Source organism: Mycobacterium shimoidei, from assembly GCF_900417275.1.
In the GTDB taxonomy this organism is placed as follows: Bacteria; Actinomycetota; Actinomycetes; order Mycobacteriales; family Mycobacteriaceae; genus Mycobacterium; species Mycobacterium shimoidei.
The window spans coordinates 1-455,248 of record NZ_UEGW01000001.1 but is presented as its reverse complement, the minus strand read 5'-3'; the positions used below and the strand labels follow the sequence as shown (position 1 = coordinate 455,248).

Here is a 455,248-nt window from a genome sequence, read left to right as displayed (position 1 = left end):
ACCGGCGGCCGTCACGCGCAGGCCTGGGCCCGGCGTCACCGGCTGCTGCGGGCGGCGCTGACCCCGTTGGTCGAGGAACGCGTCGAGACTGTCCCCGAACCGGAAGTCGACGACGATGACGACGCCGGGTCGCGCTGGTGAGGCCGGGTCGTCGGGCGATCATCGAACTCCTATCGGCCTGCGCGGCCGCCGCGGCCGGTGTGCTGGCCGCCGCACAGGTACGGTCCGTTGAATTCATCGAGCCGGTGCTCGACGGCCAGCCTGTCACCACGTCCGTGGCGTACGACCCGCCGATGCTGCTGCTGACCCTGCTGTTGGCGGCGGCTACCGGCGTGCTGGTGGTGGTCGGGCTGGCCGATCTGCGGCGGAGCCGATACAGCCGGTAACCCGGTCAGGACGTCATCCAGGCCAGCTCGGCCGGCAGCTGCGCACGCCAAAACGCCACGTCGTGTTCGCCGGGCGGGAAGCCCCCCGCCGGCGGTGTCTGCAGCTGGGCGACGAATTGGCGGGTGGCCGGGTAGAAACGGTCACCGGTGCCGCAGTCCACTCGCAGCGGAATCGACGACAGCGCCGACAGGCCGAACACGGAGTTCTGCACCCAGTCGTCGAAGCTGTCGAAGGCGCCGGCCGCACTGCCCGCGTACGACGTATACAGGGCCGGGCTCACCGCGCAGATCCCGGCGGTGCGTTGCGGGCCCAGCCGGGCGCCCAGCAACATCGCCCCGTACCCGCCCATCGACCAGCCCATGAAACCCACCCGCGAGGTGTCCAGCCCCATGGTGGACAGCAGCGGCAGCAGCTCGTCCAGCACCATCGCGCCGGAGTCCTCGCCGTTGGCCCGCCGATGCCAGTAGCTGTTCCCGCCGTCGACGCTGACCACGGCGAACGGCGCCCGGCCGGCCCTGACCACCTCGGCGAGGCCCTCCTCGACGCCGAGGCCCATCACACCGGCCGCGTCGCTGTCCTTGCCGTGCAGCGCGATCACCGGCCGCAGCATCCCGGTCTGGCCGGGTGGCCGGGCGATGATCCAGTTCGTCTCGATGCCGCCGCGGGCCGCCGAGATGAACGAGCCGGACACCCGGGTCGGAAACGCGCTGCCGCCGGCCACCGGCTCGATTGGTGTTGGGGTTGCCGGGCTTTCGGACGGATCCAGCAAGCCGCTCAGCGCCCACACACCCGTCGCGCCAAGCGTCGCACCGGCACCCAGACGCAGCAGGGCACGACGAGACAGCTCAAGCATGAGCGACATCATGCCGCGTGGACCGGCGCTCCCCGGCGACGCAATCGAATCGATGACAAGTTGAGACCAACCGGCCCGGGGGAGCCGGGCCAGCTAGCCGCCGATGCCGTGAGCCTCCAGAAAGTCGTCCGGAATCGATGCGGTCAACCGGCCGACGAACGCGTAATAGAACAGCTGCGTACCCTCCATCGACAGCCGGTGGCGATACAACTCGAGGTGGTAGATATCGAGATACTTCGAAAAGATGAGGGCGCGTATCAGCCGGGAGAATCCGGTCTGCTCATCCGGGTTCAAAAATGAATGCTTGATATTGAACGCCAACCAGCCATGAGTCTTGATGAGCTTCATCGCGTTGAAAAACGCCCGCGGTGGAATATCGCCGAATCCCAGCGCCGCGACGCAGGTCAGGCAGTCGAAACTCCACTCGGCGAGTTCATCGTGCAGTTGCGGGTCCGGATCCGCCAGGTCCGCGATGTAGTAGGCGTCGTAGACGGTGGGCCGGTCCCGGTAGGCGGCATCGCGCGCCTCCGGCACGATATCCACACCGACCAATCGGGCTATTCCCTCACGCTTTAACTCATCACCCATCATCCCGTTGCCGGCGCCCAGATCGAGCACCCGCAACTCTGTCAGCGGCTCGCGCTCGGTGCGCAACGCGCGTTGCAGGAGTTCCATGACCTTGCCTGGTGAATTGCAGCGCAGCCGTCCGTAGAAAAGCTCCTCGTACAGGCCCGGGCGCTTGTAGATCTCCGCGTAATCGTGAAACCGCAGCTCGCGTGACTCGCCATTCTCGATCAGCTTGAATAAGACCTCGTCTTGGGCAAGTCGTTCTGAATTGGCGGGTGGAAATTGAATTCGGTATATCTGCGAAGTCACTAAGCAACTTTAACACTCGCCGTAACCGTTTCGTTATCGGGGGTCTGCGTGATATCGCCGCCGTGGGGCGCGGGCGCCCCTGACCGAGGGCTTGGTACAAAGGCCAGAATATGTAACACTGTTCCGCATGACGGAGCTCGCTCGGCAGCCCGAGACCGCCCCCGAGACCGCCGAGGCCCTGCCGCTGGGTCCGCGATCGCTGGTGTGGCGCTACTTCGGCGACAACCGCATGTTCTTGGTCGGCCCACGGCCCGCGGTGCTGCAGAACATGCTCGCCGAGCTCGGGCAGGGCGTCTTGGATCACTCGGTGTTCTTTTCCGACACCGCCGCGCGGGTCAAGCGTTCGCTGCCGCCCATCTTCATGACTGTCTACGGTTCTGACGACGACAATCCGGGCCAACAGGTGCGCGACTTCCACCACGAGATCAAGGGCACGATGCCCACCGGCGAGCGCTACCACGCGCTGGATCCGCAGACCTATTACTGGGCACACGCCACCTTCGTCGACCAGGTGCTCTACTTCGCCGACACCTTCGTCAAGCGACTCACCGACGAGGAGAAGCGGCAGATTTACCTCGAGTCGAAGACCTGGTATCGCCGCTACGGAGTCAGTGATCGCTTCATGCCGGCCGATTACGCCGAGTTCCAACGCTATTGGTCCGAGATGCTCGACAACGTGGTGGTGGCGCACAAGACCGCCAAATACGGCGTCGGATATGTCACCAAGGGCTTTCCATGCCCCAAGGGCGTGCCGCCGCTGGTATGGCGGATGATTTCGCCGCTGTTCAACCCGGTGGCGGCGTTTTTGACCACCGGCGGGCTGCCGCCACAGGCCCGCAGCCTGCTCAACCTGCCGTGGAGTGCGCGCCAGGAGCGCCGTTATCAGCGCTTCGCCGCCATCTGCCGTTCGGCGCCGGTCAACTGGCTGTGGGATCATCTACCGATACGGTTGCGCTACAACAGGTTTGCTCGTGCCGGCTTCGCCCGCTGAGGGCTCCGTCGATCCGGCCACGCGCGCCATCCTCGACGCCGCGGTCGTCGAGTTCGAGCAGCACGGCTTTCGCCGGGTCGCGCTCGACGACGTTGCCCGACGCGCCCGGGTCAGCCGCACCACCATCTACCGACGGTTCGCCGGGCGCGACGAGCTGGTGGCCGCCGTCATCGACCGGGAGAACGCGGCGCTGTTCGCCGACATCGCCGACGAACTGAAAAGCCGCCGGCCGCAGTCGAATTACTATGTCGAGGCGTTTGTGTTGTCGATCATGCGGTTTCGCCGGCATCGCGTGCTTACCCGGATGATCGCCGAAGAGCCCGGCTTGACGCTCGAGTTGGCGAACGAGCATTGGGGTGCCGCGGTCGAGCGGACGGCGGCCGCGCTGCGGGTGATCTTCCCCGATGGGTTCGCCGAGCGCATCGGGTCAGCCGCCGTCGACGAGCTGGCCGAGACCATCTTGCGTTACGCGGCAATGGTATTGCTGCTGCCGAGCCGCCGCCCGCTGCGCACCGCCGACGACCTGCGAGCGTTCGCCACCGAACACTTTTTGCCCAGTCTTCCCGCCGCGCTGCGCACTGTGCCGGTCTGAGAGCCCTAACGCGCCGCGCCGCGCCAGCGCAAAGCTTCCAACGCCACGGCAACATGTACGCTACTCTCCTTGAGCGGCTTCGGCAGCAGCTCGTCAGCGCGGGCAAGCCTGCGCAACAACGTATTCCGATGTGTGAACAGGCTCGCAGCCGCCCGCGAGGCGTTGCACTGCTCGTGGATAAAGGTGAGAACCGTTCGCTGCAGTTCGGCGTCCGCCGACTCGAACTCACCGAGGGTGTGTTTGATGAAGCGGTCCGCCCGTTCGGGATCGGCGGTGACCAGCGCGATCAGCTCAACATCGGTGAAGCCGACAACTCGCTGGGTCGAGCCGAGCCGCACCACCGTGCGTTGAGTGGTGATCGCGTCGAAATGGCTGCGCCGGAAGCCATCGATTCCCGCCGCCGTGGGGCCGACGGCGATTCGCACGCCGGGCAGTTGACTGATCGCTGCGGCAACACCGGTCAGATCCGGGCCGTCGGCGCCGGGCACCCACACCCATCGGGTGGCGGCACCCGCCAGCACCGAAAGCGATCGGCGCCCATCGGCGTTGTGCGCCAACGCATCCGCGGCACGGTCTAAGTCGGACGAAGTCGTGGTCGATTCGTCCCCCCAGATCACCGCCGCGGTGTGGCTCTGGCCAAGGCGATAACCGAGGCGGTTCTCGGCGTGCTGCGGTGTGATGGGTGCACCGTCGAGGATGAGCGCGACAGTTTCCCGTTGTTCAGCGTGCGTTCCGCGGGTGAGCTCATCGCGTTCGAGCCGCATCTGGTGGTAGATGCCGGCGATCGTGGCGTCGATGAACGACCCGATCGAGGCCGCCGAGACATCAAGCAGCTCACGCAATTCGTCGGGATCAGAAGTCAGCGCGAACGCAATCTGCATCCAGGCCCGCCACGCCACGTTTTGCCCGACCCGGTATGCGTCCACCGCCGTCGACTCGTCCAGGCCGCGCCGAACCAGGTGCCGCGCGATGGTGAGCGACTCCGGCCCGAGATTGGGCGGTACGGGCTCACCGGGGTGGCTGATGTTGGCGGCCGCCCAGTGCAGCCGATTCGATCGATTGCTGCGCCGGACCGCCTCGGCGAGCACCGGATCGCTGGCAATGGCGCGCATGTACTCCGGCGTCAGGGTCGCCTTGTTTATCCGATCGAGTCGGTCCTCGGGGCTGTCGATGATCATCCTGGCGCCCAGTTGCATCAGCTCGCACACCCGCTTCGACGGCTGATCCCAGTCCATCCGCGGAGCGTAACCGGCACAGGTGCACCATGCACCACTATTGATTGCTGTCGGTGCGTAATGCCCCTGTTCTACGGCCCCGTCAACCGGGACCATTAAGCGTGGTGTAACAAATCTCTCAGGTTTTTGTCAGGTCGGGAGGCGCAGCATGCGGCTTGGGTTTGGCCCGTACGTCACTGCCGGCATCGCGGTCATCGGCGCCGGAGTCATCGCCGTCACCCCGATAGCAGCGCCGGGCCCTGATCGCCATGTGGCCGACATTGCGCTCACTGCTGGCGACGAGCCAGATGTCGTCATCGACGTCGTGCGGCACGCGGAGATGATCTCGCCGTTCGAGAACCTGCTCACTCCGTCTCCGGCGTTTCCAGGGGCTCCGCTCAGCGAGCACGGCTTGCAGCAGGCGCAGGACGTCGGGAATCAACTGTTCGACGAACTCGGCCCGGTTGCCGGCATCTTCGAAGGGCAGGGCCTGCGGGAGATGGGAACCGCCGCGCCGTTCGCGGAGCTCGAGCACATGACCTCGCAGATACTGCCCGGGCTGAATGAAATCGACGCCGGTATCTACGCGCTGGATCCGATCGAAAGCCTCGGCGGGCGAATCGCTTTCCTGACCGCGGGCGCGTGGTCGCTGGGAGCGCCATTCGGCCTGGCGTTGCTGCCCGCCCCGGGCTCGTCCGACGTCAACGGAGTGGTGTTCAACGACAGGTTCACCGACGCCATCGACACGATGTACAACGCCGCCATTGCCAACCCGGTCGTCAGCGACAACGGCCAGATCACCGATGTGGCGTTCAACAGCGAAGCGTCGATCTTTGTCTGGGCGCTGATGAACGTCAAAAACCCCGATATTCCGTTCTTTTTAGAGCGCATCGCCGAATCCCACACCGTCCCGAACGGGCTTTCCACAATCTTGTTGCCCAACACCGGCATCGTCGAAATTCAGGGCAACCCCACCGACGGCTGGACGCTGGTCAGCTGGGACGGCGAAGCCATCCCGGAAAATCCTGATCTGCTCTCGGCCCTGTTCGTCGACCTGCGTGATGTGGCGCTGCCGGTGCAGGTAGCGGAATGGAACATCTTCGAGGCAATCCTCAACGGCGATCCGACGCTGATCCAGGACACGCTTGCCGAAGGCATCCAAAACGTCGGCACCGCAATGGCCCAATTCCCCGAAGCGGTGTTCACCGACATCGTCGACGCGCTGACGAACCTCGGCGCTTAAAGCTGATCCAGAAAGGCAGCAGGATGCAGGTCAGGTATCGCCCGTACGTCGTCGCCGCCGTGGCCCTGATCGGCGCCGGCGTCATCGCCATTACCCCGATGGCGACACCCGGCCCCGACGTGCACCCGATCGACATCCAACTCACCAGCGACGAAGCGCAAGATGCGCAAGATGCGCAAGATATCGTCATCGACTTCGTGCGGCACGGACAACGGATGCCGCCGGCCAACGAAGTCGTCACCCCCTCGCCGGATCACCCCGGGCCTCCGCTCAGTGAGCTCGGTGAACAACAGGCGCAGGATGTCGCGAACCAACTTCACGACGAGCTCGGCGACCATGTCGCCGGGATCTTCTCCGGGGAGGCGATCAGGGACATCAATACCGCCGCGCCGTTCGCCGATCTGGAAAATCATGATATCCAGATCCTGTCCGGCCTCAACGAGATTGACAGCGGCATCTATGCCGGCGCGCCACTGTCAAGCCTGTACGGCTACCTCTACGAACTGACCCCGATGTTGTGGACCCTGTTCGGACTTGTGGGAGTGCCCATACCCGGCTCGGTGGAGGACCCCAACGGCGTGGTGCTCAACGAGAAATTCACCGACGCTGTCGAGACGATGTACAACGCCGCCATGGCCAATCCGGTCGTCAGCGACAACGGTGAGATCACCGCGGTGGCGTTCAACAACGAAGCGGACCTTGCTGCCTGGGTCACGCTCAACGTCAACAATCCCGACATCTCGTTCTTCTTGCCGCTGACCATTGAAACCATCCTGGCCGACAACGACGGATATCCGCTGCTGCCCAACGGCGGCGTCGTCGAAATCAAGGGCAATCCCACCGACGGCTGGACGCTGGTCAGCTGGAACGGCCAGATGATCCCGCAGGATCCGGGATTGTTGACCGAGCTGCTCGTGGACCTCCGCCACGTGATCATCGTGCAGCAAACCGAGACCTGGAACATCTGGCAGGCATTGATGGGCGGGGATCTGACGACCATCGAAGATGCGATTCAAGTTGGCACGCAAAACCTCAACACCGCGGTCGCCCAGTTGCCCGAAGCGATGTTCAACGACATCGTCGACGCCATTCAGAACATCGGTAACGACACCGGCGGACAAGCGGCAGGGGATACGGCGATGATGTTCAGCGACATCTTCGCGGCATTGTTCTAAGCTGCACGGAGAACGATGGCAACCGGATCGCAGCGAGTTGTTCGGCTGGCCGGGACGGCGGCCAGCATGGCGACCGGCGCGCTGGCGTTGTTCACGCTGTCTCCGCACGCGGTCGCCGAGCCGAACCCGCTGCAACCGGTGATCGATCAACTCATTCAGGCCCAACAGCAAGTCGAGGCCGATACCAGTGGCTTTCCGTTTGTCCGGCCGACCGACGTGGGTCCCATGCTGCACGAGTATTCGCAGAATCTCGCTTCCACTCTGCTTGCTTCGCAGCTGCCCCCGCTGACCTTCTCGCAGTTCGACTCTCTGGGCATTCCATGGGCGCCGTACCCATGGAATGCCCCAGCCACCAACATGCAGCAATTCTTGACGCTCGCCAATCCCGACGCCCAATACGGCGTGTTGCCCGTCGACCCGGACCACACCTACACGATCACCGTCTACCCAGGCCCCGGCACCCAAGACCTGACCTTCGCCGTCAATGCGGGTGACGGCGTGACGGTCGATTACACGCCGTTGCGGGGCTTCAATTTGGCGAACGCCACGCCCAATCCCGACGGGAGTTACAGCATCGTCCTGAGTGCCACTGTCCAGCAAGGCAATTGGGTTGATATCGGCGGTGGCGACAGGGTGATCATTCGTGACACCGTCGGTGACTGGGGCCAGATACACGACAGCCTCACCATCCAGGAAGAGGGTGTCACCCAGTCGAACATGCTGCCGCTGCTATCGGAGAACCAGATCTCGTCGCTGTTGGCTACCGTCGCCGGCAACGAAGTCAGAGAGAATCTGTCCCCGACCTACTTCGGCCAGATGGATGTCCCGCAGTCGCTCCCGGACAACACATTCAGCCCCATCCAGCCGACTGTCCCGTTCATGCCCGGGCCGTTGCTGCCGGGCAACAATCAGATCAGCAGCCTGGGCAATTTCTCGCTCGAACCCGGTCAGGCGCTGATTCTCAAGGTGCCCGACGTCGACGCTGCGTATTCAAGCGCGATGCTTGCCAACACTTTTGGGCAGACCGCCGCACCGGTGACCGCGACCGGAAACCTCAATGACACCCAGGTGTTCCACGCTGCCGACGGCTTCACCTACTACGTCATCAGCAGTCAAGACCCCGGTGTCGCGAACTGGCTCGACACCGGTGGTGTCGACCACGGAGAGGTCTGGCTGCGGTGGCAAGGTCTGTCCGGTGAGATTGCGACCACGCCGGTACAAGCCGAGGTGGTCGACATCGCCGACGTCCGCGAGGAACTTCCGGCCGACACTCCGCTGATCACTCCTGCCGAACGTGCCGCCGACCTCCAAGAGCGCTTGTTTGAATGGGACTACGCGCACCATCAGAACAACGGCCTGGCCTGGCTGGCCGGCAACCTCGAGTACAACCAGATCAAAGCGGCGATGGGCGCCGAGCAGTTCAACGAGATATTCGGCGGTCAGACAACGGTATTCGGCGTTCCCCAGGACGTGCCATCGGTAGTGGATCGGCTGACGTCACCGGAGTTGATTCCGAACATCGTGACCATCGTCAACGCGATGCTGGCCGATCCGGAGAACACCCTGACGGCCATCATCAATAATGTGCCGCTGGCGATCAAAGACATCGAGTTGCCGGTGATCTTCTCGGTGCTGAGTCTGCAGGAAGCCGTCCAGGGTGGCCTGGGCGCGCCGTCGTTTGCGACCGTTTTCGAAAATATGCTGACCGACCCGGTCACCAGTATCACCGCCGGCATCCTCAATGCACGCGACGATCTGGCCGTCGCGGTGATGAATGCAAGCGACTCGACATCGTTCGATGACGCTGTGCCGCTGTGGGCTTCGCTGGAACAGATCAATCAAGGGATATTGCAGACCCTTACCAGTGCGCTGGATCTGCTGCCCTGACAGTCTTCAGCCGGCGCGGGTGAGCAGCAGCGTCGATTCGACCCCGGTCGACCCCAGCAGCTGGCGCCAGGGTGACTTCAGCAAGCCGAGCGCTTCCCGCGTCGGCACCACGCGAGGATCGGTGACGTCAAATGTCTTGCCGTACAGTTTGACCCGGCCACCGCCGGCCGCGTGCAGGTTCTTCACCCAATCCCGGTCCGGCCGATACGGCAGCAAGATCGCAACACCGCCATCCTGGGTGCGAAACGCTGACACCGGCGTGCGGTAGATCTTGCCGGAGCGCCGTCCCACATGCTCGACCACCGACCACATGGGCAGCCAGCCCGAAAGTGGCAACACAATGCGATTGGTAACCCGGCGGTTGAACCGGGCATGCTCGCGAGAGAACAGCACGCTAATCGGTTTTGGTCAACAGCACCGCTTGCTCGAACGGCAACCGGGCGAAGATCGGCCGCCACGCACCCGTGACATGCTCGGCCGCCTCGGCCTTGGTGACCATCCGCGGCTGCGCAACGCCGAACGTTTTGCCGTGACGGCGCAGCCGTGCGCTGCCGGCCGCGGTGAGGTTCTTCAGCCAGTCGCGGTCCGGGCCGTAGGTCAGCATGATCGCCACGCCGGGCTTGCCGTCGACGTCGGCGGGGAAAACGCTCAGTGGGGTGCGGTACAGCTTGCCGGAACGCCGCCCGACGTGCTCGAGGATGCCGAACGAGGGGGCCCAACCCGCCCACATCCGCTGGATGGGGTTGGTGACGTGCCGGTTGAAACGCGCGAGTCGCTGCGGTAGTTGCATGGGGTCCATCCAACTGTCGTCGGCTGTCCAACTCAACCCGCAATCGCACCGGAAGGCCCCTTGACGCGGCCATCGTCCGCCGGGCAATATTCATCGCACGATGACTTCATCGAATGATGAATTTTCGAGCGATAGGACCACCATGACCGGATACTTGGCCGCCCTGACGCTGGTCGTTCTGCTCGGGTCCGTGGTGACCCGGGTCATCCAGTTGAGGCGTGAAGGCACCCAAGCCATGCATTTCGCCAGCATGGATAAGAAGGACTTCTTGATTCCGCCGTTTGCGTTGTTCTACTTCTATACGGTCTTCGCGGCCGCATTCGATTGGCCTCTCTTAAGCCGGCACAAGCTGTTTGAATCCGAGCTCGTCGGGTGGATCGGCGTCGGACTCTGCGCCGGCGGCCTGCTCATGTTGATACTCAGCCTGGTGTCGTTCGGCAGGAGTTTTCGCGTGGGAATCGATGCCGACAATCCCGATCAGCTTGTTACGGCGGGCGTGTTTGCGTTCAGCCGCAACCCGATCTATGTCGGGTTTGCTTTGGTTTTGATAGGCGAATTTCTGGTCTTTCCCAATTGGATTCCGTTGGCCTACCTTGTCGTTGGCTGTTGGCTGGTTCACCGGCAAGTGTTGCGCGAGGAGGAATTTATGCGCCAACACTACGGGCAGCAGTATGCCGAGTATTGCCGACGGGTCCGAAGGTATCTGTGATGAGGTAACGACTACACCCTGTAGTCGATGCGTTTACCGCGGCTGGGACACTGGTGGGCATGGTTACCGACGCTTCGGCGAAGCTGTTCGACGACGCCTGCGCGGTCATCCCCGGCGGGGTGAACTCCCCGGTTCGGGCGTTCCAGGCGGTCGGCGGCACCCCGCGCTTCATCACCGAGGCCAGCGGCTATTGGCTCACCGACGCCGACGGCAACCGCTATGTCGACCTGGTCTGTTCGTGGGGGCCGATGATCCTCGGCCACGCGCATCCCGCGGTGGTCGACGCGGTGGCCAGGGCCGCCGCCACCGGCCTGTCGTTCGGTGCGCCCACGCCCGCCGAGACCGAGCTGGGCGCCGAGATCATCGCTCGAATGGCGCCCGTGGAGCGCATCCGGTTGGTGAACTCCGGCACCGAGGCGACCATGAGCGCGGTGCGACTGGCCCGCGGTTTCACCGGTCGCGCCAAGATCGTCAAGTTCTCCGGTTGCTACCACGGCCACGTCGACGCCTTGCTGGCCGACGCCGGGTCCGGCGTCGCGACCCTGGGGCTACCGTCCTCGCCGGGTGTCACCGGTGCCACCGCGGCCGACACGATTGTGTTGCCCTACAACGATATCGACGCGCTGCAGCAGACTTTCGGCCGGTTCGGCGACCAGATCGCCGCAGTGATCACCGAAGCGAGTCCCGGCAACATGGGCGTCGTCCCGCCGGTACCGGGCTACAACGCCGCGCTGCGGGAAATCTCCGCCGAGCACGGTGCGCTGCTGATCGTCGACGAGGTGATGACCGGGTTCCGGGTCAGCCGAAGCGGTTGGTATGGAATCGATCCGGTGGATGCCGACCTGTTCACATTCGGCAAGGTGATGAGTGGCGGGTTGCCGGCCGCGGCGTTCGGCGGGCGTGCCGACGTGATGGAACGGCTGGCGCCGCTGGGACCGGTGTATCAGGCCGGGACGCTGTCCGGTAACCCGGTGGCGGTGGCCGCCGGGTTGGCGACGCTGCGCGCCGCTGACGACGCGGTCTATGCGGCGCTGGACGCCAACGCCGACCGGCTCGCCGGTCTGCTTTCTGAAGCCCTGACCAAAGCTGGTGTGCCGCATCAGATTCCGCGGGCAGGCAATATGCTGTCGGTGTTCTTCGCCGAGGAGTCGGTGACTGACTTCGCTACCGCCCGCGCCAGTCAGACGTGGCGCTACCCGCCGTTCTTCCACGCCCTGCTCGACGCCGGCGTCTACCCGCCGCCCAGCGCCTTCGAGGCGTGGTTCGTCTCGGCGGCCCTCGACGACGACGCCTTCGACCGGATCGCCGACGCACTACCGGCGGCCGCCGCGGCCGCTGCCCGGGAGTCGACACCCTGATGGCCGAACAGACCCGCATTCACCTGGTGCGCCACGGCGAGGTGTACAACCCGGACGGCGTGCTGTACGGCCGACTGCCCGGATTCAGCTTGTCGGACAAGGGAAGACGGCAGGCGCAGGCGGTGGCCGACGCGCTGGCCGACCGTGACGTCGTCGCGGTGATCGCCTCCCCGCTGCAGCGGGCCCAACAGACCGCCGAGCCGATCGCGGCGGCCCATGACCTGCCGGTGGACACCGATCCCGACCTCATCGAATCGACCAACGTCTTCGAAGGCCACCGGCTCGGGCCCGGCGACGGCGCCTGGCGCGACCCGCGCTTCTGGTGGCACCTGCGCAATCCGATCACCCCATCCTGGGGCGAGCCCTACAAGCAGATCGCGGCGCGGATGACGACCGCGGTCGACAAGGCGCGCGCTCGCGCCGCGGGCCACGAGGCGGTGTGCGTCAGCCACCAGTTGCCGGTGTGGACGCTGCGGCTGGCGCTGACCGGCAGGCGGCTCTGGCACGACCCGCGTCGTCGGCAGTGCGCGGTGGCGTCGGTGACCTCATTGGTCTACGACGGCGACCGCCTGGTCGACGTCGAGTACACCGAACCGGGTGGCTGTTGACGATGGCTCGCCGTAGAATCCTCGCCGGGGCGCTGGCTGCGCTGCTGGCCGGGCTGTCGGCCGGCTGCTCGACCGGCGACGACGCCGTCGTGCAGGGCGGCACCTTCGAGTTTGTCGCGCCGGGCGGCAAAACCGACATCTTCTACGACCCACCGGAGCGCCGCGGCCGGCCCGGCCCAGTGAGCGGACCGGATCTGATGAACCCAGCAGGAACGTTGTCGCTCAACGACTTTCCCGGCAAAGCCGTCGTCATCAATGTCTGGGGGCAGTGGTGCGGGCCGTGCCGGGCCGAGGTCGCCCAGCTGCAGCAGGTTTACGACGCCACCCGCGCCGACGGCGTGGCGTTTCTGGGCATCGACGTGCGGGACAACAACCGCCAGGCCGCCCAGGACTTCGTCACCGACCGGCACGTGACTTATCCGTCGATCTACGACCCCGCGATGCGCACCATGATCGCGTTCGGCGGCAGATACCCCACCACGGTCATCCCGTCCACCCTGGTGCTCGATCGCCAACACCGGGTTGCCGCGGTCTTCCTGCGTGAACTGCTCGCCGAGGATCTACAGCCGGTCGTGCGGCGCATCGCGGCAGAAGATCAAGCTGCGCCGGGACCACAATGAACGGCCTGACAGGGTTTTCGGCGATCGCCGCGTCCGGACCGCTGCTGGTGGCGCTGGCGGTGTGCGTGCTTGCCGGGCTGGTGTCGTTCGCATCGCCGTGCGTGGTGCCGCTGGTGCCCGGCTACCTGTCGTATCTGGCCGCGGTCGTCGGCGTCGACGAGGCGCCCGGTGCCGTCAAGGCCCCGCCGGCTGCGCGCTGGCGGGTCGCCGGCTCGGCGGCGTTGTTCGTGGCCGGGTTCACCGCGGTGTTCGTCCTCGGCACGGTCGCGGTGCTCGGCATGACCACCACGCTGATCACCAATCAGCTTGTGCTGCAACGGGTCGGCGGTGCGCTGACCATCCTGATGGGCCTGGTCTTCGTCGGCTTCGTCCCGGCCCTGCAACGTCAGGCCCGGTTCACCCCGCGGCAGTTGTCCACGGTGGCCGGGGCGCCGCTGTTGGGTGCGGTGTTCGCGCTGGGGTGGACGCCGTGTCTGGGGCCCACACTGACCGGAGTGATCACCGTCGCCTCGGCCACCGACGGCGCCAGCGTCGCCCGCGGTATCGCGCTGGTGATCGCCTACTGCCTGGGCTTGGGTGTTCCGTTCGTGGCGTTGGCATTCGGGTCGGCGGCCGCGGTGGCCGGCCTGGGCTGGCTGCGCCGACACACCCGCGCGCTGCAGATCTTCGGCGGCGTGCTGCTCATCGCGGTCGGCGTGGCACTGGTCACCGGTGTGTGGAACGAGTTCATCTCCTGGCTGCGCGACGCGTTCGTCTCCGACGTGAGGTTGCCGATTTGAGACGGCTGGCGGCCTGGACCCGCAACACCTGGCGCACCCTGACCTCGATGGGCACCGCGCTGGTGCTGCTGTTCCTGCTGGCGTTGGGCGCGATCCCCGGCGCATTGCTGCCGCAGCGCAGCCTCAACGCGGGCAAGGTCGACGAGTACCTGGCTGCCCATCCGGTGATCGGGCCGTGGCTGGATCGCGTGCAGGCGTTCAACGTGTTCGGCAGCTTCTGGTTCACCGCGATCTACGTGCTGCTGTTCATTTCACTGGTCGGCTGCCTCACCCCGCGGATGATCGAGCACGCGAAAAGCCTGCGCGCCACACTGGTGCCCGCTCCGCGTAACCTGGCCCGCCTGCCCAAACACCACGCCGCGCGGATTGTCGCCGGACCCGGGCAGCTCAACGCGCTGGCCAACACGATGGCCGGGCGGCTGCGCGGCTGGCGCACCGTCATCCGCCATCACGACGACGACCAGACCGTCGAACTCTCCGCCGAGAAGGGCTATCTGCGCGAATTCGGCAACCTGGCATTCCATTTCGCGCTGCTGGGGCTGCTGGTGGCGATCGCCGTCGGCAAGATGTTCGGTTACGAGGGCAACGTGATCGTCATCGCCGACGGCGGCCCCGGCTTCTGCTCGGCGTCACCGGCGGCGTTTGACTCGTTCCGTGCCGGCAACGTCGTCGACGGCACCTCGCTGCATCCAATCTGCATCCGCGTCAACGACTTTCAGGCGCAGTATCTGCCATCAGGGCAGGCCACGTCGTTCGCCGCCGACATCGACTACCAAGCCGGCCGGGATCTGAACACCGGTAACTGGCGGCCCTACCGGCTGGCGGTCAACCATCCGCTGCGGGTGCAGGGCGACCGGGTGTACCTGCAGGGCCACGGCTACGCACCGACGTTCACCGTGACCTTCCCGGACGGGCAGACCCGCAGCGCCACCGTGCAATGGCGACCCGACAACCCGCAGACGCTGCTGTCGTCGGGCGTGGTGCGCATCGACCCGCCGGCCGGAAGCTACCCCGACCCCGATCAGCGTCGCCGGCACCAGATCGCCATCGAGGGTCTGCTCGCACCGACCGAGCAGCTGGACGGGACGCTGCTGTCGTCGAGCTTTCCGGCGCTGAACGCTCCGGCGGTGGCCGTGGACATCTACTCCGGCGACACCGGGCTGGACAGCGGTCGGCCGCAGTCGCTGTACAGCCTCGATCACCGGCTCATCGAGCAGCACCGGCTGGTCAAGGCCACGCGGGTGAACCTGCGCGCCGGCGAGCAGGTCCGGCTCGAGCAGGACGGCATTATCGTGCGGTTCGACGGCGCCGTGCCGTTCATCAACCTGCAGGTGTCCCACGATCCCGGCCAGACCTGGGTGCTGGTGTTCGCGGCGATGATGATGGCCGGGCTGCTGGTGTCCCTGCTGGTGCGCCGCCGGCGAGTGTGGGTACGCATCACCCCGACCGGGGCAACCGATACGGTCAACGTCGAGCTGGGCGGCCTGGCCCGCACCGACAACTCCGGCTGGGGTGACGAATTCGAACGGCTGACGGACCGGCTGCTGGCCGGGTCCGAAGCGCCTGACCGAAGGGAGTTGAGCCTGCGATGAACACCGCGCACATCCACGTCGGGCTGGCGCACGCCTCGGACTGGGCGTTCACCTCGGCGCTGGTGATCCTGGTGGTGGCGTTGCTGCTGCTGGCCGTCGAGCTTGCCTACGCCCGTAGCCGCCGCGCCATCGACCGTGAGCTGGTCAGCGCTGGCGTCGCCGCCGACAGCACCACCCCCGGTGTCGTGCTGGACGCCCCGAGGCGGCCGTTGGACGAACGTGTGGGCCGGGCCGGTCTCGTGCTGGTCTACGCGGGGATCGGGCTGTTGCTGGCCTGCATCGTGCTGCGCGGCCTGGCCACCGTGCGGGTGCCCTGGGGCAACATGTACGAGTTCATCAACCTGACCTGCTTTTGCGGCTTGGTCGCCGGCGCGATTGTGTTGCGCCGGCCGCAATACCGCCCGCTGTGGGTGTTCCTGCTGTTGCCGGTGCTGATCTTGCTGACGGTGTCGGGGCACTGGCTCTACACCAACGCGGCGCCGGTGATGCCGGCCCTGCAGTCCTACTGGCTACCGATCCACGTGTCGGTGGTCAGCCTGGGCTCCGGGGTGTTCCTGGTCGCGGGCGTGGCCAGCATGTTGTTTCTGCTGCGGATGTCGAAGCTGGGCGACCCGGACACCCCGGGCGTGCTGGCGCGGATGGTGCAGCGGTTGCCCGACGCGCAGACCCTGGACCGCATCGCCTACCGGACCACGATCTTCGGTTTCCCCGTCTTCGGCTTCGGGGTGATCTTCGGCGCGATCTGGGCCGAGCAGGCCTGGGGCCGGTACTGGGGCTGGGACCCCAAAGAGACTGTGGCGTTCATCGCCTGGATGATCTATGCCGCCTATCTGCATGCCAGGTCGACAGCCGGGTGGCGGGACAGGAAAGCGGCCTGGGTCAACGTGGTCGGCTTCGCGGCCATGGTCTTCAACTTGTTCTTCGTTAACCTGGTGACTGTGGGCCTGCACTCGTATGCCGGTGTGGGCTGATTAACCCGAGTACCGCAACGAGGGGAAAGTACAGGTGTCTGAGCATCCGGCCCAGGGCGCTGGGGCGTCTCGGAGGCGTGAGGATCATCCAACGACAGAACTGCCGCCGCAGCCGCCGCGCCCCGGTGAACCGGACCCCAGCACCCGCAACGCCGAGACCAAAGCCTTCGCCGGTTTCCGAACCGAGCGCCGCTTCGTCGACAACGAGACCGTAGGCGGCCTGGCGCCGCCGACCCGCGCCGAACCGCGCGCCTGGGCGGCCACCCCGCCCACGGGACTGTCCCAGCTCGAGACGCCGCCGTACAGCGGGGGTACCGGCTACTACACGGGACAGGCGCCAACCCCGGCGACGGGCACGGGGTATCGCCCCGCGCCCACCCACCATCCGCCGTCGCCGTATCCGGAGCTGTCCACGAGCACCCTGCTGCGCCAGGTCAAACCCGCGCCCTCGGAGGGCTGGCGCAAATGGCTGTACATCCTTTCCGGCCAGCTGATCAACGTCGGGGAAAGCCCGCGGGTCATCCGCTACAACGACCTGACCGTCCAGGTCAACCGGCCGTTGCGGGGTTGCTATCGCATCGCGATGCTGTCGCTGAAGGGCGGGGTCGGCAAAACCACGATCACCGCCACGCTGGGCGCCACCTTCGCGTCCGTCCGCGGCGACCGGGTGATCGCCGTCGACGCCAACCCGGACCGCGGCACGCTGAGCCAGAAGGTGCCGATGGAGACGGCGGCCACCGTGCGGCATCTGCTGCGCGACGCCGACGGCATCCAGCGTTACAGCGATGTGCGCAGCTACACCTCGCAAGGGCCCAGCAGGCTGGAGGTGCTGGCTTCCGAGAGCGATCCGGCGATGTCGGAGGCGTTCAGCGCCGAGGACTACTCCCGCACGCTGGACATTTTGGAGCGCTTCTACGGCTTGGTGCTCACCGATTGCGGCACCGGGCTGCTGCACTCGGCGATGTCGGCGGTGCTGTCCAAGGCCGATCTGCTGATCGTGGTCAGTTCGGGTTCGATCGACGGGGCGCGTAGCGCTTCGGCGACGCTGGACTGGCTGGACGCCCACGGCCACGAGGATCTGGTGCGCCAGTCGATCGCGGTCATCAACGCGGTGCGGCCCCGCTCGGGCAAGGTCGACATGCAGAAGGTGGTCGATCACTTCTCGCGGCGTTGCCGCGCGGTGCGGTTGATGCCGTTCGACCCGCACCTGGAGGAGGGCGCCGAAATCAACCTGGACCGGTTGAAGCGAGAGACGCGGGAAGCGTTGATCGAGCTGGCAGCTGTTGTCGCCGACGGCTTTCCGAGCGACGTAGCGCGCAACCCCGGCTTTATCTAGCGCGGGTTGTTATCGCCGTGGCTTAGCCGCCAGAGAAACTCCGGATCGTCATCGGGCCCGATGACGCGCGTCTTCGGGCGGTTCACCTGCGAACGCGCGGCCCGCCAGCCGACGTAGACCAACGTTCCCAGGACCAGGATGAGGAGCAGGTAGAGCATCAACACCTCCTTGGTCCGAATATACCCGCGCCGTACCCTCGAACCGTGCCAGCTGCTCAAAGCTCTACCGGCCGCGCGATCGTCGACATCCTGCTCTACGTCGCGGCGCGGCTGCTACTGGTGGCCGCGTTGGCTGCCGCCATCTACGGGGTGGCGCTGCTGCTCGGCGTGCACGAATTCCCGGTCGCCATTGCGGTGCTATTCGCGCTGATCATTGCCATGCCGCTGGGCATGTGGGTATTCAGCCCACTGCGCCGCCGCGCCACCGCCGGCCTCGAGGCGGCCACCGAGCGCCGCCGCCGCGACCGTGAGCAGCTGCGTGCCCGACTGCGCGGCGAGGCGCCGTCCGACGACAACTGAACCCACCGCGGGCTGTCAACGTTTCTTGACGCCCTGCGACTGTCAAGCTATCTTGACAATCATGAGCGACGGATCCGATCTCTCGGAAGCGGCCGCCAGCGCGGACCCTGCTGTGGGGTTGCGTGCGGTGCGGGCACTGCAGCGGATGCAGGAGCGGTTGGAGGCGATCCACGTCGCCAATGCCCGTGAACAGGGCTGGAGTTGGCAGGCCATCGCCGACGCGCTCGGGGTCAGCCGGCAGGCCGTGCACCAGAAGTACAACCGGAGGCGATAGCGCATGGTTTTCGAACGGTTCACGCGCAGCGCACGCGCAGCGGTGACGCTTGCCCAAGAAGAGGCCAAGAAACTAGGAGACGACGAAATCGGTTCGCAGCATGTGCTTCTCGGGCTGATGCGGGCTGCCGACGACGACCTGGTGGCGGTTTTGCGCGGTTACGGATTGACCGCCGACGTGGTGCGGGCCCGGCTAGGCGCTACCACCGCCGGCGATTCCTTCGACGAGGACGCCGAGGCCCTGCGCGTCATCGGTATCGACCTCAACGCGGTCCGCGACAGTGTGGCGCGCACCTTCGGCCCCGACGCCTACGATCAGGCGTTGCGCAAATCCGGTCGACGCCGGCGACGGCGCGGACATACTCCGTTCACTCATGCGACAAAGAAAGCGCTGGAGTTGTCGCTGCGAGAAGCCTTGGCCCACAAGGACAAGCAGATCCGGTGCGAGCATGTGTTGCTTGGCATCCTGCGCGGCGGCGACAACGCCGCCGCCGGTCTTATCACCGAACACGTCTCCATTGCACAGTTGCGCGCCGCGGTGAACGCGTTGCTGGACAAGGCCGCATAGTTATCGGTAGCCGGCCACTGCTAGCGCCGCCGCAACTGCGATCGACCACACCAGCATCGCCAGCCCGGTGTCGCGCAGCACCGGGATCAGCTGCGGCCCGGTGTCATCGCGGCGCACTGGTCCGGCGGCCCGCAGCGCCAGCGGCGTAGCGACGAATCCTGCTGCGCACCACGGTGTCGCGACCATCAGCGCCAGGGTCAACAGTGCGGCGATCGCCAGCAGTGCCTGATACAGCGTCCGTGTCCTGCCGTCGCCCAGCCGCACCGCCAGCGTGACCTTGCCGGACTGCGCGTCGGTCGGGATGTCGCGCAAATTGTTGGCCACCAGAACCGCCGAGGACATCGCACCCGTCGCGGCTGCCAGCGTCAGCCCCACCCAGTCCACCCGCAAGGCCTGGGTGTACTGGGTGCCCAGCACCGCGGTCAACCCAAAGAACACGAACACCGACAGCTCGCCGAATCCCGCGTAGCCGTAGGGTTTTGAGCCACCGGTATACCACCATGCCGCCGCGATGCAGGCGGCGCCGACCGCGATCAGCCACGGCGCGGTGGTCATGGCCAACGCCAGCCCCGCCGCGGCGCCAACGCTCAGGCTCAGCATGGCCACGGCCAGCACCGATCGTGGCGTGGCCAACCTCGAGCCCACAAGCCGCACCGGGCCGGCCCGGTCGTCGTCGGTGCCGCGGATGCCATCGGAGTAGTCGTTGGCAAAGTTGACCCCGATGATGAAGGCGCAGGAAACGAATAACGCCAGCAGCGCCTTCCACCACACCGCCGCGTGCAGCCAGGCCGCGGCGCCGGTGCCGGCGATCACCGGGGCGACGGCGTTGGGCAACGTCCGCGGTCGCGCACCGGCGATCCACTCCGAGACGCTGGCCATGGTGCGATCCTGCCATGACGGACAATGGGCGGAGCGATGAAGAGGAGCGGCGTACATGCTTGGAGTGATCGGCGGCAGCGGCTTCTACACGTTCTTCGGCGACAACGCGCGCAGCGTCAAGCTCGACACCCCATTCGGTGAGCCCAGCGCGCCCGTCACCGTCGGCACCGTCGGCGAGCATGAGGTCGCGTTTTTACCGCGGCACGGCGCGTCGCACCAATATTCCGCGCACACCGTTCCGTACCGGGCCAATATGTGGGCGCTGCGGGCGTTGGGGGTGCGGCGGGTTTTCGCGCCCTGCGCGGTCGGCAGCCTGACTCCCGAGCACGGGCCGGGCGCGATCGTGGTGCCTGACCAGTTGGTGGACCGCACCCACGGCCGCGCCGACACCTACTTCGACTCGGGCGGGGCGCACGTCGCCTTCGCCGACCCATACTGCGCCACACTGCGGGCCGCGGTGACCGGGCTGCCCGGGGTGGTCGACGGCGGAACCATGGTGGTGGTCCAAGGCCCACGGTTTTCCACTCGCGCGGAAAGCCGATGGTTCGCCGCCGCCGGATTCACCCTGATCAACATGACCGGCTATCCGGAGGCCGTCCTCGCCCGTGAGCTTGACATGTGTTATGCCGCAATCGGGTTGGTGACCGACCTGGACGCGGGGATCGAGTCGGGCGACGGCGTGCGGGCCGTCGACGTGTTCAGCGAATTCGAGAAGAACATCGAGCCGTTCAAGAAGCTGGTGCACGAGGCCATCGGTCAGGTCGCCGCCGAGCGGAACTGCACCGACTGCCAGCCGCACGCCGGTGTCGCGCTGCCGTTCGACTTGCCATGAGGGTGCTGCTCACCGGCGCGGCCGGCTTCATCGGGTCACGAGTCCACGCCGCGCTGAACAGCGCCGGGCACGACGTGATCGCCATCGACGCGATGCTGCCCGCCGCGCACGGCGACGACGCGGCGTTGCCCCCGGGCTGCCGGCAAGTCGATATTCGCGACGCCGACGCACTGCGCCCGCTGCTGGCCGGGGTGGACCTGGTGTGTCATCAGGCGGCGGTGGTGGGCGCCGGAGTGAACGCCGCCGACGCGCCCGCCTACGGCAGTCACAACGACTTTGGGACGACGGTGCTGCTGGCTCAGATGTTCGAGGCGAGGATACGACGTCTGGTGCTGGCATCGTCGATGGTGGTCTACGGGCAGGGCCGTTACCGATGCGCTGATCATGGGCAGGTCGACCCACTGCCCCGGCGCCGAGCCGACCTGGATGCCGGTGTGTTCGAGCATCGCTGCCCGGTCTGCGGGCTGGACGTGGCCTGGCAGCTGGTCGACGAGGACGCGGCGTTACGACCGCGCAGTCTGTATGCGGCCAGCAAGGCCGCGCAAGAGCATTACGCACTGGCCTGGGCGGAGTCGACCGGCGGTTCGGTGGTGGCGCTGCGCTACCACAACGTCTACGGACCGGGGATGCCGCGCGACACCCCGTATTCCGGGGTGGCCGCGATTTTCCGTTCGGCACTCGAAAAAGGCGATGCTCCAGCGGTTTTCGAAGACGGCGGTCAGATGCGCGATTTCGTGCACGTTGACGACGTGGCCGCCGCCAACCTGGCGGCAATCGACGCGGACCGTGGCGGCTTTACTGCCGCGAATGTCTGCTCCGGACAACCTATTTCGATCATGGAAGTGGCGACGGTGCTTTGCGCGGCTCGTGGCGACGGCGTGTCACCCGTCGTCACCGGCCAGTACCGCAGCGGCGACGTGCGGCACATCGTCGCCGATCCGGCCCGGGCCGCTGAGGAATTGGGTTTCCGCGCCGCCGTTGACCCGCAACAGGGTTTGCGCGAATTCGCCACCGCGCCGCTTCGCGGCTAGCTCAGTCTCGGTGGCGTGCGCCGCCGGTGGGCTCGTGGGGTCCCCGATAAATCCTTGGCGCAGCAGGCGGGGTCGGGGGCCTTTCCGCGGGCCGAAAAATGCGGGGTGCGGGAGCGCCTCCGGTCGTCAGCCGCGTCGTCTCAGGCTCCGGCGGCGCCGGTGGCCGTGATGGTTGGGCGCCAACCTGGGGCTGACGCTGCTGGATTTTGCCGGTGATGATGGTGACGACGAGTATGCACAGCGTCAGTGCGCTCAGCGCGACGTCGAAGGTGCTGGTGATCTGTTGCGCAAGGTCATTGCCGTAGACCGGATTGTTCAACCCGGCGGGTGAGCCCGCGACGCGGGGCGCCAAGGCAACCCCGATCACGATGCGAGAAACACTGAAGACGAACAGAACACCGCACAGCGACGAGATCACCGGCACTGGCAGGGACCGGTTGGTGAGGTTGACGTGCAGCCAGGCGGCAAGCACTGCGGTGACGAGGTCGAAGGCTGCCATGGCCGCGTTGTCGTAGGGCGGGTTGGGCAGGTTCAAGAGCACCGTGACGGCCAGGTCGGTGATGCGCATCAGCACCGATGCGGCACTCCAGAGTGCGATGAGCAGCAGGCCTTTTCGCGCGGCCTGCCGCCACATGTTGTCGCTGACGTGGTCGCTCGTCGCGGTTCGCAGCAACGTGAGTGGTGCGACGATCGCGGCGGCCGCCGCCCAGGCCAGGAAACCCTCGAACCCCACCGCCGCCGTGGAGGTGTTCTGCGCGATGCCGTGGAACGCGTCGATTACGCGGCCGATCGGCAGCAGCCACACAATCAGCCCAGCGAGCAGCGTGGACACTCCGAGCGCGACTAAGGCGAGCCGAGATGCTCTGCTGCGCTGAAGGATCCACCAGGATGCGACGACGACAGCGGCCAATGCCACCGACCCGTACACAATTGCCGTCATGATGATCGCAAAAGTTTGTTTTCCGAAACCCGTCGAATCGGCGGGCAGGGCGGCCTTGATCCGCCAGAACAAGTTGAAGACGAAAGCGAGTGCGGCCAGGGCGATCGCCGTAAAGGCGATTATGCGGGCGGTCAGCAGCCAGCCACGGAACCGGTCTTTGTCGACGCGGGTGTTCGTGATCGGCGGCTGAGCACTCAGCAGTGCGCCGGCGGCTCCGACCCAGGCGCCCGGCCCGACGCCCCCGGGCACGTTCCCGGTGCCGCCGTAGCGGACGGTTTGAATCATGTCGAACAGCACGAACCCCATTACCAGCAGGAAGTAGGGGACGTTCAGGGTGGCACGCAGCCGGCCCGGCTGCACGTGCTTGAAGCGCCAGGAGCTGGCGATCGAAGCCAGCGAAAACAGTGTCACCACGAGCAATGCCACAAACAGTTCGAGCCGGCTGTCGGGTATCCCGACGCCGAAGTACAGGTTCCACGGAAGGACCAAAGCGATCAGCAGCAGGACAGCGGCGGCCACATCACGGGCGAGGTTCCATCGTTTGAGCGTTTCCTCGGTGATGTGGCTGCGGCGCGGACCGCTGCGAAGGTGGGTGGTGGGCGCGTCATCGCGGCTGTCGCTCAACGAACTCCCCTTGTGGTAGACGGTGACTTCGGCAGTCGTTGGTTGTGTAGTTAACACCTCGCTCGAGAGCTACGCTGGCAAACTCGGCTTGAGTCACCTCGTACGCTGGCATCTAGTTAATAGGGTTAAGACCGAGCCTGTGTCGGGCGGATACCTGATACTGCAGCCTCGGAGAGGAGTGCGGCGGTGGAACTGACTTTGGGGGTCGCGGTGAGCGGCCCGGTAGCCCGCCTGGCGCTAGTCGGCTCCGGACCCGGCAGTGACACGGTGATCGACGAGTCGGTGGTGGACGTGGGGGCAGACCCCGTCGGCAAGCTCACCGAGACGGTGGTCGGGACGCATCGGCAGCTGACGACCGAAGACCACCGGCTGGTCGCCACTCGGCTGTGCTGGTCCGATCAGGATCAAGCCGAAGAGCTGAGGCGGGCGCTGGAGGACTCGGGTGTCCAGAATGTGGCGGTGATGCCGGAGTCCGAGGCGCTCACCACCATGCTCGGGGCTGCCGACGCCACCGTCGTCGGTAAGCAGCCGGAAGCCACTTCGGCCATGCCGTCAGCGGAACCGGCAGATCCGGACTTCACGATCGCGCGCGGCGCCGCGCTGGCGGCCGGCTCGGCGACGATGACCCAGGCGGCCGTCCCCGCCCAAGACGCGACGATGGCAGCGCCTTCGGCGACGACGGGCACGGCGATGACCGAGGCGGTCACGCCGGGCGAGGCTCCCACGGTGAACGAGGCGGCGGCTGGCATGTCGGACTCGGGCCGCCAGCTGGCCTACTCAATGGCCGAGGACGACTCGGAATTGCTTCCGGTCGAATACGACGAGTACGACGAGGCTTACGACGAGGATTACGACGAAACCGAAGCCGCTCCGCCGGTCGGCCGGGCGTTGCTGATCGGGAGCTCGGTCGGCGGCATCGTCGTCGCCGGATGTGCGGCGCTGGCCGTCGCTATCACGATCGGTGTTCGTCCCACGGCTGCCAGTCAACCGCAGCCGCCCGAACAACAGCCGCAGCCCAAGCCGGTGCCAGGAAACTTCATGCCCGTGCTGCCGGCCCCCACCCCGCCGAGCCCGCCGGTGCAAGCGCCCGTCGGCAACCATGACGCTGGGTACCAGCAGGGTGTTTCGGGTCCCGCGCCGCGACCGGCGCCTGCGCCGCAGGCACCTCCGGCTGCTCCTCCACCCGTCAACCCCGCCCCGCCGCCGGCGGCTCCGCCACCGGCGCCGGGACTGAATCCGGTGCCCATCCCGATCCCGATCCCACTGCCGATCAACGTGCCCGGGGTCGGGCCGGGGACGGGTCCTGGGGCTGGAACTGGGCCGGGGACTGGGACCGGGCCGGGGACTGGAACCGGGCCGGGAACTGGAACTGGGCCGGGAACTGGAACCGGGCCGGGAACTGGAACTGGAACTGAGCCGGGAACTGGAACCGGGCCGGGAACTGGAACTGGAACTGAGCCGGGAACTGGAACTGGGCCGGGAACCGGGACCGGGCCGGGAACTGGAACTGGAACTGAGCCGGGGACGGGCTCTGGGACGAACCCGGGCACCAACCCCGGGGGTGAGACGGGCGGCACCGGCACCGGTGGCGGCACCGGGAGCACGGGAGGCACCGACACCGGCGGCACCGGCACCGGTGGCGGCACCGGGAGCACGGGAGGCACCGACACCGGCGGCACCGGCACCGGTGGCGGCACCGGCACCGGTGGCGGCACCGGGACCACCGGAGGTACCGGAACCGGGAGCACCGGAGGAGAAAGCGGCTCAGGTGGCAGCGGTTCGAACGCCACCGGCGGAGGTGGCTTCGGCTCGGGCGGCGGCACCGGTGGCTTCGGTTCGGGTGGTAGCAGCGGTGGCTTCGGCTCGGACAGCGGCTCGAGCGGCGGCGGCTTCGGCTCGGGCGGCGGCACCGGTGGCTTCGGCTCGGGGGGGAGCAGCGGGGGCTTCGGGTCGGGGGGCTTCGGCTCGGGGGGGAGCAGCGGTGGCTTCGGCTCGGGCGGTGGTTCGAGCAGCTCGAGTGGCGGAGGCCTTGCGCCCTAGGCACTCGACCACGCTTGCCCATCGCACCCAAAAGCTCTGGTTAAAGTCGGACGATGCCCGACGTCACCGTAGTGCTGCCCTGCCTGAATGAGGCGGAGTCGCTACCCGGCGTACTGGCCGCCATTCCGGCCGAATACCAGGCACTGGTCGTCGACAACAACAGCACCGATGACACCGCCGAGGTGGCTCGCCGGCACGGCGCCCGCGTGGTCACCGAGCCGCGGCCCGGGTACGGCTCTGCGGTGCATGCCGGGGTGGTCGCCGCGACGACGCCGATCGTGGCGGTCATCGACGCCGACGGCTCACTGGACCCCGCTGAGTTGCCGCGGCTGGTCCGCGAACTCGACAACGGCGCCGACCTGGCGATCGGGCGCCGACGACCGGTGCCGGGACTGCGCTGGCCCTGGGTCGCGCGTCTGGGCACGGTGGTGATGAGCTGGCGGCTGCGCACCCGGCACAACCTGCCGGTGCACGACATCGCCCCGATGCGGGTTTTCCGCCGCGACGCCCTGCTCGACCTGGGCATCAAAGACCGCCGGTCGGGTTATCCGCTTGAGCTGTTGGTCCGCGCGGCAGCCGCCGGCTGGCGGGTGGTCGAACACGACGTCGCATACGGGCCGCGCACCGGCGGCAAATCCAAGGTCAGCGGTTCACTGCGAGGCAGCGTCATCGCCATCCTGGATTTCTGGAAGGTCATCTCGTGACCCTCGTGCCGGTGACGCTGCTGGTGGTGGCCAAAGCTCCGATACCCGGGCACGCCAAGACCCGGCTGGCTGCCAAGCTCGGCGACGACGTCGCCGCCCAGATCGCCGCGGCCGCACTGCTGGACACCCTCGACGCGGTCGCGGCTGCCCCGGTGTCCGCGCGGGTGGTGGCCTTCCGCGGTGACCTGGCCGCCGCGATCGACGGCGCGGAGATCCAACGACAGCTCGCGTCGTTCACCGTGATAGCCCAGCGCGGCAACAGCTTTGCGGATCGGCTGGCCAACGCGCACACCGACGCGGCCGTCGCCGGGTATCCGGTGTTACAGATCGGCATGGACACCCCGCAAGTGACCGCCGAGCTGCTCGGCGACTGCGGGCGGCAGCTGACCGATGTGCCGGCCGTGCTGGGCTTCGCCCGGGACGGCGGATGGTGGGCGCTCGGCGTGCAGGAGCCCGAGAGCGCCCAGTGTCTGCGGACCGTGCCGATGTCTCAGCCCGACACCGGCGTGCTCACCCGAAAGGCCCTGCAACGTAACGGTGTCGACGTTAAGCCTCTTCCGGAACTGGCCGATTTCGACGTCGTCGACGACGTGGCCGCAGTACGCGAACGCTGTCACCCGACAAGCCGGTTCGCTCGAGCCACACACGGGGCCGGACTTTGAGCTACCAATTGGTGTAGATCAAGCTGTTGACCAACAGCGCGCCGATCACGTTGAGCGCCAGCCAGAATCGATGTGATCGCGGCGCCAACAGCGTCGGGGCGGCGGTCAGCCATACCGTGAACGGCAGCCAGATCCGTTCGGTCTCGGCCTTGCTGAGCATGCTCAGATCTGCGCAGACGATCGCCACCAGGAACGCCAGCATCAGCAGATGAACCCCGGACCGACGACGGATCGCCTCGACGTCGAACACCTTGCCCAGCCCCGCGACGCTGCCCAGACCGGTTGCGCAGGCCGCCGCCGCGAGATTGGCCCAACTCCAGTATTGAAACGGACGGTCGCTGGCTAGTCCCTGCCAATAGCGTTGCTGAACAAGGGTATAACCATCGAACCACCAGAAGCCGGCAGCGGCGAACACCAAGACCACCGCCACCGCCACGAGCACGGCCGGTCGCAGTGCGCGTAGCGCGGGCCGCCAGTCCGTCGCAGAGACCGACACCGCCAGCGCCGGCAGCGCCATCAACGTCAGTCCGTAGTTGAGAAACAGTGACCAGCCGAACAGCAAGCCCGATCCGGCAGCGACCAGCGCGGGGCGTCGCACATTGCCGTGCACCGCCACCGCCAGCAGCGCCAGGGCCCATGCGGCCACCCCGGCGAAATAGCCGTCGGCCGACACCGCAATCCAAATCGCCGTCGGGGCCACCGCCACGAACGGCGCGGCCCCCCGCGCCGTGCCTTCGTCGGCAATCGCCCGCAACGCAATCATCATCGCCACGGCCGCGCTGGAACCGACCACAAGGCACAGCAGCCCGGCCCACGCGCCGCCGCTCAACCCGATGCGGTCCAGCCACACGAACGTCAGCAGTGCGCCCGGCGGATGACCCGACACGTGGGTGGTCCACGAGTGCGGCTGAAAATCCAGGATGCGGTCGGCGAAGGTGCGCACCGCGTGCGGAATGTCCGTGATGCCCGGAACCTCGTGCAGATACTCGTGTCTGGTGGTCAGCCTGCCCGCGAAACCGCGCTGCCAGCCGTCGATCATCGCCAGCGAGAACGCCCACGCGCAGGCGGTGGCCCAGGCGATCCCGAGCAGCACCCGCCAGCGCAGCCGCTGCGCCAATGTGGGGCCCCAGATCACCGCGGCCAGCCCGATAGCGATCGCCGGAACGGTGCCCCAGCCGAAATGGGTTTCGAACCAGCCGAACAACGGCGCGGCGCCGGCATGCGCACCGAACCGATCCGGGGCCGCGTGATGGCGCGATTTGATGCCCACGTGCAGTCGCGGCAACACGAATGCGGCCGCAACCAGCACGAGTCCGATTGCAGCCGCGATTGCTTCTCGACGACCGATCTTCATCACGGGCAAGCCTATGGGTTAGTTCAGGCGCGCAGGTACGTGTCGACGACCTTGCGGGCGTCCGCTTTCGTCAGGCGCATCCCCGATCCCCTTAACCGAACCGCCGTATCAGGGCCTGCCGGTCCACCTTGCCGATGCCGCGCATCGGCAGCGCGTCGACCATGTGGAGCTCGCGCGGTGCGGCGGTCGAGTCCAAACTACCGGCGACGTGTGCCCGTAGCGCATCCAATGACGGTGCGGCGCACCCTTCGGCGACCACTACGGCGGCAACGACGCGCTGTCCCAGCCGCTCATCGGCGACCCCGAACACCGCGCAGGCCGCCACCGCCGGATGGGTGCTCAATGCCGCCTCCACCAGTTGCGGCAACACCGTCAGCCCGCCGGTGCTGATCGCCTCGTCAGCACGGCCAAGCACGGTCAACACACCCGAATCATCCAGTGTCCCGACATCATCGGTGCGAAACCAGCCAGGCTCGGCGAATGGGTCGGGTGTTGGGGGGTTGCGATATCCCTTGGCCAGCGTCGCACCGCCGATCACGATGCGGCCGTCGGCATCCACCCGCAGTCGTACCCCGTCGAGTGGGATGCCGTCGTAAACACAGCCTCCGGCCGTTTCGCTCATGCCATACGTGCGGATCACGGTGACGCCCGCGGCTGCAGCGGCTTTCAGTACAGGTTGGGGCGCCGGACCGCCGCCTATCAACACAGCGTCCAGCTCCGCCAGCGCGGCGCTGGCGGACCGATCGGTCAGCGCTTTGGCCAGCTGGGCTGCCACCAGTGACGTGTAGCGTCGGCCGGGCCCGAGTTTGCCTACCGCAGCAGGTAATTGGGTTATGTCAAACCCGGCGGAGACGTCGACTTCGACGGGGGTGGTACCGGCCAGCAGGCTGCGCACCAACACCTGCACACCGGCGATGTGGTACGGCGGCAACGCCAACAGCCACCGGCCGGGACCGCCCAGCCGGTCATGGGTGGCCGAGGCGCTGGCGGTCAGCGCGTCGGCGGTCAGCAGTGCACCCTTGGGTGTCCCGGTAGTGCCCGACGTCGTCACCACCAGCGCGACGTCGTCGTCAATCTCCGCACCAATCCGCAACGCAGACAGCGCTGAATGCCCGTCTGGTGGTATTGGTACCAGTGCGGAGTCATGTTTGAACAGAACACTTTCCAGCGCCGGAAGCAGCGTTTGCACTGCCGATCCCGGTGCGACAGCGAGCGCGCGCAGGGTACTTATTCGCGCTCCTCGCCCTCGCGGACATCGTCGAGCGGCCAGCCTTTTGCGGCCAAGCGTTGCCGCACCCGCTCAATGTCCTCCGGGGTGGGTAGCTCATCGGTGAATTGGGTGATCACCACACCGATGTCGATATGGTCAAAGTCCCCGCGTTGCATCAGTTCCCGCGCAACCTCTTTGACCTCGTCATTGGTCAACCGGCGCGACAGCAGAGCAAGCAGCGGAATGTAGTCGGTTTCCGGCACGCCGTCGGGATATCCGGCGCGCAGCCAGGCGACTATCGAACTCAGGAACTTGTTCACGCTGCCTCGACTTCCCTGAGGATTCGCTAGATCACCTGCGCAAATCCTACTTCGGTTTGGCGCCGAGGATGTACCAGCCGGTGTGGAATCCGATGAAGTCGCGGGCGATGAAGAGTACTCCCACCACGACCGCCGCCAGCACGCACGCGTACAGCAACCAGCTCACCGCGATCAATGCCGGACGTCTGCTTGTTACCGCGTCGCCTTCGATGCCGGCGCCCGCGGTGCCCACCCGTACTCCGAGGGCAAACAGCGCCGGCAATGCTGCACCGATCAATAGACCAAAGACCAGGATCTTCAGTGTCGCAGCGTAATTGAACCAGGTCGTCACGATAGGTGTGCATTCTGTGGTGGTGCGACCCTTGCACGGAGGCTGACCGGTGGGGTGACGGCGACGGCAGGGACATGTCCGTTGGTCTGCGGTGCTTCCGCGGTGACTTTGGCTGCCGGCTTGCTGCTGGATTCCAACCCCGCAGTGAGATTGCCCTCCCACTCGTGGTTGACGTTGGTGTGGTCGACGCGCACTTTGCGGGATTGCAGCCAGATCGCGAAGGAGGTTCCCGCCAGCAGGGCGAAGCCGACGATCGCGCCGAGGTAGCCGCCGATCCCATGCACCAGCCAGTAGGTGAGCGCCCCCACGGACCCGGCCGACGGCAGCGTGATCAGCCACGCGGTCGCCATCCGGCCGGCGACTCCCCAGCGCACTTCCGCTCCGGGCTTGCCCACTCCGCTGCCCAGCACCGATCCGGTCACCACCTGCGTGGTGGAAAGCGCATAACCAAAGTGGGCGGACAGCAGGATGATTGCGGCCGACGATGATTCGGCGGCCATGCCTTGCGGTGGCTTGATCTCGACGATTCCCTTGCCCATCGTGCGGATGATCCGCCAGCCGCCGAAGTAGGTACCTGCGGCCATCGCCACCGCACAACTCACGATGACCCACAGCGGCGGCATCGTGGCGGTGTGGCTGACCGCGCCGTAGGACATCAGCGCCAGGAAAATCACGCCCATCGTCTTTTGCGCGTCGTTGGTGCCGTGTGCCAATGACACCAGCGATGCGGAGAAAATCTGGCCGCGCCGGAAAGCTTGATCGGTGCGTTTCTGCGGGACGCCGCGGGTCACCCGGTAGACCTGCCAGGTGCCGACCGCGCCCACCAAGGTGGCCAGTACCGCCGCCACTACGGCGGGCACCGCCACGCGCGACACCACGCCGCTCCAGATCACCCCATGTCCGCCGACCGCGGCGATCATCGCGCCCACGATGCCGCCGATCAGCGCGTGCGAGGAACTGGACGGGATACCGAGCAGCCAGGTCAGCAGGTTCCAGACGATGCCGCCCACCAGGCCGGCGAAGACGAGGTCCAGGGTCACCAGATGGCCGTCCACCAGATCCTTGGCGATCGTCGCGGCGACGGCGGTGGACAGAAATGCTCCGAACAGGTTGAGCACCGCGGAGAGGCTAACCGCGACCTTGGGCTTGAGGGCGCCGCTGGCGATCGAGGTGGCCATCGCATTGCCCGTGTCGTGGAACCCGTTGGTGAAATCGAACGCGAGCGCTGTGATCACCACGATGATCAGCAGGAGCAGCTCGAGGTTCACGGCGCCAATTCTGAAGTAGGAGTATCCCGTTGTCTAACGAATCTACCTGCGAACCGCCAGCTCATCTGGAACCGTCGCCCGATGTCACCTTCTGCTCAACCGTCGTTCCCTTTACGTTCACCTCTGGTGTCGCGGCGCAGCGGATGTTCGGGGGGTATCTGGACGAAGATCAGCGTGATGCCGTCGGGATCGGTGACGTGCATCTCATGCAATCCCCAGGGTTCGCGACGGGCCTCGCGGGTGATCGGCACGCCTCTGTTTTCCAGCTCGGCCTGGGTGGCCCGCACGTCGCGCACCTGCAGCCACAGCGCTCCGGGAAACGGGCCGGCCGGGTGCTCCGGCGCGCCGTGCCCGGCCAGCTCGATCAGCGATTGACCTGCATAAAAGACTGTGCCGGCACCGTATTCGCGGGCGATGGCCAGCCCGATCTGGTCCCGGTAAAAGCTCACTGACCGTTGATAGTCTGCCGGCCGAAACAGCATTCGGCTGGCCAGGATCTCCATGTGGTCGTGTCTATCACGAGCCGGGCTGAACACGCTGTCGCTTCATTAGCGCCGTCGCCCATCCGGGGCCCACGGTGTCCAGCGCCTGCGCCGCCACCGCCATCCGCGGTGCGATCCGGACCGGCCGGGTGCGAGCGGCGGTGATCATCCAATCGGCGGCCTCGGCGGGCGTCAGCGCAGGCAGCCCCTGGTATTCCTTCGTCGGGGCGATCATTGGGGTGGCCACCAGTGGGTAGTACAGCGTGGTCGAATGCACACCCTTTGCGCCCCATTCGGTTTCGATGACCCGGCTGACCGCGGACAGGGCCGCCTTCGACGCGTTGTACACCGAGAACAGCGGTGAGGCTTCGCTGAATACACCCCAAGTGGCCACGTTGATGATGTGGCCTTCGCCACGCTCGAGCATTCCGGGGGCGATGCCACGGATCAGCCGCAGCGGCGAATAGTAGTTGAGCACCATGGTCCGCTCGACGTCATGCCAGCGTTCCAGCGACTCGGCCAGCGGCCGGCGGATGGAGCGGCCGGCGTTGTTGATCAGGATGTCGACCGCGCCGAGACGCTGGTCAACCTCGCTGACCAGGGCGTCGACGGCGTCCATGTCGGACAGGTCGCAGGGAAAAGCCAACGCGCTGCCTCCCGCCTTGGTGATCCGGTCGACCACGGCCTCGAGCAGGTCTTTGCGGCGGGCGACGACAGCGACAGTGGCACCTCTACGGGCGAACTTTTCCGCTGCGCTTTCACCAATACCCGACGACGCGCCGGTCAAGAGGATGCGTTTGCCGTCCAGCTCGACGGGGTTGGCTGCCGGCCGGTAAAGCCGCAGCTGCGGGGCAATCGGCGGCCGCATCCCGGCTAATGCGACGGCTTCGGTAAGACGGCGTAGCGGGCTTTTGCTCACGCCCGGAGTCTAGGGGGCGCCCTCTAGCTCGCCGAGATCGACGTGAGCGCGGGCTCCTCTCGACCTTTTCCACGCTTGCGTCGATCTCGGCGCACCGCCGGGCCCACCGGAGGCCACTAGAAGTACCGGGGGAAGCGGCTCCAGTCGGGGGGTCGCTTCTCCAGAAACGCGTCGCGGCCTTCGATGGCCTCATCGGTCATGTAGGCCAGCCGGGTGGCTTCGCCGGCGAACAGCTGCTGGCCCACCAGACCGTCGTCGAGCAGATTGAAGGCGTACTTCAACATCCGTTGCGCCTGAGGCGATTTCGCATTGATCTCGGCTGCCCACTGCACACCCGTCGACTCCAGCTCGGCGTGGTCGACGACGGCGTTGACCGCGCCCATCGCGTGCATCTGCTCGGCGGTGTACTCGCGGCCAAGGAAGAAGATCTCGCGCGCGAACTTCTGACCCACCTGGCGTGCGAGATAGGCACTGCCGTAGCCGCCGTCGAAGCTGCCGACGTCGGCGTCGGTCTGCTTGAAGCGGGCGTGCTGGCGGCTGGCCAGGGTGAGGTCGCACACCACGTGCAGGCTGTGCCCGCCGCCGGCCGCCCACCCGGACACCAGGCAGATGACCACCTTGGGCATGAACCGGATCAGCCGCTGCACCTCCAGAATGTGCAGCCGCCCCGCACGGGCCGCGTCGACGGTGTCGGCGGTCTCGCCCGACGCGTATTGGTAGCCGCTGCGCCCGCGGATGCGCTGATCACCGCCGGAGCAAAACGCCCAGCCGCCGTCTTTGGGCGACGGTCCGTTGCCGGTCAACAGCACCGCGCCGACGTCGGGGGACATTCGGGCATGATCCAGCGCGCGGTAAAGCTCGTCGACGGTGTGCGGCCGGAAGGCGTTACGCACCTCAGGCCGGTTGAACGCCACCCGCACCGTGGCGTCGGTGACATGGCGGTGGTAGGTGATGTCGGTCAGATCGGCGAACCCGTCGACCGGCTGCCAAATGTCGGCATCAAAAGGGTTGTCGCTCAACGCTCTTTGACTCCATCCTGGTCGATGGTGAGGTTCCCGCAGGTGATGGTATGCGCTGAGGTGACCACCGGGTCCTGCGCGGAGCTTGCAGTCACGGTGTCTGACGGCCCGATGCTGGCCCGAGTGTCGCTGAGTTCGATGGCCGTGCGGCGCACCGTCCACTGGTTATCCTCCTGCAGCGCTTGCAGTTCCACCAGGCGTCGGCCCTCGCCGAGATCGCTGCAGCCGATACCGGTGCCGCGGTCTCGGAGGTTCTGCAGGTCGAACACAAATCGTGCACCGCGGTCATCGACGACGGTTCGAATCTGGCAGCCGGCGAACATGTACAGGTAGGCACCACGCCCGTCGCTGACGATGATCTGATGTTGGCCGTTGTTCTCCGCATCGATTGCCAAGGCGGTCAACGGTATCGGGCTGGCGGATTCCACCTGCAGGTCGGTGTAGGCGCCACTGGCGGTGCTGACGCCGACAAAACGCTTAGTTGCGCCGTCCGCGCCGCGAACGGCGGCAATCCACAACGCATCCGGCAAGCCGTCGCCGTCGAGGTCGTCGACTTGGCGTTGCACGGTGCCCGGTGGGGGAGGCGTTCCGCCGGGCGCGCAGCCGTCGTCGGCACGCGCCGGTGCCGCGGTCAACACGCCGGCGATCAGGGCCGCAGCAAGCAGGACGCGCAACACGCTTCTGCGCATGCCTGCAACAGTAGTGCGCGAGTGTGCGGCCAGGTTCACGTTGGGCCGCGAGCGTGCGGCCAGCCGCACGCTCGGCGAGGAGGCGAGCCGCTAGCCCACGGCGCGGCCCGCGCCCTCCCAGAACTGGGCGCGCACTGTCTTCTTGTCCGGCTTGCCCAGCCCGGTCAGCGGCAGCGAGTCGGTGACCACCACCCGCTTGGGCGATTGCACCGAGCCCTTGCGATCCTTGACCGCGGCCTGTATTTCGGCGGTCATCTTCTCGATCGCCGCCTCGTCGCGCGGTGCGTCGGGACGCAGCACTACTACCGCGGTGACGGCCTCACCCCACTTCTCGTCCGGCGCGCCCACCACGCACACCTGCGCGACGGCCGGATGCTCGGCGACGACGTCTTCCACCTCGCGGGGGAACACGTTGAACCCACCGGTGACGATCATGTCCTTGACCCGGTCGACGATGTGGTAGTAGCCGTCTTCGTCCTCGCGGGCCATGTCGCCGGTGTGCAGCCAGCCGTCCTTGAACGTCTCGGCGGTGGCGTCGGGAAGATTCCAATAGCCGCCGGCCAAAAGTGGCCCGCCGACACAGATTTCGCCTACTTCGCCCTGCGGAACCGGCTTCCCGTCGAGGTCTAAAAGCGCGACCCGCGCAAACAGCGTCGGGCGCCCACACGAGGTCAGCCGCTTTTCGTCGTGATCCTTTTTCCCCAGGTAGGTGATGGCCATCGGCGCCTCGGACTGGCCGTAGTTCTGCGCGAAGATCTGGCCGAACCGGCGGATCGCCTCGGCCAGCCGCACCGGGTTGATCGCCGAGGCCCCGTAGTACACCGTTTCCAGCGAGGACAGGTCACGGGTGTGCGAATCCGGGTGATCCATCAACGCATACAGCATCGACGGCACTACAAACGTGGCCGTAATGCGTTTTTCCTCAATGGTTTTCAGAACCTCGGCGGGGTCGAACCTTGGCAGCACGTACATCTGGCCGCCCTTGACCAGGGTGGGGAGGAAATATGCCGCCCCGGCATGCGACAGCGGAGTGATCATCAAAAACCGCGGCTCGTCCGGCCACTCCCATTCCGCCAGCTGGATGGTCGTCATGGTCGAAATCGACTGGGCCGTACCGATGACGCCCTTCGGCTTGCCGGTCGTGCCGCCGGTGTAGGTCAACCCGATGATGTGATCGGGCGGCAGGTCGGCGGCCACCAGCGGCTGCGGCTCGTACTTGGCCGCCTCGGCGGACAAATCGACGCCCACATGCTTCAAGGCATCGGGCACCGGGCCGATGGTCAGGATCTGTTTGAGCGAGTCCACCCGCTCGAGCAGTCCGAGCGCGCGCTCGACGAACATCGGGTTGGGGTCGATGATCAGCGAGCTGATCCCGGCGTCGGACAGCACGTAGGCGTGATCGTCGAGCGAACCCAGCGGATGCAGCGCGGTGCGCCGATAACCGCGGATCTGCCCGGCGCCGATGATGATCAGCACCTCGGGCCGGTTGAGCGAGAGCAGCCCGACGGCGGCGCCGGTGCCGGCCCCCAGCGCCTCGAACGCCTGGATGTACTGGCTGATCCGATCGGCCATCTGCCCGCCGGTCAGCGTGGTGTCACCGAGGAACAGCACCGGCTTGTCACGGTGTCGCTTGAGCGCGCCGACCAGCAGGTGGCCGTTGTGGGTCGGGTTGCGCAGCAGCGAGTCACTCATGACCCTAAGACTAGAACGTGTTACAAAATGAGCCGAGCCCGTCCCGCAATCCGGCTATTTGGCCAGCTCGGCCCGCCACTGGATTTCCTTCTGCACGTACTCGTGATCCTGCGGGAAGTCCTCGATCTCGTGCACCCCGCGCACCTCGAGCGTCGTCCCCGGCCCCAGCGGGCAACGGCGTGCCCACTGTTCCGCTTCTTCCCGAGACGACACCCCGAGGATCCAGAACCCGTTGAAATGCTCTCCGGGATACGGCTCGTCGGAAACTGTCGGCGGATCGGTGCTGAAGTCGACGACAAAGCCCTCCTCGGGCCCGGCCAGCCCTTCGCCGGCCAGCAGCACACCCGCTTCCATCAGCGACTCGTTGTAGCGGCCCATCGCGGTCAGGACCTCGTCGAACGGGACGTCGTTGGCGGCTTCCAGCGCTTCGGGCGTCGACCGCATGATCATCATGTAGCGCATCGCTAGCTCCTCTCGTAGGCAACCCTCACCACAACTGACTCGCCGCAGCCCGATTTCTCATCGCAGGGCACGATGAGACCCATGCGGGCCTCCCAGGACGACGTCCTTGAGCGGCTGCACGTCGTCGCGCTGCCGATGCGGGTGCGCTTCCGCGGCATCACCACCCGCGAGCTGGCGCTGGTCGACGGCCCGGCCGGGTGGGGTGAGTTCGGCGCCTTCCTCGAATACGAGCCGCCCGAGGCCGCACACTGGCTGGCGTCGGCGCTGGAAGCCGCCTACACCGGGCCGCCGATGCCGCAACGAGACCGCATCCCGATCAACGCCACCGTTCCGGCCGTGCCCGCCGCGCAGGTGCCCGACGTCCTGGCGCGCTTCCCCGGCGCGCGCACCGCCAAGGTCAAGGTCGCCGAACCCGGACAAAGCCTCGACGACGACGTCGCCCGCGTCGAAGCCGTGCGCGCGCTGACGCCCACCGTTCGGGTGGACGCCAACGGCGCCTGGACCGTCGCGCAGGCCGTCGAGGCCATCGAAGCACTGGCCCCGCTGGAGTACGTCGAACAGCCCTGCGCAACGCTCGACGAGCTCGCTGAGCTCAAGCGGCGAGTCGACGTGCCGATCGCCGCCGACGAAAGCATCCGCAAGGCCAGCGACCCGCTGAGGGTGGTCCGCGCGAAAGCCGCCGATGTCGCGGTGCTCAAAGTTGCTCCGCTTGGCGGTGTTTCGGCCTTGCTGAGGATCGCCGCCCAGATCGATATCCCGGTCGTGGTTTCCAGTGCGCTTGATTCGGCGGTCGGGATCGCCGTGGGGCTGCGCGCCGCCGCCGCGCTGCCGCAGCTGCGGCATGCCTGCGGGCTGGGCACCGGCGGGCTGTTCGTCGAAGACGTCGCCGAGCCGATGACACCGCAGGACGGCTACCTCCCGGTTGGACCCATTGCCCCCGACCCGGCGCGGCTGCAGGCGCTGGCCGCCTCGCCGCAGCGGCGGCAATGGTGGATCGACCGGATCAAGGCCTGCTACCAGCATTTGGAGTAGCCGACTACGCTACGGCGCCGCCGGCCGCGGCCCCACGCTGAACGCCATGACCGGAATGCGCGTGGGCATCATGGACGGGATCATTGCGGCACGGCCGTCGGTAGACAGCCTGACCCGGGCGAACTACCTGGGCGCGGTTGCCAGTCGCGTGGATTCGTTCTGGGTGCCCGACCACCTCAATTCGTTGTTTCCGCGATCGCTGTTCCAGCCGAAGTATTGCGGCGGGACCAAAATCATCCCCGCCCTGGATGCCTACCTCGAGCCGTGGACCATGCTCGGCCATATCGCCGCTCGCAACCGCATCGGGCGCATGCGCCTCGGTGTGGGCGTGACCGACGCCGGACGGCGTAATCCGGCGGTCACTGCTCAAGCCGCCGCGACGCTGCATTTGCTCACTCGCGGCCGGGCCATCCTGGGCATCGGTACCGGCGAGCGCGAGGGCAACGAGCCTTACGGCGTGGATTGGTCCAAGCCGGTCGCCCGCTTCGAAGAGGCGATGGCGACGATTCGGGCGTTGTGGGACTCCAATGGTGAACTGGTCAACCGGGATTCGCCGTATTTTCCGCTGCGCAACGCCCTTTTCGATCTGCCGCCGTATCGAGGAACATGGCCGCAGATCTGGATCGCGGCACACGGGCCCCGCATGTTGCGGGCCGTCGGCCGCTTCGGCGACGGCTATTTCCCGGCTTCGCTGCAAACTCCCAAGGAGTACGCGGGCCGCTTGGAGGCCGTTCGGACTGCTGCGTCCGACGCCGGGCGCGACCCGATGTCGGTCGTTCCAGCAATTTGGCTGCCGGTCATCACCGGCCGAAGCGCCGCCGAGGTGCACGAGGCCCTCGAATCCGAAATAGTCAAGGCGTGGGCCTTGAACGCGCCCGACGAGTTCTTCGCCCAATACGGCGCGCAGCACCCGCTGGGTGTCGGCTTCGCCGGCGGGCAAGACATCCTGCCGCACGACTGGGATGAACAGACAGCGCTGTCCTACATCAAGGGCATCCCACCCGCGCTGCTGCGCGCCACGCTCCTCGTGGGCACCGCCGACGAAATCCTCGACAAGGCGGCGGAGTGGCGGGACTGCGGAGTCCGCTACATGGTGTTGGCGCACGTGAGCTTCATGCAACGCAGCCTGCGCGCCGGCCTGGCCTCGGTTGCGCCGTTCTTCAAGGTCGTGCGGGGGATCAAGAAGCTGTAGATCGTGTCCTAATGTGTGGGATACCTGACCTAGACGCCATGCGGTCTGGTGTTCGACACTGACAGCCATGACCCGCACAGTGCTGTTCTTGAGCTTTCCCTGGATGCAGTCGCTGGACCTGACCGGCCCGCTGGAGGTCTTCTCGACGGCGTCCTTGCTGCTGGCCGCGAAAGGGCGAGAGGGCTATCAGACCGTCGTCGTCTCGGTTGACGGCCAGCCGGTGACGACGAGTTCCGGGTTGCCCTTGGCGACCACCGAACTGCCCGATCCGCGCGAGCCGGTCGACACCGTGGTGCTGCCCGGTGGCGCCGGCGTGCACGAGGCCCGGGCCAACCTCGAGATCGTCGACTGGATCAAAGCCGTCGCCACCCGCAGCCGGCGGGTGGCCAGTGTGTGCACCGGTGCTTTCCTTGCCGCGCAAGCCGGACTTCTGGACGGCTGCGTCGCCACCACCCACTGGGCATCGGCCGAGCAGTTGGCGGACGAATTCCCTTCGATCGTTGTCGATCCCGACCCGATTTTCGTGCGCAGCTCGGCGAAGGTGTGGACCGCGGCGGGTGTCACCGCGGGCATCGACCTGGCCCTGGCGCTGGTGGAAGACGACCACGGCACCGAGGTTGCGCAGGCGGTGGCCCGTTGGCTGGTGCTCTACCTGCGTCGGCCCGGGGGACAGACGCAGTTCGCGGCTCCGGTGTGGATGCCGCGCGCCAAGCGTCAGCCCATTCGTGAGCTTCAGGAGGCCATCGAAGCCGACCCGGGCGGCCAGTACAGCATCCCGGAACTGGCGCGCCGAATCGACATGAGCCCAAGGCATTTTACTCGAGTGTTCACGATGGAGGTCGGTGAGTCACCGGGCGCCTATCTCGAACGCGTCCGCACCGAGGCCGCGCGTCGGCAACTCGAAGAAACCGACGACACCGTGGCCACCATCGCGGCGCGCTGCGGCTTCGGGTCCGCGGAAAGCATGCGCCGCAACTTCGTTCGACGAATCGGTATCTCACCCGATCACTACCGCAAGACGTTCGCCTGACGCAGAGGAGCAACCGTGACGACGACGCATGACAAACCTGTGCCTTCCACCGAGGAAACCACCGAGGAATTCATTGGCCGGATCGCTGGCGTGATCGACGGCGCCTGTCTGTCGATGCTGCTGAGCATCGGCCACCAAACCAACTTGTTCGATGTGATGGCAGACCTTCAGCCGGCCACCAGCGCTCAGATCGCCGATGCCGCCGGGCTCAACGAGCGCTATGTGCGGGAATGGCTGGGCGGGGCTGCGGCCGGCGGAATCATCGACTACCAAGCCACTGACAAGACGTACTTCTTGCCGCGCCATCGGGCCGCCGTGCTGACCAAGGCCGCCGGCCCACACAACCTGGCCCGGATGGCCCAACTGATTCCGATGCTGGGCGAGGTCGAACAGAAGATCGTCGGCTGTTTCCGCGACGGCGGCGGGCTGCCCTACGACGAGTACCCCAGGTTTCACGCGCTGATGGCCGAGGAGAGTGGGGCCAGGTTCGACGCGGCGTTGGTCGACGTGATCGTGCCGCTGGTCGACGGCCTGCCGGATCGGTTGCGGCAAGGTGCCGATGTGGCCGACTTCGCCTGCGGCAGCGGCCATGCCATCAACGTGCTGGCGCGAGCGTTTCCACACAGCCGCTTTACCGGCGTGGACTTCTCGCAGGAAGGTGTCGACGCGGCCACCGAGGAGGCGACACGGCTGGGCCTGCCGAACGCCACATTCGAGCGGCGTGACCTGGCCCAGCTCGACATCGTCGATGCCTACGACGTGATCACGGTGTTCGACGCGATCCACGACCAGGCCCAACCGGAACGGGTACTGGCCAACATTTTTCGCGCGTTGCGGCCCGGGGGAGTGTTCCTGATGGCCGACATCAACGCGTCGAGCCAACTGGAAGACAACATCAGCGTCCCGTTGGCGCCGTTCGTCTACACCATCTCGACGATGCACTGCATGAGCGTATCGTTGGCGTACGACGGGGCAGGGCTTGGCACGGCGTGGGGACAACAGCTGGCAACCGCGATGCTCACCGACGCCGGATTTGACGACGTGCGGACGGCGGAGATCGAGGACGATCCGCTCAACATCTACTACATCGCCCGCAAGGCCCCGGCCTGAACGGCCTGAGCGACAGGAGCAATCATGCAAATCGCTATCGTGCTGTACCCCGGCTTCACCGCGCTGGACTTCATCGGGCCCTACGAGGTGTTGCGCTGGCTGCCCAAAGCCGAGGTGCGCTTTGTCTGGCGCGAGCCGGGACCGATCACCGCCGACTCAGGTGTGCTGGTCGTCGGCTCCACGCATTCATTCGACGAAACACCTTCTCCCGACATCATTTTGGCCCCCGGCGGCATGACGACCATCGAGCACGCCCGCGACGAGAAGCTACTGGACTGGGTGCGCCAGGCGCATCAGAGCGCGACCTGGACGGCGTCGGTGTGCTCCGGGTCGATCATCCTGGCGGCCGCCGGCCTGTTGAAGGGCAAACGTGCCACGTCGCACTGGATGGCGCTGAGCGCGCTGAAAGCCCTGGGCGCCATCCCCATTGACGACGAACGCATCGTCAACGAAGGCGACATCGTGACCTGCGCGGGGGTGTCGGCGGGTATCGACCTGGGCTTGTGGCTGGCCGGTCAGATCGGCGGAGAAAGCCGCGCGAAGGTCATCCAGCTGTCCATGGAGTACGACCCGCAGCCGCCCTTCGACTCCGGTCACATGTCCAAGGCGTCGGCGACGACGAAGGCCGCCGCCACCGCGCTGATGGCGAAAGACCTGGTGCAACCGAGTCAGCTCAAAGCGGCGACGCTGCTGCTGTGGGATCGCGCACTTGATGCCGCCCGTTCGCGGCGTAAGCGGGGGCTTGTACCGTCCCTTAGGTGATCGATCTGGCATACGAGGACAGCGGGACCGGCGAGGCGGTCGTTTTCATCGCCGGACGCGGCGGCGCCGGACGCGGCTGGCATTTGCACCAGGTGCCGGCGTTCCTTGCCGCCGGCTACCGCGTCATCACCTTCGACAACCGGGGGATCGGCGCGACCGAACATGCCGACGGCTTCAACACGCAAACCATGGTCGCCGACACCGCAGCGTTGATCGAAGAGCTGGACGCGGCTCCGGCGCGGATCGTCGCGACGTCGATGGGTGCCTACATTGCCCAGGAACTCATGCTGGCCAGGCCGGAACTGGTGAGCAACGCGGTGCTGATGGCCACCCGGGGCCGTCTGGACCGCACCCGCTCGTTCTTCTACACCGCCGAGAGCGCGCTGGCCGCGTCGGGCGTGCAGCTGCCAGCCGAGTACGACGCAAAAGTCCGCATGCTGGAGAGCTTCTCGCCCAAGACCCTCAACGACGACGCCGCCGTCGCCGACTGGATCGGGATGTTCACCATGTGGCCGATCAAGCTGACCCCCGGGCTGCGTTGCCAGCTTGACGTCGGACCGGGCACCAACCGGCTGCCCGCCTACCGGAACATCCAGCAGCCGGCGCTGGTGATCGGCTTCGCCGACGACGTGGTCACCCCGCCGCATCTGGGCCGCGAGGTCGCCGAAGCCCTACCCTGCGGGCGCTACCTGGAAATCGCCGACGCCGGCCACCTGGGATTCCTCGAGCGACCGCAGGCCGTCAACGCCGCGGCGCTGGACTTCTTCGCCGAGACCTGGGTGTAGCTAGCCTGTAGTGGTGAATCCCTCGACGACTCAGGCCTGTGTCGTCGTCGACGAGCTCATCCGCGGCGGGGTCCGCGATGTCGTGCTGTGCCCGGGTTCACGCAACGCGCCGCTGGCCTTCGCGCTGCAGGACGCCGACCGGGCCGGCCGGCTGCGGCTGCATGTGCGCATCGACGAGCGCACCGCCGGCTACCTGGCTATCGGGCTGGCCATCGCCGCCGGCGCCCCGGTGTGCGTCGCGATGACGTCGGGCACCGCGGTGGCCAACCTCGGCCCCGCCGTGGTGGAGGCCAACTACGCCCGGGTGCCGCTGATCGTGTTGTCGGCCAACCGGCCCTACGAGTTGCTCGGCACCGGCGCCAACCAGACCATGGAGCAATTTGGTTACTTCGGCACCCAGGTCCGCGCCACCATCAGCCTCGGCCTGGCCGAAGACGCCCCTGAGCGGATGGACGTCTTCAACGCGATGTGGAGATCGGCCACCTGCCGGGTGCTGGCGGCCGCCACCGGGGCTCGCACCGCCAACGCCGGGCCGGTGCACTTCGACATCCCGCTGCGTGAGCCGCTGGTGCCCGACCCCGAACCCGATCCCACCCCGCCCGGCCGTCCCGGCGGCAAGCCGTGGACCTACACGCCGGCGGTCAGCTTCGACCAGCCCCTTGACATCGACCTGAGCCGCGACACCGTCGTCGTCGCGGGCCACGGCGCCGGCGAGCACCCCAACCTGGCCGCGTTGCCCACCGTCGCCGAGCCCACCGCGCCGCCGGCGGCCAACCCGCTGCACCCGCTGGCGCTGCGGCTGCTGCGCCCGCAGCAGGTGATCATGCTGGGCCGGCCCACCTTGCACCGCCCGGTGTCGGCGCTGCTGGCCGACCCGTCGGTGCCGGTGTACGCGCTGACCACCGGGCCGCGCTGGCCGGACGTGTCGGGCAATTCGCAGGCCACCGGCACCCGCGCGGTCACCACCGGCGAGCCCAACCCGGCCTGGCTGCACCGCTGCGCCCAGGTGAACCGCCAGGCGATCGACGCGGTGCGCGGACAGCTCAAGGCGCACCCGCTGACCACCGGCCTGCACGTGGCCGCCGCCGTCGCCGACGCGCTGCGGCCCGGCGATCAGCTCGTGTTGGGCGCCTCCAACCCGGTGCGCGACGCGGCGCTGGTCGGTCTCGCTTCCGCGAGGCATCGCGGAGAGATCACAGTGCGCTCCAACCGCGGCGTGTCCGGCATCGACGGCACGGTGTCCACCGCGATCGGTGCGGCGCTGGCCCATGACGGGCGCACCATCGCGCTGATCGGCGATCTGACTTTCGTGCACGACAGCTCCGGGTTGCTGATCGGGCCCACCGAGCCGATCCCGCAGCAGTTGACGATCGTGGTGTCCAACGACAACGGCGGCGGCATCTTCGAACTGCTCGAGCAGGGCGACCCGCGGTTCTCCGACGTATCGTCCCGCGTCTTCGGTACCCCGCACGACGTCGACGTTGGGGCGCTGTGCCGGGCGTATCACGTGGATTCGCAGCAGATCGAGGTCGACCAGCTCGGTGCGGCGTTGGGCGAACCCGCCGCGGGCATGCGGGTGCTGGAGGTCAAGGCCGACCGATCCTCGCTGCGGCAACTGCACGCCGCCATCAAGGCCGCTTTATGAGGAAGCGATTGAAAGCCTTGTGGCGCCTTCTGATTCACGGCTGGGACGGCGCCCCAGACACTCTGGCGCGGCGCATAGTGCGCTGGGCACGCATCGGCATCATGATCGTCGCCTGCCTGGTCACGCTGCAGTCGGTATTGCTGGTGGCCGGGGCGTGGCGCAATGACCTGTCGATCGAAAACAACATGGGGGTGGCGCAGGCCGAGGTGCTCAGCGCGGGGCCGCGGCGCTCCACGATCGAGTTCGTCACGCCCGACCGGGTCACCTACCGTCCAGAACTCGGTGTGCTCTACCCGTCCGAATTGGCAACGGGGATGCGGATTTACGTCGAATACGACAAGAAGAACCCCAACCTGGTGCGGGTGCAGCACCGCAGCGCCAAGCTGGCGATCATCCCGGCGGGATCTATCGCGGTGGTCGGATGGCTGGTTGCAGCGGGCGCGCTCGTCGGCCTGGTGCTGGTGGAAAAGCGGCTGGTGCGTCAGCCCAAAAGCTTGTCGAGCCAGTCCGAATCCTGAAGATCGACAACACTTTCAGTATTCATATCGTAAACCGTTGGTGTGCCTGGCTTCTCCGGGTTCTCGGCGTTGAGGCGAGCTCTGTTGGCGTCGTTGACCACGTTGGTGTCGACGGCGTTGTCGCTGGCGGTGATCCTGCCGGCCACCCACTCCGGAACGCCGCTTTCGCGGGCCATCGCTGCGATGTCGTCATCGGTCGGGCCGTCGGGACTGCGGTGGCGGTAAAGGTCTTGCACGAACGCCTGATACGCCGCCGGCGAGGTCATGGGGTCGGCGGCCAAGAACAGCGCATTGGTCATCCGGGCGGACGCGTCATTGTTGTGTTTGGCGTCAAGAAAGGTCAGCCAGCGATACGTGACCGCCAACCGGCCGTCGTCCAGCGCGCCGGCAATCCGGTCGCCATCCTTCGCCTCAAGCTCGGCGCAGTGCGGGCATTGCGGCTCGCAGAAGATCTCCAACTGCACGGGGGCGTCGGGTCTCCCGACCAGTACGCCATTGCCGTCGCCGGTGCGCGCGACCTCCGCGTGCGCCGTGCCGGCACGGAACGCGAGCGCAGATAGCGTCGCCAGCAAAACACCCAGCCAGAACCGCATCGTCACCGTTCGCACGTCGCCACCGTACCGGTGTGCGCGTCGGCGCTATCCCTGGGCCAGCACTGCGACCGGCTGCCATTCCTCCCAGGTGCGTAACCGGTTCTCGTAGTCGGTGCGCGCGATCTGCAGCGGCGCCGCACCGAAAAACACCCGCAGCGGCGGCTGCTCGGCGTCGACCACCTTCATCAGCGCGACCGCCGAGGCCTTCGGATCGCCCGGCGCCGACCATCGCCGGCTGCGTTCCGCGTCCACCGCAGCGTGGACGTCGGCGTACGCGGGAAGCCGCTCGGCGCTGCGCGACGACGACCCGGGCCAGTCGGTGTCGTAGCTGGCCGGCTCGATCAGGGTGACGTGGATCCCAAACGGCGCAACCTCGAAAGCCAGCGACTGCGAGAAGCCCTCCAGCGCCCACTTCGAGGCGTGGTAGATCCCGACGTCGGCGAACGCCGTGATCCCCCCGATCGACGAGACCTGAATGATGTGGCCGCTGCGTTGCTCGCGTAGATAGGGCAGCGCGGCCTGGGTGATCCACAGCGCGCCGAACACATTGGTCTCGAACTGGTCGCGCGCATCCTGTTCGGACAGTTCCTCGATGAAACCGAATTGGCCGTAGCCGGCATTGTTGACAACGACGTCGAGCCGGCCGAAGTGATCGTGCGCCCGCTGAACCGCCGCGAAATCCGCGTCTCGGTCGGTGACGTCCAACTGGATCGGCAACAGCGCATCGCCGTATTGCTCGGCCAGGTCGGCCAGGGTGTCAAGATTGCGCGCGGTGGCGGCCACCTTGTCGCCGCGCTGCAATGCGGCAATCGTCCATTCCCGTCCGAAGCCGCGCGAGGTACCGGTGATAAACCAAACTTTGTCACTCACGCAGCCATCCAACGCCGACGGCGACACCGCATTCCCGCAATGGGCGACTTCACAGGTAGCGTCGGCGTCGTGAGCCGCGCGAGCCTGGACAAGGATCCCCGCGAAGTCGCGTCGATGTTCGACGGCGTCGCGCGCCGCTACGACTTGACCAACACCGTGCTGTCGCTGGGTCAGGACCGCTACTGGCGACGCGCCACCCGCTCGGCGCTGCAGCTCAACGCCGGCGAGAAGGTGCTGGACCTGGCCGCCGGCACCGCGGTGTCCACGGTGGAGCTGGCCAAGTCCGGGGCGCGGTGCGTGGCGGCGGACTTCTCGGTGGGCATGCTCGCCGCGGGCCGGGGGAGGCATGTTCCTAAGGTCGCCGCGGACGCTACCCGATTGCCCTTCGGCAACAACATCTTTGACGCCGTGACAATCAGCTTCGGGCTGCGCAATATCGCCGCCCGTGACACGGCGCTACGCGAGATGGCCCGGGTCACCCGCCCCGGCGGCCGACTGGTGGTGTGCGAATTCTCCACTCCCACAAACGGTGTGTTCGCCACCGTGTACAAGGAATACCTGATGCGGGCGCTGCCTCGGGTAGCCCGTGCGGTGTCGAGCAATCCTGAGGCGTATGTCTATCTGGCCGAGTCGATCCGGGCCTGGCCCGACCAGGCCACCCTGGCGCATCAGATATCGGCGGCCGGTTGGTCAGCGGTGCGCTGGCGCAACCTGACCGGCGGGATCGTCGCCCTGCACGCCGCCTACAAGCGCTAGCCCCGGTCGACGACCACTGCATCCCGCGCCATCCCGCGCCGTCCCCGCGCCGTCCCCGCGCCGTCCCCGCGCCGAGTGTGGGGGTTATGGCGAATATTTCGCGACTTTTCGACCAAAGGCCCCACGCTCGGCGCTACGTCAGCTGGCCACCGGGTCGAGTCGGAATACCGCAATCCGGCCGGCCAGCGCCTCGACTTCGTCGGGTGTGCCCTGCTGAACCAGGCCGGCGCGTTTCAGGAAGCTGACGCCGACCGGCACCTCGACCGGAAACGCTCGCAGCACCGGCCGGGCGTCTTCGGGAGTTAACTCGACGATGTTGACCCACCGCGACTTTCGGCCCTTGGACAACGTTCCCGACCCGGCGGCGCGGGCGTTGAGCACCCAGTCGGCGCCCGGGTAGCCGGCGACGGTGTAGAGGCGGCCGTTCAGCGTGAACGGTGTCATCGGTGTGCTGCGCGGCTTCCCGGTCTTGCGGCCCGGGACCGTCAACACCTGCGGTGGACCCGTAGGGATGCCGAGCCGTTGCATCGTGATCATGGCCTTGTTGGTCAGCTTGAGCCAGCGCGGAGGCTTCGGGTTCGACGTCGAAGTCATGCACTACGAATATCAAGGCCCCTGATATATGTCAACCCTCCTGATAAGCCCCGCCCGACCACCGCGAGCGGGCGCAGTTGTACGCCAGCTGCGGCGTGTCGGCGTACGAACACGCCCGCTCGCGCCTAAAAGAGGGGGCCCCTCCCTCAGCTGAAGGGTTTTCGGCGATCCACGAGACGTGAGAGCCGCCCGCCGCGGCGCCATACCCGCGCCACCCAGTCGGCGTCGTCGTCGGTCACCAGGTTTCCCATCACCCGCACGGCAATACTCATCAGTTTGGTCGAACGCATCGCGACAGGCCCAATGGCGGGCAAAAACGGTGGGAACGTCAGCAAGGCCAGCCGCCGCGCCACCGAGAACGCACGCCCGTAATGGGATTGCAGCACCCACGGCCACACCCGCGACAGGTCACCCTGGCCCAACAGCTCGACGGCCAGCCGCCCGCTCTCCAGCCCGTAGTCGATGCCCTCGCCGTTCAACGGGTTGACGCAGGCTGCGGCGTCGCCGATCAGCATCCAGTTCGGCCCGGCCACCCCCGACACCGCGCCGCCCATCGGCAGCAGCGCCGAGGTCACCGCGCGGGGCTCCCCGGTGAACCCCCACTCGTCGCGGCGCAGGTCGGCGTAATAGGACATCAGCGGCCGCAAAGCCAGCTCGGCGGGTCGCTTCGAGGTCGACAGCGCACCCACGCCGATGTTCACCTCGCCGTTGCCCAGCGGGAAGATCCAGCCATAGCCTGGCAGCACCGCGCCGTCGGGGGAGCGCAGTTCCAGATGCGACGTCAGCCACGGTTCCTCGCTGCGCGGGGTGGCCAGATATCCGCGAGCGGCGATCCCATACACCGTCTCCCGATGCCAGCGCCGTCCCAACACCCGTCCCAACGGTGAGCGCGCGCCGTCGGCCACCACCAGCCAGCGGCAACCCACCTCAACGCCGTCGGCCAGCACTACCGAACCTACCCGGCCAGCCGAATCATGATGGACACCAACAACTTTTACGCCGAGGCGCATGCGTGCACCGGCATCCTCGGCGACTTTACGGATCCGGTCATCCAATTCCACCCGCGCCACAGCGCTGCCGGTCGACGGGAACGACGGTCCCGGCCAGTCGACCTCCACCGAGCCGCCGAACCCGCTCATCCGCAGGCCTTTATGCCGGATCCGGGCATCCAGCCACTCGCCCAGCCCCAGCCGCTCCAGTTCGGCGACCGCGCGCGGGGTCAACCCGTCGCCGCAGGACTTGTCGCGGGGGAAGTTCGCGGAGTCGATGACGAGCACGTCGTGGCCGGCCCGGGCGGCCCAGGCCGCCGCCGCTGATCCGGCCGGTCCGGCGCCCACGACCACCAGGTCGGCGTTGCTGCGCATGCTCACCAGTATGTTGGTCGCGTGAGGACTCCGGCGACTGTGGTGGCGGGCGTCGACCTCGGCGACGCTGGATTTGCGGCCGCGGTGCGCGACGGCGTCGACCGGATCGAGCGGCTGATGGAGACCGAGCTGCGCGGCGCCGACGACCTGATGACCGAGGCCGTGCTGCACCTGTTCGAGGCCGGCGGCAAACGCTTCCGCCCGCTGTTCACCGTGCTGTCCGCGCAATTGGGGCCCAATCCGGACTCCGATGAGGTGACGATCGCCGGCGCGGTCATCGAGCTGGTGCACCTGGCGACGCTGTATCACGACGACGTGATGGACGAGGCCGAGGTTCGCCGCGGCGCGCAAAGCGCCAACGCGCGGTGGAGCAACAACATCGCGATCCTGGCCGGCGACTACCTCTTTGCGACGGCCTCGCGGCTGGTGTCACAGCTCGGGCCCGAGGCGGTACGGGTGATCGCCGAGACGTTCGCTCAACTGGTGACCGGGCAAATGCGCGAAACACGCGGCGCCGCAGGCGATGTGGATCCCATCGAGCATTACCTGAAGGTGGTGCACGAGAAGACGGCTTGCCTGATCGGCGCGGCGGGGCGGTTCGGCGCGATGTTCTCCGGCGCCGCCGACGATCAGGTCGAGCGGCTGGCCCGACTCGGCAACATCGTCGGCACCGCGTTCCAGATCTCCGACGACATCATCGACATCGACAGCGACCCCGATGAGTCCGGCAAACTGCCCGGCACCGACCTGCGAGAAGGGGTGCATACCCTGCCGGTGCTCTATGCGCTGCGGGAAACCGGGCCCGAGGCCGATCGACTGCGCGAGTTGCTGGTCGGGCCGGTCGTCGACGACGCGGTGCTGGCCGAGGCGTTGCAGCTGCTGCGGGGATCGACGGGCATCGCCAAGGCGAAAGAGACCGTGGCGCGGTATGCGGCGCAGGCCCGCGACGAGCTGGCTGCCCTGCCTGACCTGTCTGGTCGCGGCGCACTGGCTTCCCTGGTCGACTACACCATCACCCGACACGGCTGAGCGCGCGGAACCTGGCGGCTCATCTTAAGCGTTTAATAAAAGAGTCCCAGGTGTTCGTAGGAGGGAAGCTGTGACCTGGCATCCGCATCGCAACACGTTCAAGACGTTTGCGCTGTTGTTCGGCATGTCGCTGCTGATCGTGCTGGTCGGCAGGCTGTTCGGCCCCACTTGGATGTGGATGGCGGTGCTGTTCGCCGTCGGCATGAACGTCTACACCTACTTCAACAGCGACAAACTGGCGCTGCGCGCAATGCACGCCCAGCCGGTCTCCGAGGTGCAAGCGCCCGCGATGTACCGGATCGTGCGCGAGTTGGCCACTGCCGCGCATCAGCCGATGCCGCGGCTCTACATCAGCGACACGGCCGCGCCCAACGCGTTTGCCACCGGTCGCAATCCGCGCAACGCCGCGGTGTGCTGTACCACCGGGATTCTGCGCATTCTCGACGAGCGTGAGCTGCGCGCAGTGCTGGGCCATGAACTGTCTCACGTGTACAACCGTGACATCTTGATCTCGTGTGTGGCCGGCGCGCTGGCGTCGGTGATCACCGGGTTGGCCAACATGGCTCTGTGGGCCGGCATGCTCGGCGGCGGCAACCGCGACGGCGGCAATCCCTTTGCGCTGCTGCTGGTTTCGTTGCTGGGCCCGGTTGCTGCGACGGTCATCAGGCTGGCGGTGTCTCGTTCCCGCGAATACCAGGCCGACCAGTCCGGCGCGGTGCTGACCGGTGACCCGTTGGCGTTGGCGTCGGCGTTGCGCAAGATTTCCGGCGGTGTGCAGATGGCGCCGCTTCCGCCTGAGCCGCAGTTGGCCAGCCAGGCCCACCTGATGATCGCCAACCCGTTCCGCGCGGGTGAGCGGCTCGGGTCGCTGTTTTCGACGCACCCGCCGATCGAAGACCGGATCCGCCGGCTTGAGCGCATGGCCCGCGGCTAAACCCGGCTGGGTCGCGGTTCTGGTCCTCGGCGTCAGATACGTCCATACTGGGTATCTGGCTGACGCCGATGGGAGCCGTGATGTCAATGGATATTCACGAGGCAGGGCTCGCGCTGAGTCTCACCGATTTGATATTCGAGACGCGCGCGGGCGCTGACATGAGTCAAGGCGACCTGGCCGACGCACTCGGCATGGACAAGGAAACGATCGCCGCGTGGGAACGCGGCGACGTGGTGCCGCGCGTCGACGAACTCAACCGGGTGGCTCAGGTGTGCGGCAAGCGCCTGCACATCAGCATCGACGCGGACTGATCCACCGCCGGACGGGCTAGCGCGCCGGAGCCAGCCGCCCGGTGATGTACACCGTCCCGCCGGTCGCGTGATGCTGCCGTTGCCAATCCTCGATCGCCTGATGCGCGGCGTGGTCGAGGTAGCTGGTCGACACCTGGACGGTGACCACGGTGCCTGCCGGAATCGAGGCCAGCACGCCGTGCAGCCGAGGTAGGGACAGGAAGGTGCACGCGCCTTCCACCACCACGCGCCAGCCGTCGCCGTCCTGCTCGGTCGCGATCTTGGCCCGGATCACCCGCCACCCGGTCAGGGCGATGGCCAGCAGCAGCCCAACCAGGACTCCGTGGAGCAGGTTGAAGAACACGACACCAAGCGCGGTCACCACGTAAACGGCGATATCCCCACTGCGGCGGGCATTTTCGATGTGCGCCGGCTTGAGCAGAGTGACCCCGACAACGATCAGCAGGCCGGCCAGCGCGGCGGTGGGGATCTGTTGGACCAACGCCGCGAACGGCAGCGTGAAGACCAGGATCCAGAACCCGTGCAGTATCGCCGAAGCGCGGGACTTGGCGCCCGCGTGGACGTTGGCGGAGCTGCGGACGATCACCCCGGTGATCGGCAGCCCGCCAATCGCTCCCGATGCGATGTTGGCGGTGCCCTGTCCGATCAACTCGCGGTTGAAGTCGGTGCGCGGCCCGGTGTGCATGCGGTCGACCGTTACCGCTGAAAGCAGGCTCTCGACGCTGGCGATCAAAGCGACCGTGATCACCCCGATTGCCACGGCACCCCAGTTGCCCTCGGGGATCCCCGGAAGCTGTAGCGCATCCAGCACCGACCCGTCGAGCGTGATGCGTGCCACGTGGAACGGGAAGACCACCGAGAGGACGGTCGCGGCGACGATCGCGACCAGCGGACCGGGAACATAGGCGATGCGTTCAGGAACCCAGCGCCAAGCCACCATGATGGCGATCACAAGAACGCCCAGGATGAGACCACCGCCATGGGCGCCGACGAGTTGCTCGGGCAAGCCGATCACGTTGTGCCAGGCCGAGCTCTTGGATGCCCCGCCCAACAGCACGTGTGCTTGTTGCAGCGCGATTGTGATCCCGATGCCGGCCAGCATCGCGTGCACGACGACGGGTGAGATCGCCAGTGCGGCACGCGCGACCCGGCTCAGCCCGAGAAGCACCTGCAGCACACCCGCGGCCACCGTGATCAGGCACGTTACCGACCAGCCGAACTGATCAATCAGATCGGCGACGACCACCGTCAACCCGGCCGCCGGGCCGCTGACCTGCAGCGGTGACCCGCCGATGATCCCGACGATGATGCCACCGACTATCGCGGCGATCAGACCGGAGAGCACCGGCGCGTTGGAGGCGATTGCGATGCCCAGTGACAGCGGTAACGCGACGAGAAACACCACGATCGAGGCCGGCAGATCGTAGCGCAGGATCGATCGCAATCGGTCAGTGCGCACCGGCGCTTGTTCAATGTTCTGGCTGGCCAGCGCTTGGGTCGGCTGAATTGGTCGCTCCCTTGTTGGATCGCGGTCAGTCATTTGAGGTGGAGGGTATCGATCACGCGTTAACACCCCTGTATCGCAGGTTGCAGCGACGTAAACTCTTCGCCGACAAACCTTTACGAGCACCCCGCCACGTGATCAACGCTCAATTACTATGTGCGAGAATACTTATCGATCACAGTGCACGGCAACCGGAGCCAGTTGATACATAGAAAACGCAAATTTTGCGGTAATTCGAGCCTTCAGAAGCCCGCGCCGTGAACCTCGTGTCCTGGCACCTCGGCCGTCAGCCCGCGGTAAGCCTGCTCCACCGTCGAACCGTGGTTGATCACGGCGTCGACCTCGCGGGCTATCGGCATGTTCAACCCATACTTGTCGGCGAACTCCATGATCACGCTCGCGGCCTTGACGCCCTCGGCAACCTGATTCATCGACGAGATGATCTCGTCGATCGGTTTGCCCGCGCCCAACTGCTCGCCGACGTGCCGGTTGCGGCTGCGCTGGCTGGTGCAAGTGACAATCAGATCGCCCATTCCGGCGAGGCCGGCGAAGGTGTCACGTTGCCCGCCCATGGCCTCACCCAGCTTGGACATCTCGCGGACCGAGCGGGCCATCACCATCGCGCGGGTGTTCTCACCGATGCCCAGCGAGTAGCCCATCCCGACCGCGATCGCAAACACGTTCTTCAACGCGCCGGCCATCTCGACGCCGATCACATCGTCGGTGGTGTACACGCGAAAACGCCTGGTGCGGAACAACTGTGCGAGCCGCGCTGCGAGGTTGTGGTCAGGCATCGCCAGCACCGCAGCGGCGGCGTAACCCTCGGCGACCTCGCGGGCGATGTTGGGGCCGGCCAGGATGCCCGCCGGGTGCCCGGGCAGCACTTCCTCGATGATCTGCGACATCCGCATATTGGTGCCCTGCTCGAGGCCCTTGACCAGTGAGACCACCGGCACCCAGGGTCGCAGTTCCGCCGCGAGCTCGGTCAGCACACTCCGGAATCCGTGCGACGGCACACCCATCACGACGACGTCAGCGCAGTTGGCCGCCTCGGAGAAGTCGGTGGTGGCACGCAGCGTTTCGGTGAGGACGACTTCATCGCCCAAATACTTGGTGTTGCGATGGTTTTCGTTGATGTCCTTGGCGGTTTCCTCGGAGCGCACCCACTGCAGCGTCGGACCGCGGCGCGCGCAAATGGATGCGACGGTGGTTCCCCAGGAACCGCCACCCAAGACGACAACATTCGGTTCGCGCATAGCAGCCATAGCGATCAGCGTATTGCCGCGCCGACGGGTTTGGGGCTGGTTATGGCAGCAATTTGGTGTGCGGGAGGGGGTCGCTGCGCCCTTACGATGCTGATTATGACGTCAACCACCATTCCTGGAGTCGAGGCGTCCGATCCCGAGAGCCTGACCCTGGCCGGCAGCCGGGTCGGCGCATCGGCGACAGCGGTGCGACGGCAGCACAGCGCCGGGCGAAAGGCCGTCGCCGCCCTGCGGGACGGATGGGCCGGAGCGGCGTCCGACGCGGCAGCGAACAGCGCCCAACGCACGCTGGCGCAGCAGCGACAACTAGGCGACGCGCTGCAGCGGCTGCAGGCGGTCTTGCAAGACGGCGGTGCACAGCTGGGCACTACTCGTGCCGGCCTCCTGCATAACGTCAAGCAGCTTCGGCAGCAGGGGTGGCAGCTGGGACCCGACGGGACTGTGACCGTGATGCCGGGCAGCCGGCTGGATCGGTTGGCACGGCTCAGTCCCGTCACCGATGTGCAGCTGCAGCAACTGGCGGCCAGAAATGCGACTGTTCTGAAGACACTGCTAGCTCAATTCGACAGCCAGGACCGCCAACTCGCCCGCGACCTTCGCAACGCGATCAGGGGCGTGAACGCGTCTAGCGCCGACTAAAAGTGGCCCCAGCCCCGCTGGCCGTCCCAGCCTCCGCAAATGCCGTTGCTGCAGGCGTTGACGATCGCGCCCTGCACCGGATTCCAGCCACCGCAGCCGCTCCAGCCGGGGCCGCTGCCACAGCCTCCGCCGCCGCCTTGTCCGTCGGGGCCGCCGCTGCCTTCGGTGCCGCCGGGCTCGGCGAGCACAACCTGATTTGCTGGAGCTGATGGGGCCGTCGTGATCAGCACGGCCATCGGCCCGGCGGCGATAGCCGTTGCGGCACTTGCGGCTACGACCAACGATCTGACGAGATTCCGTGTGAAGTGCATTGATTTATGATGCGCGGTAATCGTGCTCGTGCCAACCCACCTGTGACTAGTGTCGCCGATATTTTGGTGCGTTGGTGCCGCTTGAGGGGTGGTTATGCTGTGGCCTGGGCAAACCGTAGGGAGGTAGGCGATGCCCGAGCCGTTGAAAGTTGACCCGATAGATCTGCACATGTCGGCAGACCACATGGGAGTGCATCATGCGGATCTGCGCGCAGCCCATACCGGTGCCGACAGCAACATCGAAGCCGCGCAGGCTGGCTGGGTGGGGACTTCAGCGGCGGCCTTGAAAGCAAAGCTCGCCGAATGGCAAGCCACCACCGAGGAGCTGTGCGGCAGCATTGCGGACCACGAGCGAGCTTTTCGTACGGCGGGCAATCAGTACCAAGCTGTCGATGGTCGAAGCGCGGAAAACATTGAAGACGTTTTCTGATGGTTCTCACTCTCGCTGATATCGACCAATGGCAGCCCAGCGCGATCCGCGAGGTTTCTGTCGCGTTAGCCAAACGTGGCGCCAGCGCCGATGAGGTTAAAGCCGGTCTGAGCAAGTTGCCCTTGATCGCAAGCTGGCAGGGAACCGCCGGGGATGCCGCGCGAGCATCACTGGACAAGCTGAGCAGCCACCTGGTCGCCCATGCCGATGAAATGCAGGCGGTTGCCGCGGCGACCAACAAGGCGGCCGACGAAATTGAAGCTGTCAAGGATGCCCTTAGCGCGATTGACCGTGACGCTAAAGCGTGGGGGTTCAACATCAACTCCGCCACGGGAGAAGTCACGCCCGCAGACAACAGCAAAATCGGGCAATCGGCTTATCAGCAACAACAAGACGAATTGCAAGCGCGGATTACCAAGCTGCTCGCCGAAGCCAACCAGGCCGACGCGGATCTCGCTCGCGCGATCACCTTGGGCAGCAAGGATGCGACCGGTCCAGCTGAGCACCGACCGGATGTGCGTGCAGCTCTGTCTGGACCGCTTCCTGACGACCCCAAGCAATTCCACGACCTGTGGGACAAACTCAGCCCAGAAGAAAAGGAGTGGCTTTACCAGCAAGATCACAACATCGGCAACCGTCCGGGGATGCCGTGTGATCCGCCGGACCATTTGGGCTACGACCACTACAACAAGCTCAACCTGAAAGATCAACTCACGCAGACTCAGGCGTTCGCTGCGCAAGCCGATGCGCTCCGCGCGCAGCACCCGGACTGGGCGCAGGGCAAGAACATTCCGCACCCCAACGAACCGGGCGCGATCTTCGACGATCGCCTGGCCTACGAGGCTTGGCAACGCCAGTACGACGCCGCCCTAAACGGGTCTAAGTATCTCCCCGACCTGCTGGCCGTCGACAAAGCCCTCCAGGCGAGCCCCGACCGCAAATTGATGCTGCTCGACACGCAAAGCGGTAAGCAAGTGCGCGCCGCCATTGCGGTTGGTAACCCTGACACCGCCACCCACGTGTCGGTTACGACTCCTGGCCTCAACACGACCGTGCATGGCGCCATCGAAAACATGGCATCGGAGGCAACCAACGTTAGGACCGAAGCCCTGCGACAGTTAAGTGTCACCCCTGGCCACGCGCATGACAGCGTGTCGGCGATCGCTTGGATTGGGTATGACCCGCCGCAGATACCCGGCCTTGACGATCTTGGGAAGTCGCTCGCCGGTGGTTGGGGAGTCAGCCACGACGACATCGCCAAAGCCGGGGCCCACGACCTGGCTCGTTTTTATGACGGGATACAAGCCGCACACCAGGGTGGCCCTGCCGATCTGACGGCGATCGGACACTCCTATGGCTCGCTGACCACAGGGCTGGCCTTGCAGGAACCCGGCGACCACGGGGTGTCACGGGCATTGTTCTACGGATCCCCTGGTATCGAAGCCAGCACACCTCAGCAGCTACATCTGCAGCCCGGCCAAGTGTTCACGATGGAAACCCCCGACGATCCGATCCAATGGACTTTCGACGGTCCACCCATCGCTCGCGCTACCGCGCCGCTCTTGCCCTCCCCCTTCAACATCATCGCCGAAAGCCTTTTGGGCGGTGCCGACGCATCCGGCGCAGGACACTTCGGACCCAACCCGGCCACCAACCCCAACTTCACCCACCTGGCCACCGGCCCCGCGACGGTGCCTGATGGCCATGGAGGCACAATCAATCTCGAGGGCGCACATGGACATAGCGATTACCCCCGTTTCCCCGACAATGGGGGCATCAGGACGACCAACTACAACATCGCCGCCGTCCTCGCAGGATTAGGCGATCAGGCGGTTCCACAAAAGTGAATAACGACCGAAGGACACGCCCCCCAAGCGGACGCCATCACGGAATTTTCTTCACCGCCATCGTCGCCATCGCGCTCACCGCAACAGGATGCCACGTGAACCAGCCGTACGAACCCACCCCGCCGAATGACGCCGCCAAGGCCCTTGAAGTGCTCAAATCCTTGCCATCATTTGAGGACACCAAGGCCCAAGTGGTCACTGCGATGAACGAAATCACCTCCGCTGCCAGCAAACTCATCCCTACGATCACGTGGGAAACCCCCCATGAGGGTTCAGGCGATAACTGCCAGCGGCCCTACGAACAGACCGACGGAAGACGTTATTTTCTCCCCGACCAAGTTGCCGAGAATGTGCAGGTCTCCGAGGATCAGTGGGCGAAAATCCAAGAGGCTGCGAAAGATTCGGCTGCCAAACTCGAGGCCACCGAGATCCAGGTGATGAAAAACCAGCCTGGAAACCATGACGTGGGTTTCTATGGGCCCACTGGAATATTCATCAAAGTCGCATACCGAGGCAACCTCGTCGTCTCGGGCTACACCGGCTGCCGCTTACCTCGCGACAAGAAGTAAAGGCGGCGGCTGCCAAGCACCTACCCGGCCAGGGCGGCGTTTTCCTCGGCCCGGCCGAACACCATCGCTTCTTCGATGCGGTCGAATCGATAGTCGAGGGCGTCGACGAAGTAGTTCTGTCGCACATTCCACGGCCGCTTGGTGCCCGACTTCGGCAGTGCATGCAATGACCGCAGCACGTAGCCGGCCCGAATGTCCCAGGAAGGCTTCTCAGGCATTGGTTCACCATCCCGGTGCGGATAGGCGTGCGTATAGCCGTGAGAACGCATGTGGGCCATCAGCTTTGCCGTGGCACGGGCGGTCATGTCGGCGCGCAACGTCCACGATGCGTTGGTGTAGCCCACGCACCAGAACAGGTTGGGCACATCCTCGAGCATGTGGGCTTTGTAGACGAAGCGGTCCTGCGGTTTGATCTCGGTGCCGTCCAGGGAGATGGTGGCTCCGCCGAGCGCCTGCAGTTGTAGACCCGTGGCGGTGACGATTATGTCGGCGTCCAGGTGCGCCCCGGATTTCAGCACGATGCCGGTCTCGTCGAAGTGGTCGATGTGATCGGTGACGACGTCCGCGCGGCCTTCGCTGATCGCGACGTACAGGTCGGCGTCGGGAATCAAGCACAGCCGCTGGTCCCATGGGTTGTAGCGCGGTTTGAAATGGATGTCGACGTCGTAGCCCTCGGGCAGGTTACTGATCGCGATCCGACGGATCAACCACTTCATGAAATTCGGGAACTTGCGCGACAGGAACCAGACCACCCCTTCGAGCAGCGCATTGCGCATCCGGATGATTTGATGTGAAACCTTGCCCGGCAGCACTTTCCGCAGCACATCGGCAAACCAGCTGTACCTCGACGCGGAGAACATGTACGTCGGTGAACGCTGCAGCATGGTCACTTTCGAGGCCTTTTCGGCCAGCGACGGGATCAACGAGACCGCGGTTGCGCCGCTGCCGATCACCACGATCTTCTTGTCGGCGTAGTCGAGGTCCTCCGGCCAGTGCTGCGGGTGCACGACGGTGCCGGCGAACTCCTCGATGCCGGGGAATTCCGGCGTGTAGCCCTCGTCGTAGTTGTAGTAACCGGAGCCGAAGAACACGAATCGGCTGCGGTAGGTCTTGGTTTCGCCGTTTTGCTCGGCGGTGACGGTCCAGGTGTCGGTCGACGAATCCCAATCCGCCGAGCGGACATAGCTGTTGAACCGGATGTGCTTGTCGATGCCGTACTTGTGCGCGGTGTTGACCAGGTATTCGCGGATGTGCACACCGTCGGCCACGCCCTCTCTGCGGGTCCACGGCTCGTACGGGAAGCTCAGCGTGAAAATGCTGCTGTCCGAGCGGACGCCGGGGTAGCGGAACAGGTCCCAGGTGCCGCCGATTTGCTCGCGTCGTTCCAGGATGACGTAGTTGACCCCTGGGTTGGTCTCGGTAATGCGGTACGCCGCGCCGATTCCAGAGATACCGGCGCCGACGATGACGACATCGAAATCCATGCCACCAGATTAGGCACCGACCGGTTGATTGGGCCAGACCGTCAGGACGGCTGTAGCAGCACGTCGATGTGCAGCGGCGCGCACAGGTCGACCAGCCACATCTGGTCTGCGGGGCTGGCGAAGATGCGCGCATGGGAGTGGTCCTGGGCGAACGCGTCCGCGCACTTGTCGCCGAAGAACACGTAGGCCTTGGCGTCGTTGCACAGCCGCGACATCCACACCATGCCGTCCACACCGATCGCGTGGGCGGCCTCGGCCCAGCGCACCGTGTCCGGGTATGTGGAGGCGGGGCTCGACGTCACCTCATCGGCGGTCACCTTCAGGCGTCGCAATCCCATGCCGTGCAGGGCGGCCAGACGCAGCTCGCGGGTCACTTTGAGCAGGGCAAGCGCTTTGGGGGAGTACTTGTCATAGGGCAGCACCCCGCCCTCGGGCGGGATGTCATGCAGCAGCGTCTCGGCGATCGCCGCCTCTTCGGTGTCGGCCGTGTACATGATGGGCACCACGGGTTTGCCGAAGAAACCAAACCGGGTGGGCGCGCCGACGCCGGGGTTGAACTCGGCGGGCGTGCGGGCCGCAGTGAAGACGCGGTACAGCAGGTGACCTGCGGGCAGCTTCTCGATGGCCGGCTTGAACGGAGTGGGCGGCGCCTTTACCACTCGACCGCCAGGGCGTCCGCTGCCACGGCGGCCACGCGGTCCGGATCGTCGATGAGATGGTCGACGGGCCGGTCCCCGTCGAAGTAGGTCGTCGGTGAGCACAGCCACTGCACCAGGCCCGCCTCCGACCAGCCGTTGGCTTCCGCGATCTCGCGCAACCGAGCGATCACGGCCAGCGGCTGCCCGTCCGATCCGAACTGGAATCCCGGGTAAGCGAGGTAGTTGCCCTGTCGGATGGCGACCAGCTGTTTGTTGCGATGGGCGCTGGCGGCCAGGTTACGCGGGGCGCGCGACCGCGAGCCCATCTTCTTGCCGGCCTCGGTGCTGGTCAGCAAGCCGAACTCGGCTTCGATGCGCGCGTAGAGGTTCTGCTCGGCTTGCACGGCCCGCGCGATCGCGGGCTCGGTGTACACCGCCACCGAGGACAGGGCTGCGCCCACGGCCTGCGCGCTCTCCCGAACGCGCTGGGTGGCGACGGTCAGCTCCTCGACGGTGGTCATAGCTGCCATTGTACATGCGATTCGTGCAGCTGTATCGGCTGCACGCACCGCACGATACTAACGGTAGTTGACGAACTGCAGCGCGACGTCGAGGTCGGCGTTCTTCAACATCGCGATGACGGCCTGCAAGTCGTCGCGCTTTTTGCCGGAGACGCGGATTTCGTCGCCCTGGATCTGGGTCTTGACGTTCTTGGGACCCTCGTCGCGGATGAGCTTGGTGATCTTCTTGGCGTTCTCGCTGGAGATGCCCTGCTTGAGGGTGCCGGTCACCTTGTAGGTCTTGCCCGACGCCTGCGGTTCGCCGGCGTCGAAGGCCTTCAACGAGATGTCGCGACGGATCAGCTTCTCCTTGAAGACGTCGACGGCGGCCTTGACCCGCTCCTCGGTCGAGCTGGTCAGTTCGATGGTCGCCTCACCCTTCCACGCGATCTTGGTGTCGGTGCCGCGGAAGTCGAACCGGGTGGCCAGCTCTTTGGCAGCCTGGTTGAGCGCGTTGTCGACTTCCTGGCGGTCAACCTTGCTCACGACGTCGAACGATGAATCCGCCATTGGATCCCCTCTCGATGGTTCTAGGTCGTTTGTATCCTGAATACATCCTCGTTGTAGTCTGCAAGACGCGACACGGCAGGTTGCCCGAGCGGCCAATGGGAGCGGACTGTAAATCCGTCGGCGTATGCCTACCCAGGTTCGAATCCTGGACCTGCCACCAAGACCAACTTCGGCGAAACTCTGCGCCAGGTCGGCCGAAGCGCCCCCTTTTGGGCTCATAGGTCTGAAGAGTGAACGCTCTGCCCGGCGTGGGGGGCGGGAAGCCCGCCATCGAGGCCTAGGCGCGTCCCCTCCACGGCCAGCTGGGACGGCTCGAACGAGTGGTGCTAGGTCCAGCCGCGCGCGTCGAATCCGTTGAAGGTGGTGTCTTGGGGACCGGTGAAGTCCGCCGCGTAGTGGCGGTGCACGCCAAAAGGCGGCCATTTAGACCTGCTCGCGATGTGTCGGAATGCGCGGTGCCACAACCAACCTCTCTCACCTATTAGGTGAGAGAGGGGCGCGGTCCTAGCGTGCGAACTTGCGCTTTATGCCGGCCGCATACCGGGTTACAACAAGCAACGGTGGAATCGCACCGGTACGGCGCGGAATCGGAGGGGTTTGCACCGGTGGCGGACTCGGCTGCAGCAGCGGCCTGGACCTCCGTCCCCTCAGCTTCAGGTGCTGCCACCGCGCGACATAGCGACGGTACTCGACCGAGTCCTCGTCATACACGGCAATTCACCTCCATCTGCTGACAGACTGCCTCCAGCCGAACAGCCAGGTCGGTGCAATTCCGGGCGAAGTTACGCGGTCAACCAGGTCTGGTGTTTGCATCTCGCCCTTACCGATCTCGAAGGCGGCTATTTGATCACCCGTCAAGCTGCTTCGGCTGCATCTCGTGGCTCATCGTAGTGCCGGAGAGTGCAAGGTGCGAATTAGAACGACGCGAAGATGGCTTTGATCCAGGACACCGTGGGAGCTTTGCCGTATAAGCTGCTCGACTTCGATCAGCATTCTTATGGAGGACTAGCCGGACGCTTTGGTGGCTAGATCACATCGCTTCGGCCATGGCGATGTGGCCGTCCGCCTCAAGCGATCTCGCCATGGCGTGATAGCGATCAGCGAAGTCGCGATAGCGTGCCTCGTCGCCGTGCGCCCGTGCCAGCAGCGCCCGTAGCCGCAATGCGGGTAGCTCAACGACCAGCGATCCAGGATTAGTTGGCGCGGTCAAGGCGTCAAGCGTTTCCTCGGCTTCGCGAAGGTCCGTTGCGGTAGCGCGGGTCAACAGCAATTCGACGAAAACCGTAGTGACGGCGCCGCGACTGAACATTTCCCCTGTCTGCGACAGGTGCTGGACGATTGACCGCGCCAGCTCGATCCCGCCGTCGAGGTCACCGTTGCGGGCCTTCTCCCTGGCGATTTGGCTGTCGATGAAGGACAGGGTGGTCATGCTGAACCGTTCGCGCATCGCCGCGTCGCGGGTCTTCATCAACAAGTCGAACCCATCGCTGCGCTCGGGGCCATCACGGTAGTAAAGCGCGATGCCCCGAATGAACCACGCCGCGGCGAGCGCGAAATCGTCGCCGGATCGTTCGGCGATCGGCAGCACTTCGGCGGTATCGCGGAGCGCTTGATCGTCGGGTAGCAGACCGCCGGCGGTGATGGACATGTACTTGTACATGATCACGAAAACCAGTGATACCGGGTCATTCTCACGCGCCATCACCACTGCGCGATCCGCATCCTCTCTGGCACCCTCCTGGCCGAGGCTCCCCCGCAAGATGCTGCGGATGGCCGTCAGGATCGCCAGCGGTGAACCGAAGATGAGATTCCCCGCGGTGGGGTCGCCGTCGGCCAGGTCAATGGCGCGGTCTGCCATCTGAAGCGCCTGGGCCACCTCGCCGGCTTCGTACTTGGCTAGTACCAATGGAAAAGCCAGTCCGATGATCAGCGCGGGGTCACCGATCGACTCGAACAGCTCCATGCATTCGGTGGCCATCCGGGAAGACTCGCGGTGGTATGAGTGAATCGTCAGGGCCATCACGTAGCCGACCATGCCCATGGCCAGCGAACGCTTGTCCCCGCACGCGGTTGTCAGCTCACGTAGCTCGTCAAATCCGGTGTCTGCGACACTGCCTCCCACTCGCCATGCCGTGGCGCAGAGCAGGGTCCGCGGCGCTATCCGCATCGCGAGCTTTGCGGGATTGTCTTCGGGAAGCTGATCAGCGACCTGTCGGGCTCGCCGCCAACTCGTCCGTGCCGCAACGACATCGCGGTTGGCCGACCAGCCTCCGGCGCGCATGTGCCAGGTGAACGCGGCGGGCAAGTCGCCGGCGGCTTCCAGGTGCTCACCGATCAGCGCAGCATTTTCGTCCACCGACGCGTCGCGTTGCTCAATCGCGGTGGCCAGGCGCCGATGCAGTTGGGCACGATCAGCTTTGAGCTGAGCTTCGTACGCCACCGCGCGCACCAGCGGATGATGAAAGACGTACTCGGGTTCTCGGGTGTCCTTCACCCGCTCGATCAGCTCCGCCGCGATCAGCTCATCAACGAACGGTTCGATGCCCAGCTCTGCCAGCAGGTGGGCAGCGAACCGCGAGCCGATAACCGCAGCTGCGCTCAGGGTCCGCTTCGCTTTCGGGTCGAGCCGGTCGATGCGTGCAGCGATGGTTGTCTGCAACGTGGCGGGCACTGTGACATCCGCGGCGTCCGTCGTTGTCTGGAATGCCCCTGGGCGCCCGGTTAGGACGCCGCGTTCGGTGAGGTCGTGCACGATCTCCTCGGCGAAAAACGGGTTTCCTCCGGCGCGATCGACGATCGAGTGGCTCAGGCCGCCAACCGAGGGATCCGAGCCAAGCAACTGCCCGACGAGCGCGGCGGTTTCCGATTCATCAAGCGGCGCAAGCGAAATAGTGTGCGCGCCGGGGACCCGATACAGCACCCCCTGATATTCCGGCCGGTAAGTGATCAGCACCAGTGAGGGCGTCTGGGGGATCACCTCGAGGAAATCGGCCAACAGCGACTCGCTGACCTCGTCGACCCAATGGGCATCCTCGACGACGTACACCGCCGGTGTTTGTCGGGTCAGGGAAGCGGCGTTCAGCAGCGCGGTCAACCGTCGGCGGCGCGCATCCGGATCAATGGCCGGCAACGGAACACCCGGGTCGGCGATGCCCAGAAGGTCATGCAGCAGCAACAGGTCCTCGGCGTCGGCGTCGGGAACTTGCGCGCGCACTCGCTCGCGAGCGGTCTGCACGTCGACACCCTCGATGCCGGTGGCCGCCCTCAGCAGCCGCGCAACGGCGTAGAAGGGCACCTGAGTGGTGTGCGACTCGCAAAACGTGGTGAAAACCTCCACGCCGCGGCGATTCGCCATCGACCCGAGCTCGTGAACCAGACGGCTCTTCCCGATGCCCGCGGATCCCGCCACGGCGACCACCGCGCCGCGGCCGTGTATTGCGCGCTGCAACAGTTCGTCGATTACGGCCATCTCCCCGCGCCGGCCGACGAGTGTCGATCTGTCGCGCCCGACCGCCGAGCGTCTTTCCGTCATGCCCAGCAGCCGGCGGGCGGGCACCGGCTCGACGGCGCCCTTGATCCGAACCAGTTGAACTTCGCCAAGCCGTGCAGCGTCATTGACGAGCCGCGCCGTCGACGCGCTGAGCATCACCCCGCCGGGCGGCGCCGCCGACTCCATCCGTTGGGCCATGCCAACCTGCTCACCGACGGTGGTGTACCCGAACGGCCCGGGACCGATGTCACCGGCAACCACTTGACCGGAATTAAGTCCGACACGCAACTGCAGGTCAATCCCGTCGCGCTCGGCGATGTCGACGGCAAGTCGCTTCGCCTCGTCCTGCACACCCAAGGCAGCCCGACAGGCACGAATAGCATGGTCCTCCAACGCCACCGGTGCACCGAAGACGGCCATCACGCCGTCGCCGGTGAACTTGTCCACCGTGCCCCCGTAGCGCTGCACCACTGCCGCACATCGGTTAGCCAGCTCGGTCATGATCTCCCGCAGTCGCTCCGCCCCGACTGCCGCGGCAATGTCCATCGAGTGCACCACGTCGGCGAACAGCACCGTCACTTGTTTGTACTCAGCGCGGGTACCGCCGTCATCGACCGGGGAACCACAGCCGTGACAAAACCGCGCGTTCTCGAGAAGCTCAGTGCCACATGACCGGCACGCTGCCGGGACGGCGGACATGCGCACAGAATCTCACAAAAAGCGCACGTCGGGGCCGGGCTGACCGTCTATTTGAAGAGGGGCTTGCCCTCGTTCGCCGCCGCGCGCTGCCGCTCAGCGGCGCGCAGGATCGCATTGGCGGTCAGGAATGCGGGCTTGTCGCGGTCGGCGGGCTTAATGGGCAGGTTGGCGGCGCAGCGCAGCACCATCAGCGCGAGGCCGCTGTAGGTGGCGTACGGGATGATCAGCAGGTTGGCGCACGCCATTGGGCCGTTCAACGTGATCACGTGCTGGCGTTTGTGTTCCCATCCCGGCCAGTTGAAGTCGGGGGGCCGCTCCAGCGACGGCCAATTGACGTTGATGGAAGTGATTTCACCGAGCACCGGGCTCAACGCGGTCACCAGCCCCGGTAACTCGTTGGTCAGGCGATCTACCCGTGGCCACCACGCGCCGTCGATGTCGCGACCGAGTTCTCGGGCCACCGAGAGCCGTAGCGGATTGGCTCGGCGCCGGGTGGCGACCAGTGTGCTCATCGGATTCCTTCGATCGGCATCGATCTAGAAATGCTCACGCTACGCCACCAGCGAATTCCGGTCACCGCCGGTTGGCGCCAACCGGCCGTGACGTGGTTTCATGTCACCGGTTGGGGGAGTTACAGGTGGGATATGAGATGAATCGTCGCGACATGCTGCTGATGACGGGGTTCGGCATGCTGACAGCCGCGATCCCCTTGCCGAAGGCCAGCGCCGCGCCCACGGCTCAAAAGAACTACATCTTTCACGACGAGTTCGACGGCCCGGCCGGGTCGGCCCCCGATCGGTCGAAGTGGTCGGTGGCCAAAGCCCGCGAGACCATGAAGGACCCGACGTATTGGGAGCGGCCGGAGAACGTCGGCCAGTACCGCGACGACCGCAAGAACGTCTTCCTCGACGGCAACTCCAACCTCGTCCTGCGCGCCGCCAAAGACGGCAACACCTACTACAGCGGCAAAGTACAAAGCTTGTGGCGCGGCGGCATCGGCCACACCTGGGAAGCCCGGATCAAATTCAACTGCCTGACCGCCGGCTGCTGGCCGGCCTTCTGGCTCGGCAACGACAACAACGGCGAAGTCGACATCGTGGAGTGGTACGGCAACGGCAGCTGGCCGTCGGCCACCACCGTGCACACCAAAGCCAACGGCGCCGAATGGGCCACGCAGAACATCTCGGTGGACAGCGGCTGGCACACCTGGCGCTGCCAATGGGATGACGCCGGGATGCGGTTCTGGAAGGACTACGCCGACGGCGCCGCGCCCTACTTCACCGTTCCGGCCAATTCCATCGCCGACTGGCCGTTCAACGACCCTGGTTATCAGGTATTTCCGGTACTCAACCTGGCGGTCGCCGGGTCCGGCGGCGGCGACCCCGGCCCGGGAAGCTATCCGGCCGAGATGCTCGTCGACTGGATCCGCGTCTGGTAAGCCTTACTGTTGTGACGATTGCAGCTGAGCCGCTCATTGTCGACGGGGTCGGCGGGACACGGATCGTGGCCGACCGGCTGGGTGATCCGGACCGGCCGGCCGTGGTGTTCCTGCATGGCGGCGGGCAGACCCGCCGCAGCTGGGGCAAGGCGGCCGCGGCGGTGGCCGACCGAGGCTGGCAAGCAGTCACCGTCGATTTGCGCGGCCACGGCGAGTCGGATTGGTCCAAAGACGGCGACTATCGGCTGAGCAGCTTCGCCGGCGACGTCCAAGAAGTGCTGCGTCATCTGCCGCCGCGCCCGGTCGTGGTGGGCGCATCGCTGGGTGGTTTCACGACAATGCTTCTGGTGGGCGAGATTTCACCCGGCATCGCCAGCGCGGTCGTTCTGGTCGACATTGTGCCCAACATGGATCCGTCTGGGGCGTCGCGGGTTCACAACTTCATGGCCGACCGCATGCAATCGGGATTCGAGTCACTCGACGAGGTCGCCGACGCGATCGCCGAGTACAACCCGCATCGGCCCCGGCCCACCGATCTGGACGGGCTGCGCACCAACCTGCGTCGCCGCGGCGATCGCTGGTACTGGCACTGGGATCCGAAGTTCATCAGCAACACCGCCGCAAATCCGCCCGGCGAGGTGGCCGACGTCGACCGCATGAACGCCGCCGTCGAGACGATCCTCGCCGCCGACATCCCCATGCTGTTGGTGCGCGGCCAGATGAGCGACCTGGTCAGCCAGGAACGCGCCGACGAGTTCCTGGCCCGGTTCCCGGCGGTGGAGTTCGTCGACGTGCACGGCGCGGGACACATGGTCGCCGGCGACCGCAACGACATCTTCGCCGACGCCGTGTTGGATTTCCTTGCCCGGCACGGACAATCAACGTGAGTCGGCGCCGAGGTCGACCGCCGCGTTGATCACCGCACGGTCGATCTGGCGCAGCGAATGCAGCGCGCCCAGCAGTGGTCGGCTCCCGTTCTGCCGGGCGATGCTGTCCGCCGCATCGAGGTAGTCGGCGGCAGGCAACACCGTCGCCGCATGGTCGTTGTCTAACGCGGTGATCAGCACGTCGGTGTTGTTGCGAATCCGCTCGGCGGCCGATCTGAGCGCCTCCGCCAATTCCGGTGTGACCTCGGGGCGTTGAGCGCTGCTGCGGGCCAGCACCCGCGCGTAGCGGTCGCACGCGGTGAGCATCCGCAGGCCGTGCCGCATGCTGCGCCGGCCCGCGAGGCCACCGAGCCCGGCGGTCAAAGGCTTTGCGGTGGTGGCGAACTGCTGCAGGTCCTTGTCGAGTTGGCGCGCTGTCTCGGTGGGATTCGCGGTCGCGGCGTCGCCCAACAGCGTCGCAACCGACGCGTCGATCACCGCCGACAGCGTGCTGAAAAACGCGCGGGCGTCGTTGCGGATGATGGTTCGGGTGTGGACCGGCAACACCAGCATCGCGGTGGCCACGCCGACGGCCGCACCGATCGCGGTTTCCTCAATGCGCAACAGCAGCACGTCGAAAGTGAACTGGCCGAGCAGACCGTAGAGCAACGCCAGCATGGTGGTGATCCAGAAGGTCATCAAACCGTAGGTGACCTTCATGAAGTAGAAGGCGCAGAACAAGCACACGAAGATCGTCACGAGCGACGCGGTTTTGTCCCCGGAGATCAGCGTGGCGATCAGCACGCCGGCCGGCACACCCAGCACGGTGCCCACCAGCCGCTGCCAGCCCTTGTTGAGGCTGTCGCCCCACGAGTTGGTGCCGGCGAAGACCACGAACGCCGCGATCACCGCCCAATACCAGCGGTCCGGCGATACCGCCTCGCCGATCAGAATGGCCAATGACGCGGCGACAGTGACCTGGATGGCCTGCCGGGTGGTGGTCCGCAACGCGGGCCGCTCCTGCGGTTCGGGCGAGTCGCTTTCCGCGGCGATCTCCGTGACGACGCGCGCCATGCGCGCGCGCACGTCGGCGGCGGCTCGCGCGGTGTCGCTGATCGCCAGCGCCAGCCGGCGCACCGCGGGGTCAGACGCCTCATCGAGCAGTCGCTGAGCCATGTCCTCGGCGCGGCAAAGGCCGTCGGGAAGCGGTGTACGGACGGCCGCCGCGAGCTGAGCCAGCGCCGCTGCGAGCTCCGCGCGGGTGGCTGCGGGAATGTCGGCTTCCGCGGCCCGCGCACCGGCGGTGGCCACCCGCTCCACGGTCAGTTCGGCGTCGAACAGCCACTGGGCCAGGTCCTCGCCGCTGACCCCGGGCCACAGCGCGCCGGGATTGACTTTGGCTTCGATCTGGCTCTGCACCATCAGCGCGGTCTGGTTGAGCCGGCCCATCCGGATCCGCAGCCGGCGGCGGCGCCGTTCGTCGAGCTGGCCGGCCCGCACGGCCTCGGCGGTGGTCTCGACGACGATGACCATCCGCGCCCGCAAAGCCCGAATGGTGCGTCGCAGCACACTTTCCGGGCGATCGGGCATCAGATAGACGCTCCACAGGAAGCTGCACAAGGTGCCCACCAGCACAGCCCCGATCAGCCACGGCAGCTCATGCGGGTGAGCGTGCAGATACAGCGTGAAGAAGTACGACATGAACGAGACCATCCCCAGCGCCACGCCACGCGGGCCGAAGCGGCGGAGATACACCGCAATGAACACCACCACCACGAACACCGCGTCGACGACCACGCGGTACGGCGCCAGCAGGGTGGCGAGGGTGATGGACAGCGCGGCCGGCAGCGGCAGCAGCGCCATGGTGATCTTTTGCCGTCGCGGATCGGGCTCGTTGACCGATCGCGCCGAAATCATGGTGATCAGGACGCCCAGCAGGGCGACGGTCAGCGGCTGGCCGGTGGCCTTGGTCAGCAGGAACAGGATTGCGAGCGCCGACGCCAGCGCGGCCGTGGTCCGGGTGGCCATGCGCAGCCGCAGCAACCCGGGGTCCGAGCCGATGAACCAGGTCAGTGCTCGCGCGTAGAGCCCGGCTATCGACGTGTCTGCCACGTCACCAAGCTAGTGTTCGACATCGTGACGGCGCCGACCCGGGCAAAACTGGCCGACGGCCGCGAGCTGCTGTTCTTCGCGCTGCCCGGACACCAGCCCGCCCCGGTTCCCGATCGACGCCCACTGCCGCAGTTCGACCCGCATCAGTCGGAGTTGCGGTTCGACCGCACCACCGGGCAATGGGTGATCGTCGCCGCCCGGCGGCAGGACCGCACCTACAAGCCGCCGCCCGATCAGTGCCCGTTGTGTCCGGGACCGACGGGCCTGACCAGTGAGATACCCGCGCGCGACTACGACGTCGTCGTGTTCGAGAACCGGTTCCCCAGCCTGTCGGGCACTTCGGCGGTGGGGGAGGTGCCCGACGGGTTTGTTCCGGTACCGGCCGCCGGGCGCTGCGAAGTGATCTGCTTTTCCAGCAACCACGACAGTTCGTTCGCCGACTTGGATCCCGCGCAAGCACGGCTGGTGATCGAGGCGTGGCGGCATCGCACGAGTTTCCTGATGGCGGCGCCCGGCGTGGAGCAGGTGTTCTGCTTCGAGAACCGCGGCGAGGAGATCGGGGTGACGCTGACCCATCCGCACGGGCAGATCTACGGTTATCCGTTTTTGACTCCGCGCACGGCGGTGATGCTTGGTCAAGCTCGCGAGCATCGAAACCGCTGTGGCAGCAACCTATTCGAGGACCTGCTGGCCCGTGAGGTCGCTGACGGCAGTCGCATTGTCGCCCGCAGCGAGCTGTTCACGGCGTTCGTGCCGTTCGCGGCCCGCTGGCCGGTGGAGGTGCACATCTACCCGAATCGGTTCGTGCACAACCTTCTTGAGTTGGACGAGGCCGAACTGGACGACTTCGGACGGATGTACCGCGACGTGTTGGGCCGCTTCGACCGGATGTATGACGCTCCGCTGCCCTACATGTCGGCGCTGCACCAGTACGCCGACACCGACACTCAGCGCGAGGGCTACTTTCACGTCGAGCTGATGTCGATTCGGCGCAGCGCGGTCGCATTGAAGTACCTGGCGGCCTCCGAGTCGGCGATGGACGCCTTCATCAGCGACGTGATGCCGGAGAGTGTGGCTGCGCGGCTGCGAGAGCTGGCATGACTGTGCGGTACGCCGCGCCGGGGCGGATCAACCTGATCGGCGAGCACACCGACTACAACCTAGGCTGGGCGCTGCCGATCACGTTGCCGCAACGCACCGTGGTGACGTTCACGCCCTCGGATGCTTCGGCGATCACGGTGAGCAGCGACCGCATGGACGGCTCGGTGCTGGTGCCGCTCGACACGGCGCCGGGCGGGGTGCACGGGNGACGCCATGCGCAACCGGATCAAACGACACCGGCGTCACACTGAGCTCGCGAAAGTCGATCAGCAGCGCCGTCGACGGCGCTGCTGATCGACTTTCGCGAGCTCAGTGTGACGCCGGTGTCGTTTGATCCGGTTGCGCATGGCGTCGCGCTGCTGTTGATCGACTCCCGGGCCCGGCACACCCACGCCGGAGGCGAGTACGCGGCGCGGCGCGCGTCGTGCGAACGCGCAGCGGCCGCGCTGGGCGCCGCGTCGCTGCGTGAGGTGCGCGACGTGTCGGCGTTGGCCCGGCTCACCAACCCGGTCGATGCCCGTCGCGCCCGGCACGTGCTGACCGAGAACCAACGGGTGCTCGATTTCGTTGCCGCGTTGGGTGATTCGGACTATCCCGAAGCGGGCCGGATCTTCGCCGCGTCACACGCATCGATGCGCGACGACTTCGAAATCACCACGCCGCACATCGATTTGATCGTCGACGCCGCCGTCGGCGCCGGCGCGTTCGGCGCGCGGATGACCGGCGGCGGGTTCGGTGGATGTGTGATCGCGCTGGTGCGCGCCGATCAGGTCGAGGGGGTCAGCGAGGCGGTGCGACGGGCGTTGCGCGACGCGGGGTATGAGGAGCCGGTGATCAGTTGTACCCATGCTGCGGCGGGCGCGGGTCCGGTGCGGTAGCTCCCGCATGAGAAAATAGGGAATGGTCGGCTATGTCGACGTGCGAGCGTATGCCGAGCTCAACGACTTTCTGGAGCCCGAATCGCGCGGGGTGACCGCGCGGCGCCCGTTCCGGTCCCATCAGACCGTCAAGGATGTGCTGGAGGCCATGGGCATCCCGCATACCGAGGTCGATCTCATCCTGGTCAACGGCGAACCCGTCGACTTCGCCCACCGCCCCGCGCTGGGCGACCGCATCGCCGCCTACCCGATGTTCGAAGCGCTCGACATCGCCGCGACGGGCCGGCTACGGCCGACCCCGCTGCGTGACCCGCGCTTCGTCGTCGACGTGAACCTCGGTCGGCTGGCGCGGCTGCTGCGCGTGCTCGGCTTCGACGTGTGGTGGTCAAACGACGCCGACGACCAAACGCTGACCGATATCAGCCTGGACCAGCAGCGGATCCTGCTGACCCGGGATCGCGGCCTGTTGAAGCGCCGCGCGATCACCCACGGTCTGTTCGTGCACTCTCAGCACGCCCAGGAGCAGGCCCTCGAGGTGATCCGCCGCCTGGACTTGGCGCAGCGAGTCGCGCCGTTGACCCGATGCCTGCGGTGCAACGGCACGCTCGCCGTCGTCACCAAGGACGAGGTGATCGAGCAGCTGGAACCGCTGACCCGCCGCTACTACGACGACTTTCGTCGCTGCACGGAATGTGCGCGGATTTACTGGGCGGGCTCACATCACGCGGGTCTGGTCGGTCTGGTGCAACGGCTCCGTGACCAGATCTAGGCGGTGAACCGGATGGCGACCAGGTTCAGCCGATTAACCGCCTCGGCGAAATCGTCGAGTGACGGCACCTGATTGTCACGAAATTTCATTCCCAACGCGCGCTGTGCTTGCTTGGCGCTGTACGACTGCGCGCAGCGATGGTAAAGATCCGCAACCACTCCGGGCTCCTCGATGAGCTCGCCGCGCATGGTCGTGGTCTTGCCGTCGTGCAGAACCTGCGCGGTGGTGCCGCCGCGGAAGTTCCGTTTCCACGGTGCGTCGGTGAGGGCAAAGAGGGTGTCGTCAATAAGGTGGGCGCTCAAGGGAATTGAGTACTGACGTCCGGTCTTTCGTCCGGTGAAGGTCACCACCATCAGCTGCTTGCGGGCTCCGCCCATGAGCGGAGTACGCAGAAGTGCACGCATGATCGGGTTCATCACCCGAAGGACCGCAGCGGGTGGATGCGATTGGGTGATCGCGGGTGAGTTCTCGGTCATGTCCCCACAGTAGAACGTCGCGCCGGCAACGGTTCGATAAATGCGGGGCAATAGCACTTGTGTAAAATTAATATCTCGGTATCTTCTGTATCGGGGCTGGGAGAGTCGCGCCCGGATCTCGTCCCGCCGGCGGCCGCCCGGCGCCACCTCCTCCGGTGTCCGCGGATTCCGTCCCGCCGGCGGGACCTTCCCGCTTCTACGAGAATGCTTGTGGCATAACGACAAACGGGAGTCCAGCCTGTTCACAGGAACGGCGCGTAGGTTCGGGATATGGCACGCAGCGACGACGACACTTGGGGGATCACCGAGAGCGTGGGAGCGACGGCGCTGGGTGTGGCGGCGGCCCGGGCGGCCGAAACCGAGCGTGAGGAGCCGCTGATTCGCGACCCGTTCGCGAGAGTGTTCCTCGACGCCGCGGGGGAGGGCATCTGGAACTGGTTCGCGGCCCCCGAACTGCCCGAGGAGATCGCGGAGGCCGAGCCGGATCTGCCGGTGCGGATGCAGTCGATGCTCAATTACATGGCCTCGCGGACGGCCTTTTTCGACCGGGTTTTCATCGACGCGGCCAACGCCGGGGTGCGCCAGGCGGTGATTCTGGCGGCGGGTCTGGATTCGCGGGCCTGGCGGCTGCCCTGGCCGGACGGCATGACGGTGTACGAACTCGATCAGCCCAAGGTGTTGAAGTTCAAGTCGTCGACGCTCAAAGAACACGGTGACGAGCCCGCGGCCGAGCTGGTCAACGTCGCGGTCGATCTGCGCCAGGATTGGCCGAAGACGTTGCAGGAGGCCGGATTTGACTCGTCGACGCCGAGCGTCTGGTCGGCGGAGGGGTTGATTCCGTTTCTGCCGGCGGCCGCGCAGGATCTGTTGTTCGAGCGGGTGCATGCACTCAGCGCTGCGGGCAGCCGGATCGCGGTGGAGGCCCCGGGCCCCGGGTTCGGCGATAGGGAGACGTATGCCCGCCAGCGTGAACAGATGCAGCGGGTGCGTGAACTCGCCGCCGCGATGGGCCAGCAACGCGACATCCCGGACGTGCAAGACCTGTGGTACTTCGAGGAACGCACCGACGTCGGCGAGTGGCTGCGCGACCATGGCTGGGAGGTGTGGGTGGTGGCAGCCGACAAACTGATGACCGCCTACGGTCGTCCGCCCGCCGAGGTCGAGGACTCGGCGCCGCCAAGCTTGTTCGTGTTCGCGCAGCGGTGACTAGATCAGCTCGTTCTTGGTGAGCCAGCGCATCACCGGCCAGCCGACGAACACCGGCAGCCAGCAGGTCAGCACCCGATAGAGCAGCACCGACGGCACCCCGATGGCGGTGGGTACGCCGAACGCGGCCAGTCCACCGATCAGCGCGGCTTCGACGGCGCCAACGCCGCCGGGGGTGGGTGCGGCCGAAGCGAGGGTGCCGCCGACCATGGTCACCACGGTGACGGTGATGAAGTTGGTGCCGCCGCCGAAGGCTTCGACGCTGGCCCACAGCGCCAGTGCCGCGCCGAGAGTCGTTCCGGCAGAACCCAACAGGATCAACCCCAGACGCCGGGGTTCGCGGGCCACTTCGACGAGGTCGGTGGTGAGCTCCTTGAGTTTGGGCCGCACCTCTGTGGCCAACCAGCGCCGCAGCTTGGGCACGAACAAAAAAGCGCCGAGGATGCCCAATGCCACCCCGCCGATCAGATACAGCACGGTGGCGCCGGGAACGAGGTGGGACAGGTCGGTGCTGACGCCGGCGGCGGTGCTGAAGATGATCAGCAATACGACGTGGACGATCACCTGCACCGATTGCTGCAGTGCGACCGCGGTGGTGGCGCGCAGCGTGCTTAGGCCGCCCTTTTGCAGAAACCTGGTGCTCAGGGCCAGACCGCCGACCCCGGCCGGGGTGGTGGTGGCGGCAAAGGTGTTGGCCACCTGCATGATTGACAACTTGCCGAAGCTGACGGCGCCGTCGGCGCAGGCCCACAACGCGGCCGCGGCGCCGACGTAGGTCAGCGCGGACACGGCCAGCCCCAGCAGCGCCCACCACCAGGTTGCTTTGCCCAGCGCGGCGAAGAACGTCGGCACAGTGCTGATGAACGGGGAGGCGACGTAGACCAGCGCGACGAGCAGCACCAGTTGGATGAGTTGGCCGCGGGTGAACCGGGTGATGGTCGCGGCCTGGATCTGGTCGGCGCCGGTTTGGCGCATCACTTCTGCGCGGGCCGCGGCGATGACGGCACGCGGATCGGGCACCGAGTCGCGGATGCGTTTGGGGACAGCGGTTTTGGTGAGGCGCCGGGACGCGGTCAACACGGCGTCCTTGCCGAACGTGTCGATCGCCGCGGCCACGGCCGACTGTGGGTCGTACAAAGCGGAGGTGGTGACTAGCAGTTGGGCGATGTCGGATTGCAGCTGGGCGTCGGTGGCGCCGTATTCGGCGGTGGTGAATCCGCCGAACAGCACGGTGCCATGATCGACCGTAATGACCTTGCTGCGCAGGTCGCCGTGCGCGATCTGCTCGTCGTGCAGGCGGCGCAGCGATTCCCACACTCGGGTGACCGGTGTGGTTTCGGGGTCGAGGGGGGCGCCGCGAACGGGCTTGTGCGCGTAGAGCGTCCAGCCCCGGTCGAGGGAGGCGACGGCGATGGTCTCGGTGTTGGAGACCCCCGCGGAACCAAATGCAATGCCCATCAGCGCGCGGTGTTCGACCGCGCGGCGCAGCGACGTCTGCAGGGGTGCGGTTTCGGTGTCGCGCAGCCGCAGCTTGCGCCACAGCTGGCGCAACGCGCCACCGCTGCGTTGATGCGGGCCGTAGAGCTCGATGATCGGCGTGCCGTCGTCGGCCGAGAGGACCAACGGCCCACGACCGGCGGGCCGGATCACCGTCAACGCCGACACGAGAAATCCGCGTTTGGCCAAGGCGCGCACCGCCCCGTCGAGCGGTACCTCCAATGCGGGAGTGCCGCTGAACAGCACGACCGCCGCGCCGACCAGCCAGCCCACCGCCAGGCCGAGTAAGGAACGGGCCGGCACGATCGCACTGACCACGAGGTGAATCGGGACGAAGGCCAACAGCAGCGTCCACCAGGAGCGTCGCCACCGCGCGGGCAGCCACGGTCCGGACACGGTGAGCACCGCGGCGAGCATCGCGATCCAGCGCGGGTCGTCGAGGAACTGCGAGAGCGTGGTGGCCAGCCGATCGGACAGATCGAAGTGCCAGCGCGGTGCCGCGATGCCCTTGCCGCTGATCGACAGCACCAGGATGGCGATGACCCCGGCGGCCGCGTAGGCGCCGAGCAGTTTCCACTGCCGGGTCACGATCAGCCCGATCAGGATCAAGAACGGCAACGCCAGGATCGCGATGCCGTAGGCCAGGTACACCAGATCGGATTGGGTGGGGGTGAGCACCCCGACGATCTGCGAAATCGATCGTTCCAGCGAGACCCACTGGCGGCGGGTGATCAGCGAACCGCTGATCACGGCCGCCAAAAACAGCGCGGCCAGCACCAGCCGCAGGATGTCGTTAGTGCGCCGGGTCAGGGGCTGCAGCAGGTTGCCGGAAACGCTGACGTCGCGCCCGTCAACTTGCACGCGGACAACTTAACCGGATGCCGGCGTCCGGGCGCTGCTTCCGGGCATGCTCACGCGCAAAACCTAGCGATGTCCCGCTCGACGGCCCCGGTTATACCCGCTCACGACTCACTGTCGCGGAAGGTGTCGGGAGACAAACCTCCCGGCAGGTAGGGCCCCACACTCAGCGAGGGACACGATCCGGAGAACGCCGTCACGTACCCGCCCGTGTCGGGGCAGTAGATGACCTGACCTGGGTCCGCGCACATCTGCGGGTTGAAGCAGTCGGACGGGTCTGCCGCGGCCGGCGCCGCGGTGAGCACCGTCAGCGGTAGCAGCAGCGCGGACAGGGCTATCGATATACGTGTCATCTGGTTTCCTATCAGGTCAGCTTCCAGCGCCGGGGCACAACTCGATCGGGCCGCCGTAGAACGCGCTCGCGGGGATACTCGGCGTTGTACGCCACTGCTTCGGCCACAACCGATGGTTCGGCCGATGTCTCCTCGGTCATGTCGCGAAGCTACTGGACGAGTACGACATTTAGCGTTGGTGACCGAGGCGGCTACTGCCGGTGTGGCCGCTCGCTGCTCCCGGCTGATACGAGTCGATGTCGGTGCCGCGGGTTGCATAGCGGCTTACCTGAAAGGCCGTCGCCGAAATCCGACCTTGGCGGCGGGGGTAAACAGTTAAGCCGAGGAGTTCACCGCGGCCAGCGCCGCGTCGTAGTTGGGCTCTTGAGCGATCTCGGGCACCAGTTCGGTGTAGGCGACCTTGCCGTCGGTGCCGATCACCACGACGGCGCGGGCGAGTAGACCGGCCATCGGGCCGTCGGCCAGGGTGACGCCGAAGTCCTCGCCGAAGCTGTCGCGGAACGCCGATCCGGTTTTGACGTTCTCGATGCCCTCGGCGCCGCAGAACCGCGCCTGCGCAAAGGGGAGGTCTTTGGACACGCACAGCACCGAGGCGCCGCTGCTGGCGGCGCGCTCGTTGAAGGTGCGCACGCTGGTCGCGCAGACCGGGGTGTCGATGGAGGGAAAGATGTTGAGCAGCAGGGGCTTGTCGCGGAACTGGTCGCTTTTGACCGGGCTCAGGTCGGCACCGGTCAGGGTGAAGTCGGGGGCTTGAGAGCCGACGGCCGGGAGCTCGCCGACTGTATTGATCGGATTTCCGCGGAAAGTTATCTGTGCCATGGGCCCTAGTCTGCCAAGCCGTGTATGCGGGTCTTAACGTGGGTCGATGCGCTGGATCGTCGACGGCATGAATGTCATAGGGAGCCGTCCCGACGGCTGGTGGCAGGACCGGAGCGCCGCGATGGCGGCGCTGGTCGACAGCCTGGACCGGTGGGCGTCGGCTCATGGCGAGCAGGTGACCGTGGTGTTCGAACGGCCATCGGCAATCTCGTCGTCGACCATTAAGGTGGCGTTCGCGCCGGCGGCGGGCGCGAACTCGGCGGACGACGAGATCGTGCGGATGGTGGAGGGCGATCCCCGGCCGGAGGAGATTTGTGTGGTCACGTCGGACAAAGTGTTGACCGAGCGGGTGCGGGGCTTGGGTGCGTCGGTGCATCCGGGGAATAGCTTTCGGGATCTCGTCGACCCGCTGCGTTAGGTATCGAGTCGCCGGCCAACAGGCCTGATCTTGATTGGTGTTTTTGAGAGGCGCTACCTGCGACTATTTGCCTGGTTGTAGGTGGCACTATTCGGCGGACCTGAAAACACCTGCGCGGCTGAGCCTCCCGTCTGGGTTTGGCGGGGATGCTGTTTTGCGAGCGAGCCGTAGCTGTACCTATGTACCGGAATCCATCACAAAATAGAGGCGGTCGTGTTTACATAACGCCGACCGGCTTGTCGGTGCCGAAATCTATGCTGCGGAAGCGCTCGGCACACCGCCGGCGATTGCGGAACATTACGAGCAGGAGAGCGGCGATGGACGGCGTTGACTATCACTCTGCGATAGGCGATGCACTTAGAATTTTCCATGGCTTGGCATCGTTCGTTGAGCAATTCTTTGCGGACGCCTTTCCGCCGAGCACGAGTTGGGCCGGTTTTCGTGGCCACAAGGACTTGGCCTTGGCTGGATGCTTGGTGGACAAGTCCCAAAGCGGAGACCTGTTAGTAATGCCTGGCGGGATGGTTGAAAATTCCCGGCTCGACTGCGTGTTCGGCCAACCTCAGTCGCAATCGTTGCGCGACCGTATCGGTGAACTACGCGACCGTGGCGGTAGCGCTGCGTGGGATCAGCGCGCTCAGCCAGCTATGGGCCCAGGTCACAAGGTTCGTGCAGCATGACAGCCAGTGGATGGGAAGAGTACCTGAGGTGGAACCAGGGCATAGCGGAGGTCGTCTACCCGGAGGGTTCGGAGGCCGTTCCCACATATATGGACTTGGAGGCCCCAGAGCTTAGACGGATCGCCGAGTTAGCAGACCACGTTGGCAGTGACCCGCGGAAGGCTCTGTCCGGCGCAGTCCGTCGTATCACGGTGGATGGAGCTGGCCACTTTCGGCTCTCGCCAGTGGTTGATTCCACGAAACTCTGGATGCGAGAGGAGCACAAGCAGCCGCCGCCCTGTCTGGCTTTTCTCGCGGTCACAGTGCTGGCAGCCGAGGATATGGGCAATTCCCGAGAGGATTTAGCGCCCCACGCCTACTACGCTCGGCTCGCCCGATTGCTCGGCCTCCGGGATGACGATGCCATCCTGCGCCAGCAGTATACGAAGCATGCTGAGTACCTCTGGCGATCGTTGAACACATGGCTTGAGGACCTTAACGGCGAGCGTGGATTGCCCACGGCCTATGCGCTGACGCATCGATACGTGGGTTTGCCGATGTCGCAGGCTCTCGTTCGCGAGGGTGACCGCCGAAAATTCCCCCTGATGTTCGCCCAATTTGGGCTGAGCCCCGGCATGCAACTCGCGCCGGAAGACCTCATCCGTTATCTCGATCACTGGCTGACCACCGAGGGTTCCCCCGCAACCTCTAATCTTCGTCGACTATGGACGCGTACCGCTAGCCACGAACGCATTGCTGCCGTCGCCGCAGTGGAGCTTGCCAACTGGGACGGTGTTATCCAAGGCGCTGCGCCGGTTACCGCTACCACTCTTTGGTCGAGAGCCCTCGTCGTTGCGAACCTCCGCACGGGGTTCACGAATTCATCCTTGGACATTTCTCTGGGGCTGCGCCCGATTACGTCCGACATGGACGGGCAGATGGAGGTCCTGTCTACCCAGGGATCTTGGTTACCCATCACATTTTCGCCAGGAACCGCGGGCCTGTGGCGGACAGCATACAGCGAGACCATCGACTTTCACTCGATGCTCGAGGGCATGGTTCGCATTCGCCATGCCGGCGACGAGGATGGAACGGAGTATAAGCACTTTCCGCGGACCGTCATCCCGTTGGTCTACGACGAGTTGCAGTCTGCATTCGTCGAGTCGGAGAGACTGCAAATTGGTGTCGATTCGCTGTTATTAGTCCGAGGTGTAGCTCAAACAAAAGTGAAGACCGCCGTTGTGGAGACGGTTCAACAGATCCTCAATGAAGCGGCGCGACCTGGCTTCCAACAAGTAGAGCAACTTCCCGGTGTGCCGGAAGGGTGGGTTCTCTTCAAAGATGTACAGCTTTTCGCGGCACCGACCAACACGAGCCTCAATGAGCTTTTGCCCTTAGCTAGGAATCAGCTGACCATCGCCGGCGGTTTGCGGATTCCGTCGCGAATCCGGAAGTGGTCGACGCTGGACCCCCCCGAAGTAAGAGCTACGGCTCAAAGCGAATCACACCTGCGCGTAGTTCTCACGGAGGCATCATCGGATCAGGTTATCTGGGAATGGACGTCTCACAGCGGTGTTCTGGTCGGGCGCCTACGCGATATCGAGCTCACAGACGGCGACTATCAGGTGGCACTGTTCATCGGTTCCCGGAACAACCCCGTGCAGCAGGCGTCGATAAGGCTCCGCTCGAGTGACAACGTAGACGTCTTGTGGTCGGACACTCCACGGTTGACATACGGCTTGAGGAATCCTCTTGGATCGATTTCAGCTTCATCGAACGATGATGACATTCGTGTTGACGGCATGGTGGTGACGGGTGAGGCAGAGGTGGTCCCTACCATCAGGGCGTCTAGCGAGGTCACTTGGACTGCGGACCAACCGGCATCAACCCGGAGCACCATCCAAATTGGGACGCCAGATCCCAAGTCATGCATCGTCACCGGAGCGCACCACATCCAACTCCCACCCTACCTAGGAGGCCACCAACCGAGATTCATCGAGGGCGTGTGCAAATACTGCGGCCTTGTTAAACGGTATCCGGGTTGGATGCGCCGCAATCGGTGGCAGGGAAAGAATAGGTCTGCCGCAACCAGCGCGGTTGAAGTTAGCCACTTAACAGCTGTAGCAGAGCAAAGCGGCCCGAACTGGGATGCTGCACTTGACGCGCTTATGCATTTGGGTGGCGGATCCATAAGCACGCTGGAATCGATTGCGCTCCAGTTAGAAGGCTCGTCGCTGTTCGTTGATAACTTTGTGCGGCGCCTGGAGGCCCTCGGACACATCGCGGTCGAGCGTAACCCCGATGACGGCTGGCGACCGATGCGCTGGAATATCTCGCCCTCTTGCTTAGCGCAGAGTTCAGACGACGCCTACAGATTGGTGGGGTTTTGGCCACCGAAGCTCCGGAATCAATTTTTGAAGAGGGTTTCTGAGTCCGACGGTCAGCTGATGACCGCGCCTCCGGTGGGGTGCCCGACGCAGATCTCAATTGCGGGTGTCGCTCTGGAAGATGTTGAGCTGCTGAGCGCCGACGACGCGGAGGTGTCAATAATCGATGCCGCGGGATCGCGAATCTTGCACGCTCTCCCGAGGTTATCGGCCGTGGCGCAAGGCTTGCCCCGCATACCGATGCCAGGCTTTCAATCGGCAGAGCGATTCGATCTCGGCACGGCTGCTTGGTGTCCAACTGGAGACCCTTTTACACCAGGAGCTTATCGGCTACGCCGCGGATTCGAAACCAAATATATCTGCAGATCCGAAGCCGACGTTGAGGCTGACGTGGCTGCTCTCGCCCCGGTGTACCTCTGCAAGCATCTGGCTGCCAACATGCAAGGCAAGACTTTGGCTAGCTACAACGCCCAAAGGCGCAGTGTGATTCTCCCGCAAGGATGTAACCTTCCCATCCTCTATGGTCGCGCGCTCGTCGCTATTTCAGGCAGTCTTCCAGTGCCTACAAAGCTAGAGGTGAAGAGCCGCAAACGCGTGTGCATCGCGTACCACAATGTCGATGGGGACGCTGCCGACTTGCTGTTTACTCTCCTCACTACTTAGGAAAGCCGTGGAACACCTCACCCCCATTACACTGGCGAACGGCCTACGAGACGCGTACCTCAGGTATTTCGACACCGCGTTCTGGCTCGACGACGAGTCGGTGATGCGCGAGAGACGCGCGTTGCTGGAACGCCCCGGTGCGCTCGTTGGGCAGGTCATGATTGAGCCGGTTATCCCTTACGCCAATACCGAGCGTCTGCTTGATGTCGCTCGAAGTTCAGGGATCTCCGAAAGCGTCGCGAGACAAGTTGGTAGCGCCCTCTTTCCGGGGATAGCCCCTGTAGACATTGCTCTCAGAGAGCATCAGGCGAAATCGATTGCCCACCACTTTCAAGATGAATCGCCCAAACGAAATGTGGTGGTGACGTCAGGGACGGGGTCTGGTAAGACGGAAGCTTTCCTATTGCCGTTGCTGCTTCGCCTCGCCAGCGAAGCCGAGACGTGGTCTGCCCAACATGAAGCCCACTGGTGGTGGGATTCGCCGGATCCTCATTGGCAGCCGATGCGCCACCCCGAGACGCGTCCGGCCGCCATTCGCGGCCTTATTCTCTACCCGACCAACGCCCTAGTTGAAGATCAAATGACTCGCCTGCGACGGGCTGTTCGCCGTATGCGGGAGGCTTGCCCGAACAAGCCGATCTGGTTTGGGCGCTATACCAGTAGCAGCCCGGGATCGGGCGCGACCCCGAAATCTGCAACGGCGGTCCGGGAGATTGCCGCTGAGCTGTGTCAATACGAAAGGGAGTATTCGGATCTCGAAAAATCCTGTGCCGCAAGGTATTCAACGATCGATCTGAGCCAGTTTACGGATCCCCGATCCGGTGAGATGGTCACCCGGTGGGACATGATCGCCCACGCGCCGGACTTGCTGGTCACCAACTATTCAATGCTGAACACGATGATGATGCGGCATTTCGAAGATTCTATGTTTGCGCAGACAGCGTCCTGGTTGAGCAACAGCCCGGATCACGTCTTCACGCTGGTCGTAGACGAACTCCACATCTATCGCGGTACCCAGGGCAGTGAAGTTGCCATGATCGTCCGTGCACTATTGCGCCGCTTAGGCTTATCCCCGAATAGCCCGCAACTTCGAGTGATCTCTACATCTGCGTCACTCACCGATACAGCGAGCGGTCTGGATTACCTCGAACAGTTTTTCGGACTCGATCGCGAAACTTTCACTATCCAGCCAGGTCGGCAACTCGCCGTCGAGTCGCCAAAGACGATCAGCCCCGAACAGGTTAACGAGGGCGCTTTCGATGAAGCGACGGTTTCCCACATCATAGCTGGGGCTTGCGCTGATCCAGATGAACAACGGATACGTGCCAAGTCAGTCGACGCAATCGCCGAACGCATATTTCCCAACGCGGACAATGCCGTGGAACTGGTCGAAAAGCTACTTCGGCAGCTCGCCGACTCAGACCCCAGCCCTTCGTCGATACCCCTCCGTGGTCACGTCTTCGTGCGTAATCCGCGAGGTATCTGGGCTTGCAGCAATGCCGAATGTCCCGGAATTATTGGTGACACCACAGACCGCCAGGTCGGACGCTTGTATAACACTCCGCTGACTGCGTGCGCGTCCTGCGGTTCTAGGGTGCTCGAGCTTCTTTATTGCTATGAATGTGGAGACGTCAGCCTGGGGGGATTCGTCGTAGACCGGAGTGGCAACGAGGTATTGCTGGCACCCGGACCCGTCACCGAAGACCAAGGTGGCAAGCTTGTATTTCTCCGCCCTGCAAGAGAATTCTTTTGGTATCGGCCGGGTGTACAACTCGCGAGCACCCGCGAGTGGAGCAAGGATGGTGTGCGGCTGGCATTCGCGCCCACGGCCTGGAACCCGGCGCTCGGCGTCGCCGAGATTAACGGTCCAAATGCCACTGGCATAAGTCTAGCGATCGCTGGTGCTGCGCCGGAAGATCGAATTCCAGCACTTCCCGACCGTTGCCCGGCTTGTGGCTTCATCTCTCGCGTACCGTCAAAATACCGCTCCGGAGAGCTATTTTCGCCCATCAGGGGGCACTCGGGTGGTCCGACAGCCGCAATCCAACTTTATCTTTCGCAACTCATTCGCTGCCTTGCTTCGGGATCTTCGGACCGCGAAGCGATCATGGATGCCAAGACGATCGTATTCACCGATAGCCGGGACGATGCTGCTCGCACCGCCGCAGGCGTAGCGAGGAACCATTACCGCGATCTAATACGACTGGTGCTCAGACGAGAGATCAACACGAAGCCAGATCCGGTCGCGACTTTGGACACGATGATTGCGACGTCCATGGCGACCTTGCAAGAGCGTGGGTTCGCAATCGCTGCAATCGCGAGGATAAAGCAGCAAAATGGTCTACAGCTAGACGAATCAGACGAGCGCGCACTCGCGCAAGCTATCACCGAGCTCGCCAAATCGCGAAGCACACCATTTAACGACTTGTGTCAGCGCGTGGCCGATGTACTCGTCTCCTTGGGCGCCAACCCCGGCGGCCCAAACCCCTATAACCAGACGTTGGAAGATCGAGTCGACGGCACCACACCGTGGTATCGCGCTTTCAATCCCCCCAAGCCGGGTTTGTGGACCGGGCCACCGCTGCCCCAGGGTCAGGCTAAGCTGAAAGCCGCACTGCGCACATCCGTCATCGAGGCCACGTTCGATCGGGCTCGACGAGATCTTGAATCGGTTGGTATCGCTTTCATTTCGGTTGATGGGCGTAAGCCAGTCGCTGGACCGCTTGACGATGATCAACAGTTTGAGTTGCTCGCGAGTGTCTTACGGATCCTAGGACTGCTCGGCCGGACGGAAAACAGCGAGCGAGGCGGGATCCGCCCGGAGGCGTTGATGCCGTCACCGATCAAGAGGTTTCTCGAATCCGTTGCAGTCAAATTGGGACATGACGCGGCTGCCCTGGAGCTTCAATTGGAGGGAATGGCGTCCGATCCGGCAGTGGGTCGAGCGATTGCTGGATGGCTGCTTAAGACCGGGTCCGCTGATTCGAGCCTGGTTTTCGAGCCGGCAACGGGGCAGATGTGGCGCTGCAAGCGCTGCAACTTTAATCATCTTCATCCAAGCCTTGGCGTCTGTGCGAACAGGCAATGCTTCGGCCGAGAGCTCGTGCTGGTTGATGCAACTCAAACCGAAGTACAGGACTATTACGCGTGGCTTGCGCATCAGGAGCCACGGCGCCTTGCGATTGCGGAACTTACAGGTCAGACAAAGCCTCTTTCGGCTCAGCGTGATCGCCAACGACGGTTCAAGGGTGCGTTCACCTTGACAGAGAATGAGCTCACAGACGAGCTGGATGTCTTGTCTGTCACCACGACGATGGAGGTCGGCGTCGACATCGGCACACTGCGGTCGACGATGATGGCCAACATGCCGCCGCAGCGGTTCAACTATCAGCAACGCGTGGGTCGAGCAGGTCGGTCGGGACAAGCACTGAGTTTCGCGGTGACGGTGTGTCGCGACCGCACCCATGACGAGTACTACTTCAATAGAACGGATCGCATCACTGGAGACAACCCGCCGCAGCCGTTTCTCGACCTAGGTAGAAAGCAGATCGTACAGCGTGTAGCGGCCAGTGAATGCCTATTCGAAGCCTTCTCGTCGTTGCAACATGGCCCCGAGTGGACGCCACAGAGCAATCACGGGTGTTTTGGTCAAATGCAAGAGTGGTCCAGGTTCCGACCAGACGTGGCTCAATGGTTAGCGTCGGCGACCTGCGTCGACGACATCGTTGACCGCTTGGCCGCGCACACACCACTAGATCTGACGTCGGTCTCCGAGATCAAGCAATGGTTAAAGTCTTCACTTGTGAGTGAGATCGATGCTGTAGTTGCTCTCGAAAGCGGTTCAGCTGAAACTGAACTCAGCGCAGCACTGGCGAGGAATGGCATACTGCCCATGTTCGGGTTCCCCACCCGCGTACGAAGTCTATGGAGTGCACCAATCAGGAACCGTACCGCTATGCGGGACAACGTCATCAGCGACCGAGCGCTCGACATGGCAATCAGCTCGTTTGCGCCGGGCGCGCAGGTAGTAAAGGACGGGTTGGTCCACAAAGTTGCCGGCTTTGCTGCCTATATACCCAAGGGAAAACTCGTGCAATCGGTCGATCCGTTGGGCACGCCGCACCCCCTCGGTCGCTGTCCGAGATGTGGACGAACCGAGTTCGGTGTCGAAACAATCTGTGGTGCCTGCCACGAGACACTCCAACGGGTGGTGCTGTATGAGCCTCGAGGCTTCCGAACCGACTATCGGCCTCGGCCGTTTGATGATGATCTCGACGTCTTGCGCGGAGCGGGTAGTCCCACGTTGACTCCAAACGTGCTCCCGACGGACCGCGCCGAAGTGTGTCGGGTGGATCTCGACCTCTACTCGCAGAGCAGGCTTGTGTCGATCAACGATAACCTTGGCCGCGGCTATGTGTTGACTCACGAACCTGACGGGACCGTGCTTGCGGAGCCCGGAGCAGCGGGAAGCCCGGCCCTCAATGTAATTGGTGAAATTCGAGTCACAGACGCGTTGCTAGTGACCCCAAAGCGGCTCGACGTGAAGACTGGTGCAGTGGCGCTGTATGACCAGCCATCCGGCCGGGCGGCGTACACGTCTTTGGCTGAGGCACTTCGCCGTGGCGCCGAGGTGCTCCTCGACCTTGACCCGAGCGAATTGACTACCGGCCTTACACCCTTGAGGCTGCCGCTTTTCGGTGCCGAAGAGTCAGACGTCAAAGCCCAAGTCGCCGCGGCGATATTCCTAGCGGATACCGCTGCGAATGGCGCTGGCTACGCTGTCGAGCTAGGACAGCCTGACCACTTCGAGACGCTGCTAAAAAGCACATTGGACGACCTGCGCGCCATGTGGGATGGTGCCGACCACGAGGAGCGTTGTGACACGTCCTGCCCAGACTGCCTGCGCTCATACGATAATTCGCGAAAGCATGCACTCCTCGACTGGCGCCTCGCGCTCGATATGCTCGAGCTTTGCACCGGCGCAAATCTAACGGTGCGCCGTTCGCTTCCCCCGATGACCAAATGGATTGAGACAGCTGCTTACGCGCTAATGGGGTCGAAAGTTGAGCACATAGGTGATATTCCACTGATCACTCGTGACGGGAAGTGCGTGATGCTCTGCCACCCGCTATGGCGATTGGACCCTGCGTTATTCACTGATGCGCAGGCGGCGGCATTTGATGAAGCTGAAAAGAAGTTCGAAAATGTGGCGGTTGAGGACATTCGCACCTTCCGACGAAACCCCCTCGCGATCTGGCTACACCTTCGGTGAACGAGGGCAAGGTAGCAATCGGGAGAATCCGAGAAGACGGTTTTGGATGTCGACGACTTTCTGGGCGACGGCCTCGTCGATTTCGGTGACTCGGCTGGGCATCGGTCTAAGTTGTGTTGACCGGAGCTCAGTGTTGCGAACCGGGATTGTGAGATGCCGCTGGGCACTGACGTTGATGCGGACGCAGAATCGTTGCACCTACGCCCGTTGATATCCGCAGCGTGATGATCAAGTTTGCGAATCGGCACCCGACAAATGGTCTAGTTGTGGGCCCAGTATCGAGCGATCAACGGCATCCGCGTGGCGCGCGCGGCAGTGGCGTCGCGCACCTGCGTTTTGAAGGTGGCAAGGAAACATCGACTGAGCGGAGCCCCACACCGGTGTGCCTGTGATTGAGTTCCGTATGTCATAGGATCGCGTGCGTGGAGCAGACCCGAAAGCGAACGAGGCTCAAACCGGACGATCCTCGCCACGGCACAATAAATGGGTACGGCAATCATTATTGTCGCTGCGACAAATGTAAAGAAGCCAATCGCCTGATCCACGCCGAGTACATGAAGCGCCTACGCGCAGAGGGGCGAATCGTTGGGAAGCACGGCACTGACTCTGCCTACGACTCCGGCTGCCGGTGCGACCTATGCCGCAAGGCGCATAACAAGAAATCTCGCGAGTACAAGCGCGCCCGACGACGTAGAGACATCTGAAGGGCAAGTATCACCGGGCTGGGTTCGCCGACCGAGAAGATCCTCGACGAAGGCCGCTGCGATCATGACTTTGCCCCCGGCCACCGAAAACGGTCGAGCGCCTGGTGTTCGAATGTGAACCGGCGCAACTGATCGAGTAGCTTACCGGTTTGGCTGAAGCGTTTGTCGTCGCTGGCAAAGGTCAGATCGGCGATGGCTTCTGGATCGTCGAGCAACTCGGCCGGATCGGCTTCCAGTTCAACCTCTTCGGCAGCAAAGTAGTAGGGGAACCGGCGCGGAGATTTGCGTAACGGTTCACAGTGCCATGCCGTGGATTATCCGGCGCAGGCTCCAACATGCTGGGTGGCTCGGACGTGAAAAGTGATCCTATGGCATTCTCTCAGCCGTTGGTGTCGTCTTCCTCGTCAACGCTGTCTTCGCCGTACGGATCGGTGAACTCGTAGAGCACTGAACCGACCAGGCGCTCAATGGCAATAGCAGTCGGGTCCGGCGGCGGGCGGCCTTCTGCGTAAGCTAAACGCTCGGCAGCGATGAAGGCTAGGCGTACGGCCTGAATGACAAGCACTCGCCGTAGGCCCTCCGACACTTCACCGCGCTCACGAGCGACCGCCGCCAACCGCGAGATTGTTTCCGCCCGCCGGGCGATGCGGATGTCGGGATGCTTTCGCTCCTCGCACACCTCCTCGTCAATCAACGACCACCGAAGTGACGGCGGCATTTCGACCGTCTCCGACACAGGCGGGATCTTCTCGTTCAGGATCGCCTTAAACCGTGACTCTTCAATCGCGTTGAGATAGGCGGTGTACTCGTATGCATCGAGCGCGCGTTTGGCTTCCTTGTTCTTCGCGCTAACGCCCTCCATGTCCCACAGCGGCCACATCTCGGCCTCAGCCACCTCGAACACGTCGAGGATGCGCATCGCGACCGCATCGCTACGCTGGTTGGTCAGATGCCGACGGATGCGGGTGCGCAGCTTCTCGTTGGTCTGGCCGACATAGATTGGCTCGCCATCGTAATCGTAGAAAGCGTAGACGCCCCACTTGGCGTTCGACCACTTTCGTCCCTGGTCGTCCTGCTGCTCGAGGAATGCCCTCAGCCGCTGGCGGAAGCTCCGCACGTCGGGCGCAGGCAGCGACGACTTCGCGGGCCGCTTCGGCTTCGGACTGGGTGACGCCGTACTCTTACTGGACACTCGCCGACAGCTCCAGGTCCGTCAGCGGCGCTGCCAGCTCGCCGCGCAGCAGCGGCATCAGGTAGTTGACGCCGAGCCAACGCACGACCGGCACCGCTACCGCGTCGCCGAACCCGAACAAAGCTTGGTTAGTCCGAGCGCCATCGAGGTTGTACGTGCCCGCGCCCATCAGCCTCGCGTACTCCAACGGCGTCATCCACCGCACCTCGAGACGCTTGTTGCCTAGCCGGGCCACGGCTTGCTTCGATGAGCCGCCGCGCGCTGTGCGAAGACAGCCGGAAATGTCATCGGGCCGGACCTCCCAGACGGCCACGCCGGCGCGGGTGCGCCGATAGGCCGTGCGGTACGTGACGCCTTTGGCCCGCTTGAGTTCGGCCACCCGCTGGCGCTGCATAGGCGACAGCGACGCCACGAATGCCGCCGTTCGCTCGGCGTCCCACCACCGCTCATCGCCGATGGGTATGTCCTCGATGAGCGCGGACAGACCCTTGATGCGGGGCGCGGGCGGAGACGGCAAATGTGCCCGATGAGTGCGCAGACTCGGGTCGCCGAACACCCACTGGAGGTAATCGGGGCGGAGCTCCGAGTGCGGCTCGGTAGTGTCGGGCGGCGGATTCTGCGCGCCGATGACGAACATGCGTGGGCGCGACTGCGGAAGGAAACGGCGTGCGTCCAGCGTCAGCACGTCAACGGAGTAGCCGAGGTCGTTGAACCCTCGGATCGCGGCGGCGAGGTCGTCACCGCCGTGGGACGTGGCTAGCCCGGTTACGTTCTCCAGCACCACGACCTTCGGACGGCTGGCCTCTAAGAGCCGCAGCAGTTCGACGAAGTGCCAGAAGACGCCAGACTCAGCACCTGCCAGACCGGCCCGCCACCCTGCGAGAGACAAGTCAGTGCAGGGAGAGGATGCCCATGCCAGCACGGCGTCGGTCGGCAGATCGGAGGCTTTGATGTCAGCGATGTCGCCTAGCGCGAAAGTGTGGCCGTCGGACTCGCCGAAGTGCGCGACGTACATGTCCCGTTTGTCAGGCTGGTAGTCGTTGGACCAGACCACCTCGAAACCGGCCTTCTCTAGGCCCATGCGCGCGAGGCCGATCCCTGCGAAAAACTCGATGGCCTTCGGCTTGGAGCGGGTGTTGCGAAGCTGAGTCACGTTCCCCACGCGCAGCACATTATCGCCGAGCACCCACAAATCCTGCGCGGCGCTCCGATAGCGTTGCTATCGTGGCCGAATCGTGGGCATCAAGCGACCACGCGCGGCGGTCGATGCAGGGCAACCGGAGCCGCGACACCGCCCCCGAGCTAGCCGTGCGGAGGCTGGTTCACGGAATGGGTCTGCGCTACCGCGTCAACACCCGACCGCTGCCGACGCTCCGCCGAACCGCTGATTTGGTGTTCACGCGGCGGCGCGTGGCTGTGTTCGTCGACGGCTGTTTCTGGCATGGGTGTCCTGACCACCACCGCCAGCCCAGCGCCAACGCCGGCTACTGGACCGCCAAGGTAGCGCGAAACCGGGCGCGCGACATCGCGACCGACGAAACGCTGGCGGCAGCGGGCTGGACAGTGCTGCGGTTCTGGGCGCACCAATCACCCGCCGACGTGGCTGAGGCCATCCGGAAAGCCGTGACAGGCGCGGCGGCGCGGCCCTAACTTCGGTCTATCCAGAGCACACAGCTGGCGACTTTCCTGCTCAACAATCAATAGGCTGCACGCTATGGCACGTGGCAGAGCTGATATCGCAAACACCGCACTGAGGATTTTCCTTCAAGAAATGGGTGCCGAGTACGACAAGGAACGGGGTTTGATCCCATATCGGGGTGGCAAGGACTTCGCCACCATTAAGGAGTTCTTTGACGGAAAGTGCTGCTATTGCAACGCGGCACCCGCCACCGCACAGGACCACCTTATTCCCATGAACAAGTCCAGCCTGGGTCTACACGCCTGGGGCAACATCGTTCCAGCGTGCAGCGCATGCAACGCCGCGAAGCAGGGCCGTGACTGGAAAGATTTCATGATTCAGCAGGCAGGTGCGCAGGCAAGTGACCGGTACACGCGAATGCAGGCGTTCCTCGGCAAATACGGTTACCAGCCAAAAGGCGATTTACGAGAAGTCGCTGAAGCCCTCTACGACGACGTCGGTGCCGTTGCCATGGCACTCATTGCCTCAAAGATCAAAAGATTGTCGAACACGCTGTAATTCGCCCGCACATACCGGCGTGCGGTTCGGGCAGCTGTTCCAGCCCATGCCCCAGGGCTCTTGTCCGAGCTCGTTGCGGTGGAACGGGTCGGTAAGGTCCGGCAAATGACCAAACTCCGAATGCTCAGCTCGGTGCTGGTCTTGATCGCGGCGTTGTCGACCGGATGCGCACACCAGCGGCCAGGCGATAGCCAGCCCAGCACGTCGACCAACACCGGAGCGCCGACCACAACAGCACCCAACGCACCGACCCCGGCATCTGAGCCGCCCGGCGGTTACGTCGACGTCGTCAAGGAGGTCACCCCGAGCATCGTGACCATCGAGGCAAAGCCGCGGATGGGCAGCGGGGTGGTGCTGCGTTCTGACGTCGTGGTGACCAACGCGCACGTGGTGGGAGACGCCCGCGAGGTGACCATCGTCTTCGCCGACGGTCAGGATTCATCGGGCAAGGTGCTGGCCACCGACCGGATCACCGACCTGGCAGTGGTGCGCAGCCAACGCACCGGCCTTCCGGTGCCGAAGTTTCGCACCGACCTGCCCCAGCCCGGCGAGCGGGCGCTGGCCATCGGCAGCCCGCTGGGATTTCAGCACTCGGTGACCGCCGGCATCATCTCCGGGTTGCACCGCAACATCCCCGGATCGGCGGCCGAAAACCCGTCGCTGGTCGATTTGATCCAAACCGACGCGTCGATCTCTCCGGGCAACTCCGGCGGCGCCCTGCTCGATGCCACCGGCCGGGTGGTGGGCATCAACGAGGCCTACATACCGCCCAGCGCCGGAGCGGTGTCGCTGGGGTTTGCCATCCCCTCGGCGACGGTGCTCGATATCGCCGATCAACTGCTGGCCCACGGCAAGGCGCTGCACCCCTACCTGGGGGTGTCGCTGGGGCCGTTGACGCCGGCGATCCGCCGCCTCTCCGGTCTCGACGTGGACCAGGGTGCGCTGGTGCTCGGCATGGACCCCGACGCGCCGGCGGCCAAGGCAGGGGTACGTCCCGGCGACGTCATCGTGGAGCTGGCCGGCCAGCCGGTGCGCACCATCGAGGACGTGCTGACCGCGCTGCGCCAAACTCAGCCCGGGGAAACACAACCACTGGTGTTCATCCGCCGCGGCGAGCGTCATGAGGTGAAGGTGACCATCGGCGCCACACCCGGCTAAAGAACCGGGGACCCGGGGCGGCTTCTGCTGACAACTTTGCATGAACCTGGGCCGTCGCACGGGCTAGAGCGCTGCAAGGATGTGCATGGTGATCCTGGCCGTCGACCTCGGCAAGACATCCTGCAGGGCCGCCGCTGGCGGCCGGCGGGCCGAGGGAGCGGGCGCGCCGGGGCTCACCGCGCCTGGTGGCGTACGAGCCGCGGAGGCGGCGATCCTGGCCGTCGCACGCGAGCTCGGCCCGGTCGACGAGGTGATCGTGGGGGCTGCCGGGGCGCTGGCCGCGCCCGACGCGGCGCGAGCGCTGGGCAACGCGCTGCTGACTTTGCTGCCTGCCCAACGGATTACGGTGACCAGCGACGCCGTCATCGCCCACGCCGGCGCGCTGAACGGGCAGCCGGGCGTCGTGCTGATCGTGGGCACCGGCGTGGTCGCACTCGCGATCGACGCGGGTGGCACCCTGCGGACCGCTGACGGCTGGGGTCCATGGCTGGGCGACGAGGGCGGCGGTGCGTGGATCGGCGCCGCCGGCCTGCGCGCGGCGCTGCGAGCCTACGACGGCCGCGGGCCGTCCACCATGCTGCTCGACGCCGCGCACACGCGCTTCGGCGCACCGCAGACCTGGCCTGCGCAGCTCAACGACGCCGCCGCGCTCGCATCCTTCGCGCCCGACGTCCTCGCACTGGAGGGCGACGCCACGGCGCGGGCGATCGTCCACACCGCCGCTGAGCTGCTCGCCGCGACCGCCCGCGCCGCCGGCGATGGTCCGGTGGCGATGGTCGGCGGGTTGGCGGGGTTCGAGGCGCTGCGCGCGCAGCTCGACGACCTTATCCCGGCCGCCGGCGACGCGCTCGACGGCGCGCTGCAACTCGGGGCGATTCACGAGCCGCACGTGATCCGCGTGCAGGCGGACCCCAAAACCCTTGCGCCACAGGGGCTTGACGCACTGACCACCGAAGCGGTGCGCCCAGACCTGGACGACCTCGATGCGCGGCCGATCGGCGAGATCGTGGCGCTGCTCGTCGCGGCCGAGGGCCAGGCACACGGCGCGGTGACGGCGGCGATCCCGCGCCTCGCGGCAGCGGCCGAAGCGATTGCCGCGCGGCTCGATCGGGGCGGGCACCTGATCTACGCCGGAGCTGGAACGCCCGGGCGACTCGGCGTGCTCGACGCGGCCGAGTGCAGGCCAACGTTCGGCACCGACCTCGTGCGCGGTGTGATCGCCGGCGGGCCGGCAGCGCTCACCAAGGCGATCGAGGGCGCCGAAGACGCATTCGATCCCGCCGATCTCGCTGACCTGACCGCTGCCGACGCACTCGTCGGGATCACGGCGTCGGGCCGCACGCCGTACGTGCTGGGCGCGCTCGAGCATGCACGCGCGGTGGGCGCGCTGACCGTCGCGATCGTCAACAACCCGGGCAGCGAGGCGTCTGCTGATGTCGTGATCGAATTACTCACCGGCCCTGAGGTTCTCGCCGGATCCACCCGGTTGACCGCGGGCACCGCCCAGAAGGTGGTGCTCAACGCGCTCTCGACGAGCGTGATGATTGCGCTCGGCAAGGTCTACGGACCGAGGATGGTCGACGTCCGCCCGACCAGCGCGAAGCTGCGCCGCCGTGCGGTGCGCATCGTCCGAGATGCCGCCGGTGTCGACGAGGAGGCCGCGACTGCCGCGCTCGCTGCCACGGGCGGTCACGCCAAGACCGCGATCGTCGCACTGCTCGCAGGTGTCGACGCGGCCGAGGCCGCGGCTCGACTCGACCGGGCGCGCGGACGCGTGCGCAACGCGCTCAAGAATCGATAACCGTCCCAGCGATCTCCAGCGCGAACTCGCGCACCGAATACGTGGTACGTGGGGCTCAATCGGATAGGGATGGGCACCTGTATCGGTCACTGAATCTCGACCGCGATCTGCTGGATCGGATTTGGGTCGCGTCTAAACCCGAAAACAATCGGCACCGTCGGTAGACGACCTGACAAATTTTGCCGCACTGGGTGATGTTGAGGGAGCGGTAAACTCTTGCCAAATCGGACCGGTGGCGGATGCGAGACCAGGGTATTTCGTTATGGACGAAGATTTGCGGGTTGACCCGGTAGGTGTACGGGCGGCCGGTAAGCAAGTTGATGAGCAGGCTGAATCGTTCTTAGCGGGGCATGTGGCTGCCAATGAGCGGATCGCCGCTGCCCAAAACGGATTTATCGGGGAGAGTGCGGCGGCGTTAGCCGGGTTGGCGGCGCATTGGAAGGAAGAGAGCGCCAGCCATCACCGTGAACTTCGCCAGCACGGCGAGGACTTGCTGGCGGCTGCGGCTAAATATGAGACCGCCGACACTGACGCGGCCACAACTCTTGATGCCGCGGCGTCAGATGTGGCTGAGCGGATGGGCATCTGAGGGTGGGCTTGTGCCTCGCCGATCTGCAGGAGTGGGATCCCGAACAGATCAATGAGCTCGGCGAGGCTGCCGCGTCGCGGGCACGGCACAGCCGGGAAGCCGCGCGAAACATCGCCAACCTGCCGGTGTTCGCCACCTGGCGCGGCGAGGCCGCGCAAGCCGCCAAAGACGCTGGCACCGAGAAGAGCACCCGGATGGAGCTGTCGGCGCAGAACGCGTTTCGGGTGTGGGCTGGCGCGGGGCACGCCTATGAGGAAGCCGCGGCGGTCAAAAAGGAACTCAATGACATCTTCGCCGAGGCGAACGCTGCGCCGGCGGTGCACATCGACACCGCAACTAATGTGGTCATGCCGCCGGACACGAGCGGGTGGACTGACGAGGACGTAGCGAGGGTCACGGCCAAAGTCGAAGCGCTGCAACAAAAAATAGCGTCGTTACTTCTTACTGCGGAGAAAGCCGACGCCGATTTGGCGGCTGTGCTCAGAGCGGCCACCGCTGCTGAATCACCGGTTACCGAGCAATCCGGCGACCGGCCCTCGGATCCGAACGCCCCGACTGCTGCCTCCACATTGGCTGACCTTGGGCGCGCGAACGACCAAGCTGTTGTCGACGCCATGGCCAAGGTCAAGGCCGCTCAAAAAGCCCTCGATGAGGCGTCGAAAGACGCCTACACGCACGGGGCCGGCAGCCCGGAAGCCCAAACCGCACTGGCGAAACTGCCTGAGCTGAAGAAGAATCTGGCCACTGCACTCGATGAGTTGGGCAAGGTTCCTGACTATTCGGGCATCGACCCCAAATCGATGAGCATCGGCCCGGATGGCAAGCTGCTGTTCAGCTACAGCCTTAACGGCCAGACGATGCAGGTAACCGGTTCGTTGAAGAACGGCACCGGCGAAATCTTCGATCAGGGCAGCCACGCCTACTACACCTATAAGGACGGCCAACTGGTGGGCACCCGCATCTTGGATGAGGGCCGCGCCATTCCTAACGACGAGTTGCTTCAGAACGCGGTCTTCACCGCCGTGGGCGCCGGCCCCACCGCCATGGCCGGCAAAGCTGGCGCCGAAGTCGCCTGGCAGGGCATGCGAGCACTGTTCACCCGCGAAGCCGTCGAAACCGGAGCGGGCGCCGCGGCCGGTGTCACCGCTGACAACGTCCTACCCCGCGCCGTCGTCCAAGCCGAACACCGCGCCGAACTGGCCGCCCAGAACCTTGCTGACCATGCCCCCGTGTCCCATATACCCGCTGGCGCTGTCGCTGAGCACCCGACGCCGTTGCCGGCGAGTGAGCATCCGGCGCCGGTGCACGACCATCCGCTGCCCAGCGGCGAACCGCACGGTTCCCCGGTACCGACCGGCGATGTCGCGCACGCGCAGCTGACTGATTCTGTCGCACCTGCGCCTGCATTCACCTTGGACAACCCGTTGGATCATATGAGTCCACAGCTACAGGCGTTGTCGGAGCAGCATCTCACCGGCAGCGGCGAAACTGTCCTCGGGCCATTTAACCCTGCCGACGGCGGCCAATCGTATATCCAAGTTGCACAGGAGCGCGGAGCCAGCTATTTCGACATCGGGGAAGCGTGGAATGCGGCTACCCCCACCGAACGACTTGCGGCAAATCAGCATGTGCTCGACATGGCAATCGCTAACCGTGACACCATCACATTGTCAGTGCCGTTTAGTGAGGTCCGTACTGGAACATTTACTGCAGCGGGAAGTCGATTACTTGGAAGCGCATGGATATCAATTTGTCGATAGTCGTACACTAGTTCCCCCTACGAGTGGAGGTCGTTCGTGAAGACGCTACTTGAGTTTATACTTAACAATGTTGAATTCTTGTATCTTAATCCCGCTTATCGTTTTACTGATTCAAAAAATAGAGGTCTATCAGAGATTGATGCATCGATCTCTTTGACAAGTGATGTACTGAGATGGAATATCATCAACGATCGCGGCCAAATCTACTTCACTGTTGTGCCATTAAGCAGTGCCAAGAATTCGTTTTGGCTTTCACTCGTCCGGCAGTATCTGGAAGGCGGCAATGAGATTCAGGTTGTCGCACCCGTTGATGAGGCCAATTGGCTGTCAAGCAATCTGCCACGCGTCGAACGATTGTTTTCAGACGAGTCACAGATCGCTCGCATATGCGACGAGCTCGTTGCTTTGCGCGAGGCGAATGCGCGCAAACGTTCGGCGTCGTACCGACGTCTGACAACAGAATCTTGATACTGGGAGCCCTCGTACACCATCGCGCTGACAAGCAATGCAGAATTTCGTCCAAGCCGAACACCGGGCCCAACTGGCCGTCCGGTGCTGACTTATACAGGCAGGGCTACGCTTCTGGGATTGCGGTTTCGCAAGCAGATGATGCACATATCAAAGTATGCCTGAACAACGACTGCGCCATTTTGGTTATAGGTACTGCTGAAATTTTTAGTCACATTATGTTGAAGTCGGTCGATGACATTGAGCAGATCGGTAAAAGCGCGTTACCTGGTGATTGACCGGTGAAAAGCAACCGTTAATCAGTGCGTGCGCGCCATATGCGTCGAGAACCGCAACACCATGACCATGTTGATGTCGTATCAAAGACTGAGTCGAGCGTCTGCTCACCGAGTGGCAGATCGAGCTCGTGCCCTTTCGATGCGGAGCAAGCCGACGTCGTGAGCCGGGCCTACCGCGATTTCGGCAGGGCAGTGGACATCCCGCGACGCTCAACCTCGGCGACTGCTACTCCTATGCGCTGGCCCAGTGGCGGGTGAACCGTTATCCGAGCTGAACTGGGATCCCCGGGCTGATTGCTGTGATACAGGTCTGGGCCGAAGCTCACTCGACGAACACCGCCATCGACGCGGTAAACGTGTGCAGCGCATTGCGCCCGGCGATCGGGCCGATCTCCCCGCCGGCGAAAAACCCGGCCAGCGGTATCCCGCCGAGCAAGTCTGCGATGGTCGACGCGTCGTGATCGGCGACCCCGAACATGCGTCTTCCGCGCCCGGTGCAGGTGAACAACAGCGCCCCCACAGGACGACCGGACGACTCCGCCAGAGCACGCTCCACGCTGAGGTGCAGATCCTTATCGGCCCCTGCGGCGTCGCGCACCTGGAACTGCACGGTGGAGCCGACCTCGACCACGTCGCCGATCTCGATGGCGCCGGAAGCCGCGTCGGCGCCGAGCACCGCGCGGATCAAAAAGTCGCCCTGCTGAGGAGCCGCGAGGTGCTCATCGCCGACGATCCCGATGTGCAGGCCGGTGCTGACCAGTTCCTGCTCGTCGCGCGGCAGCCCCTCGATGATCTCGCGCAGCCGCACCATCGGCGGCATGCCGCCCAGCTCGGTGATCACGTCGTCTTGCGCGCCGGTGACGATGTAGGGCCGCCCGATCGGCCGGCAGCCCTGCGACACCACCGGGACCGCGTGTACCCCGGGCAGCCGCACCCCCACCAGCCCGGAGGTCAGCACCTCGCGGTCGCGGAAGAGCCGGCTCTGGCCGGGGCCCCGCCCACCACTGACCACGCCGCCCACCACGGAGGTCCCCGGCAGGTCCGCGTTGAGGTGATCGAGGAGCAGCTGCGCGGGAAACGTGTACGGGTCCGGCAGCAGCAGATGCAAATCCTTTGCAGCAGAATCGAATTGGTAGCCGGCGATCAGGGCACCCGAGCCGGCGCGCACGAAGTCCAGCTGGAACGTCTCGGCGGCCAGACCGGACGCCAGCCACACCGCCACCGCGGGCTCGTCCTCCAATTCGCGGCGGCCAGCCACCACCGTCTGCGCGACGCACCCGATCAGCGCGGGCGGCGCAAGCGTCTCCTGCACCGCGCCCAGCACGTCGCCGGCCGTGTCGGTGTGCGCGCGCGAGGCGAGCAGCACGGCCAGCGACGGCGCCGCGCCCGCGAGCTCGTCGCGGGCCTGCGCGGCAGCCTGCACCGCAGCCCGTCGCGCGTCGGGCACGGTGGAAACCCCGACTCCAATCCGCACCCTCCCATGATGCGCCGCCCGGGCGCTAGCTGGGCTGGAGCTCCTTGTGGAGTTCGCGGCCAAGCAGCTCCATTTTCATTGGCATCGGTGGCATCAGAAGCCGGCTTTAGATTGGTCTTCCCCCAACGGCTCAAAGTCCGCGGCAAACGGCTCTTCAGCTCCCTGACGGATCGTATGACCCGCGTGCTTGTGACATTCCGGTGCAGCCTAGTGGAACCGGGCGTCGAGTCTTGGTTTTCGAGACCGACATTCGAGCACGATGGCCTACGAACCGCGACAATCGAGCAATAAGTGCTGGCCACCTAACCATCACGGCGATCGTGGCGCCCCGGATCCGTCGTGCGCCGCTCCGCTCCAGAGCGTCAGCCGGCCATGATGTTATGACTCGCGTCCGCCGCCGTCGTCAGGTCGCCGCTCGCCTACTGTCGTCTCGAATGAAACGTCGTTAGGAACGAGACGACTGGGCATTCGATTACCACTTCGCTTGTGATCGGCGAGACGAATGCCTATCTGCGACGGTATCTGATCGTAGACAATGCTGAATGATGTGGTTCCCGTTCCGAGGAGCCTCCCAAGCTTTAGTTTCAGAACTCCTACGTTGGAGGGAGGAGGGGTTATCAATGGTTTGCGTTGGCAGCGGCGTGCTCGATGACCGGTAAAGCACGGGTGCACCAACTCGCAAAAGAGTTAGGTGTGACGAGCAAGGAAATCTTGGCACGGCTCTCCGAGGAAGGCGAGCCCGTTAAGTCCGCTTCCTCAATCGTGAAAGCCCCAGTCGCGCGCCGACTGCGTGCCGTTTACGCGAACAAACGGCCCCGCCATAGGCAGCGCCACGTCGACCAAAATCGCCGAGCATTAGGTACTGGCCACCCTCGGCGAAAAGACGTTGCCGACAAAGAGCACCTCACTGGTTCGCAGGTCGTCAGAATCCTCAAAGACTACCGTGAGGCTTACGCCTCCGAGAACCACAGCGATGCAATCAACGAGGTATATCTGAAATATGAGAATTTATATGGGGTTTCGCGGACCACCTTGCGCAAAGTGATAGGTGTTGATCGGCGACGCCACGCTGCAGACTACGCAGCGTTACGAAAATTGCACCGCAAAGAGCAGCAGGCGAAGCGACAGAGGCCCCAGAAGCAGCACGGGGCGCTAAAGCCGCCCGACGCCAGAGCGCGGAAGTTCGCGGCAAAGCCCCCGGACATCAGTATGGGTGCGTCTACTCGCCCACGTAATCGGCGGACCGGGCTTCCGGCGGGTGTGGCAGTTACAGACCTGGAGGCTGTCGCTGACATAATCAGGAGCAAGGATCCGAGTCAGAGCGATAAGGAAGCAATTACCGCCTGTCTGCAGACTTTTAACCCGACTCGAATCGCTGGCTACGGATATCTCGCATGGCGATATGCGGCGACTCGCCGCGGCCTAAACTCGCAGTTGCCGTCTGGAACGGATAATGACGATCTAGCGATTATGGCTCAAGTCGTTGACGTCGAGAGGCAACTTCTCGACCGGCTTGTTTCCGACGTTGGCGCATTTCTCGAACATCCGAATCTGGCGAAGCGCGCCATAGAGAGTGAGTTCCGCGACCTGATCGATCCCGACGACATCGGGCGCTCAGCGGCTGACGAACTGCGCCGCGTTAGGGCCAAGGATCGCTTCCTCCGGCGCGCTGTCGTCCTGATGATCGCAAGCCCGGATTATGACGAACGCTTGTGGACAATGCTTGGCCGGATACGGCCGCCGACACCAGGTCAGCTTGTAGAAATCACCCCACCGCTGATGGCGGCAATAGACAGACTCAACCAACAAATCTCAGCTGTTGAAGCGCTCTTGTCCTCAGATGACGAATCTCTAAGGAATTTCTTTCACCAGTCGCATTCGGAACTGATCGCCCTTCAGGCTGGACGGTTTGACTTCTTGCGGAACTTCCAGGACGTTGACTCCCCTTCGCCAAATGTCTCGCGTCAAGTAATTCATGGTCTTCCCTTCGCGATCCTGCCTCGGGGCGAGCAGCTCCGCAGGTTTCTCGACGGTCTGCGCTCATCGCGGCAGTACCTCGGCTACCGAGTCGATGTAAATCGCCTTACCGTCTTGGAAGATCTCGAGAATTATTTCGGCGCTTACATGTGCGATTGGTATGAAGGCTCCGAGTCGTCCAAAGGTGTGAACAATCGGTACTTGGTCTTGGCTATTAGATCTGCCAACGGATCCGTCGAAAACGCGGTCGCGATCAGTCCGCTGGCAGGACAGCATGCAACATACGTTGTCCGCGGCGAATGCGCAGAAGCGCATTGGGCCAACATCTTCAGCAATCCGAAGCTTGAGGCACGCCTTCGTGGCGCGCGGCGGCTACTATTTACCACCCCTGCTCGCCGTACCGACCAATACACAGCGATGCGGGACAAGATCATCACCCTCCTGGAATGCCACCGCGATGATTTTCACAAACGACTTGTCTTCGACGAAAACTCATACCGTTACCGTATGGTGTGAAACGTGCCGGATCCGTCACTACTACGTAACGACGTCGAGAACTCGTCTTTGGACGACGACCACGTGGAACGGTGGATCGGTTGCGCCCCCATAATAGGTTTCTAACACGGCTGTCGGGCGCGCAGCTGCGCGTCTGTGCACCATGCCTATTCTTACCGCCGCCGCTGTGCCGAATGGTCGACAGGAACCGGCCGGATGTCGCCGTGAGCTGCACCGAACTAGGTTGGTCCTCATGCAGATCCCGTTCGCCGACGCGCTGCTCAGCCGGCTGGGCCGCCGTGAGGCCGGGCTCGAGCTTCTCGAGGAGATCGAGGACGAGGCGAGCGAGACCCCCGACGCCGCCGATCTGCTGTCGGCCGAGCCGGCGCTGCTGCTGCAGCGGATGGAAAACCGGCTCATCCGCCACCACCTCGCGCACCCGGACGTGCTGCGCGCCGAGGAACTGCGCCGGCTGCGCTACATCCTCAACTTCGCCCGGCTCGCCGACTTCGAACCCGGCGCCGCGGGCCCGCGCGGAAGCCGCGGGCGCGGCGACGTCTCGGTCGGCGCCGAAATCGCGCCGTGGCTTTCCCGGGTCGCCGACGCGCTGTACGGGCCGCTGCGCGAGGAGCCCGATCCGATCACGGCGCTGAAGACCGCACGCGAGGCACTGGAGACTCTGGCCGCCGACCAAGACGATCAGCGGTGCGTGCTGATCGAGCGGCACGGCAATGACTTCTCGGCCGCCGAACTGGACGCCGAGGTCGGCTACAAGAAGCTCGTCACGGTGCTCGGCGGTGGCGGGGGAGCGGGGTTCGTCTACGTCGGCGGCATGCAGCGGCTGTTGGAGGCCGGGCATGTGCCCGACTACATGATCGGCTCGTCGATCGGGTCGATCCTGGGCAGCCTCGCCAGCCGCGAATTGCCGATACCGATCGAGGACTACCTCGCGTGGGCCAAGTCGGTGTCCTACCGCGCCATCCTCGGACCCGAGCGGCTGCGCCGTCGCCACGGTCTGGCCGGCGTGTTCGCGCTGCGCTTCGACCAGTTCGCTCACGCCATGCTCAGCCGCGAGGACGGCGAACGATTACGCATGTCGGACTTGGCGATTCCGTTCGACATCGTCATCGCCGGTGTGCGCAACCAGCCGTATTCGGCGCTGCCGTCGCGGTTCCGCCGTCCCGAGTTGGCGGCGTTGCGGCTGCAGTCGCTACCGTTCCGCCCGATCGGTATCGGCCCGGTGGTCGGCGCGCGGATGTGGCAGGTGGCCGCCTTCATCGACTTGCGGGTGGTCAAGCCGATCATCATCGGCGGCGACGACCCGGACCGCGACTTGGACGTCGTCGACGCGGCGTCGTTCTCCGCCGCGATTCCCGGTGTGCTGCACCATGAAACAAGCAACCCGCGGATGATCCCGCTGCTGGACGAGCTCTGCGAAGAAAAGGACGTCTCGGCTCTCGTCGACGGCGGGGCGGCCAGCAACGTGCCGATCGAAATCGCGTGGAAGCGCATTCGCGACGGGCGGCTGGGCACCCGCAATGCGTGTTATCTGGCCTTCGATTGCTTTCACCCGCAATGGGATCCGAAGCACCTGTGGCTGGTGCCGATCACCCAGGCGATCCGGTTGCAGATGGTGCGCAACCTGCCCTATGTCGATTATCTGGTCCGATTCGCGCCGACACTGTCGCCGGCCAACCTGGCCCCCTCGGCCGCGGCCATCGACCGCGCGAGCCGGTGGGGGCACAGAAGCGCCGACGTGGCAATACCGCTGATTTCGGCGCTGTTGGAGCCGGTGTGGTGGGAAGGTGAGCGCCCGCCGGTGCCGGACAAGCCCGTGACGCTCGCCAAATCGGTGGCCTCACCGATGAGCGCGGTCATGGCGGCGCTTGAGGTTCCCGCCAATCGGTTCGCGCGGTGGCGGAACCGGCTGACGTAGGGATGCCGCGCAAACGCTAGAGCAGTTCTGTTCCGAAGCACGCAATCGGAGGTAGTCGTAGTTCGGGGTCACGTGTGAGAACTGGCACAGCGCAACGAGCGTCGTTGGATCCGGTCAATCCAATCTAGGACCCCACCTAGTCGGCCTCCAATGTTCAATACCTCTGAATGTTCATTCAAACTGAACTTCCGAATCTACTGAACGCTATTCGCCCAAGACCTGATCGAACAGCGCATTGACGATTGGACGCCGGTCCCGTTCGGTGTTAGGCCAGTTTGGGGCTGCGACCCGGAAATGTTGCGCAAGCAGGTCTCGGTCTGCACTGGCGATTCGGGCTTTCAGTACTGCAAGCTCCTCTGAACTCAATCCGTTTCGCATGTCTTGTCCCAACAATGCGCCAGCGGCCAGTCGGAGATCGAAGTTATGGACGTCGAGGGCCCAGGTGTTTTCTTTGTCGTAAATGCGATCCAGATCCTCGACATACCAAAAGATTGCGAGCGCAAGGTCGGGCCCATCTCTGTACTCATGCCATGCAGAGCGATCTAACCACGCATGGGTCTTGAGTATTGCGTACCCTTCCGGGCGCGGGATTCGGATATGAACACCTCCCGAAATGGGAAGGTGGTCTGCCCGCTGGTAAGCGTCGGTGAAGCCGTGCACGTTCAGTGTTTCTGTGCCTGGCGGATGGCTTATTGTCCCTGGCAACTTCTCAACATCGCCGAAAGGAATGACATCCGTCGGGATGCCGCCGACGAGAAACCGATGTCCCGTATGTCCGACTGGGGGAAATTCTGCGCGGATTTTAGTGAACTGAGCCCAGTCTTCAAGTGCCACCGCAACGTCCGTGTCATTGGTACTACGTCGTGGAGCGCCACATTCAAAACGCCAGTTCAGCAGGTCTCGGCACTGCGCTCCGACGAGCATTACCTTTTCTGGAGGGACAACGGCGGACAGAGCGTTGATGACCGGCTCCACCTCGGCGAGAAGGGCTCGATCACAATTTGACCAATCGTTCATCGCTTCTTCTTATCTCTCGCGCTATTTCGATCTGCCGGGGTTCGTTGGATGCAAGTAAGTCGGCGTAAACCAAGATAAGCGGCGCCGTATCAATGTCGTTGGAGGGACGGAGGTTGCGCCAGAACATCTCGCGAACGGTGATGCTGCCGTCTGGGTCGCTGTGCCACCGATTAATCAGCATCAGCTCTCTTAGCGGTCCTCGCTCTCCGCGGCTATCGAGATACAAAACCAGGGTTTCTGGATTCCTGATAAGACCCAAGCGGGACAAAGCTTGTTCCCCGCTTATCGCGACGTCGACTCCCCCTGGCGCAACCCAGTGCTGGATATCACCGTGGGCAACAACAAGAACGTTGGTTCTACCAAGGCCGGATGGATAAGCAGACGCCCACAGGTCAAGCAGTTCGCCTCTCCGGATGAGACGGCGGTGCCTGCCCAGTTTCTCCACAAAACCAACCGTCTCCAAAGTATCTATCGTTTCCTTTGCCATACCGAGGGACACTCCTGATCGTTCTGCGATCTCTCGGAACGGAGCATCGGTGAGCGCGGGCTCACACAACAGCACGAACACAACCCGAGCCCGCTTCGGGGTAAATAAATTCGTAGGGCCCGATTTGTGAGGTTGACTCAGGGAGGTCGATGCTGAGCCTCGCCGACCACGGACATCGATAAGTAGCGCGTGGTCGCGCAGGTAGGCATTCCCTGCCTCGTCGACGTACCAGATGCCTCGGGTTCGCATGATGTCCGCGCTCGACCCATGAACTCGAGGGCCGACGACCAGCAGAGGAACGTCGGTAGGGACCTCATAAGCCGCTCGTAACGCGGCCGTCGCGGACATCTCTGGTAGGTACAGAGCGGCAACGTTGACGTAACGGTCGTCGAGCCGGAGTTCCATCGGTTGTGGCTCTGACCAGGTCAATTGTGATAGATCACCTCGCAATCGGATTCCGTAGCTGTCGAGATGATGCTGCACCGCTTCGGCAATCCAAGCAGGTATGACGTCCATACGTTCATTCTATATGAACGTTCAATATAATTGAACACACGACTACACTGAACAAATCCCCCAACCTGCAGTTAGAGATCAATAAATCAGAACGGGATGTCAGGTACTTAACAGGGAAGCCACGCCACCAGCGCCACGGGGTCCGGCTCGCCAGCGAGCAACTCGATCAGCGCGCCTCGCTCATGCGACGCAACGCGTTCCACCCCGCCGAAGAACTGCATCGCGTCCCCGACAGGGAGTACCCGCGCGCAGATCAGCTGCCCGGCCTTGAGTGGGCTGCCGACCGTGCGCTCCAAGACGTCATGCGTGTCGCCGGTGCGAAGGTCGCGGACGGTTACACCCTTGCCGGGTTGGACGTGCTCGATCTCGAACACCGACCGCTGCACCGTCAGCCACTTCTCGGCCAGCTGCCGTTCGTCGTCGGGTAGCAGCGACCCGCGTACCTCGAGGAACTCCGCAAACGCACCGCCCTCGAACAAAACCGCGTCCAGCACCAGCGGGTCAAGATCATCGTCGTCATCGTCGTCGCGGTGGCGTTCGTAGCTTACCTCGGCCAGCAGGTCGCCCCAGTCGGCTTGCAGCGCGTGCTGAATCGCCTTGGCATACAACCAATCCGCCCGCTCGGCCAACGGCAGCCGCTCACTGCCGAGATGGCACTTCTTGTACTTGCGGCCAGATCCACACCAGCACAGCTCATTTCGGCCGACATCGCTGCGCGGGGCGGCGCGGTGCCGCTCCAGCAGCTCCACCAGCGGATGATCCGGATCGGCGCCGGCGCGGTGCAGCAACGCCAACCCGCGCTCGGCATCGCCGCGATCAGAGGCGATGCGGGCCAGGCCGAGCAAGGGCAGCGGGTAGTCCGGATCCATTTCTTCGGCCGCCAGCAGCTCGCGTTCGGCCGCGTCGATTTCACCGATCCGCTCCAACGCCACCGCACGTAGCCAGCGGCACGCCACCTTCGCCGAGGGCGGCACCTTCGGCTCCAGCACCTCGGCGAACAAGCACAGCGCGGCAGCCCCCTTGTCGTCTTTGTCGATCGTCTCGCCAACCAGCAGCTCGGCCAGCAACGGGTCGGCGAGAGCCGCGCCGAACTCGGCGAATAGATCGGGGGCACCGTCCGGTTTCGGCGTGTCCTCGTCGGCGAGCGCATCCTCCGTTAGCTCGGCCGCGTCGGCGACGTCGAGCAGCAGTGAAATCTGCTCGTAGAGTTTGATCAGCGTGTACAGCGCGGCCGCATCGTCGGCGTCAAGGTCATGAAGCTCGGCCAGTATCGCGGAGCCTTGCTCGAAATGCCAACCGCTGAAATCGAATCCGCCAGGTGCAAGCCAGTCGCCGTGGTGCGCCAGGCCTTCGTCGGCGACAAGCTCGCACAGCGGCGGCAGCGGCTCGCTGAACGCGCTCGGGTCCTCGACGCACGCCGTCCACACCGCCGCGTCGATGAGCACCGGCTCGTCGGTGACCGTCGCGGCCAGCCTGGCGCCCACGGAGGCCTGCGGGCGCGCGGCGGCCCGCTCGACCACCAGCCCCTGGTCGGTCTGCCGCACCCCGATCAGGTCGCCCTCGGCCACGCCCAGCGCCCTAAGCGTGCCCGGCGCCAACAGCAGCGCACCCGACGGTGCGATCACCTCGGCCGGGATGCCCCGCTGCTCGAGGCGTTCGTCGTCGTAGCCGGGCAGCACCACCTCGGCTTCCGATCCGTCGGCGAACCGCCCGTATTGTTCGCACTCGCACAGCGCAGTGATGGGGTCAAGGTCCGGGGTGACGGCGAGGATGTCGTGGGCCAGCTCGGTGGCATCGAGGCGATGGGTGAAGACCTTTCCGGTTAGCAGCGTCGGCAGCCATACCCACCGGTCATCGACCAACAACCCTGCCGGACAATCGATTTCGCCGAGGAGATCCTCGACTGCGGCGTCCGGGTCGGCCACGCCGGCATCGCGCAGCTGCCGTCGAAGGTCGTCCTCGCTTAATGGGCCATGCTCAGCCAGAATTTGGGCAAGAGGCTCCACGGCGACCACCCTATGCCTCGGTCAGCCGTATGCGAAGTGTTCCGCCCGGCGCGTTGGTCAGGCCGCCGAACCGCTAGGCGAATTGCCCGCCTCCGAGCGACTTTTCAGCGGCTAGTCCCGGCTAACCCCAGTAACTGAAGTTGCACGTGGGCCGCGGTTCGCTCTTGAAGGACGCGAGCTTGCCGTCCATGATGATCGTGCAGGTGAGCGTGGCGTCACCACCGTCGGCGATGACCTCGGACTCCACTTCGTTGTACACGGGGTACTGCTTTTCCCACGGCAGCGTCACGTTTGTCTCGGTCTGCTCGGGGCCTCCGTTGATCCGGTAACGGATCGTCACCGGGTCGCTGCCGCCGTCGACTTTCATCACCGCCGTACCGACGGGCTCGCCGGTGGGGGCCGCTGACGTCGGGGAGGCCGACTCCGACGTCGTGATTTGCGAGGTCGAGGTCGCCGAACTGCTCGTGGTAGCGGCCGAACCTTCGGTGCTTTTGGCGCATCCGGTGGCCGCAACGCCGAGCGTTACAACGCCGACAGTGACCCCGATGGCATAACGATACGAATGCATGCCGAAAGCCTACGATGGTCTGCAACCGCTTCCATGCAAAATTTTTTGAGTCCAAACAAGCGGGTGCTGGGTGTTGATCTCGCAGTATGTCGGTTGGTCGGGGGCCGCATGCATGACCTGCGAAAATCTGCACTGCTGATTCTGAACGCGATGCTGAAAAGTGCCTCGTAGGCGAGCATTTCGCATAGTGCTTCCGTTGTGTGACTGGTGAGATGAAAGTGGCTAAGGTAAATTGCCGTGATTTTCGCCTTCCCGCTTGGTGCATTCGTTCTCGATGGCGCGAACCTGGCGCGAGTTCACATGTTGCATTTGAGGTTTCATCGTGAAGCCCTCCTCTAACGCGCTGGCGAGATTGACCCGGATCAGCTCTATCCGCCGAGACCAACTATGGGGTGACAAAGATGTGAAGACCTTCTTTGAGCCAAGCGACGTAGCTTCAGCCAGGTGAAGAAAATTGGTGCATTGGGGATGGTTCATATGCCGGTATATTTCCGATTTGCCAGAGGCCGAATGACGATTTGGGGGCTGATGACGCCACGTGACTTGCGGGTCAACCCGGCGGTCGTCACAACCGAGGGTCAGGAGTTGGCAACGGAGGCTTGCGAGATCCCGCCGATTCCGGAGGCAGATACCGCCGTTGGTGCAGACCCGCTTTCGACGGCATTTGCCGCGCACATGGCTACGACGATTGACCCGCTGGTGATGTCACGCCCGAAAACCCAGCAGCGGGCGATCAGTTACGCGCAGGCGTTACTGGCCGCGGCTCAGATGTATAACGCCGCCGATGAGCGGATCGGCAACAACCTGCGTGAGCAGATGGCGAGCCTCCCCAATGCAGGCAGGACGGCGCGCGCCAGCGCAGGGCTGCCCGGCAGAGACGACGGCGGTACCGGATGAGCGCGATCATGGCAGATGGCCCGGCGATGCTCTGTGGGGATTGAGCGGCCCGGCGGCCCATTCGGGGAGGAGATGACCGCCCCGCCAGCATGGCCTGGGCTTGACGAGAGCGCCCTATCGGACAAGGCGGATGCGTGGGAGACCGACCGCAAGACCGTCGAAGCGATCCTGTCGGCGTTCCAGGGCTCGCGGGTGCGGCTATTCGAGGGGGCAGCTGCGGCCTGGTCTGGTGATGCTGCGGAGGCGGCCCACGCTAAACACCAAACCATCACTGCCGACCTACAGGCGGAGGAACGCGGAGCCGGCGTCGCGGCGAAGCTGCATCGCGATGCCGCAAGCATCGTTCAAAGCACGAAGCAGCAGATCATCGACAACGTGGAAAAGGCACAGCGGCTGATCGAAAAGGTCAACAGCGACCCGCAAGCCACCGGCGTGCAGAAGCGCTACTTCATCCAGAATCTGGTCAAGGCAACGCATGCGGAAAATGTGCAATTGGTCGAAGCCGGCGCCACCAAGCTAGGTAGGCCGCCAGCCACCCCGCTCAATGTGCGGCCAGCCGATTTTACTGGCGGTGGCGTCCCGCAGGCGCCGCGGAAGTCACCACCGAAACTGCCCAACGATCCCAAGCAGTTTGACGACGCGTGGGAAAAGCTCAGCCAGGAAGAAAAAGACCTGGCATATCAGCATGACCACTCAATCGGCAACCGCGCCGGGATGCCATTCGTTGACCGCGATCACTACAACCGGATACACCTCGACGAGCTGCAAAAAGCCAACCAGGCGGAGCTTGACCGCCTGCGTGCCGAACATCCGGATTGGGCTGATGGCAAGAGGCCCGGCCTGGCGTCCAATGAGTACTGGGGCTGGAAGAAGCATTGGGACGCCGCCAATCACACGCACGATGGTTATGTGCAGATTCAAAATTCACTCAAGTCGCCCGATGGTCTCCCGCGATTCCTCGGCATCATCGACGAGAATGGCCATGCGGCGATCTCCATCAACAACCCCGATACCGCTAAACGCAACGCCACCTTCGTCCCGGGCACCGGCCAAGACCTCACGCGGTTCGATGNGTCCAATGAGTACTGGGGCTGGAAGAAGCATTGGGACGCCGCCAATCACACGCACGATGGTTATGTGCAGATTCAAAATTCACTCAAGTCGCCCGATGGTCTCCCGCGATTCCTCGGCATCATCGACGAGAATGGCCATGCGGCGATCTCCATCAACAACCCCGATACCGCTAAACGCAACGCCACCTTCGTCCCGGGCACCGGCCAAGACCTCACGCGGTTCGATGCCAGCGCTGCGAAATCCGAGCAGATGTATTGGGCCACGCGCAATGCTGATCGCACACTTCTGGCCGGTGACGTTTCGATTATCACGTGGATGGGCTATGACCGGCCGATGAATCTCTTTGAGGCCGCGCATACTAATTATGCGCACAACGGAGCGGCCGCTCTGGACGATTTCCAAGCAGGCTTGCGAGCTTCGCACAACGATGCTCTTGCCGGCGGCCAGTCGCTCAACACCGTCATTGGACACAGCTACGGCTCCACCGAAGTTGGAGCCGCAGCGATTGACGGCCACCACCTCGACGCGAACAACGTGGTAGCTGTGGGTAGCCCCGGACTGCTCGCCCCACATGCCAGCGACCTCAACCTCGATCCGGGAGCCCATGTGTTTGCAGCCCGAGCACAAAACGACATCATCGGCGCGGTCACCGGTATGACCCTTGGCCCCGATCCTATGAGCGCTGGTTTCGGAGGCATACCGTTCGAGGCAGCTCCCGGCCCGGGCTGGCCATTGGGCCTGCCATCGGTAGCTGCCCATAGCAGTTACTGGACCGATGACAACCCTGCACTTATGAACATGGGTCGCATCATCGCAGGTAGAGTCGATGTAACTCCTCCTTCATTCACGCCCTGAACACCATGACGAAAATTGGATTTCAACCAGCGATAGCGATCGTCGTCGCGCTATGTGTGGCGTGTTCACCGAACAAGCCAACCGGGCCACTCGGGCCGACGTCTCCGTCTGGCGCCACACCAATCCCAGGAGGACCTATGGAACCCACTCCAGCCGCACCGTCACCAAAAATTCCTAGCAGCCAGCAAGAAGCGCAGGACACGGTGCTCCACTACTTGCAGAAAACGGTTGATGGGTTGCCACCCGGCACTGTTCTCGACAGCACCGACTTCCGCGGTGGTGGCAATGTTCCATGCGACGACGATTACATGGGACCGGGTAAACCACCTAGCGAGTATGAATACTGGACACATGTTAACGGCCCACCGGGCACCGCCCCAGATGAGCTGATCGTCCGTGCTGGAGATCTGTGGCGGAGTTGGGGATTCAACGTAATCGAGCGGAGTGGGTTTGAGAAGCCGAATCGCTTCGGTTATGCCCCCGACGGATACAAATTGCACATCGACGCGGCGTACCCGCCTGGTTATCCGCCCACGCTTATCGTTTCGTCACCATGCTTCTCCGGCGATCTAGTACGCGAGGACATACCTGCGCCAAAGGTGATTAAGCAGAAGTCGCCGGGTGCCTGAGGCGGTTCGGGCAATGGATTAGTCTGTTGTCATCGCAATCGCTTAGTTGACCTTCACCGCGTCTCGACAGCCGAATCAGGGTTGGCCTGATCCCGATTGGTTGAACCATGGCTTGTGAGAGTTTTGCGGTCCACGTCGTGGGCGGGAAGGCTCAGCAAGGACGTGATGACGAGGAAGAGGCACAGTTCTGAGCAGATTGTGTGCAAGCTCTGGTGGCGGCTGATCGGCTGTTGGTCGAGGGCAAGGACACCGCGGCGGTGTGCTGCGAGCTGGGAGTGTCCGAAGCAACCTATCACCGGTGGCGTAACCAGTTGGGCGGCTTGAAGGCCGGGGATGTTAAGCGGCTCAAGACCTTGAGCGTGAAAACGCCACGTTGAAGCGGTTGTTGGCAGATGCGGAGTAGAGAAAGTCGCGCTCACGGAGATCGCGAAGGGAAACTTCTAGGCCCGCAACGCCGGCGGGCAGCCGTTCGTCACCTTCAGCGCGTGCTGGGGGTCAGCGAACGGTTCGCTTGCCGCGTGACCGGGCAACACCACGCCACCCAACACCGCGAGCCTGTGGCGGCCATGTCGGACGATCCTGATGCGGCGTTGCGGGCCTGGCTTCGCCAGTACGCCAGTGATCATCCGCGGCGGGGGTTTCGACCCGCGTATCACGACGCCCGCGCGGAAGGCTGGGCAGTCAACCACAAGAAGGTGCAACGGCTTTGGCGTGAGGAAGGCCTTCGAGTGCCGCAGCGCCGACGGCGCAAACGCCACGGCAGCTCCACCGCACCATTGACCGTAATCGCCGATGCGCCCACCCGGGTATGGGCGGTGCACTTTCAGTTCGACGTCGCCACCGATGGCCGACCGACCATATCGTCTCCATCGTCGACGAACACACCCGCAAATGCCTCCGCGGAATGGTCGAGCGCAGCATCACCAGCGAGCACCTGATCACCGAGCTCGACCGCCCAGCGGCCGAACGAGGCTGCTACCCGACGGTGCTGCGGTGTAACAACGGCCCCGAATCGGCCTGCAGCGCAATAGCTGACTAGGCCGCCGGACAGGTCGGCCTGCACTTCAACCCGCCCGGCGAGCCGTGGCGCAATGGCTACACCGAATCGTTCAACTCCTGCATCCGCGACGAATGCCTAAACATCAACAGCTTCTGGTCACCGGCCAAGGCGCCAGTGGTCATTAACGACTGAAAACACGACTACAACCACCACGCCGGCACTCGGCCCTGGGCTACCAGCCCCCAGCCCACTACCCCGCCACCTATACCCACCAATGAACGACCCTCATTCGCCGTAGACCAGTCCACGGAATCCGGTCAGCCCGGCCTGGTGTCCAATGAGTACTGGGGCTGGAAGAAGCATTGGGACGCCGCCAATCACACGCACGATGGTTATGTGCAGATTGAAAATTCACTCAAGTCGCCCGATGGTCTCCCGCGATTCCTCGGCATCATCGACGAGAATGGCCATGCGGCGATCTCCATCAACAACCCCGATACCGCTAAACGCAACGCCACCTTCGTCCCGGGCACCGGCCTAGACCTCACGCGGTTCGATGCCAGCGCTCTGAAGTCGGAAAGGATGCTGCAAGCTACCTTCAGTGCAGATAAAAGCTTAGGACCGAACGATGTTTCCGTTACGACGTGGATGGGCTATGACCGGCCAATGAATGTGTTTGACGCCGCGCATCCCAGTTACGCGCGCAACGGGGCGGCCGCGCTGGAGGATTTCCAAGCAGGGCTGCGAGCCTCTCACGACGACGCGCTTGCCGGCGGCCAGTCGCTCAACACGGTCATCGGGCACAGCTACGGCTCCACTGAAGTCGGGGCAGCGGCGCTCGACGGCCACCACCTGGATGCCAACAATGTCGTCGCCGTAGGCAGTCCCGGGGTTCTGGCCGGTCACGCCAGTGATCTCAGCCTCGAAGCCGGCGCCCACGTATTTGCGAGCCGGGCAGAAAACGACATCATCGGGCGGTTGCGGGAGTTCTGGGTCCCGATCCAATGAGCTCGCGTTTCGGAGGCATACCTTTTGAGGCTGCGCCCGGACCCACCTGGCCTTTCGGACTACATCGCTGGCAGCTCATAGCAGTTACTGGGATCCCCTTAACCCAGCACTGGGCAATATGGGCAAGATCATCGCCGGACGTACCGATGTGACACCGCCGGCATTCACCCCCTGATCAAAATGAAGAGGTCAGCTATTCGTAATGGTCGCGTTCTGTTCGTTGTGGTCCTTGCCGCGGGATTGCTCGCCGCATGCACGTCTGAGTCATCACCTACGCCGAGTGAACGGCTTGGGCCTCCGATCCCATCCGGTGCAACAATGATCCCAGGAGGTCCGATGGAAGCGACGCCATCTGTTCCCTCGCCGAAAGTTCCTGCAAGTCAGCAGGAAGCCGAGAGCACGGTGCTTCGCTACCTGCAGCAAACAATTGATTTGCTGCCGGCCGGCACCAGCGTGGATGGAAGTCGGTACAGCGTCGGTACCGGGATTTCGTATTGCGAAGATGAGCCGAAAGATCAGAACTCGCCGATCAGATTCGCGTATTGGGGAGACTTGAATCTACCGCCAGGTGTCGACGCTCATGCGATCATCGATCAGATTGGTGACATGTGGAAAGGCTGGGGTTGGCAGGTACTAGAACGAGAAGGGTTCGAGAAGCCCAACAGGTTCGGATATGCGCCAGATGGGTACGTTTTGCAAGTGAAGGCCGCTTATCCGCCCACATACCCGCCAACAATTATTGGGTCATCACCGTGCTTCCCGGGCAAGCTGCGGCAAGATAATACAACGCTTCCTAAGGAAATTCGCCAAACCTCGCACGCGAGATGACGCAGATCCTTCCAAGTTGCACCGACTTCCGCGGTGGTGGCAATGTTCCATGCGACGACGACCACATGGGACCGGGTAAACCACCTAGCGAGTATGAGTACTGGACGCCCACGCTTATCGTTTCGTCACCATGCTTCTCCGGCGATCTAGTACGCGAGGACATACCTGCGCCGAAGGTGATGCCGAAGGTGATTAAGCAGAAGTCGCCGGGTGCCTGAGGCGGTCCGGGCAATGGATTAGTCTGATCTGATCGCAATCGCTTAGTTGGCCTTCAACGCGTCTCGACGGCCGAATCGGGCCCGGAATGCGCACGCCACTTCCGAAATCCGCGGCGCGCGGCGAACGCACCGACGATCGCGGTCACGCACCACACCACGATCGCCGCGGACGCCAACAACGGCGATCTATTCCCGATCGATGCCCCCAGCGCGGTGTAGACAAACGCTCGCGGCACCGAACCGATGAACGCCCCAACAGCCATCTGCCACAACGGAACTCCGAACGCCCCGAACGCATATGACGCCAGCGCATCGGAGATCCCGGGAACGAAACGCTGACCGACCACCGCCCACAACCCACCGCGGTCGATCAGCCCGTCGAGGCGCTCGGCCCGTTCGGCTCCGATCAGTGCACGCGCGCTGTCCCGACCGGCCCGGCGGCCGAGCAGGCTCGCCACGACCGCGGTGCCCACCGTCGCACCCAGCGTCACGAACACGCCCAGCACCGGGCCGAACAGCAGCCCGCTGGTGGCGGCCAGGATCGGGCCCGGCACAAAGATCGCACCCAGCACGGTGGACACCACGACGTACATCAGCGGCGCCGCAGGCCCCGCCGCCGTGACCACCCGCCGCACCTCGTCGACGTGGACAACCTGGCGGACGGCTACCAGATAGAACAGCGCGGCCAAGAAGGCGACGAACACGGCCAGCCGCACGACGTGGCGTCGTCGAGAAGGTGCGGAAACGTCGTCAACCATCCTGACCACCATTGTCCGGACCGCTACCCTGACACAAGTAATCAACGGCCACCGCTCTCATCCATCCCGACCCGGTCTGCGGGGGACGACGCCAGTGCGAAAAGCCATTGCGGTCATCGCGGTCGGAGCCGCCTTGCTTGCACTGTTTGGCTGCGCCACGCAGCCACCGCCAAGTCGCAGCCCGAGGACCAAGACAACGCCGGCTCCCACCCCCGCCTTCGCGACGGTGTCCAGGCTGGTCGACGACGCGATTGCCGCGCAGCTGCTGCCCGGCGCGGTGGTGATCATCGGGCACGACGGCAAGGTCGCCTTCCATCAGGCGTACGGCACACGAACACTTGACGGCGAACCGGGGCTCGACGGCAAACCCGCACCCGCGGAGCCGATGACCGAGGACACGATCTTCGACATGGCGTCGCTGACCAAGCCCTTCGCGACCGCGACTGCGATCATGCAGCTCTACGAACAGGGCAAGGTTGAGTTCGACGACCCCATACAGAAGTATCTGCCCGACTTCAACACGTCCAACGATCCGCAGCGTGCACAGGTGACGGTTCGCATGCTGCTGACCAACACCTCAGGCGAAGGAATAGACGTAAACCTCGGCGATCCATGGGGATTGAGCACGGCCGACAAAGCCGAAGGCATTCATCGTGCGCTCACCATGCCGCTTCAGTCTTCTCCCGGTGAGGTCTTTCGCTACTCCGACATCAACTACATTCTGCTGGGCGCGCTGCTGGAGAAGCTCACCGGTATGCCGGAAGACGTGTACGTCGAGCGCAATGTCTTTGCACCGCTTGGCATGACAGAGACCCGCTATCTCCCACCGGACAAGGCATGTGGCCCGCACACGATGAGAGGGGCCGCGATCGCATGGGCACCCGGGACGAAACCGTTCTGCCCCCCGGGTACCTGGAGCACGAGTCTTTTGTCGCGCATCGCACCGACGGCATTGGACGAGGAGAACCGAGCCGATCCGGCCAACAATCCCGATTACGGCTACCTGCTTCGGGGCAGTGTGCACGACCCGACGGCACGGCGCATGGGTGGCGTGGCCGGGCACGCCGGACTGTTCTCGACGGCCCGCGATACCAGCATCTACGCGCAGGCCCTGCTGGATCGGCTTGCCGGGCGCCCGAGCAAGTTCCCACTCAAGCAAGCGACCCTGGAACTGATGACGACACCCCAGCAGCCAGGACATACGCCCCACCAAGTCGACGCCGCCAACGATGCCGCACGGAAAGCCAGAACCCCGGACTATCCGGCGATCGCGGGCCAAAACCTGTTCGGGTTCGGCTGGGACATCGACACGGCGTACTCCAAGCCGCGCGGTGTCGTGTTTCCGATCGGTAGCTTCGGCGCCACGGGGTTTACCGGAACCTCGCTGTGGATGGACCCGGGCTCAGATACCTACGTGATTCTGCTCGCGAACTCGATCCTCATCAGAGGCAGTCCACCGATCACGAATCTGCGCGGCGACGTGGCCACCGCGGCCGCGCACGCCTTGCGCCTATACGGCCGCTGAATACCCAAGCTATTCCGGCTGATTGAGCTCGATCAAGTTGCCGAACGGGTCATGCAGCATCGCCTGGTGCCCCGCGCCCGGGATCAACGGAACCCGGTGCACCTCGACGCCGCGCTCCTGCAGGTCGGCGACGGCCGCATCGATGTCGTCGACCCGGATCGCGAAGTGGTTCGCGCCGGGCGGCGGGCTGTCGGACTGCATCAGGTGCACCTGCTGACCGCCGGCGTCGAGCCAGAACCCCGGACCGAGATCGGGACGCGGCAGCGGCGTCATCCCCAGCACATCGCGATAAAAGGCCAGACCTTTCTGCGCATCGGTGACGCAGATGGCCACATGGTGTACACCGGCTGGTTTCATCACCTAATTGTGCACGTAGTGTCGTGAGCGTGGCGAGATCCGACAACGACACCTGGGAGATCACTGAAAGTGTGGGCGCGACGGCGCTGGGCGTGGCGGCGGCGCGGGCGGTGGAAACCGAAAGCGACGACCCGCTGATCCGCGATCCGTTCGCGCGGCTGTTCCTCGACGTAGCCGGCGAGGGCGTGTGGAGCTGGTACGACCATCCTGACCTGCCCGCCGAGGTGCTCGAAGCCGAGCCCGAACTACCGGCGCGCATGCAGGGGATGGTCAGCTATATGGCTTCGCGCACCGCGTTTTTCGACACGTTCTTCCTCGACGCCACCAACAGCGGTATTCGGCAGGCGGTGATATTGGCGGCGGGCCTGGACGCGCGGGCGTGGCGGTTGCCCTGGCCCGACGGCACCACGGTCTACGAGCTCGACCAGCCCAAGGTATTGGAGTTCAAGTCGTCGACGTTGCGCGAACACGAGCCCACATGCAACCGGATCGCCGTCGGCGTGGACCTGCGCCATGACTGGCCGACCGCGTTGCAGCAGGCCGGTTTTGACGCGTCGGCACCCAGCGCCTGGTCGGCCGAGGGGCTGCTGCCGTATCTGCCGGCCGCGGCGCAGGACTTGCTGTTCGACCGTGTTCATGCACTCGCCGCCGCCGGCAGCCGGATCGCCGTCGAGGCGCTCGGGCCCCGCTTCCTCGACCCCGAGTTCCACGCCCGGCGGCGGGAGCGGATGGATCGCATCCAGGCGTTGATGGCCAAGGCGGATCCCACGCGCCAGATCCCGCGAACCGACGAGCTGTGGTACTTCGAGGAACGCGAAGACGTCGCGGATTGGCTGCGCCGTCACGGCTGGGACGTGAGCGTGACACCGGCGGCAGAGCTGATGGCCGGCTACGGCCGCAGGCCCCCGGCCGAGGTCGAAGACGGTGTCCCGCAGAACCTCTTCGTCGCCGGGCAAAAGGCCTAACGCAGCCGCACCATCCGCGTCGTCGAACTCTCGTCGAGCTCCACGAGATCTGAACGCGATCGCAGAAAGTCGCTGAAAGACTTGAATCCCAGCGACTTTTCGCTGAACGACGGGTCCATCCGCTTCATCTGCGCCTTGACCGCGGAGTTGTGCAGCCACTCGACGTCTTCTTTTTCCGTGCCGATGCGCAGTGCGCGGATCAGCAGGTTGGTGGCCGCGGCCTGCGGATCGGGCGGCGGCGGCGCCTTCTTGGTGCGGCGTTTCGGTGCCTCGGGTTGTTCGGGCTGGGGAACCGGGACCCCGGGCAGCGCGTCGTAGGTGACGAACTCATCGCAGGCGGCGGCCAGCGCGCTGCTGGACGCACCGGCCACCCCGACGCCCACCACGTAGCGGCCGAGCCGCTTGCAGCGCTGCGCCAACGGGATGTAGTCGGAGTCGCCGGCCACGATGACCACGTGGGTGAGGTCGGGCAGGCGGAACATGTCCTCGACCGCGTCGACGGCCAGCCGGATGTCGGCGGCGTTCTTGCCGTAGGCCGCGGCCGGGAACAGCTGCACCAGATCGACCGCGCGGGCCACCAGCTGCTCGCGGTAGCCCTTGTTGACCTCGGCCGACCAGTCCGCGTACGCGCGGGTGAGCACCAGGGTGCCGAACGACGACGCGAAGTCGATGATGGCGCCGACGTCGACGGTGGCCCGCGCCAGCCGGTCCTTGTCCAGGCCCTTGGCTCTGTCCTTCTGGAACGAATTGCGGCCATGCACCTGGTCGTAGCGGGAGATCACGATGTTGTCGAAGTCGAGGTAGACCGCGACACGACCGGCGCCAGGATCTGTCATAGGCCCAGTGTTGACTATTTTCCGCGACCGGGAGCGGCCGTTGGCCGTGCCGGTTACGGCTATAGCATCTTGTGCAAGGCCACAGGAGGTAAGGATGAGTGATCACGAAGTCAAGATGATCGTCTTGTCGACCGACGACCTGGACGAGTCGATCAAGTTCTACACCGAGACTCTGGGGATGTCGCTGAAGTTCCGCGACGGCGCCCACTTCGCCGCACTCGACGGCGGGCCGGTCACGCTCGCCTTGGCGACCTCCGTCGACCATCCGATGCCCGGGCAGGTCGTCGTCGGGATCAAGACCGCTGACGTCGACGGCGCGGCCAAGGCCATCGAGGCCAGCGGCGGCGGGATCGTCAAAGGCCCGTACGACGACGCACACGAACGCCGCGCGGTGGTCTACGACAACAAGGGCAACGGCCTGGTGTTTTATAAGCCGCTGGGGCGGTGACCGAGGTCGGCCTGCGGGCCACCGAGGCGCTGGATCTGGTCATCGAGGCGGTGCAGCAGATCCCTTTGGAGAGTTGGGATTTGCCGTCGAATCTCGAGGGCTGGAGTATTCGCGATCTGGTCGGTCACGTCACCGGCAGCGCGACCAAGGTGGTGACGCTGGTCGAGGGCGGGGAGATTTCGCAGCAGCCGTCAAAGCCGGATGACTGGAAATGCGAGGACCCCGCTGCGCGGCTTCGTGAGCTGGCGGGTCGGCTGCGGGACGTCCTGCCCGGCGCGGATCTGGACGCGATGCGGCCCTCGCCGCAGGGTGAGACCCCGTTGCACCGGGTGCTGAGCTACCCCGTTGCCGATCTGGCCCTGCACAGCTGGGACATCTACCACTCGCAGGGCCGGCCGCTCGAATTGCCCGACGCCCTGCTGACGTTCTGCCGTGGACTGGTGGAGTCGGTGCCCGACGACATGCTGCGCCGGCCGGGCGGGTTCGGGCCGGCCCAGCCGGCGCCCGACGATGCGACGCCGACCACCCGGCTGATGGCCTTCCTCGGGCGCTCGGTCTAAGCGACTACCGCTTCAGCACGCGCTTGAGAACCGGTAGGACCAGCGGAGTCGGCATGAAACGAGTGGATCCCAGCGTCGCTCGCACCTGCGGTCCGCCCGGGACCACCGTCGCGCGACCGCGGTCGGCGGCCTTCAAGGCGTCCTCCACCACGCGCTCGGCGGAAACCTGGGTGAAGCTCGGCAGCTTGCTGACCAGAAGTTCGGCGTCGTTGGTCGCCTGAAATTCCGTCGGCACCGGGCCGGGACAGACCGCGGTGACCGTCACGCCGGAGTCGGCGACCTCGGCGTGCACCGCCTCGGACAACCACAGCACATACGCTTTGGCGGCCGCATAGTTGGCGTTGTACGGCGCGGGCTGAAATCCGGACACCGACGACACGTTGATGATGGCGCCTTGGCCGCGCTCGACCATGCCGGGCAGGTAGCGCAACATCAGGTCGGCCACCGCCTCGACGTCGACGCGCAGCATCTGAAGTTCCTTCTCGCGGCCCAAGGCGCCGAATTTGTCGTAGATGCCCAGACCCGCGTTGTTCACCAGGATGTCGACCTGGGCACCCAGCTCGTCGATGCGGGCGGCCAACCGGTCCCGGTCTTCGGGGACCGCGAGGTCGGTACCGACCGCGACGGCATGGTCGGCGCCGCCCAATACCGTGCACAACTGTCGCAGCCGGTCTTCCCGGCGGGCAGTGACGACGACGCGATAGCCGCGCGCCACGAGTTGGCGCGCGAATTGTTCGCCGATGCCCGAGGACGCGCCGGTGACCAGGGCGATCGATCCGGCCGATGGCGGTGGGAGTGTCATGAACGGAGCCTAGGTACGCCAAGGGCCTGCCGCAATGGGCAGCCGCGCCGTAGAGTGCCGTCACGATGACCGAACACCCTGAGCCACGGCGCGGCAAGCGCATTGTCATCTGCTTCGACGGCACCGCCAACCAGATCGGCGCCGGGAATCTGACCAACGTCGCCAAGCTGTTCGACATGCTCGAGAAGAACGACCCGACCAGTCAGCTGACCTACTACGACCCTGGTGTGGGCACATTGTCTGCGGCGGGTACGGTGTCGCTGCTGTTCCAGCAGGCGTTCGGTGTGGGCCTGAAAGACAATGTCGCAGAGGCGTATCGGTATCTGATGCAACGTTGGCGCCCCGGCGACGCGGTTTACATTTTTGGTTTCAGCCGCGGCGCGTACACCGCCCGCGCGTTGGCCGGGATGTTGCTTCGGCCGGGTTTGATGCGGCCCGGTTCGGAGAACCTGCTGCCGTATGCAGTCGAAAAGTACGCCATCAACCGGGATTTCACTCGCGACGAGTACGACAAGTGGAGCGAGTTCGCCCACGCGTTCTGCTGGCGCACCGACAACGAGCCGCTGTTTGAGACCGTGCACGAGAACAACCCGCAACAGGTGTGGCACTACGCGGTGCCGGTGAGCTACCTCGGGCTGTGGGACACCGTGAAGGCTGCCGGTTTCCTGCGCTTTGGTACCTTGCGCTGGCCCTACACGCGTTCGGTGCCCAACGTGGCGCGTATCCGCCACGCCGTGTCGATCGATGAACGCCGCCGCCCCTACCGCGAATACCTCGTCGAACGGCATCCGAAGGGGCTCGAGGAGCGCTGGTTCGCCGGCGTGCACGCCGACGTCGGCGGCACCTTCCCCGATCACCGGCTCGCCACGATCGCGTTGAAGTGGATTGTCGACGGAATAGTCGGCGAGTTGGACATCGACGCGGCGGCTTACCGGGAACAGTGCACAGTCACTGAGGATTTCGCGACCGCACCGATTCACGACAACGGCAAGCTGTGGTATCTGCTGGGGTGCCGGCGCCGGCCGATGCCGGCCGATGCGCTGGTGCATCCGAGCGTGCTGGTGCGCCGCCGCAGCGACCCGCGCTATCTTCCTGACTTGAGCGCCGAGCAGCAACGGCGCAGCGCCGAGCCTGCGGATTGGACCACTCCAGCGTTGTAGAGGAGCGATTTGGCATGGCACTTGATTCGTTGTCACTCCTGGACGAGTACAAAGCGGCGCCGTTTCCGCCCGGCTATCCCGACCACACCCGCACGTTCTACAGCCCGGTCGACCGGGTGCACGACGCGCTCAAGGCGCTGCTGACCTCGGCCACCAAGAGCCTGATCGTCTCGATGTACGGCTACGACGACCCCGAGCTGAATTCGGTCCTGCAGTCCAAGCTGAAGAGCGAAAAGGTTTATGTGCAAATGAGTCTCGACTCCGCACAGGTCGGCGGAGCCAGCGAGGAATCTTTATTGGCGCCGTGGCTGCACGACCAGACCGGCAATAGCATCGCGATCGGACACAGTGAGAATTCGGCGCTCATGCACCCGAGGATGGTGCTCGTCGACGGCCTCGACGTCGTCACCGGCACGGTCAGTTGGTCCACCGACGGAGAATCTGGCCAGGACAACCAGCTCACTGTGATTCGCGACCCGCTCGTGTGCGCGGAAGCTCGTTCACGCATCGACATCATTCACGACAACATGCTCAAGCAGATGGCGGCCAAAGCGGCCCTCTAACCTCCGCGACTGTGCGGCCAGCCGCACGTTCGGCGTCGAGTGTGCGGCTGGCCGCACGCTCGACGCATAGGGGGAGGGGGCAGCCCTGCGACTCACTCGCGCAGGCGCTGCGCCAGTCCGCTGGCCCGCAGCGCCCGCCGCTCGATGGCAGTGCGCACCGACGCCTCCGACCCGACCACGCGCACCTTGCGCTTGGCGCGCGTCACCGCCGTGTAGAACAGTTCCCGCGTCAACAGCCGCGAATCCTCCGACGGCAGCAGCACGGTGACTTCCTCGGCTTGGCTGCCCTGGGATTTGTGGATCGTCATCGCGTGCATGGTTTCGACGTCGGAGAGCCGGCTCGGTGAAAAGTCCAGCGGCCCAGTGGAACCGGCGATGACAGCGCGTAGACCGTCGGGGCCGTCGACCACCACGCCGGTGTCACCGTTGTACACCTTGAGCCCGTAGTTGTTGGCCGTCACCAGCAGCGGGCGCCCGGCATACCACTCCGACCACGGCGGCACACCGCTTTCCTCGGCAAGCCACCGTTGTACCTGCTGGTTCCAATAGTGCACACCGACGGGTCCTCGGCGGTGCGCGCACAGCAGCCGGTGCGCGTCCAGCGCGGCGAGCGCTTTGTCGACGCTACCCAACGACGCTTCACGCCGCAGTTGACGCGCATGAGGCGTGAGGATCGACCGCAACCGCTCGGTCGGGTCGTCGTCTTCGATGAATTCGATGTGCTCGTCGCCGGAGCGCAGCACGCTCAACGCCTCTTGCGCGGCGCCTCGCCGGATCGCGTCGGCAAGCTCACCGATCGATTTCCCGAACCGGTGCGACGTGCGCAACGCCGCCACCCGTACGTCGTGGCGCGCGGAGAGCCCGTCCACCAAGTCGGCGAGCACGGCGCCGGCTTCCACCGACGCCAACTGGTCGGCGTCACCGACCAGGATCAGCCGGGTGTCGGGCCGCACCGCCTCCAACAACCGGGCCATCATGGTCAGCGACACCATTGACGTCTCGTCGACCACGATCACGTCGTGCGGCAACCGATTTCCGCGATCGTGCCTGAACCTCGACGACGTGTCGGGGCGGCTGCCCAGCAGCCGGTGCAGCGTCATCGCCCGCAGCTCACCCAGCCGCGTTCGATCGGCCGCACCCAACCGGGCCACCTCGTGCGCCACCGCCTCCTGCAGCCGCGCCGCCGCCTTGCCGGTGGGCGCCGCCAGCGCGATGCGCGGCCGTCCTGTTCCGGCCAGCTCGGCCTGCTCGGCCACCAACGCGAGCAACCGCGCGACCGTCGTCGTCTTGCCGGTGCCCGGACCGCCGGTGAGCACCGTGACCGCCTGCGACAGCGCGATTTCGGCTGCCTCGCGCTGTTTCTCGAATCCGGCCGGGAAAAGCCGCTCCAAGGGCGGCACCTTGACGGCCGACTTGGACCCGAGCAAGGCAATCAGGTCGTCGCGCACCTGTTTTTCCTCGAGCCAGTATCGGTCGAGGTAAAGCAGCCGATCGTCGTACAGGCGCAGCACCGGCGGATTCTGCAGCAGCTTGCTGGCCCGCACCGCCGCCCGCAGGTCGGCGTCGGTGATCGCCGAAGTATCGGAGAGGTCCACGCACACCGATCCGGCGCGCAGTGCACGCACCGCCAGCGCCAACGCCAGGGCCACCCGCTCGTCGGGCTCGTTACCTAGTGCGCAAATCCGCTGCGCCACATGTACGTCTGCGAACTCCAGAACGCCCGCCTCGTTGAAAGAATGAAGCAAACCGGAGGCGTGGATGGCGACCGTCATGCTGCCTGCCGGCCCTCGTCGAGCAGATCCGACAACGCCACCACCAGATCGGCCGGCGGTTGCCAACTGAACACCCCGCCCGCGGGTGTGTCGGCACCGCACATGCCGCGCAGGAACAGATACAGCACGCCACCGAGATGCACACTGGGGTCGTAGCCGGGTTGGCGCCACCGCAGAAAACGATGCAGCACAACCACATACAGCAGCGCCTGCAGTGGGTAGTCCGAGTGCAGCATGGCCTCGGTCAACCGTGGCTCGGTGTAGTCGGCCGCAAACTCGCCCAGATAGTTGGTCTTGTAATCCACCACGAGGTAGCGCTGGTCCGGTAGGCGCAGCACCGCGTCGATGGACCCCGACAGGTATCCGCGCAGCGACTGGCCGCCCAACCCCGACGACGTCAGCCGCTCGGCGTAGGGGGCCACCGGATCGTCGGCGGGCAGGTGCGCCCGGAGCAACTCACCCACGTCGCGCAGCGAGGCGTCCGGCACAGCGTCACGCAGATCACCGCCCGCCAGTGGGATCTCGAAGTCCAACTCTCGCAGCCGATCCCGCATGCCGATCTGTCGCAACGTCAACCCCCCGGCCAGCGGCCCCAACGACGTGTCGTGCATCGGCACCAGCGCCGCGGCCAGCTCTTCGGCCGGCATGTCCACCGGCCACCACACCTGGTGGCGCCGTATCTGCTGCTCGAGCTCGGCGGCCAGGTCGGTCGCCGAGGGATCAGCCGTCTCCAACACCGCGTGCACCAGCGAGCCGAACGTCGCACCCGACGGCAAGTCCGCCATCGGCGATCGGATGTCCGGTTCCGAAGCACCTTCGGTCACCGGGATATCGCCGGACTCGTCGTCGAGCTCGGTGACCTCCGGCTCGCTGCTCACGCCGGTGGTTTCGGTGCTCGCAATCAGACCGGAGTAGGACGTGCGGCGCCACGCGGTGTCGATGGAGCGGTGAAAGTGCCGGCTCGCCAAGTTGGTCGGCGCCGGGCCGGGCGGCACCGTCGGCGCGGTGGCCACCACCGAGTTCTCGATGACCGGCCCGCCGGCCGCCTCCCACTCCCGCAGCCGGGCCATGGCGTCGTCGTCGGTGATCTTCGCGGGCTCGCAGCGGTCGGGCACGACCGGCTCGCCGGGTCGGCGGCCGCGCAACAGTCGCGACAGGCCCCCGTTGGGCTCGTCGTAGGCCGGCGACCACCACGCCACCACCTGCGACTGCGCCCGCGTCATGGCGACGTAGGTCAGCCGGCTGTCGTCGCTGGCGTCCTCCCGGCGGCCCAACCGCTCGACTTCCGGGAAGTCTGGGCTGTCCTTGCCGCCGATGTGCAGGCAGCGCACCCCGTCGTCGTGGAACAACACGATGTCGCGGTTTTGGGCGTTCCGGTTGAACGCGAACGGCAGATACACGATCGGAAACTGCAGTCCCTTGGCCACATACACCGTCATCACCTGCACCGCGGCCGCGTCGCTGTCGAGTCGCCGGTTGCGCTCGGGTGCGCCGTTGCGTTCTTCGCGCTGGGTGCGCAGCCAGTCGCGCAGCCCTGGCAAGCCCAGCCGGTCGCGGTGGGCGACGTCTTGCAGTAACTGCGCCACGTGCGCCAGGTCGGTCATGTGGCGCTCGCCGTCTTGCCAGGACAGCACCCGATTACCCATGCCCGCCAGCAGCGCGGCCTGATAGACGGCGGCGACGCCGCGGTCCCGGGCATGTCCGGCCCACTCCCGCAGCGTTTCTGCGATGCGATCGGTCAGCGCATCGCCGCCGGCGGCCAGTGATTCCGCGGTTTCGCCGAAGAACATCGTCGCCGCGGCGGCGCGGACCATCCCGGGACGGTGTGGTTGGTCGAAAGCCTCCAACAGACAGAGCCAATCCTGCGCGGCTTCGGAGTTGAACACATCGGAGTTACCGGTGTAGACCGCCGGAATGCCGGCGTCGCACAGCGCTTTGAAGCACACGCTGGCGTCCTTGTGCGTTTCCACGATCACCGCGATGTGGCGGGCCTGCACGGGTTCACCGTCGAAGGTCGCCCCGCTGGCCAGCAGCGCGCGGATGTCGGCGGCGAGGTCGGCGCTGATGTGTTCGCGCAGCTCGGCGATGGGCAGGTTCGCTAAACCGCTGCGGCCCAACGTCGCTCGCTGCACCACCCGCAACCGAAACGGGTCGTTGTGCGGCGCGCCCGAAAGACGGTGACCCTGGTGGTGGGCCTGCACGTCGTCGACCACGATCGACGGGTCGCCGAGCTGGGCGCCGCGCAGCACCACCTGCAGCCGCTCGACGAGCGCGGAGTCGCTGCGCCAGTTGGTGGCCAGCGTCTTCTGCTCACCCGCCGTCTTGGCCGCCTCCAGGTACGTCACGATGTCGCCGCCGCGGAACGCATAGATGGCCTGCTTGGGATCGCCGATGAGCACCACCGTGGAGCGTCCGCTGAACGCCCGGTCGATCACCTGCCACTGCACTCGGTCGGTGTCCTGGAACTCGTCGACCATGACGATCGGCCAGCGTTGATGCATCCGCACCCGCGCGGGGGAGTCGTCGGTTGCCAGCGCGGCGGCCAGGCGGATCAGCAGATCGTCGTAGCCGAGGACACGCCGTCGCCGTTTACGAATCTCCAGCTCGGTCAAGACGTCTCGCGCGAAACCCACACAGACAGCGGCCCGCGAACCCGGTTCCGGGTCCCGGGGGCGCAACTCGGTCGACGGGTTCTTGGCCACCTCGCGCGCCAACCGCAACGCGTCGGCGTAGGCCAGCACCGGGTCGTCGCGCTGCTGCCCGAAGTGAGCCAGGTAAAGATCGTCAACGATCTCGGCCACCAGGTCGTCCAGACTTTCGAGCAGGGTGACGCTGGCCGCGGTGTCGCCGGCCACCCCGAGCGAGCGCAACACCAGCTGGCAGAACTGGTGGGTGGTGGCGATCGTCGCAGCATCGAAGCCGGCCAGCGCATCGCGAAGATTCTGCTCACGCTGGGTGCGTTGCTGGTCGGTGCCGTCGAGCAGATACGCCAAGAGATCGTTGTCAGCGATGCCGTTCTCGAAAGCGGTTACCGCGTCGACCATTTGGCAACGCACCCGCTCCCGCAGCTCCTGGCTGGCAGCCCGGCCGAACGTGATGAGCAACATCTGGTCCAGCGTCGCGGCGCCCTCGGCGACATAACGGGTCACCAGCCCGGCCAGCGCGAATGTCTTGCCCGTTCCCGCGCTGGCTTGCAAAACCGTGGTGGTGCCTTCGGCCGGCAGCGGGCCGAGCAGGTCGAAACGCTCCATCACTCCGGATCCCTCTCGGCGCGCAGCAACGGCAGCCACAGCCGGGCGGCGTAGGCGCCGAGGCGATTGTCTTCGCCGTGGTACTCCTCGCCGGGCCGCAGCGGTTGCATCAAGTCGGACAGCCGCGCGTCTTTGCCCCACGCCCGAACGTGCGCGGGCTCCTCAGCCTCATATTTCCACCGGAACTGCGCCTCGCGTTCTGGGTCATCACCGCAGTGGCGGGCCGCGGCCCAAGCGTAGGAGGTCTTGATGGGCAACGGAATAGGCTCGCGGCGTCCGGCGTCGTAGATTGCCACCAGCTCACGCAGCAGCTCGACCGCGTCGTCGTGCGGCGGCCCCAGCCCCTCCACCCGGGGCCGGGTGCCCTTCTTGCGACGACCGATGCACACCGCCGACCAGTCACGGCCCGGTTGGTGAGCGCTCAATGCCAGCAACGGAATCCACGACTCGAGTAGGTGTCTGCCGTCGAGTTTGGAGTACGTCACCGACACCAGGCGCTCGCCGTAGACCGGGGACACCGTGCCGGTGAGCCGCCGCCCGCAACCGAGATCGACGTCGACGTCGTATGCCCGCGGGTCGCCCTGACGGTAGTGCTGCGCCGCGCTCGCCAACAGGTCGGCCTGATCGCGAATCTCCTTGGCTTTGCGCCACCCCAGCTGACCGGGCGCCAGCGTGCCGCGCCGCCACTCCGCCTGCCGGGCAGCCTCGGGACTCATCCCGCGCAAGATGTCGCCGAGCATCCGGTCGCCGACCGTCCACTCCTCGAGGCTGTCGATATCGACGGGCATGGCGTCCTGCACACCGTCGACGTCGCGCGGCAACGTGAATTCCAGCGCCCGGAAAAAGCCCTTCACCGGGTCTTTGAAGAAGCCGACCAGATCGGCGAGGATGACGTCGTCGGCGGGCGGCGGCGGCAACGGTGCGGAGATCAACCGGGGCCGTTCACGGCGTTCGCCGCTGCTGACCTTCGCGGCCTGCAACACGGTCTGATCGAAGCTGAACGGAACGTTCGGAACCAGCCTTCCGGGCTCGACATTGCTGACGTCGAACGGCTGCAACGGATGCGTGACGACGATGTGCTCACGGATCTTCTCTGGTGTGGTCCGGTCGAGCACGTCCAGCAGTTCCGCCAGCGGCACTGCCGGGCGCGGCTGCCCCGAGTACTCGTTGGCCCCGGTGTAGGTGATCACAAGTTTTTCGGTGGCCGCGCCGATGGCATCGAGCAGCAATTGCCGATCCTCCGAACGGATGTCGCGCTCACCGGTCATCGGGTCGCGGGCCAGCGCGTCGTCGCCGTCGACCACCCCGATGCGGGGAAACACCCCGTCGTCGATGCCGACCAGGCAGACCACCCGGTGCGGCACCGAACGCATCGGCACCATGGTGCACACGGTCAGCGTTCCGGTGCGGAAGTTGGCCCGGGTGGGACGCCCGGCGAGGTGCTGGCCGAGCAGCGCGGTGATGTCGGGCAGTCGCAAGACGGTGTCAGCGCGAGAACCCGCCTGCCGCAACACTTCAGCGAACTCGCGCTGCATCTGGCTGGTTTGCCAGGTATCCGAATCGTCGATGCGCGTCAATAGCCCGATGCCGTCGGTCAGTGCGGCCAGCCACTGCGCCAACGGCCTTGCACCACTGAGTGATTCGACCACATGCTCCAGCCGTGCGACGAACTCGGCGAGCTGGCCTGCCAATTCGACGCGGTTGCTGCTGACGTCGTCGAGGGGCAGGGTGTTTTCAATCCAGGCACGCGAGTCGTCGGACATCGCGACACCGGCCAATATCCGGTCGATACCGAAACGCCAAGTGTTGTGGACGAAGTCGACATGGTAGGGCCGGCGATGCTCTTGGTCGAATCCCCACCGAATGTTCGCCTGCCGCACCCAGCGGGTGATGGCCTCCAGGTCGTCATCGGTGAAGCCGAACCGGGCCCGCACCGGCGCGGCCTGGGCGATGTTGAGCACCTCGCTGGCGGTGACCCGGCTGCCTGCCAACGCCAGTAACTGCGCGGCCACCCCGAGCAGTGGATTGGTCTGGATCAGCGAGCGGTCGGCGAGTCGCACGCGCAGCCGGTGTGCGGGATGCGCACCGTGGATGACGTCACCGAGGCCGAAGTCGGCGACGATCAACGGCGCATAGGTCTCGATGTCGGGGCACATCACCAGGATGTCGCGCGGCTCCAGGGTGGGATCGTCCTCCAGCAGGCCGAGCAGCACCTCGCGCAGCACGTCGACCTGACGGGCCGGGCCGTGGCAGGCGTGTACCTGCACCGACCGGTCGTTCTTGGTGAACTTGCGGCCTTGTGGCCGAACGGCATTGGCGGCGATGTCGGATTGCAGCCAGCCGAGCAGGGTGTCCGGGCGGTCGTCGCAGGGAAGGTATTCGTCGGTCTGCAGATCCGCCGGCAGGCTGCGTTGCAGCTCGCGCAGGTCTCGCCCGAGTGTGGCCAGCAGCGGATGGTGTACATCGCGGTGGCTGGTGTCCTCGCGGCGGGGGATCGCGCCGTGGGCGCCTTTGAGCGTCTGCCACAGACGATCGCTGGGATGCGGCAGCCAGAGATGCAGATCGTGGTGGGTGGCCAACGCCTCCAGCAGTTCGATGTCGGTGCAGGCCAGCCGGGTGTGCCCGAACAGCGACAGCCTTTCCGGCAGCTCCGTCGGGCCTTCGTGCAGCCGGGCCAGGGTCTTCTGGTGTCGGATGTGTGGGGGATCGGCGTCGATGCGCTCGACCAGCGCTCGCCACAGTTCGGGCTGCCAGGCCAGGTCGGCGTCGATGCCCGATCTGTTGCCGTCCAGCCAGTCGACGAGCAGGTGCGGACGCTGCCGGGCGTAGGAGGCGAACAACCCGGCCAGCCGGCGGGCCACCGAGTAGCGGCGGCCGCGGCGCAGATCGGCTTCCTCACCGGTGTGGAAGTGGCCCAAATGGGTTGCCAGCGTGCGACACCACGGCTCGTCCAGTGAGCAGTCGATGACCTCCAACAGCGGCCACGTCATGGCCTCCGGCGACCATGGGTCGTCGTCGACCGTGCCGGTGATCTCGGCGATCAATGAGCCCGGGCTGCGAAACGACACCCCGGCACACACCCCGTCGCCGCCGCGGGCCGCGCCGAGGATGTGCGAGAGCCGCTGACTGAGCCAGCGCTCGACCCCGCGGGCCGGGACCAGCACGAGTTCTTCGGCGAACGGGTCGGACAGCGGGTTGGCCAGGAGTGCGCCCAGCCCGTCGGCCAGTAGGTCGGTACGTTCGGCACGGTGGAGATGAAGCGCCATTGCGCTGCCACCATAGACGGCCCCACCGACAGTGGTGGCCGCTTTGGTGTCTGGACGCGTGACGGTGCTATGCAAAGCTGGATGAGTGCCTCACGTGTCCGCGGCAACCTCCCGAGCAACGGTCGTGTGGAACATCGTCGGCTACGTGCTCTACGTGGTTTTGCTGGTGGTCGGCTCCATTGAGGCGATGTTCGCCGGTTTCTTCGGCATGGCCACCGACGCCTGTTATGACGCCGCGTGCGACGCCAGCTATCACGTTTGGCCGGCCATGCTCACGATGTGGATCGGTGTGGGCGTGGTCCTACTGCTGACATCTGTCGCCATGCTCGTCTGGACGGTTCGCGGCAAGATCGTGATCGGCTGGCCATTCGTCGGCGCGCTGGGCCTCGCGGCGGTGTACGTCATCGCGCTGAAAGTCTTGCACTAGGCCCGCTGCCGGAGAGGAGATCGAATGGAAGCTTGGGATGCGATCCGTGCCCGGCGCAACGTGCGCCAGTACACACCGGAGCCGGTGTCCGACGACGATCTGAACCGCATCGCCGAGGCCGGCTGGCGGGCGCCGTCGGCGAAAAACCGCCAGCCGTGGGACTTCGTTGTCGTCACCGACCGCGAGCAACTACAGGAACTGTCCACGGTGTGGCAGGGCGCCGGTCATATCGCCTCGGCCGCGGCTGCCATCGCGCTGGTGATACCGGTCCCGCCGAACGAGCGCCGCAAGGTCACCGACCAGTACGACGTCGGGCAGGCGACGATGGCGATGATGATCGCGGCGACTGACCTGGGGCTCGGCACGGGTCACTCGTCGGTGGGTGACCAGGACAAGGCGCGCGCCATCCTGGGCGTCCCGGACGGCTATCTGGTGGCTTACCTGCTGGGGATCGGCCATCCCGCCGACCGCCCGCTCAAGCCGATCCGCAAACCGAACCGGCGGCCGTTCGACGAGGTCGTCCATCACGGACGCTGGTGAATTCCCCGCGAGAAGAGGAGATGTGATCATGGCCCACGCGGCGGTCCCGGTGCACAAACCCAAGGGCGATTACGGGATCGACGGGTCGTTCAAGACCGTGTCGGCGCGGGGGCAGGCGGTGGGCCTGGGCGTGCTGGCGAGCGCGCTGCTGGCATGGTCGGGGATCAGCTGGCGCCGAGGTCGACGCCGCACGGCGGCACTGGCCGGCGCAGGCGGCCTCGGAATCATCGCCAGCGCAGGGGTTTACATCTACGCGACGAAAGCTGGCAAGTTCGTCGTATGGAGCCGCATCCTCGACGAGCTGCGGCTGCGGGGCGACGAAACGGTGCTCGACATGGGCTGTGGCCGCGGCGCGGTGCTGCTGGCCGTGGCCAAGCGACTGCCCCATGGGCGCGCGATCGGTATCGACTTGTGGCGCCCCGACCAGACCGACAACTCGCCGTCGGCCACGCTGAAAAACGCCGACCTGGAAAACGTGACCGACCGCATCGAAGTGCGCACCGCCGACATGACTGCGCTCCCGTTCGACGACAACAGCTTCGATGTGGTCGTGAGTAACCTTGCCATTCACAACATTCCGACTCACGCCGGGCGCCGGCAGGCGCTGCTGGAGGCGGTCCGGGTGTTGCGTCCCGGTGGTCGTTTGGCTATCGCGGATTTGTGGGAGACCCGCCAACACGCCGATCACTTGCGCGAGTTGGGCTGGCGTGATGTGCGGTGCCGCAACCTCGGTTGGCGCATGTGGTTCGGCGGCCCGTGGGTTTCCACCCGATTGGTGACCGCAACGAAGCCGGAGTGAAAATGACCAGAAACGAGATCACCGAACAGATCATCGCCGCACGACTGGCCAAGGGCCTGAGCTGGCAGCAGCTGGCCGACGCCATCGACCGGCCGGTGGTGTGGACCACCTCGGCGCTGCTGGGCCAACAGCCGATTCCCGCCGATTTGGGAAAGGTGCTCGTTGAGATGCTGGGCCTCGACGAGTCGATCGTTCCGGTGCTGGCCGCCCCGCCGATGCGCGGCGGGTTACCGACCGCGGTGCCCACCGATCCGACCATTTACCGCTTCTACGAAGCCCTGCAGGTCTACGGGCCGGCGCTCAAAGAGCTCATTCACGAGCAGTTCGGCGACGGCATCATGAGCGCCATCAACTTCAGCGTCGACCTGCAAAAGAAGTCGCATCCGTCCGGAGACCGCGTTGTGGTGACGTTCGACGGGAAATTCCTTCCCTACGAATGGGTTTCGGGCGAGGGCTGACGCCATGACTAAAGCAAGCGACCCGCTGAAGGCCGATCTTGTCCTGTCCGGCGGCGGCGTGAAGGGCATCGGACTGGTCGGCGCGATCGTCGCGCTGATGGAAGCCGGGTATTCGATTCAGCGGGTATCCGGCACGTCGGCCGGATCGGTCGTCGGGGCGATCCTGGCGGCCGGCACGCGCGGCGACTATCAGCTCACCCCCGAGCAGGTCAAGGACATGGCGATGACGGTGCCCTACCGCAAGTTCCTCGACCGGACCATTCCCATCCCGTTTCTCGGGTCGGCGTGGAGTCTGCTCAGCGAAGAAGGCATTTACAAAGGGGATTTCGCGCACGACTGGATCCGCAGCCAGCTGAAAAACCTTGGTGTCAGCACGTTCGGCGACCTTGCCGTCGACGACGACACCCTGCTGCCCGAGCGGCGCTACAAGCTGGTGGTCACGGTGGCCGACGTGACCACCGGACAGATGGTGCGCCTGCCGTGGGACTACCGCAGGCTTTATGGCCTCGACCCCGACGAGCAGCCGGTCGCCGATGCGGTGCGGGCCTCGATGTCGATTCCGTTCTTCTTCCGGGTCGCCAAGTTGAAAAGCGCCAGCGGCACCACCTCCACGCTCGTCGACGGCGGACTGCTATCGAACTTCCCGGTCGACTCATTCGCCCGCCCCGATGGCAAACCGCCACGCTGGCCGACGTTCGGCATCACCGTGCTGCCGAATCTGCCGGCGGGCAACGACAAAATCATTCCGGGGCTGGCGCCACTGCATTGGATCGGCGGTACCACCCTGCTCGAAGATCTGATCACCACGATGATCGTCGGCCATGACCAGGCCTACCTGAACCAACCCTGGGTCAGTGCGCGGGCGATCCGCGTCGACTCGACCGACGTCGGCTTTCTCGACTTCAAGATCTCCCGGCGGCAAATGGACGCGCTCTACGACCGCGGCCACGAAGCGGCGGTGACGTTCCTGTCCTATTGGGACTGGGAGGATTATTTCGAGCACTACTGGCGGCCGAGAAGCTAGTTGGCCAGCACCTGCGGCGAAAGTTCCTTGAGCATCGCGTTGGCCCAACGCATTTGGCGTAGCGTTTCCGGGTGACACCGCGACGTCAGTTCGAGCAACTCGGTGTCTTTGGCGGCCTGCGCGGCCTGTCCGAGCAGCTCCCAATCGACCGACGCGCCGGCGGCCATCCGGTGGATGCGTCGCAGGTCAGCCAGCAGCAGTAGCCCCGGCTCGGGACGCCGTCGCAGCAGGCCGCTCACCCATGACTGCAGGAATCCGGTCAACGCGCCGGTTCGCGGTCGCGCCGATAGCCGCAGACCGTAGTGGCGGCCGTGCTTGGCCAGCTCGGTCAGATGACCCCGCGACCAGCCGGCCAAGTCGTGGGCGATGTGGTAGATGTCCTGGTCGCTGCGATGGCGTGCCGCGATCACGTTGAGTTCATGGGCCAGGTGGCGTTCGGCGCGGTGCAACTCGCGAATGGCCAACTTGAGTTTCATGACTGACCCGCCATCACTTCGGTCGCGGTGGCATCCGCACCGCCGACGGTGGCCGGCACCTGACCGTTCACCGGCGCCGACGCCGTGGTGGTCGGCGCCGCGGCAGGTCCGTTGGTGGTGGCGCCCCGGCGCCGCAGCTGTGCCGCGGCCGTCTTGAAGATCGGCTGTTTGGACACCGGATCCCAGTCGGTGAGCGTCAGCTCGTTGCCGGCCCGGTGATGGTCGTGCCCGTCGGTGTCCCAATACCCGTAGTGGAACGGCACGAACAAGACCCCGTCGCGAATGCCGCTGACCCGCGCGGCGCAGATGATGCAACCCCGGGGGGTGCTCACCTCGACCAGATCGCCCTCCCGGATGCCGAGACGGCGGGCATCGCCCTCGGACACCTCCACCCACACCTGGGGTGCGGCACGCTGAAGTTGCGGCGCGCGAGCGGTTTTCGTACGGGTGTGGAAGTGATACAGGGTGCGGCCGGTGATCAAGGCGAACGGATATCCCGACGACGGGCGCTCGTGCGGCGGAAGGTATTGCGCGGCTTTGATGATCGCCTTACCGGACGGATTCATCGCCCGGTATTCGGTTGGCTCGAGTGGCGCGCCGGTGATCAGATCCTTGCCGTAGGCCTCGCAGTAATCCGGATCGGCCCAGAACTTCCCGCCGGCGTACAACCGTTCGGTGCCGTCGGGACGATCGGCATTGCAGGGCCACTGAATGCCGCTGCCGCCGCGCAGCTTGTCGTAACTCAGCCCGGTGTAATCACACGGCCGCCCGGCGCTGCACTTCTTCCACGCCTCGAACGCCGACTCGGCATCCGTCCACGGCGGGAACGGCTGGCCGTCCTTGTCGCGGAAGTCCATCCGTCGCGCGTAGTCTAAGAAGATCTCCAAATCCGAGCGCGCCGATCCCGGTGGCTCGACGGCCTTCTCGGACAGATGCACGGTGCGGTCGGCGTTGGTGAAGGCGCCGGTCTTCTCACCCCACGCCGCGGCCGGCAACACCACGTCGGCCAGCTTCGCGGTCTCCGTCATGAAGATGTCTTCCACCACCACGAAGAGCCGCTTCTGCGCCAAGATGTCGCGGATGCGTGACAGCTCCGGCAACGACACCGCGGGGTTGGTCGCGGTGATCCACAACATCTGCACCGTGCCCTCTTCGGCATAGCGGAAGATCTGCATCGCGTGGGTGGGCGGCGCGTAGTGCGGAATCTGTTGCGGCTCAAGGTTCCACAACTTCGCGAGCTGTTCTATGTGGGCGTCGTTGGCCCAGTTGCGGAATCCGGCCAAGTCCCCGTCGGCTCCGCATTCGCGGGTGTTCTCCGCGGTGGGCTGCCCGTTCATCTGCAGCACCCCGCAGCCCGGCTTGCCGAGCATGCCGCGAATCAGGTGAATGTTGTTGACCTGCACCGCCGCCGCAGTGGCCTGGTGCGATTGGTAGAAGCCCTGCAATACGGTCGACAGCAGGCGCTTTGCCGTGCCGATAATCCTTGCTGCCGCACGGATGTCGTCGACGTTGACATCGCAGATCTGGGCCGCGCGCTCCGGCGGGTAGTCGGCAACCTGCTTCTCCAACTCTTGGAACCCGACGGTGTGCGCCTCGACATACTCATGGTCGACCCAGTCGTTGGCGATGATCTCGTGCAGCAGAGCGTTCATCATCGCCACGTTGGTGCCCGGCAGCGGTGCCAGATGCACGGTGGCGTGCAGGGCCACCGGGGTCAGCCGCGGGTCGACGCACACGATGGCCGGCGGGTTGTCGCCGGCCAGCCGGTCCAGCATCCGCGCCCACAACACCGTCTGGGTCTCGGCGACGTTGTGGCCGAACAGCGCGATCACGTCGGAGTGGTCGACGTCGGTGTACGAGCCGGGCTGCCCGTCGCACCCGAACGATTCCTTCAGCGCCTCAGCGGCAGTCGCGGTGCACAGCCGGGTGTTGCCGTCGACGTGGTTGGTGCCGATCGCTCCGTGCGCAATGGCGCCTTGGCTGTAGTACTCCTCGAGGAACAGCTGCCCGGAGGTGTAGAAGCCGATCGAGCTGGGGCCGCGGGTGTCGAGCAGCTCGCGGCTGCGCTCGACGATCCGGTTCATCGCGGTGTCCCAGTCGCAGGGGCGCAGCCGACCCGCTTCGCGCACATACGGAGTGGTCAGCCGATCCGGGGATGCGTTGGCCTGCCAGCCGAACAAATCCTTGGGGTCGAGTCGACCGTGGTTGACCCGGTCGACTGCGCGGCCGCGCACCCCGACGATGCGTCCGTCCTTGACGGCGATGTCCAACCCGTCGCCGTTGGAGTGCAGCACCGCCGCCGACTGCACCCACCGGTCCACCGATTCGGGCGTGATGCCTTCGGCCAGAAAATGATCGACGCGCTCCGGCCACGGCTGTCCGGGTTCGTACGGCGTTCGCATGCCCCAGGGTTGGGCGATTGGGTCGACGGCCACCATGCCCCGGGCGTACCCGGGTCGGGGTATTCCAAACTCGGGGCGATTGCCGCCGTACTAGACCCCGAATTCCGCCGCCAGACCGTCGATTCCTGCGCGGATGCGGCTTAACGCCGCCTCACGCGTCCGCAGCTTCGTAGCTGCGTGCGCCTTTTGGTTCAGATTTGCGAATTCGTGGGCGGCTTCCAGAGCGCGGTCGATCACCATCTCGGGCAGCACGATTTCGTCGATAAAGCCTGCGGCGACGGCGGTTTCGCCGAAGAACATCTTCGCCAGCCCGGCCGCCTGCTGATACGCCGACGGGGTCAAGCGCAGCTCCATGATCGCCAGCGCCGCATAGGGAATCGTCATCCCGATGGCGACCTCGTTGGCCTGGATGTTGTAGGCCGGGGCGGCCACCCGATGGTCTCCGCTGGACAACAGGAACGCGCCCATCGCGATCGCGTGCCCGGTGCACGCCATCACCACCGGCTTGGGGTAGGACAGCAGCCGATGGCTGAGCTCGAAGCCGCCCTTGAGCATGTCGAGCGCCGGCTGCGCCTCACCGGAGGTCAGGATCTTCAGGTCGAATCCGCCGCTGAACACCCGGTCGTTGCCGGTGATCACCACGGCACTGACATCGTCGCGGTCGGCGTTGTCGAGCGCCTCGTGCAGCGCCTGCTGCATCGACGGGCCCAGCGCGTTGACCTTGCCGTCGTCCATCGTGATGACGGCGATGGGTTCCTCGTGGCGATAGCTGACCGGCCCGCTCATGGGGTCGATTGAATCACGACAGGTGGTCAGACCCGATGCTTGCCGGCCGCGGCCTTGGGTTCGGCCAGCCGTCGATGGACATCGGTCGGGTCGTCCAGCTGATGACGGGCGCGCCACCGTTCCCGCGTTTCGTCGGCCGCGCGATTGATGCGTTCGATCTCGTCGCGAAAGACATCGATGCGGGGTTCGGTGCTGGCGTAGTGAAAGTAGCTCAGCACGCCGCGCAGCAGTTCCAGCTTCAGCTTTTCCCGGTTGGCGAGGTCGTGCATCGACATCAGCTCGACCCGCTGGACCGGCGGCAGCGCATCCCAGTCCAGCACCACCTTGGTCTCGAACGAGCGTCGCCGGGGCTGCCAGAACTTCCAGCGGGGCGGCTCGTCGGGCCGGTCGTAGTAGGTGACGGTGCCGCTGAACCGGGACTCGATGGCATCGCCGAGCTCGCTGCGCTCGAACGCCGAATCCCACACCGTGCGCCATTCCTGATTAGGCGCCAGAGTCGGCAACTCCTCGGGTAGCTGCAGCTCGACGACGTCCGCGTAGCCGTTGGAGGAATTCTCGTAGGCGGCGACGGTCGGCCGCTCCACAAACGAGAAGCGGATGTTGTAGGCGGCGGTCTTGCCGAAATTGCGGGCCACGAATTCGATGACGTGCCAGTCGGCGGCGTGCGGTTCCATCAACACGCCGACGTGCGGACGGATCTGGTCGATTGTCAGCCGGCGGTGGCGCCGGACCTGCCGATTTGCCCAGATCAGCGCGAGGACTCCGACCGCGAGCACCGCCCACAAGCCGACCGCCAACCAGGTGGTCGAGCTTGCCCCGGTCACCTCGTGCCAGCGGTCTTGGACCCAGTTCACCTGGTGGATCTTAGAGGTCCGGCTAGCCGCCCATCAGCATTCGCCACTGTTCGAGGTTGGCCGGCCGATAGACATAGTTGGATCGCTTGACCTCGGACAGCGAAGCGCTGGGTTCGGCCGAATACCAGTGCCCGGGAAACACCGTGGGGTCACCGGGGAGCTGGGCCAGCTGCTGCAGGCTGCGGTACATCGCGTCGGAGTCGCCGCCGGGGAAGTCGGTGCGCCCGCAGCCTTCCAAAAACAGCGTGTCGCCGGCGACCAGGCGCCCGTCGAGCAAAAAGCACTGGCTGCCCGGCGTGTGACCGGGGGTGTGCAACAGTTCGATCGCGATATCGCCGACGTCGACCTTGTCGCCGTGCTCGTGCGCGGTGAGGTCGTTCATGCTGATCCCAGTTACTCGCGAAACCCATTGCGCCTCATGGGTATTGACGTGCACAGGCACGCTGGCGCGCTCCAGCAGTTCGGCCAGCCCTTTGAGTTCGAAGCCCATCATCGAGCCGCCGACGTGATCGGGGTGGTGGTGGGTGACCAGCACTCCGGACAGGTGCATGCCGTCGGCTTCGAGCGCGTCGAGCAGATCGCCGGCGGCATAGGCGGGGTCGACCACGACGGCGTCGCCGGTCTGGCGATCACCGATCAAATAGGCGAAGTTGCGCATCTGCATCGCGAACATGTCGCCGGCGGCGAAATCGCGGCCGGAGAGCAGCTGGCGAAAGTACAACCGATCCGTGTCAGGCACCCACCCAGATTACGGCGGGCGCGATGAGCGGGCGGGTTTGGTGGGCCTGCGGGCCAGGCTGTACCCTCTTTTAGGCCCGCGGCATGACCGACTGGGTCGCTTCGGGTGAGCGCCCCCTTAGCTCAGTCGGCAGAGCGTTTCCATGGTAAGGAAAAGGTCAACGGTTCGATTCCGTTAGGGGGCTCGGTGGACGCCGAGCAGGCTGGCGGCTAAGAAAAGGCAATGTGGCCCGAGGCGATGTAGCTCAGTCGGTTAGAGCGAACGACTCATAATCGTTAGGTCGCCGGTTCGAGTCCGGCCATCGCTACAACAACAACAAAGACGGGTGAAAGAGAACTGACGTGGCCTCCAGTACCGACATACGGCCGAAGATCACTTTGGCGTGTGAGGTGTGCAAGCACCGCAACTACATCACCAAGAAGAATCGGCGCAACGACCCGGATCGGTTGGAGCTGAAGAAGTTCTGCCCCAACTGCGGCAAGCATCAGGCGCACCGCGAAACCCGGTAGGTGCCAGAGCAGTGTCCCTAGCCGATCAGATCGTCGGGATGCGCTACCGCTATCCCGATTGCTACGTGGTCGAGCGCGAAAAGATCCGCGAGTACGCGACTGCGGTCAAAAACGACGACCCCGCGTTTTTCGAGGAGAAGGCCGCCGCCGAGCTGGGCTATGACGCGTTGGTGGCGCCGCTGACGTTCATTTCGGTGTTCGGCTACAAGGCTGTGTCGGCGTTCTTTGCAGCTGCGGGTGTCGAGGTTAACGACGCCCAGATCGTTCAGGTGGATCAAAGGCTGGAATTTCTGCGGCCGATCAAGGTCGGCGACCGCTTGTACTGCGATATTTCCGTCGAGTCGGTTCGGCGCGCCCACGGCACCGACATCATCATGACCAGGCAGACAGCCACCAATGAAGCGGGCGAGGTGGTGCAGGAGACCTACACGACCCTGGCAGGTCGTGCGGGTGAAGGAGATGAGGGTTTTAGCGATGCCACTGCGTGAGTTCAATTCGGTGAAGGTGGGTGACCAGCTGCCCGAGAAGGTGTATTCGTTGACCCGGCAGGATCTGGTGAACTATGCCGGCGTGTCGGGTGACCTGAATCCCATTCACTGGGACGACGAGATCGCCAAGATGGTGGGCTTGGACACCGTGATCGCGCACGGCATGCTGACGATGGGTCTCGGCGGTGGCTTCGTGACGTCGTGGGTCGGCGACCCGGGAGCGGTGACCGAGTACAACGTGCGCTTCACCGCGGTGGTGCCGGTTCCCAACGACGGCAAGGGCGCCGAGGTCGTCTTCGGTGGCAAGGTCAAGTCGGTCGATCCCGAGAGCAAGACCGTGACCATTGCGATCACCGCCACTGCCGGCGGAAAGAAGATCTTCGGTCGGGCGGTCGCTTCGGCGAAGTTAGCGTAAACATGGCCATCAAGACAGATATCCGTGGGATGATCTGGCGCTACCCGGACACCTACGAAGTGAGCAGAGAAAAGATCCGGGAATTCGCCAGGGCGATCAAGGCTGACCATCCGGCCTATTTCGACGAGAAGGCGGCCGCCGAACTCGGGTATCCCGCGCTCGTCGCGCCGCTGACCTTCCCGACGATCTTCGCCAAGCTGGTCCAGAGCGATTTCATGCGCAACGTCGATACCGGCTACGAGACGATGAACATCGTCCAGGTCGACCAGAAGTTCATCTACCACAAGCCGATCATCGCGGGCGACGTGCTGCACGCCGAGATGGAGGTCCAGTCCGTCCACGAAAGGTTCGGCGCCGACATCGTCGTCACCCGGAACATCTGCACCAACGACGCCGGGGAGGTCGTGCTGGAGGCCTACACCACGATGATGGGTAACGAGGGCACCGACTCGGTTGCGCTCAAGTGGGACATGGAGTCAGGACAGGTCGTCCGAACCGCCTGATTAGTACCTGAGACTGCGCCGATGTAAACTCGGACCTCGGGGTTTTCCCATAATCAGCGCTTTCCGGTAGTTGAATACGGGTGCGCGCGTCGTGTGAGGCCCCGTGCGGGTTGGCCTACCAACCTGCGAAGGGGCGTAGCTCAAATGGCAGAGCAGCGGTCTCCAAAACCGCAGGTTGCAGGTTCAAGTCCTGTCGCCCCTGCTGCGTCGGGTGACGATGCGGGCGGTAATGGCCCGAGCAGGAACCGGACATAGTGGGATGGTGGACACTGGATGGTGACCCCCGTGGATCGAGTGAACTTAAGGAGCATGTGGTGAGCGACGAGCGCGACGGTGCCGACGCAGGCCTCGGCTCACTCGGCAACGAAACCGAGGAACCCGGTGGACGCCACGCTCGGACGGCCGTGGCGACCCGACCGCAACGCCCCACCGGCAAGCGGTCCCGGCAGCGGGTAGCCGCCGCGGACGACGGTGAGACGACGTCGGAGGCAGTCGAGGTCGCCGAGGACGAGGAGGGCGCCAAGCCCAAGAAGGCGAAGACCAAGAAGGCGGGCAAGGACGGAAAGCCCAAAGGCCCCAACCCGATCATCTTTGTCTACAACTACCTGAAACAGGTGGTCGGCGAGCTGCGCAAGGTGATCTGGCCGAACCGCAAACAGCAGGTCACCTACACCTCGGTGGTGCTGGCGTTCCTGGTGTTCATGGTGGCGCTGGTCGCTGCGGCCGATTTCGGCCTGGCCAAGCTAGTGATGCTCGTGTTCGGTAATGGCTGACGAGCTGAAGTTATAGAGAGGACTTATCCCGTGACTACCTTCGAGGGCGACAAGCCCGCGGGTGAAACGGTCGACCTGGCGGAAGCCGTAGAAGACGTACAAGAGTCGAGCCCGGATGCGGTGGCTTCCGAAGAGTCGGCCCCTGAAGACGGCACCGAAGAGGGCACTGAAAAGGCCACTGAAGAGGCCGCTGAAGCGCAGCAAGAGTCGCAAGAGCCTGAAGAGGTCGACCCGGCCGCCGCGTTGAAGGCGGAGCTGCGCACCAAACCCGGCAAGTGGTATGTCATCCACTCCTACGCCGGATACGAGAACAAGGTCAAAGCCAACCTCGAGACCCGTGTGCAGAACCTCGATGTCGGCGACTACATCTTCCAGGTGGAGGTGCCCACCGAAGAGGTCACCGAGATCAAAAACGGCCAGCGCAAGCAGGTCAATCGCAAGGTGCTGCCGGGTTACATCCTGGTGCGCATGGATCTGACCGACGACTCGTGGTCGGCGGTGCGCAACACCCCGGGCGTCACCGGGTTCGTCGGCGCGACGTCACGCCCGTCGCCGCTGTCGCTGGACGACGTGGTGAAGTTCCTGCTGCCGCAGAAGACGGCGAAGAAGCCCGTCAAGGGCGCGGCCAGCACCGCGGCGGCCGCCACCGAGAGCGGGCTGGAGCGGGCTCCGATCGAGGTCGACTACGAGGTCGGCGAATCGGTCACCGTGATGGACGGGCCGTTCGCCACGCTTCCTGCCTCGATCAGCGAGGTCAACGCCGAACAACAGAAACTCAAGGTGCTGGTGTCCATCTTTGGCCGCGAAACACCTGTGGAGCTGACCTTTAACCAGGTCTCCAAGATCTAAGCGCCGAAACCGCTGGAAGGGAATTAGGGAAGAACATCATGGCCCCGAAGAAAAAGGTCGTTGGGCTGATCAAGCTGCAGATCGAAGCCGGGCAGGCCAACCCTGCCCCGCCGGTCGGTCCCGCGCTCGGCCAGCACGGCGTGAACATCATGGAGTTCTGCAAGGCGTACAACGCTGCCACGGAAAGCCAGCGCGGCAACGTCGTCCCCGTGGAGATCACCGTCTACGAGGACCGCAGCTTCACCTTCACGCTCAAGACGCCGCCTGCCGCCAAGCTGCTGCTCAAGGCCGCCGGCGTGAGCAAGGGCTCGTCCGAGCCGCACAAGACCAAGGTCGCCAAGGTGACTTGGGATCAGCTTCGCGAGATCGCCGAGACCAAGAAGGCCGACCTGAACGCCAACGACGTCGAGGCCGGTGCGAAAATCATCGCCGGCACCGCCCGATCGATGGGCATCACGGTCGAGTAGCTCTCGACCGGTGGGAGGGCCAGCTTCGGCCCGCTTGTCAACCACAACCAGAGAATGGATAACCAATGAGCAAGAAGAGCAAGGCATATCGCGCCGCCGCCGAGAAGGTGGATCGCACCAATCTCTACACCCCCCTAGAAGCCGCCAAACTGGCTAAAGAAACGTCGTCGAAAAAGCAGGACGCGACCGTCGAGGTAGCGATCCGGCTCGGCGTCGATCCGCGCAAGGCCGACCAGATGGTTCGCGGCACGGTCAACCTGCCGCATGGCACTGGCAAGACCGCGCGGGTGGCGGTCTTCGCGGTCGGGGAGAAGGCCGCCGAAGCCGAGGCGGCCGGCGCCGACGTGGTCGGCAGCGACGACCTGATCGAAAAGATCCAGGGCGGGTTCTTGGACTTCGACGCGGCGATCGCCACCCCGGACCAGATGGCCAAGGTCGGCCGGATCGCGCGGATCCTCGGGCCGCGTGGCCTGATGCCCAACCCCAAGACCGGGACCGTGACCCCGGACGTCGCCAAGGCGGTGGCCGACATCAAGGGCGGCAAGATCAACTTCCGGATCGACAAGCAGGCGAACCTGCACTTCGTCATCGGCAAGGCGTCGTTCGACGAGAAGCAGCTGGCGGAGAACTACGGCGCCGCGCTCGACGAGGTGTTGCGGCTCAAGCCGGCGGCGTCGAAGGGCCGTTACCTGAAGAAGATCACCATGTCGACGACCACCGGTCCGGGCATCCCGGTCGACCCGTCGATCACCCGCAACTTCGCCGCCTAGTAACGCATCGGGCTAGCCGCCGCGTTCGGTGATACGCCGGCGCAAAAACGCCTGCGCCGGCTCGGAGCCGGTGACAGCCAGCGCTTGTCGGTAGCAGGCAAGCGCTTCGGCGCGCTGACCATCGCGGCGAAGCAGATCGGCGCGGATAGCGGGCACCAGTTGGGAGCGGGCCAACCGCGGGTCGTCGGCTACGGCGTCCCACGCGGCGAGCCCGGCGCTCCAACCATCCCGAAAGCCAACGGCCAGAGCACGATTCGCTCGTACTACCGGTGAATTCGTGATCGACACCAAGGTGTCGTAGGCCGTGCAGATGGCGTGCCAGTCTGTTCGCTCCCAGCTGGGCGCGGTGGCGTGCAGAGCCGCGATCGTCGCCTGCGGCAGATACGGTCCGGTCGAACCCGCCGCCAGGCGAAGCTGATGCAAACCCCGGGTGATGCGGGCGTGGTCCCATTGGCTACGGTCCTGCTCGTCGAGCGGCACCAGCGCCCCGCTGTCGTCCACCCGAGTTGCCCGCCGCGAATCATGCAGCAGCACAAGGGCGGCCAGTGCGTGGGTTTCCAACTCGCCGGGCATCAGCTTGCACAACTCGCCCGCCAGCCGCACTCCCTCGTCGCACAGCTCGTCGCGGATGGCCGACGGGCCGGCGGTGGACCAGTATCCCTCGGTGAACACCGAGTAGATGCAGCCAAGCACATGCGGGGCCCGCTCGGGCAACAACTCGGCCGGCGGCACCCGCAGCGGGATGTTGGCGTGCCGAATTTTGTTCTTGGCGCGGGTGATTCGCTGGCCGACGGCCGCCTCGGTCTGCAGCAACGCTCGGGCGATCTCGGCGACGGTGAGTCCGGACACCAGCCGCAGCGTCAGTGCCAGCTGCGAAGTCCGGTCGAGTGCCGGATGCGCGCACGTGAACATCATTCGCAGCTCGTCGTCGCGGACCGGATGGACATCCACCTGGTCGGTTCGCGCTCTGATCTGGTCAACCACTGCGGCCAATTCCTTTCCAGGGCGCACCGATTCGCGGCGCAGCCGGTCGCGGGCTCGATTGCGCGCCACCGTGAGGACCCATCCGCCCGGGTTGTCGGGTAGCCCGTCGCGCGGCCAAGCCCGCAACGCCTCGGCGAAGGCTTCCTGGACGGCGTCTTCGGCGACGGTGAGATCACCCGACCAACGGGCCAGTGCGGCCACGGCCGGGCCCCACTCGCGCCGAAAGATGCCGTCCAGGTCAACCATGTGCTACAGGCCGGAGACTCCCGCCAGCTGGCGCAGCTCCACCGTGCTGGCGGGGATCATCGAAGCCAGTTTGACCGCCTCGTCGCGATCGCTCGCCGACAGCACGTAGAACCCGGTAGCTATCTCGGCGCTCTCCGGGTATGGCCCGTCGGTCAACAACACCTGGTTGTCGCGGACGCGCACGGTGGTCGCCGTCGCCGGCTCATGCAACGCCGCGCCGCCGGTGATGTGATCGCCTGTGGCAGTGGCGAATTCACCGTGTCGTGCCGCCTCGGTCTGCCACTCCGGCGTGCCGGGAGTGTGGACGTTGGGTGGCGGCTCCTGCAGCAGAGCCAGCCACTGGCCGCCGGTGTGTGACCAATCGGGGTCGAACGCGTGGTAGAGCGGCCGAACTTCGATCGCGCCGTGCTTGGCGGCGGGAATGTCGCGAGCGAAAGCCAGTGCGTCGTCGAGGTTCTCGGCTTCGAATACGTAGTATCCGCAGGCGATCTCGGCTGCCTCGGCGAAGGGGCCGTCGGTGACCACCGGTGCGTCGGGACCGCCACTGATGTGCACATTGGGTGTCGGTCGCAGCGCGTCACCGCTGCGGATGGCCTCGTGGACTTTGGCGTGGAAGTTTTCGTAGGCCGTCATTTCGGCGGCGCCTTCGTCGGGCGTGAGGTCCCGCTCTCGGCTGAACAGCAGGGCAAGGTACTGCATGGTCGTCACCTCCGGTAGTGAGCAGAACCCGTTGTTCCACTCTCTACCTGTCCGACGAACGAGGCCAGCCGAATCCGACAGGCCCGTGCAACTAATTCAGGCAGCTGCGGGCTTGAGGTAGGTGACCAGACTGCAGTCGAGCGCCTCGTCGGCGAAGTAGCGCTCGCAGCCGCGCAGGTATTTCATGTAGCGCTGGTATACCTCTTCGGAGGTGATCTCGACGGCCTTGTCGTGGTTGGCTTCCAGCGCGTCACCCCAGATACGCAACGTCTTGACGTAGTGCGGCTGCAGCGAAAGTGGTTCGGGGACAATGAAGCCGGCCTCCTGGCCACGCTCCACCATCATCGCGGTGGACGGCAGCCGGCCGCCGGGGAAGATCTCGGTGACGATGAACTTGATGAACCGCGCGGTTTCGAAGGTCAGCTTTTTGCCGCGGGCAGCCAGGTCGTACGGGTGAAAGCTCACGCTGCTCTGCACGGTCATCCGCCCGTCGTCGGGCATGATGGCAAAACAGTTCTTGAAGAACGCCGGGTAGTTCTCGTGGCCGAAGTGCTCGAATGCCTCGATCGACACGATCCGGTCGACCGGGTCGCTGAAGTCTTCCCAGCCGCGCAGCAGCACCTGATGTGACCGGTTGGTGTCGACCTCGTCCAGCAGTCGTTGGGCGCGGGCCTGCTGGTTCTTCGACAGGGTCAGGCCAATGACATTGACGTCGTACTTCTCGATGGCCCGTTTCATCGTGGTGCCCCACCCGCACCCGATGTCCAGCAATGTCATCCCCGGTTTGAGGTCGAGCTTGTCCAGGTTCAGGTCGATCTTGGCGATCTGCGCCTCTTCCAGGGTCATGTCGTCGCGCTCGAAGTAGGCGCAGCTGTAGGTCCGCGTCGGGTCCTGAAACAGGCCGAAGAAGTCGTCGGACAGGTCATAGTGCGCCTGGATGTCTTCGGAGCGCGTCTTGGTAGGAGTGCTCGGCTTGTCAGGCATCTGCGTCTACTCACCCTTCCTGATCATGTGGTGCAGCTCGCGGGTGGCGCGCGCACCGATGTCCGTACAAGTCATCCACCGGCGGTAGAACCATACCCGTTTCACATCACCGTCTGACGGAAGATGGCTACTTTGCCAGGGTGAACTGGTTGACGTCGATGTAGCCCACCCGGAATCCCTTGGCGCAGCCGGTGAGGTAATGCATGTAGCGGTCATACATCTCGGTCGATTGCATCTTGATGGCTTTGTCTTTGTTTGCCTCCAGCGCCGCCGCCCAGTGATCGAGGGTTTTGACGTAGTGCGGCTGCAGTGACTGTCGGCGGGTCAGCGTGAAACCGGCGTTCGACGAGCGGTCCTCCACCATCTCGATGGACGGCAGCCGGCCGCCGGGAAAGATCTCGGTCATCATGAATTTCAGGAAGCGGGCCAGCTCGAACGTCAACGGCATGCCGCGCTCAACCATTTGTTGCCCCGTCAGGCCGGTGATGGTGTGCAGCAACATGACCCCGTCGTCGGGAAGGGCGTCGTAGGCCATCGCGAAGAAGTCGTCGTAGCGGTCATGGCCGAAGTGCTCGAACGCGCCGATCGACACGATCCGGTCGACGGGATCGTCGAAGCTCTCCCAACCTTCCAGCAGGATCCGGCGGCTGCGGTCGGTGTCCAGGTCGTCGAACAGCTTGCGCACATGCTCAGCCTGGTTCTTCGACAGCGTCAGGCCCACGACGTTGACGTCGTAGGTTTCGATCGCGCGGCGCATGGTGGCGCCCCACCCGCAGCCGACGTCGAGCAGCGTCATCCCGGGTTGCAGATCCAGCTTGCCCAGCGCCAGGTCGATCTTGGCGATCTGCGCCTGTTCCAGCGTCATCTCGTCGCGCTCAAAATAGGCGCAACTGTAGGTCTGCGTTGGGTCGAGGAATAGCCGGAAAAAGTCGTCAGACAGGTCGTAATGAGCCTGAACGTCGGCGAAATGCGGCGTCAGTTTGTGCGCCATAGCTGCGCCTTCCCGATTTCGATGATGTCGGCGCTGCGGCGAGCCGTCTTTTTACCCCCAACCCCCGAGCCATGCTACGGGAATGCCGCTCGGCCAACGAGTCGACAGATCAGCCAGCCGCGAAGATGGCCGTCAGCTCACCGATGATCCGGTCCCACAGCTGCTCAGGCAGGTCGTGGCCCATGCCGTCGAAGGTCACCAGCCGCGCGCCACGGATGGACTGGGCCACCGCGCGCCCCCCGGCGGGCCGCACCAGCTTGTCGGCCAGACCATGCAGGACGACGGTCGGCGCGCTGATCATCCGGTTGTAGTGTTTCAGGCTGCCGCTGCCCAGGATCGCGTTGAAATGCCGGGCGATGCCCCAGGGGTAGTAGCTGCGCTCGTAGGCCTCGATCGCGTCGTTGCGGACCCGGTGCTCGGGCGCCGGGTAGGCGGGGCTGCCGATGATCCGGGAGACGCGTACCGCGTTGTCCACGACGACCTCTCGGGGTGAGCTCGGCGGCGGTCCCTTGAGCAGCGCCATCAGGGCGCGCGGCGCCGGCGGAGGTAAGAGCCGCTGGTTGTTGCTGGAGAAGATCACCCCCAGCGAACGCGTCCGCTCGGCGAAGCGCGCCGCGAAAATCTGGGCGATCATCCCGCCCATCGAAGCCCCGACGATGTGGGCGCGCTCGATGCCCAGGTGGTCGAGTACCGCGGCGGCGTCGTCGGCCATGTCCTCCAGCGTGTAGGGCGCTCGGCTCGGCAGCCCCAGCCAGAACCGCAGCATCCGGGGGATCTGCGCGCCGGGGGAATGGGTGCGCTCGGTCTTGCTGGACAGCCCGACATCGCGGTTGTCGTAGCGGATGACGCGCAGACCCTCGGCGATGAGCTTCTCGCAGAACTCGGTTCGCCACATCAGCAGCTGGGTGCCCAGCCCCATGATCAGCAGCACCGGCGGGTCGTCCGGGTTGCCCATGTCCTCGTAGTAGATCTCCAGATCGCCCGAGCGGGCGGTACCGCGCCGAAGTTCCATTCGGCTAGACCTCGACATCGCTTTGGTGCTCGCGGCTGACCTCGACCATGAAGTTGGCGAAATATCCGGTCAGCTGCGGGTCGGACATCATCTGCCAGCGCGGCGCCAGCAGTTTCATGTACCGCTCGACGTAGAGGAACTGCTTGCCGATCAGCACCAGCTCACGGGGCAGCTTGACGTCGTAGGCGTCGGCCAGCGCGGAGAGCTGCCGACCGATATCGGCATACGACATCTCGCCGAGCGTCTGCATGGTGAGTGGTGTGGAGAACTTCTCCAAGTCCTTGGCGGCCTGGGCCTCGGGCTTGACGGTGCCGACGGCGCCCATCAGCACGACGATCTTGCCGGCGGCGGCGTGGTCCTTTTTCACCAGCAGCGCGTAGACCAGCTCGCGCAGCAGCCAGCGGGTGCGCGGGTCGATGCGGCCCATGATCCCGAAGTCGAAGAACACGATGCGCCCCTGCTCGTCGACGTAGAGGTTGCCGGCGTGCAGGTCGCCGTGGAACAGCCCGTGCCGCAGCCCGCCCTCGAACAGGCTGAAAATGAGCGCCTTGACCAGCTCGGTGCCGTCGAACCCGGCCTTGCGAATCTCGGCGACGTTGTCGATGCGGATGCCGCGCACCCGCTCCATCGTCAGCACCCGTTCGGTGGTGTAGTTCCAGTACACGGTGGGCACCCGGATGTTTTTGCCCAGCGGAGAGGCATGAAGGTGGGCCACCCAGGCCTCCATCGACTGGGCCTCCAGGCGGAAGTCCAGCTCCTCGGCCAGGTTGCCGGAGAAGTCGGCGACGACGTCCTGGGCGGACAGCCGGCGACCCAGCTTGGCCAGTTCGACGGCCTGCGCGAAGCGCTTGAGGATCTGCAAGTCGGCGGCGACCCGGCGGCGGATTCCCGGCCGCTGGATCTTGACGACGACCTCTTCGCCGCTGTGCAGGGTGGCGTAATGCACCTGCGCGATGGAGGCCGACGCGAACGGCTCCTCTTCGAAGCTGGCGAACAAGTCCTTGGGGTCGGCACCTAGCTCTTCGACGAAGAGCTTGTGCACCTCGCGCGGGTCCGCCGGCGGCACCCGGTCGAGCAGTCCGCGGAATTCCCGGGACAGCGATTCGCCGAACGCGCCCGGGCTGGATGCGATGATCTGGCCGAATTTCACATAGGTGGGGCCCAGGTCAACGAAGGTCTGCGGGAGTTGCTTGATCGCCTTCTCCTGCCAGCGACCGCGGCTGGGCAGCTGGGCGATGATGCGGGCCGCAGTACGGGTGAGCTGCCAACCCGTCACGCCGATGCGGGCCGCTTCGACCGGCAACGGCACCCGGTCCAGCTTCGCGAGCTCGCGATGATTGTTGGAACTCATCCTCGCAGTGTCTCAAATTGCGCAGGTCGTTACCGAATCACACAGCTCACGGGGGCCCTACCTTCACCGCGAGCGGGCGCAGTTGTACGCGATCTGCGGCGTGTCGGCGTACAACCACGCCCGCTCGCGGCGAAAAAAGGGGGGCAAAAAGGGGGCTAGCGGGTGAAGTTCTCGGTGAGTGCCTCGACGATCGGGCGCCACACCGGCTCGGGCAGGTCATGGCCCATGCCGTCGACCACGACGAACCGTGCCCCGGGGATGGCCGCGGCCACCGCTTTGCCGTTGCGCGGCCGCAGCATGGGATCGGCCGAGCCGTGCAGCACCACGGTGGGCACGGTGATCGCCTTGGTGTATTCCAGCAGGCTGCCGGTGCCCAGCACCGCGTCGAACTGGCGCAGCATGCCCTGCGGATAATTGCCGCGCTGGGCGAGCTGCTCCACGCGTCGACGAAGTTCGCCTTCGGGCGGCAGGAAGTTGGGACCGTTGAACACCGCGACGTTGCGCACCTCGTAGGCCAGCTTCTCCTCATCGGACGCGTCCCGGCCGGGCGAGTCGAACGCCAGCCTGATCACCCGCCAGGCCGGCGGCGCGGAGAACCGCTTGCCGGTGGTCGACATGAGGATGCCCAGCGAGGCCACCCGCTCGGGTTGGGTGGCGGCCAGGATCTGCGCGATCATGCCGCCCATCGAGGCGCCGACGACATGCGCCCGGTCGACCGCGAGGTGGTCGAGCAGCCCGACGACGTCGCGGGTCATATCCAGCAGGGTGTAGGGCACCGGGCTGGGCTTGCCGAACAGGTAGCGCCAGATTCGCCGATAGACCGTGCCGTCGGCGCGCAGCCCGTGCATCTTGGCCGACAGGCCGGTGTCGCGGTGGTCGAACCGGATGACCCGATAGCCGGCGTCGACCAGCTGCTCGCAAAACCCGTCCGGCCACATCGGCAGCTGCGCGCCCAGCCCCATGATCACCAGTACCGGCGGGTCGCTCGGGTCGCCGAGGTCCTCGTAATAGATCTCGACGTCGCCGGCGACGCCGCTACGCGTCAGCATGCTTTCTCCAGGGCGTGACCCAGGGTTGTGGCTCCCAGTTCTCCAGGCCGGCGATCAACTCGTACATGGTGGCGCCGTCGATGCTTTCCCGGATGATGTCGGCGTGGCCGGCGTGGCGGGCCAGCTCGTTGATCACATGCAGGATCACCCATCGCACCGACCAGGCCTTGGTGTTCGTGGGGAACCACGGAATATCTTCTGGCACCGGCACTTCCGCATCCAGGTCGGCAGTTTCGACCAGGCGGAGCGATTCGGCGTTCTGCGTCTGGAACGCGTGCAGCAAGCTGGCCAACGTCTCCTCGGGCCGCATCACGTGCTGCTCGGCGAACTCCTTGGTGATCACCTCGAACGGCCGGGTGTCCTTGGGCGGCGCACCCGGGGCGGCGGCGACTCGCGCCATCCAGGTGCGCTGCAGACCGGTGGCGTGCTTGACCAGCCCGCCCACCGACAGCGCGCTGACCGAGGGCGTGGAGCGGGCCTGTTCGTCGGTCAGGCCGTAGCACACCGCGAAGTATGCGCTTTGGTGATAGGCGAGGTATTCGCGCAACGCGCTTCGTTCGTCGGCGACGGGCGGGGCCAGAGCGGGCATGGGTAGTCCTTATCACGACGTGATACCGAGCCGGTCGCTCAGCACCAAAAACGCCACCGCGAAGTCGTTGCCGGCGGTCTCGGCGCGCACCCGGTCCCAGTCGATCCGCTCGCGCACGGCGCGCACCGACGGCAGCAGCGCGGCGAAGTCGCAGTGGTGTTCGGTCATCGCGCACAGCTTCTGGATCACCACCACCGTCGGCTCCAGCACCGGCAGGCGGATCGCCAACACGTCACGTTCTTCGGCCGAGCTGATCAGTTCCGGGGTGACCGCCACGCCGTTGATCCGGTGCAGCACATCAACGACGGCGCCGCCCAGGCAGGCCTTGAACAGCCAGTCTTCGGGTGTGCGGTCGATGCTGAACCCGGCCTTGCCCAGCGTGTTCGCGGCGGCTTCGACGTCGGGCTCGGCGACGACGAAGTCCACGTCGTGCACCGGTTCCGGTCCGCCGTACACCCACAGCGCGTAGCTGCCGGCCAGCGCGAACTCCGGCCCATGCGCCTTGAGCGCCGAGGCCGCGCATCGCAGCGCCTCACGGAGCGCCTCATTGCTTGGGAACACCGCCAACTCTTTTCAACTGGGTATGTAGTTACCCATGCGGATGGCCACCTTCAACATCCTGCACGGCCGCAGCCTGCGTGACGGCGACGTCGACGTACACAGACTCGCCGATTGTGTGCGCCAGCTGGACGCCGACGTGCTGGCCCTGCAAGAGGTGGACTACGACCAGCCGCGCTCGGCGAGGGCCGACCTGACCGCCGTGGCGGCCGAGGCGATGGGCGCGGTCAGTCACCGGTTCGTCGCGGCGATCGCCGGTACGCCCGGCAGGACGTGGACGGCCGCCACCGGCGACGCGCAGCCGGGCACCGCCGCCTACGGCATCGCGCTGCTGTCCCGGTATCCAGCGACCAACTGGCAGGTGCTGCGGCTGCCGCGGGTCGGCATGAAGTTCCCGATGTATCCGCCCGGACCCCGCCAACTGCAGATCGTCAACGAGGAGCCGCGGGCGGCGGTGCTGGCGCGACTCGACACCGATCTTGGCCAGCTCACGGTGGCCAACACCCACCTGTCGTTCGTTCCCGGGTGGAATCGGGTGCAGCTGCGTAGGCTGATCCGCGCTCTGCGTGGGCTGCCCGGGCCGCACGTGCTGATGGGGGATCTCAATATGAGCCCGCCGACGCCGCAGCGCTGGACCGGGCTGCGCTCGCTGGCCACCGCGCGGACCTTTCCGGTCGACACTCCCGACCGTCAGCTCGACTACATCCTCACCGACGACGCCGGCTTGGCTGCCGAAGCGCACTCGGCGCCGCCGCTGTCGATTTCGGATCACCGGCCATTGATCGTCGACGTTTCCCGGCGGTGACCCCCGCAATCGCACGACCGGTCGTAAGGTGCGGGCATGCGGGTGATCGCTGCGGAGTCGACGGAGCTTTTCGTCGGACCGCCCGATGCGCCGCTGCAGCTGGCCCGTGTCACCGTCAGCGGATGCACCGATCCGACCGTGCTGCGCGTCGACGGTGAGGGTCTCGCCGGCGAAGCGACCGCGCAGGTCGGCCAGGAGGCCGTCGAGGTCCCGATCGCCGTAGACCACCCGGTGGTGGGCGAACGCCGGATCGGCCGGGTTCATGCCGAAGACGAGTCGTTGAGCTTCTCGTTCACCGTCGCCGAACCGGGCTGGACGATGTTCATGATCAGCCACTTCCACTACGACCCGGTGTGGTGGAACACCCAGGGCGCCTACACCAGCGTGTGGCGGCAGGACCCGCCGGACAAATGCCGGAACGGGTTTGAGCTCGTGCACGCCCATCTGGAGATGGCCCGCCGCGAACCGGAATACAAATTCGTGCTGGCCGAGGTCGACTACCTCAAGCCGTACTGGGACACCCACCCCGAGGACCGCGCCGACCTGCGGCGGTTCATCAGAGAGGGCCGCGTCGAGATCATGGGCGGCACCTACAACGAGCCCAACACCAACCTCACCAGCCCCGAGACAACGATTCGAAACCTGGTGCATGGCAGCGGTTTTCAGCGTCACGTGCTCGGCGCCGACCCGGCAACTGCCTGGCAGCTCGACGTGTTCGGCCACGATCCGCAGTTCCCCGGCATGGCCGCCGACGCCGGCCTGACCTCGAGCTCGTGGGCCCGCGGGCCGCACCACCAGTGGGGTCCGATGCACAGCCAGGCCGGGCTTGGCGGCATGCAGTTCTGCAGCGAGTTCGAGTGGATCGCGCCGTCGGGTCGTGGACTGCTGACCCACTACATGCCCGCGCATTACGGGGCCGGCTGGGGCATGGACGACGCCGCGTCGCTGGCCGAGGCCGAAAGGGAGACCTACCGGCTTTTCGAGCAACTGCGCAAAGTCGCGCTCACCCGCAATGTGTTGCTGCCGGTCGGCACCGACTACACGCCGCCGAACAAGTGGGTCACCGCGATTCACCGGGACTGGGGCGCTCGCTACACCTGGCCGCGATTCGTGTGCGCGCTGCCCCGGGAATTCTTCGCCGCGGTCCGCGCCGAGCTGGACGCGCACGGGTCGGTGCTGTCGCCGCAGACCCGGGACATGAACCCGATCTACACCGGCAAGGACGTGTCGTTCATCGACACCAAACAGGCGAACCGTGCCGCCGAGAACGCGGTCCTGGATGCGGAGAAGTTCGCCGTGTTCGCCGGGGCATTGGGCGGCGCCGATTATCCGCAGGCGGCGCTGGCCAAGGCGTGGGTGCAGCTGGCCTACGGCGCGCACCACGACGCGATCACCGGCTCCGAATCCGACCAGGTGTACCTGGATCTGCTGACCGGCTGGCGGGACGCGTGGGAACTCGGCCGCCAGGCCCGGGATAACTCGCTGGCGGTGCTGTCGAGCGCGGTCGACGGCGATGTCGTGGTATGGAACTCGTTGGGGCACAGCCGAACCGACGTCGTCACGGTCGGGCTCGACGACGGGATGCGGATCCTGGATGTCGATGGCACCGAGGTGCCGGGTGTCTGGCACGACGGCGGGTTGTTCAGCTTCGTGGCCCACGAGGTGCCGTCGTTGGGCTGGCGAGCGTATCGAGTAGCGCCCGGTACGGTTTCGCGCTGGAAACCGATGTCCGGCAACGTGATTGCCAACGATTATTACCGGCTGGTTGTCGACCCGGAGCGCGGCGGCGGGGTGGCGTCGCTGGTCTCATCGGGCCGCCGGGAGCTGATCGCGGACGGGCGGCTGGGCAACGAGCTGGCGGTCTACGACGAGTACCCGGCCCACCCGACCGGCGGTGAGGGCCCGTGGCATCTGCTGCCCAACGGGCCGGTCGTCGGTTCCTCGGAAGCCGCGGCGACGGTGCAGGCCTACCGCAGCGCACTGGGCCAGCGGGTGGTCATCCGCGGCCGGATCGGCACGGTGCTGCGCTACACGCAGATTCTCACGCTGTGGCAAGGGATCTCGCGGGTCGACTGCCGCACCACAGTGGACGAGTTCACCGGCTCCGACCGCCTGCTGCGGCTTCGCTGGCCGTGCCCGGTGCCGGGCGCCATGCCGGTCAGCGAGGTAGGAGACGCCGTCGTCGGGCGCGGGTTCGCGCTGCTGCACAATCCCGGCACCGAACAGTCGGTGGACACCGCGCAGCACCCGTGGACGCTGGACAACCCCGCCTACGGCTGGTTCGGGTTGTCCTCGGCAGCGCGGGTCCGCGTCGGCGACGCGGTGCGTGCGGTGTCGGTGGCCGAGGTGGTTTCACCGGCCGAGCCGGAATCCGGCCCGTTGGCCCGCGAGTTGATGGTCGCCCTGGTTCGCGCCGGCGTCACCGCGACGTGCAGCAGCGCCGACAAGCCGCGGTACGGACATTTGAGCGTCGACTCCAACCTGCCGGACACCCGCATCGCGCTCGGCGGACCGGGCCAGAACGCGTTCACCAAAGCCGTGTTGGCAGCTGCCGATCCCGCCTACACCATCGAGCTGGACCGCCAGCTGGCCGACCAGGGCTGCGCTCGGGTGTGGGTGCCGGCCGCGGCGCCACTGGCACAGACCTGGCTGCCCGGCGCGGACCTGCGCGACCCGCGGGCCCTGCCGGTACTGGTGATCGCCGGCCGAGACGACGCCGATCTCGCGCCGGCGATCGCGTCGCTGGTGGGCGACCTCGCCGACGCCGAGATCGTCGTCACCCAGCAAACCTCGTCGGGAATGCAGAGTTTCGAGCCCTACACCGTCGCCCTGCTGAACCGCGGAGTGCCGAGCTTCGCCGTCGACACCGACGGCACGCTGCACACCGCGCTGATGCGGTCCTGCACCGGCTGGCCGTCCGGTGTGTGGATCGACGAGCCGCGGCGCACCGCACCCGACGGCTCCAACTTCCAGCTGCAGCACTGGACCCACACGTTCGACTATGCGCTGGTGTCCGGCGGCGGGGATTGGCGCCAGGCCGGAACCTGTTCGCGCAGCGCGGAATTCGGTAACCCGTTGCACGCGGTGGTGTGTTCCCGGCGATCGGGCAGGCTGCCGGCCACCGGCTCGCTGCTCGAGGTTGAGCCGGCCGGCACGGTGCAGCTCGGCGCGTTGAAGGCGGCGGGCAACCCGCTGGCACGGGGCAGCGCCGCGCCCGTCGACCCGCGCGATATCGCCATCCGGCTGGTGGAAATGCACGGCGCCACAACCGACGTCGCGGTGCGGTCATCGCTTGGCGCAGTGTCGAAACTTCGCCCGGCCGACCTGCTGGAGGCGCCGTCGGGGCACCGCAAGTTCACTGCGTTGCACGGCTATCAGATCGCAACCGCGCTGGCCCGCCTCGACATGCCCGCGCTGATCGACGCCGCAGATACCGCGCTGGGACCGCAGACCGAAAACGCCCAGCCGTTGTATGCCCGCTACTGGCTGCACAACCGCGGCCCGGCCCCGCTGGGCGGGCTGCCAGCCGTCGCGCACCTGCATCCACAACGAATCACCGTGTTCGGCAACAAGATCACGCTGCGCTTGACCGCGGCCAGCGACTGCACCGACTCCGCGTTGGTTGGCACGGTGGACGTGGTATGTCCGCCCGGCTGGACGGCCAAGCCCGGGCGGCTGCCATTCACCCTCGAACCCGGCGCCTGCCTGGAGGCCGACGTGGTGATCACCACGCCGAAGCGCGCCGGCCCGGGGATCTATCCGGTGCGGGCCCAGTTGCGCATCACCGGCGACGACGTGCCGCCGTCGTGGCGGCAGGTGGTCGAAGATGTCTGTCTGGTGAATGTGGGCTCGACCGACGACAGCCGGCTGGTGTACTTCGCCGCCGAGCCGGTCGACGTCGAGGTGCGCGCCGGCGAGTCGACGCGGCTGACCGCTGCGGTGGGTACCGAGGCGTGCGCGGACCTGGCGCTGGAGGCGCACCTGATCAGCCCGTGGGGCACATGGGAGTGGATGGGCCCCGCCTCGCTGGGCGCAACGTTATCTGCCGGCGGCACAACCGAATTGAGTTTCGACGTGGCCCCGCCGGCCTGGGTCGAGCCAGGGGAGTGGTGGGCGCTGGTGCGGGTCGGGTGTGCGGGCCGGCTGTTGTACTCGCCGGCAGTCAAGGTGACGGTCCGATGACTCCGGTGGCAGCCACCGTGGGCGGCCAGGCGGTCCCCGTCGCCGAAGTCGACGCCCGCGAAACCCGGCTGCGGGCGGGCCCGCTGGCGGCCACGCTGCCGGCGCCCGGCACCAGTGAGGGCCGCCAGCTGCGGCGCTGGCTGACCCAGCTGATCGTGACCGAACGGGTGATCGCCGCCGAGGCCGCAGCGCTCGGCGTCACCGGGGCAGACGCGCCGGCCGAGAGCGAGGTGCTGCCCGATGCGACGGCCCGGCTCGAGATCGGAAGCATCGCCGCCGCCGCACTGGCCGACCCGAGCGCCCGTGCGGTATTCGCCTGCGTCACAGCCGGGCTCGACGTCAGCGACGACGAGATCGCCGACTATCACGCCCGCAACCCGATGCGCTTCGCGTGCCCGGCCAGCACCGGCGACGGGTGGCGCGCCCCGCCCACCGCCCCGCCGCTGCAGCAGGTTCGCCCGCTGATCGCCGAGCATCTGCGAGGTGCTCTGCGGCGCCGGGCCTTCCGGGCCTGGCTTGACGCGCGGCGGGCGGCGCTAGTGCGGTTGGCCCCCGGCTACGAGCATCCCGGCGACCCGCGCCAACCCGACAACACGCACCGGCACTGACCGCGCATGCTCACGCTGACTCTCGACATCGGTGGCACCAAGATCGCGGCCGGCCTGGTCGACGACACCGGCTCGCTCATGCATGCCTCGCAGATCCCCACCCCAAGCCAGCAGGTGTGGACCGCGGTTCACACCCTGATCACCGAGACGCTGCGGCTCGCCGGAGGCTCCGTCGACGCCGTCGGAATGGCGTCGGCCGGGCCCATCGACCTCGCCGCCGGCACCGTCAGCCCGATCAACATCGCCACCTGGCGCCGATTTCCGTTGCGGGACAAGGTCGCTGCCGTCGTCCCGGGCGTGCCGGTGCGGCTCGGAGGCGACGGGGTGTGCATGGCTCTCGGCGAGCACTGGCGCGGTGCCGGGCAGGGCGCCCGCTTCATGCTCGGCATGGTGGTGTCGACCGGGGTGGGCGGTGGGCTGGTGCTCGACGGCGTCCCCTATCACGGTCGCACCGGCAACGCCGGGCACGTCGGCCATGTCGTGGTCGACCCGGGCGGCGAGCCGTGCCGGTGCGGTGGACGCGGCTGCGTCGAAACCATCGCGTCCGGCCCGTCGCTGGTGCGGTGGGCGCAGGCCAACGGATGGACCGGGCCGGCCGACGCCGCCGCGCTGGCCGGCGCGGCCGCGGCCGGTGATGGAGTGGCGGTGCGCGCGTTCGAGCGTGGCGCCACCGCGTTGGCCGCGACGATCGCTTCGGTGGCCGCCGTGTGCGATCTGGACCTCGCCGTCATCGGCGGCGGAGTCGCCAAATCCGGTGCGACGCTGTTCACTCCGCTACGCGCGGCCGTGGAGCGTTACGCGGGTTTGGACTTCATCGGCGGCCTGCGTGTCGTCCCGGCGGCGCTCGGCGGCGACGCAGGCCTGATCGGCGCGGCCCGGCTTGTCCCGTCCGCGCGGTGACGTCGACGTTGCATGTGGATGCGCCCCCAGTCGCACAAGCTCGCCAGCACCGGGGCAAGCGTCAGCCCGTATTCGGAGATCGAGTAGTGCACACACGGCGGCACCGTGCGGGCGTCGTGACGCTCGATGATCCCGTCGTCGACAAGCTCGTGCAGATGCCGGATCAGCATCCGCTCGGTGATGCCGGGGATGCTGCGCCGCAACTCGGCCGTCCGCATCGGCCCGTCGCACAGCCGCCACAGGATCGTGCCCTTCCAACGGCCGTCGATCACCGACAACGCGGCGTCAATCGGGCAGTCGCTCTCAACTTTTTTCGACACCGCCATCGCAGCTCCCGGGGCCGACACTTTACTGACTAATTTGTCAGTACCTTGATTTTTGTCAGCATAGCGTCCAGAGTCGCCGCCATGAAAGAACTCATCGAAATACTTGCCGTTTTGGTCACCGGATCCTTGGTCGGCGTCGAGTTCGGCGTCGCCGCGTTCAGCCACCCGCTGCTCGCCCGGCTGCCCGACGACGCCTTTCGTGCCGCCCGCAGTGAGAGCAGCCGGGTGCTGGGCAAGGCCATGCCGTTCTGGTACATCGCCTCGCTCGCGCTGCTGGTCGCGGCGGCGGTGATCGCGCGCAGCCCCCTCGTCGGGGCGGCCGTGGTCGTGATGGCCGCGGCCATACTGCTGACCGTGACGGTGCTGGTTCCGATCAACAACCGGGTGGCGGCGTGGTCGGCCGGCGGTGAGGTCTCCTACGAGCTGGCGGGCCGCTGGGACCAGCTGCACTGGCTGCGGGTGGCGTCGCTCGCGGCGCTGTTCGTCCTGCTGACGGTCGGCTGTTTTGGCTGATAGCCCCCGGCCACGCTATGGTGATTGCCGATCCACCGAAGACCGTCGGTCACCGAGCAATCGGTCGAAGGTCCGGGAATTCCCGGCGGCCCACGCAGGAGGACGAGGCAACGCTGATACTGCACGCCCCGACCGCTTCCTGCGTCGGGGCGTTCGTCATTTCCGGGCTTGTGTAATACGTCAAGGAGGAATGCATGGCCCGGGCTGACAAGGCCGCTGCCGTTGCAGACATCGCAGAACAGTTCAAGGCGTCCAACGCGACCTTGATCACCGAATACCGCGGTCTGACGGTAGCCAACCTTGCCGAGCTGCGCCGGTCACTGGCCGGGTCGGCCACCTACACCGTCGCCAAGAACACACTGATCAAGCGCGCTGCCAGCGAGGCGGGCCTCGAAGGACTCGACGAGCTGTTCGTCGGGCCGACCGCGATCGCGTTCGTCAGCGGCGAGGCCGTCGACGCCGCCAAGGCCATCAAGACCTTCGCCAAGGAGCACAAGGCGCTGGTCATCAAGGGCGGCTACATGGACGGTCACCCGCTGACCGTCGCTGAGGTCGAGCGCATCGCCGATCTCGAATCCCGCGAGGTGCTCCTGGCCAAACTGGCCGGCGCCATGAAGGCCAACCTCGCCAAGGCTGCCGGCCTGTTCAACGCGCCGGCCTCGCAGGTGGCTCGCCTCGCAGCCGCTCTGCAAGAGAAGAAAGCCGCCGAAGCGCCGGCCGAAGCCGCCGAAGCCGCTGAAGCCGCCGAAGCGCCGGCCGAAGCCGCCGAAGCCGCTGAAGCCGCCGAAGCGCCGGCCGAAGCCGCCGAAGCCGCTGAAGCGCCGGCCGAAACCGCCGAAGCCGCCGAATAACTCACGGACCCACCCATCGCAAAAGATTAGGAAGGACACACCATGGCCAAGCTGTCTACTGACGAGCTGCTCGACGCATTCAAGGAGCTGACCCTGCTGGAGCTCTCGGACTTCGTGAAGAAGTTCGAGGAGACGTTCGAGGTCACCGCCGCCGCCCCGGTCGCGGTCGCGGCCGCTGCCCCCGGCGGCGCCGCTCCCGCTGCTGCCGCTGAGGCAGCCGAGGAGCAGTCCGAATTCGACGTCATCCTCGAGGCCGCCGGCGACAAGAAGATCGGCGTCATCAAGGTCGTGCGCGAGATCGTGTCCGGCCTGGGCCTCAAGGAGGCCAAGGACCTGGTCGACGGCGCGCCCAAGCCGCTGCTGGAGAAGGTCACCAAGGAAGCTGCCGACGAGGCCAAGACCAAGCTCGAGGCCGCCGGCGCCACCGTCACCGTCAAGTAGTCCGACTCGGCGAACCCCCCGGAGCGCTACGCCCCGGGGGTTTCGCCTAACGCCAGCCGCTGCGACTGCTGCACTCGCTCGCGTGAATCTCCCAGCGCGACAAGCAGATTCGTCGTCATCGCGGCGAGCACCGGGCGGACCGCGGCACTGTTGTCGCCGTAGTAGCCGGCCAGCTCCAGCATTACGAAGCCGTGAATCGCCGCCCAGAACTGCGCGGCCGTCGCCACCACGGCGCTGTCATCGGAAGCTGACCCCACGGTGATCCGGCCCGCCAGCATCGACCGGTGCACCGGCTGCACCACCCGCGCGAAGCTCGGATAGTGCTCGTTGATCTCGGCCACCGGCAGGCTGACCACGTTGTGTGCGGGCGCGTTGATGCCGTGTGCGCTGGTGCTGCCGAACATCAACCGGTACATGTGCGGACGCTCGATCGCGTAGCGCCGGTACGCGATGCCGGTCGCGATCAGGTCGGCAACCGGGTCATCGGTTTGCGGCAACGTGAGCGCGTCGGCGAACTGCCGCAGGCCCTCCTCGGCGACCGCGGCGATCAGCGCCTGCATCCCACCGAAATGGGTGTACACCGCCATCGTCGAAGTCCCGGCCGCGCGGGAGATCTTGCGGGTTTGCAACGCATCGGGTCCGTCGCCGTCGAGCAGTTTCACCGCCGCGTGCACCAGCTCGTCACGCACGTTGCGTGGGGTTTCAGAAGTCTCTGATGTCCCTGAAGTCCCTGAAGCTGAAGTCATCGTTGCCATCTTTTCATGACCGGCGTAAGGTGTCCATAACATCGAAATATCAATGTTATAGGAGTTCAGATGACTTCACCTGCCGCCACCGAAACCCGCAACCCCTACCTGGAAGGCTTCTTGGCGCCGGTGTCCACCGAGGTCACTGCCACCGACCTGCCGGTGACCGGCCGCATTCCCGAACACCTCGACGGGCGCTATCTGCGCAACGGGCCCAACCCGGTCGCCGAAGTCGACCCGGCCAGCTACCACTGGTTCACCGGCGACGCCATGGTGCACGGGGTTGCGCTGCGCGATGGTCAGGCCTGCTGGTACCGCAACCGCTGGGTCCGCACCGCGGCGGTGGCTGCGGCCCTCGGCGAGCCGGTGCGGGCCGAGCTCAACCCGGGTGCCGGCATGCTGTCGGTCGGTCCCAACACCAACGTGTTGAGCCATGCCGGTCAAACGCTGGCGCTGGTCGAGGGCGGCGGCGCCAACTACCGGCTGACCGACGACCTCGAGACCATCGGAACCTGCGACTTCGACGGGACCCTTTCCGGTGGCTACACCGCCCATCCGCACCGCGATCCGGCAACCGGGGAATTGCACGCTGTTTCCTACTCCTTCGCGCGCGGACACCGCGTGCAGTACTCGGTGATCGACACCGCCGGACGGGCCCGGCGAACCGTCGACATCGCGGTGACCGGGGCGCCGATGATGCACGACTTCTCGCTGACCGAAAAGTACGTCGTGATCTATGACCTACCGGTGACGTTCGACCCGGTCCAGGTGTTGCCGACGAACGTGCCGCGCTGGCTGAGCCTGCCTGTCCGGCTGGTGCTCCAGTCGCTGCTGGGACGGGTGAAGATGCCGAGCCCGATGTCGCTGATGATCAACCGCAACACCACACCGGGCGACCGGATGCCCTACAAGTGGAATCCGCACTACCCGGCGCGCATCGGTGTGTTGCCCCGTGAGGGCACAAGCACCGACGTGAGGTGGTTCGACATCGAACCCTGCTACGTCTACCACCCGCTCAACGCCTACTCCGAAGATCGGGATGGCACCGAGGTCTTGGTGCTCGACGTGGTGCGCTACTCGCGAATGTTCGACCGCGACCTGCGTGGGCCCGGCGACAGCAGGCCCGCCCTGGACCGCTGGACCATCAACCTGGACACCGGGTCGGTGAGCACCGAACGCCGTGACGATCGGCCGCAGGAGTTTCCGCGAATCAACGAGGAGCTGCTGGGGGCTCGGCACGGGTTCGGCTATGCGGTCGGCACTGATGGCGGCTACCTGTCCGGCGGCGCAACCGAGTTCTCCACCGCGCTGTACAAGCACGACTACGCGACCGGATCCAGCACTACCGCCGCGCTCGATCCGGCCCTTTTGCTCGGCGAGATGTCGTTTATTCCCAATCCGGGTGCCCGCGCCGAGGACGACGGCATCCTGATCGGCTACGGGTATCACCGGGGTCGCGGCGAAGGCCAGTTGGTGCTGCTCGACGCCGAAACTCTGGAGTCGGTGGCCACCGTTCACCTGCCGCAACGGGTGCCGATGGGTTTCCACGGCAACTGGTCGCCCCGAACCTAGCAGCTGACCAAGCACTAGCCCGCTGCGACAACTCGCCGTCGGCCACCCATAGCCGTGTTGCGGATCGCCAGCGTAGGCTAAAGTGACTGAAACCACAGGCCAAGCCAGCAACTCCGCGGGAGGATTTCGCATGGGTACCGGTATTCAGGTTGAGGGGCTCACCAAGTCCTTCGGTTCTCAGCGAATCTGGGAAGACGTCACGATGGACATTCCCCCCGGTGAGGTCAGCGTGTTGTTGGGCCCGTCGGGTACCGGCAAATCGGTGTTCTTGAAGTCGTTGATCGGTCTGCTGCGCCCGGAGCGCGGTTCGATCATTGTCGAGGGCACCGACATCACCGAGTGCTCGGCCAAGGAGCTCTACGAGATCCGCACCCTGTTCGGGGTGATGTTCCAGGACGGGGCGCTGTTCGGGTCGATGAACCTCTATGACAACACCGCGTTCCCGCTGCGCGAGCACACCAAGAAAAAGGAAAGCGAAATCCGTGACATCGTCATGGAGAAGCTGGAGATGGTCGGCCTGGGTGGGGATGAGAAGAAGTTCCCCGGTGAGATCTCCGGCGGTATGAAGAAGCGTGCCGGGCTGGCCCGCTCACTGGTGCTGGATCCGCAGATCATCTTGTGTGACGAGCCGGACTCGGGTCTTGACCCGGTGCGCACCGCGTATCTGAGCCAGCTGCTGATCGACATCAACGCTCAGATCGACGCCACGATCCTGATCGTCACGCACAACATCAACATCGCCCGCACGGTGCCGGACAACATGGGCATGCTGTTCCGCCGCAAGCTGGTGATGTTCGGCCCGCGTGAGGTGCTGCTGACTTCCGACGAGCCCGTCGTACGGCAATTCCTCAACGGGCGGCGTATCGGCCCGATCGGGATGAGCGAGGAAAAAGACGAGGCCACCATGGCCGAGGAGCAGGCCCACCTGGACGCCGGCCACCACGACGGTGGTGTCGATGAGATCGAGGGGGTCCCGCCGCAGATCACCGCCACCCCGGGTATGCCCGAGCGCAAGGCGGTCGCCCGCCGCCAGGCGCGGGTCCGCGAGAACCTGCACTTGCTGCCCAAGAACGCCCAGCAAGCGATCTTGGAATCGATGCAACAACAGGGCTACACCCCAGACGGTGGCCGCGGTGACAGCGGTCGCCACCGCGACTACGACGCACCCACCGAGACCATCCGCACTCAGTAGGCACGGGCCAGCGGTAACGGAAGGAGTTTGGCTGACAAGTTGGCGCGTCAACCCTTGACGGACGAGCCGGAAGGGGCCAGTCTGTTGGGCAGCGTGCGTGCATGGGATCAGCGACAAGGCGGCCAGCGCCCGGATCGTTGAGATTCCCGAGCACGGCAGTTGAGGAATGCGCAGTCCTGCGCTATTGTTGGACGTTGCGCTGGCTGCCTCCTGCCCATCTCACCCGCCACTTGACACCGTGGTCCTAGCCTGAGCCCGTTTCCGGCTCAGCGATCTAGTTGCGTGCGTGAGTCTGGACAGTTCGTCCGCCAGCCGAACCGACACAGTTATCGCGGCGAATAGGTCCGGTGGTGACCGGCTCCCCGCTAGCCGCACGAGGTGCTGGAAGGATGCGTCTTGGCAGTCTCCCGCCAGAGCAAAGCAAAGAGTAGTCCGCACAATCTTCAAGGTTCAATTCATTCCAACGGCTCCGTCCCGGGAGCGCCCAACCGAGTTTCTTTCGCCAAGCTGCGTGAACCGCTCGAGGTTCCGGGCCTGCTTGATGTGCAGACCGACTCGTTCGAGTGGCTGATCGGCTCACCGAAGTGGAAGGAAGCCGCCCGAGCCCGCGGTCTGACCGATCCGATCGGCGGCCTCGAGGAGGTACTCGAGGAGCTGTCCCCGATCGAGGACTTCTCCGGGTCGATGTCGCTGTCCTTCTCCGACCCGCGCTTCGACGAGGTCAAGGCCCCCGTCGACGAGTGCAAAGACAAGGACATGACCTACGCGGCGCCGTTGTTCGTCACCGCGGAGTTCATCAACAACAACACCGGCGAGATCAAGAGCCAGACGGTGTTCATGGGCGACTTCCCGATGATGACCGAGAAGGGCACGTTCATCATCAACGGGACCGAGCGTGTCGTGGTCAGCCAGCTGGTCCGCTCGCCGGGGGTGTACTTCGACGAGACCATCGACAAGTCGACCGACAAGACGCTGCACAGCGTCAAGGTGATCCCGAGCCGTGGTGCGTGGCTGGAGTTCGACGTCGACAAGCGTGACACCGTCGGCGTGCGCATTGACCGCAAGCGCCGCCAGCCGGTCACCGTCCTGCTCAAGGCGCTGGGCTGGACCAACGAGCGGATCACCGAGCGGTTCGGCTTCTCCGAGATCATGATGTCGACGCTGGAGAAGGACAACACCGCCGGCAGTGACGAGGCGCTGCTCGACATCTACCGCAAGCTGCGTCCGGGCGAGCCGCCGACCAAGGAGTCCGCGCAGACGCTGCTGGAGAACCTGTTCTTCAAGGAGAAGCGCTACGACCTGGCCCGGGTGGGCCGCTACAAGGTCAACAAGAAGCTGGGCCTGAACCCCAACCCGACGGCCGACACCAGCAAGACGACGCTGACCGAAGAGGACGTCGTCGCCACCATCGAATACCTGGTGCGTCTGCACGAGGGCCACACCACGATGACCGTCCCGGGCGGCGTCGAGGTGCCGGTGGAGACCGACGACATCGACCACTTCGGTAATCGCCGGCTGCGCACGGTCGGTGAGCTGATCCAGAACCAGATCCGGGTCGGCATGTCGCGGATGGAGCGGGTGGTGCGCGAGCGGATGACCACCCAGGACGTCGAGGCGATCACACCGCAGACGTTGATCAACATCCGCCCGGTGGTCGCCGCGATCAAGGAGTTCTTCGGCACCAGCCAGTTGTCGCAGTTCATGGACCAGAACAACCCGTTGTCGGGTCTGACCCATAAGCGGCGGCTGTCGGCGCTGGGCCCCGGTGGTCTGTCCCGTGAGCGGGCCGGACTGGAGGTGCGCGACGTGCACTCCAGCCACTACGGCCGGATGTGCCCGATCGAGACCCCGGAGGGCCCGAACATCGGCCTGATCGGTTCGCTCGCGGTGTACGCGCGGGTGAATCCGTTCGGCTTCATCGAGACGCCGTACCGCAAGGTGCGCGACGGGGTGGTGACCGACGACATCGAGTACCTGACCGCCGACGAGGAAGACCGCCACGTCGTCGCGCAGGCCAACTCGCCGATCGACGAGAAAGGCCGGTTCACCGAGGACCGGGTGCTGGTGCGCCGCAAGGGCGGCGAGGTCGAGTACGTCTCGTCGTCCGAGGTCGACTACATGGACGTCGCACCGCGCCAGATGGTGTCGGTGGCCACCGCGATGATCCCGTTCCTGGAGCACGACGACGCCAACCGTGCCCTGATGGGCGCCAACATGCAGCGCCAGGCGGTTCCGCTGGTGCGCAGCGAGCGTCCGCTGGTGGGTACCGGCATGGAGCTGCGCGCCGCGATCGACGCCGGGGACGTCGTCGTCGCCGAGAAGTCCGGCGTCATCGAGGAGGTGTCGGCCGACTACATCACCGTGATGGCCGACGACGGCACGCGGCACACCTACCGGATGCGCAAGTTCGCCCGGTCCAACCACGGCACCTGCGCCAACCAGCGCCCGATCGTGGACGCCGGGGACCGGGTCGAGGCCGGCCAGGTCATTGCCGACGGCCCGTGCACCGACCAGGGCGAGATGGCGTTGGGCAAGAACCTGCTGGTGGCGATCATGCCGTGGGAAGGCCACAACTACGAGGACGCGATCATCCTGTCCAACCGCCTCGTCGAGGAGGACATCCTCACCTCGATCCACATCGAGGAGCACGAGATCGACGCCCGCGACACCAAGCTGGGCGCCGAGGAGATCACCCGGGACATCCCGAACGTCTCCGACGAGGTGCTGGCCGACCTCGACGAGCGCGGCATCGTCCGCATCGGTGCCGAGGTCCGCGACGGCGACATCCTGGTCGGCAAGGTCACCCCGAAGGGCGAGACCGAGCTGACCCCTGAGGAGCGGCTGCTGCGCGCGATCTTCGGCGAGAAGGCCCGTGAGGTCCGCGACACCTCGCTGAAGGTGCCGCACGGCGAGTCCGGCAAGGTGATCGGCATCCGGGTGTTCTCCCGCGAGGACGACGACGAGCTGCCCGCCGGCGTCAACGAGCTGGTCCGGGTCTACGTCGCGCAGAAGCGCAAGATCTCCGATGGTGACAAGCTGGCCGGCCGGCACGGCAACAAGGGCGTCATCGGCAAGATCCTGCCGGTCGAGGACATGCCGTTCCTGCCGGACGGCACGCCGGTCGACATCATCCTGAACACCCACGGGGTGCCGCGACGGATGAACATCGGACAGATCCTGGAGACTCACCTGGGCTGGTGCGCGCACAGCGGCTGGAAGGTCGACACGTCCAAGGGCGTGCCGGACTGGGCCGCCCAGCTGCCCGAAGAGCTACTGGAGGCCGAGCCCAACAAGATCGTTTCGACCCCGGTGTTCGACGGCGCCCGCGAAGAGGAGCTGCAGGGCCTGCTGTCCTCGACGCTGCCCAACCGCGACGGCGACACCCTGGTCGACGGCGACGGCAAGGCGATCCTGTACGACGGGCGCAGCGGTGAGCCGTTCCCGTACCCGGTGACCACCGGCTACATGTACATCATGAAGCTGCACCACCTGGTGGACGACAAGATCCACGCCCGCTCCACTGGGCCGTACTCGATGATCACCCAGCAGCCGCTGGGCGGTAAGGCGCAGTTCGGTGGCCAGCGGTTCGGCGAGATGGAGTGCTGGGCCATGCAGGCCTACGGCGCCGCCTACACGCTGCAGGAGCTGTTGACCATCAAGTCCGACGACACCGTCGGCCGGGTCAAGGTGTACGAGGCGATCGTCAAGGGCGAGAACATTCCCGAGCCGGGCATCCCCGAGTCGTTCAAGGTGCTGCTCAAGGAGCTGCAGTCGCTGTGCCTCAACGTCGAGGTGCTCTCCAGCGACGGCGCGGCCATCGAAATGCGCGACGGCGACGACGAGGACTTGGAGCGCGCGGCCGCCAACCTGGGAATCAACTTGTCCCGCAACGAATCCGCGTCTGTTGAGGACTTGGCTTAATTGTTTTCTAGTCCCGAAAGGGGAAAGGGAGTTACGTGCTAGACGTCAACTTCTTCGATGAACTCCGCATCGGCCTGGCCACCGCTGACGACATCCGGCAGTGGTCTTACGGCGAGGTCAAGAAGCCGGAGACCATCAACTACCGCACATTGAAGCCGGAGAAGGACGGCCTGTTCTGCGAGAAGATCTTCGGACCGACTCGCGACTGGGAGTGCTACTGCGGCAAGTACAAGCGAGTGCGCTTCAAGGGCATCATCTGTGAGCGCTGCGGCGTCGAGGTGACCCGTGCCAAGGTGCGCCGCGAGCGGATGGGCCACATCGAGCTGGCCGCGCCGGTCACGCACATCTGGTACTTCAAGGGCGTGCCGAGCCGGTTGGGCTACCTGCTCGATCTGGCCCCCAAGGACCTCGAGAAGATCATCTACTTCGCGGCCTACGTCATCACCAGCGTCGACGAGGAGCTGCGGCACAACGAGCTGTCCACGCTCGAGGCCGAGATGGCCGTGGAGCGCAAGGCGGTCGAGGACCAGCGCGACGCGGACCTGGAGGCGCGCGCCCAGAAGCTGGAGGCCGACCTGGCCGAGCTCGAGGCCGAGGGTGCCAAAGCCGATGCGCGGCGCAAGGTTCGCGACGGCGGCGAGCGGGAGATGCGTCAGATCCGCGACCGGGCTCAGCGCGAGCTGGACCGGTTGGAGGACATCTGGAACACCTTCACCAAGCTGGCTCCCAAGCAGCTGATCGTCGACGAGAACCTCTACCGCGAACTGGTCGACCGCTACGGTGAGTACTTCACCGGCGCCATGGGCGCCGAGGCGATCCAGAAGCTCATCGAGAACTTCGACATCGACGCCGAGGCTGACGCGCTGCGCGAGGTCATCCGAAGCGGCAAGGGGCAGAAGAAGCTTCGTGCCCTGAAGCGGCTCAAGGTGGTGGCCGCGTTCCAGCAGTCCGGGAACTCACCGATGGGCATGGTGCTCGACGCGGTGCCGGTGATCCCGCCGGAGCTGCGCCCGATGGTGCAGCTCGACGGTGGCCGGTTCGCCACGTCCGACCTCAACGACCTGTACCGCCGGGTGATCAACCGCAACAACCGACTCAAGAGGCTGATCGACCTCGGCGCGCCCGAGATCATCGTCAACAACGAGAAGCGGATGCTGCAGGAGTCGGTGGACGCGCTGTTCGACAACGGCCGCCGCGGCCGTCCGGTCACCGGGCCGGGCAACCGTCCGCTGAAGTCGCTCTCCGATCTGCTCAAGGGTAAGCAGGGCCGGTTCCGCCAGAACCTGCTCGGTAAGCGCGTCGACTACTCGGGCCGTTCGGTCATCGTCGTCGGTCCGCAGCTCAAGCTGCACCAGTGCGGTCTGCCCAAGCTGATGGCGCTGGAGTTGTTCAAGCCGTTCGTGATGAAGCGACTGGTCGACCTCAACCACGCGCAGAACATCAAGAGCGCCAAGCGGATGGTGGAGCGTCAGCGTCCGCAGGTGTGGGACGTGCTCGAAGAGGTCATCGCCGAGCACCCGGTGCTGTTGAACCGCGCACCGACCCTGCACCGGCTTGGTATCCAGGCCTTTGAGCCAATGCTGATCGAAGGCAAGGCGATTCAGCTGCACCCGTTGGTGTGTGAGGCGTTCAACGCCGACTTCGACGGCGACCAGATGGCCGTGCACCTGCCGCTGAGCGCGGAGGCGCAGGCTGAGGCCCGCATCCTGATGCTGTCCTCGAACAACATCCTGTCACCGGCGTCGGGCCGGCCGTTGGCCATGCCGCGGCTGGACATGGTGACCGGGTTGTACTACCTGACCACCGAAGTGCCCGGCGACACCGGCGAATACCAGCCGGCCACCAAGGACTCGCCCGACCGCGGCGTGTACAGCTCGCCGGCCGAGGCGATCATGGCGATGGACCGCGGCGCGCTTTCGGTGCGCGCCAAGATCAAGGTGCGGCTCTCGCAGCTGCGTCCGCCCGCCGAGATCGAAGCCGAGCTGTTCGGCCAAAACGGTTGGCAGCCAGGGGATTCCTGGATGGCCGAGACCACGCTGGGCCGGGTGATGTTCAACGAACTGCTGCCGGTGGGCTACCCGTTCGTGAACAAGCAGATGCACAAGAAGGTGCAGGCCTCGATCATCAACGACCTGGCCGAGCGCTACCCGATGATCGTCGTCGCGCAAACCGTCGACAAGCTCAAGGATGCCGGCTTCTACTGGGCCACCCGCTCCGGTGTCACGGTGTCGATGGCCGACGTGTTGGTGCCGCCGCGTAAGCAGGAGATCCTCGACTCGTACGAGGAGCGGGCCGACAAGGTCGAAAAGCAGTTCCAGCGTGGTGCTTTGAACCACGACGAGCGCAACGAGGCGTTGGTGGAGATCTGGAAGGAAGCCACCGACGAGGTGGGGCAGGCGCTTCGCGAGCACTACCCCGACGACAACCCGATCATCACGATCGTCGACTCGGGCGCTACGGGTAACTTCACCCAGACGCGGACGCTGGCCGGCATGAAGGGGCTGGTGACCAACCCCAAGGGTGAGTTCATCCCGCGGCCGATCAAGTCCTCGTTCCGTGAGGGCCTGACGGTGTTGGAGTACTTCATCAACACGCACGGCGCACGAAAGGGGTTGGCGGACACCGCGTTGCGTACCGCTGACTCGGGTTATCTGACCCGTCGTCTGGTGGACGTCTCGCAGGACGTCATCGTCCGCGAGGCGGACTGCGGCACCGAGCGCGGCATCACCGTCGAGTTGGCCGAGCGTCAGCCCGACGGCACGCTGATCCGCGACCCGTTCATCGAAACCTCCGCGTACGCCCGCACGTTGGGCGCCGACGCGGTCGACGAGAAGGGCAACGTCATCGTCGCCCGCGGTCACGACTTGGGTGACCCGGAGATCGAGGCGCTGCTGGCGGCGGGCATCACGTCTGTGAAGGTGCGCTCGGTGTTGACCTGCGCGACCGGCACCGGCGTGTGCGCCACCTGCTACGGCCGCTCGATGGCCACCGGCAAGCTGGTCGACATCGGTGAGGCGGTCGGCATCGTGGCCGCCCAGTCCATCGGTGAGCCCGGCACCCAGTTGACCATGCGCACCTTCCACCAGGGTGGTGTCGGTGAGGACATCACCGGTGGTCTGCCGCGGGTGCAGGAGCTGTTCGAGGCTCGGGTGCCGCGTGGTAAGGCGCCGATCGCCGACGTCACCGGCCGGGTGCGGTTGGAGGAAGGCGACCGCTTCTACAAGATCACCATCATCCCCGACGACGGTGGCGAGGAAGTGGTCTACGACAAGCTCTCCAAGCGCCAGCGGTTGCGGGTGTTCAAGCACGAGGACGGCACCGAGCGACTGCTCGCCGACGGCGACCACGTCGAAGTCGGTCAGCAGCTGATGGAAGGCTCCGCCGACCCGCACGAGGTGCTGCGTGTGCAGGGTCCGCGCGAGGTGCAGATCCACCTGACCAAGGAGGTCCAGGAGGTCTACCGGGCGCAGGGCGTGTCGATCCACGACAAGCACATCGAGGTGATCGTCCGGCAGATGCTGCGCCGGGTGACGATCATCGACTCGGGCTCGACGGAGTTCTTGCCCGGCTCGCTGATCGACCGCGCGGAGTTCGAGGCCGAGAACCGTCGGGTGGTGGCCGAAGGCGGCGAGCCCGCCGCCGGCCGTCCGGTGCTGATGGGGATCACCAAGGCGTCGCTGGCCACCGACTCGTGGCTGAGCGCGGCGTCGTTCCAGGAGACCACGCGAGTGCTGACCGATGCGGCGATCAACTGCCGCAGCGACAAGCTCAACGGTCTGAAGGAGAACGTGATCATCGGCAAGCTGATCCCGGCCGGTACCGGGATCAGCCGTTACCGCAACATCCAGGTGCAGCCGACCGAAGAGGCGCGGGCCGCCGCGTACACGATCCCGTCCTACGAGGATCAGTACTACAGCCCCGACTTCGGCCAGGCCACCGGTGCCGCGGTCCCGCTGGACGACTACGGGTACAGCGACTACCGGTAATCCCTGCCGAGTGTGCGGCCAGCCGCACGTTCGGAGTCGAGTGAGCGGCCAGCCGCACATTGGCGCGGCGGGCCGCGCACTAGACTGGCGCCGTGCTCATTGGTTCGCACGTACACCCGCAGGATCCGCTCGGCGCCGCCGAGGCCGAGGGCGCCGACCTGGTGCAGATCTTCCTCGGGAACCCGCAGAGCTGGAAAAAACCCAAACCGCGGGATGACGCGGCAACCCTGCGGGCGTCGTCGCTGCCGCTCTACGTCCACGCGCCGTACCTGATCAACGTCGCGTCGGCGAACAACCGGGTGCGGATCCCGTCGCGCAAGATCTTGCAGGACACCTGCGACGCGGCCGCCGAGATCGGCGCCGCCGCGGTGATCGTGCACGGCGGACATGTCGACGACGCCGACATCGAGGCCGGTTGTGAGCGCTGGCGCAAGGCAATGGAACGGCTTCAGACCGACGTGCCGGTGTACTTGGAGAACACCGCCGGCGGCGACCACGCGATGGCCCGGCACTTCGACACCATCGCCCGGCTCTGGGACGAAATCGGCGATACCGGTATCGGTTTCTGCCTGGACACCTGCCACGCGTGGGCGGCGGGCGAGGCGCTCGTTGACGCTGTCGATCGCATCAAGGCGATCACCGGCCGCATCGATCTGGTGCACTGCAACGACTCCCGGGATGCCGCCGGCTCGGGCGCCGACCGCCACGCCAACATCGGCGCCGGCAAGATCGATCCCGAGCTGTTGGTGGCGGTGGTGAAAGCGGCCAACGCGCCCGTCGTCTGCGAGACGGCCGACGAGGGCCGCAAAGACGACATCGCTTTTCTGCGCGATCGCACCGCGGATTGAGACATGGCCGCCCGGCTCGCGGTGATCGCGGCAGTCTTGTGCTGCATCGCCGGGTGTGCGCCATCGCATCAGGCGCGCGCGTCGGGCTTCGATGAAGGCACCAGCGTCCACACCCTGAGCGTCGGCGGAGTTGACCGCACCTATCTCCTGCACAAGCCGGCTGGGCTCTCGGCGTCCGCTCCACTTGTCGTCATGTTGCACGGCGGCTTCGGCAACGCCGAGCAAGCCGAAAGGACCTACGGCTGGGACCAATTGGCCGACTCCGCCCGGTTCGTGGTGGCCTATCCGGACGGCCTCAACCGGGCCTGGAACGTCGACGGCGGCGGCTGCTGTGGTCGGTCGGCCCGGGAAGGAGTCGACGACGTCGCTTTCATCACCGCCGCGGTCGGCGACATCAGCGACCACGTCGGCATCGATCCGGCACGCGTGTACGCCACCGGTATCAGCAACGGCGGCATCATGTCCTACACGCTGGCCTGCGCCACGAACCTGTTCGCCGCGATCGGCCCGGATTCGGCTATGCAGCTGACGGATTGCCAATCCCCGCATCCGGTATCGGTGATGCACATCCACGGCACGGCCGACCGTTTGGTTCGGTACGACGGCGGACCCGGCGCCGGCTTCGCTCACATCGACGGCCTCCCGGTGGAGGAGGTAAATGCGTTCTGGCGCAACGTCAATCACTGCGCGACACCGACGAGCAGTACGGTGGGCCGAATTACCGAGTCGACCGCGGCATGCCCCGAGGGCCGCAGCGTTGTGTTGATCACCGTCGAGGGCGGCGGGCACGAGTGGCCGCCATTCGCCACGCAGCGGCTGTGGGAGTTCTTCGCCGCCCACCCGCGCTGATCGTTACATCTCTTGTGCAGTTGTCGAGAAAATGTAACACTGGACTGATGTCAGACACGCATGTCGTCACGAACCAGGTTCCGCCCCTGGAAGAGCACAATCCCGCCAGCTCGCCGGTCCTCATCGAAGCGCTGATCCGCGAAGGCGGCGAGTGGGGCCTCGACGAGGTCACCGAGGTCGGCGCGATCTCCGGCTCGAAGCAGGCCCAACGCTGGGGTGAGCTGGCCAACCGCAACCGGCCGGTTCTGCACACCCATGACCGTCACGGCCACCGCATCGACGAGGTGGAATACGACCCCGCTTACCACGAGCTGATGCGCACCGCGATCGGCCACGGTCTGCACGCCGCACCCTGGGCGGATCCGCGCCCGGGCGCGCACGTCGTCCGCGCGGCCAAGACCTGCGTCTGGACCGCCGAACCCGGGCATATGTGCCCGATCTCGATGACCTACGCCGTCGTCCCGGCGTTGCGGTACAACCCCGAGCTCGCCGACGTCTACGAGCCGCTGTTGACCAGCCGCGAGTACGACCCCGAACTCAAGGTGCCGACAACGAAAGTCGGAATCACCGCCGGGATGTCGATGACCGAAAAGCAGGGCGGCTCCGATGTTCGGGCCAACACCACCCAGGCCACCCGCAACGCCGACGGCAGCTACAGCCTGACCGGCCACAAATGGTTCACCTCGGCGCCGATGTGTGACATCTTCCTGGTGCTCGCGCAGGCGCCCGACGGGTTGTCGTGCTTCCTGCTGCCTCGGGTGCTGCCCGACGGCACGCGCAACCGGATGTTCTTGCAGCGGCTCAAGGACAAACTCGGCAACCACGCCAACGCCTCCAGCGAGGTCGAGTACGACGGGGCCACCGCCTGGCTGGTCGGCGAGGAGGGCCGGGGTGTTCCGACCATCATCGAGATGGTCAACCTGACTCGCCTGGACTGTGCGCTGGGCAGCGCCACCAGCATGCGTACCGGTCTGACCCGCGCGGTGTATCACGCGCAGCACCGCAAAGCCTTCGGCGCCTATCTCATCGACCAGCCGCTGATGCGAAATGTGCTGGCAGATTTGGCTGTTGAAGCCGAGGCCGCCACCATGGTCGCCATGCGGATGGCCGGCGCCACCGACAACGCCGTGCGCGGCGACGAGACGGAGACCCTGCTGCGCCGCATCGGCCTGGCGGCCACCAAGTACTGGGTGTGCAAGCGGGCCACGCCGCACGCCGCCGAGGCGATGGAATGCCTGGGCGGCAACGGCTACGTCGAGGACTTCGGAATGGCGCGGCTGTATCGGGAGGCCCCGCTGATGGGCATCTGGGAGGGCTCCGGCAACGTCAGCGCGCTGGATACGCTGCGCGCCATGGGCACTCGCTCCGAATGCGTCGACGTTTTGTTCGCCGAGCTGGCCAACACGCACGGCCACGATCCGCGCCTGGACGCCCATGTCGAGCGTCTCAAGTCGCAGCTGGGTGATCTCGAAACGATCCAATACCGGGCCCGCAAGGTCGCCGAGGACATCTGCCTGGCGCTGCAGGGGTCGCTGCTGGTCCGGCACGGGCATCCCGCTGTCGCCGAGGCGTTTTTGGCGACTCGCCTGGGCGGTCAATGGGGCGGCGCGTACGGCACCATGCCCTCCGGGCTGGATCTGGCGCCGATTCTCGAGCGTGCGATGGTCAAGGGATCGTGACTCGCGCCGGCGACGATGCAGAACGAAGTGATGAGGAGGAGCGGCGCCGTTGACTCACGCGATCAGACCGGTCGACTTTGACAACTTGAAGACGATGACCTACGAGGTCACCGGTCGGGTTGCGCGCATCACCTTCAACCGCCCGGAAAAGGGCAACGCGATCGTCGCCGACACTCCGCTGGAGTTGTCCGCGTTGGTGGAGCGCGCCGACCTGGACCCGAACGTGCACGTGATCCTGGTGTCGGGGCGCGGTGAAGGGTTTTGCGCCGGTTTCGATCTCAGCGCGTATGCGGAGGGGTCGTCGTCGGCGGGTGGCGGCAGCGCCTACAAGGGCACCGTGCTGGACGGCAAGACCCAGGCGATCAACCATCAGCCCAACCAGCCGTGGGACCCGATGATCGACTACCAGATGATGAGCCGCTTCGTGCGCGGGTTCTCCAGCCTGATGCACGCCGACAAGCCCACGGTGGTCAAGATCCACGGCTACTGCGTCGCGGGCGGGACCGATATCGCGCTGCACGCCGACCAGGTGATCGCCGCCGCGGACGCCAAGATCGGCTACCCGCCGACCCGGGTCTGGGGCGTGCCCGCCGCGGGTCTGTGGGCCCATCGTCTCGGTGACCAGCGCGCCAAACGCCTTCTGCTGACCGGGGATTGCATCACCGGCGCCCAGGCCGCCGAGTGGGGCCTGGCGGTGGAGGCGCCGGCCCCGGAGGACCTCGACGAGCGCACCGAGCGCCTGGTGGAGCGCATCGCGGCCGTCCCGGTCAATCAGCTGATCATGGTCAAGCTCGCGTTGAATTCGGCGCTGCTGCAACAGGGTGTGGCGACCAGCAGAATGGTCAGTACCGTGTTCGACGGTATCGCACGCCACACGCCGGAAGGCCACGCTTTCGTCGCCGACGCGGTCGAACACGGCTTCCGCGAGGCGGTGCGCCACCGCGACGAGCCGTTCGGCGACTACGGCCGTCGAGCATCGCAGGTCTGACTCATGTCGAAGACGCTGGCGCGCATGACAGCCCGGTCGGTGGTGCTGTCGGTGCTGCTCGGCGCACATCCGGCATGGGCCACTGCCGCCGAATTGGTCAGGCTCACCAGCGATTTCGGTATCAAGGAATCCACCTTGCGTGTCGCATTGACGCGCATGGTCAGTGCCGGTGATCTGATCCGGTCTGCCGACGGCTACCGGCTCTCCGATCGGCTCCTGGCCCGGCAGCGTCGTCAGGACGAGGCGATAAGCCTGCGCACCCGACCGTGGCGCGGCAGCTGGATCATGCTGATCGTCACCAGCGTCGGGTCCGACGCGCGAACCCGCGCTGCATTACGAACCACCTTGTACAACAAGCGGTTCGGTGAACTGCGCGAAGGTGTCTGGATGCGTCCGGACAACCTGGATCTCGAGCTGAGCACCGATGTCCGCGCGTTGGTGCGCGTCATCACGGCCCACGACGACGCACCCGCCGAGCTGGCCGGCCAACTCTGGGACCTGCCCGGTTGGGCCGAGACCGGCTACCGCCTGCTCGACGAAATGACCACCGCCTCGGGGATTCCGGAAAGGTTCATGGTGGCCGCCGCAATGGTGCGCCACCTGCTCAGTGACCCGATGCTGCCGGCAGAACTGCTGCCCGACGACTGGCCGGGTGCGCAGGTGCGCGCGGCCTATCACGACTTCGCCGCCGAACTGACGAAGCGGCGCAACGGTGTTCAACTAGTGGAGGCGACATGAGCGACCCTGTGCGAGTAGAGCGCAATGGCCCGGTCACGACGGTGATTTTGAACCGGCCAGAAGCCCGGAATGCTGTCAACGGCCCGACGGCCACGGCGCTGTACGAAGCGTTCCAAGAGTTCGACCACGACGACTCGGCGTCGGTGGCGGTGCTATGGGGCGATCACGGAACATTCTGCGCCGGCGCGGATTTGAAGGCGATCGGGACACCCGAAGCCAACGCGGTACACCGGACGGGACCAGGCCCGATGGGTCCGACCCGCATGGTGCTGTCGAAACCGGTGATCGCCGCGGTGAGTGGATACGCGGTGGCCGGCGGGCTGGAATTGGCGCTGTGGTGCGATCTGCGGGTCGCCGAGGAAGACGCCGTGTTCGGGGTGTTCTGTCGGCGCTGGGGTGTGCCGCTGATCGACGGCGGTACCATCCGGCTACCGCGACTTATCGGGCAGAGCCGGGCGATGGACATGATTCTGACCGGTCGCGGCGTCGACGCCGCCGAAGCGTTGGCGATCGGGTTGGCCAATCGCGTTGTGCCCCAGGGGCAAGCCCGCGCGGCAGCCGAGGAGCTGGCCGCCCAGCTTGCTGCCCTGCCGCAACAGTGCATGCGGTCGGATCGGCTGTCGGCGCTGAACCAATGGGGCATGGCCGAATCCGAGGCGATGGATTACGAATTCGCGAGCATCTCGCGCGTTTCGGCCGAAGCGATGGCAGGCGCCAGCCGCTTTGCCGCCGGCGCCGGGCGCCACGGAGCCAGCGCTTAGCCCGGTCGCCGACTAGCCCTTGTTGACGGTGTTGTTGTTCCCCAGATTCTCGACTTGGGGGTCGCCGTCTTTGTAGGTGATCGTGTTGTTCAGGCCGACGATGTTGAGCCGCTTGTCGATCTTGTCGAAGGTGATTTTGTTGTCGGCGCCGCCGATGCTCACCGTCGAGCAGGTGCCGGTGACGGTCAGCGTGTTGTTGGAGCCGCCAACATTCAGCGACTTTCCGTCGCCGCAGTCGAGCTCGGTGGTGGTGCCGAAAGAGCCGTAGTTGATGGTGTTTCCGACCTCCAACTGTGCACCGGAGGTTCCGGTGGTGCTGCTGGTCGACGGGCTGGCCTGCTTGTCGTTCGAACCGCAGCCGGCGAGCGCGATGACCGCGAGGGCGGCCAGGGCGAAGAATCTGTGCGCGCGCATTGTTCCTCGATTCGATGGTTGCCGCTGTCACGCGCTGTCACGCCGCGCGGTTGATCCGGTTGGTCATGCCCAGTTCCCGGCCGCGGTCCCAGACGACCGGGTCGCCGTTGCGATACAGCACCGTTTCGTCGGAGCCGTAGACGATGATGTCGTTGATGACGGTGTCGGCGACCACGGTGTTACCGGAACCCATGACCGTCACCGCCCAGCAGGTTCCCAGCGCGTTGACGGTATTGCGTGTGCCGTTGACGTAGAGCGTGGCGTTGTTGCAGTCGATCGTCTGCTCGACACCTTCGCCGGTGACGTGGGTATCGCCGTTTTTGGCGAGCCCAGCCGGCGCGCCACCGGCAACCAGCAACGGGATTGCCACCGCGCCGGCAGCCAACAGGCGGCGGGGGGTCGTCCAGTTCACCGCGGGCTCCTCTCGCCGTAGCGGGTGCTCTGCTAGAGCAGAGCCTACGTGCGTTGGCCAGGCACGGAAGCCGTCTTCGGTGCTTTTGCAGACGGCGCCGATAGTCGGCTCGATGTCGGGCCGCCTCCCGCGGCCAGCGTCGTCGGCAGACTAGAGTTTTTGCTGAACGACGATCCGTCGCGCACGCGCGTCTACGCACTTCGAAGGGCGATTGCCATGCCAGCTGACCCCGACCCTCTGGCCGGTCGGTCACGTGCCGGGGGCAAGTCCGTCGCGCGCCCGACGAGGCTTAGCCGCGAGATCATCATCAACGCCGCGCTGACTTTCCTGGACCGGGAAGGCTGGGACGCACTGACCATCAACGCGTTGGCGACCCAGCTGGGAACCAAGGGGCCGTCGCTGTACAACCACGTGCACAGCCTGGACGACCTGCGCCGCACGGTGCGCATGCGGGTGATCGACGACATCATCACGATGCTCAACCGGGTCGCCGAGGGCCGCGTCGGCGACGATGCGGTGCTGGTCATGGCCGGTGCGTACCGCAGCTACGCCCACCACCACCCGGGCCGATACTCGGCGTTCACCCGGATGCCACTGAGCGGGGATGACCCCGAATTCGCCGCCGCGACCCGGGCGGCGGCCGCACCGGTAATGGCGGTGTTGTCCTCCTACGGTCTGAACGCCGAACAAGCCTTCTACGCGGCGCTGGAGTTCTGGTCGGCAATGCACGGGTTTGTGCTGCTGGAAATGACCGGTGCCATGGCCGACATCATCGACACCGACACCTTGTTCTCCGACATGGTGTTGCGTCTGGCGGCGGGCATCGAGCGCCGCAGCGCAGCCACCGGCGGCTAACCTGATCGCGGCCGTGCCGACGGGACGCCGTCGCTTTTGACCAGCGCGACCAGCGGCAGGTATTGTGGAGGATCGTGCCTGGCCCCGTACGGCGCCTTGGGTGAGCCAAGGTGCGCAGGCCGGGCCCATTCGCATGTCCATGACGCCACGGATGAATTCGGGGCCGACGCGTGCGACACACCCGGCCGCGGGGTAGCGGGTCCGACTCGGGGCGGGGATAACTGCAGTACAGGGACTTACAACAGAAAGCTGGTAGATGCCAACCATTCAGCAGCTGGTGCGCAAGGGACGCCGCGACAAGATCGGCAAGGTCAAGACCGCGGCGCTCAAGGGCAGCCCTCAGCGTCGTGGCGTGTGCACTCGCGTGTACACCACCACCCCGAAGAAGCCGAACTCGGCCCTTCGGAAGGTGGCGCGCGTCAAGCTGACCAGCCAGGTTGAGGTCACGGCTTACATCCCGGGCGAGGGGCACAACCTGCAGGAGCACTCGATGGTGCTGGTGCGCGGCGGCCGAGTGAAGGACCTGCCGGGCGTCCGCTACAAGATCATCCGCGGCTCGCTGGACACCCAGGGCGTCAAGAACCGCAAGCAGGCCCGCAGCCGCTACGGCGCCAAGAAGGAGAAGAGCTGATGCCGCGCAAGGGGCCCGCGCCAAAGCGTCCGCTGGTCAACGACCCGGTCTACGGGTCGCAACTGGTGACCCAGCTGGTCAACAAAGTTCTCCTGAAAGGGAAGAAATCGCTCGCCGAACGCATTGTTTATGGTGCGCTCGAACACGCTCGCGAGAAGACCGGCACCGATCCGGTGATCACGCTCAAGCGAGCCCTCGACAACGTAAAGCCGGCATTGGAGGTGCGCAGCCGCCGCGTCGGTGGTGCCACCTATCAGGTGCCCGTCGAGGTGCGGCCGGACCGGTCCACCACGCTGGCGTTGCGGTGGCTGGTCACCTTCTCCCGGCAACGGCGAGAAAAGACCATGATCGAGCGCCTGGCAAACGAGATCCTGGATGCCAGCAACGGCCTCGGGGCCTCCGTGAAGCGGCGTGAGGACACCCACAAGATGGCCGAGGCGAACCGGGCCTTCGCGCACTATCGCTGGTAGGAGCTGCTGAGGCGATTCCGTCGGCAGGGTGGCCGACGGCGACAAGACATTAACCAAGACATCAACTGAGTAACCGAAAGAGTGGGAAGACTTCTGTGGCACAGAAGGACGTGCTGACTGACCTGAGCAAGGTACGCAACTTCGGCATCATGGCGCACATCGATGCCGGCAAGACGACGACGACCGAGCGCATCCTCTACTACACCGGCATCAACTACAAGATCGGTGAGGTGCACGACGGCGCCGCCACCATGGACTGGATGGAGCAGGAGCAAGAGCGGGGGATCACCATCACCTCCGCCGCCACCACCACGTTCTGGAAAGACCACCAGCTCAACATCATTGACACCCCGGGCCACGTCGACTTCACCGTCGAGGTGGAGCGCAACCTGCGGGTACTCGACGGTGCCGTCGCGGTGTTCGACGGCAAGGAGGGTGTTGAGCCGCAGTCCGAGCAGGTGTGGCGACAGGCCGACAAGTACAACGTGCCGCGGATCTGTTTCGTCAACAAGATGGACAAGATCGGCGCGGACTTCTACTTCTCGGTCAAGACGATGGAGGAGCGGCTCGGCGCCAACGCCGTGCCGATCCAGTTGCCGATCGGTTCCGAGAGTGAATTCGAGGGTGTCGTCGACCTGGTCGAGATGAACGCCAAGGTCTGGCGCGGCGAAACCAAACTCGGCGAGACCTACGACACCATCGACATCCCGGCCGAATTGGCCGAGACCGCCGAGGAATACCGCACCAAGCTGCTTGAGGTCGTCGCCGAAACCGACGAGGAGCTGCTGGAGAAGTACGTCGGCGGCGAGGAAATCAGTGTCGACGAGATCAAAGCCGCGATCCGCAAGCTCACCATCGCCAGCGAGATCTACCCGGTGCTGTGCGGCAGCGCGTTCAAGAACAAGGGCGTGCAGCCGATGCTCGACGCGGTGGTCGACTATCTGCCGTCGCCACTGGATCTGCCGCCCGCCACCGGGCACGCGCCCGGTAATGAGGACGAGGAGATCGTGCGGCGCGCCAGCACCGACGAGCCGTTCTCGGCGCTGGCGTTCAAGATCGCCACGCACCCGTTCTTCGGGAAGCTGACCTACATCCGGGTCTACTCGGGCACCGTCGAGTCGGGCAGCCAGGTGATCAACGCCACCAAGGGCAAGAAGGAGCGGCTGGGCAAGCTGTTCCAGATGCACTCGAACAAGGAGAACCCTGTCGAGCGTGCATCGGCCGGACACATCTACGCGGTCATCGGCCTGAAGGACACCACCACCGGGGACACGCTGTGCGATCCGAACGACCAGGTCGTGCTGGAGTCGATGACGTTCCCCGACCCGGTGATCGAGGTGGCCATCGAGCCCAAGACCAAGAGCGACCAGGAGAAGCTGAGCCTGTCGATCCAGAAGCTCGCCGAGGAGGACCCGACCTTCAAGGTGCACCTGGATCAGGAGACCGGCCAGACCGTCATCGGCGGGATGGGTGAGCTGCACCTGGACATCCTGGTTGACCGCATGCGCCGCGAATTCAAGGTCGAGGCCAACGTCGGCAAGCCGCAGGTGGCGTACAAAGAGACGATTCGCCGCAAGGTCGAGCACGTCGAGTACACCCACAAGAAGCAGACCGGCGGCTCGGGCCAGTTCGCGAAGGTCATCATCACCGTCGAGCCGTTCACCGGCGAAGACGGCGCCACCTACGAGTTCGAGAACAAGGTCACCGGCGGACGGGTGCCCCGCGAGTACATCCCGTCGGTGGACGCCGGAGCCCAGGACGCCATGCAATACGGTGTGCTGGCCGGCTATCCGCTGGTGAATCTCAAGGTCACGCTGGAAGACGGCGCGTTCCACGAGGTGGACTCGTCGGAAATGGCGTTCAAGATCGCCGGTTCGCAGGCGCTGAAGAAAGCGGCTGCACAGGCTCAGCCGGTGATCCTGGAACCGATCATGGCTGTCGAGGTCACCACGCCCGAGGATTACATGGGCGACGTGATCGGCGACCTGAACTCCCGCCGTGGCCAAATCCAGGCCATGGAGGAGCGGGCAGGTGCACGTGTGGTCAAAGCGCATGTGCCGCTGTCGGAGATGTTCGGCTACGTCGGCGATCTGCGGTCGAAGACCCAGGGCCGGGCGAACTACTCCATGGTGTTCGACTCGTACGCTGAAGTGCCGGCGAACGTGTCGAAGGAGATCATCGCTAAGGCGACGGGCGAGTAGCCAGACCCTTACGAGTAAGCTTGCCCGGTCAGTACCGCGGCACAACTGAAGAAATCCACACTGCTTTAACGAGCACCAACCAGTCCAGGAGGACACAGAAGTGGCGAAGGCGAAGTTCGAGCGGACGAAGCCGCACGTCAACATCGGGACCATCGGTCACGTTGACCACGGCAAGACCACGCTGACCGCGGCTATCACCAAGGTTTTGCACGACAAGTACCCGGACTTGAACGAGTCGAAGGCATTCGACCAGATCGACAACGCGCCCGAGGAACGTCAGCGCGGCATCACGATCAACATCGCGCACGTGGAGTACCAGACCGAGAAACGGCACTACGCCCACGTCGACGCGCCGGGCCACGCCGACTACATCAAGAACATGATCACCGGGGCCGCCCAGATGGACGGCGCGATCCTGGTTGTCGCCGCCACGGACGGGCCGATGCCGCAGACCCGCGAGCACGTGCTGCTTGCCCGCCAGGTCGGGGTGCCCTACATCCTGGTGGCGCTGAACAAGGCCGACATGGTCGACGACGAGGAGCTGCTCGAGCTCGTCGAGATGGAGGTCCGCGAGCTGCTGGCCGCCCAGGAGTTCGACGAGGATGCTCCCGTCATCCGGGTATCGGCGCTCAAGGCGCTCGAGGGCGACCCGAAGTGGGTCGGCAGCATCGAGGAGCTGATGACCGCCGTCGACGAGTCGATTCCGGACCCGGTCCGCGAGACCGACAAGCCGTTCCTGATGCCCGTCGAGGACGTGTTCACCATCACCGGCCGTGGCACGGTCGTCACCGGCCGTGTCGAGCGCGGTGTGATCAACGTCAACGAGGAAGTCGAGATCGTCGGCATCCGGCCGGAAACCACCAAGACCACCGTCACCGGTGTGGAGATGTTCCGCAAGCTGCTCGACCAGGGGCAGGCCGGCGACAACGTCGGTCTGTTGTTGCGCGGTGTGAAGCGTGAGGACGTCGAGCGCGGCCAGGTGGTGACCAAGCCGGGCACCACCACCCCGCACACCGAGTTCGAGGGCCAGGTGTACGTGCTGTCCAAGGACGAGGGTGGGCGGCACACGCCGTTCTTCAACAACTACCGTCCGCAGTTCTACTTCCGCACCACCGACGTGACCGGTGTGGTGACGCTGCCGGAGGGCACCGAGATGGTGATGCCCGGTGACAACACCAACATCCAGGTGAAGCTGATCCAGCCTGTCGCCATGGACGAGGGTCTGCGCTTCGCGATCCGTGAGGGTGGGCGCACCGTGGGCGCCGGCCGGGTCACGAAGATCATCAAGTAGCCCCGCGCTACGCAAACCGCAATGCGGCGCTCATCCGAAAGGGTGAGCGCCGCATTGCGTTGCGCGCTAGTCTCATTCAATCTCCGGCAAACCGCCCGAGGAGAGAGGACGGCGGATCATGCTGTGGCGTTACGTCAAAACCCAACTGTTCGTGCTGCTGTGCGGCGGCCTGGTCGGGCCGATATTTCTGGCGGTCTACTTCGCACTCGGACAACTCACCGAGCTGAAGTGGATGTTCTACGTCGGTCTGCTGCTCACCGCAGCAGACGTACTGATCGCGCTGGGGCTGACCAGCTTCAGCGCCAAATCCGCCGCGAAGGTACAACAGCTCGAGCAGAGCGGAGTGCTGGCGCTGGCACAGATCATGGCGATCAAAGAGACCGGCACACGCATCAACGAGCAACCGCTGGTCAAACTGCAGTTGCGCATCGCCGGATCCGGATTCACCGCTTTTGACACCGAAGATCGGGTGATCGCGAGCGTCAGCCGACTCGGCAACATCACCGCGCGCAAGCTGGTGGTGCTCGTCGATCCCAACACCCAGGAGTACCGAATCGACTGGGAGCGAAGCGCTTTGGTCAATGGTTTGGTGCCTGCACAGTTCACCTTGGCCGAGGACAACAAGACTTACGACCTGAGCGGACAAGCGGGGCCGCTCATGGAGATCCTGCAGATCCTCAAGGCCAACAACATCGCGCTGAACCAGATGGTCGACGTGCGCTCGAATCCGATGGTCCGCCAGCAGATTCAGGCGGTGGTGCGTCGGGCTGTCGAGCAGCAGGCCCAACCCGCGCCGGCGTCCGTCGGCCAACCGGCGGTGACGTCGGCAGCTGTGGGCGCATCACCGGAAATATCGATCGGCGAACGGCTACAGGAGCTGGAGAGACTGCGTCAGTCGGGTGCGCTGACCGACGAGGAGTACGCCAACAAGCGGGCACAGATCATCGCTGAGATCTGACTAGAACCGGAGTCCGCCCGCCGACTAGAACACGTTTCAGTTTAGCTGCTAGCCTGAGCGTGAGTCGGCGAAAGGGGCTGCAGTGTCCGCACCATTGCAAGGGCGGGTGGCATTTGTCACCGGTGCTGCTCGCGGTCAGGGACGCTCGCACGCCGTCCGGCTGGCGCGGGAGGGCGCCGACATCATGGCGCTGGACATCTGTGCGCCGGTGTCGGACTGCCTCACCTACAAGCCGGCCACCCCGGAGGATCTCGCCGAGACCGTCCGCGCGGTGGAGGCCGAAGGACGCAAGATCCTGGCCCACGAAGTCGATATCCGCGACGACGCGGCGCTGCGTCAGCTGGTTGCCGACGGCGTCGAGCAATTCGGCCGGCTCGACATCCTGGTCGCCAACGCCGGAGTACTCAACTGGGGGCGCATCTGGGAGCTCACCGACGAGCAGTGGAACACCGTCATCGACGTCAACCTGACCGGCACTTGGCGCACGCTGCGCGCCGCAGTGCCCGCGATGATCGAGGCCGGCAACGGCGGCTCGATCGTGGTGGTCAGCTCCTCGGCCGGCCTCAAGGCCACGCCGGGAAACGGCCACTACTCGGCGACCAAACACGGACTCGTCGCGCTGACCAATACGCTGGCAATCGAGCTCAGCGAGTTCGGCATCCGGGTCAACTCCATTCACCCGTATTCGGTCGACACACCGATGATCGAGCCCGACCTGATGATGCAAGTGTTCGCCGAGCACCCGCATTACATACACAGCTTCGGGCCGATGCTGTTGCAGCCCAAGGGGTTCATGAGCGCCGACGAAGTCGCCGACGTCGTCGCCTGGCTCGCGGGCCCCGGCTCGGGCACGTTGACGGGGGCGCAGATCCCGGTCGACAAGGGCGTCTTGAAGTACTAGGCCCCTGGGGTACCGCCCCCATCGGCGGGCGGGATCGTGTATGAACTCCACGTGACCAGTAGCGCAGGCAACGGGATCGTGATCGTCGGCGGGGGGCTCGCGGCGGCACGGACCGCCGAACAACTCCGCAAATCCGAGTACACCGGTCCGGTGACCATCGTCAGCAACGAAGCGCGTCTCCCGTACGACCGGCCGCCGCTGTCCAAAGAGGTGCTGCGCAGCGAGGTCGACGACGTGACCCTCAAGCCGCGGGAGTTCTACGACGAACACGACATCACGTTGCGCCTCGAATCGGCAGCCACCAGCGTGGACACCGTCGCGCAGACGGTGACTGTGAGCGACGGGACGGTGCTGGGCTACGACAAGCTCGTCATCGCGACCGGCCTGGTGCCGCGGCGCATTCCGGCGTTTCCCGACCTCGACGGCATCCGGGTGTTGCGGTCGTACGACGAAAGCCTCGCGCTGCGCAAGCACGCGGCGAGCGCACATCGAGCCGTCGTGGTCGGGGCCGGCTTCATCGGTTGCGAGGTCGCGGCCAGCCTGCGCGGTATGGGGGTCGAGGTGGTGCTCGTCGAACCGCAGCCCGCCCCGCTGGCGCTGGTCCTCGGTGAGCAGATCGGTGAGCTGGTAGCGCGGCTGCACCGCGCCGAGGGTGTCGACGTGCGCACCGGCGTCGGTGTCGCCGAGGTTCGTGGTCAAGACGACGTCGACACCGTGGTGCTGACCGATGGCACCGAGGTGACTGCCGACCTGGTGGTGGTCGGGATCGGGTCGCGCCCGGCCACCGAGTGGCTCGAGGGCAGTGGCATCGAGGTGGACAACGGGGTGGTCTGCGATGCCGCCGGCCGTACCAGCGCTCCCAATGTGTGGGCGCTCGGCGACGTCGCGTCCTGGCGCGACCCGACGGGGCACCAAGTGCGGGTGGAGCATTGGAGCAACGTGGCCGAACAGGCGCGCGTCGTGGTGCCCGATCTGCTGGGCCAAGACGTGCCGACGAAGCCCGTCGTGCCGTACTTCTGGAGCGACCAGTACGACGTCAAGATCCAATGTCTGGGCGAGCCGCAGGCCACCGACATCGTGCATCTGGTCGAAGACGACGGCCGCCGGTTCCTGGCGTACTACGAACGAGACGGCGTGGTGGCCGGTGTCGTGGGCGCCGGCATGCCCGGCAAAGTGATGAAGACACGCGCCAAAATCGCTGCAGCCGCGCCGATTTCGGACGTGCTCGGCTAGCCGCCTAGAAGCTACGCCCAGGTCACCGGCGGGCCGTGCGGCGAACACTCTGCGAGCAATTCATCGTCGCCGTCGGGCCAGCTGCGGGCCTGCACGACAAACGCGATCGCAGAACCGGGTGAGCGTCGCTGCGGCTCCAGCCGCAGATGCACGAACGGTGAGCGGGACCCGGCTTGTGCTGCCACGGCTTCGATCCCGGCTGCGACGGCTGCCTGCTCCTCGCGGGACAGATACTGCCAGGTGATCGAATGCCACAGCACGGTCAACGTATCCGGCGCAACAGCGAGATCGGCGACGGCGTCGGTGGCACTGCGGCGCTGCAGCCGCACCGGAACCTCCCGGGCAACGCGGATCGCACCGCGTAACCGGCTCAGCCGCACCGTCATATCGGGCCAGACAAAGCTCAGCAGTGTGAGCTCACCGTCGCGGCTGGTGGCATCGATCGGCGCGATGTCATAGCCCCGGCGCGCGACGATCCGTAGGGAGGTGTCCGGCGGCAATGTCCCGCGCCACGCGTCATCGATCCTCACCGGCGAATCGAGGCGACCCCACCGACCGCCGCGATAGCGATAGCAGTAGTGGTCCGCGCGCAGGTTCAGCCCGGCACTGCACCCGATCTCGAAAAGCCTTATCGGCAAATCGAATCGGCGACTCAACATCAGAAGTGCACCGATCAGCGCGGCCGCTCGGCCCACCTCGTTGGTTTGCGGCGGGACAGCGAGCGCGGCGCGCAGCTCTTCGGTCCGCTCTAGCACGGTTTGCGCGATGGCCGGCCAGGCCGCCTGTGCGTCCCACTGGCCGCCGGTGCTCGGATACCAGCGACGCAATGCCGGGGCACGCCCGTCGAGCACCACCCGGTGCAGCCCGCCCAGCAGTCGCAATGGCACCGCCTGCCGCAAAGAAACGTCTTCGTGCCCGGCCAAAACGTCGGCGAAGACACCGCCGGCGTCGACGTCGTCGGCCATTCGATCGAGCAGGTCACCGTACATCGGGGAACCCAGTTCGGCGCAGGCACGGCCTTGCACCCGCAGCGAGCGCACCAGATGGCCGGTCACGTGGGCCGTTCCAGCCGATCCAGCCCGGCGCCGACGACGTCGAAAGCGTTCCCGAGGGCTTGCTGCAAGGAGACGGAGTCGTCGTCGAGCCAGTGCTCATAAGCACTCAGCGCCACCCCGAGCATCATCCACGCAACTGTCTGTGGCAGTAGGTCTTCGAGCTTGGTGGAGGTTCGGCGCGCCACGAACGCCGCGATGACCTCACGCCAACCGGCGTACATGGTCATCGAATACGCTTGCAGCTCAGCAGTTTGCAGGATCACGCGCATGCGCTGGCGGTGCCGCAACGTTTCCGATTCGTCGAAGGTGTTGAACGCCAACAATGCCGCCCGCAGCGCCTTCCCCAACGGCATGTTTGGATCCAGCTGATCGAGCAGCTCGCGCAGGTGCTGCAGGTGAGCGTCGAAATCACCCCATGGGATCGCGTTTTTGGAGGCGTAATAGCGGAACACGGTTCGGCGGGCGATGCCGGCGGCCTGCGCGACGTCGTCCACGCTGACCTCGGCGAAACCGCGGGACGCGAACAGGTCCAAAGCCACGTCGGTGATGTGCTGCGGTGTCGTCGAGCGACGCCGACCCACCCGCGCACCAGGCAGCATGCCCCGCCCTTTCGTTCTGGCACTCGATGCCATATTCTGGCTAGATTGTGACCGGGCCGACACCCCCTTGTCGAGCCCCCGAGGAGGAAAGGCAGCTCATGGAGCCGACCCAGAACAACGACGCCGACACCGAGCTCGTCACCGAGACCCTGGTGGAAGAGGTGTCCATCGACGGCATGTGCGGGGTCTACTGACCGTGCCACGCCCCGGTGAGGGGTTTGATTGCCCGGCTTCTCCTCGGGCCGTTGCACGGCCCGCATCGTCGCCGGGTTTCGATCCCGACGTCGCCTGGCGGCTGCACCCGCAAGTCGCCGTGCGCCCCGAGCCATTCGGCGCGTTGCTGTATCACTTCGGCACGCGCAGGCTTTCGTTCTTGAAGAACCGCACGATCCTGAGCGTGGTGCAGTCGCTGGCCGATCACTCTGACGCGCGTGCCGCGTGCCGCGCCGCCGGAGTCGAGGACGCCCAACAGCGGCCGTACCTGCACGCGCTCGGGGTGCTGGCCGACTCCAACATGCTGGTGCCCGGGGAGTGTCAGTGACATCAGCGACATCGGCTGTCCCGAGCCTCGTCGAGCAGTTCGAACACGGGCTGGATGCCCCGATCTGCTTGACCTGGGAGCTGACCTACGCGTGCAACCTGTCGTGCGTGCACTGCCTGTCGTCGTCGGGCAAACGTGACCCGCGCGAGCTTTCCACTGGGCAGTGCAAGGACATCATCGACGAGCTGGAACGCATGCAGGTGTTCTACGTCAACATCGGTGGTGGCGAACCGACTGTGCGGCCGGACTTTTGGGAGCTCGTCGACTACGCCACCGCGCACCATGTGGGCGTCAAGTTCTCCACCAACGGTGTGCGGATCACCCCGGAGGTCGCCGCGCGGCTGGCGGCCAGCGACTACGTCGACGTGCAGATCTCCCTGGACGGCGCGACCGCGGACGTCAACGATGCGGTGCGCGGCCCGGGGTCCTACGCCATGGCCATCCGGGCGCTGGAGAACCTGGCCGCCGCAGGGTTCTCCGACGCCAAGATCTCGGTGGTGGTTACCCGCCACAACGTAGGCCAGCTCGACGAATTCGCCTCACTGGCAAGCCGTTACGGAGCCACGCTGCGAATCACCCGGTTGCGGCCCTCCGGTCGGGGCGCCGACGTCTGGGACGACTTGCACCCGACCGCCGATCAGCAGGTGCAGCTCTACGACTGGCTGGTCGCCAAGGGCGAGCGGGTGCTGACCGGTGACTCGTTCTTCCATCTGTCGGGGCTCGGCGATCCCGGTGCGCTGGCCGGGCTGAACATGTGCGGGGCCGGCCGGGTGGTCTGTTTGATCGACCCGGTCGGTGACGTGTATGCCTGCCCATTCGCCATCCATGACCGCTTTCTGGCAGGAAACGTGTTGTCCGACGGCGGTTTTGACAACGTCTGGAAGAACGCGCCGCTGTTCCGGGAGTTGCGCGAGCCGCAATCGGCCGGCGCGTGCAACAGCTGCAGCCATTACGACAGCTGCCGCGGCGGCTGCATGGCGGCCAAGTTCTTCACCGGTCTGCCACTGGACGGCCCGGATCCCGAATGCGTGCAAGGCCACGGTGCGCCCGCGCTGGCCCGCGAACGCGACAAACCGCGCCCGGCCGGCGACCACTCCCACGGCCGGCGCGCCGGCGGACCCGTGCCGCTGACCCTGACCCGGCGCCCGCCGCGCCGCCGGTGCGACGAAAGCCCGGTATAGCGGTGGCACGGGACACCTGGTTCGAGACGGTCGCGATCGCGCAGCGGCGCGCCCAGCGGCGCCTGCCCAAGTCGGTTTATGCCGCCTTGATCGCCGCCAGCGAAAGGGGCGTCACCGCCGCCGACAACGTGGAAGCGTTCAGCGAGCTGGGCTTCGCGCCTCATGTGGTCGGCGCCGTCGAGAAGCGTGATCTCTCGACGACCGTAATGGGGCAAGACATTTCGATTCCGGTGATCATCTCGCCGACTGGTGTGCAGGCGGTCGACCCGGACGGCGAGGTGGCCGTTGCCCGAGCCGCCGCCGCACGCGGCACCGCCATGGGGCTGTCCTCGTTCGCCAGCAAGCCGATCGAAGAGGTCATCGCCGCCAACCCCAAACTGTTCTTCCAGGTGTACTGGCTGGGTGGGCGCGACGCGATCGCCGAGCGCGTCGAGCGGGCCCGCGCCGCCGGCGCCGTCGGCCTGATCGTGACGACGGACTGGACGTTCTCGCACGGGCGAGACTGGGGAAGCCCGAAGATCCCCGAGCAGATGAACCTCGGCACGATTCTGCGGCTCTCGCCGCAGGCGATCACCCGGCCGGGCTGGCTGTGGAAGTACGCCAAGACGCTGCGGCCGCCGAACCTGCGGGTGCCCAACCAAGCCCGCAAGGGGGAGCCCGGTCCGCCGTTCTTCAGCGCCTACGGGGAATGGATGACGACGCCGCCGCCGACGTGGGAAGACATCGCGTGGCTGCGCGAGCTGTGGGGCGGCCCGTTCATGCTCAAGGGCGTGATGCGGGTCGACGACGCCAAAAGAGCCGTCGACGTGGGTGTTTCGGCGATCTCGGTGTCTAATCACGGTGGCAACAACCTCGACGGAACTCCGGCGACAATCCGGGCTTTGCCGGCCGTGGCGGATGCGGTCGGCGACCAGGTCGAGGTGTTGCTCGACGGTGGGATCCGCCGCGGCAGCGACGTCGTCAAGGCAATGGCGCTGGGCGCGCGAGCGGTCATGATCGGCCGGGCCTACCTGTGGGGTCTGGCCGCCGCCGGACAAGCGGGCGTGGAAAACGTGCTCGACATCATGCGCAGCGGAATCGACAGCGCGCTGATGGGCCTCGGCTACGCCGCCGTCCGCGACCTCGGCCGCGACGACCTCGTGGTGCCCCCGGAGTTTGTCCGTGCGCTGGGGGTGCCCGCCGCGGACCACCGGTGACGGAGTCGACCGGGATCGTGATACTCGCGGGGCAGGCGTGGCTGTGGTGACCGATCATGAGCAGACCAGTGGCAGCCGATAAAAAATTTATCCGTCAGGAATCAACAACCGCTGCACGCCAGGTGAATTCGTCCTACCATCGGCAAGTGGCCGTCCTCGGCGAACTCGGCAGCTCGACATCGAGCCAGCTCCGAGGCACGCCGCAGGCCCTGATCATCCCGGTCGGATCCACCGAACAGCACGGTCCGCACCTGCCGCTGGACACCGACACCCGGATTGCGACCGCCGTCGCCGGCGCGGCTGTCACCCGTCTTGGCGAGCTCTCGACGGGTCTGCATTGGTCGAGCGCCCCGGCCATCGGCTACGGCGACAGCGGCGAGCATCAGAGCTTCCCCGGCACAATCTCGATCGGCACCGAGGCGCTGGCCACCATGCTGATCGAGTTCGGCCGGTCGGCCAGCTGCTGGGCGCGGCGGTTGCTCTTTGTCAACGGCCACGGCGGCAACGCTGCGGCACTGAACCGCGCGGTGCGGCTGCTGCGGTCCGAAGGACGTGACGCGGCCTGGTGTGCCTGCACGGTGAGCGGGGCCGATGCGCACGCCGGTCACACCGAAACGTCAGTGTTGCTGTATATTTCGCCGACCGATGTGCAGACCGGACAGTGGTGCGCGGGCAACAGCGCCCCGTTAGCCGAACTGCTGCCGTCGATGCGGCGTGGCGGAGTCGCGGCAGTCAGCGAGGTGGGCGTGTTGGGCGATCCGACGACGGCGACCGCGGACGAGGGGAAGCGGATCTTCACTGAAATGGTCGACGGCTGTGTGCGCCGGGTCGCACGCTGGGTACCCGGCCCGGACGGAATGTTGACATGACCCAGGCACGGTTGCCGGACGGATTCGCTGTCCAGGTCGACCGCCGTGTGCGGGTGCTCGGCCACGGGTCCACCCTGCTGGGCGGCTCGCCTACCCGGCTGCTGCGCCTGGCGCCGGCCGCGCAGAACATGCTGACCGACGGCCGGCTCAAAGTGCAGGATGCGGTCAGCGCGGAGCTGGCGCGCACCTTGCTCGATGCGACGGTGGCGCATCCGCGACCCGCGGGCGGGCCGTCGCACCGTGACGTGACCGTAGTAATTCCGGTGCGCAACAACACTTCTGGAGTACGACGGCTGGTGGCGTCGCTGCGCGGCCTGCGTGTCGTCGTCGTCGACGACGGTTCGTCGTCACCCATCGTGGAGGAAGACTTCGCCGACGCACACTGTGACGTTCAGGTGCTGCGACACCCGGTGAGCCGCGGTCCTGCGGCGGCACGCAACACCGGGCTGGCCAGGTGCACGACCGACTTCGTCGCGTTTCTGGACTCCGACGTGGTTCCGCGCCGCGGCTGGCTGGAAGCACTGCTCGGTCATTTCTGCGACCCCACCGTCGCGTTGGTCGCCCCGCGCATCGTCGGGCTGGCGCAAAGCGATCACTTGGTGGCCCGGTACGAGGCGGTGCGCTCGTCGCTGGATCTCGGCCAGCACGAGGCGCCCGTCATCCCCTACACGCACGTGGCCTACGTTCCGAGCGCGGCGATTATCTGTCGTCGGTCGACGCTGATCGACGTCGGTGGCTTCGATGAGAATCTGCGCTCCGGCGAAGACGTCGATCTTTGCTGGCGGCTGGTGGAAGCCGGTGCGCGGTTGCGTTACGAGCCGATCGCATTGGTGGGTCACGATCACCGCACCGATTTGCGCGATTGGCTGGCCCGCAAAGCGTTCTACGGCGGTTCGGCAGCGCCGTTGTCGGACCGTCATCCGGATAAGACCGCGCCACTGGTGATTTCCGGTTGGGCGCTGGCCGCCTGGATCCTGATGGCGATCGGTTCGGGGTTGGGTTATTTCACCTCGCTGATTGTCGCCGCGGTAACAGGACGGCGAATCGCCAAAACGATGGAAGGCCCTGACACCCAGGTATGGGATGTCCTGACGGTTGCTACCCGCGGACTCTCGTCGGCGGCGCTGCAGCTGGCGTCGGCAATCTGCCGGCACTACTGGCCGGTGGCACTGCTTGCCGCGGTCGTGTCGCGGCACTGTCGACGCACGGTGCTGATCGCCGCTGTCGTCGACGGAGTGGTCGATTGGTATCGTCGCCGAGGCGCCACCGACGACGAGGAGAGACCGATCGGGCTGCTGAGCTATCTGCTGCTCAAACGTGTCGACGACCTAGCCTACGGAATCGGGTTGTGGTACGGAGTGGTGCGGCAACGCAACATCAAGCCGCTCAAGCCGCAGATCCGGGTCTAACTGCCCGTTGACCGCCGCCGCCTTCCACAGCGATGTCCTGATCATCGGTGCGGGTAGCGCGGGCTGCGTTGTGGCCGAACGGCTTTCCGCGGATCCCAGCTGTGCGGTGGTGGTCTTGGAAGCCGGCCCGGGACTCGCCGACCCCGGATTGTTGGCACAGACCGCCAACGGTCGGCAGCTGCCCATCGGCGAGGCCAGCCCGCTGGTGCTGCGCTACCGGACAGAGCTCACCGAGCAGCCGGTGCGTGAGATGCCGATCATGCGCGGTGCCACCGTCGGCGGTTCCGGTGCGGTCAACGGCGGCTACTTCTGCCGCGCCCTGGCCCGCGACTTCGACGGATACGGTCTGCCCGGGTGGACATGGTCTGACGTCGCCGACCATTTCCGCGCGATCGAAACCGATCTGGATTTCACCGGGCCGGCCCACGGTGACAGTGGTCCGATACCGGTTCAGCGCACCAGCGAAATCGTCGGCAGTACAGCTGCTTTCGTGTCCGCTGCGCAGGCAACCGGCTTTGCGTGGATCGATGACCTCAACGATGTCGAGGCCCTGCCGCCGGTGGGCGTGGGCGCGGTGCCGCTCAACATCGTCGACGGGGTGCGCACCGGCCCGGGCGCCGCGTTCCTGATGCCGGCGCTGACGCGACCCAACCTGACCCTGCTGACACGGACGCGGGTGGTGCGGCTGCGGTTCTCGGGCAACCGCGCCGTCGGGGTCGACGCGATCGGCCCGGGCGGTTTGACGACCGTGACGGCCGATCGAATCGTACTGTGCGCCGGTGCAATCGAATCAGCACATCTGCTGATGCTGTCGGGTGTCGGCAACGAGGCCATGTTGCGCGCGGTCGGGCTGGACGTGGTGAGCCCGTTGCCGGTTGGTGAGGCGTGCAGCGACCACCCCGAATGGGTGGTGCCGACGAACTGGGCGGTTGCCCCCGGCCGGCCCGTCCTGGAGGTCGTGCTCGCCGCGCCTGAGGACATCGAGATACGGCCCTACACCGGGGGTTTCGTGGCGATGGTCGGGGACGGCAGCCCCGGACATCCGGACTGGCCGCACATCGGTGTGGCGCTCATGCGGCCACGAGCACGAGGGCGCATCACGCTGGTGTCCGCCGACCCGCTGGTACAGCCGCGGATCGAGCACCACTACGACAGCGAACCGGCGGACATCGCCGCCCTGCAGCGAGGTAGCGACCTTGCTCGCCAATTAGCCAGCACTGCAACGGAAGTCGGTGAGCCCGCATGGTCGACATCGCAGCACCTGTGCGGCAGCGCGCCGATGGGCGCCGAAGACGATCCGCACGCCGTGGTCGATCACCGCTGCCGGGTCCTCGGTATCGACGGACTGTGGGTGATCGACGGCTCAATACTCCCGGTGATCACCAGCCGCGGACCGCACGCCACGATCGTCATGCTCGGCCACCGTGCGGCAGAGTTCGTCGACTGAGTTACGCCGCCGAGACCTGAACTGGCGCACCCAGCGCAATTGCCGGCCGTCCGGCCCCGGGGCCCAGGCGCCGATAAGCGCGGCCGCGACGGCGATGATGATCGCCAGGACCAAGACCGAGGATTCCATGGCCTGCAGGAACGCGGCCCGGCTGATGTCGGCGAGCTGAGTGCCCTGCGGCCCAAGGTGTTTGGCAATGTTGAGGGCCTGGGCCAGTGAGTTCGACGCCGGTCCACGTATCGGCTCGGGGAAATCGGCCAACTGCCCTCCGAGCACCTGGCCGTACCGGGCAGCCAGTATCGATCCGGCCAGCGCGATGCCCAGAGCGGCGCCCACTTCGCGGGTAGTGTCGTTGACCGCTGAGGCAACACCCTGTTTTTCGTCGGGTACCGCGGCCATGATCGCCGAAGTGCTCGGAGCGGTGCAGAATCCGATTCCGGTACTCACCACCAGCAACGGCCACATCATGTCCCAGTACGGCGAATCGACTTCGAGCACACGTAGCCACACAAAGCCGGCCGATATGAGCAGCAGACCGGTGAACGTCACCAGCCGCAAACCCAATCGCGGCAAATACCACTGGGACAACAGCGAAAGCGTCAGCATCGGCACCATCAACGGACTGAAGGCCAAGGCGGTCTGCATCGGGCTGTAGCCCATCACCAGCTGCATGAACTGCATCATGACGAAGAAGAACCCGAACATCGCAATAAAAAACGTCGTAATCGTCGCCGCGCCGGTCGCGAAGTCCGGTCTGCCGAACAACCGAACGTCGAGCAGGGGATACCGCCTTTTCACCTCGACAACTCCGAAGCCCACCGCCAGCAGCGTCCCGGCCCCCAGCGTCGTGTAGACGAGGGGATCGGTCCATCCGCGCTCCGGTGCCTCGACGACACCGAAGACGAAAACCGCCACAGCGCCCCCGATCAGCACGGCACCCGGCCAATCAAGTGGAATGGCCCGTTCGTCGCGTGAGGACGACACCGTGCACGCCAGCACGAAGATCAGTGTTGCGCCGCCGGCGAACGCCCAGAAAATGGATTGCCAGGGCCAGAAGTGCAGCAGCGTGCCGGATCCGAGCATTCCGATGACCCCGCCACATCCCGCGACGCCCGCCCAAATGCCCACCGCCTTCATGCGTTCGTCGTTGCGGTAAGCGGCGGTCAGCAGCGACAGGGTGGCGGGCATGATGAAGGCCGCGCCGGCGCCGGCGACGCCCCGGGTGACGATGATCTGCCAGGGACCGCTGACGACTGCACCCACTGCTGAGGCGATCGCGAACGTTGCCAGCCCGAAGAGCAACGCGCCGCGCCGACCGTAACGATCACCGATAGCCCCGGCCGGCAACAGCAGGCACGCCAAAACAACGGTGTAACCATCCACCACCCACGTCAGTTGCGACTGCGTCGCCGAGGTCGCGATCGCGATATCGCCCAGCGCGGTGTTGAACGCGACCATCGACGAGATCACCAGCGACACGCCCATGCAGGCCACGACCACTGTCCAGATTCGCGCGCGCTGAGAGCCGAGCGCCGGCGCCGCATCGCTACGCTCGTTGGATTGCGTGCCAATATCGACCACGGCGGTGGTGTCCTTTCGCGGCGGAGGAGATTTTTGAGACTAACAGTCTCGTACATAGACGGATAGTCTTGTTCTTAAACAGGAGGTGGTACAGATCACGGGCGGCAGCACCGATCCCCGGCCCGCGCGGTCGCGGGCCCGCCTGCTCGAGGCTGCCACCGCGCTGCTGCGTTCCGGGGGTCCGAGCGCAGTGACGGTCGATGCCGTCACGCGTGCTGCCAACGTAGCGAGGGCTACCCTGTATCGTCACTTCCCAAGCGGAAACGATTTGCTGGCAGCGGCTTTCAACAGCCTCATACCGCCGGCGCCGATGCCCTCGCAAGAGGGGTCCCTGCGGGATCGACTCATCGCGGTGGTGGAGGACCAAGGGCGATCGATTGCCGAGGGCGCCGGGATGCTCAGCGCGATGTCATGGCTTGCGCTGGGGCGCGACCTGGAGCAGTTGCCAGACGCGCGCCGTCCCACGGCCGACAGCCCGGCGATCAGCACCCTGCGCGAGCGCATCGCCCAGCAGTACGCTGCACCGTTCGACGCCATCTTCGACAGCCCGGAGGCAGCCGAGCTGGGCGAGATCGACCGCTCACTGGCCATCGCCTTGCTGATCGGCCCGATGGTCGTGGGCCGACTGAGCACGTTGCCCGATTTCGACTACCGGGAATGCGCCCGCGCCGCGGTGGACGGCTTCCTGTATGTGCAGCGCACGCAGAACGCGGCGCTCAGCGAAGCCGATAGCGAATCGGCAGGTGTTTGAGTCCGCCGACGAACACGGTCGAGATGAGCTCTGGCTCGGCGTTGAGCTCAATGGATTCCAGCCGCGGCAGTAGTTCGGTGAAGAAGCTGTTCACCTCCATGCGCGCCAGCGCGGCGCCCAGACAGAAATGCACGCCGTAGCTAAACGACAAGTGCTTGTTGGGATCTCTGCCGACGTCGAAGCGGAAGGGGTCATCGAACACCTCCTCGTCGCGGTTCGCCGACACATAGGACAAATACACCGACTCACCTTTGGCGATCGGAACCCCGCGCACGCTGGTGTCTGCGGTGGCGGTGCGCATGAACTCTTTGACCGGGGTGACCCACCGGATCATCTCCTCGGTGGCCAACGGCATCAGATCCAGGTTGTCGCGCAACCGTTCTCGCTGATCGGGGTTTTCGATCAGCGCCTGCAACCCCCCGGCGATCGTGGCGCTGGTGGTGTCGTGCCCGGCGGTGGCGATGATGACGTAGTAAGACGCGGTGTCGATGTCCGACAGCGGCTCGCCGTCCACGCGGGCGTTGGCGATCGCCGATGCCAAATCTTCGGTCGGGTGCTCGCGCCGTGACGCGGTGAGCGCGTTGAAGTAGTCGAAGAAGTCAAGCAGGATCTGCAGTTGCTCTTCGGGAGTATTGCCGCGCCTGAATTCCTCGTCGTCGCCGCCGAACAGCTCCTGGGTGAGCCGAAGCATCCGCGGAAAGTCGGATTCCGGCAGGCCCAGCAGCGACATGATCACGTACAGCGGGTAGTTGACCGCGACCTCTTGCACGAAGTCGCATTCGGGGCCGGCCTCCATCATCTTGTCGACGTGGATCTTCGCCAGTTCGTCGACGCGGCGCTTGAGTGCGCGCATGGCTTTGGGGCGAAACCAGTCCGCTCCGATCGCGCGCACCACCCGATGTTGCGGGTCGTCCATGTGGATCAAGGTGCGCAGGCCCATCCCGGCTTTCAGTTGCTCTTGGGCGAAATCGTCTTGCTCCGCGGTTGCCAGCAGTGGACGGGGCTCGTTGATCCACAGAGTGTTGTCGCGCTCGATATCCATGATGTCGGCGTGCTTGGTGATCGCCCAGAACGGTCGGTACGGCGGGCAGTCCACCAGCGACACCGGCGCGTGAGCGCGTAAGTGGGTGAGCGCCTCCTGCAGCCGCGGCTCGTCAGCGTAGGCGGTGGGGTCGGCGAATACCTTCGCGGCCTCGTCGATGATCGGTGTGCTCATCACCCTCCTCAACTTGACACCTGTCAACTTTTTTTCAGTCTGGCACGGCCGTGGATATCCGCGAAGCGCTTTCGATGGATCCGTACTCTGAATTGATGCTGATCCGAGCGTCCCGTCGCCGACGGGCATGGGTCGCCGTCTTGGTGGCGGCGATGCTGGCTGCCGGCTGCGGACTCGGCGGCAGCGCGGGACCACACAAGCGTCAGTCGCCCTATGCCGGCCCGCTGGACGCTGCTGTGGTGCATGCGCCGGCGGGCGCGATGCGAGGCTTGGTCGCCGCGGATTACCGGCTTTTCCAAGGCATTCCGTATGCAGCGCCGCCGGTGGGAGCGTTGCGTTGGCAGCCGCCGCAGCCGGCGGCACGGTGGTCGGGAATGCTGGACGCCACCAAGCCCGGCCCGCAATGCGTCCAAGAAGCGCGCCCCGGGAAGACCAGCGAGAACTGCCTCACCCTCAACGTGTGGGCCCCGATGTCGGGACCCTCCGGCAAGCGGCCGGTGATGGTGTGGATTCACGGCGGCGGCTTCATCAACGGCGCCAGTGACATCTATAACGCGCGCTGGTTAGCGGCCAAGGGGCACATCGTCGTCGTCACCATCAACTACCGGTTGGGCGCACTGGGATTTTTGGCTCACCCCGCCCTGGACCAGTCCGACGCGCTCGGCAACTACGGGCTGGCCGATCAGCAGGCCGCGCTGCGCTGGGTGCGCGACAACATCGGCGCCTTCGGTGGTGATCCGGCCAAGGTGACCATTGCCGGTGAATCCGCGGGCGGCATGGCGGTGTGCGACCACCTGGTGGCGCCGGGGTCGGCCGGGCTGTTTCGCGCGGCGATCATCCAGAGCGCGCCGTGTCAGGCACAGGCCGATTTGGCGGCCGCGCAGCGCGCCAGCGTGAAATACGCGGCGTCCATGGGCTGCTCGGATCCGGCGACAGCACGGCAATGCCTGCTCGACTTGGCGCCCACCGACCTGGCGCGACCGCCCTGGTACTCCCATATTGGCGATTCCGACGCGCTGACCAGCCCGGTCACCGGGACACCGACGCTGCCGATGAGTCCCGTCGCCGCCTTCGCGGCCGGCAAAGCTGCCAAGGTTCCGGTCCTGATCGGCGTCAATCACGACGAATTCACCATGTTCGCGGCGCTGCGCTATCTGAAGCGAAACCACGGGGTGACCGCCGCCGAGTATGCCGGGGTGCTGACCGACATCTTCGGCGCCGACGGCCGCGCCGTAATGGCGCGCTATCCGCCCGACCGTTACGGCGGCGACGTGTCGCTCGCCTACGCCGCGGCGGTCACCGACGGTGTCTTCGCCTGCGTGGCCGACCGTATGGCGGTGGCGCTGAGCCGGAACGCGCCGGTGTATGCCTACGAATTCGACGATCCGAACGCTCCGGCGCCGGACAACTTGCGACGCGCGCCGTTTCCCGTGGGTGCCAGCCACTCGCTGGAGTTGCGCTACTTGTTCAAGGTCGGGGGCGCGCCGCCGCTGGACCTGGCTCAGCGTGCGCTGTCGGACCAGATGATCGCCTATTGGAGCCAGTTCGTGACCAGCGGTGAGCCGAAGGTTGCCAAGGCGCCCGACTGGCCGGCGCTGCGGGGCGACCACGCGCCGTGGATGTCGTTACGACCCGACGGCAGCCGGGTCATGACCACCTTCGAGGAGTCGCACCAGTGTCCGTTCTGGGCGACGCTGAAGGGCAGGTCGTGAGCCTCGCCCGCGCCGAGATGTGGAGGGTCAGCGACTGAGCCTCAGCCGCCACCGGGCGCGTCGCCGGGGGGATCGGATGGGTGTCCCGGGGCGGGCGCATGCGGAGCGGGCGCGGCCGGCGCGAAGGGCGGCGGCAGCGGCTGCGGGTTATCGCAATCCATGCCCCTTGGGGTGTTCGGCGGACAAGGAAAGCGGGTAGGAGGCCCCGCGTGGGCGTTTACCCCGGCAAGGGCGATGCCGACGGTCACGGCGGTCGCTACCGCGCAGCGAGCGAAATTGCGCATACTCCTTTCGTACCCTCTGGGAGGGTGCACGCGGTATTTGTGCTGGCTGAGCCGTACATCCCGGCATAGGTGACGCTGCGGCAAGGACCTGATGGCGGGGCCTGCGCCTCCGATGCCGAAGAATTTGGCCGACGCCGCGATCTGGGGCATACTGTTCGGGTTGCCTTGCGCCGGGTTCGCGCCTGGCCGGGCATACGACCGGCGCCCAAACGGGCGCGTCCGGTCCCATCCTCGGAACGCGACGAATTTGGCCGCGAACCAGGCTGCGTGTGGGCGACACGCCCGACCGCGGGGGCCGGTGGACCACGACAGGTAAACAGCGGCGCAACATTCGGCGCGACGCCACCAACGGCGCGCCGTGGACCTAGGTCCGAACAGTGGAGAGTGAGGTAGGAGAAGCGTGGCGGGACAGAAGATCCGCATCAGGCTCAAGGCCTACGACCACGAGGCCATTGACGCCTCGGCGCGCAAGATCGTCGAGACCGTCGTTCGGACCGGCGCCAGCGTGGTTGGTCCGGTGCCGCTGCCGACCGAGAAGAACGTGTACTGCGTGATCCGCTCTCCGCACAAATACAAGGACTCGCGGGAGCACTTCGAAATGCGCACCCACAAGCGGCTGATCGACATCCTCGATCCGACACCGAAGACCGTTGACGCGCTGATGCGCATCGATCTGCCCGCCAGCGTCGACGTCAACATCCAGTAGGAGATCTGCGAGCAATGGCGAGAAAGGGCATTCTGGGCACCAAGCTTGGCATGACGCAGGTGTTCGACGAGAACAACCGGGTGGTCCCGGTGACGGTGGTCAAGGCCGGGCCGAACGTGGTGACCCGCATCCGGACACCGGAGCGGGACGGCTACAGCGCGGTGCAGCTGGCGTACGGCGAGATCAACCCGCGCAAGGTGAACAAGCCGCTGAAGGGTCAATACGCGGCCGCGGGTGTCAACCCGCGTCGGCACCTGGCCGAGCTGCGTCTGGACAGCGCCGAGGCGGCCGCCGAGTATGAGGTCGGCCAGGAGCTGACCGCTGAGATCTTCACCCCCGGAAGCTATGTGGACGTCACCGGCACCTCGAAAGGTAAGGGCTTCGCCGGCACCATGAAGCGCCATGGCTTCCGCGGGCAAGGTGCCAGCCACGGTACGCAGGCCGTGCACCGCCGCCCGGGTTCCATCGGTGGTTGCGCCACGCCGGCGCGGGTGTTCAAGGGCACTCGGATGGCCGGTCGGATGGGTAACGACCGGGTCACCATGCAGAACCTGTTGGTGCACAAGGTCGACGCTGACAACGGTGTGCTGCTGATCAAGGGCGCTGTCCCCGGCCGCAAGGGTGGGCTCGTCATGGTGCGCAGCGCGGTAAAACGAGGTGAGAAGTAATGGCCGGCATCAAGATTGACGTCAAGGCCCCGGACGGTAAGAAGAGCGGCACAGTCGAGCTTCCGGCCGAGCTGTTCGACGCGCCCGCCAACATCGCCCTGATGCACCAAGTGGTCACCGCTCAGCGGGCCGCCGCGCGACAGGGCACCCACTCGACCAAAACCCGCGGCGAGGTTCGCGGTGGCGGCCGTAAGCCGTACCGGCAGAAGGGCACCGGCCGCGCGCGGCAGGGCTCGGTGCGTGCCCCGCAGTTCACCGGTGGTGGCGTCGTGCACGGTCCCAAGCCGCGCGACTACAGCCAGCGCACCCCGAAGAAGATGATCGCGGCCGCCCTGCGCGGGGCGCTGTCGGACCGGGCACGCAACGGACGCATCCACGCCGTCACCGAGCTGGTGTCGGGCCAGAAGCCGTCGACCAAGAGCGCCAAGGCTTTCCTGGCCACGCTGACCGACCGCAAGCAGGTTCTGGTGGTGACCGGTCGCAGCGACGAGACGGGCATCAAGAGCGTGCGCAACCTGCCGGGCGTGCATGTCTTGCCCCCCGACCAGCTCAACACGTACGACGTGCTGCGTGCCGACGATGTGGTGTTCTCCGTCGAAGCGCTGAACGCCTACATCGCTGCCAACAGCAAGACCGCCGAGGAGGTTTCGGCCTGATGGCGACCGTCACTGACCCCCGCGACATCATCTTGGCGCCGGTCATCTCGGAGAAGTCCTACGGGCTGATCGACGACAACGTGTACACGTTCCTGGTGCACCCCGACTCGAACAAGACACAGATAAAGATCGCGATCGAAAAGATCTTTTCGGTCAAGGTGGCGGCGGTGAACACCGCCAATCGGCGCGGCAAGCGCAAGCGCACCCGCACCGGCTACGGCAAACGCAAGGACACCAAGCGGGCCATTGTGACGTTGGCGCCCGGCAGCAAGCCGATCGACCTGTTCGGGACACCGGCGTAGCGAGAGAGAAAGACCTAACTGACATGGCAATTCGCAAGTACAAGCCGACGACTCCGGGTCGTCGCGGCGCCAGTGTCTCCGACTTCGCCGAGATCACTCGCTCCCACCCGGAGAAGTCTTTGGTGCGCCCTTTGCACGGCCGCGGTGGCCGCAACGCGCACGGCCGAATCACCACCCGGCACCGCGGTGGTGGGCACAAACGTGCGTACCGGGTGATCGACTTCCGCCGTAACGACAAGGACGGCGTCAACGCCAAGGTCGCGCACATCGAGTACGACCCGAACCGCACCGCCCGGATCGCGTTGCTGCATTACCTCGATGGCGAGAAGCGCTACATCATTGCGCCCCAAGGGCTGTCGCAGGGTGACGTTGTTGAGTCAGGCCCGAATGCCGACATCAAACCGGGCAACAACCTTCCGCTGCGCAACATCCCGGCCGGTACCTTGATCCACGCCGTGGAGTTGCGGCCCGGCGGCGGCGCCAAGCTGGCGCGTTCGGCCGGCTCGAGTATTCAGTTGCTCGGTAAAGAAGGCAGCTACGCGTCGTTGCGTATGCCCAGTGGCGAGATCCGCCGGGTCGACGTGCGCTGTCGCGCGACCGTCGGCGAGGTTGGCAACGCCGAGCAGTCCAACATCAACTGGGGTAAGGCCGGTCGGATGCGCTGGAAGGGCAAGCGTCCGTCCGTCCGCGGTGTGGTGATGAACCCGGTCGATCACCCACACGGTGGTGGTGAAGGCAAAACGTCCGGTGGACGCCACCCGGTCAGCCCGTGGGGTAAGCCCGAGGGCCGCACCCGCCGACCGAACAAGCCCAGCAACAAGCTCATCGTCCGCCGCCGGCGCACCGGCAAGAAGCACGGGCGCTAGGGAGTTCAGGAGTAGCCGATGCCACGCAGCCTCAAGAAGGGTCCGTTCGTCGACGACCATCTGCTCAAGAAGGTCGATGCGCAGAACGAGAAGAACACCAAGCAGGTCATCAAGACCTGGTCGCGGCGATCGACCATCATTCCGGACTTCATTGGTCACACGTTCGCCGTCCATGACGGGCGCAAGCATGTGCCGGTGTTCATCACCGAGGCGATGGTGGGCCACAAGCTGGGTGAGTTTGCGCCGACGCGCACCTTCAAGGGACATATCAAGGACGACCGGAAAGCCAAGCGGCGATGACAAGGGCTAGCGAAGCCACTGCGGCTACTGAATTTCCTTCTGCGACAGCCAAAGCGCGGTTCGTGCGGGTATCGCCGACCAAGGCGCGCCGGGTGATCAACCTGGTGCGCGGCAAGCCGGTGTCCGAGGCGCTCGACATCCTGCGCTGGGCCCCGCAGGCGGCCAGCGTGCCCGTGGCCAAGGTCATCGCCAGCGCAGCCGCCAACGCGCAGAACAACGACGGTCTGGACCCGGCAACGCTGGTGGTGGCCAGCGTCTGCGCCGACGACGGCCCGACGGCCAAGCGGATTCGCCCGCGCGCCCAGGGCCGGGCGTTCCGGATCCGCCGGCGCACCAGTCACATCACGGTGGTGGTGGAAAGCCGGCCGATGAAGGACGAGCGCGGCTCTCGTTCCGCGAGCACCGCCCGCGCCCGTCGCGCCCAAGCCAGCAAGGCCGCCGCCAAGAAGGCGCCGGCCAAGGAGACCCCGGCGAAGAAGGCGACCGCCGAGAAGGCCGCCGAAAAGGCCCCCGCCAAGAAGGCCCCGGCGAAGAAGGCAGCCGCCGAGAAGGCACCGGCCAAGAAAGCCGCGGAAAAGGCGCCCGCCAAGAAGGCCGGCGAAAAGGCAACGGCGAAGAAAGCCGCCGAAAAGGCCCCCGCCAAGAAGGCCGCAGAAACCTCCAAGAAGACTTCCGAGACTTCTGAAGCGAAGGGAGGCTCGCAGTAGTGGGCCAAAAGATCAATCCGCACGGATTCCGGCTCGGTATCACCACCGACTGGAAGTCTCGCTGGTACGCAGACAAGCAGTACGCCGAGTACGTCAAGGAAGATGTCGCGATTCGCCGGCTGCTGTCCAGCGGCTTGGAGCGCGCCGGGATCGCCGACGTGGAGATCGAGCGCACCCGCGACCGGGTCCGGGTAGACATTCACACCGCCCGGCCGGGCATCGTGATCGGCCGCCGCGGCACCGAAGCCGACCGCATCCGTGCCGATCTGGAAAAACTGACCGGCAAGCAGGTTCAGCTCAACATCCTCGAGGTGAAAAACCCTGAGTCGCAAGCCCAGCTGGTGGCGCAGGGCGTCGCCGAGCAGTTGAGCAACCGCGTCGCGTTTCGCCGGGCGATGCGCAAGGCCATCCAATCAGCCATGCGCCAACCCAACGTCAAGGGCATCCGGGTGCAGTGCTCGGGCCGCCTCGGCGGCGCGGAAATGAGCCGCTCGGAGTTCTATCGCGAAGGCCGCGTCCCGCTGCACACGTTGCGTGCCGACATCGACTACGGCCTGTACGAGGCCAAGACCACCTTCGGCCGCATCGGCGTCAAGGTGTGGATCTACAAGGGCGACATTGTCGGCGGCAAGCGCGAACTCGTCGCTCCCACGGCGGCCGGCGCCGAGCGTCCGCGCCGCGAGCGTCCGTCGGGCACCCGTCCGCGCCGCAGCGGCGCCGCCGGCACCACCGCGACGGGTACCGAGGCAGGTCGGGCCGCCTCGGGTGCCGAAGAGACTGCCGCCGCGCCGCCGGCCGATGAGCCGGCTCCTGAGACGCAGAGCACGGAGAGCTGAATCATGCTTATTCCCCGCAAAGTCAAGCACCGCAAACAGCACCATCCACGTCAGCGCGGCATCGCCAGCGGCGGCACCACCGTCAGCTTCGGTGATTACGGCATCCAGGCGTTGGAGCATGCTTACGTCACCAACCGGCAGATCGAATCCGCCCGTATCGCCATCAACCGGCACATCAAGCGTGGCGGCAAGGTGTGGATCAACATCTTCCCGGACCGTCCGCTGACCAAGAAGCCGGCGGAAACCCGGATGGGTTCGGGTAAGGGTTCGCCGGAGTGGTGGGTGGCCAACGTCAAGCCCGGACGGGTGCTGTTCGAGCTCAGCTATCCGAATGAGTCGATCGCCCGGGCCGCGCTCACCCGGGCAATCCACAAGTTGCCGATCAAGGCACGCATCATCACCCGAGAGGAGCAGTTCTGATGGCAGTGGGTGTTTCCGCTGGCGAACTGCGCGAGCTCACCGACGACGAGCTGGTCGACCGGCTCCGCGAATCCAAGGAAGAGCTGTTCAATCTGCGTTTCCAGATGGCGACCGGCCAGCTCAACAACAACCGTCGACTTCGCACGGTGCGCCGGGAAATCGCACGTATCTACACGGTGTTGCGCGAACGCGAACTCGGCCTGGCATCGGGCCCCGATGGTGCTGAAAATGAGGAATCGTAATGGCAGAGGCGAAAACCGGTACCAAGACCGCAGCGAAAAAGGCTGCCGCTAAGAAGACCACGCCGAATAAATCCGCAGAAACCACTCCGAGGGAAAAAGGCCCCAAGCACACTCCGCGCAAAGCCAAGCCGCGGGGTCGCCGCAAGACTGCGATCGGCTACGTGGTGAGCGACAAGATGCAGAAGACGATCGTGGTCGAGCTGGAGGACCGGGTGAAGCACCCGCTCTACGGCAAGATCATTCGCAGCACCAAGAAGGTGAAGGCGCACGACGAGAACAGCGTTGCCGGCATCGGCGATCGGGTATCGCTGATGGAGACCCGTCCGCTGTCGGCGACCAAGCGCTGGCGGCTGGTGGAGATCTTGGAGAAGGCCAAGTAGGTTAGCGCGAGCAGACACGCAAAAGCCCCCAATTCCGCTGCGGAATGGGGGCTTTTGGGTCTGCTCGCCGGGGTATAGTCGCGACGGTGGCGACCGAATTCACCGGCAAAATCGAGCTCGACATACGGGACTCCGAGCCCGACTGGGGGCCTTTCGCGGCGCCGACCGCGCCGGAGAATGCACCCAACGTCCTCTACCTAGTCTGGGACGACGTCGGGATCGCGACGTGGGATTGCTTCGGTGGTCTGGTCGAAATGCCGAATATGACACGCATCGCCGACCGCGGCGTCCGGCTGTCCCAATTCCACACCACCGCGCTGTGTTCCCCCACTCGGGCGTCCTTGCTGACCGGTCGCAACGCCACCACGGTGGGGATGGCCACCATCGAGGAATTCACCGACGGATTCCCCAACTGCAACGGCCGTATCCCAGCCGACACCGCCCTGCTCTCCGAAGTGCTTGCCGAACAGGGCTACAACACCTACTGCACCGGTAAATGGCACCTGACTCCGCTCGAGGAGTCCAGCCTGGCGTCGACCAAGCGTCACTGGCCGCTGTCTCGCGGATTCGAACGGTTCTACGGATTCATGGGCGGCGAGACCGACCAGTGGTATCCCGATCTGATCTACGACAACCACCCGGTCCCACCGCCCGGCACACCCGAGGACGGCTACCACCTATCGAAGGACATCGCCGACAAGACAATCGAATTCATCCGCGACGCCAAGGTGATCGCGCCGAACAAACCGTGGTTCAGCTACGTGTGCCCCGGTGCCGGTCACGCCCCGCACCATGTGTTCAAAGAATGGGCCGACAAATACGCCGGCCGCTTCGACATGGGCTACGAGCGTTACCGCGAGATCGTCCTGGAACGACAGAAGGCGATGGGCATCGTTCCACCTGACACCGAGCTGTCACCGATGAACCCGTACCTCGATGTGACGGGCCCCAATGGTGAGCCGTGGCCGGTTCAGGACACGGTGCGGCCCTGGGATTCACTAACCGCCGACGAGAAGAAATTGTTCAGCAGGATGGCCGAAGTATTCGCCGGCTTCCTGAGCTACACCGATGCGCAGATCGGCCGAATCCTGGACTATCTTGCAGAATCCGGTCAACTCGACAACACCATCATCGTGGTGATCTCCGATAACGGCGCCAGCGGGGAGGGCGGGCCGAACGGGTCGGTCAACGAGTCGAAGTTCTTCAACGGCTACATCGACACCGTCGAAGAAAGCCTGAAGTTCCTCGATCGCCTCGGTGGGCCAGAGACCTACAACCATTACCCGATCGGCTGGGCGATGGCGTTCAACACCCCCTACAAGCTGTTCAAGCGCTACGCCTCGCACGAGGGAGGTATCGCTGATACCGCAATCATCTCCTGGCCCAACGGGATTGCTGCGCACGGCGAGGTCCGCGACAATTACATCAGCGTTTGCGATATCACCCCCACCGTCTACGACCTGCTGGGCATCACGCCACCGGAGGTCGTCAAGGGGATTCCCCAGCGTCCGCTGGACGGAGTGAGTTTCAAAGCGGCGCTGGCAGATCCGGCAGCAGATACCGGTAAACACACCCAGTTCTACACCATGCTGGGCACTCGGGGGATCTGGCACGACGGCTGGTTCGCCAATACGGTGCACGCTGCCACGCCTTCGGGCTGGTCACATTTCGACTCCGATCGCTGGGAGCTGTTCAACATCGCGGCCGACCGCAGTCAGTGCCACGACCTGGCCGCAGAGCGGCCGGACAAGCTCGAGGAACTCAAGGCGTTGTGGTTCTCGGAGGCGGCCAAGTACAACGGGCTGCCGCTGGCGGATTTCAACATCTTGGAAACGATGACGCGGTGGCGGCCTTACCTGGTCGGGGAGAGGTCGACCTTCGTCTACTACCCCGACGCCGCCGATGTGCACATGGGCGCCGGCGTCGAGATACGCGGCCAATCATTCTCCGTGGTCGCCGACGCGACGGTCGACACTACCGGTGCCGAAGGAGTGTTGTTCAAACAGGGCGGCGCCCACGGCGGGCACGTTCTGTTCATCCAGGACGGGCGGCTGCATTACGTCTACAACTTCCTCGGGGAGCGGGAACAGACGCTGTCGTCGGCGGGCGCGGTGCCGTTGGGTCGCCACCTTTTCGGCGTCCACTACACGCGCTCAGGGACGGTCCCGAACAGCCACACACCGCTCGGTGATGCCGTGCTGTACATCGACGGCCAGGCCGTCGCAACCCTGCCGGACATGACGACACAGCCGGGAACCTTCGGGTTGGCCGGCGCCACGATCAGCGTCGGGCGCAACAGCGGTTCAGCGGTGTCGCGCCGATACAAGGCGCCGTTCAGATTCACCGGCGGCACCATCACGCAGGTCACCGTCGACATCTCCGGCACTGCATACGAGGATCTGGAAAAGAAGCTGGCGCTGGCGTTTTCGCGTGACTGAAGTAGAGCTGACCGAGCTGGTCGAGCTGCCCGGCGGATCGTTCCGGATGGGCTCGACGAGCTTTTACCCCGAAGAGGCGCCGATACACACCGCCGTCGTCGATGCGTTCGCGATGGAACGCCATCCGGTGACCAACGCCCAATTCGCCGAATTCGTCGCTGCCACAGGCTATGTGACCGTCGCAGAACAACCCATCGACCCCGCGCTGTACCCCGGAGCCGACCCAAACGATCTGCAGCCGGGGGCGCTGGTGTTTCGACCGACGGCGGGACCCGTGGATCTGCGGGACTGGCGGCAATGGTGGCAGTGGGTTCCCGGCGCGAATTGGCGACACCCATTCGGCCCGGACAGTGACATCGCCGACAAGGCTGATCATCCCGTCGTGCAGGTCGCCTATCCCGACGCCGCGGCCTATGCGCGGTGGGCCGGGCGGCGTCTGCCCACCGAGGCCGAGTGGGAGTACGCCGCGCGCGGCGGGACCACGACGACCTACCCCTGGGGCGACGAGGAAAAGCCGGGCGGGCAGTTGATGGCCAACACCTGGCAGGGCCGATTCCCATACCGCAACGACGGCGCCCTGGGCTGGATGGGGACCTCGCCGGTGGGGGCATTCCCGCCCAACCCGGTGGGTCTGCTCGACATGATCGGCAACGTCTGGGAGTGGACGACCACCGAATTCTCGCCCCATCACCGGCTCAAGGAGCCGCCGAAAGCCTGCTGCACGCCGACCGGGCCCCCCGATCCGGGGGTCAACCAGACCCTGAAGGGCGGCTCGCATCTGTGCGCGCCCGAGTACTGCCACCGCTACCGGCCGGCGGCGCGCTCGCCGCAGTCGCAGGACAGCGCCACCACTCATATCGGGTTTCGCTGCGTGGTCGACAGGTAGATGGTCCGGCGTACCTTGCCGATGGTCCTCAAGCTGGCTAAAGCACAGCCCGAATTAGTGTGCTGTGGTTGCCGTGACGATGGCTTGGGATTGTGAGACTGAATTCGCCCACGCTTCCACCTCAGGGAAGTGCAGTGGGCACAGATCTCTGACCGCTATCCCCATGAATTCACCCACCTGATATGGGTTTAGGTTGGTCATTGTCAGAAGTTCTCCCTCCACCAAGGTTGCGGGGTCTTGGCCTTGGTCAAGCTGAGCGCAGATGTACGTTCCTGCCTCCTCGAGGCCGGTAGCGCCGGAGGCGGTATCGGTGAACCCCGCCGCCTCCACGTCCTGCAGGAACTCGGTGGTGTCGGCGTGCGCCGCCGGTGCTGCCAACACTGCCGTGATTGCTGCTGCTGTCATGAACCGAATTTTCATTTCTCCGCCCCTAAATCGATGGTTTTACAGGTATTAGGGGTTTCGCCAGCTGGCCACTGAGCACCGAAATCGACGAATCAATTCTCGGATGGTAGGAGACTACCTCGCTAAAATCCTTGTGGGGCGGAAATAACTGAAACCGACGAGAGGCCTACATCGGAGGAATTGCCCACCCGCAGCTTCAAACAAAGACCTCGATCCGAACAATTGTTCGGCCAGACCTCGTATTCTCGGGTCGGTGCACAATATTCCCATGTTCCGTGGGCAGCTACCGCCGCTGGCTGCCGAAGACCACACCTGCGATGTGTGCGCGCTGACCTATCCAGAGATCAGCATCGGCCAGGCCGTTCGTGCCATCGAGAAACTACCGGCCGCGGTGGGTGCAGCCGTCGCCGACATCCCACCTGAGACGCAGCGGCGGCGCCCCGGCCCGCGGGTGTGGTCGGTCGCTGAGTATGTCTGCCACCTGCGCGACGTCTACATGACCTTCACCATCCGGCTGCACCGGACCCGCGATGAGGTCCGGCCGGCGCTGGAACCGATGTTCAACGACCTAAGGGCGCAAAGGTTCCGTTACAACGAATGCGATCTGACCGCCATGCTGGACGAACTGGGTGCGGCCGCGTCCGGCTTCTGCGAGGAAGTCGCGCGTACCGGAGAACACGACTGGGACCGCGTCGCGACGCGATTGCCAGGGGAGCAGCGGACGGCGCGTTGGCTCGTCCGCCAGGCGATGCACGAAGGTGTTCACCACCTCGGCGATATCCGCAGGATCGGCAGCATAAGCGGCTAGCCCTCAAATTTGGCTCTGAGCAGGTGATCCCCTAGACTCTAGGGGTTGCCGTGGGCAGACCTCGGCCGGCGCGTGCACGATACTTTGCCGGCCCCGCGTGCCGTTCGGCGATGAAGACCACGCACGTCAGACAGCGATAGCACCCGTCTGTCGTGCACACGCGAACCAGGTCAGGAGATCTAGGTGATTCAGCAGGAATCGCGGCTGAAGGTCGCCGACAACACCGGCGCCAAGGAGATCTTGTGCATCCGGGTGCTCGGCGGCTCGTCGCGACGCTACGCCGGTATCGGCGACGTGATCGTGGCGACGGTCAAAGACGCCATCCCCGGCGGCAACATCAGGCGCGGCGAAATCGTCAAGGCTGTCGTGGTGCGCACCGTCAAGGAGCGCCGCCGCCCCGACGGCAGCTACATCAAGTTCGACGAGAACGCGGCCGTCATCATCAAGCCTGACAACGACCCGCGCGGCACCCGCATCTTCGGGCCGGTCGGCCGGGAACTGCGGGAAAAGCGCTTCATGAAGATCATCTCGCTGGCCCCGGAGGTGCTGTAGATGAAGGTCCACAAGGGCGACACCGTGCTGGTCATCTCCGGCAAGGACAAGGGCGCCAAGGGTAAGGTCCTACAGGCCTACCCGGCCCGCAACAAGGTGCTCGTCGAGGGCGTCAACCGGATCAAAAAACACACCCCGATCTCGACCAATCAGCGCGGCGCCCGCTCGGGCGGCATCGTCACCCAGGAAGCCCCGATTCACGTCTCCAACGTGATGGTGGTCGACTCCGACGGCAAACCCACCCGGATCGGGTACCGGTTCGACGAGGAAACCGGCAAGAAGGTCCGCATCTCCAAGCGCAACGGCAAGGACATCTGATGACGACGGCAGAAAAAGTTCAGCCCCGGCTGAAGATGCGCTACCGCGACGAGATCCGCGATGCGCTCAACAAAGAGTTCGGCTACCGCAACGTCATGCAGATCCCGACCGTGGTCAAGGTTGTGGTCAACATGGGTGTGGGCGACGCCGCCCGCGACGCCAAGCTGATCAACGGCGCGGTCAACGACCTGGCGATGATCACCGGGCAGCGGCCGGAGATCCGGCGGGCCCGCAAATCGATCGCGCAATTCAAGCTGCGCGAGGGCATGCCGATCGGGGCGCGGGTGACACTGCGCGGCGATCGGATGTGGGAATTCCTCGACCGGCTCACCTCGATCGCGCTGCCGCGTATCCGCGACTTCCGCGGCCTGTCGCCCAAGCAGTTCGACGGCGCCGGCAACTACACGTTCGGGCTGGCCGAGCAGTCGGTGTTCCACGAGATCGACGTGGACTCCATCGACCGGACCCGTGGCATGGACATCACCGTCGTCACCTCGGCGACGAACGACGACGAAGGACGAGCGCTGTTGCGGGCCCTCGGCTTTCCGTTCAAGGAGAACTGAGCATATGGCGAAGAAGGCACTGGTCAACAAGGCTCAGCGCAAGCCGAAGTTCAAGGTGCGCACCTACACCCGCTGCAGCAAATGCGGCCGCCCGCGTGCCGTTTACCGCAAGTTCGGGCTGTGTCGCGTCTGTCTTCGTGAGATGGCGCACGCCGGTGAACTGCCCGGTGTGCAGAAGAGCAGTTGGTGACGGGACATAGGACGCAACTATGACCGCGTTGTCGACGATACAGAGCGCAGCGATGAAGAGGAGCAGCGCTAAATGACTATGACGGACCCGATCGCAGACTTCTTGACACGTCTGCGCAACGCCAATTCGGCGTACCACGAAGAGGTGACCCTCCCGCACTCGAAGATCAAGGCCAACATCGCCGAGATCCTCAAGCGTGAGGGGTACATCAGCGACTACCGCGTCGAAGACGCGCGGGTCGGCAAGGAGCTGGTCGTGCAGCTCAAGTACGGGCCCAGCCGGGAGCGCAGCATCGCCGGCCTGCGCCGGGTGTCCAAGCCGGGTCTGCGGGTCTACGCGAAGTCGACCAATCTGCCGCGTGTGCTCGGCGGGCTTGGCGTGGCGATCATTTCGACCTCCTCGGGCCTGCTCACCGACCGTCAGGCAGCCAGACAGGGCGTGGGCGGCGAAGTCCTCGCGTACGTGTGGTAGAGGGAGCATCGATGTCGCGCATTGGTAAGCAGCCGATCCCGGTTCCGGACGGAGTCGACGTGACCATCGAGGGCCAGAACGTTTCGGTCAAGGGCCCCAAGGGCAGCCTGGAGCTGTCGGTCGCCGAGCCGATCAGGGTGTCGCGCAACGACGATGGCGCCATTGTGGTGACGCGGCCCAACGACGAGCGGCGTAGTCGTTCGTTGCACGGGCTGTCACGCACCCTGGTGGCCAACCTGGTAACCGGTGTGACGCAGGGCTACACCACCAAGATGGAAATCTTCGGCGTCGGTTACCGCGTGCAACTGAAGGGAAACGCGCTGGAATTCGCGCTTGGATATAGCCATCCCGTGGTGGTCGAGGCGCCGGAAGGCATCACGTTCGCGGTGGAGACGCCGACCAAGTTCTCGGTGTCCGGGATCGACAAACAGAAGGTCGGCCAGATCTCGGCGAATATCCGCCGGTTACGTCGTCCCGACCCGTACAAGGGCAAGGGCGTACGTTACGAGGGCGAGCAGGTCCGCCGCAAGGTCGGAAAGACAGGTAAGTAGTCATGGCTGGAACACAAGCACAGGCGCGCAAACCCGTGGGGCAGAGCGTATCCGCCGCACGCCGCGCCGCGCGGCTGCGCAGGCACGCACGGCTGCGCAAGAAGATCTCCGGTACGCCGGAGCGTCCGCGGCTCGTGGTGCACCGATCTGCGCGGCACATCCACGTGCAACTGGTCAACGACCTCAACGGCACCACACTGGCGGCCGCGTCCTCGATCGAGGCCGATGTGCGTGCGGTGCAGGGAGACAAGAAGGCCCATAGCGTGCGAGTCGGCCAGTTGATCGCCGAGCGCGCCAAGGCCGCCGGTATCGAGACGGTGGTGTTCGACCGGGGCGGCTACAACTACGGCGGAAGGATCGCAGCGCTGGCCGATGCGGCGCGCGAGAGCGGATTGAAATTCTGATGACGAGCTTTGACGAGGGAAGGACTGCGCGATGACGGAGCAGCCGACGTCGGGGGCGGCAGCTCCGGACAGCACAAGCGTGCCTCGCAGCGAAGGACGCAGCGAAGGACGCGGCGAGGGGCGTGAGGGTCGCAGTCGACGTGACGATCGCGGCGGCCGCGGTCGTGACCGCGACGGCAGCAATTACCTGGAGCGGGTGGTCAACATCAACCGCGTCTCCAAGGTGGTCAAGGGTGGCCGGCGATTCAGCTTCACCGCATTGGTCATCGTCGGCGACGGCAACGGCATGGTCGGTGTGGGTTACGGCAAGGCCAAAGAGGTCCCGGCCGCGATCGCCAAGGGTGTCGAGGAGGCCCGTAAGAGCTTCTTCCGGGTGCCGTTGATCGGTGGCACCATCACCCATCCGGTGCAGGGCGAGGCAGCCGCCGGCGTGGTGCTGCTGCGCCCCGCCAGCCCCGGTACCGGCGTGATTGCCGGCGGCGCTGCCCGTGCGGTGCTGGAATGCGCCGGGGTGCATGACATTTTGGCCAAGTCGCTGGGCAGCGACAACGCCATCAACGTGGTGCACGCCACCGTGGCCGCGCTCAAGCTGCTGCAGCGTCCCGAGGAGGTGGCCGCGCGTCGCGGGCTGCCCATCGAGGATGTCGCTCCGGCCGGCATGTTGAAGGCGCGGCGGGAAAGCGAAGCGCTGGCCGCCACTGCTGCACGTCGTGAGCGGGAGGGTACGGCATAGGCCATGGCAGAGCTGAAGATCACCCAGGTGCGCAGCACCATCGGCGCCCGCTGGAAGCAGCGGGAAAGCCTGCGCACCTTGGGGTTGCGCAAGATCCGCCAGTCGGTGGTCCGTGAGGACAACCCGCAGACCCGCGGCTTGATCGCGGTCGTGCAGCACCTCGTCGAGGTCGAACCCGTCAAGACGACCCGCGAAGGGAAGAAGCAATGACGATCAAACTTCACGACCTGCGCCCTGCGCCCGGGTCGAAAACCAAACGCACCCGGGTCGGTCGCGGTGATGGTTCCAAGGGCAAGACCGCCGGGCGCGGCACGAAAGGCACCAAGGCCCGAAAGAGAGTGCCGGTCACCTTCGAGGGTGGCCAGATGCCGATCCACATGCGCCTGCCCAAGCTGAAGGGCTTCCGCAACCGGTTCCGCACCGAATACGAGATCGTCAATGTCGGCGATATCAATCGGTCGTTCCCGCAAGGCGGTTCGATCGGTGTCGACGAGCTGGTGGCCAAGGGATTGGTGCGCAAGAACTCACTGGTCAAGGTTCTCGGCGACGGGAAGCTGACCGTCAAGGCCGACGTCACCGCACACAAGTTCAGCGGCAGCGCGCGGGAGAAGATCACCGCTGCGGGCGGCTCGGTCACCGAGCTCTAGCCCAGCCGGCGGCGGCTAGGTTTGCGGTCGCACGCCCAACACGTCGCGGAACACGGCTTGCCGCACGGCCAGTTCGCGGGGGTCGCTGCACAGGTGGAAACCCAGCCGGTTCATGACATAAGCGAATCCGATTCCGGTGTCGGGGTCGGCGAACCCGAACGAACCGCCGAAACCCGCTGTGCCGAACGCCTTGTCGGATGAGCCGAAGATGAACATCGGCACCGGCTTGGAGAGTCCGAGCGAGAAGGTGGAGTCGACCTTCAGAACCCGGTCACGCCGTCCGCGACTAGGCGAAGCGGGCGGCGCCGCGAGCTCGCTTAGCACGGGTCGGGTCAGGCCCAGCGCAGAATCCCCGGTTGCAGCGGCGCCGTAGAGCTGGGCAACCGCAGCGGCTGTTCCTATTCCATTGGCCGACGGGATCTCGAGGGCGCGCACGTCGTCGCGATTGTAGTCGCCGTCCCAGGGTACGACGCCTCGCGGAAGGGAGCCCGCTCGCGCGAGCAGTCCCATCGGATTCAGCGACGCGGCGAAGAGGGCGGGTGGCATCACATTGAGGTGCAGTAGGGATTCCGCGCGCTTCCAGTGGTGCAGATAGGCGACCCGGTCGCGGGGAACCGAGTCCGGAAGCCCGATATGCAAATCCAGCCCCAGCGGCCTCGCGATTTCGTCGGCGAGGAATCGGCCCAGCGTGCGCCCGGCAGGATCGGTGCGGCGGATGAGTTCGGATTTGTACCAGCCCAGCGTGATCGCATGGTAGCCATGCCGCGTGCCCGGCGGCCAGGCGGGCTTTTGGGCCGCGAGGATCGGGGAGAGTTTCGCCGGGTCAGCGACCTCTTGCGTGGTCGGCGCCGGTGACAACACGCACAGGCCCGCCTGATGGCCCAGCAGCTGGCGCACCGTCACATCAGCCTTACCGGCTTGAGCGAATTCGGGCCAGTGGTCGGCCACCTTGTCGTCGAGCCGAACAGCCCCCGTGACACGGCCCGTGCAACTGTGAGGGCAGCAACACCTTTCGTCGTCGAGAACATGTTGACCATGGTGTCGTGCTGCCAAGGGTCCTTGGTGATGCCGTTGCGATAGCCGCCCCACAGGTCGACGACCTTGACGCCGTCGCGATAGACGGCCACCGCGGCGCCAACTTCGTGGCCGGCCGCGAAGTTAGCGCGAAACGCGTCGGCGACTTTGCCATAACCCTCGTCGACGCTTCCGCCGATCAGGTCCGGCGACACCCTCACTTTGAGAACCATCGGGTTTTTATATCGCGACTTTTCGGCACGGATCGGGGAATCGCAGATTCTCGGCCGCGCGGACGACGCTCGCGGGATCAGGTGAGTTGCGGAAGCACTTCGGCAGCAAGGCGTTCCATCTGCTCGCGGTCCGCAGCGACGTCGTCGCCGAGCGGGTTGAGCAGGATCATCTGCGCACCGGCAGCGACGACGTCGCGCAAGCCGCGCGCAACGTCGTCGGGTGTGCCGTACACGGGCACCTCGTCGATGCCGCGCATGCGACCGTAGATGCGGCGCAACCCGGCGAGCACGCGCTCACGTGCCCGCTCGGCATCGTCGTCCACCATCAGGTAGACCCGTTTGCCGATGGTGAACCGCTCGGCGTCTTTGCCCTGGTCGGCCAGCTCGCGGCGGACGATGCGCACGGCCTCGCCGAACTTCGCGGTGGTCGACGAACCCGCGCCCAGGAAGGCGTCGCCGTGGCGCACGGCCCGCGCCAGCGCCGTGGGCGCCTGCCCGCCGAACCAGATCGGCGGATGAGGCCGCTGCACCGGTTTGGGCTGAATTGGCAGGTCGTCGACCTGCCGGAACCGTCCGTGGAAGGTCACTCGGGGTTCGTCCGACCATGCCGCCTTCATCAGCCGCAGGCCCTCGGTGAAATTGGCGACGAATGTCGCCTTGTCCACTCCGAAGGCGGAGAACTGGCGAGACCCGCCGCCGGGCGCAACGCCCACGTCCAGCCGGCCGTGGCTGATCCGGTCAACGGTGGTCACCGCGGACGCCAGCTGCAGCGGCTCATGCAGTGAGGAGACCAGAACCGCGACGCCGAGCCGCAGCCGCTCGGTGCAGGCGGCGGCAAACGCCAGTAACTCCAGCGGCGCCAGCAGCGGGGCCGGGCCGATGACCTGTTCGAGCGTCCAACCACCCTCGAATCCGAGTTCTTCGGCACGGGCCAGATAGGAACGCACGCCCGCGGCATCGAAGCCGCTCGAGTCGAGCTGGGGAATGGAGATCGAGAAGCGCATCTCATCACCGTAGGCACACCGTCGGTACGCTCGACGGCATGCTCGACTTCTTGCCCACCCCGCCCGGCGCCGACGATGTGCGCGCACTGATACGCCGGGTCGACACCGCCCGCCACCACGGCATCCCGAAGGACTGTGTGCTCGAACTCGACCTGCACGCCGCGCCACCGGAGACCAGCGGCTTCGACCCGCTCGCCATCGTCACCGGCGGTGGCCGGCCGCCGGTGCTGCGCGAAGCCGTCGCCGCGGTTCACCGGGCGGCCGAGGACCCGCGAGTGGCAGGGTTGATCGCCCAGGTGCAGATGCCGGCCGCGCCGGCCGGCCCGGTTCAGGAGTTGCGTGAAGCCATCGCCGCGTTCACCGCGGTCAAACCGTCGTTGGCGTGGGCCGAAACGTATCCCGGGACCCTGTCGTACTACCTGGCATCGGCGTTCGGCGAAGTGTGGATGCAGCCGTCGGGCACCGTCGGGCTGATCGGTTTCGCCACCAATGCGCTGTTCTTGCGAGACGCGCTGGAAAAGGCCGGCATCGAAGCGCAGTTCGTCGCCCGCGGCGAATACAAGTCGGCGGCAAACCTTTTCACCCAGGACCGGTACACCGACGCGCATCGCGAGGCCGACAGCCGGCTGCTGGAGAGCTTGCAAGCCCAGGTGTGGCAGGCGGTGGCCGACTCGCGCAAAATCGACCTCGACGCCGTCGACGCGCTGGCGGACCGCGCTCCGCTGCTGCGCGACGACGCGGTCAGTTCCAAGCTGGTGGATCGTATCGGCTACCGCGACGAGGCGTACGCCAGAATCGCTGAACTCGTTGGCGCCGAGGGTATTTCATCGGAAACCGGCGACGCCGACAGCGAGTCCGCTCCGCCGCGGCTTTACCTGTCGCGTTATGCGCGCGCGAGCGCCCCGCGCCCGGCACCGCCAGTGCCGATTCCGGGCCGGCGGTCCAAGCCGGCCGTCGCCGTGGTCACCGTGGCGGGCCCGATCATCAGTGGACGCGGTCGACGGACGCTGCCGTTCGGCATCTCGGCCGCCGGCGGAGACACCATCGCCGCGGCGCTGCGCGACGCGGCGGCCGACGACTCGGTCTCGGCGATTGTGTTGCGGGTCGACAGCCCCGGCGGCTCGGTCACCGCGTCGGAGACCATCTGGCGTGCGGTGATCAAGGCCCGCGGTCGGGGCAAGCCGGTGGTTGCCTCTATGGGTGCCGTCGCCGCGTCCGGCGGCTACTACATTTCGACGAGCGCCGACGCCATAGTGGCCAATCCCGGCACCATCACCGGATCGATCGGTGTGGTGACCGGCAAGCTGGTCGCCCGGGAACTCAAGCAGCGGCTGGGTGTCGGCTCGGATGCGGTGCGTACCAACGCCAATGCCGATGCGTGGTCGATCAACAAGCCGTTTACCCCCGAACAACAGGCCCTGGTCGAGGCTGAAGCGGATCTGTTCTACACCGATTTCGTGCAGCGCGTCGCCGAGGGCCGGCACCTGAGCACGCAGGCCGTCGACGAAGTGGCGCGCGGCCGGGTCTGGACAGGCGCGGACGCCCTCGAACGCGGGTTGGTCGACGAACTCGGTGGGTTGCGTACCGCGGTGCGCCGGGCCAAGGTGCTGGCCGGTCTGGACGCCGACGCCGACGTCCGCCTGGTCAGTTACCCGCGCTCGTCGGTGTGGGACCTTCTGCGGCCACGCCCGTCGTCCCAACCGGCCGCGTCCCTGCCGGATGTGGTGGGCGCGTTGGTCACACAGTCGCTGGTCGGGTTGTTAGACGAGGCCGAGCGAACGTTGACCGGTGCCAGCGTGCTGTGGCTCGGGGAGCCGCGCCTTTAGCCTGCGAGTGTCCCGCTGACGAAGATGATCTCGCCCAGCGGATCGTCGTCCTCGACCGCTGGGACGTCAATTCCGTTGCGGGTGAATAGTTCCGCTCGTGACACGTTGCTGACGGACCAGCCGCAGCCGCGTAGGTATTCGATGACATGGCTGCGTTCGCCGGGGTACACCAGCGACGCCATGTCGATGTCGACACCGAGTTGACGCAGCGGCTCGGACATCTGACGGACCCGCTCCGCATCGAAATCTCGGATGCCGGGCACGTATTCGGTCGCGATCGTGCTGCCCGGAACGCTGAGCGCGGTGATGTTGTCGAACAACCGGTCCTGAGCTTCCGACGGTAGGTAGATCAACAGTCCTTCGGCCAGCCAGGCCGTCGGAACGGTCGGATCCAGCCCGGCCTTCTGCAGCGCTGCCGGCCAATCCGAGCGCAGGTCGACGCCGACGGTGCGCCGTGTTGCGGTGGGCTCGGCGCCGGCGCCGGCCAATACAGCGGTTTTGAAATCGACCACCTGAGGCTGATCGATCTCATAGACCACCGTGTCGGCCGGCCAGCGCAACCGGTAGGCACGCGAGTCCAACCCGGCGGCCAGGATCACCACTTGCCGAACACCGGCACCGGTGGCGTCGGCGAAGTAGTCGTCGAAATACTTGGTGCGCACCGCCATTCCGTCGATCATCGCCTGTGCGCGGGCCGGTGACCAGTCCTCGAGGGTGGATAGATCGAGCTCCCCGTCGATCATCTTGACGAAAAAGTCCACCCCCACCGCGCGGACCAGCATGTCGGCGAACGGGTCGTTGATCAACCCGCGGGGATCCTTGGTCGCCAGCGCCCGCCCGGCCGCCACCATCGTCGCGGTGGCGCCCACACTGGACGCCAGGTCCCAGGTGTCGTTATGAGTGCGAGTCATCGGTCCGCCCTCGCCACGTCGCCGAGACATACCTCATCTCAGCGAATTCCGCCATCATCTCGTCGTCGGGAAACTCGAAACCATTGCGCTGGTACAGATCCCGGACCGGAAACAGCGTCACCTGCCAGTCGTGGTCGGCCAGGTAGTCGACCACGATGCTGCGCTCGCCCGGATAGAACAGGTCAGCCGCATCGAGGTCGAAACCGAGCCGGCGCCACCGCTCACTGATTCGCTGAGCATGCTCGCCGGTCAAGGCGCCGGGGTCGGGAATGTCTTCGGTAGCCAGCCGGCTGCCCGGCGCGCTCAGCGCGGTGATGTCGTCGAACAGCCGGTCCTGAGCCTCGGGCGGCAGATAGGGCAGCAGCCCTTCGGCGCTCCACGCGGTCGGTTGGTCGACCTCGAACCCGCTTTCTCGCAGCGCGGCCGGCCAGTCGTCGCGCAAGTCGATACCGACAGCGCGGCGCTGCGCAGTCGGCGCGGCGCCGAGACGGGCCAGCGCGCTGGTCTTGAAGTCGATGACCTGCGGCTGGTCGATCTCGTAGACCACCGTGCCCGCCGGCCAACGCAGCCGGTAGGCCCGGGTGTCCAGCCCGGAAGCCAGGATCACCGCCTGCCTGATGCCCGCCTCGGTGGCACCGGTGAAGAAATCGTCGAAATACCGTGTGCGAACAGTGATCTGCTCCGCTCGAGTCCTGCGATTCAGTGCCGGGTGATCGTCCAGGCTGACCTCTCCGTCGAGAATCCGGACGAACGGAGCAAGACCCACCGCGCGAACCAGCGGATCGGCGAAGGGGTCGTCGATCAGCGGGTCAGGCCCTTGGGCGGCCAGTGCGCGCGACGTCGCAACCATGGTTGCGGTTGCACCCACGCTGGAGGCCAAATCCCAACTGTCTTCCTGCGTACGTGGCATTGCCGTACCTCCTGGGTCGCCGCTAGTTCAAGACACCGCTGACGTAGCGCAGCTCACCGAACGGCATGTCGTCCTCCATCGGTGCAAGACCATTGGCGGCGAACAGATCTCGGACACTGTCACCGGTCACCTGCCAACCGTGATCGGACAGGTAGGGCTCCGCCTCATTTCGGTCGCCGAAGTAGATGAGTTCGGTGATGTCCAGGTCCAGCCCGTGCTCACGCCAGCGCTCGGAGGCCTGTTGCATCCGCTGCTTGATCCGGTCGTGGTCGGCCGGCTCGGGGTTGGGTGCGCTTTCGGTGGCGAACCGGCTACCCGGCGCGCTGAGCGCGGTGATGGTGTCCAGCAGCCGGTCCTGCGCCTCCGGCGGCAGGTAGCCCAGCAGGCCCTCGGCGCTCCACGCCGTCGGCCGGCTGGGATCAAAACCAGCCGTCTGCAGCGCGCTCTGCCAGTCATCACGCAGGTCGACGGCCACCGCACGCCGCTCGGCGGTGGGTTCGACGCCCAGCTTCGCCAGCGTGCGCGTCTTGAACTGGATCACCTGCGGCTGGTCGACTTCGTAGACGACGGTGCCGGGCGGCCAAGAGAGCCGGTAGGCGCGGGAATCGAGCCCGGAGGCAAGGATCACCACCTGCCGAATCCCTGACCTCGTCGCGTCGAGGAAAAACTCGTCGAAGAATTTGGTGCGCACCGCCATGTTGTCGCTCATGCGGTCCGGGCCCGCCTGCTCGCCGTCGTGCAACTCGGCCGGATCCAGCTCACCGCTGGCCAGCCGGGTGAACAGGTCGACTCCCACCGCCCGGACCAGGGGCTCGGCGAACGGATCGTTGATCAGCGGGCGCTCGGTGCGCATCGCCATCGCCCGAGCCGCCGCAACCATCGTCGCCGTGGCCCCCACGCTCGAGGCCAGGTCCCAACTGTCGTTATCTGCGCGTGCCATACCAACCCTTCCAAAAATCGTTACTTAGCCAATATAACTTAGTTGTCGGCGGGCGGCCACTCGGGCGGTGCGTGCTCGGCGAAAGGCCGTTGCAAGGCGTTGTGCATCACCACCCGGACAGGCCAGGCTTTGGACATGTCCTATTCGAAGGCGGAAAAACGGGTACTGATCACCGGCGCCTCATCGGGAGTGGGTGCGGCCCTGGCCCGCCAGCTGGCCGCCGGCGGAGCGATCGTCGGGCTGGTCGCACGCCGACGGGACCGGCTCGCGACGGTGCTCGCGGATTGCCGACGCCATTCACCCGAGTCTGCGATGTGGGTCGCCGACCTGGCCGACACCGCGGCCATCGAGCGGCTAGCGCTCGACGCGTGGGATGGCCTCGGCGGCATCGACGTGCTGGTGAACAATGCCGCGATCCCGAAACGCCGTCGGGTCACCGAGCTGGACCCGGACGCGGTCGAGACCGTCATGCGGGTCAACTTCTTCGCGCCGATGCGGCTGACCTTAGCCGTATTGCCGCGCATGCTGGCCCGCGGCGAGGGTGTGATCGTCAATGTGTCCAGCATGGGCGGGCGCCTGGGCATCATCCACGAAACAGCCTACTGTGCCAGCAAATTCGCGCTGTGCGGCTGGAGTGAAGCGATGGCCGTCGACCTGCACGGCACCGGTGTGTCGGTGAAGTTGATCGAGCCCGGCCCCGTCGACACCGAAATCTGGGACCAGCCCGACAACGACGATCCGCTCTACACCGGACCCAAGGTCCCCCCAGAGGAGGTGGCGCAAGGCATTATCGCGGCGTTGGACAGCGATCGCGTCGAGCACTACCTGCCGGACATGAAAGCCGTCGTCGACGCCAAAAATGCCGACCTCGACGCCTACATTGCCGGCGTGGCTGCGATGGCACGGCAATGAGGGCGCTGGTATTCGGGGTACCGCCCGAGCCGTTCGGCGGACCCGAGGATGCCCTCACGCACAGTCCTGTTGCGCTACAGGATGTTCCAGACCCGCGGTTGATACACGACGATTGGGTGATCACCCGGCCCCGGTTGACCGGCATCTGCGGGTCGGATTCCAAACAGATCCTGCTGGATTTCGGCGAGGGTGATGGCGACAACGCGATGGCGGCGTTCTGCTCGTTCCCGCAAGTGATGGGGCACGAGGTGGTCGCTGACGTGGTGACTGTTGGCCCGCAGGCCCGTGGGCTGGAACCAGGACAACGGGTGGTGCTCAATCCGTGGCTGTCGTGCGGGCCACGTGGCATCGAACCACGTTGTCCCGCTTGCGAAGCCGGTGACTACAGCCTGTGCTGGAACTTTTGCGACGGCGACATCAAACCCGGCATCCACACCGGGGTGTCAGCCGACGTGACCGGCGGCTATGCAGAGTTGATGCCCGCCCACGACAGCATGCTCTTTGCCGTGCCCGAATCGCTGCCCGACGAGTTGGCGGTTTTTGCCGACCCGTTTTCGGTGTCGTTGCACGCGGTAACCCGCCACCCGCCGCCTCGGTCGGGTCGGGCGCTGGTGTACGGGGCGGGTTCGCTGGGACTGTGCGCGGTTTCGATCCTGCGCGCGCTCTACCCCCAGGTTGCGGTGGCGGTGGTGGCGCGCTTCGAGGCGCAGGCCGCGCTGGCCCGCCAATTGGGTGCTGACCTCGTCGTGGCGCACGAGCCGCGGCTGGCCGTGATCGAGGAGTTGGTTGGCTGGGGCGGCGGCCGGCTGCGCCAACCGCTGCAAGGGTTGCCGATGGCTTATCCCGGGGCACTCGACGTCGTCTACGACACCGTCGGTAAGCCGGAAACCTTCGAGGTCGGGGTGCGGGTGCTCAAGGCACGCGGGACGCTGGTGAAGGCGGGGGTGCACGCGCCGGGCCGGTGGGAATGGAGCCCGTTGTATTTCAAGGAGATCAACTGGGTGGGCTCCAACGCCTTCGGAGTCGAGGAGGTTGACGGACTGCGCAAGCACGCGATCGCGCACTATCTCGACATGGCGGTCGACGGCCGAATCGACTTGCGGCCGATGCTGACTCACACGTTCAGGCTGGAGCAGTGGCGTGAGGCATTCTTGGCCATCGCCAACCAGGGCGACAGCGGCGCGATCAAGGTGGCGATAGACCAGCGTCAGGCGGGCCGGGTGGCGTGATAGTAGGTGAGGCGCCCAATGATGCGCTGTCGATGGCTGGCGACCTCTGTGCACTCGAATCCAGCACCCCGCAGCAAGCGTGGAATCGAGTCACCGGTGTTGCCGGCCACGTGACGGTTGTGCATCATGAGTCGAGCCACCAGGCCATCGTGCGGGGTCATAGCGCCGCCGATGTCGACCAAGTGCAGTCGTCCACCGGGGCGCAGAACCCGAAACACTTCCGCCGCAGCATCAGCTTTCACGTCGTCCGGTAAATGGTGCAGCATCATTGACGACAGGACTCGATCGAATTCCGCGTCGCCGTACGGCAGCTGCTGGGCATAGCCGCGGTCGAACCGGATCCCGGTCAGCCCGCGCCCTTTGCGCTCGGCCCTGGCGAGCGCCAACGGGTCGGGATCGGAGCCGACCACCTCGACACCCGGATGAATGCGTTTGGTGCGGACCGTGAGATTGCCGGTACCACAACCGATTTCCAAAACACGATGCCCGTCGGCGAGCTCGGCCTGCGCGATGAGAGTGTCGTAGACCCTTTTCATGCCGAGCAGCCGCGTCAGGATGTCGTAACCCGGAAGGAAGATGTCGCGTCCGGCGGCGGGCAGGTAGTCGTGTCGATTACCGGTGGCGGGGGTGGTAGATCGTGGACGATGTTCGGTCATGATCTCCATAGTGGACCCTTCGTCGACAAGGTAATTGGGTGATTCTTGGAAACAATAGGACTATCTTTAGTAGTGTGACGACGGCAGCGCGTTTGGTCAGGCATCGCGGCGGTATCCCGATCTACCAGTACCGCAGCGATCTGGACACGCCTCCGGTGTCGGTGGTTCGTGGCGGGGGCGACGAATTGGTGGAACATGGTCGTCACATACACGACTTTCCCGTGTTGTGGTATGTCCCTTCCACGGGATGCCTCTATGTGGTAGCCGCCGGAGCGGTAATCGATCCGGCACGGGTAATGCCGGCCAGAGGGGGAGTCGGGATATTTTTCGATCCTGCCGCGCTGGACAGTGAGGGCCGATCGCCCTGGCCGGCGTGGCGGTCCCACCCCCTGCTATTCCCGTTTCTGCACGGGCAATCCGACGGGCTGCTGCAGGTCGAGGTGCCGGTAGCGCGGCGGGCTACGTGGGAAGGCGCAATCAGGTCAATGGAAGCCGAACTGGCCGCCCGGCAGGAGGGTTACCGGCAAGCTGTGCTGGCGCATCTGACGTTGCTGCTCATCGATCTCGCTCGCCTGGCCGGCGACGTGGTCGGCGGTCTGCGGCGCAGCGGCGAACCGCTGTTGGCCGAAGTGTTCGCGGTGATCGAGCGCCGGCACACCGAGCCGCTGTCGCTGCGTGATGTGGCGCGCGAACTCGGCATGACTCCCGGTTATCTCACGACCATCGTGCGTCGCCGCACCGGGCGTACCGTGCAAGATTGGATCATCGAGCGTCGCTTGGCAGAAGCTCGAAGGATGCTGAGCGAGACCGATCTTCCGGTCAGCGAGATCGCCCGGCGGGTCGGAATCTTCGATCCGGGATATTTCAGCAGGCTGTTCCGCCGCGCGCACGGTACGTCACCACGGCGCTGGCGCGCAGGTCGACCGGTCAACCGGGCTGGTTGAACAGCGCGCGGGACTTACATCGGGTTGGCGCGCAAATAACCGTAGATCCCGGCAAACCCGGCGTTGACATCCTCAGGGATCGGCGTTGGGCCGCCGAGAGCTCTTGCTCCCCAAACGATTTGAGCGGTGCGCTCGACCAAAGCGGTGACATGAAGCGCCTTGTCCGGCCGTGGCCCGACGGCCACCATGCCGTGGTTGGCGATCAGCGCCGCCGCGCGTCCCTCCAGCGCCTTGACCGCGTTGGCGCCCACGTCAGGTGTGCCGGACGCCGCGTACTCGGTGCAGCGGATATCACCGCCGCAGTAGACGGCGAACTCGTCGATACACGCCGGAATCGATTGATGCGCAATGGCGAACATGGTCGCCCACACCGGGTGGCTGTGGATGACACTGCCGATGTCGTCGAACGCCTGATAACAGGCCAGATGCAACTTCATCTCACTGGAGGGGGAGCGCCCTTCGGCGGCCTTGAGCACTCCGCCATCCGGATCGACCAGGACCAAATCCTCCAACGTCATCTCGGCGTAGTCGACCGACGACGGGGTGATGACCAGGTTGCCGTCTTCGCACCGCGCCGAGATGTTGCCGGCCGTTCCCTCGACCAGACCGCGGCGCAGCATGTCCTTGGCCGCCGCGAGCACGGCCTCCTCCGGGTTGTCAACGAATCTCATGCCGTAAGCACCTCCGGATTCACGATATGCACAGGCCTCCGGCCGGCCAGCAGCGCTTCCAGGTCGTCGGCGACCATCTGTGCTTGCCGCGCTTCAGTGTTCCACGTCGCCCCACCGATATGGGGTGTGAGCACCACATTGCGCATACCGACCAGCGGATGGTCGACGGGCAGCCATTCCCCGACGAAATGATCCAGGCCCGCGGCGCCGACTCTTCCGCTGCGCAGTGCGTCGACCAGGGCGTCGGTGTCATGCAGCTGGGCCCGCGCGGTGTTGAGGAACACCACGCCGTCGCGCATGGCCGCGAACTGCTTGGCGCCGATCAGCCCGGTGGTGTCATCGGTGACCGGCGCGTGCAGGGAGACCACGTCTGCTTCGGCGAGCAACTCGTCGAGGCTGTGGGTGGCCTCGTCGTTGTACGGGTCGTAGGCGATCACGCGCATACCCAGCCCGGCCAGCCGCCATTTCACCGCGCGCCCGACGGCGCCGAGACCGATAAGCCCGGCAGTCAACCCGGCGATCTCCCACGCCCGAAACCGTTGATAGGGGATGGTGCCGTCGCGGAACACCTCTCCGGCGCGCACGTCGGCGTCGGCGGTCAGCACATGCCGGGTTGCGGCGAACAACAACGCAACCGTCATCTCGGCGACGGCGTCGGCGTTACGGCCGGGTGTGGAAAGAACCGGGATCCCGGCGGCGGTGGCCCCGGCGATGTCGACGTTGTTGGGGTCCCCGCGGGTCGAGGCGATGGCCCGCAGCCCCAGCTCGAACACCGGCCCGCCGACCGAATCACTTTCCACCACAACGACGTCGGCGGCCTCGGCGGAAATCCGTTCGGCTAATTGCTCCGGAGTGTAGATGCGCAGCGGCCGCTGATCGATCCACGGGTCATAGACCACGTCGAGAATCCGACGCAACTTCTCCAAGCCGTCGCCGCGCAACGGGGCGGTCACCAAAGCACGAGTCACGAGTGCCTATGGTGGCGTACGTTTACGCCCGTGTCACGCAAAGAGGTCACAATTGGCATCGATATCGGCACCACCGCCGTCAAAGCGGTGGCCGCCGACGAGGACGGCCGGGTGACTGCGCGGGCCCGGATCCCGCATCAGCTACGCGTTCCCGCCCCCGACCGGTTGGAGCATGATGCCGACGAGGCGTGGCGGCGCGGCCCGCTGGCCGCGCTGGACCAGCTGGCCCGGCCGGATGCCCGGGCAGCGGCGGTGTCGGCGATGGTGCCGTCGCTGACCGCGGTCGATTCCGGCGGCCGGCCCATCACGCCGGGGCTGCTCTACGGCGACGGGCGCGGCCGGGTGCCGCGGCGGTCGCAAGCGCGGGGAAGCCGGGCGAAGCGGGCCGCCGCCATCAGACCGGTGACACTCGACGCGTCATTGCCCCCGACCGGTGAGGCGGCCGAGTTCTTGCGTTGGACCGCCGGCGAGGCGCCTGATGCGTCCGGCTATTGGCCGGCGCCGGCGGTGGCCAACTACGCGCTGGCCGGCGATGCGGTGATCGACTTCGCCACCGCGTACACGACGCGGCCGCTGTTCGACGGCACCGGCTGGAGCGAGCAAGTCTGCCGAGGGTGCGGCGTGACGGTCGACCGCATGCCGCGGGTGGAAGCCCCGGGTGTGACGGCCGGGCAGGTGCGCGACAGCGACTCGGCGTTGGCGGTCGGGGCCATCGACGCGCTGTGCGAGCAGCTGGTGGCCGGGGCCGAACGGGACGGCGACGTGCTCGTGCTCTGCGGGACGACGCTGATCGTGTGGACGACCATTCCGGACGCGCGCCAGGTTCCGGGCTTGTGGACCATCCCGCACATCGCGGCCGGAAAGAGCCAGATCGGTGGGCCCAGTAACGCCGGTGGGCTGTTTTTGGGTTGGGTGGACCGTCTGCTGGGGCCGGGCGACCCGAGCGACGCGGACCCGCGGCGGGTCCCGGTGTGGTCGCCGTATGTGCGCGGGGAACGTTGTCCGTATCACGATCCGGATCGCCGTGCGGTGCTCGACGGCCTCGACCTCACCCACGACGCCGCCGCGGTGCGGCGGGCCGCCTACGAGGCGTCCGGATTCGTCGTGCGTCAGCTCGTCGAGCGCAGCGGGGTCGCCGTCGGACGCATCCTCGCCGCCGGGGGCGGCACCCGGGTCGAGCCGTGGATGCAGGCCATCGCCGACGCCACCGGTTGGCCCGTGCAGGTGTCGGGCGTGGCCGAAGGGGCGGCGCTGGGCGCGGCGTTTCTGGCGAGAATGGCCGTCGGACTGGAGTCGTCGATGACCGATGCGGCCCGGTGGGCCCGCGTCGAGCGCGTCGTCGAACCCGACCCGGCGTGGACCGGCGCGGTGAATGACCGGTACCACCGCTTTCTGGAGCTGGCCGATCATCCGTCCCGGGCGGCTATTGCCGCACGGCAGTGACCGCGACGGTGTGGCGCATCGGCGTTGCGCCGGCCTCGTCGGGAAAGGCCACACCGTAGCTGGCCGACAGCTCCGCACGGCTCAACGTGGAAACCTTCCAGCCGTGCGCGGCCAGGTAGTCGGGCACGACGCTGCGTTCGCCCTGATACACCAGTTGCGAGAGGTCCAGGTCCAGGCCTTGGTCGCGCCAGCGGCCGGCCATCTCCTTGCTGCGCTCGATCAGCGCCGTGCCGCCATCGGGGTGATATTCAGTAGCAAGCATGCTGCCGGGCGCACTGATCAAGGTGATTTCATCGAGCAGCCGGTCCTGGGCGTGCGGAGGCAGATACAGCAGCAGACCTTCAGCGCTCCATGCTGTCGGCTGCGACCGGTCAAACCCATTGTGCTGCAAGGCGGCAGGCCAGTCGTCTCGTAGATCGACCGCTACCGAGCGGTGCCCGGCCTTGGGCGTAGCTCCCAGTTGCGACAACGTGCGGCCCTTGAAGTCGATGACCTTGGGCTGGTCGATTTCGTAGACCACGCTGTCGCCCGGCCAGGCCAACCGGTAGGCGCGGGTGTCCAGGCCGGCAGCGAGGATGACCGCCTGTCGCAGACCGGCGTCGACTGCCTGGGTGAAAAAGTCGTCGAAGAACCGCGTGCGCACCGCGATGTTCGCGACGATCTGGCGCGGATCCACCGGCAGGTTCTCCTGGTCGAAACCGGCCAGGTCGCCGTCGAGCAGTCGAACGAAGTAGTCGATGCCCACCGCCCGCACCAAAGGCTCGGCGAACGGATCGTTGATCAGCGGTTCGGGTTGGGTGCTGGCCAATGCCCGCGCGGTAGCGACCATCGTCGCGGTCGCACCCACGCTGGACGCCAAATCCCAGCTGTCGCCTTCGCTGCGTGTCATGACTCTCCGATCGGCGGTGAGGTAGGGAAGATACGAGGAAGATAGAAGCATTATCATTCTTAGCCAAGGTAATGAGCCAGCAGAAACTCTACGCCTGCCTGCAACGGATCACTGCCTGCGCTGATACTCTCGTAGACTGTTTGACGCGCACCTGACCAGGTTCTGGCCTGCGGGCGATTGGCGCGTGAAGCAGGACCACCCAGGCTGGCCAGACCAGCCCCATTGGCTCGCCGCGACTAAAGCCCGGCTGCGCAGGAGGAAGAGTGCTTTCGGCTTTCATCTCATCTCTGCGAACAGTCGACCTGAGACGAAAGATCCTGTTCACGCTGGGCATCGTCATCCTTTACCGGGTTGGCGCGTCGCTGCCGTCGCCCGGCGTGAATTACCCGAATGTGCAGAAGTGCGTCGCGCAGGTCAGCGGCGGGCAGGCGGCGCAGATTTACTCGCTGATCAACCTGTTTTCCGGTGGCGCGCTGCTGCATCTGACCGTCTTCGCGGTCGGGGTGATGCCGTACATCACCGCCAGCATCATCGTGCAGCTGCTCACCGTGGTCATTCCGCGGTTCGAGGAGCTGCGCAAAGAGGGCCAGTCCGGCCAGGCCAAGATGACGCAGTACACCCGCTATCTGGCGATCGCGCTGGCCATCCTGCAGAGCACCAGCATCGTGGCGCTGGCCGCCAACGGTGGGCTGCTGCAGGGCTGCAGCCTGGACATCATCGCCGATCAGAGCATCTTCACCCTGATTGTGATGGTGATGGTGATGACCGGCGGCGCGGCACTGGTGATGTGGATGGGCGAACTGGTCACCGAGCGTGGCATCGGCAACGGCATGTCGCTGCTGATTTTCGTCGGCATCGCCGCCCGCATCCCGGCCGAGGGCAAAACGATTCTGGACAGCCGCGGCGGCCCGGTGTTCGCCGCGGTGGTGGTGGCCGCGTTGATCATCATCGTGGGTGTGGTGTTCGTCGAGCAGGGCCAGCGCCGCATCCCGGTGCAGTACGCCAAGCGCATGGTGGGGCGCCGGATGTACGGCGGCACCTCGACGTATCTGCCGCTCAAGGTCAACCAGGCCGGCGTTATCCCGGTGATCTTCGCGTCCTCGTTGATCTACATTCCGCACCTGATCACCCAGCTCATCCGCAGCGGCAGCGGCGGCGTGGGCAACACGTGGTGGGACAAGTTCGTCGGCAACTACCTGTCGAACCCGGCCGACCCGGTCTACATCGCGATCTACTTCGGGCTGATCATCTTCTTCACCTACTTCTACGTGTCGATCACGTTCAACCCCGACGAGCGTGCCGACGAGATGAAGAAATTCGGCGGCTTCATCCCGGGCATCCGTCCGGGTAAGCCGACCGCGGACTACTTGCGCTTTGTGCTCAGCCGCATCACGTTGCCCGGGTCGATCTACCTGGGCGTGATCTCGGTGCTGCCCAACGTGTTCCTGCAGATCGGCAACACCGGGCAGGTGCAGAACCTGCCGTTTGGCGGTACCGCGGTTTTGATCATGATCGGCGTCGGTTTGGACACCGTCAAACAGATCGAAAGCCAGCTCATGCAGCGCAACTATGAAGGGTTCCTGAAGTGAGAGTTGTTTTGCTTGGGCCACCGGGTGCCGGTAAGGGCACCCAGGCCCAGAAGCTGGCTGACAAACTCGGGGTCCCGCAGATTTCCACGGGGGAACTGTTTCGGAAGAACATCCGCGAGGGCACCGAGCTCGGTCTGGAGGCCAAGCGGTACCTCGACGCGGGCGACTTGGTGCCCTCTGAGCTGACCAACAAGCTGGTCGACAGTCGTCTCGACGAGCCGGATGCGGCAGCCGGGTTCATCCTGGACGGCTACCCCCGCTCGGTGGAGCAGGCGCAGGCGCTGCACGACATGCTGGAGCGGCGCAACACCCAGATGGACGCGGTGCTGGAGTTTCGGGTATGCGAGGAGGTGCTGCGCGAGCGCCTTCAGGGCCGTGGCCGAGCCGACGACACCGAGGAGGTCATCCACAACCGGATGAAGGTCTACCGCGACGAGACGGCTCCGCTGCTGGAGTATTACCGCGACGAGTTGAAGACCGTCGACGCCGTGGGCACCGTCGACGAAGTGTTCGCCCGAGCCTTGCAAGCTCTAGGTAAGTAGTAGTGATCCCATTGGCGGGGCTGCGCAGTCGCAAGGTCGTGCCGCAGCGCAGCGCGGGTGAACTCGACGCGATGGCCGCAGCGGGCGCGGTGGTCGCCGCTGCGCTGCGGGCGGTGCGGGAAGCTGCGGTGCCCGGCGTGTCGACGTTAGACCTCGACGAAATCGCCGAGTCGGTGATTCGCGACGCCAGTGCCATCCCGTCTTTCCTCGGCTATCACGGGTATCCGGCGTCGATCTGCGCGTCGGTCAACGACCGTGTGGTGCATGGCATTCCGGCGGCCGACGAGGTGTTGGCAGCCGGCGACCTGGTCTCCATCGACTGCGGGGCGATTCTGGACGGCTGGCACGGCGACGCGGCGATCACGTTCGGTGTGGGCCCCCTTGACGCCGGCGACGACGCGCTGTCGGCGGCCACCAGGGAGTCGTTGGAAGCCGGGATCGCCGCGATGGTGCCCGGCAACCGCTTGACCGACGTCTCGCATGCCATCGAGACCGCCACGCATGAGGCCGAGACCCGCTATCGTCGCTCGTTCGGCATCGTCGAGGGCTACGGCGGTCACGGGATCGGCCGGCGCATGCACATGGATCCGTTTCTGCCCAATCAGGGGACGCCGGGACGGGGGCCGCTGCTGGCGGCTGGGTCGGTGCTCGCCATCGAACCGATGCTGACGCTGGGCACTGGCAAAACCGACGTGCTCGACGACCAATGGACGGTCGCTACCGCTGATGGGTCACGCGCCGCACACTGGGAGCACACGGTCGCGGTGACCGATGACGGACCGCGGATTCTGACCTCGGGGTAGCGCACAAGCGTCGATGTGCGCCGTGAACTGGGTGCGCGTTGGACTCGTGTCTACTGGCAGGAGGTGATCCAGTGGCTCGTGTCGACAGCCCGGCCGACCATGAAGCCGCCCTGATGAAAGCGCTTTATGACGAGCACGCGGCCGCATTGTGGCGCTACGCGCTGCGGCTGACCGGCGACCGGGCCCGCTCCGAGGACATCGTGCAGGAGACGCTGCTGCGGGCGTGGCGGCATCCGGAAGTCATCGATGAGACCGAGCGCTCGGCACGGGGCTGGCTGTTCACCGTCGCCCGCAACCTGATCATCGACGAGAGCCGCAGCGCACGGGCCCGCAATGTCGTCGGTTCGCTCGACGACTCCGGCGCGCCCGAGCAGGCCTCGCCCGACGAGGTCAACGCGGCCCTCGACCGGCTGCTGATCGCCGAAGCAATGACGCACATATCGGCGGAACATCGGGCGGTGATCGAGCGGTCGTACTACCGCGGTTGGACCACCGCCCAGATCGCCGCCGACCTTCAGATCGCGGAGGGAACAGTCAAATCACGACTACACTATGCGGTGCGGGCGCTGCGCCTCACGCTGCAAGAGCTGGGAGTGACACGATGACAGCGCCTATGAGAATCCGGCCAGTCATCGGCAACCGAAACTGGATGCTGGCAGGAGATGGGGTGAAATGATGACATCGCAACGGGGACATGGCCCCGGTGACCGTGGGTTGTCCGTGGCCGACGACCATGGCTATGCGATGTGGGACGCCGCCTACGTCCTGGGTTCACTGTCTTCCGCCGACCGCAGGGAGTTCGAGGCCCACATGGCCAACTGCCCCGCGTGCCGGGAGTCCGTCGGCGAACTCAGCGGTATGCCGGCTCTGCTGTCGCAGCTCGACCGCCACGAGGTGGCCGCGATCGACGAAGCTGACCAGGCATCGGGTCCGCAGTTGTCCCCTGAGCTGCTGCCCAGGCTGTTGAACACCGTGCGCCATCGCCGCCGTCGCGCCCGCCTGATGGCCTGGGCGGCCGGGGCCGTGGCGGCCGTGGTGTTGGCGCTCGCCGTATTCATCGGGATGACGGGCCATTCGTTGACGTCAGCGCCGCCGGCGGCTGTCTCCGCGCAGCCGATGGCGCAGATCGGGACGTCCGCGCTGGCCTCGACGGTGTCGATCAGCGGCGAGCGCTGGGGCACCTTCATCGGCCTGAAGTGCGTCTGCCTGGCCCCGGTCTATGCCCCCCACGACAGGTTGGCGATGGTGGTGGTCGACCGCGACGGCACCCGCACCCAACTGGCCACCTGGGTCGCCGAGCCCGGCCACACCGCAACTCCGGCCGCCAGCATCTCGACGCCGGTTGACCAGATCGCCGCGGTTCAGGTGGTTTCCGCCGATGACGGGCAGGTGCTGTTGGAGCGCTCGCTGTAGGGGCGTCCGCCCACCGGGGTGAACTGAACTCACCCGCCCATCGTGTTACCGGCATTGCCACACGCTTGGGGAGCAGATGTTTCGTACCGAGTGGTTGACCACACCGTCGTGCAGGTTGCCGCGTGCAGAGTCGACCGCGTCTTCAGTGTGTCGACGCCAACGGTGGGTGCTAAACCGTTGGACTACAACACGTCCCAGCCCAAAGGAGGACCGCACCGATGTCGACGTGTGCGCTTGACGATATTGTCGCCCATACCGGGACCACCGAGCCCATCGACGGGCTGATCCGGATCGAGACCAGCCCCCGGGAAAAGGCCACTCCGATCATCATGGAGATGATGCGGTCGGTGTACCCGCATGACCAGGTCTTTGGTCAGTACTGCACCGTCAACGACTACATCGACTGTCCGCCGGACGAGTTGTTCGACTACATGGCGCACACGAGCAGTCTCGAGGAATGGACATACAGCCTTCGCGGTTTCACGCCCACCGAACAACCTGGCTTGTGGCTCGCCCACGACCGGCTCGGTTCGGAGACCAAGATCTACACTCGTACGGTTGCCAACGAGCATGCCCGCACGGTCGACTATCACTGCGCGTGGGATCAGGGCGGACACCTGTGGATGATCTACTTGATGCGGGTGGTCGATGCGCAGCTGGTCTTTAACAAGCCGGGATCGGTTGTGCTATGGACGAATTGTCATCATCCGTTCTACGACCGCAACCCGTATCCGGACACAGCGCCGCCCGAACGTCCGGTGTGGGTGGGCGACTTCTGGGACATGTTCGGTGCCGGCCACCTGTTGGAGCTGAAGAACCTGAAGGCAATCGCCGAATATCGCCATCGCAACGGCCTGCCGGTCACGCCGACGTGGATGAGGTGAGGCTGCTCCCGGTGACCAGCACGCACGATCCGGTGCGAGTGCGAAGCGAAATCGACTCTCCCTCACGCTGGCTCGTGTTAGCCAAGTGGTGCGTGCTGGCCGTGCCGCATTACCCGATACTGATTCTGCTCTACCTGGTGTATCCGGTGCTGACCGCCGTCGCCGGTGTCGCGATCTTGATCACCGGACGCTACCCGCGTCCTATCTTCGACTTCAACGTCGGTGTGCTGCGCTGGTCATGGCGACTCATGAACTACAGATTCCCGATGAACACCACCGACAAGTACCCGCCTTTCACGCTCAAGTCTCGGCCCGACTACCCGGGTGATCTGGAAATCGACTATCCGGAACAACTCTCGAAGTGGGCCGTGCTGGTGAAATGGTGGCTGCTGGGGTTACCGCAGATCGTGCTGTGCTGGGTGATGGAGCCGCTGCTGCAGGTGCTGTGCGTTATCGCAGCGCTGCATTTGTTGACCAACGGGACGATCCACCGGGGTATGTTCGATTTGCTGTTAGGTATCGTCCGATGGCGTTACCGGGTGGCCGCATACGTCTCGCTGATGCGCGACGATTATCCGCCGTTCCGGATGGATCTGGGAGCCGGCGATGCCACGTCGCCGTAATCCGTTGTTCCCATACATCTATCGGCTCGGCATGCCGATCTTCGACCGCCTGTTCTACTGGCGGTATCGGCGCGCGGTGATGAGCAATGCGACTGGACGGCTGCTGATCGTCGGTCTCGGCCCGGGAACCGATTTGCGGTTTCTACCGCCCACGGTGACCTCGGTGGCCGCAGTGGAGCCTGAGCCGGCGATGCGGCGAATGGCTGCAGCTCTGGCCCGCCGCCAAAACATCTCGGTCGACATCGTCGACGGTGTCGGCGAATCGATCCCGTTCCCGGACAACAGTTTCGACTCAGTGCACGTAGGGCTGGTGTTGTGCTCGGTCGATGATGTGGCGGCTACCCTCGGTGAGATCCGGCGGGTCCTGGTTCCCGGAGGCAGGCTGGTTGTCCTCGAACACGTTCGCGCCGACGGGGCGATGGGTCGTTACCAGGATCTGATCGCCAAGCCGTGGTCGTGGCTGGCTTCCGGGTGCGAGCCGAACCGCAGAACGCTCGACGCGATCGCCGCCGCCGGATTCGATACCGGCGAACTTCGCAGCATACGGCGGACCCTGGTGCCGCCGCCGTGTACACCTCACGTGCAGGGCTTCGCCACCCTGCCCGACACTAGTCCTGCTGAAATCGTCTGAAGCTCTGGGCTGTTCAGCTGCCATGGGCAGTGTCGCCGAGCGACAGCGGCCAGATGTCGGGTTTTTGCGCTTCGGCGACCAGCTGAGTCTGCACCATCAGTCGCAAGGCGTGCAGCGCGTGATGCAGCCGCGACTTCACCACAGCTTCGGGGATCCCGAGTTCGTCGGCGATCTGCCCGGTGGTCAGACCCTGATAGAAGGAGCGGGCGATCACGGATCGATGTTCGGCGGACAACCGTGCCAGCGCCTCACTCACCAGCAGGCGAGTCGGCATCGCGTCGCCCTCGCCGGGAACGGGCAACCGCAACGCGGCGTCCGACGGTTTCATATGGTTGAGAAACCGTAGGTTGCTCCGATCGCGCATGCTCATGCTGCAACCAGCCTGATGGCGCCCCAGTCGAGGCCTTGGAATCTCATGTGTCGCAGTCCTTTCGACCGGGTCTGACGCTGTCAATGCGAGCTGCGATCGCTGCTGTTGCTCTGTCATAGGCGCTGCTGTCGTCGAACAGCACTGCCTGAGAGTTCGCTCCCAAGGTGAAGGCATCCAACTCAAATGCGATTTGCGCAGGGTCGGCGTCGGCGCGAATTTCGCCGGTCTGCTGAGCCTCGGCGACCAACCGCGTCTGGAAACCCAGTGACCCGATCCGGAATTGGCGTAACACGTCGCGAACCGCGCCGTCACGTGCGTCGTACTCCGCAACTACGGCAGCAAAAAAGCAGCCGCCGGAAAACACCCGTCGCCGCGAGTAATCGCACCACTGGTCGTAAATCGCCAGCAGTCGCGGCAGACCTCGTGGGGCCTTCAGCGCCGGACTTACGACCTCGCGCATGAACACATCGGTCGCGTAGCGCACGGTAGCGAGCTGAAGTTGCGCCTTGGAGCCGAAGTGCGCGGCCACATTGCTCTTGCTGGTTCCACACTCTCGGGCCAGCCTGCCGATCGAGAGGCCTTCCAGGCCTTCCGCCGAGGCGATGTCGGCGGCCTTGGCCAGGATCGCGGCTCGTGCCCGCTCGCCCCGAGCGAGCCTGCCGTCGGTCACGGAAACCATCCGAACAATCTATACGAACGATCGTTCATAAATCAAGGCGCCCCGGCGGTCGCTCGGCCGGCGATCAGGCCGCTACTCGACGCCGACAGCGTCGACGATGTTCAGTCGTGCGGCTCGCCGGGCGGGCGCGATCGAGCCGAGCAGACTGATCGCCACCGCGCCGACAGCGAAAACGAGCGCCAGCGGGCTCGGCCGGAAACTCACGTCGAAATTCATGACGTCGCCGCTGGCCAGGCTGTACAACCATTGGTCGGTCACCCCGAACAGCAGTCCGAAGACACCGCCGACGACCCCGATGCCGGCCGCCTCGGCCAGAACCATCCGCAGGGTGAGCCGGCGACTGGACCCCATCGCGCGCAACACCCCGATCTCGCGCCGCCGTTCGAGCACCGAGAGCGTCAGTGTGTTGAACAGTGCGACGCCGGCCACGAGCACGACGATGACCCACACGGCGTTGGCGATGAACATGCTCTGCCGCAGCGGCGCCTCGAGCCCCGCCAGCGCTGCCTGGCCGTCGTATACGTAGTTCGGGGCCGGGACGGCGCGGCGGACGTCAGCCGCGAGGCGACCGCGATCCACACCGGGGGCGGCGGTGACCTGCAGCGTCGTCGCTGCCGGCCGATCGAACCAAGCCCGCATCCGGCCGATGTCGATTCCGACGGTGCCGACGACCGTCGAGAAATACGGCACCAGGGCCAGCACGGCTACCTGCTGCGGGCCGCGCGGCGTCTGCAGCTGCAGCCGGTCGCCGGCCCGCACCTGCAACGTCTTGCCCAGATTCTGCGAGAGCACCACACCCCGGCCGGCGAGCACGTCCTCGCGGAGCTGTTGGTCGAGCGCGTGATAGAACCCGTCGGCGCTTCCCCGGGAGAAGCCGTCGAGCATCACGCGGGTACCGCCGACGACGGCGAACCCGAATGCGCCTTCCACGACACGCGCCACCCCCGGCAGCGCGGCCACCTTGGCGGCAAGACCGTCGGGTAGCGCGTCGACGGGGTAACTGTCGGGAGGATCGGCGCTGACCCACACGTCGACATCGGCCACCGGCAAGAAGACGCGACGGGCGGACCGGACCATGTCGGCGTTGGTACCAGTGATCACGACGGTCGTGACCACCGCGATGAGCACGGTCATCACCGTGGCCCACACTCGCCGCGGTGCGCGTTCGATGGTCGCGGCCGCGAGCGCTCCGCTCGATCCGAAGATGCGTGCGGCGGCCGCGGTGGCCGTGACGATGGGTGCGGCAAGCGCGAAGCCCAGGGCGACCTCGGCGCAGAACAACCCGGCGATCGCGGCGAAGGTGAGCGCTCCGCTGTGGCCGAGCAGGATCGCGATCGAGACCGCGACCAGCGCGATGGCACCCACCCCGCTTGCTGCCCGCAGCCAACGGGGCACAAAGTCCGCCGCTGACACCCCCACGGGTGCCAATGCCTCGATCGGTGAGACCTTGTAGACCTGTCGTGCGGCCATCGCCGAGGCGACCACGCTGGTGAGTACCGTTGCCGCGAGCGCGACCGGTATCGCGTAGCCGGGCAGCCAGTATTCGACGCGGGCCTCGAGCCCTTGGGTGATGGCCGGAGGTAATCGGCCGATTGCGATGCGGCCCGCGAGTATTCCGATGCCCGACCCGATGGCGCCGCCGACCAGACCGAGAACTGCTGCCTCGGCGAGCATGTCGCGAACGATCGTGGTGCGCCGGCCGCCGATGGCGCGCAGCATCGAGATCACCGGCCGGCGCTGGGTGATGGCCATGGTCACCGTGGTGTAGATCAGGAACGCGCCGACCACCAGGGCAACCACGGCGCCCAGCAAGCCCATGTAATTCATCATCTTGACGCCGTCGCCGGCCCGGGTCGCACGCGAGCTCGGCTCTGCGACGATGGCGCGGCCGTTCACCGCGTCGGTGATCGCGGTGCGAACAGTGCCAAGATCTGCCCCCGGTTTGGTGGTGACCAGGATTGAGTCGAGCTGGCCTTGTCGGCCGGTTACGTTCTGCGCCAGCGGAAGTGAGGCAAGGATGTAGTGTCCGCCGTTGAGATCCGCGACCTGTTTGTCGTGTAGCACGCCAGCGACGGTGACTTCGCCCGACCCCAGCCGGAACCTGTCGCCTTTGGTGTAACCAAGTCCTGGTCCGACGCGGACCGTGCTGCGTTCCTCGACCGCCGCCGCGACCTGTCCGCGGACTGCATCTTTGAGCGCCCCGCCCAATGCGGCGGTTTTGGCATCGGCGCCCAGCAGCAGAACAGGGCCCGACGGTGTGGTTGCGGACATGCGGATCATCGGTGCGGCGACCTCGACGCCGGGAACCGCGGCGACCTCGTTGGTGATCGCGTCGGAAAAACCTGCGTCGGTAATGCCGGACACTTCGAGTGCGGCGATGCCGGCTATTCCGTCGGAAAGCCGGGTGACCGAACCGGCGATCGATCCGAAGATGCCGAATATCGCCACCAAATATGTTGCCGAAACGGCCATTACGGCGGTCGCTGCGATCGTGCGGCGACGATGCACCGCGAGTTCACGCAGGCTGAACACCCGCAGCCGGCTCGCCGCTGCGCCGATCGTGGAAACCGGCCTCATCCGGCGACCACCGGCACGTCGGAGCCGAGCCGGCCGTCCTGCAGTGTGATCATCCGATCGGTCACCGCCGCCGCGTCCGAATTGTGGGTCACCATCACCACCAGCCGGCCGGGTTCGTGGGCAACATCGGCCAGGAGCGCCAAAATCGAAGCACCCGTTGCGGAGTCGAGGTTCCCGGTTGGCTCGTCGGCAAGAATCAGCGGCGGATCCATCATCAACGCCCGGGCAACCGCAACCCGCTGCATCTGGCCGCCGGACAGCTCCGCCGGCCGGTGCTCAGTCCGGTTGCCGAGCCCGACCCGCTCCAGCAGCCGAACGGCATCCGGTTTCACCTTGCCCAGCCGCACGCCGTCGAGCAGCTTCGGTACTGCTACGTTTTCCCACGCCGACAGCGTCGGCAACAAGTTGAAGAACTGAAAAATGAACCCCACCCGACGGTGGCGAAACGCCGATTGCTGCTCGTCCGATAACCGGCCGATTTCGTCGCCGTCGAAGATGATCGACCCGGAATCGGGGGAGTCGAGCGCTCCCAGCAAGTGCAGCAACGTGCTCTTGCCCGCACCGGAAGGCCCTACGATCGACACGAAATGTCCACCGACGAGGCGCAAGTCGACGTTGTCCAGTGCGCGCACTGTTCGACCGCCGACCCGATACTCGCGCGTCACGCCGCGAAGTTCGATGACCAGTTCGTCGCTAGATTCGCAGTCGCTCATCGTGTCCTATCCAGCTGTGGAATTGGCTATCCGGTTGCGGCACAAGGCTATTCCACACGGTCTCGCAACGCGCGGCTTGGCACCCGCCCGTGCCGCGGAAGAGCGTTCGTTCGCCGGACAGCGCGCATCAGGTCCTGACCTTCCTCCCGGCTACCGAGATACCGCTGCGGGGCACTCGGCTGGGCGCAGCGACGAGCCTCCTCCAGTCTGCGATCGCATCGGCTATCCGAGTGGCGTTTCGGCGAATCGCGCGCAGCGGGCCGTTCATGGCCGTTCACGGGTTCTCCCTGGTGACACGACGCGCCTGCGCGCGCGGTTCATTTATGAACCTCTGGCCGCGGCCCGGCGTATAACCGGTAGGAGGTTTGGCGATGAGCCCGTGGTTGATCGTGTTGGTGTCGTCCCTTTCCCTGGGCGTGCCGCTGGCCGGGGCCGGCCTGCTACGAGTGCAACAACGACTCGAACGGTGGGATTACGAACGGCACGCCCAGGATTGATGGGAGAGCTGGATTGACGCAGCGCGATCGACCACTTCGGATCCTGGTCGTCGGAGCCGGGGTGGCCGGCATCGCCATCGCTCGGGGGTTGCTGCGCGATGGACATGACGTCACCGTCTTCGAACGGCGTCCGAGTGTGACGGCGGCCGGCGGCGCGGTGACCATCTGGTCGAACGGCGCGACGGTGCTTGCGCAGCTGGGCGTCGACATGGGCGGGGCCGGTCAGCAGCTGTCTTCTGTACGGATCCTGACCTCCACGGGTCGGCGGGTGGCCACGTTGGATCTGGATGCGATCGCAGACCGGCTTGGCGCGCCGATTCGGATGGTTCCGCGTCGAGTGTTGCTCGAACGGCTGCGTGACGGCTTCCCAGACGATCGGATCCGCTGCGGCGCTCATGCGGTCGCGGTGGTCAGGGAACCCGGCGCGGTGCGGGTCGTGTTCGACGACGGCAGCTCGGCCGAGGGAGATTTGCTGATCGGTGCGGATGGCCTGCACTCGGTGGTTCGCGACGTGGTCGGCGCGAAACCGGCCGCGGCGACCGGTTGGTGCAGCTGGCAGGGATTGGTCAACCTGCCACTGGTTGACGACAGAAGTGTCGCGCTGATGATGATCGGCGCAGGTGGAAACCTCGGGCTGTGGCCCTCCGGCGGGTTCGCGCTGCAGTGGTGGTTCGACTTGCCGTGGTCGCCCGATTCCGTCAGACCGGACCGCCCGATCGAGATGATCCGCGCTCACTTCGGCGGCTGGTCCGATTTGGTGGATCGGGTGCTGGAGGCGCTCACCGACGACGACCTGGCTCCTTCACCCTTCCCGCACTACTGGCATTCGATTCCGCGACGGGGCGACGGCGTTGTGACATTGCTCGGCGACGCCGCTCATACGATGCCTCCCACCCTCGCGCAGGGGACCAATCAGGCGCTGCTCGACACGATGGTGCTGCGCAAGGCGCTGTCCGATCTGGCCAACGGAACCCACCGTGACCTGCCCGGCGCGCTGCGTTGGTATGAGGACACCCGGCGACGCAAGGTCAGGGCCGTCTCCCGGGTGACCAAGCTGCAGGTATCACATAACGAGTCGGTGCTGAGACCTGCGGCGATGATTCCCGATCGATTGCACACCTGGGCGCTCACGACGTTTCTGGGTTCGGTAAGTCACCGTGGCATTGCCGCACAGGTCAGCAATGGCCGCAGCCGCCCAAATCTGTTGCGTCAGTAGAAGATTGTTGACCGGTGGAGAGCCCGGCGAACCTGGGTGGTGCAAACCGCCTCGCCAAAGTCGGTGGTAGCGGCATTGGCGCAGATGTCGCTGGTGAACCCTAGTTGCCTGCGAGTCGTGTCTTTGGTATGTCAACGACGCACCGGGTGGTCGACCACATCGTTGGTTATCTCGCGAGGAGCGGAGTCGACTACATTTTCGGTGTCGATGGCGCCAACATCGAAGATCTTTACGACGCTGCATATTTCCGGTCAGGCATTACCGCGGTGTTGGCCAAGCATGAGTTCTCTGCCGCCACGATGGCCGATGGTTACAGCCGCGCCGGGCACGGCGTGGGCGTGGTGGCAGCAACCTCCGGCGGCGGTGCATTAAACCTGGTCCCGGGCCTGGGGGAGTCGTTGGCCAGTCGGGTGCCGGTGTTGGCCCTGGTCGGACAGCCCGCGACGGCGATGGATGGGTTGGGTAGCTTTCAGGACACCAGCGGCTGCAATGGCTCGCTGAACGCCGAGGCGGTGTTTTCGGCGGTGTCGGTGTTCTGCCGTCGGGTCACGACGCCCGCCGACATCATCTCCGTGTTGCCGGCAGCGCTGGCGGCGGCGCGGTCCGGTGGCCCCGCAGTGTTATTGCTGCCGAAAGATATTCAACAGGCGCCAGTAAGGGCCAACGGCTACCCAGTCGAGGACGACGCGGAGCGGCAGCGCTCCATCGGCGATCCGCATCCGATTCTTCGTGCGCTGCGGCAGGCGACCGGCTCGGTCACCATCATCGCGGGCGAACAGGTTGCGCGCGACGATGCACGAGCGGAGTTGGAGTGCTTGCGCGCCGTGCTGCGTGCGCGGGTGGCTTGCGTGCCGGACGCAAAAGATGTCGCCGGCACTCCTGGTTTGGGTTCGGCGTCGGCGCTGGGAGTCACCGGTGTCATGGGACACCCCGGTGTTGCCGAGGCAGTGGCCGGCAGCGCATTGTGCCTCGTGGTGGGAACCCGCTTGCCGGTCACCGCGCGCGCCGGCCTTGACGGCGCGTTGCGCGCGGACCGCACGGTGTCCATCGGGTCGGCGGCGCCGTACGTCGCGTGCACCCACGGGCACACCGACGATTTAAAGGCGTCGTTGCGCTTGCTGGCGGCTGCGGTGTCCGGGCACGGCCGGCTCAGTGGACTTCGGGTGCCCGACTCGGTGCTGTACCGCGAGCTGACTCCGCCTGCCTTCGACGGCCCCGGTGTGCGCTACCTCGACGCCATGCGGGCGCTCGATGACGCGGTGCCCGACGGGGTGGACGTCGTCGTCGACGCCGGCAACACCGGCGCCGCCGCCATCCACTACCTGCCGAGCCGCCGCGATGGCCGGTTCGTCGTCGCGCTGGGCATGGGCGGCATGGGCTACAGCTTCGGCGCGGGCATCGGGATGGCGTTCGGCGGCCATCGGCGCGTGGTGGTGATCGCCGGGGACGGGGCGTTTTTCATGCATGGCATGGAGGTGCACACCGCCGTGCAGTACAGGCTCCCTGTGACGTTCGTGTTGTTCAACAACAACGCCCACGCGATGTGCGTGACTCGCGAGCAGCTGTTCTACAACGACCGCTACACCTACAACCGTTTTGCCTCAAGCCAATTGGGGGCGGGTCTGGCGGCGATGTTTCCCGGATTGCGGTCCGTCGACGTCACCGAGGCCGACGAGTTCACGTCGGCGATACAGGGGGCGCTCGAGGTGGATGGGCCGTCGGTAGTCAGCGTCGAATGCGCGGCCGACGAGATTCCGCCGTTCGCCGCTTTCCTCGCCGCTGCGTCGTCGAGACCGACGGCTACAGAAGAGAACCCACTTGCACAGGAGAACTTGACGCATGTCGGGGCGAGTGCTTAGCGGCGTCGCCGAACGCATCGACGGAGTCATCCGGATCGAGACGGCACCACTAGAACAGACCGCACCGATCCTGATGGCCAAGATGCGGTCGGTCTACCCCCACCACGAGGTCTTCGGCCAGTACTGCACGGTCAACGAGTACGTCGACTGCCCGCCCGACGAACTGTTCGGATACCTGGCCAACGCCCGCAGTCTGGAAGAGTGGACGTATACCCTTCGTGGCTTTACTCCAACTGATGAGCCCGGATTGTGGCTCGCCTATGACCGGTTGCTGCCACAGACGCAGATCTTCACCCGCGCGGTGGCGAATGCCCGTGCGCGCACCGTCCATCACCATTGCGCCTGGGAATCCATTCACCTATGGATGATGTATCTGATGCGGGTGATCGACGCGCAAGCGGTGGTAGACAAGCCTGGATCCGTTGTGGTGTGGACGAATTGCCGCCATCCTTTGCATCGCCGCAACCCCGGTCACCGTCTGGAGTTGAACAACCTCAAAATGATCGCTGAATACCGGCACCGCAATGGTTTGCCGATGACCCCCGACTGGATGAAGTGAGGACGGCATGAGCGGCGCCATGGCTGAAGTCAGCCTGATCGACGTTTCCACATACCTGCCCGGTGAGCCGATCGGCGCGGACTACTACGCGCAATTCGCCGAATCCGACGAGCTCCGCGACAATGTGATGTTCCGCGCCCCCAAGTTTCGTCACCACGTCGCGCCCGACGAAACCGCGGTCGACATGGTCGAGCGGGCGGCGCAGCGACTGATCGAGCGTCATGGTCGCGAAACCATCGAGAACGTCGATGTCCTCATCACCCACACCCAGGTGCCGGATATGGCGTTCTACGGTGAGGGCGGCGGCATCGCGCACCGGCTCGGCATGCGCCCGTCCTGGGTGCTGGACTTGCACAACGGCGGCTGTGCCGCATTTGTGTTGGGACTCAGGATGGCTCGCCAATTGCTGAGCACGGGCGCAGGGCACACCGCGCTGATCGCGATCGCGCAGAACGCGGCGGGACAGGTGTTCGACCAGCCCGGGGTACGGCGCAAATCACAGGCAGCGGTCCCCGGCGACGCGGCGGCGGTCGGTTTGGTAACGGTGTCAGATAAGTCACCCATACTCGACGTGGAATGCCGCACCTACGGCGAATACGCCGGCGACATGACGCTCGCCATCGATCCGCCGCGCAAGTGGTGGCAGGCCGGCCCCGGTGAGGGCTGTATCGGTTTTACCGAGACCAAGATCACCAAGGTGCTGGCCCGCGGCAACCGCCAGGTCCCCGAAGTCTCATTCGCGGTGTGTGATCGAATTGGACTGCAACCCAAAGACATTGATCTATTCGTCAGCAATCAGCCCAATCGGGTGTTTCTGCGTAACTGGCGTGAAGCCCTCGAACTGCCGCCCGAACGGCATCGCGACACCTTCGACGAATGCGGCAACCTGTTCGGTGCGGGCATCCCGGTCAACCTTGACCGGGCGATCTCCGACGGCCAGCTCAAGGCCGGCGAGATTGTGCTGATGGCCGCGTTCGCGCATGCCGGTGACTTCGCCGGCGCGGCGGCGGTGCGCTGGGGCGGACGCAGCTGATGTCTGCCGCAGAGCGATCCATCGCTGGCGATGTGCTGCCGCCTGCGATTGATCCACTTGCGTTGGCGCTGAACGAGAATCCCTTTCCGCCGCTGCCAGCGGTGCGGTCGGCATTGATCGGTTCGATCGACGCTGCCAACCGCTACCCGGAGTTTCTGCCCGAGCGGCTGCGTCAACTGATCGGTGCCCACGCTTGTCTGCCCGAGGATCAGCTTTTGCTCGGGGCCGGTGCGACCGGTGTGGTGATGGAGGTGCTGCGGGCGGTGGCCGAACCCGGCGACAGCATCGTCATGGCGTCACCGACGTTCGACGGGTATCCGATCCTTGCGCAGATTGCACGGCTGAGATCGGTGTGCGTACCGCTCGACGAGGACGGCCACCACGACTTGGACGCGCTGGCCGACGCTTCCGCAGAAGCCCGCGTGGTGGCGTTGTGCCGGCCGCACAACCCGACCGGAACAATCGAACCAGCGGCCGACGTGACGCGGTTCTTGGGTCGGGTACCGGCCGACACGACCGTGCTTTTCGACGAGGCGTACATCGAATTCGTCGCCCCCGAACACCGGATCGACCCGGTGGGGCTGATCGCGCAATTTCCCAACGTGGTGGTGGTACGGACCTTCTCCAAGGCATATGGGCTTGCCGGCCTGCGGATCGGATACGGAGTCGGGTCGGCGGAGTTGGCCAAGGCGCTGTGGACCAACCAGCTGCCGTTTGGCACCGCGATAACCAGCTTGATCGGCGTCGCCGCCTCCTATGATGCGCAAGATCAACTGCTGCAACGGATCCGGCTGATCACCGCAGAGCGACGTTATCTCCGCATGCGGCTCTCGGCCATGGGGGTGTACAGCACCGACTCCCACGCGAACTTCGTCTATCTGCCGCCGCGGGGACGGCGATGGCGCGACACTTTCGCCGACAGCGGGCTGCAGGCCCGCTATTACGACGACGGCGGCGCGCGGATCACGGTCGGAGCACGCGAGTCGACGCTGGCGGTGCTGTCCGCAGTGCGAAAGTCCCGGCCCTGACCCGCTGCCGCTTGAAGTGCGGTAAGAAAGGGCGTGGCCCCTTCTACCTCGGACAAGTCGTCGGACAACCGCGATCCAATTGCCCTGGCGCGCACCAACTGGGAGCGGGCCGGCTGGGGCGATGTGGCACAGGGCATGGTCGCGGTGACGTCCGTGATGCGGGCGCACCAGATCTTGCTGGCCCGCGTCGAGAACGCGTTGCGGCCCTATGATCTGAGCTTTTCCCGTTTCGAGCTGCTGCGGCTGCTGGCGTTCAGCCGCAGCGGGGCCCTACCGATCACCAAGGCGTCCGACCGGCTGCAGGTGCACGTCACCAGCGTCACCCATGCGATCCGCCGGCTGGAGGCCAACGGGCTGGTGCAACGGGTGCCGCATCCCACCGACGGTCGCACCACGCTGGTGCAGATCACCGAGCTGGGCCGCTCAACGGTCGAAGACGCCACCGTCACGCTCAACGAGCAAGTGTTCGCCGACATCGGGATGTCCGAGAGCGAATCGCAGGCACTGACGGCGTCGATCGAAACATTGCGACGAAACGCCGGCGACTTCTAAAGTCACCCTCGGCACGCGCTCACGAGGGGAGGGAGGGGAGTGGGATCGTTGCCGTGACCGTCGTCCCGGCCCCCGGCCGCGACCGAATGTTCAAGTGGCCGCCGACCAGCTCGGCCCGCTCGGCCATCGACAGCACCCCGTAGCCGCCCATCTCGTCGCCGCCCAGCGGATTCTCGAAGGTATCGAAACCCACTCCGTTGTCGGCGATTTCCAGCCGCGCGGTCTGGCCGTCAACCGCGAAGCGCAGCCGTGTCGTCGACGCCTTCGCGTGCTTGACGATGTTCTGCAAACCTTCCTGGGCGATGCGGTACAGCGCCAGCTCGATGTGCTCGGGCAGCCGGGCATCCGAAAGGTCGAGCTGCATATCTATTTTCGGCATCGAATGGGCCAGGCTGGCCAGGCCGCCGGCCAGGCCGAGGTCGTCGAGCACCGGCGGCCGCAGTCCGCTGATGGCCGCCCGCGCTTCCTGCAGCGTCAGCCCGGCTAGTTCGCGGGCCTCGTCGAGCTGTTGCGAGGCTTCGGCCGGATCTTCGCCGACGGCCCGCGCGGCCGCATCGAGCCGGTAGGACAACGTGATCAGGCGCTGCGAGATACCGTCGTGGATGTCGCCGGCGAGCCGGCGGCGTTCGATTTCCTGCGCCTCGATCACCTGCTCGACGAACAGCTCGTGCGCGCGTTCGCGGGCCACCAGCCGGCGATGCAGCCGGGCCTGATGCAACGCCCCGGCGATCAAGGCGCCGATGACCCGCAGCAATTCCACGTCGCCGTCGGTGAATTCGCGCCGTGCCACGGTGTGGACGTTGAGCACGCCGACCAGCCCGCCCGGGTCGGTCTCCATCGGCACCGACACCATCGAGGTGAAATCTCGCCCGCGCAGAGACTGGATCGGCAGGTAGCGCGGGTCGGCCTCCTTGTCGTGGGTGATCACCACCGGCTCGCGGTGGCGGGCCACCCAGCCCGACACCCCCGAGCCCAGCGGCAGCCGGATCTTGCCCACCTGGCCGTCGAACGGTGGTGTCGCACCGGCCAGCGTCAGGGACCGGTCGCTGTCGTCGAGGACGTGCACGAAACACACGTCGGTGCCGGTGGCCGCGGTGATCATCCGGGCGGCCGCGGCCGCCAGCGGTTCCACGCCGGGTCCGCTGGAGGCGACCTGAATGAGTTCGCGCAACAGCACCAGTTCGCGGTCGGCGTCGACGAGATCGCGAACCGCGTTCGACGGCCGGGGGCTCTCGGTCATTGATAGATGCCTTCGCGCAGGGCGGTGGCCACCGCGCCGGTACGGTCATTGACACCGAGCTTGCGATAGATCGAACGCAGGTGGCTTTTGACGGTTTCCTCGCCGATGACCAGCTTGTTGGCGATGCCGCGGTTGGACAACCCGGTCACCATGTAGGACAGGATCTCACTTTCGCGCTGCGTCAGCCCCTGGCGCGCGCCCGGCCAGAACTCGTTGCGCTGCAGCCGCGCCGCGGTGTCGGCAGCGCGGGCCGCCATCTTGGGGTCGATCACGGTCTCACCGTGATAGGCCGATTCGAGTTGGCGGACCAGTTCGTCGCTGCTGATGCTTTTCAGCAGGTAGCCGCACGCTCCGACCCGCAACGCCTGGAACAGGTACTGCTCGTCGTCGTAGACCGACAGCATCACCACCTTGCGGTCGGGGTCGCGCTCGCGCAGGGTCAGGCACAGGTCCAGTCCGCTGGACCCCTGCATGCGCACGTCGCACAGCACGATGTCGGGTTGCAGCTCGTCGACGACGCTGACCGCCTGGTCGGCGCCGACCGCCTGCCCGACCACCTGCACCCGGTCTTTGAACGCGGTCAGCATGGCCTTGAGCCCCTCGATGACCATCTCGTGGTCATCGACGAGGACCAGGCGCACGGGCATGGCAACACGATAGATCCGGCGGGCGGCTCGCCGCTGGGAGAGCAACTTCGCCATGCCAATCCCCCTAATGGGGGACGCCCGGGCTCCGGCGGCCCGGCATGCTTACCAGGGTGCGAACCATCGGTCACACGCTTTCGAACCGCACGTTTTGGTGGGACCGCGCGCGTCCGGTCGACGCCGACATTCACCCGCTGCGCGCGGTGATCTTCGACTTGGACGCCATGGCTGACAGCCGGCGTGAGCCGAAGGCCGGCCTGGTGGACCTCGTCATGGATTTGTTCGTGGCCGGCGTCTGGGTCGGCGTGGTGAGCACCCGTGACCGGCAGTGGGCCGAAGCGTCGGTGCGTCAACTGGTCGGTGAAGGCCTTGTGGAGACACTTGTGACCGCCGACGACGTGGCCGAACCCGGAAACGATGTCTACGACGTCGAACTATTTCGACTTGCGTTGTGGGAGTTGGGAATAGGCCCGCACGCGGCATTGGCCTTTGCGGCAACTGGTCCGAGGCTACGCGCCGCAGTTGCTGCAGGGCTGCCCGTGCAGGCCCGCTCCTGCTACGACGGGCTGAGAACCGAGGATTGCCAGAAGCTGCACCGGCGCTGGTGGATCGTCCATAAGCGTGCTGGGTAGTTTGGCGTTTCGGCCGGCTCGGCTTAGCCGTTGCGCAGCAACTCGATAACCGCGCTGAAGTCCTTGTCGGCGTTGTCGGCGGCGAATCGCGCGTAGATCTCGGCGGCGTGGCTGCCCAGCGGTGCCGACGCACCGGTCGATGCCACCGCATCCATCGCCAGACCGAGGTCCTTGTTCATCAGCGCGGTCGCAAAGCCCGGCTTGAAATCGTGGTTGGCCGGCGATGTCGGCACCGGGCCGGGCACCGGGCAGTTGGTGTGCACCGCCCAGCAGTTGCCCGTCGAGCCGGTGATGACGTCGAACAACGCTTGCGCCGACAGCCCGAGCTTTTCGGCCAGCACGAACGCTTCGCCGATCGCGATCTGATGCACGGCCAGCACCATGTTGTTGCAGACTTTCGCGGCTTGGCCGGCGCCGGCTGCGCCGCAATGAATGATCTTGCGCGCCATGGGTTCCAACACGGAGCGGGCTCGCTCCAGCGCGTTCTCGTCGCCGCCGACCATGAACGCCAAAGTCCCGGCGACCGCGCCGGCTACTCCGCCGGAGACCGGGGCGTCGAGCTGAGCGAAGCCGTGCGACCCGGCCATCGCGTGAACCTCGCGCGCGTCGTCCACCGAAATCGTGGAGCTGTCGATGAACAACGCACCCGCCGGTGCGGCAGGCAGGATTCCGGCGTAGCAGCGCTTGACCGAATCGCCATTGGGCAACATCGTGATGACCACTTCGGCCTCGGACACCGCGGCGGTCCCGCTGTCGGCGACCACAACGCCCTTGTCGGCGGCCGCCGTTGATGCGGCGGGCACCGGGTCGAAACCCCGAACCATGTGACCGGCCGCGACAAGGTTCGCCGACATCGGCCCGCCCATGTGGCCCAGCCCCAAGAACGCGATCGTGGACACCTGTTGTCCTTCCTACGTGCCGGCGCGCACCCGGGCGGCCTCGGCCCGGCCGATGACCACCCGCATGATTTCGTTGGTGCCCTCCAGGATGCGATGCACCCGCAGGTCACGAACGATCTTTTCCAGACCATACTCGCGCAGGTAACCGTATCCGCCGTGCAGCTGCAGCGCTTTGTCCGCGACCTCGAAGCAGGCGTCGGTGACATACCGTTTGGCCATCGCGCACAGCTCGACCTTGTCGTCGGCGTCGTCGTCCAAGGCGGTTGCGGCGCGCCACAACAGCATTCGTGACGCCTCGATCGCGGTGGCCATATCAGCCAGGGTGAAGCGGATGGTCGGTTCGTCGAGCAGCACAGTGCCGAACGCCTCGCGCTGTGCAAGGTAGGACGCCGCCTTGTCGAACGCGGCCTGCGCTCCGCCCAGCGAGCACGCCGCAATGTTGATCCGGCCGCCGTTGAGGCCGTTCATGGCGATGCCGAAGCCGGCGCCTTCGCCGTCGGCGCCGCCGAGCATGGCGTCGGCCGGAACTCGCACCCCTTCCAGCACCACCTGGGCGGTGGGCTGCGCATTCCAGCCCATCTTCTCCTCGTGGGCACCGAAACTCAGCCCGGCAGTGCCTTTCTCGACGATGAAGGTGGAGATTCCGCGGGGGCCGTCTGCGCCGGTGCGTGCCATCACGACATACACATCCGAAGCGCCGGCTCCCGAGATGAATTGTTTGACGCCGTCGAGCACGTAGTCGCCGCCCTGCTTGACTGCGCGGGTGCTCAGCGCGCTGGCGTCTGACCCGGCACCGGGCTCGGTGAGGCAGTAGCTGGCGATGACGTCCATCGACGCCAGCCGCGGCACCCAGTCCTTGCGCTGTTCGTCGGTGCCGAAGTTGTCGATCATCCAGGCGCACATGTTGTGGATCGACAGGAATGCTGCCGTCGTCGGATCGGCGATGGCCAACTGCTCGAAGATCCGCACCCCGTCGAGGCGACGCAGCGCGCTGCCGCCCACGTCGTCGCGGCAGTAGATCGCCGCCATACCCAGCTGCGCGGCTTCCCGAAGCTCTTCGACCGGGAAATGGTGGGTGGCATCCCATTCCAGGGCGTGCGGGGCGAGGCGCTTGGCGGCGAACGCGGCCGCCGTGTCGGCGATCTCGCGTTCGTCGTCGTTGAGACCGGAGTATTGCATCAAAGCGCTACTTCATTGTCGGGATGACGAATTCGGCACCGTCTTTGATGCCGGAGGGCCAGCGTGAGGTGACGGTCTTGACCTTGGTGTAGAACTGGATCGACGCCGGCCCGTGCTGGTTGAGGTCACCGAAGCCGGAGCGCTTCCAGCCGCCGAAGGTGTGGTAGGCCACCGGGACCGGGATGGGCACGTTGACGCCGACCATGCCGACCTGCACCCGCGAGGTGAAGTCGCGAGCAGTGTCGCCGTCGCGAGTGAAAATGGCGACCCCGTTGCCGTATTCGTGATCGGTGGGCAGCTGCAGTGCCTCTTCGTAGTCATGGGCGCGGACGATGCACAGCACGGGTCCGAAGATCTCATCGGTGTAGATCGACATGTCCGTTGTGACGTGATCGAACAACGTCGGGCCGATGAAGAAACCGCCTTCCAAACTGGCGTCTCCGAACGACAAGTCATCGCTGGCACGCTCGCGGCCGTCGACGACCAGTTCGGCGCCGGCGGCCACGCCCTGGCCGATGTAGTCGCGGACCCGGTTGAGCGCGGCGCCGGTGACCAGCGGCCCGTAATCGGCTTTGGGATCGAGGCTGTGCCCGACCCGCAAGTTATTGATGCGCTCAATGAGCCTGCCGCGCAACCGTTCCGCGGTCTGCTCGCCAACCGGCACGGCGACGCTGATCGCCATGCACCGCTCGCCGGCACTGCCGTACCCGGCGCCGATCAGCGCGTCCACCGCCTGGTCCATGTCGGCGTCGGGCATCACGATCATGTGGTTCTTCGCACCGCCGAAGCACTGGGCGCGTTTACCGGTGCTCGTCGCCGTAGCATAGATGTACTGCGCGATATCCGAGCTGCCGACAAACCCGATCGCGGTGATATCCGGATGGGTGAGGATGGCATCGACCGCTTCTTTGTCGCCGTGCACCACCTGGAACACCCCCGGGGGCAGGCCCGCCTCGACGAACAGCTCGGCGAGGCGTACCGGCACCGACGGATCGCGTTCAGAGGGCTTGAGAATGAAGGCGTTTCCACACGCCAGCGCCGGTCCGGCCTTCCACAGCGGGATCATGGCCGGGAAGTTGAACGGGGTGATGCCGGCGACGACACCGAGTGGTTGGCGCAACGAGTACACATCGATTCCGGGCCCCGCGCCCTCGCTGTACTCACCCTTGAGCAGATGCGGGATACCGATGCAGAATTCGACCACCTCGATACCGCGCTGAATATCGCCGCGGGAATCGGCCAGCGTTTTGCCGTGCTCGAGCGAGAGCATCTCGGCTAGTTCATCCATGTTCTCGTGCACCAACTCGATGAACCGCATCATCACCCGGGCACGGCGCTGCGGGTTCCAGGCCGCCCAGCCCTTCTGGGCTTCGGCCGCCGAGGCGACCGCGGCGTCGACGTCGGCCTTGCTGCCCATGGGGACCTGCGCCTGCACCGCGCCGGTGTTGGGATCAAAGACGTCGGCGCTGCGCCCGGACTGCCCGGCGCTGCGCTGCCCGTCGATGTAATGCGAAATCTGTGCGGTCATGGATGCCCTCGATGTGCCGAAAACGGTCGGATACTAGGAGATCCTAGTAATAGCCGGAGGTGGTGGCAAGCCAGTGCGAATCGTGACTGCTTCTGCTACTTCTTCGAGGGGATCAGGATCACCACGATCAGGGTCAGGATGCTGAAAAACAGCCCCAGGATGCCCCAGCCGAGCGGGTTGCGGCCCTTCATCGCGGCGATGACGCCGCACACGATCGCGGCGATGATGCTGCCGATCGCGACGAAGATTCCCTTGATTCCACGCATGATCAGCCCCGCGGCCTCCGGCTGGCTCTGCGCGGCCAGCACCAACTCGTGCAACATGCGGACCTCCTTAATCCGGGCTTTTATTCGGGTACCGGCGGCGCCGCCCGCGACGCGGATACCCGCGAAAGCCGGACCTGCAAACCGGCCTGCAGGCGAGGCGCTATTTGCCGTCCTTCGATCGGCGCCAGGGCAGGTAGGCGCGCAAGGCGTCGGCGTATGGAACCACACCCGCGGCGAACTGCTCACTTAAGTATTCGTCGAAGGTGACGACGCCGCGGGTGCCCTCTGGTGCCAGATGGCCGCCGGCGCGGTATGCGCGAAATACCTTGCCGCCAAGCCGGATTGGGACGATCAGCCGCCGCTTGCCCGCCATGGCCAGATAGCTGCGGGCCAGATCGCCGATGGCACGGATTTGCGGCCCGCCCAAATCCGGTGCCCTGCCGACGGGTTCGGCTAAGGCGAGTTCGGCCAGCCGGTCACCGACCTCACGCACATCGACCGGCTGGAAACTCCAACCCGCCGGAAGCGCCATGACCGGCGGCTTGGCCAACATACGCAGCATTACCGCGATGAGGTCGTGAAATTGGGTCGCCCGCAGCACCGTCCAGGGCAGCCCGGACGCGGCGATCAGTTCTTCGTCGGCCAGCTTGGACCGGTAGTAGCGAAACGGCACCCGGTCGACACCGACGATCGAGATGTAGACCAGATGCAGTGAACCTTTGCGTTTGGCGGCTGCGACCATCTGTTGCGCCGGATCCGCGCACAGCACCACGGTGTCGACACCGGCCACGGCCTCATCGAGCCCGGACCCGCTGCGCAGATCACCCACGACGTGTTCGACCTGGGGGTTGTCGTGATGACGCCGACCGCGGCTGAGGATCCGCACTTCGGCGCCTTCGGCCAGCAGCCGCTCGACCACCACCCTGCCCAAGGTGCCGGTGCCACCGACCACGAGGATGCGCTTCGTCATGCCATTAGAACCTAGCCGTGAGCCGTGGCAACTAGCGTGCTGTCATGGTGGATTTCGCGCTGCGCTCCTGCGGGCTGCGCGGGCACGCGACGTTTGCGCCCGACGAGCCGGCACTGCGGGAGAGGCTGAGAGCCGATACCCCCGTCGGAGAGGCATGGCGGTGTTTGCGCTGCGAGACGTTCGTGGTCGGCCCGCCGCGCGGCAGCGGCCCGGCGAACACCGCGCCCGAGGTTCCGCGTGGGCGCTCGTTGCGGGATCGGACGCTGATGCGGGCACTGGCCGCCGAACGGTTTGTCCGCGGCGTCGTCTTCTCGTTGCTGGCCGCCGGTGTCTTGAAGGTCAGGGGATCGCGGGAACGGTTGCAGCACGCGTTCGACGAGGAGCTGCCGTTGATCCGGCCGCTGGCAGACCAGATCGGCTGGAATCCGGACAACTCCAAAATCATCCGCCATATCGGTCAGCTGTTTTCGCTGTCGTCATCGACGTTTCTGTGGCTGGCGGTGGGCTTAGCCGCCTATGCGGCCATCGAGTTCATCGAGGCGGTCGGGTTGTGGCTGGTGCAGCGCTGGGGAGAGTACTTCGCGGTGATCGCCACCAGCGTGTTTCTTCCGTTTGAGGTCTACGAGTTGATCGAGAAGGTGACGACCGTGCGCCTTGGCGCGTTTTTGATCAACGTCGTTGCGGTCATCTGGCTGCTGTGGTCCAAACGACTATTCGGGCTCAATGGCGGCGCGGCCGCGTATCGAGAGGAGCATCGAAGCGAAAGCCTGCTGACCGTCGAACGTGCCGCCCTGACGGATTAGTCGCCCCGCAGCTGTTCGACGAACGCGCGGGTCGCCTCCCAGGTGGGCAGCAGTCCGGAGGCCTCGACTTCCTTCAGCGTGGGCGCCGCGGCGTCACGCTCCGAGAGCACCAATTCGTGGTTGCCCGGCCAGTCGATCCGCAACTGTGGGTCGGTAGCGCAGATTGTGTATTCCCGCTGCGGGTTGTATTCCGTCGAACACAAATACACCACCGTCGAATTGTCTTGCAGGGCAAGGAAACCATGCGCCAAGCCCTCGGAGATGTACACCGATCTGTGGTCTTGCGCATCGAGTACCACCGAAGCCCAACGGCCGTATGTCGGTGATCCCAACCGGATGTCGACGACGACGTCGAACACCGATCCGGAAACGCAGGTCACATATTTGGCCTGGCTCGGCGGCAGCTGTGCGAAGTGCAAGCCGCGCAGTGCGCCGGCCTGCGACACCGAGCAGTTTGCCTGCCGGACCCGGAGTCGGTGTCCGGCGAAGCCGGTGAATTCGCGTTCGGTGAGCCACTCGAAGAACAGTCCTCGCGAATCGGAATGCAGTTGCGGGATGATCTCCCAGGCGCCGGGAATGTCGAGTTCGCGGACCTTCATGTCACTGACCGCGCGCTTCGTATTCCGCCTCGACGGCGTCCTTCAACGGCCCCCACCATGATTCGTTGGCCCGATACCAGTCGATGGTGGCGCGCAGCCCCTCTTCGAAATCGGTATGCTTTGGTGCCCAGCATAATTCGTTGTAGAGAACTGACGGGTCGATCGCGTAGCGTATGTCGTGGCCGGCGCGGTCGGTGACGTGGTCGAAGTCGTCGGGGTCGCGTCCCATGAGCCGCAGCACCGTGCGCAGCACCGTCAGGTTGTCGCGTTCGCCTTCGGCGCCAATCAAATACGTCCGACCGATCTGGCCCTGTTCGAGGATCCGCCGGACCGCGTCGTTGTGATCGTCGACGTGGATCCAGTCGCGCACGTTTGCCCCGCTGCCGTACAGCTTGGCCCGGCGTCCGGTGAGCACATTGGTGATCTGGCGCGGGATGAACTTCTCCACATGCTGATACGGCCCGTAGTTGTTGGAGCAGTTCGAGATCGTCGCGGCGACGCCGTAGGACCGCACCCAGGCCCGCACCAGCATGTCGGCTGCGGCTTTGGTCGACGAGTACGGGCTGGACGGATTGTAGGGGGTGGATTCGGTGAATCGCCGGGGGTCATCGAGGGTCAGGTCACCGTAAACCTCGTCGGTCGACACGTGATGCAACCGCACACCATGGCGCCGAACGGCTTCCAGCACGGTGAACGTTCCCAGCACGTTGCTGTGCAGGAACGGCTGCGGATCGGCCAGCGCGTTGTCGACGTGTGTTTCGGCGGCGAAATGGACGACTGCGTCGGCCTCGGCCACCAATTGGGATACCAGCTGCGCGTCGGTGACATCGCCCTGCACCAGCCGGATGTCGTCTTCGACGGCAGCCAACGATTCCCGGCTGCCCGCATAGGTCATGGCATCCAGCACGGTCACCGTGTCCTCGGGATGCTCACGGACGGTGCTGTGCACAAAGTTGGCGCCGATGAAACCAGCGCCACCGGTGACCAGCAGCCGCATGGTTAAACAGTAGCCCGGGCGGGGTTTCAGCCTGCCGATGTCAGTCCAAGCGGCCCGGCCAGTTCGGCCAAGGCCGGGACCAGGTTCTCAGCCCTGGTGAGGACCTGCACCGGGACGTGGTCGGCGCCGGCGTCGAGATGCTCGGTGAGCCGGGCCGCGATCGCCTCCGGCGTGCCGTAGGCCACCATCGCGTCGACGAGGCGGTCGCTGCCGGGGCGGGTGATGTCGTCCTCGGAAAAGCCCAGCCGCTGCCAGTTGTTGCGGTAGTTGGCCAGGTTGAAGTACATGTCCAGCGCCTTGCGGCCCACCGCGCGGGCCTTGTCGGCGTCGGTGGTGAGCACCACCTTGTGTTCGGGCGCCAGGAACGCCGCGGAGCCGATGAGCTCGCGGGCCTGGGCGGTGTGCTCGGGGGTGGTCAGGTAGGGGTGTGCACCGGCGCTGCGCTGCGCCGACAGTTTCAGCACCCGCGGACCCAGCGCCGCCAGCACCCGCCGGTCGGCCGGCACGCCGAACTCGTCGAGCTGGTCGAGGTACTGCGTCAGCGCGTCGTAGGGCTTGCGGTATTCGCTGTGTGCCTCACGGTGGCCCACACCGATACCCAGCAGGAAGCGGCCCGGATACGCCTTGTCGATGCGGTGAAACGACTCCGCGACCTGCGGGGCCGGAGCCGTCCAGATGTTCACGATGCCGGTGGCCACCTGCAGCGTGGTCGTGGCTTCCAGGATGGGCTCCACCCACTCCAGCTCGGCGGGCGGTGAGCCGCCCACCCACACGGCCCCGTAGCCCAGAGCCTCGATCTCTTTGGCCTGCTGGGGGGTGACACCGCGTCCGAACGATCCGAATCGACCAAGATTGGGTTTGCTTGTGCCTGCATCAGTCATGCTGGCTGGAACCTGACTGCCGTCCGTCGGTATTCCGAGGAATTCCGAGGAGAGCGTGCCCGCCAGGTATGCCCTCGCCAGGGCCGCCGGGCACACCAGCCGCGACGCCCGAGTTTTCTCTCACAGCGATTTTGACCAGCGCGAATGACCGGGTATCGTGGAGCAACGGTGCGGCATCCGCGCCGGCTTTTTTGGCGTGCCCAGTCCTAGGAATTTCCGAAACTTTCCTGACACCGGCTCACGTTTTCAAGTCGAGCGAATGCTGCGCCGGATCGGGCGCAGACCCGAACCGCAAACCAACGAGGATTTTTGGAAGGTCATGGCCAAAAAGGACGGTGCCATAGAGGTCGAGGGCCGCGTGGTCGAGCCCCTGCCCAATGCGATGTTCCGCATTGAGCTCGAGAACGGCCACAAGGTACTGGCCCACATCAGCGGCAAGATGCGGCAGCACTACATCCGCATCCTGCCCGAGGACCGGGTGGTCGTGGAGCTGTCTCCCTACGATCTGTCCCGGGGCCGCATCGTGTACCGCTACAAGTAAGCCCGAAGCCACCAACCCAGCGAGTAGACAGAACAGGATCGATCAGCCGTGAAGGTGAACCCGAGCGTCAAGCCGATCTGTGACAAGTGCAGGGTGATCCGCCGGCATGGGCGGGTCATGGTGATCTGCTCCGATCCGCGCCATAAGCAGCGGCAAGGCTAGCGGGTCGCCGCCGGGGACCTGACCGGTCAGTGCGCAAGCACACACAACTGAATGCAGACCTCCCAGCACCAGTGAGCGGATACGCCGCTCATCAGCGCCCGGAACGGAGGCCGGGCCCCGGAGCAGTCAGCCGGGAACGGGCTGGGATCAGCACCTCCGTCACGGAGAAGAAAAAGGGGCACGCCACCTATGGCACGTCTAGTAGGCGTTGATCTGCCGCGCGATAAGCGGATGGAGGTCGCGCTGACCTACATCTACGGCGTTGGCCGTAGCCTTTCCAACGAGATTTTGGCCGCCACCGGCATCGACAAGGATCTGCGCACCAAAGATCTCACCGATGACCAGCTGGCCCACCTGCGCGACTACATCGAAGCCAACTGCAAGGTGGAGGGCGATCTGCGCCGCGAGGTGCAGGCCGACATCCGTCGCAAGATCGAAATCGGCTGCTACCAGGGCCTGCGGCACCGCCGTGGCCTTCCGGTGCGCGGCCAGCGCACCAAGACCAATGCGCGGACCCGCAAGGGCCCCAAGCGCACCATCGCAGGCAAGAAGAAGGCCAGGTAACCCATGCCCCCAGCTAAGAAGGCAGCCGCCGCCCCCAAGAAGGGGCAGAAGACCCGACGGCGGGAAAAGAAGAACGTCCCGCACGGGGCCGCCCACATCAAGAGCACGTTCAACAACACGATCGTGACGATCACCGACCCGCAGGGCAACGTGATCGCCTGGGCGTCCTCGGGGCACGTCGGTTTCAAGGGCTCCCGTAAGTCGACGCCGTTCGCGGCGCAGCTGGCAGCCGAGAACGCCGCCCGCAAGGCCCAGGAGCACGGCGTCCGCAAGGTCGACGTGTTCGTCAAGGGCCCCGGCTCGGGGCGTGAGACCGCCATCCGGTCGCTGCAGGCTGCCGGCCTGGAGGTCGGTGCGATCGCCGACGTCACCCCGCAGCCGCACAACGGTGTCCGTCCGCCTAAGCGTCGGCGCGTCTAGGAGAACTGACTATGGCTCGTTACACCGGACCCGTCACCCGCAAATCGCGTCGGCTGCGCACCGACCTGGTGGGCGCCGACCAAGCGTTCGAGAAGCGCCCGTATCCGCCCGGTCAGCACGGCCGCGCGCGGATCAAGGAAAGCGAATATCTGCTGCAGCTGCAGGAGAAGCAGAAGGCTCGCTTCACCTACGGCGTGATGGAAAAGCAGTTCCGGCGCTACTACGAAGAGGCGGTGCGCCGTCCCGGTAAGACCGGTGAGGAACTGCTGCAGATCCTGGAGAGCAGGCTGGACAACGTGATCTACCGCGCCGGGCTGGCCCGCACCCGCCGGATGGCCCGTCAGCTGGTCAGCCACGGCCACTTCCTGGTCAACGGTGTCAAGGTGAACATCCCGAGCTACCGGGTTTCGCAGTACGACATCATCGACGTGAGGGAGAAATCGCTGAACACGCTGCCCTTCCAGATCGCGCGGGAGACAGCCGGTGAGCGGCCGATCCCCAGCTGGTTGCAGGTGGTAGGCGAGCGGCAAAGGATCCTGATCCACCAACTGCCGGAGCGGGCTCAGATCGACGTCCCGCTCACCGAGCAGCTGATCGTCGAGTTCTACTCGAAGTAGTACCCCGACTTCCGTCACCGCATCCGCGGCGACGGAACACCTAAGCGGCATCAAATAGCGGTTGCCGAGAAGGAGAAGAAGAAACACCATGCTGATCTCACAGCGACCCACCCTGTCCGAAGAGACCATCAGCGAAAACCGTTCGCGGTTCGTCATCGAGCCGCTGGAGCCGGGATTCGGCTACACGCTGGGGAACTCACTGCGTCGCACGCTGCTGTCGTCGATTCCCGGCGCGGCGGTCACCAGCATCCGCATCGACGGTGTGCTGCACGAGTTCACCACCGTGCCCGGCGTCAAGGAAGACGTCACCGACATCATCTTGAACCTCAAGAGCCTGGTGGTGTCCTCCGAGGAGGACGAGCCGGTGACGATGTACCTGCGCAAGCAGGGTCCGGGTGAGGTCACCGCCGGGGACATCGTGCCGCCGGCCGGTGTCACCGTGCACAACCCCGACATGCACATCGCGACGCTCAACGACAAGGGCAAGCTCGAGGTGGAGCTCGTCGTCGAGCGTGGCCGTGGCTACGTGCCGGCCGTCCAGAACAAGGCATCTGGCGCGGAAATCGGCCGCATCCCGGTTGATTCCATCTACTCGCCGGTGCTCAAGGTCACCTACAAGGTGGACGCCACCCGTGTCGAGCAGCGCACCGACTTCGACAAGTTGATTCTCGACGTCGAGACCAAGAACTCGATCACGCCGCGGGACGCGCTGGCGTCGGCCGGTAAGACCCTGGTCGAATTGTTCGGCCTGGCACGCGAACTCAACGTCGAGGCGGAAGGCATCGAGATCGGGCCGTCGCCGGCCGAGGCCGACCACATCGCGTCGTTCGCACTGCCGATCGACGACCTGGATCTGACCGTGCGCTCCTACAACTGCCTCAAGCGTGAGGGCGTGCACACCGTCGGTGAGCTGGTGTCGCGCACGGAATCCGACCTGCTCGACATCCGCAACTTCGGTCAGAAGTCCATCGACGAGGTCAAGGTCAAGCTGCACCAGCTGGGCCTCTCGCTCAAGGACAGCCCCGCGCACTTCGACCCCTCGGAGGTTGCGGGTTACGACGTGGCCACCGGCACCTGGTCCAACGAGGGCGCCTACGACGACCAGGACTACGCCGAAACCGAACAGCTCTAAGACCGAGTCAAGACAGGAGCGTCAGCAATGCCTAAGCCCACCAAGGGCCGTCGCCTCGGCGGGTCGTCGTCGCACCAGAAGGCGATCCTGGCCAACCTGGCCACGGCGCTTTTCGAGCATGGCCGGATCAAGACCACCGAGCCCAAGGCGCGGGCGTTGCGGCCGTACGCGGAGAAGCTGATCACCCACGCCAAGAAGGGCACGCTGCACAACCGACGCGAGGTGCTCAAAAAGATCCGCGACAAGGACGTGGTGCACGCCCTTTTCGCCGAGATCGGCCCGCACTTCGCCGACCGCGACGGCGGCTACACCCGCATCATCAAGGTCGAGGCGCGCAAGGGCGACAACGCCCCGATGGCCGTGATCGAGCTGGTGCGGGAGAAGACGGTGACCTCCGAGGCCAACCGGGCCCGCCGGGCGGCCGGTGCACAGGCGGCACAGAAGGCTGCCAAGAAGGCAGCACCCGTGGCGGCCGCCGCCGCTCCGCAGGCGGCGGTCGAGCCGGAGGCGGCCGTCGGGCCAACGGCCGAAAACACCGACGACGCGGCTACTGCCGCCGAGGACGAGGCCACCGAGGCCCGGGCCGAGGACGACGAACCGAAGGCAGACTCCGACGAGTCCTGACGAGGCTGTGAACGTGCCCGTCACCGATGTGGGTGACGGGCACGTTCGTCTTCGGTTCGATATCGCTTACGACGGAACCGAATTCGCGGGCTGGGCGGTGCAGGCCGGCCAGCGCACGGTGGCCGGTGTCATCGACGACGCGCTGTCGACGGTGTTTCGCACCGCGGTGCGGCTGCGCGCCGCCGGGCGAACCGACACCGGCGTGCACGCCACCGGGCAGGTGGCGCACGCCGACATCCCGGTCGACGCGCTGCCCAACTGCTACCCGCGCTCCCCACGCCCGGGTGAGCCGGAGTTCCTGCCACTGGTGCGGCGGCTGGCCCGGTTGCTGCCAGCGGACGTGAGGGGCCGCGAGATCAGCCGCGCGCCGGCCGGTTTCGACGCCCGGTTCTCCGCGTTGCGCCGGCATTATGTGTACCGCCTCTCGATCGCCGCGTACGGCGTCGAGCCACAGCAGGCCCGCTTTGTGACGGCCTGGCCCCGTCCGCTGGACATCGACGCGATGACCGCGGCGTCGCGGGAGCTGGTGGGGCTGCACGACTTCGCGGCGTTCTGCCGCCCTCGCCCGGGCGCGACCACCATCCGCGATTTGCAGCGGCTGGACTGGTCGCGCGACGGCGATCTGATCACCGCACACGTCACCGCGGACGCGTTCTGCTGGTCGATGGTGCGGTCATTGGTCGGCGCGCTGCTGGCCGTGGGCGAACACCGGCGCACCCCCGCGTGGTGTCGCGACTTGCTCAGCCGCACGCAGCGATCCAGTGACTTCGCAGCCGCCCCGCCGCAAGGCCTGACGCTGATCGGCGTGGACTATCCACCCGACAGCGAACTACGGGCGCGCAACCTGGTCACCCGGGACCTGCGTACCCGAAACTGACGCTCCTACAGCTTGCCGGCTACGAAATCGGCGGCATGATTGACCATGCCCGCACCGATGTAGGCGGGCGCGAGGTGCTGAGGCCAGTTGGCTCGCCACGTTTTCGGGTCGGCGGGGTTACAGATCGGATCATCGCCGTGGCACAGCTCGATGGTCCGGTCGTTGTAGATCGGGTTGAAGTTGGTGATGGGCCCCACCCACTGGCTGCCGTTGCCGAACAACGCGACCGCGGCGATGTGTTGGTCGGTACCGGGCGGCAGCGGATTGTCGAACCCGAACATCGGGCCGGGAGCGGCAAGCACCACGTCGGTGACCGCCGCCCCGAGCGAGTAGCCGCCGAGCACCAGGCGGGTGTCGGGGCAGGAGTTGGCCATGTACTGAATGTGGCCGCTCATGTCGTTGGCGCCGTTGATGACGTCGGTGTCCGCGTCGTAGTTGACGGCGTAGAGGCCGACGTTGCGGGAGGTCCTGGACCGCAACCCATTGAGCAGCGCGTTGCCGACCTGGCCGGCGCCGGGCGGCTCAAGGCGGCCCCGGGCGAACACCAATTGGACATCGGGGCACGACGCCGCCGACGCCGTCGAGACGGGTGCAATCAACATCAGCGAGGTGGCCAGCATTGTGACTAGCGCTGCCGGCCATAGATATCGCAGGTGACTCATGGTCCGATATTAGTGGCTCTAATTGAGTGGTGCGACCGGAACGAACGGTTGCATGTGCGGCTGACCAGTCATGACCCTGGGCGCGATGAAGTTGGCTGCCTGAGTGGTGTAGCTCGGGATATAGCCGTCGGTGTGGTCGCTCCACTCGTTGCCGGGCCCGGCGTGGCAGATCGGGTCGCCCGGGTTGCACAGGTCGATGGCCTTGGACGCCAGCGGTGTGCTTTGGCGCGACAGCGGGGTTCCTGACCGGCCGATGATGTTGCCGAAGGTCGCCACTGCGGCGATGTTGTCGACGTACTGCGCCGGTAGCGGGCTACCCCAGGAGATGCCGCCCACCGGGACTCCGGCCACGATGTCGATCACCGACGCGCCCTGCGAGTAGCCGCCCAGCACGATCTTGGTGTCGGGGCACTGCTGCACCGTGTTCTTGACCCGGTTGATGGTGTCGTTGGCGCCGTCTCCGCCACCGAGCTGCAGCTTGCCGGCCGGGTAGTTCACGCCGTAGGTGTCGACGTTGAGCCCGGTCTGCTGGCGCAACGCGTCGGCCAGGGCGTTGCCGACACGACCCGGCCCGGGCGGCTCACTGGTTCCGCGGGCGAAGATCAACTCGACATCCGGGCAGTCGACGGCTGTGGCCTTCGGGACGCCGCTCCAGCCGATGAGCATGGCGCCGGCGGTCAGTGCTGCCGCGGCGCACAGGCCGGCCCAGCGGCGTGCGAACGTCAGGGGAGTCATGTCGGGAAAAAGCACGCAATGATATTACCGGGAAGCCGCAAAATCCTCATTTTCGGCAATTCACCTGTGGATTGACGGAAACGGCGCGTTCGGCGGCCGACGTATGGTGGCGCCGATTTCTGCCCATTTCTGAGGAAACAATGGCACCGAAACCAGCCACGTGGCTGCAAGTCAGCGGCTATCGCTTCCTGTTGGCCCGCATGGAGTGCGCGTTGCTGGGCGCCGATCTGCGCGACGTCAACGAGCCGATCCGCGCGCCGGTGCGCTCACTGGCGGCGGGGGCGGTGCTGGCGGCCATTGCGGTTGTGGCCGCCGCGGCGCTCGCGGTGCTTCGTCCGCAGACGACGCTGGGGAATGCGCCGATCGTCATGGGTCAGCGGTCCGGAGCGCTCTACGTCCGGGTCGATGACACCTTGCACCCGGTGCTCAATCTGGCGTCGGCCCGGTTGATCACGGCAACCAATGACGATCCGCAGCCGGTTGCCGAGTCCGAGCTGGTCACTGTCAAACGTGGCCCGCTGATGGGGATCCCGGGCGCACCACAATTTGTGGGCCCGCCACTGACCGCTGCGGAGACGCGGTGGACGGTGTGTGACACCGACGGCCCCAACACAACGGTGGTGGTCGGCGTCTTCGACGCGCCGGGTACGCGTCGACCGACACTGAACAGGCTGGTGAGCGCCGACGGCGGGGCAACGGCATATCTGCTTTACGACGGCCGTCGCGCCCTCGTCGATCTGGCCGACACCGCTGTCGTTCGCGCTCTGCGGCTGGAAGGCGTTGTTGCGCAGCGCGTCTCGCACACCCTGTTGAACGCTGTCCCGGAAGTACCGCCCATCTCGGCACCGCGGATCTCCGGTGCGGGCGCCCCGGGTGCGATAGCCGGGTTTCCGGTCGGCAGTGTGCTGCGCATCGCGCGTGCCGATGGCGACGAGTACTACGTGGTGCTCGAGCGGGGTGTCCAGCGCGTCGGCCACGTCACCGCAGATCTATTGCGTCTCACCGGAGCCCGCGGGGTCCGCACCATTTTGTCGGTGGCGCCCGACATCATTCGCTCGGCTCCGACGATCGACGAGTTACCGGTGTCCACCTTTCCCGACCAAGCAGCCGCACCGCCGGATAGGGACAACACGCTGTGTGTCGCGTGGGCGCACCCGGGATCGGGCGGCGCGGACGTCTGGTTCTCGACCGGCGACCTGCCGATCCCGGCGGGCCATGCTGCGGTGACGCTGGCGCAGAGTGACGGCGACGGCCCGGCGCTCGATTCGGTCTACCTCCCGCCGGGTCGCAGCGCCTATGTGCGCGCCACCGGCCTGTCCGGGCAGCATGACGACGCCGGCACCAGCTACCTGGTGACCGATACCGGGGTGCGGTTCGCCATCCCCGACGACGACGCGGCAGCCGACCTTGGTATGCCGCCGACGCCGATCGCAGCGCCCTGGCCGGTGCTGGCGACGTTGCCGGCGGGGCCGGAACTGAGCCGACGAAACGCCCTAGTCGCTCGGGACACGCCGTAGCCGGGCGGTCACCGTGCCGACGATCAGCGTCGACACCAGCACCACCAGGCCGAGCGCTGCGCCGATGAGCGCGGTCCGACGCGCGCTGTCCTCCGGTGCCGCGCTTGTCGCCGGCGGCATGATCGGCACCCGCGCAGGGTGCGACACCGGCGCAGGACTTGACGAGGCGTCGGAGCTGACGGCCGCGAGCACGTCGACAACACCGTTGCCTACATACGGGTCCCATCCTTTCGGGGGATGATGCGCAGTGCTTTCGATGCGTTGCATCACCTGCCTGGCCGTCAGCGTCGGGAACCGCGACCGGATCAGCGCGACGAGGCCGCTGACAATCGGAGCGGCGTAGCTGGTGCCCGAGAGTTCGTGCTCGTCAAGGGAATTGACCAACCCCTCACCGGACGGGTTCAGCGATATCGCCTCTTCTCCCGGGGCGGCGACGTCGACCCACGGCCCGGGAAGGCTGAACGACGAGGGTTCGCCGTGGGTGTTGACCGAGCCCACCGTCAGAACGTAGTCGTCGTACCATGCCGGGCTGACCGCGACCGTCGCGGTGTCCCAGGTCGTTTCGGGTTGCTGCGCCGGGCACTGACCCGGCCTGCCGGTGTTTCCGGCAGCCGCGACCACCACGGCATTCCTGGTGTCGACCGCGTAGGCCAGCGCCGCACCTAATGCCCGGTCGTCTAGCCCCGAGCCGACCGGCACACAGGCAACCGAGGAGACGTTGATCACCGAAGCTCCGAGGTCAGCCGCGGTCCGGACAGCTTTCGCCAACGTATCGACGTCACCGAATCCGGCGGTCGCTGATTCGGTGGCCGCGCCGAATTTGGTGCTGGATTGCCGGATGCTGATCAAGGTGACGCCGGGTGCGACGCCGCTGAAGCCGTCTGCCCCATTGGGATCGGGTGTGGCCCCGATGATTCCGGCGACGACGGTGCCGTGCCCGTCGCAGTCTTGATTGCCGTCGCCGGTGGACACGTAGTCACCGCCGGGCGTCGTGTCGGGTAGCCGCGGATGCCGAGCCACTCCGGTGTCGATGATTGCGACCCGTTGACCCGAGCCACGGGTCAGCGGCCAAACCTGTGGTAGATCAAGGCTGTTGAGCTGGGTGGGTGTCTCGCCGCGGGCTGGAGTCATGCTCGGTACGGCGCACATCTCACGCTGCACGGTCGGTTGCGGCGGCGCCGGCGGCGCCGGCTCGGGTAGTCGGCTTTGGTCAATCGGCGGTGGTGCGATGGCGTGTGCGCTGGCGCATTGCGCGAGCGTGGTGAGCGCGACGGCAGCGATGCAACGCAGCGCCGGCGGGCTCGTCATGGCAGGCGCCAGGCCCGGGCGGCGCCATACCAGCCGCAGATCCAGCAGGCCAGCGGCACCAGGATCGCCCACCCGAGATACTCGAGCAGCCTCGCGTTGCGCTGCCCAACGGGGGAGAGTCTCACTACTGGGGCCAGAAGCTGCAGGCCGAACGGTGCGGCGGGCAGCATCACCGCGGCCGCGACGACCCAGAGTACGTGGTCGGAGCAGGCGGTCGCCACGGCAGCGAAACTGGCACTCACCAGCACAGTGCCGGCCGCGGTGAGCATCAGGACTCTGGCCATGTCGTTGTGCGAGCGCGCCCGCGCGAGCAGCAGCGCACCGGTCAGCGTGGCGAAAACAATGCCGACCACGCCCGATCCGCCGGCGCGCCAAGCGGTGAGAGCGACTCCGATGCCGCCGAGCATCGCTGACGCGGCGAATGCGGCCGTCATGCTGGAAAGCCAGCTGTCGGCGCGAATTGCGTTGCCTTGACAGGGCTTAGGTCCTTGGTCGCCGCTCAGCTTCGGCGACAATCCGGTCAGCAAGACCGACAACCGCGCCGACATCTCCAACAATGCCAGCGAAATCACCACGCAGATGCCGCCGATCGCCGATAACGGCTGACCGGTCACCAACACCGCCAGCGCCGCGAGTGCGGCGAAGCCCGCGAAGCAGGCGAGTGTCCTGAACACCGTTGCGGCAGAGGAGACTCCATGCAGCACTAGCACCGCGGTGACCGCGGCCGCGGTCGAGGCGAGCAACGCGTTCGGCGCACCGGGACTGCCCGGGACCGCTACCAACCCCGCAAGGGCCATCAATCCGGTCGCCTGCAGACCCAACGTGAGCCCGGCCAGTCGGTCGCGAAATCCGCGTTCCGCTATCACGGCGGCCACCAGAGCGATGCACCCGGCGGCGGCGACGACACCGGCCACCGCACCGTGTTGGTCGCCATCGTTGGTCGGGAATACGGTTCGAATCACCGTCAGGGCGCCGATCCCGCTCAGCCAGCCCGCCGCCAGGCAGCTACTCAGCCGCGCGGTGCGCTTGGTGGGCGGCCGCGCCGACGCGGCCAGTGAGATCGACACGGCTTCGGCGGGATCGTGGAATGACGGTAACGGTATCTCAGTCGATGCTTTGCTGAAAAGCAAAAGCGATCCGTCACGAATCCCATGCTGCGCCAATGTCTTCGACGTATCAAGAGCCGCCTCGCCGGGTCGAGACAGCTGGTAGCGCGCTGCCACCCGGTCATCGTTGTGACCGTCTCGGACGCCCAAAAGATCAGCGATCGACGGCAGCAAGGAGGCGACAGCGACTCCGGCCGGGAGAGCCAGATCAACTTGAACGTCGTCGGCGTGTACCGACACTCTGCGTAGGCATGCCGCTGGCACGCGACCACGCTAACCAGATCGGTCGTCACCGTGTGTGCCCCCATCCACAGCCGGCTTGCGGGCGAATCACCCCGGCACCTACCGTGCAGTCGCAACTCGGGGGAGGCCGATGGACACGGGTGAGGACGCTTCGGCAACCGCAGCTTTCACGCCGGCACCGCGGCTGGCCTCACCCCGATTCGACACCGCGGACGTCCTGATCGCCGCGCCACCGGAAGTTGAGCGGCGAGCCCGGGCCGGCTTGCTGACCCGGATGGTTCCGGTGGTGATGGCCGCGGTAGTCGCGACCATGATGGTGGTGCTCTGCTACTCCCGGTCGGGCATGACGCGGAACCCGATGTTCGTGGCGTTCCCGCTGCTGATGCTTGTCTCGTCGGGGGTGACGGCCGTCGCCGGACGTGACCGGAGCACCGGTGACCTGAACACCGGGCGGGCGGATTACCTCGACCATCTCAGCGATCTGCGCCGCACCGTCGTCAAGACTGCCGCAGCGCAGCGCACGTCACTGTTTTGGTGTCACCCCGATCCCGTCTCGCTTTGGACCCTCGTGGGCAGCAGCCGGATGTGGGAACGCCGATCGGCCGACACCGATTTCTGCCAGGTACGCATCGGTGTGGGCAAGCAGCCTCTGGCAACACGTCTGGTGCCTCCGCCGATGGGGCCGAAGCATTCCGACCCGGTGACCACGACGGCGTTAGAGCGTTTCCTGCAAGCGTATTCAACGCTTACCGACGTGCCGGTTCCCCTCGATCTGGGCGGGATCGCCGTGACGGTCGCGGGCCAAAAAGCCCACGCGCGCGAACTGCTCCGCGCCATGATCTGCCAACTCGCCGTCTTGCACAGCCCGAGCAGACTGCTGATCGTCGCAGTGATCGGCGAACGTTCCCGAAGCCAGTGGGACTGGCTGAAATGGTTGCCGCACAATCAGCATCCGAGCGCCGTCGATGACGTCGGTTCCGCCCGGATGGTCTATCCGACGCTGGCGGCTGCCGAGACCGCGCTGGCCGCCCAACTGCTCCGCCGCGCCCCGCACCTGGTGTTCGTTATCGACGGCGATGTGGTCGACGGCACCGAGCAGATCATGGCCAAGCACGGGCTCGCCGGGCTGACGATCCTGCAAACAGGGTGCGACGAGCGCGCGCTCCGCGCGGGTGTGCGGCTGCGGGTCAGTGCTGAACAGGTGGTCGTCGACGACGAAGTCGTCGCCCAGCCTGACCGGATGGATTCGGCCACGGCGCTGGTATGTGCGCGTCGGCTGGCCGCCTTCCACGCCGAAGAGTCCGGCGGGCCGGAACCGCACTCTGGCAGCCCAGTGTGGCAGGAGCTGGTCGGCATCGCCGACCTGGCGACGTTCACACCGACAGCATTGTGGCACAACGTGATCGGGCGTGATGTGCTCCGGGTGCCGATCGGACTGACGGAATCCGGCACGCCGCTGGAACTCGACATCAAGGAAGCCGCTCAACACGGCATGGGGCCGCATGGTCTTTGTGTGGGCGCGACCGGATCGGGCAAGTCGGAGCTGCTGCGCAGCATCGCCCTGAGCATGATGGTCCGGCATTCACCGGAAGTTCTCAACTTGGCGCTGATCGACTTCAAGGGCGGCGCAACGTTTCTCGGACTCGAAAAAGTTCCGCATGTGGCTGCCGTCATCACCAACCTGTCCGAGGAAGCACCGTTGGTTGCCCGGATGCGTGACGCGCTGACCGGTGAGATGAACCGCCGTCAGCAGCTACTCAGAGCAGCCGGCAATTTGCAGAGTGTCGCCGCGTATCGGCAGCGGCGGCAAGCCGGAGCACGGCTCGCACCGCTTCCCGCGCTGTTCATCATCGTGGACGAATTCTCCGAATTGCTCAGCCAGCATCCGGATTTCGCGGACGTCTTCATGGCCATCGGCCGGCTTGGCCGCTCATTGGGCATGCATCTGCTGTTGGCCAGCCAGCGTCTCGATGAAGGCAGGCTGCGTGGACTGGAATCTCATCTGTCCTACCGCATCTGTTTGAAAACGTTGTCCGCCCACGAATCGCGCATTGCACTGGGAACTTCTGATGCCTACGAACTACCGAATACGCCGGGTACCGGATATCTGCGCACGGCCACCGCGGACCCCATTCGCTTCCAGGGCGCATACGTTGCCAGGCGCTGCCCCCCAATCGCGCTTGCCACCGGCGTCACCGGCCCCGACCGCGTTCAGCCGTTCACCGCCGAGCCGGTAGGCCCCGTCAGAAATCCTCCCGAGGACGACGGCGCCAGCGACAGCGTCGTACAGACCGTCGTGGATCGGTTGTCGGGACACGGACCGTCGGCGCATGAGATATGGCTGCCGCCGCTTGGACCCGCTCCGCGATTGGACAGTCTGCTCGGCGCCGAAGCCGCCGACCTGACGGTTCCGATCGGCATTGTCGATCGTCCCTTCGAGCAGCGCCGTACACCGCTCGTCGTCGAGCTGTCCGGATCGGCGGGCAATGTCGGTGTCGTCGGAGGGCCCCAATCGGGTAAGACGACGACGTTGCGCACACTGATCACCGCCCTGGCGCTCACCCACGATCCGGGCCGGGTGCAGTGCTATTGCTTGGACTTCGGTGGCGGCGCGTTGACGTCGCTGCGGTCATTGCCGCATGTCGGCGCGGTAGCCGGCCGGGCAGAGCCAGAATTGGTCGGTCGCGCGATCGCCGAGCTGGAAGCGCTCGTCGCTTCGCGCGAGGCGCTCTTTCGCGATCGCGGCATTGATTCAATGGCGCAATACCGGCGGATGATGGCGCAGCGCGATCCCGTATGTGACCGGTATGGCGACGTGTTCTTGGTGATCGACGGGTGGGCCACGCTGCGCAATGATTTCGACGGATTCGAAGCCTCGATCACCGCTCTCGCGGCGCGGGGGCTTTCGTTCGGTGCGCATGTGGTGGTGTCGGCATCGCGCTGGGCGGAGCTTCGGCCCGCGCTGAAAGATCAGCTGGGCACCCGCATCGAGTTGCGGCTGGGCGATCCGGCCGATTCCGAACTGGATCGGCGGCAGGCCGCGCAGGTGCCTGAGGGTAAGCCCGGTCGCGGGCTGTCCCGCGACGGCCACCACATGCTGATCGCGCTGCCCGGGCTCAACGCTGTGGAGTTGGCTGAGATGCTGCGTCACCGCCACGGCCCCACATGCGCACCTGGAATACCGGTACTACCAACTCATGTCGACCATGACACCGTGGTCGACTCGGCGGGTGGCGAGCTGCGCAACCGTGTTCTGCTGGGTGTGGAGGAGCGTCAGCTCAACCCGGTAGCCGTCGACTTCGACGCGCACCAGCATCTGCTGATCCTCGGTGACAGCGGCTGCGGCAAGACCGGCGCACTGCGCGTTTTGTGCCGTGAGATTGTTCGGACCACGACTGCGGCGCAAGCGCAGTTGTTCATCGTCGATTTGCGGCGCGCGCTGCTCGGCGTTGTCGAGTCCGAACACCTTGGTGGCTACGCCATGTCGCCGGCCACGCTCGGCACGGTTTTGCCGACGCTGCTCGACTCGTTGCACCGCCGGATGCCGCCAGTACAAGTCACCCAGACGCAGCTACGTGCCCGGTCATGGTGGTCAGGCCCGGAGCTGTATGTCGTCGTCGACGACTACGACCTGGTCACCGCGGCTGGCGGAAGCCCGCTGTCGCCGATGCTCGAATATGTGCCGCATGCCAGGGATTTGGGGCTGCACCTGGTGGTGGCGCGGCGTGCCAGTGGGGCGGCCCGCGCGATGTATGAGCCGCTGCTGGCCGAGTTGCGCGATCTGGGCTGCATGGGACTGATGATGAGCGCCAGCCCGGACGAGGGGCCGCTGATCGGGTCGGTCCGCCCGTCGCCGCTGCCGGTGGGTCGCGGCACCTTGATCGCCCGAAACGATCGGCAGCTGGTGCAGGTGGGCTGGAGTCCGCCGTGATCGGCTGCCGCGGCGTGATCGAGGTCGGGCCCGGCTTGATCCGCGAATTACGTTGCGGGACCGCTGTCGATGCCGAAATGGCGACGGATGCGCTGGAAGGCATCGATGATCCTGTGGTTCTGGTTGACGACCTTCCGACGTCCGTTGACTCGCTTTGGTGTTCAGTGCTGGGCTCGCTGGATTGTGTAGATTGCGACAACCTGACTGTTGTCCACCCCACGTGGTGGGCTCCGACGCGCATCGCCGTGGTCCGCAGTGCGGCACGAACTTTGGGCGACCACGTTGTGATGCGGCCGCGGTCGTGGCTTCTCGCCCAGGCGGCACCGGGGGATACCGTGGTGGTAGAGATCGCCCAACGCTTAGTGGCCGTGGATCATCATGGGCTACAGGCCGAACCACGCCGCGGGGACCCTCAGCGAGTCACCGACGCGGTGGTGCGCATGATCGCCGATATCGCCTCGTCGGCAACGGTCGTCATCGACGCGCCGCGTTCAGTGGCTGGAGCCGACGCACTGGCGAAGATGATCGTCGACGGCTTGGCTGCAATCAACGGGATAACGATCGTGCAGGTCGACGATGCCCGGCTGCAGCGGCTGGCAATGAAGGCCTGTGCCGTCCAACAAGTTTCCGAGCCCGTTGAAGCGCCTGCTCGGCCCGTCCGCCGTTGGCGTTGGGCGCTCGTCATGATCGTCGCGTTGATCGCAACCTTGCTCGGGCTGAGCGCCTTGGACAGGCGAGCTGCTCCCGAGAGCGTGATGGCGACGACCTTCCTGGTGGAAGGCCATGTCGCAGTCGAGGTTCCAGCCGATTGGTCGATACAGCGGGTGACATCCGGACCCGGCTCGGCGCGGGTTCAGGTCACCTCGCCGTCGGATCCGCAGCTGGCACTGCACGTGACACAGTCTCCGGCCGGGTCGTCGACGCTGGCGGGCGCCGCCGAGCCGCTGAAGCAGGCGATCGATGCCGAGCCGGCGAACGTCTTCGTCGATTTCAACCCGGCGGGATCCAGCGCCGGACGGCCGGCGGTCACCTACCGTGAGGTGCGCGCGGGACACGACATCCGCTGGGCCGTGATCGTCGACAAGGCGGTTCGGATCGCGATCGGATGCCAAAGCCGCACCGGTGCCGATGACGCCGTGCACGATGCGTGTGAGCTGGCTGTGCGCTCGGCGCATGCCATCGGATGATGGCTAGTGGGAACCAAACGGCGTCGACCGCAGTCATACCCAATGTGACCAACACACTGACTACCGACTTGGAGCTGATGCGCTCCGTCGCGGCGACCACCGACGCACGTAACGAAGAAATCCGGGCGATGCTGCAGTCTTTCATCGGGCGGATGAGTAGCGTGCCGCCGTCGGTATGGGGCGGTGTCGCGGCCGCCCGCTTCAAGGAAGTAGTGGATCGCTGGCATGCCGAGTCGATGAGGTTGCACCGTGCTCTGCACGGCATCGCCGAGACCATCCGCTACAACGAGGCGACCCTGCGGGATGCGGCCGACAACCATGCGCATCGGGTCGCTGCGGCCGGCGGGAAGCTGTAGGCCCATGGACCAGGTGCTCTCGTACAACTTCGGCGAAATCGAATACGCGGTTCGCCAGGAGATACACACCACGTCCGCGCGCTTCAACGCCGCACTGGAGGAATTGAGGTCTCAGGTGGCGCCTTTGCAGGACATGTGGACGCGCGAAGCCGGCACTGCGTACCGCGCTGAACAGCTCAAGTGGCATCAGGCGGCGAGCGCGCTCAACGAAATCCTGGTCGAGCTGGGCCACGCCGTGCGAGACGGGGCGCAGGATGTGGCCGACACCGATCACCGAGCGGCAGGAATATGGGCGCGCTAAAGCGGGTATAAGCTCTGCGCGGTCCCGGCGGGAGGGGAGAGACCGCCGGGACCGCGCAGTCACGCCGATGACTACGGCTTCGCCCTCGCCGGTGTGGTTACCAGCGTGAGATTCCACTTGTCCAGCCACGGTTTGATCGGTTCAGCGATCGAAAATCGGTGTGCGGTCTGGCAGCTCGGTTCGGAGTCGTCCGCGTCGGATCCTGCGACGTGCACCGCGACCGCGTTGGCGCTGCCGTCAGGACGAATGGAGTAGACCGGTCCGCCCGAGTCACCGCATTCGCTCGACGCCTCGAACGCCACCTTGTTCGCGTCGCTTACGACGACGGGTCCGCACGCGGGAGTCCGTGTGCGAATGCCGACATGACACAGCTGCTCGCCGACCCTCACTTCGCTGCTCACACCGCTGACGGCATGGCCGGCGATACCCGAAACCAACGGGATGTCAACATTGGCCAGCTCGATGAGCGCGATGTCGTGGTCCTGCCAAACGTCATCCCCCTTGATGGTTTGGCTGAAGGTACCGATCCTCTTAGCGGAGCGTGTCTTCGCATAGTTGATCGTCACTTGGCTGGGTCCGCCCGGACGGTTGCAATGACCGGCGGTGAGAAGCGCGCTGTGGCCGGCACTATCGCGCACCAAAAAACCTGCTGTGCAAGTGATCTCGCTGGAGTCGTCCCGGACGTCGATGCCGATGCCCGGGCCGATGGCGTTCGCGGGTGGCAGCCAAGGCGGGGCAGGGTGCTTTAAAGCGGGCGGCAACAGCGAAAACAGCGGCATGAGCGCGAGGGCGGCAAGGGCGACGACCAACCGCCATGGGACACTTCGGCGACGTTCCGGTGGAGAATACGGAAGGTTTGTTCCCCGGAAAACGAGCTCATGCGGTTTGCGGTTGCGGCTCTTGAACCCCCACCAAAGCACTGCCAAACATGAAACTGCCGCTATGGAAATAACCGCACCACGAAAGAGATCCGGGTGCGATATTGCCTCAGCTAGTTTCATCGGTTCATACGCTATTCCGTTAGTCAGTTATTTCGCCACCGCGTCGCCGCAGCCGGTCGGGGTGCGTTAGCTCACGGCTTCAACCGGCGCAACAGCCATTTCAGCACGGGGATCGCATGTGGTATAGACAGCACGGACATGGTGAAGGTGGCAAGTCCCAGTCCGAGCACGGAAAGCAACCCTGAGTTGATGCCCCACCAAATGAAACTCGCACCCCCCGCGACGAAAGCTGGCACTCCAAGGACGAACAGGAGCGCATCACGCAGGCTCGTTTCTTCCCCGCTGGCATGTCGTGGCGGATTGCCACTGTCTTCGACGTCCTCGCTGTGAAGCGCCTTGACGGCGATGTAAATACCTCCCACGAGCATGACCACACCAACAACCGGCAAGCTTTGAGCTCTACGGATACCTTCCGGCGGTGGATTGAAAGCCATTAAGGCGCCACTGATTGCCCAAATTGCACCGAGCAGGACTTGGGTTAATCGTGATGTCACGGAATCAGCATCCAAGGATACGGAACAGGGGTTTAGCGTTGCTCCATTGGCTCACTGTCTTGTACTGTCTAGAAATTACTTTTCCTGATTGCGCTGATAGGCTCGGTACTGGCTAGATTGTTTCCGGCTCAGCGGCCAGCGTTTTCCCGCCTGGTATGCCGCGAAGTAGAACAGAGCGAACGTCCCTACGGTAATGGCCGAGATCAAGGCAAACTGCGGGCGCTGTCCTCGCGCAATTGAATACCCAAAGCTTGCGTCGCCGTAGCCAAAGATGCTGGCAATTAATAGGATTGTGGTTGCAGCCAAAATTCCAACCCACGGCTTGTTCGGGTCGATAGTGACGACATCAAACATGCAAATGACGGCAGCAAACACCAAAAGCCACCAGAACTTTTTCGCGCTAGCCAACCCGCTATAAGAGTCGGACGGCGGAGTGTAAGGTGGTTTATTGTCGGCCGACCCGAGTGTATGGTCCTGCGATAAATCGGCTTGGCTGTCTTGCGCATTGAAAGCGTATATTTTTTGGCCAATTTTGATGTAGGGAGTGTTAAAGTAAGCGCCGAGTATCGCGAGGCCACCGGCAAACAGTGCCAAGCCACCGCCGATCTTCCAATCGGGAAGCGAAGCCAGAAAGGCGCATAGGGCGGCGATCCCGATGCCGGTCCAATAGACACGTCTTTGCCAGCTATCATCGCGTCTCGTCCAAAGCGGAACGGCGGCACCCGCCAAACCCAGCAGCGCTCCAATGAAGAACACGAGGGTATGCGGATTGTGGAGCGACGGCTGCGAGGCCATGTAAACAACACTCACAATGCTGAACTTGTCATACGTTTACTCCGTGATCCATTTGAAAGCTTTACCGCCAGCGTCATCTCCGACATACGCCCCAACGGTCCCGAGGATAAGCGCACCCGCAAACGCCCCAGGCGGCCCGCCAATCACAAAACCTACCTCGGCTCCGAGTTCGCCTAACATGTAGGCGCCTGCCATGCCACCGGTAGACTTTGAGATGACCTCCCCGGCTGGCTTGCCTTCGCCGAGAATTTCGTAGAGCCCTACTCCTGCGTCCAGCAGGCTACCGGCAGCCCCTACACGTCCGCCGATCCTCTTGAACGCTTCCATGTCTTCGGCAGTGAATGGTGCGGTGCTCAGGAAATCGTCCGTGGGCATCGCTTCGGCCCAATGCACGAAGCCTTCCTTGCCTCCGGCGAGGCCTTTACTGGTTGCCGAAGCAGCCTCGACAAGTTCTCTGGGAATTGCTCCATGCGCCATCTCTTTAGCGACAGCTTCGGCAGCTGGGGCTGACATACCTCCTCTCTGCAGAGCCTCTTGGAACTTGGCCACCACGGTCGCGCGGTCAGTCGCCTCCATCTGGTCCATGACCTGAGTTGCTTGGTCTGGCGTCATCGGTTGCCGTGACCATGGGAGTTGGCCCTGTTCTAGGTCATGCTGGAGCTGAAGCCTGGCCTGCGCTCGAGTGCGCGCGTCCACACCGAAGACTGGATCTCGAGGCAGCGGGCCGACGATCTTCGATGTGTTGTAGTCATCGAGGCGCTCCCCGGCCAGGCGGCGGGCTTGGGCAACTTCATGCGGGTCATGGCCAGGTCCGAAGCGGCTCGTCGGATCGGTGATGGCCGCGTAGTCCTTGAGCCGCTGTGCGGCGGCCGCCTCCTCGGCGGTCATGTTGCCCGGGCGCCCTGCATCGTTGGCGATGTAGTGCGTTCTGCCTTCGGCTTTGGCCTTGTCGACCATCGCCTGATCACGAGCCCGTTGGCCTGACTTGTCGTATTTCGCCGCGGACTCGGCGGCGACGTCGCCGGGCTCGGCGTCCAAGTTCCCCAGCGACTCGGGTACATAGCCCGCGCCCGACATCGCCGTTTTAGCGGCATGCAAATCAGTGACGTAGTCGTGGCGTGCCGAATTCACTTGCGCAAGAGCTGATTTGACAACGCCGACCGCCTGTTCGTGCAGCCCGCCGGTATCCTGATCGTTGGCTTTCGCCAACGACATCTGGTTGTCGATCTCATGCAGTGTCGAATCAGCCTGCCCAAGCGCGGCGTCGCTTTGGCGCTGCGCGGTGGCCAACGATGCGGCAACCTGCTCCAAACTGGCCGCGATCCGCGGCAGCGCGTCTTTATGTCCGGCCAACGCGGTGGTTGCCTGCTGCACTTCGGCCGACTCGTTGATGGGATGCTCGCTGCCGTTGCGTTGATAGCCCGCGTTGAATTTCTGCTTTGCCTTATCGAAGTCGTCGTCGGCTTCTTTGACGCGGTTGCCGGCCTGGTGAAACGCGTCGGCGATTTTGTTGATCGCCCCGGCATCGCCGGCCTGCAGCTCGTCGTCGAGTTTCCACGGATTACCGCCGGCGGCGCCGCACAACTCGCCGACGTCAAGGTTGGTCAGACTGGGTGGCGCCCCCACGGACGCCTACTCGAACTGCTTGCCGGCCGAATCGATGCCATCGGCCGCTGACTCGTCTGTGGCGGTAAAAACTTGCGCCGCCCTGACCGCTTGGGCCGACACTGCTCGCAGCGTTGTGTGGTGGCCATGCAATTGGTCTTGATGCTGTCGATGGACCGTGCTGAGTGTGCCGTGGAATTGCTGAGCTTCGGCGAAATCACCGAAGATTCCCGACGCAACGTCTGCACCCGCCAATTGTTCGGCTGCTTCCCGCGCCGAATCGGCGGCATAACGGCAGAAATCACCGCCCGCAGTTAGATGCTCGGTATTGACTTCGAATTTCTCGGCAGTCACGAATAGCAGGCTAACAGCGGGACGGGCCTGTCCATGACACAAATTTGTTGGCCGGCTCGATAAGAGGCATTTTGACCTGCACGGATGCACCCCGGTAAGCTGCACCGTTGGCGTGCGGTACGCCGGGGCTCGGGTCAATGTCGGTCGCCGAGATCATCCCCAGCCGTCGACGCCTGACCGGCACCCGGTCTACACCGGGATCCACCCGAGAGAAAGTTAGGTAAGCGCTGTGCCTACGTATGTGCCGAAGGCGGGTGACACCACACGGGCGTGGTATGTCATCGACGCCACGGACGTGGTGCTCGGCCGCCTTGCCGTCGCGGCAGCCAACCTGCTGCGCGGCAAGCACAAGCCGACGTTCACCCCCAACGTCGACGGCGGTGACTTCGTCGTCATCATCAACGCCGGCAAGGTCGCCATCAGCGGCGACAAACTGCAGAACAAGCTTGTTTACCGCCACTCGGGTTATCCCGGCGGGCTGCGTAAGCGCACCATCGGCGACCTGATGCAGAAGCATCCCGATCGCGTCGTCGAGAAGGCGATCGTGGGCATGCTGCCCAAGAACAAGCTCGGCCGCCAGATCAAGCGCAAGCTGCGTGTCTACGCCGGCCCCGAGCATCCGCACATCGCCCAGCAGCCGGTTCCGTACGAAATCAAGCAGGTGACGCAATGACCGAGACGACCGAGACGGCCGACACCGAAACGACCGAAGCCCCGGCTGCCGAAACCACTGAGGCCCCGGCCCACCGTTCGGATTCCTTCGTGATCGAGCGTCCGATCCAAACCGTCGGGCGCCGCAAAGAGGCCATTGTGCGGGTGCGGCTGGTGCCCGGCACCGGCAAGTTCGACCTCGATGGGCGCAGCCTGGAGGAGTACTTCCCCAACAAGGTGCACCAACAGCTGATCAAGGCCCCGCTGGTCACCGTCGATCGGCTGGAAAGCTTCGACATCTACGCCCACCTCAGCGGTGGCGGCCCGTCCGGGCAGGCCGGGGCGCTTCGCCTCGCCATCGCCCGAGCATTGATCCTGGTCAGCCCCGAAGACCGGCCCGCGCTGAAGAAGGCCGGATTCCTCACCCGTGACCCGCGGGCCACGGAACGCAAGAAGTACGGTCTGAAGAAGGCGCGCAAGGCGCCGCAGTACAGCAAGCGCTGATCGGCGATCACTTTCTGGTCGCGACCGTGCGCAGAACCGATCTCTTGCTGGCGTGTCGGACCGGGGACACGCACGCTCGCGCGGATAAAGGATGGCTATGGGTCGACTGTTCGGCACCGACGGTGTGCGTGGCGTCGCCAACCGTGAGCTGACCGCCGAGCTGGCGCTGGCGCTGTCCGCTGCGGCGGCCCGCCGGCTGGCCGGCCACGGCGGCGCCCGGCGGCCGGTCGCTGTGGTGGGCCGCGATCCGCGGGCCAGCAGCGAGATGCTCGAAGCCGCGGTCATCGCCGGGCTGACCAGCCAAGGTGTCGACGCCCTGCGCGCCGGTGTGCTCCCCACTCCGGCAGTGGCCTGCCTGACCGGCGGCTACGACGCCGACTTCGGGGTAATGATCTCGGCGTCGCATAACCCGATGCCCGACAACGGCATCAAGATCTTCGGACCGGGCGGGCACAAACTCGATGACGCCACCGAGGACCAGATCGAGGAGCTGGTCGCGGCAGGGCCCGGCCTGCGCCCGGTCGGTGCGGACATCGGGCGGGTGGTCGACGCCGAGGACGCGTTGGACCGATACCTGCTTCAGCTCAGCAAGGCCGCCACTGCCCGGCTCGACGGGCTGACCGTGGTCGTCGACTGCGCGCACGGCGCTGCTTCGCTGGTGGCACCGCGGGCCTACCGCGCTGCCGGGGCCCGGGTTATCGCGATCAACGCCGAACCCGACGGGCTCAACATCAACGACGGTTGCGGCTCGACGCACCTGGACGCGGTGCGCTCGGCGGTGCTCGCGCACGGCGCCGATCTGGGTCTGGCGCACGACGGTGACGCCGACCGCTGCCTGGCGGTCGACGCCGCCGGGCAGGTCGTCGACGGCGACCACATCATGGTGGTGCTGGCGCTGGCCATGCGCGAGGCCGGTGAGCTGGCCGGCGACACGTTGGTGGCCACCGTGATGAGCAACCTCGGCCTGCATTTGGCGATGCGCTCGGCCGGCATCACCGTGCGCACCACCGACGTCGGCGACCGCTACGTGCTCGAAGAGCTGCGAGCCGGCGACTACAGCCTGGGTGGCGAGCAGTCCGGCCACATCGTGCTGCCCGCGTTGGCTACCACCGGCGACGGCATCCTCACCGGGCTGCGGCTGATGGCGCGAATGGCGGAAACCGGGTTGTCGCTGGCCGACCTGGCCTCGGTGATGCGCAGCCTGCCCCAGGTTTTGATCAACGTCGAGGTCACCGACAAGGCGGCCGCGGTGGCGGCACCGTCGGTTCGCGCGGCGGTCACCCAGGCCGAGACCCAGCTCGGCGACACCGGACGAATCCTGTTGCGCCCCTCGGGAACCGAGCAGTTGATCCGGGTCATGGTGGAGGCCGACGACGAAGACGTAGCGCGCCGCCTCGCCGCGTGCGTCGCCGACTCGGTACGCGCCGCGCGCTAAGGCCGCGTTAAGGCAGGGAACCGCTCGACCGTCTTGGCGCGTCCTACGCGATATGGGACAAGCAGATTCCGCCTGGATCGACGTTACGGCGGTGCGCACGGTGGCGAACCGGTTCGATGACACCGCGGAGATCGTCAGCGCAGCCAATCGCCAATTGGCCAGGCTGGCTTTCGACGGAGCGACCGCCGGGCGCGCGCACGTCGCCGCTGGCGACGCGCTGCGGACCGCACTCAGCCGCCTGACCGACGAGTTGACGCAGTGGGCGCGTGCGTGCGCTGAAATCGCGGTGGCGCTGCGGTCCGGTGCCGATCGCTACGCCGACGCCGACCGGCGCGGCGCGGCCCGGATCGGTTGAGTGATGGGCTATCTGGATGTAGCGGCGCGCTTGGCCGAGGGACAGCCCGCCCTCGAACACACCCAGACCTACGTCGACGCATGCCGCACGCTCGGCTACCAGCATCCGGACCTGACTGCGCACCACTCCCAGGTCCGCGACTGGTATGAGACGGAAACCGGTTTGGATCTCGACGTCCTCGACGCCGACTGCGCCGCACTGTGGGCGGCGGTCAACACGATCGAGGAGGCGCTGGCGATACAGCGCGCGCAGACGGCCGAGCTCGCCGCCACCTGGCGCGGTGTTGGAGCCGCATCTGCAGCGCAGTTCTTGCAACGTCATTGCGATGCCGCCGCAGCCGTGGCCACACGTGTGCGGGCGGCGGCCGAGCGCTGTTCGGCATTGCGGGACGACTTGTGGCAAGCGGTCGACGGCAAAGTCGCGACGACCCTCGCCGTCGACGACCGCAGCCTCGATCGACGGTCGAGCTGGCTGGCCGCCGCGCAGACCGTCATCAGCGGAATCGGCGATCGGGCAACGGCGGAGGAGCTCGTCCGACAAGAGCTTATTCCATACGTGGACAACAATATTCGGAGCGACTGGCTCACTGCTATGCGATCAGCCGTTGACGCGGTGGCCGCGTCGTATGCCACGACGATCGATGCACTGACGACCGCCCCCAGGGTGTGTTTCGAGATCCCGGGCGCTCTGGGACCGCAGCCGCCGCTCGCCGAAGCGTCGCCCACTTTCGTGCCGACGGCCACCATGCCGCCGGCCGCCGCCGTGATACCGCCCGCCAGCACCATCCCCGCCGGGATCTCGTCACCGCCGGAGCCGGTTCCGGCTGGCCTGCTCGACGATTCGGCGCCGGGACCGGTGCCGCCAGTGCCGGACATGGCCGCTCCGCTGGGCGATTTCCCCGGGTTGTCCACGGCTACAGGCGATCTCGGCGGCCTAGGTGGGCTCGCTGGAACCATCGGTGGCGTCGTCGGCAAGATCGCGAACGGCATCGGCGGTCTGCTGGGCGCGCTGGCGGACGGGCTTGCCGATTCGCAGGGCCTCGACGATCCACTGATGGACGACCCACCGGATCTCGACGGCGATCCGCTCGACGAGGAACTCGACCAAACCGACGACGAGCCAGCACCGGAGACCGCCGAAGAGTCAGACGAAACGCCCACTACTGCAACCGATGTCGTTGATGATCAGGCTGCTGTCCCCGAACCCGCGGATGGTTCGCCACCGCCTGCGCCGGAACCGCTCGCCGAGCCAGCCGTCGCACCCGCACCCGTCGCGCCATCACCACCCGAGACGCCTGAAGCGCAGCCTGCGACACCCTGTGAAATCGCGGCAGACGAGCTGCCGCAGGCAGGGGAGTAGCTGCTAGGGCAGCAGGTTCTTCAGCTGCTCGACGAAGCGCACGGCCTCATCGCGGTTGGTGGCCGCCGGCGTAGCCAATAGGGTGGTCACTCCGGCCTCGGCGAAGGCCGCGACCCGCTCGGCGACGTATCCGCGCGGGCCGATCAGCGAGACGGCACGCGCCAACTCGTCGGGCACCGCAGCAATCGCCTCGTCTTTGCGCCCCGACAGGTAGAGCTCCTGGATTCGGTCTGCCACTTCGCCGAAGCCGTACCGGGTCGCCAGGTTGTGGTAGAAGTTGCGGCTCTTCGCGCCCATCCCGCCGATGTAAAGACCCAACTGCGGCTTGATCCAGCCCAGCCTGTCGTCGACGTCGTCGCCGATGGCCAGCGACGCGCCGACCATCACGTCCAGCGGACCGAGCGCGGAATCTCGCTTGGCGAAGCCGGCATTGAGCGCTTCACCCCAAACCGACTGCGCCTTTTCGGGATAGAAGAAGACCGGCTGCCAACCTTCGGCGATCTCGGCGGTGAGCTCGACGTTCTTCGGCCCCAGCGCGGCAATCGATATCGGAATCCGCTCGCGCACTGGATGATTGATGATCTGCAGCGTCTTGCCCAAGCCGGTTCCGCGATCCGGCGGCAGCGGCACCTGGTAATGCTTACCGGGGTAGTTGACCCGCTCGCGGCGCCATACCTGGCGGCAGATGTCGACCACCTCGCGGGTGCGACCGAGCGGGGCATCGAACGGCACCCCGTGAAAGCCCTCGATGACCTGTGGCCCCGACGTGCCGATGCCCAACCGGAACCGGCCGTTGGACACGAAGTCCAGTCCGGCGGCGGTCATCGCAAGCAGCGACGGCGTGCGGGTGTAGATCGGGAAGACTCCGGAAGCCAGTTCGATGGTGGATGTCTTGGCCGCCAAGTACCCAAGCTGGCTGACAGCGTCGTAGGAATACGCCTCGGCCACCACAGCGACGTCGATGCCGACTTTTTCAAGGTCAACGATGCGTTCAACCGCTTCGTGAAAGGTTGAGTAGTTGCCCGCGTAATCGAGCATGACGCCGATGCGCATCGTGACTTTATAGCACCCAACCGGTTGGTCGGGGCGAGCAGGGTGCTACCGGTTGCTTCCACGTGCCACTGGTCACATGTGCCAAATACGCTGACGCCTCAGCGTTTCAACAGAGCGGCGATCTTCTCTTCGGGGGCCAACGGGCTCGCGTCGGGGTCCAGCGCGTCGGTGTGGGGTAGCTGGGCCTCGGGATCTGCGAAGTCGCGATATGTCTTGTCTCCGGCCAAGACGTACAGCAAGTATCCGGTCAACAGCGCACGAACAGCCTTTTGCGTCTTGCGGTGCGCACCCGGCAATCCGAACACTCCCGACAATCGCCGGCCTTCGATGAGGCCGGCCGGCTGAGCCTTGCTGACCAATCGAACGGTCGCCGTATCCCAAGCGCGGGATAGTTCAATAGCATTGGAACGCAACGATTTTGCTTCTTCAGCCGTGCTGAAGACCACACCGGGGACCCGCAGCGTCGCGGCTGGCTGCTCCGCCGGGGGTTTGGTGACCGCCGGGAAAATCACCGCCACCGCTTTGTGCCTGCCCGGCATCCCGGCAGCCGCGAAAACCGCGGCCGATCCGCCGAAACCGTGCCCGATCAGGCCGAGTTTCGCCGGGTGCACGCTGATTTTGCCGGGCCCCAGGCGCACTCCGGCGGCGATGTCGAGCGCCGTGCCCATGTCGAACGCCAGGTTCAGCACCGAGGGCGCGAGTCCGCGCTCGGTGTCCGGCGCCGCCGCGACAATGCCCCACGACGCCAGATGCTCGAGCAGCTGCGAGTAACGCTCGACACCGGCGAGCCAGTCGTGGCCGAACGCCACCGCGGGCAGATTGAACCCTGATTCGGGCGTGTACACCACCCCGGGCAGGCCGGCAAAAGCCAAGTCTCCGCGCAGCACACGGTGCGCCCCACGGCGGGTCAGGGCGGCGACGAGTTTACTGGTGCGGGCCACGCGTTGACGTTAGCGCAATCGCACGCCACCCCCAGGCTGCGCTCACCGCCGCTGGGATTTCCAGTACTGGAGCGCCACCGCCTGCTGCACCGCCGCGGCGGTCCGTGCCGCGGCCGCCGGTTCGGCGGCGCCGGTGTCAGAGCCTGGCGGCGCCTGCCACTCGGCCAGCGCGGCGAACTGGCCGTCAACGAACCGCTGTTTGGTGGCCTGCCGCTGGATCTTGCCGCTCGACGTGGTCGGGATGGAGCCCGCCTCGACCAGGACCACAGCGTAGGCACGAATCCCGTGGTGTCTGACGATCGCCGCCTGGATCGTTTCCAGCACACCGGCGAACTCCGTATTTTCGCCGGCCCGCTGACGGTGTACTTCCTGCACCACGACGAGCTGTTCGCCGGCGCCTTGCCGTGGCGCGACCGAGAACGCTGCGCCGCGCCCGGCCAGCAGCATTGAATGACAGCCCTGCACCGTCTTCTCGATGTCGTTGGGGTAGTAGTTGTTGCCGCGGATGATGATCAGGTCTTTGCAACGTCCGGTGATGAAAACCTCACCTGCCCGCAGGAAACCCAAGTCGCCGGTGCGCAGGAATGGACCCTCCCCGGTGTCGGCCAGGTATCCACCGAACGTCTGCTCGGTATCCTCCGGTTTTCCCCGGTAGCCGCGGGCGACGCACGGCCCGGAGACCCAGATCTCGCCGACCTCGTCGACGCCGCGCCGCCGCCGCGTCTCAGGGTCGACGATGACGATCTGCTGACCGCCGCGAGGAGCGCCGCAACCGACCAGCTCGACGGTGCGGGCATCGTCGCCGGTGGCGTCGGGGATCTCGACGACCCGATCCTCGCCGAGCGCGGTGCGGTCGATATGGCACACTCTCGGCGCCGCGGACTCCGATCCGCCCGACACCAACAGGGTGGCCTCGGCCAGGCCGTACACCGGCAAAAACGCCTCTGGCCGGAAACCGGCCGGCGCGAAGGCCTCGGCGAAGTCGCGCAAGGTGCTGGCCTGCACCGGCTCGGCGCCGTTCATCGCGGTCGACCACTGTGACAAGTCCAGTGCCGCGCGCTCTTTGGCGGTGCTGCGTTCGACGCAGAGCTGGTAGGCGAAATTGGGTGCGGTGGTGCCGGTGGCGCGGTACCTGGACATGGCCTCCAGCCACCGCATCGGACGGGTGATGAACGCGGCGGGCGACATCAGCACCGTGGTGCAGCCCACGTAGACCATCTCCAGAATGCCGCCGATGAGGCCCATGTCGTGGTGTTGCGGCAGCCAGTACACGGTGACTGCGTGCTCGTCGCCGCCCCACGCCTCATGGATCGCGACCAGGTTGGCCAGCAGATTGCCGTGCGTCAGGACAACTCCTTTGGGCGCCCTGGTGGAGCCCGAGGTGTACTGCAACGTCGCGGTGGTGTCGGCGTCGACGTCCGGCGGCACCCAGGCATCCGGGTCCGCGTCCGGTTCGTCTGGAGTCAGCCACCGCAGCGGTCGCTTGGCCAGCTGGTCGACGCTCGCCTTGAGTTTGTCTTGCGTTGCGGCGTCGGCCAGGGCGAAGCCGGCCCGTGCATCGGGGGCGATTGCCGTCAACCGCGCCAGCCGGTCCTGCACCGGTACCGCGACCGCGCCCGCGTACAGGCAGCCGAAGTAGGCAGCGACGCTGCTCAGGCCGGGGCGGCAGACCACCAGGACCCGCCGGCCGGTCGCGCCGTTCTGCTGCAGGCCGGCCGCGATGGCGCGGGCCCTGCGATCGAGGTCACCGTAGGTCAGAGAATCCTGTTCGTCCGTACCGTCGGGAGCGAAGCGGAACGCAACCTTGTCCGTATGTCGGGCGGCCTGCTGACGCAGCAGATCCACGAGGGTGTGTGCGGTGCGCCCGCTAACCTCCGACATGTCGTCACCTAGGCCGTCGTTTCGTGACCACCCGATGCTGGGTTCCAGGTCGCCAACATAGCTGGTGCGGTATTGCGGGGCCGCGTCGGGGGCACATCGACGGCGACATCCCGGGCGATGTGGCTGAGTAGAACGTAAGAAGCTCACACCGGACACCAATCGGGCTCAGACGGGGCGAATCTGGCTTGACCAGCACATCGGTTAACGCAAAGGTAAATTCTCGCTATTGGAGCAATGTCTTGTATCACAACTTACCTAAGAGTACGCTGTGTTTTCTCAGCCTTGCGTGCTGAGGCGGACCGAATTTTTCTGAGGAGGTTCTCGAATGAATCACGCACTTCGGCCCTATGCCACTGCCGGCATCGCACTGGTGGGTGCCAGCCTGATCGCGGTGACTCCGTTGACCACACCGCTGCCTGACAACCACGTGACAAGCGATGTGCAGCTGGCGGCCGATATCGATTTCACCGGGGCGTGGGAGGACGCCTTCAACACTGCGGTGACCAACTTCGAGAACCTGCAGAGCGCAGCGCAGGACGCCAATACCGCGCTGACCGAGGCGCTCGGTCAAGCCGACTTTGGCAACTTGAATTTCGAAGAGCTGGGTGCCGCCCTGACATTCCTCGCCGGCGACCAGAAGACCTTCATCGATCCGCTGACTTATTGGACGTTCAACGGCGCCGGCCCTGACGGCGACATCACCGTCGACGCCACCCACGCTTTTCTGTATGCGATTCTGACCAATCAGGCCCATGACTTTGCCCCCGACCTTTTGCCGGCGGTCGACCCATCAATTCCGCCGATCGTCAACTTCTTGTCGTCGCCGTTGTCGGGTCTGCTGATCGGTGCGTTGTCGCCGTCTATCGCGCCGTGGGTGGCGCTGGGCAACAGCTTCGGCGCCATCAGCGAGGATCTGTTCGGTGAGAACCCGGACACCGACGCGGCGCTGCAGGAGCTGGTCAACATTCCTGCGAACATGGTCAACGGCCTGCTCAACGGCGCCACCCTCAACCTGGACGCCCTGGCGCCGGCGATCAACGACTCCGGCCTGCTGCCGGAGGGCAACTCGGTCACTTCCCTGAGCTTCGAGTTCGGTGGGTTGTTGAACCCAGGGCTGGTCGGCGCCAATCCGATCGATATCAACACCTTCGGCGACTCGATTCCGGGTGGTGGCTCGATCTTCAACGCGCTGGGCCTGACGTTGGATGCCTCAATCTCTCTCGGCGGGCCGCCGATCGTGTTGACCCTGCCCTTCCTCCCGCACGGTGTCGGGCTGGCCGGTGCCATGGTCGGTTTGGAGCAGGTGATCGCGGAGTGGCTCGGCGGAGACCTGGTCTTCGCGCCACCGCCTGACGACATGGGCGGAGCCGCCGCGGTGGCCACCGACAGCCTGAGTGGTCTGTTGGGCGACATGTTCGGCGCACTGTAGCGATCGGCTGACCTGCGCGCTGGCCGGGGTAGTTCGCTGATGCACTACCCCGGTATGCGCGCAGCACTCGCCGATGGCGGCATCGTGGCCGTCGTGGCTGTGTAGAACGTAAGAAGCTCACCCCGGCGCCTATAGGACTCAGATGGCGGTCGAAACCCTGTTTGACCTGCATATTGGTTAACGCAAGGGTAAATTTTTGTATTGGAGCAATGTCTTGTTACGAGAACTTACCTTAGAGTATGCTGTGTTTTCTCAGCCGTGCGCGCTGAGGCGGACCGATTATTGAGGAGGTTCTCGAATGGATCACGCGCTTCGCCCCTATGCCACCGCGGGCATCGCGCTGGTGGGGGCCAGCATGATCGCGGTTGCGCCGTTGACCACACCGATGCCTGACAACCATGTGACAAGCGATGTGCAGCTGACCGCAATCGATTTCACCGGGGCATGGGAGGACGCGTTCAACACCGCGGTGACCAACGTCGAGAACCTGCAGACCGCGGCGCAGGACGCCAGTACCGCGCTGACCGAGGCGCTCGGTCAAGCCGACTTTGGCGACTTGAATTTCGAAGAGCTGGGTGCGGCCCTGACATTCCTCGCCGGCGACCAAAAGACCTTCCTCAATCCGCTGACTCATTGGACGCTCAACGGGGCGGGCCCTGACGGCGACGCTACCGTGGACGCCACCCACGCGCTTCTCTATGCGATCCTGACCAACCAGGCCAGCGTGCTTTCCCCCGAGCTTTTCCCGCCGCTTCCCCCCGAGATTCCGCAGATCGTCAACTTCTTGTCGTCGCCGTTGTCGGGTCTGCTGATCGGTGCGTTGTCGCCGTCTATCGCGCCGTGGGTGGCGCTGGGCAACAGCATCGAAGCGATCAGCGAGAATCTGTTCGGCCAGAACCCGGACACCGACGCGGCGCTGCAGGAGCTGGTCAACATTCCTGCGAACATGGTCAACGGCCTGCTCAACGGCGCCACCCTCAACCTGGACGCTTTGGTGCCGGCGATCAACGACGCCGGCTTGCCGCTGCCGCCGGGTGTCGAGATCGGGTCGCTGAGCTTCGAGTTCGGTGGGTTGTTGAACCCCGGGCTGGTCGGCGGCGATCCAACCGATCTCAACACCCTCGGCGACGCCATCCCCGGTGGTGGCTCGATCTTCAACGCGCTGGGCCTCGGGTTGAACATCACCGAGCCGCTCGAATTGAACCTGACCATCCTGCCGCACGGGGTTGGGCTGGCCGGTGCCATGGTCGGTTTGGAGCAGGTGATCGCCGAATGGCTGGGCGGGGACCTGATCTTCGCGCCGCCGCCCGACGAGGAAATGGCCGCGGGTGCCGCGGCGGTCGCCGACAGCCTGAGTGGTCTGTTGGGCGACCTGTTCGGCGCACTGTAGCGATCGGCTGATCTGGGCGTTGCCGGGGTAGTCCGCTGTGGCGCTACCCCGGCAATCGCGCATCTGCCCGCGACCTCGGCGGGCCGATATAGCTGTGTAGAACGTAAGGAATCCTGGGCGCCGGTACCTCTTCGCTCGACGCACCGAAAATCCCGTTAACTAGGGATATTCGGGCACTTTGGCGATCGGGTTGGGCGAAGTATGCGAATTGGCGCTACGTCTTGTATGGCAAGTTACCTAAGAGTAAGCTTTGTTTCCTCAGCCACGCCGCTCGAGCGAACCGAACGTTGAGGAGTTGCTAAATGGATCACGCACTTCGCCCCTATGCCACTGCCGGAATCGCACTGGTGGGTGCCAGCATGATCGCGGTTGCGCCGTTGACTACGCCGCTGCCCGACAGCGCTCTGACGCGCGACGTGGAGCTGACCGCGGACCCGGTCGCGTCGTTCCAGGACGTCTTTCAAGAGGCGGCCGCCAACATTCAGGCGCTTAACGGAGCCTTCCAGGACGCCAATGATGCACTGACGGATGCGCTCCAGAACGGCCCTGGCGACGTCAGCCCGCAGGAACTGATCGACGCGGTGACGTTCCTCGGTGGCGACCAGAAGACCTTCATCGACCCGCTGACGGCATGGACGCTGAGTGTGCAAACACCCGGCAGCATAGGCGATCCGGGGTTCAGTGAATCGCACGCATTCCTCTTCGGGCTTCTGAGCAACCAAGCACACGACTTACTGCCCGACCTCTTCCCGGCAGTTCCCGACTACCTCCCGCCGATCGCCAATTTCCTGGCCTCGCCGCTGTCCGGCGTGCTGCTGGGCGCCGTGAGCCCGATGATCGCCCCGTGGGTGGCGTTGAACAACAGCATCGCAGACATCAGCGAAAATCTGTTCGGTGAAAACCCGGACTTCGACGCTGCGCTACAGGATCTGTTCAACACCCCGGTCAACATGCTCGACGGCCTGCTCAACGGTGCCACCCTCAACCTGGATGACCTGGCGCCGTTGATCAACGACGCCGGCGTGCTGCCGGAGGGCGCCTCCGTCGACGGGCTCAGCTTCGCATTCGGCGGGCTGCTGACACCAGGGTCGGTCGGGGCACCGACGAGCACGGACGGCCTCACTCTTCCCGCCGTCGCGGGAGGCGGCTCGATCCTCAATGCGCTCGGCCTCGACCTGAGTGTCACCAGTCCACTCACCATCACCTTCCCCTGGATCGGGGAAGGGGTCGGGCCGCTGGGCGCGCTGGCCGGCCTGGAGCAGGTCATCGCGGAAGTGCTCAGCGGCGTCCTGGTGCACGATTCGCCTGACCCCACCGCCGCGCTCGATCCCGGCCTGGTGCCCGACTTCAGCCAGGCGTTGGGCGACCTGTTCGGCGCGCTCTAGCGCCCGGCGGCGGCTGGCGCAGCGCAGCTGGTGCGCTGCGCCGCTAGCCGGCCGGGGTGAGCCGCAGCACGCGGATGGTCCGGACGCCGTCGGTCTGCGCCGCGTAGTTGGCGTACCCGGGATACAGCTCGATGGCCAGCGCGTACAACCGGTCGCGGTCGGCACCGGACGCTTCGCGCGCCACGAACCGCCCGCCGCGCTTGCCGATGCGTAACTCACATTCCGGGTGCGCCATCAGATTGTGATACCAGGCCGGATGCCGGGCGCCGCCGTAGTTGGACGCAACCAAGATCACGTCGTCGCCGTCGGTGAAGTAGGTAAGCGGCGTTTCGCGTGGTTGGCCGCTGCGTGCGCCGGTCGAAATCAGCACGACAATCGGAAGCCCGCCGAATGCGGAGTTCAGATGCCCGCGGGTGGCCCGCATGATCGGCGCGTCGAGCCGGGCGGCAATTGCCCGATGTATCGCCGTTCCTCGCTTGGTCGCCGCTATCGAAGCCACGACGCGTTTCCACCGTGCAGAACTCCCGCGTGGATCGACCCGCGGGATTCCGTTGAGCGTGTCGTTGGGCATGGGCGAACTGTACCCTCGCGCGGATCCCAGGACGCGGCATCGACGGTGGTCAGACCCGACAAACCGCTGCATCCAACACATGTAAACCAGCTTGGGGCAAAGCGATTGACAGAAAATACTCAGGATCAACGGCCCAGGACAATCGTTTAGCCGATCTGCGCGGGGTGGTACCCCCGCCGGTATGAACACCATCAAACGCATCGCAGCGGCGACAGCGATCACCACCGGGCTAGGGCTCGCGGGTGTCGCGGTCGCGAGCGCAGTCGAGGCCCACCCGGGGCCGATCCCCAACTACCACTGGTGCCCTGGCCAGTTCTGGGACCCGGGGTGGGGTAACAACTGGGACTGGGGCCGCTGCCACGACAACAATTTCTTCGACGGCGAGCCGCATGACCAGGGCCACTGGCACGGCATCGGCCCCTGACCCGGTAATAACTGGCAGCCCAATGGCGGCCCCGGTCCCGGTCCCTGGGTGCCCGGCGGCCTGCCCAACGGCGGGCCCGGCCCCGGTCCGTGGGTGCCCGGCGGTCCGGGCGGCCACGGCGGTCCGGGTGGTCCGGGTGGTCCGGGCGGACACTGACGGGACGGCGGCTAAGCCGCAGCCGCGCAGGTAGTGGACGCTTTCGGCAAACACAATTGCAGCTCCGACGGGCCAGCGCAGCCGCTCTACGGGGGCCGCTGCATTACCCTGGTCAGCTATGTGCGGAATCGTCGGCTACGTCGGTCAGCAGTCTGCTTGCCACGTGGTCGTCGAGGCGCTGCGCCGGATGGAGTACCGCGGCTATGACTCGGCAGGCATCGCGCTAATCGACGGGGCAGGCACACTCACAGTGCGCCGACGGGCCGGCAGGTTGGCCAACCTGGAGCGCGCGCTCGACCACACCGATGCCGCCGCCCTGGTCGGCAACACCGGCCTCGGGCACACCCGCTGGGCCACGCACGGACGTCCGACAGATCGCAACGCGCACCCGCACCGCGACGCGGCGGGCAAGATCGCAGTCGTCCACAACGGGATCATCGAAAACTACGTGATCCTGCGCCGCGAGCTGGAGGCCTCCGGTGTCGAGTTCGCCAGCGACACCGACACCGAAGTCGCCGTACACCTGGTGGCGCAGGCCTACCGAGGGGGAGCGACCGCTGGCGATTTCCCGGCCTCGGTCTTGTCCGTGGTGCGCCGGCTGGAAGGCCACTTCACGTTGGTGTTCGCCAACGCCGACGAGCCCGGCACCATCGTCGCCGCCCGCCGTTCCACACCGCTGGTTGTCGGCATCGGTGACGGCGAGATGTTCATCAGCTCCGACGTCGCCGCGTTCATCCCGCATACTCGCGACGCCATCGAACTGGGCCAGGACCAGGCTGTGGTGATCACCCCGGACAGCTACCGGATCACCGACTTCGACGGCAACGACGACGCCGCGAATGCCCGTCCCTTCCATATCGATTGGGATCTGGCCGCCGCCGAGAAGGGCGGCTATGAGTACTTCATGCTCAAGGAGATCGCCGAACAGCCCGCCGCGGTCGCCGACACCCTGCTCGGGCACTTCGTGGACGGCCGCATCGTGCTTGATGAGCAGCGGCTGTCCGATCAGGAGCTGCGTGAAATAGACAAAGTCTTCGTGGTGGCCTGCGGCACTGCTTATCACTCCGGGCTGCTGGCCAAATACGCGATCGAGCACTGGACCAGGCTGCCGGTCGAGGTGGAGCTGGCCAGCGAATTCCGTTACCGAGACCCGGTATTGGACCGCAGCACCCTGGTGGTGGCGATCAGCCAGTCCGGCGAAACCGCCGACACGCTCGAGGCGGTGCGGCACGCCAAGGCGCAGAAAGCCAAGGTGCTGGCGATCTGCAACACCAACGGCTCGCAGATTCCGCGGGAATGCGACGCGGTGCTGTATACCCGTGCCGGACCAGAGATCGGGGTGGCGTCGACCAAGACGTTCCTGGCCCAGATTGCCGCCAATTATCTTGTCGGGCTTGCGCTCGCGCAAGCACGTGGCACCAAATACCCCGACGAGGTCGAACGGGAGTATCGGGAACTGGAATCCATGCCGGACCTGGTGGCCCGCGTGCTCACCGGGATCCAGCCGGTGGCCGACCTGGCCTACCGGTTCGCACAGGCGCCGGCGATTTTGTTCCTCGGCCGCCACGTCGGCTACCCGGTGGCGCTCGAAGGGGCGCTGAAACTCAAAGAGCTCGCCTACATGCACGCCGAGGGTTTCGCCGCCGGCGAGCTCAAACACGGACCGATCGCGCTGATCGAAGACGACCTCCCGGTCATCGTGGTGATGCCGTCACCCAAGAGCTCGGCCACCCTGCACTCCAAGCTGCTGTCCAACATCCGCGAGATCCAGACCCGCGGCGCGGTCACCATCGTCATTGCCGAGGAAGGCGACGACACGGTACGGCCGTACGCCGATCACCTGATCGAAATCCCGGCCGTGTCAACGCTTTTGCAGCCACTGCTGTCGACTATCCCGCTGCAGGTGTTCGCAGCGTCGGTGGCGCAGGCCCGCGGCTACGACGTCGACAAGCCGCGGAACCTGGCCAAGTCGGTCACCGTCGAGTAGATCCGAACCTCGTTGAGGAAATTCCCGGCCGACGTAACCTTGGTGACGCGCGGGCACACGAGCGGAGGCATGCGGGCGGATGCGGCACTACTACTCGGCAGAGGCGATTCGCGAGGCCGAAGCACCGCTGCTGGCCAGTCTCCCGGACGGAGCGCTGATGCGCCGTGCCGCGTACGGATTGGCCACCGAGATCATCGGTGAATTGACCGCCCGCACCGGCGGGGTGGTGGGCCGGCGGGTGTGCGCGGTGGTCGGCTCCGGCGACAACGGCGGTGATGCGCTGTGGGCGGCGACGTTTCTGCGACGTCGCGGTGCGGCCGCCGACGCGGTCCTGCTCAACCCGGATCGCGCCCACCGGAAAGGCTTGGCCGCATTCAAGAAAGCCGGTGGCCGCATTGTGGATTCCGTCGCGGCGAACACCGACCTCGTCATCGACGGGGTGGTAGGCATCTCCGGTTCCGGGCCGCTGCGGCCGGCGGCGGCCGAGGTGTTCGCCGGCGCCGTCGGGATACCCGTCGTCGCCGTCGACATCCCCAGCGGCATCGATGTTGCGACCGGAGCGATCACCGGGCCGGCCGTGCAAGCCGCGCTGACCGTCACCTTCGGTGGACTCAAACCCGTGCATGCGCTCGCCGACTGCGGCCGTGTCCGACTGATCGACATCGGCCTGAACCTGCCCGAGAGCGATGTGCGGGCCTTCGATGCCGCCGACGTGGTAGCCCGCTGGCCGGTGCCGGGCCCGCGTGACGACAAGTACACCCAGGGCGTCACCGGGGTGATCGCCGGCTCGTCGACCTATCCCGGCGCGGCGGTGCTGTGCACCGGCGCCGCGGTCGCCGCCACCTCCGGCATGGTCCGCTACGCCGGCAGTGCGCACGAACAGGTGCTTGCGGCCTGGCCCGAGGTCATCGCATCACCCACCCCGGCATCGGCCGGACGGGTGCAGGCCTGGGTCGTCGGGCCCGGGCTGGGCACCGACGACACCGGCGCCGCGGCCCTATGGTTCGCCCTCGACACCGATCTGCCGGTGCTCGTCGACGCCGACGCGCTGACCATCCTGGCGGCTCACCCCGACCTGCTGGCCGAGCGCCGGGCCCCGACCGTGTTGACGCCGCACGCCGGCGAGTTTGCCCGCTTGGCCGGGGCTCCACCCGGTGAGGACCGCATCGGCGCCACCCGTAAGCTCGCCGACGCGTTCGGGGCCACTGTGCTGCTCAAGGGCAACGTCACCGTGATCGCCGAACCCGGCGGGCCGGTCTATCTCAACCCGGCGGGACAGTCCTGGGCGGCCACCGCCGGTTCGGGTGACGTGCTGTCCGGCATGATCGGCGCGCTGCTGGCGGCAGGGTTGCCCACCGGTGAGGCGGCCGCTGCGGCGGCATTCGTGCATGCCCGCGCGGCTGCCCTGTCGGCCGGCGATCCAGGACCGGGTGAGGCGCCGACGTCTGCGTCGCGCATCATTCCGCACATCCGGACGGCTCTGGCCGGCCTCTAGCGCCGAAAACGAAAGGATCTGTCGTGTTGCCGAATCATCCGTCTGTCCCTTCGCATTCGGTCAGTCCCGCCTACACCAGCCGCCTCTTCACCGCGCCGGTACCGGCGCTGCGGATGCCTGAGGAGTCGATGGATCCCGAGGCCGCTTACCGGTTCATCCACGACGAGCTGATGCTCGACGGCAGCTCTCGGCTGAACCTGGCCACGTTCGTCACCACCTGGATGGATCCCGAGGCCGGCAAGCTGATGGCCGAAACGTTCGACAAGAACATGATCGACAAGGACGAGTATCCGGCGACGGCGGCCATCGAGCAGCGCTGCGTGTGCATGGTCGCCGACCTCTTCCACGCCGAAGGGCTGCGCGACGACGACCCGTCCAGCGCGATCGGGGTGTCCACGATCGGGTCGAGCGAGGCGGTGATGCTCGGTGGGCTGGCGCTGAAATGGCGCTGGCGCCAGCGAATTGGCAAAGATTGGAAAGGCCGCACCCCGAATCTGGTGATGGGCTCCAACGTGCAGGTGGTTTGGGAGAAGTTCTGCCGCTACTTCGATGTCGAGCCGCGCTACCTGCCGATGGAAGAGGGCCGCTACGTCATCACGCCGGAACAGGTCGTCGATGCCGTCGACGAGGACACCATCGGGGTGGTGGCGATCCTGGGCACCACGTACACGGGTGAACTCGAGCCGGTCGACCAGATCTGCCAGGCGCTGGACAAGCTGGCCGCGGGCGGCGGGGTGGATGTCCCGGTGCACGTCGACGCGGCCAGCGGCGGCTTTGTCGTGCCGTTCCTGCATCCGGAGCTGAAGTGGGATTTCCGGCTGCCGCGGGTGGTGTCGATCAACGTCAGCGGTCATAAGTACGGCCTGACCTATCCCGGGATCGGGTTCGTGGTGTGGCGCGGCCCCGAACACCTGCCCGAGGATCTAGTGTTCCGGGTCAACTACCTCGGTGGGGACATGCCCACCTTCACGCTGAACTTCTCCCGCCCGGGCAACCAGGTGGTCGGCCAGTACTACAACTTCCTGCGGTTGGGCCGCGAAGGCTATACCCAGATCATGGCGACGCTGTCGCAAACGGCGCGCTGGCTGGCCCACGAGCTGACCGCCGGGGAACATTTCGACGTGATCTCCGACGGGTCGGCCATCCCGGTAGTTGCCGCGCGGCTCGCCGGCGACCGCGGCTACACCGAATTCGACGTGTCCCACGAGCTGCGCACGTTCGGCTGGCAGGTGCCCGCCTACACCATGCCCGACAACGCCAGCGACGTCTCGGTGCTGCGCATCGTGGTGCGCGAGGGGCTGTCGGCAGACCTGGCGCGGGCCTTGCACGACGACACTCGCACCGCGCTGACAACGTTGGACAAGCTCAAGCCGGGCGGTCACTTCACCCAGCAGCACTTCGCGCACTGAGCGATACACCGTCGAGCAAAAACGACAGATTTGCCCCTGGGCCCGATCGGTCAGCCCATACTGAGCTGATCCTCCGAGGACAGGAGTCGCAATGACGGGTCGCTGCGCGTCAGGGGAAAATGTTAGCTGGGCGAAACGAGGCCTCACGGCGCTGGCAACAGTCGTATTGGTCTTTGGAGGCCCGGCGATAGCTGGTAACGCCGACGACAGCGATTGGGGCCCGCCGCATCATTGGTGCCCCGGAGAGCAGCCCGTGCCGACGACTGGCAATCACGTCACCGACCCGCTCAATTGGGACTGGAATGTCTGCCACACCTACTACTTCGTCTGGCCGGGGATGGGCAACGTCTCCAGCTTGATCTGGGACGGCGAGAATCCGCCCCCGAAGCCTCCGCCCGCACCTGCCCTCAATTTCTGCCCAATTCCGCCATGGTGTCCGTGATCTAGCGCCCCGACCCAGGGCGGTCGGGTGTCGGCCCGGACGTCGACGCGGCAGGTTCTGGGACAATGACCGGAAGATGACTGCAATATCTGCGACCAGCGGCCTGATCGCGGAGGCATTGGTCGACCTCGACGCCATCGCACACAACGTGGGCGTGCTGCGCGAACATGCCGGCTCCGCGCAGGTGATGGTCGTCGTCAAGGCAGACGGTTACGGCCATGGCGCCGCACCCGTCGCACGCGCCGCGTTGGGCGCCGGTGCGACCGAACTGGGTGTCGCCACCGTCGACGAAGCGCTGGCGTTGCGAGCCGACGGCATCACCGCGCCGGTGCTGGCTTGGCTGCACCGGCCGGGCACCGATTTCGCACCGGCGCTTGCCGCCGACATCCAGATCGCGGTGTCGTCGCTACGCCAGCTCGACGAATTGCTCGACGCGGTACGCCGCACCGGCCAGGCGGCAACAGTCACGGTCAAGGTGGACACCGGCATGAACCGCAACGGTGTTCGCGCCGCCGAGCTCCCGGCGATGCTGGTTGCGTTGCGCCGCGCCATCGGCGACGACGCCATCCGGCTGCGTGGCTTCATGTCACATTTGGCCTGCGCCGATACACCCGAGCATCCCGCCAATGACGTTCAAGCGCAACGCTTTCGCGAAGTGCTTGCCCGAGCACGGGATAGTGGTCTGCGCTATGAGGTGGCTCATCTGTCGAATTCGTCGGCCGTTCTCAGCCGGCGGGACCTGGCGTTCGATATGGTTCGGCCCGGTATCGCGGTCTATGGGTTGAACCCCTTCGGCCGGCACGATGATCTGGGTCTGATCCCGGCGATGACGGTCAAATGCGTTGTGGCACTGGTCCGCGGCGTTCGCGCGGGCGAAGGCGTGTCGTATGGGCACACCTGGATCGCCGAGCAGGACACCAACGTGGCGCTGCTGCCGATCGGCTACGCCGACGGCGTCTTCCGCGCCCTCAGCGGTCGGCTCGACGTGCTGATCAACGGTCAGCGCCGCCGCGGCGTCGGGCGAATCTGCATGGATCAGTTCCTCGTCGACCTGGGACCGGGCAAACCCGACGTCGTCGAGGGCGACGAGGCGATTCTGTTCGGGCCGGGCATTTGTGGTGAACCCACCGCCCAGGACTGGGCCGACCTGCTCGGCAGCATTCACTACGAAGTGGTGACCAGCCCTCGCGGCCGGATCACTCGGACCTACCGTGAGGTCGAAACTCGTTGAGCGGTGATCATATTGACCGCTTTCCTAAGGGCAGGGTGGGGTTTGCCCGGTGGTTGGCGGGCGCTGCCGGTCTGGCAGCCGTAGGCACCGTTGCCGGGGTGTCGGTCGCCCGGCAGATGACGCGCCGCGCTGAAATTGACGATCCTTATGTGCACGAGGATTTCGAGGCACTGGAGGGCGATCGCAGCTACGTGGTGACGACCCCGGACGGCGTACCGCTGGCCGTGCGCGAGGTCGGACCCGTCGACGCGCCGTTGACAGTGGTGTTTGCTCATGGATTCTGTCTGCGGATGGGCGCCTTCTACTTTCAGCGCAAGCAATTTAGCGAGCAGTGGGGCGACAAGGTCCGGATGATCTTCTACGATCAGCGCGGCCATGGCCGCTCCGGGGAAGCGTCGCCGGATACCTACACGGTGGTCCAGCTGGGCATGGATTTGGAGACCTTGCTGCAAGTGATCGCACCGCGAGGGCCAATCGTGCTGGTCGGCCATTCGATGGGCGGTATGACCGTGTTGTCCCACGCCCGCCAGTACCCGCAGCATTACGGCAGCAGGATCGTCGGCGCCGCACTGATTTCATCTGCAGCTGAAGGCGTTTCGAAGTCACCGCTGGGCGAGATCCTGCAGAACCCCGCACTGGACGCCGTCCGGTTGGCTGCGCGGACCGCGCCAAAACTGGTGCACCACGGCCGGCACGCGGCGCGTTCACTGATCGGCCCGATCCTGCGCGCGGCATCATACGGTGACTTCAATGTCAGCCCGAGCGTGGTGGCGTTCTCGGAGAAGATGATGCACGACACCCCGGTCCCGACCATGGTGGAGTTCTTGCACGCGCTGGAAACACATGACGAAACCGCGGGTTTGCCCACCCTGGCGAAGATTCCGACCCTGATCGTGTGCGGTGACAACGACCTACTCACCCCGGCCGAATACTCGCGCAAGATGGCCAGCGCGCTGCCGGACTGCGAGTTGATCATCGTCGGCAGGGCCGGTCACCTGGTGCTGCTGGGCAAGCCGGAGCCGATCAACCAAGGCTTGGTGCGGCTGGTGAAGCGAGCCACCCCGGGCAGACTGGCGGGGTTGGCCCGGCGCTGGCGCGAGCGGAGTTGGTCTCGTGAGAGCTGAGCTGTCCGGCACGGCGACGCTGGACCGGGTCGAAGACACCATCGCCCTGGGCGCCCGGCTGGGCGCGCATCTGCGCGCCGGTGATGTCGTAGTGCTCTCGGGACCACTCGGGGCGGGAAAGACTGTGCTGGCTAAAGGGATTGCGGAGGCGCTCGATGTCGAGGGACCGATCACGTCACCGACATTTGTGCTTGCGCGGGTGCACCCGGCGCGCCGCGCGGGCGCGCCGGCGATGATCCACGCCGACTTCTACCGGCTACTCGATCGAAGCGGCGCCGACCTGCTCGCCGAACTGGACTCGCTGGACCTCGACACCGAGCTGCAGGACGCCGTCGTCGTGGTCGAATGGGGCGAGGGACTCGCCGAGCGGCTCTCGGAGCGTCACCTCGACATCCGCCTCGAGCGCATCAGCAACTCGGAGGCACGGACTGCCACCTGGCAATGGAGCGGCCGATGAGCCGGCTGGTGCTCACCATCGACACCGCCACCCCGGCGGTGACCGCAGGCATCGTGGCGGACGACCAGGTGCTGGCCGAACAGGTCACGATCGACGCGCGCGCGCACGCCGAGCGGATCACGCCGAATGTGTTGGCAGCGCTGGCCAGTGCTGAGGTCGCGATGGCTGATCTCGACGCTGTGGTGGTGGGCTGTGGGCCCGGGCCGTTCACCGGGTTGCGGGTGGGCATGGCCACCGCGGCCGCCTACGGGCATGCACTGGAAATCCCGGTGTACGGCGTGTGCAGTCTGGACGCCATCGGCGTTCTGACCGACGGCGACACGCTGGTCGTCACAGACGCGCGTCGCCGCGAGATCTATTGGGCCCGTTACCACGACGGGATGCGCGTCGACGGGCCGGCAGTCAATGCCGCCGCCGACGTCGACCCCGGGCCGGCTCGGGCGGTCGCCGGCTCACCCGATCACGCGGCGCTGTTCGACCTGCCGCGCTGCGATCCGGTCTCCCCAACGCCGCGCGGGCTGGTGCGCGCGGTGACGATGCGAGCCGGGACGGCCCGAGGAGGAGCCGCGCCATCGGCGGTGGCCATTGACTGGTCGCAGGCTCCGGCACCGTTGGTGCCGTTGTATTTGCGCCGGCCCGACGCCAAGACACTCGCCGAGCGGGCATCGCAATGACCATCACGATCGGCCCGCTGACACCCGCCGATGCCCAGCGCTGCGCGGAATTGGAGGCGCTGCTGTTTCCCGGCGACGATCCGTGGCCCGAGCCCGCGTTTCGCCGGGAACTGGCCGCCAAGCACAACCACTACGTGGCCGCGCGCGCCGGCGACCTGCTGGTGGGTTATGCCGGCATTTCCCGGCTGGGCCGCACACCGCCGTTCGAGTACGAGGTGCACACCATCGGCGTCGATCCGGCTTATCAGGGGCAGGGGATCGGGCGTCGGCTGCTGACCGAGCTGCTGGAGTTCGCCGACGGCGGCGTCGTCTATTTGGAGGTGCGAACCGACAATGCGCCCGCGATCGCGCTGTACCGAAGCTTTGGATTCACCGATGTCGGCCTGCGCCGGCGGTACTACCGGGCCAGCGGCGCCGACGCGTACACAATGAGGCGTGATCCGGCATGACGACCATCCTCGCAATCGAAAGCTCTTGTGACGAAACCGGTGTCGGCATCGCCCGGCTCGACGGCTTCGGTGTGGGGGCCACCGTTACGTTGCTTGCCGACGAGGTGGCATCCAGCGTCGACGAGCACGTCCGCTTCGGCGGGGTGGTGCCCGAAATCGCTTCGCGCGCACACCTGGAGGCGCTTGGGCCGACCATGCGCCGCGCGCTGGACGCCGCGGGCGTGCGCCGGCCCGACGTCGTCGCCGCGACGATCGGGCCAGGACTGGCCGGCGCGCTGTTGGTGGGAGTCGCTGCGGCCAAGGCGTATTCGGCGGCCTGGGACGTTCCGTTCTACGCGGTCAACCATCTGGGCGGGCATCTGGCCGCCGACGTCTACGAACACGGGCCGCTGCCGGAAAGCGTGGCGCTGCTGGTGTCCGGCGGGCACACCCATTTGTTGCACGTGCGGTCGCTGGGCGAGCCGATCGTCGAACTGGGCAGCACCGTCGACGACGCCGCCGGCGAGGCCTACGACAAAGTGGCCCGGCTGCTGGGCCTGGGCTACCCCGGCGGCAAAGTGCTCGACGAGCTGGCCCGCACCGGCAACCGCGACGCGATCGTGTTTCCCCGCGGCATGACCGGGCCGCGCGACGATCCGCATGCGTTCAGTTTCTCCGGGCTCAAGACCGCCGTCGCACGGTATGTGGAGAGCCACCCCGATGCGCCGACCGCCGACATCGCCGCCGGCTTCCAGGAGGCGGTGGCCGACGTGCTGACCATGAAGGCGGTGCGTGCGGCGACCGAGCTCGGCGTCTCCACCCTGCTGATCGCGGGCGGGGTGGCCGCCAACTCACGGCTGCGCGAGCTGGCCGAGGAGCGGTGCGCGCAAGCCGGTCTGACCTTGCGGATCCCGCGGCCACGGTTGTGCACCGACAACGGCGCCATGATCGCCTCGTTCGCGGCGCATCTGGTCGCGGCCGGTGCGTCGCCGTCGCCGCTGGATGTGGCCACCGACCCGGGCCTCCCGGTGGTAAAAGGCCAGGTCTTGTAGCTGCGGGCGCCGACGAAAGACCGCGTGTTGGGCGCGCTCGCGCCCGGGGCAAGGGAAGCAGCGGGGCGACCTTGAGTGCTAGCACTCTCACGTATAGAGTGCTAGGTGGCGATCGGACCACCCCTGCGTCGGCACCCGCGACGACGACGTGAGGGCACGGCCGAGTGCCGAACACCTGGTAACCGACGGTTCGGGGCTTGCTCCGGACCTACACCGACACGGTCCGGGGATGGCCCCGGCCCGAACCTAACTAGTGGAGGGCTCCAATCGTGGCGAGCGTGAACATCAAGCCACTCGAGGACAAGATCCTCGTACAGGCCAACGAGGCCGAGACCACGACCGCGTCCGGTCTGGTCATTCCCGACACCGCCAAGGAGAAGCCGCAGGAAGGCACGGTTGTCGCCGTCGGCCCCGGCCGTTGGGATGAGGACGGCGAGAAGCGAATCCCGCTGGATGTGGCCGAGGGTGACACCGTCATCTACAGCAAGTACGGCGGCACCGAGATCAAGTACAACGGCGAGGAGTACCTGATCCTGTCGGCGCGCGACGTGCTGGCCGTCGTCTCCAAGTAACGAGAGGCGTGTTCCGCCCCGGCAATCCCCGCGTCGTGCGGGTGATTTCCGGGGCGGTGCGCTTTGTTGACCGCCCAGCCAAAAGAGCAGGAAAGACTTATGAGCAAGCTGATCGAGTTCGACGAAAAAGCCCGGCGGGCAATGGAAGCCGGGGTGGACAGGCTGGCCGACGCGGTTCGGGTGACGCTGGGTCCACGCGGCCGGCATGTGGTGTTGGCCAAGGCTTTTGGTGGCCCAACCGTCACCAACGACGGTGTCACCGTGGCTCGAGAAATTGACCTGGAAGACCCGTTCGAGAACCTGGGCGCCCAGTTGGTCAAGTCGGTGGCCACCAAGACCAACGACGTCGCCGGTGACGGCACCACAACCGCGACGGTGCTGGCGCAGGCGCTGATCAAGGGCGGTCTGCGCAACGTCGCCGCCGGCGCCAACCCGATTGCGCTCGGTTCCGGAATCAGCAAGGCTGCCGACGCGGTCTCCGAGGCGCTGCTGGCCGCGGCCACCCCGGTGTCGGGCAAGACCGGTATCGCGCAGGTGGCCACCGTGTCATCGCGCGACGAGCAGATCGGTGAGCTGGTCGGCGAGGCGATGACCAAGGTCGGCCACGACGGGGTGGTCAGTGTCGAAGAATCCTCGACGCTGTCCACCGAGCTGGAGTTCACCGAGGGCGTCGGCTTCGACAAGGGTTTCCTGTCGGCCTACTTCATCACCGACTTCGACGCCCAGCAGGCCGTCCTCGAAGACGCCCTGATTCTGCTGCACCGCGACAAGATCAGCTCGCTGCCCGACCTGCTGCCGTTGCTGGAGAAGGTCGCCGAAGCCGGCAAGCCACTGCTGGTGGTCGCCGAGGACGTCGAAGGCGAGGCGCTGTCGACGTTGGTGGTCAACGCCATCCGCAAGACGCTCAAGGCGGTCGCGGTCAAGGCGCCGTTCTTCGGTGACCGCCGCAAGGCGTTCCTGGAGGACCTCGCCGTCGTGACCGGCGGGCAGGTGATCAACCCTGACGTCGGTCTGCTGCTGCGCGAAGCCGGCCTCGACGTGCTGGGTTCGGCTCGCCGCGTGGTGGTCAGCAAGGACGACACCGTGATCGTCGAGGGCGGCGGCAGCGCCGAGGCCATCGCCAACCGTGCCAAGCAACTGCGCGCCGAGATCGAGACCACCGACTCCGACTGGGACCGGGAGAAGCTCGAAGAGCGGCTGGCCAAGCTGGCCGGCGGCGTCGCCGTAATCAAGGTCGGCGCGGCCACCGAGACCGCGCTCAAGGAGCGCAAGGAAAGTGTCGAGGACGCGGTGGCCGCCGCTAAGGCCGCCGTCGAGGAGGGCATCGTCACCGGTGGCGGAACCGCGCTCCTGCAGGCCCGCAAGGCCCTGACCGATCTGCGTGCATCACTGTCCGGAGACGAGGCGGTGGGCGTCGACGTGTTCTCCGATGCGCTCAGCGCGCCGCTGTACTGGATTGCGACCAACGCCGGGCTGGACGGCTCAGTGGTGGTCAGCAAAGTCAGCGAGCTGCCCGCCGGCCACGGGCTCAACGCGGCGACGTTGGCCTATGGCGACCTGGCTGCCGACGGGGTCATCGACCCGGTCAAGGTCACGCGCTCGGCGGTGCTCAACGCGGCATCGGTGGCCCGGATGGTGCTGACGACCGAGACGGCGGTGGTCGAGAAGCCAGAGGAGCCCGAGGGCGATGGCCACGGCCATGGTCATCACCATCACTGAGCACTAGCGCGAAACACCCCCGGTCATCAGCCCGGGGGTGTTTCGTTTTGCCATGGACCGCATTTACCAGTGGGCGTGGGATCGGTACGGGGCGGTACTCGTGGGCGTGCTATGCCCTCGGGTGCTTATTGGCGCTGAATCACGACCACGCCCCGTTCACTAGTTGCTCGACCGTGGGGCCTATGTACGAATTTCCAAGCATTTTCGTGCATAGGCCCCACACTCGGCGTTATGGGCGTCGGCTTTGACACGGCGTTGGAATCGCGAGGCCAAACACCTGTACGGCGGCGGGCGGTCGAACAACCGGAGCGTTGACGCTGATAGACGAACGCCGTAGCCGGAACGACTAGAAGTAGCGCAACCACACGTACAGCCAGGCGAGGGTCGTACTGAATAGCGTGACCACAATGCCGTACTTGGTGAATTGCCAGAAGCTGATCGGCTGCCCCGCCCGTCGGGCGATCGCAATCGCGACGACATTGGCACTGGCGCCGATCGCGGTGCCGTTGCCGCTGAAGCAGGCGCCCAGGGCGAATGCCCACCACAGCGCCTGGCCGCTCGCGGCATCTGGATCTTCGGCCACCATCCTCTCGACGACCGGCGTCATCGTCGCCGTGTAGGGGATGTTGTCGATGAACCCGCCGAGCACCGCTGAGCCGAAAAGCAATGCGGTGGCGGCGAGGAAGAAATTGTTACGGAAAAAGGATGCGGCAGTGTGGCCGATCGTCCGGATCACGCCGGTGTGCACAAGGCCGGCAACCATGACGAAAAGGCCCATGAAGAAAACCAGCGTCGACCATTCGACCTCTGGTAGCACGTCTTCCACTTCGACCTCGCACACCAGGATCATCGCGCCGGCGCCGAGGAGCGCCACGATCGACGGCGCGACGTGCAGGACCGAGTGCAGGGCGAACCCGACGATGACGAGGGCGAGTACGGCGAGTGCCCGCCGGAGCAACCGGGTATCTGTGATCGCACGCCGCTCCTGCAGTGCCATCACGTCTTGCAGATGCTGACTGTCCGCGCGTAGTTGGGTGCGGAATAGCAGCCGGGTGAAGACCACGAACACCACGAAGATCACGGTCACTACGGGCGCCATGTGGACGAGGAAGTCGTTGAACGAGAGCCCGGCGCGGCTACCGATGATGATGTTGGGTGGATCTCCGATCAAGGTGGCCGCGCCACCGATGTTCGACGCGAGTACCTCGGCGATTATGTACGGCTGCGGCGCGATGCGTAACCGCTCGCAGACGACCAGTGTGACGGGCGCTACCAGCAGGATGATAGTGACGTTGTCGAGCACTGGCGAGGCGATGGCGGTGATGGTCATCAACATGACCATCAGCCGAAATGGCTTGCCGCGGGAGCGTTTTGCGGCCCAGATGGCCAGGAAGTCGAAGAGGCCGGTCTGTTTGATCACGCCGACGATGACCATCATCCCGAACAGCAGGAAGATGACGTTCCAGTCGATGCCCTCGTGCTCGGAGTAGAAGACCCGTTCGCCGGGAATCAGGCCGAGCACTGTCATCAGGCCCGCGGCGATGAGGACCGCCTTGACCTTGTTCGCCCGTTCGGTCGCCAGGAACCAGAAAGCGACAACGAATATGGCAATTGCGAGCACCGGGGCCACTCTGGCGTCTACCGACACGGGCTCGCCTCGTTCGTATCAGTCGCTGGGACCGGCGACCGCCAGACTGATCAGCAGTCGCTCCAAGGTCACCGCACCGGTCAGCTTGCCGTCGCGATCCACGACCGCAACCAGCGGGCTTCGCTTCTTAGCCATTTTGGTCGCAATCTCGAGCAGCGTTGCCTCCGGTGCCACCGTCGCCGGTTTGGCGACCGGGTCGGGCAGGCAATCGCGGACCGACAGCTTGCCCGGCCCGTGCCAGAACAGGTCGGCATGGACCTCGTCGACGGTGTGGACCAGGGCAGAATCGTCCTGATACGACTCCGGGATCGCCATGCGCAGCACTTGGGTGCCGGGCAGCACCGCGGCCGGACGGTCGGCTTCGTCGACGACAACCAGCCCGGGCAACCTGTTCACGGCCATCAGCTGGACGGCTTTCGACACCGGGTCGTCCATCCGAACTGTCGGCGCTGCCATCGCGATCTCATGTGCTTGCATGCTTTCATCCGAATGAATGGGCGGCAGTTGTCGTCATCGTCCTCGTACCCCCGTTAGTTCGTCAACCCATCCATTGAAATGACGCCGCGTTGATCTATGCCCGTGCCACAAACGCCGACGGTCACCTTGTCACGTTGTGACAAGACGGCCGTCGTAATCCATACCACCATGGAGCTTGTAGAGCGTTCGAAAGTCTTTGGAGTCAGGAAGCCAACACATGACAACGACCATTGAATACGACGAGACCGCACCCGCGGAACTGCTCGGTCAAAGGAAGCGCGACACCAAAGATTCTCGCCCCGACCTCATCGCGTTGCAGCGGTGGGAAGCAGAAGGAGGAGCCCTCCACTCAGCTGGTGGAATCGACTTAAGGAGTTGATATGTCACTGCTATCGATAGGCGACCAGTTCCCGTCCTACCAACTCACCGCATTGGTCGGCGGAGATCTGTCTAAAGTCGACGCCAACCAACCGGAGGACTATTTCACCACCATTTCCAGCGACGACTACCCGGGCAAGTGGCGCGTGGTGTTCTTCTGGCCGAAAGACTTCACTTTCGTATGCCCCACGGAGATCGCCGCATTCGCCAAGCTGAACGACGAGTTCGAAGATCGAGACGCTCAGATCCTGGGTGTGTCGGTGGACAGCGAGTTCGCACACTTCCAGTGGCGCGTACGCAACGAAGACCTCAAGACGGTGCCGTTTCCGATGCTTTCGGACATCAAGCGCCAGCTGGTCCAAGCAACTGGGGCGCTGAATGCTGAAGGTGTCGCTGATCGTGTCACTTTCATCGTTGACCCCAACAACGAGATCCAATTTGTCTCGGCGACCGCCGGATCCGTGGGACGCAATGTCGATGAGGTGCTGCGGGTGCTCGATGCACTGCAGTCCGACGAACTGTGTGCCTGCAACTGGCGCAAGGGTGACCCGACCCTGGACGCGGGGGAGCTGATGAAAGAGGCCGCGTAACAGGCAGCGACGCGGTCACGGTCCGATCGCGGTGTGCGTGGGCATTTCGTCGCCCAAGCAGATCCCCATATCGCGGGCGGTCAGTATCGAGTCGCAGTCAAGCGGGACCGTCTTTTGTCGGTGGGTGGCCTCGGCCAGCGGCACATAATTCACCGTCGGCGGGTCGAGAGCCACCATCACACCGTTGTGTCCGGCGTCGAGGGCCCGCACGGCCGCGGCGCCGAAGCGCAGACCGAGCAACCGGTCGAACGAGGTCGGCGAACCGCCCCGCAACAGGTGGCCGAGCACGACCGTGCGTGCCTCGCGGCCAGTCATCTGCGCGAGTTCGGCGGTGAGCTTGGCGCCGACACCGCCAAGGCGTTCGGCCTGCCCTACCGCCTTGCCCACGATCGACACCTCACCGCCGACCGGCCGGGCACCCTCGGCGACGCAGACGATGGAGAACTTCGCGCCGCGGCGTGCGCGTTCGGTGATCAAGGCGCTCACCGGCTCAAGGCGGTACGGGATCTCGGGGATCAGGATCACGTGGGCGCCAGACGCCATGCCGGCATTCAAGGCGATCCATCCCGCGTAGCGACCCATCACTTCCACCACGATGATTCGGCCGTGCGACGCCGCGGTGGAGAACAACCGGTCGATGCATTCCGAGGCGAATTCGACAGCGCTGTCAAAGCCGAACGTCGCCACCGTTTTATCCAGATCGTTGTCGATCGTCTTGGGAACACCGACTACACGCAGCCCGGCCTCGTGCAGGTGGCGCGCAATCCCCATCGTTCCGTCGCCACCGATCGTGATCAACGCGTCGATTCGGTGCTCCTCGAAGCGGGCGAGCAGCTCCTCGCTTCGATCAACCTCTATCCAGGTGCCATCGCTTTGTTGGACCGGATACGCAATCGGGTTGCCAATATTGGTGGTGCCGATGATCGTGCCACCGAGGTGGACGATGCCGCGAACCCTGTCCCGAGTCAGCTGGATCAGGCCACCGTCGGGGTATTGCTCGGGGAACAGTAACCCGTTGAAGCCGTCGCGGATCCCGAGGACATCCCAGTCGCGATTTCGTGCGGCAAGTGTGGCCGCGCGGATGACGGCGTTGAGTCCCGGCGCGTCACCGCCGCCGGTACTCAGCGCGATCCGCTTGATGGGAGATCTCACGACGCGAAGCTTCGCCGGTGAAAGACATTTACTGGTTGTGCTGCAACATGTTTAGCCGACCGTCAGAGTGTATCGGGACACAGATGATGTTGCGCAGCCTGTACGATCATTCGGCCGATACCGGCATCATTGGGGTTCACCTGTGCAATCAACTGGTCAGGTGACTCGCCCAAATGCAGCCGGTTGCAAGCCATATAACCTTGTGCCACCACAGCGCCGTCGGGCATCTGCTGGCCCGCAAAAGTCAAACCCGGGAAGCCGTTGGACCGAAGTTCGTTGAGGAATGCTTGCTCGTCAGCGTGAGCCGACGGTGCGCCGATAACGCTGCCAATGAGCCCCGCCGCGACCGCAACTCCGGCTAGAAGCTGTTTACGCACACTGCCACCTCCTGGTTTCTCCAGCCGGCTCTGACGTTTTGGATGCTAGTTGTGGTGTTGGGTAAAAACTTGCGTATCCGTCAACCGGTCAGAGCGTTTTCCAGGTGAGGGCTCGTTTGTTGGCCCGAGCAGTGGTGCCCGGGCGGGTGCCGGCGCCCTGCTGGAGCAGCTCGGCAGGATCGGCGCCGGCGCGCAGCCGCTCGAGCAGGTAGTCGGGGTCGAAGGTGACCCCGATGGGGTTCGCTGCGAATGCGCTGCCGCGAAAGTAGTCTGCGGTGGCCTGGCCGGTAGGGAAGTTCTCGGTTTGGAACTCCAATCGGCTGCCGTCCGGATCCTCGTAGTACAGCGAGGTGGTCGGACCGTGATTTATCGACCAAACCGGTGTGATTCCAACCTCTTTGAGCCGCTCGTACGTCGACAGCAGATGATCCAGGGACTTGAAGCCCAGACCCAGATGGTCGATGCCGTAGAACTTACGGCGCCACCGCGAGAACGGGAACAGGTAGCGCAGCACCCCGGGCAGCTTGATCAGCGCAAGACGATGGCTTTCGGCGTCCCAGGTCAAGAACGCAATTTTTCGGTCCTCATGCACGATGCGGGCGCCAAAGACCGTCTGGTACCACGCGATCATCTGTTTGCTCCGCGCCGTCTTGACCACCCAGTGGGCCAGGTAGTCCGGAACGCGCATGCCGTCGTGTTGGACCGGTTGACGGGGCATCGATTGGGAGCTCATAGTGCCGTCCTCCCGACGAGGCTCATCGTCGACCACGTGAGGGCCGTGCCGTGATGCTAAGCCTGACCTGGCGTGGTCGGCACCGAAACCGCGGTCGCCTTTTACGCGGTACGGCGAATCCCGCGGCCGCGACCGAAGTCGCGCTTGAGCAGCATGTCGCGCTCGCTTTCTGACAAGCCACCCCAGATGCCGTACGGTTCACCGACCTCCAGTGCATAAGTGCGGCACGGTTCGATGACCGGGCAGCGGCGGCACATCTCCTTGGCGCGCCGCTCGCGTTGCATGCGCGCCCGGCCGCGTTCGCCGTCGGGGTGGAAAAACACCGAGGAATCCACACCTCGGCATAGTCCCTGTAGTTGCCATTCCCAGACATCGGCGTTGGGCCCTGGTAGTTGCTCCGGCTGTGGCATGGAAATCCCTCTCTGCGCCCGGTGTGACGGCCAGTTCGCGAAGGCTCAAGTCGCCAACCGAATCGAAGCGGGGTCGCCGATGACTTCCCGTAGTCATAAAGGTAGGGGCGCAAACGAAATTCCGTCAACATTGGTCGCAGTGACTGAATACCCCGCTGCGCCTTCAGAATTTACTTTGCGTTCATCGCTGAGATGCAATTGCCATGGGCCCGCTGTGATACGGCGAACTCGCTGAATGCCGAGATTTCGCTGCTCGCAACCGGACAACGCAGGAGCCGCAATTATTAACGCCATCGCGCTGGTTAATATCGCCGTAACGGAGAGACCATGAACTTTTAACTAATGATCACGGTGATCGATATCGAGTCGGACCCGACGACCCAGGCAGCCCTGAACGCAGCGGCGTTCGCGGACGAGCCCGGCCGTTGGCCGTTGCCGACCGCAACCACACCGCACCAGCTCTGGCTGCGCGCGGTGGCAGCCGGCGGCCAGGGCCGCTACGGCAGCGCCCGCAAGGACCTGACAACGCTACTTCGCTGCGCGCCAAGCGGTCGGCTCGCCTCGCTGGCACACAGCACCCAGGGCTCTTTTCTGCGTCAGCTGGGCTGGCACACGCTGGCCCGCGGTTGGGACGGTCGGGCGTTGGCCCTGGCCGACGGCGACCCCGAGGCAGGCGCCGATGCTCTGATCGGGCTGGCCGCCGACGCGCTGGGCGTCGGCCGCTTGGCCGCTTCCGCAACGTTGTTGGCTCGCGCGGAGCCGCTGGCGGCCGAGGCGCCTTTACGGCTGCGGGTGCGACGGGCGTGGGTGGCCGCCGAGCTGGCAATGGCGTCCGACGACGGCGCAACCGCTGTGCGGCACGCCGAAAGCGCGGCGGAGTTGGCCGACGGGTTGATGTCGGCGCGCCATCGCGTCAAAAGTGATGTGGTGCTGGCCGCTGCGCTCTGCAGCGCCGGCAAGCTCGATCGAGCGCGGGCGGTCGGTGACGCGGCGCTGGCGGCCACCGGCGCGTTAGCGCTGGTGCCGTTGCGGTGGGCGGTCGCCTGCATGCTGGTCGACCTCGGGAGCGCAACGTGCACAGCGGAAGAGCTTGTCGACCTGCGCGACCAGTGCGCCGAACGAGTTCGCCGCGCCGGGGGCGTCTGGCGTACGTGATTCAAACAGCCGAAATTGCTTCTGTTGACGACGATTAGGGCCGCTCAGCGACGGCCGAACCCCTCGGTGTCGGACGTCGCCTCGTTGAGCGAAGCGTCGGCGTAGCCGCGGCAGTAATCCCAGGTGACGTAGGCGTCCGGTTCCGGGTCATAGGCCGGCTCGTGCGGCCGCACCGTGCCGTCGACTAGCAGCTGCAACAGGTTGGCGCGCAACATATCCCAGTCGTGATAGTGGTCCTGCTGGCATTCGTCGCAGCACACCACGAGACCGCGAATACCCTTGTGCGCCAACAAAGCCTCGTACACGGCCAGGTCGGCCAGGTCAGCCTCGACCGCCATCCGCTCCTGGGCGTCCAGCGGGGGACCCGGCTCGACGGCTTCCAGGGCGGCCGACGGGTCGCACGGGTCGTCGGCAAATGGATCGGGCGGCAAACCCGGTGGAAGGTAGTCGCGCACGCCTCCACATTACGCAGCCGTGCTGTCATTGCGCTAGCGGTTGATCAGGAGCGTTACCCGACGGCGCGGATGTCACCCGGTGTCGGCTGAGCCGATAGGATGGGCTTCTCACTCCGCCTGTGTTTGGAGGGTCCAGCGATGTCTTCCGGCTTGTCCCATCTTGAAGGCAGCGACGACCTGATTGTCAGCTCGTACCCGCGGATCGGTGGCCTGCCTGAGGAGGCTGTGCCGACCGGAGGTGACGATCCTCACAAGGTCGCGATGCTGGGGCTGACCTTCGACGACGTGTTGCTGCTGCCCGCCGCTTCCGACGTGGTGCCCGCAACCGCCGACACCTCCAGCCAGCTGACCAAAAAGATCCGGCTCAAGGTGCCGCTGGTCAGCTCGGCGATGGACACCGTCACCGAAGCACGGATGGCGATCGCGATGGCCCGCGCCGGCGGGATGGGCGTACTGCATCGCAACCTGGCCGTCACCGAGCAGGCCGGGCAGGTCGAGACCGTCAAGCGGTCGGAAGCCGGCATGGTCACCGACCCGGTCACCTGCCGCCCGGACAACACGCTCGCTCAGGTCGACGCGCTGTGTGCCCGGTTCCGGATCTCCGGCTTGCCGGTCGTCGACGACGACGGCGCCTTGGTCGGCATCATCACCAACCGGGACATGCGGTTCGAGGTGGACCAGTCCAAGCCCGTCTCCGAGGTGATGACCAAAGCCCCGCTGATCACCGCGCAAGAAGGTGTCAGCGCGGACGCGGCGCTGGGCCTGCTCCGTCGCAACAAGATCGAGAAGCTGCCCATCGTGGATGGTCGTGGGCGCCTGACCGGCCTGATCACCGTCAAGGACTTTGTCAAGACCGAGCAGTTCCCGCTGGCCACCAAGGACAACGACGGCCGGCTGTTGGTCGGTGCGGCGGTCGGGGTAGGCGAAGACGCGTGGGTGCGCGCCATGACGCTGGTCGACGCCGGCGTCGACGTGCTGGTCGTCGACACCGCGCACGCGCACAACCGCCTGGTCCTGGACATGGTCAGCCGGCTCAAGGCCGAACTGGGTGACCGGGTCGAGGTGGTCGGCGGCAACGTCGCTACCCGGGCGGGAGCCGCCGCGTTGGTCGCCGCGGGCGCGGACGCGGTGAAAGTGGGCGTCGGCCCGGGATCGATCTGCACCACGCGCGTCGTCGCCGGCGTGGGAGCACCTCAGATCACCGCAATCTTGGAGGCCGTCGCGGTCTGCGGCCCGGCCGGTGTGCCGGTCATCGCCGACGGCGGGCTGCAGTACTCCGGCGACATCGCCAAGGCGCTGGCCGCCGGCGCCTCGACGACGATGCTCGGTTCATTGCTGGCGGGCACCGCCGAGTCGCCTGGGGACTTGATCTTCGTCAACGGCAAGCAGTTCAAGAGCTATCGCGGTATGGGGTCGCTGGCCGCCATGCAGGGCAGAGGCTCTGGAGGCGGCGGGAAGTCGTACTCCAAGGACCGCTACTTCGCCGACGACGCATTAAGCGAAGACAAGCTCGTTCCGGAGGGCATCGAGGGCCGGGTGCCCTTCCGGGGGCCGTTGTCGTCGGTGATCCACCAGCTCACCGGCGGGCTGCGCGCCGCGATGGGCTACACCGGGTCCGCCACCATCGAGGACCTGCAGCAGGCCCAGTTCGTCCGGATCACCGCCGCGGGCTTGAAGGAAAGCCACCCGCATGACATCACCATGACTGTCGAAGCCCCGAATTACTACGCGCGGTGAACGGGTCGCTGATGCGAGACATGGTCGAGATCGGCATGGGGCGTACGGCGCGGCGTACCTACGAACTCGACGACATCAACATCGTGCCGTCGCGTCGCACCCGCTCCTCGCAGGACGTGTCGACGGCGTGGCAGCTGGATGCCTACCGATTCGAGATCCCCGTCATCGCTCACCCGACCGATGCCCTGGTGTCGCCGGAATTCGCCATCGAGCTCGGCCGGCTCGGCGGCCTGGGGGTGCTCAACGGCGAGGGACTGATCGGGCGGCACCACGACGTGCAGGCCAAGATCGCGCAGGTCGTCGAAGCGGCGGCCAAGGAACCCGAACCCTCCGCGGCCATCCGGCTGCTGCAGCAGTTCCACGCCGCCCCGCTGGATCCCGATCTGCTGGGCGCCGCGGTGGCCCGCATCCGCGAGGCCGGAGTGATCACCGCGGTGCGGGTCAGCCCGCAAAATGCGCAGGCACTGACGCCGGCGCTGGTCGCTGCCGGTATCGACCTGCTAGTCATCCAGGGCAGCATCGTGTCGGCCGAACGCGTGGCTCAGGACGGTGAGCCGCTCAACCTCAAGACGTTCATCTCCGAGCTCGACGTGCCGGTGGTGGCCGGCGGGGTCCTCGACCATCGGACCGCGCTGCACCTGATGCGCACCGGCGCCGCCGGCGTCATCGTCGGCTACGGCTCGACCCAGGGCGTGACCACCAGCGACGAGGTGCTCGGTATCAGCGTGCCGATGGCTACCGCGATCGCCGACGCTGCCGCCGCCCGCCGGGAATACCTCGACGAAACCGGTGGCCGCTACGTGCATGTGCTGGCCGACGGCGATATCCACACCTCGGGCGACCTCGCCAAGGCCATCGCCTGCGGTGCCGACGCGGTGGTGTTGGGCACGCCGCTGGCCGAGGCGGCCGAGGCGCTTGGCGACGGATGGTTCTGGCCCGCCGCGGCGGCGCACCCGTCGCTGCCGCGCGGCGCGCTGCTGCAAGTCGCGGTCGGCGAACGGGCGCCGCTGCAGCGGGTGCTCAACGGCCCGTCCGACGACCCGTTCGGCTCGCTGAACCTAGTCGGCGGCCTGCGCCGGTCGATGGCCAAGGCCGGCTACTGCGACCTCAAGGAATTCCAGAAGGTCGGGTTGACCGTCGGCGCGTGAACGTAGCTTCACGCTCGAAGCGTGTCGTCTGAGAGCTAGGCTTGCCGAGTGAAACCGGATTACGACGTTCTGATCATCGGTTCGGGCTTCGGGGGTAGCGTCACCGCGCTTCGGCTGACCGAGAAGGGCTATCGCGTGGGGGTGCTCGAGGCCGGCCGTCGCTTCTCCGACGAGGACTTCGCCAAGACCTCCTGGAACTTGCGCAAGTTCCTGTGGGCCCCGCAATTGGGCTGCTACGGCATCCAGCGCATCCACCTGCTGCAGGACTGCATGATCTTGGCCGGAGCCGGCGTCGGTGGCGGATCGCTGAACTACGCCAACACGCTGTACGTACCGCCGGACGAGTTCTTCAACGATCGCCAGTGGTCGCAGATCACCGATTGGCGCAGTGAGCTGACCCCGCACTACCAGCAGGCGCAGCGGATGCTCGGCGTGGTCCAGAACCCGACGTTCACCGACGCCGACCGCGTCATGAAGGAGGTGGCCGACGAGATGGGTGTGGGCCACACTTTCGTGCCGACGCCGGTCGGGGTGTTCTTCGGCCCGGACGGCACCAAGACGCCCGGCAAGACGGTACCTGACCCCTACTTCGGCGGCGCGGGCCCGGAACGCACTGGTTGCCTGGAATGTGGGTCGTGTATGACCGGCTGCCGTTACGGCGCAAAGAACACGTTGGTGAAGAACTACCTGGGTCTCGCGGAATCAGCTGGGACGCAAGTACATCCGATGACAACTGTGACCGGGTTCGAGCAGCGACCGGACGGCATGTGGGACATTCACACCAAGCGCACCGGTCGCTTGCTGCGCCGCAAGAAGCGCACCTTCACCGCGAATCATCTGGTGCTCGCCGCCGGGACGTACAACACCCAAAAGCTGCTGTTCAAAATGCGGGACAAGGGCAAGCTGCCCAAGCTGTCCGAAAAGCTGGGTGTGCTGACCCGCACCAACTCCGAATCGATCGTTGGCGCGGGCCGGCTGAAGGTCAGCCCCGATCTGGACCTGACCCACGGGGTGGCGATCACATCGTCGATCCACCCGACGCCGGACACCCATATCGAACCGGTCCGGTACGGCAAGGGCTCCAACGCTATGGGGCTGTTGCAGACGCTGATGACCGACGGCCCCGGCCCCGAGGGCACCGATGTTCCGCGGTGGAAACAGTTGCTGCACAACGCCGCCGAAGATCCGCGCGGAACCCTGCGCCTGCTCAACCCGCGGCGGTGGAGCGAGCGCACGATGATCGCGCTGGTGATGCAGCATCTGGACAACTCGATCACCACGTTCACCCGGCGGAACAAACTGGGCCTGCGGCGCTACGTCAGCAAGCAGGGTCACGGTGAGCCCAACCCGACCTGGATCCCGGTCGGCAACGAGGTCACCCGCCGCATCGCCGCCAAGATCGACGGGGTCGCGGGCGGCACCTGGGGTGAGCTGTTCAACATCCCGCTGACCGCCCATTTCCTGGGCGGTGCGGTGATCGGGGACAGCCCCGAACACGGCGTGATCGACCCCTATCACCGGGTGTACAACTACCCGACATTGCTGGTGGTCGACGGTGCCGCGATCTCGGCGAACCTCGGAGTCAACCCGTCGCTGTCCATCGCCGCGCAGGCCGAGCGAGCCGCGTCACTGTGGCCCAACAAGGGCGAAGCCGATCTGCGGCCGCGCCAAGGCGAGCCTTATCGGCGGCTGGACCCGATCGCCCCGCAGCATCCGGTGGTGCCCGCCGACGCGCCGGGCGCGCTGCGCTGGCCGCACGCCGGCGACGATGCGGAGCGCAGTGCCGATGAGCAGCGCCGTAGGGGACCGGTCAGCTCCGCCGGCTGAATCAGCTCGAGGCCGCTAAATGGCGTCCCTCGGACCTGACGGTCCGCCGGTGTGTCGGCTCGCGGCCCACCGGCTGTTCCGGGGCGGGCAGCAGCGGTTCCCGTTTCTTCAGCGGAACGGTGACCGGCGCTTGGGTGCTCAGCTCGAGATCTTCGCCGGCGTGGCGGATCGTCAGCTGGCTGTTGGGCCCGTCGCGCAGCGTGTAGGTGACGTCGGTGTGGGTGACGCAGACCGTGAGCCGACACTCACGCCAGCGCAACCGGAAACGCAGACACGAAATGCCGTCGGGCAGCGCAGGATCCAGCGACAGGATGCCTTCGTCGTCGCGCAGACCGCCGAATCCGCCGACCAGCGCGGTCCAGGCTCCGGCCAGCGACGCCATGTGCAGACCGTCGCGGCTGTTGTGGTGCAGATCGCGTAGGTCGATCTGGGCTGCCTCGTAGGCGTAGTCGTGGGCCAAGTCCAAATGTCCTACCTCGGCACACATCACTGCCTGCGTCAAGGCCGACAGCGACGAGTCGCGCACCGTGCGCCGCTCGTAATAGTCGACGTTGCGGGCTTTCTGGTCGGGGGTGAATGCGTGGCTCTGCCACTGCATCGCCAACACCAAGTCGGCCTGTTTGATGACTTGCGCCGGATACAGCCGCACATAGGGCTCGTGCAGTAGCAGCGGGTATGTCGGGTTTGCCTCGAAGTCCCATTCGGCGAAGGTGGTAAAGCCTTCGCACTGCTGGTGCACACCCAGCTCCTCGTCGTAAGGAATGTGGGCGGCATCGGCTGCATCACGCCACGAGGCCATCTCCTCGGTGGTGACACCCATCGCGTGTGCCGCCTGAGGGTGGCGGCCGCATGCATCGGCGGCGACGCGCAGATTGTGGGCGGCCATCAGATTCGTGAACACGTTGTCGCGCACCACGGCGGTGTACTCGTCGGGGCCGGTGACGCCGTCGAGGTGCCACACGCCGTGCCGATCGTGGTGCCCGATCGACATCCACAGCCGGGCCGTTTCGACCAGCACCGCCAGCCCGCACTCCTCCTCCAACGAATTGTCGCCGGTGACAATGCGGTACCGCTCGAACGCCATCGCGATGTCGGCGTTGATGTGCCAGGCCGCGGTGCCGGCCGGCCAGTAGCCCGAACACTCCTGGCCGCGGATGGTCCGCCAGGGAAAGGCGGCGCCGGCGAGGCCGAGTTCGGCCGCACGCTCCTTGGCCAAATCCAGCGTCGACGCTCGCCACCGCAGCGCGTCCGCGGCGGCGTGCGGCGCGGTGTAGGTGAGTACCGGAAGAACGAAACCCTCGGTGTCCCAAAAGGCGTGGCCGTCGTATCCGGTGCCGGTGAGCCCTTTGCCGGGGATGGCGCGCTGTTCGGCGCGGGCGCTGGCCTGCAACAGGTGAAATAGACCGAAGCGCACCGCCTGCTGGGAATCGGGGTCGCCCTCGACCTCGACGTCGGCGGAGTCCCAGAAATCGTCGAGGTATTTCCGCTGCCCATCGACCAGCCCCTGCCACCCGCTGTAGCGGGCGCCGGCGATGGCGCCGGCGGCCTGGTCACGCAGCGCCGGACGGGAGCGCAGGCTCGACCAGCCGTAGGCCAGGTACTTGACGATCCGCAGCTTCTGACCGGGACGAAGCCCGCAGATGATCGTGGTGCGGGCCAAATCTGGGCGTGTCTCGGTGGAGACCTCGACGCGCCCGGGCACGTCGATCTCGTGGTCCATCGCGGCGGCCATCATCAATCCACTGGCCCGGGTCCGATGCATCAGCACCGCTCGGTAATCCGTGTTGGTCTCGTGGTCGACGGCTTCCAACGGGTGATCCAGCACTGCGGCCACGCGTGGATCGGCCGACGTCTTGGGCTGGTCCTCATTGGCGACCAACTCGGATTGCACTGTCACGCGGACGAACTCGTCGACCGCCTCGACGATGTACTCGATGGCCGCGACACTGCGCTGCACCAGTGACACCAACCGGGTCGACTGCAATTTGATGTGCTTGCCTGCCGGTGAGCGCCAGTGCGCGCGGCGCAGCAGTGTTCCGGCACGCATATCGAGAACCCGCTCGTGGTGCAGCAGGTCGCCGTAGCGGACGTCGAACAACTCGTCGTCGACCATGAGGCGCAGAATCTTGCCGTTGGTGACGTCGACGACGGTCTGGCCGGCTTCCGGGTAGCCGTATCCCGCCTCCGCGTACGGCAGCGGGCGGACTTCGTAGAACGAGTTCAGGTAGGTGCCCGGCAGGCCGTGCGGCTCTCCTTCGTCGAGGTTGCCGCGCAGGCCGATGTGCCCGTTGGACAGGGCGAACAGCGACTCCGATTGGGCCAACACGTTCAAGTCGAGCCGGGTTTCACGCACCTGCCAGGGCTCGATCGGGAAGGCTTCCTCAGTGATCATGATTGTGTCCTAAGCAGTTCGGCGAGATCGGTGACGACGACGTCGGCGCCGTGGCTGCGCAATTCGTCGGCCTGTCCCACCCGGTCGACGCCAACCACGAACCCGAAGTTACCGGCCCGGCCCGCGGCCACCCCCGACAGGGCGTCCTCGAAAACCGCTGCGGCGCTCGGCTCGACTTGTAGCAGCTGCGCAGCCCGCAGAAACGAGTCGGGTGCGGGCTTGCCGGCGATGTTTTCCTCGCGCAGCGTCACACCGTCGACGCGCTGTTGGACGAACCGGTCGAGGCCGGTGATTTCGAGCACATCGCGGGTATTTGCGCTCGAGGACACCACGGCCACCTTGAGGCCAGCGTCGGTGACTGCCTGCAGATAGCGCCGCGACCCGTCGAACACCTCGACGCCGTCGTTGTGCAGCGTCTGCTGGAACGCGTCGTTTTTCCGGTTGCCCAGGCCGTGCACCGTCTCGGCGTCGGGCGGATCGTCGTCGCTGCCCTCGGGCAGCTCGATGCCGCGGCTTTTCAGAAAGGACCGGACGCCGTCTTCGCGTTTCTTACCGTCCACGTACTGCCGGTAGTCCGAGGCCGGGTCGAACGGAACGAACTTTTCACCGGTGCGCTCCGCTCGCTGCTTCAAGTACGCGTCGAACATGGTTTTCCAGGCCTTCGTGTGCACGCTTGCGGTGTCGGTCAGCACACCGTCGAGATCGAACAAACATGCCTGTACCTTGTCCGGCAGACCCAGCACGGCAGTCCCCTTTCAGTTCGGCGATACCACTTCACCATGTCGGTCGCCGGGCCGTCAGCTTTTTGCGATTGCCTCCGTGCGATGTCAACGGGGCCGGCCGACTTCGTAGGTGCCGTCATCGTCGGACACCACGACGGTCACCTCGCGTTGGGCGCCGTTGACGGTGAGGCGGCAGGTGAACGTCGTGCCCTTGGCGGCGTTGGGATTACGGCCGTCGTTGCAGCTGACGTTGGTGACGGTGTTGGCGCCGTAGCCGCTGGCGGGATCGGACAGGATCCGCAGGACGCCGACTTGAACCTTGGCCACATCGAGGACCTTGCCGCCCCCGACACCCAGCGGTACGACGCCGCTGAGCAGTACCACCGCCATGACCAGCACCAGCGCAACTCCGGCGCCGACCAGCAGCCCTCGGACCACGACCGGATCGGTCTGCTGGCGCCGGGCCGGTGGCGGCGCGGCGACCCGTGGTGGCCGAGAGGTCGGCCGCTGATGGCGAGAAGGTACCGGCGGTCGCGGTGGTGGACGGTAGCGGCCAGGAGGCTGACCGTACCGCGGCGTCGGGGCGCGCGGCGGACGGCGCCACGGCTGTGTCGGGCCGGGGTCGTCACGGGGAATCCTGGGTTGCTGCCACCCGCGGCGCGCCCGAGGATCGTCCGGGCGGTTCATCGGAACCTCTCATAGCACTGGTCGGCGTCGCTGTACAGGCCGGACCGGAACGCGAAGATCCGGGTGAAGCCGGCCGGGACGGTGTCGCCGTTGACGTCGCTGGCCACCAGGTGATTGGTGAGCAGACCCGATATCGCCTCGTCGAGGTCGCCGGCGGTGAGCACCATGGTGTGTCCCGACGGCACGGCGATCGGCTCAGCCATGTTTCGCTGAGCGACGCCGGTCAGGCACGCGGTGCGCAGCGCCGCCGCGTCGCCGGACAGCGAAAGACCGCGCTGGTGTTGCGCGGCAAGCATGTAGCGCGAGGTCACCACGGAGAACGCGGTGTCGTCACCTTGCAGCAGTTGGCCGCTCTGCTGGTCGGTGTAGGCACCTATCCGCTGCAGCCCGGCCAGATCGACGGTGATGGTGTTGGTGGCGGGGCAGTAGGAGGCCGGTGGACTGGGTCGCGCATCGGGGCATGTGGCGTCGCCGCCGGCCGAAAGGGTCGGTGCACTGGCCGGTTGGAAGATCTGCCCGAGGATTTCCATCAGAGTTGCCAGCGAACCGTTGTCGATGGCCATTTCGCCCGGCTCGGATTCACTGGTCGGGTCGTATTGCAACCCCTTGGGTAAACCCGAACGGCGACGGTCTATTTCGTCCATGTCGATGGCTGCGCACGTGTTGGCGTCGCCGTCGAAACCTTCTTGGAATGCACCCACACGATCGAGCGCAGATCCGTGGGCTCCATGGGCGTTCAGGGATTCGTCGACAGGGTCGCGCACCGTGATTCCGCCGGCAAGTACGCGGTCGAGCCCGTCGGTGGTGTTCATGGTGAACCGCGGCGAGTGGCCCTCGGCGACCCAGCGCAGATACACCCCGGCAAAGCAGTCGGCCTGTTGTTCCTTGACGATCGTGCGTGTCCACAGTCTGACCAGATTCGCTTTGGTCTGGACTGCGTGACCGAGCTCGTGCGCGAGCAGCCCCGGCACGGAGATGTCGCCGAAGTACTTGCGGGCCGCGGGAATCAGCGAGCCGCGATCCCAGGCCACAGTGTCATCGAGGCCGCAGTACATCGCGTTGGAGAAGTCATAGGTGCTGGACCTGCCGCACACGCCCGGGCTTGCCGGATTCGTCGAGTCGTAGGAAAACATGATGGCGACCGGCGTGTAGTCGCCGGAGAAGTACTGGGGGAAAGTGGCTACCCAGAAATCTTGAATATCGTTGATCGCCAACAGTGATAGTCGATCATTGTCGCTGCCGTCGGTGTTTTCGACATCGCCCTCGGGCGCGGGTGCGCCCGGGCGGATGCCGTTGGGGCCACCGGTCGCGGGCAGGCCGGCAACGCGGTTGGGGTCGTCCAACATCGACGCGGCGCGGCCTTCGATCACGGTTGGCCCGCTGCATCCGGCGGTGGCCGGCATCACGCACAGCAGGGCGAGCGCTGTAGCTGCCCAGGCGTGCCGGCGACGTTGGTGCGGGATGAAGGCGCTGATGTGCCGGAGTTTAGGGCACCCGAGCCCACGCAGTGATGATAGGAGGCATCGTGATGACGGCGTCGACGGCAGCCGCCTCCTCGCGGAAGCGCGGCAGCATGGCGTCGACGTCGGCTAGGTCACCGACGGTGATACCCAGCTGTTGTGCGGTTGGGTAGACCAATCGCCACACTTCCGTGGCGTAGGCCAAGATGTCGGTGTCGGCGGCGGTTCCGACCGGCGCGCTCAGGACCAGTTGCGGCGTTCCCAGACCGGCATCCCGAAAGACGGTAGGCAGGGTGGTGCCGAACTGTGCGCTGAGCCCCATCGCCTCGAACGAACGGGCGATGCCCTCAGACACCTGGCGGAACAGCGCCATATCCGGAACGGTGCTCACTCGGGTGATGTCGTTCTCGGAGAACACCATCACACCGCCTGGGCGCACCAACGAGCTCAGGCGTCGCACGGTGGCGGCCGGTTCGGGCAGGTGCATCAAAATCAGTCGGCCGACCACTGCGTCAACCGGTTCGTCCAGCGCGATCGCATCGACGGTCCCCGGTACGAAACGTGCTGCAGTCAAGCCTTGCTCGGCGGCGCGGGTGCGGGCGAGATCGATCATTTCGGGTGCCGCGTCCACGCCGAGTACCGATCCTGTTGGACCGACCAGCCGAGCGGCGATCAAGGACACGTCACCGGGGCCGGAGCCGACGTCGAGCACCCGCATGCCGGTGCGCAGGCCCGCTAGTCGTAGTGCGTGCTCGGTGTAGTCGTTATAGAGCCGCCCTTGCAGGAGCAGCCGTTGCACCTCCACGTCGGCATGGCCCAAGACATAGGTGCTACCTGTCGTGTTCATCGCGTTACGCCTCCACGAACTCTGGTGTCGGAGTGGACGTCACAGCATTGCGGGCCCTGGCCGGCAGTAGTACGGCGACGACGATCGCCGCGGCAGCGGCGATGCCGGCACACACCAGCGATCCGACCTGAAGACCGTCGAGGAATGCGTGGTTGACAGCATCGCGGACCCCGACTGCGGTGCCGGCGGGCAGCTGCCCAATGACTTTGTAAGCGCCGGCAATCGAGGCCTGCATGGTTGCCCGGACATCGGCCGGCAGCGCCGCCAGCGGCGCGGCGGACCCGACGCGGCCCGAGTACAGGGAGGCGAACACACTGCCGATGATCGCCACGCCGAGCGTGCCGCCAAGCTCGCGGGTGGTGTCGTTGATCGCTGAGCCAACCCCGGCCTTGTCGGCGCTCAGCGAGCCCATGATGGCTTCGGTGGCCGGTGCCGTCGTCAGCCCGAGACCGCCACCGAGAAGCACCATTTGCAAGGCGATCTCGTTATAGGACGTCCCAGCGTCCACGGTGGACGCCCACGCCAAGCCCGCTGCGAACACACCGAGACCGACAGCGACGACCGCTGTGGTGCCGACACGTTCGACCATTCGCGGCCCGACCACACTCGCCAGCGCGATCGAGATGGCCACCGGCAGCAGCCGAACACCTGTCTCGAATGCGCTGTAGTCCTTGATGAATTGGAAGTACTGAGTGATGACGAAGATGAATCCGAACAAGGTCAGGAAACCCGCGGTCACGGCCAGGCTACCGCCCGAGAATCGACGGTTGACGAACACCGACACGTCCAGCATCGGGTGCGTGCTGCGTCGCTCCCACAGCGCGAACCCGGCGAGAACAACTGCAGCAAGGGCGAAGCCGGTCCCGGTTCGTACGCTGCCCCATCCCCAGCCGGGTGCTTCGATAACGGTATAGACCAGCGTTGTCACCCCGACGGCGGACAAGATCAAACCGGGGACGTCGACGGGCGGGGTTGCCGGGTCGCGCGAGGTGGGAACGAACAGCATTCCGCCGAAGATGGCCAGCGCGGCGACCGGGACGTTGACAAGAAAGATCGAACCCCACCAGAAGTGTTCGAGCAGCCAGCCGCCGGTGATCGGCCCGGCTGCCACCCCGACACCCACCATCGCCGCCCACAGGCCGATGGCCTTCGCGCGAGCGATCGGGTCGGCGAAGATGTTGGTGATCAACGCCAGGGTTGTCGGGAAGATCACGGCGGCACCGACGCCCATGGCGGCGCGCGCCGCGATGAGCGCGTCAGCCGAATTCACCTGCGCCGCAACAGCAGAGGTGATCGCGAACAGCGCCAGCCCGGAACTGAGCCAGCCACGCCGGCCGTAGCGGTCACTGAGGCTGCCGACTGAGAGCAGGAGGCCGGCCATCACCAGCGTGTACGCGTCGACGATCCACTGCAATTGCGCAGTGTTGGCACCCAGGTCGCGCGACAGCGTAGGCAGTGCGACGTTGACGATCGTGGCGTCGACGCTGATGACGAAGACGGACAGGCAGATGACGGCAAGCGCGGAAATCGGGTAGCCACGGAATATCGGTTCGGTACGCATGGGAAGGACACTAAACTTACTAGACAAGTTTCTCAAGTAATAGATTGAAGAAGATATCTAACCCCTGGTAGGATGGGTCTATGTCCGCTCGCAAGAGCTACAACCAGAACTGTCCGATCGCCAAGGGGCTCGACATCCTCGGTGAGCGGTGGACACTGCTGATCCTGCGCGAGTTGCTCGGGGGGCCGCGCCGGTACAGCGATCTGCGTGCCGAACTGCCGGGCATTGCCACCAACCTGCTCGCCGAGCGGCTCAAGGAACTGGAAAGCGCGGGGCTCGTCGACCGCGAAGAATTGCCGCCGCCGATCGCCCGTACCGTCTACACCCTCAGCGATGACGGCTGGAAGCTGGTGCCACCGGTACTGCGCAGCATCGCGTTGTTCGGCCTGAACCAAGGCGGCCTCGTCGACGACGTACCGATAACGCCGTTGAGCGGATTTCTCGCCGGAATCCTGCTGGGTGGGAACGCGACCAGCGTTGCCGGGGTGACCGCGTCATACCGTGTCGACATCGACGGTCGTCGTTTCGAATTCGCGGTGCAGGACGGCCATCTCGCGGCCGCCCGAGGTGAACCCGCAGTGACGGTTACCGCCAGCGCGGCGGATCTCGTCGCCGCACGCTTCGCATCCACCGACGCCAAACGCCGGGCGGCGCAGCGGCGGATCAACTTCGAAGGCGAGACCGATGCGATCGAGACACTGCGCAAGGCCTTCTCGCTGTGACGCGGGGCGACGGCACCGCCCGGGCCAATCACGACATCTAGACTGAACCGGTGGAGTCAGCATCACCTCGTCCCGTGCTGGTCGTCGATTTCGGCGCGCAGTATGCCCAGTTGATTGCCCGCCGAGTCCGCGAGGCCAGGGTGTATTCCGAGGTGATTCCGCATACCGCCTCGGTCGATGAGATCAAGGCCCGCGACCCGCAGGCCCTGGTGCTCTCCGGCGGGCCGGCGAGCGTATACGCCGACGGTGCGCCCCAGCTGGACCCGGCGGTATTCGATCTGGGTGTGCCCGTGTTCGGTATCTGCTACGGATTTCAGGCCATGGCGCAGACACTCGGCGGCACCGTCGCGCCCACTGGCACCAGTGAATACGGCCGGACCGAACTGAAAGTGCTTGGCGGGGAATTACATTCGGGACTTCCGGAGACACAGCCGGTGTGGATGAGTCACCGCGACGCCGTCACCACCGCGCCGGAGGGATTCGACGTGGTGGCCACCAGCGTCAGTTCTCCGGTGGCGGGCTTCGAGAATCGAACCCGGCGACTGGCCGGCGTGCAGTACCACCCGGAAGTGATGCACACCCCGCACGGGCAGAAGGTGCTCAGCCGGTTCCTGCATGACTTCGCCGGCATCGGCGCGGATTGGACGCCGGCCAACATCGCCGGGGCGCTGGTCGAGCAGGTACGTGAGCAGATCGGCGACGGCCACGCGATATGTGGGCTGTCCGGTGGGGTGGACTCCGCGGTGGCTGCAGCGCTGGTGCAGCGCGCGATCGGTGATCGGCTGACGTGTGTCTTCGTCGATCACGGGCTGTTGCGCGCGGGCGAGCGGGCGCAGGTGCAGCGCGACTTCGTCGCCGCCACCGGGGCCAACTTGGTCACCGTCGACGCCGCGCAGACATTCCTCGACGCGCTGTCGGGGGTGACCAATCCCGAAGGCAAGCGCAAGATCATCGGCCGCCAGTTTATCCGCGCGTTCGAAGGAGCAGTGCGAGATGTCATAGGGGCCAAAAGCCCCCGAAAAGACATTGAGTTTTTGGTGCAGGGCACGTTATATCCGGACGTGGTGGAGTCCGGCGGCGGGACCGGTGCGGCGAACATCAAAAGCCACCACAATGTCGGCGGACTGCCCGGCGATCTGAAGTTCAAACTCGTCGAACCGCTGCGCCTGCTGTTCAAGGACGAGGTACGCGCGGTCGGACGTGAGTTAGGGCTGCCGGAGGAAATCGTTGCGCGCCAGCCGTTTCCGGGCCCCGGCCTGGCGATTCGGATCGTCGGCGAGGTCACCGCAGCGCGACTGGAAACCCTGCGGCGTGCCGACGCGATCGCTCGCGAGGAGCTGACTGCGGCGGGCCTGGACAACCAGATCTGGCAATGCCCGGTGGTTCTGCTCGCCGACATCCGCTCGGTGGGCGTGCAGGGCGACGGCCGCACATACGGGCACCCGATCGTGCTGCGGCCGGTGTCCAGCGAAGACGCCATGACCGCCGATTGGACCCGGGTGCCCTACGACGTGCTGGAGCGCATCTCCACCCGGATCACCAACGAGGTCACCGAGGTCAACCGGGTGGTGCTGGATATCACCAGCAAACCGCCCGGCACCATCGAGTGGGAGTAGGCGGCTCGACGGCCCGTCCGGCTTCACAGCAACACCATTTGCCCCATCTGTATCGACTGCATAAGCAGCCCCTCACGTTGCTTGACGGTTGTCAGAGGGTAGGTGTTGACTCACGGATATCGAACATGTATTCGATCATAGTGAGGATTCATGTCGCCCGCTGCAGTCCATGACGACCGCGCTGAGCAGCTAAAACTGCTCCGGCGGCAGATGGCGGCGGTGTCCGGACGGCGGGCGGATACCGCGTTGCCCGAGTCGGAGGCCAGGCTGCCGATCCCGCCGATGTTGGCCGATGTACTGCCGGAAGCCTTGCCCCGGGGAACGGTGGCGGTGCTGTCGGGAGCCCGGTCGCTGCCGGTGAGCATGGTGGCCGCGGTGACGGCCGCCGCCGGCAACGCGGCGATCGTGGGCCAGCCGAATATCGGGTTGTTGGCCGCCGTGGAGATGGGGGCGGATTTGAGCCGGCTCGCGGTGATACCGGATCCCGGAGCCGATCCCGTCGAGGTGGCGGCGGTGCTCATGGACGGGATGGATCTGGTGGTGCTCGGGCTCGGTGGGCGTTCGGTACCGCTGACCCGGGCGCGGGCAGTGGTGGCCCGCGCACACCAGAAAGGCTGCACTCTGCTGGTCACCGACGGCGATTGGCAGGGAGCGTCGATGCGGCTGGAGGCCCGGGTCCGTGGTTATGAGACGACGATGGGCGAGCGTGGCTTCGGGCGGATCAGCGGTGTGCGGCTGGATGTGTGTGCGCGTGGACGGATGATCGGTCGGACACGGGCGGGATAGCGCGGTGGACTCCCGGGTGCTGGCGATCTGGTGTATGGACTGGCCGGCGGTCGCCGCGGCGGCGGCCGCCGGCCTGCCCGCGACGGCTCCGGTCGCGGTCACGCTGGCCAACCGGGTGATCGCCTGCTCGTCGGCCGCCCGTGCGGCCGGAGTGCGACGAGCGCTGCGCCGCCGCGAGGCGGCCGCCCGCTGCCCGCAACTGCATGTTGTGGCCGCTGACGCCGACCGCGACGCCCGGTTCTTCGAGGGCGTTGTCGCGGCGATCGATGATCTGGTTCCCCGCGCCGAGGTGCTGCGGCCCGGGCTGGTGGTGTTGCCGGTGCGCGGGGCGGCCCGGTTTTTCGGGTCTGAGCAGCAAGCAGCCGAGCGACTGATCGACGCGGTGGCCGCGGCCGGCGCCGAGTGCCAGGTCGGGATCGCCGATCGATTGTCCACCGCGGTGCTTGCTGCCCGGGCGGGCCGGGTGGTGGCACCGGGGGAGGACGCGCGGTTTTTGTCGACACTGTCGATCCGCCAACTCGCCACCGAGCCGAGCCTGTCCGGTCCGGGCCGGGAGGATCTGGTAGATCTGTTGTGGCGGCTGGGAATTCGTACTATTGGGCAGTTCGCTGCGCTGTCGCGTACCGATGTGGCGTCGAGGTTCGGCGCCGACGGGGTGGCCGCGCACCGGTTGGCTCGCGGGGAGCCGGAACGCGCGCCGTCGGGGCGCGAGCCGCCGGCCGAACTTGATGCCGTGCTGCATCCCGATCCGCCGATCGACCGGGTCGATGCCGCGGCCTTCGCGGGACGCTCGCTGGCCGGCGCATTGCATCAGACGTTGATGGCCGCAGGGGTGGGATGCACCCGGCTGGCGATTCACGCCGTCACCGCCAATGGCGAAGAGCTGAACCGGGTTTGGCGGTGTGCGGAGCCATTGACCGAAGACGCCACCGCCGACCGGGTGCGCTGGCAGCTGGATGGATGGCTGAACAAGCGCAAGCTCGACGATCGGCCCAGCGCACCGGTGACGCTGCTACGGCTGCAGGCGGTGGAGGTGATCTCCGCCGGGGCGCTGCAACTGCCGTTATGGGGCGGCCTCGGTGAGGACGACCGGCTGCGCGCCCGACGGGCGCTGGTGCGGGTGCAGGGCCTGCTCGGACCGGAGGCAGTGCAGGTGCCGGTGCTGTCGGGGGGTCGCGCTCCGGGCGAGCGCATCACCCTGACACCGCTGGGCGACGAGCCGGTGCCGCAGGCCGATCCGAGTCGGCCGTGGCCGGGGCAGCTGCCCGAACCGTCACCCACGGTGTTGGTCGATGATCCGGTGGAATTGCTTGACTGTCAGGGCAATCCGGTGCGGGTCACCAGTCGCGGGCTGTTCTCCGCCGACCCGGCCCGATTGACGGCCCACGGTCGCGACGACCACCTGCGCTGGTGGGCCGGTCCGTGGCCGGTCGACGAACGCTGGTGGGACCCCGAGCGTGCCAGGGGCCGCACCGCCCGGGCGCAGGTGCTGCTGGACGGCGATCCCGGCACGGCGATGCTGCTGTGCTACCGCCAGCGGCGGTGGTATCTGGAGGGGATCTACGAGTAGTCCGGCGTCAAAGAGCGCGCGAACGCCCCCACCCGGTCGATGAAGCGGTCGAAGAACACCGCCGGATCGACACCAACACCGATGAGCGCATTGGGTTTTCGGCCCCAGCGTCCCGACCAGTCGGTGACCGTCATCCCGCGGGTCAGCGAACCGGTGAGCTCGACGTCGACCGTCGCCGCGCGAGTCGATACCAGCTGCGGGTCCAAGGCGACCGCCGCGGCCAGCGGATCGTGTAGGTGCGCCAGATACCCGTAGCCGGCGTCGCGGTGGGCCTCGAAGTAAAACCGCATCGAGTCCTCGATGAACCGGATCAGCGGATTGGACCCATCCGCAATCGATGCGAGCCTCCTCAGGTGCTCTGGCGTCATCGCGATCTGCTGGGTCAGGTCCAATCCGCATAGGACGGGCAGAGATTCGGCGCCAACCCAGCCCGCGAAGACCTCGGCCGCCGCCTCGGGATCGACGTGGATGTTCCATTCGGCAACCGGATTGGTGTTGCCGCGATAGTCGTAGGCACCGCCCATGATCACCAACCGGCGTAACAACGTCGGCAACGCGGGTTCGGCGCGCAGTGCCAGCGCCAGGTTGGTCAGCGGGCCGGTGGCCACGCCGATCAGCTCTCCCGGGTAACCGCGCGCCGCCTGCACCCAGGCCGTAGCGGCGTCGTAATCGGTAAGCCGACGAGCGCTCGGGGGCAGCACCGCATAACCTAAACCATTGGCGCCGTGAGCTTTTCCGGGCGGACACATCGCGCCGTTCCGTGGCTGTGCGGCGCCCTTGGACACTGGGATGTCGTGCGCCTGGCATAGGTCGAGCAGGCTGAGGTTGTTCTGGCAAACCTGCTCTACCCCAACGTTTCCGCCGGTGGAGGCGATGCCGACCAGCTCGGCCTCGCCGCTGGCCAAGAGGTACACCAGCGCGAGCGCATCGTCGACACCGGTGTCGACGTCGACGAAAACCGGCTGGCGAGAAGGCATAGCGCTCACCATACCGGGGCTCAGGATGCGAACGTGACCACCAGAACGTCGCGCAACGCGGGCGCCGACGCGTCGAGCGGCTGGATCGGCGAGACGCCATGCACGGTGCGGCGGTCGTCACCGAGTAGCAGCGTGCCCGGCTCGCACAGCGTGGTGGTCAGCAGGTGCTTACCGCTCGCGTCGAACACGGTGCTTTCACCGCCGACGGCGTTGCATCGGTTGATCAGCAGCGAAGTGACCAGTGTGACACCGTCGCGGTGCAGGCCCTCGGGGGTGGGCTGACCGTCCCCGTCTGCCGATGCGATGACCCGGAACGGGTGCACCTTGACGGTCCAGTGTGTGACGTCGTCGAGGGCATCGGCAAACACGCACAACAACGTGATCAATTCCGCCAGCAGCGGCTCCCCGGCGAAGGCATCGGTCAGCGGCTCGAAGTGGCGATCCCGGTCGATGTAAAGCGGATTGGAATCCTGCGGCTGTACAAACGCGTCGTTGGACATCAGGGTGGCCACCCCGTCGCTGACCGTGTAATGGCCGTAACGGCGTAACCGTTGCATGCCCAGCTCGGCCGCATAAGGGTCCAGCACCAACCCATCCCAGTGCCGGCCAAAGCGTGCCCACACGTTTTCGTCGGTGTCCAGGCTGCGGACCAGATCGGCCGGGGTCATCAACGACACGCCCTCCGCGACAAGGGTGTCAACGTTCACGTCTGATAGATACCTGGAAGCCGATGAGGCTAAACGCCTGCCGATGGCTACCAGTGCACGCCGGGCACCAGCCGCACCGCCTGCTTGACCGGCCGGGGCACCCGCATCCGATTGACGGCGCGGATCGGGCGTCTCGGTTTACGCTGCGACGACGGCTGGGCGGTAACGGGTTCTGTAGCCTCGAGCCCCAGCGCGGCCGCCGAATCGGGGTAGCCGAGATAGATCTGATGCAGGATCCGTCGCGACAGCTTCGGGGTGAAGTAGTGGCCGGCTTCGGCCAGGGTGCCCAGCGGGGTGTCGATGCGGGCGGGCTTTTCGATCAGGCCGCGCACCACCATTGCTGCGGCGTGTTCGGGACTGATCGCCCGCACCGGGTTGAGCCGCCGGGACGGCGCGATCATCGGCGTGGCCACCAACGGCATATGGATGTTGGTGAACGTGATGTGATCCGACAGCGTCTCGGACGCCACCACCTCGGCGAACGCGTCCAGGGCGGCCTTGGAGGGCAGGTACGAGCTGTACCTCGGGTTGCGGGCCTGCACGCCGGCACTCGACACGTTCACGACGTGGCCGAACCGGCGCTCACGCCAGTGTGGCAGCAGCGCCAGTGTCATCCGCACGGCACCAAAGTAATTGACCGCCATCACCCGTTCGTAGTCGTGGAGTCGTTCGGTCGAGTTGACCACGGACCGGCGGATCGAGCGGCCGGCGTTGTTGACCAAGTAGTCGACGTGGTCGAAGCGTCCCAGGATGTCCTTGACGGTGTGCTCTACCGAGCCGGTGTCGGTGACATCGCAGGTGAAGGCATAAGCCCGGCCGCCGGCCGCGCGGATCTCGGCGACCAGCTCATCGAGCGCCTCGCCGTTGCGGGCCAGCGCGAACACCGTCGCACCGCGTTCGGCGATCGCGATCGCTGATGCGCGGCCGATACCGCTGGACGCGCCGGTGATGATGACGTGCCGGCCGACCAGTGGGCCCGCCGGATCGTCGCGTCTGGCCCGGTCCGGGTCCAGCTGCTCGGCCCAGTACCGCCATAGTCTGGGCGCGTAGTCGGCGAATTCGGGTACGCGAATACCACTGCCGCGCAACGCTTTTTGTGTCTCGTCGGAAATGAACGTGGGAGCTAGATCGACGACGTCGAGGACTTCGGCGGGAATGCCGAGTTGGGTGGCCGCCATGTTGCGCCATACCTTTGCCCTGCCGCGCACCTTGAGCACCGGCGCGGCCACCGAGCGCGGAAGCGAGCCGCGCAGCGGCGGCAAGCCGGCTTCGGCCGCGATTCCACGGTAAATACCGCGCAAGCCAATCGTTTTCGGCGCAGTCAGGTGGAAAGTCTGTCCATCGCGACCGTCGGCGTGCATGAGGAAGACCAGCGCGTCGACGACGTAGTCGACCGGCACGATGTTGGTGCGCCCGGTGTCGGGCAACATGATCGGGGTGAACCGCGGCAGCACCGCCAGCTTGGCCAGCAGCGGAAAGAAGTAGTACGGCCCGTCGACCTTGTCCATCTCCCCGGTGCGCGAATCACCGACGACCACCGCGGGTCGGTAGACCCGAAAGCGCAGCCCCGGCGTCGAGCGCACCAGCTGTTCGGCTTCGAACTTTGTCTGGTGATACGGCGTCGGCAACTGTTGGCCGACGTCGAAATCGGCCTCGGTGTACTCGCCGCGGAAGTCGCCGGCCACCGCAATCGACGACACATGGTGCATCGTCGCGCCGAGGCGGCGCGCCAGCTCGATCACACCGCGGGTGCCGTCGACGTTGGCGGCGCGTTGCTCGGAATGGCCGGCGGTGATGTCGTAGATCGCCGCGCAGTGCACCAGGTGCTCGACGTCCCCAAGCTCGGCGATGGCGTCGTCGGCCAAGCCCAGATCCGGCGCCGTCAAATCGCCGACCAGCGCTTTTACCCGCTCACCCCAGCCGGTGGCCAGCTGTTCGAAGCGGCTCAGCGACGAGCGGCGGACCAGGACCCAGACCTCGGCATCGGCCCTGGTGTCCAGGAGCTTGGATACGACACGGCGCCCGATAAACCCGGTACCGCCGGTAACGACATAGCGCATGCAAGCCATCGTGGCGGCTTGATGCCACAGTCGTCAACACGGTGTGACGTAGTGATCAGTAGCTGAAGTCGCGGATTCCGTCCCAATCCTGCAGCGTCCAGCCGCTGGTGGGGCTTCCGGTGATGACCACGCGCCCCCCATTGGGCAGCGGATGGCTTTTCGCCAGGCTGGTCTTGGGGTTTTTCACGTTCATCAGCGTCCAGTACGCGATCGAGTTGGCGTGTGAGAACGCAATCGGCTTGGTGTTGCCGCTGTCATAAATCTTCTGCACCGCGGCGGTGAACTGGTCGTTGAACTCTTTGCCGCTGACCGATCCCGGTATGGCGTTGTGGTGGTCGCCGTTGAGCCATTGCTGGGGCGCCAGCAGATAAGTCAGCTCGGCCCGATCGGCCCGCGTGTTGTCATACCAGCCGGCGTCGATTTCCCGGAGCCCGGGCAGGATCTGAACCTGCAGGTGCAGGTCTTTGGCCAGCGGTGCGGCGGTCTCCTGGGTTCGCGCCATCGTGGAGGCGTACACGCCGTCGTAGCGGTTGCGGGCCAGTTGACGGGCCAGCTGCTCGGCCTGTGCCTGGCCTTCTTCGGTAAGACCCGGGCCGGGCACCTCGGTGTTGATCACCCCGTCGGCGTTGGACTCGGACTGGGCATGCCGGACAAAGGTCAAGGTGATGGTGCGCACGTGCGGCGAACTCGAGCAAGCGCCGGTGGATATTGTCACGACGAGCGCGACGAGTGCTGCAGCGGCCTTCCAGATCACGGTGCGATTGGGCATGGCGATAGCCTGCCTTGTCGGTGGCTTCGATGTGAAGGGTTTGCCGCGGTTAGGCGCGACGAATCTGGTTGAAAGGAGACTGGGATGGCAATCGACCCGAATGCGGTGGGCGCAACAACGAAGCCCGTGTTGTTCGAATGGACGGATCGCGACACCATGCTCTACGCGCTCGGTGTCGGCGCCGGAACCGACGACTTGTCGTTTACCACCGAAAACAGCCACGACATTCCCCAGCAGGTGTTGCCGACCTACGCGGTGATCTGCTGTCCCGCATTCGGCGCCGCCGGCAAGGTCGGAAGCTTCAACTGGGCCATGCTCCTCCACGGTTCGCAGGGCATCCGGCTGCACGCACCGCTGCCGCCCGCGGGCAAGCTCTCGGTGGTCACCGAGGTAACCGACATCCAGGACAAGGGCGAGGGCAAGAACGCCATCATCATGCTGCGCGGCCGGGGCAGCGATCCCGACAGCGGGACGTTGGTCGCCGAAACCTTCACCACGCTGGTCATCCGCGGCGCCGGTGGCTTCGGCGGGCAGCCCGGGCGGCGCCCGGCCGCACCGGAGATCCCTGACCGCGAGCCCGACGCCCGGGTTACCTTGCCCACCCGAGAGGACCAGCCGTTGATCTACCGGCTCTCCGGCGACCGCAATCCGTTACACAGCGATCCGTGGTTCGCCAGGGAAATGGCCGGCTTTCCCAAGCCGATCATGCATGGGTTGTGCACCTACGGGTTCGCGGGGCGCGCGTTGGTGGCCGAGCTCGGCGGCGGTGACGCCAGCGCCATCACCGCGATCGATGCGCGGTTCACCAAGCCGGTGTTTCCCGGCGAGACCCTGACGACCTCGATCTGGCGCACCGAACCCGGCAAAGCGGTGTTCCGCACGGAAGCTGCTGGGCCCGACGGCAGCGACGCGCGGCTGGTGCTCGAGGATGGTGCGGCGGAATACCGGACCTGATGGGGGTTTACCGAGGCCGCTAACGTGGCAGCCTCGGACATGACGTTCAAACTCACCTACAGCGACGGTCACGAGACCGAGTACGACGACAACACCAGCTGGGAAATCGAAAACGGCGTCCTCAAGTTGGGCCGCGAGTCCGGCAAGTGGACGGTATTCCTCTCGCCGAGCCATTGGGCCACATTGGAGCTCGTCGCGGCCAAGGATGGCGAGAAGCAGGAAGACGAAGACAAAGCCAAAGACCAAGACAAAGACGAAGACGAAGACGACTGAGCTCGCTACGGCGTGGGCGGTGCGTCGTCGGGAGCCAGTGCCGCGCCGATCTTTTGGAACAGCGTCTGGGCCTCGTTGCGGTAGTTGCCTTTGTCGTCAAAGGCGTCCGGCTGGTAGGTGACGACTACCGCGATCGCGATCTTGCGCGCGGGCAGGTATGCCGCCACGGCGGACTCACCGGCAAACATGGGATTTTGCAAGAGCCAATTCCCGGAGATCACGATCCCCAGCCCGTAGGTATACGCGTTGTCCTGCGCCAGACACGTGGCACAGCCCGGCAAGGCCGTGGTGCGACCGCGCAGTCCGGTCGACACCATCGTCTGGTAGGACTCGGGGGAGAGCAGTTTGCCGGAGCCGATGCCGACCGCGGTGGCCTCCATGTCGTAGATGTTGGTCGTCTGGACCGCACCGCGTGCCAGCGTCCAGGACGGATTCCAGAAGGTCGAGTCCTCGTAGAACGGCGTCCCGGCAGGGATCTTGAGGGCTTCGCGGCGCTCCGAGGTGAAGGAATGCAGCGTCGGCACCGGAATCTGCGGGGTGAACGAGTTGGCGGTGTTGATCAACGCGAGCGGTGTGAGCACCTTGTCCTGCAGCAGTTTCGCCAGCTCGACACCGGTGGCTTTCTCCAATGCCTGGCCGAGCAGCACGTAGTTGGTGTGCGAGTAGTTCCAATTCGTCCCGGGCTCGTAGAGCAACGGCTGGTTCACCGCATAGCCGAGCAATTCTTCGGGAGTCCATTGCCGGAACGGATCGGCGGTCAGCGCCGCATCGAAGTCGGCGTTTCCGATCGCGTAATCGCGGTAGCCGGACGTCATCTGGGCGAGTTGGGCCAACGTCACCCGGTTCGCGTTCGGGATGTCGGGAAGCCAAGTGGACAGCTTGTCGTCGAGGCGTACTCGCTTCTCGTCGACGAGTTTGAGCAGCAGCGTCGAGAGGTAGGAGATCGCGACCGCTCCGTTGCGGAAGAACATGCTCGTCGTCGCCGGCACACCGGTCATCGAGTCGCCGGCCGCCTGCGTGACGATTTCCTTGCCGTCCACCGTGACCCGAACGATCACCGCTCTCAGATGAGCTTGGGCCATTGTGTCCCGGACAATCTTCATCACCGCTTGGGCTTTCGCCGGATCGGCGGAGGACGGGGACGCGGGCAGATCACCGCTTGACGTACAGCCCGTCGCGAGCACGGCGAGGGTGCACAGCATCGAAGCCAGCCGCCGGAACATAGTCAACGCTGATCGTGTCCTAGCCGACGTGCCAGTTGTTCGGTGAATGCGACGACACGGTCCGGGCTGTCCAGCGCGTAGCTCGCCGCCGTGGCGCGATCACCATCGTCGTCGTGCCGTACCACGATTCCCACGCCGTCGTCGCGCACCGCATCGAAGGCATCCTCGTCGGTGATGTCGTCGCCGAGATAAATCGGGAAAAGCCGATCTTCGGCGGGGTCGCGGATGTGATCGAGCACCCAGCGCAGCGTCTTTCCCTTGTCCCAGTTGATATCCGGGCGTAGCTCGATGACCTCACGCCCGGTCGTCACCCGAAGCCCGGTGCGCCGGCCGGCGGCACGTACCGCCGCTGCGACCTCACCGACCTTGTCGCGCGCAGCGTTACGGTAGTGCACGGCGACGCCAAAGCGCTTGTGTTCTACCGCAACACCGGAGATCGTGGCAAGCTCGTCGCGTAAATCGCCGGCCGCCTGCTCCAGCACCGGGATGCTCGCCGCCGCCTGTTCGTTCTGGTGGTGTTCGCCGCGCGGCCCGGTCAGCTCGAAACCGTGACTGCCCGCATACCAGATACCGGGCAGACCGATCCGCTGCCGCACATCGGCGAGGTCGCGGCCGGACAGTATCGCCACCGGGCAGCGCGCCGTCAACGCCGTCAGGGCGTCGGCGGCGCCGGGGGCCAGCCGCGCGGCGTCGGGGTCGTTGACGATCTCGGAAAGTGTTCCGTCGAAGTCGTAGAACACCGCGAGGTGCTGCGCGGCCACCTGGTCGAGGACATCCAGGGCGTCGGGCAGTTGCGACATCCGTCGGTCACCGCGGCGCACCTGGATGTCACCCTGATCGGAGACGACGGCGTCCGCGCCGTGCCCGCTTGCACGGAGCCCGATCACCAGTGCAAACCCGGCGGCCCGGGCGGCAGCGATCCCGTCCGCTGTCGTCGTCACCACGGCGCACCGGCCCGGCAGCGCTGACAGCCGGCGGGCCGTCTCGACGAGGGTGGTGCTGTTGGCCGGGGCGGTGCGCACACCGGCATCGCGAAGCTGTGCCAGCAGCGTGGCCTCGGTCGCGGAGGAGCCCAGGTCGAACAGCACGGCGTCATGGCGGCGCGGGTCGATCGTGACCGCCAATGCTTCGCCCCTATCGTCCCTGTCGTCGTTGCGTCGCCTTAGCCTAGAGAGACGGTCGGCCAAGTGCGCCCGGTGGCCCGGCTATCGTTATTCGAACATATTTTCGATAGAGTAGCCGGGTGGGCTGGAGTAACGGGCCGCCGAGCTGGTCGGAGATGGAGCGGGTGCTCAATGGCAAACCCCGCCGCGCCAGCACGGTTGATGTACCTCCAGAAGACGGTCCCCGGTCACGCCGGCGTGGCAAGTATCAGCCGCCGAGCAACAGCCGGGCGGTGCGTTCATCGGTCGCCTACGCCGAGTTGCATGCGCATTCGGCGTACAGCTTCCTCGACGGGGCCAGCACCCCGGAAGAGTTGGTCGAGGAGGCGGCGCGGCTGGATCTGCGCGCCATCGCATTGACCGACCACAACGGCCTGTACGGGGCGGTGCGGTTCGCCGAAGCCGCCGCGGAACTGGACATGGCCACCGTGTTCGGCGCCGAGCTGTCGTTGGGGCCCGGTGCCCGCACCGACCAGCCGGATCCGCCCGGCCCGCACCTGCTGGTGCTGGCCCGTGGGGCGGAAGGGTATCGACGGTTGTCTCGGCAGCTGGCCGCAGCACATCTGGCCGGCGGAGAGAAGGGCAAGCCACGCTTCGACTTCGACGCGCTGAGCGACGCGGCCGGTGGGCACTGGCAGATTCTGACCGGGTGCCGTAAAGGCCATGTCCGCCAGGCGCTTTCCGACGGCGGACCGGAAGCGGCCGCGGCGGCGTTGGCCGATCTGGTGGATCGATTCGGGGCCGACCGGGTCAGTATTGAATTGACCCATCATGGCCAGCCTGTTGACGACGAACGCAACGCCGAATTAGCTGGGTTGGCAAGGCGATTCGGGATCGACGTGGTGGCCACTACCGGCGCGCATTTCGCCGCGCCGCCGCGTGCCCGGCTGGCCATGGCGATGGGTGCGATACGGGCCCGGCAGTCCCTGGACGAGGCCGCCGGATGGCTGGCGCCGCTGGGTGGTTCCCATTTGCGGTCCGGTGAGGAGATGGCCCGGCTGTTCGCGTGGTGTCCTGAGGCGATCACCGCTGCCGCCGAACTCGGCGAGCAGTGCGCATTCGGGCTACAGCTGATCGCCCCGCAGCTGCCGCCGTTCGACGTGCCGCACGGGCATACCGAAGACAGCTGGCTGCGCGAGCTGACCCTCACTGGCGCCCGGGACCGCTACGGCACGCCCGATCAGGCGCCAAAAGCCTACGCGCAAATCGAACATGAGCTGAACGTCATTGAGCAACTGAGATTTCCGGGTTATTTCCTGGTCGTGTACGACATCACCCGGTTCTGCCGCCAGAACAACATCCTGTGCCAGGGCCGGGGATCGGCAGCCAACTCGGCGGTCTGTTATGCCCTCGGGGTCACCGCGGTCGATCCGGTGGCCAACGAGCTGCTGTTCGAGCGTTTCCTGTCGCCGGTGCGCGACGGTCCGCCCGACATCGACATCGACATCGAGTCGGATCAGCGGGAAAAGGTCATCCAGTACGTCTACGACAAATACGGTCGCGACTACGCCGCGCAAGTCGCCAACGTCATCACCTATCGGAGCCGGATCGCGGTGCGCGACATGGCCCGTGCCCTGGGCTTCTCGCAAGGTCAGCAAGACGCCTGGAGCAAGCAGATCAGCAGCTGGAACGGGGCGGCCGATTCGCCCGACGTGGAGGGCATCCCCGAGCAGGTGATCGACCTGGCCACCCAGATCGCCAACCTGCCGCGACACCTGGGCATCCATTCCGGCGGAATGGTGATCTGCGATCGTCCTATCGCCGATGTGTGCCCGGTGGAGTGGGCCCGCATGGAGAACCGCAGCGTGTTGCAGTGGGACAAAGATGACTGTGCGGCAATCGGTTTGGTGAAGTTTGATCTGCTCGGGCTGGGCATGCTCTCGGCGCTGCACTATGCGATCGACCTGGTGGCCGAACACAAGGGCATCGAGGTGGACCTGGCCAAACTGGATCTGTCCGAGCCGGCGGTGTACGAGATGTTGCAGCGCGCCGATTCCGTCGGCGTCTTCCAGGTGGAGTCCCGGGCGCAGATGGCCACCTTGCCGAGACTCAAGCCGCGGGAGTTCTACGACCTGGTGGTCGAGGTCGCGCTCATCCGCCCCGGACCCATCCAGGGCGGCTCGGTGCATCCCTACATCCGGCGGCGCAACAAGATCGACCCGGTGAGTTACGACCACCCGTCGATGGAGCGAGCACTGCGAAAGACATTGGGAGTGCCGTTGTTTCAGGAACAGCTGATGCAGATCGCGGTCGACTGCGCCGGATTTTCCGCCGCTGAAGCCGACCAGCTGCGTCGCGCTGTGGGGTCCAAGCGCTCGGCCGAACGGATGCAACGGCTGCGCGGCCGGTTCTACGACGGCATGCGCAAGCTGCATGGCGCCCCCGACGAAGTGATCGACCGGGTGTACGCAAAGCTGGAAGCCTTCGCCAATTTCGGTTTCCCGGAAAGCCATGCACTGAGTTTCGCGTCGCTGGTGTTCTACTCGTCGTGGTTCAAGCTGCACCACCCCGCCGCGTTCTGCGCCGCGCTGCTGCGCGCTCAGCCGATGGGCTTCTACTCGCCGCAGTCGCTGGTGGCCGATGCCCGCCGGCACGGCGTCGTCGTGCATGGCCCTGACGTCAACGCCAGCCTCACACACGCCACGCTCGAGAACGCCGGCACCGAGGTGCGGCTCGGCCTGGGCAGCGTCCGTCATATTGGCGAGGACTTGGCTGAAAAACTGGTTGAAGAGCGAAAAGCCAACGGGCCGTTTACAACTCTCTTGGACTTGACGTCGCGGGTTCAGTTGAGCGTGCCGCAGACCGAGGCATTGGCAACCGCCGGGGCGCTGGCCTGCTTCGGAATGTCACGACGGGAGGCGTTGTGGGCGGCCGGAGCGGCGGCGACGGCGCGACCCGACCGGTTGCCGGGGGTGGGCTCGTCGTCGCACATTCCGGTGTTGCCGGGGATGAGCGATCTGGAGCTGGCAGCCGCCGATGTGTGGTCCACCGGCATCTCCCCGGACAGCTACCCGACCCAGTTCCTGCGGGCGGACCTGGACGCCATGGGAGTGGTGCCCGCCGAGAAGCTGCTGAGCGTGCCCGACGGCGACCGGGTGCTGATCGCCGGGGCGGTGACGCATCGGCAGCGGCCGGGGACGGCGCAGGGCGTGACGTTTCTCAACCTCGAGGACGAAACCGGGATGGTCAACGTGCTGTGCACACCCGCGGTGTGGGCGCGCCATCGCAAGCTGGCACAGACGGCGTCGGCGCTACTGATCCGCGGGCAGGTTCAAAACGCCAGTGGCGCAGTCACTGTCATGGCCGAGCGATTGGGCAAGCTCACGTTGCAAGTCGGATCCAAATCCCGCGACTTCCGCTAGGAATCCGAAGTGGCTGCTCTTGATCAGAAGGAACGGACTTGAGGCTGCCCACAGAAAGGTTCGTCCGCCCACGTATCATGACCGCGGCTCAGTCACGCTGGTTCAATGAACTTAGGGGTCGGAATGAAGCTCACGCTTGCTCGTCATGGTGCCGCAGTACTGGGTTGTGCTGCGGCGCTTGTTCTTTCTCCTGCGGTTGCCATCGCTGATCCGCCCGACCCGCACATGCCGGACATGACGAAAGGCTTCTGCCCGGGTGGTCGCTGGGGTTACGGCAATTTGGCTGTGTGCGACGGCGAAAAGTACCCCGACGGCTCGTTCTGGCACCAGTGGATGAAAACCTGGATGACCGGCCCCCAGTTCTACTACGACTGCGTCAGCGGCGACGAACCGCTCCCGGGGCCGCCGCCGCCCGGAGGCTGCGACGGGGCAATTCCAGCGGACCAGCCACCCCCGCCCCCGCCCGCACCCTGACCAGCCCGTCGGGGTCCATCCCAACCGGGCACGCGAGAAGGAGAAGAAGTGCCGGAAAAGGTGTGGTTCATCACTGGAGCGTCTCGCGGGTAACGCCGGCCGCGGTCTGCTCGGCGCGGTGGAAGAGGCTTCGGACACTTCGATTCGAAGCGTGTACGAGGTCAACGTATTCGGTACTTTGAACGTTTTGCGAGCCGTGCTTCCTGTCATGCGCCGTCAGCGTGCCGGCCATGTGATCAACATCAGCTCGGTGGGTGGACTGCTCGGCTCGGCCGGCTGGGGCATCTACAACTCGACTAAGTTTGCCGTGGAAGGGTTTAGCGAGGCACTGGCCAAAGAGCTTAAGCCACTGGGGATTTCGGTCACTGTTGTCGAGCCCGGCTACTTCCGCACCGATTTTCTCGACGGGTCCAGTCTGGGGACCGAGGAAACCGTGATCCCCGACTACGAATCCACTGCCGGGGCCATGCGTGCCCGCGCGCTCGACGTGAACCACGCTCAGCCCGGCGACCCGGTGAAGGCAGCAGCGGCCATCGTCGACATCGCTTCGGTGGCCGAGCCGCCACTGCACCTGCTGTTGGGCACGGACTGCGTCGAGGCGGTCGAAGAGAAGACCAAGCAGCTCATCGCCGACATCGAGGCGTGGCGAACCGTGTCGACATCCACCGACCACTAGCGCAAGCCGCGCACTATAGCGCGGTGCACTGACAGATTCTGAGTCCCTGACACGGCGGACGGCCGGTTATCCACAGTTGGGTTTTCATGCACAGGTGGGTTTTGGGGCGGTCTGCCGGTTGCTGATTCGTCGGTGCTGCTTTTTAGCGTCGGGGCATGGGTTCAGCACTGAGCGCGCAGCAGGCCAAAGACCGGATCGGTGCTGCTCTGGATGCCATCGATGCTGCGCATGAGGTGTTGCGTGCGACGGCATCGGACATGGTGGGCAACAGTTTTCGGGTCGATGTCGCCGAGCGGCTGGAAACTCAGGAGCGCACCAACCGCGGGCTGATGTATCGGTTTTTCGGCGAGATCGCCGACCCGCCCGACGAGATCGACTCCAGCGCGCAGGTGCGCTCGGCGCTGTGGCGGCGGCTGCGCATCACCCCGCGCGAGATCACTCGCCGGTTCAAGCTGGCCGCGCGCATCTGCCCGCGCCGCTCGCTGGCCGGCCCCACCCTGCCTGCCCAGCTGCCCGAGTTGGCTACAGCGGTCGAGTCCGGCGCACTCGGCGAGGATCACATTCGCGCCGTGTGCCGCTCGCTTGACGTGCTGCCGGCCGCGGTGGCGCCGCCCGATGTCGCCTTGGCGGAGCGCAAACTGGTCGCCGAAGCCACCAGGTCCGACGCCGGGATCGTCACCCGGGTCGGTGAGCGCATCGCCGACTATCTCAATCCCGACGGCACCTTCACCGATGAGGATCGGGCCCGTCGCCGCGCATTGCACCTGGGCCCCCAAGGGCCCGACGGCATGTCGCGGCTGACCGGGCTGCTCGACCCCGAGGCACGGGCCTACTTCGAAGCCATCGACGCCGCCGTGCGCCCTGGCCGCCACCAGCCTGACGGCACCGACCCCACCGCGCGCGATGAGCGCAGCCCCGCCCAACGCTGCCACGACGCGTTCAAACTCGCCCTGCATAGCGCCCTGGGATCCGGCAAGCTGGGCACGCACCGCGGCCACCCGGTCACCGTGGTCGTCACCACCACCTTGGCCGAACTCGACCGCGCCGCCCGCGCCGCTGCCGATCCCGCCATCGGCATGCCCCCACCGGTGCGCACCGGCGGGGGCTCACGGCTGCCGATGCGAGATCTGATCCGCATGGCCGCCACCGGCATCCACTATCTGGCGGTCTTCGACGACCACCTCAAACGGCCGCTGTACCTGGGCCGGCAAAAACGCATCGCCACCGCCGACCAACGACTGATCTGCTACGCCCGCGATCGCGGCTGCACCCGCCCCAACTGCCTAGTCCCCGGATACCGCTGCGAAGTCCACCACTCACCGGACTGGGCCCACGGCGGACGCACCGACGCCGACAAACTGCACTTCACCTGCGGCGGCGACCACGGTATGACCAGCCGCGGCGAGTTGCACACCGTGGTCATGGACAACGGGCGACTCGGCTGGACCGACGGCACCGGCCCCCCACAAACCAACCACGCCCACCACCCCGACGAACTCCTACGCGAAGAACCCGACCCCTAGGCCGTCGGCGTCGTCCATACCTTGTCGATGCTGATCTTCAGCCGGGTGCTGTAGCTGGCGATCGCTTCGGTGAGACCGAACCGTTCGGCGTCCTCGCGGTATTTCCTCCAGTACGGCTCGTCGTCACGGCCGTCCACGTTCGTCGCGTCCACCCGTGCGGTGCCGCCGACGACGATGATGCCGCCGCCATTGCCGTCGGAATCCAGATTCAGGCTGACGAGCGGACGCGCTTTGATGTGCGCGACCTTAGCCGCCTGCGGCATGGAATACACCGACAACTCGCTGCCGTCGAAGTAGAACCACACCAGACGGGGCACGGGAAGTCCGGATTTCGCCACGGTGGTAAGCCACGCGTAATGGTCGGACGTGAGCCTGCTGGAAACTTCTTGTGTCAGTTCGACGCTCATGGAGTCGAATGTAGTCTGCGCACATGACTCTGAATTTGTCCGTCGACGAAGTCCTCACCACCACCCGATCCGTTCGTAAACGCCTCGATCTCGAAAAACCCGTCGGCCGTGACGTGTTGATGGAATGCCTCGAGCTGGCGTTGCAAGCGCCCACGGGGTCCAATTCCCAAGGCTGGCAATGGGTGTTCGTCGAGGACGCCGACAAGAAGAAGGCACTCGCCGACATCTATTACGGCAACGCCAAGCCCTACCTCGATTCGGCCGCAACCGAGTACCCCGAAGGCGACATCCGCGGTGAGCGGATGCCGTCCGTCCGTAATTCGGCGATGTATCTCGCCGAGCACATGCACGAGGTTCCGGTGTTGATGATTCCGTGCCTCGAAGGCCGGGCGGAGAAACAACCGATGGGCGGGGTGTCGTTCTGGGCGTCGCTTTTCCCGGCGGTCTGGAGCTTTTGCCTGGCACTGCGGTCGCGGGGGCTCGGCTCGTGCTGGACCACGCTGCACCTGTTGCGCGACGGCGAAAAGCAAGCCGCCGAAGTACTGGGAATTCCGTACGAGGAGTACAGCCAGGGTGGGCTATTCCCGATCGCCTACACCAAGGGCACTGACTTCAAGCCCGCCAAGCGGCTGCCCGCCGAACAGCTGACCCACTGGAACAGCTGGTGATCTAGACCGCTCCGCGGAACCCGTGCTGCCGCCATGCCTCATATACGGCGATCGCGGCGGCGTTGGACAAATTCAGCGACCGCCGCCCCGCCAACATGGGAATGCGGACCTGCTTGGTGATGTGCGGGTCTGCCAGTACCTGCGCGTCCAGGCCGGATGGCTCCGGGCCGAACATCAACACGTCGCCGGCCTGATAGGCCACCTCGGTGAACACCGTCGTGGCGTGGGCCGTGAATGCGAAGATCCGCCGCGGTCCCAGCGCTGCCCACGCATCGTCCAGCGACACGTGGACGGTGACCGATGCCAGGTCGTGGTAGTCCAACCCGGCCCGGCGCAGTTTGGGTTCGGACAGGTCGAAGCCCAGCGGTTCCACCAGGTGCAGTTCGGCGCCGGTGGCCGCCGCGGTCCGGATCGCATTGCCCGTGTTGGGAGCGATGCGCGGTGAGTAGAACATCACCTTGAACACAACACGTCATCCTGCCCGGCGTCCTCGGTCGCGATAATGGGCGGATGGTCGAGCAGAGCCTGTGGATGAAGAAAGTGGCGGCTGATCCCGGGCATTCGCACTGGTACATCGAACGCTTCCGCTCCATGGCGCGCGCCGGCGACGATTTGGCCGGCGAGGCTCGCCTCGTCGACGCGATTGCGCCCCGGCATGCGCGGATCCTCGACGCCGGCTGCGGGCCCGGCCGGCTGGGCGGGTACCTGACCGCAGCAGGCCACCAGGTGGTCGGTGTCGACGTCGACCCGGCGCTCATCGAGGCGGCCGAACAGGATCATCCAGGGCCGCGCTGGCTCGTCGGCGACCTCGCTGAGCTGGACTTGCCCGCCCGCGGCATCGCCGAACCGTTCGACGTCATCGTGTCCGCCGGCAATGTGATGACATTCCTCGCCCCGAGTACCCGCGTCCAGGTGCTGTGTCGGCTGCGTGCTCACCTGGCTGCCGACGGTCGCGCGGTGATCGGCTTCGGCGCCGATCGTGGATACGCGTTCGAGCAGTTCTTAACCGACGCAGCCGACGCCGGTTTCGTGCCGGATCTGCTGCTGTCGACGTGGGATCTGCGGCCGTTCACCGATAACTCGAATTTCCTTGTCGCGCTTCTCCGGCCAGCTGCGACTTAAACCACAGCGGTGATCGGTGCGGTTGTCCGCCGCCAGTTTGCTCAGCTATCCTGTCGCCCGTCCGGAAGGTATCCGGCGAACTCTGTCTGTTCAGTAAGAATTGTGGTCAGCGTGACAGCAGGCTGTCATACTCGTCGAATTGCCAGGCGTGTACCGCTCGTCCGTCTCCAATCGGGGGCGGGTGCAATCAGCAGGAAGTCTCATGAACGACGCGCTAAACCACGGCCGCGGTTCGGTGACCATGTTCGCCGACCCGACCGACGTGGACAAGCCGGCTAACTCAGACACTGCGGACTTCGCGGCGGCGAAACGCCCGCCGACATGGTCACTGCGCAACTGGCCGGTCCGTTGGAAAGTTGTCGCAATCGTGGTGGTGCCGCTGGTACTGGCCATGGTGTTCGGTGGATTACGAATCTACGGCGCACTCAGCGACGCCAAGAACCTCCGGCTCGCGGCCGACCGTGCCGAAGTTGTTCCGGCAATCAGCAAATACATGTCCGCGCTCGATGTGGCGTTGCTGGCTGCGTCGAATGGCGGCGATGTCGAGGGCGCGAAGAAGAACTACAAGGCGCGCAAATCCGAGCTGCAGGCCCGGCTGGCGGATACCGATGTGGCCGATGACGTTCGGGTCGGTGTTGAGAACCTGCTGAATGGCGGACAGGGTCTGCTGGCCAAGGTTTCGTCGAACAGCATCGGTTTGCGCGACCGGGTGACCAGTTATGCGCCGATCCTGCTGACCGCCGAGAACGCTATCGACGGATCGGTGCGCGTCGACAACGAAAAGATTCGGGCCGCCGCCCAAGGGCTGAGCCGGGCCATCGGGGCCCGCGGCCAGATGATGATGCAGCAGCTGCTGGCCACCCGTGGCGGGGATCTGCCCGAGCCGGAGTTGCGCACCTCGATGATCACGTTGGCCGGTACCGAGCCCTCGACGCTGTTCGGAATGGCCGAAGTGCTCGGCGTCGGCTCGCCGGAAGCCAAGAACCTGCAACAGCAGATGGTGACCCGGATGGCGATCATGTCGGATCCGGCCAGCCGGCTGGTCAACAATCCCGCGCTGCTGCGCTCGATACAGACCACCGACGCGATCGCCTCGCAGGTGATCAAGGACACCAGCTCGGCGGTGACCAAAGCGGTGGAGGACCGCGCCAGCGATCGGCGTCAGGAAGCCATCCGCGACACCGTCGTCGTGCTGGCGGCCATCGTGGCCGCACTGGTCATCGTGCTGTTGGTGGCGCGCTCGCTGATCGAACCGCTTCGGGTGCTGCGCGACGGCGCGTTGAAGGTCGCCCACGAAGACCTCGAGCGTGAGATCGCCCGGGTCCGGGCCGGTGACGAGCGGATGCCCGTGCCGTTGCCGGTCTACACCACCGAGGAGATCGGCCAGGTCGCACACGCGGTCGACGAACTGCACACCCAGGCGCTGTTGTTGGCCGGCGACGAGACCCGGCTGCGGCTGCTGGTCAACGACATGTTCGAGACCATGTCGCGGCGCAACCGGTCGCTGGTCGACCAGCAGCTCTCGCTGATCGACCGGCTGGAGCGCAACGAAGACGACCCAGAACGGCTCGACAGCCTGTTCCGGCTCGACCACCTTGCCGCCCGGATGCGCCGCAACGGCGCCAACCTGCTTGTCCTGGCCGGCGCGCAGCTCTCCCGGGGAGACCAGCGCGGGCCGCAGCCGCTGGCGACCCTGATCAATGCCGCGACCTCTGAGGTCGAGGACTACCGCCGCGTCGAGATCATGGGCGTGTCCGACAGCACGATCACCGGCGCCGCCACAGCAGACGTCATCCACATGCTTGCCGAGTTGATCGACAACGCGCTGCGCTATTCGCCGCCCACATCGGCGGTCCACGTCTCCGCCCAGCGGCGCAACGACGGGGGAGTCCACCTGGAGATCGTCGACGCCGGCCTCGGCATGACCGACGGCGACCGGCGAATCGCCAACATGAGGCTGCGTTCTGGTGGCGAGGTCACCCCGGACAACGCCCGCCACATGGGGTTGTTCGTGGTCGGGCGGCTGGCGGACCGGCACGGGATCCGGGTGCGGCTGCGCCGCACAGCGCGCGACGGACGTCGTTCGGGCACGACGGCCGAGGTGTATCTGCCGCCGTCGCTGCTGGTCGGCTTTGAAACGGACCGGGCAACCGACGGGGCAAGCCGCCCCGCCGCGCCGCCCGCACCGGCTGCCCGGCGCACGCCGAATGTCCAAGAAGCGATCGCCGCAGCCGACTACGCGGATTCCGCCGACTCCACCGTCAGGCCCGAAACCCAGGACCGCAACGGGTCGCACCCGGTCACGCAGCTGCCACGGCGCACGCCCGGTTCCAGTGGCATCACCGGCGGTGCCGCCGCGCCGTCCCCGTGGCTGAATAACGAGTCGACTCCGGAACCACCTGCAGCTCAACCGGTTTCGGCTTTCTTCACACAACGAGCGCCGGTCGCCCCGGAGCCGGAGTCGATGTCCGCCACCGATTCACAGCAGCAGGACGATGATGATTGGCCCGCCGATGCCGCCGTGCCGCCGGACGAGACGGCCGCGAGCGACGATTTGATCTATCAACGGATGCTTTCCGAGTGGCTGGTTGACCCGCACGAGTTGGCCCGCAGCCCCGACCTGGACTGGAAGTCGGTGTGGGATCACGGCTGGACGGCGGCCGCCGAGGTCGACAATGTGCCCATTTCCGCACACACCGACCAGGGTCTTCCGGTGCGCGAGCCGGGCGCGCGGCTGGTGCCCGGCGGGGCCGGGCCGGAGGCGACCGGTGACGGCGGGGAGCGCGACCGCACCAACGGGGTCGCGCACCACGGGACCGACTCGGACAACGGCGTAGCATCGAACGGCGGATTTCAGCCTGGACGCCATGCCGCGCCGGCACGTGACCCTGAGGCTATCCGGGCGTCCATCAGCAGCCACTTCGGCGGCGTCCGGGCCGGACGGTCCCATGCCCGCGAGAACAATCGAGGATCCGATCAAGAATGAGCCGTTCTTTTTCTGACGCGCCCGGCACTTCATCTGACAACTCGCTCGACTGGCTGGTCTCCAACTTCGCCCGTGAGGTGCCCGGGGTGTCGCATGCGGTGCTGGTGTCCGTCGATGGGCTTCTGATGGCCGCCAGTGAGCACCTGCCGCCCGACCGGGCGGACCAGTTGGCTGCGGTGTCGTCGGGGTTGGCCAGTTTGGCGACCGGTGCCGCGCAGCTCTTCGACGGCGGGCAGGTGCTGCAGTCGGTGGTGGAGATGCAAAACGGCTACCTGTTGCTGATGCGCGTCGGCGACGGCTCACATTTGGCGACGCTGGCCGCGACGTCGTGTGACATCGGCCAGATCGGTTACGAGATGGCCGTGCTTGTCGAGCGGGTGGGCGCTGTCGTGCAGTCGTCCCGGCGCGCCGCGTCTGATCACCCGGCTTCTCCTCATCGCGCTGTGCGCTCTGCATCGTCGCCGAGCGGGCAGCATTCGTGAGCTGCCATGGACAAACCCGAGCAGCCGCCGCCCGCAGCTGAGGCGAGTCTGGTTCGGCCGTACACACTGACGGCCGGGCGGACGACCACTGACGTCGACCTGCCGCTGGAAGCGCCGATACAGACGTTGCAGGCGGCGCTGTTTCACCGCTGGCCACCCGATGACGTGCGAGAAAAGATCGTCCAGCTGTGCATCAAGAGCCCCTCGGTCGCCGAGATTTCGTCGCGGCTGGATTTGCCACTCGGTGTCGCGCGAGTCCTGGTCGGCGATCTGGTGATCGGAGGTTACCTTCGAGTGAATCGGACGTTGAGTGACCGCTCGACCCGCGATGAACGCCGCGAACTGATAGGAAGGACGCTCCGTGGCCTACGAGCGCTCTGAGATGCGGGACACCGCGTCGACGAAGATCGTCATCGCGGGCGGCTTCGGTGTGGGCAAGACGACCTTTGTCGGTGCGGTGTCAGAAATCATGCCGTTGCGCACCGAAGCGATGGTCACTGACGCGTCGGCCGGTGTCGACATGCTGGAGTCCACTCCCGACAAGCGCACCACCACGGTGGCCATGGACTTCGGCCGCATCACCCTGGACGAGGATCTGGTGCTCTACCTGTTCGGTACGCCGGGCCAGCGGCGGTTCTGGTTCATGTGGGACGACCTGGTGCGCGGTGCTATTGGCGCGGTCATCCTGGTCGACTGCCGGCGGCTGCAAGACAGCTTCGCCGCCGTGGACTTCTTCGAACACCGCAGGTTGCCGTTCCTCATCGCTGTCAACGAATTCGACGGTGCCCCAAGGTATCCCATTGCCGAGGTGCGTAAGGCGCTGACACTGCCCGAGCACATCCCGATCATCAACATCGATGCCCGCGATCGCAGGTCGGCCACCGACGCGTTGATCGCGATCAGTGAGTACGCGCTGGCAACACTGGAACCGGCCGGCAGCTGACGCTCAGGGTTTCATCGTCGGCGACCTGCTGCGCCCGGCTCCGCCGCGCTTGCGATCGCCTCAGGGTTCATCTCCTCAGCGCTTGAGCCGGATGTGCCACCGGATGTAGGCGACGTAGGCCAGCGACAACAGCGCGAGCATGCCCATGTCGATCGCATAGATGTGCTTGGAGTGTTGCCACCACCTGTCGTCCGTCGGGATTTGCGGAACCTTCACCAGGCTGGGGAAGTCGATCGACGACGATCCGGCGGCGAAACCCCAGCGGCCGGGTGTCAAAAAGGACAGCTGGTTGAGCGCGAACCGTCCGGTCACCGGGATGCCCATCCCGCCGCAGAGCACCAGCTGGGACATGATCGACACCACCAGCAGCGGCATGATCTGCTCATTGGATTGCGCGAGGGCCGATAGCAGCAGACCGAGCATCGCCGACGCGATACAGGTGCCCGCGACGGTGAAGAACAGTGAGAGAGTGCCGCTTCCGAAGAACGGCGGATCCGCCGTGGGGGCGCCTTTGCCGAACCGGACGATCATCGTCGAGATCGCCGCCTGGATGGTCGCGAACACGGAGAAGACGGCGACCTTGGCAAGTAGGTACGCGGTGGTGGACAGGCCGACCGCCTGTTCTCGGCGGAAGATCGGACGTTCGCCGATCAGGTCGCGGATGGTCAGCGCGGTGCCCATGAAGACAGCCCCGATACACAGCAGCACCATGATGTACTGCGGCTCGGTGGGAGCGGGCCCGGCTGGGTCAGCGGGCCCGAGACCAGGTTTCGGTCCCTTCACCGTCAGCGCCAGCGCGCCCATCAGGAACGGCAGAACCGCCAGGAACACCGTGTAGCCCCGGTCGGAGACGACCAGCCGAACTTGGCGGCGGGCGATGGTGGATAGCTGACGGAACATGTCGGTATGCACCGGCTCGCCCAAATCGGCGGGTTGCTCGGACACCGGAGCCGGTGCCGCGGCCCCTTGCCCCTTTCTCTCCAGAAAGCGACGGTTCGCTTCATCGGGGTCAGCACCCACGCTGGCGAAGATTTCCGCCCAGTTGGTGGTGCCGAAAGCGGATTGGACCTGGCTCGGCGGGCCATTGAAGGCGGTCTTGCCGCCGGGCGCTATCAGCAGGATCTGGTCGCACACGTCCAGGTAGGACACCGAGTGCGTGACCACCAGTACCACACGGCCGGCGTCGGCGAGCTGGCGCAACATGAGCATGACCTGCCGGTCCAGCGCCGGGTCTAGACCTGACGTCGGCTCGTCGAGCAGCAGCAGCGACGGCTGGGTGAGCAGCTCGAGGGCCACCGAGGCGCGTTTGCGCTGGCCACCGGAGAGCTTGTCGACTCGGGTGTCGGCGTGCTCGGTCAGATTGAGTTCCTCGAGCACCTGTGCGACGACCTGGGCGCGCTCCTCTTTGCTGGTGTCGGGCGGCAGCCGCAGCTCGGCAGCGTAGCCCAGCGCCTGGTTGACCGTGAGCTGACGGTGCACCACGTCGTCTTGCGGTACCATCCCGATCCGGCTGCGCATGGTCGCGTACTCACGGTGAATGTCGTGTCCCTCGAAGGTGACCGAGCCGCCGGTGGGCCGGGTGTATCCGGCGATCAGCCGGGACAGCGTGGTCTTGCCCGCACCCGACCCGCCGATGATGGCTGTCAGCGTTCCCGGCCGCGCAGTCAGCGAGATGCGGTCGAGCAGCTCCTTACCGTCGATCTTGAACTGCACGCTGTTGACCTCGAGGCCGCCACTGCGCGTGGCGGCCTCGGTGCGCCGGACCAGCTGGCCGTCGGTGAAGACCAGGTCGACATTGCCGATCGTGACCACGTCGCCTTCGGACAGCACCGCGGAGCCGACTCGGACGCCGTTGACAAAGGTGCCGTTGATGCTGCGCGCGTCACGGATCTCGGTGCCCAGCGGGGACTGGACCAGAAACGCGTGATGGCGCGAAGCCAGGACGTCCTGGATGACGATGTCGTTGTCGGTGGCGCGGCCGATCGTCGCCGAACCCGGTGGCTTCTCCGGCGCGGCAGCCCCGGGGCGGAAGGCCTGGAACATCTTCGTGGCCAGGTTGGCCACCTCGGGCGGCTTGACGGCCGCCGGAGCCATCCGGGTTTGCGGCTGGAAGTTCGGTGGCGGCGTCGGCTGCGGTGGGGCGGCCGGGTATGGCGGTCGGTGGCCGCCGCGCGCCGGCGCAGGCTGCGGTGGTGCGGCGGGGTGTGGCCGCATCGGGGGTGGCGCCGGTTGCTGCCTGGGCCCGCCCGAGGGGCGTGCCAGCTGTGGTTGCGACGGGCGCGGTGGTGCGGGCGTTTGAACGGCACGCATCGAGGCGGTCCGTGGCGGCCGGCCGACCATGCCGGAATGGCGGCCGACCTCGAAGGTCAGCTGGGGCCCGTCGGGGTTGCCGATATTGACGGTCTGACCGTCGTGGATGTCGATCACCGGCACTCGGCGCCCGTTGACGAACGTCCCGTTCAATGACCCGTTGTCGATTGCCATCCAGCGGCCCTGCTCGAAACGCAGCAGCAGATGCGCACGCGAGATCAACGGGTGCGTGATGCGCATATCGGCGCGAAGGTCACGCCCGACCACCACATCGTGGCCGGGTGCGAAGGTGCGTTGTGACCCGTCGTATCGGACCGTCAGCGCTGGCGGGGCTGCTTGATTCATCGAAACAACTGTAGCTGGTTGGTTCACTGAATCGACTGTATCCGTTGCAGCGCAGTGCTCTCCGGATGAGCACGTCGGGCGGGGTTTCTGGCCTGGCGCGTAGCTGGGACTGGTCCGTATGGAAACTCGGAGCAAGGAAGGGGGCTCGCGGCCCCAGCAATTTTGGTGCACTAGGCCCACCTCACGCGCTGGTAAAGTCGTCCAGCAAACGACATCGAAGGTTCAAGATGGATCGGGACTTACGGGTAAATCCGGCGGATCTTCGTTCGTGGGCGAGCCAGGCGGACACGTACGCCGCTAACTTGCGGTCGGGGCACGCTTCGGCCCATGAGCGGATCACGACTGCGCAGAGCGGGTTCATCGGAGCAAGTTCGGCCGCGTTGGCGGCGCGACTTGCGCACTGGGAGGAAGAGACTGCGGCGCACCACGCGGAGTTGATAGTGCACAGTGAGCACCTGCGGTCAGCCGCGAAATGCTACGCCGATACCGACGACGCCGAGGCAGTACGCCTCAACGATGGCGCTTCGGGTCTCGCTGACCGCATGAATTTGTAAGGCGGCCAATGTCTTTGACTTTGGCTGATCTTCAAGCGTGGGACCCAGAGCAGGTTTTGGAAGTTGCGGAGGCGGCAGCTGCACGCGCGCGAACCAGCAGGGAAGCAGCCAAAGAGCTGCTGAACCTGTCGACGTTTCCCGGCTGGGGAGGGCGCAGCGCCGAAACGGCTCAGGGAGCGCTCACCAGGACACACACCAAAATCGACCTATCCGCGAGCGATGCTTTTCGGGTAGCGATCGGCGCTGGCCACGCCTATCAGGACGCACTGGCGGTCAAACAAGAGCTCAACGCCATCTTCGCCGAAGCAAACGAGCAGGCGCCGGTCGGTATCGACACCGCCACCAATACCGTCATCCCGCCGGATACAAGCAATCTGGACAGCGACGCGGCAGAAGCCGTGCAGGCCAAAGCTGCTGCCCTGCAGAATCGTATAACGGCCCTGCTGGGGAAGGCCGAGGAAACCGATGCGGATCTGGCTCGGGTGCTCGCTGTTGCCACCGGGGAACAACTCGCCGATGGGGAACCGCAGACGCGCGCTCCCGCCGATCAGCGGACGCCGACGGAGCGCGCCAGCGACGACAACGAGAAACGGTTACACGACGAGCGTGCCAAACTGCAGGCACACATCGATCAGCTGCAGGCACAGTACGATCAATTGGCTGCGAAAGCGGCTAATGACTACAACAACGGTATCTTCGACAGCGACACAGCGACCCAGCTTGCCGGGCTTGATGATCAGTTAAGCGCAGCTAAGGGCCGGCTGGGCGAACTCGATGCCGTCGACCAAGCGCTACGCAGTGTTCCGGATACTTACCTGACTCAATTGAAAATTCCGGACGATCCGCATCAGCAGGTACTCGCCGCAGTCGCTGTGGGCAACCCTGATACCGCTGCCAACGTGTCGGTTACTGTGCCTGGTGTTGGATCCACCACCGGCGGCACGCTGCCCGGCATGGTAAAGGAGGCCAGCAACCTGCGTGACGAAGAAGTCCGGCAATTGATCGCGGCGGGTAAGCCTGCTTCGGTCTCAACCATTGCCTGGATGGGCTACACCCCGCCGCCGAACCCGTTGAATACCGGAAGTCCGCAGGACTTGTGGCAGACCATGACCGACGGCACCGCTAAAGCCGGCGCGGCGGACCTGTCGCAATATCTTGAACAAGTGCGGGCCAACAATCCGACTGGCCACTTGACGGTCCTGGGTCACTCGTACGGCTCTTTGACGGCGTCGCTGGCGTTGCAGGACCTCAACGCCCACGGTGCCCATCCGGTCAACGACGTGGTGTTTTACGGTTCACCGGGCCTAGACTTGTACAGCCCGGCCCAGCTAGGGCTCGACCACGGCCAGGCATACGTCATGCAGGCGCCACATGATCCGATTACCAACTTGGTGGCGCCGCTTGCGCCTGTGCACGGCTGGGGATTGGATCCGTATGGTCCGGGCTCTGGGATGACCGAACTGTCCTCGCAGGCGGGTGTCGATGCGACCGGCGTGTGGCGTGACGGTGCCTACGGCCACGCGGATTATCCACGTACCTTTATCGACGCGAACGGCAATCCGCAGTTGCGCATGTCGGGATACAACCTTGCCGCGGTCGCGGCGGGACTGCCCGAGAACGAGGTGACCGCTCCGCTGCTTCCACCAAGCGTCGGCGGCGGCATGACAGGAGCCCCCCGTCATGTACCGATGGGAGGGAAGTAATGCGGTGGTTGACGGTATGGCTGCTGACCGTAGTGTGCTTTGCCGCCATGGCATGCGGCCCGACTGATAGATCTATGGATAACGAAACCCGTAGCGAGGAAGGGCCATTGAGCCCTGAAAAAGTGGCGGCACTGGAGGACGCGCTGCGCTCCAAGCCGCCGTTGGAGGCGGCTCAAGCCCAGTACCGAACCGCGGTGTCGCAAATCGCCGATGCCGTGGCGGGGCTAGTGAGCGGATTGACCTGGCGGCTCGACACCGACAGCTGGCGGGGCTGCGATGGACCGTACGTATGGACTCGCGCGAAGTATGCCTACCTCATGGTTGTGTTCAGCGGTCCCATCCCCGACGACAAGTGGCCGCAAGCCGTGCAGATCGTCAAAGACGGGGTCAAACAGTTCGGCGCCACCAACTTCGGTGTCATGAAGGACAAGCCGAATGACCACGACGTGTACTTCTCGGGTCACGACGGCGTGGACTTCAAGTTCTCGACTCAGAAGGCAGCCGTCCTCACTGCCCAGTCCGACTGTCGAATGAGCCAGGCCGACGGTCCTACTCCCGCGCCAACCCGTCACCCGTAGCGTTGTGCACCCGGTCAGGTGCGCCGGTGACCACGCAGCGGGTGCGGCTGTAGATCGTCGGCATGCATTGGTTGCAGTGCGTGCACGCCGAATGCACCGCATGGCGCTCGCCGTCGGCGGCGAGCCGATTGATCAGATCTGGCTCGGCCAACAGAGCCCGGGCCATCGCGACGAAGTCGAAGCCTTCGGCCATGGCCAACTCCATCGACTCGCGATTGGTGATGCCGCCGAGCAGGATCAGCGGCATGGTGAGCTCGGCGCGAAACAGCCGGGCATCGCGCAGTAGGTAGGTGTCGCGGTAGGGGTATTGGCGCAGGAACTTTCGCCCGGTCATCCGAATGCCCCAGCGCAGTGGCGGCTTGAAGGCGCCGGCGAACTCCTTGACCGGCGCGTCGCCGCGGAACAGGTACATCGGGTTGACCAACGAGCTACCGGCGGTCAACTCGATGGCGTCCAGGCCGCCGTCGTCCTGGAGCCACTTGGCGGTGGTCAGGGCTTCCTCGACCGTGATGCCACCCCGCACGCCGTCGGCCATGTTGAGCTTGGCGGTCACCGCGACGCGGCCGCCGCCGTGCTTTTCCACGGCACCCCGCACGGCCAGCACCAGCCCGCGGGCAACCTTGGCCCGGTTTTCCAGCGATCCGCCGAACTCATCGTCGCGGCGGTTGATCAGCGGGCTCAGGAATGCGCTGGCCAGGTAGTTGTGGCCCAGATGCACCTCCACCGCGTCGAATCCGGACTCGATGGCCAGCCGGGCCGCGTTGGCATGTGCGGCGATGACGTCGTCGATGTCGTCGCGGCTGGCTTTCTTGGCAAAGCGCATGCTCAGCGGGTTGAAAAAGCGCACCGGCGCCAAAGCTTTGGCCTTGTTGGACCTCGCGTCGGCCACCGGGCCGGCATGCCCGATCTGCGCACTGACCGCGGCTCCTTCGTTGTGGACCGCCTCGGTGAGCCGACGCAACCCCGGCACCGCCTCCGGGCGCATCCAGATCTGGTTGCCCCCGGTGCGACCACCGGGGGAGACCGCACAGTAGGCGACGGTGGTCATGCCGACCCCGCCGGCGGCCGGTAGCCGGTGGTATTCGATCAGGTCGTCGGTCACCAGCGCATCGGGCGTGCGCGCTTCGAACGTCGCCGCCTTGATGATGCGGTTGCGCAGCCTCAGCGGCCCCAGCTTGGCCGGCGCGAACACATCCGGAGGGGTGGACATACCCGGAGCGTACGGCATGCCAGACTGTCAGGCGTGGGCGCGATCGCACTGGACGGCAAGGTCACTCGCGACGAGATCTTCGTCGATTTGAAGCATCGGGTGGCCGCATTGACCGCGTCGGGCCGCACACCCGGATTGGGCACCATCTTGGTCGGCGACGACCCCGGGTCACAGGCTTACGTCCGGGGCAAGCACGCGGATTGCGCCAAAGTCGGCATCACGTCGATCCGCCGCGATCTGCCCGCCGACATCAGCACCGCGCAGCTCAACGAAACCATTGACGAGCTCAACGCCAACCCCGAATGCACCGGCTACATCGTGCAGTTGCCGCTACCGAAGCACCTCGATGAAAACGCTGCGCTCGAGCGCGTCGACCCCGACAAGGACGCTGACGGGCTGCACCCCACCAACCTGGGTCGGCTGGTGCTCAACACCCCGGGTCCGCTGCCGTGTACCCCCCGCGGCATCGTGCACCTACTGCGCCGCTACGACATCGAGATCGCCGGTGCGCATGTGGTGATCATCGGGCGTGGTGTGACGGTAGGGCGACCGTTGGGGCTGTTGCTGACCCGCCGCTCCGAGAACGCCACAGCAACGTTGTGCCACACCGGTACTCGTGATCTGCCTGCGCTGACCCGGCAAGCCGACATCATCGTGGCCGGTGTTGGCGTGCCGCACCTGGTGACCGCCGACATGGTGCGCCCTGGCGCTGCTGTCGTCGACGTAGGCGTCAGCCGCACCGATGACGGGCTGGTCGGCGATGTGCATCCGGACGTGTGGGAGGTGGCCGGCCACGTTTCGCCGAATCCTGGCGGCGTCGGCCCGCTGACCCGGGCGTTCCTGCTGACCAACGTCGTGGAGTTGGCCGAACGACAGTGAGTCTGCGCGCGAGGTTGCGAGGGCAGTGGCCGATCCTGCTGGTCGGTGCGACCTTCCTCGCCGGGTTCGCGCTGGCCGGCGCGAACTTCTGGCGCCGGGGTGCGCTGTTGATCGGCATCGGTGTGGGCGTGGCGGCCGTGCTGCGGCTGTTGCTGCCCGAGGACCGCGCGGGCCTGTTAGCGGTGCGCAGCAAGGGAATTGACTTCGCTACGACGGTCCTCGTGGCAGCGGCGATGGTCTACATCGCTTGGACGATCGACCCGTTGGGGACGCGGTAGCAACGACTCTACGGTCGTCACGGCTACGACACGGTGCGGTAAAGGTTTGTCCACGTTTGGCGAACGCTGGCCCGGCGCCGCCATAGTTGTGTGCCGCGCCGGTTGACAATGCGGCGGTGGGTCGTGAGTTTTCGCGCAAGACATTTCTGCGGGGTGCGGTCGGGGCGTTAGCGGCCGGCGCGGCTTTCGGCTCAGTCCGGGCCGTCGCCGATCCGCCCGCTTCTGGTTGGAGCGGCCTTTCCGCCGCGATCGGCGGACAAGTGCTCACGCCCGGCGACGCCCAATTCGGCGCCGCCAAGCAGGTTTTCAACACCAATTACAACGTCTCGACACCGGCGGCGGTCGTCGTGCCGACGTCGGCGGCGGACGTGCAAAAGGCGGTGGCGTTCGCCGCGACCCACAACCTCAAGGTCGCTCCGCGCAGCGGTGGGCACTCCTATCTGGGCGCGTCCACAGCCAACGGCACCATGGTGCTCGACTTGCGTCAGCTGCCCGGCGGAATCAACTACGACGCCGCGACCGGGCAGGTCACCGTGACGCCGGCGACCGAGCTGTATGCGCTGCACCAGGCGCTGGCCGCGGCCGGCCGGGGCATCCCGACGGGCACCTGCCCCTCGGTTGGCACCTCGGGGCACGCGCTGGGCGGCGGGCTGGGCGCGCACTCCCGGCACGCCGGCCTGATGTGTGATGCGCTGACCTCGGCGTCGGTGGTGTTGCCCAGCGGCGAGGCGGTCACCGCGTCGGCCAACAACCACCCAGACCTGTTCTGGGCGCTGCGTGGTGGTGGCGGCGGCAACTTCGGGGTGACGACATCGTTGACCTTCGCCACGTTCCCCACCAGCGATCTCGACGCCGTAAACCTCTTCTTCCCACCGCAGTCGTTCGCGCAAGTTCTGCTCGGGTGGCAAAACTGGCTCCGCACCGCCGACCGAAGCAGCTGGGCATTAGCCGATGCCACCGTCGACGCCATGGGTACACAGTGCCGCATCCTCGCGACCTGCCCGGCCGGTTCGGGCAACAGCGTGGCGGACGCCATCACCAAAGCTGTTGGCCTGCAACCAACCGGAACCGAGAACCACACGTTCAATTACTTAGACCTGGTGAGATATTTGGCCGTCGGAAACCTGAACCCGTCGCCGCTGGGATATGTCGGGGGCTCCGATGTTTTCACGGCGATCACCCCGGGCGCCGCCCAGGGGATTACCTCGGCCGTGGATGCATTTCCTCGCGGCGCGGGCCGGATGTTGGCGATCATGCACGCTCTTGACGGGGCGCTGGCGACGGTGGCGCCGGGCGCCACAGCGTTTCCGTGGCGGCAACAGTCCGCGCTGGTGCAGTGGTACGTCGAAACCTCGGGTGACCCATCGGCGGCCACCGGCTGGCTGGCCACGGCACATCAAGCGGTACAACCGTATTCAGTTGGCGGCTATGTGAACTACATCGAGGCAAACCAGCCGCCGTCGCGCTACTTCGGCTCGAACCTGGCCCAGCTCAGCGCCACCCGGCAGAAATACGATCCGGGCCGGGTCATGTTCTCCGGGCTGAACTTCTAGATCTTGTCGTTGAGATTGCGCTCAGGGCTGTTAATCCGGCGCCGGCACGACCCTGCGGGCAATCGCAACGCGGATTGGTGTGCGAGGAAAGTCAGGACAGCGTTGCGCGCACGCACACCGTCACATACGGCAGTGCAACACCACCGGTATGGGCCAGCGCGGGGTGGGTGGCCAGCAACTCGCGAACCCGATCCAGGGTCTTGGTCCGCACTTCGGTGGGCGAGGTGATGCAATAGCTGCGGGAGGCCACCAGGTCGATCACCGCTTGCGGCGTCAGGTAATTGGTCCACTCGACCTGGTGTTGCTCCAACCCGGTAAACGGTTCGGGCAGTGTCACTTCGGTGCGACGGCGATCGCCGTCGCTGCCGATGATCCGGCCCAGCTCACGCACCCAACCGAGCCGCTCGTCGCGGGTGTTCCACACCAGACCCAGCCGCCCGCCGGGCCGCAGCACCCGGACCACCTCCGGTATGGCCTGTGCGGGGTCGAACCAATGCCATGCCTGAGCAACTAGCACCGCATCGATGCTGTTGTCGGGCAACGGAATTTCTTCGGCCGTGCCGAGGAGTGCACGCGTTTGCGGCAGCGAGCTGCGCAGCACTTCCAACATCTCGGGGATCGGGTCCACGGCGACCACATCCAAGCCGCGTTCGACCAGCCGGGTGGTCAGTTTGCCGGTTCCGGCACCCAGATCGAGCACGTCGTGGGCATCGGGCGGCAACAGCCAGTCGATGGCTTCCGGCGGGTAAGACGGGCGGCCGCGTTCGTAGGCAGCCGCTTCGGCGCCGAACGACAACGAGCGCTCTTGCCGAAAGCTAGTCACCGCCGACGCGCACCTTCGGTCGTGACCAAACGCAAGGTCTGTCGCACCAATTCGCCAACCGCCTCGGTCTCTACCAGGAAACCGTCGTGGCCGTAGATCGAGTCGACGACCTGCAAACCGGTACAGCCAGGCAACAGGTCGGCCAGTTCCTGTTGTAGCCGCAGCGGATAAAGCCGGTCGGAGGTGATACCGCCGACGACCACCGGCACCGGGCAGCTGCGCAATGCGGCGGCGACCCCACCGCGGCCGCGGCCGACGTCGTGACGGGACAAGGCCTCGGTGAGGATCACATAGCTGCCGGCGTCGAAGCGCGACACCAGCTTGCTGCCCTGGTGTTCCAGGTAGCTCTGCACGGCGTAGCGGCCGCCGTTCACCGGATCTTCGTCACCCTGGGCGTCGTTGGCGAACCGGGTGTCCAGCTCGACCTCGCCGCGATAGGTCAGATGAGCGATGCGGCGAGCGACCTGAAGTCCGGCGTCCGGCGTGCGTCCGGTGCCGTAGTAGTCACCGCCCTGCCAGTTCGGATCGGCTTTGATGGCCGCGATCTGGGTGGACTGCGTGCCGATCTGGTCAGCGGTGGCGCGTGCGCCGACCGCCAGCAGCAGCGCGGATCCGACGGCGTCGGGATGGCTGACGATCCATTCCAGCGCGCGGGCGCCGCCCATCGAGCCACCGACCACCGCCGCGACCTCGGTGATGCCGAGTGCGGCGAGCGCGGCCACGTCGGCCTCTACCTGGTCGCGCACCGATATCAGCGGAAACCTTGAGCCCCAGGGCTTCCCGTCACGGGCCAGCGAGCTCGGCCCGGTCGAGCCGCGGCAGCCGCCCAGCACATTCGTGGCCACCGCGCACCAGCGGTTGGTGTCAATCGGCGCGCCGGGTCCGGCGATGCCGTCCCACCAGCCCGGGGTCGGATGGCCGGGACCGGCGGGCCCGGTGATGTGTGAATCACCGGTGAGGGCGTGCAGCACCACCACGACATTGTCGCGGGCGGGCGACAACTCGCCCCAGCGCTGCACGGCGATGGAGACGTCGTCGATCACCGCGCCGCTTTCCAGCTGCAGCGAGCCGATGTGGACGATGCCCACTTCGCCTTCGTCGGGCAGCGTCTGGGTTGGCACGTCGGAGATCGTCACCTCATGCCTCCTAGAACGCCGCCACAGCTTGCGGATCACTGTCGCCGGCCGAAGCAGAGCCGTACTTACGAGCGGCGGCGAACCCGAGCTCGAGGTCAGCCAGAATGTCGTCGATACCCTCGATGCCCACGGCCAGTCGCACCAAGCCGGGGGTGACACCGGAGGCCAGCTGCGCTTCGGGGCTGAGCTGGGAGTGTGTCGTCGACGCCGGGTGGATCACCAACGAGCGCACGTCACCGATATTGGCGACGTGGCTGTGCAGTTGCAGCGCGTTGACAAACGCCTTGCCGGCCGCGACCCCGCCGGCCAGCTCGAAAGCCAGCACGGCACCAGTTCCCTTGGGCGCTAGCTTCTTTGCCAGCTGATACCACGGCGACCCAGGCAGTCCGGCGTAGTTCACCGACACCACGTCGTCGCGCGCGGCCAGAAACTCAGCGACTCGCTGGGCGTTGGCGACGTGGCGCTCCATGCGCAAACTCAGCGTCTCCAGGCCCTGCGCCACCAGGAATGCGTTGAACGGGGAGGCCGCCGACCCGTAGTCGCGCAGCAGCTGCACCCGAGCCTTCAGGGCGAACGCCGGCGGGCCGAGCTCGGCATACACCACGCCGTGATAACTGGGGTCGGGTGTGGTGAAGCCGGGGAACTTGCCTTGGGTCCAGTCGAAGGTGCCGCCGTCGACGATGACCCCCGCGATCGCCGAGCCGTGTCCGCCCAGGTATTTGGTGGCCGAATGCACGACGATGTCGGCGCCCTGGGCGATCGGCTGAATCAGGTACGGGGTGGCGATGGTGTTGTCGACGATCAGCGGCACACCATGCTCGTGGGCCACCGCCGACACCCGGGGGGTGTCGAGGATGTCGATTTGGGGGTTGGAGATGGTTTCAGCGAAGAACGCCTTGGTGTTGGGCCGCACCGCAGAGTGCCAAGAATCCAGGTCGTCGGGATTTTCGACGAAGCCCACATCGATCCCGATCTTGACCAGCGAATGGTGGAACAGGTTGTAGGTGCCCCCGTAGAGGCGCGGGCTGGACACAATGTGGTCGCCGGCACCGGCCAGGTTCAGGATCGCGAAGGTCTCGGCGGCCTGGCCGGATGCCAAAAACAGCGCCGCGACCCCGCCCTCGAGCGCGGCGATGCGCTGCTCGACGACATCGGTCGTCGGGTTGCCGATCCGGGTGTAGATGTTGCCCGGCACCTCCAGCCCGAACAGGGCGGCGGCATGCGCGGTGTCGTCGAAGGTGTAGGACGTGGTCTGGTAGATCGGCAGGGCCCGCGCATTGGTGGCCGGATCAGGTCGCTGACCAGCATGGACCTGTTTGGTTTCGAACGACCAATGCGCGGTCGGATCGTCGGTGCCGCTGTTAGCGCTCATCGGGACGCTTTCCGGGAAATGCATGCGGCCGCGCCGAAAATGGCGACACACAAGGGCGAGCCCAGGCGCGCATCAGGTTTCCCTGTCTACTCGGGGGGCCCGTCACGGCGGACCCGCGCTTGCCGCGTAGCCGGTTGTGGCTACTCAACCTGGTCATCACCCGGGGCACCCCACCGCGGTTGGAGGGTTGCCGGCCAGCAAGCCGGGGCTTGGCGCTGGCACTCATGACCGCCTTGAAGCCTATCGCAAGCCGCCGACCCAGTGCCACTTGGTGGGTCGCCGGCGACCTGACCGCGCCCCAGGAGCGCAGTTGAGCGATACTGGCAACCACCGCTACAACGCGGAGTCCCTCAAGATTTGGCCGACAATGATGCCGGGAGAAAGACCGTGTGCGCCGAACAGCCGACCATCATCTACACGCTGACCGACGAGGCGCCGCTGCTTGCGACCTACGCCTTTCTGCCGATTCTGCGTACCTTCGCCGAGCCCGCGGGTATCAAGATCGAGGCCAGTGACATCTCGGTGGCCGCCCGCATCCTGGCCGAGTTCCCCGAATACCTGACCGAAGAGCAGCGTGTGCCGGACAACTTGGCAGAGCTGGGCCGGCTCACCCAGCTGCCGGACACCAACATCATCAAGCTGCCGAACATCAGCGCCTCGGTGCCGCAGCTTCAGGCCGCGATCAAGGAGCTCCAACAAAAGGGATACAAGATTCCCGACTTTCCGCAGAACCCTAAAACCGATGAGGAAAAGGAGCTCCGGAAGCGTTACGCGAATGTCTTAGGCAGTGCGGTGAATCCCGTGCTGCGCCAGGGTAACTCGGACCGTCGGGCACCGAAGGCGGTCAAGGAGTACGCGCGTAAGCACCCGCACAGCATGGGCGAGTGGTCGATGGCGTCGCGCACCCACGTGGCGACCATGCGGCACGGCGATTTCTACCACGGCGAGAAGTCGATGACGCTGGACCGCGACCGCGACGTGAAGATGGAGCTCGTCACCCGCAGCGGTCGGACGATCGTGCTCAAGCCCAAGGTGTCATTGCTCGACGGCGACATCATCGATTCGATGTTCATGAGCAAAAAGGCGCTGTGCGAGTTCTACGAAGAGCAGATGGAGGATGCGCGCAAAACCGGCGTGATGTTCTCGCTGCACGTCAAGGCCACGATGATGAAGGTCAGCCACCCCATCGTGTTCGGGCATGCGGTGAAGACCTTCTACAAGGATGCGTTCGCCAAGCACCAGAAGTTGTTCGACGAACTGGGTGTCAACGTCAACAACGGGCTCGTCGACCTTTACAACAAGATCGAGTCGTTGCCGGCCTCAGAACACGATGAGATCATCCGCGACTTGCACGCTTGTCACGAGCATCGTCCCGAGTTGGCCATGGTCGACTCGGCCAAGGGGATCTCCAATTTCCACTCGCCCAGCGATGTGATCGTCGACGCGTCGATGCCGGCGATGATCCGTGCCGGCGGCAAGATGTACGGCGCCGACGGGCGGCCCAAGGACACCAAGGCGGTGAACCCGGAGTCCACCTTCTCCCGCATCTACCAGGAGATCATCAACTTCTGTAAGACCAACGGCCAGTTCGACCCCGCGACGATGGGCACGGTGCCCAATGTCGGGTTGATGGCCCAGCAGGCCGAAGAGTACGGCTCACACGACAAGACATTCGAGATCCCCGAGGACGGCGTCGCCAACATCGTGGACCTTGACACCGGCGAAGTGCTGCTGACCCAGAACGTGGAAGAGGGCGACATCTGGCGCATGCCCATAGTCCACGACGCAGCCATTCGGGACTGGGTCAAGCTGGCCGTCACCCGCGCGCGTAACTCGCACATGCCGGTGGTGTTCTGGCTCGATCCCTACCGTCCGCACGAGAACGAACTGATCAAGAAGGTCAACCACTACCTGGCCGATCACTACACCCACGGCCTCGATATCCAGATCATGTCGCAGGTGCGCGCCATGCGTTACACGCTGGAGCGGGTGGTCCGCGGGCTGGACACCATCGCCGCGACCGGCAACATCCTGCGCGACTACCTCACCGACCTGTTTCCGATCCTGGAGTTGGGCACCAGCGCCAAGATGCTGTCGATCGTGCCGCTGATGGCCGGCGGCGGAATGTACGAAACCGGGGCGGGTGGTTCGGCGCCCAAGCACGTTCACCAACTGGTCGAGGAGAATCACCTGCGGTGGGACTCACTTGGCGAGTTCCTCGCTCTCGGAGCGTGTTTCGAAGACATTGGGATCAAGACGGGAAACGAGCGGGCCAAGATCTTGGGCAAGACCCTGGATTCGGCGATCGGCAAGCTGCTGGACAACAACAAGAGTCCGTCCCGCAAGACCGGTGAGCTCGACAACCGCGGGAGCCAGTTCTACCTCGCGATGTACTGGGCCCAGGAACTGGCCGCGCAGACCGATGATCAACAGCTGCGGGCGCACTTCGCCGAACTCGCCGAGGAGTTGACCCGCAACGAGGACATCATCGTGACCGAGCTCAACGAGGTACAGGGCCGGGAGGTCGACCTCGGCGGCTACTACGCGCCGGACCGCGAGAAGACGGCGGCGGTGATGCGGCCGAGCAAGACCTTCAACGCCGCACTCGCTGCTGCGCACGGCCACTGACCAGTTCAGACCGCCTGGTCGAGGGCGCCGCTTGTAGGGTTGGGGCATGTCCGGCGTACGAAAGATCAAAGTCAAAGGCACGCTGGTAGAGCTCGATGGCGACGAGATGACGCGGGTCATCTGGAAGTGGATCAAAGAGCTGCTCATCTTGCCGTACCTCGACATCAAACTGGATTACTACGACCTGGGCATCAAGCACCGCGACGACACCGATGATCAGGTGACCATCGACGCCGCCTATGCGATCAAGAAGCACGGCGTGGGCGTCAAGTGCGCCACGATCACCCCGGACGAGGCTCGGGTCAAAGAGTTCGGTTTGAAGAGCATGTGGCCATCACCAAACGGGACGATCCGAAACATATTGGGCGGCACAATCTTTCGCGAGCCCATCGTGATCTCGAATGTCCCACGATTGGTTCCGGGGTGGAAGAAGCCGATTATCATCGGACGCCACGCTTTCGGTGACCAGTATCGTGCGACGGACTTCAAGGTCGACCGGCCCGGGACCGTTACTTTGACGTTCACGCCCGACGACGACAGCGAACCGATCGTGCACGAGATGGTCAGCATCCCCGAAGACGGCGGTGTGGTGATGGGGATGTACAACTTCAAGGAATCCATCCAGGACTTCGCGCGCGCATCGTTCGCCTACGGCCTGCAGGAGAATTACCCGGTTTATCTGTCCACCAAGAACACCATCCTCAAGTCCTACGACGGCATGTTCAAAGACGAGTTCCAGCGCATCTACGACGAGGAGTTCAAGGACAAGTTCGAAAAGGCCGGGCTTACCTACGAGCATCGGTTGATCGACGACATGGTCGCCGCGAGTCTCAAATGGGAGGGCGGCTATGTGTGGGCGTGCAAGAACTACGACGGCGACGTGCAATCCGACGCCATCGCCCAGGGCTACGGCTCGCTGGGGCTGATGACGTCGGTACTCATGACCGCCGACGGCCAAACCGTGGAGGCCGAAGCGGCCCACGGCACCGTTACTCGGCACTTTCGGCAGTACCAACAGGGCAAACCCACCTCGACCAACCCGATCGCGTCGATCTTCGCCTGGACGCGCGGGCTGGAGCACCGCGGCAAGCTGGACGACACACCCGAGGTGAGCGAGTTCGCCGAGAAGCTGGAAGAGGTCATCGTCGCGACCGTCGAAGGCGGCCAGATGACCAAGGACCTCGCCCTGCTGATCGGGGAGGACCAGCAATGGCAGACCAGCGAGGAGTTCCTGAACACCATCGCCGAAAATCTGGAGAAGGCGCTCAAGGAGTAGCGAGCCTCGCGCGAGCGTCCGCGCGGCCTCCGCGCGGCGTCCGCCGAGATCGACGCTTGCGCGAAGAAGTTCGAGTGGATGCCGCGCTCGTGTAGATCTCGGCGCGACGTAGCTGGCCTGAACCTAGCTGGAGCTGGCCGCCCGAACGGGGGGAGTGTGCTCGTCGAGGAAGTCGGTGATGACTTCGGTGATCAGGCCCGGCGCTTCGAACATCGGGATGTGCCCGACGCCGTCGAGCTCCGTCACTCGGGTGCCCTCGGGGAGCTGGGCCCGGAAATACCGGTGGGATCGCGGCCCGGGAAACACCCGGTCTTTTTCGCAGAGCACCAGGTGCGCGGGAACCGCGGTCCGCGCCAGGTCCCGCAGCCCCGGCATGAGCAGCGCCTTGACCAGCAGCTGGAAGTAGGCCGGGCAGTTCGCGACGTCTTCGATGATCGCGTGCAGCTCGTGCTCGGCGACGCCGTCCGGTGATCCGCTGATCGGCAGGGTCGCCACGCGGCGGCTCAGCGGCAGCCGTAGTGTGTGCGACCCCAGCCAGCGGGCCAGCGCCCACACCGGCAGGCCCATCACGAACTTGGCGATCACCTCGAATTTGGTTGGTGTCCACCGGGTCCAGCCGCCGGCCGGTGCGATGCCTGTGACGGTGCGTGCCCGGCCCCGGCTTTCCAGCTCGAAGGCGACCCAGCCGCCCAGCGAGTTCCCGACGATGTGGGCGGTGTTCCAGCCCAGTTCGTCCATTTGCCGCTCGACGTGGTCGGCCAGGATCTCCGAACTCAGAAACCAGGTGTCAGAGGACGGCCCGCCATTGTGGCCGGCCATGGTCGGCGCGAACACCGCGTACTGGCCGGTGTCGGCCATCTGCTCAGCTACGGTCTGCCACACGACCTGCGAGATCAGGAAGGGGTGCAGCAGTACTACCGGCTCACCGGAGCCGAGAAGTATCGGCGCTCGAGACGTCACCCTTTCGACAGTAAAGGCGGTACCGGCGGTACCGCAACCTAGTGGGTGACGTGGCGGACCTGACGATACGACGACCCTTGTAGCAGTGCCATTAGCTGGGTGCGATCTGCTGCGTCGAGTCCCCGGGCGACGAAGAAGATCACAAAGATTCGCCAATGTCGGGAAGTAGGGCAATGTCCTCGGGCTGACCATATTTGCGGAACATTGCCGCGGTTTCCCGGACATTTCTCTTTGCCCATCCAGTATTTAAGAGGCTCAGCACTTGGTATTCGTATTTGAAGCGTTCTTTTCTATTACCCACCTGTTTGGCCGCTTGGCGTGAGACAATGCTTTCGCTGTACCAGTAGAGAAGATCATCAAGATTACCCGATCGGTCGAAGCCGAGCTTTCCTCGCTCGTAAAAAGTAAAATGATAGGAGCCGTCGTCAGCCACGAAAATATTGAGGCCGTCGTTGGTCCGCAGCCCGACAGGCATAGGGCGGACCCCCAGCTTCTCCGACAGCCGGTCGATCTCGATTTGAAGTTCCCTGGATTTATCGTCCAAGGGGCGGTCCGTACTCATCAAGTATCCCTAGCCTTACTAATTCCCACACAGTTGGTTGGATGCCGTCAGGGACAGTGATCATGTATTGCGTGGCTCCCGGTGACGGGGTCTGTCCGTAGAAAGGCTCTACTGGTCCTTCCACGATTTGCCAGCCCGGAGGCAGTTCCTTTCCGGTCACCATGTATCGGTTGTAATTCCCATCGACAGATTCTGGCGGTAAAGCGCGATCCGCGAAAGGGGCGCCGTCGGGCGCAAGATAGCGACCGTACTCGGAGCCGAATCGGTCGATGATCGTCCCCTCAGGCAGCTGGGCGGGCTGGGGGACATAGTCTGGCGGAAACCCGTTATTGTCCGGCCAAATGCGGGATTCTGGCGTGCCGAAGAGGGAGGTGAAGTCGTCCCAAGGCATTCCGCCGGTAGGGTGCCAGCCCCGCACGACACTTAAGGGTGCGCCGGCCTCTGTGACCGTTTCCGCTGGAAGGCCTGCTTCAACAACGGCTGGTTCGCCGCCGTAGAGCACACCGGGCAACGCGACGGCGGCATCGGCGGCTTTGCCGCCCAGGTAGTAGGCCGGGCTGGGGGAGCCGATCGCGTTTGCGACTTCTCCAGTCATCGCGCCGACCGGGTTTTGGGCGACCTCGGCAGCGCCTCTGGCCATCTGCTCCCACGATTCAAGGACTCCGGGTGCGCCGGGTCCTCCCTGCCCGATGAGGTTTTTGATGCCCTGTTCGGTGGCTCGCCAGCGGTCGCCGAATCCCTCACCGAATCCTGGCGGCGGCGGGCGCTGAGGCGCGGGCGGCACATAGTTGGGCATGCCGTTGTCCATCCACTGCTGGGTGCTGGTCACAATGGCGTCCAGGCGTGCCTCGATCTGATCCGGCAGCACGCCGTCGCGGGCCATGGCCTCGCGGGCCATCGCCTTGAAGCTCTCCACGTCTGTGGGATTGAGTTGCGGCGCCGGCGCGCCGGGAACAGCGGATTGGCCAACTCGGCTCAGCAGGTCCGGCAGGCTGGCCGGGTATGCGTCGCCGTGGCCGGAAGGCTGACCCCTGCCCAGCATCAGGTCTTCTAGCGACGGCGGCTTGCCCGCGGGGTCAGCGTTGCCGCCCGCAGGGATCGGTCGGCCCTGCGGCTGCGGCGCACCACCTGGCAGCTCACCCGCCTTTCCATCCGCGCTTTCCGGGCGTGTGGCTGCCCGCAGCACCGCAGCCAAATCGCTGTTGGTTTTCTCGGCGTTGGCCAGCAGTGCGGCGATCTTGTGTTGCAGCTCTTCGACTTTGGCGTTGACTTTCGCGACATCTTCGTCGGCCCACCCGGTGGTATCCGGCGGGATCACCGTATTGCTTGCGGTGTCAATGTGCACCGCCGGTGCCGCCGCCGCTTCGGCGAAAATGTCGTGTTGAGTTGATTTTTGACCGCAGAGGCTTCCTGATATGCGCGCCCGGCACCAGCCCACACCCGAAACGCATCTTGCGCCGAGAGCTCCATTTTGCTCCCGCTTCTGGCCATCGCGTCCCGGGCGGTTGCGCTGGCTTCACCGTGCCAGCTCACGAACACCGGCAGGTTAGGAACGTTTTGCGCGGCTTCCCGGCTGTGTCGCGCACGCGCAGCCGCAGCCTCGCTGACTTCGTTGATCTGCTCGGGATCCCATTCCTGCAGATCGGCGAGCGTCAATCCCACTCGTCAGATGCCCATCCGCCTGGCCACATCCGAGACGGCTGCGTTTATGGTCGCGCCAGCGTCGGTGTCGGTGGTGTCGTAGCTAGCGGCCGCCGCCCGCAAATTTTCCGCGTGCTCGGAAAGTTCACGGTGGTGGCTGGCGGTTTCTTCTTTCCAGTGCGCGGCCGGCTCCGCTAGCGCCGCTGCGCTATCTCCAATAAATCCACCCTGGGCAGCTGCGATCCGTTCATTCGCCGCCATATGTCCAGCCAACAAATTGGCGGCGTGCTCATCGACCTCGTCACCAGCCAAATGCACACGTACCGGATCCACCCGCAAATGGTCGTTCATCAGTAACCCCGTTCAATGGCCCGACGAGATCGAACCAATTAGGTGAAAAGTTTAGTGCCGCCCGCACCCCCTCCCACACTGCAAAATGTGGCGCCGACACGCAGCCTGCCGCCAGGTCAAGGCTGGTCACCCACGACCCGGGGTCCGGCCGCAACCACGCCTGGACGCGAACCTATCGCCAGCAGCGTGAAAAGATCGGGGCATCATGAGCACGCCAACCGGATCGCGCCGGGTCTTCTCCGGTGTCCAGCCCACGTCGGATTCCATGCACCTCGGCAACGCGCTGGGGGCGGTCACGCACTGGGTCGAGCTGCAGGACGACCACGACGCGTTCTTCTGCGTCGTGGACTTGCACGCGATCACCATCCCTCAGGACCCCGAGGTGTTGCGACGGCGCACACTGGTCACCGCCGCGCAGTATCTCGCGCTGGGGATCGATCCGGGCCGCAGCACGATCTTCGTGCAGAGCCACGTGCCGGCGCACACGCAGCTGGCCTGGGTGCTGGGGTGTTTCACCGGGTTCGGCCAGGCCTCGCGGATGACGCAGTTCAAGGACAAGTCGACGCGCCAAGGCAGCGAGACCACGACGGTCGGCCTGTTCACCTATCCGGTGCTGCAGGCCGCCGATGTGCTGGCCTACGACGCGGAGCTGGTGCCGGTGGGGGAGGACCAGCGCCAGCACCTCGAGCTGGCCCGCGACGTCGCACAGCGGTTCAACAGCCGGTTCCCGGACACCTTCGTCATCCCCGATCTGCTCATTCCCAAGGTCACCGCGAAGATCTATGACTTGCAGGACCCGTCGTCGAAGATGAGCAAATCGGCAGCGACCGACGCCGGGCTGATCAACCTGCTCGACGATCCTGCGGTGTCGGCCAAGAAGATTCGATCCGCCGTGACCGACAGCGAGCGGGAAATCCGCTACGACGTAGACGCAAAGCCAGGCGTGTCGAACCTGCTGAGCATCCAGTCGGCGGTAACCGGCGTCGACGTCGACACCCTGGTGGCGCGCTACGCCGGACACGGCTACGGCGACTTGAAGAAGGACACCGCCGAGGCCGTCGTCGAGTTCGTGACACCGATCAAAGCGCGGGTCGACGAATTGCTCACCGATCCAGCCGAATTGGAGTCAGTGCTGGCCACCGGTGCGGCGCGGGCCCAGGACGTGGCAGCCAAGACGGTCGACCGGGTCTACGACCGATTAGGGTTTTTGCCCCGGCGATGAGCGAACCGGTCAAACCTGGAATCCTCGACCGGCTGCGGGCCAGGTACGGATGGTTTGACCACCTCATGCGCGCCAACGAACGCTTCGACGAATGCAAGGGCAACTACTTCGCGGCGGGGCTGACCTACTACACGATCTTCGCGTTGTTCCCCTTGCTGATGGTCAGTTTCGCGGTGGGCGGGTTCGTGCTGTCGCGTCGACCCGATCTACTGAGCCAGATCGATCACAAGGTCAAGACCACGGTCCCGGGCAGTCTGGGCCAGCAGGTGATCGACCTGATCAACGCGGCGATCGAATCGCGTGCTTCGGTCGGCATCGTCGGTCTGATCGTCGCGGGCTGGGCAGGCTTGGGCTGGATGGCCAATCTTCGTGAGGCGCTGAGCGAGATGTGGCAGCAGCGGGCTCCGCAGCCCGGTTTCATCCGCACCAAGCTGTCGGACCTGGCGGCGATGGTGTCGTCGTTCGTGGCGATTCTCGTCACCCTCGTGTTAAGCGCATTGGTTTCCGCTGCGCCAATGGCCAAAGTGTTGGGCTGGTTGGGTATTCACAACGTGCCAATGCTCGACGGAATCCTTCGTGGTGCTTCCCTCCTGATGTCGGTACTGGTGTCCTGGCTGGTGTTCACCTGGATGATCGCGCGGCTGCCGAGGGAATCGGTCAGCCTCGCCAGCTCGGTGCGGGCGGGGTTGCTCGCGGCGATCGGCTTCGAGGTGTTCAAGCAGCTCGCGTCACTGTTTTTGCACTCGGTTCTTCGCAGTCCGGCCAGCGCCACCTTCGGGCCGGTGCTGGGCCTGATGGTGTTCGCCTATATCACTGCGCGCTTGTTGCTGTTCGCTACGGCATGGGCGGCGACGTCACCGGAAAACCTGCTCGCCGAATCCGTCGAGCCGCCCCCTCCCGCCGTGATCACCCCCCGGGTCCAGCTCGACGACGGGCTGAGCGCGCGTCAGGCATTGACCGCTGCGGTTGTGGGAGCCGTTGGTGCACTGGGGCTTTCGAAGCTCATCCGCCGTCGCGGGACTAGGAGCAGCTCATGATCACTTTGGACCGCTTGGTGAACGTGCTGGGCAACTATGGTGTGCGCTTGCGGTGGTCCTCGGTTCCGCGCACGACCGAGCTGCGCAGTGTGGTGATGCGCGAGACCGGGGACCGCCCGGTGGTGGGCGATGTCCTGCTGGCGATCGGCGCCGACTCGGTGAGCGAAGCGGCCCAGTGGGCGGTGGCGGCGCGCGCCGTCGTGGTGTTGATGCGCGGCGGCGAGGAGCCGATAACGTTCGACGGCACAGAGGTAGGCGCGGTGATGGTGGCCGACGAAGCTGTGTCGTGGAGCGAGCTGGCCGCGGTGGTGTATGGACTGGTGTTGGAGGGCCGCGAGACGGAATCTGGCCGCGGCCCAACCGATCTGTTCGCGCTCGCTGACAGCCTGGCCGAAGCAATCGGCGACGCAGTGGTCATCCACGATGAATCATTGCGAGTACTGGCGTATTCCAAGCTGCAGCGGCACACCGACGCGGCGCGGATAGAAACCATCCTGGGCCGGCAGACACCGGAGCATCTGCGCGAACTGTTCGAGGCTCGTGGGGTCTTTGCGCACCTGGCTTCCTCTGACGATCCACTTTTTGTCGCCGGGGATGCCGAACATGGTGTGACCGGCCGTATGGTGATCGCGGTGCGGTCAGCTCGCGAACTGATCGGGTCGGTATGGGTTGCCTGTGAGGAGCCGCTCAACGACGCCGCCCGCACCGCGTTGGCCGATGGCGCGCACACCGTCGCGCTGCATCTGCTGCGGTCACGAGCCAGTGCGGACTTAGAGCGCCAGGTCGAATCGGAGCTGGTGATCCGGTTGCTGGAGGGCGCCGCGGACGCCGCCACCTTGGCCAGCAGGTTGGGGGTGCCGCAGAGCCCTTTGCGGGTCATCGCGCTCCAAGCGTCCATCGGCGCCGACCGAGATGCCGCGTTGCTGATGGCATTCGAGCGCGCCACCGCCGGGTTCGGATGGTCGCGGCCAGGCCGCAGCGCTCTGGCCGGCAACACCGTGTACACGTTGCTCCCGGGTGAGGAGGCGGCTGACGCGCGCCGCTGGATCAGTGGGGTGCGGGCGGCATTGCCAGAGGATGTGACGGTATTGGCGGGCATCAGCGGGACGGCCAAGGTGGTCGACGTTCCCGCCGCGCGTCACGAGGCCGACGAGTGCCTGGCGCTGCACGAGATGACACCTTCAGCCGCGCCACCCGCCTACGACGAGTCGTGGGACGAAATCCTGCTGCAACGGTTGCGTACTGCGGCGCGGAAAGGTCGATACCCGGAGCGCGGACCGGTCGCTGATCTGCGCCGCCATGATCGCGCCAACGCGACCGAATACGTGGCAACGCTGCGGGCCTGGCTGGAGGCGCAGGGCGACCCGATCGAGGCCGGTGAGCGGCTCAGTGTGCACGAAAACACCGTGCGGTACCGGCTGCGCAAGATGAGTGAGATAACCAAACTGCCCTTGGACGACGCCCGAAAGCGGCTGGCCATGATGATCGAACTGGCGGCTATCGACGCCGACTGATCATCGTCCTGTCGAAACGCGACAAATGTCGTTGAGGCCGTTGTTCGGTTTCGGCAAACACCCCGGCACCCACCCGCGGCACCATAAGAACTGACACTGCTTGAGCTCGACCCGTTGACGTGTGCGGGTCTGAGTCTCGGCGAAATCTCGCCCCGCATGGGCTGCGAAGCCGTCGGGGGCGGTTGCCACATCCGGCCCGCCCCTGACGAGATTTCGCGTAGGAAAGGACATTTCCAACATGCCTGGTAACCAACGTATCTGGATGACAGCACAGGAATATGCGCGACTACAAGCCGAACTCGCCGAACTGCGCTCGCGGCGTGCCGACGAGATACAAAACCAGCTGGCCGATGCGGTCATCGGTGAAAAGGACGCCGGCGACCCGGTCGCCGAACCGGGCATGGTTTTGACCATTCGCTACGACGGCACCGGTGAATTAGAGACCTTTCTGCTTGGTAGGCGTGGCGCCAAAGAGGCAGACATCAAAGTCTACTCAATGGCACACCGCTGGGCCGCGCGATCGCCGGTGCGCGACTCGGTGAACAGCGTGTCTACTCGATCCCCAACGACGGGGCGCACCTCGTGACGTTGCTGGAGGCAAAGGAAGCAGCATGACCGATGTGCAATCCGTGTGGATCTCGCCGCAAGCGTACGAGCGATTGCAGCAGGAACTGGCCACCTTGCGCGAGCGGCAGATCAGCGCACGTGCAGACCGATTCGATACCGAGGAACACGCGACTGTTGACCAACGTGAGCAGCAGGCGCGAATTAGGCAGATCCAGGACATCTTGGTCAATGCCGTCGTCGGTGAGGACCCACCCGACGACGGGATCGCCGAGCCAGGAATGGTTTTGACCATCCGCTATGACGAGAGCGGTGACGTCGAGACGTTCCTGCTGGGCGTGCGTGGTGCCGAACACGGCGACTTGGAAGTCTATTCCGTCCAGTCTCCGCTGGGCGCCGCGATCGTTGGCGCACGCCCCGGCGAGCGACGCAGCTACACGCTCCCCAACGGTCGCAGCGTCAGCGTCACGCTGCTCGACGCGCTACCCTACGGCGTTTTCAGCTCACGAGTTTGAGGCCGACGATGCAGCCGACCACGCCGGCGATGAGCAGCATTTTGATTAGCGATGCGGGCTCGTCGCCGGTCAGCATCGCGTAAGCGACGGTGAGTACCGCGCCGATGCCGACCCACACGGCGTAGCAGGTACCAGTCGGCAGGCTGCGCATCGCGTAGGCCAGCCCGGTCATCGAAAAGGTCAGTGCCACTCCGAAAATCAGCGATGGGCCAAGTCGGGAAAAGCCGTGCGAGCGGTTCAAGGCGGTTGCCCATACCGCTTCGAGGACACCCGACACCACTAACACCACCCACGCCATCACGCGCCTCCATCGCGCCGTCTTGTCGCTGGCCGGGTACGGTGCGCCTCGTCCGGTGTCAGCTTGTGACCCAACAGACGTTAGCAAACGGCTGGCTGATCACAGGCCGACTGTCCGGCCGACCGCGATGGTGAGTGCGGCAATGAAGATCACCACGTTCAACGCGACATTCCTCGGCTCGCGCAGGTAGGCATGCGAACCCATCGCTCCGACCATGACGACGGCGAAACCGACTGCGGCCAGCGGAGTCAAGTATGTTGCGATGCCGGTTAGCGGGGGCAGCACCAGGCCGATCGCGCCGAGCAGTTCAGCCAGCGCGGTAAAACGCACCACCGGCATCGGGAACGGCGCGACACCGGTTTGGCCGATCGCGATCAGACGTTCTTCGGGTTGGCTGATCTTGGCCAGCCCGGAATACGTGAAGATAACGGCGAGCAGTACTTGCAATGTCCATAGCAGCGCGTTCACTGGTGACCTCCTAGGAAAAAGTGGTTCACCGATGAGACGACGCACGGTCGGTTGATGTGACAGACCCGTTGTCAAGAGCCGGTGAGGTAACGCTGCACGGTCGGCCCCAGCCAGGCGACTAGGTCCTCAGCCGGCGTGGAGGCCAGCGGCTCGATCCGCAGCTGGTAGCGCGCGAATGCGAGCCCCGCCAAGTGGCTGGCGACCAGCTCGACGCGCAATTCCGGATCTGCCACCCCGAATTCTGCGGCGAGTCGATTCGCGACCTGCCCGGCAAGCGCGTCGTGCAGCACTTGTCGCGCCAGCGGCTGGATCGACGCGGCGCGCCACAGTGTCAGGAATGGCTCGAAGATCTCGCCGCGGTCCCAGTGCTCGAGGAAACGCCGTACCAATCTTGTCCCGATCTGCTCGGAGCTCTCATCGAGTAGCGCGGCCAGCTGGTGCAGCGGATGGTCGGGCCCGGTCAGCGTTGCGGCCGAGAACAGGCCCTCCTTGCTGCCGAAGAAGTAGTAGACCATCGCGACATCGACGCCCGCGTCGGCGGCAATGGCGCGCACCGTGGCCCCGTCATATCCCTCTCGCATAAACCGCTCGCGCGCGGCGTCGATGATCCGCTGTCGGCTCTGCTGGCCGGTGCGCCACCGGCCCGCCCGCTGGGCCTCTGACATGCACACCAGGATACTTCAACGCGTGTTGACCTCTCGTGAACGGCGGCGTAACGTTCTTCAGCGAAGGTTGAAGTATCGAAGGAGGCTCCCATGGTTGCGGGCACCCACGGACGACGCCTTTGGTGGCGCCATCTGCTTTCGTTTCTGCTTTTTCCGGTGACGATGACGGTCGTCATCCCGGCGCTCATCGCGCCCGTCGCCGACGTGCGGGCACCGGATCTCGGTTCTTGGCGCTCGGGCGGGCTCGCGGCGATAGGGGCGCTGCTGATCATCGGCGGCGTGAGCATGCTGATCTGGACGGTGGCGCTGTTCCACCGCGTGGGTCAGGGCACTCTCGGCGTGGGCAGCGTGATGGGCGAACCGGTCCACCTGGTGGTGCGCGGGCCGTACCGGCACGTGCGCAACCCGATGATCAGCGGCGTGCTGTGCATCCTGCTGGGAGAATCGGCATTGACCATGTCGACCGCGCTGCTGGTCTGGTTCGCAATCTTCTTGGCGTGTCAGACGATTGCCATCCGGTTCTGGGAAGAACCGCATCTGATTGAGCGCTACGGCCAGGAATACCTGACCTATCGGGACAACGTTCCGCGGTGGATCCCACGAATCTCGGCGTGGCGCCCGTCAAATGTCTCCGAGCCATTCGCCGCCGGCCATCACGGCGCTCACCGCTAAATTTCGGTCCAGCACAACGAGATCCGCGCGCCGTCCCGCTCGTAAGCTTCCGACGTCGGGCAAGCCGAGAGCCCGGGCCGGCGTCGCCGACGTCATTGTTGCCGCGGCGACCAATCCGGCGTCCGGGTCGGCGGCGAGGCCGGCCACGGTGGCGAAGAGCTGATCCATGGTGGCGGTGCTACCGGCGATCGTCGACGTTCCGCGCACCCGCGCCACGCCGGACGTCACGTCGACGTCGAGGTTTCCCAGCCGAAATGCACCGTCGCCTTGCCCTGCGGCCGGTGTGGCATCGGTAACCAGGGCCACCCGGTCGGGCCCGGCAGTGTCGATCGCCGCGCGCAGCACGGCGGGATGGACATGGACGCTGTCGGCGATCAACTCGACGGTCACCCGGGGATCCTGCAGCAGCGCGAGGGCGGGTCCCGGCTCGCGGTGGTGCAGCGGTGCCATCGCGTTGAACAGGTGGGTCCCGACCGTCGTACCGAGCGACACCGCGTGCTGGGTCTGCTGATAGCTCGCGTCGGTATGTCCCACGGCCACAACCACTCCCGCGTCAGCAAGCCGCGTGATGGCCTCGAAACCCCCGGCGCGCTCGGGCGCCAACGTGACCATTCGGATCGCGCCGTCGCCGGCGTCCAGCAGGGCGTCGATCTCGGTGGGACTCGGATCGCGCAGTTGGGTGGGGTCGTGCGCTCCGCAGCGCGCCGCGCTCAGCCAGGGGCCCTCCAGGTGAATGCCCGCAACAATTCCCGCCCGGGTCACTTGCGCCAGTGAACGCACCGAGCGCAGCAGGTCGTCGACTGAAGCGCTGAGCAGACTGGCCAGCGTGGTGGTGGTGCCGTGCCGGCGGTGAAACTGTGCGGCCCGGGCGATTTCGGTGTCGTTGGTGTACGACGCTCCACCACCGCCGTGCACGTGGATGTCGACGAAGCCGGGAACAACGACGGCGTCGGGCAGGTCAACGTCGGCCGGCCGCGGTGGTGACCCCGGGCCGCAATCGACGATCCGTGCACCCGAGGTTTGCACCCACCCGGGCCGGCACAGCTGTCGCCCGAGAACCATTGTGCCGGAGCAGATTAGAGTCATGATCCGATATCAGCCAACGACTCGTCGGGCCAGCGGCCGCCATTTTCCCAGAAGTGCCGGATCTCCTCGAGCTGCCGGCCTTTGGTTTCCGGCGCATATCGGTACACGACACCGAATGCTGCCGCCGCGAAGCCAGCCAACACGGCGAAAGTAGTTGCCCCGCCCAGTGATTGCAACACCGTGAGGAATAGGGCGGCGACGATGGCGTTGGCGATGTGGTTCGAGGTGAGCATGGCGCTTGAGCCCAACGAACGCAGCCGGGCCGGAAAGCTTTCACCGGCGTACACCCACACCAGCGCGCCGAACCCGAAGGTGAAGCCCAAGGTGAACATCAGCACCCCTGCCAATCCGAATACCGGCCCGGCGCCCGTGGCGAACACACCGATGAGCAGCACGTCTGCGGCGAGCATCGTGGCGATGCCCCCCAACAAGATTGGGCACCGGCCCACCCGATCGACGAGAAAAAGCGAGACCACTACCGCCGCCAGCGCGGCGGTCTGCACCAGGGCCGGAAGAACCAGCAGCGCAAAATCGCCGCTGAACCCCATCGCCGCGAACAGGCGGGGACTGTAGTAGACGATCGCGTTGATGCCGGTGATCTGGATGAAAAAGCCGAGCCCGATCACGAACGTGGTGGCCCGCCGGTACGGCGGCCGCAGCATCTCCAGTAACGCCGCTCCATGTTCCTCGCGCAACGCGTCGCGGATCTCGACGAGTTCACGCTCGACGTCGGAGTCCGGCTCCACCCGTTGCAGCGCGCTGCGGGCCTCGTCGATGCGGCCCTTGAACGCGTACCAGCGCGCGGTGTCAGGCATCCGCAGCAGCAACAGCAGGGTCAGCGCCGCAGGCAGCGCGGCCAGACCCAGCATCCAGCGCCAGCCGTGCGAACCGGCCAACAGGTAAGCGCCCAGGTAGCCGCAAATCAATCCCGCGACGGTGGCCACCTGGTAGGCGACCAGCAGCGAGCCGCGCACCCGAGCCGGCGCGGATTCCGCGACGAACACCGGGACCACCACCACCGACACCCCGATCGTCAGCCCCAGCAACAGCCGCGCCGTGAGCAGCGTCCACATCGACACCGACACCGCGCCGAGCAGCGCGAACACCGCATAGCCGGCGGCCACCAGCACCATCGACCGCTGGCGTCCGATCGCATTGGCCAGTGCGCCACCGGTGAGCGCCCCAGCGATCTCGCCGACCACCACGGCCGTGGTCACCAGTTCCTGCTGGCCCGTGGACAGGCCGAACTCGTCGGTGACGAACAACAACGCGCCGGCGATGTTGGAGATGTCATAGCCGTAGATGACGCCCAGGCTGGCCGCGGCGAGCGCGATCAGCGCTCCGCGTGGGCCGCGCGCGCCGCTCATGTGGTGTTTATAGCAGTGGTCGCCGCTCGGTCGGCCGGCGCAGTAGCCTCTGCTCGATCAGGTCAGCACCGTGGGCGACACCGCCGGTGGCGGCGAATCCTTCGGCCACCCGGCGCGCCCCGTCGGCCATCGACATCGCCTGCAGCACTTTAGATTTCAGCCGAGAAGGAGTCAGCTTTCTCGCTGGCAACCGGGTCCCGCAGCCGGAGACTTCGACGCGACGCGCCACTTCGAATTGGTCGCGGCCGTGCGGGACAACACATACCGGTACTCCGCGCGTGAGCGCCTTTTGGGTGGAACCCATCCCGCCGTGGGTGATCGCGCAGATCGCCCGGTCCAGCACGGGACCGTGCGGCACGAACGTCGCAACGGTTGCGTTAGCGGGCACGGCGATGCCCCCTGGTACGCCGACGCGAAGAGTCACGACCAGGTGAATTGGCTCCTCGGCCAACGCTTTCATCGCGGTGAGCGCCAGTCCCATGTCGTTTTGCTGCTCAGAGGATATAGAGACCAGCACGATCGGCTGCTCGATGTCGTCGAGCCAGCGCGGGATGTCGGCGGGTGGATCGAAGTCGCAGGAGCCGATCATCTGGACCGACTCGCCCCAGTCCGGGTGCGGATATTCGAAGGGCTCACCGCTGGCGACCAATATCAACGGGGCCCGCCGAACGAATTCGTCGGCGGAGTGCACCGGTACCGCGCCCGCCTTCGCGCGGACGGCGTTGAGCGGACCCAACATCGCCTTCTCCACCACGCCGAGCACGACGGGGCGCAGCGCAGCGTCGCGGATCCGGCCCGCCCAGCCCGGCAACGGCCGCAGTCCAGGCCCGAAGGGCGGCACACCGCGTGATCGCAGGAACGGGGTGTAGGGCCAGAACGCCAGCCACGGCAGATCACCGGCGTCGGCGGCGGCTGCGGCACCCCAGCAGTTCGCGTCGATGATCATCGTGTCTGGCTCGACGGAGCGGATCGCGTTGTGCAGGTCGCCGACCTCGTATGCGGCCCGCTTGCCGAAAATCTGGCAGGCCAGCCCTAATGCCGACCGGCTGTTGGGCGCCGTCCAGTCCGACATCTCGATGTCCTCGATGCGCGAATCGATGGCCTCGGTGTCGAACCCAAGCTGGCGACCCACGGGTACGCCGGCCGCAAGTGTGCGCAACGCGATGCGGTGACCCCGTCGGTGTAATTCGATCAGTAGCGCACAGATCGGATAGAGATTGCCCAGGGCAGCCGAGGTATACGCCAAAATCGTTGCCATTATGGCTCTTTCGTTGTGAGCGGTTCGAGCATTTCGCGTAGCGCGGCGGCGGTCTCCGCGCGGCTGAGCCCGAAGTCGATTCGCAGCAACTCCCAGGTGCGTAGGTCGCAGATAGCGACAAGTTCGGCGAGCCGTCGGGATCTGTTGGGTTCCTTCAGCCCGTCAAGAGCGTCGGGGAACATCGCCTGGCACCAGTCCCGGTGATAGCGCTTTGCCGCTGCGATGGTGTCAGCGACGGCAGGTGCCGTGTGTTGTTCTGACAGCAGGTGGAGCATCAGGCGGCCCCAGTCCTCGTAGTGCTGCACGAGGTTGGCCACGATGTCGGCGACGTTATTGGGCACAGCGTGGCCGCGCTGCTCGTGGACCTCGGCCGTGAAGCGGGTGACCGCGGCTGCGAATACCGAATCCTTGTCGCCGAACCGGCGCAGGATGGTCTGCACCGTCACGCCGGACCGCGCGGCGATATCGGCGAGGGTGATCTCGCGGAATGGCTTTTCGGCGACGAGGTCCTTGGTCGCGCCGAGGATGTTGTCGGCGGTCTGTGCCGCGGCGATGGCGCGGTTGGTCATCCGGTAAGGCCGTGGCGCATTCATGTTAGTTAGATTAACACGAAATTGCCCGGCCGGCGGGTGTCGTTTCAGCGTCCGCTCAGCGTGAGCGTCCCTTTAGTGTCGAGCACCTTGTTGGCGGTGATCTTCTCGGCCTTGCGGGCCTCGCGCTCGAGGTAGCGCTGCTTGGAGACGTCGAATTTGTCGCAGGCCACTTCGAGCTCCTTGATCAGCACCGCCAGGTCGTCGCGCATCCGGGCGGCCTCGCCGGTGAAATCCTCACGTTCGAAGATGCGCCATTTCCTGAGCACCGGCATGACCACTTCGTCGAGATGGATGCGTGGGTCGTAGACGCCGCCGACGGCGATGATGACGGCCTTGCGGCGGAACTCGGGCACCGTGAATCCGGGCATCTGGAAGTTGCGCAGCACCCGATGCACCGACTTCATCGCCTGGTTGGGCGCGATCTCCAGCCCTGCTTCGGTGACGTCCCGATAAAAGATCATGTGCAGGTTCTCGTCGTGCGACACCCTGGCCATCAGCTGATCGGCGATCGTCTCGTTGCAGGCCTTACCGGTGTTGCGGTGCGAGACGCGGGTGGCCAGTTCCTGGAACGACACATAAACGACGGAGTCAAACAGGCTCTCGGCGAAAAGGTCGCCCTGATGGTTCTGGCCCGGGCTGAAGCCGCGGGTGATCTGCTCGACGCGCAGCTTCTCCAGCTCGACCGGGTCGACCGCACGAGTGACGACGAGGTAATCGCGTAGCGCGGTGCTGTGCCGGTTTTCTTCGGCGGTCCATCGGTTGACCCACTGTCCCCAGGCACCGTCGATGCCGAAATTCATCGCGATCTCGCGGTGATAGGACGGCAGGTTGTCCTCGGTCAGCAGGTTCTGCACCATCGCCACTCGCGCGACATCAGGCAGTTTGCATTGCTCGGGTTCCCAATCTTGGCCGCCCAGGGCAAAGAAGTTCCTGCCGTCCGACCACGGGATGTAGTCGTGTGGATTCCATTCCTTGAACATCGAGATATGACGGTTGAGCAGGCGCTCTACCACGGGCTCGAGTTCGTGAAGGAGCTGCGGGTCGGTCAGGGCCTTCGGCATGGCGCCCCCCAGTTATCTGTACCTGTAGGTTGCAGATAATATATCTGTGCAATCCAGTTACAGACAAGTGTCGACACCTGGTGATGCCGGACTGTTACCAAGCGGCTGTTAGGAAGCGGCGTTTTAGAATCCGCGCTGCGGGCGGCGGTTGAGCGACCGGGCAACCATCATCAGACCGAACACGATGATCGCGCCGATCACCGCGACCCCGACGCGTACCGGCAGCGTATCGGCCGCCGGCACCATCGGTGCGGCTCGCGTGCTCGCATTCGAGGGGTCTTCGGCCGCACCGGATTTGGCGGCGACCAGTGACGGGTCGGGTTCGATCAGCGTCCCGACCCGGGTGCCGGGGGCGGTGGCGAAGCCGTAGTCGAGCAGGTGCGCGGCTTGCTCCCAGGGCGCAATCGGCTGGCGGGTGCCGTGCAGCAGCACCGCCATCAAGCGGCGTCCGTCCCGGTTGGCGGCACCCACGAACGTCTGTCCGGCGTCGTCGGTGTAGCCGGTCTTGCCACCGAGGGCCCCCGGATAATGGTAGAGCAGCTGGTTGTCGTTCTCCAGCTCGTAGCCGGGGGCACCACCGTGGCCGGGGAAGTCGAAAGTGCGGGTGGCGACGATCTGGGCGAACGTCGGATTTTGCCAGGCATAGCGGTAGAACAAACCGATGTCGTAGGCCGAGGTACTCATGCCCGGGCCGTCCAGCCCCGACGGCGTCGCGACGCGGGTGTCGCGGCCGCCGAGCTTGTTGGCCAGCGCGTTGATCTTCTCCAACGCGACCTGCATGCCGCCCAGCTGGACGGCCAGCGCGTGCGCGGCGTCATTGCCGGAATGCATCAGCAGCCCGTGCAGCAGCTGGTTGACCGTGTAGGTGCCGTCCGGCGCGACGCCGACCTTGGTGCCCTCCTGTGCGGCGTCCTCCGGTGTGCCGTTGATCGTCTTGTTGAGGCTCAACTCGTTGAGTGCGGCCATTGCGACCAGCACCTTGATCACGCTGGCCGGGCGGTGTCTGCCGTGCGGGTCGCGGGCGGCGATGACCGCACCACTGTCCAGGTCCGCGACCAGCCACGCCTCGGCGGAGACGTCGCCGGGCACCGGCGGCGTGCCCGGCGCGGTGATGATGCCACAACCGCCCAGCGCGCTGCCGCCCACGGGCGCGGCCGGTACCGGTAGCGGAAGTGGGGGATCGCCGGCCTGCGGCACCTCCGAGGAGTCGACCGCCGGGGGCGTGGTCACCTTGTACGGGCAGGACCCGGCCTCGGCCTTGGGCTCGGCGGCGGCCGTGTGCACCGCCGGCAGCCCGACCACCGCGGATACCAGAAAAACGGCTGCTGCCAGGGAGGATGCACAACGTAACACGGCCATCGTGTGTGCAGACTAGGCGATTGGCGCCACGATTTCCGGGAGCCGCGCTGTGACTGATGTTGCAGAAGTTAAAAACTGGGATTTACAGCGCGGTGGCTTGCAGGTCGACATATGCGACGGCGGGGTAGTTGATCGTGCCCATCCACAGCTTGCTGTCGGCCTCGACCAGACCGGTGACGACGCCGAAGTCGCGATGTGTGGTGCGCACCCCGGCCACAGCCGTGCCGTCGTCGGGGTCGAACGCGACCGCCCACACCTCGGGTTTGATGCGCGGTTGCAATCGCTCGGGCAACCGCCAGGCCGCCTTGCGCAGGATCGGCGCGCGTGGCAGTAGCCATTCCAGCGCGGTGTTGACCTCGGTCACCATCGCGACCCAGATCCGGCCGTCCGCACCGGTGGAGATGTTGTCGGGCATGCCCGGTAGGTGTACCGCCAGCGGCGTGACGGAGCCGGCCTGCGGACCGGTCAACCAATACTTCGACAGCCGCCGCGCCTGGGTCTCGGCGAACACCAAGGCCGATTCGTCAGCGGTCAGCGTCACGCCGTTGGCGAAGTACAGGCCGTCGACGAGCGTGCTGACGGCGCCGTCGGTGCCCAGCCGGAACAGGGCGCCACGCCCGCGTGCCTCGACGATGGCCGCGGTGTAGTGCTCGATGTGGAAGTCGCAGGTGGACTCGGTGAAATAGATTGTGCCGTCTGCAGTTTCGGTGACGTTGGAACAGAACATCAGCGCTCTGCCGTCCACTGATTCGACCAGCGACTGCAGTTTGCGGCTCACCGGATCCAGGGCCAGCAGTCCGCGGTAGCTATCGCAGACGAGCAGCCGCCCGTCGCGGGCAACGTGCATGCCCAGCGGGCGTCCGCCGGTGTCGGCGACGACGACGACGGGTTCTCCTCCGTCCGTGGGGATTTGAACGATCCGGCCGTCGTCCAATCCGGTCCACAGCCGGCCGCCGTTATCGACCACCACGTCCTCGGGTCCGTTGCCGGGCAACCGAACAACCGTGACGTCGGCCGACGGCACGGCGGGCAGCGGGTCGACGGGCGGGGGCTGCCAGCGCACCGGATTGACCCGTGGTTTCGTCATAGCCTGCTCCCGATCTCGGTCAGCACCTGACGCAGGGTGGATGCGATTTCGTCGAACTCGTCTTGGCCGCTGATCAGCGGCGGCGCCAGCACGATCGCCGGGTCGCCGCGCTCGTCGATGCGGCAGTACAGTCCCGCCTCAAAGAGTCCTGCCACGATTGCCGGCAGCAGCCGACGGCGATCCTCGGTCGTGAGGGTCTGCTTGGTGGCCTGGTCCTTGACCAATTCGATGGAGTAAAAGTAGCCCTCGCCGCGAACGTCGCCGACGATCGGAAGGTCGTAGAGCCCCTCCAACGCGGCGCGGAGTCGGGGCGCGTGGTGTTTGACGCGGTCGTTGAGACGCTCACGCTCGAAGATGTCCAGGTTGGCCAGCGCCACCGCCGCCGACACCGGATGCCCGCCGAAGGTGTAGCCGTGCGGGAACGTCGTCGCGCCGTCGTTGAACGGCTCGAACAATCGGTCGCTGGCGATCATCGCGCCGATCGGCGAGTAGCCCGACGTCAATCCCTTGGCGCAGGTGATCATGTCCGGCACGTAGCCGAAGTCGTCACAGGCGAACATCGAGCCGATCCGCCCATACGCGCAAATCACTTCATCGGAGACCAGTAGGACGTCGTACTCGTCGCAAATCTCGCGTACGCGTTCGAAATAGCCCGGCGGGGGCGGGATGCTGCCGCCCGCGTTCTGCACCGGTTCGAGGAACACCGCGGCGACGGTGTCGGGTCCTTGCGCCTCGATGGCCTCGCAGATCTGTTCGGCGGCCCACTGGCCGAACGCTTTGGCGTCGCTGCTGAACGGTTCGGGCGCACGGTAGAAGTTGGCGTTGGGCACGGTGACCGCGCCCGGGGTCAGCGGCTCGAACGGGGCCTGGTAGGCCGGGACATTGGTGATGGCCAGCGCACCCTGCGGGGTGCCGTGGTAGGCGACCGCCCGTGAAATCGCTTTGTATTTACCGGGTTTGCCGGTCAACTTGAAGTACTGCTTGGCCAGTTTCCACGCGGTTTCGACGGCTTCGCCGCCGCCGGTGGTGAAGAAAACCCGGTTCAGGTCGCCGGGCGCGTACTGGGCGAGTCGCTCGGCGAGTTCGATCGCGGTCGGGGGGGCATACGACCACAGCGGAAAGTAGGCCAGTGTGCGGGCCTGCTTCGCGGCCGCCTCGGCGAGCTCGTCGCGGCCGTGCCCGACCTGAACGACGAACAGCCCTGACAGCCCGTCGAGGTAACTACGCCCGCGGTCGTCGAAAATCCGCACACCCTCGCCGCGGGTGATGATCGGTCGGCTGATGTCGGGTCCGTGCTGGGCGAAGTGCAGCCACAGATGGCGATTGGCCTTCGCCCACAGGTCATCTGTCATCGTCTGCCGAGCGTAGCCCCGGGGCGCTTTGCGGCGCCGGTCTGCGCGATCAGGGGCTGCTACTGCTGTCGCTGCTGCTGGTGCTGCTGCTAGTTCCGCTGTCGCTGCTGCTGCTGGTCCCGCTGTCGGAGCTGCTGCCGGTGTCGGAGCTGCTGCCGGTGTCGGAGCTGCTGGTCCCGCTGTCGCTGCTGCTGCTTCCGCTGTCGGCGCTGCCGGTGCCGGGAGAATCGCCACCGGTGTTGTTGTCGCCAGTGTTGTTGTCGTCGGAGGTGCTGTCGCTGCCGGTGCTGGACGGACCGCCGCCGGGAGAGCTGTCGGTGCTGCCGCCGCCGGCGACATCACCCGGCGGTTGTGGACCGTCGGCCGGTGGGGTCGCCGGTGGTTGTGGACCGTCGGTAGGTGGTTCTGTCGGCGGCGCGGCGGTGGGCAGATCGTAGTCGTACGGCCCACCCGCACAAATGCCCGCCGGATCCCACGGGCACGCGGGATCGTTTGGCCCCATAGGCATGTCGGTGTCGGTCGGCGTTGTGTCGCAGGCACCGATCGGCACCCCGTCGCAGATGGGCGGGCAGGCGGGGTTCCACGGATTTGGTGCACAAGTGGGTTCGTCAGTGCTCACCGGATTGTCGGCATCGGCCGGGACGGCCATGCTGAGGGCCGGGATGACCATCAGCGCCCCCACCGCCGCCACCTTCGCGATACTGCGTTCGACAGCCGATCTAGTTGTCCCGCCCATTGATCACTCCTTCTGCGGTTTTACCCCGCGTGACGGCTGTCGGCACACGCCGAAACGTCTGTACGCACAATATCTTTGCTATTGGCGGGCCGGCACAAACTTTACCGATCAGCGCTCAGCAAACATGTCACGCCATCAGTTCTAGTCTGAAGTCATGACGGTTGCCCAACGAGCCGACGAGTTCGAGGCGCTGCGGCCCCACCTGCTGGCTGTCGCATACCGGCTGACCGGCACGTTCGCCGATGCCGAGGACATCGTGCAAGAAGCCTGGCTGCGCTGGGACGCCGCCGACAACCGGGAGGAGATCGCCGATCTGCGGGCATGGCTGACCACGGTGGTCAGCCGGCTTGGGCTCGATCGGCTGCGCTCCGCCGCACATCGGCGGGAGACGTATTTCGGCGAATGGCTGCCCGAGCCCGTGGTCACCGGTATCGACGCCGCCGACCCGCTCACCGCTGTTGTCGCCGGCGAGGACGCCCGCTTTGCCGCGATGGTCGTGCTCGAGCGGCTATCCCCGGATCAGCGGGTGGCTTTCGTGCTGCACGACGGGTTCGGGGTGCCGTTCACCGAGATCGCCGAGGTGTTGGGCACCAGCGCGGCAGCCGCCCGACAGTTGGCATCACGGGCTCGCCGGGCGGTGGCCGACGCGCCACCGCCGGCGCCGGATCCCACGCACAACGAGGTGGTGGGCAAGCTGATGGCGGCCCTCGCCTCGGGGGACATGGCCGCCGCCGTCGAGCTGCTGCATCCGGATGTGACATTCACCGGCGATTCCAACCGCAAGGCGCCTACCGCAGCGCGGGTTATCCACGGGGCGGACAAGGTGGTGCGCTTCATGCTCGGGCTTGCGCAGCGCTACGGTCCGTCCTTCTACACCGCGAATCAGCTGGCGCTGGTCAACGGCGAGCTGGGCGCCTACACGTCCGGAACATCCGGCGACGACGGGTATCAGGCGATGATGCCGCGGGTCACGGCGATGACGGTGCGCGACGGAAAGATCTGCGCCATCTGGGATATCGCCAACCCGGATAAGTTCACGGGTTCCCCGCTGCGCCAGCGATCCGATGACGGTTAACCACAGATTGGAGGACCAGCGTGGCCGGTAGGGTCACTCAGAAGTTGGGCGCGTTGATGTTTCGTGGCATGGACAAGCTGCGCCATCGCGACGCCTTCGACATCGGCGCGCCAACGGGCACCGACTTCACCGGCTTCGACAAGACCCGCCAGGTCGTGCTGGTGACGTACAAGCGCTCCGGTGAAGCGATGCCCAGTCCGATCAACCACGGCGTTGCCGACGGGAAGCTCTATGTCCGGACGGACGCTTCTACGGGCAAGGTCAAGCGGATTCGCAACAACCCGAACGTCGTGGTGGTGCCGAGCAACTTCCGCGGAAGACCCAAAGGCCAACCGGTCGCCGGGACGGCCAGGATTTTGCCCGAGTCCGAGCACGCCCTCGCGGACCAGGCGATCGCCGCAAACTGGAGCCTGCCGATGAGGCTGTTCGAGCGCAGCCTCGAGAAGGGCAGCGCCGCATTCGGCGTGCCGATGGCCTATATCGAGATCACTCCGGCCCGCTAGCCCAGGGAACCCGGCAGGCGTCGCCGGAGTTGAAGCCCTGTTCGGTGATCCCCAGCGCCGAGTACATCCGCGCACGCATGTTCTCCACACCGATCTGATACGTCAGTTCGATCACTCCGTCGTCGCCGAATCGGGCCCGCAGGTCGGCGACCTGCTCGTCGGTCACGCTGTGCGGGTCGGTGGTCATCGCGTCGGCGTAGGCGATCGCGGCGCGCTCGTCGTCGGTGTAAAGCGGCGACGTGGCGTAGTTGTCGATGTCCTTGAGTCGTTCGACGTCGAGGCCGTCGAGGCGCTGCAGCATGGCGCCGAAGTCGACGCACCATGAGCAGCCGATGGTTCGCGCGGTCCAGAACACGGCCAGCTCGCGAACACTCGCTGGCAGCTTGCGCGAGGCACGCTGCAGCATCGTCTCGTGCACGGCGTTGGCGACCAGCAGCCGCGGGTGATGCGCTGCGACCGTGAACGGCTCCGGAACCTCGCCGAACCGGCGCTTGGCGTACCGGTACATGACGCGGGTCAGCAGGTTAGCCCTCTTCGGGGGCAGTGGTTCGATACGAGTTTTCTGTGTCATACCTTGTGTCATACCCCTCAGACGAGGTGGCTCGCCAATGTGTGACAGCGGCCCCGGCGCGAGCGGGCGTGTTCGTACGCCGACACGCCGCAAATGGCGACATTTTGCGCCCGCTCGCGGCAAAGCGGGGGGCAAAGCGGGAGGTCAGCGCGCGAACATCAGCGCCCGCTTGACCTCCTGGATGGCCTTGGTCACCTCGATGCCGCGCGGACAGGCCTCGGTGCAGTTGAACGTCGTGCGGCAGCGCCACACGCCGTCGACCTCGTTGAGGATCTCGAGCCGCTCGGCGGCGCCCTCGTCGCGGCTGTCGAAGATGAACCGGTGCGCGTTGACGATCGCCGCCGGCCCGAAATACGAACCCTCATGCCAGAAGATCGGGCAACTGGTGGTACACGCCGCGCACAGGATGCACTTGGTGGTGTCGTCGTAGCGCGCGCGATCGGTCTGACTCTGGATGCGCTCGCGGGTCGGCGGGTTGCCGCTGGTGATCAGGTATGGCTTGACCGCGCGGTAGGCGTCGAAGAACGGCTCCATGTCGACGATGAGATCCTTCTCCACCGGCAGTCCGCGGATCGGTTCGACGGTGACGGTCAACTGTTTGCCCGGCTTTTTGGGCACCAGGTCACGCATCAGCACCTTGCAGGCCAGCCGGTTGACCTCGTTGATCCGCATCGCGTCCGAGCCGCATACCCCGTGGGCGCAGGACCGCCGGAAGGTCAGTGTGCCGTCGAGATAGCTCTTGATGTAGATCAGCAGGTTGAGCAGCCGGTCGCTGGGAAGACACGGAACCCGGAAGCTCTGCCAGCCACCGGAATCGGCGTACTGGTCGGGGTTTTCCGGGTTGAAGCGGGCTATCTTCACCGTCACCATCACCGAGCCTTCGGGAATCGGCGGCAACGGCGGATCGCCGGGTTCGGGCTTGTCGACGACCGAACTCATCAGTACTTCCGTTCCTTGGGTTCGTAGCGGGTCTGCACCACCGGCTTGAAGTCCAGCCGGACATCACTGAGCAGATCGCTGCCCTGCTTGTAGGCCATGGTGTGGCGCATGTAGTTGGTGTCGTCGCGGTTGGGGTAGTCCTCACGTGCGTGTCCGCCGCGGGACTCTTTGCGGTTCAAGGCGCCGACGACGGTGACTTCGGCCAGTTCCAGCAAAAAGCCCAGCTCGATCGCTTCCAGCAGGTCGCTGTTGAAACGCTTTCCTTTGTCGTGCACCGTGATTCGGGAGTAGCGCTCCTTGAGCGCGTGAATATCGGTGAGCGCCTGCTTGAGCGTCTCCTCGGTGCGGAACACCGCGGCGTTGTTGTCCATGGTCTGCTGCAGCGCGCCGCGGATATCGGCGACGCGTTCGTTGCCGTGCTCGGACAGGATGTTGCTCACCCAGCCGACCACCATCGCCGCCGGCTCCGGCGGCAACTCGACGAAGTCGTGACCCAGCGCATAGTTGGCGGCGGCGATGCCGGCGCGGCGGCCAAACACGTTGATATCCAACAGTGAATTGGTGCCGAGTCGGTTCGCGCCGTGCACCGACACGCACGCGCACTCGCCCGCAGCGTATAGCCCGGGCACGGTGCTGGTGTTGTCGCGCAGCACCTGTCCGGTGACGGTCGTCGGGATGCCGCCCATCACGTAGTGGCAGGTCGGGTAGACCGGAACCAGCTCGGTGACCGGGTCCACACCCAGATAGGTGCGGGCGAACTCGGTGATGTCGGGCAGCTTGGCGTTGAGCACCTCTTCGCCGAGGTGGCGCACGTCGATGTAGACGTAGTCCTTGTTCGGACCGGCCCCCCGACCTTCCAACACCTCGCGCACCATCGAGCGGGCGACGATGTCACGTGGCGCCAAATCGACGATCGTCGGCGCGTAACGCTCCATGAAGCGCTCGCCCTCGCCGTTGAGCAGCCGGCCACCCTCGCCGCGCACCGCCTCGGAGATCAAGATGCCCAGACCTGCCAGGCCGGTCGGATGGAACTGGTGAAATTCCATGTCCTCCAACGGAAGTCCCTTGCGGAAGACCACACCCATGCCGTCGCCGGTCAGCGTGTGGGCGTTGGAAGTCGTCTTGTACATCCGTCCCGAGCCGCCGGTGGCGATTACCACCGCCTTGGCATGGAAGACGTGGATGTCGCCACTGGCCAGCTCGTAGGCGACAACTCCGGAGGCCACCGGACCGCCGCGCGTTTCGGTCAGCAGCAGGTCGAGCACGTAGAACTCGTTGAAGAACTCGACGTCGTGCTTGACGCAGTTTTGATACAGCGTTTGCAAGATCATGTGGCCGGTGCGGTCCGCGGCGTAACAGGCCCGGCGCACCGGGGCTTTGCCGTGATCGCGGGTGTGTCCGCCGAAGCGGCGCTGGTCGATTCGGCCGTCGGGGGTGCGGTTGAACGGCATCCCCATCTTCTCCAGGTCCAGAACCGCGTCGATGGCTTCCCGGCACATGATCTCGACGGCGTCCTGGTCGGCGAGGTAGTCGCCGCCCTTGACGGTGTCGAAGGTGTGCCATTCCCAGTTGTCGTCTTCGACGTTGGCCAGCGCCGCGCACATACCGCCCTGCGCGGCGCCGGTGTGGCTGCGGGTCGGATACAGCTTGGTCAGTACGGCGGTCCGGGCACGCGGACCCGCCTCGACGGCAGCCCGCATACCGGCGCCGCCGGCGCCGACGATCACCACGTCGTATCGGTGCTGGTGAATCATGAGATATTCGGGTCGAAGGTGAGCAGGGTGTAGGTGCCGAGCACCAGCGTGAACAACATCGACAGCACCAGCAGGGTGTTGAGCCAGAACCGGGTGGAATCCTTGCGGGAATAGTCGTCGATTATGGTGCGCAGCCCATTGCCGCCGTGCAGCTGCGCCAGCCACAACAGCAACAGATCCCACGTCTGCCAAAACGGCGAATGCCAGCGCTGCGCCACATAGTTGAAATCGATGCGATAGACGCCGTCGTCCCACATCAACATCACGAACAGGTGCCCGAGCGCCAGAAACACCAGCACAATTCCGGAGAACCGCATGAACAGCCAGGCGTACTTCTCGAAGTTGGGCATCCCGGTGCGACGGCGCGGCGCCCGGGGGTTGTCCAGGCCGGCGGGCCGGTCGTGGCTGCGCTGACGGACCGGGGCGCTCATCCGAACCGCGCCAGCATGTGCATGCCGACCACCACGGTGGCCGGAACCATGACCAGCAACCAGATGATGCCGGTCGTCCAGAACATCAGCCGCTGGTAGCGCGGCCCATGCTCCCAGAAGTCGATGAGGATGACCCGAATGCCGTTCAGTGCGTGGTAGAGCACCGCGGCCACCAACCCCAGCTCCATCAGGCCGACGATCGGGGTCTTGTAGGTTTCGACAACCTCGTTGTAAGCCTGTGGTCCGACCCGGACCAGCGCGGTGTCCAGCACGTGCACGAACAGGAAGAAGAAGATCGTTGCGCCGGAGATCCGGTGCAGTACCCAGGACCACATCCCCGGATCACCCCGGTACAACGTCCGGCGCAGCGGTTTGGCGCTCGATGTCGCCGTCGTCATCAGCGTCCTCCAACGGTGGACTTCGGCCCGACGATGCAGGGTGTTTCATGGCCGGTCGGGCAATTTAATGTAGCCCCAATCGCACCGTTTGATGAACCGGTTGCGCGTCGCGCACGCGGGGCGCGACGACCGATCTAGGGTGGGCTTGTGACTTGGCCAACACTGCACCCCGGCGCCGCAATGCGTCTCGCCCGCAACCGCTATCATGGCCGTGGCTGCCGAGATTGATTGGAAAGTGCTGCGGGACAATGCAATCCAGGCAGCACAGTGCGCTTATGCCCCGTATTCGCGGCTGCAGGTCGGGGCGGCTGCGCTGGTCAACGATCGCCGCGTCGTGACCGGCTGCAATGTGGAAAATGTCTCATATGGTCTAGGTCTCTGTGCCGAGTGTGGTGTGGTCAGCGCCCTGCATTCGAGCGGCGGCGGCAGGCTGCTGGCTTTGGTCTGTGCTGACGCCCGTGGGTCACTGCTGATGCCCTGCGGACGCTGTCGGCAGGTGCTGTTGGAGCATGGCGGGCCGGATCTGCTGATCGATCATCCCGACGGGCCGCGCCGGCTCGGTGACCTGCTGCCCGAGCCGTTCGGCCCGGACGACCTGCCGTGATTTTCGACGCGCCGACCATCATCAAGGTCAAACGCGACGGCGGCCGGCTGTCCGGGGCCGCCATCGACTGGGTCATCGACGCCTACACCGGCGGGCTGATCGCCGAGGAACAGATGTCGGCGCTGCTGATGGCGATTTTCCTCAACGGCATGGACGCCGAGGAGACCGCGCGGTGGACCGATGCGATGGTGGCTTCCGGTGAGCGGCTGGACTTTACCGACCTGCCGCGCAAGACGGTCGACAAGCATTCCACCGGCGGGGTCGGGGACAAGATCACGTTGCCGCTGGTGGCCGTCGTCGCCGCCTGCGGCGCGGCGGTGCCGCAGGCATCCGGCCGGGGGTTGGGGCACACCGGCGGCACCCTGGACAAACTGGAATCGATCGCCGGATTCACCGCTGATTTGCCGAATAGTCAAGTGCACCAACAGCTTCGGGACATCGGCGCGGCGATCTTCGCGGCCGGACGGCTGGCCCCGGCCGACGCGAAGCTGTATGCGCTGCGCGACGTCACGGCGACCGTCGAGTCGCTGCCGCTGATCGCCAGCTCGGTGATGAGCAAGAAACTGGCCGAGGGTGCCGGCGCGCTGGTTCTCGACGTGAAGGTCGGGTCCGGAGCGCTGCTGCGCTGCGAGGAGCAGTGCCGTGAGCTCGCCCAGACGATGGTGGCCCTCGGTGCGTCCCACCGCGTGCCCACCACCGCGCTGCTGACCGACATGAACTGCCCGCTCGGCCGCACCGCCGGCAACGCCCTGGAGGTCGCCGAGTCACTCGACGTGCTGGCCGGCGGGGGGCCACCCGATGTCGTGGAGCTGACCGTCGCGCTGGCGACCGAGATGCTGCAGCTCGCCGGGGTCGACGCCGAGGATCCGGCGCAGACGTTGCGCGACGGCAGCGCGATGGACCGGTTCCGTGCTCTAGTCGCCGCCCAGGGCGGCGACTTGTCGGTACCGTTGCCGATTGGTAGGTGTTCAGAGACCGTCACTGCAAGTCGGAGCGGCACAATGGGCGACATCGATGCGATGGCGGTAGGGCTGGCGGTGTGGCGGCTCGGCGCGGGGCGGTCCCGGCCAGGTGAGCGGGTGCAGCCCGGCGCGGGTGTGCGCATCCATCGGCGGCCCGGGGAACCGGTAGCCGCCGGCGAGCCGCTGTTCACGCTCTATACCGACACCCCGGAACGCTTCGGCGCGGCGATGGCCGAACTGGACGGCGCCTGGGCCGTCGGAGACACCGCGCCGGCCCGGCGGCCGCTGATCATCGATCGGATCACCGCGTGACCACGCCGCTGACCCTCGAGCAGATCGAAAAGGCACCGAAGGCGCTGCTGCACGATCACCTCGACGGGGGGCTGCGACCGTCGACGGTGCTGGACATCGCCGGCCAGATCGGATACGAGGGGCTGCCGGCCACCGAGGTCGACGAGTTGGCGACCTGGTTTCGCACCCGCTCGCACAGCGGCTCGCTGGAGCGCTATCTGGAACCGTTCTCCCACACCGTGGCGGTCATGCAGACGGCCGAATCACTGCATCGGGTGGCCTACGAATGTGTCGAAGACCTGGCGGCTGACTCGGTGGTGTACGCCGAGGTGCGCTTTGCGCCGGAGTTGCATATCGACCGCGGGCTGTCATTCGACGAGATCGTCGAGGCGGTGTTGGCCGGCTTCGTCGACGGAGAAAAGGCGTGCGCGGCCGCCGGACGCCCCATTGTGGTGCGGCTCTTGGTCACCGCGATGCGCCACGCGGCGGTGTCCCGCGCGATCGCTGAGCTGGCGATCCGATTCCGGGACAAGGGGGTTGTCGGTTTCGACATCGCCGGGGCCGAGGCCGGCAACCCACCGACGCGGCACCTCGACGCATTCGAATACATGCGAGACAACAACGCGCGCTTTACTATTCACGCGGGTGAAGCGTTCGGGCTGCCGTCCATTCACGAGGCGATCGCGTTCTGCGGTGCCGACCGGCTGGGCCACGGTGTGCGGATCGTCGACGACATCGAAGTCGCCGAGGACGGCTCGATTCGGTTGGGTCGGCTGGCATCGATCCTGCGGGACAAGCGAATTCCGCTGGAATTGTGCCCGAGCTCCAATGTGCAGACCGGCGCGGTGAAGAGCATCGCCGAGCATCCGTTCGACCTGTTGGCACGCGCCCGCTTCCGGGTGACGGTCAACACCGACAACCGGCTGATCAGCGACACCACGATGAGCAGCGAAATGCACCGGCTGGTCGAGGCATTCGGCTACGGCTGGAGTGATCTGGAGCGGTTCACCATCAACGCAATGAAGTCGGCTTTCATCCCGTTCGACGAGCGGCTGGCCATCATCGACGACGTCATCAAGCCGCGGTATGCGGTACTGATCGGCTAGTCGCCGAGCACCTCGGCCGCCAACTCGCGCAGCACCCGGCGATCCTCGGCGAGTGCCTTGCGGCCGGCTCGGGTGGCGGCATACACGCGGCGCGAGCGGCCGTCGACGACCAGCCGCCGGGAGGTCAGTAGACCGTCGGCTTCGAGTCTGTGCAGCGTTGGGTACAAAGTGCCGGGGCTGACGTCATAGCCGTGGCGCTTTAGCTCCTCGGTAAGCCACGCGCCGTGGACCTCGTCATCGGCGGCGTGATGCAGGATGTGAAGCCGTATGGCTGCCCGCTTGAACTCCCGCATGATCACGAACACCGAAGCAATGTCATAAAGCCGAAATCCATGTGCAGTTGTTGGTGGCAGTGCAGCAGCGACAAGCTCGGCTGGTCGGCGAGGAAGTCGACGTCCATGGTTTGATAGGCGCCGAGCATGGCGACGTCTTTACGGATGCCGGCGGTGGGTGTGCCTGCAACATGGGTGATTTCGAAAGTATGCCGGTGCAAGTGCATGGGATGCAGGTCATCCGTGGCATTACGGAATCGCAGGCGGTACCGCTTGCCGTGGGTGATATCGATTACGGGCTGCTTGCTGTCCATCGTGAAAGGCGCGCCGTTGATGGTCCACATGTTGAACCCGTCGTGGACGGCGTTCTGCTTTTCGATCAGCAGGTCGATGACGTGGTCGACCGCCGCCGGGCGTTGGTGCTCAGCGGCGAATAACCGGTAGTCCCAACGAAACGGGGGTGGTCGACCCCACCTCGGCTGGCCCGTGCGGCCTGCGTATTCGACGACGATCCCCATTCCGGAACGGCGGTCCTCGTCGGAAAGATCACCGAGAATCCAGACACCGGGGTTCGTCATCTCGAGCAGTGCCGATATCCGCTCGCCGGCACCCAGCCACAACACCGGCACCGCAGCGGGTTTGGGCACCTTGTTGCCGTCGAGCGCAACGACCGTGAAGGTGTGGCCGGGCAGGGCCAGGCTGCGGTTTTCGGTCGCACTGCCGTTGAGCACCTGAAGCAGCACCCGCTCGCCGGACTTCACCCGTATCGGCTCGCCGTGCCCAAGGGTGCGTCCGTTGACAGTGAAGGTCTCGTAGCCGATCTCGTAACCGTGCGGCATTCCCGCCGCGATCGATCTGGCCATTGCCCGCTCGCCGACATCACGTAACTGGGCAACCGGTTCCCCGGCCAGGAAGTCGCTGGACATTTCCTCGCTCTGGGTGAGGCTGGGCTCGAATTCCTTGAGCGTGAGAAACACTTCTCGGTCGTACGCGCCGGGCTCGTTGCGGGGCTCGATGTATACCGGACCGACCAGACCGCCGTACTGACCACCGGATAGATCGGCGCCCGGCGTGAGGTGGGTGTGGTAGAACCGCAAACCCGCCGGCCCGGGGACAAACGAAATCTGGCGCATGCCATGCGCGGGAATGAACGGGGTGCCTTCTTCAGCGGATCCGTCGACATCCACCGGTACCTGCTGTCCGTGCCAATGCAGCTGCTGAGGAGCGTCGGTTTCGTTGTAAACGTCCACACGTGACTGTTTTCCTGCGGTGAATCGCAGCAGCGGACCGGGGAATTGGCCGTTGTAGGTCGTGGTCGAGATGACTTTACCGGGCGCAGTCTCGACATCGCTCTGGGTAATCCGCAAGGTGTAGTCGGGCTTCGCCGGGGCGCGCGAACAACTGGCCACCCCTGCGGCAGTCAGCATGGCCGCGCTGCTCCACTTGAGGAAGTCACGTCGATCCATCGACGTCACTGCGGGCCGCACTCGAAACACGATATCGAAAACCGATACAGTCTGCTTTGCGGGGTACCTGAGCCGGTGAGGAGGCGCGGTGACCGAGACCGAGTCAGTGTTCGACTTCGACAACGTCGTAGTCGAGCGCGACGGGCGGCGCGCGCTCGACGGATTCACCGCCGCCGTCCCGGCGAGCGGGGTCACCGTGGTGTTCGGCCCGTCGGGATCGGGCAAGTCGACATTGCTGCGGCTGTGCAATCGGTTAGAGGTGCCCACAAGCGGGCGAGTGTCGTTCTGCGGCGACGATATAGCCGAAATCGACCCGCTCTGGCTGCGCCGGCGGGTGGGCATGTGTTTTCAGCGGCCGACACCGTTTCCCGGCACCGTCGCCGACAACCTGCGCACCGCCGACCCGGATGCAACCGATCAGCAAATGATCGACATGCTGGGGCGGGTGGCATTGACCGGGTCCTGGCTTCAGCGCGATGCGACCGCGCTGTCCGGCGGAGAGGCGCAGCGGGTCTGCCTGGCCCGCACGCTGATGGCGCAGCCCCAGGTGCTGCTCTTGGACGAACCGACCTCCGCCGTCGACGCCGCCGCCGCAGGCGAGATCGAACGCGCGGTGCGGCAACTTTCCGACGACGACAAAATCCCCGCCCTGTGGGTCACCCACGATGCCGCGCAAGCCGAGCGGATCGCCGACTGGGTCGTGCACATCGACAAAGGCCGCTGCACGGGGTTCGGACCGGAGGTGAAGCGATGAACGGACACGTCAGCTGGGTGGGATTGGCGATATCGCTGACGCTGGTGGGCTTCGCCGCGGCGATATCCCTGTGGCAGCGGCTGGGTTTGGAGCGGCAGGTGGTGTGGTCGGCGGCGCGCGCGCTGGTCCAGCTGCTGCTGGTGGGCGGCGCCCTGACGCTGCTGTTCGAGCCGGGGCGCTCGCTGTGGTGGTCGTGGGCATGGACCGCGGGCATGGTGGCCTACGCCGGCGACGTCGCCCGCCGACGCGCACCCGAAGTGCCCCGGTTGGCGCCCCTGACGATCGTCGCGTTCGGCGCCGCAGCCGTCATCACGCTTTCAGTGCTGTTCGGGCTGAGGGTGTTTCCACTGCGGCCGCAAACCCTGGTGCCGATCGCCGGGATGATGATCGGCAACTCGATGACCGCCACGGTCTTGGTGGCCCGGCGCCTGGTCGACGAGCTGCGAGACAAACGCGACGAGGTGGAAGCCCGGCTGGCCCTCGGGCAGCCATACCGTCAGGCCGCCACGCCCTATCTGCGAACGGCCTTGCGCTCGGCGCTGTCGCCGCAAATCGAGACCACCAAAGCCACCGGGCTGGTGTTTTTGCCCGGTGCGATGACCGGCCTCATCCTGGCGGGGGTGCCGCCGGTGCAGGCCGTGCTGGTGCAAGCGGTGGTGATGTTCTTGATCTTGGGATCGGTTGCGATCACCACTGTGGTGGTCGCGCTCGGCCTGGTGCGTCGGGTGTTCACCCGCGACCACCGGCTGCTGCCGCTCGGCGGCTACTCGCGCCTCAGCCGCGACTCCACAAAGCGGTCCAGCGCCTCCCACTCCCGAACCGCCTCGGCGTAGGGCGGCGTCGGCTCGGGCACCGACCCCGGGTCGAGGACATGGGCCACCAGTGCTCCCAGCGGGCGTTCGGTCGCCAACGCCTTCTCGACGGTGTTGTCTTCGGCGTAGTCGCCGACATCGCGCAGCAACTCGACGACCAGCTCGAGCTGCTCACGGTCGACCGCGTCGGGTCCGTCAGCGAAATCCTCGGCCAGCCCGCTCAGCACGTAGACGTTGTCGTCGGTGACGTCGATCTGCAGCGAACCGTCGGTGGCGGCGGTGCGGATGTCGTCATAGGTGCTCATGTCCGACAGGTCGTGGTCGTGCTCGTCGGCCAGATAGCGCGCCAGCGCCCGCTCCGAGCTGAACACACTGATACGCCCGTTGCGGCCGAGAAAGACCGGGCGGTCGTCGAAGTAGCAGCGCAGGGTGTAGAACGTGCCGGCGCCGGTCATGATCCGGATCGGGTCGATGCCCACCTTCAACCAGAAGTCCTCGTCGCTACCCAGCACCGCAACATCGCCGGGCGCGCGGCCCTGTTCCTGCGCTGGTTCGGCGTCGTCACCCGCGTCTTCTTCGGCGACCTCTTCGGTGTCCTTTTCGGTGTCTTCTTCGGTGTCTTCTTCGGTGTCCTGGGGCTCCTCTTCGAGCGGCTCGGCCAATTCGTCGGCGGCCTTCGACGACGCCGCCGCATCGACCTCCGGCGTGGTGACGACGCCGTCGATAGAGGCGAGGACGTCGTCCCAATTGCGCCCGATGATTTCGGCGATAGCGTTCCAGCGCTTGAGTCCGGCACGGCCGCTGAAGTGCTCGATGCCGCCGGCCACCGTGGCGAGGCTGGGGTTTCCGTTGAAGAACTTGCTCACCGCCGGCAGCTCGCACACCGATCCGATCGAGGAGACGATCGCCAGCGTGCCCGCCAACGCCGTCACCGATTCCGCGGTCGGTTTTTCCGCTACCAGCTCTTCGACCGCCATCAGGTCGAACTGTCTGTCTTCGGCGGGGTTCAGCTTGTGCGCGTTGGCCTCCGTCAACGCCTTCCAGCCGGGATGATCGGCCAGGTCGTGGTCGGTGTTGGTGCGCACGAATGCGACCAGGTCGGCAGCGGTGGAGAAGCCGTACAGGTCTTCGTCTTTGCCCAGGAACGCTTCCCACTCGTCACCGGCATCCCGCCAGCGCGGTGCCCAAATGGTGTAACGGTCGCCGGCGGTCAGGCTCAAACGAATGGGCACGAGGTCAGCAGCCATGCGGCAAAGGCTAGCCGACCCAAATGTCGGTGATCGCCGGCGCCCGCGCCGCCAGACCCAGCTTCGGCAGTCCATACATCTGCTCGAGGGTCGACAGCACGTTGTAGTGACTGATCGGCTGACTGTAGGTTCCCGGCTTGACGTTGGCGCCGTAGAAGATGGTCGGAATCTGATTGCGCTGGCTGTTGTCGTCTTCGTCCCAGGTCAAGATCAGCAGGCTGTTGTTTGCCTTCGCCCATTCGGCGTAGGACGACAGGTTGCGGTACAGCCAGGTGTCGCCTTGCGCGATCGAGCCGTCGTGCATGTCGTTGTCGACGTTGGGGATGACGAACGAGACGGTGGGTAGGCTCGCGTAGCTTCCGGGCGGCGGAAAAGCCGAGAACGGGACCGAGTTGGTGCGGGGAATGTTGCTGAAGTTCACCCACGGTGCGTGCTTGCGCGCGTACTTGCCGGCGCTGCAGACCTCCGAACCGACGGCGGGCAGGCTTTCGGCGAAACCCACGAAGGTGCGTCCGCTGGCCAGCAACTGCGAACCCAGGTTCGGAGTGTTGCCGGCGTTGACCGGGCAGGTGTTCTCGGTGACGCCCAAGGTGCTTCCGGCGAACAGGGCGAAGTAGTTGGGTTGGCTCGGATGGACTTCGGCGAAGGATTGCGTCATCGATGCTCCGCCTGCGGCCAGCGAGTTGATGTAGGGCGCGGCACGGTTACCGATGACGTTGGCGTACGAGCGGTTTTCTTCGACAACGACAACGACGTGTGCGGGAGTCGGAACGCCCGCTGCGGCCAAGCGCGGCGGCGGGCCGGCGCGGTCCGCCGGGACGGGCCCCAGCGTCGCCGCCGTCGCGAGCACACCGAGCAGCCCGGCAGCGCGCAGCCGATTGCTTTTCGGTCGGTGTGGGCCTCGCATGGCCGCAGTATATGAACGGTTTTGGCTGCTGACGGGGATCGTCGACGTGTGTTGACAGTCGAGAAAATATTTGATTTTGACCCCCGCGGGCGCGCGCGGAGGGCATCATCGGCGCTGGAGTTTGGACTGGTTGGGAGAGGTCGCGATGTCAGGTCGAAGGTCCCGTTCACGAGCTAACGCGATGCTGGCAATTGCCGGCGCGGCCGCCCTCGGAGCGACGTCGGTCCTGGTGTCGACGGTCGATGTGAAAACAATCCTCGCTGAAGCCGCGCTGCTGGCCAACGAAGGCTGGATCATGAGCGGCACCGGTGTTCCCGACCCCACCGTGGGCGACTACATGAGCCAGGTCGAAAACCTTTACCTGCAACCGTTTTCCACATACGACTTCCACGGCTTGCTCACTCCCGAGGAGTTCTGCCCGCCGATATGCTTCCCCGGGCCTCCCGGCCACCCGGAATGGACCAACCTGAATTTCGGCGACTCGTTGAACGTGGGCGCCCAGCAACTCGACGATGCGATCGTGCCGCAGCTCGAAAACGGCGACAATGTCGTCGTATTCGGGTATTCGCAGAGCGCCGTGATCGCCACCATGGAGATGCAAAATCTCATCGAGAATCCGCCAGGGGGTGACTTCGACCCGAGCAACCTGCATGTGGTGGTGATCGGTAGCCCGAATAATCCGATCGGCGGCATGCTGGACCGCTTCGACTTCCCGAACGGCCTGGACGGCGAGCCCCAGCACCTGCCGTTCCTGAATGTGCCGCTGAGCATCGGGCCGACCCCGACCGACGCATTCGCGACCGACGTCTATACCGCCACCTACGACGGATGGGCCAACTTCCCTGCGGATCCCACCAACCTGCTGGCCGTCATCAACGCCCTGGTCGGGGTCCAAACGGTGCACGGGTTGTACCCGCATCCCGGCACGACCCTGGACATCGACAACATCGTTGATCTGGGCACCATCGGCGAGACCCACTTCTACAGCATCCCGGCGCCGCTGCCGTTGCTGGCGTTTCTGCACGACGCCGGGCCGGCGGGGCAGTTCTTCTACGACGCCTTCGCGCCGGGCATGGCGCTGGGCATCAATTGGGCTTACGGCAACCCCGGGGACCCGTTCGTCGGCGTCAACGGCACCGACGCCATCGGTCCCTGGCAGGTCAACGCGTCGGGCGAACTCGTGGAGTCCGATGTCTTCGGCTTCTTCCCGAAGATGGATCCGCTGCAAATGCTCGCCGGTATGCAATATGCCGGCGTGCAAAGTTTTGTGGGCCCGATCAACGTCCTGCTGGACGAGGCGGGCCAGTCACCGATTCCGCAATCGGTTGTCGACTCGATGCTGTCGGGCTACAACTTCACCAATGAGCTGGATCAGTTGCTGCTCAACTCCTGGAGCGACTTGGCCGAGTCGTTGAATTTGTCCGACATTCTCGGCCCGGACGCCATTTTCGACGGTGCGCCGCTGATATCCGGAGAGCCGTTGCTCGCCCTCATCGGCTTCGGGTTCGACATCTTCAACTTCTTCGGGGCCTAGGCCACCGGGCCGTAAGGTCGACCGTTGTGGATGTGCGCATCGTCGATCACCCGCTGGCCGCCGCCCGGCTGACCACGTTGCGCGACGAACGCACCGACAGCGCGGCCTTTCGTGCCGCGCTGCGGGATCTGACCTTGATGCTGGTCTACGAGGCCACTCGTGATGCGTCCTGCGAGATCGTCATGGTGCATACGCCATTGGCCGAAACAGCCGGGACGCGCCTGGCTAACCCGCCGTTGCTGGTGCCGGTGTTGCGGGCCGGGCTGGGCATGGTGGATCAGGCGCACGCGCTGCTGCCGGAAGCTCGGGTGGGCTTCGTCGGCGTGGCCCGCGACGAGCAGACCTTCCGTCCAGTCCCGTATCTGGAGTCGCTGCCCGACGATCTGCGCAGCCAGCCGGTGATGGTCCTCGACCCGATGCTGGCCACCGGCGGGTCGATGACCCACACCATCGAATTGTTAACTCGTCGCGGCGCGCACGACATCACCGTGCTGTGTGTGGTTGCGGCGCCGGAAGGCCTTGCGGCACTGGAGAAAGCAGTGCCGGGGGCGCGCGTGTACACCGCCGCCATCGACGAACGGCTCGACGAGCGCGCCTATATCGTTCCGGGTCTCGGTGACGCCGGAGACCGGCAATTCGGGCCGCGTTGACCTACCAGCGCTGCACCTCGGCCACCAGTCTGGTGCGCACCTCGGCGGCACGGTCGCGATCAGGGCAGCGAACCTCGACGTAGAACTTGACCTTTGGTTCGGTTCCCGACGGGCGCACCACCACCCTTGCCCACGTGTCGGCGTCACCGCCGGTGAAGACCAGTGCGTCGGTGTCTGGTCTCAGATCGGTTGTGTTGGCGGTGAATTCGACCAGCCGCGTGGGCGGCGCTGTTCGCAGTCGTTGCATGAGGGCGGCCGCCTCGTCGGCGTCGGTGACCGGTCGGGACACCGCGGCGCCCACATGGAAGCCGTAGCGGCGGGCGGGGTCGTCGAGGGCGTCGAGCCCCGACCGCCCCCGCCGTTTCAGGTCGGCCACCAGGTCGCAGGCCAGCACCGCTGCGCTGATGCCGTCCTTGTCGCGGACCGAGTCCGGATCGACGCAGTGCCCGATCGCCTCCTCGTAGGCGTAGAGCAGTGTGGCGTCGGGCAGATCCGCGTCGGCGCGGGCCAACCATTTGAAACCGGTCAGCGTCTGCACGTGACGCGCGCCGTAGTGTGCGGCGATCGCTGCCAGCATCCGCGAGGACACCACGGTGCTCGCCACCACACTGCGGTCGGGTGCCTCGGTGTGCGAAAGCAGGTAATCGCCAAGCAGCCAACCGGTTTCGTCGCCGGAAAGCATCCGCCAACAACCGTCCGGATTCGGCACCCCGACCGCACACCGGTCAGCGTCGGGATCCAGCGCGATCGCGATGTCGGAGTGGACGTCTGCGGCCAGAGCCAGCAGTGCGTCGGTGGCGCCGGGCTCTTCGGGGTTGGGAAACGCGACGGTGGGGAAGCCGGGATCCGGCGCGAACTGCGCGGCGACGGTGTGCACGTCGTCGAAGCCGGCGCGCCGCAGTGTCTCGACCGCGACCACGCCGCCGACCCCGTGCAACGGCGTCAGCGCTATCCGAACCGAGCCCGACGAGCGTCGCACCCGTGCCGCACGCTCGATATAGCGCTGGACCAGATCGGTGGTGGCGGGTTCGACGGGTGCCCGGGGTATCTGGTCGGCGAACGGCGCCGTGGCCATTGCGGTTTCGATGGCGCGGTCGACGGGGGAGACGATCTGGATCCCGCCCTCGAAATACACCTTGTAGCCGTTGTCGCTCGGCGGGTTGTGCGACGCGGTGATCTGGATTCCGGCCGCCGCTCCGAGCTTTCGCACCGCGAACGCCAGCACCGGTGTCGGCACCGGGTTCGGCAGTAGGGTGACCGAGAACCCCTGGGCGGCTAGTACTTCCGCGGTAGCGACAGCGAACTCGGCCGAGCCGTGCCGAGCGTCGCGACCGACGATCACCGTTTTCGGGCCTTGGCGGTCGTTGAGGACTTGCGCCACCGCCCAGCTGGCGCGCATCACCACGGCGAGGTTCATCGCGTCCGGGCCGCCGCGCACCGGCCCGCGCAACCCGGCGGTGCCGAACTTCAGCGGCCGCGCGAACCGCGCGGACAGCTCAGCGGCGTCGCATGCGGCCAGTTCGGCGCGAGTCACCGGGTCGGGGTCGTGGGCTATCCAGTCTTGGGGGGTCACAGCCGGGCGACCACGTCGGCCAGCAGCGAACCCATCCGCGTCGCCGACGCCGCCCCCGCGGCCAGCACCTCGGCGTGACTGAGCGGTTGGCCGGTGATTCCGGCCGCCAGGTTGGTCACCAGCGACACACCCAGGACCTCAGCGCCGGCCGCGCGCGCCGCGATCGTCTCGTGCACGGTGGACATGCCCACCAGATCGGCCCCGAGCACCCGCAACATCCGTATCTCGGCCGGCGTCTCGTAGTGCGGTCCGGGCATAGCCGCGTACACCCCTTCGGCCAGCGCCGGGTCGACGGTGCGGGCGAGCGCCCGCAGCCGCGGCGCATAGGCGTCGACCATGTCCACGAACTGCGGCCCGACCAGCGGCGAGCGCGCGGTCAGGTTCAAGTGATCGCTGATCAGCACCGGCTGGCCGACCTCGAATTCGGGCCGCAGCGCACCGGATGCGTTGGTGAGCACCACCACGCGCGCCCCGGCCGCGCACGCCGTCCGGATTGGATGCACGACGTGCAGCAGGTCATGGCCCTCGTAGGCGTGGATGCGACCGGCCAGCACCAACACCCGATGGGCACCGATCCGCACCGACGTAACCTCGCCGGTGTGCCCCACCGCGGTGGGCGGAGTGAAGCCGGGCAATTCAGCCATCGACAACACCGCGGTCGCGTCGCCCAGCGCCGCGACGGCCGGCGCCCAGCCCGAGCCCAGAACGATCGCGACGTCGTGTTCTATGATGCCGGTGGCCTCGGCGATGAGCTTCGCCGCCCGGTCGGCAAGTGCCTCGGGATCGGGCGGAGCAGTCACAGACGGGGAGCTTAGTCCTTGTAATCGCCGATATTGGCCAGGTGAGATACTGCAAGAGTGCCCACAGCCACCGCGTCGGATGCCGTCGAAGACGCGGTACGGCGCCGGGGCATCGACCTGATCGAGTTGTCCCACGCGATTCACGCCGAACCGGAGTTAGCGTTCGCCGAGCATCGCAGCTGCGCGAAGGCCCAGGCATTGGTAGCGCAGCGTGGCTTTGAAATCACCGTTGCTGCAGGAGGTTTGGACACCGCATTTCGCGCCGACTTCGGCGGCGGGCCATTGGTTGTCGCCGTCTGCGCCGAATACGACGCGTTACCGGGAATCGGACATGCCTGTGGGCACAACATCATCGCCGCATCGGCGGTCGGTACCGCGCTGGCGTTGGCGGACGTGGCCGAGGACTTGGGCCTGACGGTCGCGCTGATCGGCACCCCCGCCGAGGAATTCGGCGGTGGCAAGATCCTGCTGCTCAAGGCCGGTGTCTTCGACGACGTCGCGGTCGCGGTGATGATGCACCCCGCGCAGGTCGACATCGCGGCAGCGCGATCACTGGCGCTATCGGGCATCCGGGTCCGCTACGACGGCCGGGAGGCCCATGCGTCGGTGGCGCCGTACCTGGGGGTCAACGCCGCCGACGCGGCCACCATCGCCCAGGTCGCCGTCGGCTTGCTGCGCCAACAACTGGTGCCCGGCCAGCAGGTGCACGGGATTGTCACCGACGGCGGGCAGGCCGCCAATGTCGTTCCGGCCCGCACCGAACTGCAGTACGCGCTGCGTGCGCCCGACCGATCACTGCTGCGGGATCTGGAAGCCAGGGTGGGCGACTGCATGCTGGCCGGTGCGGTGGCCACCGGCTGCGATTACAGCGTCGAAGCCACCGAGCCGACCTACGACGCGCTCAAGTCCGACCCCTGGCTGACCGGCGCGGTCCGCGACGAGATGGTGCGGCTGGGGCGGGTACCGCTCGACGATGAGCTCGAATCGGCGTCCGCGGTCGGTAGCACCGACATGGGCAATGTCACCCAGCTACTGCCGGGGATTCATCCGATGGTCGCCGTGGACACCGACGGTGCGTCACTGCATCAACCCGCGTTCACCGCGGCCGCGGTCAGTCCCAGCGCGGACCGCGCGGTAATCGACGGCGCAATCATGTTGGCGCGCACGGTGGTTCAACTCGCCGAGGCGCCGCGCGAACGCGACCGGGTGTTGGCGGCACGCGAGCTGCGAGCGGCATCATGAGCCTGAGTGACATCGCCGAATCCTGGCTGGCCGCCCATCACGACGAGCTGATCGAGTGGCGTCGGCACATCCACCGCTACCCGGAGTTGGGCCGCCAGGAGTTCGCCACCACACAATTCGTCGCCGAGCGGTTGGTCGACGCGGGGCTCAACCCCAAGGTGCTGCCGGGTGGGACCGGCCTGATCTGCGATTTCGGACCTGAGCATCAGCCGCGGATTGCGCTGCGCGCCGACATGGATGCGCTGCCGATGGCCGAGCGCACCGGCGCCCCCTACGAGTCGACGATGCCCAACGTCGCGCACGCCTGCGGCCACGACGCGCACACCGCGATCCTGCTGGGCACTGCGCTGTCGTTGGCCTCGGTGCCCGAACTGCCGGTCGGGGTGCGGTTGATTTTCCAGGCCGCCGAAGAACTGATGCCCGGTGGCGCGATCGACGCCATCGCCGCCGGCGCGCTGTCCGGGGTGAGCCGCATCTTCGCGCTGCACTGCGATCCGCGGCTGGCCGTCGGACGGGTCGCGGTGAAACCGGGCCCGATCACGTCGGCCGCCGACCGGCTGGAGATCGTGTTGTATTCCCCCGGCGGGCATACCTCGCGGCCACACCTGACCGCCGATCTGGTTTACGGGATCGGCACCCTGATCACCGGGGTGCCCGGTGTGTTGTCGCGGCGCATCGACCCGCGCAGGAGCACGGTGTTGGTGTGGGGCGCGGTCAACGCCGGCGTGGCCGCCAACGCCATCCCGCAGACCGGAGTGCTGGCCGGCACGGTCCGCACGGCCAGCCGGGAGACCTGGCAGAGCCTGGAGGGCATCATCCGGGAGGCGGTGTCGTCGCTGTTGGCGCCGCTGGGGATCGAGCACACGCTGGCCTACCACCGCGGGGTGCCGCCGGTGGTCAACGAGGAGGTGTCGACCCGGATCCTCGCGCACGCCATCGATGCCGTCGGCCCTGAGGTGCTGGCCGACACCCGCCAATCCGGCGGCGGGGAAGACTTCTCCTGGTATCTGGAGGAAGTGCCCGGCGCGATGGCACGGCTGGGGGTGTGGCCGGGTCACGGCCCGCAGCTGGATTTGCACCAGCCGACGTTCGACCTCGACGAGCGGGCCCTGGCGATCGGCGTGCGGGTCATGGTCAACATCGTCGAACAGGCCGCTCTGGCTTAGCTTTTGCGCCCCTTTTTGGCCGCGAGCGGGCGTGTCTGTACGCCGACACGCCGCACGGGCTAGCAATTTGCGCCCGCTCGCGGGGCGGTGCCGTAGCTATGCACAGGCATGCGTGGGGTGAATGCCGCAGCGCTCAGAGTGGCTCCACGATGACCGCCATGAACCAACAGCTCACACGGCTGCTCGATCAGCAAGGCGGGGTTGTGACGTCAGGTCAGGCGCTGACCCTGCTGACCCGGCGTGAACTTGAGTCTGCACTGAAACATGGTGTTCTGCAATGGCTTTGGCATGGCGTGTACTGCCGCGGCGAAGTGGATACCCAATTGCGGCTCCGCGGCTTGGACCTGGCTACCGGAAACACAGTCGCCATGTGCCTGGGTACAGCCGCAGCCGCCTATGGCTTCGACACAGAAGACACCAGGGACTTGCATGTCCTCGATTCCGGTGACCATAACTTGCGGTCTGTCAACGGTCTTGTCGTCCATCGACGCAAGGACGCCCCGCTGACCATGGTTGGCGGCCGGCTTGCGACCGCTCCGGCGTGGACTGCCATCGAGGTGGCGCGTGCCCTGCGGCGGCCCCGAGCACTGGCAACGCTGGACGCGGCGCTGCGAAGTCGGACCTGCAGCCATGACGACCTGCGCAGGTCAGCGGCACTCCAGTCCGGCCGTCGCGGCATCGTGGCTGTGCGTCAGCTGCTTCCGCTGGCTTCTCCAGAGGCGGAGTCACCTATGGAAAGCGAGGCCCGGCTCGTCATGCTCGACGGTGGTTTGCCTACGCCGGTGCTGCAATACGAAATCCTTTGCAATGACCGGCAAGTTTGGCGGGTCGACTTTGCCTGGCCCGAGTACGGCGTGGCTGCGGAATACGATGGCGTCGATTGGCACGCCGGGCCGGAGGCCTTCGTGCGAGATCGCCGTCGCACGGCTGCCCTGCAAGAAGTGGGTTGGGCGGTTGTGCCGATCGTCGCCGAAGACGTCAGACGACGGCCGTGGGAGCTTGTCCGCCGTATCGAGATCCAGCTGGAGCGTTCGAAGGCTGCCTAATCCTGCGCACGAACGGGCGGAAATTGTCGGCACGCACGGCGTGTCGCCGTACAGACACGCCCGCTCGCGGCAAAAAAAGAATTACTCGCCGTGGCCGGGGCCGATGTTGCGGGCGGGGCGGGTTCGCAGGTCATGCACGTATTCCGGTGGCGCCCCGGCGATTTCGGCGGCATCAGCCATCACACCCAGATAGTGGGCGGACGGCAGCCCGCCTTCCCAGGCGTCGACGACGTACAACCAGGCCAGCACCGGCTCGGGGGCAGCGTCCGGAGAAAACCCGGTCAACCGCTCCACACGGCATCGGATCTTCTTGTGGATGCCGAGCTCGGACCCCTCCCATTGGTCGAGATTGCGCTCGTCGGCCGGTGTCACGTCGTAGAGCACCACGAAGACTTTCGAGCCCGGATCCTCGACGACGGTGGCCAGCGCCCCCTCCCAGCCGATGTCCTCGCCACCGAAGGTCAGCCGCCAGCCGTGCAGCCAACCGGTTCCCGCCATCGGCGAATGCGGCGCCCGCTTGAGCATCTGCTCCGGATGCATGTTCGACCCGTAGGCGGCATAGAGCGGCACGGTCCAAAAGCTTAGACGGCGCGCCACGCTAGGTTAGGGATGTGACGAGCCGCATCGTGATCGTCGGCGGAGGGCCGGCCGGTTATGAGGCGGCGCTGGTGGCCGCCACACGCGATGCCCAGGTCACTGTGGTCGACTCCGACGGCATCGGCGGTGCGGCGGTCTTGGCCGACTGTGTTCCGTCGAAGACCTTCATCGCCTCCACCGGGCTGCGCACCGAGCTACGCCGCGCCAGCCGGCTGGGCTTCGACATCGACATCGACGACGCCAAGATCTCGCTGCCGGAAATCCACCGGCGGGTCAAGACGCTGGCCGCTGCCCAGTCCGCAGACATCGCCACCCAGCTGCGCAGCGTGGGTGTCGAGGTCATCGCCGGGAAAGGCGAACTGGTCGACGCGCGCCCCGGGCTGGCCCAGCACTGTGTCAGGGTGACCGCCGACGACGGCAGCACCAGCGAGCTCGACGCCGACGTGGTGCTGATCGCCACCGGCGCCAGCCCCCGGATCCTGCCGTCGGCGCAGCCGGACGACGAGCGCATCCTGACCTGGCGCCAGCTCTACGACCTCGATTCGCTGCCCGACCATCTCATCGTGGTCGGCTCCGGTGTCACCGGTGCCGAATTCGTCAGCGCCTACACCGAACTCGGCGTGGACGTGACCGTGGTGGCCAGCCGCGACCGGGTGTTGCCCTATGAAGATGCCGACGCCGCTGCGGTGCTGGAGGAGTCTTTTGCCGAGCGCGGCGTCAAGCTGGTCAAGAACGCACGCGCGGCCTCGGTGACCCGCGTCGACGGCGGGGTCGTCGTCACGATGACCGACGGGCGAACTGTCGAGGGCAGCCATGCCCTGATGACGATCGGGTCGACGCCCAACACCGAAGGCCTGGGCCTCGAGCGCGTCGGGATCCAACTCGGGCCCGGCAACTACCTGAGGGTCGACCGGGTGTCGCGCACGTCGGTGCCCGGGATCTACGCCGCAGGGGATTGCACCGGTCTGCTGCCGCTGGCGTCGGTGGCCGCGATGCAGGGCCGGATCGCGATGTATCACGCCTTGGGCGAGGCGGTGACGCCGATTCGGCTGCGCACGGTGGCGGCGGCCGTGTTCACCCGGCCGGAGATCGCGGCGGTCGGTGTCCCGCAATCGGCCATCGACGACGGATCGGTGCCGGCCCGGACCATCATGTTGCCGTTGAGAACCAACGCGCGGGCCAAGATGTCGGAGCTGCGGCAGGGCTTCGTGAAGCTGTTCTGCCGGCAGGCCACCGGCGTGGTGATCGGCGGGGTCGTGGGGGGGCCGATCGCCTCCGAGCTGATCATGCCGATCGCGGTGGCGGGGCAGAACCGGCTCACGGTCAATCAGCTGGCGCGAACGCTGGTCGTTTATCCGTCGCTGTCGGGCTCGATCACCGAGGCGGCCCGCCGGCTGATGGCACACGATGATCTTGATTGACGGCCGGTAGCCTAAGGCCAGCGCCTACCGACCGATAACAGGAGTCCTGTGCCGTGAGCGAACAGTTCTGGCCGGCCTCTGCGTTGGGGCCGCAGCAGCGCAGGGCTGCCTGGGAGCGACTCGGCGCCGAGCAATTCGACGTGGTGGTCATCGGCGGTGGCGTGGTGGGCTCCGGGTGCGCGCTGGACGCGGCCACCCGCGGGTTGAAGGTCGCGATGGTCGAAGCGCGCGACTACGCCTCCGGCACGTCGAGCCGCTCGTCGAAGATGTTCCACGGCGGGCTGCGTTACCTCGAGCAGCTGGAATTCGGGCTGGTGCGCGAGGCGCTGTACGAGCGGGAACTGTCTTTGACGACGTTGGCCCCGCATCTGGTCAAGCCGCTGCCGTTCTTGTTCCCACTGACCAAGCGGTGGTGGGAGCGCCCCTACGTTGCCGCGGGCATTTTCCTCTACGACCAGCTTGGCGGCGCGAAATCTGTTCCCGCGCAAAAGCATTTGACCCGCGCAGGTGCGCTTCGGCTGTGTCCGGGTCTCAAGCGCAGCTCGCTGATCGGCGGTATCCGCTACTACGACACCGTCGTCGACGACGCCCGCCACACCATGACCGTCGCGCGTACGGCCGCCCATTACGGAGCGGTGGTGCGCTCGTCGACCCAGGTGGTGTCGTTGCTGCGCGAAGGTGACCGGGTGACCGGGGTGCGGGTGCGCGACTCCGAGGACGGCTCGGTGACCGAGGTCCGTGGCCACGTCGTGGTCAACGCGACGGGTGTGTGGACCGACGAGATCCAGGCATTGTCCAAGCAACGCGGACGTTTTCAGGTGCGTGCTTCCAAAGGCGTGCACATCGTGGTGCCGCGGGACCGCATCGTCAGCGACGTGGCCATCATCTTGCGCACCGAGCGGTCGGTGATGTTCGTGATCCCGTGGGGCAATCACTGGATCATCGGGACGACCGACACCCAGTGGGATCTGGACTTGGCTCACCCGGCGGCGACCAAGGCCGACATCGACTACATCCTGGGCACCGTCAACACCGTGCTGGCCACCCCGTTGACGCACGCCGACATCGACGGGGTTTATGCCGGGCTGCGCCCGCTGCTGGCCGGCGAGAGCGACGACACCTCCAAGCTGTCCCGTGAGCACGCCGTGGCGGTACCCGCGCCCGGGTTGGTCGCCATCGCCGGCGGCAAGTACACCACCTACCGGGTGATGGCTTCCGACGCCATCGACGCTGCCGCGCAATACATTCCGGCCCGCGTCGCGCCGTCGATCACCGAGAAGGTGCGCCTGCTCGGCGCCGACGGCTACTTCGCGCTGATCAACCAGGTGGAACACGTCGGCGCGGAGCGAAATCTGCACCCCTACCGGGTGCGTCACCTGCTAGACCGGTACGGGTCATTGATCAGCGAGGTGCTGGCGCTGGCCGCCGACCGACCGGATCTGCTGAACCCCATCGCGGAGGCACCGGTGTATCTGCGGGTGGAGGCCGCCTACGCGGCCGCCGCCGAGGGTGCGTTGCACCTGGAGGACATCCTGGCCCGCCGGATGCGTATCTCGATCGAGTATCCGCACCGGGGCGTCGACTGTGCCCGCGAGGTGGCCGACATCGTCGCGCCGATCCTGGGATGGACCGACGCCGACATCGATCGCGAGGTCGAGACCTACACCGCCCGGGTGCACGCCGAGGTGCAGTCGCAGGCGCAGCCCGACGATGAATCCGCGGATGCGCTGCGGGCCAGCGCCCCTGAGGCACGCGCCGAAATTCTGGAGCCAGTGCCGCTTAATTGACGTTCGGTCCGCGACCAGCAAATCTTTTCGGATGGCGGCCGGCGTGGCGTACCGCTCTCAGCGGATACTCAGGCTTCGTGTGGTTAAATCCGGCTGATCGGTAGCTGAATCGATTCTGACGGGTGTACCTGGGTCTATTGACAGCAAACGATGTCAGGATCAATACCTCGTGCAGCTGCTACTTCTCGGTAACATTCGACATGTGGACAAGAAGTACTTGACACGCGAATAACAGCATTCTAGGTTGCGACTAGCTGAGAGACCCTCAGGTAATTTTCAGTCGAGAAAGGTGCTGAATATGTCTGTTCGGTCGGGAGGACGGCATCGCCGGCAAAGCAGGTCTGCCAAGTTGACCACTTGCGATCGCAGCGTCTTCGCTGCGGCGGTATCGACACGCCAACCACACCCGCAGCTGGCGATGAAGGCCGGTGCGGTCGCCGCCGGTACGGTCATGGCCGGCGCCGCATTCCTCGGGGCGGCTCCGGCGGGCCCGACCGCTTCTGCGGGGCTTGTCGATCACGTGCAGCGTGACGTCGCGTTCGCGGCAGCCCCGACCTTCAACGACAGCCTCAAGGCCCTGCTGGATGCCCTGGGGATAGGCCAGCAGCAACTGAACGAGCTCATCGGTGGTCAAATGACGTTGGGCAGCCTGCTGGGCGCGCTGCCGGGCGACCTCGACACCTCGTCGCAGCTGCGCGAGCTGCTGGCCGAACTCAACCCGACTGACACCACCCTGGACCAGATCTCTGGTGGCCTCCTCAGCGAGGATGTCGGCGCCTTGCTGAGCACCATGTACATCGGCAACGACCCGGTGAGCAGTCTCGACATCGACGACCTGGCGGCAGCCCTGCTGGGCGCAGACCCCAGCAGCACATCGATACTCGACTTGTTCGACGCGTTCGGCCTGGGGGAGTTCTCGGGGCTCGTCGGCGGCCTTTGCGGATTCGGCGATGTCGTCCTCGGGATCTGCCTCGACCCCCTGACTGCCGACGACGACGTGAGCGAATTGCTCAGTTCGCTGCTACAGACCGACACTTCCACGACGACGCTGGGCGACTACCTGGACAACACCGACATCACTATCGGCGGCATCACCATCGCGCTCAGCGACGCGGAAATCGGGCAACTGTTGGGCATCCCGGACGTCAACGTGCCCTGGGACGACTTCCTGAGCAACATTTCGACCACTGGGCCACTCGGCACCCCCACCCCGTGGGGCGACGAGACGCTGGCCGCTGTGCTGTCCGACCTGCTGCCGCACGGCAGCACACTAACGGTGGGCGACGCCACCGCGGTGGCAGACTACCTGCTGGCCCTCGACCCGGCGTTCTTCGGTCTGACCCTGGACGACCTGCTCGGCCTGTAGAGCCCGCGCCGTGTAAGGCTTAACGGGTGGGAGTTCCGCCGTTGCCGGTCCGCGACGGACTGGGGCCCGCCCGGGTGCGGCTGCGCGGCGGGCCGGTGATCGACGAGTTGGGCACCCGGTTCGGCGAGCAAGCCCGGGCGAAAGTGCTTGCTGGCGAGGTGGTTTGCGCCGACGGTTCGGTTGTCGACGAGACGACGGCGCTGCCGCCCGGCGCGTGTGTCTACCTGTACCGCGAGTTGCGCGACGAAGTCCCGGTGCCGTTCGACATCCCGGTGCTTCATCGTGACGACGACATTGTCGTCGTCGACAAGCCGCACTTTGTGGCTACCATGCCGCGCGGTCGGCATGTCGCGCAGAGCGCCCTGGTGCGGCTGCGGCGCGAGCTGGATCTGCCGGAGCTGAGCCCGGCGCATCGGCTCGACCGGCTCACCGCTGGGGTGTTGCTGTTCACCACCCGCCGTGAGCTTCGTGGGCGCTATCAGACCCTGTTCACCCGCGGCGCCGTGCACAAGACGTACCTGGCTCGCGCCGCGGTAAACCCGGATATCCCGTTTCCGCAGGTGCTGCGCAGTCGAATCATCAAGCGCCGGGGCAATTTACAGGCTCGCGAAGAGCCGGGTGAGCCGAACGCCGAGACACTCGTCGAGCTGATCGCGCCGGGTGGGTTGTACCGGCTGACGCCGCGGACCGGTCGGACCCACCAGTTGCGGGTACACATGGCGGCCCTGGGCTTGCCGATTTACGGAGATCCGTTGTACCCGAAGGTGGTCGAGGTGGCACCAGATGATTTCAGCTCACCACTGCAGTTGCTGGCGCACACGCTGGAATTCGATGATCCGATCAGCGGAGTCCGCAGACAATTCGTCAGCCGGTACCGGCCCGGCTGGTGTCAATGCTGAACTTCGGACTCGTCAGCAGCGCTCGAGACCGCGGGCCAAAATTCGCGGCGCGGCGTCAGCGTCATTCGGTTGCGAACCCTGATCGGCCGCAACATCTTCGCTGCACTGCGCCTGCGTGCGCGCGACGGCCTGCACGAGGCCGCGCACCGTGTCCCACACTCGCGCCGGTAGCGAACCCGTCAGCGAGCTATTGAGAGAGCCGATGACGCGCAGATTGTTAAGGCTGTCGTGGTTCTGCAGTGTTAACACGGCTATGTCCTCCACTAATCTGGCGAGAATCGGTCGGTGATCGGGGTCACACCAGCCAGCATCAACGGTTGGCCGACAAGTTCTATTCCCGAAACCGCCCCTTGGTTTCGACGAATTTCGCGCCTGCCCGTGGCCCAGCATTGGGGAGCAAGTTTCGACGACAGGAGCAAAAGCGATGATACCGGCGGATGTCGACGGCGTGCTGCGCGTGGCCGACGAAGTGGGCCACGCGCTGGAGTCGGGCCGCCCTGTCGTTGCGCTGGAGACCACGCTGGTTTCGCACGGCTTCGCCCACGGGCGTGGGCTGCTCGCGGCGCAGCAGGCCGAGCAGCGAGTCCGCGCCGGCGGGGCTGTCCCCTGCACGATCGGCATCGTGGACGGGATAGTCCGGGCCGGGCTTGGCGAAGCCGAGCTTGTCCGCTTCGCCGAGGCCGGGACCCAGGCCCGCAAAGTGGGCGCCAGCGACATCGCCGCCTGTGTGGTCCAGGGTGCGCTCGGCGCCACCACCGTCGGCGGAACTTTGGCCGTGTGCCGTCTTCTCGGCATCCGGTTCATGGGCACTGGCGGGATCGGCGGCGTCCATCGCGGCTTCGCCGAAAACCTAGACATCTCCGGTGATCTGGTGCAGTTAGCGCAAACGCCGGCGATGCTGGTGTCGTCGGGCGCCAAGGCCATCCTCGACGTCAGCGCCACTGCTGAACTGCTCGAGACGCTCAGCGTGCCGGTGCTGGGCTGGCGCACCGACACGCTCCCGGTGTTTTATCGCGGCGCGGGCGGTCCGCCGGTAGCCGCTCGCCTGGACAGTGCCGCCGATGCCGCTCGAGTCGCGGCGACTCACTGGCGCTTGGCCGGCTCATCCGGGCTGCTGCTGGGGCGCGCGCCCGACCCCGAGCTGGACATCGAACCGGTGCTCGCCGAGGCGGTGAGCCGCGTGCAGCAGGCCGGAGTGACCGGTCAGGCAGTCACGCCCGCCGTGCTGGCCTTGGTAGAGGAGCTGACGGGTGGCCGAAGCGTCGCGGTGAACCAGCAACTGATCGCTGATAACGCCGCCTTGGCGGCCGAGGTCGCCGTCGCCTATGCCGCCCGGTCAGACAAGTGAGTTACGACGTCGGACTCACCGCTGGCACGACGGGCACCAGTACACCACCCGTTCACCGCTGTCGTCATGGTTGATCCGGGTGCCGCAGCGACGGCACTGTTGGCCGGCTCGCCCGTAGACCCACAGCTGGCGGCCGGTCCGGGTATCGCCGGTGGTACAGCGGTTCCAGCGGAAGCGGTTGAGCCACAGCATGTCACGAGCGCGGGACACCAGACGCTGCGGGTTGGTGACCGCGCTGACCGGCGCGGTCGGCAGATGTCCGCTGACAAAACACAATTCATTGCAGTAGACGTTGCCGATTCCGGCCATCACTCGCTGGTCGAGCAGCGCCTCGCCGAGCGGTCGCTGCGGATCCGACATCAAGTTCGCCGCAGCCACCTGCGCATCCCAATCGGGGTCCAGCAGATCGGGCCCCAGGTGCGCGACCACCTCGGTGTCGCGGTCGCGTTCGAGCACCTCCAGCACGCCGAGGTCGACACCGGCGACGCGAGTTGGCCCGGCCTCCAGGATGATTCGCACCCGGTGGTCGACGCGTGTGGGGCTGACCTGCCAACTACCGTCCATCTTCATGTGCGAATGGATGCTGGCGGGGCCGACCCGAATGAACAGGTGCTTGCCCCGGCTGAGTACCTCGTCGACCACCTCGCCGCTCAGATCGACGGTGGCGAACCGCGGAACTCGAATATCGCAGCGGGTCAGTGTCTTTCCGGCCAAGGCTTCGCGCAGCTTGGCGGCGGTGTGCCAGACGGTATCGCCTTCGGGCATGTGCTCAGCGCAGGCGTAACCCGCGCGGGGTGCGGGCAAATCCGGCTTCGGTCAGTGCGGTGTAGGCAGGAACGTCCCGCGACTGCAACACCGAAACACCATTGATTCGCTCGACCAGCAGGGAATCCATGCGCCGTGCGCCGACCAGCTCGGCCAGCGCCACGGCCGCCGCCCGGCCGGCTTCGGCGTCGTCGGTGAAACTGAGCAACGACCGACCGCCGCGCTCCAAAAACCAGACCAGCGCACCGTCGACCAGTACAACGAGCGCCGCGGCCTTGCGGCCCGGCCGCGCGGTGCCGTCGGTGGTCGGCCACGGCAGCGCCGCGCCGTACGGGTTGGCCGGATCGGCGGCCGTCAGCACCACCGCCCGGTACGCGGGACGTTGCGGGTCGACACCATCGAGGTAGCTGCGCAGCCGGTCCACCGTCGACGCCACCGCGAACTGCGCGCCACCCAGCGACTCGACGAAGTAGCCGCGCTGGCAGCGGCCGGCGTCCTCGAACGCCGTCAGCACCTTGTAGAGCGTGGCGAAACCGCCCGGTACGGCTTCGGCGCCGACCGCGCCTCGGGTCAACACACCGTGGCGGTTGAGCAGCAGCTCGGCCTGATAGTGCGCCCGCAGTGTGGAATCCGGCTCGGGAGTCGGCAGTGCCGACCACCGGCCGGCCACCGTCGCGTCGATGCTGCGGGACTGGGCATGCGCGACGTGAAAGCTGCTCAGCCGCGGTGGCCGCCGGTGCCGGTGTGCCGGCGTCGCCCGTTTGCGGGCACCGGGGCGGCCGCCGAGCAGCGCGCGCACCGGCGCAAAGGTGTCGCCGGTCACCCATCCGGCCCAAATCAGGTCCCACAGCGCGGATTTCAGTTCGCTGTCGCTGATTCCAGGCTGGCTGAGTTGACGGAAGAAGAAGGCCCCGCCGCCGGACAGCGCGTCCAGCACGGCGCGGTGGGCGTCGGTGAAGTCGATGTCGGCGCCGCCGGCGAGGGTCAGCGGCGCCGAATCGGCGGTGTGAAAGGCGATCCAGCCGTCGACCGCCGAAATCGAACCGGCGCCCGACCAGATGACCTCACCGGACGCCAACAGCTCGTCGAGCATTGCCGATGTGTAATCGCGCACCCGCGAGGCCAGCACCAGCGGCTCGATCGCCGACGCGGGCAACGGGAAACCGGCCAATTGGTCGATGACCGCGGCCAGCCCGTCGACACCTGACGACTCCGCCGAGCCCACCTGATGCCAGGCCGGCAAGAACCGTGCATACGCGGTGGTACTGACCGGCTCGACCTGAGCACGCAGCGCCGCCAACGAACGTCGACGCAGAATCCGCAACACCTCGGCGTCACACCACTGATCGCCGGATGCTTCGGCGGTGAACTCGCCGCGCACCAGCGCACCGTCTGCGGCCAGCCGGCCCAGCACGTCGGCGGCCACCCGCAATCCCAGCCCGAACCGCGCGGCGGCGTCGGCGGTGGGGAACGGCCCATGGGGGCGGGCGTACCGGCCCAGCAGCTCACCCAGCGGATCGGCGACGGTCTCGGTGAAGCTGGCCGGAACCCCGAGGGGCACCGCAACGCCGACGCCGTCGCGCAGCCGCCCGATGTCCTCGATGGCCACCCACCAGCTGCGCCCGGCGAACGACACCGTCAGCGCGCGTTTCGCGGCGCGCAGGCCTTCAAGCCACCCGCCGACGTCGGCGCCACCGGCCCGAGCGGCCACCTCCTCCTCGGTGAGCGGGCCCAGCAGCCGCAACAAGTCCGCGACACCTTCGGCGTCGCGGGCGAACCGATCGCCGGACAGATGCTGTAATTGCCGGCCGGTGGCGGCCACGATTTCCGGGTCGAGCAGCTCGCGCAACTCGACCCGGCCCAGCAGCTCGGCCAGCAGGGTGGCATCCAACGACAGCGCGGCGGCGCGGCGTTCGGCCAGCGGGCTGTCGCCCTCGTAGATGAACGCCCCGACATAGCCGAACAACAGCGAGGCCGCGAACGGCGACGGCGTGGTGGTCTCGGCCTCGAGCACCCGGATGCGCCGGTTGGCGATGTCGGTCATCAGTGCTGCGAGCCTCGGTACGTCGTAGACGTCTTGCAGGCACTCCCGCACCGTCTCCAGGACGATCGGGAAGTCCGGGTATTTGCGCGCCACGTCGAGCAGTTGAGCCGCGCGCTGACGCTGATGCCATAGCGGCGAGCGCTTACCGGGATGGCGGCGCGGCAGCAGCAGGGCGCGGGCCGCGCATTCGCGGAACCGCGACGCGAACAGCGCCGAGCCGCCCACCTCGGCGGTGACGATGGGGTCGATCTCGTCGGCGTCGAACACGAACAATTCGGCGCCCGGCGGCGACTCGCCGGCGTCGGACACCGTGTCGGGCAACCGCACCACAATCCCGTCGTCGGAGGCGGTCGGTTTCTCGTCGATGCCGTAGCGCTCCCGCAGCCGCCGGCCGACCGCCAGTGCGAGCGGGCCGTGCACACGCAGCCCGTACGGCGAATGCAAGATCACCCGCCAGTCGCCCAGTTCGTCGCGGAACCGCTCGACCAGCAGCGTGGTGTCGGTGGGCACCACGGCGGTGGCCGAGCGCTGGTCGTCCAGCAGCCGCCACAGGTTGTCGGTCGCGTAGTCGTTGAATCCCATTGCCGCGCAACGTTTGTCAAATGCATTGCGGTCCAGCCCGGCTAGCTCGCCGGTGAATGCGCCCAGGGCGGCTCCCAGCTCCGCTGGGCGCCCGACGTCGTCGCCGCGCCAAAACGGTAGCCGGGCCGGTTGGCCCGGCGCCGGGATCACCAGCACCCGGTCGTGGGTGATCTCGGTGATCCGCCAGCTTGTCGCCCCCAGCGAGATGACGTCGCCGGGGCGTGACTCGTAGACCATCTCCTCGTCGAGCTCGCCGACCCGCGACGGCTTGTCGACCTCGCTGGCCAAATAGACGGTGAACAACCCGCGGTCGGGGATCGCGCCGCCGGAGGTGACCGCCAACCGCTGCGCACCCGGGCGGGCGGTCAGTGTGCCGGTGTCGCGGTCGTAGACCAGCCGGGGGCGCAGCTCGGAGAACTCGGTGGACGGGTACTTGCCGCTCAGCAGATCCAGTGTCGCCTCGAACGCGCTGCGCGGCAGGGTGGCGAACGGGGCGCTGCGTCGCACCGTGTCGAACCACCGGTCGGCGTCCAAGGGCTCCAGCGCGGCGGCGGCGATGGTGTGCTGGGCGAGGATGTCCAGCGGATTGGTGGGCACCCGCATCGTCTCGATCTGGCCGGCCAGCATGCGCTGCACGGTCACCGCGCAGCCGATCAGATCGGTGCGGTGCTTGGGAAACAGCACACCTTGCGAGATCTCGCCGACCTGGTGTCCGGCCCGACCGATGCGCTGCAGGCCGCTGGCCACCGAGGGCGGCGCCTCCACCTGGATCACCAAGTCGACGGCGCCCATGTCGATGCCCAGCTCCAGGCTCGATGTCGCCACCACCGCCTTCAGTCGACCGCTTTTCAGTTCCTCTTCGACGATGGTGCGCTGCTCCTTGCTGACCGAGCCGTGGTGGGCGCGGGCGAGAAGCGTTGGGGCGCCGCAGGTCTGGCCACTGGCCAACAGGTGTGCCGGCGCGCCGCCGGCGACCTTCGGGTTAACCGCGTCGTCCAGTTCGACGCCCGACCGCTCCGCGTGAATCTCGTTGAGCCGGGCGGTAAGTCGCTCCGCCAGCCGCCTCGAATTGGCGAACACGATGGTGGAATTGTGGGCCTCGATCAAGTCGACCAGGTTCGCCTCGACATCGGGCCAAATGCTGTTGTCCGCCAGGTTGGTCATATCGGGGACCGGGACCTGCACAGTCAGGTCGAAGGTTTTGGCGGCCGGGGGAGCGACGACGGTGGTGGGGGCGCTGCCGGACAAAAACCGGGCCACCTCCTCGGGTGGGCGCACGGTGGCCGACAACCCGATCCGCTGCGCCGGGCTGGGCAACAAGTCGTCGAGGCGCTCCAGCGAGACCGCCAGATGGGCGCCGCGTTTGGTGCCGGCGATCGCATGCACCTCGTCCACGATCACGGTCTGCACGCCCGTCAGGGTTTGCCGCGCCGCGGAGGTCAGCATCAAAAACAACGACTCCGGGGTGGTGATCAGCACATCGGGCGGGGTGCTGATCAGCTGGCGGCGACGACCGGGCGGGGTGTCGCCGGACCGCACTCCGACGCTGATCTGAGGGAAAGGTGCACCGCCTTGTTCGGCGATCCGGCTCATCCCGGTCAGGGGGGCGCGCAGGTTGCGCTCGACGTCGACGGCCAGTGCTTTCAGCGGTGAGACGTAGAGAACCCGGGTGCCGGGCTCGCGCTCGGCGGCGGTGACCAGGTTGTCGATCGCCCAGAGAAACGCGGCCAGCGTCTTGCCGGAGCCGGTCGGCGCGATGACCAGCGTGTTCTGACCGGCGGCAATGGCGGTCCAGGCCTCGGCCTGCGCCGGGGTCGGCGCGGAGAAACTGCCGGTGAACCAGTCACGGGCGATGGCGCTGAACCGGGCCAGCGGATCAGGCGGGCGAATGCTCACCTAGCCAGTGTGCCCAGTGGCACCGACAACCGACTACGACAAGACCCGACCCTCGGCCGATACCGCGTCGGCCAGTTTCGGCGGAATTCCGGGAGCGCGCGCGATCGCGTCCATCAGGGCATGCGCACAGGTATCGGCGAGCTTGTTGGCATCGAGGGCGTTGTTCATGATCCGCTGGCGGCCGAGTTCGAAGGTGAACGCGATCCAGCCGTGCACGACCACGCGCAAGTCCCGCTCGAGTTCTGGGTCCAGGGGCTCGCCGTCGACCTCGACGATGCGGTTCATGACGTGCATCATCAGCCGGTTCTTGGTTTCGTCGTCGATACCCAGCAGGACCGGGTCGGATCGGCCCAGCCCGACATACGCCGCCCACGACGAGTGCGGGTGTTGTTCGTGGTAGTACATGTAGGCGAGCACGGCGGCCCGCACCTCTTCGAACAGTGACAAACCCAGGTCGGGCAGGTTGTGGGCCGCTTCGAACAACCGGTCCGCCTCGTCTTTGACCACCGCCGCGAAGAAGGCGCGCTTGTCCGGAAAGTAGTGGTACATCAGCGCGCGAGACACACCGGCACGTTCGGCGATCTCGTCGATGCGGACCTCGTCGTAGGGTCGCTGCCCGAAGATTTCCGCACCCAAAGCCAGTAGCTCTGAGCGTCGATCTTCGGGGGACAACCGCCGTCTGGTCGCTCGCATACCGGCGATGGTACTTGCACATCCGTTGCATACTGCGCTTCCCGCCCTTTTCAGGGGGTCGCGTCGTCCGGCCGATCCCCGGCCGGACGATTCGCCTGCGGCCCGCTCTCGCGGACAAGCGCCGTGGTCAGGCGCCGTCTGCTACCTTCACAACCTGTACATCGGCCACCTTCAGCCGGATCCAAGTTGGGACCCGTCGGATCGCGGCATCGATGGGGAGGCGAAGCTCGCGGTCACCGATCAGACGACTTCGCCAACGGTCGGTGTGCACGCACAGCAGAGTTGAACCGCGCCGACCCCCGTCTCGAGGCAGGAATATTCGGATGCCAGCCGCCCAGCCACGTGAAGTCGAGCAATCCGCCGGCCCCACGAGCTATCAAGCCCGCGACATCCGGCATGAGCGGCTACTGATGCGGCTCTTTCAGAGCCGGATCATCGGACCGCTGCTGCGGCGGGTCCACGGCCCTCAGCAGATCGTAGAGATGGGGATGGGGTTCTGGTCGTCCCGGCTCATCCTGACCGCCGTCGAATACGGGGTCTTCACCAAGCTGGCCGAAGGACCGATGACCCGAGCCGAGCTGACCGAGGCCTTCGGTTGGCATCCACGCGCGGCCGGTGACGCTCTGGACGCGCTGGTTGCCCTGCGGCTGCTGCGCCGCGATCGGTCGGGGCACTACTCGAACACCTTGCGCAGCGCCACGTTTTTGGATCGTGCCAAACCAAGCTACGCCGCGGGGCTGATGGAACTCGGGAGCAAGCGGCTCTACGACCTTTGGGCCGACCTGCCGCAACTCTTGCGCACCGGGCGTCCCGCCGCGCAGGAGGGCCAGGAACGAGCCGAGTTCTTCCCGGCGCTGTACCGCGACGAGGAGGCGATGCGGGAATTTCTGACCGGCATGACCGGCGTCTCGACCGGTGAGGCCACGCTGCTCGCAGCACGCTTCCCGTGGAAGCGTTTTGGAACATTCGTCGACATCGGCACCGCACAGGGCGCACTGCCGGTGCGGGTCGCGCTCACGCATCCACACCTGCGCGGCGCCGGATACGACTTCGCGCCGGTGCAGCCGGTGTTCGAAGAATATGTGGCCACGTTCGGGCTCTCCGACAGGCTCAGCTTCATCGCCGGCGACTGCTTGCACGAGCCGCTGCCCAGCGCCGACGTCCTTTCCTTCGGCCACGTGTTTCACGGTTTGAACCGCGCGGTGCGCAACGAGTTGATGTCAAAGGCCTACACCGCTATCCCGCCCGGGGGCGCCGTGATCGTCTACGACGCCATGATCCGTCCCCGCCGTCGGCGTGATTACGCGAGCCTGTTGTCGAGCCTGAACGTCATGCTGGAAACCCGGGAGGGCTACGAGTCGTCGGTCGACGAGTGCATCGAGATGTTCCGTGCCCACGGGTTCGTGCGGGTCAAGGCGCGCCACCTGATCGGACCGACGTCCGCGGTGTTCGGATTCAAACCGGGACGGTTGCCCCGCAGCGGCTAGTCGTTTGTCGCCAATCGGCATGGGTACCCACCGTGGGAATGCCTATCCGAAAGGGGCGCCATGGCAGCCAACGACGCCAACCCCAAACAGCGCCAGCTCGACCAGTACCGGGTAGAACGGGCGACCGGCTACCTGACGACGCAGCAAGGAGTCCGGGTTGATCACACCGACGACGCGCTGAGCGTCGGCGAACGCGGCCCCACCCTGCTGGAGGACTTCCACGCGCGGGAGAAGATCACCCACTTCGACCACGAGCGCATACCCGAACGGGTGGTCCATGCGCGCGGCGCCGGAGCCTACGGATACTTCGAGCCCTATGACGACTCACTCGCCGACTACACCGTCGCCAAATTCCTGACCACACCGGGCAAGCAGACTCCGGTGTTCGTGCGGTTCTCGACGGTGGCCGGGTCGCGCGGCTCGGCCGACACCGTGCGCGACGTCCGTGGTTTCGCCACCAAGTTCTACACCGACCAAGGCAATTACGACCTGGTCGGCAACAACTTTCCGGTGTTCTTCATCCAGGATGGCATCAAGTTCCCGGACTTCGTGCACGCCGTCAAACCCGAGCCGCACAACGAAATTCCGCAGGCCCAATCCGCTCACGACACATTGTGGGACTTCGTGTCGCTGCAACCGGAAACCCTGCACACGATCATGTGGCTGATGTCGGACCGGTCGCTGCCGCGCAGCTACCGCATGATGCAGGGCTTCGGGGTGCACACCTTCCGCCTGGTCAACGCGAAAGGGGAAGGCACGTTCGTGAAGTTCCACTGGAAACCCAAACTCGGTGTGCATTCGCTGATCTGGGACGAATGCCAAAAGGTCGCCGGTAAGGACCCCGACTTCAACCGGCGCGACCTGTGGGATGCGATCGAATCCGGACAATACCCGGAATATGAGCTCGGGGTGCAATTGGTGCCCGAAAGCGACGAGTTCAACTTCGAATTCGATTTGCTCGACGCGACGAAAATTATTCCCGAGGAACAAGTTCCGGTGCGGCCGGTCGGTAAGATGGTACTCAACCGCAACCCGGACAACTTCTTCGCCGAAACCGAGCAGGTGGCGTTTCACACCGCAAACGTGGTGCCGGGCATCGACTTCACCAACGACCCGCTACTGCAGTTCCGCAACTTCTCTTATCTGGACACCCAGTTGATCCGGCTGGGCGGACCGAATTTCGCGCAGCTGCCGGTCAACCGTCCGGTGGCCGACGTCAACAACAATCAGCACGACGGCTACAGCCAATTCGCGGTGCCGAAGGGCAAAACCAGTTACTTCAAGAATTCGCTGGGTGGGGGCTGTCCGGCTGTGGCCAATTTCGAAGCCGATGGCGACGTGTTCCGCCACTACACCCAAAAGGTCGACGGGCACAAGATTCGCCAGCGGGCCAAGAGTTTCCAGGACCATTACAGCCAGGCCCGGATGTTCTGGAAGAGCATGTCGCCAGTAGAAGCCAAACACATCGTCGCGGCGTACGCGTTCGAGCTGGGCCACGTCGAAACCGTCGAGATCCGTTCGCGGGTAGTCGATCAGCTGAACCTCGTCGACCACCAACTGGCCGCGCAGGTCGCCGCCGAGCTGGGTCTGCCCGAACCCGAGGAGCAGGCCGTCGATGACAAGTTGCCGGCGTCGCCGGCCTTGTCGCAACTGAACACCGCCACCGATAGCATCGAAAGCCGCAAGATCGCGGTGCTGGCCGCCGACGGCGTCGACGTGGCCGGCACCGAACGCTTCGTCGACGCGATGCGCAAGCGTGGTGCCATCGCCGAGGTGCTGGCACCTACCGGTGGTGGCATGCTCTCGGGCGGATCAGGCGGTGAGATCGCCGTGGACCGGTCGTTCACCAGCGTCGCGTCGGTGCTCTACGACGCCGTGGTGGTGCCCTGCGGACCGGACGCGATCGAAACGCTCGCCCGCGACGGCTATGCATTGCACTTCGTCGCCGAGGCCTACAAGCACCTCAAACCGGTCGGCGCGTTCGGTGCGGGCGTCAAGTTGCTCCCGACGGCCGGGATACCCGAGCAGATCGCCGAGGACACGAACGTTGTTGACGCACACGGTGTCGTGACGACGACAGCGGCAGCAAAAGACCTTTCCGGCGCCTTCTTCGACGCGTTCGCCTCCGCGCTGGCCAAGCATCGCGCCTGGGACCGCGAGACCGATTCGGTGCCCGCCTGATGGCCGGGCTGTTGTCCGATCTCGTCACCACTCCTTTCCGGTGGGCCTCGGCGTTACGCGGACGTCGCATCTTTCATCCGGCCGGGGTGATCGCCGGCGGGGTGCTGGAGCGCCTGGCGCCGCCCGGGCGGGGCTTGCCGATCAACTCCTGCGACGTGGTGGCACGCGTCTCGAAGGGGGCCGGAACACCCGCCTCGCTGCCCGACGTCGTCGGGTTGGCCTGGAAAATGCCGCCGTCGGAATACCCGCCCGGCGGCTGGGACGTGCTGTTGGCATCCACCGGCGCCGGGCTGTTGACGCGGATCGGATTGCGGCCGGTGACGTCGTGGTCCGACGTGACGATGTCGAGCCTGATGCCGCTGCGCTATCAGCAACAGCTGTGGTGGATTCGCGCCAAGCTGATCACTGAAATCGACGACCGCGGACTGACATTGGACAGCATCCGCAACCACATCGATGATGGCGGCATTGTGTTCGCCGTCCAACAAGCCGGCCCGACAGGCGGTTTCGAGCTCCTGGGGCAGCTCACGTTGAACCGGCTGCTGGCATCGCACGAAGCCCAGGACTTGATCTTCGACCCGACCATCAACTCCGCATCGCAGGTCAGGCTGGCGCCGGCGTGGCTGACCGGTCTGCGCCGCAGCGCCTACGACCGCAGCCGGGAAGGCCGCGACGCCTAGCCGTCGGGACTCCAGCCGAACTGCACGCCCTGAGCCAGCGGCAACTGGTCGGAATAGTTGATGGTATTGGTGGCGCGGCGCATGTAGGCCTTCCAGGCGTCGGATCCGGATTCGCGGCCGCCGCCGGTCTGCTTCTCGCCGCCGAACGCGCCGCCGATCTCGGCACCGGAAGTGCCGATGTTGACGTTGGTGATTCCGCAGTCTGAGCCGTCGATGAAACGCTCCGCTTCCCGCACGTCAGTGGTGAAAATTGCCGACGAAAGCCCTTGCGGGACAGCATTGTTCAACGCTATCGCCTGGTCGAGTTCGTCGTAGGTCAGCACGTAGAGGATCGGCGCGAACGTCTCGGTGGCCACGATGGCCGTTTGCGCGGGCATCCGCACCACCGCTGGCGTGACGTAGTAGGCGCCGGGCTGCCCGATGTCGTGACGTTCGCCGCCGATGACCTCTCCGCCGTCGGCCCGGGCCTGCTCGAGCGCGCCCACCATGTCGCGGTAGGCGGTCTCGTGGATCAGCGGCCCGACGAGTGTGCCGTCGGCGAGCGGATCGCCGATCGGCAGTTGGCGGTAGGCCGCGGCGATGCGCGTCACCAGCTCATCGGCCACCGAGCGGTGCACGATCAATCGCCGCAACGTGGTGCAGCGTTGCCCGGCGGTGCCGGCGGCGGCGAACACGATGGCGCGCAACGCCAGATCGAGATCGGCCGACGGTGTCACGATCGCCGCGTTGTTGCCGCCCAGCTCCAGCGGCGATCGGCCGAACCGCCGGGCGACCCGCGGACCGACGTCGCGGCCCATCGCTATCGATCCGGTCGCCGACACCAACCCCACCCGCACGTCGTCGACCAGTTTCCGGGCGACCTCGCGGTCACCGAGGACCAGGCGGCTCACCCCTGCCGGCGCGCCGACATCGGCTGCGGCCCGACTGATCAGCGCCTGACAGGCCAGCGCCGTCAACGGCGTCAGTTCCGAGGGCTTCCACACCACGGTGTCGCCGCAGACCAGCGCCACCGCAATGTTCCAGGCCCACACCGCGACCGGGAAGTTGAATGCGGTGATGACGCCCACCACCCCGAGTGGGTGCCAGGTCTCCATCAGCCGATGGCCTGGTCGCTCGGAGGCAATGGTTCGTCCGTAAAGCTGGCGGGACAATCCGACGGCGAACTGGCAGATGTCGATCATCTCCTGCACCTCACCGCGGGCTTCGGCGCCGATCTTGCCGACCTCGACGGTCACCAGGGCGGCCAGCTCCTCCTTGTGTTCGCTCAGCAGCTCACCCAGCCGTTTCACCAACGCGCCGCGTACCGGCGCGGGTGTGGACCGCCAGAGCGAAAAAGCTTGCGCTGCAGCGGTGACCGCGCCCTCAATGTCGTCGACCGGGTCCACGGTGAACAGCACGTCGCCGGTGATCGGGCTGCTGGCTGGCAGGCCGTCGCCGCCGGGCTCACCGAGTGCGACGTCAGCTCCGATCGCGTCGAAGGCCCGACGTACCCGGCTGCGCAGGTCCTCTGCGGTGGGCAGGGTCATGATCTTGGGTCGGGTATCGCTGACAGCGGAGCCGTGAACCGCTCCCGTAACCGGCGGGCCGGCAGATACTCTCCGGCCATGGCTCTCGACGACATCGACCGGATCCTGTTGCGCGAGCTGGTCGCCGACGGACGCGCGACGCTCTCGGAGCTGGCCGCCAGCGCCGGCCTGTCGGTATCGGCGGTGCAGTCCCGGGTGCGCAGGCTCGAGTCGCGGGGGGTGCTGAACGGATACTCCGCGCGGATCGACCCCGAGGCGGTCGGGCACATGTTGTCGGCGTTCGTGGCCATCACTCCTATTGATCCCTCCCAACCCGATGATGCGCCCGCTCGGCTCGAGCACTTCGAGGAGATCGAGTCGTGTCACTCGGTGGCCGGCGAGGAGAGTTACATCCTGCTGGTTCGTGTCGAGTCCGCGCGGGCGTTGGAGGATCTGCTGCAGCAGATCCGCACGACCGCCAACGTTCAGACGCGCAGCACCATCATCTTACGTACTTTTTACAGCGGAAGGCAGTTTGTTCCGTAATGTCTCCGGTGAAGAGCCGTGAAATACGTAAAGATGTTGATAAACTGCGATTATGACAGTGTTGGCGCCCACCGACGAGCAACTGCGTCCCGAGCAGGTTCCCGACGTGCTCGCGCGCAGCATCCAGCTCGGTGGCCTCGACCTGGTGCTCGACTTGGAGCGTTCGTCCGGCTCGTATCTGGTCGACGCCCGTACCGGCCGGCGCTACCTGGACATGTTCACCTTCGTCGCCTCGTCGGCGCTGGGTATGAACCACCCGGCCCTGACCGACGACGAGTTTCGTTCTGAACTCGCACGGGTCGCGGTCAACAAGCCCAGCAACTCCGATGTGGCCTCGGTGCCGTTGGCCCGGTTCGTCCACACCTTCGCCCGCGTACTGGGCGATCCGGCGCTGCCGCATCTGTTTTTCATCGACGGCGGTGCGCTGGCGGTGGAGAACGCGCTGAAAATCGCCTTCGATTGGAAGAGCCGGCACAACGAGGCGCGCGGCATCGATCCCGCGCTGGGCAGCCGAGTATTGCATCTGCAAGGGGCTTTCCACGGCCGCAGCGGCTACACGCTGTCGCTGACCAACAGCAACCCGGTGGCCGTCGAGCGTTTCCCGAAATTCGACTGGCCGCGCATCGACGCGCCGTTCCTGCGGCCCGGCGCGGATATGGCTGCGCTGGAAGCCGAGTCGCTGCGCCAGGCCCGGGCCGCGTTCGACGCCTACCCCCACGACATTGCCTGCTTCATCGCCGAACCCATTCAGGGCGAGGGCGGCGATCGCCACTTCCGGCCGGAGTTCTTCGCCGCCATGCGGGCTTTGTGCGACGAGTATGACGCCCTGCTGATCTTCGACGAGGTACAAACCGGATGCGGTTTGACCGGAACCCCTTGGGCCTACCAGCAATTCGGGGTCGAGCCGGATATCGTCGCCTTCGGCAAGAAGACGCAGGTTTGCGGAGTGATGGCCGGACGTCGGGTCGACGAAGTTGCCGACAATGTATTCGCAGTCCCTTGCAGGCTGAACTCGACGTGGGGTGGCAACCTCACCGACATGGTCCGGGCCCGCCGGGTGCTGGAGGTGATCGAATCCGAGCGGTTGTTCGACAACGCCGCCGTGCAGGGCCGCTATCTGCTGGACCGGCTTGGCGACCTCGCCAAGGAATTTCCCACCGCGGTGCTCGACGTCCGCGGCCGCGGTCTGATGTGCGCGTTCAGCCTGCCCGGCACCGCCGAGCGCGACGAGTTGATCCGCCAGCTGTGGCAGCGTGGGGTGATCGTGCTGCCCAGTGGCCCGGACAGTGTGCGTTTCCGGCCGCCGCTGACCGTTTCAGGCGCCGAAATAGATGAGGCGATGGCCGCCGTCCGCGACGTGTTTACCGGCCCTGGCCTGGGGGTACTCTCCGGCCACGCTCGGTGACAGCGGGGGCGACCCAGGTTTACGGAGGGTTTCACTTAAATGCCGGGATCGAGTCAGCGCTCAAACGGGGATCGCTTGGGCCAGCGGGACGGTGAGGTGCAGGCCGCCGTCAGGTTTGCGGTGTTGACCGCCATTGCGGGGATGGCGTTTGTCGTCGTGGCCGCGCTCTGGGTGAGCACCTGCAGTGATGCGTTGGCCGTCGACACCGTCGCGTGCGGTGTGCCGCAGCGCACCTTGCTCGCCTTCGGTGGTCCGGCGATCCTGCTGGCCGGCGGAATTTGGGCGTTCGTGCGCACCTACCGCATCTGGCGTGACCGCGGCACCTGGTGGGCCTGGCAGGGCGCCGGCTGGTTTCTGTTGACGTTGATGGCGTTGACGCTGACCATGGGCGCGCCCCCGATCGCGGGGCTCGCCGGCTGAGCTACCGGTCAAGCGTTACTTCGGCGTGCCCACTGCTCTTCGATGCGGGCTATGCGGCGAGTCTCCACGATGAACCACAGCCCGGCGGCCACCGCGGCGAGCACAGCCACCAGGACCGTGGTGGGCAGCCACTCGTAGCGTTCGTAGGCCGCGGCTGCCACAGTGCAGATGATCCCGAACGTCGCGACGCCCAGCAGAATGAAACCGGGCCAGAACAGATTGTCCTTCATGGTGATACCGGCACGCGGAAGCGTGGTCCGAGAGTGATCGAGTGGATCGCGATGCGTATCGCCCATCGTTTCTCCTAGCCAGTCGGACCGGTGCTGTCGGTGGCATCGTCGGTGGCATCGGCCTCCATATGCGCGAACACCTCCGGCAGTGTAATTGCTCCGACGGTTGTCACGAGCCACACCACAACGGTTACGGCGACCCAGGATGTGAGTCCATCCATGTTGAAATCGTGAGTCAGTGCCGACGCGAGGGCAAGCGCGACGACGGTCAATACCAAGCCGGTACCGCCGAGACCCAGCGAGGCGTACTCATGGGGCAACCTCAAAATCAGCGGCGATATGAGTGCCTCAGCGATCGCGAACACCGCGACGGCGACGACGAAGCCGGGGGGCGACACCTGCACGTCGGGCACGACCCATGCCGCCACCGCTAATCCGATCGCCCACGACGCTAAAAGCACCACCGCCCGCAGCACAATTCGCCTCATGGTGATCAGCCTAGATGCCGAAGGGGCCGAGTCCGAAAAGATCCGCGCCAACACCGTCGATAGGCATGCTGGATCTGCACGCCAAACGTGCTGGTCAGTGGTTGCGAATTTTCGAGATGAGCTTGTTCTTGGTCAGCTTCGAATATCCAGTGATGCCAAGTTCTTTGGCTCTCTTCTTGAGTTCTGGAACGGTCCAGTCCTGGTAGGAACCGGACTTGCCGCCAGACCTTCCCACACTGGAACGGCCGCGGCTGGCGGCCGCATTGGAGATCCGGGCGGCCTTCTCTTTCGAGTCACCCTGTTTACGCAGGTCCCGGTAGAGGCGCTCGTCCTTGATCGACGGGTTTGGCATGTGAACCTCCTTGGCGAGTTTCGGCGTTTTGGCAGCGTTCCCGTCCCTCCCGGTGGCCAAACCGCGCAGGTCACTCGCGGTAGTCGTCGCGGTCGTCGTCGGCGCCCACGATTTCCTGGCGCTGCTCGTGCCAGTCGAAGGCGTCCGCTTCAGCAGGTGGCGGCACGTCGCGCTCGGGGGCGGGCGGCTCGAGGCTGGTTTCTTGATCCTGCTCCACGGCGTCGGCGACCGGAATCTCGTCGGACAGCTTGTCGGGGTCAGCCATCGCGCCCTCCTGCGTTTTGCTTTCTCATGCGAATGGGTACTAGGTCTGCACAATGAAGACTTCGACGACGACCAGTAACCGCGGACAACTGGTGTTACCCCAGCATCGGGGAAAGAATCAGAAACGCGATCACGTAGACCCCGATGGCGACCAATATCAAGACGACCAGCGTGATGACCGCGATCACCGCAGTGCGCCGAAGTCGGCGCGTACTGGTGGTTTCCGTTGGGTCGGCCTGGTCCATGGCGGGTGGAATACCCGGCGGTGGGCATGACTAACCGGCTCGAACGCGGGGGTAGTCTCAGTCCAACATGCCCGGGAGGCCAGATGACCGCTACCGAAATGCCGGGTACCGCCCAGCAACGAAGTGACCGTGCCGTCGAGCTGCGGGTCGCCGCGCGCCTGGAGAATCTGGCGGTGCTGCGGACCCTGGTCGGCGCCGTCGGCACTTTCGAGGATCTCGACTTCGACGCGGTCGCCGACCTGCGATTGGCCGTCGACGAGGTGTGCACCCGGCTGATCCGTTGCGCGGCGCCGGGCGCAACGTTGGTGGTGGTGGTCGATCCGCACGACGACGAGTTGATCGTCAAGGCGTCCGCGGCCTGCAAGACCGCGGATGTGCTGACTCCCGGAAGCTTCAGCTGGCATGTACTCACCTCGCTGGCCGACGACGTCCAGACCTTCACCGACGGCCGGGAGGCAGGCGAGGCCGGCAGCGTATTCGGCATCACTTTGAGGACGCGACGGGCGGGCTCCAGCAGGTGACCATGCGAGCCGCCGGCGGTTCGGCATCGCGACCCAACGAATACGCCGACGTTCCGGACATGTTTCGCGAGTTGGCCAGCCTCACGGCGGACTCATCGGAATTCCAGCGCCATCGGGACAAGATCGTGGAGCGGTGCTTGCCGCTGGCCGATCACATCGCTCGGCGGTTCGAGGGCCGCGGCGAACCACGCGACGACCTGGTTCAGGTCGCCCGGGTGGGACTGGTCAACGCCGTCGTGCGGTTCGATGTCGAAGCCGGTTCGGATTTCGTCTCCTTCGCCGTGCCCACCATCATGGGAGAGGTCCGTCGCCACTTCCGCGACAACAGCTGGTCGGTCAAGGTGCCGCGGCGACTCAAGGAGCTTCATCTGCGGCTTGGCGCCGCCACCGCAGACCTTTCGCAGCGGCTCGGGCGTGCGCCCACCGCCTCGGAGCTGGCCCACGAACTCGACATGGACCGGGCCGAGGTCATCGAGGGCCTGGTGGCGGGCAGCTCCTACAACACCTTGTCCATCGACAGCGGCGGGGGCAGCGCCGACGAAGACGCCCGCGCTATCGCCGACACCCTCGGCGACGTCGACACCGGCCTCGAGCGTATCGAGAACCGACAAGCGTTGCGGCCGTTGCTAGATGCGCTGCCCGAACGTGAGCGAACTGTGTTGGTGCTCAGATTCTTCGAATCGATGACCCAGACGCAGATCGCCGATCGAGTCGGCATCTCACAGATGCACGTTTCGCGATTGCTCGCCAAATCTCTTGCGCGACTACGGGATCAGCTGGAATAACTGGCGCGGCTGCAGGTCGTTGGCGTCGGCCACCGTTTCTGCGACCGGCAGAGCATTGTCGGGATCGCAGATGCTCAGCACCCGCGATACAGCATGGCTGGGCACTACCACCCAACGCACGTGGGCACCCGCGCACCGGACATTGATGGTGTGTAGCGCTGAAAAGCCAGCGGTGCCAAAGAATTCCACCCCACTCAAGTCGACGATCACCGACTTGCAGTGAGCTGCGCAGCGCTGTACGAACTCGGTGAGTTCTCCAGCATTAGACGCGTCCAGCTCACCTTCCGCGGTGATCACCGCGCCTGTCAAGCTTTGGTCAGCGGTGAAGCGAGCGGTGTGATTTTCAAGCGGTTGAGACGGAAACGCGGCATCTTTGGCGGCAGATGCGCGCGCAGATCCTGGGTTAGTGGCATGAGACATTGGTGACTCCATCAGTCGACGACGATTCGTTGCTGTGGATCACGTCAGGTGGTTTTGATGCCCCCTCACGGCGGGGGATCAGCCTCCCCCACGCGTCAGCGACGCTGTTCCGGGCGGCTGTGAACTCAACCTGGTTATGAACACTACGCCGGCGCCGTCGGCCCGACAACGAGGCGAGCAAACGACTCCGCCAGGAAACTGGTCAGTACGGGTTCGACGGCAAACTGGTGGCGAAGCGTCGCACCGCCTGGCTTGCTGCGGTGGCCGCATCATGGTGGGCGTCGGCGGCGGCGACGACGATCGCGCCGTCGCCAGGATCAAAGGACACCTCGGCCACCGAATCGCCCGTCGTCGACTCACACACCACCCACGTGTAGCGGACGTCGGACAACCAATCGTCGACGCGGGACGCACGCAAATACCATGCGCCAGCGTTGATTTCGACGGGATCTATGTCGGCTCTACTTGATCTCGGCCAGCACCGTGCCCTGGGTGATCGCGGCGCCGGCCTCCACGGCCAGCCCGGTGATCACGCCGTCCTTGTGCGCGGTGACCGGGTTCTCCATCTTCATCGCCTCCAGGACCACCACCAGGTCACCGGCGGTGACGTCCTGGCCCTCTTCGACGGCCACCTTGACCACGGTTCCCTGCATCGGTGCCGTCACCGCGTCGCCCGAGGCGGCAGCTCCGGACAGCGCACCACGTTTGCGCGCCTTGGGCTTCTTGCGAATGACGCCGGATGGGTCGCCGCGGCCGTTGGACAACGCCAAATCGCCCGGCAACGAGACCTCCAGGCGGCGACCGCCGACCTCGACGACGATCTTCTGGCGCGGCCGGGTGTCCTCTTCGTCGAGCGGTTCACCGCCGGTGAACGGCTCGATGGTGTTGTTCCACTCGGTTTCGATCCAGCGAGTGTGTACCGAGAAGCCGTCGCCGTCACCGACGAACGCCGGGTCGCTGACCACCGCGCGGTGGAATGGGATGACGGTGGCGAGGCCCTCGACGTGGAATTCGTCCAGCGCGCGACGGGCGCGGGCGAGCGCCTCCTCGCGGTTGGCCCCGTGCACGATCAGCTTGGACAGCATCGAGTCGAACTGGCCGCCGATCACCGAACCGGCCTCGACGCCGGAGTCCACCCGCACGCCGGGCCCGGTGGGGATGTCGTAGCGAGTGACCGGACCGGGAGCCGGCAAAAAGCCGCGCCCGGCGTCTTCGCCGTTGATCCGGAACTCGATGGCATGCCCGCGCGGCTCGGGATCTTCGGTGATGTCCAGCTTCTCGCCGTTGGCGATTTTGAACTGCTGCAGCACCAGGTCGATGCCGGAGGTCTCCTCAGTGACCGGGTGCTCGACTTGCAGACGGGTGTTGACCTCCAAGAACGAGATCAGGCCATCCTGTCCGACCAGGTATTCGACGGTACCGGCGCCATAGTAATGCGCTTCCTTGCAGATCCGCTTGGCCGATTCGTGGATCTCTTTGCGTTGAGCGTCGGTCAAAAACGGCGCCGGCGCCTCTTCGACCAGCTTCTGGAAGCGGCGCTGCAGCGAGCAGTCCCGGGTGCCGGCGACGACGACGTTGCCGTGCTGGTCGGCGATCACCTGTGCCTCGACGTGGCGCGGCTTGTCCAGATAGCGCTCCACGAAGCATTCGCCGCGGCCGAACGCCGCAGTCGCCTCGCGTACCGCCGACTCGTAGAGCTCCGGGATCTCCTCGAGGGTGCGGGCGACCTTCATGCCCTTGCCGCCGCCGCCGAATGCGGCCTTGATCGCGATCGGCACGCCGTATTCGTTGGCGAAGGCCACCACCTCGTCGGCGCCCTTGACCGGGTCGGGAGTTCCGGGCACCAGCGGAGCCTGCGCCCGCGCGGCGATGTGGCGGGCGGTGACTTTGTCGCCGAGGTCACGGATCGACTGCGGGCTGGGGCCGATCCAGATCAACCCGGCGTCGATGACCGCCTGCGCGAAGTCGGCGTTCTCGGCGAGGAAGCCGTAGCCGGGGTGGATCGCGTTGGCTCCGGACTTCTCCGCAGCCTCCAGGATCTTCTCGAACACCAGATAGGACTCCGCGGACGTCTGCCCGCCCAGCGCGAACGCCTCGTCGGCCAGCCGTACGTGTGGTGCCTCGGCGTCAGGTTCGGCGTATACCGCCACGCTGGGCAGCCCGGCATCCTTAGCCGCCCGGATCACCCGCACCGCGATCTCCCCGCGATTGGCGACGAGCACCTTGGCGATCTTCGAGCTGGCGTGACTAGGCACTGCGCCTCCTGTATGGCTGGACGTCTGTCGATCCTTAAAGGCCCGGCTTTTTAAGAGATCGTCTTACAACTCTCCGGGAAAGTTTAAGCGCCACGCTGCGGGGTTGAACCAACCGGTGCCCCGTTGGACTCGCGCAGCCGCCGTTTGATCCGGGCCAGCATCGCCGACATGCCGCGCAACCGAAGTGGGCTGATCAGCGCCGCGAGTCCCAGATCGGTGTAGAAGTCCTCGGGCACCGCCAGGATGTCGGCGGCAGACTGTCCGTCGAGGCCGGCGGCCAGGATGGACGCGAATCCGCGGGTGGTCGGTGCCTCCGGCGGGGCGCTGAAATATAGCCGCACCCGCTCCGGGTCACGGGCATCGACATGCAGAAATAGCGGCGACTGGCATTCGGGAACCGGCTCCATGGCCGCTTCCTCCAACTCGTCGGGCAAGTCCGGCAAATCTTCAGCGAATTCGAGCAGCAGCCGCAGCTTGTCCTGGCCCTGGACTTCGGCGAAGTCGGACACCACCTCGGCCAGCGGCGCAGGCATAGTCATCGAACTGGTACTGCTCCTGGTTCCTCGCCGGCAACGATCGGCACCCGCACGGTGTTGCCCCACTCCGTCCACGAGCCGTCGTAGTTACGCACACCGGGGATGCCGAGCAGATGGGTCAGCACGAACCAGGTGTGACTCGAGCGCTCGCCGATGCGGCAGTAGACGATGGTCTTGTCGTCCGGCTTGACGAATCCGTAGAGCTGCTCGAGCTCCTCGCGGCTGCGGAACCGGCCGCTGTCGTCGACGGCCTTACTCCAGGGGATCGACCGCGCGGTGGGGATGTGCCCGGCGCGCAGCGCCCCTTCCTCGGGATAGTCAGGCATATGGGTTCGCTTGCCGGTGTACTCCTCCGGCGATCGCACATCGATCAGCGGACCGGACCCCAGGGCGGCCAAGACGTCGTCCTTGTACGCCCGGATCGGTGCGTCGTTGCGCTCCACGACGGGATAGCCGGTCGACGTCTTGGTGGGAACCTCCAGCGTGGTCTCACGTCCTTCGGAGAGCCACAGATCCCGCCCGCCGTTGAGCAGCCGGACATCGGGGTGACCGAACAGCGTGAAGACCCACAGCGCGTACGCCGCCCACCAGTTGCTCTTGTCGCCGTAGATCACCACGGTGTCGTCGCGCGAGATCCCCTTGCGGTTCATCAGGTCGGCGAACTGCTCGCCGGTGATGTAGTCGCGAACCCTCGGGTCGTTGAGGTCGGTGTGCCAGTCGATCTTGACTGCCCCCGGAATATGGCCGACGTCGTAAAGCAGTACGTCCTCGTCGGATTCGACAATGACCAGCCCTGGCACGCTTAGATGGCCCGCCAGCCAGTCAGCGGTGACCAACCGCTCCGGATGCGCGTAGGACTGCAGGCTGGGGTCTGGATCTGGTGGTAGCGGCACGGTATCGAGCCTACCGCCAGCAGGTGGGCCGGGCCGGGCAGCGTCAGGCGCTCAGCGCGACCTCATAGGCAACGGCGAAGCGTCGGGTACCTGGCTTCGGTCGGAACAACGCGCCGCCGTTGGCCGACCAGGCGACCACCCGCAGCAGCCGCTTGCCCGGCGACAACCGTTCTCGGATGACGTCGGCCAGCACGGCGCGAAGGCGTTCGGTGTCATAGCGGTCGATGTCGCGCGGAACGCCGATGTTCCACATGGTTTCTTCCACTGGCATCGGCCCAGTGTCTTTCGCGCCACCGCCTGGCCCGGCGACGCCGATCGGCGCGTCAGATTGCGATCAGGTCACGATCCGCGTCCCGACCACAGCGCGGCGGGGGAGAGCCCGAGACGGCTCAGCAGGCCCCGCAGCAGCGGCAGGCTGACGCCGATCACGTTGGACGGGTCGCCCTTGATCCGGTCGACGAACCAGCCGCCCAGCCCGTCAAGGGTGAATCCGCCTGCGACGTGCAGTGGTTCGCCGCTGGCCAGGTAGGCTTCCAGGTCCGACGCCGCTATGTCGGCGAAATATACTGTGGTGCAAGCGGATTCAGTCTCCTTCTGAACCGCAGCCCCTTCGATCACCCGCACGACCGCGTGCCCGGTGTGCAGGATTCCGGACCGGCCGCCCATCGAGCGCCACTGCTTTCGGGCGGATTCGGCTGACCCGGGCTTGCCGATCAGCTTTCCGTCGACCTCGAGCATCGAATCACAGCCGATCACAACACAATCCGTCGCCAACGAGGGGTCGAGATCGGACACTATCTGGTCAGCTTTGGCTTGTGCCAGGGCGCAGACGATGTCGGCGGGCGCCGCGTGTGGTCCGAGTTGCGCGATGACAGCGTCCTCGTCGATCCCGGAGACGACGACGGTGGGCTCGATGCCGGCTTGGCGCAGCACCTTGAGGCGGCCGGCGGAGGCAGACCCGAGCACCAGTCGGGTCATCGGCGCATGTGCGCCCGTTCCAGCAGGGTGACGCGCTGCCAGCTGAAGATCGCATACCGCAGTTTGTCGACGGGCATGCCCCAGCGGTTGGGCTCGGGCGGTGGCGTCTCGCGGGTAGTACCGACGCTACCCAGCACCGCGATCAGCGCGGCCAGCTCCTCGTCGGTGGGATTGCCCTTGAGGACCTCGATGTGCGGCTCGTGCTGCTGGTCCGTCACGTTCTCGTCACTCACTGCGGCTGGATCGTTCGTCTCGTTCCCGTCACTCACTGCGTTCGTTCCGCTCACTCGACTTCACGGTTCGTTCCGCTCACTCGACTCACAGGGGAATGTTCCCGTGCTTCTTGGGCGGCAGCTGGGTGATTTTGCGTTCCAGCAGCCGCAGTGCGGTTCCGACGTAGCCGCGGGTGTGCGACGGCGGGATGACCGCGTCGACGTAGCCGCGCTCAGCGGCGATGTAGGGGTTGACCAATGTGTCCTCGTACTCCTGCTGCAACTTGAGCCGCAGCGCGTCGACGTCTTCCCCCTTCTTGGCGGCCTCGGTCAGCTGCTGGCGGTAGACGAAGCCGACCGCGCCGGAGGCGCCCATCACGGCGATCTGGGCGGTGGGCCAGGCGACGCAGACGTCGGCGCCCATGTCTTTGGAGCCCATAACGCAGTAGGCGCCGCCGTAAGCCTTGCGGGTGATGACGGTGATCTTCGCGACGGTGGCCTCACCGTAGGCGTAGAGCAGCTTGGCGCCGCGGCGGATGATGCCGTTGTACTCCTGACCGGTGCCCGGCAAGAAGCCCGGCACATCCACCAGCATGACGATCGGAATGTTGAAGCAGTCGCAGGTCCGCACGAAGCGGGCGGCCTTCTCCGAGGCGTTGATGTCCAGGCAGCCGGCGAAGTGGGTGGGCTGGTTGGCGACGATCCCGACCGGCCGGCCCTCGATACGGCCGAACCCGACCACGATGTTCTCCGCGTAACCCGCCTGCACCTCGAGGAACTCGTCCTCGTCGAGGATGCGGGTGATCACCTCGTGCATGTCATAGGGCTGGTTGGCCGAGTCAGGGATCAGCGTGTCCAACTCGAGGTCCTCGTCGGTGAGGTTGTCCTCGATGGCACCCTCGGGGATCGGCATCGGGTATCGCGGCGGGTCCGCATAGTTGTTGGGCGGCAGGTAGCTCAGCAGCTCACGCACGTACTCGAACGCGTCCTGCTCACCGGAGGCGACGTAGTGCGCGGTGCCCGACTTGGCCATGTGGGTGTGGGCGCCACCCAGCTCCTCCATCGTGACGTCCTCACCGGTGACCGTCTTGATGACATCGGGACCGGTGATGAACATCTGGCTGGTCTGATCGACCATGATCACGAAGTCGGTGAGGGCGGGGGAGTAGACGTGACCGCCCGCAGCGGCGCCCATGATCAGCGAGATCTGCGGGATCACGCCAGAGGCCAGGATGTTGTTGTGGAAGATCTTGCTGTACAGGCCAAGTGAGACCACACCCTCCTGGATGCGGGCGCCGGCACCGTCGTTGATGCCGATCAGCGGTCGGCCGGTCTTGATGGCCAGCTCTTGCACTTTGACGATCTTCTCGCCGTAGACCTCGCCCAGGCTGCCGCCGAACACCGTGGCGTCCTGGCTGAAGATGCAGACGTCGCGGCCGTCGATGGTGCCGTAGCCGGTGACGACGCCGTCGCCGAGCGGGCGCTTGGCGTCCAGGCCGAAGTTGGTGCTGCGGTGCCGGGCCAACGCGTCCAGCTCTACGAAAGAGTCTTCATCGAGCAGCGCATAGATGCGCTCGCGGGCGGTCAGTTTGCCCTTGGCGTGCACTTTCTCGACGGCGGCCTCGCCGACCGGGTGCAGCGTTTCCTCCGCTCGCCGCCGCAGTTCGGCCAGCTTGCCCGCGGTGGTGTGGATGTCGATCTCGTGTTGGGCTTTCGGCTCGACATGGGAGTCGGAAACGCTCGTCATGGGCCACGAGCTTAGCCGCGCGGCCTTGCTGAGGCCGAATTGGCTCAGCAGGTCACATGGCTGAGCGCACGGATCGGCTCGGTCGAGTCGTCGCTGTCTCCGGCCAGCTCTCGGCGAGCGAACAACTCGAATGCGAGTTCATGAGCGATGAGCTGGTCGACGATCGCGGCGTCGGAAGGCTCGACCAGCTTGCGAAGCCGCGTGTAGCGACCGAGGTATTCGGCAGCGGCCGTGGCAAAGGTCTGCAACATGGGCAGGTACTCGACGTCGGCTACATTGCCCGCCGCATCGAGGATGGCCTGGTCGGGCTCGGCCGCAACGCCCAAGCGCTTGATCACCGGCTCCAGGAGTTCTTTGGTGCTGCGCTCGAGGCACCTCAACAGGTCGACCTTCTCGCGCAGCACCGGGTCGGTGACGCGCTTCGCCATCCCGGCGAAGTACGCCTCGCCCAACACTTCGCCCTGGTAGGACTCCACCCACAGCCGGACGGCTTCGTCGCTGGGGGCACTGACTGGATCGGTCATCACCATGCGAAGCACCTCCTTAAGAGGCCGACCCCATTGACCACTGCACCGTACGCTGAACGCCGATGGATCAGCAATCACCCCGGCCGCCGTTGGATGCGACCGCTATCAGCGAGAACCTGGTCGGGTCGGGATTGGCCTGGCGGCGGCTCGACGTGGTCGCCGAAACCGGTTCCACCAACGCCGATCTCATGGCGCGATCGGCTGCCGGCGAAGACGTCGACGGAACGGTGCTGCTGGCCGAGTTCCAAAGCGCCGGCCGCGGGCGGCACGGTCGACACTGGTCCGCGCCGCCACGCGCGCAGATCGCGCTGTCGGTGGGGGTGAACGGGGCGTCGGTCCCGCGGTCGGGTTGGGGATGGTTGCCGCTGCTCACCGGCGTCGCGGTCGTCGACGCGCTGGCCGGAGTCACCGAGGTGACCGCGGGTCTCAAGTGGCCCAACGACGTGGTGGTCGGCGACGGCAAGCTGGCCGGGATTCTCGCCGAAGTCGCCGCACCGGCGCCGGTGATCATTGTCGGCCTGGGCCTCAATGTGACGCTGACCGCAGACGAAGCTCCCGACCCGGTAGCGACCTCGCTGTCGATGCTGGGATCGCCGATCGATCGAAATACGTTGGTGCGCCGGATACTTCGCGAGCTGGCTGGACGGATCGATGCATGGCGCAGCGCTGGCGGAGCCGACCCGGAACTGGTCGCCGCCTACCAGCGCCACAGCGCCACGCTGGGGTCGCGGGTGCGGGCCACGCTGCCGGGTGACCGCGACATCGTCGGCGTCGCGCGGGCGATCGACGAACTGGGCCGGCTGTGCATCGACACCGGCGAATCGATCGAGACCGTTTCTGCCGGAGACATCACCCATTTGCGCCCGAGCACCTAGAGTTCTGCCGTGCCCTATCCCGACAACGTGCTGGCCCGCGACGAGCAGGTGGTGCTGCATCGGCATCCGCACTGGAAGCGCCTGGTCGGACCGATCTTCGCCTTATTGTTCGCGACCGCGCTGGCGTCGTTTGCGGCCGCTGTGGTCAACACCACCGACTGGGATGCCAACGCCAAGAAAATCATCTTCGCGGTCATCGCGGCGATTTGGCTGGTGCTCGTCGGCTGGCTGACACTGCTGCCCTTTCTGGGCTGGCTGACCACCCACTTCGTCGTCACCGATCGGCGGGTGATGTATCGGCACGGGCTGCTGACCCGCAGCGGTATCGACATCCCACTGGCTCGCATCAACAGCGTGGAGTTCCGGCACCGTATCGTCGACCGGATTCTGCGCACCGGGACGCTGATCATCGAGTCGGCGTCACAAGATCCGTTGGAATTTCACGACATTCCGCGCGTGGAGCATGTGCACGCGCTGCTGTATCACGAGGTCTTCGACACCCTCGGATCCGAGGAATCCCCGAGCTGACGTCCCGCGACTCGCGACCGCCAGGAACGCATGAACGTCACCGTCCCGCCCTCTTCGATGTTGTCCTCGAGGACTTCGGCGAGGCCGCCGGCGGTCAGCGTCGACTCCAGCGCCCGGTCGCCGGTGCGGCCGAATTCGTCGGGGAACACCCAGCGCCGGAATGCCCAGAACCGGAACGCCATCTGCAGCAGGTTGCCGATGATGTACGCCGAGATGAAGTCGGCGATGTTCTCCACCGTCAACGACACCGTGGGCACCCGCAGCTGCAGGATGTAGCTGGAAATCCACAACGGCGCCATCGACAGCAGCACGCCCACCCCGCTGAACGCGAAGAACAGCAGCGCTTCGTGGTGGCGCTCCCGGCCGCCGCGATGACGGAAGCTCCATTCCCGGTTCAAGATGTAGGACGCGATCACCGCGACGATGCCGGCGATGACCTTGGCGGTCACCGGCTTGGGCTCCAGGATCGTCAGCTTGAGCGTGTAGAAAATAGCCGAGTCGATGATGAAGGTGGTCCCGCCGACGATCGCGAACTTGATCAGCTCGTGATGGCGTTCGGCGAACGGCCGGAGCGGCCCCGGTAACCGTGCGATGGTGGCCTCGGCGAAAGACACAGCTCGCCAGTTTACGTTTAGCGGGCGGCGCTTGCGAAGCGTCGGTGTCACCGCCGCTAAATACCCGGGTTGGCGGGTCGTGACACGATGATCGACGTGCCCAGTACTCCTACCACCGCGCCGCAGGTCGCCATGGTCGGGGGCGGTCAGCTTGCCCGAATGACCCATCAGGCGGCGATCGCCCTGGGGCAGAGCCTGCGGGTGTTGGTTGCCGACGCCGACGATCCGGCCGCCCAAGTCAGCCCGAACATCGTGGTGGGCTCGCACACCGATATCGAGGACCTGCGCCGGGTTGCCGAGGGTGCCCACGTGCTGACCTTCGACCACGAGCACGTTCCCACCGAGCTGCTGGAGAAGTTGGTGGCCGAAGGTGTCAACGTGGCGCCGCCCCCGCATGCGCTGGTGCACGCGCAGGACAAGCTGGTGATGCGGCGACGGCTGGAGACGCTCGGCGCCCCGGTCCCGCGTTACGCCGGGGTGGAAAAGGTCGAAGACCTGGATGCGTTCGCCCAAGACGCCGACGCCCCGCTGGTGCTCAAGGCGGTCCGAGGGGGGTACGACGGCCGCGGGGTGCAAATAGCCGCAGATCTGGCCCAGGCCAAAGAGATCGCCGCCGAGTATCTGGCCTCCGGCGTGCCGGTGCTGGTCGAGGATCGGGTTGCGATGCGCCGCGAGCTCGCGGCCTTGGTGGCGCGCTCCCCGTTCGGACAGGGCGCGGCATGGCCGGTGGTGGAAACCGTTCAGCGCGACGGCATCTGCGTGCAGGTGATCGCGCCGGCTCCGGACCTGCCCGACGACCTGGCCGGCGAGACTGCGCAGTTGGCACTGCGGCTGGCGAGTGAGCTGGACGTGGTCGGGGTGCTGGCCGTCGAGCTGTTCGAGACGGTCGACGGGAAACTGCTGGTCAACGAGCTGGCGATGCGGCCACACAACTCCGGGCACTGGACCATGGACGGGGCGCGAACCAGTCAGTTCGAGCAGCATCTGCGAGCGGTGCTGGACTATCCGCTCGGCGCCACCGACCCCATCGCAGCGGTGACAGTGATGATCAACGTGCTCGGCGCGGCGCAGACACCGACGATGACGATCGACGAGCGGTTGCATCATCTGTTCGCGCGGATGCCCGAGGCGCGGGTTCACCTGTACGGCAAGAGTGAGCGACCGGGCCGAAAGATCGGGCATGTGAACTTCCTCGGCGCTGATATGGCGCAGTTGACGAAGCTGCGTGAACGTGCCGAGCTGGCGGCACACTGGTTGTCGCATGGGCAGTGGGCGGACGGATGGGATCCACACACCGCTGGCGACGAGGAGGAGCGGCGTACATGACTCAACGAGCGGCTCGGGTCGGGGTGATCATGGGCAGCGACAGCGACTGGCCGGTGATGCAGGACGCCGCGACCACGCTGGCTGAGTTCGACGTCGGCTATGAGGTCGGCGTGGTCTCGGCGCATCGCACGCCCGACCGGATGCTCAACTACGCGCGCGGAGCGGCCGACCGCGGCATCCAGGTGATCATCGCGGGCGCCGGCGGCGCCGCACATCTGCCGGGGATGGTCGCCTCCGCCACACCGCTGCCGGTGATCGGGGTGCCGGTACCGCTGACGCGGCTTGACGGCCTGGATTCGCTGCTGTCAATCGTGCAGATGCCGGCCGGGGTTCCGGTGGCCACCGTGTCGATCGGCGGGGCCCGCAACGCGGGGCTGCTGGCGGTGCGGATCCTGGGCGCCACCGATCCGCAGCTACGAAGCCGGATCGGCGCGCTGCAAGCAGAGCTGGCCGAATCGGTGCTCGCGAAGGACGCCGCCCTACGAGGTAAAGTTACCGGCCAGTAGCCCCGCGGCGATGCACCCGGGGACGGCCCGCGAGAAGCTGGGCAACCATGCACCGTGCTGAAGGAGGCCACCATGGCTGGGTGGGCTGGAGACCCATCGTTTGATCTGTTCAAGCTGCCCGACGAGCATGAGGAGCTGCGGGCTGCGATCCGCGCGTTGGCGGAAAAAGAGATCGCGCCCTACGCCGCCGAAGTCGACGAGACACCACGCTTCCCGGACGAGGCGCTGGCGGCGCTGAATTCGTCGGGTTTCAACGCCGTGCACGTGCCCGAGGAGTACGGCGGTCAAGGCGCAGACTCGGTGGCCACCTGCATCGTCATCGAAGAAGTGGCCCGCGTCGACGCGTCGGCGTCGTTGATTCCGGCGGTGAACAAACTGGGCACGATGGGCCTGATCATGCGGGGATCCGAGGAGCTCAAAAAGCAGGTGCTGCCGTCGCTGGCCACCGAAGGTGCGATGGCCTCATATGCGCTCTCCGAGCGGGAGTCCGGCAGCGATGCGGCCTCGATGCGCACCCGCGCCAAGGCCGACGGCGAGGACTGGATTCTCAACGGCACCAAGTGCTGGATCACCAACGGCGGCAAGTCCACCTGGTACACCGTGATGGCGGTGACCGACCCGGACAAGGGCGCCAACGGGATCTCGGCGTTCATGGTGCACAAGGACGACGAGGGCTTTTCCGTCGGCCCTAAGGAGAAGAAGCTCGGCATCAAAGGCTCGCCGACCACCGAGTTGTATTTCGAGAATTGCCGGATTCCCGGCGACCGGATCATCGGCGAGCCTGGGACGGGCTTCAAGACCGCGCTGGCCACGTTGGACCACACCCGCCCGACGATCGGTGCGCAGGCGGTCGGCATCGCGCAGGGCGCGCTCGACGCCGCCATCGCATATACCAAGGACCGCAAGCAGTTTGGCGAGTCGGTCAGCACGTTTCAGGGAGTGCAGTTCATGCTCGCGGACATGGCGATGAAGGTGGAGTCGGCCCGATTGATGGTCTACACCGCCGCGGCCCGCGCCGAACGCGGGGAGCCCGACTTGGGTTTCATCTCCGCGGCGTCGAAGTGTTTCGCGTCCGACGTGGCGATGGAAGTCACCGTCGATGCCGTGCAGCTGTTCGGCGGCGCCGGCTACACCATCGACTTCCCCGTCGAGCGGTTCATGCGTGACGCCAAGATCACCCAGATCTATGAGGGCACCAACCAGATTCAACGTGTCGTGATGGCGCGCGCGTTGCTGCGCTGATTCGCGTGGTGCGAAGCCGACTTCCCGAAACGTTCACGCGCTGTCATTGTTTAGTCCACAAAGATGACGCTATCGTCCAAGATTGTGGACGATCGCGCAAAAGACCCGGCGGTGGTTCTGCCTTACCTGGTCGGCAAACCGCTACCGGCCACCGAGGTGCACGAGGCCTTCGGCCACCGCAGGTCCGCCTATTACAAGGCGGCTCGAGAAGGGCGGCTGATCACCGCCGACAACTTGATCAAAGCGGCCAAGTATTTTCAGTTGAACCCTCTTGAGCTGCTGATTCGCTACGGATTGATCGATCAGGAGTCCGTCGCGCAGTACGTCGAGTCGCAGCGTGCACTGCCTCGATTGCGTGATCTTCGTTTCGATCCCAACAGGTCGCCCCTGTGATCAAGACCGCACTCATCATCGTCACGTTGACAGCGATTGCGTGCAGCCTGTGGATTCGCCGCGACACCTGGCGCTCTCGGTGGGAGGCCGGCGCGACCCTCAACATCGCGCTGCAAGGCTGCGCGGTCCTGCTGATGTCTCACTGGGCATCGGCCGCGCTCGGACCGGCCTTGCACAGCATCTTCGGGCTATGGAACGTGCAACATCTTCTCGGCCACATCTGCTGGATCTTTGCGGTGGCCGCGATCATTCAGCACGGGCTCAGCCGCCTGGTCAGCCAAACCCACGAGCGCGGGCTGCTGAACAAATATGTGGCGCGTCCGCTTTGGCTGGGTGTACCGCTGCTGGTGGCCGTGTTCATCATCGCCGACGAAGGCCATCATCTCGACTTCTTTGCCGCTCCCATCAGCACCCCCTGGCTGGGGCTCTATTGGTTGGTGCTCGGCGGGCTGCTGATCTACCTGCTCACCTATGCCTGTCGCGTGCTGCTGATCTTGCGGAAGGATCCGCGCTCGAAGGCGACGGTCGACCTGTACCTGATCTCGGCTGGGTTCGGGGTGGCGGCACACCTGATCCAGATGGTGACGGCCTGGGCCAGCAGCGATGTCGCCCTGGCGGTCTGGGCTTGCGCCTGCTTGGGCGCCATCGGCTTTGCTTACGGATCGGCCCGGTCCTGGCAATCCAAAGTTGCCTGGTTCGCACCCGAAAACTAGCGAAAACCAGCCAGCTCGTCGGGCTAGCCGCCCGCTGCCGGGCGTGCCATCACGTTGTGGCGGAATCCGTATCGTTGGCCGACCACTCCACCGGGAGAATTCCGACCCGCGGTGGGGAACAGAGGTATCCCGCGAAGCAGGCCGTCGGCCTTGCCGCCGGCAGCAGCGCTACTCACCTGCGGCGCCATGCTCGCTGCGTTCGTCGCCGGAGCGTTCGCGACCCAGGTCGGTGGCACCGACAAGTTGCCGACCACGCCTGCGTTACCCACACCCACCGATATGCCCGTCGACGCTGATGCGCTGCTGCCCAGGGCACCGCTGAGCGCGGGCAGATTCGCCGCCGTCTGCGCTCCGGCGGTCGCGGCCGCGGCGGGGATCATCTCCTCCCACATTTTGATCATGTGGTCGTAATCGCCCATGTGGTAGTACGTCATGGCGAGCAGGCCGGAATACGTATCCGGCGTGAAGATGCTCCCGATCGGGGGCGGGGGTGAGCCGGGCTCCCCGGATCCACCCAGTATCGCAGTCAGGATGGATTCGAAATTCCACGCTCCGGCGGTGGGTGGACTCGACGACGAGGCGGGCGCCGAGAGTGCCTGCAGCGCCGAGGGCACCGCAGGCGACGGCTGTGTGCCGGCCGCCGTCTGCGCGGCGTCGGCGACCGCGGCGGCCTGCCCGACCGCCCCCGCGGGGTTAGTGGTGGCCGGCGGCTCGTCGAACGTGGTCAACGCTGAGGCATCCGCAGATGCCGCGGCGTAGCCGTACATCGCGACGGCATCCTGCGCCCACATTTCGGCGTACTGCGCCTCGGTAGCTGCGATGGCCGGGAAGTTCTGTCCGAAGAAGTTGGTCGCGATCAACATCATCAGTTGCGCGCGGTTAGCCGCGATCACCGGCGGCGGCACCGTCATCGCAAACGCCGCCTCGAAGGCGGCGGCGGCCGACTTCGCTTGCATCGCTGTCTGTTCGGCCCGCGCAGCGGTGGCGTTCAGCCATGCCACATAGGGTGCCGCAGCCGCGGCCATCGACATCGACGACGGCCCCGACCAAAGGCCGCGAAGCTCGGCGATCACCGAACCGTAGGCGGATGCTATGGCATACAGATCATTGGCCAACCCGTCCCAGGCCGCGGCCGCGGCCAACATCGGTCCTGACCCCGGCCCAAGGTACATCCGGCCAGAGTTGATTTCCGGCGGCAACGCCCCGTAATCCACTAGTCGGCCGCCTCGCATACCCGGCGGTTCTCGCCGTTCAAGCGGTCACGTCGGGAACCGTGGCGATTTGTCGTCACGAACGCGATGCCTTCCCTTTTCGGTGTCGCCGATTGCGGTCTAGATATCCACTTCAGAGAATAAAAGTCCATAGATACCTGGAAAATGAACAGATTTGGATCTATAAGTGAACATTTGCAGTAGATAGTGCACTCTTTGCCGCGGTGCCTCTAACGTCGCTTTTGACGGCTTCCCGACCGCGCGGGGGAGCGACATAGGGCGACATAGAGCGAAGAAGGTGAGGAGACGACCAAGTGGCATTCGTGGAAACCCAGCCAGACGTCCTGTCTGCCGCGGCCCGCAACTTGGCTGCCATCGGCGCGTCGGTGAGCGCTCAGAATGCGGCGGCCGCAGGCCCGACGACGGGCGTGGTCCCGCCGGCCGCTGACGAGGTCTCGGCGCTGATCGCGACCCAGTTCGCCACGCACGCCCGGATGTATCAGGCGGCCAGTGTGCAGGCTGCCGCGATTCACGAGATGTTCGTGAACATGCTGGGCACCAGCGCCGGTTCGTATGCGGCCACCGAAGCCGCCAACGCCGCAGCCGCCAGCTAGGAGCAGCAGTGCTGGATTTCGGGGCGCTACCGCCAGAGATCAACTCCGCCCGCATGTATGCCGGCCCGGGGTCAGCGGCGCTGATGTCGAGCGCGTCGGCCTGGAGATGGTTGGCCGCCGAATTGGAGGCGGCCGCCACCGACTACGAACGAGTCATCATCCAGCTGACCAGTGAGTGGCGCGGGCCCGCGGCGGCGCAGATGGCCGACGCCGCCGCACCGTACGTGGCATGGATGAGCACCACTGCCGCGCAAGCCGAGCAGGCCGCCGCCCAGGCCAGAGCCGCGGCCGCCGCCTACGAGGCCGCCTTCGCGGCAACGGTTCCCCCGGCGCTGATCGAGGCAAACCGCGCTGCGCTGGCACAGGCGATCGCGACCAACGTGTTGGGTCAAAACATGCCCCTGATCGCGCAGCTCGAGGCGCAATACGGGGAAATGTGGGCCCAAGACGCTGCCGCGATGTACCAATACGCGGCGCAGGTCGCGCCCGCCGCCAAGGTGACGCCGTTCACCAACCCGGTGCAAACCACTAATCCCGCCGGAGAAGCCATGCAGGCCGCCGCGGTTACGCAAGCCGCAGCCACATCGGCCGGCACCGGCGCGCAGTCGGCGGACGCGCAGCTGCTGTCTGCGGTGCCGCCGGCGTTACAGAGCCTTGCCAGCCCGGCGTCGTCGAGCACCGCCGCACCGGCGCTCTCGGAAGTGTTGCAACAAAATCCCGTGGTGGACCTGTGGGCGGAATATGCCAGCCCGGCTCAAAACACCGTCGCGATGCTGTATCGCGCAACCGGGATGTCGACCCACTTGCTGTCGCTGTCGAAGGCGCTCGCGCCGGCCGCCAAGGCCGCCAGCGAAGGAGCAAAAGCCGCCTCGGGCCTATCCGGACTAGGCGGACTTTTGGGCGGGTCGGCGAGCGGCGCGCCGGTGTCAGCGGGTCTGGGTGCCGCGGGCCCGGTCGGCGGGCTTTCCGTGCCGCCCTCCTGGGGTGCGGCGGCAACTCCCTCATCGGTTCCGGGGACTGCGCCGCTACCGGTCAGCGCGATCACCACCACCCCCGAGACGGCAGGGGCCGGAAGCCTGCTGGGCGGAATGCCGCTGGCCGGCGCGGGCGCCGCCGCCAGTGGCGCCGGCCCCCGATATGGATTCCGTCCCACGGTGATGACGCGCCCACCGTTCGCCGGCTAGCCGGACGTCGCTGTCTACTCCTCTGGCGCAGTGAGGAATTCGGCGTTGTGCTGGCCCAGGGCTGGCGGGGGCTCAGTCGTCGTGGCGGAGAACGTCGAGTAGCGCGCGGGTGTGCGGATCAGCGTGACGGCCTCATCGCCGCTGCCGACGTCGAGCGCCAGCTGATTTTCCGCGAAGAGCGGTGTGTCGACGACCTCTTTCCAGGTGTAGGGCAGGCATGCCATCAACCCGTTGCCGCGCAGCGCGTCGACCCATTCGGCGGCCGTCTTGGTGATCAGTGTCGACTCCAGTTCCTCGGTCAGCTCGCTGTAGTTGATCGCGCGGGAGCGTTGGTCGGCGAACCGCTCGTCATCGAGTAGGTCGGGGCGGCCGATGGTTTCACAGAGCACCTGCCAGTGTTTGGGCACGTAGGCGCTGATCACGACGTACCCGTCGGCGGTACGGAACGCGTCCGATGGTTGGGTGGCGAAGCCAACTCCTTTGCGCCGCTTGACTTTGGGTGTCGTGACGTTGGCGGGCCGATTCAAGTGCATGACCAGCTGGTTCGCTTGTAGCCCCACCGCGACGTCGTACATGGCCACGTTGATGACGTCGGCGACGCCGTGCCGCTCACGATTTAGCAAGGCGGCCAGAACGGCCTGCGCCAGTACGTGGCCGCTCGCGTTGTCGACCAACTGGAACGGGATGATCTGCGGTTTACCGTCCGGCGTGCGCATGCCGGTGGTCATGCCGGCCTCGGCGGCCACCATCAGGTCCACCCCGGGCCGGTCGCCGTGCGGACCGTTGCCGCCGAAGGCGGACAGCCGGGCATAGATGAGTTTCGGGTTGCGCGACTGCATTTCGTGAGGACCCAGGCCGAGTTTTTCCATCACCTTGGGCCGGAAGCCCTCCAAGACGACGTCGGTGGTTTCGGCCAGCCGCAGTATCTGTTGCCTGCCCTCGTCGGTTCTCAGGTCAACCGCCACCGACTTCTTGCCCCGGTTGTTGGGCAGAAAATAGGTCGCCAGTGGCGGGCGACCGGGGAGGACGGCGGTGATCTGGCGGGCGGCTTCTCCTCCGGGCGCCTCCACCTTGATGACCTCGGCACCCAGGTCGGCCAGCACCTGCCCGGCGAGCGGACCGGCGACGTTCTGGGTGAAATCGAGCACCCGGAATCCGTCGAGTGGCTTGGGACCGTTGTCGGTGTGCCGCATGCCCAGGAGCTTATCGACCCTTAGGATCGCCTAGTGACCACCAATCCAGCCGAGCTTGCCAACCACGTCTGCGACGTTGCGCCGACCCACGTCGTCTCCCGCGACGCGACATGGCACCACCGCGCACGGTGGGCCCGCCGGCTGGCCTGTATCAGCCTGGTGGTGATGCTGGCCGAAGGCGTCGTGGGCATCTGGCAGGGCTTGGCCGTCGGGTCGATCGCGCTGACCGGCTGGGCGCTGGGCAGTGTGCCGGAGGGGTTGGCCAGCGCGACGGTGGTGTGGCGGTTCACCGGGTGGCGCACGCTGTCGGACACAGCCGAACGGCGCGCCCAGCGCGGTGTTGCGGTGTCGTTTTGGTTGACGGCCCCATACGTCGCCGCGGAATCCGTGCATCACATCGTCGGTGGCCACCACGCCCACACATCGCTGATCGGTATCGCCCTGACGACGGTTGCATTGGTGCTGATGCCGACGCTCGGCCGGGCCAAGCACATCCTGGCGGTGCGGTTGGGCTCGCCCGCCACCGCCGGCGAAGGAACCCAGAATTATCTGTGCGGAGCGATGGCCGCCGGGGTTCTTTTGGGCCTGCTGGTCACTGCCTTCTGGTCCGGCGGTTCGTTGTTTGATCCCCTAATCGGCCTTGTCATCGCCGTCGTCGCGGTCTGGCAGGGAGTTCGGGCCTGGCGCGGCGAAAACTGCGCGTGCTGAGCCGTCAGGAGAACAGGCTCTGGAAGTCCGCGGCGATCTCCGCAGCTGCCCCGGCGATGACGATGTATTCAAAGCCGAGTGCGATGCTGCCCAACCCGAACAGGCCCGCGATGGGCAGGCCGATGGCATCGACAAGGTCACCGGCGGCGAGCTCATCGGCGAACACAGTGGCCGCATACGCGGGCGTCTCGATCAACAAGGCGTTGAGCAGATCCGCAGTGGGCAGCAGCGTGGCATACGCCGATGCCGCGGCGCTGCTGATCGCGTTGACGATTTCGGTGAAGCTGGGTAGCTCGTCGAGAACAACCGTGGGCGCTGCCGCACCAAAATCGGCGCTGGACAGCGATCCCAGGTCGTTGATGAAGTCCTGGAATCCCTGTTGGGCCCCGTTCTGCAGCGCCGTAAGCACCTCAGCCGGGTCTAAGTTCGTCGGGAACAGCTCGAACGGGGCGGGCACGTTGGCCGGGCCGGGATCCCAGCCGTTGGTGATGCTGCCGTAGCCCAAGTTCACCAAGATCCGCATATCCGGTTCGAGGAGGTCGTAGAGCGGCTGACCGATCACCGGGATCGACAGCAACGGCTGCAGCAGAGGCAGGTTTTCGTCGGGGATCATGAAGTAGTCGGTATTGCCGGTGTAATCGGCAGATACCGGCAACTCGATCGCCGAAGCCAGCTGCTCGTCGGTCAGAGACGGATAAATGGTGTGCACGTACTGGATGCCCAGAACGGCGTTGAGGTCTGCCAGCAGATTGATCGGGTAGCGCGGGAAGTCGGCGTAGCCGTCGTATTCCATGGTGTAGATGGCGGTTTCCCACGGAGTATCGGCCGGAGTCGCGCCACTGAACGTTATCCCCAGGCTCGGGATGGTCGGAAAGCTGTCAAAGGCGGGCAGGTTGAACCGTTCGAACAGCCCACCGTTGGGCAGGTTGGGGTCTCCGAGTAGCACGAACGACAGCTGATCGGGCGTCGGCTGCTCGGCCGGCGGCAGGGCCAGCAGATCGCGCATTTCCAGGGTGGAGATCGTGGCGCTCTGCGAGTAGCCCAGCACCACGAGGTTGTTTCCCTCGGCGATTTCGTTGTTGATCGTGTTGTGCAGAATGCTGAGGCCCTGCGCCAGCGACGGATCCAACTCGAGGCTCTTGACGCCGCTGTTGGGGTAGAGGCCCTCCGGGGTGAACAACGGGTTGGTGGCGTCCACCGCGAACTGGGGCTGGCCGGCGAAAAACGGCGGTGTGGGATCGATATACCGAGCGCTCAGGGCGTCCAGGTAGCTGGGCGGGGGTATCGGCAGGCCGCTGCCGCCCATGATCCACGACTCGGTATCCACCAAATTGGTTTCTGCAAGAACGGTTTTCGGACCCGCCGGCGACATCGGCGTGCTCGTGTACAACACACTCGATCCGACACTGGCGGTGATCACCAATGCAGCAACACCAAGGCGGGGACGCGTCATCGCTACCTCCTAGCGTGGGTCTGCCCCACCGGGCGCGCGTTTTCCGCGCAGGCTAACAGGTTCGCTACGGCTGCGGGGTGAAAACTAGCCCCAACGTCAGTTTTCGCCGTCGGCGGCGCCCGGCATCATGGGGACGTCGGGGCCGGTGCCGAAGTCATCGGTGGGCACCGTGGCCAATCCCGTTGCGACGACCGGCGTGTGGACGGTTCCGGCGAAGCCGAGGATTCCGGCGCCCTGATCCGAGGGCTCGGGCTCCAAATCCATGTATTCGTAGCCGCGCCCGAGCATCTTCGCCTTTGCCCGCCGGCGCCGCGCCGCCGTCGTCTGGTCTTGGGCCGCTGCTGCTGCCGCGGGAGTCTGCGCGGTGCCGGGCTCCGCGGCCTTCTTCTTGGCGGTGGTGCCCGCTGCCCGGCGCGCGTCCGCGGTCAGGCTGCCGACCATGTAGGCCAGTCCTTGCGCGGTCGCCAGGGGCGGCGCCGACGGTGTCGGGGGCGGCCCTGGCGACCGCGCAAGGACTGGCCTACAT

449 protein-coding genes, 4 tRNA genes, 11 pseudogenes and 2 riboswitches (1 of these 466 cut by a window edge) are annotated in these 455,248 nt (G+C 65.8%); of the genes and pseudogenes, 274 read left to right on the top strand and 190 right to left on the bottom strand.

Annotated features, from left to right (window positions below; genetic code table 11):
- Window positions 1-141, top strand: the 3' portion of a protein-coding gene (locus MSP7336_RS02310) for a DUF3093 domain-containing protein (RefSeq protein WP_069396932.1). It extends 405 nt beyond the left edge of the window; only the last 141 of its 546 coding nucleotides appear in the window; its start codon lies off the left edge, out of view; the stop codon is at window positions 139-141.
- Entirely contained in the window at window positions 138-386 is a 249-nt protein-coding gene (locus tag MSP7336_RS02305; RefSeq protein ID WP_181786518.1) for a hypothetical protein, read from the top strand. Before MSP7336_RS02310 ends, MSP7336_RS02305 begins: the two co-directional genes overlap by 4 nt.
- 5 nt (window positions 387-391) lie before the next feature.
- On the opposite strand, the gene MSP7336_RS02300 is transcribed toward MSP7336_RS02305, so the two are convergent.
- Window positions 392-1,252, bottom strand: coding sequence for an alpha/beta hydrolase (locus MSP7336_RS02300; protein ID WP_244917399.1), 861 nt, complete (start codon window positions 1,250-1,252; stop codon window positions 392-394).
- A gap of 81 nt (window positions 1,253-1,333) precedes the next feature.
- Window positions 1,334-2,116, bottom strand: a complete 783-nt coding sequence (locus tag MSP7336_RS02295) for a class I SAM-dependent DNA methyltransferase (protein WP_113962961.1) — start codon at window positions 2,114-2,116, stop codon at window positions 1,334-1,336.
- A gap of 127 nt (window positions 2,117-2,243) precedes the next feature.
- Here MSP7336_RS02295 and MSP7336_RS02290 point away from each other — a divergent pair, with 127 nt between their 5' ends.
- Complete coding sequence (locus tag MSP7336_RS02290; protein ID WP_113962960.1) at window positions 2,244-3,107, top strand: oxygenase MpaB family protein; 864 nt, start codon at window positions 2,244-2,246, stop codon at window positions 3,105-3,107.
- The gene (locus MSP7336_RS02285; protein WP_069396928.1) at window positions 3,088-3,699 is read left to right on the top strand and encodes a TetR/AcrR family transcriptional regulator; all 612 of its coding nucleotides are present in this window, start codon (window positions 3,088-3,090) and stop codon (window positions 3,697-3,699) included. The genes MSP7336_RS02290 and MSP7336_RS02285 overlap by 20 nt, the downstream gene beginning before the upstream one ends.
- Before the next feature lie 5 nt (window positions 3,700-3,704).
- Here MSP7336_RS02285 and MSP7336_RS02280 read toward each other — a convergent pair whose 3' ends face one another.
- Window positions 3,705-4,934 (bottom strand): helix-turn-helix domain-containing protein, encoded by a 1,230-nt coding sequence (locus tag MSP7336_RS02280; protein ID WP_113962959.1) that lies wholly within the window; start codon window positions 4,932-4,934, stop codon window positions 3,705-3,707.
- A gap of 148 nt (window positions 4,935-5,082) precedes the next feature.
- Between MSP7336_RS02280 and MSP7336_RS02275 the strand changes: the two genes are divergently transcribed.
- Genes MSP7336_RS02275 through MSP7336_RS02265 form a run of 3 tightly spaced genes read left to right on the top strand, consistent with a single transcriptional unit; the run spans window position 5,083 to window position 9,218 of the window.
- A complete protein-coding gene (locus MSP7336_RS02275; protein WP_069396926.1) occupies window positions 5,083-6,156 on the top strand; it encodes a histidine phosphatase family protein in 1,074 nt (357 codons plus the stop codon).
- A gap of 23 nt (window positions 6,157-6,179) precedes the next feature.
- The gene (locus MSP7336_RS02270) at window positions 6,180-7,331 is read left to right on the top strand and encodes a histidine phosphatase family protein (RefSeq protein WP_113962958.1); all 1,152 of its coding nucleotides are present in this window, start codon (window positions 6,180-6,182) and stop codon (window positions 7,329-7,331) included.
- 15 nt (window positions 7,332-7,346) lie between these two features.
- On the top strand, window positions 7,347-9,218 hold the full coding sequence (locus MSP7336_RS02265) for a DUF1214 domain-containing protein (protein ID WP_113962957.1): 1,872 nt from the start codon (window positions 7,347-7,349) through the stop codon (window positions 9,216-9,218).
- Between the two features lie 6 nt (window positions 9,219-9,224).
- Here MSP7336_RS02265 and MSP7336_RS02260 read toward each other — a convergent pair whose 3' ends face one another.
- Both MSP7336_RS02260 and MSP7336_RS02255 read right to left on the bottom strand, forming a co-directional pair.
- Entirely contained in the window at window positions 9,225-9,557 is a 333-nt protein-coding gene (locus MSP7336_RS02260) for a nitroreductase family deazaflavin-dependent oxidoreductase (protein WP_425325729.1), read from the bottom strand.
- Window positions 9,558-9,612: 55 nt separating this feature from the next.
- On the bottom strand, window positions 9,613-10,008 hold the full coding sequence (locus MSP7336_RS02255; RefSeq protein WP_113962955.1) for a nitroreductase family deazaflavin-dependent oxidoreductase: 396 nt from the start codon (window positions 10,006-10,008) through the stop codon (window positions 9,613-9,615).
- A 100-nt stretch (window positions 10,009-10,108) separates the two neighbouring features.
- On the opposite strand from MSP7336_RS02255, the gene MSP7336_RS02250 reads away from it, so the two are divergent.
- Genes MSP7336_RS02250 through MSP7336_RS02215 form a run of 8 tightly spaced genes read left to right on the top strand, consistent with a single transcriptional unit; the run spans window position 10,109 to window position 17,981 of the window.
- A complete protein-coding gene (locus tag MSP7336_RS02250) occupies window positions 10,109-10,717 on the top strand; it encodes a methyltransferase family protein (protein ID WP_232321065.1) in 609 nt (202 codons plus the stop codon).
- Between the two features lie 59 nt (window positions 10,718-10,776).
- Complete coding sequence (hemL, locus tag MSP7336_RS02245; protein WP_069396921.1) at window positions 10,777-12,075, top strand: glutamate-1-semialdehyde 2,1-aminomutase; 1,299 nt, start codon at window positions 10,777-10,779, stop codon at window positions 12,073-12,075.
- Entirely contained in the window at window positions 12,075-12,683 is a 609-nt protein-coding gene (locus MSP7336_RS02240; RefSeq protein ID WP_069396920.1) for a histidine phosphatase family protein, read from the top strand. The genes hemL and MSP7336_RS02240 overlap by 1 nt, the downstream gene beginning before the upstream one ends.
- A gap of 2 nt (window positions 12,684-12,685) precedes the next feature.
- A complete protein-coding gene (locus MSP7336_RS02235) occupies window positions 12,686-13,303 on the top strand; it encodes a TlpA disulfide reductase family protein (protein WP_113962954.1) in 618 nt (205 codons plus the stop codon).
- Window positions 13,304-13,308: 5 nt separating this feature from the next.
- Window positions 13,309-14,082, top strand: a complete 774-nt coding sequence (locus tag MSP7336_RS02230) for a cytochrome c biogenesis CcdA family protein (protein WP_069396951.1) — start codon at window positions 13,309-13,311, stop codon at window positions 14,080-14,082.
- Between the two features lie 47 nt (window positions 14,083-14,129).
- Window positions 14,130-15,674 carry a cytochrome c biogenesis protein ResB gene (locus MSP7336_RS02225; protein ID WP_113964738.1) on the top strand — a complete coding sequence of 515 codons (1,545 nt, stop codon included), beginning with the start codon at window positions 14,130-14,132 and terminating at the stop codon, window positions 15,672-15,674.
- Entirely contained in the window at window positions 15,671-16,645 is a 975-nt protein-coding gene (ccsB, locus tag MSP7336_RS02220; RefSeq protein ID WP_069396918.1) for a c-type cytochrome biogenesis protein CcsB, read from the top strand. The genes MSP7336_RS02225 and ccsB overlap by 4 nt, the downstream gene beginning before the upstream one ends.
- Before the next feature lie 34 nt (window positions 16,646-16,679).
- Complete coding sequence (locus MSP7336_RS02215; protein ID WP_069396917.1) at window positions 16,680-17,981, top strand: MinD/ParA family ATP-binding protein; 1,302 nt, start codon at window positions 16,680-16,682, stop codon at window positions 17,979-17,981.
- Here the strand turns inward: MSP7336_RS02215 and MSP7336_RS02210 are convergent.
- Complete coding sequence (locus MSP7336_RS02210; RefSeq protein ID WP_113964737.1) at window positions 17,978-18,139, bottom strand: hypothetical protein; 162 nt, start codon at window positions 18,137-18,139, stop codon at window positions 17,978-17,980. The two genes, MSP7336_RS02215 and MSP7336_RS02210, sit on opposite strands and share 4 nt — an antisense overlap.
- 45 nt (window positions 18,140-18,184) lie before the next feature.
- Between MSP7336_RS02210 and MSP7336_RS02205 the strand changes: the two genes are divergently transcribed.
- The 3 genes from MSP7336_RS02205 (at window position 18,185) to MSP7336_RS02195 (ending at window position 19,340) form a co-directional block, all read left to right on the top strand.
- Window positions 18,185-18,499 (top strand): DUF4229 domain-containing protein, encoded by a 315-nt coding sequence (locus MSP7336_RS02205; protein ID WP_113962953.1) that lies wholly within the window; start codon window positions 18,185-18,187, stop codon window positions 18,497-18,499.
- Between the two features lie 61 nt (window positions 18,500-18,560).
- Window positions 18,561-18,773: a helix-turn-helix domain-containing protein gene (locus MSP7336_RS02200; RefSeq protein ID WP_069396915.1), complete on the top strand. Its 213-nt coding sequence runs from the start codon at window positions 18,561-18,563 to the stop codon at window positions 18,771-18,773.
- Between the two features lie 3 nt (window positions 18,774-18,776).
- Window positions 18,777-19,340, top strand: coding sequence for a Clp protease N-terminal domain-containing protein (locus MSP7336_RS02195; protein ID WP_069396914.1), 564 nt, complete (start codon window positions 18,777-18,779; stop codon window positions 19,338-19,340).
- Here the strand turns inward: MSP7336_RS02195 and MSP7336_RS02190 are convergent, their stop codons facing one another.
- Window positions 19,341-20,219 (bottom strand): 1,4-dihydroxy-2-naphthoate polyprenyltransferase, encoded by an 879-nt coding sequence (locus tag MSP7336_RS02190; RefSeq protein ID WP_113962952.1) that lies wholly within the window; start codon window positions 20,217-20,219, stop codon window positions 19,341-19,343.
- A gap of 55 nt (window positions 20,220-20,274) precedes the next feature.
- Between MSP7336_RS02190 and MSP7336_RS02185 the strand changes: the two genes are divergently transcribed.
- Both MSP7336_RS02185 and MSP7336_RS02180 read left to right on the top strand, forming a co-directional pair.
- On the top strand, window positions 20,275-21,051 hold the full coding sequence (locus MSP7336_RS02185) for an S-methyl-5'-thioadenosine phosphorylase (RefSeq protein ID WP_113962951.1): 777 nt from the start codon (window positions 20,275-20,277) through the stop codon (window positions 21,049-21,051).
- Window positions 21,048-22,082 carry an NAD-dependent epimerase/dehydratase family protein gene (locus MSP7336_RS02180; RefSeq protein WP_113962950.1) on the top strand — a complete coding sequence of 345 codons (1,035 nt, stop codon included), beginning with the start codon at window positions 21,048-21,050 and terminating at the stop codon, window positions 22,080-22,082. The genes MSP7336_RS02185 and MSP7336_RS02180 overlap by 4 nt, the downstream gene beginning before the upstream one ends.
- Window position 22,083: 1 nt before the next feature.
- Here the strand turns inward: MSP7336_RS02180 and MSP7336_RS02175 are convergent, their stop codons facing one another.
- Window positions 22,084-23,583 carry a DUF7937 domain-containing protein gene (locus MSP7336_RS02175; protein ID WP_113964736.1) on the bottom strand — a complete coding sequence of 500 codons (1,500 nt, stop codon included), beginning with the start codon at window positions 23,581-23,583 and terminating at the stop codon, window positions 22,084-22,086.
- 249 nt (window positions 23,584-23,832) lie between these two features.
- Here MSP7336_RS02175 and MSP7336_RS23505 point away from each other — a divergent pair, with 249 nt between their 5' ends.
- From MSP7336_RS23505 to MSP7336_RS02150, 3 genes are read left to right on the top strand one after another with little or no spacing between them, the layout of a single operon-like run.
- Complete coding sequence (locus MSP7336_RS23505) at window positions 23,833-25,686, top strand: DUF7159 family protein (RefSeq protein ID WP_142706717.1); 1,854 nt, start codon at window positions 23,833-23,835, stop codon at window positions 25,684-25,686.
- A gap of 53 nt (window positions 25,687-25,739) precedes the next feature.
- Window positions 25,740-26,390 carry a glycosyltransferase family 2 protein gene (locus tag MSP7336_RS02155; RefSeq protein ID WP_069396909.1) on the top strand — a complete coding sequence of 217 codons (651 nt, stop codon included), beginning with the start codon at window positions 25,740-25,742 and terminating at the stop codon, window positions 26,388-26,390.
- Entirely contained in the window at window positions 26,387-27,052 is a 666-nt protein-coding gene (locus MSP7336_RS02150) for a TIGR04282 family arsenosugar biosynthesis glycosyltransferase (RefSeq protein ID WP_113962946.1), read from the top strand. Before MSP7336_RS02155 ends, MSP7336_RS02150 begins: the two co-directional genes overlap by 4 nt.
- Window position 27,053: 1 nt before the next feature.
- On the opposite strand, the gene MSP7336_RS02145 is transcribed toward MSP7336_RS02150, so the two are convergent.
- The 11 genes from MSP7336_RS02145 to MSP7336_RS02095 all read right to left on the bottom strand — a co-directional run bounded on the left by MSP7336_RS02145 (window position 27,054) and on the right by MSP7336_RS02095 (window position 36,798).
- A complete protein-coding gene (locus MSP7336_RS02145) occupies window positions 27,054-28,406 on the bottom strand; it encodes a hypothetical protein (RefSeq protein WP_113964734.1) in 1,353 nt (450 codons plus the stop codon).
- A 91-nt stretch (window positions 28,407-28,497) separates the two neighbouring features.
- A complete protein-coding gene (gene menE, locus MSP7336_RS02140; RefSeq protein ID WP_232321070.1) occupies window positions 28,498-29,562 on the bottom strand; it encodes an o-succinylbenzoate--CoA ligase in 1,065 nt (354 codons plus the stop codon).
- A gap of 71 nt (window positions 29,563-29,633) precedes the next feature.
- Window positions 29,634-29,936, bottom strand: a complete 303-nt coding sequence (locus MSP7336_RS02135; protein WP_069396906.1) for a DUF3349 domain-containing protein — start codon at window positions 29,934-29,936, stop codon at window positions 29,634-29,636.
- A gap of 46 nt (window positions 29,937-29,982) precedes the next feature.
- The gene (locus MSP7336_RS02130; RefSeq protein ID WP_069396905.1) at window positions 29,983-30,267 is read right to left on the bottom strand and encodes a hypothetical protein; all 285 of its coding nucleotides are present in this window, start codon (window positions 30,265-30,267) and stop codon (window positions 29,983-29,985) included.
- Window positions 30,264-31,535 carry an inorganic phosphate transporter gene (locus tag MSP7336_RS02125; RefSeq protein ID WP_084226512.1) on the bottom strand — a complete coding sequence of 424 codons (1,272 nt, stop codon included), beginning with the start codon at window positions 31,533-31,535 and terminating at the stop codon, window positions 30,264-30,266. Before MSP7336_RS02125 ends, MSP7336_RS02130 begins: the two co-directional genes overlap by 4 nt.
- A 95-nt stretch (window positions 31,536-31,630) precedes the next feature.
- Window positions 31,631-32,038 carry a VOC family protein gene (locus MSP7336_RS02120; RefSeq protein ID WP_069396904.1) on the bottom strand — a complete coding sequence of 136 codons (408 nt, stop codon included), beginning with the start codon at window positions 32,036-32,038 and terminating at the stop codon, window positions 31,631-31,633.
- 13 nt (window positions 32,039-32,051) lie between these two features.
- A complete protein-coding gene (locus MSP7336_RS02115) occupies window positions 32,052-32,936 on the bottom strand; it encodes an SDR family oxidoreductase (protein WP_069396903.1) in 885 nt (294 codons plus the stop codon).
- 116 nt (window positions 32,937-33,052) lie between these two features.
- The gene (locus MSP7336_RS02110; protein ID WP_113962944.1) at window positions 33,053-33,955 is read right to left on the bottom strand and encodes a 1,4-dihydroxy-2-naphthoyl-CoA synthase; all 903 of its coding nucleotides are present in this window, start codon (window positions 33,953-33,955) and stop codon (window positions 33,053-33,055) included.
- Window positions 33,952-34,644, bottom strand: a complete 693-nt coding sequence (locus MSP7336_RS02105; RefSeq protein WP_069396901.1) for a hypothetical protein — start codon at window positions 34,642-34,644, stop codon at window positions 33,952-33,954. Before MSP7336_RS02105 ends, MSP7336_RS02110 begins: the two co-directional genes overlap by 4 nt.
- A gap of 90 nt (window positions 34,645-34,734) precedes the next feature.
- Window positions 34,735-36,336: a fatty-acid--CoA ligase FadD8 gene (gene fadD8 / locus MSP7336_RS02100; RefSeq protein ID WP_069396900.1), complete on the bottom strand. Its 1,602-nt coding sequence runs from the start codon at window positions 36,334-36,336 to the stop codon at window positions 34,735-34,737.
- A gap of 54 nt (window positions 36,337-36,390) precedes the next feature.
- Window positions 36,391-36,798 (bottom strand): YciI family protein, encoded by a 408-nt coding sequence (locus MSP7336_RS02095; RefSeq protein WP_113962943.1) that lies wholly within the window; start codon window positions 36,796-36,798, stop codon window positions 36,391-36,393.
- Between the two features lie 72 nt (window positions 36,799-36,870).
- Here MSP7336_RS02095 and MSP7336_RS02090 point away from each other — a divergent pair, with 72 nt between their 5' ends.
- From MSP7336_RS02090 to MSP7336_RS02055, 8 genes are all read left to right on the top strand, one after another.
- Window positions 36,871-37,830 carry an o-succinylbenzoate synthase gene (locus MSP7336_RS02090; protein WP_181786516.1) on the top strand — a complete coding sequence of 320 codons (960 nt, stop codon included), beginning with the start codon at window positions 36,871-36,873 and terminating at the stop codon, window positions 37,828-37,830.
- A 46-nt stretch (window positions 37,831-37,876) separates the two neighbouring features.
- Window positions 37,877-39,022, top strand: coding sequence for an LLM class flavin-dependent oxidoreductase (locus MSP7336_RS02085; RefSeq protein WP_113962941.1), 1,146 nt, complete (start codon window positions 37,877-37,879; stop codon window positions 39,020-39,022).
- A 67-nt stretch (window positions 39,023-39,089) separates the two neighbouring features.
- Window positions 39,090-40,052 (top strand): GlxA family transcriptional regulator, encoded by a 963-nt coding sequence (locus tag MSP7336_RS02080; protein WP_113962940.1) that lies wholly within the window; start codon window positions 39,090-39,092, stop codon window positions 40,050-40,052.
- 15 nt (window positions 40,053-40,067) lie between these two features.
- Complete coding sequence (locus tag MSP7336_RS02075; RefSeq protein ID WP_244917398.1) at window positions 40,068-41,162, top strand: class I SAM-dependent methyltransferase; 1,095 nt, start codon at window positions 40,068-40,070, stop codon at window positions 41,160-41,162.
- Window positions 41,163-41,183: 21 nt separating this feature from the next.
- A complete protein-coding gene (locus MSP7336_RS02070; protein WP_113962939.1) occupies window positions 41,184-41,924 on the top strand; it encodes a DJ-1/PfpI family protein in 741 nt (246 codons plus the stop codon).
- Complete coding sequence (locus MSP7336_RS02065; protein WP_113962938.1) at window positions 41,921-42,709, top strand: alpha/beta fold hydrolase; 789 nt, start codon at window positions 41,921-41,923, stop codon at window positions 42,707-42,709. Before MSP7336_RS02070 ends, MSP7336_RS02065 begins: the two co-directional genes overlap by 4 nt.
- A gap of 13 nt (window positions 42,710-42,722) precedes the next feature.
- Window positions 42,723-44,354 carry a 2-succinyl-5-enolpyruvyl-6-hydroxy-3-cyclohexene-1-carboxylic-acid synthase gene (menD, locus tag MSP7336_RS02060; RefSeq protein ID WP_113964732.1) on the top strand — a complete coding sequence of 544 codons (1,632 nt, stop codon included), beginning with the start codon at window positions 42,723-42,725 and terminating at the stop codon, window positions 44,352-44,354.
- Entirely contained in the window at window positions 44,351-44,872 is a 522-nt protein-coding gene (locus MSP7336_RS02055; protein WP_113962937.1) for a DUF3592 domain-containing protein, read from the top strand. Before menD ends, MSP7336_RS02055 begins: the two co-directional genes overlap by 4 nt.
- Here MSP7336_RS02055 and MSP7336_RS02050 read toward each other — a convergent pair.
- The gene (locus MSP7336_RS02050; RefSeq protein WP_244917397.1) at window positions 44,836-45,480 is read right to left on the bottom strand and encodes a DsbA family protein; all 645 of its coding nucleotides are present in this window, start codon (window positions 45,478-45,480) and stop codon (window positions 44,836-44,838) included. The two genes, MSP7336_RS02055 and MSP7336_RS02050, sit on opposite strands and share 37 nt — an antisense overlap.
- A gap of 30 nt (window positions 45,481-45,510) precedes the next feature.
- Complete coding sequence (locus MSP7336_RS02045) at window positions 45,511-46,335, bottom strand: SDR family oxidoreductase (RefSeq protein WP_113964730.1); 825 nt, start codon at window positions 46,333-46,335, stop codon at window positions 45,511-45,513.
- 69 nt (window positions 46,336-46,404) lie between these two features.
- Here MSP7336_RS02045 and MSP7336_RS02040 point away from each other — a divergent pair, with 69 nt between their 5' ends.
- Complete coding sequence (locus MSP7336_RS02040) at window positions 46,405-47,091, top strand: demethylmenaquinone methyltransferase (protein WP_113964729.1); 687 nt, start codon at window positions 46,405-46,407, stop codon at window positions 47,089-47,091.
- Between the two features lie 138 nt (window positions 47,092-47,229).
- Here MSP7336_RS02040 and MSP7336_RS02035 read toward each other — a convergent pair whose 3' ends face one another.
- The gene (locus MSP7336_RS02035; protein WP_069396891.1) at window positions 47,230-47,685 is read right to left on the bottom strand and encodes a nitroreductase/quinone reductase family protein; all 456 of its coding nucleotides are present in this window, start codon (window positions 47,683-47,685) and stop codon (window positions 47,230-47,232) included.
- A 146-nt stretch (window positions 47,686-47,831) separates the two neighbouring features.
- The gene (menJ, locus tag MSP7336_RS02030) at window positions 47,832-49,049 is read right to left on the bottom strand and encodes a menaquinone reductase (protein WP_425325728.1); all 1,218 of its coding nucleotides are present in this window, start codon (window positions 49,047-49,049) and stop codon (window positions 47,832-47,834) included.
- 21 nt (window positions 49,050-49,070) lie between these two features.
- On the opposite strand from menJ, the gene grcC1 reads away from it, so the two are divergent.
- The 3 genes from grcC1 to MSP7336_RS02015 all read left to right on the top strand — a co-directional run bounded on the left by grcC1 (window position 49,071) and on the right by MSP7336_RS02015 (window position 51,323).
- The gene (gene grcC1, locus MSP7336_RS02025) at window positions 49,071-50,078 is read left to right on the top strand and encodes a nonaprenyl/(2E,6E)-farnesyl/geranylgeranyl diphosphat synthase (RefSeq protein ID WP_113962935.1); all 1,008 of its coding nucleotides are present in this window, start codon (window positions 49,071-49,073) and stop codon (window positions 50,076-50,078) included.
- A 70-nt stretch (window positions 50,079-50,148) separates the two neighbouring features.
- Window positions 50,149-51,012 carry a zinc metalloprotease HtpX gene (gene htpX, locus MSP7336_RS02020; protein WP_069396888.1) on the top strand — a complete coding sequence of 288 codons (864 nt, stop codon included), beginning with the start codon at window positions 50,149-50,151 and terminating at the stop codon, window positions 51,010-51,012.
- An 80-nt stretch (window positions 51,013-51,092) separates the two neighbouring features.
- Entirely contained in the window at window positions 51,093-51,323 is a 231-nt protein-coding gene (locus MSP7336_RS02015) for a helix-turn-helix transcriptional regulator (protein ID WP_372507678.1), read from the top strand.
- Window positions 51,324-51,339: 16 nt separating this feature from the next.
- On the opposite strand, the gene MSP7336_RS02010 is transcribed toward MSP7336_RS02015, so the two are convergent.
- Window positions 51,340-52,863, bottom strand: coding sequence for a SulP family inorganic anion transporter (locus MSP7336_RS02010; protein ID WP_181786514.1), 1,524 nt, complete (start codon window positions 52,861-52,863; stop codon window positions 51,340-51,342).
- A gap of 206 nt (window positions 52,864-53,069) precedes the next feature.
- The gene (locus MSP7336_RS02005) at window positions 53,070-54,092 is read right to left on the bottom strand and encodes an NAD(P)H-dependent glycerol-3-phosphate dehydrogenase (RefSeq protein ID WP_069396886.1); all 1,023 of its coding nucleotides are present in this window, start codon (window positions 54,090-54,092) and stop codon (window positions 53,070-53,072) included.
- A 96-nt stretch (window positions 54,093-54,188) separates the two neighbouring features.
- Here MSP7336_RS02005 and MSP7336_RS02000 point away from each other — a divergent pair, with 96 nt between their 5' ends.
- On the top strand, window positions 54,189-54,731 hold the full coding sequence (locus tag MSP7336_RS02000; protein ID WP_181786512.1) for a WXG100 family type VII secretion target: 543 nt from the start codon (window positions 54,189-54,191) through the stop codon (window positions 54,729-54,731).
- On the opposite strand, the gene MSP7336_RS01995 is transcribed toward MSP7336_RS02000, so the two are convergent.
- The gene (locus MSP7336_RS01995; protein WP_069396884.1) at window positions 54,728-55,042 is read right to left on the bottom strand and encodes a hypothetical protein; all 315 of its coding nucleotides are present in this window, start codon (window positions 55,040-55,042) and stop codon (window positions 54,728-54,730) included. The two genes, MSP7336_RS02000 and MSP7336_RS01995, sit on opposite strands and share 4 nt — an antisense overlap.
- Window positions 55,043-55,172: 130 nt before the next feature.
- Between MSP7336_RS01995 and MSP7336_RS01990 the strand changes: the two genes are divergently transcribed.
- The 3 genes from MSP7336_RS01990 (at window position 55,173) to MSP7336_RS01980 (ending at window position 57,888) form a co-directional block, all read left to right on the top strand.
- Window positions 55,173-55,472 (top strand): WXG100 family type VII secretion target, encoded by a 300-nt coding sequence (locus MSP7336_RS01990; protein ID WP_069396883.1) that lies wholly within the window; start codon window positions 55,173-55,175, stop codon window positions 55,470-55,472.
- Complete coding sequence (locus MSP7336_RS01985) at window positions 55,472-57,319, top strand: alpha/beta hydrolase (protein ID WP_232321063.1); 1,848 nt, start codon at window positions 55,472-55,474, stop codon at window positions 57,317-57,319. Before MSP7336_RS01990 ends, MSP7336_RS01985 begins: the two co-directional genes overlap by 1 nt.
- 95 nt (window positions 57,320-57,414) lie before the next feature.
- Window positions 57,415-57,888: an LppA family lipoprotein gene (locus tag MSP7336_RS01980; protein ID WP_069396882.1), complete on the top strand. Its 474-nt coding sequence runs from the start codon at window positions 57,415-57,417 to the stop codon at window positions 57,886-57,888.
- 20 nt (window positions 57,889-57,908) lie between these two features.
- Here the strand turns inward: MSP7336_RS01980 and MSP7336_RS01975 are convergent, their stop codons facing one another.
- Genes MSP7336_RS01975 through MSP7336_RS01965 form a run of 4 tightly spaced genes read right to left on the bottom strand, consistent with a single transcriptional unit; the run spans window position 57,909 to window position 61,080 of the window.
- Window positions 57,909-59,372, bottom strand: a complete 1,464-nt coding sequence (locus MSP7336_RS01975) for a flavin-containing monooxygenase (protein ID WP_069396881.1) — start codon at window positions 59,370-59,372, stop codon at window positions 57,909-57,911.
- A 41-nt stretch (window positions 59,373-59,413) separates the two neighbouring features.
- On the bottom strand, window positions 59,414-60,031 hold the full coding sequence (locus tag MSP7336_RS01970) for an RES family NAD+ phosphorylase (RefSeq protein WP_069396880.1): 618 nt from the start codon (window positions 60,029-60,031) through the stop codon (window positions 59,414-59,416).
- Window positions 60,025-60,531, bottom strand: coding sequence for a hypothetical protein (locus MSP7336_RS23655; protein ID WP_069396879.1), 507 nt, complete (start codon window positions 60,529-60,531; stop codon window positions 60,025-60,027). The genes MSP7336_RS01970 and MSP7336_RS23655 overlap by 7 nt, the downstream gene beginning before the upstream one ends.
- Window positions 60,532-60,588: 57 nt before the next feature.
- Complete coding sequence (locus MSP7336_RS01965; protein ID WP_069396878.1) at window positions 60,589-61,080, bottom strand: YajQ family cyclic di-GMP-binding protein; 492 nt, start codon at window positions 61,078-61,080, stop codon at window positions 60,589-60,591.
- 74 nt (window positions 61,081-61,154) lie between these two features.
- Here MSP7336_RS01965 and MSP7336_RS01960 point away from each other — a divergent pair.
- Window positions 61,155-61,240, top strand: a tRNA-Tyr gene (locus MSP7336_RS01960).
- A gap of 870 nt (window positions 61,241-62,110) precedes the next feature.
- On the opposite strand, the gene MSP7336_RS01955 is transcribed toward MSP7336_RS01960, so the two are convergent.
- Entirely contained in the window at window positions 62,111-65,149 is a 3,039-nt protein-coding gene (locus MSP7336_RS01955; protein WP_483403566.1) for an ATP-binding protein, read from the bottom strand.
- Window positions 65,150-65,316: 167 nt separating this feature from the next.
- Entirely contained in the window at window positions 65,317-65,781 is a 465-nt protein-coding gene (locus MSP7336_RS01950) for a DUF5994 family protein (RefSeq protein ID WP_069396876.1), read from the bottom strand.
- Window positions 65,782-65,918: 137 nt separating this feature from the next.
- On the opposite strand from MSP7336_RS01950, the gene MSP7336_RS01945 reads away from it, so the two are divergent.
- Together MSP7336_RS01945 and MSP7336_RS01940 are read left to right on the top strand one after the other, a co-directional pair.
- Window positions 65,919-66,707: a glycoside hydrolase family 16 protein gene (locus MSP7336_RS01945; RefSeq protein ID WP_181786510.1), complete on the top strand. Its 789-nt coding sequence runs from the start codon at window positions 65,919-65,921 to the stop codon at window positions 66,705-66,707.
- Window positions 66,708-66,724: 17 nt separating this feature from the next.
- The gene (locus tag MSP7336_RS01940; RefSeq protein ID WP_113964727.1) at window positions 66,725-67,594 is read left to right on the top strand and encodes an alpha/beta fold hydrolase; all 870 of its coding nucleotides are present in this window, start codon (window positions 66,725-66,727) and stop codon (window positions 67,592-67,594) included.
- On the opposite strand, the gene MSP7336_RS01935 is transcribed toward MSP7336_RS01940, so the two are convergent.
- Window positions 67,586-69,601, bottom strand: a complete 2,016-nt coding sequence (locus tag MSP7336_RS01935; RefSeq protein ID WP_113964726.1) for an FUSC family protein — start codon at window positions 69,599-69,601, stop codon at window positions 67,586-67,588. The genes MSP7336_RS01940 and MSP7336_RS01935 overlap by 9 nt on opposite strands.
- A gap of 108 nt (window positions 69,602-69,709) precedes the next feature.
- Between MSP7336_RS01935 and galT the strand changes: the two genes are divergently transcribed.
- The 3 genes and pseudogenes from galT to MSP7336_RS01920 all read left to right on the top strand — a co-directional run bounded on the left by galT (window position 69,710) and on the right by MSP7336_RS01920 (window position 72,433).
- Entirely contained in the window at window positions 69,710-70,786 is a 1,077-nt protein-coding gene (gene galT / locus MSP7336_RS01930) for a galactose-1-phosphate uridylyltransferase (protein WP_181786507.1), read from the top strand.
- Window positions 70,783-71,664: pseudogene (locus tag MSP7336_RS01925) on the top strand (galactokinase family protein). The gene galT and the pseudogene MSP7336_RS01925 overlap by 4 nt, the downstream one beginning before the upstream one ends.
- Before the next feature lie 22 nt (window positions 71,665-71,686).
- On the top strand, window positions 71,687-72,433 hold the full coding sequence (locus MSP7336_RS01920) for a Mut7-C RNAse domain-containing protein (RefSeq protein ID WP_069396872.1): 747 nt from the start codon (window positions 71,687-71,689) through the stop codon (window positions 72,431-72,433).
- On the opposite strand, the gene MSP7336_RS01915 is transcribed toward MSP7336_RS01920, so the two are convergent.
- Window positions 72,430-72,909 (bottom strand): hypothetical protein, encoded by a 480-nt coding sequence (locus MSP7336_RS01915; protein ID WP_069396871.1) that lies wholly within the window; start codon window positions 72,907-72,909, stop codon window positions 72,430-72,432. The two genes, MSP7336_RS01920 and MSP7336_RS01915, sit on opposite strands and share 4 nt — an antisense overlap.
- Window positions 72,910-73,179: 270 nt before the next feature.
- Between MSP7336_RS01915 and MSP7336_RS01910 the strand changes: the two genes are divergently transcribed.
- Window positions 73,180-74,115, top strand: coding sequence for an SAM-dependent methyltransferase (locus tag MSP7336_RS01910; protein WP_113962931.1), 936 nt, complete (start codon window positions 73,180-73,182; stop codon window positions 74,113-74,115).
- Here MSP7336_RS01910 and MSP7336_RS01905 read toward each other — a convergent pair whose 3' ends face one another.
- The 4 genes from MSP7336_RS01905 to tpx form a co-directional block, all read right to left on the bottom strand.
- Window positions 74,116-76,473, bottom strand: a complete 2,358-nt coding sequence (locus tag MSP7336_RS01905; protein WP_113962930.1) for a lysylphosphatidylglycerol synthase transmembrane domain-containing protein — start codon at window positions 76,471-76,473, stop codon at window positions 74,116-74,118. It abuts the gene before it with no gap.
- Window positions 76,474-76,574: 101 nt separating this feature from the next.
- Window positions 76,575-76,823 (bottom strand): hypothetical protein, encoded by a 249-nt coding sequence (locus tag MSP7336_RS01900; RefSeq protein ID WP_113962929.1) that lies wholly within the window; start codon window positions 76,821-76,823, stop codon window positions 76,575-76,577.
- Window positions 76,824-76,834: 11 nt separating this feature from the next.
- The gene (locus MSP7336_RS24400) at window positions 76,835-76,963 is read right to left on the bottom strand and encodes a hypothetical protein (RefSeq protein ID WP_280524349.1); all 129 of its coding nucleotides are present in this window, start codon (window positions 76,961-76,963) and stop codon (window positions 76,835-76,837) included.
- Between the two features lie 175 nt (window positions 76,964-77,138).
- Window positions 77,139-77,642 (bottom strand): thiol peroxidase, encoded by a 504-nt coding sequence (tpx, locus tag MSP7336_RS01895; protein ID WP_113962928.1) that lies wholly within the window; start codon window positions 77,640-77,642, stop codon window positions 77,139-77,141.
- 46 nt (window positions 77,643-77,688) lie between these two features.
- Here tpx and MSP7336_RS01890 point away from each other — a divergent pair, with 46 nt between their 5' ends.
- The 4 genes from MSP7336_RS01890 to MSP7336_RS23650 all read left to right on the top strand — a co-directional run bounded on the left by MSP7336_RS01890 (window position 77,689) and on the right by MSP7336_RS23650 (window position 88,035).
- Window positions 77,689-78,060 carry an NYN domain-containing protein gene (locus tag MSP7336_RS01890; protein WP_113962927.1) on the top strand — a complete coding sequence of 124 codons (372 nt, stop codon included), beginning with the start codon at window positions 77,689-77,691 and terminating at the stop codon, window positions 78,058-78,060.
- Between the two features lie 904 nt (window positions 78,061-78,964).
- A complete protein-coding gene (locus MSP7336_RS01885) occupies window positions 78,965-81,769 on the top strand; it encodes a hypothetical protein (protein ID WP_142706715.1) in 2,805 nt (934 codons plus the stop codon).
- A gap of 7 nt (window positions 81,770-81,776) precedes the next feature.
- Window positions 81,777-87,041: a DEAD/DEAH box helicase gene (locus MSP7336_RS01880; RefSeq protein ID WP_113962925.1), complete on the top strand. Its 5,265-nt coding sequence runs from the start codon at window positions 81,777-81,779 to the stop codon at window positions 87,039-87,041.
- A gap of 853 nt (window positions 87,042-87,894) precedes the next feature.
- Entirely contained in the window at window positions 87,895-88,035 is a 141-nt protein-coding gene (locus MSP7336_RS23650; RefSeq protein WP_181786505.1) for a hypothetical protein, read from the top strand.
- 89 nt (window positions 88,036-88,124) lie between these two features.
- Here MSP7336_RS23650 and MSP7336_RS01875 read toward each other — a convergent pair whose 3' ends face one another.
- Window positions 88,125-88,862 (bottom strand): GIY-YIG nuclease family protein, encoded by a 738-nt coding sequence (locus MSP7336_RS01875; RefSeq protein ID WP_244917396.1) that lies wholly within the window; start codon window positions 88,860-88,862, stop codon window positions 88,125-88,127.
- 64 nt (window positions 88,863-88,926) lie between these two features.
- On the bottom strand, window positions 88,927-90,099 hold the full coding sequence (locus MSP7336_RS01870) for a DNA cytosine methyltransferase (RefSeq protein ID WP_113964724.1): 1,173 nt from the start codon (window positions 90,097-90,099) through the stop codon (window positions 88,927-88,929).
- A 62-nt stretch (window positions 90,100-90,161) separates the two neighbouring features.
- Between MSP7336_RS01870 and MSP7336_RS01865 the strand changes: the two genes are divergently transcribed.
- The 9 genes and pseudogenes from MSP7336_RS01865 to MSP7336_RS24540 form a co-directional block, all read left to right on the top strand.
- Complete coding sequence (locus MSP7336_RS01865) at window positions 90,162-90,587, top strand: very short patch repair endonuclease (protein ID WP_113962924.1); 426 nt, start codon at window positions 90,162-90,164, stop codon at window positions 90,585-90,587.
- A 64-nt stretch (window positions 90,588-90,651) separates the two neighbouring features.
- Window positions 90,652-91,134 (top strand): HNH endonuclease, encoded by a 483-nt coding sequence (locus MSP7336_RS01860; RefSeq protein WP_142706712.1) that lies wholly within the window; start codon window positions 90,652-90,654, stop codon window positions 91,132-91,134.
- A gap of 105 nt (window positions 91,135-91,239) precedes the next feature.
- Window positions 91,240-92,292 (top strand): S1C family serine protease, encoded by a 1,053-nt coding sequence (locus MSP7336_RS01855; RefSeq protein WP_244917395.1) that lies wholly within the window; start codon window positions 91,240-91,242, stop codon window positions 92,290-92,292.
- Between the two features lie 79 nt (window positions 92,293-92,371).
- A pseudogene (locus tag MSP7336_RS24620) lies at window positions 92,372-93,109 on the top strand (BadF/BadG/BcrA/BcrD ATPase family protein); the annotation flags it as partial.
- Between the two features lie 81 nt (window positions 93,110-93,190).
- Complete coding sequence (murQ, locus tag MSP7336_RS24615; RefSeq protein ID WP_425325760.1) at window positions 93,191-94,093, top strand: N-acetylmuramic acid 6-phosphate etherase; 903 nt, start codon at window positions 93,191-93,193, stop codon at window positions 94,091-94,093.
- Between the two features lie 262 nt (window positions 94,094-94,355).
- Window positions 94,356-94,682, top strand: a complete 327-nt coding sequence (locus MSP7336_RS01845) for a WXG100 family type VII secretion target (RefSeq protein ID WP_113962922.1) — start codon at window positions 94,356-94,358, stop codon at window positions 94,680-94,682.
- 2 nt (window positions 94,683-94,684) lie between these two features.
- Entirely contained in the window at window positions 94,685-96,442 is a 1,758-nt protein-coding gene (locus MSP7336_RS01840) for a hypothetical protein (protein ID WP_113962921.1), read from the top strand.
- Window positions 96,443-96,478: 36 nt separating this feature from the next.
- Window positions 96,479-96,910 carry a hypothetical protein gene (locus MSP7336_RS01835; RefSeq protein ID WP_113962920.1) on the top strand — a complete coding sequence of 144 codons (432 nt, stop codon included), beginning with the start codon at window positions 96,479-96,481 and terminating at the stop codon, window positions 96,908-96,910.
- A 416-nt stretch (window positions 96,911-97,326) separates the two neighbouring features.
- Window positions 97,327-97,436: pseudogene (locus tag MSP7336_RS24540) on the top strand (type II toxin-antitoxin system VapC family toxin); the annotation flags it as partial.
- A gap of 74 nt (window positions 97,437-97,510) precedes the next feature.
- Here the strand turns inward: MSP7336_RS24540 and MSP7336_RS01825 are convergent.
- Entirely contained in the window at window positions 97,511-98,662 is a 1,152-nt protein-coding gene (locus tag MSP7336_RS01825; protein WP_113962919.1) for an FIST signal transduction protein, read from the bottom strand.
- Window positions 98,663-99,310: 648 nt separating this feature from the next.
- Between MSP7336_RS01825 and MSP7336_RS01820 the strand changes: the two are divergent.
- Window positions 99,311-99,478: pseudogene (locus MSP7336_RS01820) on the top strand (translation initiation factor IF-2 N-terminal domain-containing protein); the annotation flags it as partial.
- 1,909 nt (window positions 99,479-101,387) lie between these two features.
- On the top strand, window positions 101,388-103,070 hold the full coding sequence (locus tag MSP7336_RS01815; protein WP_069398247.1) for a patatin-like phospholipase family protein: 1,683 nt from the start codon (window positions 101,388-101,390) through the stop codon (window positions 103,068-103,070).
- A gap of 204 nt (window positions 103,071-103,274) precedes the next feature.
- Here the strand turns inward: MSP7336_RS01815 and MSP7336_RS01810 are convergent, their stop codons facing one another.
- The 4 genes and pseudogenes from MSP7336_RS01810 to MSP7336_RS01795 form a co-directional block, all read right to left on the bottom strand.
- Window positions 103,275-104,087, bottom strand: coding sequence for a hypothetical protein (locus tag MSP7336_RS01810; RefSeq protein WP_220178562.1), 813 nt, complete (start codon window positions 104,085-104,087; stop codon window positions 103,275-103,277).
- Entirely contained in the window at window positions 104,065-105,090 is a 1,026-nt protein-coding gene (locus MSP7336_RS01805) for a type IV toxin-antitoxin system AbiEi family antitoxin (protein WP_069395735.1), read from the bottom strand. Before MSP7336_RS01805 ends, MSP7336_RS01810 begins: the two co-directional genes overlap by 23 nt.
- Window positions 105,091-105,206: 116 nt before the next feature.
- Window positions 105,207-107,105, bottom strand: a pseudogene (locus MSP7336_RS01800) (SEC-C metal-binding domain-containing protein); the annotation flags it as partial.
- 112 nt (window positions 107,106-107,217) lie between these two features.
- Window positions 107,218-107,664 (bottom strand): hypothetical protein, encoded by a 447-nt coding sequence (locus MSP7336_RS01795; protein WP_113962917.1) that lies wholly within the window; start codon window positions 107,662-107,664, stop codon window positions 107,218-107,220.
- Window positions 107,665-108,192: 528 nt separating this feature from the next.
- On the opposite strand from MSP7336_RS01795, the gene MSP7336_RS01790 reads away from it, so the two are divergent.
- The 6 genes and pseudogenes from MSP7336_RS01790 (at window position 108,193) to MSP7336_RS01765 (ending at window position 113,955) form a co-directional block, all read left to right on the top strand.
- A complete protein-coding gene (locus MSP7336_RS01790) occupies window positions 108,193-108,561 on the top strand; it encodes a hypothetical protein (protein WP_142706710.1) in 369 nt (122 codons plus the stop codon).
- Between the two features lie 15 nt (window positions 108,562-108,576).
- A complete protein-coding gene (locus MSP7336_RS01785) occupies window positions 108,577-110,490 on the top strand; it encodes an alpha/beta hydrolase (protein WP_425325727.1) in 1,914 nt (637 codons plus the stop codon).
- 137 nt (window positions 110,491-110,627) lie between these two features.
- On the top strand, window positions 110,628-111,119 hold the full coding sequence (locus tag MSP7336_RS01780; RefSeq protein WP_084226418.1) for a hypothetical protein: 492 nt from the start codon (window positions 110,628-110,630) through the stop codon (window positions 111,117-111,119).
- A 162-nt stretch (window positions 111,120-111,281) separates the two neighbouring features.
- A pseudogene (locus MSP7336_RS01775) lies at window positions 111,282-112,397 on the top strand (IS3 family transposase).
- 52 nt (window positions 112,398-112,449) lie between these two features.
- The gene (locus MSP7336_RS01770; protein ID WP_069395730.1) at window positions 112,450-113,127 is read left to right on the top strand and encodes an alpha/beta hydrolase; all 678 of its coding nucleotides are present in this window, start codon (window positions 112,450-112,452) and stop codon (window positions 113,125-113,127) included.
- A gap of 336 nt (window positions 113,128-113,463) precedes the next feature.
- Window positions 113,464-113,955 carry a hypothetical protein gene (locus tag MSP7336_RS01765; RefSeq protein WP_084226417.1) on the top strand — a complete coding sequence of 164 codons (492 nt, stop codon included), beginning with the start codon at window positions 113,464-113,466 and terminating at the stop codon, window positions 113,953-113,955.
- Window positions 113,956-114,226: 271 nt separating this feature from the next.
- Here MSP7336_RS01765 and MSP7336_RS01755 read toward each other — a convergent pair whose 3' ends face one another.
- Window positions 114,227-114,931 carry a TVP38/TMEM64 family protein gene (locus tag MSP7336_RS01755; protein ID WP_425325726.1) on the bottom strand — a complete coding sequence of 235 codons (705 nt, stop codon included), beginning with the start codon at window positions 114,929-114,931 and terminating at the stop codon, window positions 114,227-114,229.
- Window positions 114,932-115,037: 106 nt separating this feature from the next.
- Here MSP7336_RS01755 and MSP7336_RS01750 point away from each other — a divergent pair, with 106 nt between their 5' ends.
- The gene (locus MSP7336_RS01750; protein ID WP_425325759.1) at window positions 115,038-116,456 is read left to right on the top strand and encodes a serine hydrolase domain-containing protein; all 1,419 of its coding nucleotides are present in this window, start codon (window positions 115,038-115,040) and stop codon (window positions 116,454-116,456) included.
- A gap of 9 nt (window positions 116,457-116,465) precedes the next feature.
- Here the strand turns inward: MSP7336_RS01750 and MSP7336_RS01745 are convergent, their stop codons facing one another.
- A complete protein-coding gene (locus MSP7336_RS01745) occupies window positions 116,466-116,813 on the bottom strand; it encodes a VOC family protein (RefSeq protein ID WP_113962912.1) in 348 nt (115 codons plus the stop codon).
- A 29-nt stretch (window positions 116,814-116,842) separates the two neighbouring features.
- Here MSP7336_RS01745 and MSP7336_RS01740 point away from each other — a divergent pair, with 29 nt between their 5' ends.
- A complete protein-coding gene (locus MSP7336_RS01740) occupies window positions 116,843-117,778 on the top strand; it encodes a class I SAM-dependent methyltransferase (RefSeq protein ID WP_113964720.1) in 936 nt (311 codons plus the stop codon).
- On the opposite strand, the gene MSP7336_RS01735 is transcribed toward MSP7336_RS01740, so the two are convergent.
- On the bottom strand, window positions 117,775-118,614 hold the full coding sequence (locus tag MSP7336_RS01735; protein WP_069395728.1) for an NYN domain-containing protein: 840 nt from the start codon (window positions 118,612-118,614) through the stop codon (window positions 117,775-117,777). The genes MSP7336_RS01740 and MSP7336_RS01735 overlap by 4 nt on opposite strands.
- Before the next feature lie 94 nt (window positions 118,615-118,708).
- On the opposite strand from MSP7336_RS01735, the gene MSP7336_RS01730 reads away from it, so the two are divergent.
- Together MSP7336_RS01730 and MSP7336_RS01725 are read left to right on the top strand one after the other, a co-directional pair.
- A complete protein-coding gene (locus MSP7336_RS01730) occupies window positions 118,709-119,062 on the top strand; it encodes a VOC family protein (RefSeq protein ID WP_069395727.1) in 354 nt (117 codons plus the stop codon).
- The gene (locus MSP7336_RS01725) at window positions 119,059-119,622 is read left to right on the top strand and encodes a TIGR03086 family metal-binding protein (RefSeq protein ID WP_069395726.1); all 564 of its coding nucleotides are present in this window, start codon (window positions 119,059-119,061) and stop codon (window positions 119,620-119,622) included. The genes MSP7336_RS01730 and MSP7336_RS01725 overlap by 4 nt, the downstream gene beginning before the upstream one ends.
- 4 nt (window positions 119,623-119,626) lie before the next feature.
- On the opposite strand, the gene MSP7336_RS01720 is transcribed toward MSP7336_RS01725, so the two are convergent.
- Entirely contained in the window at window positions 119,627-120,424 is a 798-nt protein-coding gene (locus MSP7336_RS01720; protein ID WP_069395725.1) for an SDR family NAD(P)-dependent oxidoreductase, read from the bottom strand.
- 65 nt (window positions 120,425-120,489) lie between these two features.
- On the opposite strand from MSP7336_RS01720, the gene MSP7336_RS01715 reads away from it, so the two are divergent.
- Window positions 120,490-121,584, top strand: a complete 1,095-nt coding sequence (locus tag MSP7336_RS01715; protein WP_069395724.1) for a DUF2235 domain-containing protein — start codon at window positions 120,490-120,492, stop codon at window positions 121,582-121,584.
- Window positions 121,585-121,598: 14 nt separating this feature from the next.
- Window positions 121,599-122,147 carry a phospholipase D-like domain-containing protein gene (locus tag MSP7336_RS01710; RefSeq protein ID WP_069395723.1) on the top strand — a complete coding sequence of 183 codons (549 nt, stop codon included), beginning with the start codon at window positions 121,599-121,601 and terminating at the stop codon, window positions 122,145-122,147.
- A gap of 92 nt (window positions 122,148-122,239) precedes the next feature.
- On the opposite strand, the gene recD is transcribed toward MSP7336_RS01710, so the two are convergent.
- From recD to recC, 3 genes are read right to left on the bottom strand one after another with little or no spacing between them, the layout of a single operon-like run.
- Window positions 122,240-123,919, bottom strand: coding sequence for an exodeoxyribonuclease V subunit alpha (recD, locus tag MSP7336_RS01705; RefSeq protein WP_113962911.1), 1,680 nt, complete (start codon window positions 123,917-123,919; stop codon window positions 122,240-122,242).
- Entirely contained in the window at window positions 123,916-127,170 is a 3,255-nt protein-coding gene (gene recB / locus MSP7336_RS01700) for an exodeoxyribonuclease V subunit beta (protein WP_113962910.1), read from the bottom strand. Before recB ends, recD begins: the two co-directional genes overlap by 4 nt.
- Window positions 127,170-130,436, bottom strand: a complete 3,267-nt coding sequence (recC, locus tag MSP7336_RS01695; RefSeq protein ID WP_113962909.1) for an exodeoxyribonuclease V subunit gamma — start codon at window positions 130,434-130,436, stop codon at window positions 127,170-127,172. The genes recB and recC overlap by 1 nt, the downstream gene beginning before the upstream one ends.
- Before the next feature lie 85 nt (window positions 130,437-130,521).
- On the opposite strand from recC, the gene MSP7336_RS01690 reads away from it, so the two are divergent.
- Genes MSP7336_RS01690 through MSP7336_RS01670 form a run of 5 tightly spaced genes read left to right on the top strand, consistent with a single transcriptional unit; the run spans window position 130,522 to window position 133,684 of the window.
- Entirely contained in the window at window positions 130,522-130,863 is a 342-nt protein-coding gene (locus MSP7336_RS01690; RefSeq protein ID WP_181786503.1) for a hypothetical protein, read from the top strand.
- A 24-nt stretch (window positions 130,864-130,887) separates the two neighbouring features.
- Window positions 130,888-131,403, top strand: coding sequence for a nitroreductase family protein (locus tag MSP7336_RS01685; protein WP_113962907.1), 516 nt, complete (start codon window positions 130,888-130,890; stop codon window positions 131,401-131,403).
- Between the two features lie 28 nt (window positions 131,404-131,431).
- On the top strand, window positions 131,432-132,202 hold the full coding sequence (locus MSP7336_RS01680) for a class I SAM-dependent methyltransferase (RefSeq protein WP_425325725.1): 771 nt from the start codon (window positions 131,432-131,434) through the stop codon (window positions 132,200-132,202).
- A gap of 2 nt (window positions 132,203-132,204) precedes the next feature.
- Window positions 132,205-132,660 carry a cyanase gene (cynS, locus tag MSP7336_RS01675; protein ID WP_113962906.1) on the top strand — a complete coding sequence of 152 codons (456 nt, stop codon included), beginning with the start codon at window positions 132,205-132,207 and terminating at the stop codon, window positions 132,658-132,660.
- A gap of 4 nt (window positions 132,661-132,664) precedes the next feature.
- Entirely contained in the window at window positions 132,665-133,684 is a 1,020-nt protein-coding gene (locus MSP7336_RS01670) for a patatin-like phospholipase family protein (protein ID WP_113962905.1), read from the top strand.
- Here the strand turns inward: MSP7336_RS01670 and MSP7336_RS01665 are convergent.
- From MSP7336_RS01665 to MSP7336_RS01645, 5 genes are read right to left on the bottom strand one after another with little or no spacing between them, the layout of a single operon-like run.
- Window positions 133,681-134,160: a hypothetical protein gene (locus tag MSP7336_RS01665; protein ID WP_113962904.1), complete on the bottom strand. Its 480-nt coding sequence runs from the start codon at window positions 134,158-134,160 to the stop codon at window positions 133,681-133,683. The genes MSP7336_RS01670 and MSP7336_RS01665 overlap by 4 nt on opposite strands.
- Window positions 134,157-136,595 (bottom strand): molybdopterin oxidoreductase family protein, encoded by a 2,439-nt coding sequence (locus MSP7336_RS01660; RefSeq protein ID WP_181786916.1) that lies wholly within the window; start codon window positions 136,593-136,595, stop codon window positions 134,157-134,159. The genes MSP7336_RS01665 and MSP7336_RS01660 overlap by 4 nt, the downstream gene beginning before the upstream one ends.
- Window positions 136,596-136,652: 57 nt before the next feature.
- Window positions 136,653-137,348, bottom strand: a complete 696-nt coding sequence (locus MSP7336_RS01655; RefSeq protein ID WP_113962902.1) for a crotonase/enoyl-CoA hydratase family protein — start codon at window positions 137,346-137,348, stop codon at window positions 136,653-136,655.
- Between the two features lie 26 nt (window positions 137,349-137,374).
- Window positions 137,375-138,211, bottom strand: a complete 837-nt coding sequence (locus tag MSP7336_RS01650) for a hypothetical protein (protein WP_113962901.1) — start codon at window positions 138,209-138,211, stop codon at window positions 137,375-137,377.
- Window positions 138,212-138,224: 13 nt separating this feature from the next.
- A complete protein-coding gene (locus MSP7336_RS01645; protein ID WP_232321000.1) occupies window positions 138,225-138,875 on the bottom strand; it encodes an MBL fold metallo-hydrolase in 651 nt (216 codons plus the stop codon).
- A 177-nt stretch (window positions 138,876-139,052) separates the two neighbouring features.
- Here MSP7336_RS01645 and MSP7336_RS01640 point away from each other — a divergent pair.
- From MSP7336_RS01640 to rplA, 11 genes are all read left to right on the top strand, one after another.
- Window positions 139,053-139,125: transfer RNA gene (locus MSP7336_RS01640), tRNA-Thr, on the top strand.
- A 49-nt stretch (window positions 139,126-139,174) separates the two neighbouring features.
- Window positions 139,175-139,248 (top strand) — tRNA-Met (locus MSP7336_RS01635).
- A gap of 34 nt (window positions 139,249-139,282) precedes the next feature.
- Window positions 139,283-139,450, top strand: coding sequence for a 50S ribosomal protein L33 (gene rpmG / locus MSP7336_RS01630; protein ID WP_069395712.1), 168 nt, complete (start codon window positions 139,283-139,285; stop codon window positions 139,448-139,450).
- 38 nt (window positions 139,451-139,488) lie between these two features.
- Window positions 139,489-139,938 (top strand): (3R)-hydroxyacyl-ACP dehydratase subunit HadA, encoded by a 450-nt coding sequence (gene hadA / locus MSP7336_RS01625; RefSeq protein ID WP_425325724.1) that lies wholly within the window; start codon window positions 139,489-139,491, stop codon window positions 139,936-139,938.
- Entirely contained in the window at window positions 139,925-140,353 is a 429-nt protein-coding gene (hadB, locus tag MSP7336_RS01620) for a (3R)-hydroxyacyl-ACP dehydratase subunit HadB (RefSeq protein ID WP_069395710.1), read from the top strand. Before hadA ends, hadB begins: the two co-directional genes overlap by 14 nt.
- 2 nt (window positions 140,354-140,355) lie before the next feature.
- The gene (hadC, locus tag MSP7336_RS01615; protein WP_113962899.1) at window positions 140,356-140,856 is read left to right on the top strand and encodes a (3R)-hydroxyacyl-ACP dehydratase subunit HadC; all 501 of its coding nucleotides are present in this window, start codon (window positions 140,356-140,358) and stop codon (window positions 140,854-140,856) included.
- A gap of 129 nt (window positions 140,857-140,985) precedes the next feature.
- A tRNA-Trp gene (locus MSP7336_RS01610) sits at window positions 140,986-141,058 on the top strand.
- A gap of 112 nt (window positions 141,059-141,170) precedes the next feature.
- Window positions 141,171-141,629 carry a preprotein translocase subunit SecE gene (gene secE, locus MSP7336_RS01605; protein ID WP_113964718.1) on the top strand — a complete coding sequence of 153 codons (459 nt, stop codon included), beginning with the start codon at window positions 141,171-141,173 and terminating at the stop codon, window positions 141,627-141,629.
- Between the two features lie 30 nt (window positions 141,630-141,659).
- Window positions 141,660-142,478 (top strand): transcription termination/antitermination protein NusG, encoded by an 819-nt coding sequence (gene nusG, locus MSP7336_RS01600; protein WP_113962898.1) that lies wholly within the window; start codon window positions 141,660-141,662, stop codon window positions 142,476-142,478.
- A 38-nt stretch (window positions 142,479-142,516) separates the two neighbouring features.
- Window positions 142,517-142,945: a 50S ribosomal protein L11 gene (gene rplK, locus MSP7336_RS01595; RefSeq protein ID WP_113962897.1), complete on the top strand. Its 429-nt coding sequence runs from the start codon at window positions 142,517-142,519 to the stop codon at window positions 142,943-142,945.
- 65 nt (window positions 142,946-143,010) lie between these two features.
- Window positions 143,011-143,715, top strand: a complete 705-nt coding sequence (gene rplA / locus MSP7336_RS01590; protein ID WP_113962896.1) for a 50S ribosomal protein L1 — start codon at window positions 143,011-143,013, stop codon at window positions 143,713-143,715.
- Between the two features lie 12 nt (window positions 143,716-143,727).
- Here rplA and MSP7336_RS01585 read toward each other — a convergent pair whose 3' ends face one another.
- The 9 genes from MSP7336_RS01585 to MSP7336_RS01545 form a co-directional block, all read right to left on the bottom strand.
- Window positions 143,728-144,945 (bottom strand): RNA polymerase sigma factor, encoded by a 1,218-nt coding sequence (locus tag MSP7336_RS01585; RefSeq protein ID WP_113962895.1) that lies wholly within the window; start codon window positions 144,943-144,945, stop codon window positions 143,728-143,730.
- A gap of 3 nt (window positions 144,946-144,948) precedes the next feature.
- On the bottom strand, window positions 144,949-145,644 hold the full coding sequence (locus tag MSP7336_RS01580; RefSeq protein ID WP_113962894.1) for a YciI family protein: 696 nt from the start codon (window positions 145,642-145,644) through the stop codon (window positions 144,949-144,951).
- 96 nt (window positions 145,645-145,740) lie between these two features.
- Complete coding sequence (gene mmaA4, locus MSP7336_RS01575) at window positions 145,741-146,628, bottom strand: hydroxymycolate synthase MmaA4 (RefSeq protein WP_069395704.1); 888 nt, start codon at window positions 146,626-146,628, stop codon at window positions 145,741-145,743.
- A gap of 127 nt (window positions 146,629-146,755) precedes the next feature.
- The gene (locus MSP7336_RS01570) at window positions 146,756-147,619 is read right to left on the bottom strand and encodes a cyclopropane mycolic acid synthase family methyltransferase (protein ID WP_069395703.1); all 864 of its coding nucleotides are present in this window, start codon (window positions 147,617-147,619) and stop codon (window positions 146,756-146,758) included.
- 109 nt (window positions 147,620-147,728) lie between these two features.
- Window positions 147,729-148,631 (bottom strand): alpha/beta fold hydrolase, encoded by a 903-nt coding sequence (locus MSP7336_RS01565; protein WP_069395702.1) that lies wholly within the window; start codon window positions 148,629-148,631, stop codon window positions 147,729-147,731.
- A 4-nt stretch (window positions 148,632-148,635) separates the two neighbouring features.
- Window positions 148,636-149,982, bottom strand: coding sequence for an ABC1 kinase family protein (locus MSP7336_RS01560; protein ID WP_069395701.1), 1,347 nt, complete (start codon window positions 149,980-149,982; stop codon window positions 148,636-148,638).
- Window positions 149,983-150,137: 155 nt separating this feature from the next.
- Window positions 150,138-151,031 carry an alpha/beta fold hydrolase gene (locus MSP7336_RS01555; protein WP_113962893.1) on the bottom strand — a complete coding sequence of 298 codons (894 nt, stop codon included), beginning with the start codon at window positions 151,029-151,031 and terminating at the stop codon, window positions 150,138-150,140.
- Complete coding sequence (locus tag MSP7336_RS01550; protein ID WP_069395752.1) at window positions 151,018-151,620, bottom strand: DinB family protein; 603 nt, start codon at window positions 151,618-151,620, stop codon at window positions 151,018-151,020. The genes MSP7336_RS01555 and MSP7336_RS01550 overlap by 14 nt, the downstream gene beginning before the upstream one ends.
- Window positions 151,621-151,632: 12 nt before the next feature.
- Complete coding sequence (locus MSP7336_RS01545; RefSeq protein ID WP_113962892.1) at window positions 151,633-152,181, bottom strand: nucleotidyltransferase; 549 nt, start codon at window positions 152,179-152,181, stop codon at window positions 151,633-151,635.
- Window positions 152,182-152,215: 34 nt separating this feature from the next.
- Here MSP7336_RS01545 and MSP7336_RS01540 point away from each other — a divergent pair, with 34 nt between their 5' ends.
- The 4 genes from MSP7336_RS01540 to MSP7336_RS01525 are packed head-to-tail and all read left to right on the top strand — an operon-like array spanning window position 152,216 to window position 158,673.
- Window positions 152,216-152,983 carry an endonuclease/exonuclease/phosphatase family protein gene (locus MSP7336_RS01540; protein WP_069395698.1) on the top strand — a complete coding sequence of 256 codons (768 nt, stop codon included), beginning with the start codon at window positions 152,216-152,218 and terminating at the stop codon, window positions 152,981-152,983.
- A gap of 36 nt (window positions 152,984-153,019) precedes the next feature.
- Window positions 153,020-157,165 (top strand): glycoside hydrolase family 38 N-terminal domain-containing protein, encoded by a 4,146-nt coding sequence (locus MSP7336_RS01535; protein WP_113962891.1) that lies wholly within the window; start codon window positions 153,020-153,022, stop codon window positions 157,163-157,165.
- Entirely contained in the window at window positions 157,162-157,773 is a 612-nt protein-coding gene (locus tag MSP7336_RS01530) for a DUF7158 domain-containing protein (protein ID WP_113962890.1), read from the top strand. Before MSP7336_RS01535 ends, MSP7336_RS01530 begins: the two co-directional genes overlap by 4 nt.
- Window positions 157,774-157,779: 6 nt before the next feature.
- Window positions 157,780-158,673 (top strand): ROK family protein, encoded by an 894-nt coding sequence (locus MSP7336_RS01525; RefSeq protein ID WP_113962889.1) that lies wholly within the window; start codon window positions 157,780-157,782, stop codon window positions 158,671-158,673.
- Here the strand turns inward: MSP7336_RS01525 and MSP7336_RS01520 are convergent.
- Window positions 158,568-158,999, bottom strand: coding sequence for a winged helix-turn-helix transcriptional regulator (locus MSP7336_RS01520; RefSeq protein WP_069395694.1), 432 nt, complete (start codon window positions 158,997-158,999; stop codon window positions 158,568-158,570). The genes MSP7336_RS01525 and MSP7336_RS01520 overlap by 106 nt on opposite strands.
- A gap of 81 nt (window positions 159,000-159,080) precedes the next feature.
- Between MSP7336_RS01520 and MSP7336_RS01515 the strand changes: the two genes are divergently transcribed.
- The 3 genes from MSP7336_RS01515 to rplL all read left to right on the top strand — a co-directional run bounded on the left by MSP7336_RS01515 (window position 159,081) and on the right by rplL (window position 160,804).
- Window positions 159,081-159,512, top strand: coding sequence for an anthrone oxygenase family protein (locus MSP7336_RS01515; protein WP_113962888.1), 432 nt, complete (start codon window positions 159,081-159,083; stop codon window positions 159,510-159,512).
- Window positions 159,513-159,706: 194 nt separating this feature from the next.
- The gene (gene rplJ, locus MSP7336_RS01510; protein WP_113962887.1) at window positions 159,707-160,363 is read left to right on the top strand and encodes a 50S ribosomal protein L10; all 657 of its coding nucleotides are present in this window, start codon (window positions 159,707-159,709) and stop codon (window positions 160,361-160,363) included.
- 42 nt (window positions 160,364-160,405) lie between these two features.
- Complete coding sequence (gene rplL, locus MSP7336_RS01505) at window positions 160,406-160,804, top strand: 50S ribosomal protein L7/L12 (RefSeq protein WP_069395691.1); 399 nt, start codon at window positions 160,406-160,408, stop codon at window positions 160,802-160,804.
- A 26-nt stretch (window positions 160,805-160,830) separates the two neighbouring features.
- Here rplL and MSP7336_RS01500 read toward each other — a convergent pair whose 3' ends face one another.
- The gene (locus MSP7336_RS01500; RefSeq protein ID WP_244917392.1) at window positions 160,831-161,550 is read right to left on the bottom strand and encodes a TetR/AcrR family transcriptional regulator; all 720 of its coding nucleotides are present in this window, start codon (window positions 161,548-161,550) and stop codon (window positions 160,831-160,833) included.
- Between the two features lie 69 nt (window positions 161,551-161,619).
- Here MSP7336_RS01500 and MSP7336_RS01495 point away from each other — a divergent pair, with 69 nt between their 5' ends.
- The 10 genes from MSP7336_RS01495 (at window position 161,620) to MSP7336_RS01450 (ending at window position 178,084) form a co-directional block, all read left to right on the top strand.
- The gene (locus MSP7336_RS01495; RefSeq protein ID WP_113962885.1) at window positions 161,620-163,122 is read left to right on the top strand and encodes a carotenoid oxygenase family protein; all 1,503 of its coding nucleotides are present in this window, start codon (window positions 161,620-161,622) and stop codon (window positions 163,120-163,122) included.
- Window positions 163,123-163,252: 130 nt separating this feature from the next.
- Entirely contained in the window at window positions 163,253-164,314 is a 1,062-nt protein-coding gene (locus tag MSP7336_RS01490; protein WP_113964717.1) for an ABC transporter ATP-binding protein, read from the top strand.
- A gap of 396 nt (window positions 164,315-164,710) precedes the next feature.
- Complete coding sequence (gene rpoB / locus MSP7336_RS01485) at window positions 164,711-168,235, top strand: DNA-directed RNA polymerase subunit beta (RefSeq protein ID WP_113964716.1); 3,525 nt, start codon at window positions 164,711-164,713, stop codon at window positions 168,233-168,235.
- A gap of 35 nt (window positions 168,236-168,270) precedes the next feature.
- Window positions 168,271-172,221, top strand: coding sequence for a DNA-directed RNA polymerase subunit beta' (locus MSP7336_RS01480; protein ID WP_113962884.1), 3,951 nt, complete (start codon window positions 168,271-168,273; stop codon window positions 172,219-172,221).
- Window positions 172,222-172,313: 92 nt separating this feature from the next.
- Window positions 172,314-173,069 carry a deoxyribonuclease IV gene (locus MSP7336_RS01475; RefSeq protein ID WP_113962883.1) on the top strand — a complete coding sequence of 252 codons (756 nt, stop codon included), beginning with the start codon at window positions 172,314-172,316 and terminating at the stop codon, window positions 173,067-173,069.
- A gap of 3 nt (window positions 173,070-173,072) precedes the next feature.
- Window positions 173,073-173,918 (top strand): extracellular catalytic domain type 1 short-chain-length polyhydroxyalkanoate depolymerase, encoded by an 846-nt coding sequence (locus tag MSP7336_RS01470; protein WP_113962882.1) that lies wholly within the window; start codon window positions 173,073-173,075, stop codon window positions 173,916-173,918.
- Between the two features lie 47 nt (window positions 173,919-173,965).
- The gene (locus tag MSP7336_RS01465; protein ID WP_113962881.1) at window positions 173,966-175,597 is read left to right on the top strand and encodes an acyl-CoA dehydrogenase family protein; all 1,632 of its coding nucleotides are present in this window, start codon (window positions 173,966-173,968) and stop codon (window positions 175,595-175,597) included.
- Between the two features lie 49 nt (window positions 175,598-175,646).
- Window positions 175,647-176,585, top strand: a complete 939-nt coding sequence (locus tag MSP7336_RS01460) for a crotonase/enoyl-CoA hydratase family protein (protein WP_069395685.1) — start codon at window positions 175,647-175,649, stop codon at window positions 176,583-176,585.
- Between the two features lie 15 nt (window positions 176,586-176,600).
- Window positions 176,601-177,323, top strand: coding sequence for a PaaX family transcriptional regulator C-terminal domain-containing protein (locus MSP7336_RS01455; protein WP_113964715.1), 723 nt, complete (start codon window positions 176,601-176,603; stop codon window positions 177,321-177,323).
- Window positions 177,320-178,084 carry a crotonase/enoyl-CoA hydratase family protein gene (locus tag MSP7336_RS01450; protein WP_113962880.1) on the top strand — a complete coding sequence of 255 codons (765 nt, stop codon included), beginning with the start codon at window positions 177,320-177,322 and terminating at the stop codon, window positions 178,082-178,084. The genes MSP7336_RS01455 and MSP7336_RS01450 overlap by 4 nt, the downstream gene beginning before the upstream one ends.
- 12 nt (window positions 178,085-178,096) lie before the next feature.
- Here MSP7336_RS01450 and MSP7336_RS01445 read toward each other — a convergent pair whose 3' ends face one another.
- Window positions 178,097-178,498 (bottom strand): DUF3060 domain-containing protein, encoded by a 402-nt coding sequence (locus tag MSP7336_RS01445; RefSeq protein ID WP_069395682.1) that lies wholly within the window; start codon window positions 178,496-178,498, stop codon window positions 178,097-178,099.
- 37 nt (window positions 178,499-178,535) lie between these two features.
- Window positions 178,536-178,910, bottom strand: a complete 375-nt coding sequence (locus MSP7336_RS01440; protein ID WP_069395681.1) for a DUF3060 domain-containing protein — start codon at window positions 178,908-178,910, stop codon at window positions 178,536-178,538.
- A 216-nt stretch (window positions 178,911-179,126) separates the two neighbouring features.
- Here MSP7336_RS01440 and MSP7336_RS01435 point away from each other — a divergent pair, with 216 nt between their 5' ends.
- The 8 genes from MSP7336_RS01435 to MSP7336_RS01400 all read left to right on the top strand — a co-directional run bounded on the left by MSP7336_RS01435 (window position 179,127) and on the right by MSP7336_RS01400 (window position 187,450).
- Window positions 179,127-179,765 (top strand): TetR/AcrR family transcriptional regulator, encoded by a 639-nt coding sequence (locus tag MSP7336_RS01435; protein ID WP_069395749.1) that lies wholly within the window; start codon window positions 179,127-179,129, stop codon window positions 179,763-179,765.
- A gap of 256 nt (window positions 179,766-180,021) precedes the next feature.
- The gene (gene rpsL / locus MSP7336_RS01430; RefSeq protein WP_003879423.1) at window positions 180,022-180,396 is read left to right on the top strand and encodes a 30S ribosomal protein S12; all 375 of its coding nucleotides are present in this window, start codon (window positions 180,022-180,024) and stop codon (window positions 180,394-180,396) included.
- Window positions 180,396-180,866 carry a 30S ribosomal protein S7 gene (gene rpsG, locus MSP7336_RS01425; protein WP_069395680.1) on the top strand — a complete coding sequence of 157 codons (471 nt, stop codon included), beginning with the start codon at window positions 180,396-180,398 and terminating at the stop codon, window positions 180,864-180,866. Before rpsL ends, rpsG begins: the two co-directional genes overlap by 1 nt.
- A gap of 95 nt (window positions 180,867-180,961) precedes the next feature.
- The gene (gene fusA, locus MSP7336_RS01420; protein WP_113962879.1) at window positions 180,962-183,067 is read left to right on the top strand and encodes an elongation factor G; all 2,106 of its coding nucleotides are present in this window, start codon (window positions 180,962-180,964) and stop codon (window positions 183,065-183,067) included.
- A gap of 100 nt (window positions 183,068-183,167) precedes the next feature.
- Window positions 183,168-184,358 (top strand): elongation factor Tu, encoded by a 1,191-nt coding sequence (gene tuf, locus MSP7336_RS01415; RefSeq protein WP_069395678.1) that lies wholly within the window; start codon window positions 183,168-183,170, stop codon window positions 184,356-184,358.
- Between the two features lie 118 nt (window positions 184,359-184,476).
- Window positions 184,477-185,316, top strand: coding sequence for an SHOCT domain-containing protein (locus MSP7336_RS01410; protein WP_113962878.1), 840 nt, complete (start codon window positions 184,477-184,479; stop codon window positions 185,314-185,316).
- 82 nt (window positions 185,317-185,398) lie between these two features.
- On the top strand, window positions 185,399-186,217 hold the full coding sequence (locus tag MSP7336_RS01405) for a mycofactocin-coupled SDR family oxidoreductase (RefSeq protein ID WP_113962877.1): 819 nt from the start codon (window positions 185,399-185,401) through the stop codon (window positions 186,215-186,217).
- 36 nt (window positions 186,218-186,253) lie between these two features.
- Window positions 186,254-187,450, top strand: a complete 1,197-nt coding sequence (locus MSP7336_RS01400; protein ID WP_069395675.1) for an NAD(P)/FAD-dependent oxidoreductase — start codon at window positions 186,254-186,256, stop codon at window positions 187,448-187,450.
- An 11-nt stretch (window positions 187,451-187,461) separates the two neighbouring features.
- Here the strand turns inward: MSP7336_RS01400 and MSP7336_RS01395 are convergent, their stop codons facing one another.
- Both MSP7336_RS01395 and mftR read right to left on the bottom strand, forming a co-directional pair.
- Window positions 187,462-188,505, bottom strand: coding sequence for a DUF2332 domain-containing protein (locus tag MSP7336_RS01395; RefSeq protein ID WP_069395674.1), 1,044 nt, complete (start codon window positions 188,503-188,505; stop codon window positions 187,462-187,464).
- Window positions 188,502-189,104, bottom strand: coding sequence for a mycofactocin system transcriptional regulator (mftR, locus tag MSP7336_RS01390; protein ID WP_181786500.1), 603 nt, complete (start codon window positions 189,102-189,104; stop codon window positions 188,502-188,504). The genes MSP7336_RS01395 and mftR overlap by 4 nt, the downstream gene beginning before the upstream one ends.
- 98 nt (window positions 189,105-189,202) lie before the next feature.
- Here mftR and mftA point away from each other — a divergent pair, with 98 nt between their 5' ends.
- The 7 genes from mftA (at window position 189,203) to mftG (ending at window position 195,747) form a co-directional block, all read left to right on the top strand.
- Window positions 189,203-189,298 (top strand): mycofactocin precursor MftA, encoded by a 96-nt coding sequence (gene mftA / locus MSP7336_RS01385; protein WP_069395672.1) that lies wholly within the window; start codon window positions 189,203-189,205, stop codon window positions 189,296-189,298.
- Window positions 189,283-189,645: a mycofactocin biosynthesis chaperone MftB gene (gene mftB / locus MSP7336_RS01380; protein WP_372507682.1), complete on the top strand. Its 363-nt coding sequence runs from the start codon at window positions 189,283-189,285 to the stop codon at window positions 189,643-189,645. The genes mftA and mftB overlap by 16 nt, the downstream gene beginning before the upstream one ends.
- Window positions 189,642-190,826 (top strand): mycofactocin radical SAM maturase, encoded by a 1,185-nt coding sequence (gene mftC, locus MSP7336_RS01375; protein WP_069395670.1) that lies wholly within the window; start codon window positions 189,642-189,644, stop codon window positions 190,824-190,826. Before mftB ends, mftC begins: the two co-directional genes overlap by 4 nt.
- 2 nt (window positions 190,827-190,828) lie before the next feature.
- On the top strand, window positions 190,829-192,022 hold the full coding sequence (gene mftD, locus MSP7336_RS01370) for a pre-mycofactocin synthase MftD (protein WP_181786498.1): 1,194 nt from the start codon (window positions 190,829-190,831) through the stop codon (window positions 192,020-192,022).
- Window positions 192,023-192,144: 122 nt separating this feature from the next.
- On the top strand, window positions 192,145-192,891 hold the full coding sequence (mftE, locus tag MSP7336_RS01365) for a mycofactocin biosynthesis peptidyl-dipeptidase MftE (RefSeq protein WP_069395668.1): 747 nt from the start codon (window positions 192,145-192,147) through the stop codon (window positions 192,889-192,891).
- Window positions 192,888-194,300, top strand: a complete 1,413-nt coding sequence (gene mftF / locus MSP7336_RS01360; RefSeq protein WP_069395667.1) for a mycofactocin biosynthesis glycosyltransferase MftF — start codon at window positions 192,888-192,890, stop codon at window positions 194,298-194,300. Before mftE ends, mftF begins: the two co-directional genes overlap by 4 nt.
- 7 nt (window positions 194,301-194,307) lie before the next feature.
- Window positions 194,308-195,747: a mycofactocin dehydrogenase MftG gene (mftG, locus tag MSP7336_RS01355; RefSeq protein ID WP_113962874.1), complete on the top strand. Its 1,440-nt coding sequence runs from the start codon at window positions 194,308-194,310 to the stop codon at window positions 195,745-195,747.
- Here mftG and MSP7336_RS01350 read toward each other — a convergent pair.
- Complete coding sequence (locus MSP7336_RS01350; RefSeq protein WP_113962873.1) at window positions 195,664-197,328, bottom strand: MFS transporter; 1,665 nt, start codon at window positions 197,326-197,328, stop codon at window positions 195,664-195,666. The genes mftG and MSP7336_RS01350 overlap by 84 nt on opposite strands.
- A gap of 85 nt (window positions 197,329-197,413) precedes the next feature.
- On the opposite strand from MSP7336_RS01350, the gene MSP7336_RS01345 reads away from it, so the two are divergent.
- Window positions 197,414-198,079 carry a TetR/AcrR family transcriptional regulator gene (locus MSP7336_RS01345; protein ID WP_069395664.1) on the top strand — a complete coding sequence of 222 codons (666 nt, stop codon included), beginning with the start codon at window positions 197,414-197,416 and terminating at the stop codon, window positions 198,077-198,079.
- Here the strand turns inward: MSP7336_RS01345 and MSP7336_RS01340 are convergent.
- The gene (locus tag MSP7336_RS01340) at window positions 198,045-199,295 is read right to left on the bottom strand and encodes a cytochrome P450 (protein ID WP_069395663.1); all 1,251 of its coding nucleotides are present in this window, start codon (window positions 199,293-199,295) and stop codon (window positions 198,045-198,047) included. The two genes, MSP7336_RS01345 and MSP7336_RS01340, sit on opposite strands and share 35 nt — an antisense overlap.
- 95 nt (window positions 199,296-199,390) lie before the next feature.
- On the opposite strand from MSP7336_RS01340, the gene MSP7336_RS01335 reads away from it, so the two are divergent.
- From MSP7336_RS01335 to MSP7336_RS01265, 14 genes are all read left to right on the top strand, one after another.
- Complete coding sequence (locus MSP7336_RS01335) at window positions 199,391-201,007, top strand: carboxylesterase/lipase family protein (RefSeq protein WP_069395748.1); 1,617 nt, start codon at window positions 199,391-199,393, stop codon at window positions 201,005-201,007.
- A gap of 684 nt (window positions 201,008-201,691) precedes the next feature.
- Window positions 201,692-201,997 (top strand): 30S ribosomal protein S10, encoded by a 306-nt coding sequence (rpsJ, locus tag MSP7336_RS01325; protein ID WP_003873519.1) that lies wholly within the window; start codon window positions 201,692-201,694, stop codon window positions 201,995-201,997.
- A gap of 14 nt (window positions 201,998-202,011) precedes the next feature.
- Window positions 202,012-202,665, top strand: a complete 654-nt coding sequence (rplC, locus tag MSP7336_RS01320; protein WP_069395662.1) for a 50S ribosomal protein L3 — start codon at window positions 202,012-202,014, stop codon at window positions 202,663-202,665.
- Window positions 202,665-203,321, top strand: a complete 657-nt coding sequence (gene rplD, locus MSP7336_RS01315; RefSeq protein ID WP_069395661.1) for a 50S ribosomal protein L4 — start codon at window positions 202,665-202,667, stop codon at window positions 203,319-203,321. The genes rplC and rplD overlap by 1 nt, the downstream gene beginning before the upstream one ends.
- Complete coding sequence (rplW, locus tag MSP7336_RS01310; RefSeq protein ID WP_069395660.1) at window positions 203,321-203,623, top strand: 50S ribosomal protein L23; 303 nt, start codon at window positions 203,321-203,323, stop codon at window positions 203,621-203,623. The genes rplD and rplW overlap by 1 nt, the downstream gene beginning before the upstream one ends.
- 23 nt (window positions 203,624-203,646) lie before the next feature.
- The gene (gene rplB, locus MSP7336_RS01305; protein ID WP_069395659.1) at window positions 203,647-204,489 is read left to right on the top strand and encodes a 50S ribosomal protein L2; all 843 of its coding nucleotides are present in this window, start codon (window positions 203,647-203,649) and stop codon (window positions 204,487-204,489) included.
- An 18-nt stretch (window positions 204,490-204,507) separates the two neighbouring features.
- Complete coding sequence (rpsS, locus tag MSP7336_RS01300; RefSeq protein WP_045373356.1) at window positions 204,508-204,789, top strand: 30S ribosomal protein S19; 282 nt, start codon at window positions 204,508-204,510, stop codon at window positions 204,787-204,789.
- Window positions 204,786-205,496: a 50S ribosomal protein L22 gene (rplV, locus tag MSP7336_RS01295; protein WP_069395658.1), complete on the top strand. Its 711-nt coding sequence runs from the start codon at window positions 204,786-204,788 to the stop codon at window positions 205,494-205,496. The genes rpsS and rplV overlap by 4 nt, the downstream gene beginning before the upstream one ends.
- Window positions 205,496-206,332: a 30S ribosomal protein S3 gene (gene rpsC, locus MSP7336_RS01290; protein ID WP_069395657.1), complete on the top strand. Its 837-nt coding sequence runs from the start codon at window positions 205,496-205,498 to the stop codon at window positions 206,330-206,332. Before rplV ends, rpsC begins: the two co-directional genes overlap by 1 nt.
- A gap of 3 nt (window positions 206,333-206,335) precedes the next feature.
- Entirely contained in the window at window positions 206,336-206,752 is a 417-nt protein-coding gene (gene rplP / locus MSP7336_RS01285) for a 50S ribosomal protein L16 (RefSeq protein WP_069395656.1), read from the top strand.
- Window positions 206,752-206,994, top strand: coding sequence for a 50S ribosomal protein L29 (gene rpmC / locus MSP7336_RS01280; RefSeq protein ID WP_069395655.1), 243 nt, complete (start codon window positions 206,752-206,754; stop codon window positions 206,992-206,994). Before rplP ends, rpmC begins: the two co-directional genes overlap by 1 nt.
- Window positions 206,994-207,374, top strand: a complete 381-nt coding sequence (rpsQ, locus tag MSP7336_RS01275) for a 30S ribosomal protein S17 (RefSeq protein WP_084226412.1) — start codon at window positions 206,994-206,996, stop codon at window positions 207,372-207,374. Before rpmC ends, rpsQ begins: the two co-directional genes overlap by 1 nt.
- 44 nt (window positions 207,375-207,418) lie before the next feature.
- A complete protein-coding gene (locus MSP7336_RS01270) occupies window positions 207,419-209,812 on the top strand; it encodes an arylsulfatase (protein WP_069395654.1) in 2,394 nt (797 codons plus the stop codon).
- A gap of 46 nt (window positions 209,813-209,858) precedes the next feature.
- Window positions 209,859-210,698, top strand: a complete 840-nt coding sequence (locus MSP7336_RS01265; RefSeq protein ID WP_069395746.1) for a formylglycine-generating enzyme family protein — start codon at window positions 209,859-209,861, stop codon at window positions 210,696-210,698.
- Between the two features lie 54 nt (window positions 210,699-210,752).
- On the opposite strand, the gene MSP7336_RS01260 is transcribed toward MSP7336_RS01265, so the two are convergent.
- Window positions 210,753-211,103, bottom strand: a complete 351-nt coding sequence (locus MSP7336_RS01260; RefSeq protein WP_181786496.1) for a DUF732 domain-containing protein — start codon at window positions 211,101-211,103, stop codon at window positions 210,753-210,755.
- A 268-nt stretch (window positions 211,104-211,371) separates the two neighbouring features.
- Here MSP7336_RS01260 and MSP7336_RS01255 point away from each other — a divergent pair, with 268 nt between their 5' ends.
- The 11 genes from MSP7336_RS01255 (at window position 211,372) to rplO (ending at window position 216,340) form a co-directional block, all read left to right on the top strand.
- Window positions 211,372-211,911, top strand: coding sequence for a DinB family protein (locus tag MSP7336_RS01255; RefSeq protein ID WP_069395652.1), 540 nt, complete (start codon window positions 211,372-211,374; stop codon window positions 211,909-211,911).
- Between the two features lie 183 nt (window positions 211,912-212,094).
- Window positions 212,095-212,463 (top strand): 50S ribosomal protein L14, encoded by a 369-nt coding sequence (gene rplN, locus MSP7336_RS01250; RefSeq protein ID WP_069395651.1) that lies wholly within the window; start codon window positions 212,095-212,097, stop codon window positions 212,461-212,463.
- Window positions 212,464-212,781: a 50S ribosomal protein L24 gene (gene rplX, locus MSP7336_RS01245; RefSeq protein ID WP_069395650.1), complete on the top strand. Its 318-nt coding sequence runs from the start codon at window positions 212,464-212,466 to the stop codon at window positions 212,779-212,781.
- Window positions 212,781-213,344, top strand: a complete 564-nt coding sequence (rplE, locus tag MSP7336_RS01240; protein ID WP_069395649.1) for a 50S ribosomal protein L5 — start codon at window positions 212,781-212,783, stop codon at window positions 213,342-213,344. Before rplX ends, rplE begins: the two co-directional genes overlap by 1 nt.
- Window positions 213,345-213,348: 4 nt before the next feature.
- Entirely contained in the window at window positions 213,349-213,534 is a 186-nt protein-coding gene (locus MSP7336_RS01235; RefSeq protein ID WP_069395648.1) for a type Z 30S ribosomal protein S14, read from the top strand.
- A gap of 72 nt (window positions 213,535-213,606) precedes the next feature.
- Window positions 213,607-214,005: a 30S ribosomal protein S8 gene (gene rpsH / locus MSP7336_RS01230; protein ID WP_069395647.1), complete on the top strand. Its 399-nt coding sequence runs from the start codon at window positions 213,607-213,609 to the stop codon at window positions 214,003-214,005.
- Between the two features lie 11 nt (window positions 214,006-214,016).
- Window positions 214,017-214,556: a 50S ribosomal protein L6 gene (gene rplF, locus MSP7336_RS01225; protein WP_069395646.1), complete on the top strand. Its 540-nt coding sequence runs from the start codon at window positions 214,017-214,019 to the stop codon at window positions 214,554-214,556.
- 35 nt (window positions 214,557-214,591) lie between these two features.
- Window positions 214,592-214,960: a 50S ribosomal protein L18 gene (rplR, locus tag MSP7336_RS01220; protein WP_181786914.1), complete on the top strand. Its 369-nt coding sequence runs from the start codon at window positions 214,592-214,594 to the stop codon at window positions 214,958-214,960.
- Window positions 214,961-214,991: 31 nt separating this feature from the next.
- Entirely contained in the window at window positions 214,992-215,693 is a 702-nt protein-coding gene (gene rpsE, locus MSP7336_RS01215; protein WP_244917391.1) for a 30S ribosomal protein S5, read from the top strand.
- 3 nt (window positions 215,694-215,696) lie between these two features.
- Window positions 215,697-215,903, top strand: a complete 207-nt coding sequence (rpmD, locus tag MSP7336_RS01210) for a 50S ribosomal protein L30 (protein ID WP_113962872.1) — start codon at window positions 215,697-215,699, stop codon at window positions 215,901-215,903.
- A complete protein-coding gene (gene rplO, locus MSP7336_RS01205) occupies window positions 215,900-216,340 on the top strand; it encodes a 50S ribosomal protein L15 (protein ID WP_069395642.1) in 441 nt (146 codons plus the stop codon). Before rpmD ends, rplO begins: the two co-directional genes overlap by 4 nt.
- A 15-nt stretch (window positions 216,341-216,355) precedes the next feature.
- On the opposite strand, the pseudogene MSP7336_RS01200 reads toward rplO, so the two are convergent.
- Both MSP7336_RS01200 and MSP7336_RS01195 read right to left on the bottom strand, forming a co-directional pair.
- Window positions 216,356-217,587, bottom strand: a pseudogene (locus MSP7336_RS01200) (serine hydrolase domain-containing protein).
- A gap of 77 nt (window positions 217,588-217,664) precedes the next feature.
- On the bottom strand, window positions 217,665-218,591 hold the full coding sequence (locus tag MSP7336_RS01195; RefSeq protein ID WP_113962871.1) for an LLM class flavin-dependent oxidoreductase: 927 nt from the start codon (window positions 218,589-218,591) through the stop codon (window positions 217,665-217,667).
- 38 nt (window positions 218,592-218,629) lie between these two features.
- Here MSP7336_RS01195 and sppA point away from each other — a divergent pair, with 38 nt between their 5' ends.
- Window positions 218,630-220,417: a signal peptide peptidase SppA gene (sppA, locus tag MSP7336_RS01190; protein WP_113962870.1), complete on the top strand. Its 1,788-nt coding sequence runs from the start codon at window positions 218,630-218,632 to the stop codon at window positions 220,415-220,417.
- On the opposite strand, the gene MSP7336_RS01185 is transcribed toward sppA, so the two are convergent.
- From MSP7336_RS01185 to MSP7336_RS01175, 3 genes are read right to left on the bottom strand one after another with little or no spacing between them, the layout of a single operon-like run.
- Complete coding sequence (locus tag MSP7336_RS01185) at window positions 220,414-221,328, bottom strand: class I SAM-dependent methyltransferase (protein WP_113962869.1); 915 nt, start codon at window positions 221,326-221,328, stop codon at window positions 220,414-220,416. The two genes, sppA and MSP7336_RS01185, sit on opposite strands and share 4 nt — an antisense overlap.
- On the bottom strand, window positions 221,312-222,238 hold the full coding sequence (locus tag MSP7336_RS01180) for a class I SAM-dependent methyltransferase (RefSeq protein ID WP_181786494.1): 927 nt from the start codon (window positions 222,236-222,238) through the stop codon (window positions 221,312-221,314). The genes MSP7336_RS01185 and MSP7336_RS01180 overlap by 17 nt, the downstream gene beginning before the upstream one ends.
- A gap of 22 nt (window positions 222,239-222,260) precedes the next feature.
- Window positions 222,261-223,178 carry a class I SAM-dependent methyltransferase gene (locus MSP7336_RS01175; protein WP_113962867.1) on the bottom strand — a complete coding sequence of 306 codons (918 nt, stop codon included), beginning with the start codon at window positions 223,176-223,178 and terminating at the stop codon, window positions 222,261-222,263.
- A 135-nt stretch (window positions 223,179-223,313) separates the two neighbouring features.
- Between MSP7336_RS01175 and MSP7336_RS01170 the strand changes: the two genes are divergently transcribed.
- Both MSP7336_RS01170 and MSP7336_RS01165 read left to right on the top strand, forming a co-directional pair.
- Entirely contained in the window at window positions 223,314-224,090 is a 777-nt protein-coding gene (locus tag MSP7336_RS01170) for an SDR family NAD(P)-dependent oxidoreductase (protein WP_113962866.1), read from the top strand.
- Window positions 224,087-225,319 (top strand): zinc-dependent alcohol dehydrogenase, encoded by a 1,233-nt coding sequence (locus MSP7336_RS01165; protein ID WP_113962865.1) that lies wholly within the window; start codon window positions 224,087-224,089, stop codon window positions 225,317-225,319. Before MSP7336_RS01170 ends, MSP7336_RS01165 begins: the two co-directional genes overlap by 4 nt.
- Here MSP7336_RS01165 and MSP7336_RS01160 read toward each other — a convergent pair.
- Window positions 225,298-225,975, bottom strand: coding sequence for a class I SAM-dependent methyltransferase (locus MSP7336_RS01160; protein ID WP_113964712.1), 678 nt, complete (start codon window positions 225,973-225,975; stop codon window positions 225,298-225,300). The genes MSP7336_RS01165 and MSP7336_RS01160 overlap by 22 nt on opposite strands.
- Before the next feature lie 74 nt (window positions 225,976-226,049).
- On the opposite strand from MSP7336_RS01160, the gene MSP7336_RS01155 reads away from it, so the two are divergent.
- On the top strand, window positions 226,050-226,919 hold the full coding sequence (locus tag MSP7336_RS01155) for a helix-turn-helix transcriptional regulator (RefSeq protein ID WP_113962864.1): 870 nt from the start codon (window positions 226,050-226,052) through the stop codon (window positions 226,917-226,919).
- A 14-nt stretch (window positions 226,920-226,933) separates the two neighbouring features.
- Here the strand turns inward: MSP7336_RS01155 and MSP7336_RS01150 are convergent, their stop codons facing one another.
- Both MSP7336_RS01150 and MSP7336_RS01145 read right to left on the bottom strand, forming a co-directional pair.
- The gene (locus tag MSP7336_RS01150; RefSeq protein ID WP_113962863.1) at window positions 226,934-227,590 is read right to left on the bottom strand and encodes an L-fuculose-phosphate aldolase; all 657 of its coding nucleotides are present in this window, start codon (window positions 227,588-227,590) and stop codon (window positions 226,934-226,936) included.
- Entirely contained in the window at window positions 227,587-228,558 is a 972-nt protein-coding gene (locus tag MSP7336_RS01145) for an NAD(P)-dependent oxidoreductase (protein ID WP_113962862.1), read from the bottom strand. Before MSP7336_RS01145 ends, MSP7336_RS01150 begins: the two co-directional genes overlap by 4 nt.
- A gap of 30 nt (window positions 228,559-228,588) precedes the next feature.
- Here MSP7336_RS01145 and MSP7336_RS01140 point away from each other — a divergent pair, with 30 nt between their 5' ends.
- Entirely contained in the window at window positions 228,589-230,001 is a 1,413-nt protein-coding gene (locus MSP7336_RS01140) for a xylulokinase (protein ID WP_113962861.1), read from the top strand.
- On the opposite strand, the gene MSP7336_RS01135 is transcribed toward MSP7336_RS01140, so the two are convergent.
- Window positions 229,982-230,890, bottom strand: a complete 909-nt coding sequence (locus tag MSP7336_RS01135; RefSeq protein WP_113962860.1) for a class I SAM-dependent methyltransferase — start codon at window positions 230,888-230,890, stop codon at window positions 229,982-229,984. The two genes, MSP7336_RS01140 and MSP7336_RS01135, sit on opposite strands and share 20 nt — an antisense overlap.
- Before the next feature lie 263 nt (window positions 230,891-231,153).
- On the opposite strand from MSP7336_RS01135, the gene secY reads away from it, so the two are divergent.
- The 8 genes from secY to MSP7336_RS01095 all read left to right on the top strand — a co-directional run bounded on the left by secY (window position 231,154) and on the right by MSP7336_RS01095 (window position 237,375).
- Window positions 231,154-232,479: a preprotein translocase subunit SecY gene (gene secY, locus MSP7336_RS01130; RefSeq protein WP_113962859.1), complete on the top strand. Its 1,326-nt coding sequence runs from the start codon at window positions 231,154-231,156 to the stop codon at window positions 232,477-232,479.
- Window positions 232,476-233,021 (top strand): adenylate kinase, encoded by a 546-nt coding sequence (locus tag MSP7336_RS01125; RefSeq protein WP_113962858.1) that lies wholly within the window; start codon window positions 232,476-232,478, stop codon window positions 233,019-233,021. Before secY ends, MSP7336_RS01125 begins: the two co-directional genes overlap by 4 nt.
- A 2-nt stretch (window positions 233,022-233,023) precedes the next feature.
- Window positions 233,024-233,824 carry a type I methionyl aminopeptidase gene (map, locus tag MSP7336_RS01120; RefSeq protein ID WP_113962857.1) on the top strand — a complete coding sequence of 267 codons (801 nt, stop codon included), beginning with the start codon at window positions 233,024-233,026 and terminating at the stop codon, window positions 233,822-233,824.
- 71 nt (window positions 233,825-233,895) lie between these two features.
- Window positions 233,896-234,429, top strand: a complete 534-nt coding sequence (locus MSP7336_RS01115) for a sigma-70 family RNA polymerase sigma factor (protein WP_084226410.1) — start codon at window positions 233,896-233,898, stop codon at window positions 234,427-234,429.
- A gap of 139 nt (window positions 234,430-234,568) precedes the next feature.
- The gene (locus MSP7336_RS01110; protein ID WP_269749325.1) at window positions 234,569-235,237 is read left to right on the top strand and encodes an anti-sigma factor family protein; all 669 of its coding nucleotides are present in this window, start codon (window positions 234,569-234,571) and stop codon (window positions 235,235-235,237) included.
- 218 nt (window positions 235,238-235,455) lie between these two features.
- Window positions 235,456-236,121: an SRPBCC family protein gene (locus tag MSP7336_RS01105; RefSeq protein ID WP_113962856.1), complete on the top strand. Its 666-nt coding sequence runs from the start codon at window positions 235,456-235,458 to the stop codon at window positions 236,119-236,121.
- 11 nt (window positions 236,122-236,132) lie between these two features.
- The gene (locus tag MSP7336_RS01100; RefSeq protein ID WP_425325723.1) at window positions 236,133-236,744 is read left to right on the top strand and encodes a DUF4389 domain-containing protein; all 612 of its coding nucleotides are present in this window, start codon (window positions 236,133-236,135) and stop codon (window positions 236,742-236,744) included.
- On the top strand, window positions 236,728-237,375 hold the full coding sequence (locus tag MSP7336_RS01095) for a class I SAM-dependent methyltransferase (RefSeq protein ID WP_113962855.1): 648 nt from the start codon (window positions 236,728-236,730) through the stop codon (window positions 237,373-237,375). The genes MSP7336_RS01100 and MSP7336_RS01095 overlap by 17 nt, the downstream gene beginning before the upstream one ends.
- A 13-nt stretch (window positions 237,376-237,388) precedes the next feature.
- On the opposite strand, the gene MSP7336_RS23645 is transcribed toward MSP7336_RS01095, so the two are convergent.
- The 4 genes from MSP7336_RS23645 to MSP7336_RS01075 form a co-directional block, all read right to left on the bottom strand.
- Window positions 237,389-237,703: a sigma factor-like helix-turn-helix DNA-binding protein gene (locus MSP7336_RS23645; protein ID WP_069395622.1), complete on the bottom strand. Its 315-nt coding sequence runs from the start codon at window positions 237,701-237,703 to the stop codon at window positions 237,389-237,391.
- An 85-nt stretch (window positions 237,704-237,788) separates the two neighbouring features.
- Window positions 237,789-238,424 carry a TetR/AcrR family transcriptional regulator gene (locus tag MSP7336_RS01085; RefSeq protein WP_069395621.1) on the bottom strand — a complete coding sequence of 212 codons (636 nt, stop codon included), beginning with the start codon at window positions 238,422-238,424 and terminating at the stop codon, window positions 237,789-237,791.
- A 72-nt stretch (window positions 238,425-238,496) separates the two neighbouring features.
- Window positions 238,497-241,001 carry an FtsX-like permease family protein gene (locus tag MSP7336_RS01080; protein ID WP_069395620.1) on the bottom strand — a complete coding sequence of 835 codons (2,505 nt, stop codon included), beginning with the start codon at window positions 240,999-241,001 and terminating at the stop codon, window positions 238,497-238,499.
- A complete protein-coding gene (locus tag MSP7336_RS01075; RefSeq protein WP_372507680.1) occupies window positions 240,998-241,714 on the bottom strand; it encodes an ABC transporter ATP-binding protein in 717 nt (238 codons plus the stop codon). Before MSP7336_RS01075 ends, MSP7336_RS01080 begins: the two co-directional genes overlap by 4 nt.
- A 371-nt stretch (window positions 241,715-242,085) precedes the next feature.
- On the opposite strand from MSP7336_RS01075, the gene MSP7336_RS24395 reads away from it, so the two are divergent.
- The 7 genes from MSP7336_RS24395 to MSP7336_RS01045 all read left to right on the top strand — a co-directional run bounded on the left by MSP7336_RS24395 (window position 242,086) and on the right by MSP7336_RS01045 (window position 248,458).
- Window positions 242,086-242,211 (top strand): hypothetical protein, encoded by a 126-nt coding sequence (locus MSP7336_RS24395; protein WP_264078143.1) that lies wholly within the window; start codon window positions 242,086-242,088, stop codon window positions 242,209-242,211.
- A 13-nt stretch (window positions 242,212-242,224) separates the two neighbouring features.
- Entirely contained in the window at window positions 242,225-243,427 is a 1,203-nt protein-coding gene (locus MSP7336_RS01070; protein WP_232320996.1) for an FAD-dependent oxidoreductase, read from the top strand.
- A 128-nt stretch (window positions 243,428-243,555) separates the two neighbouring features.
- Entirely contained in the window at window positions 243,556-245,286 is a 1,731-nt protein-coding gene (locus MSP7336_RS01065) for a thiamine pyrophosphate-binding protein (protein WP_113962854.1), read from the top strand.
- Window positions 245,267-245,845 carry a hypothetical protein gene (locus MSP7336_RS01060; protein WP_069395618.1) on the top strand — a complete coding sequence of 193 codons (579 nt, stop codon included), beginning with the start codon at window positions 245,267-245,269 and terminating at the stop codon, window positions 245,843-245,845. The genes MSP7336_RS01065 and MSP7336_RS01060 overlap by 20 nt, the downstream gene beginning before the upstream one ends.
- Before the next feature lie 7 nt (window positions 245,846-245,852).
- A complete protein-coding gene (locus MSP7336_RS01055; RefSeq protein ID WP_244917390.1) occupies window positions 245,853-246,878 on the top strand; it encodes a 3-oxoacyl-ACP synthase III family protein in 1,026 nt (341 codons plus the stop codon).
- Window positions 246,878-247,906 carry a pyridoxal phosphate-dependent aminotransferase gene (locus MSP7336_RS01050; RefSeq protein ID WP_069395617.1) on the top strand — a complete coding sequence of 343 codons (1,029 nt, stop codon included), beginning with the start codon at window positions 246,878-246,880 and terminating at the stop codon, window positions 247,904-247,906. The genes MSP7336_RS01055 and MSP7336_RS01050 overlap by 1 nt, the downstream gene beginning before the upstream one ends.
- A gap of 33 nt (window positions 247,907-247,939) precedes the next feature.
- Entirely contained in the window at window positions 247,940-248,458 is a 519-nt protein-coding gene (locus MSP7336_RS01045) for a MarR family winged helix-turn-helix transcriptional regulator (protein WP_069395616.1), read from the top strand.
- Between the two features lie 19 nt (window positions 248,459-248,477).
- Here MSP7336_RS01045 and MSP7336_RS01040 read toward each other — a convergent pair whose 3' ends face one another.
- Window positions 248,478-249,698 carry a GAF domain-containing sensor histidine kinase gene (locus MSP7336_RS01040; protein ID WP_069395615.1) on the bottom strand — a complete coding sequence of 407 codons (1,221 nt, stop codon included), beginning with the start codon at window positions 249,696-249,698 and terminating at the stop codon, window positions 248,478-248,480.
- Window positions 249,695-250,345, bottom strand: a complete 651-nt coding sequence (locus tag MSP7336_RS01035; protein ID WP_069395739.1) for a response regulator — start codon at window positions 250,343-250,345, stop codon at window positions 249,695-249,697. Before MSP7336_RS01035 ends, MSP7336_RS01040 begins: the two co-directional genes overlap by 4 nt.
- Window positions 250,346-250,455: 110 nt before the next feature.
- Between MSP7336_RS01035 and MSP7336_RS01030 the strand changes: the two genes are divergently transcribed.
- Window positions 250,456-250,974 (top strand): HAD family hydrolase, encoded by a 519-nt coding sequence (locus MSP7336_RS01030; protein WP_232320994.1) that lies wholly within the window; start codon window positions 250,456-250,458, stop codon window positions 250,972-250,974.
- Between the two features lie 23 nt (window positions 250,975-250,997).
- Here the strand turns inward: MSP7336_RS01030 and mmsB are convergent, their stop codons facing one another.
- The 5 genes from mmsB to MSP7336_RS01005 all read right to left on the bottom strand — a co-directional run bounded on the left by mmsB (window position 250,998) and on the right by MSP7336_RS01005 (window position 255,816).
- A complete protein-coding gene (gene mmsB, locus MSP7336_RS01025; protein WP_084226408.1) occupies window positions 250,998-251,873 on the bottom strand; it encodes a 3-hydroxyisobutyrate dehydrogenase in 876 nt (291 codons plus the stop codon).
- 12 nt (window positions 251,874-251,885) lie between these two features.
- Window positions 251,886-253,052 (bottom strand): acyl-CoA dehydrogenase family protein, encoded by a 1,167-nt coding sequence (locus tag MSP7336_RS01020; protein WP_069395613.1) that lies wholly within the window; start codon window positions 253,050-253,052, stop codon window positions 251,886-251,888.
- 7 nt (window positions 253,053-253,059) lie between these two features.
- A complete protein-coding gene (locus MSP7336_RS01015; protein ID WP_069395612.1) occupies window positions 253,060-254,580 on the bottom strand; it encodes a CoA-acylating methylmalonate-semialdehyde dehydrogenase in 1,521 nt (506 codons plus the stop codon).
- Between the two features lie 95 nt (window positions 254,581-254,675).
- A complete protein-coding gene (locus MSP7336_RS01010) occupies window positions 254,676-254,903 on the bottom strand; it encodes a deoxyribodipyrimidine photolyase (protein WP_069395611.1) in 228 nt (75 codons plus the stop codon).
- Window positions 254,904-255,006: 103 nt separating this feature from the next.
- Window positions 255,007-255,816, bottom strand: a complete 810-nt coding sequence (locus tag MSP7336_RS01005) for an SDR family oxidoreductase (RefSeq protein ID WP_069395610.1) — start codon at window positions 255,814-255,816, stop codon at window positions 255,007-255,009.
- 44 nt (window positions 255,817-255,860) lie between these two features.
- On the opposite strand from MSP7336_RS01005, the gene MSP7336_RS01000 reads away from it, so the two are divergent.
- Window positions 255,861-256,619: a DUF2127 domain-containing protein gene (locus tag MSP7336_RS01000; protein WP_113962853.1), complete on the top strand. Its 759-nt coding sequence runs from the start codon at window positions 255,861-255,863 to the stop codon at window positions 256,617-256,619.
- Here the strand turns inward: MSP7336_RS01000 and rfbC are convergent.
- Genes rfbC through MSP7336_RS00985 form a run of 3 tightly spaced genes read right to left on the bottom strand, consistent with a single transcriptional unit; the run spans window position 256,616 to window position 259,096 of the window.
- Window positions 256,616-257,218 carry a dTDP-4-dehydrorhamnose 3,5-epimerase gene (gene rfbC / locus MSP7336_RS00995; protein ID WP_069395608.1) on the bottom strand — a complete coding sequence of 201 codons (603 nt, stop codon included), beginning with the start codon at window positions 257,216-257,218 and terminating at the stop codon, window positions 256,616-256,618. The genes MSP7336_RS01000 and rfbC overlap by 4 nt on opposite strands.
- 1 nt (window position 257,219) lies before the next feature.
- Window positions 257,220-258,215, bottom strand: coding sequence for a dTDP-glucose 4,6-dehydratase (gene rfbB, locus MSP7336_RS00990; RefSeq protein ID WP_113962852.1), 996 nt, complete (start codon window positions 258,213-258,215; stop codon window positions 257,220-257,222).
- 26 nt (window positions 258,216-258,241) lie between these two features.
- Window positions 258,242-259,096 carry an LLM class F420-dependent oxidoreductase gene (locus MSP7336_RS00985; RefSeq protein ID WP_113962851.1) on the bottom strand — a complete coding sequence of 285 codons (855 nt, stop codon included), beginning with the start codon at window positions 259,094-259,096 and terminating at the stop codon, window positions 258,242-258,244.
- Window positions 259,097-259,415: 319 nt separating this feature from the next.
- On the opposite strand from MSP7336_RS00985, the gene infA reads away from it, so the two are divergent.
- The 8 genes from infA to truA all read left to right on the top strand — a co-directional run bounded on the left by infA (window position 259,416) and on the right by truA (window position 264,033).
- Window positions 259,416-259,637, top strand: a complete 222-nt coding sequence (infA, locus tag MSP7336_RS00980) for a translation initiation factor IF-1 (protein ID WP_003418601.1) — start codon at window positions 259,416-259,418, stop codon at window positions 259,635-259,637.
- Between the two features lie 48 nt (window positions 259,638-259,685).
- Window positions 259,686-259,799 (top strand): 50S ribosomal protein L36, encoded by a 114-nt coding sequence (gene rpmJ, locus MSP7336_RS00975; RefSeq protein WP_003879483.1) that lies wholly within the window; start codon window positions 259,686-259,688, stop codon window positions 259,797-259,799.
- A gap of 189 nt (window positions 259,800-259,988) precedes the next feature.
- Complete coding sequence (rpsM, locus tag MSP7336_RS00970) at window positions 259,989-260,363, top strand: 30S ribosomal protein S13 (protein WP_069395605.1); 375 nt, start codon at window positions 259,989-259,991, stop codon at window positions 260,361-260,363.
- A gap of 3 nt (window positions 260,364-260,366) precedes the next feature.
- Window positions 260,367-260,783: a 30S ribosomal protein S11 gene (gene rpsK, locus MSP7336_RS00965; protein WP_069395604.1), complete on the top strand. Its 417-nt coding sequence runs from the start codon at window positions 260,367-260,369 to the stop codon at window positions 260,781-260,783.
- Between the two features lie 11 nt (window positions 260,784-260,794).
- The gene (rpsD, locus tag MSP7336_RS00960; RefSeq protein ID WP_069395603.1) at window positions 260,795-261,400 is read left to right on the top strand and encodes a 30S ribosomal protein S4; all 606 of its coding nucleotides are present in this window, start codon (window positions 260,795-260,797) and stop codon (window positions 261,398-261,400) included.
- An 88-nt stretch (window positions 261,401-261,488) separates the two neighbouring features.
- Window positions 261,489-262,532: a DNA-directed RNA polymerase subunit alpha gene (locus tag MSP7336_RS00955; protein WP_069395602.1), complete on the top strand. Its 1,044-nt coding sequence runs from the start codon at window positions 261,489-261,491 to the stop codon at window positions 262,530-262,532.
- Between the two features lie 27 nt (window positions 262,533-262,559).
- On the top strand, window positions 262,560-263,156 hold the full coding sequence (rplQ, locus tag MSP7336_RS00950; protein ID WP_069395601.1) for a 50S ribosomal protein L17: 597 nt from the start codon (window positions 262,560-262,562) through the stop codon (window positions 263,154-263,156).
- Between the two features lie 7 nt (window positions 263,157-263,163).
- Window positions 263,164-264,033: a tRNA pseudouridine(38-40) synthase TruA gene (gene truA, locus MSP7336_RS00945; RefSeq protein WP_113962850.1), complete on the top strand. Its 870-nt coding sequence runs from the start codon at window positions 263,164-263,166 to the stop codon at window positions 264,031-264,033.
- Window positions 264,034-264,038: 5 nt separating this feature from the next.
- Here the strand turns inward: truA and MSP7336_RS00940 are convergent, their stop codons facing one another.
- Together MSP7336_RS00940 and MSP7336_RS00935 are read right to left on the bottom strand one after the other, a co-directional pair.
- Window positions 264,039-264,695: a cutinase family protein gene (locus tag MSP7336_RS00940; RefSeq protein ID WP_069395599.1), complete on the bottom strand. Its 657-nt coding sequence runs from the start codon at window positions 264,693-264,695 to the stop codon at window positions 264,039-264,041.
- An 18-nt stretch (window positions 264,696-264,713) separates the two neighbouring features.
- On the bottom strand, window positions 264,714-265,430 hold the full coding sequence (locus MSP7336_RS00935; protein ID WP_069395598.1) for a cutinase family protein: 717 nt from the start codon (window positions 265,428-265,430) through the stop codon (window positions 264,714-264,716).
- A gap of 140 nt (window positions 265,431-265,570) precedes the next feature.
- On the opposite strand from MSP7336_RS00935, the gene eccB reads away from it, so the two are divergent.
- The gene (gene eccB / locus MSP7336_RS00930) at window positions 265,571-266,947 is read left to right on the top strand and encodes a type VII secretion protein EccB (protein ID WP_069395597.1); all 1,377 of its coding nucleotides are present in this window, start codon (window positions 265,571-265,573) and stop codon (window positions 266,945-266,947) included.
- Here eccB and mycP read toward each other — a convergent pair.
- Window positions 266,924-268,255, bottom strand: a complete 1,332-nt coding sequence (gene mycP / locus MSP7336_RS00925; RefSeq protein ID WP_069395737.1) for a type VII secretion-associated serine protease mycosin — start codon at window positions 268,253-268,255, stop codon at window positions 266,924-266,926. The two genes, eccB and mycP, sit on opposite strands and share 24 nt — an antisense overlap.
- On the bottom strand, window positions 268,252-269,625 hold the full coding sequence (eccD, locus tag MSP7336_RS00920; RefSeq protein ID WP_113962849.1) for a type VII secretion integral membrane protein EccD: 1,374 nt from the start codon (window positions 269,623-269,625) through the stop codon (window positions 268,252-268,254). The genes mycP and eccD overlap by 4 nt, the downstream gene beginning before the upstream one ends.
- A 109-nt stretch (window positions 269,626-269,734) precedes the next feature.
- Here eccD and eccCa point away from each other — a divergent pair, with 109 nt between their 5' ends.
- Genes eccCa through MSP7336_RS00900 form a run of 4 tightly spaced genes read left to right on the top strand, consistent with a single transcriptional unit; the run spans window position 269,735 to window position 275,379 of the window.
- Complete coding sequence (eccCa, locus tag MSP7336_RS00915; protein WP_084226406.1) at window positions 269,735-273,535, top strand: type VII secretion protein EccCa; 3,801 nt, start codon at window positions 269,735-269,737, stop codon at window positions 273,533-273,535.
- The gene (locus tag MSP7336_RS00910; protein ID WP_113962848.1) at window positions 273,532-274,722 is read left to right on the top strand and encodes a type VII secretion-associated protein; all 1,191 of its coding nucleotides are present in this window, start codon (window positions 273,532-273,534) and stop codon (window positions 274,720-274,722) included. The genes eccCa and MSP7336_RS00910 overlap by 4 nt, the downstream gene beginning before the upstream one ends.
- The gene (locus tag MSP7336_RS00905) at window positions 274,722-275,078 is read left to right on the top strand and encodes a WXG100 family type VII secretion target (RefSeq protein ID WP_069395594.1); all 357 of its coding nucleotides are present in this window, start codon (window positions 274,722-274,724) and stop codon (window positions 275,076-275,078) included. The genes MSP7336_RS00910 and MSP7336_RS00905 overlap by 1 nt, the downstream gene beginning before the upstream one ends.
- A 4-nt stretch (window positions 275,079-275,082) precedes the next feature.
- On the top strand, window positions 275,083-275,379 hold the full coding sequence (locus MSP7336_RS00900; RefSeq protein WP_069395593.1) for a WXG100 family type VII secretion target: 297 nt from the start codon (window positions 275,083-275,085) through the stop codon (window positions 275,377-275,379).
- 71 nt (window positions 275,380-275,450) lie between these two features.
- Here MSP7336_RS00900 and MSP7336_RS00895 read toward each other — a convergent pair whose 3' ends face one another.
- The 5 genes from MSP7336_RS00895 to MSP7336_RS00875 all read right to left on the bottom strand — a co-directional run bounded on the left by MSP7336_RS00895 (window position 275,451) and on the right by MSP7336_RS00875 (window position 279,628).
- Window positions 275,451-276,158, bottom strand: coding sequence for a S1 family peptidase (locus tag MSP7336_RS00895; RefSeq protein ID WP_084226405.1), 708 nt, complete (start codon window positions 276,156-276,158; stop codon window positions 275,451-275,453).
- 293 nt (window positions 276,159-276,451) lie between these two features.
- Complete coding sequence (locus tag MSP7336_RS00890; protein WP_139819618.1) at window positions 276,452-276,874, bottom strand: hypothetical protein; 423 nt, start codon at window positions 276,872-276,874, stop codon at window positions 276,452-276,454.
- Window positions 276,875-276,949: 75 nt separating this feature from the next.
- Window positions 276,950-277,684 (bottom strand): hypothetical protein, encoded by a 735-nt coding sequence (locus tag MSP7336_RS00885; protein ID WP_139819619.1) that lies wholly within the window; start codon window positions 277,682-277,684, stop codon window positions 276,950-276,952.
- Between the two features lie 21 nt (window positions 277,685-277,705).
- On the bottom strand, window positions 277,706-279,295 hold the full coding sequence (locus tag MSP7336_RS00880; protein WP_069395385.1) for a putative alpha/beta hydrolase: 1,590 nt from the start codon (window positions 279,293-279,295) through the stop codon (window positions 277,706-277,708).
- Window positions 279,296-279,301: 6 nt separating this feature from the next.
- Window positions 279,302-279,628 carry a DUF2563 family protein gene (locus MSP7336_RS00875; protein ID WP_181786490.1) on the bottom strand — a complete coding sequence of 109 codons (327 nt, stop codon included), beginning with the start codon at window positions 279,626-279,628 and terminating at the stop codon, window positions 279,302-279,304.
- A gap of 229 nt (window positions 279,629-279,857) precedes the next feature.
- Here MSP7336_RS00875 and rplM point away from each other — a divergent pair, with 229 nt between their 5' ends.
- The 5 genes from rplM (at window position 279,858) to MSP7336_RS00850 (ending at window position 283,932) form a co-directional block, all read left to right on the top strand.
- Entirely contained in the window at window positions 279,858-280,301 is a 444-nt protein-coding gene (gene rplM, locus MSP7336_RS00870; protein ID WP_069395383.1) for a 50S ribosomal protein L13, read from the top strand.
- A complete protein-coding gene (gene rpsI / locus MSP7336_RS00865) occupies window positions 280,298-280,783 on the top strand; it encodes a 30S ribosomal protein S9 (RefSeq protein WP_069395382.1) in 486 nt (161 codons plus the stop codon). The genes rplM and rpsI overlap by 4 nt, the downstream gene beginning before the upstream one ends.
- A 97-nt stretch (window positions 280,784-280,880) precedes the next feature.
- Window positions 280,881-282,218, top strand: a complete 1,338-nt coding sequence (glmM, locus tag MSP7336_RS00860; RefSeq protein ID WP_069395381.1) for a phosphoglucosamine mutase — start codon at window positions 280,881-280,883, stop codon at window positions 282,216-282,218.
- Window positions 282,219-282,270: 52 nt separating this feature from the next.
- The gene (locus tag MSP7336_RS00855) at window positions 282,271-282,573 is read left to right on the top strand and encodes a type VII secretion target (RefSeq protein WP_069395380.1); all 303 of its coding nucleotides are present in this window, start codon (window positions 282,271-282,273) and stop codon (window positions 282,571-282,573) included.
- 3 nt (window positions 282,574-282,576) lie between these two features.
- Window positions 282,577-283,932, top strand: coding sequence for a hypothetical protein (locus tag MSP7336_RS00850; RefSeq protein ID WP_425325722.1), 1,356 nt, complete (start codon window positions 282,577-282,579; stop codon window positions 283,930-283,932).
- Between the two features lie 3 nt (window positions 283,933-283,935).
- On the opposite strand, the gene MSP7336_RS00845 is transcribed toward MSP7336_RS00850, so the two are convergent.
- The 3 genes from MSP7336_RS00845 to MSP7336_RS00835 all read right to left on the bottom strand — a co-directional run bounded on the left by MSP7336_RS00845 (window position 283,936) and on the right by MSP7336_RS00835 (window position 287,807).
- Window positions 283,936-284,985, bottom strand: a complete 1,050-nt coding sequence (locus MSP7336_RS00845) for an LLM class F420-dependent oxidoreductase (RefSeq protein ID WP_113962845.1) — start codon at window positions 284,983-284,985, stop codon at window positions 283,936-283,938.
- Between the two features lie 98 nt (window positions 284,986-285,083).
- Window positions 285,084-285,926, bottom strand: a complete 843-nt coding sequence (locus MSP7336_RS00840) for a dienelactone hydrolase family protein (RefSeq protein ID WP_069395378.1) — start codon at window positions 285,924-285,926, stop codon at window positions 285,084-285,086.
- Window positions 285,927-285,968: 42 nt separating this feature from the next.
- Window positions 285,969-287,807 carry a fatty acyl-AMP ligase gene (locus tag MSP7336_RS00835; protein ID WP_069395377.1) on the bottom strand — a complete coding sequence of 613 codons (1,839 nt, stop codon included), beginning with the start codon at window positions 287,805-287,807 and terminating at the stop codon, window positions 285,969-285,971.
- Window positions 287,808-288,132: 325 nt separating this feature from the next.
- Between MSP7336_RS00835 and gjpA (MSP7336_RS00830) the strand changes: the two genes are divergently transcribed.
- The 3 genes from gjpA (MSP7336_RS00830) (at window position 288,133) to gjpA (MSP7336_RS00820) (ending at window position 292,011) form a co-directional block, all read left to right on the top strand.
- A complete protein-coding gene (gjpA, locus tag MSP7336_RS00830) occupies window positions 288,133-289,236 on the top strand; it encodes an outer membrane porin GjpA (protein ID WP_069395376.1) in 1,104 nt (367 codons plus the stop codon).
- Window positions 289,237-289,534: 298 nt separating this feature from the next.
- Entirely contained in the window at window positions 289,535-290,626 is a 1,092-nt protein-coding gene (gene gjpA / locus MSP7336_RS00825; RefSeq protein WP_113962844.1) for an outer membrane porin GjpA, read from the top strand.
- A gap of 302 nt (window positions 290,627-290,928) precedes the next feature.
- Window positions 290,929-292,011 carry an outer membrane porin GjpA gene (gjpA, locus tag MSP7336_RS00820; RefSeq protein WP_069395374.1) on the top strand — a complete coding sequence of 361 codons (1,083 nt, stop codon included), beginning with the start codon at window positions 290,929-290,931 and terminating at the stop codon, window positions 292,009-292,011.
- 43 nt (window positions 292,012-292,054) lie between these two features.
- On the opposite strand, the gene MSP7336_RS00815 is transcribed toward gjpA (MSP7336_RS00820), so the two are convergent.
- The gene (locus tag MSP7336_RS00815) at window positions 292,055-292,582 is read right to left on the bottom strand and encodes a nitroreductase family deazaflavin-dependent oxidoreductase (RefSeq protein ID WP_069395373.1); all 528 of its coding nucleotides are present in this window, start codon (window positions 292,580-292,582) and stop codon (window positions 292,055-292,057) included.
- A 181-nt stretch (window positions 292,583-292,763) separates the two neighbouring features.
- Between MSP7336_RS00815 and MSP7336_RS24015 the strand changes: the two genes are divergently transcribed.
- From MSP7336_RS24015 to groL, 13 genes are all read left to right on the top strand, one after another.
- Window positions 292,764-293,006: an Mtp family mycobacterial-type pilin gene (locus MSP7336_RS24015; protein ID WP_244917389.1), complete on the top strand. Its 243-nt coding sequence runs from the start codon at window positions 292,764-292,766 to the stop codon at window positions 293,004-293,006.
- A 274-nt stretch (window positions 293,007-293,280) separates the two neighbouring features.
- A complete protein-coding gene (gene glmS, locus MSP7336_RS00805; protein ID WP_069395371.1) occupies window positions 293,281-295,149 on the top strand; it encodes a glutamine--fructose-6-phosphate transaminase (isomerizing) in 1,869 nt (622 codons plus the stop codon).
- A gap of 79 nt (window positions 295,150-295,228) precedes the next feature.
- Window positions 295,229-296,644 carry an NAD(P)H-hydrate dehydratase gene (locus MSP7336_RS00800; protein WP_069395370.1) on the top strand — a complete coding sequence of 472 codons (1,416 nt, stop codon included), beginning with the start codon at window positions 295,229-295,231 and terminating at the stop codon, window positions 296,642-296,644.
- A 23-nt stretch (window positions 296,645-296,667) separates the two neighbouring features.
- Window positions 296,668-298,053 carry a glutamate decarboxylase gene (gene gad / locus MSP7336_RS00795; protein WP_113962843.1) on the top strand — a complete coding sequence of 462 codons (1,386 nt, stop codon included), beginning with the start codon at window positions 296,668-296,670 and terminating at the stop codon, window positions 298,051-298,053.
- A 253-nt stretch (window positions 298,054-298,306) separates the two neighbouring features.
- On the top strand, window positions 298,307-298,495 hold the full coding sequence (locus MSP7336_RS23500) for a hypothetical protein (protein ID WP_139819622.1): 189 nt from the start codon (window positions 298,307-298,309) through the stop codon (window positions 298,493-298,495).
- 76 nt (window positions 298,496-298,571) lie between these two features.
- On the top strand, window positions 298,572-299,726 hold the full coding sequence (alr, locus tag MSP7336_RS00790) for an alanine racemase (protein ID WP_069395369.1): 1,155 nt from the start codon (window positions 298,572-298,574) through the stop codon (window positions 299,724-299,726).
- Window positions 299,723-300,850 carry an alpha/beta fold hydrolase gene (locus MSP7336_RS00785; RefSeq protein ID WP_372507625.1) on the top strand — a complete coding sequence of 376 codons (1,128 nt, stop codon included), beginning with the start codon at window positions 299,723-299,725 and terminating at the stop codon, window positions 300,848-300,850. The genes alr and MSP7336_RS00785 overlap by 4 nt, the downstream gene beginning before the upstream one ends.
- On the top strand, window positions 300,840-301,307 hold the full coding sequence (tsaE, locus tag MSP7336_RS00780) for a tRNA (adenosine(37)-N6)-threonylcarbamoyltransferase complex ATPase subunit type 1 TsaE (protein WP_069395368.1): 468 nt from the start codon (window positions 300,840-300,842) through the stop codon (window positions 301,305-301,307). The genes MSP7336_RS00785 and tsaE overlap by 11 nt, the downstream gene beginning before the upstream one ends.
- Window positions 301,292-301,981: a tRNA (adenosine(37)-N6)-threonylcarbamoyltransferase complex dimerization subunit type 1 TsaB gene (gene tsaB / locus MSP7336_RS00775; protein ID WP_113962842.1), complete on the top strand. Its 690-nt coding sequence runs from the start codon at window positions 301,292-301,294 to the stop codon at window positions 301,979-301,981. Before tsaE ends, tsaB begins: the two co-directional genes overlap by 16 nt.
- Window positions 301,978-302,430: a ribosomal protein S18-alanine N-acetyltransferase gene (gene rimI / locus MSP7336_RS00770; protein ID WP_069395366.1), complete on the top strand. Its 453-nt coding sequence runs from the start codon at window positions 301,978-301,980 to the stop codon at window positions 302,428-302,430. Before tsaB ends, rimI begins: the two co-directional genes overlap by 4 nt.
- Window positions 302,427-303,461: a tRNA (adenosine(37)-N6)-threonylcarbamoyltransferase complex transferase subunit TsaD gene (gene tsaD, locus MSP7336_RS00765; RefSeq protein WP_069395365.1), complete on the top strand. Its 1,035-nt coding sequence runs from the start codon at window positions 302,427-302,429 to the stop codon at window positions 303,459-303,461. The genes rimI and tsaD overlap by 4 nt, the downstream gene beginning before the upstream one ends.
- Window positions 303,462-303,730: 269 nt before the next feature.
- A complete protein-coding gene (gene groES, locus MSP7336_RS00760; protein ID WP_003892970.1) occupies window positions 303,731-304,033 on the top strand; it encodes a co-chaperone GroES in 303 nt (100 codons plus the stop codon).
- 99 nt (window positions 304,034-304,132) lie between these two features.
- The gene (gene groL / locus MSP7336_RS00755; protein WP_069395364.1) at window positions 304,133-305,752 is read left to right on the top strand and encodes a chaperonin GroEL; all 1,620 of its coding nucleotides are present in this window, start codon (window positions 304,133-304,135) and stop codon (window positions 305,750-305,752) included.
- Window positions 305,753-306,098: 346 nt separating this feature from the next.
- Here the strand turns inward: groL and MSP7336_RS00750 are convergent, their stop codons facing one another.
- Both MSP7336_RS00750 and MSP7336_RS00745 read right to left on the bottom strand, forming a co-directional pair.
- Window positions 306,099-307,382 (bottom strand): ArsB/NhaD family transporter, encoded by a 1,284-nt coding sequence (locus MSP7336_RS00750; RefSeq protein WP_069395363.1) that lies wholly within the window; start codon window positions 307,380-307,382, stop codon window positions 306,099-306,101.
- A gap of 36 nt (window positions 307,383-307,418) precedes the next feature.
- The gene (locus MSP7336_RS00745; protein ID WP_069395362.1) at window positions 307,419-307,877 is read right to left on the bottom strand and encodes a CBS domain-containing protein; all 459 of its coding nucleotides are present in this window, start codon (window positions 307,875-307,877) and stop codon (window positions 307,419-307,421) included.
- A gap of 380 nt (window positions 307,878-308,257) precedes the next feature.
- Here MSP7336_RS00745 and MSP7336_RS00740 point away from each other — a divergent pair, with 380 nt between their 5' ends.
- Entirely contained in the window at window positions 308,258-308,845 is a 588-nt protein-coding gene (locus tag MSP7336_RS00740; protein WP_069395361.1) for a peroxiredoxin, read from the top strand.
- A gap of 15 nt (window positions 308,846-308,860) precedes the next feature.
- Here MSP7336_RS00740 and MSP7336_RS00735 read toward each other — a convergent pair whose 3' ends face one another.
- The 4 genes from MSP7336_RS00735 to MSP7336_RS00720 form a co-directional block, all read right to left on the bottom strand.
- On the bottom strand, window positions 308,861-309,997 hold the full coding sequence (locus MSP7336_RS00735; RefSeq protein WP_069395360.1) for a 6-phosphofructokinase: 1,137 nt from the start codon (window positions 309,995-309,997) through the stop codon (window positions 308,861-308,863).
- Between the two features lie 62 nt (window positions 309,998-310,059).
- Window positions 310,060-310,374, bottom strand: coding sequence for a DUF732 domain-containing protein (locus tag MSP7336_RS00730; protein ID WP_069395359.1), 315 nt, complete (start codon window positions 310,372-310,374; stop codon window positions 310,060-310,062).
- An 88-nt stretch (window positions 310,375-310,462) separates the two neighbouring features.
- Window positions 310,463-311,107, bottom strand: coding sequence for a VOC family protein (locus MSP7336_RS00725; RefSeq protein WP_232320981.1), 645 nt, complete (start codon window positions 311,105-311,107; stop codon window positions 310,463-310,465).
- A gap of 101 nt (window positions 311,108-311,208) precedes the next feature.
- Window positions 311,209-311,517: a WhiB family transcriptional regulator gene (locus MSP7336_RS00720; RefSeq protein WP_069395358.1), complete on the bottom strand. Its 309-nt coding sequence runs from the start codon at window positions 311,515-311,517 to the stop codon at window positions 311,209-311,211.
- Between the two features lie 342 nt (window positions 311,518-311,859).
- Between MSP7336_RS00720 and MSP7336_RS00715 the strand changes: the two genes are divergently transcribed.
- A complete protein-coding gene (locus tag MSP7336_RS00715; protein WP_069395357.1) occupies window positions 311,860-312,672 on the top strand; it encodes a hypothetical protein in 813 nt (270 codons plus the stop codon).
- Window positions 312,673-312,716: 44 nt separating this feature from the next.
- Here the strand turns inward: MSP7336_RS00715 and MSP7336_RS00710 are convergent, their stop codons facing one another.
- Entirely contained in the window at window positions 312,717-313,127 is a 411-nt protein-coding gene (locus tag MSP7336_RS00710) for a DUF5319 domain-containing protein (RefSeq protein ID WP_069395356.1), read from the bottom strand.
- A 138-nt stretch (window positions 313,128-313,265) separates the two neighbouring features.
- On the opposite strand from MSP7336_RS00710, the gene guaB reads away from it, so the two are divergent.
- From guaB to MSP7336_RS00695, 3 genes are read left to right on the top strand one after another with little or no spacing between them, the layout of a single operon-like run.
- Window positions 313,266-314,864, top strand: coding sequence for an IMP dehydrogenase (gene guaB / locus MSP7336_RS00705; RefSeq protein ID WP_069395355.1), 1,599 nt, complete (start codon window positions 313,266-313,268; stop codon window positions 314,862-314,864).
- A gap of 20 nt (window positions 314,865-314,884) precedes the next feature.
- Window positions 314,885-316,012: a GuaB3 family IMP dehydrogenase-related protein gene (locus tag MSP7336_RS00700; protein ID WP_113964709.1), complete on the top strand. Its 1,128-nt coding sequence runs from the start codon at window positions 314,885-314,887 to the stop codon at window positions 316,010-316,012.
- Window positions 316,013-316,060: 48 nt separating this feature from the next.
- Window positions 316,061-317,839, top strand: a complete 1,779-nt coding sequence (locus MSP7336_RS00695; protein ID WP_113962841.1) for a GMC family oxidoreductase N-terminal domain-containing protein — start codon at window positions 316,061-316,063, stop codon at window positions 317,837-317,839.
- A 1-nt stretch (window position 317,840) separates the two neighbouring features.
- On the opposite strand, the gene MSP7336_RS00690 is transcribed toward MSP7336_RS00695, so the two are convergent.
- From MSP7336_RS00690 to MSP7336_RS00665, 6 genes are all read right to left on the bottom strand, one after another.
- Entirely contained in the window at window positions 317,841-320,231 is a 2,391-nt protein-coding gene (locus MSP7336_RS00690) for a glycoside hydrolase family 65 protein (RefSeq protein WP_069395354.1), read from the bottom strand.
- Window positions 320,228-320,974, bottom strand: a complete 747-nt coding sequence (locus tag MSP7336_RS00685; RefSeq protein ID WP_069395353.1) for a beta-phosphoglucomutase family hydrolase — start codon at window positions 320,972-320,974, stop codon at window positions 320,228-320,230. Before MSP7336_RS00685 ends, MSP7336_RS00690 begins: the two co-directional genes overlap by 4 nt.
- Window positions 320,975-321,058: 84 nt before the next feature.
- Window positions 321,059-321,640, bottom strand: a complete 582-nt coding sequence (locus MSP7336_RS00680) for a DUF4333 domain-containing protein (RefSeq protein WP_084226377.1) — start codon at window positions 321,638-321,640, stop codon at window positions 321,059-321,061.
- Complete coding sequence (locus MSP7336_RS00675; protein WP_113962840.1) at window positions 321,637-323,043, bottom strand: neutral zinc metallopeptidase; 1,407 nt, start codon at window positions 323,041-323,043, stop codon at window positions 321,637-321,639. Before MSP7336_RS00675 ends, MSP7336_RS00680 begins: the two co-directional genes overlap by 4 nt.
- 82 nt (window positions 323,044-323,125) lie before the next feature.
- Window positions 323,126-323,947, bottom strand: a complete 822-nt coding sequence (locus MSP7336_RS00670) for a methyltransferase domain-containing protein (RefSeq protein WP_069395351.1) — start codon at window positions 323,945-323,947, stop codon at window positions 323,126-323,128.
- Window positions 323,948-323,951: 4 nt separating this feature from the next.
- Entirely contained in the window at window positions 323,952-325,508 is a 1,557-nt protein-coding gene (locus MSP7336_RS00665) for an MFS transporter (protein ID WP_069395350.1), read from the bottom strand.
- Between the two features lie 80 nt (window positions 325,509-325,588).
- Here MSP7336_RS00665 and MSP7336_RS00660 point away from each other — a divergent pair, with 80 nt between their 5' ends.
- The 4 genes from MSP7336_RS00660 (at window position 325,589) to MSP7336_RS00645 (ending at window position 330,202) form a co-directional block, all read left to right on the top strand.
- Window positions 325,589-326,230: a winged helix-turn-helix transcriptional regulator gene (locus tag MSP7336_RS00660; RefSeq protein ID WP_069395349.1), complete on the top strand. Its 642-nt coding sequence runs from the start codon at window positions 325,589-325,591 to the stop codon at window positions 326,228-326,230.
- A 50-nt stretch (window positions 326,231-326,280) separates the two neighbouring features.
- Window positions 326,281-327,846 carry a glutamine-hydrolyzing GMP synthase gene (guaA, locus tag MSP7336_RS00655; RefSeq protein WP_069395348.1) on the top strand — a complete coding sequence of 522 codons (1,566 nt, stop codon included), beginning with the start codon at window positions 326,281-326,283 and terminating at the stop codon, window positions 327,844-327,846.
- Window positions 327,847-327,996: 150 nt separating this feature from the next.
- Window positions 327,997-328,632, top strand: a complete 636-nt coding sequence (locus tag MSP7336_RS00650) for a hypothetical protein (protein WP_113962839.1) — start codon at window positions 327,997-327,999, stop codon at window positions 328,630-328,632.
- Between the two features lie 34 nt (window positions 328,633-328,666).
- Window positions 328,667-330,202: a DNA polymerase Y family protein gene (locus MSP7336_RS00645; RefSeq protein ID WP_069395409.1), complete on the top strand. Its 1,536-nt coding sequence runs from the start codon at window positions 328,667-328,669 to the stop codon at window positions 330,200-330,202.
- On the opposite strand, the gene MSP7336_RS00640 is transcribed toward MSP7336_RS00645, so the two are convergent.
- From MSP7336_RS00640 to MSP7336_RS00625, 4 genes are all read right to left on the bottom strand, one after another.
- The gene (locus MSP7336_RS00640) at window positions 330,193-331,179 is read right to left on the bottom strand and encodes a nucleoside hydrolase (RefSeq protein ID WP_069395346.1); all 987 of its coding nucleotides are present in this window, start codon (window positions 331,177-331,179) and stop codon (window positions 330,193-330,195) included. The genes MSP7336_RS00645 and MSP7336_RS00640 overlap by 10 nt on opposite strands.
- A gap of 20 nt (window positions 331,180-331,199) precedes the next feature.
- On the bottom strand, window positions 331,200-331,847 hold the full coding sequence (locus MSP7336_RS00635; protein ID WP_069395408.1) for a 2OG-Fe dioxygenase family protein: 648 nt from the start codon (window positions 331,845-331,847) through the stop codon (window positions 331,200-331,202).
- Window positions 331,848-331,933: 86 nt separating this feature from the next.
- Window positions 331,934-333,946, bottom strand: coding sequence for an SDR family oxidoreductase (locus tag MSP7336_RS00630; protein WP_069395345.1), 2,013 nt, complete (start codon window positions 333,944-333,946; stop codon window positions 331,934-331,936).
- Window positions 333,947-334,001: 55 nt separating this feature from the next.
- A complete protein-coding gene (locus MSP7336_RS00625) occupies window positions 334,002-334,715 on the bottom strand; it encodes a histidine phosphatase family protein (RefSeq protein WP_069395344.1) in 714 nt (237 codons plus the stop codon).
- An 84-nt stretch (window positions 334,716-334,799) separates the two neighbouring features.
- On the opposite strand from MSP7336_RS00625, the gene MSP7336_RS00620 reads away from it, so the two are divergent.
- Together MSP7336_RS00620 and MSP7336_RS00615 are read left to right on the top strand one after the other, a co-directional pair.
- A complete protein-coding gene (locus tag MSP7336_RS00620) occupies window positions 334,800-335,669 on the top strand; it encodes a MaoC family dehydratase (RefSeq protein WP_069395343.1) in 870 nt (289 codons plus the stop codon).
- Between the two features lie 24 nt (window positions 335,670-335,693).
- Window positions 335,694-335,942: a hypothetical protein gene (locus MSP7336_RS00615; RefSeq protein ID WP_232320980.1), complete on the top strand. Its 249-nt coding sequence runs from the start codon at window positions 335,694-335,696 to the stop codon at window positions 335,940-335,942.
- 5 nt (window positions 335,943-335,947) lie between these two features.
- On the opposite strand, the gene MSP7336_RS00610 is transcribed toward MSP7336_RS00615, so the two are convergent.
- Together MSP7336_RS00610 and otsB are read right to left on the bottom strand one after the other, a co-directional pair.
- On the bottom strand, window positions 335,948-337,165 hold the full coding sequence (locus MSP7336_RS00610) for a serine hydrolase domain-containing protein (protein WP_084226376.1): 1,218 nt from the start codon (window positions 337,163-337,165) through the stop codon (window positions 335,948-335,950).
- A 2-nt stretch (window positions 337,166-337,167) separates the two neighbouring features.
- Window positions 337,168-338,289 carry a trehalose-phosphatase gene (gene otsB, locus MSP7336_RS00605; RefSeq protein WP_069395340.1) on the bottom strand — a complete coding sequence of 374 codons (1,122 nt, stop codon included), beginning with the start codon at window positions 338,287-338,289 and terminating at the stop codon, window positions 337,168-337,170.
- Between the two features lie 119 nt (window positions 338,290-338,408).
- Between otsB and MSP7336_RS00600 the strand changes: the two genes are divergently transcribed.
- From MSP7336_RS00600 to MSP7336_RS00585, 4 genes and pseudogenes are all read left to right on the top strand, one after another.
- Window positions 338,409-341,690, top strand: a complete 3,282-nt coding sequence (locus MSP7336_RS00600) for an error-prone DNA polymerase (RefSeq protein ID WP_069395339.1) — start codon at window positions 338,409-338,411, stop codon at window positions 341,688-341,690.
- A gap of 123 nt (window positions 341,691-341,813) precedes the next feature.
- Window positions 341,814-342,164, top strand: coding sequence for a hypothetical protein (locus tag MSP7336_RS00595; RefSeq protein WP_069395338.1), 351 nt, complete (start codon window positions 341,814-341,816; stop codon window positions 342,162-342,164).
- Between the two features lie 58 nt (window positions 342,165-342,222).
- Window positions 342,223-342,840: pseudogene (locus tag MSP7336_RS00590) on the top strand (SDR family NAD(P)-dependent oxidoreductase); the annotation flags it as partial.
- A gap of 155 nt (window positions 342,841-342,995) precedes the next feature.
- The gene (locus MSP7336_RS00585) at window positions 342,996-344,363 is read left to right on the top strand and encodes an HNH endonuclease signature motif containing protein (protein ID WP_113962838.1); all 1,368 of its coding nucleotides are present in this window, start codon (window positions 342,996-342,998) and stop codon (window positions 344,361-344,363) included.
- Here the strand turns inward: MSP7336_RS00585 and MSP7336_RS00580 are convergent.
- Complete coding sequence (locus MSP7336_RS00580) at window positions 344,360-344,770, bottom strand: TIGR03667 family PPOX class F420-dependent oxidoreductase (protein ID WP_069395320.1); 411 nt, start codon at window positions 344,768-344,770, stop codon at window positions 344,360-344,362. The two genes, MSP7336_RS00585 and MSP7336_RS00580, sit on opposite strands and share 4 nt — an antisense overlap.
- 23 nt (window positions 344,771-344,793) lie before the next feature.
- Here MSP7336_RS00580 and MSP7336_RS00575 point away from each other — a divergent pair, with 23 nt between their 5' ends.
- Entirely contained in the window at window positions 344,794-345,438 is a 645-nt protein-coding gene (locus tag MSP7336_RS00575; protein ID WP_069395319.1) for a nitroreductase family protein, read from the top strand.
- A 1-nt stretch (window position 345,439) separates the two neighbouring features.
- Here MSP7336_RS00575 and MSP7336_RS00570 read toward each other — a convergent pair whose 3' ends face one another.
- Window positions 345,440-345,892 carry a tRNA (cytidine(34)-2'-O)-methyltransferase gene (locus tag MSP7336_RS00570; protein ID WP_276002224.1) on the bottom strand — a complete coding sequence of 151 codons (453 nt, stop codon included), beginning with the start codon at window positions 345,890-345,892 and terminating at the stop codon, window positions 345,440-345,442.
- A 56-nt stretch (window positions 345,893-345,948) separates the two neighbouring features.
- Between MSP7336_RS00570 and MSP7336_RS00565 the strand changes: the two genes are divergently transcribed.
- From MSP7336_RS00565 to MSP7336_RS00545, 5 genes are all read left to right on the top strand, one after another.
- The gene (locus MSP7336_RS00565; RefSeq protein WP_069395317.1) at window positions 345,949-346,560 is read left to right on the top strand and encodes a class I SAM-dependent methyltransferase; all 612 of its coding nucleotides are present in this window, start codon (window positions 345,949-345,951) and stop codon (window positions 346,558-346,560) included.
- Between the two features lie 235 nt (window positions 346,561-346,795).
- A complete protein-coding gene (locus MSP7336_RS00560) occupies window positions 346,796-349,546 on the top strand; it encodes a sensor histidine kinase (RefSeq protein WP_372507635.1) in 2,751 nt (916 codons plus the stop codon).
- Window positions 349,543-350,028 carry a roadblock/LC7 domain-containing protein gene (locus MSP7336_RS00555; RefSeq protein ID WP_084226373.1) on the top strand — a complete coding sequence of 162 codons (486 nt, stop codon included), beginning with the start codon at window positions 349,543-349,545 and terminating at the stop codon, window positions 350,026-350,028. The genes MSP7336_RS00560 and MSP7336_RS00555 overlap by 4 nt, the downstream gene beginning before the upstream one ends.
- A 6-nt stretch (window positions 350,029-350,034) precedes the next feature.
- Window positions 350,035-350,409 (top strand): DUF742 domain-containing protein, encoded by a 375-nt coding sequence (locus MSP7336_RS00550; RefSeq protein ID WP_069395316.1) that lies wholly within the window; start codon window positions 350,035-350,037, stop codon window positions 350,407-350,409.
- Between the two features lies 1 nt (window position 350,410).
- Window positions 350,411-350,971, top strand: a complete 561-nt coding sequence (locus MSP7336_RS00545; protein ID WP_276002227.1) for a GTP-binding protein — start codon at window positions 350,411-350,413, stop codon at window positions 350,969-350,971.
- Window positions 350,972-351,046: 75 nt separating this feature from the next.
- Here the strand turns inward: MSP7336_RS00545 and MSP7336_RS00540 are convergent, their stop codons facing one another.
- Window positions 351,047-353,626, bottom strand: a complete 2,580-nt coding sequence (locus MSP7336_RS00540; RefSeq protein WP_069395314.1) for an ATP-binding cassette domain-containing protein — start codon at window positions 353,624-353,626, stop codon at window positions 351,047-351,049.
- Window positions 353,627-353,691: 65 nt separating this feature from the next.
- Here MSP7336_RS00540 and MSP7336_RS24610 point away from each other — a divergent pair, with 65 nt between their 5' ends.
- From MSP7336_RS24610 to MSP7336_RS00525, 3 genes are read left to right on the top strand one after another with little or no spacing between them, the layout of a single operon-like run.
- The gene (locus MSP7336_RS24610) at window positions 353,692-354,180 is read left to right on the top strand and encodes a WXG100 family type VII secretion target (protein WP_084226372.1); all 489 of its coding nucleotides are present in this window, start codon (window positions 353,692-353,694) and stop codon (window positions 354,178-354,180) included.
- Between the two features lie 8 nt (window positions 354,181-354,188).
- Window positions 354,189-355,883: an alpha/beta hydrolase family protein gene (locus MSP7336_RS00530; protein WP_069395312.1), complete on the top strand. Its 1,695-nt coding sequence runs from the start codon at window positions 354,189-354,191 to the stop codon at window positions 355,881-355,883.
- Window positions 355,883-356,461: an LppA family lipoprotein gene (locus tag MSP7336_RS00525; RefSeq protein WP_069395311.1), complete on the top strand. Its 579-nt coding sequence runs from the start codon at window positions 355,883-355,885 to the stop codon at window positions 356,459-356,461. Before MSP7336_RS00530 ends, MSP7336_RS00525 begins: the two co-directional genes overlap by 1 nt.
- Here the strand turns inward: MSP7336_RS00525 and MSP7336_RS00520 are convergent.
- Complete coding sequence (locus MSP7336_RS00520) at window positions 356,433-357,689, bottom strand: NADH:flavin oxidoreductase (RefSeq protein ID WP_372507627.1); 1,257 nt, start codon at window positions 357,687-357,689, stop codon at window positions 356,433-356,435. The genes MSP7336_RS00525 and MSP7336_RS00520 overlap by 29 nt on opposite strands.
- A 15-nt stretch (window positions 357,690-357,704) precedes the next feature.
- Between MSP7336_RS00520 and MSP7336_RS00515 the strand changes: the two genes are divergently transcribed.
- The 3 genes from MSP7336_RS00515 (at window position 357,705) to MSP7336_RS00505 (ending at window position 360,381) form a co-directional block, all read left to right on the top strand.
- Window positions 357,705-358,550, top strand: a complete 846-nt coding sequence (locus tag MSP7336_RS00515; protein ID WP_069395310.1) for a bifunctional methylenetetrahydrofolate dehydrogenase/methenyltetrahydrofolate cyclohydrolase — start codon at window positions 357,705-357,707, stop codon at window positions 358,548-358,550.
- Window positions 358,547-358,828, top strand: a complete 282-nt coding sequence (locus tag MSP7336_RS00510) for a DUF3017 domain-containing protein (protein WP_069395309.1) — start codon at window positions 358,547-358,549, stop codon at window positions 358,826-358,828. Before MSP7336_RS00515 ends, MSP7336_RS00510 begins: the two co-directional genes overlap by 4 nt.
- 116 nt (window positions 358,829-358,944) lie before the next feature.
- Window positions 358,945-360,381 carry an FAD-dependent oxidoreductase gene (locus tag MSP7336_RS00505; protein ID WP_069395308.1) on the top strand — a complete coding sequence of 479 codons (1,437 nt, stop codon included), beginning with the start codon at window positions 358,945-358,947 and terminating at the stop codon, window positions 360,379-360,381.
- A gap of 91 nt (window positions 360,382-360,472) precedes the next feature.
- On the opposite strand, the gene MSP7336_RS00500 is transcribed toward MSP7336_RS00505, so the two are convergent.
- From MSP7336_RS00500 to MSP7336_RS00490, 3 genes are read right to left on the bottom strand one after another with little or no spacing between them, the layout of a single operon-like run.
- Window positions 360,473-361,204: a class I SAM-dependent methyltransferase gene (locus tag MSP7336_RS00500; RefSeq protein ID WP_069395307.1), complete on the bottom strand. Its 732-nt coding sequence runs from the start codon at window positions 361,202-361,204 to the stop codon at window positions 360,473-360,475.
- Window positions 361,201-362,340, bottom strand: a complete 1,140-nt coding sequence (gene metX, locus MSP7336_RS00495; protein ID WP_069395306.1) for a homoserine O-acetyltransferase MetX — start codon at window positions 362,338-362,340, stop codon at window positions 361,201-361,203. Before metX ends, MSP7336_RS00500 begins: the two co-directional genes overlap by 4 nt.
- Window positions 362,341-362,350: 10 nt before the next feature.
- Window positions 362,351-363,712 (bottom strand): bifunctional o-acetylhomoserine/o-acetylserine sulfhydrylase, encoded by a 1,362-nt coding sequence (locus MSP7336_RS00490; protein WP_069395305.1) that lies wholly within the window; start codon window positions 363,710-363,712, stop codon window positions 362,351-362,353.
- Window positions 363,713-363,822: 110 nt separating this feature from the next.
- Window positions 363,823-363,942, bottom strand: a riboswitch (SAM riboswitch).
- A 157-nt stretch (window positions 363,943-364,099) separates the two neighbouring features.
- Here MSP7336_RS00490 and MSP7336_RS00485 point away from each other — a divergent pair.
- Both MSP7336_RS00485 and MSP7336_RS00480 read left to right on the top strand, forming a co-directional pair.
- Window positions 364,100-366,340, top strand: coding sequence for an NADP-dependent isocitrate dehydrogenase (locus MSP7336_RS00485; protein ID WP_069395304.1), 2,241 nt, complete (start codon window positions 364,100-364,102; stop codon window positions 366,338-366,340).
- A 46-nt stretch (window positions 366,341-366,386) separates the two neighbouring features.
- Entirely contained in the window at window positions 366,387-367,616 is a 1,230-nt protein-coding gene (locus tag MSP7336_RS00480; protein WP_069395303.1) for an NADP-dependent isocitrate dehydrogenase, read from the top strand.
- A 123-nt stretch (window positions 367,617-367,739) separates the two neighbouring features.
- On the opposite strand, the gene MSP7336_RS00475 is transcribed toward MSP7336_RS00480, so the two are convergent.
- The 5 genes from MSP7336_RS00475 to MSP7336_RS00455 all read right to left on the bottom strand — a co-directional run bounded on the left by MSP7336_RS00475 (window position 367,740) and on the right by MSP7336_RS00455 (window position 371,130).
- The gene (locus MSP7336_RS00475; protein ID WP_232320979.1) at window positions 367,740-368,576 is read right to left on the bottom strand and encodes an alpha/beta fold hydrolase; all 837 of its coding nucleotides are present in this window, start codon (window positions 368,574-368,576) and stop codon (window positions 367,740-367,742) included.
- 139 nt (window positions 368,577-368,715) lie between these two features.
- Window positions 368,716-369,051 carry an Imm63 family immunity protein gene (locus tag MSP7336_RS00470; protein WP_069395402.1) on the bottom strand — a complete coding sequence of 112 codons (336 nt, stop codon included), beginning with the start codon at window positions 369,049-369,051 and terminating at the stop codon, window positions 368,716-368,718.
- 58 nt (window positions 369,052-369,109) lie between these two features.
- Window positions 369,110-370,456, bottom strand: coding sequence for a TNT domain-containing protein (locus tag MSP7336_RS00465; protein WP_244917387.1), 1,347 nt, complete (start codon window positions 370,454-370,456; stop codon window positions 369,110-369,112).
- A complete protein-coding gene (locus MSP7336_RS00460; RefSeq protein ID WP_142706707.1) occupies window positions 370,453-370,794 on the bottom strand; it encodes a hypothetical protein in 342 nt (113 codons plus the stop codon). The genes MSP7336_RS00465 and MSP7336_RS00460 overlap by 4 nt, the downstream gene beginning before the upstream one ends.
- A 9-nt stretch (window positions 370,795-370,803) precedes the next feature.
- A complete protein-coding gene (locus tag MSP7336_RS00455) occupies window positions 370,804-371,130 on the bottom strand; it encodes a WXG100 family type VII secretion target (RefSeq protein ID WP_069395300.1) in 327 nt (108 codons plus the stop codon).
- A 205-nt stretch (window positions 371,131-371,335) separates the two neighbouring features.
- Here MSP7336_RS00455 and trpS point away from each other — a divergent pair, with 205 nt between their 5' ends.
- The 5 genes and pseudogenes from trpS (at window position 371,336) to MSP7336_RS00430 (ending at window position 375,982) form a co-directional block, all read left to right on the top strand.
- Window positions 371,336-372,352: a tryptophan--tRNA ligase gene (gene trpS, locus MSP7336_RS00450; RefSeq protein WP_069395299.1), complete on the top strand. Its 1,017-nt coding sequence runs from the start codon at window positions 371,336-371,338 to the stop codon at window positions 372,350-372,352.
- Entirely contained in the window at window positions 372,349-373,389 is a 1,041-nt protein-coding gene (yhjD, locus tag MSP7336_RS00445) for an inner membrane protein YhjD (RefSeq protein WP_069395298.1), read from the top strand. The genes trpS and yhjD overlap by 4 nt, the downstream gene beginning before the upstream one ends.
- Complete coding sequence (locus MSP7336_RS00440; RefSeq protein WP_069395297.1) at window positions 373,386-374,903, top strand: PucR family transcriptional regulator; 1,518 nt, start codon at window positions 373,386-373,388, stop codon at window positions 374,901-374,903. The genes yhjD and MSP7336_RS00440 overlap by 4 nt, the downstream gene beginning before the upstream one ends.
- Before the next feature lie 238 nt (window positions 374,904-375,141).
- Window positions 375,142-375,518, top strand: a pseudogene (locus tag MSP7336_RS00435) (GreA/GreB family elongation factor).
- Complete coding sequence (locus MSP7336_RS00430) at window positions 375,515-375,982, top strand: GreA/GreB family elongation factor (RefSeq protein ID WP_069395296.1); 468 nt, start codon at window positions 375,515-375,517, stop codon at window positions 375,980-375,982. Before MSP7336_RS00435 ends, MSP7336_RS00430 begins: the two are co-directional and overlap by 4 nt.
- Here the strand turns inward: MSP7336_RS00430 and MSP7336_RS00425 are convergent.
- From MSP7336_RS00425 to MSP7336_RS00415, 3 genes are all read right to left on the bottom strand, one after another.
- Complete coding sequence (locus MSP7336_RS00425; protein WP_069395295.1) at window positions 375,966-376,280, bottom strand: DMT family transporter; 315 nt, start codon at window positions 376,278-376,280, stop codon at window positions 375,966-375,968. The two genes, MSP7336_RS00430 and MSP7336_RS00425, sit on opposite strands and share 17 nt — an antisense overlap.
- Window positions 376,281-376,291: 11 nt before the next feature.
- Window positions 376,292-376,355, bottom strand: a riboswitch (guanidine-III (ykkC-III) riboswitch).
- A 24-nt stretch (window positions 376,356-376,379) separates the two neighbouring features.
- Window positions 376,380-376,748 carry a DoxX family protein gene (locus MSP7336_RS00420; RefSeq protein ID WP_069395294.1) on the bottom strand — a complete coding sequence of 123 codons (369 nt, stop codon included), beginning with the start codon at window positions 376,746-376,748 and terminating at the stop codon, window positions 376,380-376,382.
- A 71-nt stretch (window positions 376,749-376,819) separates the two neighbouring features.
- Window positions 376,820-377,413 carry a TetR/AcrR family transcriptional regulator gene (locus tag MSP7336_RS00415; protein ID WP_069395293.1) on the bottom strand — a complete coding sequence of 198 codons (594 nt, stop codon included), beginning with the start codon at window positions 377,411-377,413 and terminating at the stop codon, window positions 376,820-376,822.
- Between the two features lie 90 nt (window positions 377,414-377,503).
- On the opposite strand from MSP7336_RS00415, the gene MSP7336_RS00410 reads away from it, so the two are divergent.
- Entirely contained in the window at window positions 377,504-378,085 is a 582-nt protein-coding gene (locus MSP7336_RS00410; protein WP_069395292.1) for a methyltransferase family protein, read from the top strand.
- On the opposite strand, the gene nagA is transcribed toward MSP7336_RS00410, so the two are convergent.
- The 8 genes from nagA to MSP7336_RS00370 all read right to left on the bottom strand — a co-directional run bounded on the left by nagA (window position 378,035) and on the right by MSP7336_RS00370 (window position 387,248).
- Window positions 378,035-379,171 carry an N-acetylglucosamine-6-phosphate deacetylase gene (gene nagA / locus MSP7336_RS00405; protein ID WP_069395291.1) on the bottom strand — a complete coding sequence of 379 codons (1,137 nt, stop codon included), beginning with the start codon at window positions 379,169-379,171 and terminating at the stop codon, window positions 378,035-378,037. The genes MSP7336_RS00410 and nagA overlap by 51 nt on opposite strands.
- Window positions 379,168-380,538 (bottom strand): sugar porter family MFS transporter, encoded by a 1,371-nt coding sequence (locus MSP7336_RS00400; protein WP_113962837.1) that lies wholly within the window; start codon window positions 380,536-380,538, stop codon window positions 379,168-379,170. Before MSP7336_RS00400 ends, nagA begins: the two co-directional genes overlap by 4 nt.
- 7 nt (window positions 380,539-380,545) lie before the next feature.
- A complete protein-coding gene (locus MSP7336_RS00395) occupies window positions 380,546-381,796 on the bottom strand; it encodes a nucleotide disphospho-sugar-binding domain-containing protein (RefSeq protein WP_069395289.1) in 1,251 nt (416 codons plus the stop codon).
- Window positions 381,796-382,389: a TetR/AcrR family transcriptional regulator gene (locus MSP7336_RS00390; protein ID WP_069395288.1), complete on the bottom strand. Its 594-nt coding sequence runs from the start codon at window positions 382,387-382,389 to the stop codon at window positions 381,796-381,798. The genes MSP7336_RS00395 and MSP7336_RS00390 overlap by 1 nt, the downstream gene beginning before the upstream one ends.
- Window positions 382,390-382,433: 44 nt before the next feature.
- Window positions 382,434-383,450: an acyl-ACP desaturase gene (locus MSP7336_RS00385; protein WP_069395287.1), complete on the bottom strand. Its 1,017-nt coding sequence runs from the start codon at window positions 383,448-383,450 to the stop codon at window positions 382,434-382,436.
- Window positions 383,451-383,573: 123 nt separating this feature from the next.
- Window positions 383,574-384,809 carry a D-alanyl-D-alanine carboxypeptidase DacB1 gene (gene dacB1 / locus MSP7336_RS00380; protein ID WP_069395286.1) on the bottom strand — a complete coding sequence of 412 codons (1,236 nt, stop codon included), beginning with the start codon at window positions 384,807-384,809 and terminating at the stop codon, window positions 383,574-383,576.
- Between the two features lie 82 nt (window positions 384,810-384,891).
- Window positions 384,892-385,896 (bottom strand): SMP-30/gluconolactonase/LRE family protein, encoded by a 1,005-nt coding sequence (locus MSP7336_RS00375; protein WP_069395285.1) that lies wholly within the window; start codon window positions 385,894-385,896, stop codon window positions 384,892-384,894.
- On the bottom strand, window positions 385,893-387,248 hold the full coding sequence (locus MSP7336_RS00370) for an aspartate aminotransferase family protein (protein WP_113962836.1): 1,356 nt from the start codon (window positions 387,246-387,248) through the stop codon (window positions 385,893-385,895). Before MSP7336_RS00370 ends, MSP7336_RS00375 begins: the two co-directional genes overlap by 4 nt.
- Window positions 387,249-387,328: 80 nt before the next feature.
- On the opposite strand from MSP7336_RS00370, the gene MSP7336_RS00365 reads away from it, so the two are divergent.
- From MSP7336_RS00365 to MSP7336_RS00350, 3 genes are all read left to right on the top strand, one after another.
- Window positions 387,329-387,685 carry a hypothetical protein gene (locus MSP7336_RS00365; protein ID WP_069395283.1) on the top strand — a complete coding sequence of 119 codons (357 nt, stop codon included), beginning with the start codon at window positions 387,329-387,331 and terminating at the stop codon, window positions 387,683-387,685.
- Window positions 387,686-388,138: 453 nt separating this feature from the next.
- A complete protein-coding gene (locus MSP7336_RS00355; RefSeq protein WP_069395281.1) occupies window positions 388,139-389,059 on the top strand; it encodes a sigma-70 family RNA polymerase sigma factor in 921 nt (306 codons plus the stop codon).
- Between the two features lie 20 nt (window positions 389,060-389,079).
- Window positions 389,080-389,562 (top strand): PPOX class F420-dependent oxidoreductase, encoded by a 483-nt coding sequence (locus tag MSP7336_RS00350; RefSeq protein WP_181786488.1) that lies wholly within the window; start codon window positions 389,080-389,082, stop codon window positions 389,560-389,562.
- Here MSP7336_RS00350 and MSP7336_RS00345 read toward each other — a convergent pair.
- The 5 genes and pseudogenes from MSP7336_RS00345 to sdhC all read right to left on the bottom strand — a co-directional run.
- Window positions 389,546-390,178: pseudogene (locus tag MSP7336_RS00345) on the bottom strand (carboxymuconolactone decarboxylase family protein); the annotation flags it as partial. The gene MSP7336_RS00350 and the pseudogene MSP7336_RS00345 sit on opposite strands and share 17 nt — an antisense overlap.
- Window positions 390,179-390,277: 99 nt before the next feature.
- Window positions 390,278-391,072 carry a succinate dehydrogenase iron-sulfur subunit gene (locus MSP7336_RS00340; RefSeq protein WP_113962835.1) on the bottom strand — a complete coding sequence of 265 codons (795 nt, stop codon included), beginning with the start codon at window positions 391,070-391,072 and terminating at the stop codon, window positions 390,278-390,280.
- Complete coding sequence (gene sdhA, locus MSP7336_RS00335) at window positions 391,072-392,826, bottom strand: succinate dehydrogenase flavoprotein subunit (RefSeq protein ID WP_069395277.1); 1,755 nt, start codon at window positions 392,824-392,826, stop codon at window positions 391,072-391,074. Before sdhA ends, MSP7336_RS00340 begins: the two co-directional genes overlap by 1 nt.
- Window positions 392,823-393,257, bottom strand: coding sequence for a succinate dehydrogenase hydrophobic membrane anchor subunit (locus MSP7336_RS00330; protein ID WP_069395276.1), 435 nt, complete (start codon window positions 393,255-393,257; stop codon window positions 392,823-392,825). Before MSP7336_RS00330 ends, sdhA begins: the two co-directional genes overlap by 4 nt.
- Window positions 393,254-393,592, bottom strand: a complete 339-nt coding sequence (gene sdhC, locus MSP7336_RS00325) for a succinate dehydrogenase, cytochrome b556 subunit (protein WP_069395401.1) — start codon at window positions 393,590-393,592, stop codon at window positions 393,254-393,256. Before sdhC ends, MSP7336_RS00330 begins: the two co-directional genes overlap by 4 nt.
- Window positions 393,593-393,866: 274 nt before the next feature.
- On the opposite strand from sdhC, the gene MSP7336_RS00320 reads away from it, so the two are divergent.
- Genes MSP7336_RS00320 through MSP7336_RS00310 form a run of 3 tightly spaced genes read left to right on the top strand, consistent with a single transcriptional unit; the run spans window position 393,867 to window position 396,618 of the window.
- Window positions 393,867-394,259 (top strand): cytidine deaminase, encoded by a 393-nt coding sequence (locus tag MSP7336_RS00320; protein WP_232320977.1) that lies wholly within the window; start codon window positions 393,867-393,869, stop codon window positions 394,257-394,259.
- Window positions 394,256-395,533 (top strand): thymidine phosphorylase, encoded by a 1,278-nt coding sequence (locus tag MSP7336_RS00315; protein ID WP_069395274.1) that lies wholly within the window; start codon window positions 394,256-394,258, stop codon window positions 395,531-395,533. Before MSP7336_RS00320 ends, MSP7336_RS00315 begins: the two co-directional genes overlap by 4 nt.
- The gene (locus MSP7336_RS00310) at window positions 395,530-396,618 is read left to right on the top strand and encodes an adenosine deaminase (RefSeq protein ID WP_069395273.1); all 1,089 of its coding nucleotides are present in this window, start codon (window positions 395,530-395,532) and stop codon (window positions 396,616-396,618) included. Before MSP7336_RS00315 ends, MSP7336_RS00310 begins: the two co-directional genes overlap by 4 nt.
- On the opposite strand, the gene MSP7336_RS00305 is transcribed toward MSP7336_RS00310, so the two are convergent.
- Window positions 396,615-396,911: an Rv3488 family transcriptional regulator gene (locus tag MSP7336_RS00305; RefSeq protein ID WP_069395400.1), complete on the bottom strand. Its 297-nt coding sequence runs from the start codon at window positions 396,909-396,911 to the stop codon at window positions 396,615-396,617. The genes MSP7336_RS00310 and MSP7336_RS00305 overlap by 4 nt on opposite strands.
- A gap of 2 nt (window positions 396,912-396,913) precedes the next feature.
- Window positions 396,914-398,356, bottom strand: coding sequence for a multicopper oxidase family protein (locus MSP7336_RS00300; RefSeq protein ID WP_113962834.1), 1,443 nt, complete (start codon window positions 398,354-398,356; stop codon window positions 396,914-396,916).
- A gap of 88 nt (window positions 398,357-398,444) precedes the next feature.
- On the opposite strand from MSP7336_RS00300, the gene MSP7336_RS00295 reads away from it, so the two are divergent.
- Together MSP7336_RS00295 and MSP7336_RS00290 are read left to right on the top strand one after the other, a co-directional pair.
- Entirely contained in the window at window positions 398,445-399,110 is a 666-nt protein-coding gene (locus MSP7336_RS00295; protein ID WP_069395271.1) for an ABC transporter ATP-binding protein, read from the top strand.
- The gene (locus tag MSP7336_RS00290; RefSeq protein WP_069395270.1) at window positions 399,107-399,943 is read left to right on the top strand and encodes an ABC transporter permease; all 837 of its coding nucleotides are present in this window, start codon (window positions 399,107-399,109) and stop codon (window positions 399,941-399,943) included. Before MSP7336_RS00295 ends, MSP7336_RS00290 begins: the two co-directional genes overlap by 4 nt.
- Here the strand turns inward: MSP7336_RS00290 and satS are convergent.
- Together satS and MSP7336_RS00280 are read right to left on the bottom strand one after the other, a co-directional pair.
- Window positions 399,874-401,169 (bottom strand): protein export chaperone SatS, encoded by a 1,296-nt coding sequence (gene satS, locus MSP7336_RS00285; protein WP_069395269.1) that lies wholly within the window; start codon window positions 401,167-401,169, stop codon window positions 399,874-399,876. The two genes, MSP7336_RS00290 and satS, sit on opposite strands and share 70 nt — an antisense overlap.
- Window positions 401,170-401,179: 10 nt before the next feature.
- The gene (locus MSP7336_RS00280) at window positions 401,180-402,076 is read right to left on the bottom strand and encodes an alkaline phosphatase family protein (RefSeq protein WP_084226369.1); all 897 of its coding nucleotides are present in this window, start codon (window positions 402,074-402,076) and stop codon (window positions 401,180-401,182) included.
- 181 nt (window positions 402,077-402,257) lie between these two features.
- Here MSP7336_RS00280 and MSP7336_RS00275 point away from each other — a divergent pair, with 181 nt between their 5' ends.
- Complete coding sequence (locus MSP7336_RS00275) at window positions 402,258-403,610, top strand: PE-PPE domain-containing protein (RefSeq protein ID WP_232320975.1); 1,353 nt, start codon at window positions 402,258-402,260, stop codon at window positions 403,608-403,610.
- A gap of 26 nt (window positions 403,611-403,636) precedes the next feature.
- Complete coding sequence (gene upp, locus MSP7336_RS00270; protein WP_069395267.1) at window positions 403,637-404,260, top strand: uracil phosphoribosyltransferase; 624 nt, start codon at window positions 403,637-403,639, stop codon at window positions 404,258-404,260.
- A gap of 1 nt (window position 404,261) precedes the next feature.
- On the opposite strand, the gene MSP7336_RS00265 is transcribed toward upp, so the two are convergent.
- Both MSP7336_RS00265 and MSP7336_RS00260 read right to left on the bottom strand, forming a co-directional pair.
- On the bottom strand, window positions 404,262-405,833 hold the full coding sequence (locus tag MSP7336_RS00265; RefSeq protein WP_113962833.1) for a phospho-sugar mutase: 1,572 nt from the start codon (window positions 405,831-405,833) through the stop codon (window positions 404,262-404,264).
- Window positions 405,830-406,633, bottom strand: coding sequence for a purine-nucleoside phosphorylase (locus MSP7336_RS00260; protein ID WP_113962832.1), 804 nt, complete (start codon window positions 406,631-406,633; stop codon window positions 405,830-405,832). The genes MSP7336_RS00265 and MSP7336_RS00260 overlap by 4 nt, the downstream gene beginning before the upstream one ends.
- A gap of 57 nt (window positions 406,634-406,690) precedes the next feature.
- Between MSP7336_RS00260 and MSP7336_RS00255 the strand changes: the two genes are divergently transcribed.
- The 3 genes from MSP7336_RS00255 (at window position 406,691) to MSP7336_RS00245 (ending at window position 410,087) form a co-directional block, all read left to right on the top strand.
- Complete coding sequence (locus MSP7336_RS00255) at window positions 406,691-407,875, top strand: M20 family metallopeptidase (RefSeq protein WP_069395264.1); 1,185 nt, start codon at window positions 406,691-406,693, stop codon at window positions 407,873-407,875.
- Entirely contained in the window at window positions 407,872-409,041 is a 1,170-nt protein-coding gene (locus MSP7336_RS00250; protein ID WP_069395263.1) for an amidohydrolase, read from the top strand. The genes MSP7336_RS00255 and MSP7336_RS00250 overlap by 4 nt, the downstream gene beginning before the upstream one ends.
- Before the next feature lie 158 nt (window positions 409,042-409,199).
- Window positions 409,200-410,087, top strand: coding sequence for a PDDEXK family nuclease (locus MSP7336_RS00245; RefSeq protein ID WP_069395398.1), 888 nt, complete (start codon window positions 409,200-409,202; stop codon window positions 410,085-410,087).
- 81 nt (window positions 410,088-410,168) lie between these two features.
- On the opposite strand, the gene MSP7336_RS00240 is transcribed toward MSP7336_RS00245, so the two are convergent.
- Window positions 410,169-410,657: a gamma-glutamylcyclotransferase family protein gene (locus tag MSP7336_RS00240; protein ID WP_069395262.1), complete on the bottom strand. Its 489-nt coding sequence runs from the start codon at window positions 410,655-410,657 to the stop codon at window positions 410,169-410,171.
- A 41-nt stretch (window positions 410,658-410,698) separates the two neighbouring features.
- Between MSP7336_RS00240 and MSP7336_RS00235 the strand changes: the two genes are divergently transcribed.
- The 4 genes from MSP7336_RS00235 (at window position 410,699) to MSP7336_RS00220 (ending at window position 416,157) form a co-directional block, all read left to right on the top strand.
- On the top strand, window positions 410,699-412,105 hold the full coding sequence (locus MSP7336_RS00235; RefSeq protein ID WP_113962831.1) for an NAD(P)H-quinone dehydrogenase: 1,407 nt from the start codon (window positions 410,699-410,701) through the stop codon (window positions 412,103-412,105).
- A 53-nt stretch (window positions 412,106-412,158) separates the two neighbouring features.
- Window positions 412,159-413,892, top strand: coding sequence for a glycerol-3-phosphate dehydrogenase/oxidase (locus tag MSP7336_RS00230; RefSeq protein ID WP_069395260.1), 1,734 nt, complete (start codon window positions 412,159-412,161; stop codon window positions 413,890-413,892).
- Between the two features lie 349 nt (window positions 413,893-414,241).
- Window positions 414,242-415,258 carry a hypothetical protein gene (locus MSP7336_RS00225; protein ID WP_142706705.1) on the top strand — a complete coding sequence of 339 codons (1,017 nt, stop codon included), beginning with the start codon at window positions 414,242-414,244 and terminating at the stop codon, window positions 415,256-415,258.
- 26 nt (window positions 415,259-415,284) lie between these two features.
- Window positions 415,285-416,157 (top strand): pseudouridine synthase, encoded by an 873-nt coding sequence (locus tag MSP7336_RS00220; protein WP_069395258.1) that lies wholly within the window; start codon window positions 415,285-415,287, stop codon window positions 416,155-416,157.
- 12 nt (window positions 416,158-416,169) lie between these two features.
- Here the strand turns inward: MSP7336_RS00220 and MSP7336_RS23955 are convergent, their stop codons facing one another.
- A complete protein-coding gene (locus MSP7336_RS23955; protein WP_220178561.1) occupies window positions 416,170-416,421 on the bottom strand; it encodes a hypothetical protein in 252 nt (83 codons plus the stop codon).
- Window positions 416,422-416,581: 160 nt separating this feature from the next.
- Here MSP7336_RS23955 and MSP7336_RS00210 point away from each other — a divergent pair, with 160 nt between their 5' ends.
- Entirely contained in the window at window positions 416,582-417,505 is a 924-nt protein-coding gene (locus tag MSP7336_RS00210) for a pseudouridine-5'-phosphate glycosidase (RefSeq protein WP_113962828.1), read from the top strand.
- A gap of 15 nt (window positions 417,506-417,520) precedes the next feature.
- On the opposite strand, the gene nei2 is transcribed toward MSP7336_RS00210, so the two are convergent.
- The 3 genes from nei2 to MSP7336_RS00195 are packed head-to-tail and all read right to left on the bottom strand — an operon-like array spanning window position 417,521 to window position 423,485.
- A complete protein-coding gene (gene nei2, locus MSP7336_RS00205; RefSeq protein WP_069395256.1) occupies window positions 417,521-418,270 on the bottom strand; it encodes an endonuclease VIII Nei2 in 750 nt (249 codons plus the stop codon).
- A gap of 4 nt (window positions 418,271-418,274) precedes the next feature.
- The gene (locus tag MSP7336_RS00200) at window positions 418,275-422,792 is read right to left on the bottom strand and encodes an ATP-dependent helicase (RefSeq protein ID WP_113962827.1); all 4,518 of its coding nucleotides are present in this window, start codon (window positions 422,790-422,792) and stop codon (window positions 418,275-418,277) included.
- Between the two features lie 33 nt (window positions 422,793-422,825).
- Entirely contained in the window at window positions 422,826-423,485 is a 660-nt protein-coding gene (locus MSP7336_RS00195; protein WP_069395254.1) for a TetR/AcrR family transcriptional regulator, read from the bottom strand.
- A 323-nt stretch (window positions 423,486-423,808) separates the two neighbouring features.
- On the opposite strand from MSP7336_RS00195, the gene MSP7336_RS00190 reads away from it, so the two are divergent.
- Genes MSP7336_RS00190 through MSP7336_RS00180 form a run of 3 tightly spaced genes read left to right on the top strand, consistent with a single transcriptional unit; the run spans window position 423,809 to window position 427,833 of the window.
- The gene (locus MSP7336_RS00190; protein ID WP_084226368.1) at window positions 423,809-424,972 is read left to right on the top strand and encodes a methyltransferase; all 1,164 of its coding nucleotides are present in this window, start codon (window positions 423,809-423,811) and stop codon (window positions 424,970-424,972) included.
- Window positions 424,973-425,032: 60 nt separating this feature from the next.
- A complete protein-coding gene (locus MSP7336_RS00185) occupies window positions 425,033-427,153 on the top strand; it encodes a catalase (protein ID WP_069395253.1) in 2,121 nt (706 codons plus the stop codon).
- The gene (locus tag MSP7336_RS00180) at window positions 427,153-427,833 is read left to right on the top strand and encodes a phosphodiesterase (protein ID WP_113962826.1); all 681 of its coding nucleotides are present in this window, start codon (window positions 427,153-427,155) and stop codon (window positions 427,831-427,833) included. The genes MSP7336_RS00185 and MSP7336_RS00180 overlap by 1 nt, the downstream gene beginning before the upstream one ends.
- Here MSP7336_RS00180 and amaB read toward each other — a convergent pair.
- A complete protein-coding gene (amaB, locus tag MSP7336_RS00175; RefSeq protein WP_113962825.1) occupies window positions 427,830-429,359 on the bottom strand; it encodes an L-piperidine-6-carboxylate dehydrogenase in 1,530 nt (509 codons plus the stop codon). The genes MSP7336_RS00180 and amaB overlap by 4 nt on opposite strands.
- A gap of 78 nt (window positions 429,360-429,437) precedes the next feature.
- Between amaB and MSP7336_RS00170 the strand changes: the two genes are divergently transcribed.
- Genes MSP7336_RS00170 through MSP7336_RS00160 form a run of 3 tightly spaced genes read left to right on the top strand, consistent with a single transcriptional unit; the run spans window position 429,438 to window position 431,709 of the window.
- A complete protein-coding gene (locus MSP7336_RS00170; RefSeq protein WP_069395250.1) occupies window positions 429,438-429,884 on the top strand; it encodes an Lrp/AsnC family transcriptional regulator in 447 nt (148 codons plus the stop codon).
- Window positions 429,885-429,936: 52 nt separating this feature from the next.
- Window positions 429,937-431,289, top strand: coding sequence for an L-lysine 6-transaminase (gene lat / locus MSP7336_RS00165; protein ID WP_113962824.1), 1,353 nt, complete (start codon window positions 429,937-429,939; stop codon window positions 431,287-431,289).
- A 39-nt stretch (window positions 431,290-431,328) separates the two neighbouring features.
- On the top strand, window positions 431,329-431,709 hold the full coding sequence (locus tag MSP7336_RS00160) for a hypothetical protein (RefSeq protein ID WP_113962823.1): 381 nt from the start codon (window positions 431,329-431,331) through the stop codon (window positions 431,707-431,709).
- A gap of 8 nt (window positions 431,710-431,717) precedes the next feature.
- Here MSP7336_RS00160 and usfY read toward each other — a convergent pair whose 3' ends face one another.
- The 5 genes from usfY to MSP7336_RS23640 all read right to left on the bottom strand — a co-directional run bounded on the left by usfY (window position 431,718) and on the right by MSP7336_RS23640 (window position 433,288).
- Window positions 431,718-432,005, bottom strand: coding sequence for a protein UsfY (gene usfY, locus MSP7336_RS00155; RefSeq protein ID WP_069395247.1), 288 nt, complete (start codon window positions 432,003-432,005; stop codon window positions 431,718-431,720).
- A gap of 8 nt (window positions 432,006-432,013) precedes the next feature.
- A complete protein-coding gene (locus MSP7336_RS00150) occupies window positions 432,014-432,427 on the bottom strand; it encodes a phage holin family protein (protein WP_113964705.1) in 414 nt (137 codons plus the stop codon).
- A gap of 94 nt (window positions 432,428-432,521) precedes the next feature.
- Window positions 432,522-432,779, bottom strand: coding sequence for a DUF7218 family protein (locus tag MSP7336_RS00145; protein ID WP_069395246.1), 258 nt, complete (start codon window positions 432,777-432,779; stop codon window positions 432,522-432,524).
- Window positions 432,780-432,849: 70 nt separating this feature from the next.
- Complete coding sequence (locus tag MSP7336_RS00140) at window positions 432,850-433,044, bottom strand: hypothetical protein (protein ID WP_069395245.1); 195 nt, start codon at window positions 433,042-433,044, stop codon at window positions 432,850-432,852.
- A gap of 94 nt (window positions 433,045-433,138) precedes the next feature.
- Window positions 433,139-433,288 (bottom strand): hypothetical protein, encoded by a 150-nt coding sequence (locus MSP7336_RS23640; protein WP_181786486.1) that lies wholly within the window; start codon window positions 433,286-433,288, stop codon window positions 433,139-433,141.
- An 83-nt stretch (window positions 433,289-433,371) separates the two neighbouring features.
- On the opposite strand from MSP7336_RS23640, the gene MSP7336_RS00135 reads away from it, so the two are divergent.
- Together MSP7336_RS00135 and MSP7336_RS00130 are read left to right on the top strand one after the other, a co-directional pair.
- Window positions 433,372-433,809 (top strand): anti-sigma factor, encoded by a 438-nt coding sequence (locus MSP7336_RS00135; protein WP_069395244.1) that lies wholly within the window; start codon window positions 433,372-433,374, stop codon window positions 433,807-433,809.
- Window positions 433,806-434,594, top strand: a complete 789-nt coding sequence (locus MSP7336_RS00130; RefSeq protein ID WP_113962822.1) for an RNA polymerase sigma factor SigF — start codon at window positions 433,806-433,808, stop codon at window positions 434,592-434,594. The genes MSP7336_RS00135 and MSP7336_RS00130 overlap by 4 nt, the downstream gene beginning before the upstream one ends.
- Here MSP7336_RS00130 and MSP7336_RS00125 read toward each other — a convergent pair.
- The 10 genes and pseudogenes from MSP7336_RS00125 to MSP7336_RS00080 all read right to left on the bottom strand — a co-directional run bounded on the left by MSP7336_RS00125 (window position 434,574) and on the right by MSP7336_RS00080 (window position 442,159).
- Window positions 434,574-435,014 carry an STAS domain-containing protein gene (locus tag MSP7336_RS00125; protein WP_113962821.1) on the bottom strand — a complete coding sequence of 147 codons (441 nt, stop codon included), beginning with the start codon at window positions 435,012-435,014 and terminating at the stop codon, window positions 434,574-434,576. The genes MSP7336_RS00130 and MSP7336_RS00125 overlap by 21 nt on opposite strands.
- Window positions 435,015-435,216: 202 nt before the next feature.
- On the bottom strand, window positions 435,217-435,432 hold the full coding sequence (locus MSP7336_RS00120; RefSeq protein WP_342353104.1) for a hypothetical protein: 216 nt from the start codon (window positions 435,430-435,432) through the stop codon (window positions 435,217-435,219).
- A gap of 43 nt (window positions 435,433-435,475) precedes the next feature.
- On the bottom strand, window positions 435,476-437,269 hold the full coding sequence (locus tag MSP7336_RS00115) for an acetyl/propionyl/methylcrotonyl-CoA carboxylase subunit alpha (protein WP_069395241.1): 1,794 nt from the start codon (window positions 437,267-437,269) through the stop codon (window positions 435,476-435,478).
- 83 nt (window positions 437,270-437,352) lie between these two features.
- Window positions 437,353-437,808 carry a SufE family protein gene (locus tag MSP7336_RS00110; protein WP_069395240.1) on the bottom strand — a complete coding sequence of 152 codons (456 nt, stop codon included), beginning with the start codon at window positions 437,806-437,808 and terminating at the stop codon, window positions 437,353-437,355.
- On the bottom strand, window positions 437,805-438,698 hold the full coding sequence (locus tag MSP7336_RS00105; RefSeq protein ID WP_069395239.1) for a sulfurtransferase: 894 nt from the start codon (window positions 438,696-438,698) through the stop codon (window positions 437,805-437,807). Before MSP7336_RS00105 ends, MSP7336_RS00110 begins: the two co-directional genes overlap by 4 nt.
- 43 nt (window positions 438,699-438,741) lie before the next feature.
- A complete protein-coding gene (locus MSP7336_RS00100; protein WP_232320973.1) occupies window positions 438,742-438,969 on the bottom strand; it encodes a hypothetical protein in 228 nt (75 codons plus the stop codon).
- 68 nt (window positions 438,970-439,037) lie between these two features.
- Window positions 439,038-439,676: a Maf family protein gene (locus MSP7336_RS00095; protein WP_113962819.1), complete on the bottom strand. Its 639-nt coding sequence runs from the start codon at window positions 439,674-439,676 to the stop codon at window positions 439,038-439,040.
- Window positions 439,673-439,969: pseudogene (locus tag MSP7336_RS00090) on the bottom strand (acyl-CoA carboxylase subunit epsilon); the annotation flags it as partial. The pseudogene MSP7336_RS00090 and the gene MSP7336_RS00095, both read right to left, overlap by 4 nt.
- 25 nt (window positions 439,970-439,994) lie before the next feature.
- Window positions 439,995-441,635 (bottom strand): acyl-CoA carboxylase subunit beta, encoded by a 1,641-nt coding sequence (locus MSP7336_RS00085; RefSeq protein ID WP_069395236.1) that lies wholly within the window; start codon window positions 441,633-441,635, stop codon window positions 439,995-439,997.
- Window positions 441,636-441,679: 44 nt separating this feature from the next.
- Entirely contained in the window at window positions 441,680-442,159 is a 480-nt protein-coding gene (locus MSP7336_RS00080; RefSeq protein ID WP_139819626.1) for a hypothetical protein, read from the bottom strand.
- A gap of 65 nt (window positions 442,160-442,224) precedes the next feature.
- Here MSP7336_RS00080 and MSP7336_RS00075 point away from each other — a divergent pair, with 65 nt between their 5' ends.
- Complete coding sequence (locus MSP7336_RS00075) at window positions 442,225-443,037, top strand: biotin--[acetyl-CoA-carboxylase] ligase (RefSeq protein ID WP_069395234.1); 813 nt, start codon at window positions 442,225-442,227, stop codon at window positions 443,035-443,037.
- Between the two features lie 9 nt (window positions 443,038-443,046).
- A complete protein-coding gene (locus tag MSP7336_RS00070) occupies window positions 443,047-443,565 on the top strand; it encodes a PH domain-containing protein (protein WP_069395233.1) in 519 nt (172 codons plus the stop codon).
- Here the strand turns inward: MSP7336_RS00070 and MSP7336_RS00065 are convergent.
- Complete coding sequence (locus MSP7336_RS00065; protein WP_069395232.1) at window positions 443,520-444,179, bottom strand: GtrA family protein; 660 nt, start codon at window positions 444,177-444,179, stop codon at window positions 443,520-443,522. The two genes, MSP7336_RS00070 and MSP7336_RS00065, sit on opposite strands and share 46 nt — an antisense overlap.
- Window positions 444,180-444,266: 87 nt before the next feature.
- Between MSP7336_RS00065 and MSP7336_RS00060 the strand changes: the two genes are divergently transcribed.
- The 5 genes from MSP7336_RS00060 to MSP7336_RS00040 all read left to right on the top strand — a co-directional run bounded on the left by MSP7336_RS00060 (window position 444,267) and on the right by MSP7336_RS00040 (window position 448,359).
- Window positions 444,267-445,505: a 5-(carboxyamino)imidazole ribonucleotide synthase gene (locus MSP7336_RS00060; protein ID WP_113962817.1), complete on the top strand. Its 1,239-nt coding sequence runs from the start codon at window positions 444,267-444,269 to the stop codon at window positions 445,503-445,505.
- Window positions 445,502-446,011, top strand: coding sequence for a 5-(carboxyamino)imidazole ribonucleotide mutase (purE, locus tag MSP7336_RS00055; RefSeq protein ID WP_069395230.1), 510 nt, complete (start codon window positions 445,502-445,504; stop codon window positions 446,009-446,011). The genes MSP7336_RS00060 and purE overlap by 4 nt, the downstream gene beginning before the upstream one ends.
- Window positions 446,012-446,083: 72 nt before the next feature.
- Window positions 446,084-447,253 carry an acyl-CoA dehydrogenase gene (locus tag MSP7336_RS00050; protein ID WP_069395393.1) on the top strand — a complete coding sequence of 390 codons (1,170 nt, stop codon included), beginning with the start codon at window positions 446,084-446,086 and terminating at the stop codon, window positions 447,251-447,253.
- A gap of 84 nt (window positions 447,254-447,337) precedes the next feature.
- Window positions 447,338-447,646: a hypothetical protein gene (locus tag MSP7336_RS00045; protein WP_113964704.1), complete on the top strand. Its 309-nt coding sequence runs from the start codon at window positions 447,338-447,340 to the stop codon at window positions 447,644-447,646.
- Entirely contained in the window at window positions 447,643-448,359 is a 717-nt protein-coding gene (locus MSP7336_RS00040; protein ID WP_113962816.1) for a hypothetical protein, read from the top strand. Before MSP7336_RS00045 ends, MSP7336_RS00040 begins: the two co-directional genes overlap by 4 nt.
- Window positions 448,360-448,382: 23 nt before the next feature.
- Here MSP7336_RS00040 and MSP7336_RS00035 read toward each other — a convergent pair whose 3' ends face one another.
- Window positions 448,383-449,573, bottom strand: coding sequence for a PPE family protein (locus MSP7336_RS00035; protein ID WP_113962815.1), 1,191 nt, complete (start codon window positions 449,571-449,573; stop codon window positions 448,383-448,385).
- Window positions 449,574-449,884: 311 nt separating this feature from the next.
- Between MSP7336_RS00035 and MSP7336_RS00030 the strand changes: the two genes are divergently transcribed.
- Complete coding sequence (locus MSP7336_RS00030; RefSeq protein WP_069395227.1) at window positions 449,885-450,184, top strand: PE family protein; 300 nt, start codon at window positions 449,885-449,887, stop codon at window positions 450,182-450,184.
- Between the two features lie 11 nt (window positions 450,185-450,195).
- On the top strand, window positions 450,196-451,368 hold the full coding sequence (locus tag MSP7336_RS00025) for a PPE family protein (RefSeq protein WP_113964703.1): 1,173 nt from the start codon (window positions 450,196-450,198) through the stop codon (window positions 451,366-451,368).
- Between the two features lie 14 nt (window positions 451,369-451,382).
- Here MSP7336_RS00025 and MSP7336_RS00020 read toward each other — a convergent pair whose 3' ends face one another.
- Window positions 451,383-452,561, bottom strand: a complete 1,179-nt coding sequence (locus MSP7336_RS00020; protein ID WP_069395225.1) for a CoA transferase — start codon at window positions 452,559-452,561, stop codon at window positions 451,383-451,385.
- Between the two features lie 33 nt (window positions 452,562-452,594).
- Here MSP7336_RS00020 and MSP7336_RS00015 point away from each other — a divergent pair, with 33 nt between their 5' ends.
- Complete coding sequence (locus MSP7336_RS00015) at window positions 452,595-453,269, top strand: cation diffusion facilitator family transporter (protein WP_069395224.1); 675 nt, start codon at window positions 452,595-452,597, stop codon at window positions 453,267-453,269.
- Between the two features lie 4 nt (window positions 453,270-453,273).
- Here MSP7336_RS00015 and MSP7336_RS00010 read toward each other — a convergent pair whose 3' ends face one another.
- Window positions 453,274-454,722 (bottom strand): PE-PPE domain-containing protein, encoded by a 1,449-nt coding sequence (locus MSP7336_RS00010; RefSeq protein WP_069395223.1) that lies wholly within the window; start codon window positions 454,720-454,722, stop codon window positions 453,274-453,276.
- A gap of 96 nt (window positions 454,723-454,818) precedes the next feature.
- Window positions 454,819-455,248, bottom strand: a 430-nt coding sequence (locus tag MSP7336_RS00005; RefSeq protein ID WP_483403565.1) for a PPW family C-terminal domain-containing PPE protein, incomplete at its 5' end; no start/stop codon positions are given.

Coding starts and splice junctions, on each gene's coding strand:
- MSP7336_RS02300 (WP_244917399.1), bottom strand. CDS start 1,252: ATGATGTCGCTCATGCTTGAGCTGTCTCGTCGTGCCCTGCTGCGTCTG.
- MSP7336_RS02290 (WP_113962960.1), top strand. CDS start 2,244: ATGACGGAGCTCGCTCGGCAGCCCGAGACCGCCCCCGAGACCGCCGAG.
- MSP7336_RS02280 (WP_113962959.1), bottom strand. CDS start 4,934: ATGGACTGGGATCAGCCGTCGAAGCGGGTGTGCGAGCTGATGCAACTG.
- MSP7336_RS02275 (WP_069396926.1), top strand. CDS start 5,083: ATGCGGCTTGGGTTTGGCCCGTACGTCACTGCCGGCATCGCGGTCATC.
- MSP7336_RS02270 (WP_113962958.1), top strand. CDS start 6,180: ATGCAGGTCAGGTATCGCCCGTACGTCGTCGCCGCCGTGGCCCTGATC.
- MSP7336_RS02265 (WP_113962957.1), top strand. CDS start 7,347: ATGGCAACCGGATCGCAGCGAGTTGTTCGGCTGGCCGGGACGGCGGCC.
- MSP7336_RS02255 (WP_113962955.1), bottom strand. CDS start 10,008: ATGCAACTACCGCAGCGACTCGCGCGTTTCAACCGGCACGTCACCAAC.
- MSP7336_RS02250 (WP_232321065.1), top strand. CDS start 10,109: ATGACTTCATCGAATGATGAATTTTCGAGCGATAGGACCACCATGACC.
- hemL (WP_069396921.1), top strand. CDS start 10,777: ATGGTTACCGACGCTTCGGCGAAGCTGTTCGACGACGCCTGCGCGGTC.
- MSP7336_RS02240 (WP_069396920.1), top strand. CDS start 12,075: ATGGCCGAACAGACCCGCATTCACCTGGTGCGCCACGGCGAGGTGTAC.
- MSP7336_RS02235 (WP_113962954.1), top strand. CDS start 12,686: ATGGCTCGCCGTAGAATCCTCGCCGGGGCGCTGGCTGCGCTGCTGGCC.
- MSP7336_RS02225 (WP_113964738.1), top strand. CDS start 14,130: ATGGGCACCGCGCTGGTGCTGCTGTTCCTGCTGGCGTTGGGCGCGATC.
- ccsB (WP_069396918.1), top strand. CDS start 15,671: ATGAACACCGCGCACATCCACGTCGGGCTGGCGCACGCCTCGGACTGG.
- MSP7336_RS02210 (WP_113964737.1), bottom strand. CDS start 18,139: ATGCTCTACCTGCTCCTCATCCTGGTCCTGGGAACGTTGGTCTACGTC.
- MSP7336_RS02200 (WP_069396915.1), top strand. CDS start 18,561: ATGAGCGACGGATCCGATCTCTCGGAAGCGGCCGCCAGCGCGGACCCT.
- MSP7336_RS02195 (WP_069396914.1), top strand. CDS start 18,777: ATGGTTTTCGAACGGTTCACGCGCAGCGCACGCGCAGCGGTGACGCTT.
- MSP7336_RS02190 (WP_113962952.1), bottom strand. CDS start 20,219: ATGGCCAGCGTCTCGGAGTGGATCGCCGGTGCGCGACCGCGGACGTTG.
- MSP7336_RS02185 (WP_113962951.1), top strand. CDS start 20,275: ATGCTTGGAGTGATCGGCGGCAGCGGCTTCTACACGTTCTTCGGCGAC.
- MSP7336_RS02180 (WP_113962950.1), top strand. CDS start 21,048: ATGAGGGTGCTGCTCACCGGCGCGGCCGGCTTCATCGGGTCACGAGTC.
- MSP7336_RS02155 (WP_069396909.1), top strand. CDS start 25,740: ATGCCCGACGTCACCGTAGTGCTGCCCTGCCTGAATGAGGCGGAGTCG.
- MSP7336_RS02145 (WP_113964734.1), bottom strand. CDS start 28,406: ATGAAGATCGGTCGTCGAGAAGCAATCGCGGCTGCAATCGGACTCGTG.
- MSP7336_RS02120 (WP_069396904.1), bottom strand. CDS start 32,038: ATGGAGATCCTGGCCAGCCGAATGCTGTTTCGGCCGGCAGACTATCAA.
- MSP7336_RS02105 (WP_069396901.1), bottom strand. CDS start 34,644: ATGCGCAGAAGCGTGTTGCGCGTCCTGCTTGCTGCGGCCCTGATCGCC.
- fadD8 (WP_069396900.1), bottom strand. CDS start 36,336: ATGAGTGACTCGCTGCTGCGCAACCCGACCCACAACGGCCACCTGCTG.
- MSP7336_RS02095 (WP_113962943.1), bottom strand. CDS start 36,798: ATGCGCTACATGATGATCATGCGGTCGACGCCCGAAGCGCTGGAAGCC.
- MSP7336_RS02090 (WP_181786516.1), top strand. CDS start 36,871: ATGAGACCCATGCGGGCCTCCCAGGACGACGTCCTTGAGCGGCTGCAC.
- MSP7336_RS02085 (WP_113962941.1), top strand. CDS start 37,877: ATGACCGGAATGCGCGTGGGCATCATGGACGGGATCATTGCGGCACGG.
- MSP7336_RS02080 (WP_113962940.1), top strand. CDS start 39,090: ATGACCCGCACAGTGCTGTTCTTGAGCTTTCCCTGGATGCAGTCGCTG.
- MSP7336_RS02055 (WP_113962937.1), top strand. CDS start 44,351: ATGAGGAAGCGATTGAAAGCCTTGTGGCGCCTTCTGATTCACGGCTGG.
- MSP7336_RS02035 (WP_069396891.1), bottom strand. CDS start 47,685: ATGACTTCGACGTCGAACCCGAAGCCTCCGCGCTGGCTCAAGCTGACC.
- menJ (WP_425325728.1), bottom strand. CDS start 49,049: ATGCGCAGCAACGCCGACCTGGTGGTCGTGGGCGCCGGACCGGCCGGA.
- MSP7336_RS02015 (WP_372507678.1), top strand. CDS start 51,093: ATGTCAATGGATATTCACGAGGCAGGGCTCGCGCTGAGTCTCACCGAT.
- MSP7336_RS02010 (WP_181786514.1), bottom strand. CDS start 52,863: ATGACTGACCGCGATCCAACAAGGGAGCGACCAATTCAGCCGACCCAA.
- MSP7336_RS02005 (WP_069396886.1), bottom strand. CDS start 54,092: ATGGCTGCTATGCGCGAACCGAATGTTGTCGTCTTGGGTGGCGGTTCC.
- MSP7336_RS02000 (WP_181786512.1), top strand. CDS start 54,189: ATGACGTCAACCACCATTCCTGGAGTCGAGGCGTCCGATCCCGAGAGC.
- MSP7336_RS01995 (WP_069396884.1), bottom strand. CDS start 55,042: ATGCACTTCACACGGAATCTCGTCAGATCGTTGGTCGTAGCCGCAAGT.
- MSP7336_RS01990 (WP_069396883.1), top strand. CDS start 55,173: ATGCCCGAGCCGTTGAAAGTTGACCCGATAGATCTGCACATGTCGGCA.
- MSP7336_RS01985 (WP_232321063.1), top strand. CDS start 55,472: ATGGTTCTCACTCTCGCTGATATCGACCAATGGCAGCCCAGCGCGATC.
- MSP7336_RS01975 (WP_069396881.1), bottom strand. CDS start 59,372: ATGGATTTCGATGTCGTCATCGTCGGCGCCGGTATCTCTGGAATCGGC.
- MSP7336_RS23655 (WP_069396879.1), bottom strand. CDS start 60,531: ATGACCACCGTCGAGGAGCTGACCGTCGCCACCCAGCGCGTTCGGGAG.
- MSP7336_RS01965 (WP_069396878.1), bottom strand. CDS start 61,080: ATGGCGGATTCATCGTTCGACGTCGTGAGCAAGGTTGACCGCCAGGAA.
- MSP7336_RS01950 (WP_069396876.1), bottom strand. CDS start 65,781: ATGAGCACACTGGTCGCCACCCGGCGCCGAGCCAATCCGCTACGGCTC.
- MSP7336_RS01945 (WP_181786510.1), top strand. CDS start 65,919: ATGAATCGTCGCGACATGCTGCTGATGACGGGGTTCGGCATGCTGACA.
- MSP7336_RS01935 (WP_113964726.1), bottom strand. CDS start 69,601: ATGGCCACCCGGACCACGGCCGCGCTGGCGTCGGCGCTCGCAATCCTG.
- MSP7336_RS01920 (WP_069396872.1), top strand. CDS start 71,687: ATGGTCGGCTATGTCGACGTGCGAGCGTATGCCGAGCTCAACGACTTT.
- MSP7336_RS01915 (WP_069396871.1), bottom strand. CDS start 72,909: ATGACCGAGAACTCACCCGCGATCACCCAATCGCATCCACCCGCTGCG.
- MSP7336_RS01910 (WP_113962931.1), top strand. CDS start 73,180: ATGGCACGCAGCGACGACGACACTTGGGGGATCACCGAGAGCGTGGGA.
- MSP7336_RS01900 (WP_113962929.1), bottom strand. CDS start 76,823: ATGACACGTATATCGATAGCCCTGTCCGCGCTGCTGCTACCGCTGACG.
- MSP7336_RS24400 (WP_280524349.1), bottom strand. CDS start 76,963: ATGACCGAGGAGACATCGGCCGAACCATCGGTTGTGGCCGAAGCAGTG.
- tpx (WP_113962928.1), bottom strand. CDS start 77,642: ATGGCACAGATAACTTTCCGCGGAAATCCGATCAATACAGTCGGCGAG.
- MSP7336_RS01890 (WP_113962927.1), top strand. CDS start 77,689: ATGCGCTGGATCGTCGACGGCATGAATGTCATAGGGAGCCGTCCCGAC.
- MSP7336_RS01860 (WP_142706712.1), top strand. CDS start 90,652: ATGGCACGTGGCAGAGCTGATATCGCAAACACCGCACTGAGGATTTTC.
- MSP7336_RS01855 (WP_244917395.1), top strand. CDS start 91,240: ATGACCAAACTCCGAATGCTCAGCTCGGTGCTGGTCTTGATCGCGGCG.
- MSP7336_RS01845 (WP_113962922.1), top strand. CDS start 94,356: ATGGACGAAGATTTGCGGGTTGACCCGGTAGGTGTACGGGCGGCCGGT.
- MSP7336_RS01815 (WP_069398247.1), top strand. CDS start 101,388: ATGCAGATCCCGTTCGCCGACGCGCTGCTCAGCCGGCTGGGCCGCCGT.
- MSP7336_RS01810 (WP_220178562.1), bottom strand. CDS start 104,087: ATGAACGATTGGTCAAATTGTGATCGAGCCCTTCTCGCCGAGGTGGAG.
- MSP7336_RS01805 (WP_069395735.1), bottom strand. CDS start 105,090: ATGGACGTCATACCTGCTTGGATTGCCGAAGCGGTGCAGCATCATCTC.
- MSP7336_RS01795 (WP_113962917.1), bottom strand. CDS start 107,664: ATGCATTCGTATCGTTATGCCATCGGGGTCACTGTCGGCGTTGTAACG.
- MSP7336_RS01790 (WP_142706710.1), top strand. CDS start 108,193: ATGACGCCACGTGACTTGCGGGTCAACCCGGCGGTCGTCACAACCGAG.
- MSP7336_RS01780 (WP_084226418.1), top strand. CDS start 110,628: ATGGAACCCACTCCAGCCGCACCGTCACCAAAAATTCCTAGCAGCCAG.
- MSP7336_RS01765 (WP_084226417.1), top strand. CDS start 113,464: ATGGAAGCGACGCCATCTGTTCCCTCGCCGAAAGTTCCTGCAAGTCAG.
- MSP7336_RS01755 (WP_425325726.1), bottom strand. CDS start 114,931: ATGGTTGACGACGTTTCCGCACCTTCTCGACGACGCCACGTCGTGCGG.
- MSP7336_RS01745 (WP_113962912.1), bottom strand. CDS start 116,813: ATGAAACCAGCCGGTGTACACCATGTGGCCATCTGCGTCACCGATGCG.
- MSP7336_RS01735 (WP_069395728.1), bottom strand. CDS start 118,614: ATGACAGATCCTGGCGCCGGTCGTGTCGCGGTCTACCTCGACTTCGAC.
- MSP7336_RS01730 (WP_069395727.1), top strand. CDS start 118,709: ATGAGTGATCACGAAGTCAAGATGATCGTCTTGTCGACCGACGACCTG.
- MSP7336_RS01720 (WP_069395725.1), bottom strand. CDS start 120,424: ATGACACTCCCACCGCCATCGGCCGGATCGATCGCCCTGGTCACCGGC.
- MSP7336_RS01715 (WP_069395724.1), top strand. CDS start 120,490: ATGACCGAACACCCTGAGCCACGGCGCGGCAAGCGCATTGTCATCTGC.
- MSP7336_RS01710 (WP_069395723.1), top strand. CDS start 121,599: ATGGCACTTGATTCGTTGTCACTCCTGGACGAGTACAAAGCGGCGCCG.
- recD (WP_113962911.1), bottom strand. CDS start 123,919: ATGACGGTCGCCATCCACGCCTCCGGTTTGCTTCATTCTTTCAACGAG.
- recB (WP_113962910.1), bottom strand. CDS start 127,170: ATGGAGCGTTTCGACCTGCTCGGCCCGCTGCCGGCCGAAGGCACCACC.
- recC (WP_113962909.1), bottom strand. CDS start 130,436: ATGGCGCTTCATCTCCACCGTGCCGAACGTACCGACCTACTGGCCGAC.
- MSP7336_RS01685 (WP_113962907.1), top strand. CDS start 130,888: ATGGAAGCTTGGGATGCGATCCGTGCCCGGCGCAACGTGCGCCAGTAC.
- MSP7336_RS01680 (WP_425325725.1), top strand. CDS start 131,432: ATGGCCCACGCGGCGGTCCCGGTGCACAAACCCAAGGGCGATTACGGG.
- cynS (WP_113962906.1), top strand. CDS start 132,205: ATGACCAGAAACGAGATCACCGAACAGATCATCGCCGCACGACTGGCC.
- MSP7336_RS01670 (WP_113962905.1), top strand. CDS start 132,665: ATGACTAAAGCAAGCGACCCGCTGAAGGCCGATCTTGTCCTGTCCGGC.
- MSP7336_RS01665 (WP_113962904.1), bottom strand. CDS start 134,160: ATGAAACTCAAGTTGGCCATTCGCGAGTTGCACCGCGCCGAACGCCAC.
- MSP7336_RS01655 (WP_113962902.1), bottom strand. CDS start 137,348: ATGAGCGGGCCGGTCAGCTATCGCCACGAGGAACCCATCGCCGTCATC.
- MSP7336_RS01645 (WP_232321000.1), bottom strand. CDS start 138,875: ATGTTCGCGATGCAGATGCGCAACTTCGCCTATTTGATCGGTGATCGC.
- hadA (WP_425325724.1), top strand. CDS start 139,489: ATGCGCTACCGCTATCCCGATTGCTACGTGGTCGAGCGCGAAAAGATC.
- hadB (WP_069395710.1), top strand. CDS start 139,925: ATGCCACTGCGTGAGTTCAATTCGGTGAAGGTGGGTGACCAGCTGCCC.
- hadC (WP_113962899.1), top strand. CDS start 140,356: ATGGCCATCAAGACAGATATCCGTGGGATGATCTGGCGCTACCCGGAC.
- rplK (WP_113962897.1), top strand. CDS start 142,517: ATGGCCCCGAAGAAAAAGGTCGTTGGGCTGATCAAGCTGCAGATCGAA.
- rplA (WP_113962896.1), top strand. CDS start 143,011: ATGAGCAAGAAGAGCAAGGCATATCGCGCCGCCGCCGAGAAGGTGGAT.
- MSP7336_RS01585 (WP_113962895.1), bottom strand. CDS start 144,945: ATGGTTGACCTGGACGGCATCTTTCGGCGCGAGTGGGGCCCGGCCGTG.
- MSP7336_RS01580 (WP_113962894.1), bottom strand. CDS start 145,644: ATGCAGTACCTTGCCCTGCTGTTCAGCCGAGAGCGGGACCTCACGCCC.
- mmaA4 (WP_069395704.1), bottom strand. CDS start 146,628: ATGCCTGACAAGCCGAGCACTCCTACCAAGACGCGCTCCGAAGACATC.
- MSP7336_RS01570 (WP_069395703.1), bottom strand. CDS start 147,619: ATGGCGCACAAACTGACGCCGCATTTCGCCGACGTTCAGGCTCATTAC.
- MSP7336_RS01565 (WP_069395702.1), bottom strand. CDS start 148,631: ATGGAACTTCGGCGCGGTACCGCCCGCTCGGGCGATCTGGAGATCTAC.
- MSP7336_RS01560 (WP_069395701.1), bottom strand. CDS start 149,982: ATGAGTTCCAACAATCATCGCGAGCTCGCGAAGCTGGACCGGGTGCCG.
- MSP7336_RS01555 (WP_113962893.1), bottom strand. CDS start 151,031: ATGCTGACGCGTAGCGGCGTCGCCGGCGACGTCGAGATCTATTACGAG.
- MSP7336_RS01550 (WP_069395752.1), bottom strand. CDS start 151,620: ATGCCCGCTCTGGCCCCGCCCGTCGCCGACGAACGAAGCGCGTTGCGC.
- MSP7336_RS01540 (WP_069395698.1), top strand. CDS start 152,216: ATGCGGATGGCCACCTTCAACATCCTGCACGGCCGCAGCCTGCGTGAC.
- MSP7336_RS01535 (WP_113962891.1), top strand. CDS start 153,020: ATGCGGGTGATCGCTGCGGAGTCGACGGAGCTTTTCGTCGGACCGCCC.
- MSP7336_RS01530 (WP_113962890.1), top strand. CDS start 157,162: ATGACTCCGGTGGCAGCCACCGTGGGCGGCCAGGCGGTCCCCGTCGCC.
- MSP7336_RS01525 (WP_113962889.1), top strand. CDS start 157,780: ATGCTCACGCTGACTCTCGACATCGGTGGCACCAAGATCGCGGCCGGC.
- MSP7336_RS01520 (WP_069395694.1), bottom strand. CDS start 158,999: ATGGCGGTGTCGAAAAAAGTTGAGAGCGACTGCCCGATTGACGCCGCG.
- MSP7336_RS01515 (WP_113962888.1), top strand. CDS start 159,081: ATGAAAGAACTCATCGAAATACTTGCCGTTTTGGTCACCGGATCCTTG.
- rplJ (WP_113962887.1), top strand. CDS start 159,707: ATGGCCCGGGCTGACAAGGCCGCTGCCGTTGCAGACATCGCAGAACAG.
- rplL (WP_069395691.1), top strand. CDS start 160,406: ATGGCCAAGCTGTCTACTGACGAGCTGCTCGACGCATTCAAGGAGCTG.
- MSP7336_RS01500 (WP_244917392.1), bottom strand. CDS start 161,550: ATGACTTCAGCTTCAGGGACTTCAGGGACATCAGAGACTTCTGAAACC.
- MSP7336_RS01495 (WP_113962885.1), top strand. CDS start 161,620: ATGACTTCACCTGCCGCCACCGAAACCCGCAACCCCTACCTGGAAGGC.
- MSP7336_RS01490 (WP_113964717.1), top strand. CDS start 163,253: ATGGGTACCGGTATTCAGGTTGAGGGGCTCACCAAGTCCTTCGGTTCT.
- MSP7336_RS01470 (WP_113962882.1), top strand. CDS start 173,073: ATGGCCGCCCGGCTCGCGGTGATCGCGGCAGTCTTGTGCTGCATCGCC.
- MSP7336_RS01465 (WP_113962881.1), top strand. CDS start 173,966: ATGTCAGACACGCATGTCGTCACGAACCAGGTTCCGCCCCTGGAAGAG.
- MSP7336_RS01450 (WP_113962880.1), top strand. CDS start 177,320: ATGAGCGACCCTGTGCGAGTAGAGCGCAATGGCCCGGTCACGACGGTG.
- MSP7336_RS01445 (WP_069395682.1), bottom strand. CDS start 178,498: ATGCGCGCGCACAGATTCTTCGCCCTGGCCGCCCTCGCGGTCATCGCG.
- MSP7336_RS01435 (WP_069395749.1), top strand. CDS start 179,127: ATGCCAGCTGACCCCGACCCTCTGGCCGGTCGGTCACGTGCCGGGGGC.
- rpsL (WP_003879423.1), top strand. CDS start 180,022: ATGCCAACCATTCAGCAGCTGGTGCGCAAGGGACGCCGCGACAAGATC.
- rpsG (WP_069395680.1), top strand. CDS start 180,396: ATGCCGCGCAAGGGGCCCGCGCCAAAGCGTCCGCTGGTCAACGACCCG.
- MSP7336_RS01410 (WP_113962878.1), top strand. CDS start 184,477: ATGCTGTGGCGTTACGTCAAAACCCAACTGTTCGTGCTGCTGTGCGGC.
- mftR (WP_181786500.1), bottom strand. CDS start 189,104: ATGCTGCCTGGTGCGCGGGTGGGTCGGCGTCGCTCGACGACACCGCAG.
- mftA (WP_069395672.1), top strand. CDS start 189,203: ATGGAGCCGACCCAGAACAACGACGCCGACACCGAGCTCGTCACCGAG.
- mftF (WP_069395667.1), top strand. CDS start 192,888: ATGACCCAGGCACGGTTGCCGGACGGATTCGCTGTCCAGGTCGACCGC.
- MSP7336_RS01340 (WP_069395663.1), bottom strand. CDS start 199,295: ATGAGCACACCGATCATCGACGAGGCCGCGAAGGTATTCGCCGACCCC.
- MSP7336_RS01335 (WP_069395748.1), top strand. CDS start 199,391: ATGCTGATCCGAGCGTCCCGTCGCCGACGGGCATGGGTCGCCGTCTTG.
- rplC (WP_069395662.1), top strand. CDS start 202,012: ATGGCGAGAAAGGGCATTCTGGGCACCAAGCTTGGCATGACGCAGGTG.
- rplD (WP_069395661.1), top strand. CDS start 202,665: ATGGCCGGCATCAAGATTGACGTCAAGGCCCCGGACGGTAAGAAGAGC.
- rplW (WP_069395660.1), top strand. CDS start 203,321: ATGGCGACCGTCACTGACCCCCGCGACATCATCTTGGCGCCGGTCATC.
- rplB (WP_069395659.1), top strand. CDS start 203,647: ATGGCAATTCGCAAGTACAAGCCGACGACTCCGGGTCGTCGCGGCGCC.
- rpsS (WP_045373356.1), top strand. CDS start 204,508: ATGCCACGCAGCCTCAAGAAGGGTCCGTTCGTCGACGACCATCTGCTC.
- rplV (WP_069395658.1), top strand. CDS start 204,786: ATGACAAGGGCTAGCGAAGCCACTGCGGCTACTGAATTTCCTTCTGCG.
- rplP (WP_069395656.1), top strand. CDS start 206,336: ATGCTTATTCCCCGCAAAGTCAAGCACCGCAAACAGCACCATCCACGT.
- rpmC (WP_069395655.1), top strand. CDS start 206,752: ATGGCAGTGGGTGTTTCCGCTGGCGAACTGCGCGAGCTCACCGACGAC.
- rpsQ (WP_084226412.1), top strand. CDS start 206,994: ATGGCAGAGGCGAAAACCGGTACCAAGACCGCAGCGAAAAAGGCTGCC.
- MSP7336_RS01270 (WP_069395654.1), top strand. CDS start 207,419: ATGGGGGCTTTTGGGTCTGCTCGCCGGGGTATAGTCGCGACGGTGGCG.
- MSP7336_RS01265 (WP_069395746.1), top strand. CDS start 209,859: ATGGGCTCGACGAGCTTTTACCCCGAAGAGGCGCCGATACACACCGCC.
- MSP7336_RS01260 (WP_181786496.1), bottom strand. CDS start 211,103: ATGACAGCAGCAGCAATCACGGCAGTGTTGGCAGCACCGGCGGCGCAC.
- MSP7336_RS01255 (WP_069395652.1), top strand. CDS start 211,372: ATGTTCCGTGGGCAGCTACCGCCGCTGGCTGCCGAAGACCACACCTGC.
- rplX (WP_069395650.1), top strand. CDS start 212,464: ATGAAGGTCCACAAGGGCGACACCGTGCTGGTCATCTCCGGCAAGGAC.
- rplE (WP_069395649.1), top strand. CDS start 212,781: ATGACGACGGCAGAAAAAGTTCAGCCCCGGCTGAAGATGCGCTACCGC.
- MSP7336_RS01235 (WP_069395648.1), top strand. CDS start 213,349: ATGGCGAAGAAGGCACTGGTCAACAAGGCTCAGCGCAAGCCGAAGTTC.
- rpsH (WP_069395647.1), top strand. CDS start 213,607: ATGACTATGACGGACCCGATCGCAGACTTCTTGACACGTCTGCGCAAC.
- rplF (WP_069395646.1), top strand. CDS start 214,017: ATGTCGCGCATTGGTAAGCAGCCGATCCCGGTTCCGGACGGAGTCGAC.
- rpsE (WP_244917391.1), top strand. CDS start 214,992: ATGACGGAGCAGCCGACGTCGGGGGCGGCAGCTCCGGACAGCACAAGC.
- rpmD (WP_113962872.1), top strand. CDS start 215,697: ATGGCAGAGCTGAAGATCACCCAGGTGCGCAGCACCATCGGCGCCCGC.
- rplO (WP_069395642.1), top strand. CDS start 215,900: ATGACGATCAAACTTCACGACCTGCGCCCTGCGCCCGGGTCGAAAACC.
- MSP7336_RS01195 (WP_113962871.1), bottom strand. CDS start 218,591: ATGCGCTTCTCGATCTCCATTCCCCAGCTCGACTCGAGCGGCTTCGAT.
- sppA (WP_113962870.1), top strand. CDS start 218,630: ATGCTCGACTTCTTGCCCACCCCGCCCGGCGCCGACGATGTGCGCGCA.
- MSP7336_RS01185 (WP_113962869.1), bottom strand. CDS start 221,328: ATGACTCGCACTCATAACGACACCTGGGACCTGGCGTCCAGTGTGGGC.
- MSP7336_RS01180 (WP_181786494.1), bottom strand. CDS start 222,238: ATGCCACGTACGCAGGAAGACAGTTGGGATTTGGCCTCCAGCGTGGGT.
- MSP7336_RS01175 (WP_113962867.1), bottom strand. CDS start 223,178: ATGGCACGCGCAGATAACGACAGTTGGGACCTGGCCTCGAGCGTGGGG.
- MSP7336_RS01170 (WP_113962866.1), top strand. CDS start 223,314: ATGTCCTATTCGAAGGCGGAAAAACGGGTACTGATCACCGGCGCCTCA.
- MSP7336_RS01165 (WP_113962865.1), top strand. CDS start 224,087: ATGAGGGCGCTGGTATTCGGGGTACCGCCCGAGCCGTTCGGCGGACCC.
- MSP7336_RS01160 (WP_113964712.1), bottom strand. CDS start 225,975: ATGACCGAACATCGTCCACGATCTACCACCCCCGCCACCGGTAATCGA.
- MSP7336_RS01150 (WP_113962863.1), bottom strand. CDS start 227,590: ATGAGATTCGTTGACAACCCGGAGGAGGCCGTGCTCGCGGCGGCCAAG.
- MSP7336_RS01135 (WP_113962860.1), bottom strand. CDS start 230,890: ATGACACGCAGCGAAGGCGACAGCTGGGATTTGGCGTCCAGCGTGGGT.
- MSP7336_RS01110 (WP_269749325.1), top strand. CDS start 234,569: ATGTGGGACGCCGCCTACGTCCTGGGTTCACTGTCTTCCGCCGACCGC.
- MSP7336_RS01105 (WP_113962856.1), top strand. CDS start 235,456: ATGTCGACGTGTGCGCTTGACGATATTGTCGCCCATACCGGGACCACC.
- MSP7336_RS01095 (WP_113962855.1), top strand. CDS start 236,728: ATGCCACGTCGCCGTAATCCGTTGTTCCCATACATCTATCGGCTCGGC.
- MSP7336_RS23645 (WP_069395622.1), bottom strand. CDS start 237,703: ATGAAACCGTCGGACGCCGCGTTGCGGTTGCCCGTTCCCGGCGAGGGC.
- MSP7336_RS01085 (WP_069395621.1), bottom strand. CDS start 238,424: ATGGTTTCCGTGACCGACGGCAGGCTCGCTCGGGGCGAGCGGGCACGA.
- MSP7336_RS01080 (WP_069395620.1), bottom strand. CDS start 241,001: ATGAGGCCGGTTTCCACGATCGGCGCAGCGGCGAGCCGGCTGCGGGTG.
- MSP7336_RS01075 (WP_372507680.1), bottom strand. CDS start 241,714: ATGAGCGACTGCGAATCTAGCGACGAACTGGTCATCGAACTTCGCGGC.
- MSP7336_RS24395 (WP_264078143.1), top strand. CDS start 242,086: ATGAGCCCGTGGTTGATCGTGTTGGTGTCGTCCCTTTCCCTGGGCGTG.
- MSP7336_RS01065 (WP_113962854.1), top strand. CDS start 243,556: ATGTCAACGACGCACCGGGTGGTCGACCACATCGTTGGTTATCTCGCG.
- MSP7336_RS01060 (WP_069395618.1), top strand. CDS start 245,267: ATGTCGGGGCGAGTGCTTAGCGGCGTCGCCGAACGCATCGACGGAGTC.
- MSP7336_RS01055 (WP_244917390.1), top strand. CDS start 245,853: ATGAGCGGCGCCATGGCTGAAGTCAGCCTGATCGACGTTTCCACATAC.
- MSP7336_RS01050 (WP_069395617.1), top strand. CDS start 246,878: ATGTCTGCCGCAGAGCGATCCATCGCTGGCGATGTGCTGCCGCCTGCG.
- MSP7336_RS01040 (WP_069395615.1), bottom strand. CDS start 249,698: ATGACCGAGAGCCCCCGGCCGTCGAACGCGGTTCGCGATCTCGTCGAC.
- MSP7336_RS01035 (WP_069395739.1), bottom strand. CDS start 250,345: ATGCCCGTGCGCCTGGTCCTCGTCGATGACCACGAGATGGTCATCGAG.
- MSP7336_RS01020 (WP_069395613.1), bottom strand. CDS start 253,052: ATGCAATACTCCGGTCTCAACGACGACGAACGCGAGATCGCCGACACG.
- MSP7336_RS01015 (WP_069395612.1), bottom strand. CDS start 254,580: ATGACCGCACAGATTTCGCATTACATCGACGGGCAGCGCAGCGCCGGG.
- MSP7336_RS01010 (WP_069395611.1), bottom strand. CDS start 254,903: ATGTTGCACGAGTTGGTGCTGGCCGCGCAGAGCCAGCCGGAGGCCGCG.
- MSP7336_RS01005 (WP_069395610.1), bottom strand. CDS start 255,816: ATGACGAAGCGCATCCTCGTGGTCGGTGGCACCGGCACCTTGGGCAGG.
- MSP7336_RS01000 (WP_113962853.1), top strand. CDS start 255,861: ATGGTGGATTTCGCGCTGCGCTCCTGCGGGCTGCGCGGGCACGCGACG.
- rfbC (WP_069395608.1), bottom strand. CDS start 257,218: ATGAAGGTCCGCGAACTCGACATTCCCGGCGCCTGGGAGATCATCCCG.
- rfbB (WP_113962852.1), bottom strand. CDS start 258,215: ATGCGGCTGCTGGTCACCGGTGGCGCTGGTTTCATCGGCGCCAACTTT.
- MSP7336_RS00985 (WP_113962851.1), bottom strand. CDS start 259,096: ATGACTGATGCAGGCACAAGCAAACCCAATCTTGGTCGATTCGGATCG.
- infA (WP_003418601.1), top strand. CDS start 259,416: ATGGCCAAAAAGGACGGTGCCATAGAGGTCGAGGGCCGCGTGGTCGAG.
- rpsM (WP_069395605.1), top strand. CDS start 259,989: ATGGCACGTCTAGTAGGCGTTGATCTGCCGCGCGATAAGCGGATGGAG.
- rpsK (WP_069395604.1), top strand. CDS start 260,367: ATGCCCCCAGCTAAGAAGGCAGCCGCCGCCCCCAAGAAGGGGCAGAAG.
- rpsD (WP_069395603.1), top strand. CDS start 260,795: ATGGCTCGTTACACCGGACCCGTCACCCGCAAATCGCGTCGGCTGCGC.
- MSP7336_RS00955 (WP_069395602.1), top strand. CDS start 261,489: ATGCTGATCTCACAGCGACCCACCCTGTCCGAAGAGACCATCAGCGAA.
- rplQ (WP_069395601.1), top strand. CDS start 262,560: ATGCCTAAGCCCACCAAGGGCCGTCGCCTCGGCGGGTCGTCGTCGCAC.
- MSP7336_RS00940 (WP_069395599.1), bottom strand. CDS start 264,695: ATGAGTCACCTGCGATATCTATGGCCGGCAGCGCTAGTCACAATGCTG.
- MSP7336_RS00935 (WP_069395598.1), bottom strand. CDS start 265,430: ATGACTCCCCTGACGTTCGCACGCCGCTGGGCCGGCCTGTGCGCCGCG.
- eccB (WP_069395597.1), top strand. CDS start 265,571: ATGGCACCGAAACCAGCCACGTGGCTGCAAGTCAGCGGCTATCGCTTC.
- mycP (WP_069395737.1), bottom strand. CDS start 268,255: ATGACGAGCCCGCCGGCGCTGCGTTGCATCGCTGCCGTCGCGCTCACC.
- eccCa (WP_084226406.1), top strand. CDS start 269,735: ATGGACACGGGTGAGGACGCTTCGGCAACCGCAGCTTTCACGCCGGCA.
- MSP7336_RS00905 (WP_069395594.1), top strand. CDS start 274,722: ATGGCTAGTGGGAACCAAACGGCGTCGACCGCAGTCATACCCAATGTG.
- MSP7336_RS00900 (WP_069395593.1), top strand. CDS start 275,083: ATGGACCAGGTGCTCTCGTACAACTTCGGCGAAATCGAATACGCGGTT.
- MSP7336_RS00895 (WP_084226405.1), bottom strand. CDS start 276,158: ATGCCGCTGTTTTCGCTGTTGCCGCCCGCTTTAAAGCACCCTGCCCCG.
- rpsI (WP_069395382.1), top strand. CDS start 280,298: ATGACCGAGACGACCGAGACGGCCGACACCGAAACGACCGAAGCCCCG.
- glmM (WP_069395381.1), top strand. CDS start 280,881: ATGGGTCGACTGTTCGGCACCGACGGTGTGCGTGGCGTCGCCAACCGT.
- MSP7336_RS00855 (WP_069395380.1), top strand. CDS start 282,271: ATGGGACAAGCAGATTCCGCCTGGATCGACGTTACGGCGGTGCGCACG.
- MSP7336_RS00850 (WP_425325722.1), top strand. CDS start 282,577: ATGGGCTATCTGGATGTAGCGGCGCGCTTGGCCGAGGGACAGCCCGCC.
- MSP7336_RS00845 (WP_113962845.1), bottom strand. CDS start 284,985: ATGCGCATCGGCGTCATGCTCGATTACGCGGGCAACTACTCAACCTTT.
- MSP7336_RS00835 (WP_069395377.1), bottom strand. CDS start 287,807: ATGTCGGAGGTTAGCGGGCGCACCGCACACACCCTCGTGGATCTGCTG.
- gjpA (WP_069395376.1), top strand. CDS start 288,133: ATGAATCACGCACTTCGGCCCTATGCCACTGCCGGCATCGCACTGGTG.
- gjpA (WP_113962844.1), top strand. CDS start 289,535: ATGGATCACGCGCTTCGCCCCTATGCCACCGCGGGCATCGCGCTGGTG.
- gjpA (WP_069395374.1), top strand. CDS start 290,929: ATGGATCACGCACTTCGCCCCTATGCCACTGCCGGAATCGCACTGGTG.
- MSP7336_RS00815 (WP_069395373.1), bottom strand. CDS start 292,582: ATGCCCAACGACACGCTCAACGGAATCCCGCGGGTCGATCCACGCGGG.
- MSP7336_RS24015 (WP_244917389.1), top strand. CDS start 292,764: ATGAACACCATCAAACGCATCGCAGCGGCGACAGCGATCACCACCGGG.
- glmS (WP_069395371.1), top strand. CDS start 293,281: ATGTGCGGAATCGTCGGCTACGTCGGTCAGCAGTCTGCTTGCCACGTG.
- MSP7336_RS00800 (WP_069395370.1), top strand. CDS start 295,229: ATGCGGCACTACTACTCGGCAGAGGCGATTCGCGAGGCCGAAGCACCG.
- alr (WP_069395369.1), top strand. CDS start 298,572: ATGACTGCAATATCTGCGACCAGCGGCCTGATCGCGGAGGCATTGGTC.
- tsaB (WP_113962842.1), top strand. CDS start 301,292: ATGGAGCGGCCGATGAGCCGGCTGGTGCTCACCATCGACACCGCCACC.
- rimI (WP_069395366.1), top strand. CDS start 301,978: ATGACCATCACGATCGGCCCGCTGACACCCGCCGATGCCCAGCGCTGC.
- tsaD (WP_069395365.1), top strand. CDS start 302,427: ATGACGACCATCCTCGCAATCGAAAGCTCTTGTGACGAAACCGGTGTC.
- groL (WP_069395364.1), top strand. CDS start 304,133: ATGAGCAAGCTGATCGAGTTCGACGAAAAAGCCCGGCGGGCAATGGAA.
- MSP7336_RS00745 (WP_069395362.1), bottom strand. CDS start 307,877: ATGCAAGCACATGAGATCGCGATGGCAGCGCCGACAGTTCGGATGGAC.
- MSP7336_RS00740 (WP_069395361.1), top strand. CDS start 308,258: ATGTCACTGCTATCGATAGGCGACCAGTTCCCGTCCTACCAACTCACC.
- MSP7336_RS00725 (WP_232320981.1), bottom strand. CDS start 311,107: ATGAGCTCCCAATCGATGCCCCGTCAACCGGTCCAACACGACGGCATG.
- MSP7336_RS00720 (WP_069395358.1), bottom strand. CDS start 311,517: ATGCCACAGCCGGAGCAACTACCAGGGCCCAACGCCGATGTCTGGGAA.
- MSP7336_RS00715 (WP_069395357.1), top strand. CDS start 311,860: ATGATCACGGTGATCGATATCGAGTCGGACCCGACGACCCAGGCAGCC.
- guaB (WP_069395355.1), top strand. CDS start 313,266: ATGTCTTCCGGCTTGTCCCATCTTGAAGGCAGCGACGACCTGATTGTC.
- MSP7336_RS00700 (WP_113964709.1), top strand. CDS start 314,885: ATGGTCGAGATCGGCATGGGGCGTACGGCGCGGCGTACCTACGAACTC.
- MSP7336_RS00690 (WP_069395354.1), bottom strand. CDS start 320,231: ATGATCACTGAGGAAGCCTTCCCGATCGAGCCCTGGCAGGTGCGTGAA.
- MSP7336_RS00680 (WP_084226377.1), bottom strand. CDS start 321,640: ATGAACCGCCCGGACGATCCTCGGGCGCGCCGCGGGTGGCAGCAACCC.
- MSP7336_RS00675 (WP_113962840.1), bottom strand. CDS start 323,043: ATGCCGGCCACCGCCGGATGCAGCGGGCCAACCGTGATCGAAGGCCGC.
- MSP7336_RS00670 (WP_069395351.1), bottom strand. CDS start 323,947: ATGAACACGACAGGTAGCACCTATGTCTTGGGCCATGCCGACGTGGAG.
- MSP7336_RS00665 (WP_069395350.1), bottom strand. CDS start 325,508: ATGCGTACCGAACCGATATTCCGTGGCTACCCGATTTCCGCGCTTGCC.
- MSP7336_RS00660 (WP_069395349.1), top strand. CDS start 325,589: ATGTCCGCTCGCAAGAGCTACAACCAGAACTGTCCGATCGCCAAGGGG.
- MSP7336_RS00650 (WP_113962839.1), top strand. CDS start 327,997: ATGTCGCCCGCTGCAGTCCATGACGACCGCGCTGAGCAGCTAAAACTG.
- MSP7336_RS00645 (WP_069395409.1), top strand. CDS start 328,667: ATGGACTGGCCGGCGGTCGCCGCGGCGGCGGCCGCCGGCCTGCCCGCG.
- MSP7336_RS00640 (WP_069395346.1), bottom strand. CDS start 331,179: ATGCCTTCTCGCCAGCCGGTTTTCGTCGACGTCGACACCGGTGTCGAC.
- MSP7336_RS00635 (WP_069395408.1), bottom strand. CDS start 331,847: ATGACCCCGGCCGATCTGGTCCGCAGCCTGGACACCGACGAAAACGTG.
- MSP7336_RS00630 (WP_069395345.1), bottom strand. CDS start 333,946: ATGCGCTATGTCGTTACCGGCGGTACCGGGTTTATCGGGCGCCGTGTC.
- MSP7336_RS00625 (WP_069395344.1), bottom strand. CDS start 334,715: ATGCCCAATCGCACCGTGATCTGGAAGGCCGCTGCAGCACTCGTCGCG.
- MSP7336_RS00620 (WP_069395343.1), top strand. CDS start 334,800: ATGGCAATCGACCCGAATGCGGTGGGCGCAACAACGAAGCCCGTGTTG.
- MSP7336_RS00610 (WP_084226376.1), bottom strand. CDS start 337,165: ATGTTCCGGCGGCTGGCTTCGATGCTGTGCACCCTCGCCGTGCTCGCG.
- MSP7336_RS00595 (WP_069395338.1), top strand. CDS start 341,814: ATGAAGCTCACGCTTGCTCGTCATGGTGCCGCAGTACTGGGTTGTGCT.
- MSP7336_RS00585 (WP_113962838.1), top strand. CDS start 342,996: ATGGGTTCAGCACTGAGCGCGCAGCAGGCCAAAGACCGGATCGGTGCT.
- MSP7336_RS00580 (WP_069395320.1), bottom strand. CDS start 344,770: ATGAGCGTCGAACTGACACAAGAAGTTTCCAGCAGGCTCACGTCCGAC.
- MSP7336_RS00575 (WP_069395319.1), top strand. CDS start 344,794: ATGACTCTGAATTTGTCCGTCGACGAAGTCCTCACCACCACCCGATCC.
- MSP7336_RS00570 (WP_276002224.1), bottom strand. CDS start 345,892: ATGTTCTACTCACCGCGCATCGCTCCCAACACGGGCAATGCGATCCGG.
- MSP7336_RS00565 (WP_069395317.1), top strand. CDS start 345,949: ATGGTCGAGCAGAGCCTGTGGATGAAGAAAGTGGCGGCTGATCCCGGG.
- MSP7336_RS00555 (WP_084226373.1), top strand. CDS start 349,543: ATGAGCCGTTCTTTTTCTGACGCGCCCGGCACTTCATCTGACAACTCG.
- MSP7336_RS00550 (WP_069395316.1), top strand. CDS start 350,035: ATGGACAAACCCGAGCAGCCGCCGCCCGCAGCTGAGGCGAGTCTGGTT.
- MSP7336_RS00545 (WP_276002227.1), top strand. CDS start 350,411: ATGCGGGACACCGCGTCGACGAAGATCGTCATCGCGGGCGGCTTCGGT.
- MSP7336_RS00540 (WP_069395314.1), bottom strand. CDS start 353,626: ATGAATCAAGCAGCCCCGCCAGCGCTGACGGTCCGATACGACGGGTCA.
- MSP7336_RS24610 (WP_084226372.1), top strand. CDS start 353,692: ATGAGCACGTCGGGCGGGGTTTCTGGCCTGGCGCGTAGCTGGGACTGG.
- MSP7336_RS00530 (WP_069395312.1), top strand. CDS start 354,189: ATGTCTTTGACTTTGGCTGATCTTCAAGCGTGGGACCCAGAGCAGGTT.
- MSP7336_RS00525 (WP_069395311.1), top strand. CDS start 355,883: ATGCGGTGGTTGACGGTATGGCTGCTGACCGTAGTGTGCTTTGCCGCC.
- MSP7336_RS00520 (WP_372507627.1), bottom strand. CDS start 357,689: ATGCCGTACGCTCCGGGTATGTCCACCCCTCCGGATGTGTTCGCGCCG.
- MSP7336_RS00490 (WP_069395305.1), bottom strand. CDS start 363,712: ATGAGCGCTAACAGCGGCACCGACGATCCGACCGCGCATTGGTCGTTC.
- MSP7336_RS00480 (WP_069395303.1), top strand. CDS start 366,387: ATGTCCGGCGTACGAAAGATCAAAGTCAAAGGCACGCTGGTAGAGCTC.
- MSP7336_RS00470 (WP_069395402.1), bottom strand. CDS start 369,051: ATGCCTGTCGGGCTGCGGACCAACGACGGCCTCAATATTTTCGTGGCT.
- MSP7336_RS00455 (WP_069395300.1), bottom strand. CDS start 371,130: ATGAACGACCATTTGCGGGTGGATCCGGTACGTGTGCATTTGGCTGGT.
- trpS (WP_069395299.1), top strand. CDS start 371,336: ATGAGCACGCCAACCGGATCGCGCCGGGTCTTCTCCGGTGTCCAGCCC.
- yhjD (WP_069395298.1), top strand. CDS start 372,349: ATGAGCGAACCGGTCAAACCTGGAATCCTCGACCGGCTGCGGGCCAGG.
- MSP7336_RS00440 (WP_069395297.1), top strand. CDS start 373,386: ATGATCACTTTGGACCGCTTGGTGAACGTGCTGGGCAACTATGGTGTG.
- MSP7336_RS00430 (WP_069395296.1), top strand. CDS start 375,515: ATGACCGATGTGCAATCCGTGTGGATCTCGCCGCAAGCGTACGAGCGA.
- MSP7336_RS00425 (WP_069395295.1), bottom strand. CDS start 376,280: ATGGCGTGGGTGGTGTTAGTGGTGTCGGGTGTCCTCGAAGCGGTATGG.
- MSP7336_RS00415 (WP_069395293.1), bottom strand. CDS start 377,413: ATGTCAGAGGCCCAGCGGGCGGGCCGGTGGCGCACCGGCCAGCAGAGC.
- MSP7336_RS00410 (WP_069395292.1), top strand. CDS start 377,504: ATGGTTGCGGGCACCCACGGACGACGCCTTTGGTGGCGCCATCTGCTT.
- nagA (WP_069395291.1), bottom strand. CDS start 379,171: ATGACTCTAATCTGCTCCGGCACAATGGTTCTCGGGCGACAGCTGTGC.
- MSP7336_RS00400 (WP_113962837.1), bottom strand. CDS start 380,538: ATGAGCGGCGCGCGCGGCCCACGCGGAGCGCTGATCGCGCTCGCCGCG.
- MSP7336_RS00395 (WP_069395289.1), bottom strand. CDS start 381,796: ATGGCAACGATTTTGGCGTATACCTCGGCTGCCCTGGGCAATCTCTAT.
- MSP7336_RS00390 (WP_069395288.1), bottom strand. CDS start 382,389: ATGAATGCGCCACGGCCTTACCGGATGACCAACCGCGCCATCGCCGCG.
- MSP7336_RS00385 (WP_069395287.1), bottom strand. CDS start 383,450: ATGCCGAAGGCCCTGACCGACCCGCAGCTCCTTCACGAACTCGAGCCC.
- dacB1 (WP_069395286.1), bottom strand. CDS start 384,809: ATGGCCGTGTTACGTTGTGCATCCTCCCTGGCAGCAGCCGTTTTTCTG.
- MSP7336_RS00375 (WP_069395285.1), bottom strand. CDS start 385,896: ATGACGAAACCACGGGTCAATCCGGTGCGCTGGCAGCCCCCGCCCGTC.
- MSP7336_RS00370 (WP_113962836.1), bottom strand. CDS start 387,248: ATGACAGATGACCTGTGGGCGAAGGCCAATCGCCATCTGTGGCTGCAC.
- MSP7336_RS00355 (WP_069395281.1), top strand. CDS start 388,139: ATGACGGTTGCCCAACGAGCCGACGAGTTCGAGGCGCTGCGGCCCCAC.
- MSP7336_RS00340 (WP_113962835.1), bottom strand. CDS start 391,072: ATGAGTTCGGTCGTCGACAAGCCCGAACCCGGCGATCCGCCGTTGCCG.
- sdhA (WP_069395277.1), bottom strand. CDS start 392,826: ATGATTCACCAGCACCGATACGACGTGGTGATCGTCGGCGCCGGCGGC.
- MSP7336_RS00330 (WP_069395276.1), bottom strand. CDS start 393,257: ATGAGCGCCCCGGTCCGTCAGCGCAGCCACGACCGGCCCGCCGGCCTG.
- sdhC (WP_069395401.1), bottom strand. CDS start 393,592: ATGTGGTCCTGGGTACTGCACCGGATCTCCGGCGCAACGATCTTCTTC.
- MSP7336_RS00305 (WP_069395400.1), bottom strand. CDS start 396,911: ATGCGGGAGTTCAAGCGGGCAGCCATACGGCTTCACATCCTGCATCAC.
- MSP7336_RS00300 (WP_113962834.1), bottom strand. CDS start 398,356: ATGGATCGACGTGACTTCCTCAAGTGGAGCAGCGCGGCCATGCTGACT.
- MSP7336_RS00290 (WP_069395270.1), top strand. CDS start 399,107: ATGAACGGACACGTCAGCTGGGTGGGATTGGCGATATCGCTGACGCTG.
- satS (WP_069395269.1), bottom strand. CDS start 401,169: ATGGCTGCTGACCTCGTGCCCATTCGTTTGAGCCTGACCGCCGGCGAC.
- MSP7336_RS00280 (WP_084226369.1), bottom strand. CDS start 402,076: ATGCGAGGCCCACACCGACCGAAAAGCAATCGGCTGCGCGCTGCCGGG.
- MSP7336_RS00275 (WP_232320975.1), top strand. CDS start 402,258: ATGCTGGCAATTGCCGGCGCGGCCGCCCTCGGAGCGACGTCGGTCCTG.
- MSP7336_RS00250 (WP_069395263.1), top strand. CDS start 407,872: ATGAGCCTGAGTGACATCGCCGAATCCTGGCTGGCCGCCCATCACGAC.
- MSP7336_RS00245 (WP_069395398.1), top strand. CDS start 409,200: ATGAACCAACAGCTCACACGGCTGCTCGATCAGCAAGGCGGGGTTGTG.
- MSP7336_RS00210 (WP_113962828.1), top strand. CDS start 416,582: ATGATACCGGCGGATGTCGACGGCGTGCTGCGCGTGGCCGACGAAGTG.
- nei2 (WP_069395256.1), bottom strand. CDS start 418,270: ATGCCCGAAGGCGATACCGTCTGGCACACCGCCGCCAAGCTGCGCGAA.
- MSP7336_RS00195 (WP_069395254.1), bottom strand. CDS start 423,485: ATGCGAGCGACCAGACGGCGGTTGTCCCCCGAAGATCGACGCTCAGAG.
- MSP7336_RS00190 (WP_084226368.1), top strand. CDS start 423,809: ATGCCAGCCGCCCAGCCACGTGAAGTCGAGCAATCCGCCGGCCCCACG.
- MSP7336_RS00185 (WP_069395253.1), top strand. CDS start 425,033: ATGGCAGCCAACGACGCCAACCCCAAACAGCGCCAGCTCGACCAGTAC.
- MSP7336_RS00180 (WP_113962826.1), top strand. CDS start 427,153: ATGGCCGGGCTGTTGTCCGATCTCGTCACCACTCCTTTCCGGTGGGCC.
- amaB (WP_113962825.1), bottom strand. CDS start 429,359: ATGACCCTGCCCACCGCAGAGGACCTGCGCAGCCGGGTACGTCGGGCC.
- MSP7336_RS00170 (WP_069395250.1), top strand. CDS start 429,438: ATGGCTCTCGACGACATCGACCGGATCCTGTTGCGCGAGCTGGTCGCC.
- lat (WP_113962824.1), top strand. CDS start 429,937: ATGACAGTGTTGGCGCCCACCGACGAGCAACTGCGTCCCGAGCAGGTT.
- MSP7336_RS00160 (WP_113962823.1), top strand. CDS start 431,329: ATGCCGGGATCGAGTCAGCGCTCAAACGGGGATCGCTTGGGCCAGCGG.
- usfY (WP_069395247.1), bottom strand. CDS start 432,005: ATGGGCGATACGCATCGCGATCCACTCGATCACTCTCGGACCACGCTT.
- MSP7336_RS00150 (WP_113964705.1), bottom strand. CDS start 432,427: ATGAGGCGAATTGTGCTGCGGGCGGTGGTGCTTTTAGCGTCGTGGGCG.
- MSP7336_RS00145 (WP_069395246.1), bottom strand. CDS start 432,779: ATGCCAAACCCGTCGATCAAGGACGAGCGCCTCTACCGGGACCTGCGT.
- MSP7336_RS00140 (WP_069395245.1), bottom strand. CDS start 433,044: ATGGCTGACCCCGACAAGCTGTCCGACGAGATTCCGGTCGCCGACGCC.
- MSP7336_RS23640 (WP_181786486.1), bottom strand. CDS start 433,288: ATGGACCAGGCCGACCCAACGGAAACCACCAGTACGCGCCGACTTCGG.
- MSP7336_RS00135 (WP_069395244.1), top strand. CDS start 433,372: ATGACCGCTACCGAAATGCCGGGTACCGCCCAGCAACGAAGTGACCGT.
- MSP7336_RS00125 (WP_113962821.1), bottom strand. CDS start 435,014: ATGTCTCATGCCACTAACCCAGGATCTGCGCGCGCATCTGCCGCCAAA.
- MSP7336_RS00110 (WP_069395240.1), bottom strand. CDS start 437,808: ATGACTATGCCTGCGCCGCTGGCCGAGGTGGTGTCCGACTTCGCCGAA.
- MSP7336_RS00100 (WP_232320973.1), bottom strand. CDS start 438,969: ATGCCAGTGGAAGAAACCATGTGGAACATCGGCGTTCCGCGCGACATC.
- MSP7336_RS00095 (WP_113962819.1), bottom strand. CDS start 439,676: ATGACCCGACTGGTGCTCGGGTCTGCCTCCGCCGGCCGCCTCAAGGTG.
- MSP7336_RS00085 (WP_069395236.1), bottom strand. CDS start 441,635: ATGACGAGCGTTTCCGACTCCCATGTCGAGCCGAAAGCCCAACACGAG.
- MSP7336_RS00080 (WP_139819626.1), bottom strand. CDS start 442,159: ATGACCGATCCAGTCAGTGCCCCCAGCGACGAAGCCGTCCGGCTGTGG.
- MSP7336_RS00075 (WP_069395234.1), top strand. CDS start 442,225: ATGGATCAGCAATCACCCCGGCCGCCGTTGGATGCGACCGCTATCAGC.
- MSP7336_RS00060 (WP_113962817.1), top strand. CDS start 444,267: ATGATCGACGTGCCCAGTACTCCTACCACCGCGCCGCAGGTCGCCATG.
- purE (WP_069395230.1), top strand. CDS start 445,502: ATGACTCAACGAGCGGCTCGGGTCGGGGTGATCATGGGCAGCGACAGC.
- MSP7336_RS00050 (WP_069395393.1), top strand. CDS start 446,084: ATGGCTGGGTGGGCTGGAGACCCATCGTTTGATCTGTTCAAGCTGCCC.
- MSP7336_RS00020 (WP_069395225.1), bottom strand. CDS start 452,561: ATGCGGCACACCGACAACGGTCCCAAGCCACTCGACGGATTCCGGGTG.
- MSP7336_RS00010 (WP_069395223.1), bottom strand. CDS start 454,722: ATGACGCGTCCCCGCCTTGGTGTTGCTGCATTGGTGATCACCGCCAGT.